Annotated in this window: 383 protein-coding genes, 17 tRNA genes and 6 pseudogenes (1 of these 406 running past the window's edge); 241 read left to right on the forward strand and 165 right to left on the reverse strand. The window is 49.6% G+C overall.

Features of this window, described 5'->3' with window-relative positions; genetic code table 11:
• The 37 genes from ATORI0001_RS07625 to ATORI0001_RS03115 all read right to left on the reverse strand — a co-directional run.
• Positions 1 to 458, reverse strand: the 5' end (the start) of a protein-coding gene (locus ATORI0001_RS07625) for a phage tail tape measure protein (RefSeq protein WP_003149012.1). Its footprint begins 2,971 nt before the window's first position; the window shows 458 of its 3,429 coding nt (coding positions 1–458); its start codon is at positions 456 to 458; its stop codon lies off the left edge, out of view.
• Between the two features lie 9 nt (positions 459 to 467).
• Complete coding sequence (locus ATORI0001_RS07930) at positions 468 to 752, reverse strand: hypothetical protein (RefSeq protein ID WP_162010739.1); 285 nt, start codon at positions 750 to 752, stop codon at positions 468 to 470.
• Entirely contained in the window at positions 712 to 1,152 is a 441-nt protein-coding gene (locus ATORI0001_RS02940; protein WP_003149372.1) for a hypothetical protein, read from the reverse strand. Before ATORI0001_RS02940 ends, ATORI0001_RS07930 begins: the two co-directional genes overlap by 41 nt.
• 58 nt (positions 1,153 to 1,210) lie before the next feature.
• Positions 1,211 to 1,792 carry a major tail protein gene (locus ATORI0001_RS07630; protein WP_003149213.1) on the reverse strand — a complete coding sequence of 194 codons (582 nt, stop codon included), beginning with the start codon at positions 1,790 to 1,792 and terminating at the stop codon, positions 1,211 to 1,213.
• A 17-nt stretch (positions 1,793 to 1,809) separates the two neighbouring features.
• Positions 1,810 to 2,145, reverse strand: coding sequence for a hypothetical protein (locus ATORI0001_RS02950; protein WP_003149042.1), 336 nt, complete (start codon positions 2,143 to 2,145; stop codon positions 1,810 to 1,812).
• A complete protein-coding gene (locus ATORI0001_RS07935; protein ID WP_003149514.1) occupies positions 2,145 to 2,531 on the reverse strand; it encodes an HK97 gp10 family phage protein in 387 nt (128 codons plus the stop codon). Before ATORI0001_RS07935 ends, ATORI0001_RS02950 begins: the two co-directional genes overlap by 1 nt.
• Positions 2,518 to 3,168 carry a head-tail adaptor protein gene (locus tag ATORI0001_RS07830; RefSeq protein WP_003149484.1) on the reverse strand — a complete coding sequence of 217 codons (651 nt, stop codon included), beginning with the start codon at positions 3,166 to 3,168 and terminating at the stop codon, positions 2,518 to 2,520. The genes ATORI0001_RS07935 and ATORI0001_RS07830 overlap by 14 nt, the downstream gene beginning before the upstream one ends.
• The gene (locus ATORI0001_RS07940) at positions 3,140 to 3,463 is read right to left on the reverse strand and encodes a hypothetical protein (protein ID WP_003149328.1); all 324 of its coding nucleotides are present in this window, start codon (positions 3,461 to 3,463) and stop codon (positions 3,140 to 3,142) included. Before ATORI0001_RS07940 ends, ATORI0001_RS07830 begins: the two co-directional genes overlap by 29 nt.
• A gap of 9 nt (positions 3,464 to 3,472) precedes the next feature.
• Positions 3,473 to 4,669, reverse strand: coding sequence for a phage major capsid protein (locus tag ATORI0001_RS02970; protein ID WP_003149073.1), 1,197 nt, complete (start codon positions 4,667 to 4,669; stop codon positions 3,473 to 3,475).
• 11 nt (positions 4,670 to 4,680) lie between these two features.
• The gene (locus tag ATORI0001_RS02975) at positions 4,681 to 5,463 is read right to left on the reverse strand and encodes a head maturation protease, ClpP-related (RefSeq protein WP_003149526.1); all 783 of its coding nucleotides are present in this window, start codon (positions 5,461 to 5,463) and stop codon (positions 4,681 to 4,683) included.
• Complete coding sequence (locus tag ATORI0001_RS02980; RefSeq protein WP_003149356.1) at positions 5,464 to 6,624, reverse strand: phage portal protein; 1,161 nt, start codon at positions 6,622 to 6,624, stop codon at positions 5,464 to 5,466.
• Positions 6,624 to 7,436, reverse strand: a complete 813-nt coding sequence (locus ATORI0001_RS02985; RefSeq protein WP_003149315.1) for a hypothetical protein — start codon at positions 7,434 to 7,436, stop codon at positions 6,624 to 6,626. Before ATORI0001_RS02985 ends, ATORI0001_RS02980 begins: the two co-directional genes overlap by 1 nt.
• 42 nt (positions 7,437 to 7,478) lie before the next feature.
• Complete coding sequence (locus ATORI0001_RS02990) at positions 7,479 to 9,161, reverse strand: terminase TerL endonuclease subunit (protein WP_003148903.1); 1,683 nt, start codon at positions 9,159 to 9,161, stop codon at positions 7,479 to 7,481.
• Position 9,162: 1 nt separating this feature from the next.
• A complete protein-coding gene (locus ATORI0001_RS02995) occupies positions 9,163 to 9,564 on the reverse strand; it encodes a hypothetical protein (RefSeq protein ID WP_003149494.1) in 402 nt (133 codons plus the stop codon).
• Positions 9,539 to 9,820: a hypothetical protein gene (locus ATORI0001_RS03000; protein ID WP_003149619.1), complete on the reverse strand. Its 282-nt coding sequence runs from the start codon at positions 9,818 to 9,820 to the stop codon at positions 9,539 to 9,541. The genes ATORI0001_RS02995 and ATORI0001_RS03000 overlap by 26 nt, the downstream gene beginning before the upstream one ends.
• 163 nt (positions 9,821 to 9,983) lie before the next feature.
• Positions 9,984 to 10,358: a hypothetical protein gene (locus ATORI0001_RS03005; RefSeq protein ID WP_003149035.1), complete on the reverse strand. Its 375-nt coding sequence runs from the start codon at positions 10,356 to 10,358 to the stop codon at positions 9,984 to 9,986.
• Between the two features lie 120 nt (positions 10,359 to 10,478).
• A complete protein-coding gene (locus ATORI0001_RS03010; RefSeq protein WP_003149197.1) occupies positions 10,479 to 10,871 on the reverse strand; it encodes a hypothetical protein in 393 nt (130 codons plus the stop codon).
• Positions 10,868 to 11,071 (reverse strand): hypothetical protein, encoded by a 204-nt coding sequence (locus ATORI0001_RS03015; RefSeq protein ID WP_003149312.1) that lies wholly within the window; start codon positions 11,069 to 11,071, stop codon positions 10,868 to 10,870. Before ATORI0001_RS03015 ends, ATORI0001_RS03010 begins: the two co-directional genes overlap by 4 nt.
• The gene (locus ATORI0001_RS03020) at positions 11,068 to 11,427 is read right to left on the reverse strand and encodes a hypothetical protein (protein ID WP_003148980.1); all 360 of its coding nucleotides are present in this window, start codon (positions 11,425 to 11,427) and stop codon (positions 11,068 to 11,070) included. The genes ATORI0001_RS03015 and ATORI0001_RS03020 overlap by 4 nt, the downstream gene beginning before the upstream one ends.
• Positions 11,424 to 11,897 carry a hypothetical protein gene (locus tag ATORI0001_RS03025; protein ID WP_003148950.1) on the reverse strand — a complete coding sequence of 158 codons (474 nt, stop codon included), beginning with the start codon at positions 11,895 to 11,897 and terminating at the stop codon, positions 11,424 to 11,426. Before ATORI0001_RS03025 ends, ATORI0001_RS03020 begins: the two co-directional genes overlap by 4 nt.
• Entirely contained in the window at positions 11,894 to 12,265 is a 372-nt protein-coding gene (locus ATORI0001_RS03030) for a DUF4406 domain-containing protein (RefSeq protein ID WP_155811540.1), read from the reverse strand. The genes ATORI0001_RS03025 and ATORI0001_RS03030 overlap by 4 nt, the downstream gene beginning before the upstream one ends.
• 167 nt (positions 12,266 to 12,432) lie before the next feature.
• Complete coding sequence (locus tag ATORI0001_RS03035; RefSeq protein ID WP_003149322.1) at positions 12,433 to 12,852, reverse strand: Lin1244/Lin1753 domain-containing protein; 420 nt, start codon at positions 12,850 to 12,852, stop codon at positions 12,433 to 12,435.
• Between the two features lie 10 nt (positions 12,853 to 12,862).
• Entirely contained in the window at positions 12,863 to 13,153 is a 291-nt protein-coding gene (locus tag ATORI0001_RS03040; protein ID WP_244851834.1) for a hypothetical protein, read from the reverse strand.
• Between the two features lie 179 nt (positions 13,154 to 13,332).
• Complete coding sequence (locus tag ATORI0001_RS03045; RefSeq protein WP_003149615.1) at positions 13,333 to 14,538, reverse strand: tyrosine-type recombinase/integrase; 1,206 nt, start codon at positions 14,536 to 14,538, stop codon at positions 13,333 to 13,335.
• Positions 14,516 to 14,857 carry a hypothetical protein gene (locus ATORI0001_RS03050; protein ID WP_003149347.1) on the reverse strand — a complete coding sequence of 114 codons (342 nt, stop codon included), beginning with the start codon at positions 14,855 to 14,857 and terminating at the stop codon, positions 14,516 to 14,518. Before ATORI0001_RS03050 ends, ATORI0001_RS03045 begins: the two co-directional genes overlap by 23 nt.
• Positions 14,850 to 15,056 (reverse strand): hypothetical protein, encoded by a 207-nt coding sequence (locus ATORI0001_RS03055; protein WP_040324496.1) that lies wholly within the window; start codon positions 15,054 to 15,056, stop codon positions 14,850 to 14,852. Before ATORI0001_RS03055 ends, ATORI0001_RS03050 begins: the two co-directional genes overlap by 8 nt.
• Positions 15,053 to 15,322 carry a hypothetical protein gene (locus ATORI0001_RS03060; RefSeq protein WP_003149254.1) on the reverse strand — a complete coding sequence of 90 codons (270 nt, stop codon included), beginning with the start codon at positions 15,320 to 15,322 and terminating at the stop codon, positions 15,053 to 15,055. Before ATORI0001_RS03060 ends, ATORI0001_RS03055 begins: the two co-directional genes overlap by 4 nt.
• 10 nt (positions 15,323 to 15,332) lie before the next feature.
• Positions 15,333 to 15,869, reverse strand: a complete 537-nt coding sequence (locus tag ATORI0001_RS03065) for a class I SAM-dependent methyltransferase (protein WP_040324497.1) — start codon at positions 15,867 to 15,869, stop codon at positions 15,333 to 15,335.
• Positions 15,866 to 16,228 (reverse strand): hypothetical protein, encoded by a 363-nt coding sequence (locus ATORI0001_RS07835; RefSeq protein ID WP_003149323.1) that lies wholly within the window; start codon positions 16,226 to 16,228, stop codon positions 15,866 to 15,868. Before ATORI0001_RS07835 ends, ATORI0001_RS03065 begins: the two co-directional genes overlap by 4 nt.
• Positions 16,221 to 16,559: a TFIIB-type zinc ribbon-containing protein gene (locus ATORI0001_RS03075; protein ID WP_003149464.1), complete on the reverse strand. Its 339-nt coding sequence runs from the start codon at positions 16,557 to 16,559 to the stop codon at positions 16,221 to 16,223. Before ATORI0001_RS03075 ends, ATORI0001_RS07835 begins: the two co-directional genes overlap by 8 nt.
• A gap of 186 nt (positions 16,560 to 16,745) precedes the next feature.
• A complete protein-coding gene (locus ATORI0001_RS03085) occupies positions 16,746 to 17,060 on the reverse strand; it encodes a hypothetical protein (RefSeq protein WP_003149324.1) in 315 nt (104 codons plus the stop codon).
• Entirely contained in the window at positions 17,053 to 17,547 is a 495-nt protein-coding gene (locus ATORI0001_RS03090) for a hypothetical protein (protein ID WP_003148977.1), read from the reverse strand. The genes ATORI0001_RS03085 and ATORI0001_RS03090 overlap by 8 nt, the downstream gene beginning before the upstream one ends.
• 21 nt (positions 17,548 to 17,568) lie before the next feature.
• A complete protein-coding gene (locus ATORI0001_RS03095; protein ID WP_003149397.1) occupies positions 17,569 to 17,829 on the reverse strand; it encodes a hypothetical protein in 261 nt (86 codons plus the stop codon).
• Positions 17,826 to 18,008: a hypothetical protein gene (locus tag ATORI0001_RS03100; protein ID WP_003149172.1), complete on the reverse strand. Its 183-nt coding sequence runs from the start codon at positions 18,006 to 18,008 to the stop codon at positions 17,826 to 17,828. The genes ATORI0001_RS03095 and ATORI0001_RS03100 overlap by 4 nt, the downstream gene beginning before the upstream one ends.
• Complete coding sequence (locus ATORI0001_RS03105; RefSeq protein ID WP_003149551.1) at positions 18,001 to 18,747, reverse strand: phage antirepressor Ant; 747 nt, start codon at positions 18,745 to 18,747, stop codon at positions 18,001 to 18,003. Before ATORI0001_RS03105 ends, ATORI0001_RS03100 begins: the two co-directional genes overlap by 8 nt.
• 9 nt (positions 18,748 to 18,756) lie before the next feature.
• A complete protein-coding gene (locus ATORI0001_RS03110) occupies positions 18,757 to 19,005 on the reverse strand; it encodes a helix-turn-helix domain-containing protein (RefSeq protein ID WP_003149135.1) in 249 nt (82 codons plus the stop codon).
• 204 nt (positions 19,006 to 19,209) lie between these two features.
• Positions 19,210 to 19,407 carry a helix-turn-helix transcriptional regulator gene (locus ATORI0001_RS03115; protein ID WP_003148924.1) on the reverse strand — a complete coding sequence of 66 codons (198 nt, stop codon included), beginning with the start codon at positions 19,405 to 19,407 and terminating at the stop codon, positions 19,210 to 19,212.
• A gap of 105 nt (positions 19,408 to 19,512) precedes the next feature.
• Between ATORI0001_RS03115 and ATORI0001_RS03120 the strand changes: the two genes are divergently transcribed.
• The 4 genes from ATORI0001_RS03120 (at position 19,513) to ATORI0001_RS03135 (ending at position 22,456) form a co-directional block, all read left to right on the forward strand.
• Complete coding sequence (locus ATORI0001_RS03120; protein WP_003149330.1) at positions 19,513 to 20,166, forward strand: LexA family protein; 654 nt, start codon at positions 19,513 to 19,515, stop codon at positions 20,164 to 20,166.
• A gap of 13 nt (positions 20,167 to 20,179) precedes the next feature.
• Positions 20,180 to 20,935 (forward strand): 3'-5' exonuclease, encoded by a 756-nt coding sequence (locus ATORI0001_RS07635; protein WP_003149101.1) that lies wholly within the window; start codon positions 20,180 to 20,182, stop codon positions 20,933 to 20,935.
• A gap of 15 nt (positions 20,936 to 20,950) precedes the next feature.
• Entirely contained in the window at positions 20,951 to 22,018 is a 1,068-nt protein-coding gene (locus ATORI0001_RS03130) for a site-specific integrase (RefSeq protein ID WP_003149648.1), read from the forward strand.
• 361 nt (positions 22,019 to 22,379) lie between these two features.
• Positions 22,380 to 22,456 (forward strand) — tRNA-Arg (locus tag ATORI0001_RS03135).
• 70 nt (positions 22,457 to 22,526) lie between these two features.
• On the opposite strand, the gene ATORI0001_RS03140 is transcribed toward ATORI0001_RS03135, so the two are convergent.
• A complete protein-coding gene (locus ATORI0001_RS03140; protein WP_003149562.1) occupies positions 22,527 to 22,868 on the reverse strand; it encodes a hypothetical protein in 342 nt (113 codons plus the stop codon).
• Between the two features lie 223 nt (positions 22,869 to 23,091).
• On the reverse strand, positions 23,092 to 24,375 hold the full coding sequence (gene serS / locus ATORI0001_RS03145; RefSeq protein WP_003149305.1) for a serine--tRNA ligase: 1,284 nt from the start codon (positions 24,373 to 24,375) through the stop codon (positions 23,092 to 23,094).
• Between the two features lie 143 nt (positions 24,376 to 24,518).
• Between serS and ATORI0001_RS03150 the strand changes: the two genes are divergently transcribed.
• Positions 24,519 to 24,725, forward strand: a complete 207-nt coding sequence (locus ATORI0001_RS03150) for a DUF6724 family protein (protein ID WP_003149002.1) — start codon at positions 24,519 to 24,521, stop codon at positions 24,723 to 24,725.
• A gap of 35 nt (positions 24,726 to 24,760) precedes the next feature.
• Here ATORI0001_RS03150 and ATORI0001_RS03155 read toward each other — a convergent pair.
• A tRNA-Leu gene (locus tag ATORI0001_RS03155) sits at positions 24,761 to 24,847 on the reverse strand.
• A 133-nt stretch (positions 24,848 to 24,980) separates the two neighbouring features.
• Here ATORI0001_RS03155 and ATORI0001_RS03160 point away from each other — a divergent pair.
• The 6 genes from ATORI0001_RS03160 to pknB all read left to right on the forward strand — a co-directional run bounded on the left by ATORI0001_RS03160 (position 24,981) and on the right by pknB (position 34,524).
• A complete protein-coding gene (locus tag ATORI0001_RS03160) occupies positions 24,981 to 26,792 on the forward strand; it encodes a serine/threonine-protein kinase (RefSeq protein WP_003149282.1) in 1,812 nt (603 codons plus the stop codon).
• The gene (locus ATORI0001_RS03165; protein WP_003149059.1) at positions 26,779 to 27,909 is read left to right on the forward strand and encodes an FhaA domain-containing protein; all 1,131 of its coding nucleotides are present in this window, start codon (positions 26,779 to 26,781) and stop codon (positions 27,907 to 27,909) included. The genes ATORI0001_RS03160 and ATORI0001_RS03165 overlap by 14 nt, the downstream gene beginning before the upstream one ends.
• A complete protein-coding gene (locus ATORI0001_RS03170; protein WP_003149311.1) occupies positions 27,909 to 28,322 on the forward strand; it encodes an FHA domain-containing protein in 414 nt (137 codons plus the stop codon). Before ATORI0001_RS03165 ends, ATORI0001_RS03170 begins: the two co-directional genes overlap by 1 nt.
• Positions 28,323 to 28,330: 8 nt before the next feature.
• Positions 28,331 to 29,602 carry a Stp1/IreP family PP2C-type Ser/Thr phosphatase gene (locus tag ATORI0001_RS03175; protein ID WP_003149504.1) on the forward strand — a complete coding sequence of 424 codons (1,272 nt, stop codon included), beginning with the start codon at positions 28,331 to 28,333 and terminating at the stop codon, positions 29,600 to 29,602.
• A gap of 68 nt (positions 29,603 to 29,670) precedes the next feature.
• Positions 29,671 to 32,466: an FtsW/RodA/SpoVE family cell cycle protein gene (locus tag ATORI0001_RS03180; protein ID WP_476737440.1), complete on the forward strand. Its 2,796-nt coding sequence runs from the start codon at positions 29,671 to 29,673 to the stop codon at positions 32,464 to 32,466.
• A 99-nt stretch (positions 32,467 to 32,565) separates the two neighbouring features.
• A complete protein-coding gene (gene pknB / locus ATORI0001_RS03185; protein WP_003149071.1) occupies positions 32,566 to 34,524 on the forward strand; it encodes a Stk1 family PASTA domain-containing Ser/Thr kinase in 1,959 nt (652 codons plus the stop codon).
• Positions 34,525 to 34,637: 113 nt separating this feature from the next.
• Here pknB and ATORI0001_RS03190 read toward each other — a convergent pair whose 3' ends face one another.
• The 11 genes from ATORI0001_RS03190 to ATORI0001_RS03240 all read right to left on the reverse strand — a co-directional run bounded on the left by ATORI0001_RS03190 (position 34,638) and on the right by ATORI0001_RS03240 (position 43,619).
• Complete coding sequence (locus ATORI0001_RS03190; RefSeq protein WP_003149341.1) at positions 34,638 to 35,372, reverse strand: helix-turn-helix domain-containing protein; 735 nt, start codon at positions 35,370 to 35,372, stop codon at positions 34,638 to 34,640.
• 288 nt (positions 35,373 to 35,660) lie between these two features.
• Positions 35,661 to 35,736 (reverse strand) — tRNA-Arg (locus ATORI0001_RS03195).
• Positions 35,737 to 35,813: 77 nt separating this feature from the next.
• Complete coding sequence (locus ATORI0001_RS03200; RefSeq protein ID WP_003148914.1) at positions 35,814 to 36,470, reverse strand: APC family permease; 657 nt, start codon at positions 36,468 to 36,470, stop codon at positions 35,814 to 35,816.
• Positions 36,457 to 37,371: a phosphoribosylaminoimidazolesuccinocarboxamide synthase gene (locus ATORI0001_RS03205; protein WP_003149567.1), complete on the reverse strand. Its 915-nt coding sequence runs from the start codon at positions 37,369 to 37,371 to the stop codon at positions 36,457 to 36,459. The genes ATORI0001_RS03200 and ATORI0001_RS03205 overlap by 14 nt, the downstream gene beginning before the upstream one ends.
• A gap of 100 nt (positions 37,372 to 37,471) precedes the next feature.
• Positions 37,472 to 38,575: a sensor histidine kinase gene (locus tag ATORI0001_RS03210; RefSeq protein WP_003149663.1), complete on the reverse strand. Its 1,104-nt coding sequence runs from the start codon at positions 38,573 to 38,575 to the stop codon at positions 37,472 to 37,474.
• An 11-nt stretch (positions 38,576 to 38,586) separates the two neighbouring features.
• On the reverse strand, positions 38,587 to 39,312 hold the full coding sequence (locus ATORI0001_RS03215; protein WP_003149543.1) for a response regulator transcription factor: 726 nt from the start codon (positions 39,310 to 39,312) through the stop codon (positions 38,587 to 38,589).
• A gap of 116 nt (positions 39,313 to 39,428) precedes the next feature.
• Positions 39,429 to 40,664: a hypothetical protein gene (locus tag ATORI0001_RS03220; protein ID WP_003148921.1), complete on the reverse strand. Its 1,236-nt coding sequence runs from the start codon at positions 40,662 to 40,664 to the stop codon at positions 39,429 to 39,431.
• An 11-nt stretch (positions 40,665 to 40,675) separates the two neighbouring features.
• Positions 40,676 to 42,022 (reverse strand): adenylosuccinate lyase, encoded by a 1,347-nt coding sequence (gene purB, locus ATORI0001_RS03225; protein ID WP_003149502.1) that lies wholly within the window; start codon positions 42,020 to 42,022, stop codon positions 40,676 to 40,678.
• A gap of 71 nt (positions 42,023 to 42,093) precedes the next feature.
• Positions 42,094 to 42,169 (reverse strand) — tRNA-Lys (locus ATORI0001_RS03230).
• A gap of 52 nt (positions 42,170 to 42,221) precedes the next feature.
• On the reverse strand, positions 42,222 to 43,499 hold the full coding sequence (locus tag ATORI0001_RS03235) for an aminopeptidase (RefSeq protein WP_003149259.1): 1,278 nt from the start codon (positions 43,497 to 43,499) through the stop codon (positions 42,222 to 42,224).
• Between the two features lie 45 nt (positions 43,500 to 43,544).
• A tRNA-Gly gene (locus tag ATORI0001_RS03240) sits at positions 43,545 to 43,619 on the reverse strand.
• A 299-nt stretch (positions 43,620 to 43,918) separates the two neighbouring features.
• Here ATORI0001_RS03240 and ATORI0001_RS03245 point away from each other — a divergent pair.
• A complete protein-coding gene (locus ATORI0001_RS03245) occupies positions 43,919 to 46,186 on the forward strand; it encodes a SpaA isopeptide-forming pilin-related protein (RefSeq protein ID WP_003148968.1) in 2,268 nt (755 codons plus the stop codon).
• 96 nt (positions 46,187 to 46,282) lie between these two features.
• Here ATORI0001_RS03245 and ATORI0001_RS03250 read toward each other — a convergent pair whose 3' ends face one another.
• Complete coding sequence (locus tag ATORI0001_RS03250; RefSeq protein WP_003149335.1) at positions 46,283 to 48,208, reverse strand: hypothetical protein; 1,926 nt, start codon at positions 48,206 to 48,208, stop codon at positions 46,283 to 46,285.
• Positions 48,209 to 48,403: 195 nt separating this feature from the next.
• Here ATORI0001_RS03250 and ATORI0001_RS03255 point away from each other — a divergent pair, with 195 nt between their 5' ends.
• Together ATORI0001_RS03255 and ATORI0001_RS03260 are read left to right on the forward strand one after the other, a co-directional pair.
• The gene (locus tag ATORI0001_RS03255) at positions 48,404 to 49,396 is read left to right on the forward strand and encodes a WYL domain-containing protein (RefSeq protein ID WP_003149520.1); all 993 of its coding nucleotides are present in this window, start codon (positions 48,404 to 48,406) and stop codon (positions 49,394 to 49,396) included.
• Complete coding sequence (locus ATORI0001_RS03260) at positions 49,383 to 50,390, forward strand: helix-turn-helix transcriptional regulator (RefSeq protein ID WP_003149524.1); 1,008 nt, start codon at positions 49,383 to 49,385, stop codon at positions 50,388 to 50,390. Before ATORI0001_RS03255 ends, ATORI0001_RS03260 begins: the two co-directional genes overlap by 14 nt.
• Here ATORI0001_RS03260 and ATORI0001_RS03265 read toward each other — a convergent pair.
• On the reverse strand, positions 50,387 to 53,482 hold the full coding sequence (locus ATORI0001_RS03265) for a helicase C-terminal domain-containing protein (RefSeq protein ID WP_003149455.1): 3,096 nt from the start codon (positions 53,480 to 53,482) through the stop codon (positions 50,387 to 50,389). The genes ATORI0001_RS03260 and ATORI0001_RS03265 overlap by 4 nt on opposite strands.
• 5 nt (positions 53,483 to 53,487) lie before the next feature.
• The gene (locus ATORI0001_RS03270; protein ID WP_003149555.1) at positions 53,488 to 54,462 is read right to left on the reverse strand and encodes a D-alanine--D-alanine ligase family protein; all 975 of its coding nucleotides are present in this window, start codon (positions 54,460 to 54,462) and stop codon (positions 53,488 to 53,490) included.
• A gap of 100 nt (positions 54,463 to 54,562) precedes the next feature.
• Here ATORI0001_RS03270 and rlmN point away from each other — a divergent pair, with 100 nt between their 5' ends.
• Positions 54,563 to 55,648: a dual-specificity RNA methyltransferase RlmN gene (gene rlmN / locus ATORI0001_RS03275; protein WP_003149284.1), complete on the forward strand. Its 1,086-nt coding sequence runs from the start codon at positions 54,563 to 54,565 to the stop codon at positions 55,646 to 55,648.
• A gap of 30 nt (positions 55,649 to 55,678) precedes the next feature.
• Here rlmN and ATORI0001_RS03280 read toward each other — a convergent pair whose 3' ends face one another.
• The 9 genes from ATORI0001_RS03280 to rpmH all read right to left on the reverse strand — a co-directional run bounded on the left by ATORI0001_RS03280 (position 55,679) and on the right by rpmH (position 60,678).
• Positions 55,679 to 55,921 (reverse strand): hypothetical protein, encoded by a 243-nt coding sequence (locus ATORI0001_RS03280; protein WP_003149082.1) that lies wholly within the window; start codon positions 55,919 to 55,921, stop codon positions 55,679 to 55,681.
• The gene (locus tag ATORI0001_RS03285) at positions 55,911 to 56,780 is read right to left on the reverse strand and encodes a ParB/RepB/Spo0J family partition protein (protein WP_003149687.1); all 870 of its coding nucleotides are present in this window, start codon (positions 56,778 to 56,780) and stop codon (positions 55,911 to 55,913) included. Before ATORI0001_RS03285 ends, ATORI0001_RS03280 begins: the two co-directional genes overlap by 11 nt.
• Positions 56,773 to 57,573, reverse strand: coding sequence for a ParA family protein (locus tag ATORI0001_RS03290; protein WP_003149093.1), 801 nt, complete (start codon positions 57,571 to 57,573; stop codon positions 56,773 to 56,775). Before ATORI0001_RS03290 ends, ATORI0001_RS03285 begins: the two co-directional genes overlap by 8 nt.
• A 103-nt stretch (positions 57,574 to 57,676) precedes the next feature.
• Positions 57,677 to 58,411: a 16S rRNA (guanine(527)-N(7))-methyltransferase RsmG gene (gene rsmG / locus ATORI0001_RS03295; protein WP_003149199.1), complete on the reverse strand. Its 735-nt coding sequence runs from the start codon at positions 58,409 to 58,411 to the stop codon at positions 57,677 to 57,679.
• Between the two features lie 113 nt (positions 58,412 to 58,524).
• On the reverse strand, positions 58,525 to 59,112 hold the full coding sequence (locus ATORI0001_RS03300; protein ID WP_003149418.1) for a Jag family protein: 588 nt from the start codon (positions 59,110 to 59,112) through the stop codon (positions 58,525 to 58,527).
• Between the two features lie 84 nt (positions 59,113 to 59,196).
• Positions 59,197 to 59,955, reverse strand: coding sequence for a YidC/Oxa1 family membrane protein insertase (locus tag ATORI0001_RS03305; protein WP_003149492.1), 759 nt, complete (start codon positions 59,953 to 59,955; stop codon positions 59,197 to 59,199).
• 20 nt (positions 59,956 to 59,975) lie between these two features.
• Positions 59,976 to 60,212, reverse strand: coding sequence for a membrane protein insertion efficiency factor YidD (gene yidD, locus ATORI0001_RS07730; protein ID WP_003149532.1), 237 nt, complete (start codon positions 60,210 to 60,212; stop codon positions 59,976 to 59,978).
• Complete coding sequence (gene rnpA / locus ATORI0001_RS07735) at positions 60,209 to 60,532, reverse strand: ribonuclease P protein component (protein WP_081450666.1); 324 nt, start codon at positions 60,530 to 60,532, stop codon at positions 60,209 to 60,211. The genes yidD and rnpA overlap by 4 nt, the downstream gene beginning before the upstream one ends.
• A gap of 11 nt (positions 60,533 to 60,543) precedes the next feature.
• The gene (rpmH, locus tag ATORI0001_RS03310) at positions 60,544 to 60,678 is read right to left on the reverse strand and encodes a 50S ribosomal protein L34 (RefSeq protein ID WP_003148884.1); all 135 of its coding nucleotides are present in this window, start codon (positions 60,676 to 60,678) and stop codon (positions 60,544 to 60,546) included.
• Between the two features lie 352 nt (positions 60,679 to 61,030).
• Between rpmH and ATORI0001_RS03315 the strand changes: the two genes are divergently transcribed.
• The 7 genes from ATORI0001_RS03315 (at position 61,031) to gyrA (ending at position 71,532) form a co-directional block, all read left to right on the forward strand.
• The gene (locus ATORI0001_RS03315) at positions 61,031 to 61,912 is read left to right on the forward strand and encodes an ATP-binding protein (RefSeq protein WP_003149368.1); all 882 of its coding nucleotides are present in this window, start codon (positions 61,031 to 61,033) and stop codon (positions 61,910 to 61,912) included.
• Between the two features lie 82 nt (positions 61,913 to 61,994).
• Positions 61,995 to 63,590, forward strand: coding sequence for a DnaA/Hda family protein (locus tag ATORI0001_RS03320; RefSeq protein WP_003149598.1), 1,596 nt, complete (start codon positions 61,995 to 61,997; stop codon positions 63,588 to 63,590).
• A gap of 229 nt (positions 63,591 to 63,819) precedes the next feature.
• On the forward strand, positions 63,820 to 64,920 hold the full coding sequence (dnaN, locus tag ATORI0001_RS03325) for a DNA polymerase III subunit beta (protein ID WP_003148983.1): 1,101 nt from the start codon (positions 63,820 to 63,822) through the stop codon (positions 64,918 to 64,920).
• 9 nt (positions 64,921 to 64,929) lie between these two features.
• Complete coding sequence (recF, locus tag ATORI0001_RS03330) at positions 64,930 to 66,015, forward strand: DNA replication/repair protein RecF (protein WP_003149493.1); 1,086 nt, start codon at positions 64,930 to 64,932, stop codon at positions 66,013 to 66,015.
• A complete protein-coding gene (locus tag ATORI0001_RS03335) occupies positions 66,012 to 66,578 on the forward strand; it encodes a hypothetical protein (RefSeq protein WP_003149621.1) in 567 nt (188 codons plus the stop codon). The genes recF and ATORI0001_RS03335 overlap by 4 nt, the downstream gene beginning before the upstream one ends.
• 159 nt (positions 66,579 to 66,737) lie before the next feature.
• Positions 66,738 to 68,687 (forward strand): DNA topoisomerase (ATP-hydrolyzing) subunit B, encoded by a 1,950-nt coding sequence (gene gyrB, locus ATORI0001_RS03340; RefSeq protein ID WP_003149540.1) that lies wholly within the window; start codon positions 66,738 to 66,740, stop codon positions 68,685 to 68,687.
• A gap of 55 nt (positions 68,688 to 68,742) precedes the next feature.
• Positions 68,743 to 71,532, forward strand: coding sequence for a DNA gyrase subunit A (gene gyrA / locus ATORI0001_RS03345; protein WP_003149269.1), 2,790 nt, complete (start codon positions 68,743 to 68,745; stop codon positions 71,530 to 71,532).
• A gap of 89 nt (positions 71,533 to 71,621) precedes the next feature.
• Here the strand turns inward: gyrA and ATORI0001_RS03350 are convergent, their stop codons facing one another.
• Positions 71,622 to 72,113 carry a bifunctional nuclease family protein gene (locus ATORI0001_RS03350; protein WP_244851835.1) on the reverse strand — a complete coding sequence of 164 codons (492 nt, stop codon included), beginning with the start codon at positions 72,111 to 72,113 and terminating at the stop codon, positions 71,622 to 71,624.
• 186 nt (positions 72,114 to 72,299) lie between these two features.
• Here ATORI0001_RS03350 and ATORI0001_RS03355 point away from each other — a divergent pair.
• The 7 genes from ATORI0001_RS03355 to typA all read left to right on the forward strand — a co-directional run bounded on the left by ATORI0001_RS03355 (position 72,300) and on the right by typA (position 79,746).
• Positions 72,300 to 72,376 (forward strand) — tRNA-Ile (locus tag ATORI0001_RS03355).
• A gap of 90 nt (positions 72,377 to 72,466) precedes the next feature.
• Positions 72,467 to 72,542: transfer RNA gene (locus tag ATORI0001_RS03360), tRNA-Ala, on the forward strand.
• A gap of 626 nt (positions 72,543 to 73,168) precedes the next feature.
• Entirely contained in the window at positions 73,169 to 74,323 is a 1,155-nt protein-coding gene (locus ATORI0001_RS03365) for an ABC transporter substrate-binding protein (RefSeq protein ID WP_003149414.1), read from the forward strand.
• Between the two features lie 127 nt (positions 74,324 to 74,450).
• Positions 74,451 to 76,160, forward strand: a complete 1,710-nt coding sequence (locus ATORI0001_RS03370) for an ABC transporter permease (RefSeq protein WP_003149623.1) — start codon at positions 74,451 to 74,453, stop codon at positions 76,158 to 76,160.
• Positions 76,161 to 76,163: 3 nt separating this feature from the next.
• Positions 76,164 to 77,243 (forward strand): ABC transporter ATP-binding protein, encoded by a 1,080-nt coding sequence (locus tag ATORI0001_RS03375; protein ID WP_003149594.1) that lies wholly within the window; start codon positions 76,164 to 76,166, stop codon positions 77,241 to 77,243.
• Between the two features lie 19 nt (positions 77,244 to 77,262).
• Positions 77,263 to 77,730 (forward strand): hypothetical protein, encoded by a 468-nt coding sequence (locus ATORI0001_RS03380; RefSeq protein WP_003149174.1) that lies wholly within the window; start codon positions 77,263 to 77,265, stop codon positions 77,728 to 77,730.
• A gap of 177 nt (positions 77,731 to 77,907) precedes the next feature.
• Positions 77,908 to 79,746, forward strand: a complete 1,839-nt coding sequence (typA, locus tag ATORI0001_RS03385; protein WP_003149433.1) for a translational GTPase TypA — start codon at positions 77,908 to 77,910, stop codon at positions 79,744 to 79,746.
• Between the two features lie 54 nt (positions 79,747 to 79,800).
• Here typA and ATORI0001_RS03390 read toward each other — a convergent pair whose 3' ends face one another.
• Positions 79,801 to 80,568: a trimeric intracellular cation channel family protein gene (locus ATORI0001_RS03390; RefSeq protein ID WP_003149033.1), complete on the reverse strand. Its 768-nt coding sequence runs from the start codon at positions 80,566 to 80,568 to the stop codon at positions 79,801 to 79,803.
• Positions 80,569 to 80,762: 194 nt separating this feature from the next.
• Between ATORI0001_RS03390 and ATORI0001_RS03395 the strand changes: the two genes are divergently transcribed.
• The 14 genes from ATORI0001_RS03395 to ATORI0001_RS03460 all read left to right on the forward strand — a co-directional run bounded on the left by ATORI0001_RS03395 (position 80,763) and on the right by ATORI0001_RS03460 (position 94,762).
• Positions 80,763 to 80,853, forward strand: a tRNA-Ser gene (locus ATORI0001_RS03395).
• Positions 80,854 to 80,890: 37 nt separating this feature from the next.
• Positions 80,891 to 80,980, forward strand: a tRNA-Ser gene (locus ATORI0001_RS03400).
• Positions 80,981 to 81,060: 80 nt separating this feature from the next.
• Positions 81,061 to 82,152, forward strand: coding sequence for a DUF4013 domain-containing protein (locus tag ATORI0001_RS03405; RefSeq protein WP_003149593.1), 1,092 nt, complete (start codon positions 81,061 to 81,063; stop codon positions 82,150 to 82,152).
• Positions 82,153 to 82,494: 342 nt separating this feature from the next.
• Positions 82,495 to 82,788 (forward strand): 30S ribosomal protein S6, encoded by a 294-nt coding sequence (gene rpsF, locus ATORI0001_RS03410; RefSeq protein ID WP_003149278.1) that lies wholly within the window; start codon positions 82,495 to 82,497, stop codon positions 82,786 to 82,788.
• A 54-nt stretch (positions 82,789 to 82,842) separates the two neighbouring features.
• The gene (locus tag ATORI0001_RS03415) at positions 82,843 to 83,337 is read left to right on the forward strand and encodes a single-stranded DNA-binding protein (protein ID WP_003149040.1); all 495 of its coding nucleotides are present in this window, start codon (positions 82,843 to 82,845) and stop codon (positions 83,335 to 83,337) included.
• 44 nt (positions 83,338 to 83,381) lie between these two features.
• Complete coding sequence (gene rpsR / locus ATORI0001_RS03420) at positions 83,382 to 83,654, forward strand: 30S ribosomal protein S18 (RefSeq protein ID WP_003149321.1); 273 nt, start codon at positions 83,382 to 83,384, stop codon at positions 83,652 to 83,654.
• 28 nt (positions 83,655 to 83,682) lie between these two features.
• On the forward strand, positions 83,683 to 84,783 hold the full coding sequence (locus tag ATORI0001_RS03425; RefSeq protein WP_003149427.1) for a DUF2232 domain-containing protein: 1,101 nt from the start codon (positions 83,683 to 83,685) through the stop codon (positions 84,781 to 84,783).
• A 14-nt stretch (positions 84,784 to 84,797) separates the two neighbouring features.
• Positions 84,798 to 85,352 carry a 50S ribosomal protein L9 gene (gene rplI / locus ATORI0001_RS03430; RefSeq protein WP_003149548.1) on the forward strand — a complete coding sequence of 185 codons (555 nt, stop codon included), beginning with the start codon at positions 84,798 to 84,800 and terminating at the stop codon, positions 85,350 to 85,352.
• A 492-nt stretch (positions 85,353 to 85,844) separates the two neighbouring features.
• On the forward strand, positions 85,845 to 87,302 hold the full coding sequence (gene dnaB / locus ATORI0001_RS03435; RefSeq protein ID WP_003149326.1) for a replicative DNA helicase: 1,458 nt from the start codon (positions 85,845 to 85,847) through the stop codon (positions 87,300 to 87,302).
• A 115-nt stretch (positions 87,303 to 87,417) separates the two neighbouring features.
• Entirely contained in the window at positions 87,418 to 88,698 is a 1,281-nt protein-coding gene (locus ATORI0001_RS03440; RefSeq protein ID WP_003149109.1) for an adenylosuccinate synthase, read from the forward strand.
• 3 nt (positions 88,699 to 88,701) lie between these two features.
• On the forward strand, positions 88,702 to 90,861 hold the full coding sequence (purD, locus tag ATORI0001_RS08080; protein ID WP_003149331.1) for a phosphoribosylamine--glycine ligase: 2,160 nt from the start codon (positions 88,702 to 88,704) through the stop codon (positions 90,859 to 90,861).
• Between the two features lie 3 nt (positions 90,862 to 90,864).
• Positions 90,865 to 91,719, forward strand: a complete 855-nt coding sequence (locus ATORI0001_RS03450; protein ID WP_003149400.1) for an NUDIX domain-containing protein — start codon at positions 90,865 to 90,867, stop codon at positions 91,717 to 91,719.
• Positions 91,720 to 91,967: 248 nt separating this feature from the next.
• Positions 91,968 to 93,719, forward strand: coding sequence for an ABC transporter ATP-binding protein (locus ATORI0001_RS03455; RefSeq protein ID WP_237755904.1), 1,752 nt, complete (start codon positions 91,968 to 91,970; stop codon positions 93,717 to 93,719).
• A complete protein-coding gene (locus tag ATORI0001_RS03460; protein WP_003149672.1) occupies positions 93,707 to 94,762 on the forward strand; it encodes a hypothetical protein in 1,056 nt (351 codons plus the stop codon). Before ATORI0001_RS03455 ends, ATORI0001_RS03460 begins: the two co-directional genes overlap by 13 nt.
• A 164-nt stretch (positions 94,763 to 94,926) precedes the next feature.
• Here the strand turns inward: ATORI0001_RS03460 and ATORI0001_RS03465 are convergent, their stop codons facing one another.
• A complete protein-coding gene (locus tag ATORI0001_RS03465; RefSeq protein WP_003149482.1) occupies positions 94,927 to 95,805 on the reverse strand; it encodes a pyridoxamine kinase in 879 nt (292 codons plus the stop codon).
• Positions 95,806 to 95,980: 175 nt separating this feature from the next.
• Between ATORI0001_RS03465 and purE the strand changes: the two genes are divergently transcribed.
• From purE to ATORI0001_RS03500, 7 genes are all read left to right on the forward strand, one after another.
• Complete coding sequence (purE, locus tag ATORI0001_RS03470; RefSeq protein WP_003149304.1) at positions 95,981 to 96,442, forward strand: 5-(carboxyamino)imidazole ribonucleotide mutase; 462 nt, start codon at positions 95,981 to 95,983, stop codon at positions 96,440 to 96,442.
• Positions 96,443 to 96,520: 78 nt separating this feature from the next.
• Positions 96,521 to 97,423: a class B sortase gene (srtB, locus tag ATORI0001_RS03475; protein WP_003149066.1), complete on the forward strand. Its 903-nt coding sequence runs from the start codon at positions 96,521 to 96,523 to the stop codon at positions 97,421 to 97,423.
• 127 nt (positions 97,424 to 97,550) lie between these two features.
• Positions 97,551 to 99,038 carry an amidophosphoribosyltransferase gene (gene purF / locus ATORI0001_RS03480; RefSeq protein ID WP_003149597.1) on the forward strand — a complete coding sequence of 496 codons (1,488 nt, stop codon included), beginning with the start codon at positions 97,551 to 97,553 and terminating at the stop codon, positions 99,036 to 99,038.
• On the forward strand, positions 99,031 to 100,122 hold the full coding sequence (purM, locus tag ATORI0001_RS03485; RefSeq protein WP_003149570.1) for a phosphoribosylformylglycinamidine cyclo-ligase: 1,092 nt from the start codon (positions 99,031 to 99,033) through the stop codon (positions 100,120 to 100,122). The genes purF and purM overlap by 8 nt, the downstream gene beginning before the upstream one ends.
• Positions 100,112 to 100,729, forward strand: a complete 618-nt coding sequence (gene purN, locus ATORI0001_RS03490) for a phosphoribosylglycinamide formyltransferase (protein WP_003148961.1) — start codon at positions 100,112 to 100,114, stop codon at positions 100,727 to 100,729. The genes purM and purN overlap by 11 nt, the downstream gene beginning before the upstream one ends.
• Before the next feature lie 49 nt (positions 100,730 to 100,778).
• On the forward strand, positions 100,779 to 101,816 hold the full coding sequence (locus tag ATORI0001_RS03495) for an acyltransferase family protein (protein ID WP_003149217.1): 1,038 nt from the start codon (positions 100,779 to 100,781) through the stop codon (positions 101,814 to 101,816).
• A 222-nt stretch (positions 101,817 to 102,038) separates the two neighbouring features.
• Positions 102,039 to 103,511, forward strand: a complete 1,473-nt coding sequence (locus tag ATORI0001_RS03500; RefSeq protein ID WP_003149448.1) for a radical SAM protein — start codon at positions 102,039 to 102,041, stop codon at positions 103,509 to 103,511.
• Between the two features lie 15 nt (positions 103,512 to 103,526).
• Here ATORI0001_RS03500 and ATORI0001_RS03505 read toward each other — a convergent pair whose 3' ends face one another.
• The 9 genes from ATORI0001_RS03505 to ATORI0001_RS07640 form a co-directional block, all read right to left on the reverse strand.
• Positions 103,527 to 104,051 carry a hypothetical protein gene (locus tag ATORI0001_RS03505; protein WP_003148886.1) on the reverse strand — a complete coding sequence of 175 codons (525 nt, stop codon included), beginning with the start codon at positions 104,049 to 104,051 and terminating at the stop codon, positions 103,527 to 103,529.
• A gap of 20 nt (positions 104,052 to 104,071) precedes the next feature.
• Positions 104,072 to 104,740 carry a B3/B4 domain-containing protein gene (locus tag ATORI0001_RS03510; protein WP_040324540.1) on the reverse strand — a complete coding sequence of 223 codons (669 nt, stop codon included), beginning with the start codon at positions 104,738 to 104,740 and terminating at the stop codon, positions 104,072 to 104,074.
• A gap of 117 nt (positions 104,741 to 104,857) precedes the next feature.
• Complete coding sequence (locus tag ATORI0001_RS03515; RefSeq protein WP_003149327.1) at positions 104,858 to 105,304, reverse strand: hypothetical protein; 447 nt, start codon at positions 105,302 to 105,304, stop codon at positions 104,858 to 104,860.
• A gap of 113 nt (positions 105,305 to 105,417) precedes the next feature.
• A complete protein-coding gene (locus ATORI0001_RS03520; protein WP_003148948.1) occupies positions 105,418 to 105,726 on the reverse strand; it encodes a hypothetical protein in 309 nt (102 codons plus the stop codon).
• Positions 105,727 to 105,734: 8 nt separating this feature from the next.
• On the reverse strand, positions 105,735 to 106,523 hold the full coding sequence (locus ATORI0001_RS03525) for a nucleotidyltransferase domain-containing protein (protein ID WP_003149665.1): 789 nt from the start codon (positions 106,521 to 106,523) through the stop codon (positions 105,735 to 105,737).
• 44 nt (positions 106,524 to 106,567) lie between these two features.
• The gene (locus tag ATORI0001_RS03530) at positions 106,568 to 107,278 is read right to left on the reverse strand and encodes a helix-turn-helix domain-containing protein (protein WP_003149456.1); all 711 of its coding nucleotides are present in this window, start codon (positions 107,276 to 107,278) and stop codon (positions 106,568 to 106,570) included.
• Between the two features lie 158 nt (positions 107,279 to 107,436).
• Positions 107,437 to 108,216 carry an alpha/beta fold hydrolase gene (locus ATORI0001_RS03535; protein WP_003149016.1) on the reverse strand — a complete coding sequence of 260 codons (780 nt, stop codon included), beginning with the start codon at positions 108,214 to 108,216 and terminating at the stop codon, positions 107,437 to 107,439.
• Positions 108,217 to 108,257: 41 nt separating this feature from the next.
• Positions 108,258 to 109,559, reverse strand: coding sequence for an ATP-binding protein (locus ATORI0001_RS03540; RefSeq protein WP_003148991.1), 1,302 nt, complete (start codon positions 109,557 to 109,559; stop codon positions 108,258 to 108,260).
• A gap of 87 nt (positions 109,560 to 109,646) precedes the next feature.
• Entirely contained in the window at positions 109,647 to 111,005 is a 1,359-nt protein-coding gene (locus ATORI0001_RS07640; protein WP_003149240.1) for a class I SAM-dependent RNA methyltransferase, read from the reverse strand.
• A 216-nt stretch (positions 111,006 to 111,221) separates the two neighbouring features.
• On the opposite strand from ATORI0001_RS07640, the gene ATORI0001_RS03550 reads away from it, so the two are divergent.
• From ATORI0001_RS03550 to ATORI0001_RS03615, 14 genes are all read left to right on the forward strand, one after another.
• Positions 111,222 to 112,190 carry a lactate/malate family dehydrogenase gene (locus ATORI0001_RS03550; RefSeq protein ID WP_003149302.1) on the forward strand — a complete coding sequence of 323 codons (969 nt, stop codon included), beginning with the start codon at positions 111,222 to 111,224 and terminating at the stop codon, positions 112,188 to 112,190.
• Between the two features lie 78 nt (positions 112,191 to 112,268).
• Complete coding sequence (locus tag ATORI0001_RS03555) at positions 112,269 to 113,279, forward strand: SPFH domain-containing protein (RefSeq protein WP_003149595.1); 1,011 nt, start codon at positions 112,269 to 112,271, stop codon at positions 113,277 to 113,279.
• A 104-nt stretch (positions 113,280 to 113,383) separates the two neighbouring features.
• Complete coding sequence (locus ATORI0001_RS03560) at positions 113,384 to 114,304, forward strand: ABC transporter ATP-binding protein (protein ID WP_244851836.1); 921 nt, start codon at positions 113,384 to 113,386, stop codon at positions 114,302 to 114,304.
• Positions 114,304 to 116,142: a hypothetical protein gene (locus ATORI0001_RS03565; protein ID WP_003149425.1), complete on the forward strand. Its 1,839-nt coding sequence runs from the start codon at positions 114,304 to 114,306 to the stop codon at positions 116,140 to 116,142. The genes ATORI0001_RS03560 and ATORI0001_RS03565 overlap by 1 nt, the downstream gene beginning before the upstream one ends.
• Positions 116,143 to 116,462: 320 nt before the next feature.
• Positions 116,463 to 117,689, forward strand: a complete 1,227-nt coding sequence (locus tag ATORI0001_RS03570) for an arginine deiminase (RefSeq protein ID WP_003149575.1) — start codon at positions 116,463 to 116,465, stop codon at positions 117,687 to 117,689.
• A gap of 33 nt (positions 117,690 to 117,722) precedes the next feature.
• Positions 117,723 to 118,715 (forward strand): ornithine carbamoyltransferase, encoded by a 993-nt coding sequence (gene argF, locus ATORI0001_RS03575; RefSeq protein WP_003149004.1) that lies wholly within the window; start codon positions 117,723 to 117,725, stop codon positions 118,713 to 118,715.
• A gap of 83 nt (positions 118,716 to 118,798) precedes the next feature.
• Positions 118,799 to 120,250, forward strand: coding sequence for a YfcC family protein (locus ATORI0001_RS03580; protein ID WP_040324543.1), 1,452 nt, complete (start codon positions 118,799 to 118,801; stop codon positions 120,248 to 120,250).
• Between the two features lie 170 nt (positions 120,251 to 120,420).
• A complete protein-coding gene (locus ATORI0001_RS03585; protein ID WP_003149388.1) occupies positions 120,421 to 121,140 on the forward strand; it encodes a B3/B4 domain-containing protein in 720 nt (239 codons plus the stop codon).
• A gap of 340 nt (positions 121,141 to 121,480) precedes the next feature.
• Positions 121,481 to 123,556, forward strand: coding sequence for an elongation factor G (locus tag ATORI0001_RS03590; RefSeq protein WP_003149600.1), 2,076 nt, complete (start codon positions 121,481 to 121,483; stop codon positions 123,554 to 123,556).
• A 273-nt stretch (positions 123,557 to 123,829) separates the two neighbouring features.
• Positions 123,830 to 125,227 carry an FtsX-like permease family protein gene (locus ATORI0001_RS03595; RefSeq protein WP_003149589.1) on the forward strand — a complete coding sequence of 466 codons (1,398 nt, stop codon included), beginning with the start codon at positions 123,830 to 123,832 and terminating at the stop codon, positions 125,225 to 125,227.
• A 110-nt stretch (positions 125,228 to 125,337) separates the two neighbouring features.
• The gene (locus tag ATORI0001_RS03600) at positions 125,338 to 125,736 is read left to right on the forward strand and encodes an acylphosphatase (protein WP_003149105.1); all 399 of its coding nucleotides are present in this window, start codon (positions 125,338 to 125,340) and stop codon (positions 125,734 to 125,736) included.
• A gap of 81 nt (positions 125,737 to 125,817) precedes the next feature.
• Positions 125,818 to 127,587, forward strand: a complete 1,770-nt coding sequence (locus ATORI0001_RS03605; protein WP_003149686.1) for a 1-deoxy-D-xylulose-5-phosphate synthase — start codon at positions 125,818 to 125,820, stop codon at positions 127,585 to 127,587.
• A gap of 269 nt (positions 127,588 to 127,856) precedes the next feature.
• Positions 127,857 to 128,561, forward strand: coding sequence for a hypothetical protein (locus ATORI0001_RS03610; RefSeq protein WP_003149008.1), 705 nt, complete (start codon positions 127,857 to 127,859; stop codon positions 128,559 to 128,561).
• A gap of 308 nt (positions 128,562 to 128,869) precedes the next feature.
• The gene (locus ATORI0001_RS03615) at positions 128,870 to 129,115 is read left to right on the forward strand and encodes a ribbon-helix-helix domain-containing protein (protein WP_003149365.1); all 246 of its coding nucleotides are present in this window, start codon (positions 128,870 to 128,872) and stop codon (positions 129,113 to 129,115) included.
• A gap of 20 nt (positions 129,116 to 129,135) precedes the next feature.
• Here the strand turns inward: ATORI0001_RS03615 and ATORI0001_RS03620 are convergent, their stop codons facing one another.
• Positions 129,136 to 131,001 (reverse strand): ABC transporter ATP-binding protein, encoded by a 1,866-nt coding sequence (locus tag ATORI0001_RS03620; RefSeq protein WP_003149006.1) that lies wholly within the window; start codon positions 130,999 to 131,001, stop codon positions 129,136 to 129,138.
• Positions 130,994 to 132,790 (reverse strand): ABC transporter ATP-binding protein, encoded by a 1,797-nt coding sequence (locus tag ATORI0001_RS03625; protein WP_003148876.1) that lies wholly within the window; start codon positions 132,788 to 132,790, stop codon positions 130,994 to 130,996. Before ATORI0001_RS03625 ends, ATORI0001_RS03620 begins: the two co-directional genes overlap by 8 nt.
• A gap of 171 nt (positions 132,791 to 132,961) precedes the next feature.
• Here ATORI0001_RS03625 and ATORI0001_RS03630 point away from each other — a divergent pair, with 171 nt between their 5' ends.
• The 6 genes from ATORI0001_RS03630 to ATORI0001_RS03655 all read left to right on the forward strand — a co-directional run bounded on the left by ATORI0001_RS03630 (position 132,962) and on the right by ATORI0001_RS03655 (position 138,845).
• Positions 132,962 to 134,152: an FprA family A-type flavoprotein gene (locus ATORI0001_RS03630; RefSeq protein ID WP_003149141.1), complete on the forward strand. Its 1,191-nt coding sequence runs from the start codon at positions 132,962 to 132,964 to the stop codon at positions 134,150 to 134,152.
• A 151-nt stretch (positions 134,153 to 134,303) separates the two neighbouring features.
• The gene (locus tag ATORI0001_RS03635) at positions 134,304 to 135,656 is read left to right on the forward strand and encodes a hemolysin family protein (protein WP_003148946.1); all 1,353 of its coding nucleotides are present in this window, start codon (positions 134,304 to 134,306) and stop codon (positions 135,654 to 135,656) included.
• 74 nt (positions 135,657 to 135,730) lie between these two features.
• Positions 135,731 to 136,774, forward strand: a complete 1,044-nt coding sequence (locus tag ATORI0001_RS03640) for a cyanophycin synthetase family protein (RefSeq protein WP_003149626.1) — start codon at positions 135,731 to 135,733, stop codon at positions 136,772 to 136,774.
• Between the two features lie 57 nt (positions 136,775 to 136,831).
• Entirely contained in the window at positions 136,832 to 137,281 is a 450-nt protein-coding gene (locus ATORI0001_RS03645) for a YtxH domain-containing protein (RefSeq protein ID WP_003148939.1), read from the forward strand.
• Positions 137,282 to 137,355: 74 nt separating this feature from the next.
• The gene (locus ATORI0001_RS03650) at positions 137,356 to 138,336 is read left to right on the forward strand and encodes an RAD23 family protein (RefSeq protein ID WP_003149183.1); all 981 of its coding nucleotides are present in this window, start codon (positions 137,356 to 137,358) and stop codon (positions 138,334 to 138,336) included.
• A 5-nt stretch (positions 138,337 to 138,341) separates the two neighbouring features.
• A complete protein-coding gene (locus ATORI0001_RS03655; RefSeq protein ID WP_003149306.1) occupies positions 138,342 to 138,845 on the forward strand; it encodes a hypothetical protein in 504 nt (167 codons plus the stop codon).
• Between the two features lie 3 nt (positions 138,846 to 138,848).
• On the opposite strand, the gene ATORI0001_RS03660 is transcribed toward ATORI0001_RS03655, so the two are convergent.
• From ATORI0001_RS03660 to ATORI0001_RS03675, 4 genes are all read right to left on the reverse strand, one after another.
• Positions 138,849 to 140,177, reverse strand: coding sequence for an Nramp family divalent metal transporter (locus ATORI0001_RS03660; RefSeq protein ID WP_003149500.1), 1,329 nt, complete (start codon positions 140,175 to 140,177; stop codon positions 138,849 to 138,851).
• Positions 140,177 to 142,057, reverse strand: a complete 1,881-nt coding sequence (locus ATORI0001_RS03665) for a magnesium transporter (protein ID WP_003148879.1) — start codon at positions 142,055 to 142,057, stop codon at positions 140,177 to 140,179. Before ATORI0001_RS03665 ends, ATORI0001_RS03660 begins: the two co-directional genes overlap by 1 nt.
• 326 nt (positions 142,058 to 142,383) lie before the next feature.
• The gene (locus ATORI0001_RS03670) at positions 142,384 to 142,938 is read right to left on the reverse strand and encodes a LemA family protein (RefSeq protein ID WP_003149097.1); all 555 of its coding nucleotides are present in this window, start codon (positions 142,936 to 142,938) and stop codon (positions 142,384 to 142,386) included.
• Between the two features lie 111 nt (positions 142,939 to 143,049).
• Positions 143,050 to 143,140: transfer RNA gene (locus ATORI0001_RS03675), tRNA-Ser, on the reverse strand.
• 48 nt (positions 143,141 to 143,188) lie between these two features.
• Here ATORI0001_RS03675 and tadA point away from each other — a divergent pair.
• Positions 143,189 to 143,785, forward strand: a complete 597-nt coding sequence (gene tadA / locus ATORI0001_RS03680) for a tRNA adenosine(34) deaminase TadA (RefSeq protein WP_003149208.1) — start codon at positions 143,189 to 143,191, stop codon at positions 143,783 to 143,785.
• Between the two features lie 22 nt (positions 143,786 to 143,807).
• Here tadA and ATORI0001_RS03685 read toward each other — a convergent pair whose 3' ends face one another.
• Both ATORI0001_RS03685 and ATORI0001_RS03690 read right to left on the reverse strand, forming a co-directional pair.
• Positions 143,808 to 144,191 carry a DUF1304 domain-containing protein gene (locus ATORI0001_RS03685; RefSeq protein ID WP_003149422.1) on the reverse strand — a complete coding sequence of 128 codons (384 nt, stop codon included), beginning with the start codon at positions 144,189 to 144,191 and terminating at the stop codon, positions 143,808 to 143,810.
• Positions 144,192 to 144,252: 61 nt separating this feature from the next.
• A complete protein-coding gene (locus ATORI0001_RS03690; RefSeq protein WP_003149446.1) occupies positions 144,253 to 145,626 on the reverse strand; it encodes a DEAD/DEAH box helicase in 1,374 nt (457 codons plus the stop codon).
• A 128-nt stretch (positions 145,627 to 145,754) separates the two neighbouring features.
• Here ATORI0001_RS03690 and ATORI0001_RS03695 point away from each other — a divergent pair, with 128 nt between their 5' ends.
• On the forward strand, positions 145,755 to 146,816 hold the full coding sequence (locus ATORI0001_RS03695) for a homoserine O-succinyltransferase (protein WP_003149423.1): 1,062 nt from the start codon (positions 145,755 to 145,757) through the stop codon (positions 146,814 to 146,816).
• Positions 146,817 to 146,833: 17 nt separating this feature from the next.
• Here ATORI0001_RS03695 and ATORI0001_RS03700 read toward each other — a convergent pair whose 3' ends face one another.
• From ATORI0001_RS03700 to ATORI0001_RS03740, 9 genes are all read right to left on the reverse strand, one after another.
• Positions 146,834 to 148,201 (reverse strand): zinc ribbon domain-containing protein, encoded by a 1,368-nt coding sequence (locus ATORI0001_RS03700; protein WP_003149519.1) that lies wholly within the window; start codon positions 148,199 to 148,201, stop codon positions 146,834 to 146,836.
• A 29-nt stretch (positions 148,202 to 148,230) separates the two neighbouring features.
• Positions 148,231 to 149,094 (reverse strand): hypothetical protein, encoded by an 864-nt coding sequence (locus ATORI0001_RS03705; protein ID WP_003149592.1) that lies wholly within the window; start codon positions 149,092 to 149,094, stop codon positions 148,231 to 148,233.
• A 105-nt stretch (positions 149,095 to 149,199) separates the two neighbouring features.
• On the reverse strand, positions 149,200 to 150,486 hold the full coding sequence (locus ATORI0001_RS03710; protein ID WP_003148866.1) for a zinc ribbon domain-containing protein: 1,287 nt from the start codon (positions 150,484 to 150,486) through the stop codon (positions 149,200 to 149,202).
• A gap of 126 nt (positions 150,487 to 150,612) precedes the next feature.
• Complete coding sequence (locus ATORI0001_RS03715) at positions 150,613 to 150,996, reverse strand: hypothetical protein (RefSeq protein ID WP_003149186.1); 384 nt, start codon at positions 150,994 to 150,996, stop codon at positions 150,613 to 150,615.
• A gap of 228 nt (positions 150,997 to 151,224) precedes the next feature.
• Positions 151,225 to 152,376 (reverse strand): zinc ribbon domain-containing protein, encoded by a 1,152-nt coding sequence (locus ATORI0001_RS03720; protein WP_003149373.1) that lies wholly within the window; start codon positions 152,374 to 152,376, stop codon positions 151,225 to 151,227.
• 391 nt (positions 152,377 to 152,767) lie between these two features.
• Positions 152,768 to 153,613, reverse strand: a complete 846-nt coding sequence (locus ATORI0001_RS03725; protein ID WP_003149580.1) for a zinc ribbon domain-containing protein — start codon at positions 153,611 to 153,613, stop codon at positions 152,768 to 152,770.
• A gap of 75 nt (positions 153,614 to 153,688) precedes the next feature.
• Positions 153,689 to 154,900 carry a zinc ribbon domain-containing protein gene (locus tag ATORI0001_RS03730; RefSeq protein WP_003149237.1) on the reverse strand — a complete coding sequence of 404 codons (1,212 nt, stop codon included), beginning with the start codon at positions 154,898 to 154,900 and terminating at the stop codon, positions 153,689 to 153,691.
• A 46-nt stretch (positions 154,901 to 154,946) separates the two neighbouring features.
• Positions 154,947 to 156,815, reverse strand: coding sequence for a sigma-70 family RNA polymerase sigma factor (locus ATORI0001_RS03735; RefSeq protein ID WP_003149168.1), 1,869 nt, complete (start codon positions 156,813 to 156,815; stop codon positions 154,947 to 154,949).
• 152 nt (positions 156,816 to 156,967) lie between these two features.
• Positions 156,968 to 158,515, reverse strand: coding sequence for a zinc-ribbon domain-containing protein (locus ATORI0001_RS03740; RefSeq protein WP_003148955.1), 1,548 nt, complete (start codon positions 158,513 to 158,515; stop codon positions 156,968 to 156,970).
• 308 nt (positions 158,516 to 158,823) lie between these two features.
• Between ATORI0001_RS03740 and yfcE the strand changes: the two genes are divergently transcribed.
• The 7 genes from yfcE (at position 158,824) to ATORI0001_RS03780 (ending at position 166,700) form a co-directional block, all read left to right on the forward strand.
• Positions 158,824 to 159,375 (forward strand): phosphodiesterase, encoded by a 552-nt coding sequence (gene yfcE, locus ATORI0001_RS03745; protein ID WP_003149377.1) that lies wholly within the window; start codon positions 158,824 to 158,826, stop codon positions 159,373 to 159,375.
• A gap of 1,033 nt (positions 159,376 to 160,408) precedes the next feature.
• Positions 160,409 to 161,545, forward strand: a complete 1,137-nt coding sequence (locus tag ATORI0001_RS03755) for a 2-aminoethylphosphonate aminotransferase (RefSeq protein WP_003148898.1) — start codon at positions 160,409 to 160,411, stop codon at positions 161,543 to 161,545.
• A 37-nt stretch (positions 161,546 to 161,582) separates the two neighbouring features.
• Positions 161,583 to 162,878, forward strand: coding sequence for a phosphoenolpyruvate mutase (aepX, locus tag ATORI0001_RS03760; protein WP_003149587.1), 1,296 nt, complete (start codon positions 161,583 to 161,585; stop codon positions 162,876 to 162,878).
• 9 nt (positions 162,879 to 162,887) lie between these two features.
• Positions 162,888 to 163,628, forward strand: a complete 741-nt coding sequence (locus ATORI0001_RS03765; protein ID WP_003149358.1) for an NTP transferase domain-containing protein — start codon at positions 162,888 to 162,890, stop codon at positions 163,626 to 163,628.
• Between the two features lie 19 nt (positions 163,629 to 163,647).
• Complete coding sequence (gene aepY / locus ATORI0001_RS03770; protein WP_003149099.1) at positions 163,648 to 164,769, forward strand: phosphonopyruvate decarboxylase; 1,122 nt, start codon at positions 163,648 to 163,650, stop codon at positions 164,767 to 164,769.
• 32 nt (positions 164,770 to 164,801) lie between these two features.
• Complete coding sequence (locus ATORI0001_RS03775) at positions 164,802 to 165,314, forward strand: DUF5067 domain-containing protein (RefSeq protein ID WP_003148987.1); 513 nt, start codon at positions 164,802 to 164,804, stop codon at positions 165,312 to 165,314.
• A 63-nt stretch (positions 165,315 to 165,377) separates the two neighbouring features.
• Positions 165,378 to 166,700, forward strand: a complete 1,323-nt coding sequence (locus tag ATORI0001_RS03780) for a DNA recombination protein RmuC (RefSeq protein WP_003149235.1) — start codon at positions 165,378 to 165,380, stop codon at positions 166,698 to 166,700.
• Positions 166,701 to 166,743: 43 nt separating this feature from the next.
• Here the strand turns inward: ATORI0001_RS03780 and ATORI0001_RS03785 are convergent.
• The 3 genes from ATORI0001_RS03785 to ATORI0001_RS03795 all read right to left on the reverse strand — a co-directional run bounded on the left by ATORI0001_RS03785 (position 166,744) and on the right by ATORI0001_RS03795 (position 169,173).
• Positions 166,744 to 166,818: transfer RNA gene (locus tag ATORI0001_RS03785), tRNA-Glu, on the reverse strand.
• A gap of 49 nt (positions 166,819 to 166,867) precedes the next feature.
• A complete protein-coding gene (locus tag ATORI0001_RS03790; RefSeq protein WP_003149426.1) occupies positions 166,868 to 167,872 on the reverse strand; it encodes a tetratricopeptide repeat protein in 1,005 nt (334 codons plus the stop codon).
• On the reverse strand, positions 167,869 to 169,173 hold the full coding sequence (locus tag ATORI0001_RS03795; RefSeq protein ID WP_003148943.1) for a tetratricopeptide repeat protein: 1,305 nt from the start codon (positions 169,171 to 169,173) through the stop codon (positions 167,869 to 167,871). Before ATORI0001_RS03795 ends, ATORI0001_RS03790 begins: the two co-directional genes overlap by 4 nt.
• 92 nt (positions 169,174 to 169,265) lie before the next feature.
• Between ATORI0001_RS03795 and ATORI0001_RS03800 the strand changes: the two genes are divergently transcribed.
• Together ATORI0001_RS03800 and deoC are read left to right on the forward strand one after the other, a co-directional pair.
• Positions 169,266 to 170,480 (forward strand): iron-containing alcohol dehydrogenase, encoded by a 1,215-nt coding sequence (locus ATORI0001_RS03800; protein ID WP_040324502.1) that lies wholly within the window; start codon positions 169,266 to 169,268, stop codon positions 170,478 to 170,480.
• A 323-nt stretch (positions 170,481 to 170,803) separates the two neighbouring features.
• Positions 170,804 to 171,445, forward strand: coding sequence for a deoxyribose-phosphate aldolase (gene deoC, locus ATORI0001_RS03805; RefSeq protein WP_003149451.1), 642 nt, complete (start codon positions 170,804 to 170,806; stop codon positions 171,443 to 171,445).
• A gap of 209 nt (positions 171,446 to 171,654) precedes the next feature.
• On the opposite strand, the gene ATORI0001_RS03810 is transcribed toward deoC, so the two are convergent.
• Together ATORI0001_RS03810 and ATORI0001_RS03815 are read right to left on the reverse strand one after the other, a co-directional pair.
• Positions 171,655 to 172,590, reverse strand: a complete 936-nt coding sequence (locus tag ATORI0001_RS03810; protein ID WP_040324553.1) for a pseudouridine-5'-phosphate glycosidase — start codon at positions 172,588 to 172,590, stop codon at positions 171,655 to 171,657.
• A 24-nt stretch (positions 172,591 to 172,614) separates the two neighbouring features.
• Positions 172,615 to 173,697, reverse strand: coding sequence for a PfkB family carbohydrate kinase (locus tag ATORI0001_RS03815; protein WP_003149162.1), 1,083 nt, complete (start codon positions 173,695 to 173,697; stop codon positions 172,615 to 172,617).
• 326 nt (positions 173,698 to 174,023) lie between these two features.
• Here ATORI0001_RS03815 and ATORI0001_RS03820 point away from each other — a divergent pair, with 326 nt between their 5' ends.
• From ATORI0001_RS03820 to ATORI0001_RS03855, 8 genes are all read left to right on the forward strand, one after another.
• Entirely contained in the window at positions 174,024 to 175,214 is a 1,191-nt protein-coding gene (locus ATORI0001_RS03820; protein ID WP_003149606.1) for a phosphopentomutase, read from the forward strand.
• Positions 175,215 to 175,940: a purine-nucleoside phosphorylase gene (gene deoD, locus ATORI0001_RS03825; RefSeq protein WP_003148928.1), complete on the forward strand. Its 726-nt coding sequence runs from the start codon at positions 175,215 to 175,217 to the stop codon at positions 175,938 to 175,940.
• A gap of 179 nt (positions 175,941 to 176,119) precedes the next feature.
• On the forward strand, positions 176,120 to 177,211 hold the full coding sequence (locus ATORI0001_RS03830; RefSeq protein ID WP_003149133.1) for a BMP family ABC transporter substrate-binding protein: 1,092 nt from the start codon (positions 176,120 to 176,122) through the stop codon (positions 177,209 to 177,211).
• Between the two features lie 129 nt (positions 177,212 to 177,340).
• Positions 177,341 to 178,870, forward strand: a complete 1,530-nt coding sequence (locus ATORI0001_RS03835; protein ID WP_003149644.1) for an ABC transporter ATP-binding protein — start codon at positions 177,341 to 177,343, stop codon at positions 178,868 to 178,870.
• Positions 178,867 to 180,060, forward strand: coding sequence for an ABC transporter permease (locus ATORI0001_RS03840; RefSeq protein WP_003149103.1), 1,194 nt, complete (start codon positions 178,867 to 178,869; stop codon positions 180,058 to 180,060). The genes ATORI0001_RS03835 and ATORI0001_RS03840 overlap by 4 nt, the downstream gene beginning before the upstream one ends.
• Before the next feature lie 2 nt (positions 180,061 to 180,062).
• Positions 180,063 to 180,998 (forward strand): ABC transporter permease, encoded by a 936-nt coding sequence (locus ATORI0001_RS03845; RefSeq protein WP_003149622.1) that lies wholly within the window; start codon positions 180,063 to 180,065, stop codon positions 180,996 to 180,998.
• Position 180,999: 1 nt separating this feature from the next.
• Positions 181,000 to 181,518, forward strand: coding sequence for a cytidine deaminase (locus ATORI0001_RS03850; RefSeq protein WP_003149559.1), 519 nt, complete (start codon positions 181,000 to 181,002; stop codon positions 181,516 to 181,518).
• A 78-nt stretch (positions 181,519 to 181,596) separates the two neighbouring features.
• Positions 181,597 to 182,922 carry a pyrimidine-nucleoside phosphorylase gene (locus ATORI0001_RS03855; RefSeq protein ID WP_003149038.1) on the forward strand — a complete coding sequence of 442 codons (1,326 nt, stop codon included), beginning with the start codon at positions 181,597 to 181,599 and terminating at the stop codon, positions 182,920 to 182,922.
• A gap of 115 nt (positions 182,923 to 183,037) precedes the next feature.
• Here the strand turns inward: ATORI0001_RS03855 and ATORI0001_RS07840 are convergent, their stop codons facing one another.
• Entirely contained in the window at positions 183,038 to 183,196 is a 159-nt protein-coding gene (locus ATORI0001_RS07840) for a hypothetical protein (protein ID WP_003149111.1), read from the reverse strand.
• A 235-nt stretch (positions 183,197 to 183,431) separates the two neighbouring features.
• On the opposite strand from ATORI0001_RS07840, the gene ATORI0001_RS03860 reads away from it, so the two are divergent.
• The 3 genes from ATORI0001_RS03860 to ATORI0001_RS03870 all read left to right on the forward strand — a co-directional run bounded on the left by ATORI0001_RS03860 (position 183,432) and on the right by ATORI0001_RS03870 (position 191,970).
• The gene (locus ATORI0001_RS03860) at positions 183,432 to 185,906 is read left to right on the forward strand and encodes a phosphoketolase (RefSeq protein WP_003149429.1); all 2,475 of its coding nucleotides are present in this window, start codon (positions 183,432 to 183,434) and stop codon (positions 185,904 to 185,906) included.
• 600 nt (positions 185,907 to 186,506) lie between these two features.
• Entirely contained in the window at positions 186,507 to 187,208 is a 702-nt protein-coding gene (locus ATORI0001_RS03865; RefSeq protein ID WP_244851837.1) for a TetR/AcrR family transcriptional regulator, read from the forward strand.
• Positions 187,201 to 191,970, forward strand: a complete 4,770-nt coding sequence (locus ATORI0001_RS03870) for a 2-hydroxyacyl-CoA dehydratase (RefSeq protein WP_003149498.1) — start codon at positions 187,201 to 187,203, stop codon at positions 191,968 to 191,970. Before ATORI0001_RS03865 ends, ATORI0001_RS03870 begins: the two co-directional genes overlap by 8 nt.
• A gap of 77 nt (positions 191,971 to 192,047) precedes the next feature.
• On the opposite strand, the gene ATORI0001_RS08055 is transcribed toward ATORI0001_RS03870, so the two are convergent.
• From ATORI0001_RS08055 to ATORI0001_RS03900, 8 genes are all read right to left on the reverse strand, one after another.
• Positions 192,048 to 192,206 (reverse strand): IS3 family transposase, encoded by a 159-nt coding sequence (locus ATORI0001_RS08055; RefSeq protein ID WP_081450668.1) that lies wholly within the window; start codon positions 192,204 to 192,206, stop codon positions 192,048 to 192,050.
• Positions 192,203 to 192,631 carry a helix-turn-helix domain-containing protein gene (locus ATORI0001_RS03875; RefSeq protein WP_003149612.1) on the reverse strand — a complete coding sequence of 143 codons (429 nt, stop codon included), beginning with the start codon at positions 192,629 to 192,631 and terminating at the stop codon, positions 192,203 to 192,205. The genes ATORI0001_RS08055 and ATORI0001_RS03875 overlap by 4 nt, the downstream gene beginning before the upstream one ends.
• Positions 192,628 to 193,704, reverse strand: a complete 1,077-nt coding sequence (locus ATORI0001_RS03880; RefSeq protein WP_003149512.1) for an acyltransferase family protein — start codon at positions 193,702 to 193,704, stop codon at positions 192,628 to 192,630. The genes ATORI0001_RS03875 and ATORI0001_RS03880 overlap by 4 nt, the downstream gene beginning before the upstream one ends.
• Positions 193,705 to 193,995: 291 nt before the next feature.
• Positions 193,996 to 194,346: a CDP-alcohol phosphatidyltransferase family protein gene (locus ATORI0001_RS03885; RefSeq protein WP_050768518.1), complete on the reverse strand. Its 351-nt coding sequence runs from the start codon at positions 194,344 to 194,346 to the stop codon at positions 193,996 to 193,998.
• 162 nt (positions 194,347 to 194,508) lie between these two features.
• Positions 194,509 to 194,784: an IS3 family transposase gene (locus tag ATORI0001_RS08085; RefSeq protein WP_338043031.1), complete on the reverse strand. Its 276-nt coding sequence runs from the start codon at positions 194,782 to 194,784 to the stop codon at positions 194,509 to 194,511.
• A gap of 66 nt (positions 194,785 to 194,850) precedes the next feature.
• Positions 194,851 to 195,327, reverse strand: coding sequence for an IS3 family transposase (locus ATORI0001_RS07985; protein ID WP_003149233.1), 477 nt, complete (start codon positions 195,325 to 195,327; stop codon positions 194,851 to 194,853).
• Between the two features lie 34 nt (positions 195,328 to 195,361).
• Positions 195,362 to 195,700, reverse strand: coding sequence for a helix-turn-helix domain-containing protein (locus ATORI0001_RS08020; RefSeq protein WP_237755896.1), 339 nt, complete (start codon positions 195,698 to 195,700; stop codon positions 195,362 to 195,364).
• 307 nt (positions 195,701 to 196,007) lie between these two features.
• The gene (locus ATORI0001_RS03900) at positions 196,008 to 197,102 is read right to left on the reverse strand and encodes a glycerol dehydrogenase (protein ID WP_040324503.1); all 1,095 of its coding nucleotides are present in this window, start codon (positions 197,100 to 197,102) and stop codon (positions 196,008 to 196,010) included.
• A 212-nt stretch (positions 197,103 to 197,314) separates the two neighbouring features.
• Here ATORI0001_RS03900 and ATORI0001_RS08025 point away from each other — a divergent pair, with 212 nt between their 5' ends.
• The 7 genes from ATORI0001_RS08025 (at position 197,315) to ATORI0001_RS03925 (ending at position 202,684) form a co-directional block, all read left to right on the forward strand.
• Positions 197,315 to 197,641, forward strand: coding sequence for an MBL fold metallo-hydrolase (locus tag ATORI0001_RS08025; RefSeq protein WP_244851838.1), 327 nt, complete (start codon positions 197,315 to 197,317; stop codon positions 197,639 to 197,641).
• Between the two features lie 56 nt (positions 197,642 to 197,697).
• A complete protein-coding gene (locus tag ATORI0001_RS08030; protein WP_237755897.1) occupies positions 197,698 to 198,003 on the forward strand; it encodes an MBL fold metallo-hydrolase in 306 nt (101 codons plus the stop codon).
• Positions 198,004 to 198,633: 630 nt separating this feature from the next.
• Complete coding sequence (locus ATORI0001_RS08065) at positions 198,634 to 198,747, forward strand: CD1871A family CXXC motif-containing protein (RefSeq protein ID WP_272947309.1); 114 nt, start codon at positions 198,634 to 198,636, stop codon at positions 198,745 to 198,747.
• A gap of 8 nt (positions 198,748 to 198,755) precedes the next feature.
• The gene (locus ATORI0001_RS03910) at positions 198,756 to 199,787 is read left to right on the forward strand and encodes a 4Fe-4S binding protein (RefSeq protein ID WP_003149655.1); all 1,032 of its coding nucleotides are present in this window, start codon (positions 198,756 to 198,758) and stop codon (positions 199,785 to 199,787) included.
• Between the two features lie 91 nt (positions 199,788 to 199,878).
• A complete protein-coding gene (locus ATORI0001_RS03915; RefSeq protein ID WP_003149276.1) occupies positions 199,879 to 200,526 on the forward strand; it encodes a TlpA family protein disulfide reductase in 648 nt (215 codons plus the stop codon).
• Between the two features lie 237 nt (positions 200,527 to 200,763).
• Positions 200,764 to 201,453, forward strand: coding sequence for a response regulator transcription factor (locus ATORI0001_RS03920; protein ID WP_040324556.1), 690 nt, complete (start codon positions 200,764 to 200,766; stop codon positions 201,451 to 201,453).
• Positions 201,437 to 202,684 carry a sensor histidine kinase gene (locus ATORI0001_RS03925; RefSeq protein ID WP_003149349.1) on the forward strand — a complete coding sequence of 416 codons (1,248 nt, stop codon included), beginning with the start codon at positions 201,437 to 201,439 and terminating at the stop codon, positions 202,682 to 202,684. Before ATORI0001_RS03920 ends, ATORI0001_RS03925 begins: the two co-directional genes overlap by 17 nt.
• Here the strand turns inward: ATORI0001_RS03925 and ATORI0001_RS03930 are convergent.
• The 5 genes from ATORI0001_RS03930 to ATORI0001_RS03950 form a co-directional block, all read right to left on the reverse strand.
• On the reverse strand, positions 202,681 to 204,132 hold the full coding sequence (locus ATORI0001_RS03930) for a glycoside hydrolase family 32 protein (RefSeq protein ID WP_003149630.1): 1,452 nt from the start codon (positions 204,130 to 204,132) through the stop codon (positions 202,681 to 202,683). The genes ATORI0001_RS03925 and ATORI0001_RS03930 overlap by 4 nt on opposite strands.
• A 142-nt stretch (positions 204,133 to 204,274) precedes the next feature.
• Positions 204,275 to 205,792 carry a glycoside hydrolase family 32 protein gene (locus ATORI0001_RS03935; RefSeq protein ID WP_003149564.1) on the reverse strand — a complete coding sequence of 506 codons (1,518 nt, stop codon included), beginning with the start codon at positions 205,790 to 205,792 and terminating at the stop codon, positions 204,275 to 204,277.
• A 75-nt stretch (positions 205,793 to 205,867) separates the two neighbouring features.
• Entirely contained in the window at positions 205,868 to 206,818 is a 951-nt protein-coding gene (locus ATORI0001_RS03940) for a PfkB family carbohydrate kinase (RefSeq protein ID WP_003148908.1), read from the reverse strand.
• Between the two features lie 45 nt (positions 206,819 to 206,863).
• Positions 206,864 to 208,948: a PTS sucrose transporter subunit IIABC gene (locus ATORI0001_RS03945; protein WP_003148941.1), complete on the reverse strand. Its 2,085-nt coding sequence runs from the start codon at positions 208,946 to 208,948 to the stop codon at positions 206,864 to 206,866.
• Between the two features lie 186 nt (positions 208,949 to 209,134).
• Positions 209,135 to 210,118 carry a LacI family DNA-binding transcriptional regulator gene (locus ATORI0001_RS03950; protein WP_003149445.1) on the reverse strand — a complete coding sequence of 328 codons (984 nt, stop codon included), beginning with the start codon at positions 210,116 to 210,118 and terminating at the stop codon, positions 209,135 to 209,137.
• A gap of 101 nt (positions 210,119 to 210,219) precedes the next feature.
• On the opposite strand from ATORI0001_RS03950, the gene pepT reads away from it, so the two are divergent.
• The 10 genes from pepT to ATORI0001_RS04000 all read left to right on the forward strand — a co-directional run bounded on the left by pepT (position 210,220) and on the right by ATORI0001_RS04000 (position 226,132).
• Positions 210,220 to 211,494, forward strand: a complete 1,275-nt coding sequence (gene pepT / locus ATORI0001_RS03955) for a peptidase T (RefSeq protein WP_003149382.1) — start codon at positions 210,220 to 210,222, stop codon at positions 211,492 to 211,494.
• Positions 211,495 to 211,732: 238 nt separating this feature from the next.
• The gene (locus ATORI0001_RS03960; protein ID WP_003148963.1) at positions 211,733 to 212,275 is read left to right on the forward strand and encodes a hypothetical protein; all 543 of its coding nucleotides are present in this window, start codon (positions 211,733 to 211,735) and stop codon (positions 212,273 to 212,275) included.
• A gap of 41 nt (positions 212,276 to 212,316) precedes the next feature.
• Complete coding sequence (locus ATORI0001_RS03965) at positions 212,317 to 213,168, forward strand: HAD family hydrolase (RefSeq protein WP_003148988.1); 852 nt, start codon at positions 212,317 to 212,319, stop codon at positions 213,166 to 213,168.
• A gap of 2 nt (positions 213,169 to 213,170) precedes the next feature.
• Positions 213,171 to 213,968 carry a Cof-type HAD-IIB family hydrolase gene (locus tag ATORI0001_RS03970; protein WP_003149620.1) on the forward strand — a complete coding sequence of 266 codons (798 nt, stop codon included), beginning with the start codon at positions 213,171 to 213,173 and terminating at the stop codon, positions 213,966 to 213,968.
• 185 nt (positions 213,969 to 214,153) lie between these two features.
• Positions 214,154 to 218,230: a hypothetical protein gene (locus tag ATORI0001_RS03975; RefSeq protein ID WP_003149488.1), complete on the forward strand. Its 4,077-nt coding sequence runs from the start codon at positions 214,154 to 214,156 to the stop codon at positions 218,228 to 218,230.
• Between the two features lie 80 nt (positions 218,231 to 218,310).
• Positions 218,311 to 218,387, forward strand: a tRNA-Met gene (locus ATORI0001_RS03980).
• Between the two features lie 347 nt (positions 218,388 to 218,734).
• Positions 218,735 to 218,893, forward strand: a complete 159-nt coding sequence (locus tag ATORI0001_RS08100; RefSeq protein ID WP_155811557.1) for an MIT C-terminal domain-containing protein — start codon at positions 218,735 to 218,737, stop codon at positions 218,891 to 218,893.
• A gap of 7 nt (positions 218,894 to 218,900) precedes the next feature.
• Positions 218,901 to 223,166 carry an SMEK domain-containing protein gene (locus ATORI0001_RS03985; RefSeq protein ID WP_040324504.1) on the forward strand — a complete coding sequence of 1,422 codons (4,266 nt, stop codon included), beginning with the start codon at positions 218,901 to 218,903 and terminating at the stop codon, positions 223,164 to 223,166.
• A 254-nt stretch (positions 223,167 to 223,420) separates the two neighbouring features.
• Positions 223,421 to 224,332, forward strand: coding sequence for a DUF6414 family protein (locus ATORI0001_RS03990; RefSeq protein ID WP_003149541.1), 912 nt, complete (start codon positions 223,421 to 223,423; stop codon positions 224,330 to 224,332).
• Between the two features lie 1,425 nt (positions 224,333 to 225,757).
• Positions 225,758 to 226,132: a hypothetical protein gene (locus ATORI0001_RS04000; protein ID WP_050768519.1), complete on the forward strand. Its 375-nt coding sequence runs from the start codon at positions 225,758 to 225,760 to the stop codon at positions 226,130 to 226,132.
• Between the two features lie 514 nt (positions 226,133 to 226,646).
• Here ATORI0001_RS04000 and ATORI0001_RS04010 read toward each other — a convergent pair.
• The 3 genes from ATORI0001_RS04010 to ATORI0001_RS04015 form a co-directional block, all read right to left on the reverse strand.
• Positions 226,647 to 227,123: a hypothetical protein gene (locus ATORI0001_RS04010; RefSeq protein WP_003149164.1), complete on the reverse strand. Its 477-nt coding sequence runs from the start codon at positions 227,121 to 227,123 to the stop codon at positions 226,647 to 226,649.
• A gap of 376 nt (positions 227,124 to 227,499) precedes the next feature.
• Positions 227,500 to 227,883: an ATP-binding protein gene (locus tag ATORI0001_RS08105; protein ID WP_081450669.1), complete on the reverse strand. Its 384-nt coding sequence runs from the start codon at positions 227,881 to 227,883 to the stop codon at positions 227,500 to 227,502.
• Positions 227,884 to 227,968: 85 nt separating this feature from the next.
• Positions 227,969 to 228,274: a transposase gene (locus ATORI0001_RS04015; protein WP_162010740.1), complete on the reverse strand. Its 306-nt coding sequence runs from the start codon at positions 228,272 to 228,274 to the stop codon at positions 227,969 to 227,971.
• 164 nt (positions 228,275 to 228,438) lie between these two features.
• On the opposite strand from ATORI0001_RS04015, the gene gnd reads away from it, so the two are divergent.
• Genes gnd through ulaG form a run of 5 tightly spaced genes read left to right on the forward strand, consistent with a single transcriptional unit; the run spans position 228,439 to position 232,642 of the window.
• Positions 228,439 to 229,395: a phosphogluconate dehydrogenase (NAD(+)-dependent, decarboxylating) gene (gene gnd / locus ATORI0001_RS04020; RefSeq protein WP_272947310.1), complete on the forward strand. Its 957-nt coding sequence runs from the start codon at positions 228,439 to 228,441 to the stop codon at positions 229,393 to 229,395.
• 12 nt (positions 229,396 to 229,407) lie between these two features.
• Positions 229,408 to 229,866, forward strand: a complete 459-nt coding sequence (locus ATORI0001_RS04025; RefSeq protein ID WP_003149055.1) for a PTS sugar transporter subunit IIA — start codon at positions 229,408 to 229,410, stop codon at positions 229,864 to 229,866.
• Between the two features lie 5 nt (positions 229,867 to 229,871).
• A complete protein-coding gene (locus tag ATORI0001_RS04030) occupies positions 229,872 to 231,188 on the forward strand; it encodes a PTS transporter subunit IIC (protein WP_003149367.1) in 1,317 nt (438 codons plus the stop codon).
• A 45-nt stretch (positions 231,189 to 231,233) separates the two neighbouring features.
• Positions 231,234 to 231,518, forward strand: a complete 285-nt coding sequence (locus ATORI0001_RS04035; protein WP_003149080.1) for a PTS sugar transporter subunit IIB — start codon at positions 231,234 to 231,236, stop codon at positions 231,516 to 231,518.
• Positions 231,519 to 231,574: 56 nt separating this feature from the next.
• Positions 231,575 to 232,642, forward strand: a complete 1,068-nt coding sequence (gene ulaG, locus ATORI0001_RS04040; protein ID WP_003149664.1) for an L-ascorbate 6-phosphate lactonase — start codon at positions 231,575 to 231,577, stop codon at positions 232,640 to 232,642.
• Positions 232,643 to 232,728: 86 nt separating this feature from the next.
• On the opposite strand, the gene ATORI0001_RS04045 is transcribed toward ulaG, so the two are convergent.
• Positions 232,729 to 233,580: a MurR/RpiR family transcriptional regulator gene (locus ATORI0001_RS04045; RefSeq protein ID WP_003149471.1), complete on the reverse strand. Its 852-nt coding sequence runs from the start codon at positions 233,578 to 233,580 to the stop codon at positions 232,729 to 232,731.
• Positions 233,581 to 233,835: 255 nt separating this feature from the next.
• On the opposite strand from ATORI0001_RS04045, the gene ATORI0001_RS04050 reads away from it, so the two are divergent.
• From ATORI0001_RS04050 to ATORI0001_RS04120, 14 genes are all read left to right on the forward strand, one after another.
• Positions 233,836 to 234,930, forward strand: a complete 1,095-nt coding sequence (locus ATORI0001_RS04050) for a hypothetical protein (RefSeq protein ID WP_003149231.1) — start codon at positions 233,836 to 233,838, stop codon at positions 234,928 to 234,930.
• Positions 234,931 to 235,548: 618 nt separating this feature from the next.
• Positions 235,549 to 235,845, forward strand: coding sequence for a ferritin-like domain-containing protein (locus tag ATORI0001_RS04060; RefSeq protein WP_003148953.1), 297 nt, complete (start codon positions 235,549 to 235,551; stop codon positions 235,843 to 235,845).
• A gap of 275 nt (positions 235,846 to 236,120) precedes the next feature.
• Positions 236,121 to 237,038 carry a GntR family transcriptional regulator YhfZ gene (gene yhfZ, locus ATORI0001_RS04065; RefSeq protein WP_162010741.1) on the forward strand — a complete coding sequence of 306 codons (918 nt, stop codon included), beginning with the start codon at positions 236,121 to 236,123 and terminating at the stop codon, positions 237,036 to 237,038.
• Positions 237,039 to 237,054: 16 nt separating this feature from the next.
• Entirely contained in the window at positions 237,055 to 237,417 is a 363-nt protein-coding gene (locus tag ATORI0001_RS04070; RefSeq protein WP_003148887.1) for a PRD domain-containing protein, read from the forward strand.
• 13 nt (positions 237,418 to 237,430) lie between these two features.
• Positions 237,431 to 237,790, forward strand: a complete 360-nt coding sequence (locus ATORI0001_RS04075; protein ID WP_003149139.1) for a DUF2620 family protein — start codon at positions 237,431 to 237,433, stop codon at positions 237,788 to 237,790.
• Positions 237,791 to 237,814: 24 nt separating this feature from the next.
• The gene (locus tag ATORI0001_RS04080) at positions 237,815 to 239,143 is read left to right on the forward strand and encodes a YhfT family protein (protein WP_003149291.1); all 1,329 of its coding nucleotides are present in this window, start codon (positions 237,815 to 237,817) and stop codon (positions 239,141 to 239,143) included.
• Between the two features lie 48 nt (positions 239,144 to 239,191).
• Positions 239,192 to 240,106, forward strand: coding sequence for a phosphotriesterase family protein (locus ATORI0001_RS04085; RefSeq protein ID WP_003149475.1), 915 nt, complete (start codon positions 239,192 to 239,194; stop codon positions 240,104 to 240,106).
• A 2-nt stretch (positions 240,107 to 240,108) separates the two neighbouring features.
• Complete coding sequence (locus tag ATORI0001_RS04090) at positions 240,109 to 241,209, forward strand: aminotransferase class V-fold PLP-dependent enzyme (protein WP_003149640.1); 1,101 nt, start codon at positions 240,109 to 240,111, stop codon at positions 241,207 to 241,209.
• Positions 241,210 to 241,236: 27 nt separating this feature from the next.
• Positions 241,237 to 242,397, forward strand: coding sequence for an alanine racemase (locus tag ATORI0001_RS04095; RefSeq protein ID WP_003149653.1), 1,161 nt, complete (start codon positions 241,237 to 241,239; stop codon positions 242,395 to 242,397).
• Between the two features lie 21 nt (positions 242,398 to 242,418).
• The gene (locus ATORI0001_RS04100; protein WP_202813995.1) at positions 242,419 to 243,636 is read left to right on the forward strand and encodes a phosphopentomutase; all 1,218 of its coding nucleotides are present in this window, start codon (positions 242,419 to 242,421) and stop codon (positions 243,634 to 243,636) included.
• Between the two features lie 4 nt (positions 243,637 to 243,640).
• Positions 243,641 to 244,714, forward strand: a complete 1,074-nt coding sequence (locus tag ATORI0001_RS07645) for a hypothetical protein (RefSeq protein WP_003149267.1) — start codon at positions 243,641 to 243,643, stop codon at positions 244,712 to 244,714.
• A 482-nt stretch (positions 244,715 to 245,196) separates the two neighbouring features.
• Positions 245,197 to 245,865, forward strand: a complete 669-nt coding sequence (locus ATORI0001_RS04110; protein ID WP_003149467.1) for a transaldolase family protein — start codon at positions 245,197 to 245,199, stop codon at positions 245,863 to 245,865.
• 325 nt (positions 245,866 to 246,190) lie between these two features.
• On the forward strand, positions 246,191 to 247,387 hold the full coding sequence (locus tag ATORI0001_RS04115) for an ATP-binding protein (protein ID WP_003149024.1): 1,197 nt from the start codon (positions 246,191 to 246,193) through the stop codon (positions 247,385 to 247,387).
• Between the two features lie 366 nt (positions 247,388 to 247,753).
• Positions 247,754 to 248,839, forward strand: a complete 1,086-nt coding sequence (locus ATORI0001_RS04120) for a virulence RhuM family protein (RefSeq protein WP_003149458.1) — start codon at positions 247,754 to 247,756, stop codon at positions 248,837 to 248,839.
• A gap of 168 nt (positions 248,840 to 249,007) precedes the next feature.
• On the opposite strand, the gene ATORI0001_RS04125 is transcribed toward ATORI0001_RS04120, so the two are convergent.
• Positions 249,008 to 250,114 carry a haloacid dehalogenase-like hydrolase gene (locus ATORI0001_RS04125; RefSeq protein WP_003149632.1) on the reverse strand — a complete coding sequence of 369 codons (1,107 nt, stop codon included), beginning with the start codon at positions 250,112 to 250,114 and terminating at the stop codon, positions 249,008 to 249,010.
• 325 nt (positions 250,115 to 250,439) lie between these two features.
• Here ATORI0001_RS04125 and dnaK point away from each other — a divergent pair, with 325 nt between their 5' ends.
• The 8 genes from dnaK (at position 250,440) to ATORI0001_RS07945 (ending at position 259,996) form a co-directional block, all read left to right on the forward strand.
• Entirely contained in the window at positions 250,440 to 252,347 is a 1,908-nt protein-coding gene (gene dnaK / locus ATORI0001_RS04130; protein WP_003149501.1) for a molecular chaperone DnaK, read from the forward strand.
• Between the two features lie 132 nt (positions 252,348 to 252,479).
• Positions 252,480 to 253,316, forward strand: coding sequence for a nucleotide exchange factor GrpE (locus ATORI0001_RS04135; protein WP_003149679.1), 837 nt, complete (start codon positions 252,480 to 252,482; stop codon positions 253,314 to 253,316).
• Positions 253,317 to 253,350: 34 nt separating this feature from the next.
• Positions 253,351 to 254,283: a DnaJ C-terminal domain-containing protein gene (locus ATORI0001_RS04140; RefSeq protein ID WP_003149118.1), complete on the forward strand. Its 933-nt coding sequence runs from the start codon at positions 253,351 to 253,353 to the stop codon at positions 254,281 to 254,283.
• 3 nt (positions 254,284 to 254,286) lie between these two features.
• Positions 254,287 to 254,760: a heat shock protein transcriptional repressor HspR gene (locus tag ATORI0001_RS04145; protein WP_003149506.1), complete on the forward strand. Its 474-nt coding sequence runs from the start codon at positions 254,287 to 254,289 to the stop codon at positions 254,758 to 254,760.
• A gap of 49 nt (positions 254,761 to 254,809) precedes the next feature.
• Positions 254,810 to 256,561: an ABC transporter ATP-binding protein gene (locus ATORI0001_RS04150; protein ID WP_003149031.1), complete on the forward strand. Its 1,752-nt coding sequence runs from the start codon at positions 254,810 to 254,812 to the stop codon at positions 256,559 to 256,561.
• Positions 256,562 to 256,836: 275 nt separating this feature from the next.
• Positions 256,837 to 259,437 (forward strand): ATP-dependent chaperone ClpB, encoded by a 2,601-nt coding sequence (clpB, locus tag ATORI0001_RS04155; protein WP_003149215.1) that lies wholly within the window; start codon positions 256,837 to 256,839, stop codon positions 259,435 to 259,437.
• 45 nt (positions 259,438 to 259,482) lie between these two features.
• Entirely contained in the window at positions 259,483 to 259,782 is a 300-nt protein-coding gene (locus tag ATORI0001_RS08040) for a hypothetical protein (RefSeq protein ID WP_237755898.1), read from the forward strand.
• Between the two features lie 73 nt (positions 259,783 to 259,855).
• A complete protein-coding gene (locus ATORI0001_RS07945) occupies positions 259,856 to 259,996 on the forward strand; it encodes a hypothetical protein (protein WP_162010742.1) in 141 nt (46 codons plus the stop codon).
• Here the strand turns inward: ATORI0001_RS07945 and ATORI0001_RS04165 are convergent.
• Entirely contained in the window at positions 259,989 to 260,654 is a 666-nt protein-coding gene (locus tag ATORI0001_RS04165) for a hypothetical protein (RefSeq protein ID WP_003148932.1), read from the reverse strand. The two genes, ATORI0001_RS07945 and ATORI0001_RS04165, sit on opposite strands and share 8 nt — an antisense overlap.
• 288 nt (positions 260,655 to 260,942) lie before the next feature.
• On the opposite strand from ATORI0001_RS04165, the gene ATORI0001_RS04170 reads away from it, so the two are divergent.
• A complete protein-coding gene (locus tag ATORI0001_RS04170; protein ID WP_003149272.1) occupies positions 260,943 to 261,371 on the forward strand; it encodes an Hsp20/alpha crystallin family protein in 429 nt (142 codons plus the stop codon).
• A 152-nt stretch (positions 261,372 to 261,523) separates the two neighbouring features.
• Here the strand turns inward: ATORI0001_RS04170 and ATORI0001_RS04175 are convergent, their stop codons facing one another.
• Positions 261,524 to 262,354 (reverse strand): MBL fold metallo-hydrolase, encoded by an 831-nt coding sequence (locus ATORI0001_RS04175; RefSeq protein ID WP_003149346.1) that lies wholly within the window; start codon positions 262,352 to 262,354, stop codon positions 261,524 to 261,526.
• Positions 262,355 to 262,410: 56 nt separating this feature from the next.
• Here ATORI0001_RS04175 and tilS point away from each other — a divergent pair, with 56 nt between their 5' ends.
• The 4 genes from tilS to ATORI0001_RS04195 all read left to right on the forward strand — a co-directional run bounded on the left by tilS (position 262,411) and on the right by ATORI0001_RS04195 (position 266,589).
• Positions 262,411 to 263,973, forward strand: a complete 1,563-nt coding sequence (tilS, locus tag ATORI0001_RS04180) for a tRNA lysidine(34) synthetase TilS (protein WP_187446067.1) — start codon at positions 262,411 to 262,413, stop codon at positions 263,971 to 263,973.
• A gap of 11 nt (positions 263,974 to 263,984) precedes the next feature.
• On the forward strand, positions 263,985 to 264,533 hold the full coding sequence (gene hpt / locus ATORI0001_RS04185; RefSeq protein WP_003149078.1) for a hypoxanthine phosphoribosyltransferase: 549 nt from the start codon (positions 263,985 to 263,987) through the stop codon (positions 264,531 to 264,533).
• A gap of 74 nt (positions 264,534 to 264,607) precedes the next feature.
• Positions 264,608 to 265,786, forward strand: a complete 1,179-nt coding sequence (locus tag ATORI0001_RS04190; protein WP_003149662.1) for a pyridoxal phosphate-dependent aminotransferase — start codon at positions 264,608 to 264,610, stop codon at positions 265,784 to 265,786.
• Positions 265,786 to 266,589: a phosphatase gene (locus ATORI0001_RS04195; RefSeq protein WP_003149432.1), complete on the forward strand. Its 804-nt coding sequence runs from the start codon at positions 265,786 to 265,788 to the stop codon at positions 266,587 to 266,589. Before ATORI0001_RS04190 ends, ATORI0001_RS04195 begins: the two co-directional genes overlap by 1 nt.
• 65 nt (positions 266,590 to 266,654) lie before the next feature.
• Here the strand turns inward: ATORI0001_RS04195 and ATORI0001_RS04200 are convergent, their stop codons facing one another.
• Positions 266,655 to 267,500, reverse strand: a complete 846-nt coding sequence (locus ATORI0001_RS04200; protein WP_003148897.1) for an exodeoxyribonuclease III — start codon at positions 267,498 to 267,500, stop codon at positions 266,655 to 266,657.
• A gap of 124 nt (positions 267,501 to 267,624) precedes the next feature.
• Between ATORI0001_RS04200 and folP the strand changes: the two genes are divergently transcribed.
• Both folP and ATORI0001_RS04210 read left to right on the forward strand, forming a co-directional pair.
• Positions 267,625 to 269,061: a dihydropteroate synthase gene (gene folP, locus ATORI0001_RS04205; RefSeq protein WP_003148925.1), complete on the forward strand. Its 1,437-nt coding sequence runs from the start codon at positions 267,625 to 267,627 to the stop codon at positions 269,059 to 269,061.
• Between the two features lie 4 nt (positions 269,062 to 269,065).
• On the forward strand, positions 269,066 to 269,734 hold the full coding sequence (locus tag ATORI0001_RS04210) for a biotin/lipoate--protein ligase family protein (protein WP_003149616.1): 669 nt from the start codon (positions 269,066 to 269,068) through the stop codon (positions 269,732 to 269,734).
• On the opposite strand, the gene ATORI0001_RS04215 is transcribed toward ATORI0001_RS04210, so the two are convergent.
• Positions 269,715 to 270,482 (reverse strand): type III pantothenate kinase, encoded by a 768-nt coding sequence (locus ATORI0001_RS04215; protein ID WP_003149416.1) that lies wholly within the window; start codon positions 270,480 to 270,482, stop codon positions 269,715 to 269,717. The two genes, ATORI0001_RS04210 and ATORI0001_RS04215, sit on opposite strands and share 20 nt — an antisense overlap.
• Before the next feature lie 124 nt (positions 270,483 to 270,606).
• On the opposite strand from ATORI0001_RS04215, the gene rpmE reads away from it, so the two are divergent.
• The 10 genes from rpmE to rbr all read left to right on the forward strand — a co-directional run bounded on the left by rpmE (position 270,607) and on the right by rbr (position 278,377).
• Complete coding sequence (gene rpmE / locus ATORI0001_RS04220) at positions 270,607 to 271,029, forward strand: 50S ribosomal protein L31 (protein WP_003149057.1); 423 nt, start codon at positions 270,607 to 270,609, stop codon at positions 271,027 to 271,029.
• A 143-nt stretch (positions 271,030 to 271,172) separates the two neighbouring features.
• On the forward strand, positions 271,173 to 273,344 hold the full coding sequence (dnaX, locus tag ATORI0001_RS04225; protein WP_003149409.1) for a DNA polymerase III subunit gamma/tau: 2,172 nt from the start codon (positions 271,173 to 271,175) through the stop codon (positions 273,342 to 273,344).
• On the forward strand, positions 273,344 to 273,682 hold the full coding sequence (locus ATORI0001_RS04230) for a YbaB/EbfC family nucleoid-associated protein (protein WP_003149126.1): 339 nt from the start codon (positions 273,344 to 273,346) through the stop codon (positions 273,680 to 273,682). Before dnaX ends, ATORI0001_RS04230 begins: the two co-directional genes overlap by 1 nt.
• Positions 273,682 to 274,293: a recombination mediator RecR gene (gene recR / locus ATORI0001_RS04235; RefSeq protein ID WP_003148893.1), complete on the forward strand. Its 612-nt coding sequence runs from the start codon at positions 273,682 to 273,684 to the stop codon at positions 274,291 to 274,293. The genes ATORI0001_RS04230 and recR overlap by 1 nt, the downstream gene beginning before the upstream one ends.
• Before the next feature lie 17 nt (positions 274,294 to 274,310).
• The gene (locus ATORI0001_RS04240; protein WP_003149496.1) at positions 274,311 to 274,997 is read left to right on the forward strand and encodes a hypothetical protein; all 687 of its coding nucleotides are present in this window, start codon (positions 274,311 to 274,313) and stop codon (positions 274,995 to 274,997) included.
• Positions 274,998 to 275,118: 121 nt separating this feature from the next.
• Positions 275,119 to 275,195, forward strand: a tRNA-Asp gene (locus ATORI0001_RS04245).
• Between the two features lie 149 nt (positions 275,196 to 275,344).
• Positions 275,345 to 276,136: an HAD family hydrolase gene (locus tag ATORI0001_RS04250; RefSeq protein ID WP_050768520.1), complete on the forward strand. Its 792-nt coding sequence runs from the start codon at positions 275,345 to 275,347 to the stop codon at positions 276,134 to 276,136.
• A gap of 80 nt (positions 276,137 to 276,216) precedes the next feature.
• The gene (locus ATORI0001_RS04255) at positions 276,217 to 276,756 is read left to right on the forward strand and encodes an RrF2 family transcriptional regulator (protein ID WP_003148919.1); all 540 of its coding nucleotides are present in this window, start codon (positions 276,217 to 276,219) and stop codon (positions 276,754 to 276,756) included.
• Entirely contained in the window at positions 276,749 to 277,696 is a 948-nt protein-coding gene (locus ATORI0001_RS04260) for an HhH-GPD family protein (RefSeq protein ID WP_003148901.1), read from the forward strand. Before ATORI0001_RS04255 ends, ATORI0001_RS04260 begins: the two co-directional genes overlap by 8 nt.
• A 135-nt stretch (positions 277,697 to 277,831) precedes the next feature.
• On the forward strand, positions 277,832 to 278,377 hold the full coding sequence (gene rbr / locus ATORI0001_RS04265; RefSeq protein WP_003149581.1) for a rubrerythrin: 546 nt from the start codon (positions 277,832 to 277,834) through the stop codon (positions 278,375 to 278,377).
• 169 nt (positions 278,378 to 278,546) lie between these two features.
• Here the strand turns inward: rbr and nth are convergent, their stop codons facing one another.
• Positions 278,547 to 279,242 (reverse strand): endonuclease III, encoded by a 696-nt coding sequence (nth, locus tag ATORI0001_RS04270; protein WP_003149465.1) that lies wholly within the window; start codon positions 279,240 to 279,242, stop codon positions 278,547 to 278,549.
• Positions 279,243 to 279,530: 288 nt separating this feature from the next.
• Here nth and glgB point away from each other — a divergent pair, with 288 nt between their 5' ends.
• The 21 genes from glgB (at position 279,531) to ATORI0001_RS04375 (ending at position 307,743) form a co-directional block, all read left to right on the forward strand.
• Positions 279,531 to 281,573 (forward strand): 1,4-alpha-glucan branching protein GlgB, encoded by a 2,043-nt coding sequence (gene glgB, locus ATORI0001_RS04275; RefSeq protein ID WP_003149332.1) that lies wholly within the window; start codon positions 279,531 to 279,533, stop codon positions 281,571 to 281,573.
• A 78-nt stretch (positions 281,574 to 281,651) separates the two neighbouring features.
• A complete protein-coding gene (locus tag ATORI0001_RS04280; RefSeq protein ID WP_003149421.1) occupies positions 281,652 to 284,078 on the forward strand; it encodes a glycogen/starch/alpha-glucan phosphorylase in 2,427 nt (808 codons plus the stop codon).
• Between the two features lie 78 nt (positions 284,079 to 284,156).
• Entirely contained in the window at positions 284,157 to 285,302 is a 1,146-nt protein-coding gene (locus tag ATORI0001_RS04285; RefSeq protein ID WP_003148944.1) for a glucose-1-phosphate adenylyltransferase, read from the forward strand.
• Position 285,303: 1 nt separating this feature from the next.
• Positions 285,304 to 286,398, forward strand: coding sequence for a glucose-1-phosphate adenylyltransferase subunit GlgD (gene glgD, locus ATORI0001_RS04290; protein WP_003149048.1), 1,095 nt, complete (start codon positions 285,304 to 285,306; stop codon positions 286,396 to 286,398).
• 108 nt (positions 286,399 to 286,506) lie between these two features.
• Complete coding sequence (glgA, locus tag ATORI0001_RS04295) at positions 286,507 to 288,006, forward strand: glycogen synthase GlgA (protein ID WP_003149120.1); 1,500 nt, start codon at positions 286,507 to 286,509, stop codon at positions 288,004 to 288,006.
• Position 288,007: 1 nt separating this feature from the next.
• A complete protein-coding gene (locus ATORI0001_RS04300) occupies positions 288,008 to 291,496 on the forward strand; it encodes a 4-alpha-glucanotransferase (protein ID WP_003149437.1) in 3,489 nt (1,162 codons plus the stop codon).
• 117 nt (positions 291,497 to 291,613) lie between these two features.
• On the forward strand, positions 291,614 to 295,066 hold the full coding sequence (gene mfd / locus ATORI0001_RS04305; RefSeq protein ID WP_003149661.1) for a transcription-repair coupling factor: 3,453 nt from the start codon (positions 291,614 to 291,616) through the stop codon (positions 295,064 to 295,066).
• A 143-nt stretch (positions 295,067 to 295,209) separates the two neighbouring features.
• Positions 295,210 to 297,243: a molecular chaperone HtpG gene (gene htpG / locus ATORI0001_RS04310; protein ID WP_003148923.1), complete on the forward strand. Its 2,034-nt coding sequence runs from the start codon at positions 295,210 to 295,212 to the stop codon at positions 297,241 to 297,243.
• A gap of 70 nt (positions 297,244 to 297,313) precedes the next feature.
• On the forward strand, positions 297,314 to 298,324 hold the full coding sequence (locus ATORI0001_RS04315; RefSeq protein WP_003149245.1) for a Gfo/Idh/MocA family protein: 1,011 nt from the start codon (positions 297,314 to 297,316) through the stop codon (positions 298,322 to 298,324).
• The gene (mazG, locus tag ATORI0001_RS04320) at positions 298,324 to 299,220 is read left to right on the forward strand and encodes a nucleoside triphosphate pyrophosphohydrolase (RefSeq protein ID WP_003149189.1); all 897 of its coding nucleotides are present in this window, start codon (positions 298,324 to 298,326) and stop codon (positions 299,218 to 299,220) included. The genes ATORI0001_RS04315 and mazG overlap by 1 nt, the downstream gene beginning before the upstream one ends.
• Before the next feature lie 176 nt (positions 299,221 to 299,396).
• A complete protein-coding gene (locus ATORI0001_RS07855; RefSeq protein WP_162010743.1) occupies positions 299,397 to 300,059 on the forward strand; it encodes an FtsB family cell division protein in 663 nt (220 codons plus the stop codon).
• Positions 300,060 to 300,074: 15 nt separating this feature from the next.
• Positions 300,075 to 301,100: a Ppx/GppA phosphatase family protein gene (locus ATORI0001_RS04330; protein WP_003149301.1), complete on the forward strand. Its 1,026-nt coding sequence runs from the start codon at positions 300,075 to 300,077 to the stop codon at positions 301,098 to 301,100.
• Positions 301,101 to 301,150: 50 nt separating this feature from the next.
• Positions 301,151 to 301,235: transfer RNA gene (locus ATORI0001_RS04335), tRNA-Leu, on the forward strand.
• Positions 301,236 to 301,296: 61 nt separating this feature from the next.
• Complete coding sequence (locus ATORI0001_RS04340; RefSeq protein WP_003149014.1) at positions 301,297 to 302,457, forward strand: Fic family protein; 1,161 nt, start codon at positions 301,297 to 301,299, stop codon at positions 302,455 to 302,457.
• Between the two features lie 148 nt (positions 302,458 to 302,605).
• Positions 302,606 to 303,442 (forward strand): GntR family transcriptional regulator, encoded by an 837-nt coding sequence (locus ATORI0001_RS04345; RefSeq protein ID WP_003149528.1) that lies wholly within the window; start codon positions 302,606 to 302,608, stop codon positions 303,440 to 303,442.
• Positions 303,443 to 303,549: 107 nt separating this feature from the next.
• Entirely contained in the window at positions 303,550 to 304,248 is a 699-nt protein-coding gene (locus ATORI0001_RS04350) for a triose-phosphate isomerase (protein WP_003149339.1), read from the forward strand.
• Positions 304,249 to 304,269: 21 nt separating this feature from the next.
• Positions 304,270 to 304,791 (forward strand): YjbQ family protein, encoded by a 522-nt coding sequence (locus ATORI0001_RS04355; protein ID WP_003149274.1) that lies wholly within the window; start codon positions 304,270 to 304,272, stop codon positions 304,789 to 304,791.
• A 27-nt stretch (positions 304,792 to 304,818) separates the two neighbouring features.
• Positions 304,819 to 305,118, forward strand: coding sequence for a PTS sugar transporter subunit IIB (locus tag ATORI0001_RS04360; RefSeq protein ID WP_003148889.1), 300 nt, complete (start codon positions 304,819 to 304,821; stop codon positions 305,116 to 305,118).
• A 20-nt stretch (positions 305,119 to 305,138) separates the two neighbouring features.
• Positions 305,139 to 306,533 carry a PTS galactitol transporter subunit IIC gene (locus ATORI0001_RS04365; RefSeq protein WP_003148959.1) on the forward strand — a complete coding sequence of 465 codons (1,395 nt, stop codon included), beginning with the start codon at positions 305,139 to 305,141 and terminating at the stop codon, positions 306,531 to 306,533.
• A 50-nt stretch (positions 306,534 to 306,583) separates the two neighbouring features.
• On the forward strand, positions 306,584 to 307,084 hold the full coding sequence (locus ATORI0001_RS04370; RefSeq protein WP_040324510.1) for a hypothetical protein: 501 nt from the start codon (positions 306,584 to 306,586) through the stop codon (positions 307,082 to 307,084).
• Between the two features lie 2 nt (positions 307,085 to 307,086).
• Positions 307,087 to 307,743: a class II aldolase/adducin family protein gene (locus tag ATORI0001_RS04375; RefSeq protein WP_003148922.1), complete on the forward strand. Its 657-nt coding sequence runs from the start codon at positions 307,087 to 307,089 to the stop codon at positions 307,741 to 307,743.
• 73 nt (positions 307,744 to 307,816) lie between these two features.
• Here the strand turns inward: ATORI0001_RS04375 and ATORI0001_RS04380 are convergent, their stop codons facing one another.
• Entirely contained in the window at positions 307,817 to 308,692 is an 876-nt protein-coding gene (locus tag ATORI0001_RS04380; protein WP_003149319.1) for a class II fructose-bisphosphate aldolase, read from the reverse strand.
• A 237-nt stretch (positions 308,693 to 308,929) separates the two neighbouring features.
• Between ATORI0001_RS04380 and ATORI0001_RS04385 the strand changes: the two genes are divergently transcribed.
• Positions 308,930 to 309,382 carry a PTS sugar transporter subunit IIA gene (locus ATORI0001_RS04385; RefSeq protein ID WP_003149091.1) on the forward strand — a complete coding sequence of 151 codons (453 nt, stop codon included), beginning with the start codon at positions 308,930 to 308,932 and terminating at the stop codon, positions 309,380 to 309,382.
• 53 nt (positions 309,383 to 309,435) lie between these two features.
• Here ATORI0001_RS04385 and ATORI0001_RS04390 read toward each other — a convergent pair whose 3' ends face one another.
• A complete protein-coding gene (locus ATORI0001_RS04390) occupies positions 309,436 to 309,786 on the reverse strand; it encodes a type II toxin-antitoxin system PemK/MazF family toxin (protein ID WP_237755899.1) in 351 nt (116 codons plus the stop codon).
• Positions 309,770 to 310,072, reverse strand: coding sequence for a type II toxin-antitoxin system RelB/DinJ family antitoxin (locus tag ATORI0001_RS04395; protein WP_237755900.1), 303 nt, complete (start codon positions 310,070 to 310,072; stop codon positions 309,770 to 309,772). The genes ATORI0001_RS04390 and ATORI0001_RS04395 overlap by 17 nt, the downstream gene beginning before the upstream one ends.
• A 227-nt stretch (positions 310,073 to 310,299) precedes the next feature.
• Here ATORI0001_RS04395 and ATORI0001_RS04400 point away from each other — a divergent pair, with 227 nt between their 5' ends.
• From ATORI0001_RS04400 to ATORI0001_RS04420, 5 genes are all read left to right on the forward strand, one after another.
• Positions 310,300 to 310,749 (forward strand): PTS sugar transporter subunit IIA, encoded by a 450-nt coding sequence (locus ATORI0001_RS04400; RefSeq protein WP_003149219.1) that lies wholly within the window; start codon positions 310,300 to 310,302, stop codon positions 310,747 to 310,749.
• A 113-nt stretch (positions 310,750 to 310,862) separates the two neighbouring features.
• Positions 310,863 to 312,344 (forward strand): PTS ascorbate transporter subunit IIC, encoded by a 1,482-nt coding sequence (locus ATORI0001_RS04405; protein ID WP_003149029.1) that lies wholly within the window; start codon positions 310,863 to 310,865, stop codon positions 312,342 to 312,344.
• A 94-nt stretch (positions 312,345 to 312,438) separates the two neighbouring features.
• Positions 312,439 to 312,723 (forward strand): PTS sugar transporter subunit IIB, encoded by a 285-nt coding sequence (locus ATORI0001_RS04410; RefSeq protein ID WP_003149617.1) that lies wholly within the window; start codon positions 312,439 to 312,441, stop codon positions 312,721 to 312,723.
• Positions 312,724 to 312,745: 22 nt separating this feature from the next.
• The gene (locus tag ATORI0001_RS04415) at positions 312,746 to 313,570 is read left to right on the forward strand and encodes a transketolase (protein ID WP_003149263.1); all 825 of its coding nucleotides are present in this window, start codon (positions 312,746 to 312,748) and stop codon (positions 313,568 to 313,570) included.
• A 2-nt stretch (positions 313,571 to 313,572) separates the two neighbouring features.
• Positions 313,573 to 314,514 (forward strand): transketolase family protein, encoded by a 942-nt coding sequence (locus ATORI0001_RS04420; RefSeq protein ID WP_003149225.1) that lies wholly within the window; start codon positions 313,573 to 313,575, stop codon positions 314,512 to 314,514.
• 321 nt (positions 314,515 to 314,835) lie between these two features.
• Here ATORI0001_RS04420 and ATORI0001_RS07755 read toward each other — a convergent pair whose 3' ends face one another.
• On the reverse strand, positions 314,836 to 315,306 hold the full coding sequence (locus ATORI0001_RS07755; protein ID WP_081450673.1) for a substrate-binding domain-containing protein: 471 nt from the start codon (positions 315,304 to 315,306) through the stop codon (positions 314,836 to 314,838).
• 82 nt (positions 315,307 to 315,388) lie between these two features.
• Between ATORI0001_RS07755 and ATORI0001_RS04430 the strand changes: the two genes are divergently transcribed.
• The 17 genes and pseudogenes from ATORI0001_RS04430 to ATORI0001_RS07860 form a co-directional block, all read left to right on the forward strand.
• The gene (locus ATORI0001_RS04430) at positions 315,389 to 316,072 is read left to right on the forward strand and encodes a transaldolase family protein (protein ID WP_003149362.1); all 684 of its coding nucleotides are present in this window, start codon (positions 315,389 to 315,391) and stop codon (positions 316,070 to 316,072) included.
• A gap of 355 nt (positions 316,073 to 316,427) precedes the next feature.
• Positions 316,428 to 316,874, forward strand: coding sequence for a LytTR family DNA-binding domain-containing protein (locus ATORI0001_RS04435; protein ID WP_003149158.1), 447 nt, complete (start codon positions 316,428 to 316,430; stop codon positions 316,872 to 316,874).
• Between the two features lie 32 nt (positions 316,875 to 316,906).
• The gene (locus tag ATORI0001_RS04440) at positions 316,907 to 317,422 is read left to right on the forward strand and encodes a DUF3021 family protein (protein WP_003149440.1); all 516 of its coding nucleotides are present in this window, start codon (positions 316,907 to 316,909) and stop codon (positions 317,420 to 317,422) included.
• Between the two features lie 35 nt (positions 317,423 to 317,457).
• Positions 317,458 to 318,531 (forward strand): patatin-like phospholipase family protein, encoded by a 1,074-nt coding sequence (locus tag ATORI0001_RS04445; RefSeq protein ID WP_003149614.1) that lies wholly within the window; start codon positions 317,458 to 317,460, stop codon positions 318,529 to 318,531.
• A 115-nt stretch (positions 318,532 to 318,646) separates the two neighbouring features.
• The gene (gene rplM, locus ATORI0001_RS04450) at positions 318,647 to 319,087 is read left to right on the forward strand and encodes a 50S ribosomal protein L13 (protein WP_003148895.1); all 441 of its coding nucleotides are present in this window, start codon (positions 318,647 to 318,649) and stop codon (positions 319,085 to 319,087) included.
• Between the two features lie 2 nt (positions 319,088 to 319,089).
• Complete coding sequence (gene rpsI, locus ATORI0001_RS04455; protein ID WP_003149138.1) at positions 319,090 to 319,485, forward strand: 30S ribosomal protein S9; 396 nt, start codon at positions 319,090 to 319,092, stop codon at positions 319,483 to 319,485.
• A 212-nt stretch (positions 319,486 to 319,697) separates the two neighbouring features.
• Positions 319,698 to 321,041, forward strand: a complete 1,344-nt coding sequence (glmM, locus tag ATORI0001_RS04460) for a phosphoglucosamine mutase (protein WP_003149307.1) — start codon at positions 319,698 to 319,700, stop codon at positions 321,039 to 321,041.
• A gap of 12 nt (positions 321,042 to 321,053) precedes the next feature.
• Positions 321,054 to 321,566 carry a holo-ACP synthase gene (gene acpS, locus ATORI0001_RS04465; protein WP_003149474.1) on the forward strand — a complete coding sequence of 171 codons (513 nt, stop codon included), beginning with the start codon at positions 321,054 to 321,056 and terminating at the stop codon, positions 321,564 to 321,566.
• 10 nt (positions 321,567 to 321,576) lie between these two features.
• Positions 321,577 to 323,193, forward strand: coding sequence for a bifunctional ADP-dependent NAD(P)H-hydrate dehydratase/NAD(P)H-hydrate epimerase (locus ATORI0001_RS04470; RefSeq protein ID WP_003149660.1), 1,617 nt, complete (start codon positions 321,577 to 321,579; stop codon positions 323,191 to 323,193).
• A gap of 6 nt (positions 323,194 to 323,199) precedes the next feature.
• The gene (alr, locus tag ATORI0001_RS04475) at positions 323,200 to 324,351 is read left to right on the forward strand and encodes an alanine racemase (protein ID WP_003148910.1); all 1,152 of its coding nucleotides are present in this window, start codon (positions 323,200 to 323,202) and stop codon (positions 324,349 to 324,351) included.
• Positions 324,352 to 324,440: 89 nt separating this feature from the next.
• Positions 324,441 to 325,121, forward strand: coding sequence for a uracil-DNA glycosylase (locus ATORI0001_RS04480; protein ID WP_003149147.1), 681 nt, complete (start codon positions 324,441 to 324,443; stop codon positions 325,119 to 325,121).
• A complete protein-coding gene (tsaE, locus tag ATORI0001_RS04485) occupies positions 325,114 to 325,689 on the forward strand; it encodes a tRNA (adenosine(37)-N6)-threonylcarbamoyltransferase complex ATPase subunit type 1 TsaE (RefSeq protein ID WP_003149022.1) in 576 nt (191 codons plus the stop codon). The genes ATORI0001_RS04480 and tsaE overlap by 8 nt, the downstream gene beginning before the upstream one ends.
• Positions 325,671 to 326,051: pseudogene (locus tag ATORI0001_RS07760) on the forward strand (PTS fructose transporter subunit IIC); the annotation flags it as partial. The gene tsaE and the pseudogene ATORI0001_RS07760, both read left to right, overlap by 19 nt.
• 118 nt (positions 326,052 to 326,169) lie before the next feature.
• A pseudogene (gene cas1, locus ATORI0001_RS04495) lies at positions 326,170 to 326,850 on the forward strand (type II CRISPR-associated endonuclease Cas1); the annotation flags it as partial.
• 23 nt (positions 326,851 to 326,873) lie between these two features.
• Positions 326,874 to 327,182, forward strand: coding sequence for a CRISPR-associated endonuclease Cas2 (gene cas2, locus ATORI0001_RS04500; protein WP_040324571.1), 309 nt, complete (start codon positions 326,874 to 326,876; stop codon positions 327,180 to 327,182).
• Complete coding sequence (gene csn2, locus ATORI0001_RS04505) at positions 327,179 to 327,859, forward strand: type II-A CRISPR-associated protein Csn2 (RefSeq protein ID WP_003149064.1); 681 nt, start codon at positions 327,179 to 327,181, stop codon at positions 327,857 to 327,859. Before cas2 ends, csn2 begins: the two co-directional genes overlap by 4 nt.
• 301 nt (positions 327,860 to 328,160) lie before the next feature.
• A pseudogene (locus tag ATORI0001_RS07860) lies at positions 328,161 to 328,316 on the forward strand (M20 family metallopeptidase); the annotation flags it as partial.
• Between the two features lie 41 nt (positions 328,317 to 328,357).
• On the opposite strand, the gene ATORI0001_RS04510 reads toward ATORI0001_RS07860, so the two are convergent.
• Positions 328,358 to 328,969: a hypothetical protein gene (locus tag ATORI0001_RS04510; RefSeq protein WP_003149638.1), complete on the reverse strand. Its 612-nt coding sequence runs from the start codon at positions 328,967 to 328,969 to the stop codon at positions 328,358 to 328,360.
• Positions 328,970 to 329,216: 247 nt separating this feature from the next.
• Between ATORI0001_RS04510 and ATORI0001_RS04515 the strand changes: the two genes are divergently transcribed.
• Together ATORI0001_RS04515 and ATORI0001_RS04520 are read left to right on the forward strand one after the other, a co-directional pair.
• A complete protein-coding gene (locus ATORI0001_RS04515) occupies positions 329,217 to 330,104 on the forward strand; it encodes a minor capsid protein (protein ID WP_003149378.1) in 888 nt (295 codons plus the stop codon).
• Positions 330,105 to 330,218: 114 nt separating this feature from the next.
• Entirely contained in the window at positions 330,219 to 330,488 is a 270-nt protein-coding gene (locus tag ATORI0001_RS04520) for a thioredoxin family protein (protein WP_003149723.1), read from the forward strand.
• Positions 330,489 to 330,727: 239 nt separating this feature from the next.
• On the opposite strand, the gene ATORI0001_RS04525 is transcribed toward ATORI0001_RS04520, so the two are convergent.
• Positions 330,728 to 331,027, reverse strand: coding sequence for a hypothetical protein (locus ATORI0001_RS04525; protein WP_003149185.1), 300 nt, complete (start codon positions 331,025 to 331,027; stop codon positions 330,728 to 330,730).
• A 284-nt stretch (positions 331,028 to 331,311) separates the two neighbouring features.
• Between ATORI0001_RS04525 and ATORI0001_RS04530 the strand changes: the two genes are divergently transcribed.
• Both ATORI0001_RS04530 and ATORI0001_RS04535 read left to right on the forward strand, forming a co-directional pair.
• Complete coding sequence (locus ATORI0001_RS04530; RefSeq protein WP_040324513.1) at positions 331,312 to 331,869, forward strand: hypothetical protein; 558 nt, start codon at positions 331,312 to 331,314, stop codon at positions 331,867 to 331,869.
• 115 nt (positions 331,870 to 331,984) lie between these two features.
• Positions 331,985 to 332,359, forward strand: a complete 375-nt coding sequence (locus tag ATORI0001_RS04535; protein ID WP_040324514.1) for a hypothetical protein — start codon at positions 331,985 to 331,987, stop codon at positions 332,357 to 332,359.
• A 139-nt stretch (positions 332,360 to 332,498) separates the two neighbouring features.
• Here the strand turns inward: ATORI0001_RS04535 and ATORI0001_RS04540 are convergent, their stop codons facing one another.
• Complete coding sequence (locus ATORI0001_RS04540; protein ID WP_003148966.1) at positions 332,499 to 332,858, reverse strand: DUF488 domain-containing protein; 360 nt, start codon at positions 332,856 to 332,858, stop codon at positions 332,499 to 332,501.
• Positions 332,859 to 332,994: 136 nt separating this feature from the next.
• Between ATORI0001_RS04540 and ATORI0001_RS07865 the strand changes: the two are divergent.
• Together ATORI0001_RS07865 and ATORI0001_RS04545 are read left to right on the forward strand one after the other, a co-directional pair.
• Positions 332,995 to 333,120: pseudogene (locus ATORI0001_RS07865) on the forward strand (branched chain amino acid aminotransferase); the annotation flags it as partial.
• A 100-nt stretch (positions 333,121 to 333,220) separates the two neighbouring features.
• Positions 333,221 to 333,439: a hypothetical protein gene (locus ATORI0001_RS04545; protein WP_040324515.1), complete on the forward strand. Its 219-nt coding sequence runs from the start codon at positions 333,221 to 333,223 to the stop codon at positions 333,437 to 333,439.
• 351 nt (positions 333,440 to 333,790) lie between these two features.
• On the opposite strand, the gene ATORI0001_RS04550 is transcribed toward ATORI0001_RS04545, so the two are convergent.
• Positions 333,791 to 334,411: a phage terminase large subunit gene (locus ATORI0001_RS04550; protein WP_003148920.1), complete on the reverse strand. Its 621-nt coding sequence runs from the start codon at positions 334,409 to 334,411 to the stop codon at positions 333,791 to 333,793.
• A gap of 141 nt (positions 334,412 to 334,552) precedes the next feature.
• Between ATORI0001_RS04550 and ATORI0001_RS07650 the strand changes: the two genes are divergently transcribed.
• A complete protein-coding gene (locus tag ATORI0001_RS07650; protein ID WP_003149052.1) occupies positions 334,553 to 335,287 on the forward strand; it encodes a ParB N-terminal domain-containing protein in 735 nt (244 codons plus the stop codon).
• Positions 335,288 to 335,424: 137 nt separating this feature from the next.
• Here ATORI0001_RS07650 and ATORI0001_RS04560 read toward each other — a convergent pair whose 3' ends face one another.
• From ATORI0001_RS04560 to ATORI0001_RS08070, 3 genes and pseudogenes are all read right to left on the reverse strand, one after another.
• The gene (locus ATORI0001_RS04560; protein WP_040324516.1) at positions 335,425 to 335,754 is read right to left on the reverse strand and encodes a DUF3784 domain-containing protein; all 330 of its coding nucleotides are present in this window, start codon (positions 335,752 to 335,754) and stop codon (positions 335,425 to 335,427) included.
• Between the two features lie 66 nt (positions 335,755 to 335,820).
• On the reverse strand, positions 335,821 to 336,072 hold the full coding sequence (locus tag ATORI0001_RS07765) for a type II toxin-antitoxin system RelE family toxin (protein WP_202813996.1): 252 nt from the start codon (positions 336,070 to 336,072) through the stop codon (positions 335,821 to 335,823).
• 24 nt (positions 336,073 to 336,096) lie between these two features.
• A pseudogene (locus ATORI0001_RS08070) lies at positions 336,097 to 336,258 on the reverse strand (type II toxin-antitoxin system RelB family antitoxin); the annotation flags it as partial.
• 162 nt (positions 336,259 to 336,420) lie between these two features.
• Here ATORI0001_RS08070 and ATORI0001_RS04570 point away from each other — a divergent pair.
• The 7 genes from ATORI0001_RS04570 (at position 336,421) to ATORI0001_RS04600 (ending at position 341,015) form a co-directional block, all read left to right on the forward strand.
• Positions 336,421 to 337,092: a Pr6Pr family membrane protein gene (locus ATORI0001_RS04570; RefSeq protein ID WP_003149179.1), complete on the forward strand. Its 672-nt coding sequence runs from the start codon at positions 336,421 to 336,423 to the stop codon at positions 337,090 to 337,092.
• Positions 337,089 to 337,733: an HD domain-containing protein gene (locus ATORI0001_RS04575; protein WP_003148905.1), complete on the forward strand. Its 645-nt coding sequence runs from the start codon at positions 337,089 to 337,091 to the stop codon at positions 337,731 to 337,733. Before ATORI0001_RS04570 ends, ATORI0001_RS04575 begins: the two co-directional genes overlap by 4 nt.
• 160 nt (positions 337,734 to 337,893) lie before the next feature.
• Positions 337,894 to 338,388 carry an S-ribosylhomocysteine lyase gene (locus tag ATORI0001_RS04580; protein WP_003149535.1) on the forward strand — a complete coding sequence of 165 codons (495 nt, stop codon included), beginning with the start codon at positions 337,894 to 337,896 and terminating at the stop codon, positions 338,386 to 338,388.
• A gap of 12 nt (positions 338,389 to 338,400) precedes the next feature.
• Positions 338,401 to 338,625 carry a hypothetical protein gene (locus ATORI0001_RS04585; protein WP_003149667.1) on the forward strand — a complete coding sequence of 75 codons (225 nt, stop codon included), beginning with the start codon at positions 338,401 to 338,403 and terminating at the stop codon, positions 338,623 to 338,625.
• Between the two features lie 28 nt (positions 338,626 to 338,653).
• Positions 338,654 to 339,817: an MFS transporter gene (locus ATORI0001_RS04590; RefSeq protein WP_003149560.1), complete on the forward strand. Its 1,164-nt coding sequence runs from the start codon at positions 338,654 to 338,656 to the stop codon at positions 339,815 to 339,817.
• On the forward strand, positions 339,801 to 340,184 hold the full coding sequence (locus tag ATORI0001_RS04595; protein WP_244851840.1) for a hypothetical protein: 384 nt from the start codon (positions 339,801 to 339,803) through the stop codon (positions 340,182 to 340,184). Before ATORI0001_RS04590 ends, ATORI0001_RS04595 begins: the two co-directional genes overlap by 17 nt.
• Positions 340,185 to 340,196: 12 nt before the next feature.
• Positions 340,197 to 341,015 (forward strand): oxidoreductase, encoded by an 819-nt coding sequence (locus tag ATORI0001_RS04600; protein ID WP_003149265.1) that lies wholly within the window; start codon positions 340,197 to 340,199, stop codon positions 341,013 to 341,015.
• Positions 341,016 to 341,080: 65 nt separating this feature from the next.
• Here the strand turns inward: ATORI0001_RS04600 and ATORI0001_RS07870 are convergent, their stop codons facing one another.
• Positions 341,081 to 341,221 carry a hypothetical protein gene (locus ATORI0001_RS07870; protein ID WP_155811545.1) on the reverse strand — a complete coding sequence of 47 codons (141 nt, stop codon included), beginning with the start codon at positions 341,219 to 341,221 and terminating at the stop codon, positions 341,081 to 341,083.
• A gap of 411 nt (positions 341,222 to 341,632) precedes the next feature.
• Here ATORI0001_RS07870 and ATORI0001_RS04605 point away from each other — a divergent pair, with 411 nt between their 5' ends.
• Positions 341,633 to 342,769: a CobW family GTP-binding protein gene (locus ATORI0001_RS04605; protein ID WP_003148970.1), complete on the forward strand. Its 1,137-nt coding sequence runs from the start codon at positions 341,633 to 341,635 to the stop codon at positions 342,767 to 342,769.
• Between the two features lie 27 nt (positions 342,770 to 342,796).
• Here the strand turns inward: ATORI0001_RS04605 and ATORI0001_RS04610 are convergent, their stop codons facing one another.
• The 5 genes from ATORI0001_RS04610 to ATORI0001_RS04630 all read right to left on the reverse strand — a co-directional run bounded on the left by ATORI0001_RS04610 (position 342,797) and on the right by ATORI0001_RS04630 (position 347,732).
• Entirely contained in the window at positions 342,797 to 343,555 is a 759-nt protein-coding gene (locus ATORI0001_RS04610) for an ABC transporter ATP-binding protein (protein WP_003149087.1), read from the reverse strand.
• A 12-nt stretch (positions 343,556 to 343,567) separates the two neighbouring features.
• The gene (locus ATORI0001_RS04615; RefSeq protein WP_003149206.1) at positions 343,568 to 345,109 is read right to left on the reverse strand and encodes an ABC transporter permease/substrate-binding protein; all 1,542 of its coding nucleotides are present in this window, start codon (positions 345,107 to 345,109) and stop codon (positions 343,568 to 343,570) included.
• Positions 345,110 to 345,201: 92 nt separating this feature from the next.
• A complete protein-coding gene (locus ATORI0001_RS04620; protein WP_003149431.1) occupies positions 345,202 to 346,020 on the reverse strand; it encodes a metal ABC transporter permease in 819 nt (272 codons plus the stop codon).
• On the reverse strand, positions 346,013 to 346,765 hold the full coding sequence (locus ATORI0001_RS04625) for a metal ABC transporter ATP-binding protein (RefSeq protein WP_003149602.1): 753 nt from the start codon (positions 346,763 to 346,765) through the stop codon (positions 346,013 to 346,015). Before ATORI0001_RS04625 ends, ATORI0001_RS04620 begins: the two co-directional genes overlap by 8 nt.
• A gap of 1 nt (position 346,766) precedes the next feature.
• Complete coding sequence (locus tag ATORI0001_RS04630; RefSeq protein WP_003148870.1) at positions 346,767 to 347,732, reverse strand: metal ABC transporter substrate-binding protein; 966 nt, start codon at positions 347,730 to 347,732, stop codon at positions 346,767 to 346,769.
• A gap of 443 nt (positions 347,733 to 348,175) precedes the next feature.
• On the opposite strand from ATORI0001_RS04630, the gene ATORI0001_RS04635 reads away from it, so the two are divergent.
• The 5 genes from ATORI0001_RS04635 (at position 348,176) to ATORI0001_RS04655 (ending at position 353,195) form a co-directional block, all read left to right on the forward strand.
• Positions 348,176 to 349,072 carry an SIR2 family NAD-dependent protein deacylase gene (locus ATORI0001_RS04635; RefSeq protein ID WP_003149490.1) on the forward strand — a complete coding sequence of 299 codons (897 nt, stop codon included), beginning with the start codon at positions 348,176 to 348,178 and terminating at the stop codon, positions 349,070 to 349,072.
• A gap of 234 nt (positions 349,073 to 349,306) precedes the next feature.
• Positions 349,307 to 350,059 (forward strand): SDR family NAD(P)-dependent oxidoreductase, encoded by a 753-nt coding sequence (locus ATORI0001_RS04640; RefSeq protein ID WP_003149050.1) that lies wholly within the window; start codon positions 349,307 to 349,309, stop codon positions 350,057 to 350,059.
• A 9-nt stretch (positions 350,060 to 350,068) separates the two neighbouring features.
• Positions 350,069 to 351,064: a 2-keto-3-deoxygluconate permease gene (locus ATORI0001_RS04645; protein ID WP_003148874.1), complete on the forward strand. Its 996-nt coding sequence runs from the start codon at positions 350,069 to 350,071 to the stop codon at positions 351,062 to 351,064.
• Between the two features lie 285 nt (positions 351,065 to 351,349).
• Positions 351,350 to 352,276, forward strand: a complete 927-nt coding sequence (locus tag ATORI0001_RS04650) for a transketolase (RefSeq protein ID WP_003149193.1) — start codon at positions 351,350 to 351,352, stop codon at positions 352,274 to 352,276.
• Positions 352,269 to 353,195: a transketolase family protein gene (locus tag ATORI0001_RS04655; protein ID WP_003149565.1), complete on the forward strand. Its 927-nt coding sequence runs from the start codon at positions 352,269 to 352,271 to the stop codon at positions 353,193 to 353,195. Before ATORI0001_RS04650 ends, ATORI0001_RS04655 begins: the two co-directional genes overlap by 8 nt.
• A gap of 384 nt (positions 353,196 to 353,579) precedes the next feature.
• Here ATORI0001_RS04655 and gltA read toward each other — a convergent pair whose 3' ends face one another.
• From gltA to pth, 5 genes are all read right to left on the reverse strand, one after another.
• Complete coding sequence (gltA, locus tag ATORI0001_RS04660) at positions 353,580 to 354,977, reverse strand: NADPH-dependent glutamate synthase (RefSeq protein ID WP_003149344.1); 1,398 nt, start codon at positions 354,975 to 354,977, stop codon at positions 353,580 to 353,582.
• Positions 354,965 to 355,807, reverse strand: a complete 843-nt coding sequence (locus ATORI0001_RS04665; protein ID WP_003149116.1) for a sulfide/dihydroorotate dehydrogenase-like FAD/NAD-binding protein — start codon at positions 355,805 to 355,807, stop codon at positions 354,965 to 354,967. The genes gltA and ATORI0001_RS04665 overlap by 13 nt, the downstream gene beginning before the upstream one ends.
• Before the next feature lie 850 nt (positions 355,808 to 356,657).
• On the reverse strand, positions 356,658 to 357,386 hold the full coding sequence (locus tag ATORI0001_RS04675) for a hypothetical protein (protein WP_003149547.1): 729 nt from the start codon (positions 357,384 to 357,386) through the stop codon (positions 356,658 to 356,660).
• Complete coding sequence (locus ATORI0001_RS04680; RefSeq protein WP_003149442.1) at positions 357,361 to 358,290, reverse strand: ABC transporter ATP-binding protein; 930 nt, start codon at positions 358,288 to 358,290, stop codon at positions 357,361 to 357,363. Before ATORI0001_RS04680 ends, ATORI0001_RS04675 begins: the two co-directional genes overlap by 26 nt.
• A gap of 38 nt (positions 358,291 to 358,328) precedes the next feature.
• The gene (pth, locus tag ATORI0001_RS04685; RefSeq protein WP_003149248.1) at positions 358,329 to 358,997 is read right to left on the reverse strand and encodes an aminoacyl-tRNA hydrolase; all 669 of its coding nucleotides are present in this window, start codon (positions 358,995 to 358,997) and stop codon (positions 358,329 to 358,331) included.
• 133 nt (positions 358,998 to 359,130) lie between these two features.
• On the opposite strand from pth, the gene ATORI0001_RS04690 reads away from it, so the two are divergent.
• The 3 genes from ATORI0001_RS04690 to pcp all read left to right on the forward strand — a co-directional run bounded on the left by ATORI0001_RS04690 (position 359,131) and on the right by pcp (position 361,735).
• The gene (locus ATORI0001_RS04690) at positions 359,131 to 359,910 is read left to right on the forward strand and encodes a 5-oxoproline transporter, DUF969 family subunit (protein WP_003149659.1); all 780 of its coding nucleotides are present in this window, start codon (positions 359,131 to 359,133) and stop codon (positions 359,908 to 359,910) included.
• Positions 359,910 to 360,887, forward strand: coding sequence for a DUF979 domain-containing protein (locus tag ATORI0001_RS04695; protein WP_003149156.1), 978 nt, complete (start codon positions 359,910 to 359,912; stop codon positions 360,885 to 360,887). Before ATORI0001_RS04690 ends, ATORI0001_RS04695 begins: the two co-directional genes overlap by 1 nt.
• A gap of 197 nt (positions 360,888 to 361,084) precedes the next feature.
• Positions 361,085 to 361,735: a pyroglutamyl-peptidase I gene (gene pcp / locus ATORI0001_RS04700; protein ID WP_003148891.1), complete on the forward strand. Its 651-nt coding sequence runs from the start codon at positions 361,085 to 361,087 to the stop codon at positions 361,733 to 361,735.
• A gap of 347 nt (positions 361,736 to 362,082) precedes the next feature.
• Here pcp and ATORI0001_RS04705 read toward each other — a convergent pair whose 3' ends face one another.
• The 9 genes from ATORI0001_RS04705 to treP all read right to left on the reverse strand — a co-directional run bounded on the left by ATORI0001_RS04705 (position 362,083) and on the right by treP (position 373,155).
• On the reverse strand, positions 362,083 to 363,078 hold the full coding sequence (locus ATORI0001_RS04705) for a ribose-phosphate diphosphokinase (protein WP_003149144.1): 996 nt from the start codon (positions 363,076 to 363,078) through the stop codon (positions 362,083 to 362,085).
• A complete protein-coding gene (gene glmU, locus ATORI0001_RS04710; RefSeq protein ID WP_003149084.1) occupies positions 363,079 to 364,470 on the reverse strand; it encodes a bifunctional UDP-N-acetylglucosamine diphosphorylase/glucosamine-1-phosphate N-acetyltransferase GlmU in 1,392 nt (463 codons plus the stop codon). It lies immediately after the preceding gene.
• A gap of 85 nt (positions 364,471 to 364,555) precedes the next feature.
• A tRNA-Gln gene (locus ATORI0001_RS04715) sits at positions 364,556 to 364,630 on the reverse strand.
• 60 nt (positions 364,631 to 364,690) lie between these two features.
• Positions 364,691 to 365,620: a peptidoglycan-binding domain-containing protein gene (locus ATORI0001_RS04720; protein WP_003149577.1), complete on the reverse strand. Its 930-nt coding sequence runs from the start codon at positions 365,618 to 365,620 to the stop codon at positions 364,691 to 364,693.
• A gap of 9 nt (positions 365,621 to 365,629) precedes the next feature.
• Positions 365,630 to 366,727 (reverse strand): polyprenyl synthetase family protein, encoded by a 1,098-nt coding sequence (locus ATORI0001_RS04725; protein ID WP_003149261.1) that lies wholly within the window; start codon positions 366,725 to 366,727, stop codon positions 365,630 to 365,632.
• A 30-nt stretch (positions 366,728 to 366,757) separates the two neighbouring features.
• A complete protein-coding gene (galE, locus tag ATORI0001_RS04730) occupies positions 366,758 to 367,813 on the reverse strand; it encodes a UDP-glucose 4-epimerase GalE (protein WP_003148998.1) in 1,056 nt (351 codons plus the stop codon).
• Positions 367,814 to 368,349: 536 nt separating this feature from the next.
• Positions 368,350 to 369,420 (reverse strand): hypothetical protein, encoded by a 1,071-nt coding sequence (locus tag ATORI0001_RS04735; protein WP_003149681.1) that lies wholly within the window; start codon positions 369,418 to 369,420, stop codon positions 368,350 to 368,352.
• A gap of 520 nt (positions 369,421 to 369,940) precedes the next feature.
• A complete protein-coding gene (locus tag ATORI0001_RS04740; RefSeq protein WP_003149549.1) occupies positions 369,941 to 371,638 on the reverse strand; it encodes an alpha,alpha-phosphotrehalase in 1,698 nt (565 codons plus the stop codon).
• 23 nt (positions 371,639 to 371,661) lie between these two features.
• On the reverse strand, positions 371,662 to 373,155 hold the full coding sequence (gene treP, locus ATORI0001_RS04745; RefSeq protein ID WP_003149370.1) for a PTS system trehalose-specific EIIBC component: 1,494 nt from the start codon (positions 373,153 to 373,155) through the stop codon (positions 371,662 to 371,664).
• Positions 373,156 to 373,371: 216 nt separating this feature from the next.
• On the opposite strand from treP, the gene treR reads away from it, so the two are divergent.
• Positions 373,372 to 374,091 carry a trehalose operon repressor gene (treR, locus tag ATORI0001_RS04750; RefSeq protein WP_003148972.1) on the forward strand — a complete coding sequence of 240 codons (720 nt, stop codon included), beginning with the start codon at positions 373,372 to 373,374 and terminating at the stop codon, positions 374,089 to 374,091.
• Here treR and ATORI0001_RS04755 read toward each other — a convergent pair.
• The 5 genes and pseudogenes from ATORI0001_RS04755 to ATORI0001_RS04775 all read right to left on the reverse strand — a co-directional run bounded on the left by ATORI0001_RS04755 (position 374,066) and on the right by ATORI0001_RS04775 (position 378,709).
• Positions 374,066 to 375,391 carry a sensor histidine kinase gene (locus ATORI0001_RS04755; protein ID WP_003149628.1) on the reverse strand — a complete coding sequence of 442 codons (1,326 nt, stop codon included), beginning with the start codon at positions 375,389 to 375,391 and terminating at the stop codon, positions 374,066 to 374,068. The two genes, treR and ATORI0001_RS04755, sit on opposite strands and share 26 nt — an antisense overlap.
• Before the next feature lie 4 nt (positions 375,392 to 375,395).
• Positions 375,396 to 375,941, reverse strand: a pseudogene (locus ATORI0001_RS04760) (response regulator transcription factor); the annotation flags it as partial.
• A 23-nt stretch (positions 375,942 to 375,964) separates the two neighbouring features.
• On the reverse strand, positions 375,965 to 376,507 hold the full coding sequence (locus tag ATORI0001_RS04765; RefSeq protein WP_003149572.1) for a DUF4342 domain-containing protein: 543 nt from the start codon (positions 376,505 to 376,507) through the stop codon (positions 375,965 to 375,967).
• A gap of 118 nt (positions 376,508 to 376,625) precedes the next feature.
• Positions 376,626 to 377,603: a DMT family transporter gene (locus ATORI0001_RS04770; RefSeq protein WP_237755901.1), complete on the reverse strand. Its 978-nt coding sequence runs from the start codon at positions 377,601 to 377,603 to the stop codon at positions 376,626 to 376,628.
• Entirely contained in the window at positions 377,600 to 378,709 is a 1,110-nt protein-coding gene (locus tag ATORI0001_RS04775; protein ID WP_003149177.1) for an asparaginase, read from the reverse strand. Before ATORI0001_RS04775 ends, ATORI0001_RS04770 begins: the two co-directional genes overlap by 4 nt.
• Before the next feature lie 204 nt (positions 378,710 to 378,913).
• On the opposite strand from ATORI0001_RS04775, the gene ATORI0001_RS04780 reads away from it, so the two are divergent.
• Positions 378,914 to 379,387, forward strand: coding sequence for a hypothetical protein (locus tag ATORI0001_RS04780; RefSeq protein WP_040324517.1), 474 nt, complete (start codon positions 378,914 to 378,916; stop codon positions 379,385 to 379,387).
• 83 nt (positions 379,388 to 379,470) lie between these two features.
• Here ATORI0001_RS04780 and ATORI0001_RS04785 read toward each other — a convergent pair whose 3' ends face one another.
• Both ATORI0001_RS04785 and ATORI0001_RS04790 read right to left on the reverse strand, forming a co-directional pair.
• Positions 379,471 to 380,370, reverse strand: a complete 900-nt coding sequence (locus ATORI0001_RS04785; protein WP_003149204.1) for a glycoside hydrolase family 25 protein — start codon at positions 380,368 to 380,370, stop codon at positions 379,471 to 379,473.
• Positions 380,371 to 380,394: 24 nt separating this feature from the next.
• A complete protein-coding gene (locus ATORI0001_RS04790; RefSeq protein WP_003149148.1) occupies positions 380,395 to 381,876 on the reverse strand; it encodes a DUF1846 domain-containing protein in 1,482 nt (493 codons plus the stop codon).
• A 112-nt stretch (positions 381,877 to 381,988) separates the two neighbouring features.
• On the opposite strand from ATORI0001_RS04790, the gene ATORI0001_RS04795 reads away from it, so the two are divergent.
• Positions 381,989 to 382,438 (forward strand): hypothetical protein, encoded by a 450-nt coding sequence (locus ATORI0001_RS04795; protein WP_040324518.1) that lies wholly within the window; start codon positions 381,989 to 381,991, stop codon positions 382,436 to 382,438.
• Between the two features lie 7 nt (positions 382,439 to 382,445).
• Here the strand turns inward: ATORI0001_RS04795 and pth2 are convergent, their stop codons facing one another.
• A complete protein-coding gene (gene pth2 / locus ATORI0001_RS04800; protein WP_003149683.1) occupies positions 382,446 to 382,880 on the reverse strand; it encodes an aminoacyl-tRNA hydrolase in 435 nt (144 codons plus the stop codon).
• A gap of 266 nt (positions 382,881 to 383,146) precedes the next feature.
• Here pth2 and ATORI0001_RS04805 point away from each other — a divergent pair, with 266 nt between their 5' ends.
• Positions 383,147 to 383,689, forward strand: coding sequence for a prepilin peptidase (locus ATORI0001_RS04805; protein WP_003149044.1), 543 nt, complete (start codon positions 383,147 to 383,149; stop codon positions 383,687 to 383,689).
• A gap of 304 nt (positions 383,690 to 383,993) precedes the next feature.
• Here the strand turns inward: ATORI0001_RS04805 and glpK are convergent, their stop codons facing one another.
• Both glpK and ATORI0001_RS04815 read right to left on the reverse strand, forming a co-directional pair.
• Complete coding sequence (gene glpK, locus ATORI0001_RS04810) at positions 383,994 to 385,499, reverse strand: glycerol kinase GlpK (RefSeq protein WP_003149201.1); 1,506 nt, start codon at positions 385,497 to 385,499, stop codon at positions 383,994 to 383,996.
• Positions 385,486 to 386,436 carry an alpha/beta fold hydrolase gene (locus tag ATORI0001_RS04815; protein WP_003149020.1) on the reverse strand — a complete coding sequence of 317 codons (951 nt, stop codon included), beginning with the start codon at positions 386,434 to 386,436 and terminating at the stop codon, positions 385,486 to 385,488. Before ATORI0001_RS04815 ends, glpK begins: the two co-directional genes overlap by 14 nt.
• Positions 386,437 to 386,822: 386 nt before the next feature.
• Between ATORI0001_RS04815 and ATORI0001_RS04820 the strand changes: the two genes are divergently transcribed.
• From ATORI0001_RS04820 to ATORI0001_RS04845, 6 genes are all read left to right on the forward strand, one after another.
• On the forward strand, positions 386,823 to 387,236 hold the full coding sequence (locus tag ATORI0001_RS04820; RefSeq protein WP_003149420.1) for a helix-turn-helix transcriptional regulator: 414 nt from the start codon (positions 386,823 to 386,825) through the stop codon (positions 387,234 to 387,236).
• A 79-nt stretch (positions 387,237 to 387,315) separates the two neighbouring features.
• Positions 387,316 to 387,555, forward strand: a complete 240-nt coding sequence (locus tag ATORI0001_RS04825) for a hypothetical protein (protein WP_003149317.1) — start codon at positions 387,316 to 387,318, stop codon at positions 387,553 to 387,555.
• Positions 387,556 to 388,321: 766 nt separating this feature from the next.
• Positions 388,322 to 388,945 carry a TetR/AcrR family transcriptional regulator gene (locus ATORI0001_RS04830; protein WP_003149478.1) on the forward strand — a complete coding sequence of 208 codons (624 nt, stop codon included), beginning with the start codon at positions 388,322 to 388,324 and terminating at the stop codon, positions 388,943 to 388,945.
• Positions 388,946 to 389,034: 89 nt separating this feature from the next.
• Complete coding sequence (locus ATORI0001_RS04835; RefSeq protein ID WP_003149391.1) at positions 389,035 to 389,508, forward strand: hypothetical protein; 474 nt, start codon at positions 389,035 to 389,037, stop codon at positions 389,506 to 389,508.
• An 84-nt stretch (positions 389,509 to 389,592) separates the two neighbouring features.
• Complete coding sequence (locus ATORI0001_RS04840; protein ID WP_003149364.1) at positions 389,593 to 390,171, forward strand: hypothetical protein; 579 nt, start codon at positions 389,593 to 389,595, stop codon at positions 390,169 to 390,171.
• A 23-nt stretch (positions 390,172 to 390,194) separates the two neighbouring features.
• Positions 390,195 to 391,187 carry a type I phosphomannose isomerase catalytic subunit gene (locus tag ATORI0001_RS04845; RefSeq protein ID WP_003149557.1) on the forward strand — a complete coding sequence of 331 codons (993 nt, stop codon included), beginning with the start codon at positions 390,195 to 390,197 and terminating at the stop codon, positions 391,185 to 391,187.
• Between the two features lie 95 nt (positions 391,188 to 391,282).
• Here ATORI0001_RS04845 and mscL read toward each other — a convergent pair whose 3' ends face one another.
• Both mscL and ATORI0001_RS04855 read right to left on the reverse strand, forming a co-directional pair.
• The gene (gene mscL, locus ATORI0001_RS04850) at positions 391,283 to 391,711 is read right to left on the reverse strand and encodes a large conductance mechanosensitive channel protein MscL (RefSeq protein WP_003149303.1); all 429 of its coding nucleotides are present in this window, start codon (positions 391,709 to 391,711) and stop codon (positions 391,283 to 391,285) included.
• Positions 391,712 to 391,785: 74 nt separating this feature from the next.
• A complete protein-coding gene (locus tag ATORI0001_RS04855) occupies positions 391,786 to 393,339 on the reverse strand; it encodes a carboxypeptidase M32 (RefSeq protein WP_003149175.1) in 1,554 nt (517 codons plus the stop codon).
• A gap of 225 nt (positions 393,340 to 393,564) precedes the next feature.
• On the opposite strand from ATORI0001_RS04855, the gene ATORI0001_RS04860 reads away from it, so the two are divergent.
• The 4 genes from ATORI0001_RS04860 to ATORI0001_RS04875 all read left to right on the forward strand — a co-directional run bounded on the left by ATORI0001_RS04860 (position 393,565) and on the right by ATORI0001_RS04875 (position 397,910).
• Entirely contained in the window at positions 393,565 to 394,854 is a 1,290-nt protein-coding gene (locus ATORI0001_RS04860) for an aminotransferase-like domain-containing protein (RefSeq protein ID WP_040324585.1), read from the forward strand.
• 20 nt (positions 394,855 to 394,874) lie between these two features.
• The gene (locus ATORI0001_RS04865; protein WP_003149656.1) at positions 394,875 to 395,876 is read left to right on the forward strand and encodes a D-alanine--D-alanine ligase family protein; all 1,002 of its coding nucleotides are present in this window, start codon (positions 394,875 to 394,877) and stop codon (positions 395,874 to 395,876) included.
• 16 nt (positions 395,877 to 395,892) lie between these two features.
• Positions 395,893 to 396,885 (forward strand): ROK family protein, encoded by a 993-nt coding sequence (locus tag ATORI0001_RS04870; RefSeq protein ID WP_003149000.1) that lies wholly within the window; start codon positions 395,893 to 395,895, stop codon positions 396,883 to 396,885.
• Positions 396,886 to 397,109: 224 nt separating this feature from the next.
• Positions 397,110 to 397,910, forward strand: coding sequence for a YebC/PmpR family DNA-binding transcriptional regulator (locus tag ATORI0001_RS04875; RefSeq protein WP_003149545.1), 801 nt, complete (start codon positions 397,110 to 397,112; stop codon positions 397,908 to 397,910).
• A gap of 436 nt (positions 397,911 to 398,346) precedes the next feature.
• Here ATORI0001_RS04875 and ATORI0001_RS04880 read toward each other — a convergent pair whose 3' ends face one another.
• A complete protein-coding gene (locus ATORI0001_RS04880) occupies positions 398,347 to 399,906 on the reverse strand; it encodes a Mur ligase family protein (protein ID WP_003149046.1) in 1,560 nt (519 codons plus the stop codon).
• Between the two features lie 122 nt (positions 399,907 to 400,028).
• Here ATORI0001_RS04880 and ATORI0001_RS04885 point away from each other — a divergent pair.
• The 7 genes from ATORI0001_RS04885 (at position 400,029) to ATORI0001_RS04915 (ending at position 406,074) form a co-directional block, all read left to right on the forward strand.
• Positions 400,029 to 400,104: transfer RNA gene (locus ATORI0001_RS04885), tRNA-Val, on the forward strand.
• Between the two features lie 71 nt (positions 400,105 to 400,175).
• Positions 400,176 to 400,814, forward strand: coding sequence for an RdgB/HAM1 family non-canonical purine NTP pyrophosphatase (rdgB, locus tag ATORI0001_RS04890; protein WP_003149325.1), 639 nt, complete (start codon positions 400,176 to 400,178; stop codon positions 400,812 to 400,814).
• Positions 400,815 to 400,902: 88 nt separating this feature from the next.
• Positions 400,903 to 401,637 carry a glucosamine-6-phosphate deaminase gene (gene nagB, locus ATORI0001_RS04895; RefSeq protein ID WP_003148907.1) on the forward strand — a complete coding sequence of 245 codons (735 nt, stop codon included), beginning with the start codon at positions 400,903 to 400,905 and terminating at the stop codon, positions 401,635 to 401,637.
• A gap of 314 nt (positions 401,638 to 401,951) precedes the next feature.
• Positions 401,952 to 402,242, forward strand: a complete 291-nt coding sequence (locus ATORI0001_RS04900; RefSeq protein ID WP_003149453.1) for a Veg family protein — start codon at positions 401,952 to 401,954, stop codon at positions 402,240 to 402,242.
• A gap of 19 nt (positions 402,243 to 402,261) precedes the next feature.
• Positions 402,262 to 403,149, forward strand: coding sequence for a 4-(cytidine 5'-diphospho)-2-C-methyl-D-erythritol kinase (locus ATORI0001_RS04905; protein ID WP_003149287.1), 888 nt, complete (start codon positions 402,262 to 402,264; stop codon positions 403,147 to 403,149).
• A 24-nt stretch (positions 403,150 to 403,173) separates the two neighbouring features.
• A tRNA-Pro gene (locus ATORI0001_RS04910) sits at positions 403,174 to 403,250 on the forward strand.
• A gap of 244 nt (positions 403,251 to 403,494) precedes the next feature.
• Positions 403,495 to 406,074 (forward strand): type I restriction-modification system subunit M, encoded by a 2,580-nt coding sequence (locus tag ATORI0001_RS04915; RefSeq protein WP_003149294.1) that lies wholly within the window; start codon positions 403,495 to 403,497, stop codon positions 406,072 to 406,074.
• Positions 406,075 to 406,114 lie beyond the last annotated feature (40 nt).

The raw sequence follows: 406,114 nt of genomic DNA on the forward strand, positions 1-406,114 counted from the left end.
GTAAGCGTAGAGCCTATCGCCTGCATCTTACTTGATGCGTTTTTTGCTTTATCGGCAAAGTGCTCGATATGCACGGAAGCGCGGCCAAAAGCGCTCGCCGCATTGGTAGCCTCCACAAGTGCACGCTGATCGCGCTTGAGGTATGTCTCTGCAAGTGTAAGCTCACGGTTTACTCGCTTGTATGCATCACTTGTCGTATCTCCTGACGCGGCAAGCTGTTGTTGTGCCTGACGCAGGGCATCTACACGCTTGGTAGTCGCCTCTACCTTATCGCGCGCCGCCTCAACCGCGCCGCGAAACGCCTTGATATTCGATGGGTCGATTTTCGCGGCGTTTTGCATCTGGCGCAGCTGTGATTGTGCCTTGCGGGAGGCTTTGTTGATCTCACCAAGAGCCGCAGTAAGCTTTGTCGAGTCGCCCTCAAACTTTACCGTCAAGCCCTTGTACTCACTTGCCATAAAACCTCCCTAAAAGCTGCCAAAGACGGCCTTTGCATCAGCCGCGGTGCCGATAATCTCCACCTCCTCGCGCTCGTCGGGAGGTATTTTCATGGCGCTCACGAGCGCCAATAGTTTGTTTGCGTCTACTGGTGACATATGCAAAGCGTCGCCATACGGCACGCCTGCCTCTATAAGCTGCACAATGAGTGCAAGCTCTTTCCATGCGCTTACCTCTTTAGGCGGCGCATACTCCGGCGGTTGCGGTAACCCTTTACGCGGTCTCTGCTTCGTCGGATTTTTGAAGATTTCCAAGTCGTTTTGGGAGGCGAAAAAAGGTGCGCTCTGCAAGCTCACCCGCGACGACATTAAATGCGCCGGCGCACTCATACATATTCGCAGTGCCCTTCAAAACGTCACTCTCAAACTTTGTATATTTGCACTTGATAGCCCCTGCGGCTGTGGCCATAGCCCACACAATGCCTAAAAGCTGTGGTACATCGCCCCACTCGGGAAAACCAAGTTCTTTTTCACTAATTGTTTTTCGCGTCATAAGCAGGTCATGAATCAGTGAGCCTTTATACGGCTCCGTGACCTTGCCGCGAAACTCGTCTGCGTAAATCTTGCAGGCAAAATTACTTGCCTCAACCTCAAGCTCGCGGCTGAGACTGTCTGTCATATCGATAATATCGGTATTGTTTGCGTTTACAGCCATGATCTCTTCTCCCTTAATGAAAAAGCGGGGGAATTGCTCCCCCGCTTAAAAACAGTCCTTACGCAGCAGCGGCGAGGAATGGCACCGCATCAAAGGCGGTAGCATATCCGGCGTCGCCCGGCTCAAAGGTAACCACCGTGCGCTCTTTGCCGTCCTTACACTTAATCGAGGACGCCTTAACGGAGAGCTTCTCAGAGGACTCAGAAAGACTGCCCTCGGTATTGGTGTTGGCGGAATAGGTAGGTACTCCTGTGGCGGCGCAGTTGAGCACCCAGACGCGATAGCCGCCCAAATCGCCACTAATCTCAAAGCCAACGGCAAATTGCTTTGCTACGTCGTCTACAGACTCGACAAGAGCGCCTGTAGTGGCGTCTTTGGTTTGTCCCAAGATTTTGGTGTAGAAATCACGCACAAAGCGCGTAGCCTCAAACTCGTACTCTTTACCGCTGGCGCCTCCTGACTTTGTGAAAAAGTTGGGGTTATTGTCGGCGGGAATCGACATAGACGAACTTGATCCATTGGATACGCTCACTGACTTGGCGCCAATATTTGGCCAAGGCTTTGCGGCTTTACCATCAGCGGTAAGCTCTGCGAAATGAAGTTTACTCAGGCCAAATCTGACCTTTTGCTCTGCGGCCATACGGCCTCCTTTCTGCGTCACTGCCCGTAGGTAGTGACGGTATAGGTTGTCTCAAGCACGCCATCACCAAGAGGCACCGTACGACGTACGTATGCAAACCCGGCTTTGATAAGGGCGAGCTCAAAGCGCCCCTCCAAGTCCATATCGCGGCCGTGTGTATAGATCTCTACGGTATATGGCGTAACGTGGTAAAAATTGATGCCGTCTGCTATCTCGTCTTGCGTCGTCTCCGGCACAAGTAAGGCAAACGGCATCTCCGGCGGCGTTGATCCGTCGGTCGTATCAAACTCAATCTGCGCAAACGGCAGGCCACACGATTTGATACATGAGGTGAGCTCTCTTAAGGTCTGCATTATGTCCCCCGCCTTAATACCCTAGCTCCTGCCTCATAGGCTGGCTCAATATGCGGATGTGCGGCAACACGGCCGCCTGTCGGATGGCCATGAATAAATTTGGCGTGACCTTTTTCGAGCAGGTGAGTTAGTCCCGGCTTTTTGCGATTGTGAACCGTCACAGCCATGTGCCCGATGTCGTCATCATCAACAGTCGCAATCCAGCTAGAGGCATATACGCCGGTTTTCTTCGGCGATGAACTTTTGAGCTGCTTTACGGTGGTTTTTGCGGCCTCCTGTACGCGCTCATGCAGAACTTTTTCATCCTCGTCAATGGTGTCTTGTACCATCTCAGCGATAGCTGCTGCCAACTCGTCGGTAGATACGGTATAGCTATGACTTGCCAACCTCAGCCACCCCCTCAACACAGCGCAGGCGCACCCAGTCGCCGTCTCCGGCAACACTCTGCACGCGGTAGCGCACACCGGCCATAACAACGACACGCTCACCCGCATAGTCGCAAGTGCGCAGCGTGATTGTCGTATCGTTAAAAAGACCCTTTGAGGCGGCCTCTTGGCCGTATGTAATCGCGCGCATGTATACCTTTTGGCGCGCCTCAATACTCTTTGCAATACCAAGATCGTCATAGGTTGTCTTGACTGACACGAGCTCACATTGGCCAAATGTTTTTATCTGCGTGAGGTAAAGCCACACAAGGCGGCCATCATCGTCTGTGCGCGTAATGTCGTAGACCTTGTCATCAATGGAGATGGTATTGGTAGTATCAAGCTTCGGAGGCCGGCGTATGGAAACCTTAAGCGTGACCGCCTCTGCGCTCGCTCCGAGTAATTGCGCGTCAACTGCGCGAACGGCGGACTTGCGAAACGCAAGACCGCTTACTAAGGGCGTAAGTCCGGCGGGGCGTGAGAAATCTAAGCCGCGGATAAGACGATTTGAATCATCATTACAGATGTCTAATACGCCGTCTGTCGGCGCAAAGACGACACGCTTTGCCTTAAGGCTCACTGTCATCACCTGCCACATGCTCACCTTTGGTAATAAGCGAACGCGCAGTGCGTAGCTCCTCGGCGTAATTGCGCCAGAAGTCATCCAAAGCATCGGAGAACTCATAAAGGCACGCATTGAGGAAAAGCCCCCACGGCTCGCCGTCAGCAGGAGAGAAAGCGTGCGTGTGCTCATAGCCAAGGCGGGATGCCAAAGCGGGCGACGCGATGGCAATTACATCATCGAGCCGCCCGTCAGTCTCCGGGTTTTGCCATGTGACATTAAGCTTGCGCTTTACGGCCTCTAATCGCTCCTCTGGCGTATAGTCAGCCATTGCGCCTCCTTACGCCTTAGTCTTAACCTCACCCTTGACGGTGACATTGAGATACTGAGGCTCGAGCTTAGAAAGGTCGAGAACAAGCGCGGTCGTATCGTCGTAGGCAATGCCGTTGGCATAGGTAACGACCTTAAAGACGCGCTGATCGTTCAAGAACTTAAAGTCGTCGGAATACTCAATGCCGCGATCTCCACCGACAAACATGTCATACTCACCGAGCAATGCAAGGATTGCCTTACCATCAGCCACAGCCGCAGACTCGATTACCTCAGTCGGTACCGGGAACAAGCCGTTGACATAGCGACCGTCCGGCGTTTGAGTCGTACTTGCCGGCATGATCTTGGTGAGGTAGTCGGTCGAATTACAAATGAGCGACAGACTCGCAAGTGCACCTGCTCCTTTGTCCTTGCCGCCCTCGTTTTTCGCGAGCTTTGCGACCAACTTACCGTACTCCTTTGGCTCAAAGGTAGTGACCAGCTCAGCGGTCTTCTCCTTGTAACCGGTGGTGGCGTTGTAGTCGGCGTCTTTGGCAATCTTGCGATTGAGGCCGGTTGGCTCACCTGCGGCACCCTTACCGGCAACAATGCCGTACTCAAGACCATCTGCAATAGCCTCGGTAAGGACGGCTCGTACATAGCCGTCAAGCCATGTGGGGCCGAGCGCAAGCATGTCGCGAGTGACAATGGCAAAGCAGGACAGCTTACCCTGTGTGATGTCGATAACGTCAAAGTCAGAGGTAATCTCCGTCGCAATGGCCGCATCCAAGGCGCCCCAAACGGCACGCTTGGAGCCGTGGCGGTTGCGCACATAGCGCGTAACTGCGCCGGTAGGCGTGATGTGTACCTTTGCGAGCAGTGGGTGATCTTTGGTGATGTTGCGCATCACATCATCAATCACTGTGACGGGCAAAGCCTTATCAGGGATAGAGGCGAACGCCTGCATGGGCGCATCGGACTTGAGAGCCTCAATAACGCTCTCGTAGTACTTGGTCTCGGTGCTCGTCAGCTGGCGGAAACCACGCGCGGAAAGGATAGCCGCGTCATTTGTGGCAACGGCCTCCTTGTACTGCGCAGCAACATCCTCAGCAATGGCGAGCTGCAATGCAGCAAAACCCTCCTCGATTTGCTGCGTGTCCTCGGATGCAAAAGCAGCGGCAAGCTGCTTGGAGGCATCGCGAGAAATGTTATTTAGCGTAATTGGCATAGTTTGTCTCCTTAATTGTCGCCAAAAATACGGGCGAGGCGCTGAAAGTGCGTCTCGGTAGTGCCTTGGTCTTGTACTTCCTTTGGCTCTAGCTTTGGCTCAGGGTCAACGGGTGCAGGCTTTGACGTCTGTACCGGAATATCAACGTTTGTGAGCAAAAGCGCAGCCATTACCGTCTCACGGGCGGACTGCGTAGGCGTATCTGCCTCCTTGCTGCCACTAACCTCAGTGGCAAGTCCCCACTCGAGGGCTTGCTCGGGGCTTACCCACGTCTCGGCATCCATAACAGCATCTAACGTCTCGCGATCGAGTGACGTACCTGTCATGTAAGCCGTTTTAGACAGCTCCGCGATGGTATCGAGCGTGTCGGCCTGCTTGCGCAGATCTTGCGCATTGCCGCGAGCCGAAACCCACGGATTGTGGAGCATCAAAAGCGATGCCGGACGCATGATGCGGCGCGAGCCTGCCATAAAGATGACCGATGCAATCGAGCAGGCAAAGCCATCACATACCGTCACGACCTCACGGCCGCAATCGCGAAGCGCGTTGTAAATCGCCACGCCTTGCATAACCTCGCCGCCGTAAGAATTGATGTGTACCTCTACCGTCTTTACATCGTCGGAAAGCTCCGACAATGCCTTGACAATATCAAGGCCGCCTGTCGTAGACGGGTCTTCCTTATCAAAAAGAAGCACAAAGAAAGAACCATCGGTAATGTCACCATAAATGGTGAGCTTTGCCACATCCGGCTCGTCTTGCGTCACAACCAGCTGCATTACTTTTTCGGTATCCATTTATTCACCCCCGCCCGCCGACTCGTGGTTTTTTGTTCGTTGGTATTCATCCGCCCAAAGCTCGTCTAGCGGGTCTTGGCCGGTGAAGCCGCGTATCTCGTTAGGACTGTCAATCGAGCTGCCTACGAGCTTCTCAATTTCTCCGGCAACCGCGAAAAGGTCTACGTGCCGGACGTGCGTAGTGTCTACGACGGCGCGGGCGCCCTCTGCCCACTGGCTTTGCGTATACGTCTTGCGCGTAAGCTCCTCGCCGATAGCTGCGGCGAGTGGATCAACGGCAAACGTTAAAAAGCTCGACAAGAGCTCGGTGAAGTTGTTGGTGTTGCCATAAAGAAGCGAGGTTGGCATACGGAAACACTCCGCGACCGTCTCGAACATGTCCTTGCGTATCTCTGCTACCTGTGAAGACGTCACGGGGTTTGCATTGGTGCCCTCAGATACCCTTGATATAACCTGACCACTGTGCAGTGGCCACACGGCCGCACCGTTTGCCTTGATAAATCGCTCAAGGTTTTTCTGCAAGTTCTCGCGCTGCTCTTTTTGTTGCTCAGGCGTGCCATTAAGGCTGCTCCCAAGCTCAAATACCCACTTCGGCGCGTTGTGGTCACGCATGGCGGCGATAACGGAACCTGCAAGGGCTTGATATTGCTGCTCAGCCGCTCGCATAATCGACGAAACGCCGTTTGATGCGGAAAGGTCGAAATAGTACACATCGCGGGCGCGGTACGTACCTGGTATCTGCCTGCGAGCGGACATAATGCCGCTAAAGGTATCCTCACCTTGTCCTTGCTCACGTATAAAGCCGCTCGCAAGGTAAATTTGATAGCCGGAACCTGTTTTTACCGGCACGATAAGCGCCTCGCCTCTCTTGCAGAGAAGCTCACGAACAAGCCCGTCTATAAGCTCAGCGCGGGATTGATTGGGGTTTGGCGACACATTCCAAAGCCACGCACCATCGTCAAAGGTGCGCTCATTTTTACTGCTATAAAACCTGATTTCTGACTTTTGCAGAGCCGCAGATACATACGAGGCCATTGTGTCGCGTGCTATCTCCATCCACTTGCACGCCTCAAGGTCATATGCTGCCGTAATTGTCGCAGGCTTACCGTCTCGGCCAAGTACATGGCCGAGGAAGTCTACGATACGCTCGCGAAATGCCATCACTCACCGCCTTTACGATCAAGAATGTCAATGATTGCTCTCTCTCTCTGCGAAAGCTCAAAGACGAGAGGAGCAGCTTTTGCTTTTGCTTTTGCTTTTGCTTTTGCTTTTGCTTTTGCTATGTCAGATGCCTTTGCGCTACCGACTAAAAACCCGCTGCCAAAGATTGATTTTTTAATCGATGTCTGAGCATCAAGACGCGCTATCTTTGCGGATGATCTACGGCCAATACGGACAGCCTCGCCGCCCTTTGAAAGCTCATTGAGCATCGATGCGGTAACGACGTTATCGGGATACTCGTATCGCGGGAGCTCTTTTTTCTCTGTGGCGGCAAGTGCCTCCATGGCATCATCGATTACCCGTCTCAAGCCTGGTACGCTCATGGCGACATAATCTCCGGCAAGGTTTGTCACAAAAGAGGTACGAACTTCTGCGCCATTGGCATATACAATCGACGCACCGGCGCAAATCGCGCAGTCGTCAATTTTGCTCCCAAAAATCGTCATTGCCGGGGCAAAAAGAAAGTACTTGATACCTCGCGCGAGATACCAGCGTCTAATCTCAGCCAAAATCGAAAAAGGCGGGTTATCGACAACATAGCAGCCCTCGGGATAGGCCGTACACTGATAGTCTCCGCCTGGCTTAAAAGGCCTCACGATAGGAGCGTCTGCCGGTATATCGTACTCATGTCTGCACCACTCAAGAATTGCATCGTAGATTGGCTGCGGTGTATAGCAGTCATCTGTCGTCTTTTTAGGCTTAAACTTATCGACAAAGCCCTCATAGTCGTAAAAGCTTCGCTGGTCTGGCATACAGTCCTCTTTCATGGCATTAAAAAACCGCCCTTTGGCGGCTTAGAAAAACATTGGCTCAAAGTCCACTGCGACAACCTCTGATTGCTCTGGAAGCTTGTCTGCGACTACAAAGGCATGCACGAGCGCCATAAACGGATCTGTCTTGCGGCTATGAGGCTCGATTTTGCCGTAGGTAAAATTATCGTTTGGTGCAGGTACAAGCTTTGCGTTGTTGGTGGCCCATCTCATAAGCGGACTATCTCCCCAAGCTATCGAGTGTGTCGCAAACGCACTGTCAATGACCGGCTGCACGCACATAATGTCAGACGGCCGCGTAAGCCATACCTGCTGGCGCTCACCTTTGAGCGAGCTGTCAAAGCCTGCTGCCTTAAGTGCCTTTTTAAGCAGAGAAATACGGTAGTTATCTATCGACACCATGCGCACGTCATACGCCGCAGATATCGCACTTACCCACGCAGCAACGCTTTCCGGCGACACCTCGACATCGTCTACGATGTCAAGTTGCCCTAAAGCCGCCCACTCGTTAAGTGGGGCTTTTACCTCTCCGGCATCGCTTGAGTGCGTGCACCACCACGCATGAGGAATTACCTGATACTTGTCTCCAAGCTTAAAGAGCGCAACGGCTCCCACCATATCGGTAGTTTTTGCGTAGTCAATGCCGATAATGCAAGGCATACCGCTCAAAGACGATATATCAATCGGCGTGGACGCTGCCAAGAGGTTAGCCCACGACGTAACCGCGATGGCTTTGCGCTCCTGAGGGAGGTTAAAACGCTTTGTCGGCGTCATCGGGTGCTTTTGTGGGTTACGCCGCCACTCGCGCACGTCTTTACGATACCGCTCAAGCAGTACCTTTGACGTCATGAGGCGCGGATTTGCCTTAACCCAACAGCTCTCGTCGTCTATCTCGTCGATGCTATCGAGCTTGCAGATAAACGGTAAAAGGCCACCGTCGGGCGCCTTGCCGTCCAAGATCGCTCGTGCCTCAGCCTTTTTTTCGTCTAAGACGCCGTCGCGAACATCTCCGTCAGTTGTAGTAAAAAGCCTTCTCGGGTGCTCCTTTTTTCCAAGGCCGCCGGTGAAGACCTCCATAGCATCGGAGGTTTGATAGGCGTGAACCTCATCGAAAAAAACAGCGCCGGAGCGCATGCCGTCTTTGCTCTCAGAGTTACCGCTCCAGTACTTAAAGCGTGCGCCGGTATCAAGGTTGTAAAGCTCAACCTTATTCCACGTAAACGCTTGACCCCAGAAGTCGGGGCGTCGCTCAAACATGCGCCAAAGGTCGTCGTATCCAATCTTGGCCTGACTCTCAACCGTGGCGCAAATGTCTACGTCGTAGTCCTGTATGCCGTTTGCCGGGGAAATCAAGCAAAAAGCGAGATATCCGGCAAAGCCGGTTTTACCAAAACCGCGGCCAACATATAGGAGCAGATCGTCAAAGCGCGGAAAAAAGCCCTCTCGAAAGGTACAGAGCCAAAGAGCCACGAGGAACTTTTCCTCGGCTCCAAGCTCAAAGGGAAAGTGCTTCTGATAGCCCATATAACGCTCAAGGCGCTCTTTATCGATAAAAAGCCGTTCCGTGGCGAATATGTGCCGCACCATCTTACACAGCTGGTGCATCTCATGAGATGCCTTGATACTGCCTCGCTCAACAAGTCGGAGCCATCCGGTAATCTCAGGACAATCTATCCGCTTGTGAAGCCTGTATGTCGTCTTCGCCACATTACAACGTCAACCTTTCATCTGGCTTTTTCTCCTTAAATGCGGTTTGCCGCGATTTAACGGGGTCAAGCCCCAGCTGCTCACGTGCGAGCATGTCAAGCGCTTTGGTGTTGCCGTCAAGTGCGCTTTTGTACATCGTCTTGCGAATAAGGGCGCGCCCTTGTGCGTGGAACTTTTTCTCTGCTCGCTCAAACGTCAAACCAAATGCCTTGCTACACAGGCCGTCAAGGTCTGCGATATCGCAATCCATAACGGCACACACATCATCAATAGCATTAAATGCCTGCATCAGCCCGCAGAATTGCTCTGCCTGCTCCTCGCTCCATGCAGTTACCTTTTTCGGTGGCCGTGCTTTTTTGGTGTACTTGCCACGCTTTTTACCTTGCTTTTTCTCCTCTGCCATTTATGCTCCTAAAAAGGCAAATCATCGTAAAGCCCTGCTTGCTTTTTCTTCTTGTTTTTCTTTTTGCGGATTGCTCTGCGAAGTCTGCCGCGTGCTCATACTCGACCATTCCAAGGGTATTCTCGTAGATTTTTGGACGCAAATATCGCTTATTTTCGATGCCGTCTTCTCGACTTTGAATTGCAACATCTGACAAAGAGAAATCGAGGTCAGCAGCAATGCTGCCAAAGTCTGACGGTAAGGAAAAATCAAGCATATAGGCTCCGTTTTTAAGAGAAAGAAAAAAAGAAAAACACCGCGCGTATCAAAATCCTGTGGGTGACCGCCGGTCTACCTGCGGTTTTGTTAATTCGGGGTTTACCCCCGGGGGTATTTCCGCCGTTTTTCCGTAAAAAACCGTTAACGACTTAATAAATGTATCACCACATTTCATCAGTTAGAGCCGCCTGCGCCCTAACATTTTTACCAAACCGCCCATGCGCTATGTCGTGCGCCGCATGAGACAACGGTATCAAGTTGCGAATCAAATTACCGTCGGCATCGAGCGCGAACTCTGAGAGCGCCCAGCCAGGATACTCGTCAACGTGCATCACGTGATGCACAGTCTCAGCCGGTACGTATCTGCTCGGCTCAAGACCAAGCTCGTACTGGCTCTCGCCGTGGAACTCAGCAAGTACTCGAGCGCGTAGCCGTCTCCAACGCGCGGAATTATAAAACGCTCTGTCGTGGCCGTTACGCTTTCGCTGCTCACGGAGGAGCGCATCAAGCTCCCAGTCATACCTTGGTACAATCATCTGTCTACCTAAAACAAAAGCCCTCACTCTCGTAAGGGCTTTTGCAACTCTCGATAAAAACAACCACGCTAACACAGTAGCACATATTGGCGTGACAAAGTGCGACAAAATGCGACAGGATTAGTACTCCTTAAGCAAACGCTTGTACTGCCTGTATATTTCACGATTGACTAAAACAATGTCTCTATCAGTCAAGGAATACTCATGGGCTCTTTTGAGAGCTTTACGAGCATCAGCAAGAGCATCTATCACCGGTAGAGCTTCATAGCCTATCTTATCGCGGTCTCCCCAGCTAGACACATGGTTAATAATCCACTCGGCGTTGTCATCAAGTATCTTGGCCTCAAACTTGCGCTCGAGTAAATCAAGTGATGTTGATATGCTTTCATACTCATCGCATAAATCGCGGTACTTGTCCTCGATATCCGTAAGCCGCTTGCTGATACACCAATCGGCAAATAGAATCGCCGTCATCTCAACAAGAACCACCACTGATAACACGGCATTAATCATCTCAATTCCTCCTCATTATCCTTGAGCCATACATACATACAGCGCAGATCGTCTACCACATCGGCAAGCCCTGAGCGCTGCACTCGTACCGAGACCGTGCCGACTGCATTACTCAGCGTGTAATAAGTGCTTGGTGCCGGTAGCCCCTCTATGTACTCTGTCGTAAAGGACAAGTGCATACACTCCGGTAACTCCGTCATTTTGTCTCCTCCTCGCGCTTGCTCTTACCATCACGCCTGTATGCTGCGTGGTCTTGCTCTTGCCTTTTATCGAGCTCGTCTTTGAGCTCTTGCGATATCTGATCGCCATACTCGCGGCGAATGTACTGTATCAACTTAGCAAGGGAGCGGAGATTGTCAGCAAGTGTGCGCCGATGTGGGAGTACTACCAGCACTCCATCAGCTCCGATAGTCGTGCTATCGAGACAATGCGCGTCTATCTTTTGTACGAGTACACCGTCTTGCACCTCATATCTTGGCGCCAAATTGCGCTTGAGGTATAACCCTTTAAGCGGCTCTGCGTGTACGCGATTACGTACTGCTTTTATTTTCGTCATTGAGTAGCAACTCCTTTACCATCTCTAACCTTTGCCAATCCGTATGCTTCGCACATATCGAGCGCCGTATCGGCGAACCTTTGACATGCTCGAGCGCTGTAATTCATGCTCTTTGAAACCTCTTGCCAGCTCATGGCCTTGAGGTAGCGAAGCTCCAGCGCGTCTGTGCACTCATAGCCTGCAAGCGCCAAAAGGCCGCTCTTACGGTCTCTCCCGTAAATGATGTCGTAAGCGGCATTGATGATCTCCACAAGCTCGCCCATGCGCTTGATGTATCGGCTCTCTGCATCAACTGCCTGCTCCACAGCAGGCATACCACTCTGCGCGGTGCCGTGCGCTATCGTGGGTTTTGAGTAATCGATGCCGCCTATATCCAGCCGATACGGCAAGCCCTCAAGCTTTGAGCGTATGCTTTGCAGCTCGCGTACCGCTTCTCGCGCCTGCTCGAAGTAATCCCGCGCGTAGCTCATAGCGCGCCAACTTGAGCTTTAATTTCGTCAAGAGCTATCTGATCGAGCATCAAAACCTTTGTGCCGATGCTCTTAGCAACTGCCTGCTCAAGCATAGAGCCGCAACTTTTTGGCGACCCGGGCAAGCATATAAGCGCGTCGTATTTGTTTTCCGTGAGGACATGGAGACATATCCGCATAGCGTCCTCCCAGCTTTTGTTCGCATCTATGACGGCCACCGGATTAAATACGACCTTAGCCCCTTCCTGACGCAGCCACTTTTCCACTGCATCAAAGGCAGGCTTGTTGCGATCCTCGATGCCGCTTACGGCTCCTGAGACAAAGTACCATCTGTCCTTAAAAACTCCATCTGCTTTCGCTTCACCCATCATCCACCCCATTCTTTTTTTCTCTCCTAAACCATTGAAACAAACGTTCGTCTATTACTAGTAAGGTTTAGTAGTAAGTCTTTTCTTTTCTTTTCTTTATCTTTGTATTACGACCGTATATACGCTAGTAATACGTTCGTAATACGACCGTATAAAACCGCAGGTATTCATTCCTTTTTTGACCACCTTTTAGCGATGGCTTTAGCGCCGGCGGCTCTCTTTTTTCCAACAATGAGCGCATTTTCAAGTAAACGCTCTGAGACGATTTTCCCCTCGCGCAAAGAGTCAGAATTGATAAGTCCGACATCTGCAAAACAGGAAAGATTCTTCTCCACTTCCTCGAAACTTTGACACCAGAGATAGTCCATAAGCGTCAATATGTCTTCGTCGTTTTTGTAGGAAAGAATGTGGCCGTCTGTGAGCGCCAGAGCCTCACAGAGCAACCAGAAAGTACATACACCCTCTTTTCCAAGCCGGAAGCGTACGCGCTTTATTTTCATGTCGTCATGAGCATTGGAATCGTGCAGGAAGCTCTCAAGCGGACGGGCAGCCATTGCGTCGCTGTCGTACAGTGGTTGTTTCTTCATGATTTCTCCTTTAAGCGGGAATGATGCAGTCGAGTATTTCTTCCGGTGTCATCGGACGTGGGTCTACGTAGTCGATGTCATCAAGTGGCATAACCTCGACCATATCCGGATAACCGTATGTAATGCCGTAGCGGATGCCTGAGTCCTCTGTATAGCCATATATGGCGCTTATGGTCTCAGTGCCACTCCGAAACTGTGTACGCTCGATTACATGGATGCCAGCGTCCCCACGATCCATGTAATCTGACTTGTCTTCCCACGAAATACGACGCGCGGAAAGCGCATCTCTTAAACGCTGCATTGGCTCAGATAGTTTCATAAAAAGTTATTCCTTTCTTGTAGTGGAGTAGATAATTACTTCTTATCTACTTTTGGAAAATGGAAACACTCTAAAAAGCTTTGTTTAACTCTTGCTTTTCTCCTTTTGCAAAAAGTGTCAAAAACGCTCCATTGCAAAAAATTGCAAATGGTTTGTAAAACTTAAGGTGCAGAATTAAAGGTCTGTGTAACGCGCTTTGCGGCCGTCTCGAAAGCTTCTGCGGCGGCTCGGTCTCGTCCCGGAAGTACGTGTGCATAGATCCTAAGTGTTGTTGCTTCGTCGGCGTGTCCCAAGCGCTCCGAGAGCGTCTTTAGATCCACGCCATTAGCAAGGCACCATGAAGCGTGCGTGTGCCGGAGCGTGTGGAAAGTAATGCCAGCAGGAAGCTCAAGAGAGCGCCTGAGAGCGGTAAACGCGCTTGATACCTTAGTAGGTCTCATAAACGCGCCTGTGACGCTTACAAGGGGTGTAGCGCCCTTTATAGCCACTCCCATACGCTTACCTTGCAGCTGTGAATACCTATCAATCAAAGCGAGGTCTGCGTCGGTGATGGAGACGTTTCTGTGACGTCTGCCCTTTGTCACGTCTCGACGGTACGGTTGGCGGCGTGGCTCCTCGATAACCGTGCCGGACACGTGAATATAGCGCTGCATGTGGTTTACATCTTGTCGGCGCAAGGCGCAGACCTCGCCGCAGCGCATACCGGTCTTTAAGGCAAGCCATGCCGCAAAGGCATAGACCGTCTCAAAGCTATACTCTTGAGCAGTAAAAGACTTATCCAGCACGCCTGTAATTGCTTTGTCTATCTCGGCAAAGCCCCACTCCTCCATCGAGACCGCCTCGTGTCGCTCTTGCGATGGTTTAGCGACATTGAAAAGCGGGTTTATCGAGCAAATGCCGGAGGCAACAAAGTAGTTGTAGGCACTCCTTAGGAATTGGTGGACGTTGATAACAGTATTGCGTGATAGCCCCGCTCCTCCGTCTTCTCGCGGTTTTAAGAGCTGCTGTTCAAATGCGGTAAAGTCCGCAGGTACAAGCGTGTCAACCGTGGCTCGTGGTAGATACTTTAAGATGTGGTTTTTGACAAAGCTTTGGTATTGTCTGATGGTGTTTGGGCTTGCGCCGTTGCGGCGCTTTAACTCCGTATACTCGCACAAAAGCTGCACCAGATTGGTACTCTTGACCTTGCCGTCGGCGGTAAGGTGAGCTGCCCACAGCTCGGCCATAGCCTGCGCTTCTTCTTCGGTTGTCGCTGCCGAAAAAGACGTGTAAGGCTGTATCAACTTGCCGCTAAAATCTCGCCCAAGATACAGACGGCAACACCATATTCCCTTAGCGTTACGCTTAACGATTGGTTTTAGCTGCATTTTTTACCGCTTTCGCTGCTCGCTCTTTCTCGTCCGCGAGTTGCCACTTACGCCATACGTCATAATGTTTTTCTGACATGAAATCCAAAAATGTCTGCTGATCTATGCCGTCTCCGGAGTCGTAATTGCCCCACACATCGTCATCAAACATTTCGTCTACGTAAGGCTTGCACCTGCTGCACGCGCGCCACTCGTAAATGAAGTCAACCTTGAGCGTAGAGGTTATGTATTTCTCGCCTGTATGTATCTCTTTGTCGCACCACGAACAGTGGTGCGTCTTGCGTGCTTTTACTTCATGTTGTGGATTAATTTCAATCATGATCATCGCTCCTCTCACCCCATGCGCAGAAGCCGTCTAAATTATCCTCTGGGATTACGAATCCAAAGCCATCGCAGATGTAGCCACAAAGCGGATTGTAATGCTGGTGGCTGCAATCTCGACATCTCACGATTGGTTCATCTGTGAGCCAATGCCCGCTGTTGCCGTCGGTACCAACGATGTATTCACCTTCTGTCATCGTGGCTCCTCTAGCTCATATGTTTGTTCAAAGACATCTGGCTTGCATGGATAAAGCTCACCTTTGACACCTTTAATAATCCAGTCGTTAGGACTTACTACCATCTCGCCCTCTAAGGTTTTAATGCACCAGCAGCTATCTCCATCTGCATCTCTTGTTTGACAGAAAATACCTGCTGCCTGTGCATCAACTAACCATTGAGGCGGTGTCATATCAGGTGTGTACTGCACGGCCTCAATTACTACAGGCTTCTTACGATATTTCATTGCTTCTCCTTTACGTCGCCAATGCAAATGTTTGATTGTCGATATAGTCCTCTGCCGGTAGAGCGGCTTGCTCTTGCGGCTCCCTCATAAAAAGTATCCAATGCGTCTTAGACGCTTTAGGGCGGCGATTACCGATGATTGGTTTTGCCGGACAAAGTGCCAGTACATCTTTAAGCGGGATATCACACTCGCACCACTTAAAGACAAGGACACCGTAGGGCTTGAGCACTCTCAGGCACTCGCGAAAGCCTTTGGCCAAGTCCTCGCGCCATGTGTGACTATCCAGGCTGCCGTAATAATCACTTCTCCAGCCGCGCTTACCGATAAGATGCGGCGGGTCAAAGATGACGAGGCTAAAACTTTCGTCCGGGAAAGGTAGCTCCCGGAAGTCGGCCACCATATCAGGGCTGACATCAAGCGTCCTGCCATTGAGAAGTACCGGATGTCGCGGATGTGCGTCGCACTTAAGTACGCGCGCATCCTCTTTGTCAAAGTAAAAACTACGTGGCCCGCAGGCCACGTCTAGGACTGGTGGTAAAGTCATCATCTCACCGCCTGTATGATCTCTTGTACAAGCATGCCTTGCGGATGTAAGCACCAGCCGAGGGCACTGTTTGCAAAAATCAGGAGCGGCACAAAAAGGAAGATTACAGCTATCACACAAAACGCTATTGCTACCCCAAGACACTCCCGCTGTGGTCGGCTGCATCGCTTATATAAGTGAGCGAGCAATACAAGAGCTACGACAAAAGCTGCTAAAAGGACGCCAAATACAGCTACTGCATAAATCGATTGCATGACTCTCAGTTGTGCATACTGCTCAATAGCTGATGCCGTGATGTCATAGGCTGTGCCGAGTCGCTTTGATAGCTCGTCAATGACTTTGGCAAGTATTTGGTCACTCATCCTTACTCACCACCACTCGTGAACCACAGTTGGGACAATACTTAGTCTCGTCAAGATGTGTACCATGTGGTAGCTCATATCCGCACGACTGACACACGATGTATTCCATGCAAAAATCAAGGTCTAGCTCGCATGTAGGGTCTATGAGGTCGGCTAAACGGTCAAAGAAAGGCTCAAAGGTACGGCCTGTATCCTGTGTACCTATGATGTGATCGATTGTACAAAACGCTGAACGTATGCTTGAGGCACTATCGCCGTCTAGCTCTCGCCCGGCCTCCCGCAGCTTTACTGTTACCTCATGGCGCTCTTCTGGAGTAATGCAATCACTCATTGCCTACCTTCCTTCATAATTTTGAGTTCCGTCTCAAGCAGGAATGCCATCTCAGCCCATTTTCTAAGCCGCAAGACAGTTACACTGACTGCGCCTGTGTAGTGTCCGTTTTGATCACACCACCCGCACGCACTCCTTAGGTCATTGCTAAGAGTATGATCAGGTATAATTTCAGCCTTAATATCACTACGCATAAATGCTCACCACCCTTGCGCCGCAGTACGGGCAATAATTAGGCTCGGTCACATCTCCACACCAGCCACAGGCAGAGCATGCAAAGTCGTAGCCATCGCCATTAGTGCCTTCTTCACCGCCGAAGTCGTGACATGTAGGGTCTATGATGTCTGCGAGCAGCTCATAGACGTCCTCCGGCTCGCGAAACGTGTTCACGGGGTCCGCGATGCTGATGGCATCACAGATGCTCTCAACAATCTCTTCGCGGTAGTAGGTCCTGTGCCGCAATTCCCGCAGCTTTGCTGCTACCTCTTGGCGCTCAGTCATTGCTACCACCTAGCTTTCTTAGCTCCATAGCAATATCTTGGAGCTTGAGACTGGCAGCAGCGTCATTAAGACAATGTGTAATGTCCTCTATGGCACGTGCTATGCTTTCATGATCGCTGATAGGGTCAGCGTGGGTAACCAATTCCGGTGAACTCCAGCTAATGAGCTTCTCTGGTATCTCATAAACGATACGAGTCATAGTCTCATATATCTTTATAGCTTTAACTGTCCTTTTTGCTCCATGACACAACACGGTGTCCCCGATGCGTATCGGTACGCCGTTTTTATCAAGCGGCAACTCGACCATGTCTGACGTGTCGCAAAGGTCATTGATAACCAAACTCATCTTTTTATAATCATCATCGACAGGAGTGTTATTAGGGATAAGATCTCCCGTCAAGACAAAATAAGGGTTATCGCGCTCTTTCTTGCCATTAACCCTTTGCGCTCTCTTAGCGATTTCCTCGCGCTCTTGTTTAGCGAGCATCATTAACTCCTCAATTTGTAATTATTCCAACCAACTTTTAACCGTGGCATCCCAGTGATTTTTGTTTCCGACTCCTACGAGCCACTTCTCATAAGTCCCTTTAAGCTCGATAGGACAGCGAATAATGATTGAGTGGGGTGCGTTGCCACCTGATGGGGCGAGTAGCCTTACAACCGCTTCCTTTGGCTCTTGATGTGACGAGCGCCCTTTGAGCTCTGCAAGCTCCTCAGGTGTCACAACGCCTGAAAATACGGTATCCATAGCTAATCCCATCTCTTTCATGCGCACTCCTCAGATTTGAGCTGCTTATAAAGCCAGCAAAGGCACACGGCTATAGCAGCAAAAATGGCTATCATCACCGCAAAAAACAGGCCATTTGGTATATCGATACTCTCGACAATGCCCGGGATAAAAGCTGCACCAAAAATCACTATGCAGCCAATAAATCCGTCTCTAGTCATCGATAACCACCTCCGCGCAGTAGCGGTCAACGAAATATGCCTGACCTTTTCCGGTTACAAGTGGAGTCTTTTGGATGGTCGTGCTACCGTCGGCATGGCCGATTACGGTCTCTTTGATACGGAATAGCCCCATATCCATGGCGCGCTGCGTCGGAACATTGCGCGAGCGGCCAAAGCTGCATAAATAGCCATCAGAGCGCAAGCGCTCAAATAGTCGGTTTTGCCCGATGTTAAGGCCGTTTTGGCGCATGATCTTAGCCAGAGAACCAACGAGAATGCAGCCATCAGATGCGGCTACTGCATCAGCAAAGCGAGCGCGTGGTGCCAGCTCCTCTATCTGCTGTTTTTGGCGCCGCATTGTCTCGTCTGCGATTTTAAGGGCGCGGGCGAGGATTACTTCGGGCGGCTCGTTGACTTCAGCAGCGATATATCCGCCGTCGCGATGTATCGCAGGTAGAACTTCATGCGTCACCCAGCGCTTATACGCCTTAGCCCCGGGCTTGCGAGACGATAAAACAAGCGACAAAAGCCCCGGAAGCGAAACAATAGTCATGTCCTGAGCACCGCCAACGGTGTGCGTTGAACGCACTGCCTTTTCGTCATCGTCTAGGCGGCGGGTAGCCGTCCTGTCCAAACCAAGAGAATCAGTAACATCTTTTGCCACAAACCACGGCTCACCGTTGATTGTAGTGGTACGCAACTGACCGAACTCGTCGCTTGTAAAAACTGTTAATGACATACACGCCTCCTAAACATTGAAAGGCTTAATAGACGCAGCCCATGCAAGGACAGCGTCTCGGTGATAGCGGTTGTTTTTAACTCCTGGAAGATGTAGCGCAGGAAGGGGGTCAATCTCACGTTTAGTCCACTCGCGTATACGCTCCTGATGTACACCAAAAAGACGCGCGACCTCGGGAACCGTAAGGAATACATGATTGATAGGCACTTGTATTACCGTCAGTTCTTCCTTATCAGCTGGTATAATTACAGAGTCCATAGGGGACACCTTTCGGACAAGCCCTTACGCAGTTGCGCCTGTGTGAGGGCAATTTAATTTAGATATAAAGTTCCTGACGGTTCTTCTCATGAGAGCCGACAACATGCATCCTGCAGGCGCTGCCGGCTCCCCCGGTTTGCGTCAAGGATGGGTATGCGATTTTCAAGGTGCAAAATTACAAAAAGAGCATCGTGAAGAGTTTGTTTAATCAACATCAAGTGGCAAAAAAATATCGCTAACGCGAGTTCCAAGGAAATCGCATACAATTTTTGCTTGCTCAAATGTCATCTTTTCTTGATTTTTTTCATAGAACGAATAGGTTTGACGAGATATTCCTAGTTTTGCGGCAACGGCAGACTGCTTGACGCCTTTTGCCTCTCTGTATTCTTTCAACCTTGGCATGAAAGCCCCCTTTCGCTTAGTAGGTTAATTAAACAAACGTTGATTGTCAAGCTAATTTTACTAAAATGGTAAGAAAAACAAACATATACGAGAAAGACAACAGAAATGTCACTCGCTTCAAACATCAAGTATTACCGCCAGCGTGAAAACTTAACGCAAGAAGAACTCGCCGAGAAGGTTGACGTTGCACGCTCAACAGTTACTCAATGGGAGACCGGTTGGTCTCAACCAAGAATGGGGGCTATTCAGAGAATAGCTTCGGTGCTCAATGTTTCAGTTAGTGACCTTGTTGCCGACAGCATTTCCATGAATAGTACTTCTCGCCCTGCTGCTTCTATCACACCTACACCTTCAAGGGTTGCCTATGCGCCGCTGCTTGGTCGTGTGCATGCCGGAGACGCTCAAGAGCCCGTTATGCTTGAAGAGAAGATATCAGCTCCTTATGAAGTGATTCAGCACCGGCCTCACGCTTACTTCCTAGAGGTTGAGGGAATGTGTATGGGCAATGTATATCCTGAGGGCTGCTATGTTCTCGTAGACCCGGATGTAGTGCCGCAGAACGGCTCTATCGCCGTCGTGTCTATTGATGGAGCGGATTACGTTATGAGACGGATGTTTCGAGGTGCAAATACGCTCGTACTGTCGCCTGATACGTATGTGGAGGGTTTTGAGGATATTGTTGTGAGTAATCCGGATGATCATGAAGTGAAGTTCGCTGGAGCGGTTGTATGGTTCCAAGCGGCTAAGGAAATGGAGTAGATGGGGAGCATAGATGGATAGAATGTTGAGCCGAGGTTCTAACTACTATAAGAGACTCCTTGCGATACCTGCAGAGAAAATCCTTTGCATAGATACAGAGACAACCGGACTTGACCCTAGAAAAGATGAGATCATACAGCTATCTATGATAGATGGTCATGGGAAGAGCATCTTTGAGTCGCTTATATGTCCGCCTACACGAAAAAGATGGCCTAATGCTCAAGAAATCAATGGCATTACACCTAAAATGGTTAAAGGAAAGCCGGAACTTGAAGAAGTTGCTGATCAGGTGCAGGAAGCTATAAATGCAGCCGATCTTATCGTTGGATACAACCTGCCTTTCGATATTTCTATGATGGAGGCAGAGGGCTTTGATTTCTCCGATAAAGAACAATACGATTTGATGGAAGACTATGCGCAGGTTTTTGGAAGATGGAGCAGCGCTAAAGATGATTATCTTTGGACGAAGCTTACTACAGCAGCAAAGCACTATGGGATTAAGTTTGCCGCACATGATGCAGGGGAAGATGCGAGAGCAACTATAAAGCTCTTCTATGCAATGCTTTCCGATCCTGAGTTCATGGCGGCGGCTGTAGCTAAAGATAGAGCTTATGTGAAAATACAAAAAGAAACAGAGAGAGCCACTCAAGAACAAAAGGTACAAAAGACAACTTGTCTTATCGTAGTGATAATTTTGATGGTTTTCTTCGGAATAATTATTCTGAGTATTATATCTTGGCTCTCTTCCTGTGTTCGCTTGCTCGGGTAAAGTTAGGGATACATTGTGTCTATTGACAAGCTCCCATCGGGTAAGTGGCGCGTTCGCGTTGAAATGGGACACGATAGCTCCGGCAAGAGGCTACGTGCGCAAAGAGTAGTGCCAACAAAAAAAGAAGCAAAAGCTGTAGAGCATATGCTCTCTGAACTTCACAGAACTGATGCGCTCATTAGAGAGCGTATCAGGTTTGATGATTTTGTATGGCAGTATTATCTACCATACACGTCAGAAAGAGTGCGCTATACAACCCTAGCGGCCTATAAAAGAGACATTGGGCATCTTCTGCCCGCCTTTGGCCATATGATGGTCGACGAAATCGATAAAGTACACATACAGTCGCTTATAAACACTTCCAGCACGTATAAGGTTGCGAAGAACTCAAGGGATTGTTTGCGGCAGATACTCAACTATGCCGTTGAACTTGGATTCATAAAAATCAATCCGGCAAGAGCAAAGTTTGATTTTCCTGCTCCTGAAATATATCCAGAAGAGCACAACGGAACTTGGCTAACGACATTCGAGCAACACGATCTATTTTTGGCCAAGATAGACCATCCAAGATTTAAGCTTGTCGCCGAACTCGGCCTGGGGCTTGGTCTGAGGCGTGGTGAAATCTTTGGACTGGATTGGGAGGATATAGACCTCGAGAAACGCATCGTCCACATTCAAAGGACGTATGCCCGCCAGGAGCACAAACACGAGTTAATGTCTCCTAAAACTAAAAAGAGCAACAGATATATTCCACTTAGAAAAGAACTGGCTTACTACCTATCCAAAGAATACGAGTTGAGGGGACATCCAACCGGTGCTGTAGTGGTTAGTCCTAATAAGAGACGATCAAATCCAGTTTCAACCTCACAGGGTTGGTTGAAATACTTACGAGAAAACAACCTTGAAGAGGTAAGTATCTTAAATATGCGTCATAGTTTCGCCACAGCTTGCATGAATGCCGGAATGGATGTTACAAAGGTTTCTAAGTTGCTCGGCCATACGAACATCACAACCACAGTGAGTAGGTATGTACGATACAAGCCCGAGGATATGGTGAAAGATTTTGACGCTCTTTTTGAATAAAAGAGAAAGATTTTGGGTCACGTATGGGTCAGAGCATAAATATTTCATTTGGAAAACGGCAGTTAGAATAGTCTATAAATGAATCTGAAAGGTTTTGTTCTCGGTTTTCGAATCCCCAGCTCTCCGCCATTTTAATTTCATGTGTCTCTGTCTGAACCTACCGTAAACTCAGACAGAGATATTTTTATCTAACCATACCGTTCTTCTTTTCTTTATCATCCTCTCAATACCTCTCTTTCCCAAAACCACATTTCAGAGAAGCTGAAATGGTTCCCTCTATCTCCCCTACAGGTATTGACTCTAACTTTTTTCGTGAAAACACTTGCATTTTACAAACAGGTCTGTCATATTGTTAGCGCACGCGGCGTTACCTCAGCTGGATAGAGGACCTGACTACGAATCAGGGCGTCATAGGTTCGAATCCTATACGCCGCACCATTGAATTTTAAGGCTCCTAAACGGGAGCCTTTTTTATACAAAATATCAGTTACTTTTACAGATGCCCCTCTTACAATTCTCTCAGACAACAATCACTTTCAGAACCTAGACTCTTATAGGTATAGTGAATGCTTTGTGCGTCACAGATATCAAGAATATCTGCAATGCATTCCGTCTTCTCTGCAACCAACTGCCAAAATAAATCTTCAGAGGACTGACGTCCATACCGAGACTCTAAAGCATCTTTGAGCTGCAGAGCGCTTGTATCGTCTAGCAGCAAGTAAGAAACATGCTCGTCTTCACCAAAACCAACCTGAGAGGGATGGCCGGATACATACGCTCTCAAGGTAAGAGATCCGTCTTGAGACCGCTTGATGGTTAATTCTTCTTTGTCTGGGATATCGTGCTTCATGTACGTCTTCCTCTCTCTTGGTTCTCTATATCCCATTTTAGCATATTTAGAACATAAGTTCTATGAAATCTCAAAATTCTGTCCTCTTCCGGACTGCGTTACATACGCTACAGTTACACATGCCCAGCCGAAATAATTTTCTATTTTGTTTACCGAGAACAAAGGTATCGTCGAGACTTCGGTCATTTTTATGGAGCTTCAAAAGTCCTCATGAAAGTCTTTTTTAGTCTTCAGGTCGGATGACTTCAACACCGCCCATGTATGGAACAAGCGCTTCGGGAACGGTTACGGAACCGTCCTCATTTTGATAATTCTCAAGAATGGCAGCCATGGTACGCCCAACCGCAAGGCCGGAACCATTCAATGTGTGCACGAGCTGTGTCCCTTTGACCGCAGGATCCTTAAAGCGGATGCCTGCACGTCTTGCTTGAAAATCCTTGCAATTTGAACAAGAAGAAATCTCTTTATAGTTGTTGTAGCTGGGAAGCCACACTTCAATGTCATAACATTTTGCCGCAGAAAATCCCAAATCTCCCGTACAAAGTGTTACCACATGATACGGAAGTTTAAGCAACTGGAGGATCTTCTCGGCCTCTGTAACCATGGACTCAAGCTGATTCATGGAATCTTCCGGCTTGGAAAACTTTACCATCTCAACCTTATCGAACTCGTGGACTCGGATAATTCCACGCGTATCTCGTCCCGCCGATCCTGCCTCCTCACGGAAACACGGTGTAAATGCCGTGTAGAGAAGTGGCAACTGGTCTGCGTCAAGAATCTCTCCACGATGGATATTGGTAAGTTGAACCTCCGCAGTTGGAATGAGATAAAGGTCGGGTTGTACGTGATAGAGATCATCCTCAAACTTGGGAAGCTGGCCTGTTCCAAAGAGCGAATCATGATTGGTGATGACCGGCGGCCAAAATTCCTTAAAACCGGCTTTATTGTGCTGGTCAATCATAAAGTTGATAAGCGCGCGCTCCATACGGGCACCAAGTCCACCAAGAAGATAGAACCGTGTTCCGGCAAGCTTTACGCCCCTATCAAAGTCAATAATCCCCAAGTCAACGCCGAGATCCCAATGTGCTTTAGGTTCAAAATCAAATTCAGTCGGGGTACCCCAGCGGCGAACTTCAGGATTGTCGGAATCATCAACGCCATACGGCACCGACTCATCCGGAATGTTTGGAATCGCAGCCACAAGCGCCGTCAGCTCTTCTTCAACGCTACCGCGACGCTGATCAAGCTCGGCTATGCGCTCCTTGTTGGCGCTAACCTGCTGCTTTGCTGCCTCAGCTTCATCCTTTTTACCCTCACGCATAAAAAGGCCGATTTGTTTTGAGATGGCATTGCGCTCTGCCTGCAAACTTTCAACCTCAGCAATAACCGAACGACGCTCGGCATCAAGCTCAAAGAACTTCTCACGATCCCAATGGGCATTTTGACGAGATGCACAGGCAGCATCAATTACATCGGGGTTCTCACGAACAAACTTGATGTCAAGCATTCAATATCTCCTTGAACGACAATAATGTGTGTCTGATGTAACACAGATTCTATTTTTGCACAGTTATATTTCCGGTTGCAATTTTTCAAGTATATACTTGTAATGCTCGATATAAAGCAACACTTCTCTTTTGGAGTTTTTGTATGAATGCAATTGGTGATCTTTTTACATGGCTCTTTACCGATCAAACCGGCGTTTTGTGCCTTGTCGGCGGGGGAATCCTCTTCTTTCTCCTTATCTCGCTTGTTCTTGAGCGCAGAACAAAAAGGCGCTATTACAACCACGAGAAGAGCGATGATGACTGGAGCCTCTTTGACGATGACGAGCCATCGGACTCCGATAAAGCATAAAGAAAAAGCCCCGAGTCGGGGCTTCATATAAAAAATGGTGCGGGCGAAGGGACTTGAACCCCCACGGGCTGTTGCCCATATGCACCTGAAGCATACGCGTCTGCCAATTCCGCCACGCCCGCATGCTCGGCAATAATACTACATTTTCTGCTTTTCTTGCATGGGATTCTTCCATAAACTTGTAAACGAACATTTAGGAGTAAAATAACGCTTGTCACAGGCGACACATACACTTTAAACACACAAGGAGCCGCCGTGAGAGACACCGGATCTACTCATATTACGCAATATACCAAGCGCAGGAGGGCTATCGTTCCTGCAGATCAGATATCTGATGCCTCTGAGACGGATCAACCTGAGATGCTTCTTGGCCGCTACCGCGTGCTCGCGCGTTGTGGACATGGCGGGTTTGGTACCGTATGCACATGCTGGGACACGCGTCTCCAACGCCGAGTTGCAATAAAACGTATGCCCTTGACCGATATCGCCGACCATCAGGGTATTCTTACTTCAACGATTGATGAAGCGCTCGCAGAAGCGCGGACGGCTTGTCTTCTGGCGCACCCCAATATCGTGAGCGTTCACGATTTTGAATCGGATGAAGCATATGCATATCTCGTTATGGAGTTTGTTGACGGTCTCAATCTTTCGGAACTGCTCGCCCGTGTAGAAGGCGGCGCGCTTACCCATGACGAGCTTGCCCATGTTGTCGCTTCTCTTGGACGCGCCCTCGCGTATGCGCATGAAAACGGTGTTCTGCACCTGGATATCAAGCCCACCAACGTCATGATTGACAGACAAGGTACGGTAAAGCTTGCAGACTTTGGCATGGCCACTCTTGCCTCCGCTACAGGCTACGGCGACGCACGAGGGGGCACCGTGGGCTACATGCCTCCCGAACAAATAGAGGGGTTTCTCGTCGATGAGCGCGCCGACGTCTTCTCACTTGCGGCCGTAGTGCGACAAGCACTAACCGGTCATAATATATATGCCGGTAAAAGTGCAAAAGAATCTCTCGCCAAGATACTCAAACAACCGCATACGCTTGAGACAGAAGATCCAACCCTATCCCGCGCGGCAATTGACGAGCTGAACCAGGCACTCTCTTTTGACAGCGCTCGCAGACCAGCTGATGTAGCCGAGTTCAGTAACAACCTTTCATACGAACTGGGCGACAAGACCGCCGGCGAGAAGAGCTTGCGGGAATTAATAGGACAAACCAGAGAGGAAGAAGACGGACCGTTAGACGATACCCGTCTGCCGCTTGACGTTCGGTATCCCCGGCTTTTCTCGGCTCTTTCACGTATCGCATCAGCCGCTACAACCGCGCTGCTTGTATTTCCCCTGCTCAAATCCCTGGTGCCTGAATCCATGTCTTTCCAACTCACGGGTGTTGTACTGTCTGCAGCAGCCGCGGCGCTCTGGACCCCTTTAGGTTCGGCTTTGGTGCTTTCGGCTTTTATATATGCACTCGCATCCATAAGTCCTACAAGTACATCGTTTCCCCTTGCGGCAGTCTCCACGCTTCTCTCCGGTACATGGTGGATACTCGCGGGAAGGACAAATCGTTTTGCCACAAGCGCCGGACTTTTTCCGGCCCTCTTCCCTATGTGTGTTGCAGCTCCGGGACTTGCAGGAGCGACTCTAAAACCCCTGCCTGCATGTCTTACGGGAGCTTTTGGGTATCTTTTTGGCATCGCCTTCTCAAAAGCCATGCCTCTGCAATTTGCGGCAACTCCCCTCTTTTTTGATTTATTGTCCGCCATGAGCCGGGCTTCATTTTGGATTATGTGTTTAGGCTGTGCTTTGTCATCATACGCGGCAGCGCTCGTAAGTAAGAAAAGAAGTCGTATTCGCATGGTTTTCGGACAGATCGTTGGGCTTGTTCTCTTTTTAGGTACGATTTTTTTAGCTTCTTACGTGGAAAATAAAAGTTTTTTGCCTAGTGTCAACTGGGTTCCCATCATTTTTGCGGTAACCTTGTGTGTACTTGTATGCATAGTAATTGTCCTGACAGGCCCACATTCGTACGGCCGTGAAGGCGAGGATATGAATGAGCTTTATTAGTGATTTTGAAGATCGTATCGGTTCTGTCTTTGGTTCTGCACCACAGGGATACGCAGAGCCGTTCTCTTTTAAGAAGCTCGCAAAGCGTGCGGCTAAAGAGATGGAACATGAAACGTACGAGATTGACGGCATAGACACCGCTCCGGCTCTCTATACCATCTTGGTCTCTCCTACCGACGACTCGCTCATGCGTCCCTTGTACGCTGATTTGACCGCCGAAGTTGCGGCCTTTGTGGCTGCACAAGCGGAGCGTAGAAACTACATCTTCGTAGGAACGCCGCTGGTGCGCTTTATGGTAGATCCATCTCTTAAATCAGGGAAATTTGCGGTCTTTGCCGAGAACATCGACAGCACCACGCTCGATCGTCTCCGCGACGAAGAACGCGCCTTTCTCGGCGGCAATTCAAGCGTCGGCGGTGCAGCGGCTGTTCTCCCCAATAAAAATCGAGCTCCCCATGGTCCTGCTCGCCAAGCCGGGGTGTCTCTGCAGCACGTCTCGGCGGCGGCCGTTCCCTCTATACCGGATGCGCCCTTGTATCCGGAGTCCCCTTCCGATCCACCCGCCGGATTTACCGGTACGGATGCCGGTCTTGCGGTAATGCCGATGGACTTTGTGGAGGCAGAAGGTTCCATCCCCGTAGTTTCAGCCGCCGAATCAACCCCCATGCCCGTTCTTACCAATATTGACGGCGCTGCGGATAACATTCCCCCCGTTGCGGCCATTCCTACGGCATCTCCTGTTCCAAGTACCCAACGTCGTCAGATGCCATCCGATCCACGTCGTTCAATCGGCCACAATACCGGTCGGGCGCTTGATCCACAAAACCAAACTCCTTTCTGCATCCTGATAGACCGCCAAAGTGGACGTTCATATCGGGTTGAAGCACCGACTGCTATTATCGGTCGCGAGCGCTCCCAGGCAGATGTGGTATTGCGTGATCCCAATGTTTCACGCCGCCACGCCGAACTGCGGTATGATGGTCGTCATTGGCATATCGCAGACTTGCGTTCAACAAACGGAACGCTTGTAAACGATATCGATGTCGATGAGATTATTCTGCACGATGGAGACCTTATCACCGTTGGTCTCGTGAACCTCGAGTTCCGGGAGAACTAATGATTGACCTTGTGTTATTCGCAGGACGCGTCCTTCTTGTTATCCTCCTTTACGTGTTTCTCTTTGCGGTTATGCGCACGGGAATTGGATTGGTACGCGGACAGCGTAAAGATGGTGCCATCTGGTATGTTGATGTCGAGAAGGGCATTCGCTCGTTGCGCGGACTTCATGCGGACATCTTGGGACCTGTGGTGATAGGCCGGTCCCCCTCATCCGATATCGTTGTCGATGAGCCGTATGTTTCCGCTTCACATGCACGTTTTACGTTGCAGGGTCCCGCTCTTGTTCTTGAAGATCTTGGATCCACCAACGGCACAATGGTAAACGGCCACATTATCGAACAACCGGTTACTCTTCGCGAAAATGATGAGGTGCAGGTCGGCGATGTAATCATGCGTGTGGGACGTCGATAAGAGCAGCGATGGGAACACCTGAGAACACAGTCGACAAAACGCCTGCCGCAGAGCCTGTACACGCTCCGGGAAGATGCGAGCTCTCCCTTGAAGGAAGAACGGATACAGAGTTTATCAGTGGATCCAACTCTTTCATATCATGGGGAGCCCGCTCTGACGTGGGCCTCGTACGCGAGCACAACGAAGACTCGTTTCTTCTGCGCACACCTCTCTTTGCGGTCTGCGACGGCATGGGCGGTCATGCCGCCGGAGAAGTGGCAAGTTCCATCGCCGTAAAAGTTATCGGCGAGGAGGCTCCCAACACGGCCGACGACGTCCTTCTTGGTGCGGCAATTGAAGCCGCCAATCAAGCCGTCATTGAAGCCCCCCAAAAAGGCATCGGAAAGGCCGGCATGGGCTCTACCGCTTCGGCCATTTTTATTGAAGGCAACCAGATGGCCGTTGCGCACGTAGGCGATTCTCGCATTTACCTACTCCATCACGGCACATTGGTACGAGTTACCCATGATCATAGCTACGTAGAAGAACTGGTGGATTCGGGTCAGATTACCGCCGATGAAGCCCGCAATCACCCTTCGCGCTCCGTCGTAACACGTGCGCTGGGCTCCGATCCGGAAATGTATGCCGATCATTTTACCTTGGAAGTTTCTGACGGGGACCGCATCATTCTTTGTTCCGACGGTCTTTCCAGCATGATACTTGACGACGAGATAGAGTCCATTGCCGTCTCCAACATCACTCCGCAAAACGCTGCGGACAGCCTTGTTTCGGCGGCCCTTACCGCCGGAGGAGCGGATAACATCACGGTTATTGTGGTCGATATTCTCGATGACGGCCTTGTCGAGAAGAACCGCCGCCGCTTTACTCGCGGTATTCTCGCAACCTCCATATCCATCATTGCTCTTCTTGTCGTCTCCTTGGTTATCGCCGTGCTCTTTATCAGAAGTGAATACTACATAGGCATAAACGGTTCTACCGTTGCCATCTACCAGGGAGTTCCTTCAAAAATAGCCGGAGTTCCATTATCAAATTTGATAGATACCACTACCATCGAAGTAAAGAATCTTCCACAATCCGTACAAGATAAGCTGGCGTTGGGAATTCGCGTTAAAGATGAAACGGAGGCGCGCGAAACCGTCGAAGACTATCGTGAACAGATCAACGATGCCGACATAAAGGCGGCCAAACGTGCTGACGACGCAAAATCAGAAGGCGAGCCCACCGGTGAGACTGAAACAACCGCACCGAATGCCTCTTCACAAAACTCGGGAGGTGAGTAGAAGTGGAGACGTCTCGAAACTCTCGCAGAAACATCGAGCTGGTACTGCTTATTCTTGCCGCTGTCCCCATGTTTCTTCTCTACGCCATGTATATGGTCACTTCAAAATCAGAGGTTAATCTTTCCTCCATGGCAACGCCCATTGCCCTTTTTGTTGCGTTTACCGTTGCGCACATTGCAAACAGAATCTTAGCGCCTGCTGCCGATCCTGCAATTTTGCCTATCGTATTTGCGCTTTCCGGCATAGGGATCACGTTTGTAACACGACTTGCACCTACCGCTGCGCCAAATCAAATCCTTTGGCTTTTTGTGTCGGTTGTTGCCATGATTGTAACTTTGGCCGTTATACGCGATCTCGATACCCTCGCACGCTACAAATACACCATAGGCTTTATAGGAGTTATTTTGCTCCTCTTGCCCATGGCAATAGGACAGGAGCGCTGGGGGTCTAAACTTTGGCTTTCCTTCGGCTCATTCACCTTCCAACCGGGAGAAATCGCAAAAATAGCACTCGTTCTCTTTCTTGCCTTTTACCTTGGAATAAACCGAGAAGCCCTGTCCGTCTCCATGCGCAAAATTGGACCGTTTCGTCTCCCGCGCCTGAAGATGTTGCTTCCTCTTTTTATCATGTGGGGCATAAGTCTTCTTATAGTTATTTTTGAAAGAGACCTCGGAAGCGCTCTTCTTTTCTTTATCTTCTTCGTCATAATGCTCTATGTTGCCACGGGCCGTGTGAGCTATGTCCTTGTCAGCCTTCTCCTTTTGGCTCTAGGCGGCATTGTCTTGTACCACTTCTTCGGCCATGTCCAGCAGCGCGTGGATATCTGGCTCAATCCTTTTAAAGACCCATCGGGCGACGGTTTTCAGATTGTGCAGTCGCTTTACTCCATCGCCGATGGCGGCCTTTCCGGCGTCGGTATCGGCAAGGGACTCCCCACCTATATTCCCGTTGTTGAATCGGACTTCATTTTCTCCGCTATCAGCGAAGAAATGGGCCTGTTTGGCGCAAGTGCAATCATCATGCTCTTTATCCTTCTGGGCATCCGTGGTCTTGCTACTGCCGCTCGTGCAAAATCGGACGCTTCGGCATTTGCGGCAGCGGGACTTATAAGCGTCCTCGTTTTCCAGGCATTCTTGATTATCGGGGGCGTCACCAAACTTCTGCCTTTAACGGGCGTTACTCTGCCTTTCATGAGTCAGGGCGGCTCATCCCTTCTCTCCAGCTTCATTATTGTTGCTCTCCTTCTTCGTGCGGGAGACGAAGGAACTGGACATGAAACTGAGCTTAAATCGAGCAGTCCCGCAAACGAGCAGCACCTTGCCATTTCTGCCGGCGGAGCCCATGCAAGTAACATACTTCACGGATTGCACGCGCGCGGCGGCTTTGATATCCAAACGGAAGAATCGGGCGTATTGGGACGCATTGCTCTCGGTAAGCGCTTGACCTCATTGATTACGGTTTTTGCCGTCCTTTTTGCCGTCCTTCTCGGCAATCTTACCTATCTGATGACCATCGATGCACCGCATATTCAATCTCTCTCCACCAACAACCACACCATTACCAAAAGCGCACATGTTCAGCGCGGATCCATTATCACATCTGACGGAGTGACTCTCGCAGAGAGTGTAAAGCAAGACGACGGGACCTATGTACGCACTTATCCGCAAGACGGCATGGCCGCTCATACCGTAGGCTATATCTCCACGCAATACGGAACTTCCGGAATTGAACAGACCATGAACGAAACCCTCACGGGCCACTCCTCTCACTCTGACTGGAAAGGCGCACTCTATTCCATGGCAGGAGTCACCACACCGGGATCTTCGGTGGTACTTACAATCAATTCGCAAATGCAGGCTGCCGTAGAGCAGATTCTCGAAGGTCATACCGGATCTGTCGTTGTGATGGATCCTTCTACAGGCGCAATCCTTGCAAAGGCTTCTTCTCCTTCATATAAACAGTCGGAGCTTGCAAGCGCCATCTCATCGGATAGTGGCAGCGAGCTTGTTGATCGGAGTACCCAATCTCTCTATTCTCCCGGATCTTCCTTTAAAACCATTACGCTCTCAGCGGCACTTGATACCAATACCACCACTCTTGATACCAAATATGATGCACCTGGCGTTATGGACCTTGGGGGCGGAACCATCCATAACTATGCCAATGAAGATATGGGCAACATCACCCTCAGTGAGGCCTTTGCTCGCTCTTCAAATACCGCCCTCGCACAAGTTGGAACTCAACTGGGAGCTCAAAATCTTGTCAGTTATGCCAATGGCTTTGGCTACGGAAAAGAGCTTGGGCAAGATTTCTATACCACGCCTTCTCTCATGCCTAATCCGTCGGAAATGACCGAATGGGAACTTGGTTGGTCCTCTTGCGGTCTTCCTGTTGGACAGCATGAAAGCCCCGCAGGTCCTCAGACGACCGTTATGCAAAATGCCGTTGTCGCTTCGGCAATTGCAAACGGCGGTGTCGTTATGAATCCGTATGTGGTTGACCACATTCTCTCTCCTGAGGGCACCGTGGTATCAACTACTTCCCCGCACTCTTTGGGGCAGGTTGTTTCCGCTGAAACTGCCGGAAAGGTTCGCGAGGCCATGCTTGGTGTCGTTGAGCATGGAACCGGCATGGGCGCCCGTGTACAGGGTACCCGCGTCGCAGGAAAAACCGGTACGGCCGATGTTGAAAACGGTAATTTCAACTCCTTTTTTATCGGTTTTGCTCCGTATGAAAAACCTTCGCTCGTGGTTTCGGTTGTCATTGAGGGTAATGGAGAGAATGTTCTTGGCGAGGGTGCAAAGGTTGGTGGACAGGTTATTGCAAAATGCCTGCAGATTCAATCACTTGGAGCGGCCTCATGATGTTTTGTAAGGTTTTACAAGATGCGCTTCTCAGCCTCAAACGGCGTTTAGTTAGCTAAGATTGCAAGCAAGAAGCTCTGTGTACTGATAGGAGAGTATATGCCAGGTAGAATGCTCGGTGGGCGTTACCAGGTTCAAGACAAGATTGGTACGGGTGGTATGGCCACCGTATACCGAGGACAAGATGAAGTTTTGGGACGCACGGTAGCCATCAAAACAATGCTGCCACAGTATGCCAATGATCCTTCGTTTGCCGCCCGCTTTAAGCAGGAGGCTCAAGCAGCTGCAGCACTCTCGAGCCCTTATATCGTATCCGTGTATGACTGGGGCAAAGACGGTGAGTCATACTACATCGTCATGGAGTATCTCCGGGGAACTGACCTCAAAAGCGGTATCCGCAAACACGGAGCGCTTGATTCCCGTAAAGTCGCTCAAATTGGCTCCCAGATTGCCCAAGCACTCTCGGTAGCTCATAAACACGACATCATCCATCGCGATATCAAGCCCCAAAATATTATGGTGCAGCCCGACGGCAATATCAAAGTCATGGATTTTGGTATCGCGCGCGCCAAGAACAGTCACTTAACCACCGATAATGCTGTTCTTGGAACGGCTCATTACGTCTCTCCAGAGCAAACACAGGGAAAAGAGCTTGGACCTACAACCGATATTTATTCCTTGGGTATCGTTATGTACGAAGCAGCAACGGGACGTGTTCCCTTTGAGGGAGACGATGCCATCAGCGTTGCTCTAAAACAGGTTAATGAGGCTCCTCAGGCACCCACGTTGCTTAATCCTTCGGTAGATCCAATTCTTGAATCCATCATTTTAAAGTGTATGGAAAAAGATCCGAGTAACCGCTATCAGACAGCAGATGACCTCTATTATGCATTACGCGACTATCTTATGGGTCGTGGAAGCAGGGTGAGCAGTACGGCTCTTATGGGAGCCATCCCCACCAATAAGATGGATCGTCGAGGCTTTGGCGGCACCCAGGCAATCCCGGTTGCGGTCGCCAGCCGCACCGGCAATACAGATAAAATGCGTCCCATTAAAGCAACCGAACAAGCTCAGATGGAAGAAGAAGAGCGTGCCCGTAAGCGCCGTCGTAATACCGTCTTGGGCGTTCTTCTCGCCCTTCTCATTTTTGCCGGAGCCGTCTTTGGTATCACAAACATTCTTTCTCATCAGTCACAGCAATATGCCGTTCCCAACCTCGTAGGCATGAAAAAAAACGACGTCATCAACGCACTTAACGATAAGGACAGCCACTTCAAGCTCGGAGAAATTAAAGAAGACTACAACGATGATGCGCCCGAAGGCCAGGTTATTGAACAAACGCCCAGTGCAAATAAGATGGCCGAGGATGGCACCAAGATTGATATTGTCGTCTCAAAGGGTGCCAAACCTGCCGCAACAGTTAAAGTCCCGGATTTGACTAAGATGACTTCGGATGAAGCCCAGCGAGCTTTGGGACAAGTGGGACTTAAGGGTAAGCAAGGTGACGACGTTGACGATGATTCCGTACCGGTCGGCTATATCGCAAAGCAGGATGAAGCACCAAACTCCGATGCCAAAGCCGGCGATACCATCACCTATCACCTTTCCAAAGGACCGGAAGAGATTACGGTTCCGGATGTTATTGGTCTTACGGAAGCACAAGCAACCAAAAAGCTTGAAAGCGCCGGATTTAAGGTACGCACGCAAGATAAGAGCAAAGGCAACCAAAATGCTACCGTCTCTGCAGTAAGCCCGTCAGTTGGATCTAAGGGTGAGAAGGGTGACACCGTAACAATTACTATCGGCGAAGATCCCAAGAAGCAGCCAGTGCCAAACGTCATCGGTAAAGAGTACCATGAGGCACAGCAGCTCCTCCAAGAGGCTGGTTTCTCACCAAACACCATATGGGTTTACGACAACGACATCGAAAGCGGCAAAGTCGTCAGTCAGTCTCCACAATCCGTAGAGCCTGGCGGCACCGTCACCATTAGCGTGTCTTCCGGACCAAATCCAACCACGTCAACAAGCACTACTACTACAACGTCACCAACAACGTAGAGCTTGTCAGGCACAAGGCGCACCTAAAGAAGCATCATATAAGAGCTTCTCCTGAAAAATGCCCACTTTCAAAATCATCTGAAAGTGGGCATGTATTTTACGCGTTGATATGCTTAATCGAACCAGATTTTAACAATGTCTCCATCACTTGAAACGATATTGATCAGCGTTCCGGACTCTCCCTCTTTGGCCGCCGCTACAAGCTCATCAATATCAATCTCTTCAAGCTGCGCGCGCGTCTCCTTGTCAATGGAGCGGCCTCCGATTTGAAGCCCTGATTTCATGGCAAACTTTGCAAGTGCCAGAGGAACACACATATCTACTACGTCCCCATCTTCTGACTCGACGTAAATGTGCAGGCCATGCTTTTTTGAATTGCCCAAACGCACAGTTGCCTGCTCTTTCCCGGAAACACCGTTCTTTGGTTTTCTCAGCTCGGTGCTAAAGAACTTCCCTAATCCAAAACGACCTACTTCTTCTTCCTCGACATCTGCTTCATCATCTGTCGCCGTATCCTCTTCTGCAAAATTACCTATTGCGAGATTTTGCTCTTTGCCGGCTTCCCTCTTGTCCGAGCTCTCATCTGCCTCTTTTGTTATAGACATAGAGACATCAAGCCCTTTTCGCTCTTGCGTAGAGGCGCCACGTAAGAGTTCATCGATGCTCACGCCCAAAAATTGTGCCAATTGCGGCAACAGCGAAATGTCCGGATAATTAATATCATTTTCCCATTTACTGACTGCCTGTGGACTCACGCTCAACTCACGAGCCAACCGTTCCTGCGTTGCTGCTTTGGCAAGACGGAGCCGTGCAATACGCCGACCAAGCGTCTCCTGAGAATTTGTCATGTGCACTCCTCACCCTTGTGTTTTTATCGGATGCTTTTTATGCGGAACCGCTTCCATAACTATCACTCGTATCACATCTTCCAACAAGAACGCAGCGGTTGATACCACCTACCAATTGTTGATTTCATCTCAACCATACGTTGATTTCGCAGGTTAACATGGAAATCTTTGATGCAGGAATCCACATTTCAATGCTTGCTACGTCCCGTATGATCCTCCGCAAATCCGTTCTAACGAGTCGTTCTATAAAAACAGGCCGAGAGTAAAATCCCGACCTGTGCTGATTTCTGGTGCCCTCGGGCCGATTCGAACGGCCGACACCCGCTTTAGGAGAGCGGTGCTCTATCCCCTGAGCTACGAAGGCTTACGTGAGTAATTTTACTCACCAATAGCGCCCTGCGCAATAAAAAGACTAAGCGAGAAAACCTCGAATTTCTCTACTTACTTATTTTCTGTCTTACGAGCTTTCTTCTCGGCCTTCTTTGCTTCTTTTGCGGCTTCACACGCAGCAACTTTTTCTCCAAGCTTTTTATCGGTCATACCTACCACCTGGCGCTCAACACGCTTGCGGATGGGACGCAACTTTACAAAGCTAAAAATAACCGAACCAAAGATGAACACATACGCAATGATAAGCGCAATGGCAGACACAAGCCCAACCCCTGAGCCAAGGTTTCTGGCTTCAGGAAATGCCGTCGTTAGCACAAACGTCACTATCGTTGCAGCAAAACCAATACCTAAAATGACCCACCAGATACGCTCGACCCGGTGATACTCAGGATCGTTTCTCAGCAAAATCTCAAAGCCGCGATTTCTAAAGTCATCATGCGCACGCTCGCGCTGCCGAGCAGCACGTTTTTGCTCTTTTGTTGTCGGGGTGCCACCCTTGGCTGACTTAGACCCCGAAACACTTGAAATGCGCACAGAAGCCGCCGCTTCACGAGAAGGCTTGGCGGAAGCAGCAGACCTGCGCGGAGCATATTTAACCGTCTGTCCGTTGCTCTTCTCGCTCTCTTTTTGTGATTTCTTTGACGCTACTGATGCAGCGGTTTCCTGTGCTTCTTCAGCAGCACCTTTAATCGTGTCACGCAGTAACATGGGACTCCTTCATTGACTCGAATTTGGTACCAGTAATAATCTCAAACGCCGTTTGATAACGCTTGGATGTTCCCTCAATAACCTCTTGCGGAAGATGCGGAGGCTCACCCTGCATATCCCAATGCGCCTTCAACCAATCGCGCACATACTGCTTATCATAGCTTGGCTGAACGCTTCCCGCAGTATATCCCTCAGACGGCCAAAAGCGGCTTGAGTCAGGCGTAAGACACTCATCAATGAGGGTAAGCTCTCCGTCGATAAAGCCAAACTCAAACTTTGTGTCTGCAATAAGAATGCCCCTTGTTGCGGCATACTCTGCGGCAGCTTTATAGAGCTCAAGCGATGCCTCACGCAAGCGCTCTGCGACATCTGCTCCGACAATCTCGGCACATCTCTCAAACGAGATGTTCTCATCGTGCTTTCCCAGCTCCGCCTTAGTCGAGGGCGTAAAGAGCGCTTCGGGAAGCTTTGAAGCCTCATGCAGCCCTTCGGGAAGTTTAATGCCACAAACCGTACCGTCTTGATCATACGTCTTCTTACCTGAGCCGGTGAGATATCCTCGAACAATACACTCAATCGGAATGGTCTTGGCTTTTTTAACCAGCATTGCTCTTCCGGAAAGATACTCGGCATAAGGTACAAAGGAGGCCGGTATCTTATTGGGAAGCACGGAAAGCATGTGATTGGGAATCAGGTCTTTAAAGCGCTCAAACCAAAATGCGCTGATTCGAGTTAAGACCTCACCTTTATACGGTATTTCATCCGGAAGAATAACGTCAAAAGCGCTGATGCGATCACTTGCCACCATAAGCAACTCATCGCCGCAATCATAGATATCACGAACTTTTCCGTGAGAATCAGGACGCAATTTGTCAGACACGCTTACCTCACTTCTGCACATGCGAATCTTTACCGACTTTGATTGTAAGCCAACAAAGGAATAAATTGAGGGCGGTATGCAATCATTACGAAATTTTCTAGTTCAACCCCATACGAGATGCCTATGTATGCGGAATATGGAGTGAAAACGTCGTTCCTCTCCCCAGTTCCGACTCGATTGAAATGGTCCCATTGTGGCGATCGAGTATTTCTTTCGTAATGGAAAGGCCGACTCCAAGGCCTCCTGACGCACGCTCTCTGCTTGAATCGGAACGCCAGAATCGCGAGAAGGTCTGCGGTATGTCTTCCTTCGCAATGCCTATACCGGTATCTGAAACAGAAATGACAACATCTCCCCGGCTCTCTTCAACGGTAACGCTTACCAGACCGTTGACGTCTGTATAGCGCATGGCATTACTCAAAAGATTGACAATCGCCTCTCGAATCATGTCGGCATCAACTTTCACAAAGCATTGATCGCGCCCCGTTTTATTAATAAACTGCAGGCAGATTTTACGTTCTCGGAAAAGTGGCTCTTGAGATTTGACGAGACTCTGTACCAAAGCAATAAGGTCATTTTTCACGGGACGGATTGAAGTCGAGCCATTTTCAAGCCGCGACAGATGCAGCATCGCATCAACCAAGCGAGAAAGACGACGCGCTTCGGATGCAACGTTTTCAAGCCGTTCTTGATCGGCTGGAAGAACTCCGTCCTGCATGGCTTCAACCGTAGCTAAAATGGCCATCAGAGGCGTTCTCAGCTCATGAGCCACATCGCTTGTCAGACGGTGTTCAAGCTTTAAGTCCTTCTCGAGAGCCGTAGCCATATCGTCAAATGTCTCTCCAAGACGTCCTAGCTCATCACTACCACGCACTCCGGAGCGCGCAGAAAGATCCCCGTTGCGAATCTGAAAAGCAGTGTTGGTAAGACTACTGATAGGTCTGGTGAGCGACCTTGATACCAAGTAACCGATGAAACATGCCAAAACAATGGCTCCGGCCGCTGCAAGGAAAAAGGAATCGTAGAACTCTTTGGACAAATCTTCATTCCACATATATACCAAAATGGTAATTAAGAGCAATGCCGTCATAAACGCCGTAATACCAAAGAAAAACGTAATGCGCGTAGAAAACGCACGTGGTTTTGATGGCTCAGGTTTAATCGTGTTCCACGAATGCTTAGACGATTCCTGACTCTTCTGATTTAGATGGGCATGACTTGGCATTGGTATGAAATCTACTCTTCAGCGGTATCACTATATGCGTTTGGAGCCGCCTCAAAACGATACCCAACTCCATGCACAGTAAATAGCCAGTGAGGATTGCGCGGATCGTCACCAAGCTTTGCGCGAAGATTCTTTACATGAGAGTCAATCGTCCGCTCATAGCCTTCAAAGTCATATCCAAGCACTTTTTCGACAAGCTCCATACGTGAATAGACACGACCAGGATATCGTGCCAGCGTTGTAAGGAGCTTAAACTCTGAGGCCGTTAGATCAACCTCTTCGCCTCTGATGAGTATTTTGTGACCCGAGATATCGATAGTAAGCGCTCCATACTCAAGCACTTCAGGCTGTGGCTCAGATTCTTTGTGCGCGCGACGAAAGAGAGCCCGAACTCGAGCTACAAGTTCGCGCGGCGAGAAGGGCTTGACCAAATAGTCATCGGCTCCAAGTTCAAGGCCAATAATGCGATCCTCAACCTCTCCTTTTGCAGTCAACATAATAATTGGGACATTGGAAACATCTCTGATTGCCCTGCAAACTCTCTCTCCTGATAATTTGGGAAGCATCAAATCAAGAATAACTAAGTCAAATGAGTGTTTCTGAAATTCTTCAACAGCGCTCTGACCGTCACCAACACCACGAACCGCATAGTTCTCACGTTCCAGATACGCAGAAACAGCATCGCGGATAACCGTCTCATCCTCGACAATTAAAATTCTTTTTTCGTCTGTCTCCATAGCTTCCTTTTGTCCTCCCATGAAAACGACAATACTTTCTATATGAAACGCTCAAGACCCACTTTAAAATAAATTCGTGAAACCCTATTTATCTTAACTCAAACTACTCAGTTCTTCTACAAAGGAAAGCACCGAACGCAAACCGATGCCGGATATCCGGAATCCGGCGCCTTAACGGTTGAAAACGTAACCAACGATGAGCTCGTTCCTTCACGAGCGGGAAATTCACCAAAATCAAGACTTCTGTCGGTTGCATAAAGCCAGCGACATACCTGCTTTTCAACATCAACAAGCACGTATGACGCTCGATTCTTCACAATATACAGGCCGTCTTTTCCCAGAGAACCTGTAAGAGGCTCCCTGTCAATACAGAGAACACCTTCCCCGCTTGACGGCAAAATGTATGTCCCCATTTGGCCCAAAAGACCACCGGAGTCATAGCTCTTCTCGATTGAAATAAGAAACTTCTCGCCAATTTGCGTGGCAAAATAGGGTTGAACCGATTGAGGAAGAATGATTTGATCAAGCTTTGTCTTGAGGTTGTCGCTTAACTGATATGCAACCACGCCATAGTAGACACCGGATCCGGCATTGACCCGCGGCGTTAAAACAACGACTCCATTGGATATGCTTGGCGCTGTCGCAAAACGCCCGTTTGACTCTACACCGGTTGTGGCCTGCGCATCTCCGACCTTCCACGCATAACAATACGATGCGTCGCTCCGCTTTTTTCCCTGCAGTGACGGCTCGACTATCCATACAATGGACGTACCGGATACCGAAAACAGAGCCGGATCATAATCAGACGTTCCCTGGTAGAGCGTTTGAACACTGCCGGTTAATTTTCCGTCGGAAAACTCAGAGACATACAGTGTCCAGTCTCTCGTGGATGTATCCAACTCAATCCACGCATACAGTGAGTCTGAGCAGCGAACATCGTAGATAACCGCAGTAGTGTTATTCATCTGTGTCTGCGATACCACGGGTAAAACTTCTCCTGAGGCAACCGAAAGCACCGATGCCATCACCAAAGGCGCCGCCGTTGCTCCAGCGGCAGTCAGAGGAATCCAATCACCTTCAGCGGGACGAAGCACGCTTCCCAGCGGCAATGTATACGATTGCGAAGGCTCTGTCGTATAGTCCTCAGACGAATACGCGTCAAGAACCTTTGTTGCCGAGTTTTTGTCAAGGACTAAAGACTTTCCCGAACCTTCATCGGAACTATGGTGACAGCCTGCCGAGACACCAATAACGGCAGAAACGATGCCACCTGCCGCAGTTGCCCGGAAGAAACCGCGGCGCGTGATACCGCCATGAGAATACGGGGCTTTAAATCTTCTCAAATCAGACAAATTTCACCCCTTTAATCCAGATCAAGGCGCTCAAGACGCTCAAAGAGAACCTTCGACCTTGTAAGGAACGACCATGGATCAAAAATGGTATCAAGCTGCTCTTTGGTGAGTGTGCATGCCGGATCGGCCTCAAGGCGCTCACGGAACGCAGGTCCGTCCGTTCCCTGCTGGATATCGCTCCATACCTGCATGGCGTTTGATTGAACAACCTTATACGCTTCTTCGCGAGTTATCCCCGTGTTTACGAGGGCGAGAAGAGCCTTGGACGAGAAAAGCATACCTCGTGTCTTATTGAGATTTGCTTTCATTTGTTCAGGGTAAAGCACCATACCTTCAAGCAAAAACTCAAGCTTGGTAAGCATATGGTCAAGAGCAATGAAACTGTCGGCTTGCGCAACGCGTTCGGCAGAAGAATGTGAAATATCTCGCTCGTGCCAAAGAGCCACATTGTCAAAAGCCACCTGAGCGTTTGCTTTTACCACACGGGAGAGTCCACAGATTTTCTCGGCAGTTATAGGATTGCGTTTATGAGGCATGGCCGAAGACCCCTTTTGACCCTTGCGGAACGGCTCTTCCGCCTCAAGCGTATCGGTTTTCTGAAGCGCTCGCATCTCGGTTGCAATCCGCTCACACGTTGCGGCCACCGTTGCAAGAACGCCTGCAAGGTAAGCGTGGTGATCGCGAGAAATAACCTGCGTTGAGAGTGGATCATGCGCAAGACCGAGCTTCTCGCACACATACTCTTCAACAAACGGATCAATTGAAGAGTAGGTCCCTACGGCTCCCGAAATTGCACCGTATGCAACATTCTTACGAGCATCCCTCAAACGATCAAGATCACGCTTAAGCTCCCATGCCCAGCTACCAAATTTCATGCCAAATGTCATGGGTTCGGCATGAATGCCATGCGTGCGTCCGACACAAAGCGTATCGCGCTCCTCAAACGCGCGCTGCTTGCAAATTTTTGCACAGCTTTGTACCCGACGAATCAAAATATCGCACGCCTGCGTGAGCTGATAACAAAGCGCAGTATCGCCAAGATCGGTAGAGGTCATCCCGTAGTGAACCCACCGGCTTGGTTTCGGTTCGCCATCTGAGATATCGGCATCAATATAGGAACCCATATTCGTAAGAAATGCAATCACGTCATGATTGGTCACCGCTTCAATCTCATCGACTTCCTCACGATTAAAGTTTGCGTGTGCGCGAATCCATGCGGCTTCTTCTCGCGTAATGCCAATAGTGCCTAACTCAGCTTGCGCTTCACAGGCAAGAACCTCAATCTCCTGCCAAATGGTATATTTGTTTTCAAGTGAGAAAATATGACCCATTTCTTTTCCGGTATAACGATCAATCACCTTGGATCTCCTCTGCTCTATTCCAAAAGACAAAAGGTCAGGTATCGTGTGATACCTGACCTTGAAGTTCCTGGTGGGCCGTTAGGGAATCGAACCCTAGACCTTGGGATTAAAAGTCCCCTGCTCTGCCATCTGAGCTAACGGCCCGTTATCTGTCAGGCGTGGCAATTTTACCACGCGCGTAGATAGTGTAACAGTTTTACTCCCAAGCCCACTGACCATTTACAAAGATTGGTGTTTCTTCTCCATTAACAGAAACTCCCCATATATTCAAATCATCCGTTCCAATCATGAAATCCACGTGGGTAGTGCTTTGGTTAATCCCATGGGCAAGAAGCTCTTCTCGACTCATATCAAGACCACCTTCAATACATTCAGGGAAGCCCATACCAAGCGCAAGGTGGCAACTCGCGTTCTCATCGTAGAGCGTATCGTAGAACAAAATCCCGCTTTGTCTGATGGGAGTGTTTTTTGAAATAAGAGCACACTCCCCTAAATACGACCCACCGTCCTGCTCTATGATTGACGTCAAGACGTCTTTTCCAATCTCGGCATCATAATCAACGACTTTTCCCTTTTCAAACTTAAACCAGAAGTTTTTTACAACCTGCCCAACATGAATAAGGGGAAGCGCTGAATATACAATGCCGTCCACTCGATTTCTATCCGGAGACGTAAACACTTCCTCCGTTGGGATATTGGGGAAAAACGCCACACCGCTCTGCGTTTTTCCAGCTCCACCGTCCCAAAGGTGTCCCGCATTCATGCCAATGGTCAGCTCCGTACCGTTCTCTGAACGATACACCAACCTATCAAATCGATGAGAATTCAAGAATCGTTTTGTCTTTTCAAATGTTGCGTTGTGTGTTTCCCAAGTGCTCTCAGGATCTTCTCCACTTGCCCGGGCAACATCCAAGATTGCAACCCAAAGACGATACACGGCTTCCGCTTCCGAAAGATTTGGGAAGACTTCTTTTGCCCAGGGAGCAACGGGTACACCCGCGATGCACCACGCATTGCGACCAAAATCCAATCCACTGCGAAACACGTCACAGTCAATGTTTCGCGCCCGGGATTCCGCCGCCGGTTTTGCCGGATCAATTCCCTTCAAAATATTGGGATCGCGTGCTTCCAAAAACAGGAACGCCGCCCCTTCTTCCGCAAGTGAATTGAGCTGTTCTTTTACCCATGAGGGAGTCTTTGAAAGTCTCTCTACTGATACGTTCTCGTACTTAATACGAGTTGATTCTGCGTCACTCCAAAGAACCGTTACAAATCCCGCTCCGGCGGCATAGGCAGCGCGCTCTATTCTTCTCGCAAAGTCAGCTATTTGAATTGGCGCGGAAACAACGAGACTCTGTCCCTTTTGGACCGCACAGCCCTTTCTTACGAGAAGCTCTGCGTAACGATCTATCTGTTCAGAGAGCGCATCCGTTGCAATCTTTGCCTCTTGATCAGTCATTGGAATCGGAGTCATGCTGTCCCTCTCATAAAGAAGGCCCCGAAGGGCCTTAAGTATCCTTGGAGCGGGCAACGGGATTCGAACCCGCGGATGATGGCTTGGGAAGCCATTGCCTTACCACTTGGCGATGCCCGCGTGCACAGTGCATTTTACCATAGTCAAGCAGACGCACTTTCCTCGTCTTCATGCTTTTCTCGTTTCTTACGCCGCTCTGCTTTGCGACAAATGTGAAGAATTTGTTTATCAAAGATTTGCCATATAGAAAGTTCTTCATCAAAGATGTAACCGGTTTTATCTCGAGAAGACACGTGTGCTTGACCTTACCTACCTTTTTGAAAACAAAGTGTTCGCGCAGACAAATACCGGTCAAAGAACGGTCAGAATCCGGTCAGATTGCTTCTTTAGCATTCTTTTCACCTATTGAAAGGAGTGTCATGAACGCTTGTACTACCCTCTTCACACATGTGCCATCTCTGTCGTCCAGCCTCCGCAAGAGACAACGATGCTTTGTCTTGCTCTCGTGGATACTGCCGCTTTTAATTGGCAGCGCTCTTTTGGTACAACTCTATCAACTCTGGCTTCCGCGCACGGTTTTTGCCAAAGAGTCCGAGACCATTACGGTAGCCGACCGTAAAGATTTTCCCGATGGTCGCAATATCCCTCAATGGATGGGATCAAACGGTGCTTTTCTCTACTGTGGGGATGAACTCAATAAAACAGGAGCTCAATATGGGGACACCCTCGCCGTTATGAATCCCGAGGATTATCACAACCTTAGAACCGCGGATGGCGCTAATAACGGATCATATAGCGAGCGTCAGCTGAAGGCGCTTGATTTTATCCTCTATCACGGTGCTCGCGGAGACCAACCGGAGAATTTAATCTATGGAATTTCCGCCGATTGGCGCGCACGCGAAGTAACACAGTTTGCCATCTGGGGTATCTTGCGCGGAGATCCTCATCTTGTAACCACCGTACTGCCTGAAGCAGGCATGGCGCGTGCTGCCGAAGCTTTGGCCAAAGACGCTCTTGCATACGCCGATTCCGGCGGAGGCGGGCCTGAGGAAGGCTCAGCAAAACTCCTTGTTCCTCCCTCAAACAGACAAGTTCTTCTTTTTATGACAACAAAAACCGAGGCCCCTAAAGGACAGCTCAAGATTAAAAAACACTCTGCACTCTCACAGAACATATTTCAGGAAAAGGCTCTCTTCTCCTTAGACAAAGCCGTATACGGCATCTTCTCCGATAAGGAATGTTCAACCAAAATCTGCGAAGTTGTCACCAACGGTGTCGGCGAAACCGATAGCGCCGAACTTCCTGAAGGGACATATTACGTCAAAGAAATACACCCTCCGCTTGGACATATGCTTGATCCGGCAATACATGAAGTAACCGTTGTCGGAAACACTGCCGTTGAACTCCCTTGCGAAGATGTTCCCTATGGCGCGACCGGACTCACCCTCAAAAAAGAAGATATGGAACTGCAAAGCGGTCCTCAGGGTAGTGCCACTTTAAAGGGTGCTGAGTTCAGTGTCTCATATTTCGCAAATACCGAAGGCACAACGGAGGGAAAGCCTTTGGCATCTTGGGTATTTACAACCGACGAACACGGTATAGCAGAGTTTAGCGAGAACTCAAAAGTACGCGGCGACGAGCTTCCAACTCACAATGGAGCTTCCTGGATGCCGCTCGGAACATACACGATTCAAGAAACAAAAGCTCCTGCGGGCTATACCCTTCCAGATGCCTCGCCCTCCATTTACATACTTTCACTTGAAGATGAAAAACCTGTTTGGAAAAAACTAAACGACGGAAACGCAACCTCACATGATGTTCAGTCCATTACTTTTAAAGATACCGTGAAGCTCGGAAGCCTCCATGTTACTAAACAAGCGCACGATCCTCTGTACACGGACGTACATGCTCCCGAGGTTACCCAGACGCCCTCTCTGAGCGGCGCTGAAATTGAAATCACCAATGAATCCGAGCACCCTATACTCTATAAGGGTATATGGGTAGCGCCTCACGAAAAAGTCGCTTCCATTGCTACCGATGACAGTGGTTCTGCACAAATCGATGGACTTCCCTTTGGTACCTATCAATTAAAGGAAGTAACAGCTCCCGACGGCTTTGCCCTTAACACTAGTTGGAATCCTATGGTCTCTGTATCTGAGGACCAAACAGTTGTAGAAGCTCCTCCTCTTGTTGATAATCGCATCTGCATGGCCACTGAACTTGCTACGTTGAACAACACACATGAGGCAACTGCCGAGAAGGAAATCAAACTGGTAGATCACGTCTCATACGAGGGGCTTACCCCTGGCCAAGAATATGAAGTAAACGTTGATCTCCATCCAGCAGGACAAGATCCTTCTCCCGAAAATAAGCTTTCTTCTGCCCACGTCACATTCACACCAGAAAAATCAGAGGGAACCGTTGATGTTCCTATAGCACTCTCCGGAGATAATCTTCCGGATGCGGTAACGGCACATGACACCATTACGCAACACGGTACAAACGTAACCTCTCACACGGACAAACACTCAAAATCCCAAACGGTCAATATCACCAAACCCAAAAAACCAGTCAAGAAAGAAGTTATCCCCTATACCGGAAACGAGAGTTTTACCATTCCCGTTATTGTTTGTTCGGGTGCAGGTCTTATTCTCTTTGCCTTCGTATCAAGCAAACATCGTGCATAGTTCAAAAGGAGCAAAACGAATCGATTCATTACATATAGAAGAGGTCGTATGAAGCACTTCATACGACCTCAAGACACTCACTATTATTTTCTTAGATTAGGAGCGTCGGATAAGCTCTGTAACAAGAGCTGCCACATCAACGCACTGTTCGGAATCGACATTCTCATAAACGTCAGTTGCCCGGCGACTCTGGGCAGGAAGTTTATTCTCGTCAAGTCCCATAAGAGTTACGGAACGAACTGAATTTCTCATCGCCTGTGTGCTGTCCGTAGAATCCCAGTCATACTCAGTAGTTGAGATATCAATGTGGAGATTGTCCGCTGCTGTTGTAAGCATGCGAATCATACGCCTATCCGCACGCCGCGTATTTATGGATCCCTCGTTTTTAAGAATGCTGAGCTGACCGGCACCAATACAATCAAGGTTAATGAGGAAGGCTCCGCGAATATCAGTTCTGTGTTTAGAGAGGAAATTATCCATGCCCGCATGATCAAAATCTGACGCGCCAAGAGCAACAAACCAAATGTCGTGAGAAATAAGCCTATCGTCCGTCATGGCAAGGATTGCGTCACGCAAATCTTCTGCTTCCGGTTTCTCGGACTTTGCTTCTTTATCCTGATCGGTCACCGCTCCGTCTTGAGACTCTTCCGAGGTATCCGCCGCACGAAGACCGTCACGCGTAGCTGCTCCGCCTTTCCAATCATCAGAAGGAGTGGTGTCTTTGCGTCCAAAGAGCTTAAACGAACGACGTTTTGCTTCTGGTGTTGGGGAGATGGGGGCAACTGTCTCTGAGTCAGTTTTGGGCAGTCTTTCTTCTTCCCTCTCTGCATCTTCTGTGCTTTGGTTATCTGCTCTGTCATACCGAGTATCATCCATATCCACAAACGGATCCACTTCGTCTCCGGATGGATCAGGAAGATCAAACAGAGAAGCGCGTCGAGCCAAGTTGTTCTTTTCGGCAACTTTTCCGGTAAGTGGAGCCGCTATCGTTGCATCAGCATCATCAGGAGTCTCTGCACCTTCAAGAGGCTTATCGACGTTCTGGTGTACCTGCTGCATGGTCGCATCGACTTCATCTTCAACCGTTCCTTCTTCAACAACATCCTTGAGCTCTGCGGTTTCGGTTGCATCAGGTGTTTGCTCGGTTTGTTCATGCTCTACGTACTCAATCTCGCAGTCTTCAGGAAGAATCTGCAAAGACTCAAGTACCTCTGCCCCACGACGTGTACCCTGGCTTTCAGGAGGAGTAAGAAGATATGTGGACTTAGAAGGACGCTTGGATTCAGGGCGACGTCCGGTTGGTCGAACATTTTCAAGAATGCCGAGCATGGCAGCCACAGAAGACTTGTTGTCGTTTGCGCCGATTGTACAGGGAGCGAACCGCTCAACGATTTTGGATACCGAAACAACAAGCACCGGAAGCGTAAGGACAATGCCTACAATCCAAAGAAATATCCGCACACCACTAGGAAGAAAGCGAAATATCTGCAATGCCGAACAAATAACGACCGCTGCAACGCAATACTTACTATATTTCTTTACGAGATATACATACTGAGCAACTGGAGTAGTGTAGAGGAAATTCTCATGTGGAGCATCATAGTGGGCGACAATAACAATAGGGCGATTTCCCTTTGTTACCAGTTCACCGGTAGCCTCATGCTTTGCCACAACGTTCTGACTCCGCATACGCGAGCCAATGCGTGCAAACACATTGTTCCCGTTAAGATACTTCAATACAAACAAAGCTGCAGCACCCAGCGTTATTACAACACCCAAAATAAAGAGAACCACATTGCTTAAACCCGAAAGGATGATGCCCACAAACAGAAGAATTGCAAAGAAGGCAACTTCTATGCCATTGCTTGAATGAACATCAAATTCCTCAACAGAGGGTTCAAGGCCGTGCTGACGAATCTCATCGGCAATAAGTTGTGCTGCCTGGAATTCCTCCTGGCTACCTGCTGGAGCAATGTCAATTTGCTCGTCAAGATAGTCCACATAGTCGTGTGTAATTGCCATACTGCTTTCCTTTACGGATGGACAACTCTCTGATACATACGCGATAAGTATACTTCTTATCTAAAAAATGAAAGCGTACAGTTGCAGGTAATATAAGAAATTGATGAATACTGTACAAGACTCGCCCAGTCTCTCTAAGATAAGTATCGTATTTGTTATGGCATCCTTACCGCACAATACAGAGAGGTTCCCTTCGTGCCTAAAGAAGAGTTTACTGACATATCCACAGATGAGAGCGGTGCTCGTGAGCTTATCTCCTTTGTTCTCTATCTCTTTGAAGCCAACCGTCCTGTCTCACAAACAACTCTGCAAAGAATTTTTTGTGCAGAAAAGTCCCACGAAGCTGCTCGAAAAAAATTAGGGCGTTTTTGTGAACGCGCCAAGATGCTCGGAATCACTATCAAAAAAACAGGAAATTTCTCAACTGGAACCCTCGAAATTGATCCTATTTCTTTTTATTCTCCAACAAACCTTCCTCCCGAAGATACTCTTTTGGGATTTATAAAAGCCTGTGAGGCGCTTCTCGCCGGCAATACACTCCCCTACGCAGACACGCTTCGGGTAGCACTTGCAAAACTAGACCCTACTTTTGTTGCCTTGGAGATGCCTTTCGACAACAGACCCTCGCATCAATCTGAAAAATCGCGAATTTTAGATACTCTGTTTTCTGCTCTCGATAAGACCTGTGCCGTAGAAGCGTGCTACGAAGACGCATCGACCCATGAAAAAACGCTCCTACTTGCACCTTATGGCCGTTTTGCAGCATATGGCGGTGAATATTTTGTTGCTGCCCAACTTTCTCAAAATGGCACCTTATCATACCCACCAAAGACATACCGAATCGATCGGTTTAAATGGGTACGTCTGCACCCAGAGATTTCATTCGAAATTCCTGCCGGCTTCTCCATTCAAGACTTTTATTTCTTCCCCTTTGAATTTGGCTCGCAGGATCCTGTACAACTAACGTTTAAGCTCATGAAAAACACTCCCATCCCCTTACAGCGCCAACTAAAACAGCGCGCAATTTATGAACCACAAACGGATTGCTGGTCTCTTTCCGTGCGAAATATATCCGAGGCTGTCGTATGGGCAATTGCAAATGACATACTTCCCGTTGCTCCTCAACCGTTTGTTACCATGTGGAAAGAGTATCTTTTAGGCGGGGTGAACCACTATGCCAACAAATAGTAACTCCGGACGAGACGGGCAAATAAGCGTTGCGCGAAAACTCCTTGTTCTTATTGAAGCCCTGAGCGCAGAGGGCGCTTATATCGACAAAAAAGAAGTTGCTCGACGCCTCGGCCTTTCTGATACCGAGGCTCACCTCCTCTTTTATCTCCTACTTTCAACGGACCGTGGTGAATATCAACCGCTTCCTTTTGTCTCAGATGACTCTCTTTCCTATATAGCGGCGCATACCCCTCTGAAACCTTCTCTTTTTGATCGCCGACCGGCTCTCACCTATTCTGAAACACTGTCTCTAGCAGTGGTTTTTCGCGCACTTAAAATATCGGCCGATAGTCCCTTACAAAAGCTTCTCTCTCCGCCCGTCTCCTCACATGTCGTTTCTGAAAAACTCATAGATCGAGTTGTTCAGCCGGAAGTTTCCGACACCGAGCAAGCACGCCTTTTTATCTGTGCCAAAGCAATCGCGGCGCAGGAAAAGTTGCTTTTCTCTTACCGACACACAAATTCTCTTGATAAGAACAAAGAGCACCCCTCAGACGAGAGAAGCGTTCTTCCCCTTGAAGTAGTCTGGGATGTCTCCGGCTGGAAACTTGAAGCATTTGATTTAAAGAAGCACGACACGCGAACCTTTTTTATTCACCGCATGGAAAACCTCAAAGCGGCCTCTTTGGACTTTGAGGAGCTTAAGCAGGCATATCTTCCTGCAGAAACAGCGGATGTTCCTAGGGTCACCCTCTTTTTTGACGATAAGAAATATCTGTCGCTTTTTGGATGGCATGACCTTCAGATTGTTCAAGACAATACTGATGACGCTCTCTCTAAGCCAATTGATTCATCTAAACTTATCGTAGCCTCCGTGCCCTTTTTCAAAAACGAATGGCTTCCGCGGCACGTATTGGCCTGTCACGGACATGTATGGACCGATGATCCCGCCCTCATCAATGACATACAAAACCTTGCTCAAAAACTTCTCCGCAAGTCAGACAATCGTTAAGCCCCATGTTCTTCTCGCCAGCGGACAATAAAATTCTTTACGTCTTCTCTGCATATAATATCCGCCTGCTTTTTTGGAAGAGAATTTAAGAACTGCTTTCCGTATCGCTTGGACACAACCCGAGAATCCGCAAGAACAAGTATGCCCTTATCGCTGCCACTGCGGATGAGTCTGCCTGCGGCCTGTTTCGTAGCAATAACGGCTTCCGGCAATGCGTATCTCCACCACGCGCGCTCTTCTCGCTGTGAGCGCTCTTTGGAAATCGGATCATTTGGGCTTGCAAACGGAAGCCGAGGAATAACTACACAACGCAGCGTATCTCCTGCGGCATCAAATCCCTCCCAAAACGATTTAAGCGCAAAAAGCGAACATGCCTCGTCCGCAACAAAGCGATCACGAAGACGTCGTGCGGATCCGCTTCGTTCTTGACATTCAAGCAATAAACCTCGCTCTGCAAGACGGGGCTTGAGCCTCTCGTAGAGCTGCTCCATATCTCGACGATTTGTGAACAGCGTTAGAACGGAGCCTCCCATACCAACATGAATATCATAGAGAGCGTCTTCGAGAACTTGCAGATATCTGGCATCGTTTGGCTCGGGGATGTCTTTTGGAACAACAACTGCCATATTCTCATCAAAATCAAAACTTGAATCAAGTTCTCTGCTTTGGTGTGAAAAATCTCCTTTACTTAACCCGATTGCCGCATCAAAGTGATCAAAGTTATGCGAAACCGCCATGGTTGCCGAGGTAAAGACAACCGAGTGCATCTCGGGAAGCCATTTTTGTGCAAGCTCCTCTCCAATATCGAGCTTCTCGGCACAAAGCATTTCTTGTCCCCTATTGGATTTTGATCGAGAGAGCTGTGCGGAATATACGTAGCTTGTATCTTTTCCCGCGCATATCAGCTGTAGGCCAAAGAAAAACTCTGACAAAAACGACGTTGATTCCTTAAGGTTTGCCGCCAGTTTGGCATCTACCGGACTCAAGGCAGCTCCTGCTTCATCAAAGGCTTTAATGGCGGGCTCCAAAGTCTCAATACAACGTGCTCCCGCATCTGCCACTTCTTTCCACTCTTCGGTCTCTCGTATTTCTCCGTCAATCCAAAGCGACACATTGCTGTATCCGCCGTCGCCTTTTGCAAGCGGCAGGAGTGCATGTACGCATGAAAAGAACCCGGACGAGGCAACCATCGCGCGAGCCGTTGAGTATGCGGCCTTCACGATCATGCGCTCGAGAAGAGATGCTCCTTCAAGCTTTGCGGAAGCCGCGATGATTGATGAAAGGGTGCCACTTTTTTGCGTGCCTAAAAACTCAAAACCCGCGCCGATCTTGTCGCCCTGTAATTCAATTGCCCACTGTCGGCGTGCCTCAGCTTCAAAGCCATGGGCTTCGTCAATCACCCAATGCCTGATAGGAGGAAGTATCCTGCCATCAACGGAAACGTTTCTAAGGAGGAGCGAGTGATTAGTTACCACGACATCAGATTCAGCGGCCCGCCGACGCGCACCATGTATAAGACACTCATGCGGAAAATAAGGACATTGGTTGCGCAAGCACTCGCGAGAAGTCGTCGTAAGGAGCTTACGGGGCACATAGCGCCACCTGATACCAAGCGCATCCAAATCACCGTCAATCGACTGGCATGAAAACGCATACGAGACGGCAAGCGCAGTGAGCATGTCAGCCGCAATGGAAGCCTGCGATCGACTCTCATGCTTATACAGACCAAGCGGCAGCTCTTCCTCCACTGCCCTGTCCATCCTGTGAAGACACGGATAGTGATCGTAGCCTTTAAGACTACAAAACGTTACGCCGCCGGGAATCACCCGATTAAGGGCCGGAAGCTCATGAGACACAAGCTGATCGGTAAGGGCATTTGTCTTGGTAGCAATACCAACGGTAACGTTGTTTGCTTTTGCGAACAAAACCTCCGGCAACAAATACGCAATCGATTTACCTACACCGGTGCCTGCCTCAATTGCTCTATGTGATGATGTGGCGAGCGCTTTTCTCACTTCAAGCGACATTTCACATTGCTCCGGTCGCACCTCATATGCATCATACATACGAGAAATAAGGCCCTGCGGAGCAAATGCCTGTTTTATTTCAGATGCCGAAGGAACCTTGGGCGGCGGATCCTGATCTCTTGCGTCAGCGCGGACCTTTCCTTTTTTGCTGGCGACAAGTACGCTGCGTATATCTCTCATTGAAAATGGTCGTGGTGATGTTCTTGTCGTCCCTGCCGCAAGAGCAGCCGCGACACCAGTGGTTATTTCATTTGATTGTGGACCAAGGGGAGCCCCCGTCCCTTTCGCCGCTTCTTGCTTCATGGCGGCAATGTGGGCAAAAATTGGTCGTATTGTCCACTCAACATCCTCGTGCATTTCTGCAAACATATCGAGAAGACCACGGGGGAGATCCAGTAATCCCAAAAGTATAATGCGCCACATCCCTACAAGCGCGTCAACGTCGTCGCTTGCACGATGCGTTACCCGAAGCGCTCCAAAGGCCTCAGCCATACGTGAAAGCTTATGAGAAGACAGTCGCGGAAGTGCAATGCGTGAAAGAGAAAGCGTATCAATCCACGTGTTGGAAACTTCGTGCCCCCCGGGAACTCTTTCTATAAAAGTTCGGTCAAAAACGGCGTTATGTGCAAGAACAGGGAGACCTCCGACAAAATCTGCAAGTGCACTTACGGCCTCTTTAGCGCGCGGAGCTCCCGCGACGTCTTCATCGGTGATGTGAGTAAGCGCCACTATTTCCGGCGGAATAGGTTTTCGAGGGTCTACAAATGTTTCAAAGCGCTCGACAATCTCTCTGCCGGAAATTTTTGCCGCAGATATTTCTATCAAACCACACGTCTTAAAAGAAAGGCCGGTTGTTTCGGTGTCGAGAACAACAATGTCTTCTTCAAGAAGATCAAACTCTGTCGTTTTGGCACGCTCGGCAAGCGTAAGATACGACGCTCGAATGTTTTCGGGAGTGTCGGGAAGAAGAAGATCTTGAAGCTTCCGTTGTGTGTCATCTCGCTGCGTGAGAGCTTCAGACTCAAAGCTCTTCTCGCCGGAAAGATTTGTATCCGCTGTCTGCATATGCCTTATTGTGCTTGGGTTTTACCGTGTTCTTCAAGAGCATACTCAATGAAGCGCGTGCAGAGCTCAGAAAACGGAATACCGTCCGTGCGTGCTGAATCAGGAATAAGCGAGCGTTCCGTCATTCCGGGAATCATGTTTGTCTCAAGAATAACCGGGGTTCCGTCGGCTTTTACAATAAAGTCACTGCGAGAAACGCCTCTGCAACCCAAGGCCTTATGAGCGCATATAGCAAGCTCTTGAGCACGCGCATACACATCGGGCGCAAGCCTGGCGGGAGTAATGTGATGGAGCGATGCGGGCTCTGCCTTCACCTCAATGCTATAGAACTCATCTTCAAAAACAATCTCGACAATCGGGAGTGCCGTGGGATGGTCGTTTCCGATAACGGGAACCGTAATTTCAGTGCCCACCACACACTCTTCAATCAAAACTCTGTCGCCCTGAGCTCCCGCGTCTTCAATTGCTTGGAGAAGCTGATCTTTGTTCGTAACTCGCGTAACACCAAAACTTGATCCATTCGCTGCCGGTTTAACAAAAATGGGAAGCCCTAAATCTGTAACAACCTGCTCGATTTCCTCGTCGGTAAATTTCGTGCCGGCGCTGACATCGATACCTTTGGGCACGGGGATGCCGGCTTGCTTGTACATAAGCTTCGATACTTCTTTTTCGGTTCCCATGGCTGAGGCGAGCACCCCGGAGAAGGTGTAGGGAATATGGAGAATTTCAAGTAAGCCTTGAATGCAGCCGTCCTCCCCATAGTGTCCGTGCATCGCGACAAACGCCACGTCATATGAGCTCTTCACAAGCTTTTCTATGGCACCGGGAAGTGCAATATCAAGCAGCTCAACCTTTTCAAAACCTGCCTGTTTAAGGGCCTTTTTGACTTCTTCTCCCGATTGCAGAGAAATTTCATGTTCGTCAGACCAACCTCCGGCCAAAACAATGACTGAAAGCTTTTTTAATTCATCGCGCGTCATGTACGCTCCTTCAAAGTCAGCTGCTAAAATACACCCAATAAAGATTTCTCTTATAAGAGGATACCGCGAGAACACAATAAGATTACGGACAAGGATAAAAATGCAGTCAGATACTACCCCAAGCGATGCTTATTCCCCCCAAAAACCCTCCCCTTCGATTAAGCGTGGTCTAAAGACACTTTCCCATGCAGAAATCGTTGAACTTGTAGAGAATCTCGGACAACCAAAATTTCGCGCAAAGCAATTGGAAGATTGGATGTGGTCTAAGGGTGCAACTTCGTTTGATCAGATGAGCAACCTTCCAAAGTCACTTCGGGCGGGGCTTGCAAAGACAGTCTCTTTTCAAAGCATCACTCAGGTGACCCGTCAACTCTCCCAAGATGGCAGCCGTAAATATCTCCTCCAATATCCTGATAACGTATGCGTCGAATGTGTTGGCATGCCTACGGGAAATAAGCTCGCCGTTTGTGCTTCAACACAGGCAGGATGCGCTATGGGATGCGCTTTTTGTGCCACTGGAGCAGCCGGACTCACGCGGTCTCTCTCGGCATCTGAAATCTACGACCAGGTTCTTCACATCCGGAATGACTTTGAAATGCGTGTTTCAAGCGTTGTCTTTATGGGACAGGGAGAGCCCTTCATGAACTACGACAATGCTCTTGAAGCGCTGAGGCTTCTCAATTCCCCTCACGGTCTTGGCATTGGCGCACGTCATCTTACGATTTCTACCTGCGGTGTTATTCCAATGATTAAGCGCTTTGCAAACGAGCCGGAGCAGTTTACTTTGGCGGTCTCTCTCCACTCTGCCGTTCAAAAAACTCGTGACATACTTATGCCTGGAGTCCGAAAATACTCTCTTCTCCATCTGTATGACATCATGGGAGAGTATGTCGAGAAGACCGGACGGCGTCCCACCTATGAATATGCCCTTATTGGTGGCATAAACGACTCTGAAAACGAGCTTGGAGCCCTTCGTGATTTCTGCCGTGGAACCCTTGCACATGTTAATCTCATTCAATTAAACGAGATTCCAGGGTCTAAATTTCATCCTTCAACCCCAGCTCGCGCACAACAATTTGTCACGAAGCTGGGGGAAGTTGGCGTTGAGGCTACTATAAGAATTTCTCGCGGGGCGGACATTGATGCTGCCTGCGGACAGCTCAGTCAAAAACTTCGTCAGCTCTAAGACAGTCGCTTGGATATTAGAACTTTTGTTCTAATATCCAAGCTCAGACCATTGATGGTCTATATCCTTTCTGTGCTCATCAAGGTTTATCGAATGATCCTCAATACCGGATGAATCTAAAGCAGAAAGAACTCTTTTTGTTGAAGAGATGGTCTTTTTCCCCGCTGTAAGCACTTTTCTTCGAGCGTCTTTTGTAAGAAGACAATAGGTTGTGGCAATTGTGGCTCCCGCAAAAATACCAGATACAAAAAGCAGCCGAGGTCTAATCCCCACGAAGACCATCTCCTTGAGTAAGAAGGCCAACAAGTCTTGCCAGTTCTTCATCGTCCGAAAATTCTATTTCAATCTTATTCTTCCCGCGAATATTTCGAACCTTCACTGTTGTGTCAAGTGCAAGACGTAGTTGTCGAGCAGCTCTCTTATACGTTTGAGGTAATGGTTGACGCTGAACCTTTACGTTCTCTCTGCCAGAAAAAAGTGGTGCAAGGTTTTCTGTCTGTCTCACCGACAAATTTTCTTCTATTACCTTCTGAGCAAGCTTTAAGCGTCCTTCTTCGCCGGCAACCGCTAAAATTGCACGAGCATGCCCCGCCGAGAGCTGTCCCAAAGCCATATACTCCTGAATTTCTTTTGGAAGATCTAATAAACGCAAGGTATTTGTAATGGCTGAGCGAGACTTTGAAATAATCTTTGAGAGCTGTTCTTGAGTAAGGCCATCTTTTTTTATAAGTTCCTGATATCCTCGTGCTTCTTCAATAGGACTCAAATTTGATCTCTGAAGGTTTTCAATAAGAGCCAGCTTAAATACTTCTTCATCAGATATGTCCCTGATAATGACGGGGACGTCCTTCAAACCAGCTTTTTTAGCCGCTTGATAGCGTCTTTCTCCGGCAACTATTTCAAATCCTGAACCTTTTTTCCTAACAAGTAACGGTTGTAATACACCGTTTTGTTTTATGGAATCCGCAAGCTCTTCAAGTTCTGTCTCGTCAAATTGCTTACGCGGTTGATCTTTATTTGGTTTTAGCTTTGAAACCGCAAGCACTGTCGTTTCTTTTGGCCTTCCTGTCTCTGCATTAGCTTCGTTAATTAATGATGAGAGACCTTTACCTAACCCTGATTTTTTAGCCACGACGAATCACTTCCTTTGCAAGCTTCACGTATGCAAGAGAGCCTTTACTAATACGAGCGTACATACTTATTGGTAGTCCATGACTTGGAGCTTCCGCTATTTTAATGTTTCGGGGAATAAGAGTTTTAAACATCTTGTTGCCAAAGTAGTTTGAAACTTCTTCAACTACTTGCTTTGAAAGAGTGGTACGGCTGTCAAACATGGTCATTACCACGCCGAACACTTCAAGATCCGGGTTAAGATTACTTTGAACCATGGCCATAGATTCAAGAAGTTTTGAAACTCCTTCAAGGGCATAATATTCACACTGAATTGGAACAAGAAGACTATCGGCTGCGACAAAAGCGTTTATAGTAAGAAGACCAAGCGACGGGGGACAGTCAATAAATACATAATCAAACTCGTCTTTTACCTCTTCAATTGCTTTCTTTAATACATACTCTCGATTTTCCTTATTTACAAGTTCAATTTCAGCACCGGCAAGTTGTATGGTTGCGGGAACAACAAAAACACGTTCTTCTGGAGTTGGAAGAATGAGGTCTTTAATGGAATATTCGTTGAGAATCACATCGTAAATATCATGTTCAAGCTCTTCTTTTTCTATTCCATACCCACTTGTAGCGTTTCCTTGGGGATCAAAATCAATAAGAAGTACTTTCTTCTTTGTCTCTCCAAGGGCAGCGGTTAAGTTGACAGCTGTCGTTGACTTTCCAACTCCGCCTTTTTGGTTAATAATCGCAATAACCTTACAATCCTTCTCGGGATATGCACGCTTTTGGTCTTTATAGTCCATATTTCCTCCGAATTGACCCAAAACGTTACCGACATAATAATCTTGCCGAATGTTTCACGTGAAACATTCGGCATTTCTTTACGCAACAATCGTACACTAATTGTCATCCGCAAAGTGGATGTTTTTTTGCTTCTCCATTTTTTCTCGGTAAGATTATTCTCGATTTCTTATTCTTTTGAAAAATGAGAATCTCCCGATGTCCAAATTCGTTCGGTAACTCAAATGTTTCACGTGAAACCATTTTAAATCCACAAAGTTTTGCCATCTGAAGTGCGTCTTGAAGCTCTTTTTCCTCAATATTTGCCTTTTGTAAAAGGAGTTTTCCTTGGTCCATCAGAAACGGCTCGGCGTATTCCATAACAACATTTGCTTTTGCTACAGCTCGGGCAACAACAAATCGAAAGCTTCTTTTCATTTTTGCTTCTATTTCTTCTGCACGCATTTGTTTTGCAATAATTCTATCCTGTATTCCAAGCTGCTCGGCAAACTCATTTACCGCAGAAATCTTCTTTCCAATAGAATCAATAAGAAGCCCTTTACACCCTAAGACACAGCCAAGAGGAATTCCAGGAACTCCACCTCCGGTTCCTATGTCACAAAAAGAATCTTCTTCTGAACATAGCATAAATTTTGACAGCAAAAGGGAGTCCAATATATGGAGTACGAGTGCACTGTCTATATCAGTAATACGGGTTAAATTGAGAGTTTTGTTTTTCTCAAATAATAATTCAAGATACGTGAGAAGAAATTTCCGTTGTTCATGCGTTGTAGAAAGATCATATATATTAAGAAGTCTCAAAAGTTTCTTCTCGTTCTCCTCTGTATATACTTTCTCCATATCCAGTGACTCCTTACTCTCAGTAAAATGACAAAACCTTCTATAGCAGAAACTCTTGTCAAAAAGAAAGGGAGGATTTCTCCTCCCTTAGTGTACTTGTTATAAGAAAAAACTTAAACATTCACTGCCGTAATAACAACACGCCTATACGGATCCTCACCTTCAGAATGGGTGGTAACTTGATCCTCTCCACGAAGCGCAATATGTACAAGACGACGCTCGTACCCATTCATAGGAGCAAGAGCTATACGATTTCCATTTTTCTTCACGCGTTCAGCGGCAGAGCGCGCCATGCTTTGAATCTTTGCTCGACGACGACTCTTATATGATTCTACGTCCACAACTATTGGATAATGGAAGTGAAGAGAAGCACTCATAAGTGAGGAGAGTACCATTTGAAGGGCGTCCAGCGTATTTCCATGGCGACCAATAAGAATAGCTAAATCCCCACCCGTAATATCGAGAATAAGTTCTCCCTCGTCTCCATCGTACTCATCAATCTCACATTCATGCTCACCAAAAAAGGAGAGAAGATGCTTAAGATACAGAACCGCCTTATCGGCTATCTTGTCCATCTCAGAATCCGTTAAAGCGATACCATTTTCATAATGAGATCTAATCTCGCTAAATTCGTCCGTTATGCCTTCTACAGAGAGAGAAACCTGGGAAAGATCGCTCTCGTCCATATCAATTTCTTCCACGCCATCCTCCATTATTATATAAAAATATTAACTATTATCTTTTCAGAACTTCGCCAAGCTCTTATTTTAAAGCAACGTAGATTTCTAGTTCTTTTTATGCTGACGCGGCTTTCTCTCTTTACGTACTACATCAACCTCAATAGGCTTATTTTCCATCTGTGCAGATACCTTGGCTTTTTCTGACTCAAGAATCTTATTTGTGATAAGTTTCTGCTGAATAACCTGCCAAAGAGAAGACGTTACGTAATACAAAAGGACAGCGGCAGGAACGGTCCAACCAAACCAAAGCATCACAAGAGACATCATGCCTCCCATAAGCATCTGCTGTTGTTTCTGCTCAGAAGCCCCGTTGTTGGCATTCATCATCATAGGAATAAAGGTAAGTACACCAAAAAGTATGACAAAAACGAGGTACGGAATTACCCCGGTAATGCCAGAAGAAGCAAAAACCTCAGCAGGTGAAGATGCAATGGAGGAGAGGATTCCATAAAAGTGAGCATCATGAGGGACGTTTCTTGCAACGGTAAAGAGTGCAAAGAAGATAGGCATCTGTAAAAAAATTGGGAGACATCCGCCGAGAGGATTGAACTTTATCTCAGCATAGAGTTTGCGCATTTCCTCTTGCTGTCTAACCGGATCGTCTGCATATCGATCTTGAATCTCTTTAAGTTTTGGCTGCACCACTTGCATGCGAGCCATCGACGCTGTTTGCTTATTTGTAAGCGGTACAAGAAGCAAACGGATAATGACGGTTAAAATAATGACCGCAAGACCCCAGTCACCACAAAACCCTTGGATTCCCGAAAGAATCGAAGTAAGTAAGTTAATAATCCAATCCCACATAGTTCCTCCGATCCGCTCCTTCACGGAACGGGATCATAGCCTCCGGCATGAAAAGGATGGCACCTAAGAATCCGTTTAATGGCAAGTTTGCTTCCTTTTCCAACACCGTATTTTTGTATCGCCTGAACTGCATATTCTGAACAGGTTGGCGTATAAATACAATGTGCCCGAAACAAAGGAGATATGTTTCGTTGGTAGAAGCGAATTGCGCTTAAAAAACAGCGAGCGAGAAAAGAAGTTCTTCTCGATACATTCATAAGATACCAACTTTTCCGAGTAACCTTTGTAACTCACGTGAGACATCCTGTAAGGATGCATTATGAGTTTGAGGCGTTGCAAAAAGAATAATACCGTATCCTTCCACAGGTAGGCTTTCTATACGAGCAGCTTCTCGTAATACTCGCTTACATCTGTTTCTAACTACGGCATTCCCTAGTCTTTTTGGTGCTACAAAAGCAACACGAGCCTCGCCGTCCTCACAAGTCTTTGCTACTCGGATACAGATAAGAGAGCCATAGGCTCTCTTTCCGCAAGAGAAGACCCTTTCGAACTCACGGGGAGACTTAATGGTCTTCATAGAAACAAATCCTAAACGGTAAGGCGCTTGCGCCCCTTAAGGCGGCGACGAGCGAGCACGGCACGACCGTTCTTGGTTGCCATACGTGCACGAAAACCATGGGTGGTAGCGCGCTTGCGCTTATTAGGCTGGTAGGTACGCTTCATAACTATTCCCTCCCGGACGGGTACTATATCGAGCAAAAAGCTTTCAAATTGTACGCGCCTTATACCAAATTTGTCAATCAAATTGCAGATACTTATAAAGGTTTGCTTTTACTTTCGAAGAAAGATTGATACTTGTGTTGTAGAAGCCGTCTTTCATTTCATCAATATATATCTGAATGAAATGTTTCTTTTCGTTCAAAATGATATGAAATGATACTATTATTTCAGCGCTTTTCTATTTGTATTATAGTTTTCAACATATTGTTTATTATTTGTTGAAAACTGTTATTCATTTGAAATGTTGTGAAAAGTTTTTAACATAATGTTGAAAACTTGTTGAAAAGGAAGTTTTGTGGTGCGGGATTTTTATCCGTTTGTAGAAGAATCACCAACCGATGTTTCTTCTACAAACAACAAAGACAACATGGAAGAACTTACTGTTCGTTATGAAACGCGTATTGCCGTATACGACGATGTTGCCGCCGCTCCCCGTGTTGTTGTAATTGAACCCACAGAAATTCGTTCATATCTTGAAGAAATCGTTCAAGCGGTTAACCGCCTCTCTCACGAGCAAGGTGGTCAAATTCCTTTTATGGTAATGCGTGAGATTGTAGAAAACTTTATCCACGCACATTTTGCGTCTCCTACCATTACCATCCTTGACCACGGTAACACCATTCGTTTTTCAGATAGGGGACCGGGTATTAAAGAAAAGGAACTTGCTCTTCAATATGGGACTTCAAGTGCCACTGAATCAATGAAACACTATATTAGAGGCGTTGGCTCAGGCCTTCCATATGCTCAGCAATACATGATTGATAAAGGTGGGAGTCTTACCATTGAAGATAACATCTCAGGAGGAACCGTTGTTACTATTTCAACACGATCTGCCTCTGATGCCCACACACAAACACGTCCTTCAACAGAAAAGATAGAGATCTTTTCAAGAGAAACTTCTTCTCAAGGTTCTTTTAAACAAGACAGCTCTTCTCGTGATAAAAACCCAGATACATCACACTTTTCTCTTTCTAAAATAGAAATCTCACCAAGAGGACAAAAGGTCTTTGCATATCTCTCAGAGCATGAACTTGTTGGTCCAACAGAACTTGTTCGTATGTATGATCTTTCAATTCCAACCTGGTCTCGTGAACTGAAAAGTTTAGAAGAGATTGGCCTTATTAAAAAGATAGGCCAAAAGTACCAGCTTACGCAGGCCGGACTTGCTTTGCTTTAGGTTCTTTTATCAAGAATCTGCGAAAGTTTTCAACAATTCCACAAAACGAAGGCGAAGTTTTCAACAATCCAGAGTATACTAAATGACCCTTTTAACACTTGTCGTTTGGTGGGTAATGGACATTTCGCTTGAATCAAGTGCGACAGAGTTGTGGCAGGATACCATTGATCTTCTTATTCAAGAGGATCAACCGGCTCCTTTTGTTGCTATGTTACAGAGCTGCATCCCTTTATCTCTTGAGGGGTCGGTTTTGTCTGTCAAAACAAACCTGCGAGGTGCCTATAACAACATTGTAAAAAATCAACCCGTTGTAGAACATTATCTCTCCCAAGCCGCTTTTAGGGATACAAAGCTTTCTATTAGCTTTGTAAAACAAACAAAAGATTCGCCGGTACAAGAAAAAAGTGAAAAGACCTCTTTTAACCCTTTTACTTCAGTTGTATCTCCTGAAGAGATACATAGTTGGAATGAATCTTCTCACCAAAATACACAGACCTCTCATACCACCCAGAGAAAGCATCTTTCTAAAAAGAACATAATAGATGCAAAAAAGAGGAACAACCCTCTTATTGAGAAGAAAATTACTGATGAAACGTCAAAACTCACGTTTGATAGATTTGTTGTTGGTGAAGAGAATGAATTTGCTTTTGAACAAGCTCTTCGTGTAGCAAACGATGAAAAAGGGAAAGGAAACCCTCTTTTTATCTATGGGAGTAGTGGTCTTGGTAAGACACATCTTCTGCGCTCAATACAAAACTACATTATAGAGAACGACCCAAGCCGGCTTTGTGTCTATAAAAACGCCACTTCTTTCATTGACGACTACACGCGCGCCATGAGAAACAAAGCTGATGGCGCACCTCAAATTCTCACTGAAGCCTATCAAGACATTGATGTTCTAATCATTGACGATGTACAAAAACTTGCCGGAAAAGCGGGTACATTAAGTTTCTTTTTTGATACGTTTAACTCTCTTAAAACAGACGGGAAACAGATTGTTCTCGCTGCTGATAGAACCCCTTCTGATCTTGGACTTGGAGCCGAGGGATTTGATGAGCGTATTACTACCAGAGTGAGCTCCGGTATTGTTATTGGTATAGAACAACCAAGTTATGAAATGAAAGTAAACCTCATTAACACGTTTTGTGAGCGCATTCACAACGAAGCTGTTACAGAAGGGCTTACATATCTACAAGGCACGCTTTCTGAAGAAACAATTCAATATATGGCCGAGAGAAGCGGTCAAAGCATCCGTGTTATTGAAGGATTCTGTAATCGTTGTGTCGGCGAACAAACGCGCGCAGAAGAAAAGGGTAAATCCATTACTCGTGACGATATCGATAAGATTGCCTCAACCGTTTGGCCTAAAGAGACAAAAATCATTACGGTTACTAAGATTCAACAGGCTGTAACTTCTCGATATGGTATTAGCCATGATGATTTGGTCGGTCAAAAACGCAGTCAAGACATAGCAGAAGCACGTCATGTTGCAATTTGGCTCTCTCGAAATCTTTGCGATCTCACGCTTGGCGACATAGGCAAGAACTTTGGAGGTCGTTCTCATGCAACCGTTAAACATAGTATTAAGGTTGTTGATGATTGGCAGAGAGAAAATAAACAACTTTATGACCGTGTGTTTCATCTTCAAAGAGACATCACCGAAGGAAAGAGTGAGTAATGAAGAAAACATGTTGGAAGTATGTTGAAAGATGTTGAAAACATCGAAGATATCTCAGAGAAGGGAATGCAAACAGAAAGATATGTCAAAAGAGGTTTAAAGATACACGTGAATACCGAAAGATTTTTCTGACCTCTACCTGTTTCTTTTCACCTTTTTCTACATTTCAACAAAGCTTATTATTACTACTGTCCTTTTTCTTTTACTATTATATAAAGAAGGGAATGTTATGAACTTCACTGTTAGTCAGTCCTCATTACAAACCGCCCTTGATATCGTAATGAAAGGTATTGGATCAAATCCTTCATTACCTATTCTCTCTGGTGTATATCTGAAGGCTCAAGAAGGAACTCTTGAGATTCAATCAAACGATCTTACCGTCTCCATTAAACATAAAGTGGCAGCTAATGTTGAAGAAGAAGGAGAAACGGTTGTTTCTGCCAAAGTTCTGCAGACTATTGTAAAAAACCTTCCTGATGCGGCTATTACTTTTAAATATGAAGATGAAGGAATAAAGCTTACCTGCCAAAAGTCAACATATCACCTCACGGTTCTTCCTGTAGCAGATTGGCCGGCATTTCCTGAAGTTGTTCCCGAGAAGAGCATCGAGCTTCCGAGTGCACTTCTCTCTAAGATGGTTGATAAGATATATAGAGTGGTTTCCCATGATGTTTCTCGTCCTATTCTTCAAGGAATTTTCCTTACTGCAGAAGAAAACACCATTCGTCTTGTAGCAACCGACTCATTCCGCCTTGCGGTTTGTGATACGCATACCGATACTCCGACCGGAGAAAAGTTCGAAGCAATAATCTCGGGTGAAGCAATTCACAATGTTCTTTCAATGCGTACAATGACCGAAACCATTATGGTGGGAATAAGTGATAACCAAGTGGTGTTTACTTTTGGAAATACCACACATGTTTCAAGAAAGATTGAAGGAAACTATCCTGACTATAAAAAACTCTTAGCTCCCTCTTGTTCTACCGCAATAACACTCCCTATTGAAGAGACCTCTGCCGCAATTAAACATGTATCTGTCGTTGCTCTTCAAAACTTTGCAGTGCGACTTGATATTGACGCTGAAGGTGGAGAAATTTGTTTCTCATCCTCTTCACCTGATCAAGGAAATGCCTCTGAAACTATAAAAGCAGACGTTGAAGGAAAATCACTTACGATTGGATTTAATTATCAATATGTATTTGACTGCTTAAATGCTCTCTCAGAGCAAAAAAGTGTTCGTTTTGAACTGTTAAGTGAAACACAACCTGCAGTATTTAAAGCAAGCGGTAAGATTAACTACCTCTACCTTCTTATTCCGGTTCATCTGTAAGTAGGGTTTGTGGGACTTATCGTCAACAACATATCGCTTGTAAATTTCCGCAACTTTCGGATGTTGAGTGTAGATTTTTCACAATCTATAACGATTCTTGTTGGACATAATGCCGTAGGGAAAACAAACACAATAGAAGCACTTCAAATGCTTACTGCAGGGTATTCATTTAGAAAACCTACTCCAGTACAGCTTATGCTTGAAGGGGAGAAACAAAGTAAGATTCATGCCCATCTCACGGGAGACGGTCGGGTTATTGATCTTTCTTGTACAATTTCTTCCTTACGCCGACAGTATGAGAAAAATGGAAAGAAGTGTCATGCAACTGACATTCCAGGAGATCTTATGTCGGTTCTCTTTACGCCTGATGACCTTGCGTGCATTAAGAGAAGTGCCTCATATCGAAGGGGAGAGATTGATGACTTTGGAAAGCAGGCAAACAAAACGTACGCAAAAGTGCTTGCGGCATATTTGAGAAGTATTGAACAAAGAAATAGACTCTTAAAGGAAAATGTTGTTGACTTTAGTTTACTTAGTGCATGGGATACCTCAGTTGCTCTTGGTGGAGCAACGCTGCTTTGTGCGCGTCTAAAATTGTTTAGAAGACTTTCAGCCAAAACAAGTGAGATTTATAAACAAATCAGTGGGGGAGAAGACCTTGTTTTGCGGTACGAGTCGAGCATAGGAGAGATATCGGCTGATCAGACAAAAGAGGAATTACTGGATAAGTTCCTTTCATCTCTTAAGGATGCACATGGTGTTGATGAAAGACGTCAACAAACCACTGTTGGTCCTCATAGAGACGATATTGTCTTTTTAATTAACGGAAAAGACGCTCGGATGTATGGATCTCAAGGTCAACAACGCTCCGTTATTCTCGCCCTTAAGATGGCAGAGGTTTTAGTATCAGAAGAGATTCTTGGTACAAAGCCACTTTTGCTTCTTGATGATGTCATGTCTGAACTTGATAAAAGTCGTCGTGAAGCAATCATGAATTTTACGTTTGGAGATATTCAAACCGTTATTACCACAACTAATCTAGGATATTTTTCTCCGGATATGGTTGATGTTGCAAAAGTGGTGAGTTTTGAATGAATGCGCACCATGTGTCTTATAAAAAAGATGGTTTTCAAAATGAAGAGCAAGAGAAAAAAAGAGGGGGCGAGAAGAACCTTTCTTCTCTTTTAACTTCTTATTTTGAAAAGACTCGTGTTACGGATACCTCAAGCACTAACCACGCAGCCCTTCTCGCGTGGTACTGTGTGGCAGGGATCGCTGAGAAAGAGCATACAACAGGCGTATTTGTTGTACCGGCAAAATACAACCAGTCGCCGAAACTAATTGTGTATGTTGATTCAAATTCGCTGCGTATCGATTGTATGGCTCGTCGAGAGGTATATCTGCAAAGGTTTGCCACTGTTGGTTATGAGTTTTCATGTATTGAATTTAAACTTTCGAAGTATAAAAAGAAGCAAATAACAGCCGATGTTCGTCTTGTGGCCGAGCCAGAGAAAAAATACTATACTGCTCCGGAAAGCGAACTGACCCAAGACCAAAGAGAAACAATTGAAAGTATTGTAAAAATACTTCCCGAGTCATATCGTGAGGAAGGATATAAGGCCGTCCTTGCTTCTTTTCTTCGTAGGAAGTGTGAATAGTCGAGAAAAGGCAAAACCACCCCACAAATACGTTCAGGATGCGTAATGAGACGTAATTTTAATGATGAGATGGTAAATTTTCGCATGGCCAAGGGTAATTTACGAAAAATGAAGTAGAATAAATAGGTTATTTATCTGAGTCAAAAGAGAGGACAGCGAGTGGCAAAAGAAAAGAAGTCAAACTACAGCAGTGATGACATTACTGTTCTTGAAGGACTGGAACCGGTTCGTAAACGCCCCGGTATGTATATTGGTACCACTTCTTCTGCTGGTTTGCATCATCTTGTATGGGAGATCGTTGACAACTCAGTAGATGAAGCCCTTGCAGGATTTTGTACCAAAATTAAGGTAACGGTGCATGCAGATAATTCCGTTTCCGTTGAGGACAACGGTCGCGGCATTCCCGTTGATATACACCCAAAAAAGAAGATACCGACGCTTGAGGTTGTTCTTACCATCCTGCATGCAGGAGGAAAGTTTGATAACAGTGCGTATAAAGTCTCCGGTGGCCTTCATGGTGTAGGTGTCTCAGTAGTTAATGCCCTTTCAAAGCGCATGATTGCCGAGGTAAAACGTGATGGCAAGATCTATCAAATGGAGTTTAAACGCGGTAAAACCACTCAAAAAATGAAAGAGATTGGTAAGACCAAGTCAACCGGAACCACCATTACCTTCTGGCCCGATGATACTATTTTTGAAACCACAACGTATAATTTTGATACGCTGCGTGATCGTCTTCAGGAAACCGCATTTTTGAACAAAAACCTAAAGATCGTCTTAACGGATGAGCGCGAACTCATTCCGCGTGTGGTCGAGTACCAATATGCAGGCGGTATTATTGACTTTGTTAAGTATTTGAATGACGAGAAGACCGTCCTTACCGGACTTTCTAAGCCAATCTATATCGAGGGTTCTTCTGAGCCTGATGCTCCTACATCGCAAATGGGCGAGGTAGAAGTTGCCATGCAATGGAACACCGAATTTAATGACCGAACACTTTCCTTTGCAAATGATATCTATACCGAAGAGGGCGGTATGCACCTTGAGGGATTCCGTACCGCATTAACGAAAGCAGTTAATGATTACGGTACTCGTCAAGGAATTCTCAAGGAGAAGGATCCCAAACTTACCGGTGATGATATCCGTGAAGGACTTACCGCAGTTATTTCCGTTAAACTTCCCGATCCTCAGTTTGAAGGCCAAACAAAGGCAAAGCTTGGCAGCTCATATATGCGTACTCTAACCAACAAGATCGTATCTTCGGGTCTTGCGGAGTATCTTGAGGAGCACCCCAACCAGGCAAAAGAGATTCTTAAAAAAGCTACCCAGGCAGCAAAAGGTCGTCTTGCCGCTCGTAAAGCGCGTGAAGCGACACGACGTAAAGGACTTCTTGAGTCGGCATCTCTTCCGGGGAAATTGGCGGATTGCTCGGTAAAAGATCCCGAAATGACCGAACTTTTTATTGTCGAGGGAGACTCCGCAGGTGGTTCGGCTAAAATGGCACGAGACCGTTCCATCCAGGCGGTATTACCACTGCGCGGAAAGATTCTCAACGTTGAGCGTGTACAAGCTCATCGCGCTCTTTCTTCAGATACCATTACTTCACTTATTACTGCAATTGGCACCGGCGTGGGAGAAGAATTTAATCTTGAAAAGGCACGCTACCATAAGATTGTTATCATGACCGATGCTGATGTTGACGGCTCTCACATCCGTATTTTGCTTCTCACCTTCTTCTACCGGTATATGAAACCTATGATTGACGCTGGCTATATCTATGTGGCACAACCACCGCTTTATCAGATTAAAGCCAAGGGTAAAAAGCACGGCAAATACATTTATACCGATGAAGAGCTTGCCGTTGAAGCCAAACAGTTTGAAGACAGCTCAAAGTATACGGTTCAGCGCTACAAGGGTCTTGGTGAGATGGATCCTGAGCAGTTGTGGTCAACCACTATGGAGCCAAAGAACCGCATCCTTTTGAAAGTAACCATTGATGATGCAATGGCTGCCGACAGAGCGGTTGCCGATCTTATGGGAAATCAGGTTGAAAAGCGCAAGGACTTCATTCAAACCCATGCAAAAGACGTGCGATTCCTCGACATTTAGATCTTCTCGCAAGCGCTGAGAGAAGTTGTTTTTGCAACCAGTGAAAGGGTAGACAGTGGCAGACGATACACATACGCACGATAACGATATACCAAACGATATCGAAGATCGTGATTTTGATAATCAAGATGAGCGCGAAGACGAATATGACGAGAATGACGGAGAGCTCGACGAGTCCAGTGAGGATGAGTTTGACGCCGAGACCGGTGTAAGCCTTGCCGGAGCCACCGTGTCTCATACCATTACAGATGAGGCGGGAACGCGTCTTGATCTCTCCGACATTCATGGCGGCACGCTTAAGCCAACTGACATGGCCGACGAAATGCGTACGTCGTTTTTGGAGTATTCCATGTCCGTCATCGTTGCCCGCGCACTTCCGGATGTGCGTGACGGACTTAAACCAGTACACCGCCGCATTCTCTATGCTATGAACGAAGCTGGCATTACTCCTAATAAACCGCATAAAAAGTCCGCATGGGCCGTCGGTGAAGTTATGGGTAAGTATCACCCACATGGCGACTCTGCCATTTATGATTCCATGGTACGTATGTCGCAGGACTTCTCGATGCGCCTGCCACTCATTGATGGTCACGGTAACTTTGGCTCCATTGATGGCGATCCGCCAGCGGCCATGCGTTATACCGAGGCTCGTCTGACTCGCTCCGCCATGGAGATGCTTGCCGACCTCAATAAAAATACCGTTGACATGCAGCCAAACTACGACGAGGCCCTGACGGAGCCTGCCGTACTTCCTGCCCGTTTTCCAAACCTCTTGGTAAACGGTTCCTCGGGTATTGCCGTTGGTATGGCCACCAACATCCCGCCGCACAATTTGGGCGAGGTTACCGAAGCCGTATGCATGATGATTGACAACCCCGACGTCACCACGGAAGAGCTCATGGAAGTGCTTCCCGGACCTGACTTCCCAACGGGTGGCATTATCATGGGAACGCAGGGTATCAAAGACGCATACGAAACCGGACGTGGCTCCATTACGGTTCGCGCTAAAGTGCACGTTGAATCTACCAAAAATGGTCGCCAGCGCCTTGTTGTGACAGAGATTCCGTATCAGGTTAACAAAGGTCTTTTGCAAGAAAAGATCGCCCAAGCGGTTAACGAGAAAAAAATAGAGGGAATCTCCGACATGCGCGACGAGTCAAACCGCAAGGGTATGCGCATTGTTATCGACCTTAAGCGTGGAGAAGTTCCTCAGGTAGTTCTTAACAACCTCTATAAGCGCACACAGCTCCAGTCCAATTTTGGCATCATTGACCTGGCCTTGGTTGACGGTGTGCCTCGCACGCTTTCCCTGCGTGAGATCCTGCGCTGCTACATTGACCATCAAATTGACGTGGTGCGTCGTCGTACCGAGTTTGACTTGGATAAGGCGCTCAAACGCGTTCATATCTTGGAAGGCTTGCTGACGGCTGTCGATAATATTGACGAGATTGTCCATATTATTCGCAGCTCACAAGACGATGCCGAAGCAAAGCGCCGCATGCATGAGCGCTTTGATCTCGACGACATTCAAGGTGAGGCAATTTTGCAGATGCGTCTGCGCCGTCTTACCGGTCTTGCACGTCAAGATCTTGTTGATGAGATTTCTCAGCTTCGTGAAGACATTGCATATTACGAGGATCTTCTCGCCCACGAAAACAAGATTCTGGCAGTCATTGCAGATGAACTCCGTGATATTTCCAACCGCTTCTCAAATAAGCGCCGTACCCAGATTTCTGACCAGGATGTTCAAAATTTGGACGTCGAGGACCTTATCGCTGAAGAAGATATGGTCGTTACCGTTACGCATGCCGGGTATGTAAAGCGCGTCCCCGTTGAGATTTACCGGTCTCAGAAGCGCGGCGGTAAGGGAGTTCAAGGCGTTTCTCTTAAAGAGAACGATTTTGTTGAGGAGCTCTTTGTTGCGTCAACGCACGATTACGTGCTGTTCTTTACAAACTTTGGCAAGGTCTACCGAGTAAAGGTGCACGAGCTTCCCGTGGGAAATCGTACTACCAAAGGAAATGCGATTGTAAACGTTTTGTCCCTCTCGGAGGGAGAGAAGATCGCGGCTGTCATTACAACTCGTGATTTCCCTGCCGAGAATTATCTGATGTTTGCCACCAAGCAAGGCATGGTCAAAAAGACCGCCATGTCCGAGTATGACCGTACGCGTAAAGACGGCATCATCGCCATTAATCTCAAGCAGGGCGATGAGTTGGTTAATGTCCGTCGTGTTCATCCGGGCGACAAGGTAATCCTCTGCTCCTCTGATGGCAAAGCGATTCTCTTTGACGAGTCACAGGCTCGCGCCATGGGTCGCGGTACTTCAGGGGTACGCGGTATTATGCTCAAGGGTGAAGCAACTATGCTTGGCATGGAGATTACAAATGGCAACGGTGACCTCTTTGTTATTACCGAGAAGGGCTACGGAAAGCGTACGGCGGTATCCGAGTATCCTGAGCATAAGCGTGGCGGACAAGGTGTCTTTACCATTACAATGACGGCCAAGAAAGGCAAGTTGGTTGCGTGTCGTGTGGTCGGACCGCAGCATGAAATCATGATTATGTCTGAGGAAGGCGTTGTTATCCGCGTTAAGGCCGTGGACATCTCCAAGTTGGGCCGCTCAACACAGGGCGTCAAAGTCATGAATATCGGTGCTGATGACCATGTTTCCGCCATTGCCCGTATGATCGTCCATAAGAAGAAAGCTCCAAAGCATGCGGAAAACCAGGGAATGCTTGATTTGGCAGCAGCAGGAGCAAGAGATGCCGACGAAACCGAAGTCGTTGACCTTGGTGATGAGGAAGAGCTCGATGAGTCTTTGATTGACGAGGATGATGAGTAACAGACATCTGTCTGCTGAGCAATGTACGCAAAGACGCCCAAGCAGTTGCCTGGGCGTCTTTTCTTAAAGGTTTCTGGCTTGTAATGGACTTATGAGAAATCCTCAGGATTAAGGCTTTCGACAAAATCGTGGAACTCAGCCAGTTCCTGCTTTTTAACGTCCTTCTCGACATCGGCAAAATCAGGAGCTGCGGCCGTTTCAAGGACCGTCTCATCAGCATAAATCGGAGAACCCGTGCGTACCGCAAGAGCAACGGCATCAGAGGGTCTGGCATCAATGTAGTGGTGTTCTCCTTCAGAGGAAATGATTTCCAACTGTGCGAAAAAGGTTGTTCCGGTAACACCAATGATCCGCACGCTTTTAAGGTCTGCCTTAAGCGCATCAAGGATAGAGCGCATAAGATCGTGGGTAAGGGGACGCCCCTGTGGTGTTTGGTCAACTCCAAGACTGATTGACATGGCCTCAATGTGGCCAATACGGATAGGAAGTTTAATCGAAGAATTATGAAGAGTATCTTTAGGTTCAAGTATGATAATCGAGGCGATAGGACCGCCGCCAACGACAACTGACTTGATATCCATCTTTCGTAATGACACTACAACCACCCAGATAAACGCCTTACTTTACACGTGTTTAGTAAGAGGATTTTTAAAAGCGTACCCCCCTGCTTTTGCGCGATAATTGTACCCATTATTGGGTATTATTAAAACAAATCGAGAAAAGTGTTGACCGTAGGAAAACTGCGTTGTATCATTGCTTCCTGCGTTGGGCCTGTAGCTCAGTTGGTCAGAGCGTCCGGCTGATAACCGGGAGGTCACAAGTTCAAACCTTGTCAGGCCCACCATTCTTGTGACAATAGTCACCCCAGCGATAGCCGAGTCGCCGCTGGGGTGATTATTACGGGTGCTCGGATTCTAATCTGGGTGCGTCATAAGGGGAATTAGCTCAGCTGGGAGAGCGCGGGCTTTGCAAGCCTGAGGTCAGGGGTTCGATCCCCCTATTCTCCACCAAATGTTCAAGGTCAGAGACACCTGTTTCTGACCTTTTTTGTATGGGAGATATCTGAAGCTCTTTGGTTATCTTAGCGCTGCCAAACTTGCAGCAAGTTGGGCACAAGTTGCCATACTTGGCGCATTTCTGGCAGCGCTAGGCAGTATGATCATGCTCGTAAGGTTTTCTCGCAATCGTTGAAATTGTGTATCAACGGCTGTCTGCAAATCCACAGGCAGCCGTTTTGCTTTAGTTGTGCTTTTCTTATGAGGTGGCGAATTGGTACCAAACTGGATGTTTATGGGTGGTTTGATTCACAACTAAACGCTCAAATTGGCGGGAAAACACAACTAAACATGCATTTTGCTTCCAAAAACCACCCGTAAACCCCTCAAATGGATCGTTTTTCGAATGTTAATTTCACACTCTTTAGGTTTTCCTCTTTAACAAAAAGTACAGCGTAGGCACAACAAGCTTTACGCAAGCAAGCAACGCTCACAATACACAAAGAACATACCGGTAACCGTTAATATCGTCCACTTATCGAATAGTTGAGAAGATTTTGCGAAATTTGAGTAGGATTTATGCAAGAGCACGTTCTTTTCATTGAAGCTGTGGATATCCACAAAAGGAGAAAAGAGTTTTTATGATGAACCTTACTCGTCGCGGCTTTCTTGGTGTTAGTACAGTTGTAGCTGGATTGGGTCTTACAGCCTGCAACAACTCGGAGAAAAAGGCCGACTCGGACAATGATGGCAAAAAAGACGCTGCTGACACCAACTCTGTTGAGACCGTTGGAGCTTCAGAAGAGCTGGTAAAAGCGGCAAAAGAAGAAGGAAAACTGGTAGTATATGGCTCCTGCGAAGAGGAGTACCTAAATGCGGTGTGCAACAACTTCAAGAAGTTGTACGGCATTGACGTACAAGCACAGCGCCTGTCTACCGGTGAGGTTGCTGCAAAGATTGAGGAAGAAAACGGACACCCGTCTGCCGATGTATGGTTTGGCGGCACAACCGATCCTTACAACGTAACGTCTTCAAAGGGCTTGCTTGAGCAGTACGAGCCAAAGAATGCCTCGCATCTTATCTCAGATAAGTTCAAGAGCACAAATAATGACTGGTACGGCATTTACAAGGGTATCTTGGGAATCATGTACGACAAGAACGAGCTTGAGCGCCTCAAGATTGATCCTCCTCAGGACTACAAAGACCTTACCGACTCCAAGTACAAGGGTCTTATTTGGTCTTCCAACTACAATACCGCCGGTACCGCAAAGTTGATTATCAATACGGTCATTCAAAAGTATGGTCATGACCAAGGCGTTCAATACCTTGTTGATCTCGACAAGAACATCGCTCAGTACACCAAGAGCGGCTCTGGACCGTCCAAGGCAATCGGTACCGGAGAATGCACTATTGGACTCGGCATGCTTCATGACGGCATCTATCAGATTGTTGATCAGGAGCACGATAACATCGGCCTTCAAATTCCGAGCTCAGGTGCATCGTATGAGGTTGGTGCTACGGCAATCTTTAAGGGAGCTGCACACGCCAATGCAGCAAAACTTTGGGTTGAATATGCTCTTTCGCCGGCATGCGTCAATCTCGCACAGGAAAACGGCTCGTATCAGTTCTTGGTAATTGATAACGCAAAGCAGCCAGAGATAGCCACGCAATACGGACTTGATCCTAATAACGTAATGGATTATGACTTCGAGAATGCTAAGAAGAACACCGAGCAGTACGTTAAGGACGTTATGGAAGCCTTGGGCGGCGGAGACAACCGCTTTAAGACGGAATAGAGTCTGTGCAAGCAAGACCATTTTCTTGTCTCGAAAGACGGACTGTACTGGGTAGGCGGGGGATCTGCCTACCCAGTTCTACATATAGGTTTATGCGTAGGTTGGGTGTTTCAGAGTGAGGATCAGTATGGCAAAAACCCAAAGCGCTCGACTTGAGCGAAAAAAGCTCCTAGGCGATCCAATCTTGGTATCGACCATTGTTGTTCTTGTCGCCTTCCTTACCCTTTTTATTCTGTATCCTCTTGCCATCCTTATGGTTGACTCAGTGGTTTCAGACCAAGGGATTACGCTTGATGTGTTCACGCGCATTTTGGCCATGCCCACGTTCACGCGTGCCATTACCAATACACTGAAAGTTGGATTTGCCGTTGGCATTCTGTCAGCGCTTGCGGGTTTGCTGTTTGCCTATGTAGAGGTGTATGTCAAGCTCCGTACGCGATTTATGACAGGGCTTTTCCGTGTGGTCTCCATGCTGCCCGTTGTTTCTCCGCCTTTTGTGCTGTCGCTTTCCATGATTATGATGTTTGGCAAAAAGGGTCTCATTACACGCGGACTCTTGGGAATTTACGACAATAACATCTATGGGTTTTGGGGTATTTTTATCGTTCAAACCATGACCTTTTTTCCCGTGTGCTACATGATGCTCAAAGGTTTGCTCAAAAACATTGATCCGTCTTTGGAAGAGGCTGCACGTGATATGGGAGCAAGCCGCTGGAAGGTGTTTACCAGCGTTACGCTGCCTCTTATTTTGCCGGGTTTAGGCAACGCCTTCCTTGTTTCGTTTATCGAATCCATCGCCGACTTTGCCAATCCCATGATTATCGGTGGTTCGTACGACACCTTGGCAACAACAATTTATTTGCAGATTACCGGAGCATATGACAAGCAGGGCGCTGCCGCAATGGCCGTTATTCTACTTTCCATTACGCTGCTCATGTTTGTGGTTCAAAAGTTTGTACTCGAGGCAAAGAGTACGTCAACCCTTTCAGGTAAGGCAACACGTGCGAGGATGCTCATTACCGACAATTCCGTGCGCATTCCACTTTCCATTCTGTGTGCTGCGGTGGCTCTTTTTGTTGTCGCCATGTACCTCTGTGTTCCGTACGGTTCATTTGTTCGCTCCTGGGGTTCAAACTACGAATTGACAACCAAATGGTTCACGCAGGTATTTACTAAATATCATGGTCTGCAAGCGTTTAGTGATTCGTTTATGCTGTCGCTCATTGCAGCTCCCATTACCGCCCTGCTCTCAATGATTATCTCGTATCTGGTAGTAAAACGTCGTTTCCGCTTCCGCGGGTTTATCGAGGCCGTTTCCATGCTTGCCATGGCGGTTCCCGGTACGGTTTTAGGCGTTGGCTATATCCGCGGCTTTTCCAGCGGCATCATGCATACCGGGGTTTTGCAAGGTTTGTATGGTACGGGAATCATTTTGATTATCGTATTTGTGGTGCGCTCTCTTCCTACCGGAACCCGCTCGGGTATCTCGGCGCTTCGCCAGATTGACAAGTCTATTGAAGAATCCGCCTATGATATGGGTGCCGATAGTTTTAGGGTGTTTATGACGGTTACGTTGCCGCTGATTAAAGATTCGTTCTTGTCCGGTTTGGTAACAGCGTTTGTGCGCTCCATTACCGCAATTTCCGCAGTTATTCTTTTGGTCACACCGCAGTTTTTGCTTATTACGGTGCAGATCAATGAGTTTGCGGGCAAGGGTTCTTATGGTATGGCCTGCGCTTTTGCAACAATTTTGATTGTTATTACATACGGCTCGGTCTTGCTCATGAACTGGGCCATTAAACACTTTGGCACCAGTCGGGCACTCAAGGAGGAGTAGCACATGGCTATAGAGAAAAAGGGCGTACGCCTTGAGCATCTTTCTAAGATTTACCAGGATCAAAAGACCGGCAAGGATTTCTACGCGGTTCAAGATGCCAACATCAGCATTGCCCCCGGTGAGTTTGTAACGCTGCTTGGTCCTTCCGGCTGCGGTAAGACTACCATTTTGCGTATGATTGCTGGTTTTGAGAGTCCTGACGAGGGAAAGATTTTTCTTGGCGACGAGCAAATCGACGAGCTCACGCCAAACAAGCGCGATACGGCTATGGTGTTCCAAAGTTATGCGTTGCTGCCGCACTACAATATCTTTGACAACGTTGCATACGGCCTTAAGCTGCGCAAAATGGATAAAGCAACAATTCGCGAGAAGGTCCTTCATATCCTTTCGCTTGTTGGACTTGAGGGTATGGAAGAGCGCATGACCAACCAGCTCTCAGGCGGACAGCAGCAGCGTGTTGCTTTGGCGCGTGCTTTGGTCATTGAGCCGAGCGTTCTTCTTTTTGACGAGCCTCTTTCAAACTTGGACGCAAAACTGCGCGTTGACATGCGTAATGAGATCCGTCGCATCCAGCAAGAAGCAGGCATTACCGCCATTTATGTTACGCATGACCAGTCAGAAGCGATGGCACTTTCCGACAATATCATCATTATGAAAAAAGGCGTCGTGGACCAAATCGGCGATCCGCAGACGGTGTATTATCATCCCGCAGATGAATTTGTCGCAGACTTCATTGGAGAGTCAAACTTCTTGCATGCAACGGTTACAGACAAGATTGACGCAGATACGGCGCTTTGCAGTTTTGAGGGTCAAGATTTTGAAGTATGCGGATGTTCGCATGTCGAGAAGGGCAGTGCGTGCTGCATTGTTTTGCGCCCCGAGTCTGCTCGTCTCGCCGACACGGGCGTTCTTTCTTGTGAAGTGGTGCTGTCCCGTTTTATGGGGCATTATCAAAACTACCAGGTCATGGTTGGAGATACGCTCATTAAGATTACGGATTTCAATCCACGTACCCATAAGATTTACAATGTAGGCGACCATGCGTTTGTCGACTTTACCAAAGATGAAGTACACGTTTTGTAGATATCGATAAGGAGTGTTTGTGTCAGGGTCGTCACAAAAATCGGAGGATCGCCGCGACGGCATTTCCCCCGAGCTTGATGAGTTGTCGTCTGAGCTCATGGGCGATGCGTTTGATATTCTTGCCGACGGAGGCGAACTGAACGTACGCTTGGTCGTTGAAGACGAGGCGAGAAACGTAGCAAGCTACGAATTTGCTGACGATGGTCCGGAAGCTCTTTTAGACGGAGCACACCGGCGCATTGTCGCGCTTGTAAAACAGGCGGGAGACGCCGAGCAGGGACTTGGTAACCCCCTTCGGTATGCTCTTGTGTATGAAGGAGCCATAGCGGATGCCGAGGGCGCCTATCAAGACGCTCTCATTCTTGAGTTTGGCGAGAAGAACTACCGGAGTTTTTCGGCATATTCGCTGGTGGATGGTAAGGGAGAAGGAGAAGGGTTTACCTGGACCGAGCCCGCTCCTGCAGGAGAGCTTGAGCCATTGCTATAAGAGATTTCTTTGGGAATTCCGTATGCACCTCCGCGACGATTCCATGTAAAATGCCGTCTATCGAAAATAAACTCTGTATTTATCGGTGATTTTGGACTAAAGTACCAAAGCTAACCGTTTAAAAAGCTGCGCGCGGGTGCTTCTTGCCACATGTGCAGACAGGGAGAAATGAAGTTTATGCGTCAAGAGAACATCAGAAACATTGCCATCATTGCCCACGTTGACCATGGTAAGACAACGCTGGTTGATCAGATGTTGAAGGCAACGGATGCCTTCCGTGAAAATCAGCAGGTTCAAGAACGTGTTTTGGACTCCAACGATCAGGAGCGTGAGCGCGGAATTACCATTCTGGCAAAAAACATTTCCATTGAATATAAGGGAACTAAGATCAATGTCATTGATACGCCGGGTCACGCTGACTTTGGCGGCGAGGTGGAGCGAGTGCTCAAGATGGCAGACGGTGCTCTTTTGCTTGTTGATGCCGCCGAAGGTCCTATGCCGCAAACGCGATTTGTGCTTCGACACGCCATCGATGCGGGCCTTGCCATCATGATGGTGGTCAACAAGATTGACCGCGACGGAGCCCGTCCGGAAGAGGTTGTGAATGATGCCCTTGATTTGATGATGGACTTGGGCGCATCCGATGAGCAGCTTGAATTTACCATGGAACACGTGGTCTTTGCGTCTGCGGTAAACGGTTATGCACGCCTTGCGCCCGACGATGACAATAAGGACATGTTGCCTCTTCTCGACATGATCGTTGAGGGATTGCCGGCACCGGAGGTCGATATTGAAGGGCCGCTGGCAATGCAGTGCGTTACGATTGACCACTCAGATTATGTGGGCAGAATCGGCATCGGCCGCGTATATTCCGGCACGATTCACACCGGCGATAAGATCTTGGTGGTAAAAAATGACGGCTCACGTGCAATGGGTCAGGTCAAGCAGCTCTTTACCTTTGACTATCTGGGCAGGAAGGAAACTTCTGAGGTTGCGGCCGGAGACATCGGAGCCGTGGTAGGCATTGATTCCACCGATATTGGCGATGTTTATACCGATCCGGAAGATCCCGTTGAACTTGAACCGATAGAAATTGACCCACCCACGCTTTCGATTATCTTTGAGCCATCAAGCTCGCCTTTGGTAGGGCGTGAGGGTGATATTGTTGGCGGCCGTCAGCTTAAAGAGCGTCTGATGAGCGAGGCCGAAAATAACGTTACCATGCACATTGAGGAGCTTCCCGATAAAACGGGAATTGAAGTTTCCGGACGCGGCATTCTGCATCTCTCTGTTCTCATGGAAACAATGAGGCGTGAGGGCTTTGAGTTCCAGGTGGGTCGCCCCCGAGTTCTCTTTAAGAAAGACGCGCAGGGACACAAAGTTGAGCCTATAGAGCAGGCCGTTGTTGAGTGCCCGGGAGAGTATTCCGGCAAGGTTATCGAGGTGTTTGGTAACGCTGGCGGCACCATGGTGAGTATGGACACGGGCTCCACGCAGACACATCTTGAATTTAAGATTCCAACCCGTGGCATCATGGGCCTCAAGACGCGCGTTTTGAACGTGACGCACGGAGAAGCGGTTTTCTATCACACCTTCCTCGAATATGGTCCGTTTGCCGGCGATATTGGCGGCAGGCAAAACGGAGCCATGATTTCCATGTCTACCGAGAAGGCCGTGGCGTATGCGCTTGGCACCCTACAAGAGCGCGGACAACTCTTTGTGGGGCCGGGAACCGAGTGCTATGAAGGCATGCTTGTTGGTGAGAGATCAAAGCCCGGCGACATGGTGGTAAACATTGCTCGTACTAAAAATTTGGGCAATCAGCGCTCGTCGACGGCCGATATTTCGGTGCAATTAACGCCGCCGAGAACCTTTACGCTTGAAGAGGCGCTGGAATATATCATGGATGATGAGCTGGTTGAAATCACACCGGAAAGCATTCGTATGCGCAAGCGTATTCTGTCTGAAACCGAGCGTCGTAAATGGGCGGTTCGTAACGGTAGAGTAAAGAAATAGCGCAAGAAGAGCCTTCTCTTCTCGCCAACTCATATGGGCATATTTTGGCCGTACTTATTTGTGGTGTGTGTTGCGTGGCTGGCTTGTGACGCCGTCGGCATGCTCTTCTTGCGTGAGTTTCGAACCTGGTTTTTGGAATTTGCGAATTCGCTTCATGACGTGCGGCGTAAGGTCAACATCTGCAGGTGAGAGCACGCCGTAATGGAGTGACCAGCGACGCAAGCCAACGGTTACGACGACACAAATAATGGCCGCCCACGGCTTTGATATATGCGCGCACGTTACGCTTGCCCAATACGATGCGGATCCTGCGACCGCGCAAAATGCGTACAGGTTGCTCCGTTGGAAGATGCGCGGAATATCACCCAAGAAGACGTCCCGGAGCATACCGCCGCCCACACCGGTTACGGATCCCATCAAGATGACAGACATGGGTAGGAGGTGGTAGATGAGTGCCTTATCCGTACCAACTACCGCAAACAGAGCCACGGAGATAATGTCAACCCATTCGAGTGCTCGTGGAAACACGTCAAGGGGCCGGGGGAACAAAAAGATGATAAGAGCGGTAAGAACTGCGGCAGGTATTGCGTATGGGCTGTCAAGCATATAAACGCCGCCATGCTGCATCATGACGTCGCGAATGAGCCCGCCTCCAAGACCGCCGAGAAGACCCAATCCAACAAATCCCACTAAATCCAGGTGCCGCTCTCTGGCTACGATGATGCCCGCAAGCGCGCCGACGATGACTGTTGCAAGGTCAAGCCAGGAAGGAACGGCTACGGAGATATAATCCATTCCGTATGGCGAGAAGAATGGTGGCATGTTAACCTCCGCAAATAGTCCACGAGCAATACGTACGACGCTGATATTTTTGCACGAAGTGTTTTGCGCGTATGTGCGAGTAATATCAGAACAGACTCATACTATACCTATGTTTTCTCGCTACTTTACATGGAAGTAAAAATCACCGTGCGTTTTACGGAGATTTCAGTTATACTGACCAATGCACTTTATATGGAGAGTTGTCCGAGTGGCCGAAGGAGCACGATTGGAAATCGTGTAGGCGCCTAAAGCGTCTCCAGGGTTCAAATCCCTGACTCTCCGCCAGAGCATTCACGGCGCCTACGGGCGCCGTTTCACCCTCGGAGGGGTGGCAGAGTGGTCGAATGCGGCGGTCTCGAAAACCGTTTACCCCTTCGGGGGTACGAGGGTTCGAATCCCTCCTCCTCCGCCATGTTGTTTGTTCTTTCCTACAAAAAATGTTAGCCTTTTTACAAATACGCCTACTGTTTAGGGTATTTGAAAGGAGATTTTATGATTATTAACGATCAAGAGCTCGAGGGTTTTTGTCGAGATCGTTATTTTGTTCGTGCACTGAGACTAACTACCAAAGAAAAGGGCTGGTGGAAGACACCAATTCTTCTCTTGCTTGCCTGCTTTGTTCCTATTGTTGGTCCTCTGGGAGCCATTGGATATGTCCTTGAATGGATGAGGTCTATCGCATGGGGGAATAATACGGGGCTTCAAGACAATAAGATTGGAGTTGCTCAGTCAATTGCAAGCGGCTGGCGAGCGTTTGTCATAGGTCTTGTGTATCTTGTAGCATACGGCCTGGTAATTTTTATTGCATTTTTGATTCCGGTGCTTAACGGTAGTCTGGTACCGCTTTTGATTGTCTTAGGGTTGCTTCTGACATATTTCGTTGGTATCGCACAACTTCGCGCGACTATCTACCAGAAAATCGGTGCAGGCTTTGCTGTGAAACCAATTATTCAGATGATGAAACATGACTTTTTAGGATTGGGTCGTATTTTCTGTCTTAGTATCGTTATCAATTACGTGGCCAGTATCATCAGTTCTATCTTTATGGCAGGCTCTCTTTTCTCATTTGTAGTTGCCCTGATGGGAGAGGGATTTTTGCCCGGAAGAACCATGACGGTAAGCACGGCACTGCGCATAATCGCAACGGCTTCGTCGATGACGGCACCGTCGTTTATCTTAAATTCTATTATTGCGGGAGCAGTGAGCGTGGCTCTCAATCTTATCGTTAACGCAGCACTTGGTCTCTGGATGCGTCAGTTTAACCTTCCTGCGTGGGGACAGAGCAAAGATCCGCTGCCTCCGTTTATCTATGATCCTCGAGATGAAGCCTTGTCACAGCAAAGCGCCGCACTCCCGCAGTCCGTACAGACCGAGACTCAAACTGAGCCAACAGAGAACCCCAACACGGTGGTTTCCGCTGAGACGCAGCCTACGTATGGTGCTTCCACAACGGTGACAGAGTCAGGAGACAATGTAGCCGCGCAATCCGACCGTACAGTGTCGCAGCCTGAGGTTGTTGAAAATCACGGTGAGGAAGCAGGCGAGAAGACCGCCGGCAATGATCCGTTTGCTCCGATACAGTAATCGTTTGGTGGATAAATAGCACAAAAGACAAAGCAAATCTTTGTTCTTGATACGGTCATCATGCAGATTGTGTGATGACCGTTTTTCTTACATAATGGATACTCACAAAGAAAAGCACTCTTTACCAGCAAAATGTTGAAAACCAAGGAAAAACTCGTCAGGTTTTGGTCAGAATTCGGTCAAATTGATGTAATAGGCTTGATATGTGGATGTGTATTTGGGAGTGAATCTGGGGATATGGGCTCCAAAAGCGCGTTTATATGGTATGATGCTTGGTTGAACCTTTCCTGCTTCGGATGCACCTTCACTCTCCGAAGCCATTAGCCCAGAGGAGGTGACCATATGAAGGCCTATGAACTGCTGTTTTTTGTTGACCCTTCCTCTTCAGAGGAAGTCCGCGCCGGTGTCATGAAGCGTATTGATGTAGCTATTGCTGCTGAGGGCGGTAAAGTCGACAATGTCGAGGATTGGGGCAAGCGCAAGCTCGCTTTTGAGATCGACAAGCTTACCGAGGGTGACTATACCCTCATCAACTTCCATGCAGATCCAACGCAGATTGCAGAGCTCGATCGAGTTTTGCGCATCAATGACGCTGTCAAGCGCCATATGATCGTGCGTCGTGTTGACAAGGACTAAGTCCGAGTGGAAGGTGGATGTAGCAATACATCTGCATTGAGAGGTAGTGAGAGTATGAGCATTAACAGGGTAAATATTTCGGGCAACCTTACGCGTGATCCCGAGCTTCGCTCTACAGCGGGCGGCACTCAGATTCTTTCGTTCGGTGTGGCCGTCAATGATCGCCGTAGAAATGCGCAGACAGGAGAATGGGAGGACGTTCCCAACTTTATTGACTGCGTAGTATTTGGCCAGCGTGCTGACGCACTTTCCCGCTTCCTCTCCAAGGGTTCGAAGGTTGCCATTGAAGGCAAACTTCGCTATAGCACTTGGGAGACAAGAGAAGGGCAGCGTCGCAGTAAGCTTGAAGTTGTTGTTGATGAGGTTGAGTTTCTTTCAAGAAATCAGCAGAACAACGGAGCTCCTGCGCCGGCTCCTGCAGCTCCGGCTGTTGGTGCAACGCCAAATGCTCCGAGTTATTCTGCACCGGCTCCACGCGCTGCCGCTCCAGCCCCGCAGGCACCAGTCGCACCGGCGGCCGATGTCTATGACGAGGATATTCCGTTTTAATCAAAGGATCTTTTCATACGAAGGATCGAAGAAAGGTACAAGACATGGCTCAGCAGAAGCAAGATTTTCAGCGCCAGCCGCGTCGTAAGTATTGCCAGTTCTGCAAAGAGAATACTGAGTATATTGATTACAAAGACACTCAGCTTCTTCGTAAGTACATGACCGATCGTGGCAAGATTAAGCCCCGTCGTGTCACTGGCGCTTGCACGCAGCATCAACACGATATTGCACTCGCTATTAAGCGTGCTCGTGAGATGGCGCTTCTACCGTATACCGTTGCGGTAGTTTCAAGCCGCGGAAACCGTAACCGCGGATAACCTGAAGAAAGAAATGATGCACTAACGTATGGATAGCAAGCGTGACAATACCGGGGTACCCCCTGTTCCGCAGGGAGTAAAGAGAAGCTCAAACGATGTCTCTCAAACGATGTTTGGCCACAAAGGTCGCATCGTAATACCCGGTGCTGGGCGCGTAAAGGCGCAGAAGCAACCGCCTCTGTGGCAAGGCCTCCTTTTGGTGGCTTTAGGAGCGTTTGTCTGTTCATATTTCACTTTTATCGGCGCCGCTCTTATAAGTTATGGAGCCGTTGTTACGTGCTACCAAAAGACCTTCAAAGAGGCTCTGTATACTTCAGGAGTCATACTTCTTGTTGCCGGAGGAGCAAGCTATCTACTTGGTGAGCCAGAGGTGCTGATAAGTTCAATTGGTGCCGCCGGCATCGCAATGAGCATAGGTGTTTTGGTTGCGCGAGGAGTGCTTACCGTCGGCAAACAGATACTGATTGTTGGCGTGGGAACGCTGGTCCTTTTGGGCGGCTATGAACTTCTCGCTGTGGCAGAAGGATCATCCGTATCAGCTCATGTGCAAGAGGCATTTGAGTTTTACCGCACACAATATGTGGGGTCGTCAGTGAATAGTGCAGAAGGCTTTGCCTATCTGAGGGTACTTATGCAACTTCTTTGGCCAACGGGCTTTACGATGGTGTCAATTTTGTACTATCTCATTGCCCGTATTGGTGCGCGGGTGGCGTATCGCTCTTTTGGTGGCGAGAAAAAACATCTCTCGCGCTTTGTAGAGACGGACGTGCCACTTTGGTTTGTGGCACTTGGCATCGTTGCACTCGCTGCATATGCGGCGAGCCCAGAGGTTCCTCTGTACAAAGACATAGTGCTTATGAGCGCACTCAATGTACTTGTCTTTGTAAGGCTTGTCCTTGCGGTGCAGGGGATGGCCGTTGGCGTTTGGTTCATGCAACGTCGTAAAGCTTCTCCGATAACAACAATGTTTCTCTTCATTTTTGCAGCATTTCTTGAAATTCAGGTTGGTATGTTAGCTTTTGTTGGTCTTATTGATATTTGGGCAAACTTTCGACATATATCACGAGGGAGAATGCCTGATAACAAGAAGACCACTGACACAGAACATCAATCGGCTCAAACCGATTGACCTAAGGAGTTCCCATGAAAGTAATTCTTTTGGGCGAGCTTCGTGGTAAAGGCGGAGAGGGCGACATCGTAGAGGTCGCTCAGGGCTATGCAGAGAACTTCCTGTTCCCTCAAAAGATTGCCCAGCCTGCTACCCCGGGTAATATCAAACAGCTTGAGGAGCGTCGTCACAACATTGCTAAGCGTGAGGCTGAGCGATTTGCAGACGCAGAGGCTACCAAAGCTGCCCTTGATGGTAAGCTCGTCGTTGTTGATGCCAAGATTGGCGAGGAAGGCCAGCTCTTTGGTTCTATCACAGCAGCACAGATTGCTGAGGCAATTAAAGAGCAGCTTGGTGTTGAAATTGACCGCAAGCGTATTGTCCGCAGCTCTTCCATTAAGACCGCAGGTCGTCACGATGTTGTTGTTGATTTGTATCGTGAAGTTGAGGCAGTGGTAACCGTTCAGGTTGGTCCTGATGAGACTGCAGAGGTTGCCGAAGAGCCAAAGACCGATGAGGCAGAAGAGGTCCCCGTAGCACAGGATGAGCAACAGGAAGAGGTTGCACCTGAGGCTGAGCCAGCGGAGTAGTTTTTAGCGGATTTTCAGAGGCCTTGAGGTAGGCGATGGAGAACTTTTTGTCAACTGGGGTTTTCTACAAAATTACCAGTTGAGTGAAAGAGATAACCATCAAATATCGTGCATGGTACGTAAAAATACACCCCGGATACAGAAATGTATACCGGGGTGTTTTACCTTTGGTTTTATGAAAAGACTATTTTTAGCATAGATTACCTGCGGTTTCTCAAAGTCAATGCATAAAACGTGCAGGAATCCTGCATGGATGGAGGGCGTTGTGCATAATGCGGACAAATAACAAGTTATGGAGGTTTTGCCGTTAACCAAAAAAGATGAAAATGTTGAAAACGTTGAAAACTTATCGAGATACCGCTCAGGGATAGCATCTCATCAAAAACAATGTTGAATACTTTTTTGGGCATACCATTTGCCAGAAAACTCACATTTCTTTGGTGCAAAGTGCGCTAGTATTCTCTTTCACGGATTGGTAGTGATTGGATAGGTATGCCTGAAAATAACGTCAAACAAGATCTTGTACGGGACATTAATCCCACGCGCCTGACCGCTCTTGAAAAAGTTGCCATGCCTCAAGATCCTGAGGCGGAAATGTCGGTACTTTCTGCCATGATGTACGATGAAGATGCTCGTTCGGAGTGCATTGTGCGCCTGACGGAAGAAGATTTCTATACACCATCCAACCGCTATATCTTCAAAGCGATAAAAACCCTCTTTGAACGCAACAGTGCCGTTGACCCCCTTTCGGTTTCCGATACGCTTAAGAGCAACAGAGAGCTTGAAAAAGCAGGCGGTCCCAATCGCATTGCAGAGCTTGGCGGCGATCCTCTTGCGCGAGTGGGCTGGCAATATCACGCGGATATGCTCCACCGCGACAAAACGCTTCGCAAGATGATTTCTGTGGCAGCGCAAATCTCGGCTCTTGCCTACGATGCTCCGGAGGATACAAAAGAGGTCGTTGATGCGGCACAAAAGCTCATTTTTGACGTAACAAATGCCGACGTGTCGAGAAGTGAGCAACCAATTTCAGACATTATGGGAAACCTGTATCGCGAGCTGGCAGAAAATGCGAACAAGTCCGAAACGGAGCTCGGGGTTGAAACGGGCTTCCCTTCGGTGGACGCCGCTCTTTTGGGTTTGCGTCCCGGACAGATGATAGTTGTCGGTGCACGTCCGGGTGTGGGTAAGACCTCCTTCGCACTTAACCTGGCGGTTCAGGCAGCTGCCAAGGGCGCAAGTGTGGCGTTCTTCTCGCTTGAGATGAGTAAAACCGAGATTGCGCAGCGTCTTTTGGCGGCATCGTCACGAGTTTCTTTGACATCCATCCGTTCGGCCAAGATTGCCCCCGATGACTGGCCTCGCCTCGCGGCGGCTTCATCTGCAATTTCCAACTTAGACGTTATGATTGACGATACGCCCGGCATTACCGTTACCGAAATCCGAGCAAAAGCACGGCGCATGCTCCACGGGAAGAAAAAAGGCGTTGTAATCATTGACTACTTGCAGCTGTTGTCGCCCCCTTCAGGGCAAAGGCGTGCGGACAGCCGTGCCACTGAGGTTTCCGAAATGTCGCGCGGCATTAAAATTATGGCAAAAGATCTCCAAGTTCCGGTTGTGGCACTCTCGCAGCTGAATCGAACGCTTGAAAACCGTACCGATAAGCGCCCGCAGCTTTCCGACCTGCGTGAATCAGGAGCCATTGAGCAAGATGCAGACATTGTCATCTTGCTTGACCGCTCCATGAATGAAGAAGAGGCGGCTCGGGAAAAGAGACCTGACATAGGCGTGACAAACCTTATCATCGCCAAGAACCGCTCGGGTTCTCTTGCCGACATTTCTCTGACGTTTGTGGGGTCCTCCACAAAGTTTGTAGAGGTTGTGTCGGGATACGATGATGCCGATGGCATTGCCAAACAACAAGAGGAAACCGGCGCGTATACGCAATGATGTCTCTGTGATGTGAGATGTGCGATACATTCCGGCACGTCAGTGTTCTATACTGAATAAGCAACCCGCTGTGGTTGTATGGTAGGTAATAACATACTGCGATAGGGGAGAAGTTATGTCAGCTTCCGTTCTTGTGGGCACTCAGTGGGGCGACGAAGGAAAAGGTAAAGTTACCGATCTTATTTCCGGAGATTTTGACGTTGTGTGCCGGTATGCCGGTGGTGCAAACGCAGGACATACGGTTATTGCCGGAGACACTAAGCTTGCGCTTCATCAGGTACCCTCTGGCGTTATGTATGAGAATACCTATCCCGTCATTGGCAACGGTTGCATCGTTGATCCTGAAATTCTCTTGGGCGAGATAGACATGCTGGAGGCACAGGGTATTTCGTGCGATGCACTGAAGATTTCCGGTAACGCCCACATCGTGATGCCATATCACAAAGATTTGGACGGAGCCCACGAGAAGAAGCTTGGTAAGAATCTTATCGGCACCACCAAGCGCGGTGTAGGCCCTACGTATATGGATAAGATGAATCGTACAGGTCTGCGTATGCAGGACATGCTTGACGAGAAGATCTTCCGTAAGAAGCTTGATGCCGCACTTGAATACACAAACCCCATTCTTGAGCTGGTATACGGAATGCCTACCTATACGGTCGAGCAGATCTGCGAGACGTATTTGCCTTATGCGGATCGTCTGCGTCCCTATATCGTCGAATCTTCTCTGTTTTTGAATGAGCAGCTTGAGGCCGGAAAGAACATTCTTTTCGAGGGTGCCCAAGCAACGATGCTTGATATCGATCACGGTACGTATCCGTTTGTAACGTCTTCCAACTGCACTGCCGGAGGTGCCGTTACGGGATCCGGCATCGGTCCAACCAACATTGACCGCGTGCTTGGTATTGCCAAGGCATACCTTACACGCGTGGGATCGGGCCCGTTCCCAACGGAACTTTTTGACGAAACGGGAGACCTTCTCGGTGAGGTTGGTCATGAATATGGCGTTACGACCGGCCGTAAACGGCGTTGTGGTTGGTACGATGCGGTGGTCGTGAATTATGCCGCCCGAGTCAACGGCCTTACCGACCTTGCAATTACCAAACTGGACGTGTTGGGATGCCTCCCCGAAATCAAGGTATGCGTGGCTTACGAGTGCGATGGCAAGAGGTATGAAACCGTTCCGGAGCACCAGAGTGTGTTTTACCACGCAAAGCCCATCTACGAAACATTGCCCGGATGGGAATGCGACATTTCAGATGTCCGCAATTTCTATCAGCTCCCACGTGAGGCAAAAGATTACATTGACTTCTTGGAGCAGCTGGCAGGCGTGCGCATATCAATCATTACCGTTGGCCCCGAGCGTGAACAGACTATCGATCGCTACTGGAGGTAATACGTGAGTTCTGCCGTACAGCCACATGATTACAAAACCTTTGCCCTCGTAGCCGACAATCCGTGCGGTTTGAGCCGTGCGGAGTTGGAATCTCTTGGGGTACTTCTTATCCCGAGCAGGCTCAATGCGCGCGCCGAAGAAGTAGCCGCGTTCTACCGATCTCTCTTAGAGGAAGGATATACCGGCATTCTTTCCGTTCACGTTGGTTCTGAGCTTGCCCTTTCTTATAGAACTGCCGTTGACGCGCGAGGAAATGTGGTCGGAGAAGGAATATCCAACCGCGATACGGATCGCAGAGTATCGGCCGAGAAGATCGTACTTCTCGATACGGAAAACGCACCTGCAGCCCAGGGCATTATTATGGAGCGTCTGAGTACCGCGCGCGCTGCCGGAGCCAATCTTGCGGCCGTGGCGGCGTATGGCAGAGAGTTGAGTGAAGCCGCAGGTACGCTTTTTATCACCATGGACGGCGAAAAGTTGATTCGTCATCAAAAACGTCCCCATCGTTTTTCCCTACAGCAGCGCTTTGAACATGTGCGCAGGCGACTGTCTTCCGAGATGTATTTGTATTTGCTTGCAAAGGGAGTTTTTAAGGAGATCGGGCATAGTCATGATTTGTCCGATCTTACCGCGCGTATTTCAAGATCTTTAAGTGCTGCTTACACGGTTGAAGGGTCGCTCACGTACGTGATTACTTCTTCGGGAGACGGTCGTGCCGAGGCCGCACTTAAGAAGCCTTTGGATACCAATGAGTATGAAGCCGCCTTTCTCGCAGTGCGACCTGCATCAAAGGAGTTTTCCTTACATGTGGGTGCCACATCGGTGGGAGTTGCGTTTGTTCCTACGAAACTCTATGACAAGGCGGAAAACCTGGCTATGGAAAAAATTGATATCTTGCTGTTAGGGTCCGGCGGGCGTGAGTATGCAATATTAACCAAGCTCCGTGAATCTCCGCATGCAGGAAAGATATATGTTGCTCCCGGTAACGGCGGCATGGTCACAATGGCCGAAGCGGTTGATGTTGATCAGAATAACCCCGAGGCAGTTGCGGCATTTGCCCGTCAAAAAGGGCTTGGACTTGTAGTTATCGGCCCCGAAGCTCCTTTGGTGGAAGGCGTTGCCGATGCGGTGCGAGCTTCCGGCATTGCCTGCTTTGGTCCAAGTAAAGAAGCCGCTCAAATGGAGGGCTCCAAGGCGTTTGCCAAGCGCATCATGGAGAAGGCAGGGGTACCTACTGCAGCATGGAAGTCTTTTACCGACAAAGCCGCCTGTGAGGAGTATGTTCGCAGCGTCGGAGCTCCTGTAGTAGTTAAGGCGGACGGCCTTGCCGCCGGTAAAGGCGTCATTGTGGCCGACACGCTTGAACAGGCTCTTGAAGGCGTACACGAGTGTTTTTCCGGTCAGTTTGGGTCTGCCGGTACTACCGTTGTTATTGAGGAGTTTCTCGAGGGGCCGGAGTGCTCGCTTCTTGCACTTACTGACGGTAAAACGTTAATTCCGCTTGCCACTGCCCAGGATCATAAGCGTGCGTTTGACGGTGACGCCGGCCCCAATACCGGTGGCATGGGCGTTTTTTCTCCCAGCCCACATGTTACGGACAAAGAATACGCCGATATGGTTGCAATCGAGAAGCGCGTTGTTGCAGAGCTTGCTTCTGAGGGAATTCCATATTCTGGTTGCCTGTATGGCGGTTTTATGCTGACAAAAGACGGCCCTCGGGTGCTTGAGTTTAATGCTCGGTTTGGAGATCCGGAAACGCAGGTTATCTTACCCAGACTTAAGGGCGATCTTGTCGAGATTATGTGTGCCTGTGATGCGGGAACACTGGATACTCAGACAGTTGACTGGTCGGATGAAGTTGCCGTTTCCGTGGTACTTGCAAGCGCCGGATATCCGGGCTCTATTGAAAAGGGTAAGGAAATTACCGGAATTGAGGCTGCCGAGCATGTTTCGGGAGTTTCGGTGAGTCATGCGGGTACGTCTCGCACCACTGACGGTCGGCTGGTAACTGCAGGTGGTCGCGTTTTGAACGTAACCGCGCTGGCGGATGATTTTGAACAAGCACGTATGCGTGCATACGAAGCCGTCGACCAGATTCATTTTGACGGCAAACAATATAGAAGCGATATAGGTCTTAAGGCACTGCGTCCACGTGAGGCATAAAAAATGAATGACGAGAAAAAATTTGAGGTTGTAGGAGAGTTTGAACCCGAAATTATAGAGCCGGAAGTTGATATATGCGCAGATAATATGGGTTCCGATGAAGGTGTGACCACTCTGGAAAATCACGATGATGATGCACGGACACAGGTTCAACGTGCTTTTGCCGATGCGGTTTCCGATTTACGTGCCACGGCTGATGTACTGACGTATGACGACAACTTTTCAGATGCCAAAACCGGGACACACCATACATCAGGGGAGCCCGTCAAACGGGAGTTTGTACTTGGGAGTAAAGATCCGCGTGATGCTGCTCTTATCGAGAAACCTCTTTCGGAAGACGTTGCATGGACGGGTCGCATTTTTAACGTGAATCGCCTACGCGTTGAACTCCCCGATGGCCGAAAAGCTCTGAGAGATGTCGTGCGGCATCCCGGAGCTGTTGCGGTGGTTGCTCTCACCGATGAGGGACGTATTTGCTTAGTCAGGCAGTATCGTACCGCGCTTGATCGGGTTACCGTTGAAATACCCGCAGGTAAACTGGATCCCGGTGAGGATCCTCTGGACTGCGCTCATCGTGAGCTTTTGGAAGAAACGGGTATGAAGGCGGAGAAGATGGCGTTTTTAACTACCATCGCAACATCCGACGGCTTTACGGACGAGCTCATTCATATCTATATGGCAACCGGTCTGACTTTTGCAGGTTCAAATCCTGATGCAGATGAGTTTATAAACGTGGATCTTATTAAGGTGCCCGAGCTCATTGATGCGGTGCTTGACGGTCAGATTGAAGACGCAAAGACTGTGGTAGGAGCGCTTTTATGTGACTCAATCTCCCATCGGCTTCAAGCTTTTGAGTAACTCTTGGCAGAGTGGTTTTTGGCAGAGGAGTCTTCAATAAGGGAGCCTTCGGCAATTTTCATACAGTAGTTTTGATGCCGTATTACATCCGTAGTGCGGCACTTCTTTCAACAGGCAGGATAGCTATGACAGACGGTACTTCTCGACAGCAAAGCAAGCGCGTGCGCGGCAGGCAATGCGGACGGATTGGAAATGGGGAGCAAAACGGGCGCGTTGTGGGAAATGCTGTACCCCGCAAAAACATCTTTATGCGTTTTCTTTCCTATTATGTGGGGCAGCGCCATCTGTTTTTCATAGACATGGCATGCGCGCTTGTGATTGCGGTGACCGAACTTGCGTTTCCGCAAATTTTACGGCAACTTGCATTCGGTCTGTTTACCGAAGGGGAAGATGCTATTTTAGGATCTCTCGTGTTTGTCGCCATCGGACTGATTGCAATGTATGCGCTGCATTTCTTCTGCCGCGTCTTCGTAATCAGCTGGGGACATATTATGGGCGCTCGTATGGAGAGCCATATGCGCGAGGATTTGTTTGATGCCTACGAGCGCATGGGTTTCTCATATTACGATCGTCATAAAACCGGCGATCTCATGAGTCGTTTGGTCTCCGATCTCTTTGATATTTCGGAAACGGCTCACCATGGCCCGGAATACCTCGTCATTGGCGTTATGGAAATCGTGGGTTCCTTTGTAATCCTCTCATTCATTAATGTCCCGCTTACTCTTGTTATGGCTGCCATCGCCGTTGCACTGGTCGTCTTTAATTTCTTTGCCAACGTGCACATGAGGACCATCTTTCGCGAGAACCGCGTGCGCATTTCAAACGTCAATACCCAGCTTGAAGACTCGCTGGCTGGTATTCGCGTAGTTAAAGGTTTTGCTGCTGAAGATTACGAACGCGCTAAGTTCCGCAAAAGCAACGATGCCTATTTGGACTCCAAAGCGAGAATGTATTTTGCAATGGGTCGCTATCACGGTGCCATCGATTCGATGATGGGCATACTCAACACCACCATCGTGGTATTTGGCGGATGGATGATTGCACACGGGCAGATGCGCGCTGCGGATTTGGCAACGTTTGCACTGTATGTGTCGCTTTTTACCAATCCTATCTCAAACATTTTGAACTTTACGGAAACGTTCCAGAAAGGTCTGGCGGGCTTTCAGAGATTTGTGGAAATTCTGGATACGCGTCCTGATATCGAAGATGTACCAGGAGCTCCCGATTTGAGGGTATCTGCAGGTGAGATTATCTATGACGATGTCCGTTTTTCCTACGATGGTAGCGAGGAAGTTATCAAGGGTTTGAACCTTCATATTGAGCCGGGAAAAACGGTTGCTCTTGTCGGCCCCTCAGGAGGTGGAAAGTCGACTACCTGCGCCTTATTGCCACGATTCTATGATGTTCAATCAGGCTCAATTTCCATTGACGGTCAGGATGTGCGCGGTGTGACACAACATTCGCTTCGCGACGCCATTGGTTTGGTGCAACAAGACGTGTACCTCTTTGACGGAACCATTGCGGAAAATATTGCCTACGGGTGCCCCGGGGCAACTCGGCAAGAGATTGAAGAGGCAGCCCGGCGCGCCAATATTTCCGCCTTTGTGGAAGGCTTGCCTGACGGATATGACACGGAGGTCGGACAGCGCGGCACACGTCTTTCGGGAGGACAGAAGCAGCGCATCTCTATTGCCCGTGTTTTTCTCAAGAATCCACCGCTGCTCATTTTGGATGAAGCCACTTCGGCGCTGGATAACGAATCGGAGCGTGCGGTCCAAGAGTCTCTTTCCGAGTTGGCAAAGAATCGAACCACGCTTATCATTGCACACCGACTGTCAACGATTATGGGTGCGGACGAAATTATCACGATTGAAAATGGGCGAGTAGTTGAATGTGGCACTCATAACGAACTTCTCGCAAAGGGAGGCACCTACGCAACGTATTATCGTATGCAGTTTGGAGTTGGCTTTGAAGGAGACAGCGCTGTGTGCAAAGGCTAGAGGAAGAAATCGCGTATAATCGTATCGTTGTGGACGAAAAGAGGATTATGGCAAAAACCCAAAGAAAAGAGTTTACTCGAAAACAGCGTGGTACGCTTGATGCAGATGCCGCTGAGGAACTCTTTACCAAGGTTGATGAAACCGGACATCCCAACGAAGAACGAGCCGCAGCTGAACGCGCACGTCGAGCCGGTGGTGCCGAGGCTGTTGACATTGATCCTCTGAGTGGCAGCGATCCTTCCGGATCAAATGTCGAAAAAGTTATCACCCGAACCGCGGTAATCTTTATGCTGGTGTTTCTCGCCGGCGTGGTTCTTTTGCAAGTGTCGTGTGGCTTTATTCGCCGAGCAAATACCGCAAATCTGACCGAATCGGTTACCGTTCGTACCGTGGCTTCCGCTTTGCATGGCGGTGTTGAGTGGGGAGATGGCTTTACGCAGTTTCCGGAAGATTTTTCCGTTCAGGAAGCCGACGAAAATACCGGTCGCGTTGAGGTTACCGTAACGGATACCAGCTCCGGCGATGTGCTGGAATGCTTGTCGGCATCCTCGGTCCAGGCACAGGCATTTGCGTTTAACTGCCTGCTCAATCCAAAAATCAGTACGGTTGTCTATCACGTAAATACACATCGTGGCGACGAGGGTCATCTGAAAAAAGCGGAGCTCTTTGGCTTTTTGAAGCCAAGCGGAGACGCAACGCCGATCTTTACGTTCACCTATTCAAAAACTCAATCTGATGCCGGCGTTACCATTACCTGCGTTACCACAGGAGCCGACGACGAAACTCAGGAACAGTTGCGCAACCAGATTGCCACTTCGTTTACGCCTGTCCGTGTGCTGAGCAATATTGTGGGTGGGAATAGCAATGACACCGGCAGCACAAACAGCAAGAAGACAAACAACGGGTCAGGCAACGGCGCTTCTGTGGGAAGTTCCGATGACAATAAAAAGAACGATGGCAACTCAAGCAGCGCGGAATCAAGCGGATCAAGCAGCGCAGAGGTAAGCAGCGGTTCGAGCAGTGGCTCAAGCAGTTCAAACTAATGCTTGCGCAAACGCAAACTCCGCATGAGTCATATGAGTCATACATCTTTTAACGAAAAGCCCACTCCAAAGCACTTTGGAGTGGGCTTGTAATTTACAAAACGTGGCCAAATCGTGGGACACAATCCAAGTTTCGGACTGCGGCACGGACCAGAGGGTAGCCGCTATTTAAGAAGCTGTGTAATCTCACCGAGTACCGACTCAAAAGAAACACCGCGTACCTCAAAGTCGGGCTGTTCGCGCGTAATCTGCATAGCATCACGAACGAAGATACCGGCAAAAGTGCAGGCATCCGTGAGACCTCGGCCGCACATAAGAGCGGCGAGGAGAGCGGACGCAAAGAGGTCACCCGTGCCGTGGAGCATATATGGCAGCAGTTCGCTTGAAATTTCGGTCACGGAAGCGTCCTTCTCGCCGGAGACGGCCACGTAGTTTCGGATCTGTCCGTCACCCCGTACAACACCCTTGAGTACAACGGTTTTTGCACCCATCGCGAGCAGGGCATCAAGGTATGCCTTGACCTGATCATCCGATAAATCCTGGCCCGCATACTCAATGCCGGTAAGAATGCTTGCTTCGGTAAGATTTGGCGTGAGGACATCGGCGCCATCTACGAGGCCACGCATGGCATCGCAAAGCTCTTGGGTATAGGTGGGGTACATGGATCCGCCATCGCCCATAACCGGGTCAACGATGCGAAGCGCCTTGGGGTGCTCGCGGTAGAGACGCTGTATGCTTGCAACCTGTTCGGCAGCGCCAAGGAACCCCGAATAGACGGCATCAAGCTCAATGCCCTCGTCAACCCAAGCGTCGAGGTAAGACGCGAGCATATCGGTAGTGTCATGCATGTAGAACTTGGGAAAACGTGTGTGTGCCGAGAAGAGCGACGTAGGAACGGGGCACACGTCGCATCCGGCGGCAGAAAGTACCGGAATTGCTACTCCCAGGGAGCATTTTCCGTACCCGCAGAGGTCGTGAACTGCGGCGACGCGAGGGATGTACGCGCCTTCTCGTTTGTACAAGACAGGATTAGCGTTACTCATAAAACTTCCTTTCACGTGGACTGATGGACCAACGCCAAAAACATGATAGCGAAAATATAGTGCTTATGTGTCCGCGACAAAGTATGCCAGTGCTTCTTGCGAGGTAATTTATACTTATAATAATTTTGCTTATGCTAGACGAATACGGCAGAAAAGAACGTTTGGAGAAGAAACGATGGCAGAACAACCACTTGTAGGAGTCATTATGGGCTCTAAGTCAGACCTTCCTACGATGGAAGGATGTACGTCCGAGCTTGAACGCTTGGGTGTTCCCTATGAGTTGGTTATTGCGTCCGCGCATCGTAATCCACAAAAAGTTCACGAGTGGGCCCAAACGGCGGCAGATCGCGGCCTTAAGGTAATCATTGCCGCTGCGGGAAAGGCAGCGCACTTGGGCGGAGTCGTAGCGGCTTTTACACCGCTTCCCATCGTGGGAGTTCCAATGAAAACCAGCGATCTCGGTGGCATGGATTCGCTTTTGTCCATGGTGCAAATGCCTTCTGGTGTTCCTGTTGCCTGCGTAGCGATCGGTGGCGCAAAAAATGCCGCCATTTATGCGACGCAGATTTTAGGAGCATCGATTCCAAAATATCGCGAGAAGATCGTGCAGCTTAAACACGATATGGCTGACGCATAAAGCAACGGCTTGGAGAGAGCTTATGCGGTGGCCGATAGAGTACGTCATTGCAAGTAGTGTGAGATAGGATGTTGGTATATGTCAGAAACACGCGGCAGACACTTTGCTGGGCAGGAAGATTCTACAATCCAGCGTACTTCTGCTTCGGGTGTCACACAACCCAAGTCAGCTGTTCCTAACTGCAAAAATGCACGGGACAAAAAGAAGGACAGCAAAAAAAAGGGTGCTAAGAAGCAGCGTCATGTTGTTTCGGTAATACTGCTGCTCTTGGGTATTTTGCTCATTGCGGCTGCCGGTGTTCTTTTTGTGAAGTCTCAATGGGACTACCACCAGCAGGACGTGATCAACGAAGAGCTGGCTCAGTACGCAACGGTTCCTGAGAACAATGTTGAAGAAGCGCCGGGAATTGATTGGGCAGGTCTGCGCGCAATCAATAAAGAGGTTGTTGGGTGGATTCAGATTCCTAACTCACCGGTGAACTATCCGGTATACCAAACAACGGACAATGAGCATTACCTGCATACAAATGCAAAGGGAGAATACTCCGTTGGCGGTCAGATTTTTATGGATCATGAAAACGACCCCAGCGGCCTTGTTGACCAGCAGACCATTCTCTATGGACACCATATGAGAAACGGTTCGATGTTCCAATATATTGGCAAGATGAACGACAAGAGCGTTTTTGACAGCGTGACTACTATTTGGTATGAAACACCTGAAAAAAAGTATGAATTAGTTCCACTTTTTATCTATCACGCCAACGAAGATGACGAATCAATCCGACAGTTTAACTTCTCATCGAAAGAGGAGTTCCATGAGTATCTTTTACAGAAGCTGAACATGTCGGTTAATGCTCGATCGGACGCTGCAGATATTATTGCACGAACGGATCACGTCATGACACTTATTACCTGCAATTACTCCGATCAATATGGTCGTGCGGCTTTGGTGTGCGTACAAAAATCAGACATTCAGAAATAGACTCGCCTTTATATTGTTACGCGCTTCGAACAAATGGCGTTCGGAGCGCTTTTTCTTCTCGCAAGCGAGTACACTTACATACGTCATGTATCCTGCAGGGACGTGAGATACAGCGGGAAAGGAACCCATGGAGCTTCACGAGGAATGTGGTGTTTTTGGCGTATGGGCGCCGCAGCGTGATGTTGCGCGACTGACGTATTTTGCACTTCATGCTCTTCAACATCGAGGTCAAGACTCTGCCGGCATAGCGGTCGGTGATGGCCAGACTGTTTTGATTCGTAAGGATCTTGGCTTGGTGACAGAGGTTTTTACGAATTCGGATCTTGATGCAATGCCGGGTAAAGCGGCTGTCGGACATTGTCGCTATGGAACTGCTGGTGCCAAGGGGTGGGAAGCCGCTCAGCCGCACCTCTCGTCGATTGACGAGACGATCATTGCCTTGGCGCACAACGGTACGCTGGTTAATTTTGACAACCTGCGAAAAGAGCTGACAACTCGAAATATTTCCTTTCGCTCCGACACCGACTCCGAGGTTGCGGCGCAGCTCATTGGGTATTTCACGCAGAAGACGCACCGCCTTCGCTCGGGAATTGCGGCAACAATGCACCTTATAGAGGGCGGGTATGCAATGGTGCTGGTGCGGGAAAATGCCCTCTATGCGTTTAGGGATCCGCACGGGATACGTCCTTTGGTACTCGGCCGTCTTGGCAGCCCTGAGGATAATTCATGGGTCGTGGCTTCTGAGACGTGTGCGCTTGATATCGTGGGAGCAACGTATATCCGTGAGGTTGAACCGGGTGAAATTATCAAGATTTCAGACGACGGCCTGCGCTCTGAGCGAGGTCTTACCCACAGAGATCCTGCGGCTTGTATCTTTGAAGACGTGTATTTCTCGCGACCCGATTCAGTGGTGGATGGAAGGTCGATTTACTGGGTGCGGCATACCATGGGCCGACAACTTGCGCGCGAAACGAGCATTGATGCCGATTTGGTTATTGGGGTGCCCGATTCCGGTGTTCCTGCAGCTGAAGGTTTTGCAGCTGAACTTGGTATTCCGTTTGGTACCGGCCTTATTAAAAACCGCTATGTGGCGCGCACGTTTATCCAACCAACGCAAGACTTGCGGCGGCTTGGTGTCCGTTTGAAGCTCAATGCGCTTGCCGATGTCGTGCGTGGAAAGCGGCTTGTAATGGTGGACGATTCCGTTGTGCGCGGAACTACGTCAAAACAGATTGTACGCATGCTCCGAGATGCGGGGGCCTGTGAAGTGCATGTGCGAAGCGCCTCACCAAAAGTAATGTGGCCGTGCTTTTACGGTATTGATACGGCCGACCAGGATCAGCTGATTGCCGCATATAAAACGACAGAGGAAATCTGTGAATACATCGAGGCGGACTCGCTGGGATTTCTGAGCCTTGAAGGGCTTTTGGATTGTGTGCCCAAGCGCGGGTATTGTGCGGCGTGTTTTAACGGGCACTATCCGGTGGAGATCCCCGACGATTTTCATGAGCGCTTTGTATCGGGCATGTGTCCGCATGCACTGAACTGCTCGCATGCTCTAACATTTACTCAAGTAGAAACTCAGCTTGCGCAGAAAGGACCACAGGATGTCTGATGTGAGAAACGCGGTAGGCCAGGTAACTTATGCTGACGCAGGTGTCGATGTTGACGAGGGAGCGCGTGCCGTTGATGCCATCAAAGCGGCGGTTGCAACGACTGCTCGCCCCGAGGTTATCGGTGGGCTTGGCGGCTTTGGCTCCTGCTTTTCTGCGGCAGCGCTTAAAGACATGGACGATCCCGTGCTGGTGAGCGGCACCGATGGCGTGGGTACCAAGCTGGCCATTGCGCAGCTTCTTGGCCGTAACGATACGGTGGGCGAAGATCTTGTGGCCATGTGTGCGGACGACATAGTTCCGCTTGGTGCCGAGCCCCTGTTTTTTCTCGACTATGTTGCCGTGGGCAAGCTTACGGCTGAAGCGGTGGCGGAAATCGTCGGCGGGATTGCACGTGGTTGTCGCAAAAGCGGATGCGCGCTGGTTGGCGGAGAGATGGCCGAGCATCCAGGTGTCATGAATCCTGACGACTACGATCTTGCGGGCTTTGTGGTGGGCGTGGTTGACCGCCCAAAGATGCTGGGTCCAAAGAAGGTTTCTGCGGGCGATGTAATCTTGGGACTTCCTTCATCGGGAATTCATTCCAACGGATATTCTCTGGTTCGTAAGGTTGCCATTGAAGGCAAGACGGTTGAAGAGCTTAATGAACCGCGAGAAGAGCTTGCCGGCGAATCTCTTGCCGATGCCGTTTTGCGTCCTACCACCATTTATGCGGGAGGATTACTTGCCGCTCTTAGAGAGGGCGCTCCCATTAAGGCGATGGCACATATTACCGGAGGAGGCATTACGGAGAACCTCAATCGTGCGTTACCGGCCCATGTTGATGCGCTGGTGGATCGTATGGGTGAGGCAGGAGGTCCGGGTTGGAGCATTCCTCCCGTTATCTCTTATGTCTCCGAACAAGCGCATCTCTCACTTGATGAGCAATATCGCACGTTTAATATGGGAGTAGGCATGGCGCTTATTGTCGATCCGGATGATGTTGACGATGTGGCAGAGAGTCTTTCCAAGCAGGATTTTGAGCCCTTTGTGATGGGAGAGTGTGTTTCTGGTACCGGAAAGGTGGTTTACCGGGATGTCGCTTAAGCTGGGCGTACTCATTTCAGGTTCGGGCACTAATTTACAAGCTTTGATTGATTGCATCGACAATGGTTCTTTGGATGCAACCATTGAGCTGGTTGTTTCTTCTCGCCCCTCCGCTCAAGGACTCAAACGAGCTGAAGCTGCAGGTATTCAGACACTCACGCTTTCAAAAGAGATCTATGCGGATCCGCTGACAGCTGACATGGTTATTGCGTCAGAGCTCAAACGTATGGGCGTTGACTATGTGGTAATGGCCGGATATATGCGCAAAGTGGGAATGGCTCTTTTGGAAGCTTTTCCCAATCGAGTATTGAATATTCACCCTGCGCTTTTACCGAGTTTTCGCGGTGCACATGCCATTCAAGATGCCTACGATTATGGAGTCAAGGTAACAGGCGTGACGGTACATCTGGCCAACTTTGACTACGATCGTGGTCCCATCATTGCACAAGAGCCTGTTTTTGTGCAGGAGGGATGGAGCGTTGATAAGCTGGAAGCGGCCATACATAAAGTTGAACACCGTCTCTATCCGAGGGTGATTCAAGCAATCGCCGAAGGTCGAATGCATGTTGAGGCCGGTCGCGTTCATGTCGAGCCGTCCGTAGGGTAACTGCTTCAGCGTTTATGTGTGAGAAGATTGTGCTATCGAAAAGGAATATATGACTTCAATCAAGCTTTCTGACATTGCTGAATCGCGCGTTAACAATCTCAATCTCATGCGGTTTATAGCTGCTGTTTTTGTGATTATTTCTCACTGCTATGTTGTTACTCTTGGCGGAGATGCACCAGGGGACTTTATATCCAACCATACGTCAGGCCAACTTACCTTTGGCGGTATGGCGGTTGGTCTTTTCTTTGTATTTGGAGGATTTCTTATAGCCCGAAGTTGTGAACATCACGGCGAGGCAAAAGTTTTCTTTAAGCAACGTGTCCTGCGCTTGTTTCCGGAGCTTATTTTTGTGGTTGTAATGGTTGCTTTTGTTTTAGGACCCTGCTTGAGTTCTCTTTCCCCTGTGGAGTACTTCACAAATCCACAGACCTATATGTATTTGCTCAATGGCGTTCTTATTCTGGTACATGAACTTCCGGGAGTTTTTACACACAACCCCATGGGGGATGCTGTTGTTAATGCGGCTCTATGGACGTTGCCTGTTGAATTTAGCTGCTACGTGCTCTGTTTTGTCGGATATAAAATTACAAAGTTTGACAAGAAACGGTTCCTACTCATTTCCGTCCCCATTCTTCTTGTGGTCTTTCTATACTTCGCAAAGTTCTTTCCCCAGCAGCTGAGCGTTGTTCGGGCAGTAGTCCTTTTCTATATAGGGGTGGCGTTTTGGGTTTTTAAGGATGACGTGCGCCTCCACACCGTTGCAGGCATTATTTCGTTAGGGCTGTTTTGTATCTTGGTTTTCCTGAGGCTTGACGTTATTGCGATGCTTTTGGTGTTTCCCTATATCTGTTTTTGGCTTGGATATGGCACCGGTGGCCACTTCAGCAATTTTGGAAAGAAATTTGAACTTTCGTATGGCATGTATTTATGGGCATTTCCGATTCAGCAAACTCTGGCACAGCTGTTTCCGGGCTTGTCGCCGTACGGTAATGCGGCCTGCGCAATAGTTCTTGCCATATGCGGCGCACTCCTTAATTACTTTGTTGTGGTGAAGCTGCCAAGGCTATGGTCAAACCGAAGAAAATGACTTTTCAAAACAATGTATTAAAAACAACATCTTTGGAGGAGTTCCTTCACAATAATGTGGACGGGCTCAAATAATTTCTACGACTGTTTAAAATCTCCCTTGATTGTCCCCTATAGAAAGAGTATGGTGGATAAAATTTGAACTTTGTTCAAAAAATGAGTAAACCGAAGAGGATTTCCGAGGAATTTCTCTGCCGGCGTGCTCAAGAGAGGGGATGTTTTTATGCAGTCGAAGGTTGCGCATGCGGCCGAGCGTAAGGCATTTGGTATTGCTCTTGACCGGATCATTAAGAGTGCTTCGAGCAAAGATCGAGAGAAAAATATTGAACATCTGGTTAATATGGCCGGAAAGCTTATGAAGGATACATCCCCCGGTGCAACTCGGGGTATCAAAAAAGGTTTGTATCCAGGATCAAAATGGGAGAAGTTCCTTTTTGACGTTATCGATACCACTGATTCACATGTGCTTAAAACCACTCTTTTGGATGGTGGGTATGAAGCGGCGTTTCGAGGGTTACGTAATACCACGGCAAATGCCGAGAAATACCAGTGCAATGTACCTTGGATTATTTTGTTTGACCCTACAAGCGCGTGTAATAAACATTGCGTCGGATGTTGGGCAGCCGATTATGGAAATCGCTTGAATCTTTCGTATGCGGACATGGATAAGCTGGTTACTGAGGCATCTGATTTAGGCACGCATATGTTTATGCTTACCGGTGGTGAGCCACTGGTACGTAAAGACGATGTCTTGAAACTTGCTGAGAAGCACAATGATTGCCTTTTTAACGTCTTTACCAATGCTTCGCTGGTAGATGAGAAATTTTGTCAAGACGTGCAGAGGCTTGGCAATATTATCTTCTCCGTTTCACTCGAAAGCTATGAGCCAAGTGTCAATGACGGTCGTCGTGGTGACGGGTCATTTGAGGAGGTTATGCGAGCGTTTGATTTAATGCACAAATATGGTTTGCTGTATGGAACGTCCACCTGTTATACGCGCGAGAATACCGAGCGTGTTTCGTCCGAAAAATTCTTTGATTTGATTATTGAAAAAGATTGCCGCTGGGCATGGTATTTTCACTATATGCCTGTTGGAGAGGGCGCGAATGCCGATCTTATGCCGACCGTTGAACAGCGTAAATACATGCTGGGTCGAATTCGTGAGATTCGTGGTATTGAAGGCGGTAAACCAATCTTTGCCATGGATTTTCAGAACGATGGTGAGTTTGTTGGGGGATGTATTGCCGGAGGTCGTGTATACTGCCATGTCAACGCTCGTGGCGATGTAGAGCCGTGCGTATTTATTCACTACTCAAATGTCAACATTAAAACTGCCGATAGCTGGCTTGACTGTCTAAAACAGCCTATTTTCCAAGCATATCGTAGTCACTATCCGTGGAATAAGAATCTTTTACAGCCCTGTCCGATGCTTGAAAATCCCGAGATACTACCTCAGATTGTCAAGGATGCCGATGCGCATACATCGGAATACGTCTCGCCCGAAAGTGCCGAAGATCTTTGCGCTCGTACAACACCTTATGCTAAGAAATGGGCGCCTGAAGCTACAAGGATTTGGCTGGAAGAACATCCTACGGGTGAAAAAATTTATGAGGACGCGATGTCTGATAAAGATGTTGCCTATAAAGCAAAAGTTATTGCCGAGGAAGACGCCAAGAATCAAGCAATTACCGGATGAGCTTCAGATGCCGGCTTAATCTGCAACGTATACCTTAAGGACTTCGCCAATGTAGCGGGTGTGGAAGTCATGGAGCGGATAGTTCTGCTCGATGATGCTTTTGTCGACGAAGTTTTCCGGTATAAGGTCATCGACGTAAATTTTGCGGCACACAAACGTGAGCTCAGCCTCTTCGAATGTGGTTGTTCCGTCGATAAACAAAGGGGTCAGTTGGGCGTGTGCAACTTTGTCTTCGTCGCGTCCGGATTTTGTACCTAGGTATGCGAGTTTCTTCTTGTTGTCTTTTGTGTCAGGAAGAAATGAGAGGGTATAGATGTCGTGGCTATCCATGAAGGTCTTGGTGTAGCGTTGGGGTCGGATATAGCAGATGGTGGTATTCTTGGAACCTTCGCGTGAGCCAAAGAGGGTGCCAAAGTGTCCCCAAGCTGCAGTCATGGTATTAAAGCCGTCTTCTTTATTGCCCGCGGTAATGAGCATCCATCGGTCTCCGATAAGTGACCACGGATTAAGCTGCAAGCTCTTGATGTCTACTTCGTGCATGATGTCCCCTTACCTCGTTCTTATGCATATATGACATGTGTATCAAATTCCATGTCAGGCATACTCTCAGCTAAATCATATCGAATACGTTCAAGTGCTTCGAGGCGAATTTCAACAGAAGTATTTGCATTACCTTGAATGATGAAAATCGCATTTTTTGTCTCGTTGCTAAATTTGTAGTTTTCTCCGTCACGAATGTCAAGCCATGCCATGATTCCCTTTGCATCACGATAGATATAATCCGTTTTAGTAACGTGTTTTTCCTTAGATAGAATTGGGAGGAAGGAATCTTCGTTGCCGCTGACGGTAAACTCTATCGAGCCATGTACTTTATCAAGATCATGCCCTCCGATTGCTAGTAGTGAATGCAATGCTTCAACATTGTAAATATCGATAATACTGTTGATATGAGGTAGAGAACCCCGATGTCGGATATTTTGAATGAGCGCAGGAACGGTAGGAGGATTTCTTTTTACGCTGCGTCCTACGCTTTGTAATAAATCCGTATAGCCTTTGATGATTGGATGATCGAGAAGAGCATCGATATCACAGCTCAGTGCCCACTTCTCCATTTTTTCTTGTTTTGTTAGAAAGGCGTCCGAGAAAGGAGCCTGGGGATTTACATTGCGTGCAATGCCTATTACGACACTTTTGATTCCCAAGGCCGCAAGGCTACCATCAATAGTCATATCCACAAAATCAACCCCTTAGTAATTACTATGTGACGCGCTTTTTGACAAAACGAGAAAAACAAGACAGAGCGGGCAACGTAAGACAGAACGGATGGCGTACGGATTTGCTTGCGGTTAATGGATGATGTGCATGTGCGATGCTGTTTCTACAAGTTCATAGCACACAGGAACAAGGAACAAAATTCCAAGTTGCCATACAACTGATGCAGTAATGTCACTCAGAGTGGCAACATATCTATTGGTTGCCGCCGGTTGTTTGAGAGCCACGTGTATCAGTTTGGTAAGTATGGGACAGACGACAACATATCCCAAAATGTAGGGAAGAAAAGCCGTCTTTGATTCCGGATATGACAGAGATTCGGCAAACACCATGCAAAGCTGCACAAATAGCAAGAGGCCGATAAGCCCTTTAAGTCCCATTTGAGGAACTTGCCAAATGGTGTTTTTGGCAAGCTTTTGCAGTTGCGGCCGTGCAAACCCAATAAACGCCAAGAGTGCTATCAACACAAAGCCAGCGCCAATCAATACAGTTAAAGCGTCGCGAGTCTCTGATAAGTCCATACTATTCCCCACAAACCAAGAAAAGCAAATCAAGAAGAGCAAATCAAAAGAGCATGCCGAGAAGGGTGTGCAGAGAAGGACGTGCTGAGAAACCCTTCCTGCCCTAGGGGCGCTTATCCAGGAAAAACCATCTGAGCAATCGGCATGAAAATATTGGTTTGCCCGGCTAAATCTTCGATAATGATAGCGGCAGAGACAACAAAGATTAAACCGCTGCAGACCCCGAGCACCTTTTTCACGGCGGCATTGGAAGCGTGCTTAGAAGATCGCTGGAGTAAAACGGAGATAATACACGCGATTGCGGTAATGACAACTACCTCGAAAAGAGCCTGAGGCATTGTTGCTTCTGTGTGGATGAGCGCGTTGATAAGGTAACCCATGGAAATCCAATCTGTTTGCACAATATGAAACAAAAGAATCATACATAAGATTATGCCAAAGTGCTTAAACAGAGCTTGAGATTTTCCGTGAGTGTAACGATGTCGTGTTCAACGTTTTGTGGATGTGCAAAGAGATCTTGGTAGAGAACGGTAAGGTTTTTCTCAAAGTCCTGAGGAAGAACGCGAGCCTGCTCAAGTGCAATTTGCACCATGCGCTTTTCGCCGGGATGAGTGAGTTCATTCATGGCAAAGATGATGTCGAAGTATGACTCCATGTAGGCTGCGGTTCTATGGTTGACGCTGACGATGTCGTTTCTTTTCAGCGCTTTTATGATTTGCTTGTCGTACGACGGAAGATTTCCTGAAAGCAGCCGCATGTTGCGCTCAATAACGTTTTTCTTTAGTTGAGAGGGATAGGGAACGGTGTACTTCTCCTGTAGGTCGCGAAATTTTCCTTCTCGGTCAAAGAGAATCTTGCTGTGAAGCAAATTGTGCCACATGCACGTGGTGTAGCCGTTATGTGCAACATGATCAACGACAACCGATGAAATATCCTTTGAGAATGCGTCCAGGTTGCGATGCAGGATATCAATGTCGATGCCATCTTTTAACGTGCAATTATCTTCCAGCTCCCAAAAATGGTTGCCGAGTTCTATGTAGGAGCAGCATTCTTTTAGAATGTTCAAACGTGTCTCTTCAGAAAGGGGGCTTTTCTCGTATACGTAGAGGTCGTAGTCAGATTTCTCGTCATAACGGGTACCGGCACGCGAACCCCCCAAAGCAATCGATTCGACCTCCGGCAGTTCAGACAAGTAGGCGCAAAGTTTCTCGAAATACATGGCTACTCCGTATCGCTCCGTGGTTGCTTCTGCTCCGGTAAATTCTACAGATTTTTTCTGTTGATAATGAGCCCAGAAATGATCAGTACCCAAGCACAAATAAACAGCACAGCTGCAAGCCATAGGGGAAGCCGATAAAGACATTGATCCGTTAGGATTACGCATGCGCCAAGTACGACACCGAGTATGGTAATTTTGCTCGCCGAGTTTTCTCTTTTGGACTGCTCAGAAGTCATATGGCGTTTCTCTTGTAGCTTTTTGAGTACCCGCATCTTGGCCTTTTTGATTCTCGCTGCATGTTTCTGGGTAAAAATTACTCCTATGATAGTCATGCCAAATGCAAGTCCCAAGCCAAAATCTCCCATAACTTCGTATGGTGCAATGGAGCCAAGATTCAACAACTGGATTGCGAGAAACGCTACAAACCCCAGAAGCCCAATGATAAAGAGCCAGTGCAGCCTTTGCAACAACCGTTCCTTTTCATCGTTACTGTAATCGGCGACTTCCAATATGGTCTCGCGTAATTCTTTGTCCATATGCTCACGTGTCCTTTCTCCGCATAAGATTTCTCGAAGGTCGACCGCGTAAAAATCAGACAATTCCATCAGGATGTCCAGGTCCGGCATGTTGCTGCCGGTTTCCCATCGAGAAACCGTTCTGCGCGTAACACCCATTTGTTCTGCAAGCTGTTCCTGGGTAAGCCCTTTTTCTTTTCGCAACTCCTGAAGAACTTTTCCTATTTTTACGATATCCATGGATTGGCGACCTCCTTTCGAGCCCATCTTACCGTTGGCTGCTCTTACAAAACAGGACATAAAGTGAGCAATACTCTTTATGAGCTATATTGTCCACAGGACATTTTGTGTCCCTTATAAATAATAGGGCAGAGTCTCGCTGTAAAACAAATCGTAGGTTATCTCTTATCGCGTGCCGATAAATGAATCCACGCGGTCAGCTTTTTGCAAAACTCTTCCGGATGCAGTGTAAAAAACTCAGCATGATCCATTCCTGCATTTTCAATGATTTGTGCGTGGGGGAACATTTTGCGAATGTATGCGATGTCCCATTTTCGTGGCCCTTTCTCAGCAGAGCCGTACCAATATGCTATGCGGCAATTAATGGATGGAGCGGATTTTGGCATGGAGTAATTATTGCAGGAGTAGAACGAACGCCAGATGGTTTTTGCGCTCATGCCGGACATAGCCTCTTTGATGTATGCAACGTCGTTTTCCGTATATTTTTCGGGATCGAACATGCCTCGCAACGCCTTGATGCTCATGTGTTTACCGATTTCCAACATTATGAAATCGCGAATACCGATGAGGTATGTCAGTGGTTTCCAGAGTTGATAGGGGGTCATACCACCGTCTATTACGGCGCAGTCAACGGATATCTTTCTGGTGGCAAGCATTCGCGCTACAACGGCCCCACCCAAAGAGCAGCCATAGAGGCATGTAATGCTGTCGAGACCGTGATGCATAAGCCATGAGGCCATTTCGTCGGCAATCTGCTCCACACTGGTAAAGTCAGTTTTTGGCATATCCGGGTCAAAGCCGGGTAGTGCAGGAATAACGAGGTGGTAGTGCTTTTGCAATGTTGGTATCACATAGTTGAAAATGTCCCATCGCACACCAAGTGGATGGAACAACACAAGAACATCTTCGTTTTTCTCGCCAAACTCGTGAACGGTCATTGTTCTCCATATCTAGCAAGAGAATAGCGTCTTATACAACATTATATTTGAAGTATGGTGTCATCCAGTAAAAACTGCTCGACTCCAACATATAAAATACCGTTTTCGTCTTGCCAGGGTCGTATGTGGTCACGGGTTACAACGATCTTTCCGAAAGAATCTGGAATACGGACAAGAGATGCAATTTCCTGCATTCTCTTTTCTGGTTCTGTTATAGACAATGCCGACTGGATATAAAGACGCTTATCGCCTTTGTTTACGATAAAGTCTACCTCCAGTTGTTTTCGAATCTTCTTGCCTTCTGGCGTTTTGATGTTCTGCTCAATAATACCTACATCTACATCGCAACCCCGTCGGATTAAATCGCAGTAGAGCACATTTTCCATGATGTGTGTTTCTTCCTGCTGTCGGAAGTTGAGCTTTGCGTTTCTTAATCCTACGTCAGTGTAATAATACTTTAGTGGGGTTTGTATATATTTTTTACCTTTCAGATCATACCGATTAGCTTTGTTTATCAAAAACGCTTCAACAAAATAATCAAGATAAAGATTGACTGTTGTAGGATTGATGGTAATTTTCTTTTCGCTTAAAAATGTGTGTGAAAGCTTTGTGGGATTTGTTAGAGATCCTACTCCTGAAGCGACAATATTCAAAAGATCATCTAAGACATCGGTATCATTTTGTATGGTATGACGTTCGATGACATCTTTCAGGTAAGTATGCTGAAATAGTTCGCGAAGATATCTGCTTTTTTCTTCATGTGTGGGCAGTGTTAAAACAACAGGCATTCCTCCATACGTATAATAATCGGACCATGCATTTTCCCTCTCATCCTTATATGCCTCGCTGAACTCGGCAAACGAAAGCGGATAGATGCGAATTTCATCTCCCCGATCACGAAACTGTGTCAGTATATCCGTAGAGAGCATCTTTGAATTACTTCCTGTTATGTAAATGTCTGCATTTTTAATCTTCATTAATCCAAGAATTACATCAACAAAAGTCAGCTTTGCGGTTTTATCGGGTACATAAGGATTCTGAATCTCCGCCACAAACTGTATCTCATCAAGCAATATATAGTATCGTTTTAAGCTATCGGTCATTTTTTGTCGAATATAGTTGTCAAGTTCAATCGGATTTCTGTATTTTGCATTCGTGAGCTCATCAAGAGCAAGCGTTATGATTTGATTATTATCAATTCCATTTTTGTGGAGATATCTGGTGAATAATTCGAATAGCAGATACGACTTCCCGCACCTTCGAATTCCCGTGATGATTTTTACTCTCCCGTTGTTCATTTTGGCAACGAGCTTCTGCATGTATTGTTTTCTCGCAAATTCCATCTGATTGCCATTCTCTAGAAGTAAATTTTGCGGATTCCGCATTTTTTACTTGAGTATGTTGTAACAAACTATAAGAGGTTTTTTAATTTAATTCAAGTAAATTTTGCGGATTCCGCATTTTTTACTTGAGTTTCCGTGTGACAACAGAACCACCGTCTCCACATGCTTCGTATGCGGAAACATATCCACCGGCACAATGCGCTCTGGCTTATAGCCGCTGGCGAGAAGAACTTCCAGGTCGCGAGCCTGCGTTACGACATTGCACGATACGTACACCACCCGTTTCGGTGCCAGCTGCTCAACCGCCTTGAGGAAGGTTGGTGTAGAACCTGCGCGCGGTGGATCAAGAACGACAACGTCATAGGGAGCTCCGCGCTTGGCCTCTTGTGCAATAAAACGTGTGGCATCGTCGCAGACAAACCGTGCGGAGACTGCATTGGCGCGGGCGTTTCTCTTGGCCATGGCGATGTTGTTTTCAACCTGGTCCACGCCGATAAGCTCAACGGGAATTCCGCGAGAGCCGGCTTCCTTGGCCGCACAGATGCCGATGGTTCCGGTGCCGCAATACGCATCAAGAATCCTGAGAGGGCAGCCGCTAAGGGAATCTGCGCGGTCACGGCTTGTATGGCAGTTGGAACTCCCGCTGCTAGGGAAATCTGCATCGTCACGGCTTGTATGGCAGTTGGAATTCCCGCTGCTAAGACGCTCGTCGTTGCTTTTCTCGCATACGCCGAAAACACCTTCAAGCGCCAGCCGATACAAGACCTCGGTCTGCTCAGGGTTGGTTTGGTAGAAGCTTGTGGGCCCAATCTCAAACGTGCAGTTCAAAAGCTTATCATGCATGGTCGCTGCCCCTGCGAGTACGCGGGTTTCTCGCCCCAAAATGGCGTTCGTGCGTCTCTGATTGACATTGAGAACAATGCCGGTAATTTCGGGATGTAGTCTCTGAAGTGTGGATATGAATTCCCGTTCATGCGGAAGACGCTGGCCGTTGGCAACAAGAGTCAAAAGCATCTCGTCTGTGGCGTATCCCGTACGGATAACGGCGTGGCGAAGTATTCCTCGGCCGCGGTCCTCGTCGTAGGCACGTACGTTAAAGCGAGAAGCAAGTCGCGCCACGTCGTTTAAGATATCGCGTGCACGCGGATCTTCTACAAGACACGCCTCACACGTCACAATACGATGAGTTCCTGCGGCATAAAAGCCTGACCGCACGCGACCACGTGCTCCCGGTGCAAAGGGAGTGGCGGCCTTATGTCTGAAGGCACGTGGCTCCCTCATGCCGCGGATGTCCTCTACAGAAACGCCGAACTTCTCGCCAAGAGGTCCTAATAGCTCAACTACCTGCTGCTGTTTGCGCTTGAGTTGAATGGGATAGGGGACCGATAACCACTCGCAGCCTCCGCAGGAGCGGGCAATAGGGCATGTGGGTGTGCGATATCCCATAAAATCCCCTCAATCTCCCCAAATGTATCCAGTTGATTGCAACATTTCAAATCTTGCAAATTTTTCTGCAGAACATTGTAGGCTATTACGCAACAACGCGCTGCAACGTCCGGCGTCGAGCACCACCGCTCGGCGACGTGCAACGTCCAACGATGCGTTGCAACGCGCGAAACTCTCGGCACATTGGCGCCGTTGATACGAGGGGATGGGAAGGCTATGGCACTGGTAAGCAAAATTGGCATCATCGGAACAGGTCACGTGGGAGCACATGTTGCAAATGCGCTGCTGTTTAAGGGGCTTGCAACAGAGCTTTATCTGAGCGATCTGGACGAGGTTCTTTGTAAGGCCCAGGTAAATGATTTGCTTGATGCTATGCCCTTTTATCCGCATCCTGCTCGTGTATTTGAGGTTGACACCCGCTACGAAGAACTCGCCGACTGCGACATCATTGTGAATGCGGCGGGGCATATTGAAGCTGCGGCAGCAAGTCGCGACGGCGAGCTTTTTGTCACTACCGACGAGGCGCGCACATTCGCAAAGCGCATTTCCGACGCCGGCTTCAAGGGTATATGGGTGAACATTGCAAATCCGTGTGACGTTGTTTCTACCGAGATTCAGTACCTCACCGGCTGCGATCCCACACGAGTCATCGGCTCCGGCACTACGCTTGACTCCGCGCGCTTCCGTCATGCGCTTTCCGTAGCAACGGGCTATCCTGCAAGCTGCATTAATGCGTGGATGCTTGGCGAGCATGGCAACGGTCAGTTTGCCCTGTGGTCGCATGTAACGTTTGGCTGCCTCACGGATAAAGAGGTTGAAGCTCAAACCGGTCTGAAGTTTGACCGCGCCCAGCTTGAGCAGGACGCGCGCATGGGCGGCTATGTTACCTACAAGGGCAAGCACTGCACCGAGTACTCCATTGCAAACGGTGCCGTTGAGGTTATCGGAGCCATCGTCAACGATACGAAGCTCGTAACTCCGGTATCCACGCTGCTTGACAACGTGTATGGAGCATCCGGGTTCTACTCCTCACTTCCGGCTGTCATTGGTAAAGACGGTGTCGAGAAGGTCCTTGTGCCCGAGCTTTCCGATAACGAGATTGCGGCTTGGAAGAAGTCATGCGAGCACGTCAAGGGCAATATCGACCAGCTTGATTGGCTTAAGGTGGATGCTCGCGTGGAGTAGTGGCCATCTTGCCACCACATCTTAAAACCTTGTTGTAAACTGTTTCTTCTTGGCAGACATTCGTTTTTAGGAGACAGCGTGAGCACCGAGAAAATCATTCATTCCAAGAGTGGCTGGCTTATGTGCGGTATTTGCATAGTATTGTTCGCTCTTGCGGCATACCTTTTTGTTACTCTTATGACAACATTGGGAGGCAGTCATTCTTCAAGAGCAACGGTGTACCTGTTGGGAATCGTTTCCATTCGCTTAAGCGTGCTGCCCGTTGTGCTTGCCGCTTGCTTTGTGGTGGGGATTTTCTGCATGAGCGGGCTCTTCTCGCTTCAGCCCGGTCAAGCTCGCGTGTGCGTGCTTTTTGGTAAATACGTAGGAACCATTCGTGACGAGGGTCTTCGGTGGGCCAATCCGTTTTATGCAAAGTCGCTTGGCAATTCCAGCGGCGCAGGGGATCTTGCCGGAAGCTTTATTGCTTCCGCTCGAAACCGTACTTCGGTAATCTCGACGCGTGCGCGTACGCTGAACGGAGAAGTCCTTAAGGTCAATGATCGCATGGGCAACCCCATTGAAATTGCCGAGGTTGTTGTGTGGCGCGTGGATGATACCGCCAAGGCCGTTTTTGATGTTGATGATTACGAAAGCTATGTAAATATGACTGCCGAGACGGCCCTTCGCCATGTGGCAAGTATCTACAACTACGACCACATGGAAGACGAATCTGAGTCGAGCAGTGCCATTACGCTGAGATCCAACATCGAAGAAATCTCCGAGGCACTGAAGGCTGAGCTTTCTCGAAACCTTTCGGTAGCGGGGATTTCCGTGGATGATGCACGTCTGACGCACCTGTCCTATTCACCGGAGATTGCTCAGGCAATGCTGCGCCGCCAGCAAGCGGAAGCCATTATCGCTGCGCGTAAAAAGATTGTCGAAGGTGCCGTTTCAATGGTTGAGATGGCTCTTAAACAGCTTTCGGAAAACGGTGTCGTTGATTTTGACGATGATCGTAAAGCGGTTATGGCGTCAAATCTGATGGTCGTTTTGTGTGGTGAGTCGGAGGCACAACCGGTGCTTAATACCGGCTCTCTTCAGCAGTAATTTCAGCAGTAATACTCGATAAAAAGCCAGTAAAACTGAGCAGTATTTAAAAAAGTCTTTTTTGACAGTCGGCGTACAAAACAGTACTGTTTTGTACGACAGATATGATGTTGCCTATTGAGAGGTTAATTATGACCGATGTTATTTCCGGATCAGCAGAATCTGCGGCTCCTGTCTTAAATGTTCAGCACTTTACTAAGAAATACGGAAGCAAAGTGGCAGTCAATGATTTGACGCTTAATGTGTTGCCTGGTGATATCTATGGCTTTATTGGCCATAACGGCGCAGGAAAAACAACGCTCATCAAATGTATCGTCGGCGCACAGCCATTTGAGGGTGGAGAGATTTACGTTGACGGCAAAAACGTCGTGAACGATCCAATCGCAACCAAGCAGCTTATTGCCTACGTGCCCGATAACCCGGATATCTATGAGTTTATGTCCGGCATCAAATATCTTAACTATGTTGCAGATATCTTTGGTGTTCCCGCGCAGGACCGCGTGGAGCGCATTACGGTGCTGGCAAATCGCTTGGGAATTACCGATTCTTTGGCTAATCCAATCTCCAGCTTCTCACATGGTATGAAGCAAAAACTTGTGCTTGTGAGTGCGCTGCTCCATGAGCCCAAGCTTCTTGTTTTGGACGAGCCGTTTGTGGGGCTTGATCCCGCCGCCAGCTTTGAGCTGAAAAAGATGTTGCACGAGCTGGCTTCTCGTGGATCTGCAGTGTTTTTCTCCAGTCACGTGCTAGAAGTTGTCGAGAAGCTCTGCAACAAGATTGCCATTATTCGTGAGGGCAAGCTTTTGGCCGCCGGCGAAACCGAGGAGATTCGCGGCAATTCTTCGCTTGAGGAAGTCTTCTTGGGCATGGAAGTCGGTGCACCTGGCGTGACCGATGAGTTGGCTGCTGATATGGCAGCTGCCGAGAAGACCGCTGCGTCGGAAACGCCTACCGCACCGATGAACCCATCCGCGCCGCAGGCTCCTTCTCCCAAAGCTCCCGTCAATCAAGAAGGTGATCGGTAATGGCCGACTCAAGACCTCCCGTACCGGGCGAGGAATTTGATGAGCTTTCGAAAGATGACTTTACTCCTGCAGAAGTAACGACGGCAGATGTAGCTCCGGCAAATCGGGAGAGTTTCAAGCTTCCTTCCAATCTCAAAGCGTTATGGCTCCTGTTGAAGGTGCAAGTTCTTTCAGTATGGACTAGTCAGAGATTAGGTCGTCGTCGCAACGGTAAGCATGGTGCCAACGGACTGACGATAGCCGTTCTTGTTTTTGCCATCATCGGTGTTCTTGTGATGGCGGGTTATTTGTATGTCTTTGGCTTCGGGCTTGCCACGCTCGGCTTTGCCAAACTTGTGCCGCTTGTTGCGGTGCTTATCGCCTCGCTTGCAGGTGTTGCGTTTACGTTTGCAAAGGCAAACGGCGTGTTGTTTGGTTACAAAGATTACGACTTCATTATGTCGTTGCCGGTTAAGAAAACGGTTATCATTGCCTCGCGCGTCGGCGCCATGTATTCGGTGGAGATGTTTTGGGCGCTTATCACCATGGTACCTTTGTATGTGGGCTACTTCTCGGTGATGGCCATAACACCGTTGCGTGTATTGGCGGCACTTTTGTCCGTTTTGCTTGCTCCCAACCTGGCAACGTCCGTGGCCATTTTGCTCTCATGGGCTCTGACGGCTCTCGGTGCAAAGTTGCACCTTAAAAACTTCAATACCATCATCGGTGGTATTTTTGGCATGGCGATTGCCGTTCTCTATATCGTGGGAGTGGCATCGTTTTCCGGCATGATGGGTCGAGACGGCGGCGTTTCATACGCCATTATCAACTATAGAGAAGTTATATTTAATGCAGCAAATACCGTTGGTGCCATTTATGTACCTTCGCTTCTGGTATCCAATGTCTTCGCTACTGGAAACGTGTTGAGTCTGCTTATCTTTATCGTGTTTTCGGTGGGCTCCCCGGCACTTGTTATCGCACTTCTCGCCAAATTCAACGACCGCGTCAACGCGTTGGTGGTAACTCAGGCTGCCAACAAGAGGTTTACCTCCACTCAGATTTCAACAAAAGAAAGCGGAGCGTTCCGAGCGATGGTAATCAAAGAGTTTCGCACGCTTTTTGGATACCCCGCATACTTTTTCAATACGAGCTTTGGCATGGTTATCTGTGTGATTCTTGCTCTTGTGGTGGCATTTTTTGGGGTCAACGGATTTGTTGCATCAATCGTTGAAGATGATGTGGATGTTGCCCGGCTGGTTGCACCGATTGTGCGCACAATCTTTGGATTTATGTCTACGTATTTTATATGCTTGTTCACGGCGGCAAGCTCTACGGCAGCGGCAGTATCCTACTCCATGGAAGGTCATTCCAACTGGCTTATGGCAACCATGCCGGTAACGGCACGACAGGTCTTTGGCTCAAAAATTGCGGCCAATATGCTCTATATTGTGGTAGGACTCCTGCTTTCAAATGGCATTTTGCTCATTTCTGGCAATATTGCTTTTGGTACGGCGGTGAGGAATTTTATTGTGCCGCTCTGCTTCTGCTTCTTCTCGGCAAATCTGGGCATGGCCATTGATGTGCGCCGTCCCAATTTTGACTGGGCGAGTGTCACCGAGGTAACAAAGCGTGGTATGTCGGTCATGGTGTCTTCGCTTGTGAGTGTCTTCGGCTCTATGATCGTTTTGGGAGTAAATTTTGTGCTCTTTGCGCTTCCGTCGTTTGTCAGCATGATGAACGGAGGTCCTTTGATGAGTGAAACACCTCTTAATGTGGGCATGATATGCACGTCGCTTATCTTTGCTGGCATAGGTGCCATCCTCTTTTCAGATACCGTTCGCCGAGGAGTCGTAATTTAACTTTTTATTCCAAAACCCTCTTGATTTTTTAGGACGAGCTTTCTACCAGCAATTATATAGCGAGAAGAACCCCTGGTCCAAAATTATAAGAACACCTGCACATCGCGTTCGGCGATACGCAGGTGTTTCTTTTATGGCAATGCATTAGGGTGGGGGTGCGAGAGGTTTTAGCCCGGCAGCCGGGTGCACGTTTGTAGAGGCACCTTTCAGTCTGCCATGAGAAGAGGAGGTCTATGGAGTAAGGGTGATAATACGCGCGGATGTTATGCGCACCATGCACGTAGAGTTACGTATAAACCTGCAATAAATGGAGGAAAACCATGAAAGGAATTAGTGTGCGGAGTGAAGTCGCACCGCTTAAAAAGGTGTTGCTTCACCGCCCTGGTAGGGAACTTCTTAATCTCACCCCGGCGTCAATGGAAAGGTTGCTCTTTGATGATATTCCATTCCTAAAAGTTGCACAGGAAGAGCATGACGCGTTTGCTCAGCTTCTTCGCGACAATGGTGTCGAAGTTGTGTACCTTGAAGACCTCATGACGGATGTCCTCAGGCTTCATCCTGAGCTTAAAGAGCAGTTCCTGATGCAGTGGCTCGAAGAGGGCGGCATTCACACGGAAAAGTGGCAGCAGAAGCTACTCTCGTATTTGACTGAGAATTTTGAAGGCAAAGAACTCATCCTTAAGACGATGGAAGGAATCAATCTTAAGGAGTGCTACGACGTTGAGCGCAACCACTCACTGGTTGACATGGCTTCCTTTGAGCAGAAGCTGATTGTCGATCCGATGCCCAACCTGTACTTTACTCGCGATCCATTTGGTTCCATTGGATCGGGCATCTCTCTGAACAAGATGCGCTTCCCAACCCGTAACCGCGAGACGATTTATGCGGATTACATCTTCAAGTATCACCCTGATTACACAGGCACTCCGCTTTACACAAAGCGTACTGCGTTCTTTAACATTGAGGGTGGCGATATCCTTAACCTCAATGACAAGGTCTTGGCCGTTGGCGTTTCACAGCGCACAAGCCCCGAGGCTCTTGAAGCTCTTTCGATTAATCTTTTTGCGGATCCGGATTGTACGATTCGCACAGTTCTTGCATTTGCTATTCCTTCTTCCAGGGCATTCATGCACTTGGATACCGTCTTCACGGCAATTGACTACAACAAGTACACCGTTCACCCAGAGATCGTGGGACCGCTCCAGGTCTTCGAGATTACTCCGGGCACCAATGGTCACCGTCTGAACGTTCGTGAGGTCGACGCTACGCTGCATGATGTTCTCTGCAAATACACTGAGGTGGACGACGTGGATCTTATCACCTGTGGTGGCGACGATATGATCGCAGCCCAGCGTGAGCAGTGGAACGACGGCTCCAACACTTTGGCTATTGCGCCTGGTACGGTAGTCGTATACGAGCGCAACGATGTGACGAACCGCATCCTCCAGGAGCATGACGTTCATGTTCTGAGCATTCCAAGCGCCGAGCTTTCCCGTGGTCGTGGTGGCCCCCGCTGCATGTCAATGCCACTGGTTCGCGCCGAGTAAACTGCACGTATATTTATTAAAAGGGAGAATATTATGGGAGTTAATGTTCGTGGCAGGAGCTTTCTGACACTACTTGACTATACACCCGACGAGATTCGTTATCTCTTGGACTTATCGGTTGAGTTTAAGAACATGAAGCGCAACGGCGTAGACCACAGCTGGCTCAAGGGTCGCCAGGTTGTCCTTCTGTTCGAAAAGACTTCAACTCGTACTCGCTGCGCTTTTGAAGTGGGTGCAAGGGATTTGGGCATGGGAGTCACCTTCCTTGACTCCGGCTCTTCTCAGATGGGCAAGAAGGAGTCTTTGGAAGATACTGCAAAGGTATTGGGCCGCATGTTTGACGGCATTGAGTATCGTGGTTTTGACCAGGAAGTTGTTAAGGATCTGGCAAAGTATTCCGGCGTTCCCGTCTGGAATGGCCTCACCGACGATTTCCATCCCACACAGATGCTTGCAGATATCATGACGGTTCAGGAAGAGTTCGGCGATGTTCGCGGACGTAAACTGACGTTCTTCGGTGACGCTCGCAATAACGTAGCTAACTCGCTGATGGTTGTCTGCGCCAAGCTGGGTATGCATTTCTGCGCTTGTGGTCCAAAAGAGCTTATGCCTAAGCAGGAGCTTATCGACAAGTGCGAGGCAATCGCCAAAGAGACGCATGCCGTCCTTGAGTTTACCGATGACGTTAAGGTTGGCGCCAAGGATGCGGATGTTTTGTACACCGACATCTGGCTGTCCATGGGTGAGCCTGAAGAGCTTTGGGCCCAGCGCATTGAGCTGCTTCGTCCGTATCAGGTCAACAAGGAGGTTATGGCAGCTGCTAAGCCAACGGCCATCTTCCTCCACTGCCTGCCAAGCTTCCACGATCGTCACACAACCATTGGCGAGAACATCTATCAGAAGTATGGTCTTGAGGCTATGGAAGTTACTGACGACGTGTTCTTGGGTCACCAGGCTCGTGAGTTTGAAGAGGCTGAAAATCGTATGCACACCATCAAGGCTGTGATGTACGCAACCTTGAAGTAACAACAGAACTACTGTGGTCGTGCTTGGGAGAATTGCTTCCGTAAGTCTCCCAAGCAACGACTCGAGGGAGATATGTGATTCATATGTCTGTACAACAAAAAACGAGGAAGCGCCTTGGCACATACGGCATACTTCTTCTTGTACTGCTCTTTGTTGCAATCTGCACATGGCTTACCAACGGTCAGCCGTATATAACGGATGAGGGCGAGCAGGCTGCAGTTATGGGAGCCACTTTCCAGCAAATCCTTATGGCTCCGATTGCCGGCTTCCATGATGCAAGTGAAGTCATTGGCTTCGTATTCTGCTTGGGTGCCTTCTTGGCCCTGGTTAATGCAACCGGTGCTTTGGAAACAGGAATTCATGTTCTTGTTAAGAAGCTTAAGGGCAAGGAACTCATCCTTGTGTGGGTTTTGATGTTCTTGTTCTCGATAGGCGGAACAACCTACGGCATGGGTGAGGAAACCGTTGGTTTCTACATTTTGCTTGCGGCTACAATGACGGCTGCCGGAATGGACCCCGTGGTTGGTGCAGCCACCGTATTGCTGGGCGCCGGCTCAGGCGTTCTCGGCTCGACCATCAACCCCTTTGCTACGGGTGCTGCCGTTGACGCAGCGCGTTCAGCGGGCGTTGAGGTTAACATGGGTATCCTCTATCTTGAGGGCGTTATTCTGTGGCTTGGCACCTATCTGATTTCCGTAGTTGGAGTTACAAAATACGCAAGGCATGTCATTGAAACAAAGGGTTCAATCCTGACGGCCGATCAGCTTTCCGAGTGTGAAAAAGCGTACGGCAATATGGAAATTAGCGATGAGGAGAAGCTCACCGGCAGGCAGAAAGTCTGCATGATTATTTTTGCGCTTACCTTTGTCGTCATGATCCTCGGCTTTATTCCTTGGGGCGATCTCAACGAGTCCATCGCAGACGGACTTGCGTGGACGTCTATCCTTACCGGCAAGGCGCTTGGTTCTTGGTGGTTTGATGATGCGGCAACATGGTTCATGCTCATGGGTATCATCATTGGCATAGTCGGTATGACCGATCGCTCAAAGATGGCAACAACCATCATCTCCGGCATTGGCGACATGGTCTCCGTTAACGTTGTTATCGCACTTGCCCGCGCAACAGCGGTACTGATGTCACAGACAGGACTCGGCAGCTGGATGGTTCAGGCTTCGGTTACTGCCCTGACACAATCCGGTATGCCTGCGGCACTCTTTGGGTTCTTGGACTACATCCTTCATATTGGTCTCAGCTTCCTGGTGCCGTCTTCTTCCGGCCTGGCCGCGCTCTCCGCACCGATTGTTTCACCAATCGTTTCCGGCCTCAACTGGTCGGTGGAGACTTCCATTATGTGCAACGTTGCAGCCAATGGTCTTGTAAACCTGTTTACACCAACCTGCGGCTTCATTATGGGTGGTCTTGCACTTGCTCGCATTCCATACGAGACATGGCTCAAGTGGGCAGCAAAACTTCTGGTTATCATTGGAGTCTTTGTCGCTGTCGTACTGACGGTCTTCATGCTGGTATTGAGCTAATAAAAGCTGCCTTTATATAAAACACCGTTCATACGGTCGGTCGGGTTTCTCGGCCGGCCGTATTTGCATGCTCGGTGTACGTGTGCTCTGTTTGGGACGAGAAGTTCTACCGAGGTGGCATGCCGGTGATACAATGAGCAAACCTGCAGCATACGAGTAAAGGGAACAAGATGCAGAAGTTTGTAACGGACAAAGATTTTTGGGATCTGTTTCCGGAGGCGGCGATTGGCGTTTTGTCCGTGCGTGGTCTCAAAGAGGACAATCTGACAGAGACTCAGAAAAACGAAATTAAAGACATACTTGCCGAGGCAAATAAGCAGGCTACAAAGTATGTTCCCAATGAGCCTATCTCCGCAAATGACGTAGTAAAAGTGTGGCGTCAGGCATATCAAAAGTTTCCTACCAAAAAAGGTGCTCGCTGCGCCATAGAGGCGCTGTTAAAGCGTGTGTTGCATGATACGCCGGTGAGGTCTATCGTTCCGTCGGTAGACATTACAAATGCAATATCGCTTAGGTATGCGTTTCCCATAGGTGTCGAGAATATCGACGCATTCGTGGGAGATCTGCACGTGGGTATTATGAAGGGCGATGAACCTTTCCGACCCATCGGATCTGATTGTGACGAGCCTCCGCTTCCGGGAGAGCTTGCATATTATGACGGCGAAGGCGTTGTGTGCAGGTGTTGGAACTGGCGCGATGGTCAGCGAACGCAGATGCAGGACAACACGCCAAATGCATTTATCGCCATGGAATGCGTAGAGCAGGGACGCAGAGAAGATCTTCAGAAGGCTCTGGACGATCTTGCAGAACTTCTGACAACATATTTACATGCGGAAATTGTAGCCTCCGCAATCGTTACCAAAGACAATCCCGAGGTTGTTTTGAGGTAAGAATCCGCGATAAAGCGTTCTTAATACGGCGCGTACCCCGCGCCGTATTTTTTATCGTACATACCGTTCGCCGAGGAGTTGTGCGGAGGCCTGCAGCGAGGGGTTCTTTTCGCTCTTTCAAATACTATCTTCTACCAGCTAAGACATAGCGAGAAGAATAAGTTTCGGCAAAACTTTTTGATGCGGTGATTGTCACTCGTCGATATGTGGGTGCTTCCGGCGCAGCAATGCTTTACGGTAGAAAAGCTAGAGGTTTTCTTGTTCGGTGGTGTGCCGGCAGGTTTGCGCGTTGATATGGTACGCGCCCTTCTCGGCTGCTACCGCAGTTAGAGGAGGCATCATGGCCGAAAAAGGTGTTGAGCGCGTTAAGAATGTGGTTTTGGTGGGCCAAGGCGGCGTGGGCAAGACCATGCTTGCGGAGGCAATGTTGCACCTGACGGGTGCTACGACCCGTTTGGGTGGTCATGCAGGCACCAAGCCCACGCTTGATTACGATACCGAGGAATCCGAACGAGGATTTTCTATTTCCACCACAATTGCGCCCGTAGCTTGGAAAAATACGCGTATCAACGTATTGGACGCACCGTGCTATCCGGATTTTGTCGGTGACGCATATGCTGCGATGAGTGCCGGCGAGACCGCCGTCTTTGTCGTTGACGCGGCAAGTGGCCCCGGTACCATTACTACGCGGCTCTGGTATGCCGCCGAGAATCTTTCCCTTGCGCGCGCTATCTTTATCAACCGTCTTGATCGCCCGGATGCGGATCACAATACGGCCATGGAACTCTTGCGTGAGCGCTTTGGCAACAAGCTGGGTTCCGTAACAATCCCCATGGGCTCCGGCGAGGCGTTTAGTGGCGTGATTGACGTTGTGCACCAGAAGGCTCGCCACCTGGTAGACGGGAAACCGGTAGTAGAAGATATACCCGAGGAATACGCTGCCGCCGCAGCCGATGCGCGCGCCGCTCTGACCGAGCTGGTGGTTGAAGCCGACGATGAGCTCATGATGCGCTATCTTGACGGTGGTGAGATCACTCAGGAAGAGCTTGAGGGTTTGCTCAATAAAGCGCTGGTTGACCGCGTGTTTGTACCGGTATTTGCCGGATCGTGTGTGCGTGAGGAAGGCGTTATCGCCTTTATGGACGCCGTTGAGGGCTGGTTCCCGCAGATGGCTGATTTTGGTCGCATTCCGTTGGTGAATGGCGAGCAACTCGATATTTCTCCGGATGACGAGCGTCCCGTTGCGTTTGCCTTCAAATCGCTGCAGGATCCTCAGAACGGTCGTCTGACATTCCTGAAAGTATTGGCGGGAACGCTCCAGCCGGGTGTTGAGCTCACCAATGCACGCACACGTAAGGCCGAGCGTCTTTCGCATCTGTATCGCATGTGCGGCCGTGAGACCACCGACGTTACCCGCGCCGCTGCGGGAGACATCGTGGTAGTTCCCAAGCTTGAGGTGCTGACGGGAGATACGCTTTCTGCGACGGGTAAGGTTGAAGCCGCGGCGTTCCGCTTCCCCAACTCGCTCTATCGCATTGCCATTGAGCCCGACGAGCGCGGTGCGGAGGGCAAACTCTTTGCGTTTTTGGAGAAGGCCGCTGCCGCAGATCCTACGCTTCGCATTGAGCGCGATGAGGATACCGGTCAGACGGTCGTCTCCGCCATTGGCGAAGCACAGGTAGCCGTATTGCTTGATCGTCTGGAATCTCGTGCCGGTGTGGGCGCCCATAAAGTGGCACTCCGCATCCCATACCGTGAGACCATCCGCCGCGTGGCAAGCGCGCAAGGTCGTCATAAGAAGCAGACCGGTGGTGCCGGACAGTATGGTGACTGCTGGCTTCGCGTTGAGCCCAATCCCGATGCAGGGTATGAGTTTGTGGATGAAGTGGTGGGAGGCCACATTCCACGCGGTTTCATTCCTGCCATCGACAAGGGCGTGCAAGAAACCATGCGTGAGGGCGTGCTGGCGGGATATCCCATGATCGACATCAAAGTTGCGGTATACGAAGGCAGCTATCACCCCGTGGACTCCAACGAGATGGCATTTAAGACGGCCGCCCGCATTGGTTTCCAAAAGGCTATTGACCAGGCAGAACCCGTACTTCTCGAGCCGATGGCTCATCTTAAGATCACCGTTCCCGACAGCTATGCCGGATCCGTGATGGGCGACGTTTCTGCATCGCGCGGTCGCGTAGAGGGCATGAATGCCGGTACGGGCACGGCGCTTGGGCAGACCACCATTGAGGCAACCGTCCCGTATGCCGAGGTAACCGATTACGCCACGCGCCTGCGCTCTCTTTCGCGTGGTACCGGTGAGTACGAGGTGGAACTCTCAGGGTATGAGCAGGTTCCTCATGACATCCAAGCCAAGTTGGCCGCTGAGTATGCAGAGCGCCGTGCGGCGGGAGAGCGATAAGAGCAGGTCACGGGCTAAGAGCCAATCGCTTGGGCCAGCGCCCAACACTCGCACTGGCGTCCAGCGCCTACGCTAAGCCCGCAGCGAAGTAAAACAGCTGGTATCTGCACTGAGCCTGTATCAATACATGAACGACTCGATGGAGCATCCGACAAACGGGTGCTCCATTCTTATGAAAACGTCACCTTTTTGTAAGTTAGTTCGATGGAACGTACGACAATCGTGGTACATGATGGAAACGCTTAATACTCTCAGATGGCGAGAAGTGAAAGAATGAGAAAAGAGCGTGATGGCATGAGTCTGCTTTCAAAAATTGCAATCGGTAACGTGAGACGTAATCTAAACGACTTTGGCGTGTATTTTGCCGCTCTTGCAGCGGGTGCTTGCCTTATGTATTCCTATGCCGCATCCGGAGACTACCTCTTCAAACTGGTTACGGATGAGTCGGTTCGGGGACTCTTCGTGGCAGAAGCGAATTACAGTTTGGCCTTTGGCATATTGCCGCTTTTGGTGTTTTTGAATGTCGCTTCGTATGCCAATAAGTTCCTCATTCGTCGTCGGCTGCCGGAGTTTGCCCTTTATGAGCTGGCCGGTCTTGAGAAGCGCAACGTTACAAGCGTGCTGCGGCTTGAGACCGCCATCGTTGCGGGCAGCGCACTTGCGGCCGGACTTATATTGGGCGTTCTCATTTCACCGTTCGTTGAGATGATTGTTGCATGGGCATATCGGTTGCCGGTGCGTTTTGTTATGGTCTTCTCGCCGCTTGGCATGGCGGTGACTATCATTGTATTTGTATTGACGATTCTGGTGTTGTCCCGGGGAAGTCGACGCGTACTACGTAAGTCAACGCTCCTCCGAATGATGAGCGCAAAAAAGGAGAGCGATTCCTCCAAACCCATTTCGGTTGGTCGGGCGATTGTGGATCTGATTTTTGGCGTGGCTCTGGTAAGCGTTGTGTATGTGGTCTGTGCAAACGTTCCCGTGGCCTTTTTGGGACTCATGATCCCGCTGGGTGCGTGCGCCATTTTTGGGTCGTTTTTTATATTTCGAGCAACACTGGTACTACTGCCGCGTCTTATTAAGCATATTCCCGCCGTGTGGTATCGAGGCCTGACGGCGTTTACGGTGCGGCAGACCGAAGGTGTGGCACGTAATGCCTCAAAGGCGATGACCTGTTCGGCAGCTCTTTCTTCAGTTGGTATGTGCATGTTTGTGTTTGCAGTGGTCCTGCACGATCAGATTGGAGTTATGGCATTTGAAGGCGGCGTGCAAACGGATGATATTCCAGGTATTTTTGGTGCGCTTATCTTCACGTGCGCGTTTTATGCGGTCGTACTTTTGGTCTTTGCTTCGGTCATTTTGGCAATACAACAGCTGTCGTTGGCTGCCGATAACCGCGAGAGGTACCGCAAGCTTGTTGAGTTGGGCGCCTCACCGCAAATGCTTTCAAAGAGCCTGCTTATGGGTGTGCTGTTTAACTTTATCTTGCCGGGAATTTTTACGGTCATTCACGCCATCTTTGGACTGAACGTTATCCGCTTTATGGGACAGGAGATGTTTCAAGCTGATATTGAGCCTGCCATCTGGCCTGTTGCAGCACTCACGCTTGCGGGTTTTGTTGTTTATTTCCTTATCACATACGCAGGAGCCAAAAGAAACGCACTGGCATAAAGACGCGTATAAAATGCAAGACGGTGGTTTGGCGCAAGAGCGTACGTACGAAATCGGTGATATGGTATGCGTATGAGGTAATGAAACCAAACAAACCGCGGAGAACGGACATGCGTATGCCGGGTATATTCAACTTTGGTCAAAGCAAAAACGAGAAAAACAAAGACGGGGATATGAGCTCTCGGAGCAGCAAGGACAGGAAGCCTGACGGTCAGAAGCTCGTACCGGAAACACGCAGGTTGGCTCTACGCTTTTGCGGAGAGGTTCAGGGTGTCGGTTTTCGTTGGACATCGCAGATAGTGGCAGACCGCGTGGGTTGTACCGGTTGGGTAAAAAACGAGTTTGACGGCAGTGTTTCCATGGAGCTGCAAGGAACGGACAAACAAATAGGACTCTGGTTCAAAGGGTTTGCAAAGTCCTATGCGCATCGACCGCTTAGGTATCATATTGACGAGAAACGCGAGCTTACTCCCATAGCTGATGAGCACCGTTTTGAAGTTCGATTTTGATTGTGCTTCAGGGCCTTTCGTATAACGTAGCCGTATGTGGGGTACTAACCTTTAGCATCCCAGCATACAGAAAGGTCTCGCATGTATCTCGAGAAGATTAATGATCCTGAAGATGTTAAAAAACTTGATGCGACAGGCCGCCAAGGCCTTGTTGATGAAATCCGCGCAGCACTTTTGAGCCGTGCGTCCAAACATGGTGGTCACTTTGGTCCTAATTTTGGCATGGTAGAGGCTACCGTTGCACTACACACGGTATTTGATTCCCCGCATGACCACATCGTCTACGATGTATCTCACCAAACGTATCCGCATAAGATGCTGACCGGTCGCAAAGAAGCGTTTACGGATCCCGAGCACTACGACGATGTCTCGCCTTATACGGACCCTGATGAGACTCCGCACGATCTCTTTAAGATAGGGCACACGTCTACTTCCGTCAGCCTTGCGCTTGGACTTGCAAAAGCCCGTGATTTGCGCGGCGGGCACGAGAATATCATTGCCGTAATTGGCGACGGCTCAATGTCTGGTGGAGAAGCGCTTGAAGGCTTGAATGTGGCCGGCGAGCTTGATTCAAATTTTATCGTTGTCTTCAACGATAACCAGCGCTCTATTGCCGAGAACCACGGCGGTATGTATGACCGGTTTAGAGAGCTTCGTGAGTCCAATGGCACTGCTCCTAATAACCTTTTCAAAGCTATGGGTCTCGATTATGTTTATGTCAACGACGGAAACGACACCGAGACTCTTATCGCCGCATTTAAACAGGTAAAAGACATTGATCATCCTGTGGTGGTGCACATCAACACGCTCAAAGGCAAGGGATACGAGCCCGCCCTTAAAGACGAGGAGGCGTGGCATTGGCACGGTCCCTTTGACATTGCTACCGGTCAGAGTCTAAGCGACGGCCCCGCCCCTGAGTCATACACCAATCTTGCCGGGGAGTATCTGCTCAAACGTGCTGAGACGGACGAGAATCTCCTGGTTGTTGCATCTGCCGTTCCGTTTGCGTTGGGCATGTCGCCTGAGCGTAGGAAACGCATGGGCAAGCATTATCTTGATGTGGGCATTGCGGAAGAGACAGCCGTAGCGATTGCTTCTGGCGCGGCCCATGCGGGCGCGCACGTGGTATGGGGTTCCTCAACCACCTTTCAACAGCGCGTATACGATCAACTGAGCCAAGATCTTGCGCTTAACAGCAATCCTGCGGTAATCGTGGGTAATTCCGGTTCGGTGTGGGGCATGAGTGACGTGACGCATGCGTCGTTCTGGACGATTCCGATGATTGCCAACATTCCCAACATCACCTACCTTGCGCCAACGAATGCCGAAGAGTATCTTGCGATGCTTCGTTGGGGTCTTGACCAAGAGAAGCACCCGGTCTTTATTCAGGTTCCCGGCGGCCCTGTCCGCCACGCCAAAGGCCCCGTGCGCAAGTCCTATGATGATCTGCGCTCTGAGGTAGTGCGTCGTGGCTCTAAGATAGCAATTTTTGGTTTGGGTAGCTTCTTTGACATGGGCGAGAAGACCGCTGATATCCTTCGTGAATCCCTTGGCTTTGAGGTAACCCTGGTGAATCCGCTTTTTGCCTCCGGCCTCGACAGCGGGCTGCTTGATAATCTGGCGGTGAACCATGACATCTTTGTGACGCTTGAAGACGGACAGCTGGAAGGTGGCTGGGGCCAGACCCTTGCCTCCTACTTTGGCAATTCGGACAAACACGTGCTCAATTACGGTATCAAGAAGGACTTCTATGATCGCTTTGAGGCAGATAAGCTTCTGCATGAAAATCGCTTTGAGCCGGGACTTATTGTGGCTGATATCCGAGCGGCACTCCGGCGCTGCGGCAACTAGCGCGTCGCTGGTGTCGCTTTCCGAGCGCGCTTAATACTTTGCTTTATATAGCGCCTGGCTGCATGTGTGTAGTCAGGCGTTTTTTCTAACTGCTTAGGCGTATTTAGTTTTATGAGGGACATCCATTTCAAACTTATCCACAATCAAAACTTTAGTGTACAGAGTCAAAGTCATACCGTTCGCGGAAGCGTCTTTCCTGCTACTTGACAAAATTATGCGGGGGGGGGGGGGGTATCTTCAATGAAATCTGACAGGAAAGGGGATTTGAAATGGGTAGTAATTTTCTTACCCGCCGTTCTGCAGTCAAGGTACTTGGCGGAGCAGGCCTATCAATCTTGGGGTCTAGTCTCGTAGGCTGTTCTCAGCAAAACGGAAAGAGATTCCCAAAAGTCATTACTCCAAAATCCGTAATTGAAAGCGATCAAAAGACGGTATGGTTTAGTGGCTTTGAAGAAGATGTTAGTGTAAAGAAAGAGGTATATGGGTTTTTTGTTTTGGGTCAGAATACTGCAGCATACTATGACCTTAATAAGACCCTAACTATGGGAGACGTTACACGTATGAGCGATGAGGAACTCGTTAAAAAGGCCACTGAAGATTTTTCGCAATCACCAGAATCCGGTTATTACAAGCTTACATTGCTTCAAGATAAAACTGGTAATGACGTAGAAGCAGAAACACTAGGCTTCATGGACTACTACTTTGAAAATGGATCAGAAAAGAGCAGCGGGAACATGTTGGGTATAACTTCTGAAACTAAGAAGTTTGGTACGATATATGATTTCGATTTCGTTGGTTTTACTGAAAAATATGTCTACTGGTCACAAAAAGGACCGCGTGAGGTCGATCATGAAGATTTTAAGGTCGAAATGGACTCAGAGAGTGGCGGAATGTTCACCCGTATTCCTAAAGGGACAAGTTCAAATTATTCTTTCAAGCTAGACTCACTGGATTCTGGAATAGAAGTGAAGTAAAAAAGGTCAACGGATCTATTAGTATCCTAAGAAGTGATGAGTACCTTAGTACCCATCACTTCTTTTTTAGATAGTGCAGTGAGGGAGCTATGCACAAATCTACATAGAGCCGACTACCTCTAAATGTAATACAATATTAGTAGTATATTTACCGGTGAGATGCTTGTATTGGGATTTGACAGTAATTCGCGCCCAATTGAGATGTTCGTAGCGGCTCAAGAAGATGCTTGGGTTATATATCATGCTATGACACCACCAACAAAGAAATTTCTTTCAGCCATTAAGCGTGCTCCAAGAAAGGAGATCTAATGGGATACAAATTAGCTAACGGAAAGTATTTGTCCGATGATGAAATCGAAAAGATTGCTGATGAATATGAAAATGATCTTTGGGACGGAGAGCTTGATTTTATCGTTCCCGGCCGTCCTCCTCATCCAAATCAAGAATTGAAGCCGGTGACGGTTAAACTCCCTGTGGCGATGCTTCAGGCGATTGCGGCAAAAGGAGTTAATCGCTCAGATTTTATCCGTCGCGCTATTGCAGCTGCGCTATAAGCGAGTGCATCGATGCCAACTCAAGCAAACTGGCTGCGATAAAGCTCAGCGTATGTACCGTCGGCACCAAGAAGCTCGCTGTGCGTGCCCTGCTCGATAATATCTCCGTGATCCATTACAAGGATGAGGTCGGCATCTACAATCGTGGAGAGACGATGAGCAATAACAAAGCTTGTTCGGTTCTCCATGATGGCCTCCATCGCTCGAACAATCGCCTGTTCGGTGCGGGTATCGACTGATGAAGTTGCCTCATCAAGAATGAGGATTGCCGGATCGGTAAGCATGGCGCGTGCAATGGTAAGAAGCTGTCTTTGGCCTTGGCTTATGGCCTCCGCATCATTGGAGAGCTGCGTGTCGTAGCCATGGGGAAGCGTGCGTACAAAGAAGTCTACGTGGGCGGCACGGGCGGCTGCTTCTATTTCTTCTCGAGTGGCATCGGGTTTCCCGTACGCGATATTCTCGGCAATGGTGCCGTCAAAGAGCCACGTATCTTGCAAGACCATGCCAAACTGGCGTCGAAGATCGGCGCGAGCCAGATTGCGCGTGTCTATCCCGTCAAGCGTGATGCGCCCACCGTTTATCTCGTAGAAGCGCATCAGCAAGTTTATGAGGGTGGTCTTGCCGGCACCCGTTGCACCAACGATGGCTATCTTCTGTCCCGGATGAGCTACGAGGTTAACATCGTGCATCAGGGGGTTGTTATTGTCGTATCCAAAACGGACGTGCTCAAAGGTAATGCGTCCGCGTATGGGATTGGGTAAGGCGGCGGGAGTCGGTGGATCAGCCACAATTTCGGAAGTATCAAGAAGGTTGAAGACACGTTCGGCCGCGGCAAGAGCTCCCTGCAGCATATTGACCGTGAAAGAAAGCTGTGTAAGAGGCTCGGTTGCTTGGGTGAGGTATTGGAAGATAGCTTGGAATACGCCTACGCTTAGCTGGCCTGAGATGAGCATACCGCCGGCAAAGAGTCCGATGACAACCTGCGCAAGGCGGGTCAGGAAGCGAATGGCCGGACTAATTGCGTTAGTAATGAAGTCTGCACGTTCGCTGGCGCGAGCAAGCGCTTCTGCGGCCGAGGCGATGTCTTCAAAACTTGACCTTTCATGTCCAAACGCTTTGATAACAAATCGTCCCGAATAGGCCTCCTCAACACGACCGGTAAGCTCGCCGGTGGCCGCTTGCCGCTTGGCGGCTGCATGAAGCGTCCGGTTGCTGACAATCTTGGTGAGAAGAAAGCTCATTGCGGCAAAAATACAGAAAACACCGGCCACAAAGGGGCTGTAGAGGGCGAGCATGACGGTTGCGCCGATGAGGGTAGTCGTGGAAATAATAATCTGGAGAAGACCGCGTTGGAGCACTTCGGAGACTTTATCCAGATCGTTTGTGGCACGCGAGATGGTGTCGCCGGGACGGTGTGCATCAAAGTACGAGAGCGGCAAACGCCCGATCTTCTCGGCAATTTGCTTGCGAAGCACAAGATTGAGCCGCTCGGCAAAGCTTGCCATGACAAGCGACTGTGCCGTATAAAATGCCCACGCAAAAGTCCAGATGCTTAAGAATATGAGAATCTCTCGACCACCGGTTTCAAAGGTAACCTGGTATGTTGTGCCTAAATCCCATGCGGCCTGGATATTCTTCCAGAGGATATCCACGAGTTTTGCGGAGTAAGCGGGGGCCGCCAACGTAAAGAAGACGTATGCCAATGCGGAGAAGGCAGCGGTTATGAGACGCCAGCGATTTCCGGCGGCAGCCTTCCAGAGGCGACGAGCTGTTTTGGCGGCGTCGGCGGGGATTTCAAGTTCTTCATCAGGCACGCTGGTGGCTACACCTAACGTATCGGCAGCTGTATCGGCAGCTTCGGTCTTATTGCGCTTCTCGTCAGACATTCTGTTCACCACCTCTGGTTTGAGAATCGGATATGTCTTTGTAGGTTTGGCACGTCCGCATAAGCTCATCATGGGTTCCCAAGCCGACGATGCGACCGTCAGAAAGAACGATGATTTGGTCAGCATTGCGGATAGTGCTCACTCGTTGCGCAACGATAAGCACTGCCGCATGAGCAAGTTCGTCTTTGAGTGCGTGTCGCAGGGCGGCGTCGGTTTTATAGTCCAGCGCGGAAAATGAATCGTCAAATATATAAAGGTCGGCATGGCGCGTTAGAGCGCGGGCAATAGCCAAGCGTTGGCGCTGACCGCCGGAGAAGTTTGTGCCGCCTTGCGCAACCGGTGTATCAAGGCCGTCTTCAAGTTCATGAACAAAGGCTCCCTGAGCCACGTCAATGGCGTGCCACAGATGAGCATCGTCTGCATGCTTATCACCAAAGCGCAGGTTTTCGGCAATGGTTCCCGAGAAGAGCCACGCTTTTTGCGGTACGTACGCAATGTGAGAGTGAAGTTCCGCCTGCGGAAGATCACGTATGTCGGCATCACCAAAGGTAAGGCGTCCTCCTGTTACGTCGCTAAAGCGAAGCAGCATCTTTGCGATGGTGGATTTTCCGGAGCCGGTGTTGCCAATGATTGCGGTGGTTTGACCACGCCTCAGCGAAAAACACAGGTCTTGCAGGGTATCTTCGTCGGCATCGTTGAAGCGGAGGCTTGCGTGATCAAAGCGAGCAACCTCGTCCGTTTGGCCAAAAGATACCGTTTTAGACAACCCGTCCGTAATGGTGGGTTTCTGATCCAGGACCGCGGCCGAGCGCTCAAGACAGGCAAGAGCACGCGGAATCTCGAGCATGGCAAACTGAGCCATCATCATAAAGAACATGATCAACATGGCGTATTCAATGAGGGCCGAGATAGAACCAATCTGCATGGCATGAATACCCACTCGATTTGCACCGGCCCACATAACAAGAGATTCAACGGCGTTCATCAAGAAGAACGTCGTGCAATCCGTTACGGCAAAAATCAAATTGACACGAATGGCACGGCTTGCGTAGTCCTCAAACGTTTTTGTCATACGGGCTCGCTCGTATGCTTCCTTACCAAAAGCGCGGATTACGCGCACGCCGGTAATTGATTCTCTCAGACGGGCGTTTATCTCGTCGATAAAGTTCTGCATCACAACAAAGATGGGTGCCGATATCTTTACCGCAATGGCACTCACGATTAAGGACACCGCGATAACAGCGAGAAGAATCCATCCCATCGCGGCATCGGTTGAGAAGGCAAGAACAACAGACACGATGCAGGTAACCGGTACCGGGAACATCATGGTAAAACACATAAGAAAGGTTTGCTGAACCACGTTGGCATCGGAGAGGGTCCGAGTAATCATTGAACCTGTACCAAAGCGGTTGAAATCCGAACCCGAAAATTCAAGAGAGTGCTTGTATACGGCCATGCGCAGATCGCGGCCAATGCGCGCAGCAAGCCGTGATGCAAGCCAGTAAGAGACGATACAACCGCCGGATCCCAAAAGCGCCGCCATAAACATACGGATACCGTGAGAGGTAAGCGCCACCATATCGTGATTGGTAACCGCCGCGTTTATAAGTGCCGACAACTCAGTAGGGATATAGAGCATTCCCACGATATCGCAGAGAAGGGTCAGCAGGGTAAGGACGGCCAAACCCTTATATGGAGCAATCAGGGTGCCAAGAAGTTTCCAAGGAGATGTTCCGGTGACAGCACTCGTCTTTGCGGTAGTGTTGAAATGAGTAGATTTGGTAGGCATCAGAAGCAACTCCTATAAAATTATCAGGTTTGCACAGGTTAGACTGAATTTGTATAAAAGTCAAAACATATGGCCGCTTCTCAAATGCTATGCTCAAAATAACAGAAATACGTAGCATAAAGCTATCCGCTACAATAACAACAGCCACCCAAATCCTACGGAGGAGACCATATGTTGAGTGCAGTGCAAATTAAGCCTGATGTGTATGCCGTTGGTGCCATTGATTGGAACGCCCGGGAGTTCCATGGGTATACCACTGAGCAGGGCATTACCTATAATGCGTATCTTATTTTGGACGAGAAGATCACGCTTATCGATACGGTTAAGTACACCATGACAGATGAACTTATCGAGCGCATCCAAAGCATTGTTGACCCGGCGAAGATTGACGTTGTGGTATGCAACCATATTGAAATGGATCACTCCAGCTCACTGCCAGCTATTCTCAAGGTGGCACCAAATGCTGCCGTGTATGCCTCGGCTCCGCAGGGCGTTAAAGAGCTTAAAGCCTTTTATGGAGAAGATCTTGAGGTCAACGGTGTAAAAACGGGAGACACCCTGAAGATTGGTAAGCGTACCCTTCACTTTGTGCAAACACCGATGGTGCATTGGCCCGACAATATGGTTACCTACTCCGACGTCGATAAGATTCTCTTCTCCAATGATGCGTTTGGACAGCACTATGCTTCCTCCACACGCTTTGACGATGAAAGCGATTACTGCGAGGTTATGAAACAAGCGCGTAAGTACTACGCCAACATTGTGTTGCCGTACGGCCGCCAGGCAGACTCGGCGGTAACGGCGGTCAAAAAGCTTGGTTTGGAGAACATAGATATTATCGCTCCCGCTCACGGCGTTGCGTGGCGCTCACACGTGAAAGATATTATCGATGCGTATGAGGGGTGGACATCCGGTGCACTGAAGGAAAAGGCACTGGTTGTCTATGATTCCATGTGGGGCTCAACCGATAAGATGGCCCATGCGCTGGTGGATGGCTTTTTGGCACAGGGCATTCCCGTACAGCTTTGCGACCTTAAAGAGACGCACGTCTCCAATGTGATGTATCACTTCCTTGATTCCAAGTATGTTTGCGTTGGATCTCCTACACTTAACTCCAAGTTCTTGCCCACGGTGAGTGCATTTTTGACATATATGACAGGCCTTTCTCCTAAAAATGAGCATCGTATTGGCTTTGCATTCGGCTCATACGGCTGGGCGCCGCTTGGCCCCAAGATGGTTGAAGAAGAGCTTGAGAAGGCCGAGTTTACTCTTCCATATGGCAAGGCATATACCATCGGTTGGCTGCCGTCTGAGGAAGATTTGAAGGACGTTCGCGCCCAGGTGGAAAAGCTCGTACAGTAAAAGCTTGGGGTAAAAGCCTGAAGCAAACGGCAAAGTGGAAAAGTCCGTGAATTAGTTACGCATTTATAAAGAATTGATCAGGAAATAGCCACGTAGAGTACAATACCTACGTGGCTTTTTAACTTCGATTAGGCAGGTGCCCATACCACATATGGACGTAGCGTTAAGTATTTTAGTGACACTGCTTCTGACCTTGGCAAACGGCTACTTCTCGGCTTCCGAGATGGCCGTGGTCAGTGCAAGGAGGACGTCGCTTGAGCCTGAGGCTGAGGAGGGCGATGAGCGCGCTCGCGCGGTTCTCGACCTCACCAATGACTCCGGGCCGTTTTTGGCAACGATTCAGGTGGCCATTACGCTGGTGGGTTTTGCGTCGTCTGCTTTTGCCGCAACAAGCCTTTCCACTCCGCTTGGCAGCTGGCTTGCGAGCATGGGCATACCTTCGGATTTTTCGCATCCTACTGCCGTGGTGGTTATTACGCTGATACTCTCGTATGTTTCAACGGTTATCGGAGAGTTGGTGCCAAAACAGATTGCCCTTGCCAATGCGGAAAATGTTTCCAAGGCAGTTGTTGGCCCCATCCGTTTCTTTATGACGCTGGCAAAACCCATTGTTATTTTGAATTCAGCTTCCGCAAATGGTATCGCAAAGCTCTTAGGCATTGACGTACATGAAGATCACCAAGATTTTTCTGAGGAAGAGCTCCGCTATATCGTCAAAGATTCCGACGAGCTCTCCGAAGAAGAAAAGTCGATGATCCACGAGGTTATCGATATGGGCGATACGGTTGCGCGTGAGGTTATGGTGCCGCGTGTTGACCTTACTACTATGGAAGACATCTCCACGTTGTCTGAGGTCCTTACGGTCATGCGTAAGACCGGCTATTCTCGCATTCCCATCTACCACGACAACGTTGATCGTATTGTGGGAATCGCGCACATCAAAGATATTATCGAGCCCATTCTTGAAGAACACGCGGGCGAGAAGCACATCGCGCAGTATGTCCGCGCGGCAAATTACATTCCCGATACGAAAGACATCATTCCGCTTCTCTCCGAGATGCAATCTTCTCGCGATCAAATGGTGATTGTCGTTGACGAATATGGTGGTACTGCGGGTGCCATTACGGTTGAAGACATTGTCGAGGAGATTGTCGGTGAAATTGCCGATGAATTTGATCCCGACAACAAGTACCTTACGCAGTTAAGCGATAGAGAATGGCTGGTTGACGGCCGCTTCTCGCTTGATGATGCCGTAGAGCTTGGATGGCCGGTTGAGGACTCGGAAGAGTATGAGACCATTGCGGGGTTCGTGCTTGAGCTTGCCGACAGGCTTCCGCGGCCGGGCGACACGTTTGAGAAGGACGGTTGGCGGTTCCGCGTGCAGATGATGCGCAGGCGCAGGCTTTCGCTCTTGCGGGTGATTGCGCCGGAGCCGCAGCAAACTTTGGAGGAAAAGACCGGCACACATGAAGACACTGCGGAAAAAACGACCGCTAACGGATGAGCTATATATAAATTGCAGTTTTTGACTAAAATATGATGAGTAATTCTCTCATTTGAGCAGGAAGAGGACAAGACATGGCAGAGCTGATTCACATTAAAAAGGTTGTCGTAGGACCAAGAAACCTTGACGCTACGATTCAGCTTTCAGATGATGCACCACGTATGACCTCCGATGATGCTATTGGCACGCGGCGCGTCGTGGATCTCCTTCCGGGGGTCGAGAAGCACGCGTGTCTTGGTGATACGGCGCCTCAGTTTGGCGATGTCGTTTCCGACACGGAAGTGGCGCACCTCCTTGAGCATGTGGCGGTGGAACTTCTCGCCCTTACAAACAGGGCAGGAGACATTACGTCCGGTCGTACGACAACGCTTGACGAGAAACTCGGTCTGTTTGAGGTAAGCCTTGCGTGCCCCGATGACGTGTTGGTGGCCGGAGCCCTTTCAAGTGCGGCGTGGATTTTGAACTGGGCCTATGCCGATGGGGAAGATCCCAAACCAAACATCGATGCAATTACGCAAGGCCTTGTGGCGCTTGTTAAAAGCGTTGACGGTGAGGATACGTCTGAGGAAGACCTTTCGGAAGAAGATCAGCCTTCCGATGTTTTGGTCGGCGAGAAAGACGGATCTTTTGAGGGTTTCGAGAGAGATGAAGTTGCCGAGGAGTTTGCCGAGGGCGAACTTGTAGATGAAGCAGCTTATGAGGCGTCCGGTGAACATGATTATGACGTGGAAGACGTTGAGGATGCTTCCTACAATGAAGCGAATCCCAATGAGTCAACGCGCGCAACATTTTACGACGATCAATATAGAGAGGTGTCGTCTGATGCGGAAGACGGTGCCGTTGACGATGATTGGTACGATGATGAGCAGCCGGATTCTACCTCGGAAGGTGCCGATGATCAGAGTTTCGATGAAACGTACGATCATCCATACGTGGAGGAAGATGAAGACGCGGGAACTGCGGACGCCACCGATGCCGCTGCTTCCGATGCTGAGGATGATTCTGCGTCTGCAGAGCATGCGGATGCTGCAGATTTGCACAAAGGTACGTCGTTTGACGATGACCTGCCCGATGACTGGAGTATGATTAACGTACCGAGGCCACGGCCTGTGAGATAGGTGCGTGAGCGGTACGTTTCGGAAGAGCAGAACATACTGCTCTGATAGGAGGTTCCCATGAGCAAGAAGTCTGCCGGATTTTTAGCCGGGGCTATTTTTGGCGCAGCAGCCGGTGCAGCTGCAGGTCTGTTTTTGGCACCGCGACCAGGTGAGGAAACCCGCGCAATGGCGGCCGACGCAGTAAATGACGCATGGGATTCCGCACTTGATTCCTATGAGCGCACTTCTCGTGTGGTAAGCGATAAGATCGACGAGGTGCGTCCGACGGTTGATGCCAAGACCGATGAGCTTCGTGCAAAGGTTGATCTGGCACGTGAGCGCATGGATCAGCTCCGCGAATCGCTTTCCGATGCGGTCGCTTCTGCTTCTGAGCAGGTACAGAACAGTGCTGAGGCTGTGGCGGATTCCGTTTCGGCTCAGGTTGCTCCAAGCCCTTCCGAAGCCGAAGGGGTAACCATCGAAAACGTTGCCGGCGAAGAGCACGAAGCCGAGCATACTGAGTTTTAGGGTTTAACCGGCTCAAGGAGTATGTATTGGAACGGGACGTCCATGGGCGCCCCGTTTTTGTCGAAAGGGTTTGCGTGAAAACAAACGAGCTTATAGGTATTAAGGTATACCTTCCCAAAAAGCAGAATAAAAAGGACAAGGAAGCCGGACAGCAGCGCTCGTCAAAACTTGGACGCATCCATGTGATTGTGTTTGACTCTGACCTTCCGCAGGTGGTGGGCGTAATGGTTAAACGTCCCGATATCGCAGGTATGGTAAAGCGCAATGACGTGTTTGTTGCTTTTGATGCGCTCACCACATTTGACAAGGGATTTCTGGTTGCCCGTCCTGAAGGATCGCTGGATAAAAAGGCGATAGCGCGTCTCGGGCTTGACTGGGATCGCTGCATCATGTGGCACGGTATGAAAGCCGTGACCGAATCAGGAAAAACGCTCGGTTTTGTCAGCGGTGCAAACTTCAATCCGGCTACCGGCCACGTCAATAACTTCCTAGTGGATAGCGGATCTTCTGCTGCGGCTCTTATCGGCTCGTTTGAAATTAAGCCCGAATGGGTGTTGGGTTATCGTGACGATGCCATGATTCTTACGGCCGACGCGGAGAGCGCAGCGCTCTCGGGAGGTCTTGCCGGTAAGGCGGGCGAAGGGTATGCCGCAGCCGTTGCCAAAGGTTCCGAGCTTGCCGGAAAAGCAGGTAAGGCAATGTCTGAGGCAAGCGTCAAAGGCGGGCGCTCGCTTGGACACATGATCGGCAAAGCAAAACGAGCTCTTGAAGACGCCACCGAGCCCGAGAATGCTACCGAGCCGCGACCGGATCCGGTACCCGCCGAGGCTGTTGCGCTTGAAGAACCGAGTGCCGAGAAGAGCCTTGGCGGCACGGTGTCTCAGGAACCCGTTAAGACGTATGCACCGACATCGCAGAGGAGCTCATCGACAAAGAAGAAAGCCTCTTCCCGAGTGACATCTGACGACGCAGCAAAGAGCTTCGGCAAGCAGCTGGGGCGCATGGGCAAGATGTTCTCGTCCTTTAAGGATGAGTTTGATGAGGCAAGTAAGTAGCTGCAATGTTTTTTGACAACGAAGTCATAGAGCTCATTCTTTTCTTCATAGTCTTTGCTGCATTTAGTCTTTGTGCCATGGCTTTTGTGTTGCAGATCTCTTCCGTGCGGAAGAGATACAAGGAGCTTAGGGGGCAGGATTGCATCAAGAAAGCCGTTGAGGAAGTCTTTTCTCAGCGGTCGATGCTTCCGCGACTGATTAAGAATATCGCAGCCTGCTTTTTTATAGCGGCACAACTCTTTGTTTTTAAAATAATCCTTAGGAGAATGCCGCTTGTTTGGGTTATGGGCTTGGCTTTGGTATATCTTGTCGTGTTTCTTATCTACGTAACAATTTCCTCTAACGATAAACGTCGTAAGTGTTTTGTCCGGCGCATTAGGTGTCTCTTTAAACCGGTGCAAAAAGAGAAAGAGCCAGACAAAAGGAAGCGGCCAGCCAAGGAGAAACAGGCTCAAAAGAAACCCATCCGGAAGAAACCCTCTAAAGGCAGCCTATCTGCGAAAAAGTAATCCCTAGAGTCCCATGGCCTGCAGGACAAACATGACAACGGTCAAAATGATAACGGTGACGATAGTGAACCACGTGAGTAAGTTCCACGCACGTCCGTTAGCAAACGTTCCCATGATGTGCCTATCGGCTGCAATAACTACCATAAAGATGAGTAGGACGGGTAGCAGGATGCCGTTTATGACCTGGGCAACAAGCATGATTCCAAAGAGGCTTACACCTGGTATCAAAATGACTATAGCCGAGATAACCAAGACTAATGTGATAATGCCATGGTAGAGTGGGGCTTCGGACCAGGTCCGATCTGCACCGCGTTCCCAACCAAATGCTTCGCAGATGGCGCTTGCCGTAATACCGGGCAAAACGCATGCGGCAAGAAACGATGCGCCTACCATGCCCAAGGCAAAGAGTGTAGAGGCATATTGACCTGCAAGTGGCACTAAAGCAGATGCAGCTTCGGCGGCGGAATCTACGCGAATTCCCGCGGGAAAGAGAACCGTTCCCGTGGTGAGCATGATAAACCAGGTGATAATCTCCGCCAGAACAGCTCCGGCAACATTGTCGGCACGTTGCGCGGGAATGTCGCTGGTATCGAGGTTCTTCTCGACAACGTTTGATGCAACAAGAAACATCATGTATGGGCTGATGGTGGTACCGATATTCGCAACCAAAAGCGAGATATACGAAGGGTCGGTGGACATCTGCGGGATGGCGGTGACGCGGAGCGCTTCGAGCCAGTCGGGTTTTGCGAGGATGCCCGCCACTACATACGTAACAAAAATGCAGCTGATGGCCAAGAGGATCTTTTCGATACGGCGATACGATCCGCCTACGGTAAGAATCCAGACGAGAAGAGCGCTGATGGGTACCGAAACATAGGTTGGGATACCAAAAAGATCCATACTTGAAGCGATACCTGCGAACTCCGAGAATGTTACTGCAATATTTGATATCAAAAGTGCAAACATTGCGAGGGTTGAGAGACGGATGCCAAAGCGCTCGCGTATGAGGGAAGCGAGGCCTTTGCCGGTGACGCAGCCCATGCGCGCCGAGGTTTCCTGTACTACGATGAGCAAAAAGCACATGATAGGCACGGTCCAGAGCTGCGTATAACCAAACGACGCACCGGCGCTGGAATACGTTGCAATACCGCCGGCGTCGTTGCCCGCAAATGCCGCGAGCAGCCCCGGTCCCATGGCCATGAGGATATACTTCCAGCTGTTCTTGTTGACCTTTTTAGGTTCGGCTGAGGCGGGAGAAAGGTCTTGGGTCAGCGGTTTATGTTCGGCAGAGGCAGACGGAGTAATGTTCTTCTTGTTGTTCTCGCCATACATTAGAAGACCAGCCCGACAGAGGTTTGCAGAACAAAAAGACCACCGGCGGCTGCCAGGTAAGTTACCACGGCAATGGCCATTGAGATAAGAGAGAGGGCGAAGCCTGAGGTTTCCTGGTTCTTCTCGTCACGGTGTCGAAGAATGGCAAGGTATGCCGGGGTCAGGATGAATGAAATCAAGGCCGAGAGAGCGGCGGCGCCGAATGCCGAGACCACAATGTGATGGATGATTGATCCCGCAGGCACCTCCATCAGCCAATTCATAATAACCGCGTCGAGACCGGCTCCAAGTGCGGCGGTCACGCCCGAAACCAGAAGGCCCAAGAGCAGTGAGCGGAAACCAAAGCCCAGAATGGAGGGGGAGTCTTCGCTTCCGGGATCGTCCTCGAGGAAGAAGTTGGTGACGTAGCTGATGGTGTCGTCGGCGAGGATAAGCGCCACCGGCATGGCAAGGCAGGCGAGAAACACCAGCGTTGGAGCAATGTTTGTATTGAAGACGAGCGAGCTTGCAGCCGATGCGGCGCCCGTTGCAATAATCCAGAAGAAGATCCAGATGTTGCGATGGAAAAACCAAATGACGTCGCGGCTTCGCTCGCCGCCGTCGCCATCGGAGCTGCCGCCGGCAATCTGCAGGTCTTCGGCGTGCTCCTCTTCGAGGACGTCCAGTGCATCATCGACCGTGACGATGCCAAGCAGGCGCTGGTCATCCGAGACAACCGGCATGGCAAGCAAGTTGTATTTGGCGATGTTACGCGCAACGTCTTCCTGGTCGTCTTCGGGCGATGCGGTAACGAGGTTCTTGTTGGCGATCTCTTCGAGTTTCTGGGTTTGGTCGGAGACGATAAGCTGATTCAAGGTAACAATGCCTGAAAGACGGCCGTCGGAATCCGTGAGGTAAAGATAACGAACCGTCTCAAAGTCCTCGTCAAGAGCGCGTAGTCGCTCAAACGCATACGCAACCGTTTGGTCTTCCGGCAGCGAGAGTGCTTCCGAGGTCATGATACGGCCGGCGGTGTCCTCACGATATCCCAGCAACTGACGGATGGCGCGCTGTTCTTTAACGCCCATCAAGCGCAGGAGCTTCTCGGCACGGTCGTAACTCAACTCGGAAACCAGCTCGGCTGCGTCATCCGGATCCATTTCTGACAGGATGCGCGACGCCTCTTTTTCGTTCATGCCGCCGATGAGCTCAACGGCCATGGCGTCGTCGTTAAATTCCGCCATTGCACCGGCGCGCTGCTCGTCATCGAGCTGGGCAAAGACTTGGCTCCGCAGACGGGAGTCCAGGCGTTCGATGATGTCTGCGACATCAGCGGGGTGCAGCTCATCGAGGGTTTTGTGTGAGACGGACAGCTTGACGTTGGAAAGATCGCGTTCCACTAAGTCCATGTAGCTCCATGCGATGATGCGCTCCGGTATGGGGCGACCCATGGCGCGAGCAGCGCGGGTTACGATGGTTTCGAGCTTTGGCGACAAGCTGCGCAAAAGCCCTCGCACACCCACCTCGGCGCCCAGCAGGCGAAGCTGCGTTGAGCTGGTGTCGGAGAGTTTGAGGTCATTAACGCGGACAACACGGATGCCGCGTGTATCAACGATTTGCTTATTAAGGATGTCGCGGGCGAGAAGGACCTCATTAGGTTGCAGGTACGAGAAGCGAATCTCAGTGGAAGGTACCTTCAGCGTAATGGTGTCTTCATCGTAGGATTCCACGTATTTGCGCCAGGATATCATGAGAGGTGTGCGACCGGGCCCCATAAAAGCAAGAGACGTGATGCGAGGAAAAACCTCGCCGGTGGCAATGCCAAGATCGGAAACAACGCCGATCTTCTCGCCCTGTGAATCCATTACGGGATTTCCAAGAAGTTGGGATAGGTAAATCATGTGTGCTCCTTTGTGCAGCTTGCACGTGCGCAAGCAGCGAGTTTGCAATTACACCCCTGACGGTGTAATTGAGCACACCGCGAGGGGTCAGCGACTGTGAGGTCGGGGTTTCATGCTGACCTTTCTCCTTGTCTCTTTGGGTAGCGAAAGCCACTCATACCAAGAGCATTGTAGCAGCTAGAGGTTTCGTGAGAGGCGAGAAACTTTTGCGACTCTAAGTTTTTGACAGGTTTTAATGGCTTTCCATCTGTAGCCTTGGATAAATAAAACTGCACCCGGTCAGTAACCGGGTGCAGCAGGCGGACAGATGTAACAAAACAAAGCGTTTAGAACTGCACCTTTGGAGCCTGACGAACTGCATCGTTTTCAACGGTGAAGCCCTGGCGAGGCTTAAAGCGTGAACCGGCGATGAGGGAGTTGGGGAAGACAGCGATGACATTGTTGTAATCCATGACCACATCGTTGTAGCTCATGCGTGCATAGCTAATGCGATTCTCAGTATCGGTGAGCTCGGACTGAAGCTGCTGGAAATTCTCGTTTGCCTTAAGTTCAGGATAGCTTTCGGCAACCGCAAAAAGCGAGGTCAACGCATTGGAAAGCGTACCCGAAGCCTCCATCTTTTCCTGAGGCGTGCGAGCGGATGCGACGGCTCCGCGAGCTGCGATTACCGCCTCAAGTGTGCCGGACTCATGCTTTGCATAGCCTTTGACGGTCTCAACAAGGTTTGGAATGAGGTCATTTCGACGCTGGAGCTGTGTGTCGATGGTCTGCCATGCGTTATCGACCTTATTGTTGGCTCGAATAATTTTGTTGTAGACCGAGATACCCCAGAGTACCAGCAAGACCACAAGAACGACGACAACAATTATTGCGATTTCCATATCCAGTCCTTTCACGTGCGGCGGTGTACTAGGTCAATCGCAGTACTAATTGATGTAAGTGTACCCAAAACGTATGGATGATACAAATATGAGCTAAAATTGAGACGGAAATGGCGGAGAGGGAGGGATTCGAACCCTCGGAACGGTGTTCCCGCTCAACGGTTTTCAAGACCGCCGCATTCAACCACTCTGCCACCTCTCCAAAGCGGTATTATCCTACCTCATAACGCAACTTTTTACGAGGAGACTGATGGATTATTTTACAAATACAGAGAGTTCTCAAGATTTTGGTGCCAATAGCGAGAAAGACGGCGACAAGAATGGCGAGAAAAAAAGTGAGAAGATTATCGTAAAGAGTGAGCAAAACAGTGCTGCACGTGACGAGAAGTACATGCGGCTTGCGCTTTCGGAGGCGGCCGCTGCCGCAGCCGAGGGAGAAGTACCCATCGGAGCCGTTGTGGTGTGCGACGGAGAGGTGATTGCAAGTGCCCATAATCGACGTGAGGTTGATAATAGCCCGTCGGCACACGCAGAGTTTCTCGCCATGGAAGAAGCATCTCGCGTGCTGAAACGCTGGCGACTCACAGGCTGCACGGTGTACGTGACGCTTGAGCCGTGCCTTATGTGTGCAGGTCTGATGGTTAATTCACGCATAGACCGATGTGTATTTGGTGCCTGCGATCCTAAAGGTGGAGCTCTCGGTACGCTTTATGACGTAAGCTGCGATTCAAGATTGAATCATGAGTTTCAGGTAACATCGGGCGTGCTTGCCAATGAGGCAGCGGCACAGCTCAAAGCCTTTTTCCGGGAACGTCGCCAGCGGTCAAGTAGTATTGGGCACAACTGAGAGTTGTAGCCTGTCAAATAAGTTACAGCATTAAAGCGTAGATAAGGCAGATAAGCGCCAGTAACGGAAACATTCCCTGCTTGGCGGCTGCACTACGTTTGTCGGGTGAGGTAATGAAAAGGAGAAGTGCTGCAGCGAACATAGAACCGGTGCCAAAAAGTACCAATGCGATTCCAGTTATGTTCCCCATGAGCTGGAGTACGCAGCCAAAAAGAACTTCGATTGCCAAAAACAGATTATAAAATCCTTGGTTAAATGCCATCTCGCGAGTATTTTCTACCTCGTCCTGTGTGAGACCAAAAACAGTGCGGCTCTTCTCTCCTGTCCATGCAAAGGATTCCATATAGAAGATAAAGATATGTAAAAGCGCTGACAAAATACTAAAAATCAAACCTGCAACAAACATGGAACTCCTTATATCTTGACTATGTTACGTGTGTGCCGTATGCCGATACGATATCGGCAAGCTAAAAGTGCCTTCCGTAACGACCTCCAAAGCCGCGTCCGCGTGCCTTCGAGCCTGAAAACATGGGACGTATGGGTTTTGTGGCAGGTCGGTTTTGTGGCAATACGATACGACCCTCCTGATACCCAAAATTGGGGAGATCCCACGTCGAAATAAGCGATTTCGTAAAGTACTCAATCTCGCGGAGCGGAGCAATTTCATCCGGAGCCATAAACGTAAACGCTTGACCTGCGCTTCCCGCGCGTCCGGTGCGTCCGATACGATGGACGTAATCCTCAGGATCCAGCGGTACGTCAAAATTGACCACGGCGTCTATGCCCTGCACGTCAATGCCTCGGCTCATGACATCGGTTGCAACCAGAATTTGAATGGTGCCGTTACGAAACTTGGTTAGCGCGCGAGTGCGAGCACCTTGAGGCCGATCGGCATGCATGACGTCAACCTTGAAACCGGCGTTGTTGAGCGCCGCATAAACACTGTCCACGCGGAGCTTCGTGCGACAAAAGACCAGGATTCGCTCGGGTGCAGGACGAAAAGAACGTATCAAAGATTCAAGTAATTCTACCTTTTGCCCCTGCACGACGGGGCACAGATGTTCCTCAACGGTGTCGGCAGTTTGCCCGGTTCGCGCAATTTCAATCATCGTGGGGTCGTGGAGCATATTGTCGATGGTTGAGATGATTGACGGCGGTAGTGTTGCCGAGAAGAGCAACGTTTGACGCTTAGGCGGCAGTGTGTCCATAATGCGGCGAACGCTGGGCCAAAATCCCATATCAAGCATGCGGTCTGCCTCGTCTAAAATAAAAACTTTGATGTTTTTCAGGTTGACCTGATGATGTTCAATCAGGTCCAGAAGGCGCCCGGGAGTAGCAACTAAAAGGTCGCAACCTGCTTGCACGGCGGAAATCTGTCGTTTAAGCTTTGCGCCGCCGGTAATAATAACCGCACGTTGACCGGTGCTTTTGCATATTGTGGTGGCAACGCGTTCAATTTGCGTGGCAAGTTCTCGGGTAGGCGTGACGATAAGCGCCTGCGGATCGCGAGTTCTGTTTCGCCTACGTTTGCCCCCACGTTGACGTCGGCGTTGGCTCTCCTGCTGCTGCGAGCTTTGTTGCTGCCCATCCTGCGGCTGGCATTGGACCTCGGGGCGATCGGTCTTCTCGTCCCCAAAGCCTGTATCGATAACCTGTAGCGCCGGAAAAACGAAGGCAGCGGTCTTGCCCGTGCCGGTTTGTGCGGAGGCAACCACGTCTTTTCCTGCCAAAACGGCGGGGATTGCCGCAGCCTGTATGGGGGTCGGCGTGTTGAAACCAAGTGTCTCAACGCCCGTAAGAATGTGCTCGTTTAGCCCGAGCTCGGCAAAAGTAGTATCCATGCATATAAGTATACTGTCTATACGTATACTGTCTGTTAAATTTTTGTAGCGCGAGACGCACAATCAACCGGCTGGTCTAAGATTATGCGGAATCGTTATGGATTTGACTGTTAAACTGCTCGTGGCAGATGTTTTTTAGGCGAGAAGTTCACTGGGCAAGGAGTCTTGCAGCTGATCTTGCCGCTGAGGAAGAAAGTAGGGTAGGCGTGCCGATTAATATTCCGGATGGTTTGCCGGCTAAACACACACTTCATCAGGAGCGGATTTTTGCGCTGGAAGAAGAGGTCGCTGAGCATCAGCAAATTCGCCCGCTTAAGATTGCCATCCTCAACCTTATGCCTACAAAGATTCAGACGGAAACGCAGATTTTGCGGCTCATCTCGAAATCTCCCATACAGGTGAGCTGCGATTTTATGCGCATCTCAAGCCATGTTTCTAAACACACGCCCGAAGATCATTTGGTAACGTTCTACGATACGTTCGAGTCGTTTGAGCATAAAAACTACGACGGGCTGATTGTCACGGGAGCACCTCTCGAAGACATGCGCTACGAGGACGTTGACTATTGGGACGAGTTTTGTCGGATTGTCGATTGGTCGCAGGAGCACTGTTTTTCAACGATGTATCTTTGCTGGGGCGCGCTTGCGGGTTTGTATTATCTTTACGGCATCCCTAAGAAACAGCTGGGCTCTAAGCTCTTTGGCATCTTTCCGCAGCGTCTCTGCGATGAATACTCGTTTTTAACCAACGGTTTCGACGAAGTGCACAACATGCCTCATTCCCGGCACGCTGCCATTGATACGGGAGAGCTCTCCAAGCATTCTGAGCTTGCCGTGCTTTCCGAGGGATTTGATTCCGGCCCGGCACTTCTCGCCACACGAGACTTCCACGAGATTTACGTTACCGGGCACTTTGAGTATGGTCGCGACACTCTTGCGGAGGAATACTGGCGAGACTTTCACAAGGGACTGCCCATTCGGATTCCCGAGAACTATTTCCCCGAGGATGATCCTGAGCGCCAGCCGCTTTTTACGTGGCGCGCGCACGCCAATTTGCTGTATCGCAACTGGATTAACTGGGTGTATCAGATGACGCCGTATGAGGTGGAAAAAATCCCAGAGGCCATTTCTGAGCTGCGCAAACGCATTGCCGCGGCGGATCCTGAGTCGAGAATGACCGGTCGGTTCTAAGGCCTTTTTCGTATACGTTACTGTTTGTCCAGGTAGTCGGTATTCCATGAGGGGCTGTCGGAACTTACGGCAATATGTTTGCCTCCGTTTGAAGAGGTAATGGTAAACGGCTCGCTGGCAGAACTGACCTGACCGCCAAATGAAATCTGGGCGCTATTCTCGTCACCCGTCCAGCTTCCGTTTGTAACCTTTGTACCACCTTCGCGGTACACCACGCTGCCGTCACTGCCGAGTACAATTTCCAACGAAAGCCCATCGGTACCCATTCCGGAATACGTACCAACCCACTTGTCCTGCGCTTTCTTACTTGGCTGCCCGCTCTTCTCGGCATTATGGGCAGAGGCCTGGTTCTTCTTCTGCAGCTCCTTTGAGAGTTTGTTGCCGCGAGCAATCTGTTCGGTAATGCGATTAACGTAGCTGGAGTAATCGGAGCCCTTGCCGGTGTTTCCTCCCCAGATGACCCGTTCATTTTCAATGTCAGTCTGAAGGTTTTTGAGCGCACTGATTCTGGAGTCGATGGTTGTCTGGTCAAGCGTATCGGCGGAATCGGCTTCGTCAAAACTGCTGGCGGTGAGCCGCTTTTTATAGTCCGAAGAAAACCAGTCAACAATCTTCTTCTGCTTGTCAGAAATCGAACTGGTTACAGCCACAAGATCGGGATCGTCGCTACCATCGGAGAGTTTGAATTTTCCGGCCGCTTGGTCGCCGTCAATTTTGCTTTGAATGTCGGCAAGATCTTGATACGTGGCGAGAAGGTCCGTGCGACTGCTGTCCTCCGTTAGCGACACATCGATACCATCTACCTGAGATCGATAGGACTCTTCGAGTTTTTGCACCTCGGACTTTGTTGCGCTGCTCTGCTGAGAGGTCACTAAAAACCAAATGCCGCCTGCGAGCGCAACGCAAAGCGCAACGGCCAATACCGCAATGCCGACAACCTTAATTGCCTTGCTTGATCGTGGTTTTTTGAGAGTCGTTGGGATGTCTGCGCCGTCTGCTACGGCACCGTCCGTTACTACGTTGAACTGTGAATAGTCGATGTCCGACAAAAGACTCGGCTGGAAGATGGAGCCATCGGCGTCATCCCCAACGAACGGCGACATGGTCGGTGGCGAGAAGACCTGTGGGTCATCAGGCACAGCCGTTGAGGAGTCGGTTTGCTCGTTGGGTTTGTCGCTATTGCCGGGTTTAACTTCACTGCCGGAGTCTTTATCTTCGTCGTGCTTCGTCTCACTGTCAGGGCTGTCAGTGCCATCTGTACTATCGATGTTGTCAGCGTCGTCGGTGCTGTCAGGGCTGTCTGAACTATCAGACAGAGACTCGCTACAGTTTGAGCATATCGTTGATGTGCCAGGGTTTTCTGTTCCACAGTGAGGACAGAGCATAAGGACTTCTCCTTAATTCATGCGTAGGACTATTCGTTCGAGGGAGCTCCCGGAATCGGTGGCTGAGGACTGACGTGCAAGTCAGGACTTGGGGTTGGCATTGGGGCCCCTATTTGCGATTGTGTAGGAGTCGAGACCGGCATTGGAGCTCCCGTTTGCGCCGTTTGCGGTTGTGCGGTGGTTATGGTTGGAGCCACAGGGACTACGGGTGTTGCTGGCGTTGTCACGGGAGCCGTGGCCTGCATCGGTGCCCCCGGAACAGTTACAGGAACGCTTCCGACAACCCTTCCGGTTGTTGGGTCAACAAGAACCTGCACTGCTACGGGCTTCTCGCGCTTTATAAAGAGGACAATACTGACTACGACGGAAGCAAGGCACAAAAGAACATAGAGATATCCGTACGGAGCCATACTGAACATGTAAGAGTAGCCGCTGCGTTGGTATGAATTCATCGAGTAAAATCCGCTCATCTGGGCGTTGAAGGCCGAGATATTTGAGTCAATCTGGTGATAGAACACGGAAAAACATACTAAGCATATAAGGGCTACTACTCCCGTAAGCCAAGAAACTTTTATAGTGCGTGGGAGTAAAGAAAGAAGAATACCCACAAGCGGCAGAATAAGGAAGAGGATAAGCATATAGAGTTCTTTAGCCGCATTCGCAAAAAGAATAAGCGACTGGTCATTTAGTGACTGGGTAGCGTTGTAGGACTTCATAAAATCCTCTATAAGCTGTGCAAATCCAAAGAATTGTCCGATTGAGAAGTGGATCAGATACTCACCATTGGGCTGTACGATATCAAGCTTCATAACAGGAAGGATGAAAAGAATCGCTAAAAGACAGCATAAACCTACGTTAATATAGCGAAGAATGGTGTTTGTTTTGGTGTTCATACTGTCTCCTAACGTGATACTGCGTACTGTTGGAACAATGCGTGCAGATACTGCGTATTGCGGTGGCGTAGCGGATAGAGGCACATCAAACTAAGAATTCCGTGCTTATCGCTTGGTCAGATAGTCGGTTTGCCATGTACCGCTGTCAGAGCTGACTGCGATGGTGCGGCCACCGTCTTTTGAGGTAATGGTAAACGGTTCGCTTCGTGTGCTTATCTTGCCGCCGAAGCTGATCTTGATGGTATTCTCGTCACCGCTCCACGTTCCTTCGGTTACCTTAGTGTCGCCTTCTCGATACGTAACGCTGCCGTCACTCTTCAGAACGATTTCAAGTTTTTTGTTATCGGTGCCCATACCGGAATACGTACCGACCCATTTTTGCGTAGCAGTTTCGCTTGACCTTTTCTCTTTCTCGGCGTCTTGCTTGTCTTTATCGGCCTTCTTTTTCAGATCCTTTTTGAGCGAGTTGCCCTTTGTGAGCTGCTCTTTAACCTTGTTTACGTATGAGTCATAATCCGAGTCTTTGCTGGGGTTATTCGTCCAGATAATCTTCTCGTCATCAAGATCGCTCTTGAGTTTGTTGAGCGCGTCAAGCTGGTTGTTGAGGGTTGTTTCGTCGATGGAATCCGCGGAAGCACTCTCGTCAAAGCTGTTTGCCTTCAGTCGAGTCTTGTAATCGTTGTTGAACCAATCAAAAATCTTCTTCTGCTTGTCGGAAATCGAGCTGGTTACAGCTTCAAGACCGCTGTCATCGGAGCCGTCAGCAAGTTTGAACTTTCCGCTCTCTTGGTCTTTGGTGATCTTGTCTTGAAGATCGGCAAGCTGTTTGTATGAGTCGAGAAGCGCGGAACGGTCGCTTTCGCTGGTGGGATTGACTTCGATGGCATCAACCTGCGATTTGTAGGAATCTTCAAGTTTGACAACTTCGTCTTTGCGAGCGTTGTTCTTTTGGTTGGCGTTCCACGCCCACGCACCTATTCCGATACCTGCTCCAAGGACGATTGTGAGAAGGATAATTGCCACAATCTTAAATGCCTTGTGTGAAGAGCGTTTTTTATGCGGTGTAGGGGAGGCTGCACCTTCTGATACTACTTGGAATTGTGTAGGATCGGCGTAAGTTTGTCGTGATTGCGGAGCCGTATCGTCGATGGGAGCGGTGGCAGTACTTGTTGGGGCAGGTATGACGGGCGGCATATACATGGTAGGTTCAGCGGGCTGCTGAGGTTCCGGTTCAGGAGCGGACTGGTTCATGGTTTGCTCAGAAGTTTCATCATAGGTTGTTGCAGAAAAATCAGTTGTCTCGGTTTGAGAGGGCTCAAAAAGTTTTTTTCCGCAGCTTGTGCAGAATTTTGAACCATCGGGGTTTTCTGCGCCACAGTCGGGGCATTGCATGAGAATCTCCTTAATTTTGCAAATTAATATAGTGCTTTGAAACCATTATATAGCAACGGAATAAACGTTATCGGGGTCAGAGCGACTGCTCTAACCCCGATTTTGTAAAGAAGAGCGAATTCTTTTCTAGTGGAACATGGTAGCAAGAGCCCCGGCGACACTAATCAAAAGGATAAGATCAAAGAAGGAAATAATCGTGCCCGTAATGGCTAGACCACGCGGCTTTTTAAAACATCCGATAACAGAGAGAAGGGCACCGAGGAACCAAACAAACCAACCTACACCGGGCATCCAAGAAAAAAGAAAGCTAATGAGGGCAAGAACAAACCCTGCAGTACCGGCGCCATTAGATTTAGCTTGCTGAATGTTGTTGACAACTGTTACTTGATGGTTATTTGCTGGCTGATGATTTTGAGGGTGGCTTGCCTGCGTCTGCTGTTCTTTCGGAGCTGCCGTAGTGGGCTGTTTCTTTGTTGTGGGTACAAACTCACCGGTGTTCTGATCGTACATACGTACTTCCTTTCTTTTCTGCGAGTGCACTCGCATTTTGCTCAATGAGCTTCTTTCTGGTTTCTTTTCCAGCTACCTATAAGGACGAAGGGTTGTTGCGAAGTGTTGCAATGTTTTGAAAGTTTTTTCAAATTCTTGAAAATAAAAAATCTCCCAGCTATGAAAGGCTGGGAGATTTCAGCAGATGTACCAGTGCTGAAGCGATAGTAGATTCAGTACGCTTTTGCGTTAGCTTAGGTTGTCTATCTCATACGTTATAGCAACTGGTTTTATTGTGTATGTGCGAGCTTCAGGAGCCATTACATACGGTGCATTGCCTCTAAAATCCTCACTTTTACCTGGCTTTAAGAAGTTTATATTTTTATGCTGTCCATTTGACCTGAGGAGGTAGTGCCCATTGCACTCAGTATAGTAATAGATTCGCGCAGTTCTCCACGCATCTTCCGTAGTATTAGTGATATTTCCAACAACACTAGCCTCATACGAATCAAAACTATAAGAGATAGTAAGATTGACGTCGTCTGGGGAAAGGGCTTTCATAGTGGTAATTGGAGTGAGAGAGCATTCTTTTGTTCGAATCTCTACAGAGGTAACCGTTATGGTGTTTTCTGTTGGGGAAAGTTTAATGAGATTATCCGAGCTCTTCTCGGTAACGATTTGAAATCTTGCATTTGGGATGTCTTGATCGTCAAGGTTTTCTTTAGGGGCAAATTCATTTACATAATAAGTAAACTGCTTCTTTTCGTGAGGAGCGAGAAAAATTCCTGAGTCTTCTTTTGGGCCGGGTATTTGGATGCAATCTGGAGCGTCTAGAGATGATTTCAAAATCGCATCGCCGTCTTTTTTATTCCCCTGTGCATCTGTGTAACTGACCTTAAAGAGAAAGGCAGGAGACGTTACGATATATTGGTCAGAGAGATTTTCGATTGTTCCGGTAATAGCATAAACATCAGAAAGATCTCCTTTGTAAGTAGTGGCTACTTTAGCCATTCCAAACGAGAGCTCATTTACTTCTACCTTAGGCTTCTCTTTAGTATCTTTCTCGTTCTTTTTTGTATCTGATGTGGACGAGCTGTCTGAGTCGGATTTAGAAGAATCTTTTGAGTTGGATTTGGATGAGCTGTCGGCTTGCCTGGTTTCCTCTTTCTTGTCGAGAAGACCAAAACCATGAGTGAAGTATGTAGCAGCACCAATCCCGCTGAGGATGAGGACGACGATAATGATGACAATAATCTTTCGTTTATTGCGCTTGAAAGGTGTTTGAGGGTTCGTGGGCATAGAGGACCGCTCTGCCTGTTCAGCTGGTTGAAACGCCGCACCGCAATTAATGCAGAACTTCTGGTTATCTGGAACTTGCGAACCACAATTTGTGCAAATCATTTTCATCCTCTTGTAATAGTAATCCTAAAAGTTTGTCATTCTTTTTGGCAAACGACGTAACTACCGTTACGGATTGCTTATCTCGGTAAATGATGAAAGATCACCAGAATCGCGCCAGTCGAGCTCAACTGCATCCGGGTATGCTGTATAGACTGTAGAATAACTGTCTATAGATGTGCGACGTTTTTCTTCTTGGCTTCGCTTAGCTGATTGTTACCAAGAGTATATCTAGTTACACTCGATCGACTTTCGTTACTAGGAGAAAATTAGAATTTACAAGGGTTATTTCAATCAGTAGTTCTTCTAGAACGTTGTCATCCAATATAAAGAATCTCCCGATCAAAAAGGTCGGGAGATTCCGACAAGACAAGCATTGAAGCTGATGCGAAACCTATTCGATCGTGGCTCCACAATTACCACAGAACTTAGTTCCAGGTTCAATCTGATTACCACAGCTTGGGCAGAACTGAGGCTGCGATTCAGCCTGAGGTTGATTTTCTGCTGCCTGTGGCTGGTTTGATGTGGGTACGGCAGGTGTGGGGTTTACGGTTGGATACTGTGGAGTGTTTGTTGGCTGCACGGGAACCTGATATGCATTCATAGGTATAGCCATACCCATACCCGCAGCAGCTTTCTTTGCTTCATTGTTACGGTACAGAATAAGGGCACCGATGAGAATTGCGGCAATCTGTCCAATAGCGTAGATGTAGCCAAAGAAGTTGATAGAAACAAAGATACTACTGCTTCCAAAAATAGCAGAAGAGCTGGAATTGGGGTTGCTGGGGGAGAAAGCATTATAGGTCATAAGGAAAATGATGCAGTTTATCAGTGCGGGAATGCATGCAAATCCAGCGTATTTCTTAGTCTGTTTGATTAGAGGAAGCAGAGTTATAGCAAGTGAGAAGATCAAAGAAAAAGCAATGTATCCAATATTGGCGCTAGCATTTGCACCTGAGCTAGAGCTAGATTGATATATTGTTTTAGCCAGTGATCCGAATGCTGCGAGAGCAGAAAGCGATAGACCTATTGGTCTTTGCATAATATTTAAGTCAAAGAGAGGGACTATATAAAAGATACATGAGATGACACCAATCACAACGAGAATCGTAGCAAGAAGGGTGTTGTTGTACTTATCGAACTTTGAAAGCGCTCCTTTAACGTCAAAGTTCTGTTCCGGTTGTATCTGGCCTTGAGGCTGTGTTTGCACTTGTGGCTGCATTTGATTTTGGGTTTCCATATCGATCCTTTCTAATCAATAACCTGGGACATATACTTTTTGCCTCAGGGGATTACCCGTATACGTGAGATCTGGTTAGTTTTTATCAACCTGATAAGTAACGGCGATTGGTTTTGCTTCATAGGTATGGCCGTCTTGGTTAGAACCAAAAATTGAGCCTCCCTTAATATCTGCGCTTGCGTCAGGCTTTACAAAGGTTACATCTTGGCGACCGCTGGTTGAGCCAAAAGCATAGTAACCGTCCATTTCAGTGTAATAGTAAATCGTTGCAGATGACCATTTGTCTTTAGTGGTGTTAGTGACGGTTCCTGTGACGGTAGAGCCAAATTGTTCAAAGTTATAGGAGAGGCTCACCTTTGCATCATCTGGAGTAAGAGCTTTTTTATCAGTGAATGATTTGAAAGGACATTCTTTGAGTTCTACGGAATCAACAGTTATATCGCCCTCGGCCAAAGAAAGATTATTGAGTGTGCTATTAGATTGTTTTGTGGTAACGATATTAAATTTTGCGTCTGCCTCTTTTTTGTGAGAGTTCTCATTATAAGAATAATCGCTGATATAGTAGGTAAACTCTTTCTTTTCATGAGGGGCGAGAAATATTGTCTCATTTTCAAATCCATCTGGAGTTTCCATTTGAGACTGAAGAATCGCGTCACCGTTTTGCTCGTCGCCATAGTTGTCTTTATAACTTACTTTAAAGATAAAAGAAGGTGATGCCTCTACATACTTATCGGTGGTATTTTCGATAGTGCCTTTAATACTATAGACATCGCGTATTTCTCTATTACTTACAGCTTGCGTCGTATCAAACGAGATGTCACTTACTTTAACCGTAGGCTTTTCATCGGCGTCTTTCTTTGTCTTTTTTGTGTCTGATGAGGAAGAATTGCTTGAGCCAGATGTAGTATCAGCGGTTTGTCCGGCTTCACCCTGTTTGTCTAAAAGACCAAAACCATTAGTGAAATAAGTGGCGGCACCAACTCCACCAACAACAAGAATCAAAACAAGTGCAATAACAGCAATCATCTTCTTGTTGTGTTTATGAGACTTCTGAGAGTCATTAGGTTTGGTAGAATTGTTGTGTGTCTGTGTAGCTGGCTGCGATGTTGATGCTTTCTGAGTTTTCGCTTCCGTTACCTGAGTAGGCTTGGGAGTTATTTGGCCAGTGTTGGAAGCTTCAGCCTGAGATGGCTGGCTTACCTGTTCAGTTGGCTGAAGTGCTGCACCACAATTCGTGCAGAACTTCTGACCGTCTGGCATTTGCGTACCGCAGTTAGTACAAAACATCTTACTTCCTCCTTAGATCATAAACACGCGTTCTATTTCATATCAATTAATTGTTACTCGGGGCAATTTGTTCAAGACCACTCTTGTCCGTTGCTTCATGCCAGTCAATATCAATTTCTGAAGGATCTTCGGGACGCTGATCTATTCTTCCTTTCCACTCGGTAGTAGATGAGAGTTCATGCCCAGAAACTACATACCGTCTGGTCCCAGCTTCTCCTGATCCAGAATACCATTCTGTCGACAGCAGCCCGCTTCCATCACTTGTTGCTTGTAAAGATGCTCTAGAACCGCCGGCGTGTGCAACACCTTCGGAAAGTACTTGTGTTTGGATTACAAACGCTTGGTTGTCGTTTTTATCAAAGCTAAATATAGAAATGCGATCCATTTCGCCAGTATATTTTTGTTTTAAGAGCAGTTGTGGAATTTGAGGATTGTCAGGATCCATATATACCAATGAATATTCATACTGGGCAGACATACCCGGAATTTCTAATTCAGGGATATAGCTTGATGCGTTATCAATAATCTCTGAATACTGATCATACATAGCTTGCTTCATCTGATCTTCTTCTGATACAGATTTTGGTTCATTGGAACTGTTTTGAGCATCAGTTTGAGAAGGAGAATCGTCTGCCTGTTGCTGTGTCTGAGCCGTTTGTTCGTATGGTTTTGGAATAAACGGTATAAGTCCGTTAGTACCTGCAAAGTACACCCCGCCAGCAGTGGCTCCCGCAATGGCGACAGTAGCAACACCGGCGGCAATCTTGCCACCTATGCTCATCTTGGCAACAGTTCCTGCTGCTTGCGTAGCCTTTGCTGTGGTAGAAGCAACCTTTGTGGCTGTAGATGCTCCTTTTGCACCGGCAGATGCACTGCCGGTACTGGCGGCTGTGGCTCCAGTACTGCCCGCAGAAGTTCCAGCACTCCCCGCTGCTTGTGTGGCGCTTGTCTGTGCTGCCTGAGAGGTATGAGCAGCCGTGCTTTTGGCAAACTCCTCAATGAAAGGATTTGTATAGGGAGCTCCTTGCGCTGAGAGGCCCTTCTCGCCAAGAGCTTTAGTGACATCACCAAGGCCTTGCATAGCCTCTTGGATAGTCGAGAAGAGCGACGGTGCATTGAGCGCAAGCGGGATGGGAGCAAGATCGGTGTTGGCAAGAAGTGCAAAGACCGGCACGCTGCTGTAGGATGCCAGCTTGACGCCGGTGCGCTCGGAGTAGGCAAGGATGCTCTCCTGAAGCGTCTTGCGTGCGCGGCTGAGCTGGCTGCGAACCGTGCCTGCAGGAATACCGAACGTCTCGGCAATCTGGGCTGCATTCATTTCGGCAAAATAGCGCGCAACAAGAAACTTCTGTTGATCTTTGGGGAGCTCTTGGATAAATCCGCGAATAATCTGCTGTGTAGAGGTGTTTTCTACAACGTCTTCGGGAAGCTCAAGCGTATCGTCTGCAAGAGACTCAATGTAGTCTGAGCTGTCGCTGGTATCGTTTGTATAATCTGTGTTGAGTATGGGGGCATTGTCTGATTTTCGCATATGGTCGATGGCTTTATTGGTGGCCGTTCGTTTAAACCACGCAAACGCCGCGCGGTTATCTTCCAGCGAGTCAAGCTTTTGGTAGGCTGTAAGATATACCTGCTGTACCACGTCTTCAACGTCGCGACCGTCCACACCCTGGTCACAGATTGCCTTAGTTACGATACCCTTGGTCTGCTCAAAGAGTGAAGAAAACGTGCTCTGGTCGTGGGTTTCTTTAAAAGCCACAATCGTCTTGGCAAGAGTGTCGATGTTTTTCTCGTAAGCCGCCTTGATGTCAGTCTCACGTGAAGGCGCTGTCTTAAGCAGAGCAAGCTTGCACCCGCAGTATTTACAAAAGCGAGCTGACTGAGGCACTTCATTTCCGCAGTTAGGACAAAACATCAAGGGCTCCTTACGTGTGTCGTCCAAAGACGTAGAGGCAAGAAGAACTTCTCGCCATTTTGTGTGTACGTCCTAAAGGACGAGCGGTTCTCGTCAAGTGTTGCAATATTTGTGGAACTTTTTTATTGCAACGTTTGAGCGAGAAGAACGCACTATTTTGAGTTGGCCAGATCCTCAAGAGGTTTGAGGTCGTCTGTGTTGTGCCACTCAATTTTTTCGGCACCCGAAATCTGAGCCATAACATCGTCCTCGCTGGCGGAGGTGGTAAGGCTCATCTTTGTGGGATTTTTGTCGTTGTGAGCGACTTTGCCGTTCTTTGCGGTAATTGCGTAAAACTCGAGCGTTGAGCTGTTTTTCTGTGGTTGTGCACGGAGAAGACCGCTGCCATTTTTATTCTTGAAGAAGTAGTGCGAGGTTGGAGAGTTCCAAACCAGCGGTTGTGTAAACGGAGCCGCATAGGAACCCTTGCCTGCCGAATACGCAACGTATGTATAGTAGTCGGTTCCTGTCTTGATTTTGCCTCTCTCGGCACCAAACTGGGTTTGGACTTTGAGGATAAGGTCATCGACACCGTCGCCGTTTGCATCAAAGAGTGCGTATTGGACGGTGCCAAAGGTTGGCTGGAATACGGTGTAGGAGGGGTCGTAAGAATAGACGAGGCTTGCTGCGTCAAAGTTTTTGAGCCGGTCCGTATAGAGCATCGAGAGCTTTTGACCTTGCGAGGCGCCTTTAAGACCCTTTGTGAGCTCGGCGTTATAGCCCTTGAAGTCGGCAAAGGTGTCTACGGCTTTGGTGTCATTTACCTGGTGCCATTCTAGGCCGCCAGGCATGGTAAGGTCGTTTGGCTTGTTGCTGACAAAAGACATTGCTTTACCGTCGGCGTCGCACGTGTAAGCGTATGCGTAGTCGCCGCTATTAGTGGGAACGCTGACAATGAGATCGGTGATGCCGTCTCCGTTGACATCTCCCAGTGCGTATTGGGCTGTTCCCTTTGACTTTACGCCGTCAGTGGTGCTGGCAAGCAGCCAATCCGCATTGAAGTTGCCAAGGTAGTTCTTGTAGAACTGGCCGATTTTAAGGTTTGCGGTTTGATCCGGGATGGTCGGCTCGGAGTTTTTGTCATCTTTTTCAGCAGGCTCTTGAGTGTCTTTGGATTCTTCAGCGTCCTCAGCGGGTGTTTCTTCCGGCTGTTCAGCTGGAGCTTCCTCGTGTTTTTCCCATGGGAGGTGGATGTAGCCTTGGGCTATGGCAAAGGCTGTACCGCCGATAAGAAGGCCGGCGAGAATGGCAACAATAGCGAGAATCGCAATCTTCGCCCCCGTCTTCATAGGCTTTTTGGTACGAGGCTGCTTTTGGTGCTGGGGATGTACTTGGGTTTGAGGTTGGGTTTCGTCTGCGGTTTTGAATGATGGCGCTATAGGTTGCAGAAGCGTTGTAGCCTCTGGTGTTGGTATGGGCTGCTGTGTTGACGCCGCTTGTTGTGTTGGCTCGGAGGCGGGTTGCTGTGCCAGCTGGGAATCAGGTTGCTGTTCTGGTGTTGGCTTGGGGGTGGGCCGCTGTTCTGGTGTTGGCTTGGGGGCGACCTGCTGTTCTGATGTCGTGGATTGGTTGGTGAGCTGCGGCTTTTTTAAAGGAGTGCCGCAATACTTACAAAATAAGTCTGTGTCTTTATTTTCTTTTCCACAGTTGGTACAGAACATGACACTCCCCAGTAGCCAATAGTCAATAATTCTCGCCCATCTGTACCATGATAAATATTAATAAATGTTTGCAACAAAACTTATGGTAAATACATCGTTTCTGCACATTTGATGTACTGAAGGACAAAAATATAACAAATTGAAGTAATAAGGTTGGACAGTTGTCATACGGTGGAGTAATAGGGTTGGACAGTTGTCGCACAATCTAAAGTTGTCACACGGCTAAAATGATAGGACTCAAATAAAACAAACGGAGACTCATTTCGCAAGATGTGTGCTAGATAAGTGCTTTTCGAGAGAGGTTGCATATGAAACTTGTTATTGCTTCTGATATACACGGTGCTGCCGGTTGGGCGCGCAAACTTATGGATCGCATTGAGGTAGAACAGCCCGACCGCGTGCTTCTTCTCGGCGACCTTCTCTACCATGGGCCGCGCAACAATCTTCCTGAGGGCTATGCTCCAAAACAGGTTATCGAGATGCTCAATAGCATTGCCGATCAGGTGATTGCCGTGCGCGGCAACTGCGAGGCCGAGGTGGATCAAATGGTCCTTGATTTCCCGTGTATGGCTGACTACAACATTTTGGTTGATCCTTCCTGCCCGTCTGGCGAGAAGACCCTCTTTTTAACCCATGGACATATATATGGCCCGGGGCTGCATAACAGCGTTGACAGATGGCCAAAGTTTCCCGAAAACTCAGCTTTTCTTTACGGACACACGCACAAGAAAGTTAATGAGGTGCTTGCTGGTCATCCTGGCGTAGTCGTATTTAATCCGGGATCTGTCGGGATTCCAAAGGATGATACTCATAGCTTCGGTATTTACGAGAACGGTGAGTTTAGGCACGTGCTTCTCTAATGCGGTTGTAGGACTAACGGCCTCAACAGTCCCAACAGCCCAAACAGCCTAGAAAGCTCAAACAGGGCTTATTCCGCCGATATGCACAAAATTCAACCGAAAAATGTGCTTAGATTGTACAAAATTCGGCCGAAAAAGGGACAATATTCTCCGAGCGGTTTGAGGATCTGCTTCGCACGTATTATTTTGTAGGAGGTATGTCTGAGGCCGTTTCTCTTTTTTCGCAAAATTCCGATTTTGTGCAAGTTCGTCGAGTCCAAGAGGATATTTTGTCTGCGTATCGGAGAGATTTTGCTAAACATGCAGGCAACGTGGTAGGAGAGCGCTGTAGGATGGTGTTTGAATCTCTACCGCGTCATCTTGCCAAAGAGAATAAAAGTTTGTATACGGAGCGGTCAAGAAGGGTTTTCGTGGACGCGAGCTCGACGACGCGCTGCAATTTCTGCAGGACACACGGTCTTACAAATGCCGTGCGCTTCTCGCTTTCAGGATATCGCGAGGAGTCGTGGATGACAAACGTACCCTTGTACGCAGTTCATTGTCTTGCTGCTTTGCGTCCATAGGCTCTACTTGGAAGGAGCATCACTATCTGAGCCGGGCAACCCCTCACCTGTGATGCACTTTTCCGCACCTGTGATGTACTTTAATGTATCGAAAAGAGCAGTTTTCTCGCCAAATGTGCATCACAGCCTAGGATTTTGGAGCAGAAATGTACATCACAGCTTTCAGAATCTACCCCACAGGTTTACACCGCTTGGATGGGAGCCTTCTCGTACACGCGCGATTCTCACTGTCCATATAGGAATCAAAGTGTGAACTATCTCGTTGCATTTATGCAGGTAATTCAATATCAGATATTGCTACAATACGCTTTGGTGAGAAGATCGATACGATTGATAGAGTCACGATGAGTCCTCGGCTCTGAGGGGCATTACTATACTGAGCTGGGGAATTATCCCTTACGCTCAGATGGCATGAAAGTGTGCGTGCTATCATAGACAACATATCATTCCGCACCATTTGGAGGAATCTCATGCAAGAAAGCGTAAAGAGAAACGTTCTGCTTAATCCCGGTCCATCTACGACGACTGATTCGGTCAAGTATGCACAGGTTGTTCCCGATATCTGTCCGCGTGAGAAAGAATTTGCGTCCATTATGGCACCGATGCGCGATGATCTGGTGCGGATTGTGCACGGAGATCCCAAAGAATATACGGCAGTGCTGTTCTGCGGTTCAGGAACCATTTGTATTGATGTTGTTTTGAACTCGCTGCTTGCAGAGGGCAAAAAGGCGCTTGTTGTGAATAACGGTTCTTATAGCCAGCGTGCCTGCGATGTACTCACGGCGTACCACATGCCGTTTGTTGAGGTGAAGCAGCCGGTTGATACTACGCCTGACCTCGACGTTATTGAAGCAGTGCTTAAAGATAATCCTGATGTGGGATATGTGTATATGACCTTCCATGAGACGGGCTCAGGTCTTTTGAATCCTGTCCGCGAGGTAGGCGCGCTTGCGCACAAGTACGGTGCGTTCTTTATTACGGATTCTACCTCGGCGTATGCGATGATTCCCATTAACGTGTACGAGGACAACATCGACTTTTGCATGGCGTCGGCGCAAAAGGGAATTCAGGCCATGACGGGCTTGTCGTATGTTATTGGCCGTCGCGACATCGTTGAAGCTTCTAAAGACTTCCCCGTACGGTCGTATTATTGCAATTTGTATCTGCAGTACGAATACTTTGAGACTACCGGTGAGATGCACTTTACACCTCCCGTTCAGACCATTTATGCGGCACGTCAGGGAATCAAAGAGTACTTTGAAGAAGGCGAGTCTGCAAAGTGGGCTCGTCATCAGCGTGTGATGGCTGCCATCAGGCAAGGTATTGACCGTTTGGGCTTGAAAGAGGCTTTGAAGCGAGAAGTGCAGTCAGGTTTGGTGGCTGCGGTGCGTTACCCCGATGATCCTGCCTGGGACTTTGAGAAGGTTCACGACTATTGCTATGAGCGAGGGTTTACCATCTATCCCGGTAAGATGCAAGGAGCCGGCACGTTTAGACTCTGTGCTCTTGGCGCTCTCGACGAAGAAGACATCGTTGCGTTTTGGGAAGTCTTTGAGCAGGCGCTTGTCGCAATCGGCGTTTCTGCACCGGTAACCTATACAGAGTAGAGCACGTCAGAATAGAGCACGTTCTAAAGGAGTTGTTATGCCAGTTGTCTATACCGCCCTTGGTACCGACGTTATTCATGAGGGGCATCTGAACATTCTCAAGTGCGCGCAAGAATACGGAACCGTGGTTGTAGGAGCCTTGAGTGACAAAGCTCTCATTCGATACAGTCGGTTTCCGACGGTTTCCCAAGAAGAACGCGTTAAGCTCTACGAGTCCCTTGAAGGTGTGAGTCGCGTCATTATCCAGGATGACTATCTTTACGACGACGTGATTGCAACACTCAAGCCCGATTACGTAGTACATGGCGACAACTGGCAAAACGGTCCCGAACGCGCCATCCGTAACAACATTGAGGGGCTTCTCGCCACATACGGCGGAACGCTCATAGAGGTGCCATATACCAGAAGCGAGCAGGCGCGCAAAGTTGACCAGCAGCTCCGTGAGAAACTGGCCATGCCGGAATACCGCCGCCGTCGCTTGAGGCAGCTTTTGGCCATTTCACCGACGGTTAAGGTCATTGAGGCTCACGACGGACTTACCGGCCTTATTGCCGAGAAGACCGTTGTGGATCACAACGGTCGCCTTGATCAGTTTGACGGCATGTGGGTCAGCTCGCTTTGCGACAGTACGGAGCGCGGCAAGCCCGACATTGAGCTTGTGGATATGTCCGCCCGCCTGCGTACCGTTGACGACATTATGGAAGTCACCACCAAACCCATCATTCTTGACGGGGATACCGGAGGCTTGACGGAACACTTTGTCTACAACGTGCGTACGCTGGAGCGCATGGGCGTTTCTGCCGTCATTATTGAGGATAAGACCGGCCTTAAGAAGAATTCCCTGTTCGGCACTGAGGTTAAACAAACGCAGGCACCCATTGAGGATTTTTGCGCAAAGATTTCCGCAGGTAAAAAAGTTCAACTGACCGATGACTTTATGATTATCGCGCGCATCGAGAGCCTCATTCTTGAGCGCGGTATGGAGGACGCCCTTACCAGAGCATTTGCCTTTAGAGACGCCGGCGCCGACGGCATTATGATTCACAGTCGCAAAAAAGATCCTGCCGAGATTTATGAGTTCTGTGATCGTTTCCGCGAGAAAGACGCCACAACGCCGATTGTTGTTGTACCCACGTCGTTTAACGGCGCAACGGAGGAAGAGCTTGCGTCTCATGGCATCAACATCGTTATCTACGCCAACCAGCTGATTCGCGCAGCGTTTCCCGCCATGCAAGAGACGGCTCGCGGTATCCTGAGGGCACACCGCGCACTTGAGGTTGACGAGCAGCTCCTTCCGTTTAAGGACATCATCCGCCTTATTGACGAGCTGTAGGTGACGGGAATGGCTTGTGTAAAAGGTTCAAATGCCGAGAAGACCAATGCGATTATAATGGCGGCGGGATTGGGAACGCGCATGGCACCTCTCACCAAAACCACACCTAAGCCGTTGATTTCGGTCAACGGAACGCCGATGATTGAAACGGTCATCAATGCGCTGGTTACGGCCGGCGTTGAGAGGATCTCTGTGGTTGTCGGGTATCTCAAAGAGCAGTTTTGCTATCTTGAGGAGCGCTATCCGGCCGTAGTGCTTGTTGAGAACACGGAGTATTTGGAGAAGAATAACATCTCATCAATATATGCCGCCGTTGACGTTCTTGAGCAGGGGGCTACGTTTATTTGCGAGGCTGACCTGGTTATTTCAGATGAGCATATTTTCCAACCACGGCCTTCTCGGTCGTGCTATTTTGGCCGTAAGTTTTCCGGCCATACGGGCGACTGGGTGTTTGACCTTGACGATTCGGGAAAGATTGTCCGAATCGGCAAAGGCGGCAGCGATACGTATGCCATGGTGGGACTGTCGTACTTCTCGGCACCGGATGCAAAGCGTTTGGCACGGTTTATGCATGATGCCTACAAAGAGACCGGCCACGAGCAGCTCTTTTGGGATGATGTGGTGAATAACCATATTGCCGAATTAGATCTTTCAATTCACCCCGTTGAGGCACAGCAAATTGCGGAGCTTGATAGCGTTGCGGAATTGGCGGCGTTTGACCATGGCTACGTATATCTTTTGAGGAGTTAGATTTAGAGGAGTTAGATTTATGCAGGTAAAAACATTTGTCGATACGCTTGGCGCTGATTTTTATACCGGTGTACCGGACTCCCAGCTTAAAGCGCTGTGCAATTACCTTATGAGCGTGTATGGCATTGATTCCGCGCATCACATTATTGCCGCCAATGAGGGAAACTGTACGGCTCTTGCCGCCGGATATTACTTGGCAACCGGTAAGGTTCCGGTGGTTTACCTGCAGAATAGTGGAGAGGGCAATATTATCAATCCTGTGGCTTCTCTTCTGAACGAGAAGGTCTATGCCATTCCGATGATATTTGTCGTTGGCTGGCGTGGAGAGCCGGGCGTTCATGACGAACCCCAGCATATCTATCAGGGAGAAGTAACGCTGCGCTTGCTTGAGGATATGGGGATTCGCTCCTTTGTGGTGAGCCCGGAGACAACTGCAGACGACCTGACGGCTGCTATGAGGGAGTTCCGCGAGCTGCTTAAGCAGGGGCATGACGTAGCATTTGTCATCAGAAAAGGCGCGCTGACCTTTGACGGTACGGTTGCGTACAAAAACAACAACGCAATGGTGCGAGAGGATATCGTGAGCCATATTGCGTGTGCTGCCGGAGATGATCCCATCGTGTCAACGACCGGCAAGGCAAGTCGAGAGCTCTTTGAGATCCGCGAAGCTGCCGGTCAGAATCATGAGCGTGATTTTTTGACCGTGGGCTCCATGGGGCATGCGTCTTCCATTGCTCTGGGAGTGGCGCTGAACAAGCCGGAGCAAAAAGTGTGGTGCATTGACGGTGACGGTGCCGCTCTCATGCACATGGGGGCTATGGCAGTCATCGGTGCGCAAAAGCCTGCCAACCTCGTGCACATTGTCATCAATAATGCCGCTCACGAGACGGTTGGCGGTATGCCAACGGTTGCCGGTACGGCTGATTTGGTGGGCGTTGCCAAGGCCTGCGGATATCTCCATGCAGTACGGGTGAATACCTTTGAAGATTTAGACGCTGAGCTCACAAAGGCACGTGGGCGAGAAGAGCTGACGTTCATTGAAGTGCCTTGCTCTATTGGATCTCGCGATGATCTGGGACGTCCCACAACGACCGCTCTTGAAAACAAGCAGAATTTTATGAGGTATCTAAAGACGTTATAAGTCATCGACAATCTGTGAAAGGAACGATTTTTATGAAATTGAGTCGTCGTGAATTTACATACATTTCAGGTCTAAGCTTATGTTCCTTTCTTTTGGGTGGATGTAAAGCGTCTGAGCCTGAGGAAAAACCAAGTGAAAATAAAGACGAAAAAGTAGAAGAGCAATCAGAAAAGAAGACGCAAGAACGGGATTTTCCTTACAAAGCGACAGTTAATGGAGCTGAGGTAATTACAGATGAACTTGACAGGAGACTCTTGTCGGTGAGTATTTCTTTTACAAATAACTCAGATGAGGCTAGTAGTTTTATGAGCACTTACTATCTTGAAGCATTCCAAGATAGTAAGGAAATTTCCTATTCGATACCCTATTTTAAAGATCATACTGATTCAACTATGATGGATCGCGTTAAACCTGGTCGTACGATTGAGGTTAAAGTTTATTTTGAGTTGAAGTCATCGTCTGATGTAGAAGTTGAGCTTCATTACGGAAATTCAGATAAATACGGTAATAAGGCACTTTTTGAGGCAACATATCCAGTAGCTTAGCTGCTACATGATTATTAAATCTATGATGCCAGATAAACAGATCAAATCGGAGTTGGTGCAATTATGCAAACAGATACATTAATTTTGATCGTAGCTGCCGGAGCTGCTCTTGTCGCTGCTATTTTTGCAGGTATGTCATGGAGCCGCACAAAAGACATTTCAGGTTCAGAGGTGGCCATCAATCAAAAAATCGACTCTGAGATGAGGCACACAAGAGAGCAATCGCAGGTGGCGGTTGACGGGCTTGACCGACGCCTTGTTACTATGACCAACAAGGTGGATAGTCTGGAGCGCGCAATGGCCGACTTTCAGGCGAAGACATCAAAGGAGCTTGGAGACGTTCGCGTGGCCCAAGAAAAGGGTCGTGCCGATATGCAGGCCGGCATTAGTACTACGCTGAAGGGCGTTCAGGACAGCGTTTCTCAGCAGCTTATTGCCATTCGACAAGATAACGGAAAGAGTCTTGAGCAGATTCGTGCCACGGTTGACGATAAGCTCCAAAAGACCTTAAACGACCGTATCAGCAAGTCGTTTGAGATGGTGAACAATCAGCTCGACGCCGTTTCCAAAGGCCTAGGAGAGATGCGCGGGATGGCGGAAAGTGTCGGCGACCTGCGAAAAGTTCTTTCAAACGTTAAGACCAGAGGTATCGTGGGCGAAGTCCAGCTTGGAGCAATTCTTGAGGAAGTACTTTCTCCCGAGCAATATGATACCAACGTTGCCACCGTTCCTGACAGCTCAAACAGGGTTGAGTTTGCCGTCAAGATTCCCGGTAAAGACGATGAGTTTGTGTATCTGCCCATTGATGCAAAGTTTCCCGGTGAAACCTATGGGCGCTTGGAAGATGCAAAAGACACAGGAGATGCCGCGTCCGTTGAGACTGCTTGGAAAGAGCTTGAGACCCGCCTAAAGAGCGAGGCAAAAGATATTCACGAGAAGTACGTTGCTCCGCCGGCCACTACCTCGTTTGCTATTCTGTTCCTTCCGTTTGAGGGCCTGTATGCCGAGGTGGTCAATCGCACGGGACTGGTTGAGCAGATCCAGCGCGAATGGCACGTTAACGTCGCGGGGCCATCTACTGTGGCAGCGCTGCTCAACGCCGTGCAAATGGGCTTTCAGACCGTGGCAATCCAAAAGCGGGCAGACGAGATACAGAAGGTACTTTCTGCAGTTAAAGCAGAGCTTCCCAAGTACCGCAGGGAGCTTGAGAAGGCACAAAAGCAGCTTAGCACGGCTTCAAAGACCATCGACGGACTTGTTGGCACGCGTACGCGAGCAATGGAGCGTACTCTCAAGGGTGTGACGGCAATAGGCTCATTGAGTGAAGCCGACGAACTTCTCGGCATTGACGATGATGGCGATGAAGTTGAGTCCAAAGACGAATAAAACAAAGCCGTCGGGCGTGTGACCGGCGGCTTTTATCGTCATATGGTGCCCCCAGCGAGAATCGAACTCGCATTGCCGCCTTGAAAGGGCGATGTCCTAACCTTTAGACGATGGGGACGCAAAGAAAGAGTATAGCAAACGTAAGCCTCAATCGGGAGCAATTTTATTTATTCATCCAAATCAAATCCATTTGCAGCGGCGTATGCATCGGATGCAGCGGCAAATTCCGGGATGTTACCTGCCCATTCAACAAAATCTGGAACGTCAACAATGACAGGCTCTGCTTCATGAATGGCGAGAAGTGCTTCGTTAAAACTGCCGGTTTTTACTTCCGGCCTATCGGGGATGTATATATCAACAAAGGTGGGGTGAAGAAGGGCAAACGCTCCGCCCTCAGTGTTCATCTGGTAGCTCTTGAGCGCTCTTCTCGCGGAGCTGATACGTGAGAGCTTAAAGAGTAGGATGGCGCGGGCAAGCTCAATCCATGCATTGCTGTGGTGGTTGAATCTGTCGTCAAGCCTGTTGAGCGCTACCTCATCTTCAAGGCGCGCATACGTGAGAGCCAGCGTAAAGCGAGCTCCGACTGCATCAGAGGGAGATTCTTCCAAAAGTTGCTCGCAGGTCGTGGCGGCAAGCTTGAATCGAGCGGTGTCCGCATACGTCCGGCCAATTGCTGCCTGTAGTCGTAATCGAGGCCGCACAAAGACATCGGTCCACATGTCGTGGGGGACTGTTTCGAGGGTCTTTGAGTCTTCAAGATTGGTAGTACGTTTTGCCTCTTTTTCCGCCTGGTTTTGGATTGCGAGCAGTGCCTGGAGCAGGCTTTCGGGGTCTGATGCATGAACGAGTGCATTCATACGTAAAAGATCGGTGTTTTCACCGTACTTTTTGCGAATGTTTTCGAGTGCATGCAAAAACGTCTGGAGCCGCGTGATGCGAGCCTGCACGAACTCCTCATCGGTATAGGAATCGTCATTGAGCTGGGAGTCTTGGTATCGCTTAACCGCTTGCGCAAGGTGATACATGGGAAGCTCATCGGTTTCGGAAGCATAGGACTTGAGGTCGGATTGAACCGCCAAAAGAAGCTCTTCATAGGCAGCATCTGACATTGAGCCGATAGCAGCGTGTCGTTTGAGAGCGCATCTCTGAACCAGTTCCTCGGTGAGATTCATGAAAGACCCCCTCCGCCCTTTTCGAAGGTAAGACCGTCTCCAAAATCAAAACCATTTCCGAAATCAAAACCTTCTCCGAAGTCCGTTATGTCGCGCAAATCGTCTATGGTATGCAAAAAGTCTGCTTGAAAGTCTTTAATGCGTGCGGGATAGCGTCGCTCAATCTCGCCGCCAAGCCAGCGTCCAAAAATGCCGCGACCTGTGAAATCATTGCCTTCCTGCAAGAGAACGGCTGCCTCAGAGACCGCAAGAATCAACTCATCCTCCGAATATGGCTCGACATTCAGTCGGGCGTACTCACCCTCCGGGAGCTCCCGTTGCATAAAGAGCGTAAGTGCACCGGTTTTGTAGCGTGCAAGCAGTTTGTCTAGCAGGTCATTTGCACACTCACGGTTGTTTGTTTTAAACGCAAGTGCCATCCGCGCCAGCATCATCCACGCATCATCCGGAGGTCGGGGAGGGAAAACGGTTGCATACTGTTTTTCCAACTTTGCTAAACCATCGGCATCCTCAAGTTTTGCATACGCAAGTGCAAGCGTAAAACGAATGTCGCCAAAGTCGGTTGGATCAAGCGAGAAGAGCTTCTGACCATAGGAAATGGCGGCCTTATTGCGACCTGAAATAAGCGCCCTGGTTGCAAGAGCTGCAAGCCAGCGATAATAGGGGCGCATTGCGAGCTCAACGACAGCCTCCGCGAACTCTTCGGAGACACCCTTTGTGGCGGCAGTGCCCTTTTCGATACAGATCTGATGGACTTCCTCCTCTTGTTCAACGAGGTATTGGAAGTGATCCTCAAGTGCAGTACAAGCCATTGCTTGATGCATGCGGAGCGCGTCAAAGCAATGGGGGTCGAGCTCACAGGCACGCTCAAGGAGCTTTTGGCCGTCGAGTACAAGAGGCTTGCCCTCCGATTCATTTACAGTTGGCAGAAGATAGTCGATCTTCTCGACAGCTTGTGCCATAAGGTGAAACGCCCGGTCTTCATCCGTGGCTATCAGTGTGTCAGGATTGTCTGAGAAGTGCGCAACATAGGAGTTGAACTGCTGAGGATTGGGCGGTTCGATAGCGCCTGTCTCTATCAAATGATGGATAAACAGGCGATCAAAGTCTTCCTTTTTTGGATCGAACGCCAAAGGCTCTCCTGTCGGTTGCAACTGTTTCGGATCAAGCGTCAGGCCATTTCTATTTAAGATCGTGTTGGCAAGACCATACCGGCGGCATTGTTTGCATACCGTTGGCGTATTAACGTTATCAGTTTTTGCATATTTGTGATAGATTACGGAATGGTGTCTTGTATACATAAACGAGAAATTGTGTACAAAAAACGAGGAACTGAGTCCTCGTTTGTCCGCTATATATGGGATATGGTGGAAAAATAGAGAGAGGAAATGATATGGGACGTTTTACGAACCCGCGCGACCTGTACTTCGGTGAGGGCGCACGCCACGAGGTCAAGAACCTTGCAGGCAAGAGGGCAATTATCGTCTCCGGTGGCAGCTCGATGCGTCGTGGCGGCTTCCTGGATGACGTCGAGAACGACCTGAAGTCCGCAGGCTTTGAGGTTGCTCACATTGAGGGCGTCGAGTCTGACCCGTCCGTTGAGACGGTTATGAAGGGCGCTGCTCAGATGTCTGAGTTCCAGCCTGACTGGATTATTGCTATCGGCGGTGGCTCACCAATCGATGCCGCGAAGGCAATGTGGATCAAGTATGAGTATCCTGAGACAACCTTTGAGGATATGTGCAAGGTCTTTGGTCTTCCTGAGCTCCGCACCAAGGCTCACTTCTGCGCAATTTCCTCTACTTCTGGCACCGCAACCGAGGTCACGGCCTTCTCGATTATTACCGATTACCAGAAGGGCGTTAAGTACCCAATCGCTGACTTCCAGATTACCCCTGACGTTGCCATCGTTGACCCTGAGCTCACCTATGGCATGCCTGTGAAGCTCGTTGCTCATACCGGTATGGACGCACTGACCCATGCTATTGAGGCCTACGTCTCCACTGCAGCTTCCATGTTTACCGATGCAGACGCCCTGCACGCAATTCGCGAGATTGTCGAGTGGCTTCCAAAGTCCTACAAGGGCGACAAAGAGGCACGTCAGCACATGCATGAAGCACAGTGCATCGCCGGTATTGCATTCTCCTCAGGCCTTTTGGGCATCGTTCACTCCATGGCTCACAAGACCGGCGCCGCATTTTCCGGCGGACATATCATCCATGGTTGCGCCAATGCCATGTATCTTGGCAAGGTTATCCAGTTCAACGCTCGCGATGCCCGCGCTAAGACTCGTTATGCTTACATTGCCAAGGAGATTTTGCATCTTGAGGGCGAGACCGAGGACGAGCTCGTAGCTGCATTGGTTCAGAAGATTCGCGACATCAACGATTCTCTGGACGTTCCACAGGGCATCAAGAATTACGGTGAGGGCGGCACTAAGTCCGAGACCTCTATCATTGATGAGAAGGAGTTCTTCGAGAAGGCTCCCGAGGTTGCACGCCTTGCTATCGAGGACGCTTGCACCCTTTCCAACCCGCGTAAGCCTACGCAGGAAGAGATGGAGCAGCTGCTCAAGTGCGTCTACTATGACCTGCCTGTTGAGTTCTAAGATTCATTCATTTGAATGATGTAGATGCTGGCCCGGGTCGCGTTGTGCGGCCCGGGCTTTTTGATATAAAACGTTTTCCGTAAACGGCCAAAAAGATTCGTTCGCCGAAGAGTTAGCTGCTTTTTGCCTGCGAGACGTACAATATATGTTTGTGTTTGTAAGGCACAGTGTTTATGCATTATGTTGGATACGCCGAGAAAACGAGGATACGACTTCGTAATGTCACTGAGCGCGTTGAGGTGCAGCACGGCTAGACACAACGCAACGAGGCCAATCAAGATCTAGGTAAGGTGTACATCAAAGTCGTACGTACAGGAGGAAACATGGAGCTCAATGGTCTTATCGATCACACAAATCTCAAGCAAAATGCAACAGCTGAGGACATCAAGAAACTTTGCGCAGAGGCTCGCGAGTACCACTTTAAGACGGTGGCAATAAATAGCTGCTGGACAACACTTGCCCACAAGGAGCTTGAAGGGTCCGGTGTTGGCATCACAACGTGTATCGGCTTTCCTTTGGGAGCCTGCTCAACAGCGGCAAAGGTAGCGGAAGCCAAGCAGGCCGTTGTGGACAAGACAACCGAGATTGACATGGTCATTAACGGCGGTCACCTCGTTGCCGGCGACGACGACTATGTTATCGCCGACATAAAAGCCGTTGTTGAAGCTGCTGGTACCATTCCCGTTAAGGTCATTCTTGAGTGCTGCCTTTTGAATGACGAGCAGATCGTGCGTGCCTGTAAGGATTGTCTTGCAGCCGGCGCTGCATTCGTAAAGACAAGTACGGGATTTAGCACAGGCGGTGCAACCGTCCATGACGTTCAACTTATGCGCGAGACCGTAGGCAACGCGTGTCAGGTGAAGGCTGCCGGCGGTATTCATACCAAAGACGAGGCGCTTGCAATGGTTGAGGCCGGAGCCGATCGCCTTGGTGTTTCAAGTGGTATTGCAATCGTTTCTGAGTAGCTTCTGAGTAAGGTTTCGCCAAAAACCACTGTTTCACCTTAGGTTTAAGACAAGATAAAAACACCGTCACCCACAAGGGTGACGGTGTTTTGTCCTATACGTGGATATTTTTCGGGACGCTATGCAGAACTTTGTACAGAACCATATCTCAGACCTTCTCGCTATGTAGATCTCCGTCTGCACAGATTTTGCATTGATCCCTGCCGTTATTACGCCTGCTTAAGCTTGCAAAGCTCAGCTGCGGTCTTTGCACCAAGGGCAACATTGTTGAAGACGAGCTGGATGTTTGCTTCAAGTGAATCGTTGCCGGTGATCTCGGCAACTTTTGCCAAGAGGAACGGGGTTGTTTCTTTGCCGTGGATGCCCTGTGCGGCTGCGTCCGTAAGTGCTTGCTCTATAGCGGCATCAATGACGGTCTTGTCCATCGAATATTCTTCGGGAATGGGATTTCCTACCAGCATTCCGCCGGTAAGCCCCAGCTCACGCTTGACGTGGAAAATCTCAGCCAGCTCACGCGGCGAGTCAGCCCTGCGATCAACGCCAAAGCCACTCTTTCGCGTATAGAATGCAGGAAGTTCATTGGTCTGGTATCCAAGAACGGGGACGCCCTTGGTCTCAAGATATTCAAGCGTTAATCCAAGGTCAAGAATGGATTTCGCACCAGCGCAGATAACCATAACGGGAGTCTGTGCAAGCTCTTCCAGGTCTGCGGAGATGTCCATCGTTGTTTCCGCTCCACGATGAACGCCTCCGACGCCGCCGGTGGCAAAAACATCGATACCGGCCATATGGGCAATAATCATGGTAGTGGTAACGGTTGTTGCTCCGTCGCCCTTCTCGGCGACAATAACCGGTAAGTCACGACGGCTTACCTTGGCAACCTCGCGCCCCTTCTTGCCCAGATAGTCAATCTCATCCGCAGAAAGCCCGGCGCGCAGACGTCCATTGATGATTGCGATTGTTGCGGGCACGGCACCGTTGTCGCGAATGATCTGCTCAACCTTGAGCGCGGTTTCCACGTTTTGCGGGTATGGCATTCCGTGAGAAATAATGGTTGACTCAAGCGCAACGACCGGCTTATGAGCGGCAAGCGCCTCGGCTACTTCAGGAGAGATTTCGAGAAATTCATTTATGGTTTCATTCATTTTTGGTGTGTCCATCCTATCGTCTTAATTTTTAATGCGGTGCAGTACGGCAGAACTGGTGAGTGCCGAATTGATAGTAGAAGTGCTTTCCGTTGCAATTTCAGCTGCAGCCAGGCCAATGCAACCCGTGCGCTTAAGTGAAGCTTTTTTGGTAAATGCCCATGCAATTCCGGCAACCATGGCATCTCCGGCTCCGGTCATGTTAACGACCTTCGTCTCATGAAGCGGAAGCTTGAAGGCTTCGTTTGCGTCGGCGCAATAAAGTCCCTCGGAGCCGAGAGAAATAAAGACGCGCTTAAGGCCTGTATCAAGGAGTTCCTTGGCTGCGCGCTCAAGAGATGCGTCATCGTGAATGGTAACTCCAGAAAGCAATTCAGCCTCAAGACGGTTGGGCTTCAGCGTATGGAAACGACCAATAAGGTGGCGGATTTTCTTGGCTTTTGTGGTGGAGACAGGATCGCAAATGATGGGAGCACTGACGTGATCAGCGAGATAGCGGAGCGTTTCCTGGGGCAGGTTTGTATCGATTACAACTGCGGCGGCATGGTCGATAAGATCCATGCGCTCCTCCATGCGCTCAGGTGTGAGGTACCTATAGATGTCCATATCTGCGATGGCAAGCTGCATCTCACCATGCTCATTCATGATAAAGAGGTACGTAGACGTGGGCTCGCCGGGAATGGTCATCGAAGGATCAATGTCGACATGAACAGCGCAGCAGCCGTCTTTGAGTTCCTGAGCGTTTGCGTCTTGTCCGAATGCGGTAAGAAGACGGACCTTACTGCCGAGAAGGGCAAGGTTATGGGCAATGTTTCTACCAACGCCACCGGCGGACATTCGTACCGTGCCGGGGTTTGAGTCAGAAGCGATGAGCTTTCCATCAGGACTTCCGGCAATATCCATATTGGCAGCACCGATTACCATGACATAAGGGCTATCACACAAGATATAACGACGTCCGAGGACGGCTCCCTTACTGGTGAGATTGCTGATGTGCACGGATACCGATGAGCGAGAAATGCCTGCTCGTTCGGCAATTTCTTTCTGGGTAATGGAAGGCTGCTCTTTAATCCAGTTGAAGATCTGCTGTTCTCTTTCTGTAAGCATACTATGATATCGCTTTCTTCTAGTCTGAACAAAATCTACATGATTTAGTGTACTGCAAGAATGCCGGTTTTATATAGAAAAATTAAGACAAATAGCGATTTCTTCTTCTCTCATCTTGAAAATCTTCGATGCGTGCGTGTTGTTGATTTCTATTTCGGTAGTAAGCAATTGCTTACTACCGTTTGCAGAATTAATTAAACGGTGACCGGTAAACCAAGCATGTCTGAGCCCAAGAGAAAAAAGAGTGTAATAAAATATAGTCTTGTACATTTGTGTGGTTGCTTTTGGATTTGTCCAAGGAAGCATCTGCAGAACAGGAGGTATCTATGGCAAAACGTGTGTTTGTCGTTGTACTTGATAGTTTTGGTATTGGAGAAGAGCCTGACGCTCCCGCATATGGAGATGAAGGCAGCAATACGCTGTGCGCCTGTGGCACAAGTCCTTGCTTGCATATTCCTCATATGACAGAGCTTGGTCTTCTGAATATTGATGGCGCGCTTGACTCGGTGTATAAAACAAATTTGACCCCTATCGAGCACCCCACCGGTGCGTTTGCGCGTATGCAAGAGCGCTCGGCAGGCAAAGACACAACGGTAGGACATTGGGAGATGGCAGGTGTTATATCACCCGAGCGTTTTCCAACGTACCCCGAGGGCTTTCCAAAAGAAATCATCGAGGAGTTTGAGCGGCAGACCGGACGCAAGGTTCTTTGCAATAAGCCCTATTCGGGAACTGAAGTCATAAAAGACTTCGGTAAAGAGATGGTCGATACCGGAGCTCTTATCGTCTATACCTCGGCCGATTCTGTGTTCCAAATTGCCGCTCACGAGGACGTTGTCCCCGTTGAGACGCTCTATGAGTATTGTCGCATTGCACGCAAGATTCTTCAGGGTAAGCATGGCGTTGCTCGCGTGATTGCTCGTCCGTTTGAGGGTGAGTGGCCATATGCACGCACGTCTCGCCGCCATGATTTCTCACTTGAACCAACAGGCACCACCATGTTGGATCAGCTGAAGGACCACGGTTTTGACGTGCTTTCCATCGGTAAGATTTACGACATCTTTGCGCATCGCGGAACCACCGATCACGTATTTACCTCAGGTAACCCTGAGGGTATTGAAAAAACCATTGAGGCAACGCATAAAGATTTCCACGGTCTGTGTTTCACCAATCTGGTGGATACGGACATGATTTATGGTCACCGCAATGATGTGGACGGATACGCAAAGGCGCTTTCGTATTTTGACGAGAAGCTCCCTGAGATTATGGCAGGTCTTGGCGAGGATGATTTGCTTATGATTACCGCCGACCACGGCTGTGATCCCGTAACGCCTTCGACCGATCATTCGCGTGAGTATGTGCCATGGCTGATATGTGGTCCACGGGTGAAGGCTGGTGCAAACCTGCACACGCTCCCCACATTTGCCGATCTTGCGGAGACGGTCCTCGCGTATCTTGGCGCTCCTCAGCTGGGCGTGGGCACGTCTCATGTTTCTGAAATCTTGAAGGAGGATTAAATGTCTGCAACTCCCACCCCGCATAACGCGGCCGTTGAAGGCCAGATTGCAAAGACCGTGCTTATGCCGGGAGACCCACTTCGCGCAAAGCTGCTTGCCGAGAAGTATCTCGAGAATGTTGAGCAGTTCAATATCGTGCGCAATATGTTTGGATATACCGGTACGTATCAGGGTCATCCTATTTCCGTTATGGGCTCGGGTATGGGCATGCCTTCCATCGGTATCTACTCATACGAGCTCTTCAATTTCTATGATGTTGACAACATCATTCGCATTGGTTCTGCCGGCGGCTTAGCCGATGGCGTTAAGCTGCGCGACATCGTGGTAGGCATGGGCGCCTGCACCGATTCAAACTACGCGGCTCAGTTCAACCTGCCGGGAACGTATGCGCCAATCGCTGATTACGATTTGCTTCGCCGGGCGGTGAGCGGTGCAGAGAAACTCGGATATCCGGTGCGCGTGGGCAATGTTCTTTCCAGTGATACGTTCTACGGTGCGGATGAAACGGCTCTTTCCCGCTGGGCATCCATGGGTGTACTTGCGGTTGAGATGGAATCCGCAGCACTCTATCTCAATGCTGTGCATGCAAAGAAGCATGCGCTGTGCCTTTTGACCATATCAGACCTTCCGCTGGCAGGAGAGTCCCTTTCGGCTGAAGAACGTCAGACAAGCTTTACACAGATGATGGAAGTGGCGCTTTCACTTGCCCTTCCCGAATCGCAGTAAGTTTTCAACGAGAATCACCGTATGCCCCAAGGTATTTGGAAAAAAGTGCTTCTCGCCGTGTAGTTTAAACCATGTGAAGGATGCTTTTAAGGCAACTTCTCAGGTGATAGTAAAGGGGAAATGGTCCCCTTTAAGAGATCCCGGCACATGCGGGGATGGACAAAGGTAAGGAGAGTCCGATGAGCAATTCTGTTTCACGTCGTGGCTTTGTCGCTGGTGCTGCCGGTGCCGGTGCAATGGCTGTTCTTGCAGGTCTTACGGCTTGCGGCGGCTCAAAGAAAGACGACACCAAGAAGGATGCAGGCGACGACAGCAAGGCTACGACCAAGGCAAAGCTTGAGATGGTTACCGATACCGGCGGTGTCAATGACCAGTCATTCAACCAGCTTGCATGGGAAGGTATGCAGCAGCTTCAGAAAGAAGAGGGTTGGGACGTCAGCTATCTTGAGTCAAAGCAGGAGTCTGACTACGCTACCAACCTTGACAAGGCTGTTGACGATAAGTCCCAGCTTGTTTGGGGTGTAGGCTTTGCCATGGCAGACGCTATTGTCGAGGCTGCAAAGAAGAACTCCGACGTTCAGTTTGCCATTATCGACTACGGCAACAACGACGGCTCAATTTCCAACCTTACGGGTGTTACCTTCCGCGCTCAGGAGCCTTCATTCCTCGTTGGTTACATTGCAGCTCGCACCACTAAGACGGGTAAGGTCGGCTTTGTTGGCGGCCAGACATCTGACATCATCGATCAGTTTGAGTATGGCTACAGGGCCGGTGTTCTCTTTGCAAACAAAGAGCAGAGCCTGAACGTTGAGATTCAGTCCCAGTATGCCGAATCCTTCACCGATGCAGCAAAGGGCAAGTCCATCGCCGCAAAGATGTTCTCCGACGGCTGCGACGTTGTCTTCCACGCTGCCGGCGGTGTTGGTACCGGTGTTATCGAAGCCGCTAAGGATGCAGGTAAGTTTGCCATTGGCGTTGACAAGGATCAGGCGTATCTGGCACCCGAGAACGTCCTTACCTCTGCACTTAAGAAGGTTAACGTGGCCGTTGTTGACGTCTCCAAGAAGATTCTGAAAGACGGAGACAAGGGCGGCAAGACCGTTGAGCTGGGCTTTACTGATGACGCTGTCGGTATTCCTGAGGATCACAAGCTCATGGGCGATGAGGTCTACAAGGGTGCCATGGAAGCAGCCGACAAGATTAAGGCCGGCTCAATTGTGCCTCCTGCCAATAAGGACGATCTTGCAAAATACGAGAAGAGCCTCGCATAAGGCGAGTAAGTATGTGGTGAGAGGCACCTAAGGCTTACGGCTTCTCACTTCGTGTAGTGAATGGTTTTACAGCCAAGGGGCCCTTTTGGGTCCCTTGGTGGTAAAGCGTGAGGGAAAAGGAGGTGGCTCGTGGAAGCTAACTCGGAATATGCCGTCCAAATGCATGGCATTACGAAAGTGTTTGGCACGTTCAAGGCGCTTGATGGCGTTGACTTGGATGTACGTAAACAATCCGTCCATGCCATCCTGGGTGAAAACGGCGCAGGTAAGAGTACCTTGATGAACGTGCTCTACGGCCTCTATTCTGCGGACGAGGGAGAAGTCTTCCTCAATGGCAAGCATGTAGACATCTCAAATCCAAATGATGCCATTGCACAGGGTATTGGCATGGTTCATCAGCACTTTATGCTGGTTGATAACTTTACGGTAACCGAGAATATCGTACTCGGCGATGAGGTCACGTCATTTGCGGGAGTTCTCGATCCAAAGAAGGCACGTGAGAAGGTTCTTGAGATCGTTAACGAGTACGGTTTTGACGTTGATCCGGATGCAAAGATTGAAGACATCACGGTTGGTATGCAGCAGCGTGTTGAGATTCTAAAAGCGCTCTACCGTGGTGCCGATACGCTGATTCTTGATGAGCCAACTGCGGTGCTGACTCCGCAAGAGATTGAGAAGCTCATTCAGATCATGCGAGATTTGGTGAGCAAAGGCAAAACCATCATTATTATTACGCACAAGCTGAAAGAGATTATGTCTTCGGCGGACGAGTGCACCATTATTCGTCGCGGTAAATACATGGGCACCGTTGACGTTTCAAAGACCAATGAAACGGAACTGGCGAATAAGATGGTCGGCCGCAATGTTAATTTGCACGTTGACAAGAAGCCCGCAAAGCCGGGGGAGGTACTGCTTTCCATCCGTGATCTTCACGTAAAGGATGAGCGTGGTATCGAGCAGGTCAACGGCCTTAATTTGGAAGTTCGCGCCGGTGAGATTGTAGGTCTTGCTGGTATTGACGGCAACGGTCAGCGTGAGCTTGCCGATGCCATAAACGCTCTAGTAAAACCCGAGTCGGGCACCATTGCCATCCGCGGTGAAGAAATACAGGCTACAACGCCGCGCAATGTTATCAACCATTCGGTAGCAACAATCCCTTCGGATCGTCAGCGCTGGGGCTTGGTGCTGCCCTTCTCGGTAGCTGAAAATATGGTGCTTGAACGTCATGGCGAAGAGCGGTTTGGCAAAGGAATTTCTTTGGATTACGCCAAGGTGAATGAGTTTGCCAAAGAGCTTGTTGAAGAGTTTGACATTAGGCCGGCAGGTTGTTTTGATCACGCTGCAGGAGGTCTTTCCGGAGGCAATCAGCAGAAGGTTATTATTGCGCGTGAGGTGTCCGGTGAACCTGATGTACTCATTGCCATTCAGCCAACACGAGGCCTTGACGTGGGCGCCATCGAGTTTGTTCACAAGGCGCTTATTCGCGAGCGTGACCGCGGTGCAGCCATTTTGCTCATCTCGCTTGAACTTGATGAGGTTATGGACGTGTCGGATCGCATCGCCGTTATTTATGCGGGTCAGATTGTCGGAGAGTTTGAACAAGGTGCTATCACTGAGGAGCAGGCAGGCCTCCTCATGGCGGGAGGTGGTGCAGAGTGACTACTCTCACCAAAATAATGAGGAAGCCTATTACCTCAGCAATTGTGGCCATTTTATTTGGCTTCTTTGTGGCGACCATTGTTCTTGCGTCTGCAGGCTATGATCCGATTGAAGCTTTTGGTGCGCTTATCGACGGAATGATCGGTAAGCCAAAGTACATCGCAAACGTTATCATCAAGGCAACTCCGCTGCTCTTTACCGGTGTGGCTGTCGCCTTTGCATTTCGCGTGGGTCTGTTTAACATCGGTGCCGAGGGTCAATATGTTTTTGGTACCGTTTTTGCCACAATCGTAGGCGTTCTTCTCGACCTTCCGCCGGTATTACAGATTCCCGTAGTACTTTTGGTTGGTATGCTTGCAGGAGCTGCTGCAGGTGCACTTGTGGGCTGGTTGAAAGCCAAATTTGGTATTCATGAGGTTATTACCAGCATCATGCTTAACTGGATCAGCCTTTACTTCAACAACTTTGTGGTGAACTCAGAGGCATTCCATAAGGCCAATTCCACCAAATCGCTTCCCATTAACCCATCCGGCTACACGATGCTCTTTACGGACATGAAATCAAGCTCGGATGGTCTTGCGGCGCTCAAAGACATTCCGGTAGTGGGAGATGCCATAGCGCGAACCGATGCCAACGTTGGTATTATCGTCGCCATAATCGCAGCTATTTTTATCGGATGGCTGCTCATGCGCACAAAAGTTGGCTATGAGATGCGCGCCGTTGGCTTTAACCGCGATGCCGCTCAGTTTACCGGTATCAACGTTAAGCGCAATTTGGTGCTTTGTATGGCCATCTCCGGAGCGCTGTGCGGTGTTGCGGGCGCTCTGAATATCACAGGCCTGAACCCGCATAGCATTTCAGTGCTTGCGGCATTTGAAAATTACGGCTTTAACGGTCTGTCCGTTGCGTTTATTGCAGGTTGTTCGCCGGTTGGCTGCATCCCGGCATCTCTGCTCTTTGCAGGTCTTTTGTACGGAGGACAGTCGGTACAGCAGGTTGTGGGTGCTCCGTCCGAAATCATCAGTATTATCATCGGCACCATCGTCTTCTTTATGGCACTTGGCGGCGTCATTCCGATGCTTGCCGAGTATCTTGACCGTCGCCGTGCTAAACAGGCAAAGCTTGCCGAAGGAACCGTTGGGGTCAATGCGGCAACCAATGATTCGGCTCAGGGGAAGGAGGCGAAGTAGAGATGGATATGACTGCTTTAATTAAGATCCTCGTGCTGCTGGTTGGCGGCACGCTCATGTACTCTACTCCGCTGGTATTCGGTGCGTTAGGTGGAGTTCTTTCCGAGCGTTCGGGCGTCGTGAACATTGGTATTGAAGGCATGATGAACGTTGGTGCCTTTGCCGGTGTTGCTGGCAGCTACCTTACGGGAAGCCCATGGGTGGGCCTCCTCTGCGCGGGTATTGCCGGTGGCTTGGTTGCCCTGTTGCATGCGATTGCTTCCATTACCTTTAATGCGGACCAGACGGTTTCCGGCGTTGCCATCAACCTGTTGGCTCCCGGTATTGCGCTGTTTGCCTGTGGCCATCTGTTTGAAGGTGCAAAGCAAACGCCGGCCGTAAATACGCTTCCCAAGTTGTTTGGTAACGGTGCCTTTAATGACACGCTCTTCTCGGCCTTGAATGTGGACATTACGGTACTTCTCGCGCTTATTACCTCGGCTGTCGTATGGTTTGTGCTGTACCGTACCAAATGGGGCCTGCGCATTCGTTCCGTTGGCGAGCATCCTCATGCGTCCGAGACGCTTGGCATTGGCGTTCGCCGCACACGCTACGTCTGCGTAATCATCTCTGGTATTCTTGCCGGTTTTGGTGGCGCATCCGTAACGCTGGCAATTATTTCCCAGTACACACAGACGGCCATTTCCGGCCAGGGCTTTATCGCGCTTGCCGCGGTTATCTTTGGTAAGTGGAAGCCGCAGGGAGCTTACGGCGCATGCCTGCTCTTTGGCTTTACGCAGGAGCTGGCTATTCTTCTGGGAGGAGGAGCTACGCCCATTCCGTCCGAGATCATCTCGATGCTTCCGTACATCATTACGATCATCACGCTCATACTCTTTGTGGGCAGGTCGGTAGCTCCAAAGGCTGACGGCGTTCCGTATGTTAAGGGAAGCCGATAAGATGGCTGCTGATTTTACGTTTAACGAGATGCCGGAGGCTCAGGTTCTCGTAGAGCTTGCAGTGAAAGCTCGCGAGAAGGCCTATGTGCCGTATTCTCATTTTGCAGTGGGAGCCGCTCTGCTCTGTGCCGACGGCTCCGTCTACGGTGGTGCAAACCTTGAAAATGCCGCATACACACCGACAAACTGTGCCGAAAGAACCGCGTTTTTCCGAGCCGTTTTTGAGGGCCAGAGGAATTTCTCTGCGATTGCCGTGGTTGGTGGACCTGAAGGACGTCCGGTGAGTGAGTGGTGCACACCGTGCGGTGTGTGCCGCCAGGTAATTCGTGAGTGGTGTGCCCCTGATACGTTCCGGGTGATTTTGGGTCGTGTTGGTTCAAAGCCACGCGAGTTTTTGCTTCGTGAGATTTTGCCCATGGGATTTGGTCCTGAAGATTTAGGAGAAAGCGGTCCTTCGGGTAAGGCGGGTGGCGACTTCGTTGAGCGTGGAGACGCTCCAAGCGGTAAGTGTAACCATTAGCGAATGTAGGTACGAGTGAACGCACCCACTGGTGGACGCAACCACCGGTGGGTGTCGTTAGTAGAAAGGACACATCTTATGCGCATGTATGACGTAATTGAGAAGAAACGTGACGGTGGCGAGCTTACCGATGAAGAGATTGATTTTTTCATCTCCGGGTACGTATCCGGTGAGATTCCCGACTATCAGGCATCCGCGCTGGCAATGGCCATCTTTTATGAGGGTATGACGCCGCGTGAGACCGCCAAGCTTACCATGGCCATGGCCGAGTCGGGCGATATGATGGATCTCTCGGCCATTCCCGGCATCAAAGTCGACAAGCATTCAACCGGCGGTGTTGGCGATAAGACCACGCTGGTCGTTGCTCCGATCGTGGCATCACTTGGTGTAAAAGTTGCCAAGATGAGCGGTCGCGGTTTGGGTCATACGGGCGGAACGCTGGACAAACTTGAGTCCATCCCCGGGCTTTCCGTTGAGATTTCCGAACCTGATTTCTTCAAACAGGTCAGTGAGATCGGTGTTGCGGTAGCCGGACAAACAGGAAATCTGGTACCGGCGGACAAAAAACTGTACGCACTGCGTGACGTAACTGCCACGGTTGACAGTGTCCCCCTCATTGCATCATCCATCATGTCGAAGAAAATTGCCTCAGGTTCAAATTGCATTCTTTTGGATGTTAAATGCGGTTCCGGTGCCTTTATGAAGACGGTGGACTCGGCTGTCGAGCTTGCTCAGGCCATGGTTTCCATCGGCGAGCATGTAGGCCGTACAACTGCCGCTTTGATTACCGGTATGGATCGTCCGCTGGGCAAAAATATTGGCAATGCGTTGGAGGTTGCTGAGGCTGTAGCCACCCTTCGCGGTGAAGGTCCCGAGGATTTGACCGCTGTCTGTGTTGAGCTTGCTGCCAATATGTTGAACCTTGCGGGTAAGGGAAGCGTTGAGGAATGCCGAGACTTGGCCCGTGGCCAGATTGCCAACGGTGAGGGTTTGGCCAAGCTTGCAGACATGGTCGCTGCCCAAGGCGGAGACGCCGCGGTTATCCGGGATACTTCAAAGTTTGATACGGCTCCGTTCCGTCGTGAGGTTTTGGCGGAAGAGTCCGGATACATGAGCGCCATGAATGCTGAGCGCGTGGGCATTGCATCCGTAGCACTTGGTGCCGGCCGTGAGAAAAAGGGCGATCCCATTGATATGGCAGCCGGTATTATCCTTGAGCGCAAGACCGGGGATTATGTCGAGAAGGGAGAAGTGCTTGCAACGCTTCTGACTTCTGACGAGAAGCGCTTGGATGACGGTGAGCGTATTTTCCGCGAAGCGCTTTCGTTTGGACCAGAGCAGCCTTCACTTGAGCCTCTCTTCTTTGCTCGGGTTTCTCGCGACGGTGTGGAGAAGCTGGGATAAATTTTTTATATATGCATGATTCCATGCTGTGAAATTGCATCGATATGAGCGGCATCTCTTACCGGAGGGGTGCCGTTTTTGATGAAAACCCGTTACATTAAGCGGTCAAAAACGGTCAAATTACTTTGGTACGCTCAAAGTGGTTATCGGAGTCAGCCTGTGCCGGCAGCATCTCCTGAGGAAGGAGGTGAAGTCCATGGAAATACTCTTCTTGCTTTTGGAGCTGGCAGCAAAGCTGGCAACTATAGATGATACGACGCAGCTTGGAAAGCAAGCCTTTTCTTCATGAGATTTCGATACATTATAAAAACTGACAGATAGATGCTATATAAAGTATGCGGCAAATGAGACATACCTTCCGGCGTGAGCAAAACTTTGGAATCAAGCAAGAATTCTTGAGAAAACCAAAATTCTCAAAATGATAAAACGTTTTACCACTTACACTGGGAGAAGAACATAAAAGAGGAGCGTTTGTGTTGCGTCATGCAGCACTACGTAAAGGAGGAATAATGGCTCAGCCTGTTATCGGTACACCTTGGCAAAGGCTCAATCAGCCTGTCTCTGAGGATGAACTTTCCGGTGTCGACAAGTACTGGCGCACGGCAAACTATCTTTCCATTGGCCAGATTTATCTACGCAGCAACCCTCTCATGAAGGAAGGATTTAACCGGGAAGACGTCAAGCACCGACTGGTAGGACACTGGGGAACGACACCTGGCTTGAATTTCCTGTTTGGCCACGTTAATCGCTTTATCCACGATCACAATCAGAACACCATTTTTCTTATGGGACCCGGTCATGGCGGACCGGCCGGCACGGCTCAGTCGCTGCTTGATGGCACGTATCGCGAAACCTATCCGTTCATCACCAACGATGAGGCGGGTCTCCAGAAGTTCTTCCGCCGTTTCTCTTATCCCGGCGGCATTCCTTCTCACTACGCCCCCGAAACTCCCGGATCCATCCATGAGGGCGGCGAGCTTGGCTATACGCTGTCTCATGCCTATGGTGCGGTTCTCGACAATCCGTCGCTTTTGGCCGTTGCTGTAGTGGGCGACGGTGAGTCTGAGACAGGACCTCTTGCCACCAGTTGGCAGACGAACAAGTTTATGGATCCGCTTACCGATGGTATTGTGTTGCCGATTCTTCACCTGAACGGTTATAAGATTGCCAATCCAACCATTCTTTCACGCATTTCCGACGGAGAGCGTGACGAGTTCTTCCGCGGTATGGGATATCATCCCTATACCTTTGTTGCCGGGTTCGATAACGAGGATCATGCGTCCATCCATCGCCGTTTTGCCGCACTTTTCGAGGCGGTCTTTGACGAGATTTGCTCCATCAAAAGTCGCGCCGCTGCAGGCGATGCGTCCCGCCCGTACTATCCGATGATCATTTTCCGTACGCCCAAGGGTTGGACGTGTCCGCCTTATATCGATGGCAAGAAGACCGAGGGCTCATGGCGTGCGCACCAGGTGCCTCTGGCGTCTGCCCGTGATACCGAGGCTCACTTCCAGATTCTGCGCGATTGGCTTGAGTCATACAGGCCTGAACAGCTCTTTGACGAGGACGGCGCCATTCGTCCTGAGGTTACGTCCTTCATGCCTGCCGGTGAGCTTCGCCTGGGCGCCAATCCCAACGCCAATGGCGGCCTTCTTCGCCAGTCGCTTGACCTGCCCGATGCTCGCGAGTATGAGATCCCCGTGGGCGAGAAGGGCCACGGCTTTGGAGCTACCGAGGCAACCCGCGTACTTGGTGAGTACACGGCCGATCTTATCAACAAGAACCGCTCTGACTTCCGCATTTTTGGTCCGGACGAGACGGCATCAAACCGCCTGCAGCCCTCTTTCCAAGTGACGGACAAGCAGTGGTTTGGCGGCTTTAACGATGACTTTGAAAATGACGAGCACATTTCGCCTGTAGGCAACGTCATCGAACAGCTTTCCGAGCATCAATGCGAAGGTCTGCTCGAAGGCTACGTGCTGACCGGTCGTTATGGTATCTGGTCCAGCTACGAGTCATTCGTACACATTGTGGACTCCATGATTAACCAGCACGCAAAGTGGCTTGAGGCAACGGTCCGCCATATCCCTTGGCGCAAACCCATCTCAGCCGTCAACGTATTGCTTTCCAGCCACGTGTGGCGACAGGATCACAACGGTTTCTCTCACCAGGATCCGGGCTTTGTCGATGTTTTGCTCAACAAGTGCTACAACAATGACCACGTGGTAAACATCTATTACCCAGCCGACGCCAATCTTCTGTTGGCCGTGGGCGAGAAGGCTTACACCTCCACTAACTGCATCAACGCTATTTTCGCAGGCAAGCAGCCCGCGCCAACATGGGTTACCCTTGATGAGGCGCGAGAAGAACTCAAGCGCGGAGCCGTTGAGTGGAAATGGGCTTCTAATGTATCTGAAGGGGAAGACTACGATATCGTCCTTGCATCCTGCGGCGACGTGCCTACCATGGAGCTCCTTGCAGCCCTTGATATGCTGAGCAAACTGGGCATTAAGGCTCGCTTTGTCAATGTGCTTGAACTTCTCAAGATCCAGAATGCGGAGGAGAACGACCAAGCGCTTTCCGATGAGGAGTTCACCAAGCTCTTCTCGGCAGATAAGCCTGTACTCTTTGCATTCCATGCGTATGCAGGCACCATCCATCGTTTGATTTGGAACCGTCCGAACCACGACAACTTCAAGGTTCACGGATATGAAGAGCAGGGTTCTACGACTACGCCGTATGACATGCTCCGCCTGAACCATATGGATCGCTGGGCGCTGGCAGCCGATGCGCTGCGCATGATTGATGCGGACAAGTGGTCCGAGCAGATTGTTGAGTGGGAACAGTTCCGTACCGACGCATTTAACTTTGCCGTCGAGAAGGGCTACGATCACCCGGCGTTTACCGATTGGGTGTGGCCGGATGCGTCGGATGCCGGCGAATCGCTTTCGGCAACCAAGGCAACGGGCGGCGACAACGAGTAGTGACGGATAGATAAGTAAACCAAAGAATTGCTATAGAAAAATAGCATGCTCCTAAGATGGAACATGCTATTTTTTGATTTTTGTGTGAGATGCTGAGGCTCTTTGATTACTTTAGTGCTGGTAAGACAGTGCTGCCGAAAAAACGCCAAGTTGGATCGTCATAATGGCGCTGCCAAAAATGCGCCAAGTTGGAAATGCCGGAACAGCGCTGCCAAACTTGCAGCAAATTGGGCACGATTAACCATACTTGCAGCAAGTATGGTTAATATATACCAAACTTGCAGTAAGTATGGCAATCCAAGCCATACTTGGCGCATTTCTGGCAGCGCTAGGCAGTATGATTATGCCCGCAAGACCTTCTCGCTTTATTGTCGGATCGTTGAAATTGCGTATCAACGGCTGTCTGCAAATCCGCAGGCAGTTGTTCTGCTTCAAGGCTTTATCCTGTTAAGCGCGAGCAACACGCGAAACATAAAAACTACCTGTTATGCAAGTAGTGTCGGTTTCCGTATGCAATATTTCTCAGAGTGTGCAATAATGCTCACCGTGTGAAATAACGAGTGAAAGGCACGTATGACGCAGTCCAGTATGACGCAGCCCATGGAATTGGAAGTCGTTCGTCCGGCGACGCTCCTGCAGCTTGATCGCCGCTCTCTGCGAACACGACTTGCACTCAGACGCGCGCTTGCGGAAGAGATTGACGCAGTCGGCGATCTTTCTCAAGTAACCGTTACGGCAGTTACCGACCGTGCGGGAGTGACGCGCCGTACGTTCTACTCCCATTTTAAAGATATCCCCAATCTGGTTGACCGGGTTGAACAAGATGCGCTTCAAGAGCTTATGCCCTATCTATCAGCGCTTTCCGAGGTCAATCTTGAGCAACTGAAAGATGCACTTGACTCATATAAGCCCTGTCCCGGCTCTGCCGAGCTTCTCGGCGCCATCCGTAAACGCGGCTTCTACCTGCGGCCGCTTCTTGGCAAAGGTGGTGACCCTGCATTTGCCGAGCGTCTTAAGCGGACGGCTCATGAAGCCATCGCAAAGCGCGCCCTTCACGATTTGAACCCGCGCGCCGTTGGGCCGTTCTTTGACTACTACCTGACTTTTGCCATTTCCGCCGAAGTCGGCGTTTTGGTGCGCTGGCTTGTCAGCGGCATGCATGAAAGCGATGAACAGATGGCTGGCCTTATGACCGCACTCATGTTTGTGGCACCGGGCGATCTTTACGGTAAACCAATCAAGTTGGATATCCCCCGTTTTGCTTTAGCAACGTTGGTTCTTGGAGAGAGTAATAATGAATAACGAGAAGATCGAGCTCATACACAATGGAGCGGAGCTTGCTCCTGCGCAACCTGTTGACCTGACTGATGCCCACCTTATGCTTGGCATTGACGTTGGTTCCACTACCGTCAAACTTTCCATCATTGATGAAAACGGCACGTTGCTCTATGCCAACTACGAGCGCCATCACACTGACGTCCGGGCTACGGCTCGAGAGCTTTTTGAAAAGGCTCAACGTGTTATCGGGGATGCCCCTCTATATGCGGCCATTACCGGATCGGGCGGTATGTTGCTTGCCCAATGGCTTGACCTGGAGTTTGTTCAGGAAGTTATCGCGTCAAAGCGTGCGGTTGAGGCTCTTATCCCCAAGACCGACGTGGCCATTGAGCTTGGCGGCGAGGACGCAAAGATCATCTACTTTGACAACGGCATCGAGCAGCGCATGAATGGTACATGCGCCGGTGGTACCGGTGCATTTATCGACCAGATGGCATCTTTGCTCAAAACCGATGCTACCGGTCTGAACGACCTTGCCAAGGATGCAAAGCAGATTTATCCAATAGCGTCTCGTTGCGGCGTGTTTGCAAAATCCGATGTGCAGCCCCTGTTGAACGAGGGTGCGGCACCCGCCGACGTTGCGGCTTCCATCTTTCAGGCCGTCGCAAACCAGACGGTCTCCGGTCTTGCCTGCGGCCATCCCATCCGCGGATACGTTGCCTTCCTTGGCGGTCCTCTGCAATATCTCTCTGAGCTGCGTCGCCGTTTCTATATTACGCTCAACTTGGACGACGAACATATCATCGTGCCCGAGAACGCCCACCTCTTTGTTGCCACGGGAGCAGCCCTTGCCGGAGAGACCGAGCGCTCAACCACGCTTGCCGAGCTTATCGAAGCCCTCGATAACCTTAAGGGAGCCCAGGGATCGGAGGTTGCCCGTCTTGATCCCCTGTTTGCAACGGAGGCCGATTACCGGACCTTTAAGGAGCGGCACAACAAAGAGGTCGTTCCCAAAGGAGATCTCTCCGGCTACCATGGCCGCGTGTTTATCGGCATAGATGCCGGATCCACCACCATGAAAGCCGCAGTTGTGGGCGAGAAGGGCGAGCTGCTCTATACCTGGTACGACAATAACAACGGCGACATCCTCGGCACTGCCCGCAAGATCATGGACTCCATCTACGACGCCATGCCTAAGGATTGCATCATCGGCCACGTGACTACGACGGGATACGGTGAAGGTATCCTGATTGAAGCACTCCGTGCGGATTCCGGCGAGATTGAGACGGTGGCTCATCTGCGTGGTGCCAAAGCGTTCGTGCCCGACGTTGACTTCATTCTTGACATCGGCGGCCAGGACATGAAGTGTTTGCAGGTAAAAGACGGTGTCATTGAGCATATCATGCTAAATGAAGCCTGCTCGGCGGGATGCGGTTCGTTCATCGCGTCCTTTGCGGATTCCATGAAGATGGACGTTCGAGAATTTGCGCAGGTGGCAACCAAGGCGCACATGCCGGTCGACCTTGGATCGCGCTGTACCGTCTTCATGAATTCCCGTGTCAAGCAGGCGCAAAAAGAAGGGGCGACCATCGGCGACGTGGCTGCCGGCCTTTCCTACTCCGTCATCAAAAACGCCCTGTTCAAAGTTATTAAACTCCGCGATTTCAACGAAATCGGCGATCACTGCATCGTACAGGGCGGCACCTTTATGTCAGACGCAACGCTGCGTGCGTTTGAGCTGCTTACCGGCCGCGACGTCATTCGTCCGGACATTGCCGGCACGATGGGTGCGTACGGCGCAGCGCTTCTCGCCCGCGACCGTGCGGGAGCCACGGGAGTCTCAACGCTTTTGGATAAAGAGGCAATCGACAACCTTGAGGTTAAGCTCACCAATACGCACTGTCGCATCTGCCCCAATAGCTGCCTTTTGACGATCAATGATTTTGGCGGCGGACATCGCTTTATTACTGGCAACCGCTGCGAGAAGGGCGCGGGCAGGAAACGCGGCAAGAAAAACGAAGCTCCCAACCTCTTTGCATTCAAGAACAAGCTGCTCTTTGACCGTGGATCGCTGCCAAAGGAGACGGCTCCGCGCGGCACCGTTGGCATTCCGCGTGCGCTCAACATGTACGAGAATTATCCGTTCTGGCATACGTTCTTCACTCAGCTGGGCTTCTCGGTCATTTTGTCGGACCAGACCACCGCAAAGACGTACGACAAGGGCATTGAGTCCATGCCATCGGAGTCGGCGTGCTATCCGGCCAAGCTTTCCCACGGGCACATCATGAACCTGCTGGAAAAAGACCCCGACTTCATCTGGATGCCCTGTATTCGCTGGGAGCGCAAGGAAGACGAGTCCGCGACCAACCATTACAACTGTCCGATTGTCATGAGTTATCCGCAGGCACTCGGCCTCAATGTGGATGAGCTGTCCGCACCGAACGTCGAATACCTGGCACCTTTTATTCCCTACGACAAGAAGTCCGAGCTTAAGCGCCGCTTGTACGAGCTTATTTCCGAACAGCGCGAGAAGGACGCGGCGGCCGGCAAGGGACGTTTCCGCGGAAATCACATTACGCGCGCCGAAATTGATGCGGCGGTTGACGCAGCATGGCAGGCCGACATCGAATTCAAGGACGCTATGCACCGCGCCGGCGACGAGGCTCTTGCGTGGATTGAAGCGCATGACGCACATGGCATCGTGCTTGCAGGCCGTCCGTACCACAACGATCCCGAGATAAACCATGCCATTCCCGAACTCGTGCACTCGTTTGGGTTTGCCGTGCTTACCGAGGACTCGGTGGCGCACAAAATGTTGCCGGAGCGCCCGATTCGTGTGGTTGACCAGTGGATGTTCCACTCACGTCTGTACCGTGCGGCTCGCTTTGTGGCATCCCGCAACGATCTTGACCTCATCCAGCTCTTCTCCTTCGGTTGCGGTCTTGACGCACTGACGACCGACCAGGTTCAGGAGATTTTGGAGGCTTCCGGCAAGATTTACACCATGCTCAAGGTTGACCAGGTCTCCAATCTTGGCGCGGCGCGTATCCGCATCCGTTCGCTCATGGCTGCCCTGAAAGAGCAGCAAGCAGAACTTGAACGTGCTACAGCCGCGGGAGAGATCGAAGAGGTTGCACCCGTCGGTGTGCGTATGGCCGACGGTTCGCTGGAAAAGCTGCGGGATACGGGTTCTTCTCGCTGGAGTGCCTCCGAGGACACGACCGGCGTTGCCGCTGCCTTTGACGGACGGAGTCGCAGGCGAGTACCGGTGTATCGCGACGCAAAGAGCGCTGCGTATGAGAAGGTGCGCTATACCAAAGAAATGCAGGAGAAAGGCTATACCATTCTGGCTCCGCAGATGGCCCCGATTCACTTTGAGCTGGTGGAGGAGCTGCTCAAGGGCGCGGGATATAACGTGGTGCTGCTGCCTTCGGTTGACCAAGGTGCCGTTGACACGGGTCTGCGCTATGTCAACAATGACATCTGCTATCCGTCAATCTTGGTGACCGGTCAGATCATGGAGGCGGTGCTTTCGGGCACATACGATTTGACGCGTACGGCCGTGCTGATTTCCCAAACGGGCGGCGGCTGCCGAGCAACAAACTACATCGCGCTCATCCGTAAGGCGCTGAAGGACGCCGGCCATCCGGAGGTCCCGGTCATTTCCGTCTCCGCGGCCTCAGGCCTTGACGAAGACAATCCTGGCTTCAGACTTTTCAAACCCGAACTTTTGATTCGCGCCGTGTACAGTCTTTTATATGGCGACCTCATCATGCAGCTTTTGTACCGCGTGCGTCCGTATGAAGCCGTGGCAGGGTCGGCAAACGAGCTTTATGACCAGCTCATGGTTGACGCACGCTCACGCATTTGTACCATTAACCGCAAAGGTTTCTATAAGATGTGCCAGCACACCGTGGACGCCTTTGATGCGCTTCCGCTTACGCATGATCGAGAAAAGCCGCGCGTAGGCGTGGTGGGCGAGATTCTGGTCAAATTTCACCCGACCGCCAACAACGAGCTGGTCAAGGTCATTGAAGCAGAAGGATGCGAGGCCAATGTACCGGGGCTTGTGGACTTTTTCCTGTTTGGCATGACCAACGCCATTAATACGAACAAGGAACTTGGCACCAAGCTTAAGAGTCGCATCTCGCATATGGCCGGCATCAAGCTGGTTCAGGGGCTCCGCGGTCCCATCAATACGATGCTGGAAAAGAGCGACCGCTTTGAGCCGTATCCCGACATCTTTGAGCTGGCCAAGAAGGCTGAGCAGATTCTCTCCCTCTGCAATACCATGGGCGAAGGCTGGCTGCTTACAGCCGAGATGTGCGATCTTATCGATACCGGCACGCCCAATATCGTATGCGCACAACCCTTTGCGTGCCTGCCGAACCACGTGGTCGGTAAGGCCGTTATCAAGCGCCTGCGACAAATGCACCCCGAGAGCAACATCGTGGCCGTTGACTATGACCCCGGCGCATCCGAGGTCAACCAGCTCAACCGCATCAAACTTATGATTTCGGTTGCCAAGGAAAACTACAAAAACGGAATTTCCTCAGGCACCGCTTCCAGTCCTGCCGATTTCAGGCTTGAAAACGAGTTTGATCCGGTGACTCATGAGGCAGCCATGCCGTATACGGGTCGCGACCGCTATGGCATGGATTCAATCGTGAATGAAGGCGCAGATCGCTCGAGTTGTGGAGTCGGCCACGGCGCAGGAGCCATTCATCTTTCCGACGAGCAGCTTGCCGCCATTGAACGTGCCAAAGAAAAGGCAGGGGTAAAGTAAGCGTATTACCTGCGCGGACAGAGACATACGGATGGTTTTGAACTGCGTCCCAAAACTTGGACGAATTTAATAAAGAGCTAGGCCACCAAGGACTGATTTCGGAACTCCTCCGGGGTCAGTCCTTTTAGTTTAACCTGACGCCTTTGTGTGTTCCAGTATGTAACATATGCGTCCAAATCTACTTTGAAAGACTCAAAGTTAGGCCACGTTCTTCCTCGGAAGAACTCATCTCTCATTTCATCTTCATCGCTGAATTCAGCATTTCCAAAATTCCTTTTTCCTTGATCAAAGCAATGCCCTGTTCTTCGTCTCCCAGCACAATAATACTGTCCCCGGGATTAATATCAAATATCTGACGGGCTTTGACAGGGATCACAATCTGCCCCTTATCACCAACCTTGACCATTCCGAAAATGTGCTTTCCTTTTGGCGGAACGCCCAGTCCTAGATTATCTTCATTCTTTTTATCATAGGAAATCAGATCGTCTATGGTGACCCCGAAGACATTCGCAAGGTGTTTGCATTTTTCGATATCCGGAAGAGACTCTCCTGTCTCATATTTTGAGAGGGTCTGGCGGGAAACACCGATCATGTCCGCCAGTTCTTCCTGGGAAAAATCATGGTATTTTCTAAGTTCTACTAAATTCTCGGCAAAGCTCATTTCTTTCTCTCTCCTTGGATTCCCAGAACGCACCAGCGGAGTACCGGAATGCGGCTGATGATTTCATATAATACGATTGCACCTGCAAAACCAGCTGCGGCTGTGAGCAGATAGACTACCAGAGGTGCAAGGTTCGGGAGGTATTTTTTCAAGTAGAAGGCAGTCGCTGCGATCGGCAGGTAATGGAATACATAGAGTCCCCAGGACTTTGAGCTCATCCAGCAACTAAAACTGTTTACAAAATTACCCCATTTCTTCATAAAGGCCAGAACGCCCAAAGTACCTAACCATGCAAAAGCGTTACAGCAGAAGGTATCGAGCACTTCATGGTCCGGGTAGGATTTTCCCCAGTAAAGAGTGGTGAATACAAGCCCTGCAATCAGGCCTGCTGCCGTGAACAGGGTCCAGTGCTCTTCCATTCTCTCCATCACAGATTCGTGAGACATGACAAAATATCCGATGAAGAATCCTGTTCCATAAATGCCAAATCGGTATACGACGATGATTGGTGTATTGAGGACCTGGGCGGCTCCGTATATCAGGAAGGTAAAAAGGAAAAGAAGGATACAGTTTGCCTTTTCACCTAGGCGGTAGAGTCTGTCCTTCTCGATCTTACGGACCCAAAGGAGGGCCAAAATCAGGCACCAGAGCAGCTGAATATACCAGAGTGGGCCAATTCCACTAGCCGCCATGATCAGAAAAAGCACCGGCTTCGGAAGGGCTCCCATCTGATCAAAGGCACCGGCAATCTGCATGTTGTAATATCCCAAGATCCACTGAAATACAACAAGTCCTATTGTGGAAGGTACCAGAAGTTTTCGCGTCCTTGCCTTAAAGAAAATCTTCGTATTCTTCCGCTCCAATTCGAATCGGGCTGCCATCCCTGAAACTACAAAAAGCAGCAGCATGAACCAGGGATATACCAAATACAGGAATGTATCCTGGGGCTGAAAATCCCAGAATGGTCCAATGACAGCGTAATCTGTGACACCGTTATACATGTAAATGACATGATAGATAACAACGAGAACTACTGTGATCCAGCGAACATTATCAAGGTATGTCTTTCTCATATTTGTACCACCTTTGCTAGAATAATTAACATTTCTAAGCCAAGTATAAGTTGGTACATTTCCCTAATCCACCAAGTGGCATTTACATTTTATGAGTACTTTGGTTAAATTTCGTGGCGTAAAATTCAACCATTTCGCACTTAATCATTAACATCAGCCTTTCCGGTCCTGATCCAATGTCCCTCCTGTATCGCAGCAAGGGTTGCTACAACACATGCGAATGCTCCACTATAACGTAGGTCGATTCGTGCAAATGTTAGTGGTAAGAGAAAAAGTATCACACCGGTAATCTTATTCATCACGCTGTGCACTGCGGGATATTTTTTTGTTCACCATGAAACCTAAAATGAAGTTGATTATCTTGATTATCGCTACAACAACGATCCAGATGTAGATCCAAAGTGGAAATCTGATTTCAGGTAAGAATTTTATCAGGCAGACCACTACAAAGATTGTATCTGCCATCATATCTATTTTTGCTCCAAGCTGACTTGTGGTACGGGTTCTTCTTGCGATGAAACCATCTAGAAAATCCGTTATTCCTGTGAGTACGTATACGCAATAAAAAGATGCAGACAAGGTTGGACATAACAGCAGGATTAGACTAGAGACTATTCTGCTTATAGTGATTGCGTTTGCCATTCTGATTACCTAAGTGATTTCTTGTAGAATACGGTATCTTCTGACCGATTGTTCTCGACGTAGCCCAACTTTTTATAAAATGCATTTGTTCTGATGTTAGCCAGAGGGGTATCCAATTTGAACTGCGCCCCAAAACTTGGACGAATTTAATAGAGAGCTAGGTCACCAAGGACTGATTTCAGAACTCCTCCAGGTCAGTCCTTTTAGTTTAACCTGACGCCTTTGTGTATTCCAGTACATAACATATGCGTCCAAATCAGCTTTGAAAGACTCAAAGTTAGGCCACGTTCTTCCTCGGAAGAACTCGTCTTTCATATGGCCAAAGATCTGTTCGGTAGCACCGTTGTCTATGTAGTTACCCTTTCTGGATATGCTCTGGACAACTCCTGCATCCTTCAGTCGCCTATACCATGTGCTGTGTTGATACTGCCAACCCATGTCGCTGTGCAAAATCGGAGTTACGCTTTCAGGTATCTTCGCTAAAAGTTGGTCGAGAAGAGCTATTTACTGAACCATATTTGGGCCCCTCGCCGTGCTCCATGCGACAATTTCTTTGCTTCCAAAGTTATAGACAGGAGCAAAGTATGCCTTGCCCCACGACTGCTTAAACTCCGTGACGTCGGTACCCATCTTCTTCCATGGACTATCGGCAGAAAAGTCGCGTCCTATGACGTTTTCAAAGGTCTTACCGACAACACCTTTATAGGAGCTATAGCGGTGATAGTCTGTCTCACGTCGTATCCTACAGTAAATGCCCATCTCACGCATGATTTTAAGAACAGTTTTGTCGGCGATTCTCACTCCCAACTCAGCGCGCAGACACATGGCTACCTGTCTGCGACCGCAGCCGTTTGTAGTACGCGAGAAGATCTCTGCAACCGCGTAGTGTAGCTCTGGGCGTGTCGGCTTTACTGGGTGCGCCAGTGTGTAGTAGTAGTAGGTAGACCTCGAAAGCCCTGAGCACTCCAGTAGATGGCGCAAGGAGTGCCCCTTGGCCCGCAGAGCGCTTACAGCCTCAGCCTTCGCCCCGGTCAGAGCTCGTCTTTCTCGACCAGGGCACGCAATTTTTTAAGTAGGCTACCTCGGTCTCGAGCCTGCGGCAGCGCTCCTCAAGTTTCTGCTCGCGGGTGCGTTTCTGTGGCTTGGACGTAGAACCTTTGGGCCTTCCTTTTGGCTTTGGCTTGAGTGCCTCTGCGCCACCTGTACGATAGAGCCTGCACCAGCGCTTAAGTGGTCCCAGCGACATAATCTTAAACTTGGCCATCGCCTCAGACTTTGTCATGCCGCCCTCAATGACAGCTCTTGCTGCAGCAACCTTTTGTTCGTAGGTGCAGAGAGCCTGCTTGCCATCCATGGTCAGTAGCACCTCGCTTCCAAACGCGTGGTATATATGGTGCCATTCTTTCACAGTTTGGCGTGGAACAGAAAGAGTACTTGCGACTGCACAAGATCCCATACCGGAAGCGAAGAGCTCAGATGCTTTCTTTCTCACCTCAACACCGTACTTTATCCTACAATCCATACGCATAAGAAAGCCTCCCATTTCTCGTGTCCAAGAAATGGGAGGCAGTTCAATCTGCGGCCCCCCTTCTGTTTCAAGCAAATGTGCTGTTGCAGCACGTTGTTGCGACTTGCCGTTGCGGCGGCGTGCAGCTGGAAGCTTAAGCCTTAAGAGCGCGGCCCATAGCGTCAGCCTGAACAATAGCTGCATAGAGCTCGTCAGGAGTGACATCGCCAGCGAGGTTGTGGATGGTCTCACCAGGAACACAAGCAGCTTCAGCAATCTTCTTAATCTGCTCGTCAGTGGTGATGCCAACCTCCTCGAGGGTAGTTGGCAGACCAACCTCAAGGCAGAAGTCCTGGACTTCATCAAACTCCTCTTGAGGAACGCCCTCAAGAACAAGCTGGACTAGAGTACCAAAAGCAACGCAGTTGCCGTGAGGTGCGCTGTGACCACCAAGGGAGGTGAGGCCGTTGTAGAAGGAGTGAGCTGCTGCGCAGTTAACGTTGTCAGCGCCGACACCGCTCATGTAGACGGTTGCTTCGCAGATAGCCTCGAGAGCTGGGGTTACAACGTTGTTCTCGCAAGCCTTAATTGCCTGTGAACCGTAATCGCGAAGAGTAAGGTAGCACTCCTTAGCAACTGCCATACCAACGCGGGTAATGCCGGTTCCCTCAAGGGAAGGAGACTCGGTGCGGATGGATGCGCGGCCCTCAAAGTAGGTGCCCAGTGCATCACCCATGCCTGCTACCAGGAAGGAAACAGGTGCGTTAGCGATGATCTGGGTGTCGACCATAACCGCATCTGGATTCTGTGGGTAGAAGAGGTACTTGTCAAAAGAACCGTCATCGTTGTAAATAACGGAGAGGCCGGTGCATGGAGCGTCAGTAGCTGCAACGGTAGGAAGAATAACGATGCGCTTGCCAGCGTAGTATGCGGTTGCCTTTGCAGTGTCAACAGCGCTGCCGCCGCCGATTGCGACGACTACGTCGATATTGTCCTCCTCGACAATAGCCTTCATGCGGTTAATCTCGCCGTTAGAAGAAATGCCGCCGAAGATTTCGTAGCGACGGTAATAGTCGCCCTTGCCTTCAAAGCTCTGTTCAATCATGTCGTGAGTTGCTTTGTAGCCGCTGTTAGAGCAGACAAACAGGAAGCGTTTCCCCATATAGCCCATCTCTTTTTCGAACTCGAGACAAGCATTTTTGCCCTGAACATACTTCAGTGGCTCACGCATAGCGCGTAACATTTTCATAGGTTCCCCTCTCCAGATACGTTTAGACCTATGTAATTTACGGTAGCACTTTCAAAAGAACATAACTGTAAGGAAAACAATAAGCATTAACTTTTGAAAAGTTTACGTGAACATCTATTCCTAGGGTGCTAAATGCTATTCTTGTAGTGTTGTGGTCTTTGGAGGGCACATGCTTAGCTCTGTCGAAATCAAACCCGATGTCTACTTTGTAGGTGCCTTGGATTGAAACGCTCGCGAGTTCCACGGCTACGCCGCTGAGCGGGGCATTACCTACAACGCATACTTTATCTTGGACGAGAAGGCACGCCATTGACGCCGCCAAGCGTCCATTCTCCGAGGAGCTGGTTGAGCGCATTAAGAGCATTATCGATTCAGCAAAGATCGACGTTTTAATCTGCAACCACATAGAGATGGACCACTCCGGCAGTGTTCCTCACATTCTGGAGCTTGCACCAAACGCTGAGGTCTACGCAGCGCACCTCAGGGCGTCAAGGAGCTCAAGGCTTTCTATGGCGAGAATATCAACGTCAACGGCGTAAAGACGGGCGATACGTTCAACAGTGGTAAGTACACCCTGACCTTCGTACAGATCCCAATGGCCCACTGGCTAGACAACATGGTTACTTATTCCGACTACGATGAGATTCTCTTCTCCAACGATGCGTTTGGTCAGCATTATGCTCCAAGCACTCGCTTTGAAGACGAGTCAGACTATTGCGAGGTTATGAAGCAGACTCGCAAGTACTATGCAAATATTGTTCTTCCTTACGGCCGTCAGGCTGACTCTGCTGTTACTGCAGTTAAGAGTATTGGTCTGGAGAACATCAATATTATTGCTCCAGTTCATCGGCCTCAAAGAGACTCACATTTCCAACGTTATGTATCACTTCTTGGATTTTAAGTATGTCTGCGTCGGTTCGCCTATGCTGAACTCTAAGTTCTTCCTACTGTTTCTTCATTCCTAACCTATATGATTGGCCTTTCTCCGAAGAACGATCACCGTATTGGCTTTGCGTTTGGCTCTTAGGGCTAGGCTCCACTTGGACCAAAGATAATTCAGACTGAGCTCAAGGCAGCAGAGTTTACCATGCCACTGCCCGTTGGATTCCTTCCGACGAAGATCTAGATGCCGTTTGTGCTCAGGCTAAGGATTTGGTTAAGGTTGGTAAACGGCTGTAAGCATGCGTTGCATGCGGCGCGCGGCTTCAAGCGGTTTCACGGTCCGAGCTAGTCGTGGTGAGTACAGGAGGCAGACGACGCGGCAAGTGTGACGTTGCTGCGAACACAAAGCTGTCTGTGTAGATCGCATGAAATGACAGATTAGACCCTCGTATTCATTTCGGATATGAGGGTTTTTACGTGCACCAGAGGATGTCATTGCGGCTTCTCGCTTTGTATATCAAAGTTTTTTCGGTTACTTAACAATGATTTAACACCCCTTCTGTTGTACTGGTTAACACAGGAGAAGGGAGAGCATATGAAATCAAAACTTGCGTGTGTCAGAAATTGTCGCTTTCGATTTGTGCCAATCATGTTTTTGGTTTTGGGTGGCATATTCGTGGTGTACGGAGCCTCTCGAGGTGAGGTTCAGACCGTTTTCACAAAAGCGGTAAGAATTTGCCTTGAGTGTGTGGGTATTGGGTAGGTGCGCCCGTGAATAAGGTATGTACGGGAGCGCGGGCCCTCGGTAAGCGCGTATGGGGGTTTATCAGTAGAAGAGGGGTTGTACAGGCGTGCGCGGCCTTCCTTACCAACCCTCACATTCCCAATTTTATAAAAGGAACCATCTACACCGGCTCGGCAAAGTCGGTTTGCGTACCAGGACTGAATTGTTATTCCTGCCCCGCGGCAACGGGTGCCTGCCCCATAGGAGCGTTCCAGGCGGTCGTGGGATCCTCAAAGTTTAGCTTTTCGTATTACATTACCGGCATTTTGATTTTGATCGGAACCTTGCTGGGTAGGTTTGTCTGCGGTTTTCTTTGTCCGTTTGGCTGGGTACAGGATTTGCTCAACAAGATTCCGTTTCCTAAGAAGTTCAGCACCAAAAAGCTCAAATGGCTGCGGTATGTGAAATATGGCATTTTGATCGTGATGGTTTGGGCGCTTCCGGCATTGCTGCAAAACGCCGTGGGCATGGGAGATCCTTATTTTTGCAAGTACGTATGCCCGCAAGGCATACTTGAGGGAGCAATTCCTCTCTCGCTTGCGGATTCGAGTATCAAAGCGGCGCTTGGCACACTGTTTACGATGAAGTTCAGTATTTTGGCAACGATCGTGCTTTTAAGCATCATGTTTTATCGTCCGTTCTGCAAGTGGATCTGCCCGCTGGGCGCCTTTTATTCACTGTTCAATCGAATTTCCATCTTGCAGTACCGCGTTGATAAAGACGCCTGCATCAAGTGTGGAAAGTGTGCCCGTACCTGCAAGATGGACGTGGATATTACCAAAAACAACGCTTCGCTTGAATGTATCCGGTGTGGAGAATGCATCAAGGCCTGCCCGGTACACGCAATCGATTCCAAGCTTATGCTGATCAATCGCGAGATTGCAAAGTCAGAAAAGGTCGCAAAGGCAAAGACTACGGCGGGCACGAAGGTTGCAGCGGGCACGAAGGCCGCAACGAACGCGAAGACTGCGGCGGATACGACGGCAAAGACCACAGCGAAGGTCGTGCGACACAAGTAAAGATATGAGCCGTCCGGGTGGTCGGAAATCATATAGGAAGTACTACAAATACGTAGGACATGGAGAAGAGAACGTTAGAAAGGAATTTAGTATGAAGAAGTTTGCGATGAAACCTTTGGTGTATGTGTTGGGAGTGCTTATGGTATTTGCCCTGGCTGGCTGTAATGCAAATGCCAAAAAGGACTCGGGAGCGGCTCCGTCAGCTTCAACTTCCGAGCAGCAGCAAACCAGCTCGTCCGACGTCCCACCCGAGGCAGCGTCTAAGATGCACCTGAAAGGCGGAGACACGTTCCCCACGTTTAAGGCAACCGACATTTCTTCCGGAGCAACGTACGACAACGAGACCTTCAAGAAGAATAAGGTTACCGTCTTGTCGTTCTGGTTCAACGGTTGCGCCGGCTGCATAAAGGAAATGCCCATGCTCCAGGAGCTTGCCGATAAGTACAAGGATAAGGGCGTGAACGTTTTAGGCGTAAATGCCGAGGCAGCGTATACCGACGATGCCAAGAAGGAAGCTCAGAATATCCTCACGAAGCAGGGCGTAACATATGGCAATGTCGCTCTTGATCCCAAGAGCGAGGGAGGCAAAGTCATTGAGGGTCTGACGGCATTCCCCACAACAATGGTTATCGACCAGAACGGTAAGCTCGTAGGTGATCCCATTACCGGCGGTGCTGAAAAGCTCGATGGCAGCGAGCTGCAGAAGCGTGTTGAGCAGGCACTCGCTCAGAGTAAGTAACCATGAAACGTGTGTCGTATTGCGACTCGGAATGCCTGCGACACACTCTGTAATCGGTTAGTATGTGGAAGGCTTTGATTGCGCCTGAGTCGGGAACCTGAAAATTCTCGGCTCACGGCGCAATCTTAAAAGCTCCTAAGAGTTTGGGATGATTTGTCAGCCGCGGCATGGTTGAGCCGTCCGTGGTATGGCTGCGGCAAAGCTGCGGCACAAATAATGCGTGCGTGGAGGGAAGATTTGAAGATCCTTGTGGTAGAAGACGAGCGTGAACTCCTTACGTCCATTGGAGAAGGACTTGAGATCGACGGCTATTACGTTGATCTTATCGACAACGGAACGGAAGCGCTTGAAATGGCCCAGATTGAGCAGTACGACCTTATTTTGCTCGATCTCAATCTTCCGGGCGTTGATGGCTTGGATCTTCTGCGCACACTTCGCCGGGAGCATTCGGAAACGAAGGTGCTTATCCTTTCCGCCCGCTCGTCGGTGGCTGACCGTATTGTTGGTTTGGATGCGGGAGCCGATGACTATCTTGTAAAGCCGTTTGCGTTTGGTGAGCTTGAAGCACGTATTCGCAATCTTTTGCGGCGCGAATACACGCACGGAGAGACGTCTCTCGTATCGGGAGAACTCCGACTGGACACGGCATCTCGACAAGTTTTTGCCAAGGATTCCGAGGTCAATCTGACCAAAAAAGAAACGGCAATACTTGAATATCTCATGCGACGCGCAGGCACCGTGGTAAGCAGTGAAGAGTTGCTGTCACACGCATGGGACAGCAACGTAGACCCCTTCAGCAATTCTGTGCGAGTTCATATTTTTTCTGTAAGAAAAAAATTGCGAGAAGTACTTGGGTATGACCCAATTTCTAACAAGGTAGGAGAGGGCTATTACCTCAAGGAGGACAGTGATGATAAAGATGAGTGAGAAGGTTATGAAACCACTGCGGTCGGTTCGGGGACAACTGACGCTTCTGATGGTGGCCCTTCTCGGCTGTTGCTGTGTTATTTTAACGTGGCTTGTATATCGTTCGACAGCGCAGTTGCTTGAAGTTGCGGCGGCAAACTCACTGAGGCAAGGAGGACTCTCCATTGTCTTGGACGTGGCCGGCATTGAGCGCTCAATCTTGTCTGATGCTTTGGTCATTTTGGTTTTCGTAATCATTGCGGGGAGCTGCGCCGCTTACCTTTTGGCGGGTCATTACACTAAGCCGATCAAGCAACTTTCCTCTCATATGCGTGAGCTTGCTCCGGACAGCCTTTCTCGCCCCATTGAGGTCGAGAGCGGTGGCGAAGAGATCCAAGAGCTGGTTAAGTCGTTTAATCAAATGACCGGCCAGTTGAGTGAAGCATTTGCAATGCAGAGTCGTTTTTCGGTGAGCGCGGCTCATGAGCTGAGAACGCCGCTTGCGGTGCTTCGCACGAGGCTTGACGTATTCAAGAAGAAAGAGCGTGAGCAGAAAGAATATGACGAGCTTGTGCAAACGATGGAAACGTATGTGGATCGGCTTTCTTCTCTTATTTCCAATCTTTTGGAGCTTACCGAGACGGGAGAGCTGCCGGAAGTCGAAGACGTTTCGCTTGATTCGGTAATCAAAACGGTAGTGAAGGATCTTGAGCCGGTCGCCCATGAGCATGAGGTTAAAATCCATACTGATATAGAGCCGCTCACCGTGCGAGGAAACGGCAGTCTTTTATATCGTGCCCTTTACAACCTGGTGGAAAATGCCATTCGCTATAACGAAAAAGAAGGATCGATAACCATTGACCTGAAAAACCAGGATATGGCAGGCATGGTAAAAATTGCGGATACGGGGGTAGGCATTGCTCCCGAGGCACGAGAGCTTATATTTGAGCCGTTCTATCGGGTAAATAAGTCCCGCTCACGGGAGTTTGGTGGCGCAGGTATCGGTCTTTCTCTTGTGAAAGCCATTTTGAAACGGCATGGCGCTTTCATTGCGATAGATGCGAATGAGCCGCAAGGATCGGTGTTTACCATTACGTTCCCGAAGGACGGTTCTGCCGATGGAGAGAAGTCCGTGGGCGCAGAGGAAACACCCGTGGACGTGGAGGATGTATCCGCGGAAGTTGCAGAGAATCCGTCTGCGGAAGTTGCGGAATCTGCGGAGACAGACGAGCAGTCCGTTGAGCAAAACTAGGGTTCAAGCGGGTAGACGGAAGCGCTCGATACATCAAAGTTTGAACGAATTCGTAGCTTGTTCTCTACGGGGAACCAACGGGTAGAAAAGACTTCCATGCCGTCATTGGCGTAGACTTCAACGCAGCTTGCATCAACAACAATACGAATATTGCGCAGGGTTTCAAGGCGGATAAATCGTTCGCTTCTGCCGGCTGCTGCCTCTTTTCCTGCGGCGGTATCGGCAAAATGAATGCCAAACGTTCCGTGTTCAAAAGAGACGGCAAGTACTTCATTGAGCATAAGGCGACCTGCGGTTGTACGGATATCCGTAAGCTCAATGTCAGCGAGAAGTTCGTTTAATTCAAGAGTGGTGTCGTTTTGGAGAGGCAGGGCTGCTTTCCGGCGTTCTTTCAGTTCTCGGACGGGAACCTGGTGCAGCGTGCCCTTCTTGTCCGCATAAATCTCACGAGGGAGTGTCATAACATGGCAGCGATCCATACCTTCAGGAGCGCTTGTGTAGCTCGCATCAAATGTGCCCATCCAGCCAATGGAGATGGTGCGGCCGCGTCCATCCTCAAAGATCTGAGGCGCATAAAAATCAAAGCCGCAGTCCCATTCGGTAAAGCTGTCAACGTTGACAGCTGTGGCATCGATGATCTTCTCGCCTTGTGGAAGAGGGAAGTATCCCGCCTGCCACATGTTATGCCAGCGGAATGTTTTTGAAGGAAGACCCTGGGGACACACCGCGAGAAATTCATAGCCGCCCAAACGGCAAAGATTGGGACATTCCCACATGTATCCAAAGGGGTGTGGGTTTCCTTTTGCGTCCACGGGTCGGATGGTGGTGCGCAGTTTCCAGCTTTCTCCGGAGTCGTTAGAGTCGTACACCAAAACACAACCAAAGTCGCCGCGCTCATCAATGTTTGGCGTGTCATTTACTCCGCGCTCACGGGCGCCCAGCAACATGTGAAGGGCACCGTCCTGTTCCCAGACCTTGGGATCTCTGACGTGTAAGGTGCAGGTTTGGGGATAGTCGCTATTGCGCAAGAGGACCTTTTTTTCGGAGAAATGTACGCCGTCTTCGCTGGTGACCATAATTTCGTTGGCTTCTCTGCCTTCGTCGATTCGCTCGTCTATCGTGGTGTCGACGACATTACCCGTATAGAAGACCCGCATGAGATCTTCGCCGTCAGAAGATGCGCCGTGGTCAATCCATGCCGAGCCGGAGAACACACCGTTTTGGTCCTCATTAATATCAGGGGAGAGCGCAATGCCTTGATCGCTCCAGTGTAAGAGATCCTTACTGGTGCAGTGTCCCCAGTGTTTGAGTTCGTCTTTGGGCCATTCGGGAGCGTATTGGTAGAAGGCATGGTAGAAGCCATTGAACTCGCAAAGACCGTTGGGGTCATTGAGCCAACCGTTGCGAGGTTGAAGATGCAGGCGCGGGTTCCAAAACGATGTGGACATCATGCTCCTTTGATGGTGACGGTATGCCGAACACAGCATATTAGCGAATATTGCACCGCATGTAATGCGCATATAATTTTTGCACAAAAGTGCCACGACACACCCTGTGTATCGTGGCACTTCTCGCTTACAAATCTAAAAATCAACAATTTTTGAACTGATAGCCGCCCATTTCATATCCGCCGTGGTGTGCCGAGAAGGTCGACGTTACATGGAGGGTGTCAATATCCATGGGGAACCAGCGGGTGGTGAGAGTGACTTCTCCGCCATTAACAAACAGCTCGACGACGGACGTGTCAACCATGAGACGGATGTCTTCGATCTTTCCCGCCGAAAGCGCTGAGAGCGGAAGGCGTCGCAGCGTGCGGAAACGACCTGCAGGTCCTAAAAACACGAGCTCAGCCGTATCTCCATGTACGACGAACTCAAGATCCGCGTTCAGCAGGAGGCGACCTTCGCCTTGAATGTTTTCGATACGAACGTCGCAGGTTCCGCCGGCAAATGAAGCGCCGCAGGCACCGTCCATCGTAAACATGTCGTAGCTGGAAGAGCCCACAAAGCCGGAGGCTCCATGCGCGGCTTCCGCGGTAAAGGAGACGGCTTTGCCATGGAGTGCATCCATCTCTTCCACGGGCCATTGGCATACGCGACCGGCCTCGTTGAGCGAAAGTACACGCGGCATAGTGACGGTGTGAGCCCATTCACGTGTGGGAACGTCATACTGAAATTCAATGTCAGGTACGCCAACCCAGCCGATCAGCAATGAGCGTCCTTTTTCATCCGTAAAGACTTGCGGCGCGTAGAAATCAAAGCCATAGTCAAGTTCAATGAAGGTACGCTCATCAATGCAGCGATACGGGGACTTTGCATCCATGAGGCTCTTGTCGCCCGCCATAAGGTCAATGAGCTTTCCTTCGAGGGCAAAGTATCCTGAGTTGTGGATGTTTTGGAAACGCAGATCCTCTTTTGATTTGCCTTGCGGGCAGACAAAAAGGAATTCGCGTCCGTCAAGCTGAACTAAATTCGGGCACTCCCACATATAGCCAAAGGCCTCTTTGGAGAGAGACGTGCAGCTGCCTTCCATCGTCCACGCATGACCATCGTCGGAGCGGTACAGCAACACGCAGCCGTGGTCATCCATGGTGCGGGCACCCAAGAGCATGTGGAGCGCACCGTCTTGTTCCCAGACTTTGGGATCGCGGACGTGGTTTGAACAGTAGGCGGGATAGCCGGCATTGCCAAGCACCAGCTCCTTTGGGCCAAAGTTCAGACCGTCTTCGGTGACGGTGAGGGTTTCGTTGGCACGACGGCCGGAATAATCGTAGTCGTGGTCGCCTTCCTCAAGGAAGTTGCCCGTGTAGTAGCACCACATTTTGCCGCCTTTGATAAGCGCGCTGCCGGAGTATGATCCGTTCGCATCAAGCTCGCAATCAGGCATAATGGCGCCACCGCGGAATGTCCAGGTAATGAGATCGGGACTTGTCCAGTGTCCCCAGCCGTGACCGCGTTTGGGCCAGCGGGGGACATACTGATGAAAGACGTGGTAGAGACCCTTAAAATAGCAGAGTCCGTTTGGATCGGTTATATTGCCGTTTGGTGCTTGCAGGTGATATTTCAAGCGCCAATTATGCTTTGCGTCAAGGTTAATGAGCATTGCCATACCGACATCTCTCTTTTCTCTACAAGAAAAAGGTTTTAGGAAAGAACGCTTTAAACAGCTTTCTGGCAGAACATGTTAGGAAAGAACGCTTTCGACTTCATCAAGAGTAGGCATTGCAGGAATGCCTCCGCGCCTTCTGACACACAACGATGCCACGGCGTTTCCAAACCGCGCACACGTCTTAACATCTTCAAGCGAAATGTCTGCGACATCAGCTCCACTGTCCAAGAGCGCACACAAGAAACCGCCCCAAAATGAATCGCCTGCCCCGGTGGTGTCAACCGCCTCAACGGTGAAAGCGGGAACCATCGCAACACCCTCTTTGGTGGCCACGAGTACTCCTTCTCCACCGAGCGTTACGCAGGCCACCTTCACCCCCTTGGCGAGAAGTGCCTCAGCAGCTTGAGCAGGGTCATCATGCCCGGTGAGCAAAGTGGTTTCTTCCTCGTTAATCTTAACGAGGTCCATGTATTCGACAATGGATTGCATCTGTACGCTTGCCACCTCCGGATTGTCCCAGAGGCTTGCGCGGTAATTTGGATCGTACGAAAGGATACAACCGGCGTTTTTTGCCGCTTTCAGGGCGGCAATGGTGGCGCTGCGCGCGGGTTCATCGGTGAGGGAGAGCGACCCTACGTGAAACACGCGGCTCTTCTCGATAATGTCCGTGCGAATTTCTTCCGGAGCTAGACGCGTGTCCGCGCCCGGTTTACGTGCAAAGGAAAACGTTCGCTCACCCTCTTCGGACAGCGCCACAAATGCGAGAGTGGTGAAGTAGTTGGGGTCGGTAATAAGGCCGTCACAGTTGACGTCGGTGGTTACAAGAGTGGCGCGAAGAAAATCTCCGTGCATGTCGGCTCCTACTTTGCCGATAAACGCCGTGCTCTTGCCAAGACGCTCAAGCGCCACCAGTACGTTTGCAGGTGCACCTCCGGGATTGCGTTCAAAGAGCTTCTGGCCGGCCGGAGAGATACCCGCGTCGGTGAAGTCAATAAGCAACTCGCCCAAAGCTGTGACAGAAAACATAAATGATCCCTTTGCCCTTCAGTTATGAAACGACCGGTCAGTGAGTTATGAAACGCTGATGAGCGTATCTCCTGCCTTGACGTCGGATCCCGTTTGACCTTCCACGGAGGCATAATCGTCGGTGTTGGTGATGACGACCATGGTTGTGGTTGGCAGATTGGCTGCCTTGATGGTGCCAAGGTCCACGTCCATAAGCAGCGCACCCTTCTTGACCTTATCGCCGGCTGCGCATTTGACGGTAAACGGAGCGCCCTTAAGCGTAACGGTGTCAATGCCGATGTGAATGAGCACTTCCGTACCACTGTCGGAGAGCAAGCCGATGGCGTGTCCGGTTTCGGCGACCATGGTGATCGAGCCGTCAACGGGCGAGAAGACCTTGCCTTCGGTAGGTTCAATGGCGGCTCCTTTACCCATGGCTTCGGAGGCAAAGACGGGGTCGGAAACTTCTGTCATGGCGATGGCCTTGCCGGACATGGGCGCGGCAATCGTGTCGGCACCTGCAGACGGAACGACGCCCTGGTTGCTTTCGGCGACCGAAGTGGCAACGGCAGCGGTTTGCTTTGCCGTTGCGGCTGTTGCGGCAACGACCTTCTCGATGTTGGGTTTTTGCTCTTCTTTGGTCTGAGTGATATCTTCTGCGTCCTTGTAAAGGGTCCAGGTAATTGCAAACGCTATGGCCGCGGCCACAAGAATGCAGATGGCGTATGCCACAGAGTGTCCCGTAGTGATGAGGAAGCCAAAGATGCCCGTGATGCCGTACGCGATGGAAACAACGCCGAGAATGGAGACAAGTGCGCCACCAACGGCTCCGCCAATCATGGCGGCGATAAACGGCTTCATGCTGGGGAGGTTGACACCGTAGATGGCCGGCTCAGTGATGCCGAGGAAGCCGGAGATGCCGGAAGGAAGCGCAAGCTCCTTTTTCTTCATGCTGCGGGTCTTTACAAAGACCGCGAGGCAGGCGGCACCCTGCGCCACGTTGCAGCAGGAGATAATGGGATTGAAGTTGTCGATTCCGGTATTGGCAATGAGAGTTGCCTCAAGAGCATTGAACATGTGATGTACGCCAAGAACAACGGTTGCGGGATAGATGGCACCGACCAATGCTCCGCCGAGGCCAAAGGGTATGGCCAGCAGGAACTGGAAGCCGATCATGACACCGTTTTCAATCCAAGAGAAGAGTGGGCCGATAACCGTGAGAGTGAGGACGCCGGTTACCAGTACGGTAACAAGAGGGGTTACAAAGAGATCGAGCATATCGGGTACATGCTTGTGGAGCCATTTCTCCAGCATACACATGATGAAGACTGCAATGACCACGGGGATAACGTGTCCCTGGTACCCTTGCAGAGTAACGTTATAGAAGCCGAAGAGCTGCACCTGCGGAATGCCGCCTGCTGCCATGATGGCGCTTGCGGTGGCATGGGCCGCATCTACGGCGGTGCCGGTTGCCGAGGAGAGCCATTGTGCCGCCGACTGCGATCCAACGATTTGGTACGCGGTATCGCCAAGCTGTTGCACGGCTCCGGGGATGCTCCAGGCATTCATAAGAGCCGTGTGGTTCATGATCATGCCTATAACGCCGCCGAGGAACTCGTTACCTCCAAAGACGCGGGCGGCAGAGAAGCCGATGAGAATCTGGAGAAATACGAAGGATGCGTTTGAGAACGTATGGATAAGAATGTACCAGCTGTTTGTTTCAAGGGCGCCACCCATGGCATTGTTGATGCCTTCGGTGAGACCCATGAGAAGTCCGGATGCAACGATAGCGGGGATGATGGGAACAAAGACGTCACCCAAGGACTTAACGGCACGTTGGAATGGATTTGCCTTTGCCATGGCCGCTTCTTTGGCGGTGTCTTTTGATGAAGCGGAAATGTGTCCCTGTGCTACAAACTCATCAAAGACCTTATTGACGGTGCCGGTTCCATAAATAACCTGGAGCTGACCTGCCGCTTGAAAGCTGCCTTTAGCTCCGACAGCGTTATCGACGGCTTCCTTGTTTACCTTTGAATCGTCTGCGACAACAAGGCGAAGACGGGTTGCACAGTGAGCGGCAGAAACGATGTTGTCTGCTCCGCCGACCGCCTCCAAGATTTGCCGTGCCGCCTCTGCGTGATCAAGTGCCATGCGAGCCTCCTTGGTTGAACAATATATGGAATCGTTCCCATAGTTAAAATATAACAAATACTAAGCGTTTTTCATAGTACTTTCTTATATTTATGAAATCGTTCTCATATCGGAAATCAATATGATAAAAGCTTTGATAGCCCACCGAAACAGATGCCTGCAAAGAGGGCTATATGTGGGCGCACTTTAACGAGTCGAATTTCGCAAAAGAAGTTCATATCCCATTCGGATATCGCGGACAATCGTGTCTTCTTTGTCCATGGCACCAATGAGCATCTTGGCGGCTTCCATGCCGGAGGTCTTGTAGTGGTGATGTATGGTGGTAAGCGACGGAGTAATGACCTTGGAGAGATCGGAGTCTCCAACGCCGGTGACCTGTACGTCTTCGGGAACGCTTCGTCCAAATTCTCTGAGGCACGTAATGGCGCCAAAGGCGATTGAATCGCTTGCGCAGACGATGGTGTCCACTTCGGGGTAGACATCAAGCAATCGTTCGCAGGCGAGATAGGCTGCGTCAACGGAGAAATCCGATTCCATCTGTGCTTTTTTGGGCACTTCAAGGTTCTTCTCGGCGCACGCATCCAAGAACCCCGTGTGCCTGCTTTGACCTGCTGCGATATCGAGTTCGGTAACTCCAATGTAGGCAGGCTTGGTTCCGCGGTTGAGTATATGGGAGGTAATTTCACGTACGGCGTGGTAGTCATCGTGATACACACAGGAAAATCCGTCGAACGCCTGTCCAAGGACAATCAGCGGAATCCGGAGATTCTTCAAGGCGCGCTCGTGCTCCGGTGTCAGAATGGTTCCAACCAAAATAATGCCGTCAACACGATCTTTTTCGGTAAAAACACGCAGGTAATCAATCTCTTTGTTTTCGCGATTATCGGTATTTGCCAAAAGCATCTGATACTGGGATTCGTTGAACACCGAGGAGAGGCCGGCGACCATACGGGATACCGATGCCGAGTTAATTTTCGGAATGATGACCCCAATGAGATTCGTCTTTCCGGTACGGAGGATCTTTGCTTGTCGGGAGGGGATGTAGCCGGTTTCTTTTATGACGCGTGCAATGGCACGGCGCTTCTCGTCAGAGACATATCCGTCGTTGAGGTAGCGTGATACGGTAGCGCGAGAAACTCCTGCTAGTTTTGCTACGGTAGTGATGTCCATATATCCTCACAAACAATGCGGCTGCGTAGGGCAGTAAGACGTGCCGGTTTGGTATGTCTTTAGTATATAGTGAAGTGGCAACAGAGATGAATGGAGACCATATGCCTGAATACGAATCCAAACCACTGCCCGATGTCGTAGAGCGCTTTATGCGCTACGTGCAGATTGACTCACAGTCCGATCCCGAGCATGACGACGTTACTCCCTCAACGCCTCGCCAGCATGGGATGGCCCGTTACCTGGGAGAAGAGCTTACGTCGCTCGGTTGTACGGATGTTACCGTTGACGAGCACGCATATGTAACGGGAACGTTTCCCGCGTCGCCGGACGCTCAAAGTGCGCCTGCACTGATGCTCTGCTCGCACCTTGATTCCGTGATTGACGCACCCGCTGCGGGCATCAAGCCCCATATCGTCCACTACGAGGGTGGTAATTTGGTAGCAGGGGTTGTTGCGGGCGAGAAGATCGAAACCACCCCGGAGCAGGTTCCTGACCTGGAGAAGTTCGTTGGCATGGACATCGTTTGCTCTGACGGAAGCACGTTGCTTTCAGCCGACGATAAAGCGGGCGTGGCTGAAATCTGCGCGTTACTCAAGCGTCTGTCCGACAATCCTGAGCTCAAGCACCCAACGCTCAAAATTGCCTTTGTTCCGGACGAGGAGATTGGCCACGGCGCAGCTCTGCTCGACCTTGAAAAGCTTGGTGCGGCATACGGCTATACGGTAGACGGCGAGGCACTCGGCGAGTTCAATTATGAGTGCTTTACGGCATCGCAGGCAGACATCACGTTTACGGGTGTGATGGTGCATCCGGGTAGTGCCAAGGACGTTATGGTCAACGCCATTACCGTGGCATCCGAGTTCCAGCAGATGGTGCCCGCCTTTGAGCGCCCCGAACACACCGAGGGTCGCGAGGGCTTCTACCACCCCATCAACGTCGAGGGATCTGCCTCTGAGGTCAAGCTCTCCTACATCATCCGCGATTTTGACTCGGATATTTTTGATCGCCGCGAGCAGACCCTACGTGATATCGCCGCCTTCCTCAATACACGATATGGCGAGAATACCGTGCGTATTGAGATTCATCAGCAGTATCGCAACATGGCGGAGAAGTTCAAGGGATACGAGTTCCTTATCGACTATGCACTTGCGGCAAATCGCGAGGTAGGCATTGAGCCGAATCCCGTACCCGCACGCGGAGGAACCGACGGAGCGCAGCTGACGTTCCGCGGACTGCCCTGTCCCAATATTGCGACGGGCGGCTATAATGCACATTCCATCCGCGAGTTTATTCCGGTTCCGAGTATGGAGGTTACCGTCGATCTGCTGGTGGCGCTGGTGGCTAAATTTGCTGACCGTGCCGACTGCCAGGGTTAGTCAAGACAACCTTGCTTTAAGGGCATCTTTCTACGAACGGTAGTAATTTAGCCGTGAGCGTTATGAAGATGTCATTCACAGCGTATTATGTACCGTTCACGCCCTCGTTCTTCCTGTTCAAACATGGAGGAGCGAGGGTGTAGCATAATTTCAGTAAGTGTTTGTTCTTTTTTTCAACAAACGGGTAGACTGATTAACAAAAGGTAACTACCCCTGAGAAGAGAAAGGAAGCGTTGCCGTGCAAACCATAATTCTTGCGCTTGTCATCATTGCAGCACCAATTGTGGCCGCACTTATGGAACGGGTGAGCAACGCGGGCCTTTCGGAGAGGCGACATAGCCATCACGATACCTATGTCGTCCCTGCATCTCTTACAAGGTCACTTGTTATTGACATGGCGCTTATGGCCATCATGGGCATTTCGCTCGGGGCTTTTTGTACCTGGGGAGTTTTTTCAGCGGATCCGTTTGTGGTTATGGCGTTTTTTGCAAGTTTTACGATGGTTATGTTTGTGGCGTGGTTTTTGTTGTCCCGCTATAAAGTCCAACTTTTTGACGAAGAAATGATTGTCACTCCGTTTGTTGGTCCGGATATTACCGTGCAGTATTCAAACATCGAGCATATGGAATGGTCGGGAGCCCGTAAGGGTGCCGGGTTCAGGAATCTGTCAATCTGGATTGACAACGAACCGGTAACCACTCTGTCGGGAATCATTGGTTTAGATCAGGTGCTTCTACGCATCGATCGTTTTGATGTTTTGGCGCATGGGTCTACACTTTAGGTGCTCATGCCGTTTGTGTGTTTATGCCAAAGGGGTTACCAGTGATTAAGCTTGTTCTTTCTGATATGGATAATACGCTCATTCCATTTGGCAACAGGCATCCGTCTGCGCGTACAAGAGCAGCGATTCATGATCTTCTCGATACCGGAGTACTTTTTGGCCCCGACACAGGACGCGACTACGTTGAGCTCATGCGCTTTTTTGCCATGGACGAGACTTGCTTTCAGACGGGCATCATTTCAACCGGCAAGCGCATTCGCGTGCGGGGAACCTACGTTTCGCAGACAATCATTCCGCACGACGTGTTATGCGGAGTGCACCGGGCACTGCTCGATGAGGCTGATAAGTTCTTGGTGTGTTATCCCCTTGAGACCAATCTTTTGAACCCCGCGTATGCCATCGGAGACATCAATCCGGATGACCTGGCTTTTTGCGAGAAGCGCTTCACGTTTAACGGCGCCATTGTGCCTGAGGTTCCCGACATTGATTTTGTAGCCGCAACCATTGCGTGCATGGGTGGTCCAAAAGAGATGGAACGAACACGTCGGATTATTGCTCAGGCGTGCCCTGCCATTGATCTGGTGAGCCCGGTACCAAATTGGTTCGACGTTTTACCGAAAGGCGTTTCCAAGGCGTCCGGCCTAGAAGTTCTTCTCAAGGCAACCGGCTTCAGCTACGATGAAGTTGTTATTTTTGGTGACGCCGAGAATGATCTTGAGATCCTCAAAAAAGTTCCGTACTCGGTTGCGGTTGCCAATGCAACGCCGGAGGTGCTCCGTACCGCAAATTACGTGGTAGGAGCTTCAGAAGATGACGGCGTTGCGTGCGCGCTTGAGGAGATTACTCGTGCCACCAAGGCAGGGGAGATGCCTCGATTTTTGATGGGGGAGTAAAAATGATTAGGCTCATTGCATCAGACATGGACGGTACGCTTCTTGACGAGTATGGAAATGTCCCGCCCGAGACGTTTGAACTCATTCATGCACTTCGCGAGAAGGGCATCCACTTTGTGGCTTCGTCCGGTCGCCGCTACGATACTTTGCGCTGGATGTTTGAGCCGGTTGCCCATGAGATAGATTACGTTGCATCGCTTGGCACGCAGGTGTACGCCGATGATGTCGTGCTCGATCGTGAGGTGTTTTCCACGGCCGCCATCAAGAAGCTCTTTGAATTCTCCCAGGAATTTGATTGCGTGCATCTTGTGGTATATGACCGCGATCACACCTATCTTCTAGATGACTATTCCGCATTCGTTCGCGAGCTTGACAAAGATCTTCCAAATGCGGAGCGTGTGTTTGATCCCCCCTCTCCGGATGTCAGTATCATTAAGGCTGCGGTTTGCTGTGATACTCGTGTTAAATCGATGGACATGGCCATGATTCTCGAGCGCGAGCTTGGAGAGCGTTTCTCGTTTATGCCATCGGGCGATACGTGGATTGACGTGGTACCACGCGGGGTCAACAAGGCAACGGGTCTTGAGCAGATCCGGCAATACTATGGTTTTAAGCGAGACGAAATTCTCGCCTTCGGTGACTCCATGAACGACTACGCTATGCTTCGCTATGCGGGAACTGCGGTTGTTATGGAAAATGCACGTTATGCGCTCAAGCAAATTGCTTCGCGCGTGATCGGCTCCAATACCACGCAGGCCGTACAGGCAGAGATGAAGAAGATGCTTGAGAGCCTGCAGTAATATCGCTTCTAAAATTTCATGAGATATCGGTAATCGGTTTCTTTGAGCCGGTTACCGATTTTTGGGCATCGATTTTTTCCTCAAAATCTAAATGACGGGTTTACGCTGTGGTTTTTCGCTATACTAAACCATGAATTATTAGCGCTATAGAGAATAACGTATCTATACAGAAGAGGAGTCAATATATGAAGGAAGATCACAAGACATCACGTCTGGTTCTTTCGGGTTTGCTTTCACTCTCGCTGGCTACCACATCGTTTCCGGCAGTAGCGCTTGGCGAGCAGACCGGCGTAGCAGAAACATCTGCCGCAACGGCACCCGCCGCAAGTTCGACGACGGAGGGTGCTTCCGCACCTTCCGCATCGGCATCGACGGAGGGAGGATCCGCAACGGAGACTTCTCCAAGTGCGGGCACGGAGTCTACGGGCACCCAAGAGGCTCCTACGGCTTCCGAAACACCGACGGCCACATCTACGACACCTGCAGATCCTGCGGCTCCGGCTCTTACGATGCTTGCCGTTCGTTCTCCGCTTGCGGCAACCGAGCTTTACGTTAATTCCGCAACCGGCGCGGATACCAACGACGGTTCCTCTGCGGCGCAGGCATTCAAGACCATCGAGAAGGCCGTTACCGCCGCAAACGCAAGTCCTTCGGTGACTGCCATTCACGTTCAGGGTGACTTTACGCTGTCTTCCCGTCAGACGCTTACCAACGTTACGCTGAACTTCTCGGGTGATACCAACATCAAGGCCGTCAACGGTGCCGGCTTTGATCTTAAGGGCACGTCAAAGGTGAATGCGTCCGGCGCAACCGTTACCTTCGACGCTCCCAACGATGGCTACACCTTCCGTCTGTATGATTCCGCGGAGATCAATGACGGTCATTTTGTTTTCAAGTATGGCAACAACGGCTTTGCCTTCCATATGCCCGCCGGCAGCAACGGTGCGCTCAAAGGTTCCTCTCGCGGTGCCCTTTCCATGGACATCACAAACGGCATGTTCATGAACAATTCCCAGGGCAACATTATTGAGAATGCCAAGATTGACCAGCGCTATACCGGCAGCAAGTGGCAGCTTTACGAATGGAACGGCTTCAAGCTTGTGAACTCCGATCTCAGTGCAATTCGCCTTCCGTTCTACTTCAAGTCGCCCTTCTCCATGGATAACTCCACGTTTACCATCGATGCAAACGGTGTAAAGTGGCAGACCGGCTTGGCCATTCCTTCCGATGCTACTCCCGGAGAGATACTCATTACCAATAACTCCAAGCTTACCGTCAAGAATGCCAATGGCCATTGGCGCTCAAAGGGCATTACGATCGGTCAGTCGGGTGTAACCTTCCGCGTGAACAACGGCTCTGTCGTTGATGCATCGTCCGATACAAACGGCGGTCTTAATGTCAATGCGGGAACCGCCATCTTTGAGGACGGCGGAACCTTCCACGGTCAGGACAACTCCGGCGCTCAGGCGGGCGCACAAGCGGGTGCGCACCTCATTTTCAAGGGCGATTCACTCTTTGACACGCTTGCCGGCGAGGAGCAGGACAACGGCCTTGGACAGTCCACCGGCGGATATGTGGTCATGGGCGGTACGCACCGCGTCAAGTACGACGACACGTATCAAAGCGGTAAAGCCATTCCTACGACCGATGCCGACCACGGCAACGAGAAGCTCATGCTCTTTACCCTTACCGACACGTCAAAGACCGAGCTCACCGCAAAGCCCCTGACGGGCGGCGACTACACCTACAAGGTAAAGAACGCTTCTGCGGACGGCAAAAAGCACGTTTGGATGCCGTTTGCCAAGGTTTCCGTAACGCTCAACAACAATAACGCCACCTTTGCCGACGGTACGCGTGCCGACAAGAACACCGTTGTCATGCGCGGCAACAAGATTGACGACGCAACGCCGGAGAAGTCCGGCTATGATGACGTTACGTCCGGCACTTTTGCGGCTCCCACTGACCCCAATGGTATAACGTTCCTTGGTTGGTTCTATAAGGATTCCAACAATGTCGAGAAGCCCTTCTCGGCTGATGCGGCCATTGATGCGGATACGACGGTTTATGCCAAGTGGGACGCCCACACCATCGTCTACGATAACGGCAACGGCGTAACCTACACTCAAAACATCAAGGCCACCGAGGCGAGCGGAGCGCTCCAGAGCTACGACGACGTGGTGACCAACAAGCCTGAGTTCAAAGTTCCTGGCAAGACCTTTACCGGCTGGACCGTGACGCATGAAGACGGCTCTGTCTACGACGTTGCCGGCAAGCTTTTCCAGGCAAACGATTCCGTAACCTTTGGTAGCCAGGAGAAGGTTCTCCATGCCAAGGCAAACTACACGCAGGACGAGTACACGGTGCGCTTCTCGGCAAACGGCGGTACGTTTGCGGATGCAAGCGTCTTTAAGCAGCACCCCGAGCTCTTTGATATCTCCACTGATGAGCTGGGTGGCGAAGTTGCCACCGTCAAGCAGAAGGCTCTGTATGACCAGAAGCTCTCCGCACTTCTCGACAAGACTATCCGTGAGCAGCTCTCTCCCGACGGTATCGCAACGCGCATGGGCTTTATCCCCGGTGATCGTCTGATGTGGTATGACACGCCGCTCTTCAACACCGGCGGATACAACTTCAAGGATCATACGAGCTGGTTCTGGACTACGCCTGGCGCTGATCCGGCAATCCAGAAAGACATGACGTTCTACCTCAAGTGGACCGAGGACCCAACGGTTCAGAAGGTTGAAGCAACGCTTGATCTTCCTTCCGATCTCTACGGTCCAAGCCAGGCGGATTCGCCCAATCCCTTTATGGTGGACGCCGATGGTTACAAGACCTTCTCGCTGACCGGCCTTATCAACATGAAGTCCGTCCAGGAGAAGATGCAGGAGATTGAGAACCTGTATCCAAACGATGCGGCACATCCCGAAAACATCAAGCTTTCCGGCACACAGTGCACCTTCAAGGCAGAGCTGACGCTTCCCGATGGTGTGACGGTTCCCGAGAACGCTTCCGCAAGCGTTGAGGGCCTTGGCGACAAGTTCGAGGTCAAAGAGACCAAGGTCGAGGGACAGAAAGTAACCGTGACCTTTGCGCTCAAGGGTGGCGACATTCACAATTACGCCGAGCTCAAGGCAGCCGTTGACTCCATGGGCGATGCCAATGGCGACGTCAAGGCAATCGTTGACGGGTTCAAGCTTGACCCCGACAAGGTTTCCAACGGCGATGAGCTTACGGCCGTAGGCAAGGTGTCGGGTACCTTTACGTCCTTTGCCCAGAACCCTGCCGGCACCACGAAGTTCTTTAACTTCACGTGGAACGGTAAGCAGCGCGATGAGGGTCGCAGCATTCTCTCCACCGATCAGGCTGCCATCGAGCAGACCATTGTTGCCAGAAAGGCCGAGCATAAGGACGTTAAGACCGATATGCTCATCAACGGCGACACCACCTCTGATCATGTGTATGAGGCCAAGAAGGGTGACACTCTGAAGTTTACCGCCCAGCTTGACGCAACGCCGATTCAGGACCAGATGAAGGCCATTGAGCAGAAGTACAACATTGATCCAAGTCGCTACGACCAGATCAGCATTCACGACCTTGGACCTCAGTGCACCTTCACCACAACCTTTACCGTTCCCGATGCAATGGCCGGCTATCTGACCGACAACGTTGCCGATTACAAGCTGACGGGCACGAACGCCTTTGACGTTACGAGTGCGGTGCTTTCCGACGGCGGCAAGACGGTAACGCTGACCATGACGCTTAAGAGCGGGTACACCAACTACGCCGAGCTCCGCAAGGCAATCATCGATGAGACACAGCCTAAGCTTGAGCTGGAACTTCCGGCGTATAAGGTTCCCGAGAGTGCCGCAACCGACACCAACTACTCGGTTTCCGGTACGGTTTCGGGTACGTTCCTAGCTCACGTGAATCTTGGTAACCACCGGAAGGACTTTGCCTTCACGTGGTCGGGCGTTCAGGATCCTGCCGGTAAGGACTCCATCCTTGCAGATGGCGATGAGACCATCCAGACAACCTATAAGGTAGCCGCGGATCCAACGACGCCTGAAAATCCGACCAACCCCGATCAGCCCAAGCCCAACAAGCCGAGCAAGCCCGGAAAGAAGCCTTCCAAGGGCAAGAAGTCCGCGGTTCCGTATATGGGCGATGTGGCGTCAATCGGTGGTATTGCGGCACTTGCAACGAGCGGCCTTGCAGCTCTTTCGACGGCATTTGCAGTGAAGCGTCGTCGTCATAACGATTAAGCGAGAAGTTCTTCTCGTTGTGGTTGACTTTGTGCGTGTTGCGCGGTATAGTTCTTTCTCGCGCAACACGCGCTTCATAGTGCGGGGTGGAGCAGTCTGGTAGCTCGTCGGGCTCATAACCCGAAGGTCGTTGGTTCAAATCCAGCCCCCGCGACCAAAATTTCATCCCCTGCCTGCGAAAGCAGGTGGGGGATTTTTATTGTAGCAAGTTCGCAAAAAGGCTTTTGAGCCGAATCGGCGTCGTGGGGTGCGGTGAATCAGATAAAGAAAAGATCCGCCAATGCACATCATTGAGTGGCCAGGTGGGTTTACTGCTGCCGATAGTATCATAGGATGGTGTGTGAAATTATGAATCGGGAAATGGACGCGGTAGTATAATTCCCTGGACTGGTTCATAGAGGCACGTATGCAACTGCCAATAACAGTAGATTCACCCGCGGTTTTCTCTCCTGAGAAAAAGGCCTATTATGTTGATCGCAAGAATGCCGCTGGGATTGCAAGCACATCTCCGCTTTTGCGAACACTGTCTGGGACATCATACTGGATCGCGGCTTAGATACTTGGCAGAGGTTCGACAGCGGCAACGCCTTCGCTATCGAGTTCCGCGTGCAGGAGATGTGCCGTATCGAGCAGTTCGAGATTACTTACATGAGGAAGGGGTAAACCCTGCATGACTTTGGCTAGGTCGACGAATACAGATAAGTTTAACGAGTTACTTGTTCGCTTGGGGAGTGAGCTTCAAAACGAAGCCAATAATAACTATCTATCCCAGGCTGTTCATGCTGAAGAGACTTATAAGCGGATTCTTAACGTTGTATATGGTTGGAGTTTGCGGAACCTTAATCAAGACGAGCGTAACGCATCAGCTGTCGATTTGATTGACGAAGCTAACCACATCGTTGTGCAGATTTCTGTGTCTGCTACGCGACAGAAAGTAAAGAATACTCTCGCGAATCATTCCATTGAGCAATACGCTCAAGCGAGGTATCGCATCAAATTTGTCGCTTGCGGAGCTAGAAACTTTCCTAAATTCAAAGAGTTAATTGAGAATCCTTATAACATTGATTTCGATCAAAAGAATGATTGCATCGTTGCTGCGGATTTAGCAGATCAGTTCGCGCATCTGGATATCGATGAGCAAGAAGTTGCTCTACATGTTCTTCGTCAAGAGCTTGGTGATGCATTTATGCTGACGCCCGAATTCGTTGATAAGCATTTTGCTTCAGCAAAGAAGGCCTTGGGCTCTCGGTATTCCTCTGAATTGACCGTGCCCGTTGACGAATCGGATTACTTTGATGCCGTACTTAACTCGGATGTCGTGTTTGAACGGGTTCGTACTAAACTGGCTGTGGTCAAAACAGACGCCGAGAATTTAGTGGCCGAGCTCAAAAGCATTGAGGAAATTGATAACGAGATTATAGATGCAGCCATTCAGATTGCTTCGGTTACGAAGGACGCGCTGAATGTCACGAGTCCTGCTGCTATGCGCAAAGTCGTAAATGCTTACCGCGCTTACGAGAATAGGGCGTTCTTGTCTGATAATCCCATAGAGAGAACTTCCAGGAGTTTGAACTTGCATCATGCAATCTTTGAGCTTAGGAGTCAGTGCAGTCGAGATGGCATCGAGCTGCTTGGGATGAACTTTGTGTTGTTTACTGGAAAGGGCGGCATTGGTAAATCCCACCTGCTAGCTGATTTTTGCTCAAGGGCAATCGAGTCGGGCTTGCCAGCTTTTCTGGTTCTCGGTCAGAATTTCGTATCTTCTATCCCTCCGCTTGAGAGGCTATCTGAGCTCATCTCTGGCTCAAGCGATTACCGTACTTGTCTTGCGGAAATCGAGCGCTATACGGTGGAGTTGGGCAGAGTCGCGCTTATAGCCGTCGATGCTTTGAACGAAGGTGACGGGAAAGGGTATTGGCCGAATCACATCCAGCATTTTCTCGATGAGATAACTCGGTATCCTCACATCAGAGTTGTTGCTAGCGTTCGCAGCTCCTATGAGTCTCAGGTAATCCCTCAGGACTTTGTCGAGAGCAATTCGAGTGTGGAGAAAATAGAACTGAGAGGGTTCGAGAGTTCTCCGAGTGCCATGGATTCTTTTTGCGATTTTTACGGTATAGAGCCTCCGGCTTTCCCTCCTTATGGTGAGGAGTACTCAAATCCACTGTTCCTTAAGACGTTGTGTAGGGCCATCAGCGAAAGGGGGACTGGTCGTTTTGAACTTAATCTGACTTTTATCGATGCTGTCAACATCTGCCTAGACCAGATAAACGGGTCTATAAGCAAGAGCCTACAATGCTCGACCTCTTCGAAGGTTGTCCAGAAAGCGGTTTCTGCCATTGTCGCTAACGAGCACTTTTCCAGGTCTGGCTATCTAACATTTGACGAGGCCAATGAGGCGATTGTCAAAGCAGTTTCTTCTTACACCACTTCGCCAAGCAAGGTTCTCGAAATGCTGGAAGCTGAAGACATCGTTAGAATTGATGAATACGGCGATAGTCCTCTTGTCTCGTTTTCATATGAACGGTTTGGAGATGCCCTGGAGGCTTCGGCAATCATAAAAGCTGCCATAGATAGCGCCGACGACGTTCTTTCTGCAATTAAATCAAGCAAAACGGTGATAGATGTGCTGCTCTCTGATATGAAGCGTGGAACGGCAGAGGCGCTGAGTGTGGAGCTTCCGGAATTGACTAATGTTGAGGTTTTCGACCTACTTGATTTGAACGATGAGCAGAAAAGCGAACTGGCATTTGACCTATTTCTCGGATCTATCCCCTGGAGAAAAGACCCTGCCCTAAGCGATCGTGCCGAGCAATATATAAAGGATGAGATTGAGCGTTTTCCGAGTCGGTTGGTCTATTTCTTGAAACAGCTTGTAAATGTGGCCCTGTCTCCCTCATCAGCCTTCAATGCGAAGCTCCTCGATAAAACCCTTAGAGCCATGCCTGCCAAGAAGCGCGATGGGGTTTGGGCGCATGCCCTGTACGAAAACAAGACTGTTTCAAAGACGATAGTCTGGTTTTGGAAGGGATGCTCTAAGGCGTCCGAAAACGTGGTGGCTCTAGCTGCCATGTTCCTTGGTTGGTGTACTGCGTCAACATGTAGGAGAATTAGAGACTGCGCTACTAAGGCATTGTCTCTCTGCTTCTTGCGGAATCCTTCGCTTGTGGGTAGTTTCTCTGGTTATCTGTCGCTTATGGATGACGATTACATTATCGAGCGTGTGCTTGCTGCTATTTACGGCGCTGCTGCAAACGCCGATCAGCTCTGCGCTGAGTTTGTTGCAGCGGCTGATGATGCCTATTCGTTCGTCTATTGCAGGGGAGAGACATATCCGAACATTATGGTGCGCAACTATGCCGATTGTTTGGCAGACCTTGCTATTAGAAAGTTCGGAAAGGATGAAAATGACTATCCGCTGATTTGGCAGCGCGGAAATAGTACTTGGTATTCGAGGTCAGTATCCAACGAGGATATCGACGAAGCGCTGGAAATGTGTAAAAAGGAATATGGAGAAGGGTCTGACAAAACAAGGAATCTTGACTGGCTTATTCATTCCATGACCACAGAATACGGTAGAGGGGCATGTGCTTACGGGGATTTCGGTAGATATGTTTTTGGCTCCCATGTTTCATGCTGGGAACCAGATTTCCCCAATGACCAGGATTTAGCCAATCTTGCACTCAATGAAATACTTGAGAGGCTTTATGACCCGTACTGGCATTGCTCTTACGACGTAAAAGCGAAACATTATGAGTTGAGTCAAGAATTTGGGTATGAGCGTTTAACCAAGAAGTATCAATGGATAGAGATGTTTCGTCTGTTGGCTCGTCTCGTCGACAACTACCCGCCGTATCGGGTAGAAATTGAATATGACGACAAATACAAAGCAGTAGTTGCAGAAAATGCCAGGAAATTCAATTTTGCCTTACAGACTGGTGAATTCCGCCATCTTGAGAGGGAAGAAATCGGCCCCGATCAATATGTCGTCTCAAGAAAGAAAATCTATCTGCCTCCTGAGGAAGTTTTCTATGAGCTCGAATGGAGCAGAGACATCGATCCAACGAATATCTTTCCGCCTAACGACAAGCCTCTCGACGAGGGCTGTATCGCTTCGAGCCTCCGTAATCTAAATGCAACTGTGGAATATGACCAGGGCAATATAGGTTCGTACTTGATTGATTTGCATGAGGTCGTTATTGAAGAGGAGTTATATGTGGTTCTGTGGACAAGAACAAACATTAAGGCTCTAAACGAGACGGCAAGCGAAGTATATTGGGAGGCTTCAGCGGGTTTTGTCTTTGTAGACGATGTCGATGCGTTGATGCAAGACTACGACAGGTCGCTTAATCATGATTTGTTTGCCGGTGATACGCTACACATTTATTGTAGAGAATTTAATGCAGGTGCTGCTTTTGAGCTTGACCAACGTTTTAGGGAATCGGAATGTGCCGAGGATCTTGAGCGGGTTCGTCCTGCTTCTTTGGGGTATATGTGGGAGCCTGTTCGAGATGGTTCGGCCATCAATGGCGAAAGCGTCTTCATTCAGTATCCTTCTGCAGAGTTGTGTAAGGGTTTTTCGCTGAATCAAGCTGATCGTGGAGTTTGGTCAGATGGAGAAAAAGTCGTCTGCATGGAAAAAGCCTATGCAAATGGTCGATGTCTGTTGTTCCGCAAGGATTGCTTAATTGATTATCTCAACCGCTCGAATCAGGCACTCGTTTGGGCTGAGTATTTTGAGACAACGTCATCAGGGGGCTACCGACAAAGGTTGTGGTTTATAGCGAAGCGGACTTCCGATAATGAATTGGTGTTTTCTAGCCCAAAAAAGGATTCATTCACGCTGAGCGATCTGCCTTGGTATAGGAATCGAAAAGGTGGAGCCGAGTTAGAGTCGAATTCACTTGTGGAGCCAAACAGGAGCTTAGAATCCTGAACGTTGCCGGTCAATAAAAGCGCAGTTCTGGTGCCTGTTGGCGAAAATGGTGATGATTGACGAGGGGTTGGAATATCCTTATAACCCAAAGGTTGCAGATTTAAATCCTGCCTCCGCGACCGAACATCCTATTCCCCGGCTTGTGAAAACAGGTCAGGGATTTTGACCAATATCCGACTGCTAGCCCAATCAAGAGGCGAAGGGTAAAATAAATATACTGATAGCATTTCTGCTTGTGCTCTTGGAGGTTATTTATGAATAAAGATGAGAAGACTGAAGGGACAGTTTTCTTTCCTTATTACGTGAATCAGCCACGATTAATAGATCTATTTTCTCTGCTTAATGAGGGCTACTCTGAATACGAAGAGATTAGCGTAAGTAGTGAAAAAAGTACGAAGAAGGGAAAACAGGTAGATATTCAGACTCAAGGTGGATTCAAGCTTTTCAATCTGGGCGGTAATGTTGGAATCTCGCGCGAAAAAGATGTCAACAACAGTAAGGCTTCAACTGAGAAGCGCGTTCAGACTGTGCCATCGATGCTTGATCTGACAATTAAGGCGATGAAGAAGCGGGGTTTTCTCGTTTCAGAAGGTTTTGAAGATCCAAAAAATATCACAGTGGGAATGTTTGTCTTACCTTCTGTCAGGTTGAAGATCAACTCGATTAAGTCTCTTATGACGGAAATGGAAGATTTGCTAAAACTTGCCAACAGTATGCAAGCATTTACAAATGCTCAAGTTGGTAATAAGAAGTCGGCAAAAAGCACCAACCTAGATCAAATGAAAAAAATAAATGAAGTTGTAAAGCAACTCGTCGGGGCAGAAGAAGTTATTTCTCTGTCTGATGAATTTGTGCTGGTCGGTAATATTTACGATGACAATCTATATCAAGCATCTCGGCAAGACTTGATAGGAACTGATTTGAAGTGTCTAGCACAGGTCAAACGAGTATTTGAGGATGGTGCCCCTCTACTCCGAAATACAATGTTTGCAAAATTGAATAATCCAGAAGCAAAAGAAGGGTTCGTTAAAGCTCTTGAGATGTTTTCTGATGGAAGCGTCTATCACTTTGAAGCGGATGTTGTAACTCAGATTAAAGATAAGCCAGTCTATGAAATGGAACTTGTTGCCCTATACCTTGAACCTCAGCCATCTAATTCTAAATAGCATTCTCTAAGTTATTTCACACGGTTGATTGGCCACGTTTTCCTTTGCTACAGCATTCAAGTCCGAGAGATCGTATTCGTGCGCCATACACTGCAGCGAGTGCTCAGACTCCCTAAATCTCGGTCCTGTAGCTGTCTTTCTATGATGACGTTAGTGTTGTTCATGACTATGCGGACGTACTGGTCGCGTTCGGCGTAGATGATAGTCACCTCATGCTCGTCGAAGTGTTCTTGTACTCAGGCGATGGTGACCTCGCGGAACTTTGCAGTCCACGTAGTCTATGGGACCTGGCGAGAGCACGTAGTGCTTGTAGGTGTGGTAGGTCCGGTCTCCCTAGGGTATATCGTTTCGCCAGCGTGAGCGCTGGCATCTATCTCGGCCGTCCAGTTGAAGGTGGCGGCATCGTGCTCGAACATTTCGAGGTTCAGCAAGTTTTAGACCATCGCTCGTTCTCCTCAGGTGAGATATCGAAAGACGTCCTGGCAGGGTGTGTGGCCGGATAGGGGCTTCAAGAGCGGCATGGGTATCCCTACAGGAAGAGTAGGTGTGTCTCGGCCATCTCGCGCACAGGTACAGCGAGAACGTTTGTCCTCTCTCGTAGGTGCTCTATCTGGCTCCACGAAACGAACTCCTTCAGGACATCCGAGACATTCATTGCCTTGAGTGTGAGGTAGTAGGCGATGCGGTTCAGGGTGAGGGCGACTTGGTTTTGCTGGTATCCCCACTGATTGGACTCGCGATAGAGATAGTTCGAGCATGCTAGGTTGAGCGGCCATGTAGCAACGTGTCACGACGTCGTCTGCTGACAGTTGCAGGAGCACTCTCACGAGCTAGAGGTGGCGATTCCAGTGCATCTGAGAGCGAACAGGCGTGCTTCAGTCCATGTCGACCACATCCCCGTATGCAAGTGTCTGTTGTATTTCTCAGTGGTTTCTCCTTGTCGCTATAAGTGGCGCGTCTCGTGTCTTACCCGGACTGGTGTCCGGGCTTTCCAGGGGCGCGGGAGATTTCCACTAAGGAGCGAATCGTGCATGCTGCGTGTTTCCACCATTCTGTGGTCTGTTGGAGAAAGCATGAGGAAGTAAGCCAGATCGCTCAAAAGATGGGTCGGGATAAGTCCACCGGCTCAAGGGAGCTTGCAAGAAACGAATGGAATATACTGACTGTTTCTCGCAAATATACTGGGCTTCCACAGCACAGGCAAAAGCAGATGCAAGACACATCCGCTGCAGGAGGGACAAGTTCTTAGACGATGCGGGCATGCGCACACTCGTTGCATCCCTTATACAAGATAAACACTGGTCGCCTAAACAGATCTCAAGGAGGCTCTTAAGAGAGCGTCCTGACAGAGTTTTAAGCTGCAGCACGATCTATTAAGCCCTAAGGGTAGGTGAGCTTGACCTCAAGCTTCCCAGCACACAGACGATGTCCAGGAAACTCAAGCATAAAGGAAAGCGTCGGCATACAAAGCTTGAGCGCAGAGGCAAGATCTGTGCCACATATGAGATCTCCGAGCGTCCTTATGTAGTTGAGAGCAGATCTTGTATCAGCGACTGGGAAGGAGATACCGTTGCCGGAAAACTCGGAAGCCCTCGCTTAGTTATACAGGTAAATCGAATGAGCGACCATCTTGCTGGCGGTAAGGCAGCCTCTGGATCAAGCAGAGACGTTGGTGCTGTCGTAGTGCGCGCTTTGCGTGAAGAGACACCAAGAACGATAAAGCTTGATCGTGGCAGCGAGTTTGCAGGAGCCTTCGGGCTTGAGAAGACACACTCAAAATACCGATTTACTTCTCCCTAGCAAAGAGGAACCAACGAGGACGCTAATGGTCTTCTAAGGTAGTACTTTCTAAAGGGAATCTTCTTGAATGTTGTCAGTGGCAAAGAAATCGGTTCTGTCTGGTATCGGGGCGCTGCTAAGTTACCGCATCAACTGTTTTGGCAGCGAGCTCTCATAACGAGCGATAGAGTCCGGTCGCTTGGGATTCACAGGTATCTACCGGTCAGTCTCACATCTCCGCACACATTCTCGTATCAATTTGCGAAGATATGACCCTGGTAGTCAACTTCTTCAATCTTGCATTGGTATGAGGGAAAGAAAGGCTTTAGATGCCAGCTGTCGACCTCCTCCTTATTCTTTTCGTTGTAGACTTTGAGCTCGAACCAAACCTTGCAGTTGCATTTAAGGCCTCCGTTAGTCTAACGCAGTCTAATCATCTTAGAGTAGCCCGCCTCTTGGGTATCCTCATCCGATGGATTTCCGAGATAGCCCGGGTACGGCTGTTTCCATCCATTCTCCTCTGAACCTCGCAAGATTACTGATGTATGCAATTCACAAATTTTCTACATCCGATATCAATCTTCTGGTCTACATCGTCATCTGAACTAGTTAGGTAGACTTCATAAGCATCGTTTGTTGAGATGTTCTCAACCTTGAACATAGCCTCAACTGATGGGCCGTCTTCTATAACATTAGTTGGGTTACTAAACAGAGGTTGCCCACACGCTGGCCAATCAAAGTATACAAGTGTCACCCTAAAAGTGGACAAATACGAAAACGCGGATATATCTCTGCTCCGTCTCGAGATATCGTTAGCCTCTTTAGCCTGTTTATTTGCTTCCTCTGACAAGCGGTTTGCATCCAACGCTAGTCGATTGGCTTCGTCTGCAATGTTGCGGCTCTTACGAGCACTGCTCTGTGACTTGATTGCAGAAACGATTGCAGTAATTGCAGAAACAAGAGCAATCCAATGCTCCGGTTTAAGGTTATTAAAAAACTTTAGCAAACCCATTGGCATAATCCTTATCATCCGAAAAGTATATGCTCTCTCGATATATTTGCCCACTAATACGCCTTAAGGTCACCGAATCAGCTTTCCTTGTGATGAACTCATCGGTTTTTGTGGGGCACAAGGAGAGCTTATGCCTGCCTGAATGCTCGACTTTCTTGTCTCAAAAGGCTTCCGTCCCTGAGAGAGGTTCTTCACTATTTTTTTAGATATACCCTATGATTCCTTGGTGTATTCGTCAAGAGTCTCATTATTATGATTGCCCTAGCTCTGTCTTTCACAAGGTAAGCTTTTAGGGATTTATATTTATCTGTTTGGGTTTCATGGCCTAACATGAGGACGTCGACTCGTCCCCTTGACTAACCTTTCGACCTTTTCATCATAAGGTCTTTTTCAAACTTCCTACTCTACCACTGAACTCAACGAGTCTGCCGTGATACTTGATCTTGTCCACTGTAGTCGAGGTGAGATGTGCATTCCCAAGTATCGTGCCACACTTTCCGGATCTGATGTTAGTGGTAACGATCATGCTTTTGGGCTCGTACGTTGCCAACATCACTTGGCAGAGCAACCTTACACTTACGATATCGATTTGTAGATACTTGCACTCATCAATTATCTGTAGGTCTGTCTTGACGATGTCTTTAAGGAGCGGTCCGAGTCTATTTCGGCTATAGACCCCTTGAGTGTCATCGCTAGCACCGCCGTTTCGAAGTACGACTTTATATTTTCTCCTTGCAGTAAGTGTAGTACCTACAGCGATTGGCGGGCAGGTCTTTTCGCGCTCGTATCAGCCGTAGAACATAAGGTTCTGAATGGCATCGACGAACCTGAGTGATTTGAGCTCGCTAAAGTGTATAGCTCTCGGGAAAGACCTCTGAGATCGTCTTTGTCAGTCCCGTGTGAGCATCAGAGGTAATGAGACGGACGTTTTTCACCCTGCTCTCCCAAAAGTCCTGCAAAAAACCGCGCCAGGAGAGATAACTCTCAGCGTTAGCACAGGTGAAGCTCACATAATGCCTACGGCTGTCATATTCAGCACCATAGGCCTCATATAGAAATCGTTGAAGCTGTTTTCCAAGACATAGCTTACGGTATAGTGTCGTCATCTGAGAGTTGGCGTGAGTCAGCCATAGGAACTTCATTTCGACCATTTCTACTATCAAAAGAAAAATTCTTCGATTCTCACCAGTATAAAAACAAATTTCCTATATATTATAAATCTGAGGAAAATAATTTCTCATTCTGAGAATTTCATGCTCTGGGGAGTTCTCGCTCTGTACAGTTCGCTCTTGGCGTTTCTCGCCCCGCATCTGTTCTGGAACTTACCAGAAGAAAAGGGGCAACGCCTGAGCGAGAGGAAAGGGGACAAGGTATGCGGATCGGTCTTGTAGGGCTTGGGAAGATGGGCTATAACCTGGCCTTGAACCTCAAGGATAATGGACATGAAGTTATCGGCTTCGATCTCTCAAAGGAGGCGCGCGCAGCGGCCGAGAAGGACGGTGTTGCCACAGCCGCAAGTATCTCTGAGCAGATCGGTCAGCTTGCAACTCCTCGTGTCCTCTGGCTTATGGTTCCCTCGGGCGCGGCCACACAGGCAGTTATCGACGAGGCGCTGGATCTTCTTGAGTCCGGAGACGTCCTCATCGACGCCGGCAACTCCAACTACAAGGACTCCGTGCGCCATGGTGACGTATGTGCCAAGAAGGGTGTCGCCTTTCTTGACGTGGGTACTTCGGGCGGAACTTCAGGCGCGCGCTACGGTGCCTGTCTCATGATAGGTGGAGACCAAAAGGCCTACGACCTTCTCTCTGAGGTCTTTGATCAGGTGTCCTGCGAGGATGGCTGCACCTATGTAGGCCCTGCCGGCGCGGGGCACTTCATGAAAATGGTCCACAACGGCGTCGAGTATGGAATGATGGAAGCTATCGGCGAGGGCTTTGCCATTATGCGAGAGGCCCCCTTTGACTACGATCTTGCTGCCGTTGCCAAAAATTGGAACCACGGTTCTGTCGTGCGTTCCTGGCTCATGGAGCTTGCTGAGGTGCAGCTTGCAAAACATCCGGACCTCTCGGATATCAAAGGAATTGTTGCCGCGTCGGGTGAGGCCAAGTGGACCGTTGAGGCGGCGCTCGCCGAAGAGGTCCCCGCTCCGGTCATCGCGCAGGCGCTCTTCGAGCGCAATGCGTCCCAGATGGGGGAGGAGAACTTCTCCAACAAGATGGTCTCCGCTCTGCGCAACGGCTTCGGCGGTCATGCCATTGTGAATGAATAGGGAGAAGAGAGCATGGATACGAAGACTCTTATTCGTCCCGAAGACATTCAGCTAGGCCTCGAAGCTGCCGACTGGGAAGACGCTCTTAAGAAGGCTGCCGAGCCGCTCATTGTCCACGGTCACATCGAGCCCGCCTATGTGGAAGACGTGATCCAGGCGGTAAAGGATCTCGGACCTTACATCGTTCTCGCGCCAGGCTTTGCGCTGGGTCACGCCAGACCCAGCGACGCGGTCCACCGCGCCTGCGCCTCCCTCGCTACGCTCAAGACTCCCGTCAACTTTGGAAGCAAACAGAACGATCCTGTTGATGTGGTCATGATCCTCGCCGCCGTTGACGACAAGTTGCACGTTGAGCTTCTTCAGAAAGTCGTGCTCTTTCTCAATCAGAAAGGCAGCTTTGATACCCTGCGCTCGGCGAGAAGTGAGCAAGACGCCCGCGCCATTGCCGAGAAGATCAACCGAAAGGAGTAAGGCAAATGGATGTACTCAATTTTCTTGTCTATCAGGTCCTCACGAATCAGACGATCTTCATCGGCTTGATCGCTCTCGCAGGATTGCTTCTTCAGAAGAAGGAGCTTCCCCACGTCATTGATGGCGTCGTTAAGACGGTGGCAGGCCTTCTGGTCCTGTCTTCCGGTGCGGGCATCATCTTTAGCTCCTTGTCGCAAGTAGTTACTGCCTTGAATGAAAGCATGGGCGTTGCAGGGACTCTGCCCATCAATGATGCCGCCGGTGCTATGGTTCTCTCGCTTGAAGGTTATGGCAGGAATGCAGTGCTGATCTTCCTCTTTTCGTTCCTGCTCCATCTGGTGCTTGTTCGTCTTGTTCCCGGTAAGGACTTCAAAAACGTTTATTTGACGGCACATCTGGCGCTGTTTCATGCCTGTTTCATGGCGGTCACGCTTCCTGCAGTGCTCGGCACTAGCAACGCCGTGGTTATTATCGCCGTAGCTACCGTGCTCAATGCCGCCTACTATACCTTCTCGCCCGCCATTACCCGAAAGCTCTCCCGTGAGTGGACCAAGGACGCCATCACTCTTGGTTTTATGGACCAGGTTGGTTCTCTTGTTGCGCATTTCGTGGGGAAGTTCGCAGGGGATCCAAGTGAGGATGCCGACAAGCTCAAGCTCCCCAAGTGGGCTTCGATGTTTCGTGACAACACCGTTGTCCTGTTCTTCCTGATGCCCATCATCTTTGTCGGCATGGGTCTCGCCGTGGGTCAAGAGGGTATCCAGGCCCTCGTCGGAACCGGTCCCGATGCTACCAACTGGATCATTTGGCTTATTATCCAGGGCTGGACGTTTACTGCCGGCATTATCATCCTGCTTCAGGGTGTTCGCATGTTCGTTGGTTCCATTGTTCCTGCCTTCAAGGGTATCTCCGACAAGTTCCTACCAGGCGCTGTGCCGGCGCTGGATGCTCCGACCTTCTTCCCGTATTCGCCTATGGGCGGCATGTTTGGTTTTCTCGGCTCCTCCGTTGCTGCGATCCTGGTTTGCCTGCTCACCATCATCTGCCATGCGCCGGTCATCGTCTTTCCGTCTCCGATTATCATGTATTTTGACGGCAATGTCATGGGTGTCTTTGGGAACAAAGCCGGCGGCTGGAAGGGCGCCATTGCAGCGGGTTTTGTTACCGGCGCTCTTACCTCTGCTGCGGCTATCCTTTTCTATCCGATCACCGGCGCGATGTTTGGCTCCGGCGTTACCTGGTCCAATATCGACTACGCGCTTGTGTGGATGCCGGTCATGTATATCCTCAAGTTCCTTCGTGGGCTGGTCCTGGGCTTCTAACCGGTTCTAGGCTTCTCACCAATACTTTCTCTGGAGGTAATCACAATGAAGATCTGTGCCGTTTGCGGCTTTGGGGTTGGTTCGAGCGTCATCGCCAAGATGAACATCGATAGCATCCTGGCTCAGGAAGGAAAGGATGACATTGAGGTCGAGACTGTCGACCTTGGGAGTGTGACGGGCGTTGACGCTGACGTTTTCTTTACCACCAATGAGCTGTTCGACAACTTTCCGGACGAGCTTAAGCCCAAGACCGTGGTCTTAGACAACTTCGTTGATCTTGCTTCGATCAAAGAGAAGCTTGATGAAAAGCTGGCGGAGTTGGGCGCTTAACGTGACCTCGGACGCGGCGAGCTCTCTTGCCGCGTCCGTTATTCTAGGAGTTGAAGATGTCGGATATCGAGAAGATCACAAGACAGACCTGGATCAACGAGGTCTTTCCTACTTGGGGCACCTGGCTGAACGAGGAGATCGAGCGCACAGAGGTCACACCGGGAACATTCGACCTGTGGTGGCTCGGCAACATGGGGGTTTGGATCAAGAGCGAGGGCCAGACCAATGTGGCTGTTGACCTGTGGTGCGGAACGGGCAAACGCACGCATGACCTCGCTCCAATGGATCCGAGGCATCAGTTTGCCCGCGCTGCCGGGGCAAGGATCCCGCAGCCAAACCTGCGCCTCTCTCCGATAGTCTTTGATCCCTTTGCGATCCGTGATCTGGATGCTCTTCTCGTTACACATATCCACCACGATCATCTCGATAAGAACGTTGCTGCCGCGGTGCTCAAGGGGGTCGAGAAGGACGTGCCCTTTGTGGGCCCCCGCTATGTTGTCGATCAGTGGATCTCCTGGGGCGTGCCCGAGGACCGCTGTGTGGTCATGGCTCCCGGCGACACCCTTTCTGTCGGCGACGTGATCATAGAGGCGGCCGAGTCCTTTGACAGGACCGTCCTTGTGACTGACTGTCCTGGAGAGCCTGCGGTCCCCGACAACGAGGTGCCGTCTATGGATGAGCGTTCGATCAGTTACCTCATCAAGACCCCGGCGGGAACTGTCTACCATGGCGGCGACTCGCATTTTTCGACCAGGTTTGCCGAGCAGGGCAAGCGCTTCAACATTGACGTGGCTCTTCTCGCTTTCGGCGAGAACCCCATCGGCATACAGGACAAAATGACTTCCTCTGACATTCTGCGCGCCGCTGAATGCCTTGGTACAAAGGTGGTGATCCCGCTGCATTGGGACGCCTGGACCAACACCCTTGCGGATCCCCGGGAGATCGTGCGGCTTTGGCAGGAGCGCCACGAGCGCTTAGGCTATAGCTTTCGTCCTGTGTCCTGGCTTCCCGGCGGCAGATACACATACCCTGCGGATGCGGCAAAGACCGAGTACTTTTACGATCGGGGCTTCTCGGATATCTTTGAGGAACCGACGAATCTTCCGTATCCGTCATTTCTGTAGCTCTATAGCTCGGGTCGAGCCCGCCGGCAAAGATGTCGTCGGTGGGAATCGCTTCTCCCCGTTTTGTTCGCTCCAGGTTGCTCTCCCTAGGCCTTTCGGGTGGCTGAGATGACCTCGCGAACCTCTTTCAAGGAACGGCTTGCCGCGTTCTCGTCGGAAAACATGACGATGGTGTAGAGTGCATCCACAAGAGCAAGCTGAGAGATCCTCGATGCCAGCGATTCGGAGCGGTATGCGGTCTCCTCGGCGATAGTCACAAGGCAGGCATCGGCAAGAGCTGTCAGGGGCGAAGAGGGATTGCTCGTGATGACGATGGTAGATGCTCCGACCTCGCGGAGCTTCTCGGCGATCTGAATGGTCTGGATGCAGCGCCCGGAATGTGAGACGAGAAGTGCGCAATCATCCCCATTAGAACGTGATGCGCGCATGAGCTGCAGGTGGAAGTCTGCGTCGTAGGCTACACGCTTGGGCGTGCGCAGGAATTTATGGTAGGCATCTGCCGCCACCACGGAGCTTCCGCCCATGCCATAGAAAGTGAGCTGATAACAATCCTCAATGAGTTTTGCCGCATGGATAATATCTTGCTCAGAGAAAAGCTCTTTGGTATCAGTGAGCGATCGAATGCTGGATTCAAAGACGGTTTCTGCCATCTGTTTCGGTGTTGACTTGTGCGTTATATGTTCATGGATGGAGACTTCGGGGTCAAATCCTTCTGCCGCAAGTTCTCCACGAAAATCTCGAAAACCCTCAAAACCCAGTTTTTGAGTGAACTTGAAGACTGTTGAATCGGCCATACCTAATGTCTGAGCGATTTGGCTTATGGTCATTTTGGATGCCTTGTGCGGATCAGCGAGAAGAAACTCTGCCAACTGGCGTTCCTTATCCGAGAGCGATGATTCTAATGCACGAACTCTTACCCTGATAGTCTGGCTGGCCATGCTACCTCCTAAGTTAATGAATTACTTTGAGTATATTCGAAAAAAGTTCGATGTCTTTCAAGTTGATGAGAAAATACAAAGGAATATCTCATGAAGATTGTTGATTGTGTGCGAGCCGCATTCCGTTTGATTTTGCAGCTGTGATTCTAGTGAGCAACTAGATACCTCTCAAAAGATACTGACGGGCAATTGTATTTGACATTTCCATTAAAATGTTACGAGAATATGTTGCATTCTATGAATATAGGAGAACCCATGAGCAAGAAACTGTTTACCCGTCGCTCTTTTACCGGATTGGCAGCAGTAACTACGATGAGCTTCTTTACCGGCTGTGACAAAGTAATGAAGCAGGTCCTTAATGGGTCAGGCCAAGATGACGGCAAAGGAAGCAGCCAGACTCAAGGTAAAAACCAAGAGGATGAAAAAGAAAGAGTTCTTGCTGCTTGGAATACAACGCCGTTTGTAGAAAAGCCGGATAATCCAACACTGGACGGAGACATCAACAAAATTATCGTTGGTGTATGGCAAGTTGATACGGCTATTGGAGCCGGTGATAAAGCCGGTAAAACCTACGATCACGCAGGTATGCTTAACCAGGCATACCATGACGGCACCGTCCCTCACTACATTTTTAAGAGCGACGGTACCCATGAGCTGCACCATTTTGACGGTAAAGTAGATCATGGCAAATGGACTGCCAAAGGCGATTCAGCCATTTCTTGTGTCTATGAGGAAGACGGGACAACGGATGAGTGGATCTACGACAGGGAAGCGCAACGACTCAAGTTTGAAGGTAAATCCGCCATTTCAAGTTATCAAAAACTGAGCGACAACCCCAAAGATACCTCTCAAATTGCCTATATTGATGGCAACGTTGTCAACTTTGCTGCAACGATACCGGGCGTATGGGAGCTCGTAAGCCTCCATCGTATTAATTCGGATGAACCTGATTTAAGTACAGAGGACGTCAAATCTAATATTAAGAAGACCGGAACAAGCTATTTCTTCTCGGTACATAAAAACGGTTTCTGTGCTCTGTTCTATCCAAGCGGAAGAGTCTTGCCGGGAAGAATTGAGGCAGAGAGTTCTTCTGACGATAAGCAAACCTATCCGATGCTTGTTGCGGCGTCGGATCAATTTGAAAACGTTGAAGAGGCTTCGCTTCAGGCGCATCCAAAGCGTCCGACAACTGTTTACGTTAAGTTGAAAGAGGTAGAGCTGCTCTTTCAGCATCTGAATCATCGCGAGGATGACTTTGGCGATATTTCTTATGCTCCAAAAGCATCGTTCCCATGGCACCTCGATAAGCTCGGCAATCCAACGTCTGAATCGAGTGGCGGTAATTCCTAGAATAATTACGTCCCAAAAAGTGGTGTAAGGGCTATTTCCTTACTACCTTCTAGCCTATATTGTGCCGTCTCCTATAAGGCGGAGCATTGCTTGCTTGGAAGGAAATACCCAACGACACAGTTGCGCCTTTTAATTTCTCAATATGAGAGAAGCATTGTCAAGTGGCATGACGTAGCAGGCCCTAAGATCTTCTTGGGACTTGCTACTACTTTCAACCAGAGAAGTGCCTGCGCTGAGCATTCCTTAGTCGGCGCTTGCTCGGCAAGCTAATATTCGCGGGCTTTGCTCCACGCCTTTGCTGGTTATGAGATCCAACAATTGGTAGGGAGGTGTGGTATCGCACTTCGATTCTTCGTCTGGAACCTTCGGTGCGAAGAGCAGTCTTAATAGCGGACACAGCCGATGGCTGTTCAAAAAAGGTTCGTGAGTAGATCCCAGCTTCGCGTCGACCACAGACATCTCTGATAAAAGTCTTATGAGATACAGTGGGTCTAGCTCTTCTGATAGGTCCCTTCCACCCTGCATCCTATCTCCCAGACCCAGCACGCAAGTTCGCGAGCGACCGAGATGGTTGAAACTTTGCTTGTGTTGCCGGCTCTCAAGAGCTGCTCATAGCGTTTGGAGAGGCGCTTTGATGAGGTAGCTGAGCTCATTCTCATGAATGAAGGCATGCCGCTTGCTTCTATGGATGAATACCTTAAGAACACCCATCTTAAGGAGGCAGCGGATGGCTATAAGGATCCCGCCGAGATCTTCTCCGCTATCCTTGCTGACTATGAGTCGATTCGCAACCTTGCCGCAGAAATCAAGAAAGATGCAGATGCAGAGGGTAACTACCTAGTGTCTGCCGCCATGGACGAGCACATCGCTGCTCTCTCCAAGACCATTTGGATGATCAAGCAGTCTCAGAAGTAACAAGCAGGGCCCTCAATTTTAAGAGCCTTCAGTTCTAGAAGCTGAGAAGATCTTAAAGGCGCTTCAGTGAAAGCACTCTAAGGGTATCGCTTTAACCAGCGGTACCCTTTTTTATAACGCTTACCCCTACTTTTATACCGTTTACGGGGTTTAGGTAAAAAGTAGATGGCATGGATCTAGAAAGAAGAGCAAAATATTATCTAGAATATATTTTATTTTGTATATTCAATATAGTAGCAAGAAACGTAATGGCAGAAAACTCAAAGGGAGAGACGATGAAAAAAACACTGAGTAAAGCAGGATATGCGATTCAGTGTGTTGCGGGTGAGCTATGCAAGTGTGATGTAGGGGACAAGATTCCAACCGTTACAGAGCTTGAAGAACAATGCGGCTGCTCTCGAGGGAATATACAAAAGGCCCTATCTGTGCTCAAAGAAGCAAAAGTTATTGCACTTGAGGCTCACGGCCAGAACGGAACATACGTAACAAAGATAGATTATGTGCTTATCGCCAATGTCTGTGACAAGGATATTATAACGGGGCTCATGCCCTTGCCGTATACGACTCGCTACGAAGGGCTTGCTACAGGCCTTTTATCGGAGTTAAACGAATGCGGGGAAATAAAGGGATTTCTTTCTTTTGCACGAGGCTCAGAAAACAGGATCGAAGCCTTAAAGAATGGTTTTGTTGACTATGTAGTATTAAGTAGATTTGCAGCAGAGCAATATATAGCAAGTGGCTTTCCGCTAAAAATAGTCCTGAAATTTGGCCCTCATACCTACGTTGGACGACACGTTCTTCTCGCGCGCCAAGACTCTACCGATAATCAGGATCTACTTAAAGTTGGGATTGACGTGTCGTCTGCTGACCAAAGCATGCTTACCAAACAGTACTTCAAGCGCATGGAAGTCGATTATGTCCCCGTTCAATATATGAATATCGTAAAAATGCTTGACGAGAAGAGCATAGATGTCGGCATTTGGAACGAAGACGATATCCACGTACTTGAAGATCACTTGGATATAAAACCTTTGCATGACCCTGATGAACAGTCGTCTAATAACGAGGCGGTAATTGTGACGTTAAAAAATGACGCTCTTACACAGAGTCTCATTGCACACCTGGTCGATAAAGAGCGCGTTTTGAATATTCAAAAGAAGGTTATGTCCGGAAATATGCTTGCTCGGTACTAAAAGGAGGGGAGAGAGTATGCGAGAAGTTTTTGAAAGAATTGAAATATTAAAGCAAGCGGGTTTTGTTGACGAGAACGACGCCGAGAGCCTGAAGAACGTTGTTGCACTCATTGAGCATGAGTGTGGTCCTGCAGAATCTGACGAGCATATTGGCATTATCATTACCCACATTGCCGCTGCTCTTAAAAGAAATGTCGAGGAAGAAGAAATCGCTCCTATCAATCAGCAGGCACTGGAAGAGGTGTATGCAAGTCCCGTATTCCCAAAAGCAAATCGTATAGCCAACGATATCAGCGACATGTTTGCAGAAAGGTTAAGTAAAGATGAGTTTGGTTTTGTTCTTGTCCATATAGCCGGTTTGTTGGTGGCACACCAGTAGGGAGGAAGAATCTATGAGAATTGCAGTTGGGGGTCTTAATAAAAACGAAACGGAGGCAGCGATCAAAAAGGCCGACCCTTCAATTGAAGTCGTTGTTACGAACGACATGCAGGGAGCCCAGATGATTAAAAGCGGGAAGGTTGATTATTACATTGGAGCATGCAATAGCGGCGGCGGAGCAGCTATTTCAATTTTGATTGGACTCGTGGGCTATACGAAGTGTTGCACAGTCTGCAAAAACGGGGGCAGCCCCAGCTTTGAGGAAATCAAAAAGTTTGTTGATGAGGGAAAACTGGTATTTGGAACAACGGTAGATACTATCGATACAACAGTGCCCTTACTTGTCCGGGCTCTCGTTGAAAAGTCAGAGTAAATAACGGTTGAGAGGAAGTGTGTTGTGGAAGTTTCTGCGCTAAGCGTTATTTTGATTGGGGCAGTATGTGCGGTAACAGCTTTGTTATCCCATATGGGCGTTGCAGTTTTTAATGATGGTGTAAGACCGTTTGTCCCAGAATTCCTTGAGGGTCGTATGCCGCGTCCTGAATATGCTCTTGCGGTGTTTGGTCTTTGCATTGGCTTTATTGCTTCTGTCGGTATCGGCAATGCACTTGCGACAAATCTTTTGAACCCCTGGCTTCTTTTTCTTGCGACAGACATTATTGGTGCATTTTGCCCAAACAAATGGTCTGCTGCTATTGCGGGAGCTGTATGGGGTGTTCTGTGTCTTGTTAGCCTTGGCGGTATTAATACAGCTCTTACCTTTCTTCCTGTTGACTTGCTTGGGTCACTTGGTCAGCTTGGAACCTATATTGTTACTGGCTTTGCCCTCTTTCCTGTTCTTGCCATTACGATGCAGTTTGGTTGGAAGAGAGGTGTCGTTACAGCAGTTTTAGCTATTCTTGCTCGTATTTTTGGGCCTATGTGGAAGTTTGGACCTTCCAAGGCGTCAATCAGCGCTGATGCATGGATGCTTCTTGTTGGTGTGATTTTGCTCTTTGGCTTCGCAATTGCTCAGGACCTCTCCAATAAAGGCGAGAAGAACGGTGAGTTTGAAGGTAACTTGTTCTCTGAACGCGTTGCTCGGATTCGCAAGAATGTTCCATTCCTTATGGTCGGTGGCGCTCTTATTGCAGTTATTTGTAATCTGCACCTTTTTGCTGGATCAACAGTGTCTATGTTTAGCTTAGCTGATGCCTACCATGGAGCTGCGAATGCCTCAGAACTCATTCAGTCCGCAGCAGTAAACGAGCTCTTCCGTGGCTTGAGCTTTATCCCCCTGATTGCGGTCACCGCTATTACTACAGGTGTTTACGGAGTTGCTGGCTTTACCTTTATTTACGTGGCAGGCTATCTTGCTCCAAATCCATTTGTAGCAGCAATCTTGGGAGCCCTTATCATTTTTGTTGAAGTTATGCTCCTTGGGTTTATTGGTAAGCAGCTTGGACGGTTCCCAAGTCTTCGTGATGCTGCTGACAATATTCGTTCTGCTATGGGAACGTGCGTTGAGTTTGCAGTTCTCTTTGGATCTCTCAATGCGGTAATTGCCATGGGAACAAAGATCGGAAACCCGGCTCTTGCCTTTGCGATTGCAGCCGCGGCGTACTATCTCAATGAAGTGACTGGTCGAAAGATCATGCGCATGGCCATTGGTCCTGTATTTGCTCTTGTAACGGGCATTATTTTGAACCTTTTGTATTTTGTTGGCCTCGTTGCTCTTGTCGGTTAGAAAGGCTTGCCGGGCGTATGAGGTAAGTTTGGATATAAGGTGATGTAGATGATTCAAACAGTGCTTGGACAAATTGATGCAGCAAAGCTTGGTATCACCATGGCGCATGAGCACCTTTCGGTCAATTTAGGAAGTGTGCGAGGAGATACTGATTCCATCTTTTCGTATTCAAAAGATTTGTTACAGGAGCTCAAAACACTTACTGATGCCGGAGTGCATACGGTGGTCGAAGTGAGCTGCAATGATATGGGAAGAGACGTCCAAGCACTGCGGAAAATCTCTCAAGAATCCGACTTACAGATTGTATGCTCAACGGGATTTTATCTTGAGAAGTACCATCCTGCATGGATCAAAGATGCTTCTATAGAAGATATTGAAGAGATTTTTGTTAAAGATCTTACGGTAGGTATCGACGGTACCAACATCAAGGCGGGAATTATCGGAGAAATTGCTGGTGAGGAGAAGCGCATAACTTCTTCTGAAGAAAAAGTTATGCGCGCTGCCGCGCGTGCTGCTTCCAAGACGGGATGTGCCGTAACTACTCACTGCCAACTGGGACAAATGGCGCCAGCTCAGGCGGACCTTTTGCTCTCGGAAGGAATGAAACCCGAAAAGCTGATTTTAGGTCATCTAGATTTGGCGAATGATCTTGACTATTACCATACCGTCCTTGCATATGGGGTAACTATGGGCTTTGATACCTGTGGAAAGACAGCGTATCTTGCTGACGAGGCGAGAATTAAGAACCTAATAAAATTGATTGAAGAGGGTTTCAGTTCCCAAATAGTACTTTCAACGGACATTTCGCGTAAATCCTACATGTCAGTCTATGGAGGGCTTGGCTATGCAAGAGTGATGAACTATATTGTTCCGCAGCTCAAAGAGCATGGCGTCTCTACTGACGATATTGATAATTTGCTTTCACGTAATCTTGCAAGAATTCTTGATATGGCAAAGGATTAAGTATGGAGACATTTCCCTTGTATTCCCGGTCATTTGAAGAGGCAAAAGAATTGCAGTTCAAAATTGTTGACTGTGCAACAAAAGTTTTCAATGGAAATGACGCCCTCTCGATAGGGGACTTGGGTGTGCATAAAGGCACCAATGAGCCTCTCCAAACCATCCGAGTTGAGAAGGTACTTGCAAGAGCTTTCGATGCCGAAGATGCCGTTCTTGTACGGGGTGCGGGAACCGGAGCGCTGAGATGGGCTCTTGCAGCCACAATCAAGCCAGGGTCAACCATACTTGTGCATGATGCTCCAATATATCCAACAACAAAAGTGACGCTTGAGCTTATGGGATGTACGGCAGTTTATGCGGATTTTAATAATCTAGAGCAGACTAAGAGAGTGATTGAAGAAGCCAAGGGCTTATCGGCAGTCTTAATACAACATTCCCGACAAAAGCCAGATGATTCGTATGATCTTGGGCAGGTTATACGAGTTGTCAGAGACGCAAATCCAGGGCTTCCGATAGTGGTCGACGACAATTATGCCGTTACGAAAGTCATGAAAATCGGATGGCAAGCGGGAGCTGACTTGTCGGCGTTCTCAAGCTTCAAATTACTTGGACCAGAAGGAGTCGGCATCGTACTTGGTGCCAAGGACTACATTTCTGCGATCCGCAAAATGCAATATTCGGGCGGAAGCCAGGTCCAAGGTTCGGAGGCAATGGAAGTCCTTCGTGGTCTTATTTATGCACCGGTCGCACTATCAATTACGGGGGCAACGTGTCATGAGTTGGCAGACCGGCTGAATGCGAAAGAGATCCCTCATGTTGTTCAGGCCTTTGTCGCCAACTCCGAAAGTAAGGCCGTTCTTATAGAGTTTGATGAAGATATCGCCGAGAAAGTTCTTGAACTTGCACCTGTGTACGGAGCTGCTCCTCATCCCGTGGGATGTGAGAGCAAATATGAATTCTTGCCAATGTTCTACCGGATAAGTGCAACGTTTCGAGAGGCAAATAGTGCGTGGGAACATCGAATGATCCGGGTAAATGTTATGCGTTCCGGAGCGGATACCGTTATACGGATCCTTAAAGAGCTGTTGGATGAGATCTATAGCTAGGGATATGTAGAAGAGCTGGAGGCTCTGATGTTTTTGGACAGGCTGAATAAAACCAATAAATCGCTGGTAGATCTAGCATTTTCTCTGCATCAGCAGGGGGCTATAGAGCCAGATACCTATATAGTTGATCTTGACTCACTGATAGAAAATGCACAGAAGCTCAAAAAGAAAGCTAACGAGAAGAACATCCAGCTGTATTTCATGCTCAAGCAATTAGGAAGAAATCCTCTTATTGCTCAGACTCTTGACGAACTTGGGTATGCCGGAGCGGTATGTGTTGATTATAGGGAAGCAACAACGCTTGGTGAGAATGGAGTCCGGCTGGGGCATGTGGGAAACCTTGTGCAGATTCCTCTTCAAAGTATTGAGAGAATACTGACGTACCGACCAGAAATCGTAACGGTTTTCTCACGAGAAGAAGCAAAAAGAATTGGAGAGGTTGCAGAACGGCTTGGTTTTGTTCAGTCTATTATGCTTAAAGTTCTTGATACAGAGGATGTTCAATATTCTGGCCAAAGTGGCGGTTTTTATGTGGATGAACTTGAGCAAGTGGAACAAGAAATCGCAAAAACTTCCGGTGTACATATAGCAGGAGTCTGTTCGTTTCCGTGTTTCTTGTTTTCTGATCAAACAAATCGTATAGAGACGTTGCATAACGTTTCTACAGTACAAAAGGCTTGCGAGTACCTTCATTCAGTAGGTTATGACAATCTCCAGGTTAATCTACCCTCGCAGAGCTGTACTGCTCTTGTGGATCGAGTGAGCCAACTTCAAGGGACGCATATGGAGCCTGGACATGGGCTGACAGGAACGACGCCCTATCATGCTGCCGGTAACGACATGGATGAGAAGACGTCGTACGTATACGTAAGCGAGATAAGCCACAATCTTGGATCAAATTCTTATTGCTATGGTGGGGGCTTTTATAGGCGCGGACACCTGCATCGTGCTCTTGTAGGAAAAAGAGAAGATTCTGCAAAGACATGCGAGGTAAACGCGCCAACTCCCGAAAGTATTGATTACTATTTTGAACTATCTCAGAATGCGACCGTAGGAGATACGGTGCTTATGTGTTTTAGAGCACAGATGTTTGTTACCAGAAGCCATATTGCCGTGGTACGTGGTCTTTCACATAATGCTCCGGTAATTGAAGGAGTATTTGATTCGCAAGGTAGAAAAATTCGCTAGCTATAGTGAATGGAGCATATGATGAGCGGAAAGTTCGTAGTTATTGTTTTGGATGGTTTTGGTGTTGGAGAAATGGAGGATACAAAGGATATCCGACCAGCAGACATTGGCTCCAATACCTGCGCCCACATTTTTGAAAACATGCCAGGTCTTACACTTCCGACCCTAGAGAAGCTCGGTCTTGCAAATGCTGTAGGGAGAGAATTTGAGACACTGCACTTCTCGCCAAGCGCTCTGTATGGTAAGAGCAAGCTCATGCACCAGGGTGCTGATACGTTTTATGGGCATCAAGAAATTATGGGAACAAAACCACCAAAACCTCTGGCTGAAGCCATACAGAGCCATATTGAAGAGATCAAAACAGAGCTTTCCAAGGCAGGGTTCAAGGTTCGAGAATTCTCGTCTTCTGAGTCAGGGAATAAGATCCTTATCGTCAATGAAGCATGTACTGTGGCAGATAATATTGAGTGTGATCCTGGCCAGGCGTTCAATGTAACTGCTGCAATAGATGATATTGATTTTGAAACTGAGCTGACAATCGGATGTATTGTGAGAAAGGTTGCAAAAACCCCGCGGGTTATTACGTTTGGAGGCCGGGGAATGCATCTTCAGAACCTCTTGGATGCGATTGAAGAGCATGGTAATTTTATTGGCGTTAATGCTCCGGCCTCAGGGGTTTATGACAATGACTATCACTGCGTCCATATGGGTTATGGAATTGATGAAAAGGTGCAGGTTCCTTTTATTTTAGGAGAACAAAAGGTTCCGGTGTATCTATTAGGTAAAGTTGCCGATGTCTGTGCAAATGCATTTGGACAGTCGGAATCTATTGTGGATACGGCTCAGGTACTTTCTCGAACCCTTGCCATTGTGTCATCAATTGAGGGCGGGTTTGTTTGTACCAATGTGCAAGAGACAGATCTTCAGGGACATGGAGAGAGCGTACCTGGGTATGCCGAGAAATTGAGGATCGCCGACTCATACATTGCTCAAATCATTGATGAGCTACAGGATGACGATATTTTGATAGTTATGGCCGATCATGGCAACGATCCTACGATTGGTCATCCTCATCATACAAGGGAACATGTGCCGCTGTTGATATATACCAAAAATGGGACTCCAAAAAATATTGGAGTCCGAGAGACCCTGTCTGATGTTGGGGCAACCGTAGCGGATTATTTTGGAGCTCCTTCACCTGAGAACGGTACGAGTTTCTTAAGTGCAATAAGAGAATAAAACGATGGGGTATACACTCGAACAGCGAATAGTACTTGCTCAGCGGGCACTTGGAAACAGTGTTGTGGCAATTAACCATGATGTTGCAGGAGCTTCAACTGAGACAATCTATGTTGGTATAAAAGATACCGAGTGCATTTCCGATGATTTGATTGAGACCATTAAAAGTTCTTCTCGGTATCGAATACTTACGGTTGACAAAATGAGTGATTTTGGTCGCAGTGTTGACAGTGATTTGGTCAATCCTCTGACATTTAGTCCCATGACTGGATCGACAAGCGGAGGCCCAATCAATATTCTGAAGGGCATTACCGATGTATGCATTGGGACGGACGGTGGTGGCAGCGTTCTAGCGCCGGCTCTTGCAACAAATCTGTATTCATTTCTGGGAACTGGTATGGGTTTGACGTGTACGCAAAAAGGCATTTCTACCGACGGCATTCCATTGAGTCCAGGTGTGGGAGTTATTGGCGCTTCTCTGGAGAGTGTCATTGATCTTGTGAAGTTGATCTGTCAAATAGATATTGATTGCAGCCCAAGAAAGAGGCACTTAAAGCTGGTACTTCCGGCGCCATCGTGTAAAAAGCATCCTTCGAGGGCAACAATATATGAAAGGATACAGTCCTACCTCAAGGCGTTGAGCGTTGAGGTGGATTGTGTCACCTATCCATATATAGATATGGCTGACCGAAAAAGTACCGTTAATGACTTAAAGCATATATGGCGAGAAGATCCGTGCGCCATAGTGGTTTCATTTGAAGGGCCGATTGACTATCCGCTTCCTGAAGAGTCGATACGTAGTTCGTTTAGAGGGCTTGTTGAGGAAGAGAGTGATGTAGATCATACAAAATTGCTCTGCAAGTCTATCAACATTGCAGGTGGGACTGCTATAACAATTCCAGCTGATGAGATTGCGAGTGGACTGTTATTGGCGGCTGCTCCAGGGTTAGAGCAAGTGCAGAATTTGGTTTTTCTCGCGAAAGAGATTGATAAAATTACCCCAAAGTCAGCCCTTTTTGAAAAGTATTTTCTCAATCATGAAAAAGCACCAACAATAAGGACGAGTACTGTATTTTAATTGGCGGTAATTTTAGCTTTTGCGCATGTAGATACGCTGCCGATGGTGCTGTTCTTGGGTTTTTAGATTAATTCTTGCCATAACATATGTTTGCTCGTTATAGATGAACGTTGAAGTGTGTGGCTTTGTGCTTGTATTGGTAATTTCTCACTAATAAAATCCAGGCTTTGAAGATGTTGATAAGTGCTGTGTACGAATTTAACATATCAAAATAATAACTTACCAATGGTCTGAGCACGTCGATTAGCCAGTCTCATTTAGTTCATTAATTACGAAACAAATGGGTTTTGTTGCAGAATACTGGACTTTTATATCTTTATCATAGAGGAGGAAAAGCATGAACAATCGCGCGGAGTTGTTGTTTACCTTAGTATGCAAGCGTGCCGAGAGGGTTTCTGTTGAACAGATATGTCAAAATGCAGGATTGAAAACTGTCCGTCATGGCGAGTAGCTATGACAATGCGTGAACGGAAACTTATAGCATGGAATTTATTCTTGATACCGCTGATTTAGATGCCGTAAAGAAGCTTGATGAATTGTTGACTATTGCAGGTGTGACCACTAACCCTACAATTATAACGAAAAGCGGTAAGAGTCCAGAGGATGTCATTCGGCAGTTTGTGGACTATCTGCGCCCTGAGCAGAAATTCTTTGTCCAAGTGGTTTCGACAGAATATCAGGAGATGTTGGATGAAGCTCGCTACATTTGCGACCTTCGCCCCAAGAATACATATGCCAAAATTCCCGTTACTCATACGGGTTACAAGGCGATAAAAATACTAAAGTCAGAGGGTCGTGGCGTTTTGGCAACGGCCATCTACTCTGCTGACGAGGCTTTTTTGGCAGCGTTGAATGGTGCCGATTACCTAGCTCCTTACGTGAACCGCATGTGCAACTACGGAGATGGTATCGGTCAGGTCGTAGATCTTCTTCAAATGCTTGAAGCCCAGGAATTGAATTCAAAAGTTATTGCCGCTTCATTTAAGAATACGGAGCAGGTCCACGCTCTTATTGCTGCAGGCATTCATGCAGTGACTGTTCCACCGGAGATTGCCTATGCGATGATTGGCCATCCTGGCACCGAGATTGCCGTTAAGGAGTTCTCTGCCAACTGGCAGGTCGCTTATGGTCGGGATTCTTTAAGGAGCTAAAGGTTTACTAAAAACCTGCTGTGACTGTGGAGCGTAATAGATTCTTATAAGGTAGCTCCATGAGTAGGACTTGATACTAACGTCCTTTCTGCAGTTCGTTAGTAGTCTTTTGGTGAAAATGATGCTGTCTCAAGAACAGTGCAACGCAAATGCAACGCAAACGTTTGCGTTGCATTTGCGTTGCAAAGAAAACCAGAGAAATGAAATTTCTGAATCCACAAGACGCCGATGCTTCCAACATCGGCGTCTTACTTCTCCTCCAAATCAAGAAATTCTCATTATACTGAGTAAATTTACTCAGTACTGCAAGAAGTAGGAGAGTTTGATGTTCGAGCGAAGCTATGTAGAAACAATCGTTGAACGAATTGCAGAAGAGAATAATCCGTTGATGCAGGTTGTTGTGGACCCTCGTCAAACCGGAAAGAGTACCATACTTGGACAAGCACTCGCCAAGATGGATATGGAGCAGTTCTTTGTAAGTGCAGATGACGCTATTGTTCCAACTGAAGAGTGGCTTCAAGTTGAGTGGCAACAAGCGCGCAACTCGACTCTTTCTGGATCTCGGACGGTAGTGTTAGCAGTTGATGAGATACAAAAAGTTCCGCATTGGTCAGCTGTGGTAAAGGCACTTTATGATGCCGACCGACGCAACAATATGCCCATTCGTATTATCCTCAGCGGATTATCTTCGCTACTGTTGCACAAAGGCCTAGAGGACTCGCTGATGGGGCGCTTCGAGATGATTTACTCTCCCCATTGGAGCTATGCGGAATGTTCGCAGGCGTTTGGATTCTCCCTTGACGACTATTTGTATTACGGCGGTTATCCGGGGGCAGCTCGATTTGCGGGTGATGATATACGTTGGACTTCTTATGTGCGCGATGCAATTGTTGAGCCCACCATTTCACAGGATGTTCTTGCGTTGGAAGATATCCGTAAACCCGCTCTTATGCGCTCTCTTTTTAGACTCGGTTCGACATACTCTGCGCAGGAACTCTCCTTTAACAAAATGCTTGGGCAGCTTCGGGATGCCGGAAATACCGTAACAATTGCTCATTACCTAGATCTCCTAGGTAAGTCAGGAATACTCTGCGGTATTCAAAAATATGACAAAAAGGCAATTACGCGCAAAAAGAGTTCTCCACGTCTTATGGTATTTGATACTTCGCTTATGACTGCCGTATCCGGAATTGCAAAAGAACGCTGTCTCAACGAGCTGGATTTACGTGGACGTCTCATTGAATCAGCTGTTGGCGCAAGGCTTCTTGCGCGCTCGGCAGAGGAGGGCTTTGATGTGTTTTGGTGGCGAGAAGGATCGAAGGAGGTTGATTTTGTCATTTCGAAAGGTACGTCAGCTCTCTCCGCAATAGAGGTCGAAAGCGGGCACAAAAAAGAGCAAAGCGGTATGGCAGCTTTTCTTTCTTTGCATCCAAATGCCAAGCGCCTCGTTGTTGGCGGTATTTCCGCCGGAGCTTGTGAAATCGAGAAGTTCCTGAAAGATGAAGTGCCGCTGTTTTATTAAGGGGAAGAGGAGACCTAGGGAATGAGGTTTGGTCTAAAAGTTCCAAGCCCAAGTTCCGTCTCTTAGCAAATGGTAAACGTGGTTTGCAAAATCCCTATTTCGACCTAAAAAATGGTTTGCAAAATCCGAATTACTATGATTACCAGCTGTTTCTCTAGGTCAGAATTTTGCACTCTGAAACGTGCATTGAAGAGTGGAATCTCATACTTTTCCGATTGCATTATGTTATGGTCGTTATCAGTTGAAGAATTTAGGAAAGATGTAAGTGAGCTTTACCGGCAAGGCTTTATCGTGATACTTTGTCGGAAGCTAAAGATAGAGACGTAACCTTTTAAATCTAGATGCTGTAGAGAAAGGTGCTGTTATATGGCAAGCGACAAGAAGAAAGAATTGATTGTGCGTAGCTCTGCAGCAGAGTACTTGACGTTTGTTGCTTCCACCGGAAACAGCGATGACAGTTTTGAAATGCGATATGAGGACGAGAATATCTGGCTCACTCAAAAGATGATGGCAGAGCTTTATGGCGTATCAAAGCAGTCGATTTCTCAGCATATCAATCGCATCTATGCGGATGGTGAGTTGACACCTGAGGCAACTGTAAAGAAATACTTGACAGTTCAAACTGAGGGGAAGCGGCAGGTCAGCCGCAATCAAGAACACTACAACCTACAGCTGATCATCGCCGTAGGTTTTAAGGTAAACAATCAACGTGCGGTACAGTTTCGTAAATGGGCCGGTCAGATTGTCAAAGACCATACTATTCAGGGCTGGACGATGGATGTTGATCGCCTGAAAAAAGGCCATATGTTTACTGATGAGTATTTTGAGCGACAGCTGCAGCAGATTCGAGAGATTCGTCTGTCGGAGCGTAAGTTCTATCAAAAAGTTACCGATTTATATACAACGGCCTTTGATTACGACAAGGACGCAAAGACTACCCGTCTGTTCTTCCAAACAGTACAGAATAAATTGCATTATGCGGTTCATCGTCATACCGCCGCGGAACTAATTGTGAAACGAGCAGATGCTACGAAAGAGCATATGGGACTTACTACATGGGAAAATGCTCCAGAAGGAAAGATTCTAAAAGCAGACGTATCAATTGCTAAGAACTACTTGAATGAGCAAGAGATGAACTATCTGGAAAGAATTGTTTCTCTCTATTTAGATTACGCAGAGTTGCAGGCGGAGCGCAAGATTCCCATGAGCATGGAGGACTGGGCAAAGCGTTTGGACGGTTTTCTTGAGTTCAATGAGAATGAGTTACTCATTGGTCCTGGAAAGATCAGTGCAGAGCAAGCAAAGCTTCATGCAGAAACTGAATATGAAAAATATAGGATCACACAGGATCGTCTGTATGAAAGTGATTTCGACCGTTTTCTTTTGCTGGAGCGGGAGGTAGACGATGAGAGTAAAGCTCAGTTTAAAAAACGTCCGGAGGATTTCCTATAGCAAATAAGATTGCTTTTGCGATGGTTGGTCATCTAGGAAAAGTTTGCTTTTGATGATGCATCTGTGGCTTTGTGTGAAGCTTATAGTAAAGATACGTTGCTGAGATAGGTTTATTGGATGCTAAGACCTCATTTTAGATTTCGTGAAATGAGGTCTTAGTGTAAACAGTTACTCCTTATTTGGTAACGAATTGAAAAAGCGTTTAACGTCAGAGTCCTCACGTATTGCAGATACTTGACTGTTTTTCTCTCCAATCTCGAAAAGTCTTCTAATTTCTGATGGCTCCCATTCATCTTTTTTGATTTCTTCTAATTCCGCGATAACAGAGTGAGTGGTTGCATATGTTCTACTATCTTCTAACTGGTTTATCAGCTTTTGTCTTTTTTTGAAGCTTGCATCTTGTGCTTTTGTCTCCCGGTCTTTTAAGTCAATGCACTCATAGTGAAAATCTTCGAGAGCTTCATTAGCTTCTGTACGATCAATAATTTTTTTAACAAGACTCTCTAATTGTGATTCAGAAGAATAGTCTGCAGCTGCAAAGTACTTAATTCGATTTTCATTAAGAAGGCTAAACACTCTTTCTTTATTTTCATCTTTAGGATTAAACACTCCGATTGAGTGTCCTCCGTTTATATTCACTAGCTTCATGCACGGAATATCAGTCGCACTATCTCCTATATATACGATATTTCTAAAAGGGATTTTTATTTTATTTGGAGACAGATAATTATTCACGCTCTGATCATTAACATCCAATACGTCTTTTTCAATTCTAAAAAGATATTGTGTTTTATCTGTATAGTTCACAACTTGGGCAGGCCATCGTGCCACGTTATCTTTGTCGTAATAAAAGGAACTTGCATAAATTTTTTTAAATTCTGGTGCGATAGGAGTTCCCTCAATAATTTCTTTTAAACCTGAAGAGATGATGTAATGCTCAACAGTCACATTATGTTCCTTGCCATAGTCATTTATTCTTTTAAACCAATCTTTCACACCGTTGTAGAGTGAAATTTTTTCACCGTATTCTTTAAGTGAATTTTTTGTTATATAAAATTTCCCCGTTGATAATTTTGACATAGAATACATGTAGGCAAGATTTTGGTCCATGTCATTATGTAGTGCAAGTGAGTTTGAATTTTTCCAAAATTCATCGATATCGTAGCCAAGTGATTGAATAAACCCTTGGTTTTGCATATCTGTGTGGGTAAGGGTTTTATCAAAATCATAACAAATGGCTAAAATTATTGGTTTGTTTTTAGATTGTGTGCACATGTAAATCCTTTCTAAACGAATTACTCAAGCGCCTTCTATTATGGACCACCACATTAGAAATTTCGTTTTGTACTGATATTGGGATAAGAAGAATGGGAGACTGACGAGTTAAAGTGGCTAATAGGTGTTGAGCTTAGCATAAGTAAAAATCTACCACAAACACACTTAGATTATGTATATAAACCCGACATAGGGGGAATAAGCAGAGACGTAAAGATGAAACACCGCAGATGCGGATGTCGTTAATACGTGCTCTGAACAGGTAGAACGCAAATAAGCACGTACTTCTCGCCAGCCGGGTCTGCATAGGAAAGGAACATGAACTATGGGAAAGATTCTTGGTATCGACCTCGGCACTACCAACTCGGCTATGGCTGTCCTCGAAGGTGGCGAGCCGACTATTATCGTTAACGCTGAGGGCGATCGCACTACTCCGTCGGTCGTGGGTTTCCGCGCTGACGGTGACCGCATTGTCGGTAAGGCAGCAAAGAACCAAGCTGTTACCAACCCTGTGAACACGGTATTCTCCATCAAGCGCTTCATGGGCCGCAAGTTTGACGAGGTCCAGTCCGAGATGAAGACCGTTCCGTACAAGGTCAAGTCTGGCACCGACGGTCGTGCCGTTGTGGAGATTGAGGGCACCGATTACACGCCTGAGCAGATCAGCGCCATGATCCTCTCTAAGATGAAGGCTGACGCCGAGAAGTACCTCGGTGAGAAAGTAACCGACGCCGTCATTACCGTCCCTGCGTACTTCAATGACTCCCAGCGTCAGGCAACCAAAGACGCCGGCAAGATTGCAGGCCTCAATGTCCAGCGTATCGTTAACGAGCCGACGGCAGCTGCCCTTGCTTACGGTCTTGATAAGAAAGACAAGGATCAGAAAGTCCTCGTCTTCGACCTAGGCGGCGGCACCTTTGACGTCTCGCTTCTTGACCTTGCCGACGGCGTTGTTGAGGTCCTCGCCACTAACGGCGACAACCACCTGGGCGGCGATGACTGGGACCAGCGCGTGATTGACTGGCTTGCCGATAAGTTCAACTCTGACAACGGCATTGACCTGCGCAAGGATCCTATGGCACTTCAGCGTCTGAAGGAGGCTGCGGAGAACGCCAAGAAGGAACTCTCCAGCGCTCAGCAAGCACAGATTAACCTGCCGTTTATTACCGCTGACGCAACCGGTCCTAAGCACCTTGACTACACGCTGACCCGTGCTGAGTTTGAGCGCATCACGCGTGATTTGCTCGACCGCTGCAAGACCCCGGTAACCAAGGCACTTCAGGACGCCGGTCTTCAGATTTCCAACGTTGACGAGGTCATTCTCGTCGGTGGCTCAACCCGTATGCCTGCCGTTCAGGATCTTGTGAAGACTATGACCGGCAAGCAGCCCAACATGTCCGTGAACCCGGACGAGGTCGTCGCTGACGGTGCGGCCGTCCAGGGCGGCGTTCTGACCGGCGACGTCTCCGGCATCCTGCTTCTGGACGTTACCCCGCTTTCCCTTGGCGTTGAGACCATGGGTGGCGTGATGACCAAGATGATCGACCGTAACACCACCATCCCGACGTCCAAGACGGAGATCTATTCCACGGCTGCCGACAACCAGACGTCCGTTGAGATTAACGTCCTTCAGGGCGAGCGCGAGATGGCTGCGGACAACAAGTCGCTCGGCAAGTTCAACCTGACTGGCATTCCTGCAGCTCGTCGTGGCACTCCTCAGATTGAGGTTACCTTCGACATCGACGCCAACGGTATCGTGAAGGTTACCGCAAAGGATAAGGCAACGGGTAAGTCCCAGGAGATTACCATCTCCGGCTCCACCGCGCTTTCTGACGACGAAGTCGATCGCATGGTCAAGGACGCAGAGTCTCACGCCGAGGAAGATAAGAAGCGCAAGGATGAGATTGAGGTCCGCAACCAGACCGACTCTCTTGCGTACGGCACCGAGCAGACGCTGAAGGATCTTGGCGACAAGGTCCCCGAGGATCAGAAGAAGGCCACCGAGGAGGCCGTTGCTGAGGCTCGTAAGGCACTTGAAGGTACCGATATCGAGGCCATCAAGGCAGCCGGCGAGAAGCTCCAAGAGGTCGGACACAAACTCGCCGAAGTAGCGTACGCTGACGCCCAGGCTCAGACTGCGGGTACGGACGGCGCCTCTGCCGGAAACTCTTCCGACGGCGACGTTGAAGATGCTGATTACGAGGTTGTTGACGACGACAAGTCTCAGAACTAAGGTGCGAGCGGAAGGGCTTCTCGCCATTGCTGTGCGCTAGGGGCAAACGGAAGTTGGAGAAGCAAGACGTTCGCATTGGGGAGGTGGCCGGCTTTGATCGGCTGCCTCCCTCGTACATAGAAGGAGGGTGACGTGAACGTGCCAATTGATGAGGGCAAAGACGCCGCTTTTGAAAATGAGAATAACGGAGGCGCACAGGTGGGCGCTGCCGGTGTAGACGGAGATGACGTTGCCGGTGCCGCAGGTGCGGCTGCCGCTGATGACCTCGACGAGCAGGCCATGGTTGAAGAGGCTATCCGTCGGGGGGAAGAGCAGGCGGAGCGTGAGATTGCGGAGGATGCCAATAAGGCTCGCTCCGAGCGCGATGCTCTGCAGGCTCAGCTTGATTCCGTGGCAGATCAGATTGAGGCCGCCAAAAAGGAAGCCGCAGAGGCCACCGATAGATTTGTGCGTCTGCAGGCAGATTGGGATAATTACCGTCGTCGCACGGCTCAGGAGCGCCTGGACGAGCGTGAGCGCGCAACGGAGAAGCTGGTAGTCGAACTCTTGCCGGTCATTGATGACTTGGAGCGTGCGATTGAACACGCCGATAATCTCACGGATTCGCAGTCGATACAGTTTGTCGAAGGCGTTTCGGCGGTAAAGAATAAGCTCGTAGGCGTACTGAACAAAGAGGGCGTCAACGTGATTGACCCTGCCGGCGAGGCGTTTGATCCGCTGTCGCATCAGGCGGTCGGCCGGGTTGAGGATACCGAGGCATACGATGAAAGCGTTGCACAGGTATATCAGAAGGGCTATCGCATGGGCGGCAAGGTCATCCGCACCGCCATGGTGACGGTGACGCACGGCGGACCCAAGCGTCCCGAAGAGAGCAATAAAGATACGGATGCCGGCAAGGACGCCGACATTGCTGATGATGCCAGCGACGGCGATACCGCTGATGCAGGCGGTGACAAGGACACCAAGTAAGTAAAACTTTTATGAGAGGAGGTCGTGCTTAGTCATGGCTGGTAAGAAAACATTTTATGACGTGTTGGGTGTGAAGCGCGACGCCTCGAAGAGCGACATCCAGAAAGCTTTCCGCAAGCTCGCTGCTAAATATCATCCTGATGCGGGCGGCGATGAGAATAAGTTCAAGGAGATTTCCGAGGCGTACAACACACTTTCAGACGAATCCAAGCGCAAGGAATATGACCAGATGCTTATGTTTGGCGGCATTCCGGGCTCGGGCTTTGGAGGTCGCGGCACGCAGGGTGGCTACACCTATACCACCAATGTCGACGGCGCTGATTTTGCCGATATCTTTGGCGGTATGGGCGGTATGGGAGGCTTCGATTTCTCTTCCATTTTCGGTGGCGGTCGAGCTGCTGCTAACAGACCATCTGCCGGCGGAGATTTGACGATGTCCGTTGAGGTGAGCTTTGATGAGGCGCTTAAAGGCACTTCTCGCAAAGCAACCTACCGTATTCCTTCGACGGGCGATGAGCAAACGCTGACTATCAAGATACCTGCAGGTGCGTACGACGGCATGAAGCTCAGGTACAAGAAGCGTGGCGAATACGGAATTAACGGCGGACAGCGCGGTAACCTGGTGGTTTCCATCAAAGTTGATCCGCATCCGGTGTTCAAGCGTGACGGTGCTGACGTGAGGATGGAGCTGCCCATCAGTATGTATGAGGCCGCTCTTGGTGCAACGGTTGAAGTTCCTACGCCCGACGGCACGACGGTTCGCCTGAAGGTTCCCACCGGTACACAGAACGGCAAGACGTTCCGCTTCCGCGAGCTCGGTGCGCCGCGCGTGAAAAATCCGGATTCTCGTGGAGCTTTGTATGTGTCGGTTGACGTGAAGGTTCCTACAAGACTGACCAAGAAGGAGCGCGAGGCGTTGGAGTCTCTGAAGGACGACGACGCTCGCAGCTACCGAAAGGATGTGTAAACGATGGCGCGCAAGAGCGACGAGAATCGCAAAAGTCGGGAAAGTCGCAATAAACCGCTCTACATGATTAGCGTTGCGGCTGAGCTTACGGGCATGCATCCACAGACCCTTCGTGTCTACGAACAGAAGGGTCTGGTCAATCCCGGCAGGTCCCGCGGTAATACGCGTCTGTATTCGCGTGCAGATATCGACCGGTTGAACCTTGTGGCCAAGCTGACGGACGAGGGCATCAACCTTGCCGGCGTCGTGCGCATTCTCGACATGCGCGAGCGTGCTGTTGAGAAGGACGATGAAATCGATGAGCTCCGTGCCCGTGTCCGTGAGCTTGAGGATGAGCTGCACGAGTACAAGATGCGTGAACGCATTACCTCGCTTGCCCGCTACGAGGAGTCGAGTCCTGAGCAGATCATGCAGCGCCTTTTGGGTATGTCGTCAGATGCTGAAGATGCCGAAGACGATACCGAGAAAGATGCATAAAGAGGTAAACTATACAAATAACATCTAAAGCATCCAAGAGGGAGAACACATGCTTAGGTATTTGTATTTCAATCAAAAAGGCAAACTAATCCTATTCATTGTCTTCTCCCTCTTAAGCAGTCTGTTTGAAATTGCGCTTTCATACGTGATGCTTCAGTCTATTGATCTTGCCATGAGCGGCAAACTCTCGGACGCCTTGAACTATGGACTTTGGTTTGGCTTGTATATTTTCTGCTACTTCTTCGTGGACCTGGTATGCAGGCGCCTGCGGTGGTCCGTGCTCCGTGGCAGTCAGTCACACCTTCGTGATGATTTGATGAGCCGTATTCTTGGTCAGTCGATTCCTGAGTTCCATACGCACAACACGAGTCATTGGCTCTCGGTACTTACCAATGACCTTGATTTGATCGATGAGACGTATTTCCGTGTTTTCATGGATACGCTGGTAGACATCTTCTCTGGCATAGTCAGTTTAGTGGTGCTTCTGTTTATCTCGCCATGGCTTGTTTTATTCATTTTTGCTATGATTGCCATTCAGATGCTGATTCCTAAAGTCATGGCTCCACGTATTTCCAAAAGGCGAGCAGAACAGTCCAAGTCTGCAGAGCGTTTTACGGCTACCGCCAATGAGCACCTTGAAGGTTTCGATCTTCTCAGAAGTTTCCATCTTACGGAAGCTTCGCGAGAAGCAATGAGTAAAGCAAACCAAAGCTGGGAAGAGAGTAAATTCCAAGCGCGTTATTTTGGTTCGTTGGCGCGTCTGCTTTCGTTTACCGTCGGCCAGGTTATCTATATCGGTATTTATTTCATTGGTGCCATCCTTACCCTTCAGGGTTTGATGACGGTTGGTATGATGGTGGCTGCTTCTCAGCTTGTGGTCTATATTGCAAATCCTATTCAAAATGTAAGCGACGCCATTACCGATATGCGCGGTGCTGAAGAGATTATCAAAAAGTTCCGCGCTCTTCTCGATAAGAGAAGTGCTGTTGAAGACGGAACAAAAGATATTCCTCAGCGGTTTTCAAACCTTACCGTGGATCATGTGTCGTATAGCTATGACAAAGAGCGTCCTATTCTGTCTGATGTGTGCCTCAGTTTAGAGCACGGTGGCAAGTATCTTCTTGAAGGTGATTCGGGAAGTGGTAAAACTACGTTGATACAGTTGCTTACCGATGCGATGAAGCCGGATGCAGGACGGATTCTTTTGGATGGACAGCCTATTGGGCAGTATAAAGCCGAACAGTATGCGCGTTTTATCATCCCATGTTCTCAGCAGACTTTCATTTTTAACGCGAGCATCAGGGATAATATCACGTTGTTCTGCAAAGATTTTACTGACAATGCCGTAATTGCCGCCCTTAAGAAATCGGGTTTTGAAGAGATTCTTACTCGCTATCCGGATGGGCTTGATCACAAGATTGATCAGTCGGGGAGTAGTTTGTCCGGTGGAGAGCGACAAAGGCTGGCACTGGCTCGGATTTTTCTGTTTGAACCACAGATCGTGATCTATGACGAAAGCTTTGCGCATTTGGATGCCGCATCAGTGGAGAGCTTGATTGATGCGGTTATGGAGGATGAGGACAGGACCGTCATCATGACATCCCATCAAGTAACCCCAGCGATACGTAATCGGTTCCAATCGCTTGTGCTGAAAGACGGAAGCGTTCAGACGTGTGGTGGAAACGTGCAGGCATCGGTTTCGGCATCTGCTCTCACGTCATTTTGGGATGAGTTAGGCGATCGCACGTATAAAGAAGCAATTAGTGAGTGGAAAATGAGAGACTACGAGGCTCTTGATTAGTCTTACGTTTTCGACGTCTCTTGTGAGAATTCCATACTAATAAAGCTGTTTATAGTAAATTGAGTATCCATAAGTTAGAAAATCTACTATTAACGGACTTAGATGTTGTATAAAAACCACGCTAGAGGGAATACTACTCTCGATTAAAAATGATTTCCAGCACGTCTGTTACTGTGCTTGGCGATGGATCAAAGCCCAAGAGCCCAAGCTTATGGAAACGCAAGATTCTTCCAATCGTCATGGCCAGGCGTGCCCGGAGAGGAAGGGATGATGCTATGAGAATTGATAAATGGGCGGTGACTGCCCAAGAAGCTCTGCAGGGAGCACTCGGTATTGCCGGAGACGCGGAGGCCGCAGAGATCGCTCCTCTTCATTTACTTAAGGCGCTACTTGACAGCAATGAGCGTAATCTGCGCTCTATTTTGGAGAAGGTCGGTGCCGATGTCGAGGCCATTGAAGCTCAGGTAGATGATGCTATCGGTCGTGCGCCTCACGTAAGCGGAGGCGCTCAGATTGGCCTTGGGAATGACCTGATCAAGGTAACCAATGAGGCTGAGAAGCTGGCTACAAAGCTGGGGGATTCCTATGTCACCTCCGAACACCTGCTGACGGCACTTGCCAACGACAAGTCCGAAGCCGGCCGTATCCTGCGCGATGCCGGCGTGACCGCCAAGCGCGTGGAGGAAGTTTACAACGATCTTCGTGGTGATGAGCGCGTGACCTCGCAGGATGCAAAGCCTGAGTTTGAAGCGCTGGAGCATTACGGACGCAACGTCACGGATCTGGCGCGCCAAGGCAAGCTTGATCCGGTTATCGGTCGCGTTGAGGAAATCCGTCGTACCATTCAGGTGCTCAGCCGTCGTACAAAAAACAATCCCGTGCTCATCGGCGAGCCGGGCGTTGGCAAGACCGCCATCGTGGAGGGTTTGGCTGAGCGCATGGTCTCCGGCGACGTCCCTTCAACACTGCGCGACAAGGAGCTCATTGAGCTTGACATGTCCGCGCTGGTGGCGGGTGCAAAATATCGCGGCGAATTTGAGGATCGTCTCAAGAGCGTCGTAAAGGAAGTCAGCAAGGCCAACGGTCGCATTATCCTCTTCATTGACGAGCTGCATACCATTGTGGGTGCCGGTGCCACCGAAGGCTCCATGGATGCGGGCAACATTTTGAAGCCCGCACTTGCCCGCGGCGAGCTGCGTGCCATTGGTGCAACAACCTTGGATGAGTACCGTAAATATATCGAGAAGGACGCGGCGCTTGCTCGTCGTTTCCAAACCGTGCTGGTTTCCGAGCCGTCTGTTGAGGATACCATCTCCATTTTGCGCGGTCTGAAAGAGAAGTATGAGCAGCACCACCGCGTTCGTATCACGGACTCCGCGCTGGTAGCCGCTGCCGACCTTTCCAATCGCTACATCTCTGATCGCTTCATGCCTGATAAGGCCATTGACTTGGTAGATGAGGCTGCTTCTCGCCTTCGCATGGAACTTGACTCAATGCCGTCAGACATTGATGCGGTGGATCGCCAGCTTACTCAGATGCAGATTGAAGAGCAGGCGCTCATGAAGGAAGAGGATGCCGCATCAAAGGAGCGTCTTGCGGCCCTGCGCGAAGAAATTGCCACAACGCGAGAAAAGCTTGACGGTATGAAAGCAAACTGGCAAAACGAGCGCAGCGCCATCGATAAGGTCCAGGAGCTTAAAGCGCAAATGGAAGACGCTCGTACGCAGATGGATCGAGCCACGCGCGACGGAGATCTTGCGCGCGCGTCTGAGCTTCGCTACAGCACAATTCCTGAGCTTCAGCGTCAATACGATGAAGCCGAGAAAGCACTTCTCGCCAAACAGGAAGACGGGGGACTTCTGAAAGAGGAAGTTACCACGGATGAGATCGCCGAGGTGGTTTCTTCGTGGACCGGCGTGCCCGTGTCCAAGATGATGCAGGGCGAGATGGACAAGCTCAAGAACCTTGAGAGCCAACTTCACCTGCGCGTTATTGGCCAAGACGAAGCCGTGTCTGCGGTTGCTGCGGCAGTCCGCAGAAGCCGCGCGGGCTTGTCCGATCCCAACCGTCCGCTGGGCAGTTTCTTCTTCCTGGGGCCTACCGGCGTCGGTAAGACCGAGCTGGCAAAGGCGCTGGCCGAGCTCCTCTTTGACGATGAGCGTTCGTTGGTTCGTATCGACATGTCCGAGTACATGGAGAAGTTTTCGGTGCAGCGTTTGATCGGTGCTCCTCCCGGATATGTGGGATATGACGAGGGCGGCCAGCTGACCGAGGCCGTGCGCCGTCATCCGTACTCCGTGGTGCTCTTGGACGAGATGGAAAAGGCTCACCCGGATGTATTCAACGTGCTTTTGCAGGTGCTCGATGACGGTCGCCTGACGGACGGACAAGGTCGCGTGGTCAGCTTCAAGAATACGATTATCATCATGACCAGCAACGTTGGCTCTCAGTTCATTGCCGGTGCAGGTGCTTCTGGTTTGAACGAGGAGGCTCGCAAGCAGGTTATGGATGCGCTGCGAGGCGCGTTCCGTCCGGAGTTCCTGAACCGTATCGACGACGTGGTCATCTTCCAGCCGCTTGGTCTTTCCGATATCGAGAAGATCGTGGATATCCAGCTCAAAGATGTGCGTGCACGTTTGGCGCGTGAACGTATGACCTTGGAGCTTTCTGACGCTGCGGTGCAATCTCTGGCACTGGACGGCCTAGACCCCGTGTACGGCGCGCGTCCCCTGAAGCGCCTGATTCAGCGGCGCGTTGTTGACCAGGTGGCAAACCTCATCATTGCCGGTGAACTCCATGAGGGAGACACCGTCCTCATTGATACCGACGATGACGGTAACCTGGTGGCGCGTCGCGCTCAAGGCGATATTCATTAAGACTAAGGTAAGAGACGAGCGAAATGTAATATGGATGTTGATTGCATGAAAGACGGTTTAGCAAAAAGAAACCCGGCATCTCGGAAAATTCCTCTTGATGCCACTGCGATTGATGCGAGCGAGAAGCCTATGGGCTTCTCGCTTGATGCTCAGATGCAAGACAAAAGCCCTTTGGAAAAGCCGAAATCATCACAAACGTCTACCAAAAAGAAGCTCGTCAAAAAATCAGCTCCCAAACAGTCGGAATTCATTCGTGCAGAAAACGAAGATGATGACGGCTATGACCCGTATTCCGATCGACGCCCGGAAGTGGAACCGTTGTTTGAGCGCGATCCTTGGATGTAGAAATATGTGCTGTAAAAATATACATATTACAGGGAGTATTCCTTTTCGAGCAGCGCTCCCTGAGACACCACGTTTGGTTGATAGTGACGTAATGAGCGATGAGGAGTTGAGAGCAGCATTTATGAAGGGCTATCAAGAGGCCATTAAGGGTGATGTTGTTCCTGCTGTTCCGTCACTTTCAGTATTGCATAGCGAGTCGCAGCTGCTTACCTAACAGCAGAACCCCAAGTAGCTGACATCCATGTCCAAAGGAAATAGGCAACAACGGCGATAATTGCAAGTACCACAATGGCTGCAATCAGAGAACCTGCGTGCATGCGGCGTTCTTTCTTTACAAAGATGTCGCGCTGTCCCTTGGGAACCTGCAAGTACTGACCATAATGAAGATCTTTTTTGAGCTGTGCGATCTCGGCTTTTGATCGACGCCAACTGCGGCTGCCATGACCATGATGTGCCCTGCTAAGCGTAAATTCGGAGTCATGCGAGACGGCAGCTTCATCTTCCTCATCGCGAGCAAAATCGTTGATGGGAGCTACGGTTTTATGTGCGCGACGTTCGCGAACGTACGATGTATGCGTATGCCCATCACCCATGTGGCGCTCGTGATAAACGTGCTTATGAGATGATGCAACGTTATTCTCGGGATCTCCCTCAAAGGAGGTTTCGCCAGAGAACACCTCAACGGTCTCATACTCGCCTTCAACTGCCCGTGCGACCGCATCTGAATCTTTCATTTTGAGATGATTGCCTGAAGAGCTTGAGGAAGTTTTGCGAGTAATGTCCGTTGCAGCCGACTCATCAGCAGATACCCGATCTGATGTATGGTCTGCTTCGAGGGGGAACTTCTCGTCAGAATATGTCGTCTGATCCACGTTAACCTCCGCGGTTGAGCGATTATTCGTTACATATTTTAGTCCATGTACGCATATCTGTCGCGTTGCGATGTGGATTGCTTGGAAAGAAAGTCTCAGTTGATGAACTTTGAAAGAATATGCACATAGTATTCGCAGGAATATATGAGTCATAGACGCTTAGATAACATAAGTCCATAAAGCTAAGAAAATTTGAAAATAATGATTAAAATCAGATTGGGTGGGCATATACAACAGCGAACAACGGAATGCCAGAAATGGCATACAAACAGTGAAGGAGTGGTTTTTATGAACAGCATGGTTCCTTTTGATCGTTACGCACGTGGCTTGAGCAATTGGCCTTTTGGCGGCAGCTTAGAGAGCTTCTTTGATTCGCCTTTTTCATCTACGAGTTCTGAGGCGTTTCCGGTAAACGTTGAGGACGCTGGCGAGAAGTACGTGGTAACTGCAGAGCTCCCGGGTCTTTCTCGCGAAGACATTGATGTTGAGCTCAATGAGGGTCGTCTTTCTATTACAGCGGAGCGCAAAGAGTCCGATGAGGAGAAGGGCAAGAATTACCTGCATAAGGAATCCTCTGAGTGGCGCGCAACTCGTGGCGTGTATCTGAAAGATGCAGCTACACAGGGTTTGAGCGCAAAGCTCGACAATGGCGTACTGACTATTTCCGTTCCAAAGCAGGACGAAAAGGCAAACGTTACCAAGATCTCCATTGACTAAGCTGCGCACAAACCGGTTGAACCGTTATATAGGTTGGTATGCGTGAAGACTGGGAAAGAGGTCGAGAAAAGCGCTTGCGTTCCTCAAAATCCACGTATTCCTTTCCCGTAAGTGAGGAAAAGCGGTCCGGAGTTTTACTCCGGGCTGCTTTTTTAGAGAACGCTCATGGGCCAATCTTGGCTGGCGACAAGAACTTGCAAACCATCGGCCGTTTTTGCCTGGGTACAGGTATCGTTTACCGGTTCTGCGCCCAGTGCGGCGGCAAGGGTTCGCACGGCAAGACTGGGTCGATTGTTTTCACGTGAGAGATGCATGCCAACGACTGTCCTTGTGTTAGGGCGTATCAGTTCCGCAAGCGCAGAAGCTGCTTGCTCATTTGAGAGATGTCCATAAGGCCCGCCAACGCGCTCTTTAAGCACCTGCGGATACGGACCTGTGGCAAGCATATGCTCATCGTGGTTTGATTCAAGTGCCAAGATGCGGGCGCCTGCAAGTTCCGTAAGAGCATCATCGGTCAGGATACCCGTATCGGTACAGTATCCGATACTGTCTATCTCAAGGTTCTTCTCGCCAAGGAGGCTGAAACGAAAGCCTACGGGTTCGGCTACGTCGTGCGACGTGGAAAATGCTTGAACCGATATCTCTCCGACACACTTCTGCACATCCGTTGAAATCAGAGAAAATTCAACCCCATCCATGCTGCTACGGCCGGAAAGGATGTGCGCGGTTCCTGAGGTGGCAAATATGGGGCCGTCGAAGTGCTTTGCGAACACACGGAGTCCGCCTACATGGTCCGAATGTTCATGCGTTATAAAAACCGCAGCTATACAATCTGTATCAATGTCAAGTTCCTTGGAGCGACGGAGCAATTCTCGCCGGGAAAGTCCGCAGTCTACTAAAATACTCGTTTGAGGTCCTTCAACAATGGCTGCATTTCCGCTTGAACCGCTGGCAAGAATGTGAAGATGAATCCGTGGTGTCATAAGAGCCTTTCATGATTTACACTCAAAGTATCATAGTAGCTTGTTTGTGAGGTGCCGTGCCAACTGTTTCACACCGATATCACCCGTCTGTTCCAACGATCGTTCCTGACGGAGCGCCTGTGGTGCTGATGGTTTCGGGAGGCGCCGATTCTACGGCGCTTTTGGTTATGGCCGCAACGGATGTTTTGGATGTGCAAGACGGTCGAGGCCGTGCCAAGATAGCGCAAGATCGCCTGTGTGTGCTTCATATCAACCACCAGCTTCGCGGCGCAGATGCCGAGAAGGACGAGCAGTTTGTTCGCACGCTTTCCGCCAAATATGGCATCACGTGCGTGACACGCTCGCTCGACATTGCATCCATTGCTGCGGCCGACCACTTAAACGTGGAGGATGCTGGTCGGCGCGTCCGGTATGAAATTGCAAATCAGCTGGCAAATGAATTGTGCGAGCAGGCTGGCGTGCCGCGCGCTTCTGCCCGTATCGTAACGGCACACAACGCTAACGATCGTGCGGAAACCTTCCTTATGAACGTAACGCGTGGTACGGGCACCTCGGGGCTCGCATCCATTCCGCGTCGCCGTAATCGCATCGTGCGTCCGCTTTTGGGGTTTACCCATCTTGAGCTGTGCAACTACCTTGTTGAACGGGGCATTTCTTGGCGAGAAGACCTTACCAATGCCGATACATATTATCTGCGCTCATATATTCGCCATGAGATACTTCCACGCCTTGAAGTAAAAAACCCTCAGGTACTCTCTGCAATTTCAGGTGCCTGCGACATTGTGTCGGATGAAGATGCCTACGTAAGCGGTGTTGCTGCGCGCTGTTTGAGAAAGCTTACGGTTCGAGAGTACGATGGATATGTGGTGCTTGATGCGGCACGCCTTGCGGCAACCGATGTGGTGATTGCTCGCCGCGTTATACGTTTGGCCGTAAAGAACCTGGCAGATGATCCGCGCCTTGAGGCACGTCATGTTGAGAGTGTTCTTATGGCGGTGGCAAACGGAAGAGGTGCGGTTAATTTGCCTCAGGATATCCAGGCGCGTATCGAGTTTGGAACGCTTACCCTTGCCAAGGCATATCGTAAGGAACGCGCAGGTAATATTCCAACAGGTACTCATGATGCTCATACTCACATATCAGAGACTTCGTTTTCGGCGTGGCTCAGCGTTCCGGGAGAGCAGCAGCTTACTCAAAATCGAAGACTTCGAGCGCGGCTTATTCCGGTGGAACATGGCCTTGATGTGGTGTCGTTCGCACGTGCGCATGGTCGCGAATGGTTGGGGGAGTCGGTGTTGTTGGATGCCGAAGCCGCGGGAATAGATGCCACGCATGGCGGAAGGCTTTGGATAGAGCCTCCCTGCGCGGGAGATGTTCTTTGTCCGTTGGGTATGCACGGACAGTCAAAAAAGCTTTCCGACCTGCTGAGTGCTTCTCGCCTCCCTGTGGCCGAACGTAGAGGCGTGCCTGTTGTGCGCACATCCCCAAACGGTCGAATCGTGTGGGTTGCGGGAATTCGGGCGGACGAACGATCAAAATGCACACAAGACACAAAAGTGCTGCTAGAATTAAGCATCCACGAGAGTTTGATAACGGTGTCAGACAGCTACGGTGGCTGAGAGGAGCCAATATGGCAGAAGCGCATCCTGATATTGAAAGCATTTTACTATCTGAAGAAGAAATCAAAGAAATCGTTGCGCGTATGGGCAAAGAGATTACACGCGATTACGCCGATAAGAATCCGCTTGTTATTGCAGTACTCCGGGGTGCCGTCGTGTTTATGGCGGACGTCATGCGAGCTATCACCTGCCCTATGTCCGTTGATTTTATGGCGGTTTCAAGCTATGCCGATGGGGTTAAAAGCTCCGGCGTCGTTCGCATTGTGAAAGATTTGGATACCAAAATTGAGGGCCGTAACGTATTGATTGTCGAGGACATTTTGGACTCCGGTCTTACGCTCTCATACCTTATGCGTATGCTGCAATCGCGCAACCCCGCATCTATTGAGATTGCGGCCTTTGTGGTAAAGGATATTGAGGGAAAAAAGCCGGCGGTAGAGCCTCGTTATGTGGGAGCGCATGTACCCAATGCGTTTGTGGTTGGTTATGGCCTTGATTATGCTGAACGGTATCGTAATTTACCGTATTTGGGCATTTTGAAGCCATCGGTATACGAGTAGGTATATCCTGCAAAGAAGGCAGTAGGTTTTATGGGCGTTTACGGACGCTCTGAGGTTCGATACAAGGAGTTGCCATGGGTATCAATCAAAAGAATCTAAATTACGGACAGGCAAAATCTGCCATTCGAGAAATCGCAGGATTTGCGGCTCGTCGCCGTGCTGAGATTGGTGCCGACAACGTCTTTGACTTCTCTATCGGAAATCCCTCCGTACCTGCACCATCTGCGGTGAAGGCATCCATCGAACATGCTTTGACGCTTCCGCCACAGGCAGTCCACTCCTATACGGCAGCCATCGGAACTCCTGCCACACGTGAGGCGGTGGCCACATCACTGTGCCGTCGCTTTGGAGAAGGCACCGCAACGGTGTCCGATGTCATTATGACCTGCGGAGCTGCCGCTTCCGTTTCAATGGCGCTTCAGGCAGTCGTTAACCCGGGCGATGAGGTCATCGTTATCGCTCCGTATTTTCCTGAGTATAAAGTGTGGATTGAGCACGCCGGTGCCGTCTGTGTTGAAGTTTTGGCTGACGAGAAGACCTTCCAAATCGATGCCGAGTGTCTTTCTGCGGCCATAACTTCTCGCACGAAAGCCGTCATAGTAAATTCGCCCAACAATCCCGTGGGTGCGGTATATACACGAGAAACCCTTACGGCACTTGCGGATGTTTTGCATGTGCGCGGAACTGAGTTGGGAGAGCATATCTACCTCATCTCCGATGAGCCGTATCGAGAAATTGTGTACGGAGGCGTTGAGGTTCCTTGGATACCTGAGGTATATGACCGCACAATCGTGTGTTACTCCTACTCCAAGTCACTGTCTCTACCGGGTGAGCGTATCGGTTGGGTGCTTATTCCGCCAACCAATCCCGAGCACGATGATCTATATGCGGCCTCTGCCGGTGCGGCTCGTGCTTTGGGCTTTGTATGCGCTCCGTCCCTGTTCCAGCTTGTATTGATTGACTGCGTTGATGAGCCTGCCGATATTGAGGCATACGCAAAGAACCGCGACGTGCTCACACGTGGACTTTCGGATTTGGGTTATGAGTATATCCAGCCTGACGGAGCGTTCTATTTGTGGGTGAAAGCTCCCGGTGGTGATGCACAGGAGTTCTGCACGCGAGCCCGCGCGTATGAGCTGCTGCCGGTTCCCTCTGATTCGTTTGGATGTCCCGGTTGGCTTCGCGTGAGCTATTGCGTGCCCTACGATATCTGCGTCAATTCCCTTGACGCGTGGAAAAAGGTTGTCTCTTAATGCGCATTCTGTGTGACGTTCATACGCATACCATGTACTCGCGCCATGCGTATTCCACGATGGAGGAAAATGTCCGTGAGGCGGCATCTCAAGGGTTTGAACTCTTGGGATTAACGGATCATTTTTCTTCGATGTTGTACGAAGAGCAGATACTCAAGAACTTCCAGTTTTTTCTCAACCTGAATGTCATTCCGGAAGTTTGGCACGGTGTCCGTGTTTTGCATGGCTGCGAGGTAGATATCGTTGACCTTGAGGGCAACCTTTTTGGACACGATATTGTTGTGGATACGTCAATCAACGGCGACAAGCTCGCACACCCGCGATACCTTGGTAATCTTGTTCTGTCTCGCTGCGATTATGCGGTGGCAAGTATTCATGGAAAAGATTGGGCGAGAAGTGCAACGCCAGCACAGGTGACACGGATGTATGTGAATGTGCTGGATAATCCTCATGTTCTTATCTTGGGGCATCTTGGAAGAAGCTTTCTTGACTTTGATGTGGATGCGCTGGTTTGTGAATGCCGTGACCGCGGTAAGCTCATTGAGATAAATGAAGCAACGTATGCGGAAGGGCATGCGACAGAGCAACAGGACAGATGCCGTAGGATTGCGGAGCGCTGTGCTGAGCTGGGATGCATGGTTTCATTTGGATCTGATGCGCACATTGCAACGCGTATCGCGCATGCCGATTGCGTATCCCGTCTGCTTGATGAAATTCACTTTCCGGAAGAGCTTATGGCATGTCGCGATGCCGCAACGTTTCTGAAGGTAAAAGAAGCGGCCGGGGTAGGTATACCTCACTGAGGTGCGGTATACCACCGGATAAGCACTGCGCCATACCACCGGATAAGTATGCACGCGTAAGAAAACTACAGCTCTATGGTGAGTTCAACGGGGCAATGATCGCTGCCGTAGACTTCGTTCAAGATGGCCGCACCGGTAATCTGTTGTGCAATGCGATTACTGACAAGGAAGTAGTCAATGCGCCAGCCTGCGTTGTTTTTGCGGGCGTTAAAGCGATAGCTCCACCAGCTATAAGCGCCGGTCACATCGGGGTGCCGATAGCGGAACGTATCGGTAAACCCCGCGTCAAGAAGTTTCGTGAAGCTCTCGCGTTCTTCATCAGAAAATCCGGCGTTTTTGTGATTGCTGCTGGGGTTTTTGAGGTCAATCTCAGTGTGGGCAACATTGAAGTCTCCACAGGTAATGAGTGGTTTTTGTGCAGAAAGCTCTGCAATAAAATCTCGATAGCGCTCATCCCAAACCAGGCGCTCGTCAAGCCGTGCAAGCTGCTCTTTTGAGTTGGGCGTATACACGTCAACAAACCAGAACCGATCAAATTCCAAGGCACAGACGCGACCTTCATTATCAGCAACCGGAGATCCAATTTGACGTATAACCTGCAGAGGTTCTTCTCGCGAGAAAACCGCCGTGCCCGAGTAACCCTTGCGCTCAGCATAGTTCCATGTTTGAAAATAACTGGGTATATCAAGGTCAACTTGGCCTTCTTGCAGCTTAGTTTCTTGAAGGGCAAAGATATCGGCATCGATTGTTTCAAAAATCTCGGTAAACGAAGGATCTTTTTTTAAGACGGCTCGTAGTCCGTTGACGTTCCACGAGGCAAACTTGTATTCTTTGGTATCTGCAGTGTTTGAGCTGCGGGAAGTTTGAGAGACGGCGGTGTCGGACTTTTGTGTGTTATTTGTAGCACTCATGGTTTCTCACTTTCTCGGATGGTCATAGACCATGGTAAACGAGTAAGCGCGCAAAAACCTCTACAATAGATACGTTCACGACAAGCGCAATGAAGTTACATCGTGCTCGCGCAAGGAGGCCTTCATGCTGAGGCAAAGCTATACGACATGGCAATGTGGTACCCATACCCTTTCTCTTGCTCGTCCGCGAATCATGGGCATCTTAAACGTCACGCCCGATTCGTTTTCTGACGGAGGAAAGAATTTTGATGCGAAAGCAGCAATCAAGCGAGGTCTTCAGATGCTTGATGAGGGTGCGGACATCATAGACGTTGGTGGTGAGTCAACCAGACCCGGACATACGCCGGTGGATCCAAAAGAAGAGGCCGAGCGTGTGGTTCCCGTAGTCCGTGAGCTCCTTAAGGCCGGAGCGCTTGTTTCCATCGATACGCGCCATGCCGAGGTGGCACGCATGTGCGTCCGTTTGGGAGTGCAGATTATCAATGACGTTTCGGGTTTTACCGATCCTGAAATGGTGAAGGTGGCTGCGGATTCTAAGTGTGGTTGCATCGTGATGCACTGGAACAAGGAGGGTTTGGGTGCGCATGTTGAGCGCAAGCGCGTTGCCCTTGACGACAGTAGGCCGGCTCGTCCGGAAGCCGCTCGTTCTCTCACATCACAGCGCCGCTTTACCCTGCCTGAAGAAGCGCCTATCATGCGTCAAATTATGGGCTTTTTGGGCGATCAAGCGCGTATTCTCATGCGAGCCGGCGTTTCTCATGACCGTATTTGCATCGATCCCGGCCCGGGCTTTGATAAGTTTGCCGATGAGGACATTGTTATTCAGCGGGCCACACGCTCCATGGTTTCCATGGGCTACCCGCTCATGTGTGCGGTATCGCGGAAACGCTTTGTGGGTGCGGTGTCGGGTGTGAGTACGGCGGGGGATCGGGATGCGGCAACGCAGGCCATTTGTATTGCCGCCATCACTAATGGGGCCAGAATTCTCCGTGTGCATGATGTTGCGGGTGCCGCACAAGCCATTAATTCATTTTGGGCTATGACCGAAAAAGATTCGCGTCAGGGATTTGTGGCGCTTGGCTCAAACGTGGGTGATCGTGTGGCGTATTTGGCTCGCGCAACACAGCTCATAGATGAGATCCCTTTGACGTGCGTAGTGTCTGTGAGCCATGCGTATGAGACGGAACCGGCCTACGGTATTGCAACGCCGGTTGCCAATGCGGTGGCTGAAATCCGAACCGAGCTCCATCCGCTCGTGCTTCTCGGCGAGTTGCTTAAAGTCGAAGACACACTCGGTCGTATCCGCAAATCGGGTGAGGAAGGCCATGGCCCGCGTACCATCGACTGCGATTTGCTTTGGGTTGAGGGAGAAGAGCATGCCGGCCAGCGCCTGACGCTTCCACACCCGCTCCTCGGTGAGCGCGACTATGTGCTGGTTCCCATGGAAGACCTGATGCACGATCCGGTCCGCTTCCTTACCCACAGCGGAGTTGAAGTTCTCCCTTCCGATCAGCGTGTTGGTCATGTCACGGCCGACCTCGGCGAAGTTGTTTGGGAGTAGCTCCGTGAGTGTGTTTGATACGGTAGTCAAGCTGGCGCAAACCGGTGAGCAAGCAGGAGTTTTTCTTGCGGAAGACGGCAATGGAAAAAGCATCGGCCAAGGCGAGAAGCACGTTGAATGTGCACTCATTCTGCGTCCCGATGTTCCCATGCAACAGGTAATGGGCATTCCGTACGTTGTGGCGTATGGTTTGGCGGAGGCTCTTGAAAATACCGTACCGAACATTGGCATTGCGTGGCCCTATGGGATTGTTATTGGGGGTACGCCTGTCGCTTCCATACGAGCCCATGCAGGATATGCGGACGGTATGTTTGTCGTGTGCGGGTTGACGTTTGATTTTGAGGAGTTTCCTGAAGTTGGAGAGCTTCTCGCCACAGGGGCATTGAGTCTTACAAATTTGGCACAAAAGGCCATGGCTACGGTAGGTAGTTGGGCTGAAAATGTTAAGGCGGGTCGCGCGGCTGCAGGGCCGCTTGCACCCATCCTGAATGAGTATTTTGAGCGTGTAACGTTGCTTGGTCAGACGGTTGATGTGGTGTATCCCAATGGTAACGTGGCGTATACGGCACATTTTGGTGGCGTTGACGTGTGGGGCCGTGCGATTATTGTGGATGATGAGGGAAAAGAGACCGCCATCACACCTGAACAGGCATCTATCCGCGCTTCCAGATGAGATAAATACCACGCAAGGTGAGTTCTGGATCCACAACATCAAATACGTCTGTTGCAACACTCACAGTCTTTGCAAGGCCGCCCGTGGCAATGATTTTTGCACCACCAATGCCAGGCTCTTGCAAAATTCGAGCTACAAGACCTTCTGCCTGTGCCGCTGTACCAATGACCAAACCCGATTGAACGGCACTTTCGGTGTCGTCACCCAAAGCCGATGCGGGAGCTTCTATGGGGATACTGGAAAGCTTGGCTGCGCGTTCAAAAAGTGCGTTTGCAGACAGCATAAGACCGGGAGAAATAGCGCCACCGCGATATGCACCCGAATCATCAACAACGTCGATATTAGTGGCCGTGCCAAAGTCAACTACCACCACGGGAGACCCATATCGATCGCGAGCAGCCACGGCATTGGCAATGCGGTCAGCACCAACACGCTCCGGATGTGGCATGTGTACGGGTACCCCAGTATTGGAAGAAGCGCTGATTGCAACCAGCGGTCTCTTCAGAAGCACTTCAAAACAACGCTTCCAAGCTCGGGAGATGGCAGGAACAACGCAAGCAATTCCTCCGGCGGAAATATCATCAAGCAAAAGCCCATCTTTCATGAAGAACGTAAACAGACGTCCATGCAGCATGTCTGCCGTGTCAACGGAGTTTGTCGACATGCGCCAGCCGTGAAGCATCTGGCCCTTCTCGTCAAAAAGTCCAAGGGTCGTTTGAGTATTGCCTACATCAATAGCTAAAAACATGTCGCCTCCGTGTAAAGCGGGGAATAGTTCGTTCTATCCTAGCGAAACCGTGCAGACTCTGCTATACTCATTCGGCTATTCCCTTGCTCTGGTCGGAAACCAGAGCCGATGTAAGGAGTCCTGTATGAAGCAAGGAATTCATCCTGAGTACGTTGAGTGCACCGTTCGCTGCACTTGTGGCAACACGTGGACCACACGCGCAACTGTTCCGGAAATGCGTGTTGACCTCTGCGATAAGTGCCACCCATTCTATACTGGTCAGCAGAAGCTCGTTGATACGGGCGGTCGTGTCCAGCGCTTCTCCAATAAGTTCGGTGAAGCTGCTTCCGCTCGTCTTGATGCCGCAAAGGCCGCCAAAGAGGCAAAGGCCGCAAAGGCTGCAGAGCAGGAAGCTGCTCGTAAGGCCGCTGCTGAGGCAAAGGCTGCTGAGAAGGCAAAGCGTGCTGCAGAGTTCGCCAAGAACGCTCCCGTTGAGGAGCCTACCGCTCCGGCTGCACCTGAAGCCCCGGCGGAGGAGTCAGCTGCTACTGAGACTCCGGCTGAGTAGTAGTTCGGCTTTTGGCATACAAAGCATAGTGATAAGGGAGCGGCTTCAGCTGCTCCTTTTTTCGTGAGGTTACATCCTGGCGAGAAGAACATAAACCTGACGGGTATACTTAAATGCGTTCACTCGAGTGCGTCGGAGGACGTATGGAATCGTTATACACAAAGTATCGGCCGCAAACATTCGAGCAGGTTGTCGGTCAGAAGCATGTTGTCGGAACTTTGAAGCGCGCAGTGCTTGAAGGTAAGGTGAGTCATGCCTACCTGTTTTGCGGGCCCAGAGGAACCGGCAAGACAACCATGGCTCGTCTGTTGGCAAAAGCATTGCTTTGTCGTAAAGCTCCCGGACAGCTTCCGGATGGAACTTGCGAAGAATGCCAGCTTATTGCGGCGGGTAATCATCCCGATGTGGTGGAGATAGACGCCGCATCCAATACCGGCGTTGATAATGTTCGAGAAGAGATTATTTCTCGCGCAAATTATGCGCCGGTACGGGGCAAAGGCAAGGTTTATATCATTGACGAAGTGCATATGTTGACCACTGCAGCCTTCAATGCCTTGCTCAAAACTCTTGAAGAACCGCCAGCTCATGTAACATTTATTTTATGTACGACAGATCCGCAAAAAGTATTGGGGACCGTTCTTTCGCGTGTGCAGCGCTTTGACTTTCACGCTATTGGCAACGAAGAAATGCTGAGTCACCTACAGCAGGTTTGCGAAGCCGAGAGTTTCCAGTATGACGCTCGTGCGCTTGAGCTGATTGTTCGTCATGCTCGCGGAGGCATGCGTGACGCACTGACTTCTTTGGAGCAGCTGTCTGTGTTTGGCGATGGGGTGGTGTCGCTTGCCATTGCTCAGGACTTTTTGGGTGAGGCGTCAGGGTCACTTCTCGCGCACGTCTCGACGGCCATTGCAAAGCGCGACGTCTCAACGCTTTTTGAGCAGGTTAACACGCTCGTTGATGAAGGCCGCGACGTACTGCAGTTTACGCGAGAGCTTGCGGCTCATATACGTAATGCCTATGTGATGGCGGCGGTTGGTCCCGATACGTCTGCGCTTACAATAACCGATGACGAGCGGACACAGCTTGCGCAGGAGGTGCGTGAGTATCGTTCGGCTGACAGGCTTGCCCGAGCGCTCACGATACTGGGGGATGCTTCAAACCAGATGCGCACGGCATCCAATCAGCGATTGGTTCTTGAGATTGCCTTTACGCGCCTTGCTCGTCCCACGTCCGATTTAACACTTGAATCTCTTGCTGAACGTATAGCGGATTTGGAGTATCAGCTGGCAGATGGCGTGTCGAGAAGTACATCTGATGTGGATACTTCTTCGGTAACCGAAGTAACCAAACCACCGGTTGAAACTGCACCCACGCCAGTGGTTGAGGTGTCTGCTCAAATGACATCTGCTCCAGTGGTTGAGGTACCCGTTCAGCCGATGCCCACACTAGTGGTTGAGATGCCTGCTCAACCAGCACCGCTCACGCCACCTGTATCCGAACCTACTCCAGAGGTACCTTCCCAGGCCGAAACGTCCTCACATGATGCTTCCGCTCGTACTCCGGGTAATGCCGATGAGGCAACTCTTACACGGCGTTGGAAGCAGATTGTAAAGCAGTACCGAGAGAAAGCACCTGCACACGGTTCACTTCTCATGAATTCAACGCTTGCTTCAGATGATGGCTCCAACCTGCTGGTTTTGCTTCCCAAGGGATCCGAGTTTGCCTCGGCGATGCTTGGACGAGAAGAGATTAAAAAGGAACTCCTTACGTTCATTGAGCCTGTTTTGGGTATGCGAACCGTTACATACGGGGAGTCATCGCTTCAAAATAAGGCCATTGCTGATGCGGAACGTGCGCTCAAACCGCAAGAGCCTCCGCGCATACGCAAGAGAGACGCACAGCCGCAAGGTTCAACGGAGCCCGCAGTGAGCGCGGCACCGGCACCGGTTGCGACACCGGCGACGGTACCAGCACCAGTATCGGGACCAGTACCGGCATCGATGCCGACACCAGTATCAACATCAGCACCAATACCAACACCGGCACCAACACCAACACCAACGCCTGCTCCCGATATGGTGCCGACACCGACACCGGAGCCGATACCGGAATCGGAACAAACGCCAAAGACACGGCAGGCACCAAAAGCAGCACCCGGCTCGCCTGAGGATGTAGCTGTTCAGTCGGCGCTTCCAAAAGAACTTGCGAGTGTTGCGGCAATGCTTGAAGATGTATTTGGACCCGCACTATCTGTTTCATTTGAGTCAAAAAAGGACCAATCTAAGGATCAACCTGTCGAGAACAAGGAGAGCTAATGGCTAAAGGTGGATTTAACAGAGGCGGTATGAACCGCAATCAAATGATGGCGCAGGCTCGTAAAATGCAGGAGCAGCTTTTGGCGGCTCAAGAAAAGGCTGCCCTTACCCTGCATACGGCAAGCGCTGGCGGTGGAGCCGTAAAGGTAACGGTTTCGGGCGATTTGCGCCTTACGGATCTCAAAATTGATCCCGAGGTTTTAGATCCCGAAGATGTTGAAATGCTTCAAGATATGATCATTGCGGCCACCAATGATGCGCTTGAGTCCGCTGAGAAAGCAGCAAGTCAAGCAATGAGTTCCGTTACGGGTGGCTTGAATATTCCGGGATTATTTTAATGGCATTTGATCCAACAAATGACGGGCGAGCTCTTCAGCGTCTTCTCGATGAGCTTGGACGTCTTCCGGGCATCGGCCCTAAATCAGCGCAGCGCATTGCGTATTATCTGCTTGAAGCCGATTCCGAGGAAGCCCAGCGGCTATCTCGTGCGATTCTTGAGGTAAAGCAGCAGGTTCATTTTTGCCCCATTTGCTTCAATTATGCAACACGTGACGAATGCGACGTGTGCATGGACGCATCGCGGAATCGATCAGAAATTTGTGTAGTCTCTGAGCCGCGCGACGTGTCTGCCATTGAGCGTACCGGGGTTTACCATGGTCTCTATCACGTTCTTGGCGGTGTTATTTCACCGATGGATAAGATAGGTCCGGAGCAGCTTCATGTACGAGAGTTACTTTCTCGTTTGGCAGACGGTACGGTACAAGAGGTTCTTCTCGCCACGAATCCTGATGTGGAAGGGGAGACTACGGCAACGTATCTCGCACGGACGATTGCGCCTTTAGGGGTAAAAGTTTCGCGGCTTGCAAGTGGTTTGCCAGTGGGTGGTGATTTGGAGTACGCTGATGAGGTGACACTTGGTCGTGCTATTGAAGCGCGCCGTGAGGTATAGGTGACAAAGGAGCTATAATGGCAAATCACATGTCGCATCATATGGATATTGAACCGGATGACGAGAAGACCCCGCATTCTTCCCCGATTAAATCGAGCGATATCTCTACCATTCATGCCGGTCAGGGTGTCCACATGGCCCGAGAGAAGATCACCGACGGACTGGAAGAACAAAACCCACATACCCGGCGCAATATGATTGTGCTGGTTATTATTACCCTTATTGCGCTTGTTGCTCTCTTTTGTATCGTTCGCTGTGTTGCGTCTTCGCATGAAGCCGCTCCGGAAAAAGAAACAAAACAAACCGAGTCTGCCTATTCCTCTGAGAAACAGCAGGATGAACAGGATGCGCAGGGTAAAATTACCTATCAAGGCTCGACATATGCCATCGAAAAGCAAGATGACGGTAAATACGGCATTACGCGTGATGGCGGATCAGGCAATAAAACGATTGTCTTTAAGGTTGACGGAACTCCAACCAACTTGGTGCTTTATAACGGAACTATTCTTGTTCCCGAGAATAACAATGGTAAGTGGGACGTTGTAGCCTATACCATCGGAGACGGTGCTCTTCCGGTACTTGTAGCAGACAAGAACGGAAATACCGTTGGTGGAGAAGGAACCATTGCATCGGCGGTACTTGATGGAACTTCTTTGAAGGTAACTGACTCCAGTGGCAATGTTACAAACGTTGCGCTTGAATAGGTTTACCAGCGGTTTTTATGTGCGTTGCGTGCGTCTTTTGGAAAAACTATAAATTCATGGGAAATCTTGCTAGACACGGACGGGTTTTCCCTGTAAACTTTCAATTCGCGCAAAGGCGTCCGGGGTATTAGCTCAGCTGGTTAGAGCGCCGGCCTGTCACGTCGGAGGTCGCGGGTTCGAGCCCCGCATATCCCGCCATGTGCAATTACAACCTCCTTCGGGAGGTTTTTTTATGGCGCGAGTTACAGGTATAATTTCTTGTCGGTAATGGGGACTTGCAGTATATGTGATGAATGAAGCGTTTTGAGGGTATACACATGCACGTCTGCAAGAGGTGGTGAGGAAGTATGGAGTACGCAAACCAAGACACAAGGACCGCTGCGCAAGTGGTTGTTTTTGACTTTGATGGAACCGTTATTGCAGGTCAGTCGGGTTTTCTATTTGCTGCGTATCTTTACCGCCAGCATATCTCATCCCTTATGCGCACAATCCGTCTTGCATGGTGGGGGATACGCTATAAGTTCCATCTTCCGCAACGCCAAGAAGAGGCCCGTGAGCTTGTTATGGGCGCACTGACCGAGATGGACGTTGCGCAGGCAAATCAAGTCATGCAGTCATTTTACCAGGACGTCATTGCATCGCGGTTTCGCCCCGAGGCACTTCTCGCCGCAAAACAGCATCATGATATGGGTCGCGTGGTACTTTTGGTTTCAGCAACGTTTGTCCCCATAGCGGAGCGCGCCGCAGAGTATTTGGGCGCCGATGACTTTATGGCCACACAAATGCAGGTTGCAGACGGTCACTATACCACGCGAGTGCTGGGATCCGTCGTTGAAGGTGTCGAGAAGCCCCGCGCCGTTGAAAATTGGTGCAACGAGCATCTTGGTACTGGGGCATGGGAGATTGTCGACGCGTATGGAGATCACTATTCTGATGTTCCTTTATTGGGTATGGCGCAGAATGCTCATGCGGTTTGCCCCGGTCCAACGCTCGTAAAGATTGCTCGACAGCGCGGATGGGAGATATTGAATTGGTCTTCAGCTGAGGCGCCAAAACAACCGTCGGCTGGCTCTGTGTCGCATCAATCAATGGATTCACTGGTAGATAAGTCATCCGAGTTGCCAAAGAAGTGTAATTAATAAGAAGCGTTTGAGCTGAGTTTGATACGTGTGGCCTGTGAGAGGGCTGTCCTTATAGAAGGACTGAGGAGGGCAAATATATGGAGGTTTCAAGAAAGACAGACTATGCTCTGCGTATTTTGAGTATTTTGGTCAAGAACCCCGATAAGGTCATTTCCGTGAGAGATGCGGTGCAGGCAAGCGATGTTCCCTACTCATTTGCACGCGTTATTCAACACGATCTTGTCCGTTCACATATCGTCTCGTCTATGCGGGGTGCGCAGGGCGGCATGAGTTTGGCGGTCGATCCAAAAGAGATTACGCTGCTTGATGTAGTGGAAGCCATACAAGGCCCTATTTTAATCGCAGGTTGTGAATCTGCCGGTCCTGACAATACGCCATGTCCTCGTAAAGCGTCCTGCTCCTTTAATCCCGTATGGTGTAATGCCGAGAAAATCCTCCGGTCGTATTTTGCGTCCGTGACGTTAAGTCAGATTGTTGAAGAGGGCTTGGTACCCGAGTTATCCGGTAGCTTTCGGGTGGTAAAGAGCGAGAAGTCCCTCCGCCCCGATAAGCTTAAAAAACAAGTGACTGATACTCTCGGGAATGCTCATACTCAGACGGCAGGTCAATGTGAATAGTTGGCACCAAGACCTTCTCGCGAGCGATGCGTCTGCAAATAAAAGTGAGGCCGCATTGAGGCCGGACTCCGATTCGATGGATCTTGAGGCGTTTTGTGACTTGGTGCGGACCCGTGGTCGCGAACTGTATCGCGATTTGCCTTGGCGCAGAACATATGACCCGTATGCCATTTGGATCTCTGAAGTTATGCTTCAGCAGACGCAGGTAAGTCGTGTCATGGATCGCTGGCAGCGATGGCTTGAGCGTTTTCCTACGGTAGATGCACTTGCGGCGGCTGCTCCCGCTGATGTGCTTGAAGAATGGCAGGGGCTGGGGTACAATCGCCGCGCTCTTTTGGTGCATAAAGCCTCTCAGGCTGTTTCTGAGTCAGGGGGAGTGTTTCCACGTGAGGTAAAAGAGCTCGTTGCCCTTCCCGGTATCGGACCTGCCACCGCAGCTGGTATCCGCGCCTTTTCTTGGAATCTGCATGGTGTGTACCTGGAGACCAATGTGCGGGCGGTATTTCTGCATGAACTTTATCCTGACGCAGAGGGAGTGCCGGATTCCGAGTTGATTCCTCTTGTGGAAAAAACGTGTCCCTCCGATGATCCTTTCCGTGAGCGTCCGGATGACAATCCGCGCAGCTGGTATTACGCGCTTTTGGACTATGGAGCACAGCTTAAGAAGACCCTTCCCAACCCCGGCAGAAGATCCAAGACTCATGTGCGCCAGTCAAAGTTTGAAGGATCGCACCGGCAGAAGAGGGCAACGCTTTTGCGACTCCTTCTGGCTCATAGAGACGCAGGAGGCACAACCGCCGAAACGCTTGCAAAAGAGCTTAATTCCGTTGAGGTTGCGGCAGGGCGAGAAGCTCTTCATATGGGTGCTGTACTGGGATTACTTGAAGAATTGGCAAAAGAGGGATTTTGTTACCTGCGCGGTGACATTTGGTGCGCATAGTGGGTATAATGAGCGACGTTGGTGAGGATTACCATACGGTAAGAACTCCGATGTTACGTAAAACCAAATAGGGGATGGTTTTGCTACAATGCAGGTACGTTTTGATCATCCGGTCAAAACAGGAGAGGAGAAAAAATGGCTGTTGATTTTGAGAACTCACAGACAAAGAAGAACCTTGAGGCTGCCTTTGCCGGCGAGTCCCAGGCATGCGTCAAGTATGGCTTCTATGCCAAGCAGGCTTCAAAGGATGGATATCAGCAAATTGCCGATATCTTCAATGAGACATCCGGTAACGAGAATGTTCACGCCAAGTTGTGGTTTAAGTATTTGCATGATGGTAAGGTTCCTGCAACTCCCGAGGCTCTGAAGGATGCTGCTGCAGGCGAGAATTACGAGTGGACCACCATGTATGCAGATTTTGCCAAGACTGCCGAGGAAGAGGGCTTCAAAGAGATCGCCGCTAAGATGCGTCTTGTTGGCGAGATTGAGAAGGCTCATGACGAGCGCTACAACAAGCTCCTTGAGCGTGTTGAGTCCGGCGAGGTCTTTGAGCGTCCCGGTGTCAAGGTCTGGCAGTGCCTCAAGTGTGGCCATCTGCACGTTGGTCCAACCGCACCAAAAGTATGCCCCGTATGTAATCACCCACAGTCCTATTTCCAGGAGCGTGCTCTTAACTACTAGGGTGTGACTGCACGGTTCTTCTCAACAAGAACCCATTCATTGCTTGCAAAAAGAAGTGTCTCCACGGGAGGCACTTCTTTTGTATTAACGGAGCAAACACATAATCAAGGGCGAGAAGAACCTCGATACTTACGCGCCAAGTTTTTCCTGGTGGCCCCTCATCAAAACTCTAACGTTTAGAGCTTTTCTTGCCGCTGCCTTTGAACCAGCGATTGGGCTGTCCGCAAGAAGGACAAATGTCCGAAAGGGGACAGGCGCTACACGTGGGATTTCGGGCGGTGCAGATATCACGACCAAAGTGAATCCACTCTTCGTTTACGTCTTTCCAAAGTTCATGAGGTAAAAGAGAAAGAAGATCTTGTTCGGCAGCAAGCGGCGTGGCGGCAGAGGTAAGGCGCAAGCGGCTGGCAATGCGGTAGACATGCGTGTCGACGGCGATGCCGTCGACCGTGTTAAACATCTTATTAAGCACGATGTTTGCGGTTTTGCGCCCAACTCCGGGAAGTTTTACCAGCTCTTCCATGGTCTGAGGAACTTCTCCGCCATAATCAGCCATAAGTATTTGCGCCATCTCGGTGCAGTGAGCAGCCTTTGCACGCCAGAAGCCGATGGTGCGTATGCATTCACCAACTTCAGATGGCTGTGCAGATGCCATCGCCTCGGGATTGGGCCAGCGTCTGAATAGTTCAGGCGTTACCTTGTTGACGGCGGCATCTGTGGTTTGTGCCGAAAGCATTACGGCTACAAGCAGCGTATATGCATTGTGATACTCAAGCGCACTTTCTACATGGGGATACAATGTATGTAAGCGCCGACACGTTTCGACGCCGCGTTCCTGTTTCAGCCTTTTACTTTCCCTGGGCATATCCTCTCCTTGGTGCAATCAAACTATGCGCTTTAGGTGTCCCTTATCATAGCGGAATCGGATTTGAAATCGGTTCTTCGTTGTGCACATGAGAGGAAATCTGCCGATGTGTAAACATAGCCAATTTGGTTAATGTTATCCACCGAGGTAATACGACCGTTCACCTCGTTTATTGTTAACTCTTTTAAATAAATTAGTATGCTGTAATAAATATGCTGTTACTGGCTTAAAATAAGAGTGCGTGACTTTTGGGGAAGTAGCGGTGCCTCTTGGGGGCTGGAGGTCTCTATGAACGTGAAGGACAGTTCGCTGTATGTAACAAAAGATGACATTTACCTTTTTGGTAAGGGTGAATGGTATCAAAGTTACGAGAAGCTCGGAGCTCATCCTGCGGTAGCGGATGATGGTACAGAGGGTTATCACTTTGCCGTTTGGGCACCAAATGCGTTGTCGGTCTCCGTGGTAGGAGATTTTAACGATTGGAATGATCAAACCAATCAGATGGCTCGCACAAAGACGGGAGGCATTTGGGAAACTTTTGTCCCGGGTGTGCCGGAAGAAGCGCTCTATAAGTATGCGGTTGAGTCATCCGGCGGAGAAATGACTCTCAAGGCGGATCCGTATGCGTTCTATGCCGAGATACCTTCGGGAACTGCATCGCGGACGGCTGACCTTGCAGGATATACCTGGAATGATAAAAAGTGGCTGAACGCTCGTAAAAAGTCAGACTTCCTTGCAAGCCCCTTGAATATCTTTGAGGTACATCTTGGAAGCTGGAAGCGCCATGATGACGGACTCGACGGTAACGGGCCTGCAGGCGATACGCCGGAATCCAGCGGCGGCAGTTTCCTTACATACGACGAGCTTTCCGATGAGCTTGTATCATACGTTTCAAAGATGGGCTATACCCACATTGAGCTTTTGCCTGTTATGGAGCATCCCTACGACGGTTCATGGGGCTATCAGGTAACAGGATACTATGCACCCACCTCTCGCTATGGAACTCCCCAGCAGTTCATGCACTTTATTGATACCTGTCACGAGGCAGGTATCGGCGTTATTCTCGACTGGGTTCCCGGCGGATTTTGTCGTGACGCGCACGGGCTTGCCCGCTTTGACGGCGAGAAGCTTTACGAGCGGGAAGAACATCCCAACTGGGGCACATATAAGTTTGACTATGGACGCGGAGAAGTTCGAAGCTTCCTGATCTCCAACCTCTTATGGTGGCTTTCGAGCTATCATGCGGATGGCATTCGCATGGATGGTGTTACTAGTATGCTGTACTTGAACTTTGGTATCGATGATCCCGCGCGTAAGCGTTTTAATGAAGAAGGTACCGAAGAAGACAAGCAGGCAATTGAATTTGTTCGCAGCTGCAACGTTACCGCGCAAAAAAGGCATCCTGACGTGCTGATGATTGCGGAGGAGTCAACGGCGTGGCCGCTGGTAACCTATCCGCCTTCCGTGGGCGGTCTCGGGTTCCATCTGAAGTGGGATATGGGATGGATGAATGACACGCTGCATTATTGCCAGACGGACTTCCCCTTCCGCCCCGGTAATCATCGCCTTCTGACGTTTTCCACCATGTATCAATTCAACGAGAACTTTGTGCTTCCACTGAGCCATGATGAGGTGGTTCATGGTAAGTGCAGTCTCATTACCCGTATGCCGGGCGATTGGTGGCGCCAGTTTGCCGGTATGCGCGCCCTTGCGCTCTATCAGATGACACACTCGGGCGCTAAGCTCAACTTCATGGGCGATGAGATTGCACAGTTCATAGAGTGGCGTTATTACGAAGGCATTCAGTATTTCCTTACTGAGCAATACCATACGCACGCTGATCAACAGCACTTTATTGCCGCGCTTAACCATTTCTATACCAAGCATCCGGCGCTTTGGCAGCATGCGTATGACGAGCTTGGTTTTGAGTGGATCGATGCCGACAACAACGAGCAGTCTCTCATTACCTTTATTCGCCGTGGCGAGAAGCCAAAGGATGACCTTGTGATTCTTTTGAACTTTGATGTTGCAGCACACGAAGATTTCCGTCTTGGCATGCCGCGTGCCGGACAATGGAGCGAAGTCTTCAATTCTGATGCGGAAGAGTTTGGCGGCTCCGGGGTCATCAATACCGCTACACTTACAACGGAGGATGAGCCGTGGAACGGTCGGGACCAATCGGTAGTGGTTCGTGTTCCTCCGCTCGGAGGTATGATTTTAGGGTATAGCGGTCCTCTTCCCAAAAAGACCGGTCGAGGAAAGAAGGTTACGAGTTCAACTCACCGAAAAGTAACCAGCACTTCTCGCCGTAAGCCGAAAAAGAGAAAGTAAAGCGCGCATTTTCAGCTAAGGAGTGATACAACTAAAGATACATAACGTATTTGTTTGATGGTTATTTTTAGGAGTGGCATGGCACGAGATAAGATTTTTAAGGATACGCAAGATTTTAAGGAGCAATATCGCGCCTTGTGTGTGTCGGTATTGGGTAGGGAATTTGATAAATGTACCGATAAAGAGCGGTATTCTATGTTGGCGCGGCTCATTGCCGCTAAGTCTCGTGCTATTGAAGCGGAGTGCCATCCCAAAGAAGCCAAAAAGGTGTATTACTTCTCGCTTGAGTTTTTGCTCGGACCGCTTTTGGATAACTACCTTCTGAATTATGGGCTTCGAGATCTTGTTGCCGATGGTATAGACGAGATGGGATCTTCGCTTGACACCCTTATTAAGCAGGAGGTCGATCCCGGCCTTGGTAACGGTGGACTTGGCCGCTTGGCGGCGTGTTTTTTGGATTCCATGGCGCATGAAGGAATGGCCGGTTTTGGCAATGGTATGCGTTACCGGTACGGCTTGTTCCGTCAAGAGATTGAAGACGGCCGCCAGGTAGAGTGTACGGATAACTGGCTTGAGGGCGGTTTTCCGTGGGAATCCCGCAAAGACGGATCAAGTGTTACGGTTCGCTTTGGTGGGGAAGTTGTCCGACACCAGGATGAAACCGGCCGGTTCTGGTTTACCCAAGAGGGCGGTGAGTGCGTTCGCGCCGTTCCCTATGATGTGCCCATTGTCGGTTACGGTGGAAAAACCGTTAATAAGCTCCGCCTGTGGTCCGCAGAACCCTGCGAGGAGGACTTTGACCTCGATGCGTTTAACGCGGGAGATTACGCGCGTGCCAACAAGTTTCGCTCGGACGTTGAGGCCATCTCAACCATTCTCTATCCCAATGATGCCGGTGAGCATGGTCGTATCTTACGCCTAAAGCAGGAGTACCTCTTTGTTTCGGCGGGACTTCAGTCAATTTTACGTACGTATGAGCATGAGCATGGACACGATTGGGATCATTTCGCCGATCATGTATGCATTCATACCAACGATACGCACCCCGCCATGTGCGGACCCGAGCTTATGCGGCTTTTGGTTGATGTGTATGGCCTTGACTTTGACCAGGCCTTTAAGATTGCAAGCGCTTCAATTTCCTATACCAATCATACGGTCATGCCGGAAGCTCTCGAGAAATGGCCCATCGAGACATTCCGTCATCTGCTGCCTCGGCTGTACATGTTTATCGAAGAGGTGGACAGGCGCTACCGAGAAAATCTTATGCGTGAAGAGGTAAATGCCGATCTTTTGGCATCCACGGCAATTCTGTGGGACGGACAGGTGCGCATGGCAAACCTCTCCATTATCTTCAGTCATTCGGTCAACGGCGTTTCCGATCTTCACACCAGCATTCTTGAGCAGACGGTTCTCCGCGATTTTTATCGCCTGAGGCCTCAGATTTTCAACAACAAGACAAACGGTGTCTGCCACCGTCGTTTCTTGGCACAGGCAAACCCCCCATATGCAAAGCTCATTACCGATGCCATCGGAACGAGATGGCTGGATGATGCTACTGAGCTTGAGCGCCTCATTCCGTTTGAGAAAGATGCCGGCTTCTTGGACGCCATGGAAGCCGCAAAGAAGGCCGATAAAGAGAGGCTTGCGGCATACATAGAAGAAACTACGCAGCTGCAAGTTGATACAAATACCATTTTTGACGTGCAGGTTAAGCGCTTCCATGCATACAAGCGTCAGCTCCTGAATGTCTTCAAGATTCTTGATCTCTATAACCGTATGCTGGATGACCCCACCTTCAAGCCCGCTCCTACAACCTTTATCTTCTCGGGTAAAGCGGCTCAGAGCTATGTGCTTGCAAAAGAGGTTATCCGTCTCATCAACTCGGTTGCTGACGTCATCAATAATGACGCACGTATCGAGGGCCGCCTGAAGATTGCCTTTGTGCCTAACTTTGCCGTTTCAAATGCACAACTTATCTACCCGGCAACGGAGATTTCAGAGCAGATTTCAGTTGCAGGCGCAGAGGCATCTGGAACGTCAAATATGAAGCTTATGATGAATGCGGCTCTCACCCTTGGTACGTATGACGGATCCAATGTTGAGATTTCTCAGCTTGTGGGCGAGAAGAACATCAAGATCTTCGGCCTCCGCGCACAAGAGGTGGAAGATCTCTATGCATCGGGTTCATACTTTGCGTGGAACCAGGTTAATTCGGATCCCGGTCGCCTGGGACGTATTGTTTCAATGCTTACGGACGGTTCGCTTGCGGGTCTTTCGGGTAATTTCGAGTCAATTCGAGATTATCTTATGGCCGGAAACGACCACGATCTTGTCCTGAAGGACTTCTATTCGTACGTCGATGCGTGGGAAGAGCTGACGGCTTTTTATGCCGATCGCCATGCGTGGAATGCCGCAGCTCTCCATAACACCGCAAAGGCGGGGTTCTTCTCGAGTGATCGCACGATTCGTGAGTATATGCATGACATTTGGAAGATTGAGTCGTAGGGTGAAAAAAGGGTTGTAAGGTACGGTTTTGGTAAGTGTCGCTCCCTGTACTTTTGGGGGATATGGGAGGAGATTGGCATGAAAAAGAAGGAATGTTTGGCAATGCTCTTGGCCGGCGGCCAAGGGAGTCGTCTTGGTGCGCTGACAAGCAACGTCGCCAAGCCGGCCGTGTCCTTTGGCGGGAAGTTCCGAATCATTGACTTTGCGCTTTCAAACTGCGTGAATTCAGGGATTTCAACCGTCGGTGTACTGACGCAGTACCGTCCGTACTTGCTGCACTCCTACATTGGTACGGGCAGCGCGTGGGATTTGGACGATCTGGGCGGAGGAGTTTCAATCTTGCCACCGTTCGCCACGCAAAAGGGCGGTGCATGGTATGAGGGTACCGCTGACGCCGTAACCCAAAATATCGACTACATTGAACAAAATGACAGCGAGTACGTTCTGATTCTTTCCGGTGACCAGCTCTATCGCATGGATTACGGAGAGATGTTGGCGTGTCATAAAGAGCACAATGCCGACCTCACCATTGCGGTCATGCCAGTGCCATGGGAAGAGGCCTCTCGCTTTGGCATCATTACCGTAGACGATGACGGCAGGATTACCAAATTTAGCGAGAAACCCACGCATCCCGATTCCAACCTTGCATCGATGGGCATTTACGTTTTTTCAACGGAGCTTTTGCTTAAGGCGTTGCAAGAGGATGCCCTTGATCAGCAATCAACTCATGACTTTGGCAAAGACGTTATCCCGCGTCTTTTGGAGGACGGCAAGCGTCTGTACTCCTATCGCTTTGAGGGATTTTGGCGTGACGTGGGTACTATTTCAAGTTATCACGAAACCAGCATGGATTTGTTGGGGCCGGAGCCGGCGTTTGATATCTTTACGTCGGATTTCCCCATCCTCTCAAACGCTTCCACAAGGCCTCCCGCGTACGTGGGACCGTATGGCAGGGTAGATGATTGTCTGATTGGAAATGGCTGCATTATCAATGGTACTGCTCGCCATTCAATCCTCTCAACCGATGCCGTCATTGAAGCGGGTGCCCGTGTCGTGGATTCGGTACTTCTTCCGGGGGCTCATGTTAAGGCAGGCGCTCAGGTTGTGCGTGCCATCATGGGCGAGAATTCCACCGTTGAAGAAAATGTTCATGTGGGAAGTGTTGATCAGACAAAGGACACTGCCGTTATTGGCAATGACGTTGTGGTAGGAAGGGGTGAGTAGCATGAAAAAAACCATCGGATTGATCACATGCAACTACTCATCAAAAAATACTGAGATTTCAAACGATGTACGCCCCATTGCCTCTATGCCATTTCTCGGCCGGTATCGTCTGGTAGATTTTGCCCTCTCCAACCTTATGAATTGTGGTATTCGTACGGTCGGTATGATAATGCCGTTTAATTACCGCTCGCTTATCGACCACATTGGTTCCGGTAAGGCATGGGGACTTGACCGCAAAAACGGCGGACTTTTTATCCTTCCGGGTTCGGCGTTTGGCACTTCACGTACGGGAGCACGTTTCCTGCTCCGTGACCTGATGACAAATCGCATCTATCTCGAGCGTTCTACTTCGGATTACGTGATATACAGCAGTGCAAACTTTGTGTACAACTTTGACCTTGATAAAATGGGCGAGTATCACATTGAGTCGGGTGCCGATATCACCGTACTGTGCAATGAAGCGCAGGGATACAATGCCGATGCCACGGCATTTGAAGTTGACGATGACGGGCGTGTCGTAGGTGTACACAATTCCGTCAATCATGGCGACGTACAATCGCTGGACTGCTTTATCATATCCCGCAAGAAGCTCATGGATATGCTCGACTGGTATGCGGCAACGGACTATCTGGACATCTTTGAGGCGCTGAGGTCCGATTATGGACACGTGAGAGTTCAGACCTATTTCTTTGATGGATATGCGCGAGGTATTTTTGATAAGAATTCTCTCTATCAGGCAAATATGGATGCACTGAATCCAGATATTGCCGCCAAGCTATTCCCGGGCGGAAACATCAAAACAAAGGCTCATGATACGGCTCCTGCCAAGTTTGAGGTTGGTTCGAGCGTTACCAATTCTATGATTTCGGCCGGTTGTCGTATTTACGGTACTGTTACGGGCTCCGTTTTGGGACGCAAGGTTATCGTCGAGCCGGGTGCCGTCATCCGTGATTCCCTCGTGATGCAAGGCTGCATTGTTAAAAGCGGTGCTGTCGTTGACAGGGCCATTGTTGACCGCGATAACATCATTCCCAATGATACAGAGCTTCACGGAACACCGGAGAACATCCTTGTCCGTAAAAAGTACACGCAGTAATGAGATAAAACATAACAGCGAATGAAGTTTTTATCTACCCCGGCTTTCGTCGGGGTAGTGCGGTAAAATAGGTTTGATGCTATGAAAACAATAGTGAGGGGGCCATTCATGGCACGCACAACCAGAAGAAGAAAACTTAAAGTTCTTTTTGCAGCCTCTGAGGTTGTTCCATTTTCAAAAACAGGCGGGCTCGGCGATGTTGCCGGTTCGCTGCCCAGTGCGCTTAAACACGTAGGTGCAAAGGTAGCCGTCATATCACCTCTCTACAAAACCATATCGTCCACATGGAAAGACAAGATGACCAAGGTGGGAGAGCTGTATGTTCCCCTCGCGTGGCGTGAAGCGTATTGCGGTATTTATCACCTGATTCATGAAAACGTCGACTGTTATTTTATTGACAATGAGCAGTATTTTGGGAGAGACGGTCTCTACGGCTTTTTTGACGACGGAGAGAGATTTGCGTTTTTCTCAAAAGCAATTTGCGAGGTAATTGCACACGTACCGGAGCTCGCCTGTGATATTTTGCATTGCAATGATTGGCAAACGGCGCTCGCTCCGGTATTTTTGCGCGAGTTTTATCGCGGCATTCCCGAATGCGATAACGTGCGCACGGTCTTCTCGATTCACAACGTTAAATTCCAGGGTCAGTTTACCGATAAAATGTTGGCGGACCCTCTGGGTTTGGATGGTATTCCTGCGGCGGCAGGTCAGCTTCGCTGCGACGATCATTCCATTAACTTCATGCAAGGAGCACTGCTCTACTCAGATTATCTGAGTACGGTCAGTCCTACCTATGCACTTGAGTTGCAGATGCCGTTTTACGGGGAAGGAATGGATCCCATTTTCCGCCGTCGTCATGAGGCGCTCCGTGGTATTTTGAACGGCATCGACACCGCTGCATGGTCTCCCGCAAACGATCCTTATATTCCGGCGCACTTCTCGGCAAAGAAGTTTGAAGGCAAGGCGGAGTGCAAGCGTGCGTTGCAAGAAGAGTTGGGTCTTGAAGTAAATTCTGACATTCCTTTGGTGGTAATGGTAACGCGCCTGACCGACCAAAAGGGTATGGGGTTGGTAACCTACGCGATGGATCGGCTTATGAGTGCCGGTATGGAGGTTGCCATTTTAGGCACCGGTGATCAAAAATACGAAGATTCGCTCCGGTATTTTAACGATCACTACGGCAACCACATGGCGGCCCGCCTGCAGTTTGATGTGGCTCTTTCGCACCGTATGTATGCAGGTGCTGATATGTTTTTAATGCCTTCTGAGTTTGAGCCCTGTGGCCTCTCTCAGATGATTTCCATGCGTTACGGCACGCTTCCTATTGTGCGTGAGACGGGCGGTTTGGCCGATTCCGTGCAGGCATACAATCAGTACACCCAGGAGGGCACCGGATTTAGCTTTGCCAACATGAATGCCGATGAGATGGCTGATGTGGTTTGTTATGCGTGTGACGTATATCGGAATCAAAAAGATGCGTGGAACGCTTTGATTGCCAACGCAATGGCTGCCGACTTTAGTTGGCACACTGCAGCCAATGACTACCTCGATATGTACCATTGGCTTCATCCAGAGGTGATTCGATATACCCGTCGCAGGGACTGGTAATATGCAGGCTTTTCACAGTACATCGCTCGCCACATATCGTCGGCCGTTTGGTGCGGTTCGCGAAGGAGAACAGGTCACTCTTTCCATTGCCGTTTGGGACGACGATGTCACTTCGTGTACGCTTCGTCTCTGGATTGAAGGAGACGGCGAGAAGAACCTCTCGATGCAGCGTGTCCAGCGTCCCACATATACCGGTGAGGTTGGTCCTCAGGTTGTAGATACGCATTCTGGCGGTTTTGAAAGCGCTGCTTCTTCGGAAGTTCCTGCCGATGCGGCGCTCTTCTCGGTATCGTTTGTTCCCGAGACAACCGGTATTGTGTGGTACCGATTTGATATTACGGCATCCGATGGTGCGGTATGGAAGTACGGCGCTCGTGAGGGGTGGGTTACCGGAGTCGGTGCGTTTACCTTTGGAGATCCGCCGTCATTTCAGCTGACGGTATATACACCTCGCAGTATCCGTCCCGTGTGGTATGAAGAGGGCATTGCCTATCAGATTTTCCCGGATCGCTTTGCGAGAGGTGCTGATTGGCACGGTCGTGCGGAGCGTGCTCTTGAGAAGCCGCGAAAAGGTCCAAAGCGTGAATTGGTAGAAGATTGGGACAGGGCTCCGAAATACGTACGTGATGAAAACGGCCGTATCCTAAAATGGGATTTTTATGGTGGTACCTTGGAAGGTATTACCGAAAAACTTGAGTATCTTCAGCGTCTCGGGATTACCATTATCTATCTGAATCCTATTTTTGAGGCCGCAAGCAACCATCGCTACGATACTGCCGATTATCTCTCGATAGATCCGATTCTGGGTGATGAAGAATCATTTAAGGTGCTGTGTCGCGAGGCACAGGCGCGTGGCATCTCCATTATTTTGGATGGCGTTTTTAATCACACCGGGGCTGATTCTCGCTACTTTAATCGCGATGGCAATTATGCCGACGTGGGTGTTTGCCAGGGAAAAAGTTCTCCCTATGCCGATTGGTTCACGTTGGCGGAAGACGGATCATATGCCAGCTGGTGGGGTGTTGATGACCTGCCGGACGTGAACGAGACGAGCGATTCATTCAGGAATTTCATTTGCGGTGAAGACGGCGTGGTTCGCCGGTGGATTCGAGCCGGCGCCCGTGGATGGCGCTTGGACGTTGCCGATGAACTCTCCGACGGGTTTTTGGCCGAAATCCATAAGGCTGCGGTTGCCGAGCGTTCCGATGCCGTGGTAATCGGTGAGGTATGGGAAGACGCCAGCAACAAGCGGGCCTATGGTGAGTTGAAGCGCTATTTTGCCGATGATGAGCTTGACGGCACGATGAACTACCCGCTGCGTTCAGGAGTCTTGAAGTATTTACGCGGCGAGATTTCAGCTTCTGAGTTGTCACATCGGCTTGAAGAGCTTCGTGAGAACTATCCCAAGCGTGCGTTCTTCTCGTCATTGAATTTGATGGGAAGTCATGATCGCGCGCGGATCATGACCATTTTAAGCGGCGCTCCGTACTCACGGACGGCTCCTGCGGAGACACAAGAGTTCCCTCTGTCATCCGACGAGCGCGGTTTGGGCAAGAGCCGTCTGTGGGCGGCGTGTGTTATTCAGATGACCATGCCGGGCGTGCCGTGCGTGTACTATGGGGATGAGTTGGGACTTGAAGGCAATCGTGACCCGTACAATCGCGCCACCATGCCGTGGGGACAGGCCGATGACGGCGTGCGCGGTGCTTCTCGCCCGGGCGATAAGGACTGCACGGCCATATACCGCAATTCGATTGCGCTGCGTAAGGTGCTGCCGGTACTTACCAGCGGTGAATTTGAACCGTTTGCACCCAATGATGACGTGTTTGGTTTTTGGCGCTACAACGGTACGCGCGAACAACATGCAGATGTTCTGCATGATCCCGATGAGCGTATTTGCGTGCTTATCAACAGGAGTCTCTCAAACGTACAGAATATTCATGTTCCGGTGGCTCCCGGTATGCTGGTGAGCGATATCATTACCGGTCAGGTTCTTGAAACAAAAAATGGTGCCGTTGACGTTTTTATGTGGCCTCTTGGTACGGTGGTTCTTCATATACATCGTCCTCATCGCTTGCAGCGTCCCATGCAGCGCGGTATGGGCATACTTGCACACATTACCTCACTGCCTCAAAGGCCCGGTGTGGCTCTCTCCGCCAAAACAAAGAAAACAAGTCATGCGGGAACGATCGGCGCAGATGCCCATGACTTCGTTGATTGGCTGGAAGAGGCTGGGCAAAAATACTGGCAGATTTTACCTATAAATCCGACGGATGAATTTGGTTCTCCGTATGCGGGGCTTTCGGCGTTCGCCGGAAATGCCGAGCTGCTTGATGGGGGAGCCGACGGTGCGCTTGCACGTTTTGAAGCGCTGGCACATAACACGTTCTTTCGATATCAATACCAGGAGTTCTGTAAAAAGAATGCGTTTTGGCTTGAGCCATATGCGGCTTTTCGCGCATTGAAAGACCACTTTGGTACTGCGGTGTGTTGGCAGGAGTGGCTGGAAGAATACAAGACGTACATGCCAGAGCTGGTGGCTCGTGCCGGAGTAAGAGAAGGCGCCGAGCGCAGGCGCCGCATACAGTTTATGTTTGAGCGAGAGTGGCATGAACTTAAAGAGTATGCGCATAAGCATGGGGTTCGAATTATCGGCGACATGCCCATGTTTGTTTCAGCGGATTCGGCCGATGTGTGGGCTCATCCGGAAATTTTTGATCTTGATGCAGACGGCTATCCGTCTTCCCAGCCAGGTATTCCGCCTGATTCTTTCGCCCCGCAAGGTCAGCTGTGGGGAAATCCTGTTTATAAGTGGGATGTCTTAAAGCAACAAGAATATGCGTGGTGGCTGCAGCGCTTTGAGCGCTCCTTTGACCTGTATGATTTTACACGTCTTGATCATTTTATAGGGTTTACCTCGTTCTATGATGTTCAAATCGGTCATGCGGCTTCAGAGGGAAGCGATGTTTTTGGGCCGGGGCTCGATCTTTTCCGTGTTGCGTTCCAGCACTTTGGTGCGCTGCCATTGATTGCCGAAGATCTTGGTTCCATTACGCCTGCGGTGCGGGCTCTTTTGGCCGAGACAGGTATACCGGGTATGTCGGTGGCGGTATTCTCAAATCAAGATCCACGAGAACGTTTTGAGGCAAACCTCGAGACGATCGTGTATACCTCAACGCATGATACACCTACGCTTGCAGGATATCTGAAGAGGCGCTTTATCTATCCGGATAATGAGAATGCCTGGTGCGACGGATCTTTCGACGAGAAGACCCATGAGGCTTTTGAGCGAGTACTCAAAAACGTGTTGACGCTGCCCAATGATGTGGCCGTCATACCCCTGCAGGATATCCTTGGACTTGACGACTCTGCTCGTATGAATGTCCCCGGAACCGTTGAGGGGAATTGGTCGTGGCGTTGTTCGTCCGGAATGCTTACTTCCGCCGTGGCAGAAAAGCTGCGCGCATTGGCAAAACATGTAGCTCGGTAAGAAAAAACTACTGGCTGCTAAACCGACGGTCGGAAACGGCTACAATAGCACCCAGATTGAATCAGTTACAGCCCGCGTGTTTATGCACGTGGGCTTTTAGTGCGTCAAGGAGTTTTAGTGTTTATCAACCGAGTTGCTTCTCGCCTTTTATCCGCCCCGGAACTCACTGCTTTTTCTCGACAGCTCTCTTCGGGCTCCGATGTTACCTTGGCCGTTGCTCAGGGTGCGCGCCCTCTGGTGCTTGCCTCAATATGGGCCCAATGTCCGCGTCCTACCATGTTGGTGGTAGCGGGCGAGGAGGCAGCCGATCGTACGGCTCGTGCGCTGGCAGCGTGGCTTGGAAATGATGTGGTGTCGCGCTATCCCGATAGGCGTGATTATCCGTGGTCAGACGCCACGCCTGATGATGCGTGTATCGGCATGCGTTGCAATGCCGTTGCACGCCTTGCGGCGGGCGAGAAGTGCATTGTGGTTGCAAGTGCGCATGCACTTCTGCGCCGGGTACCGCCTGTTGGATCGGGATATTTTGTACCAAGCACCTTTTCTGTGGGGGATGAGGTGTTATTTGAAGAGGTGCCGGCGCTTCTTGTGGGTATGGGATATGTCGATACCGGAGAAGTTGATGTTCCCGGTTCGTTTCACGTACATGGCGATACGGTTGACGTGTTCCCGGCTCAATCCACCTGTGCGGTGCGCCTTGAGTTTTTTGGTGATGAGATTGATCGTATCCGTCGCATGGTTGCCGCAACCGGTCAGACCATCGGTGAGCTTGAGTCGGTAACCGTGGTACCGTGTCGAGAGCTGGCCTTTACCACAGAGACTATTCGAAACGCCGAACGGGCACTCTATAATCGTGCCCAGGAAAATTCTGCGGTTGCCGCCGATCTTGAGCTCATTCAACGAGGTGCTTCCGCACCGGCGCTTGAGCGCTATCTGCCCATTTTGTACGGAAAAACAGCAAGCCCGCTTGAACACATATCTCCGGAAACCCTTGTGGTGCTCGCAGAGCCACGCTCTCTTTTTGACGACTGCCAGCACGCTATGGATGATATTGAGGCCGCGGCACAGACGGCAAAAGTTAAGACCGAGGGGCTCTATACCATGCCGCGGGAGCTGGACTTTGGTTCACAGCAGCGGATTTCGTTTGCTTCTCTTTTGCGGGTAGGAGGGCAAGTTACCGCAGAACTCGCAGTCCATCAGCCCTCCATTGCGGGCTCTGATACCAAGCTGATTGGCCGTGTTCGTCAGCTCGTAAACGATAACGACGTGGTTGTTTTTGCCGTTCCCGATCGAGCGGCACGTGAACATCTGATGGGTCATTTTAGTGATGAAAATATTCCATTTGAGGTGTCTTTGGGCACGTCAGAAGAGAATATCCCAAATTGGGATATTTCAGATACCTCATACAAACCGCTTAAACGGGGACGGGTAACATTTACCGACGCTCCGGTTCCGGCCGGTATTGTGATACCTTCGGCGCATCTTGCCGTTCTTTCCGTTTCCGACCTTACGATTCGTTCTGCTCGCAAAAAACACCGTTCCAAGCGCATTGATCCTACGAGTGTTACGTTCCCCTTCAAGCCGGGTGATTATGTTGTCCACGCAAAGCATGGTATTGCATACTTTAAGGAGATTGTGCGCGAAGAGGCTGCTGGCAGAATGCGTGATTACTTTCTGCTTGAATACGCTCATGGCGATAAGCTCTACGTCCCGTTTGAACAGGTGGATCGTTTAACGCGCTATGTGGGGCCCGATGGCGCAGCTCCAAGGCTGACACGGCTGAGCACTGCCGATTGGTCGCGTGCGACAGCCAAGGCGCGCAAGTCCGCAAAAAAGTTGGCGTTTGACCTGGTTGACCTGTACACCCGTCGCGCTTCGGTGCCGGGCTATGCGTTTTCGTTTGATACTCCGGAGCAAGAAGAGATGGAATCCGCCTTCCCATATCAGATGACGCCCGATCAGGAAAGCGCACTTGCGGATATTAAGCTTGACATGGAGGCTCGCAAGCCGATGGACCGCCTGCTTTGCGGAGACGTTGGCTTTGGTAAGACCGAGGTTGCATTGCGTGCCGCATTCAAGGCATGTCAGGACGGCCGCCAGGTTATGATTTTGTGTCCCACCACCATTTTGGCGCAGCAGCATTTTGAGACGTTCTTCTCGCGCTTTGCACCGTTTGGTTTGCAAGTGGCTGTGCTTTCCCGTTTTGTTACGCCTGCGCTACAGCGCAAGGCACTGGAAGGCTTTGCGGACGGTTCGGTAAACGTACTGGTAGGAACCCATCGGCTGCTCTCAGCGGACGTGAACCCCCATGATTTGGGTCTCGTTATCGTTGATGAGGAGCAGCGCTTTGGGGTTCAGCATAAAGAGCAGCTCAAAAACATGCGCGAGCAGGTTGACGTACTGACGCTCTCCGCAACGCCTATTCCGCGCACGATGCAGATGGCCATGAGTGGCGTGCGCGATATGAGCCTCATCATGACGCCACCTCCAGGAAGAAAGCCGGTTAAGGTGACAGTGGGAGAGTACGATCCCGATCTTGTATCCGCCGCTATCAGAGCCGAGCTTGCACGTAAAGGCCAGGTATATTACGTCTCCAATCGCGTTACGACCATTGATGATGCGGTGAGTCGTGTGAATGAGGCGGCGCCGGAAGCGCGCGTGGGGGTGGCGCACGGACAGATGAGCGCCCGCGAGGTGGAAGACGTGATGTTGCGTTTTCAGGAGCATGAGATAGATGTTTTGGTGGCAACCACCATCATTGAATCGGGTATCGACAATCCCCATACCAACACGCTGATCATTGAAGATTCGGAGCGCTTGGGACTTGCTCAGCTGTATCAGCTTAAGGGGCGCGTGGGCCGTGGTCGGCAACAGGCGTATGCGTATTTTATGTTTCCGGCAGAGATGCCGCTTACCGAAGAGGCAACGGCACGTTTGACTGCCATCAACGAGTATCAGGATTTGGGCAGTGGCATGAAGATTGCTATGCGCGACTTGGAGATTCGTGGAGCAGGCTCACTCATGGGTGCTGAACAACACGGCAATCTTTCCGGCGTTGGCTTTGACCTCTTCACGCAGATGCTGGGCGAGGCGGTCGCGGAGGCCCGCGGTGAAACGCCCGATGTTGAGCAATCGGAAGTTACTCTCAATCTGCCTACCGACTTCTTCTTGGACGAGGAATATCTCCCGGAAGTTGATCGGCGCGTACTGGTGTATCGCCGACTTGCGGCGGCTCAGGATCTGGCGGATGTAGATGAGATACAGCAAGAGACAGAGGAGCGCTTTGGTGCTTTGCCGCTTGCGGGTAAAAACCTCTTTGACCGCGCTCGCGTGCGCATCCGTGCCGAGCGGCTTGGTCTGTCCTCGATTTCGCTTACCGGAGGGCGTCTTGTATATCAGGGAGTCAAGATTCCTCGCGAGCAGGCGCTTACGTTCAAGGCGCGCGGTGCCATCTACTATCCCAAGTCAGAAAAGCTTGGCTATCCGTTCCGTCACAAAGATGAGCAACTTATGCCTGCGGCTTTGGGCGTTCTTGAAGAGCTTGGAGGAGATGACGAGGCGGAAGCATAACGCGTATTCGCCCACCTGAATAGGAGTACCCATCCGAGGGTATCCCGATATATGGTGTGAAACGCTTTTTGAAAGCCTGTTTGTGGAACGGGCAATGCTGACAATACTAAGGTAACTTAAGAACCGAAAGGAGTCCTCTACCTATGAAGCAATTTAAGACCGAAAGCAAGAAGCTGCTCGATCTCATGATCAACTCCATCTATACCAATCGAGAGATCTTTCTGCGCGAGCTCATTTCCAATGCTTCGGACGCGCTTGACAAACTCTCCTTTGAGAGCCTTATCAAAAAAGACGTCAATGTAACGGACGCTTTGGCAATCAACCTTGCGTTTGATAAAGACGCTCGAACCATCACCGTCAGCGACAACGGTATCGGTATGACAAAAGACGAGCTCGATAAAAACCTCGGCACGATTGCACATTCCGGATCTGAGCAGTTCAAGGAAGAGAATGCCGACCATCAGGGCGATAACATCGATATTATCGGCCAGTTTGGCGTTGGGTTTTATTCCAGCTTCATGGTTGCCCAAAAAGTTCGCGTAGTCAGCCGTGCGTATGGCGAGAAGTGCGCCTATATGTGGGAGTCTGACGGTGTGCATGGGTATAGCGTTACGGAAGCAGCGGAAGCCGATCTCCCTGAATCTCTCCAGGCCGACAACTCCCACGGCACTGTCATAACGTTATTCCTTCGCCCCTCTACGGAGACTGAGGATACCGACCAGTTCCTTTCGGAGTGGAAACTGCGCGAGCTTGTGCGCCATTACTCAAACTATGTGTGCTATCCCATTCAAATGATGGTCGAGAAGAGCCGCGAGCTTCCCAAGCCGGAAGATGCAGGCGAGGACTATACGCCACAGTATGAGCAGTATAAAGAGCTTGAGACCTTGAACTCCATGACGCCCATCTGGAAGAAGCGTTCGAGTGAGGTGGAACAAAGCGATTACGATGAGTTCTACAAGACTACCTTCCACGACTGGGAGAATCCTGCGCGTACGGTGTCGTTCCATGCCGAGGGTGCGCTCTCGTATGACGCTCTACTCTTTATTCCCGGACGTGTGCCGTTTGACCTCTACAGCAAAGATTACGAGAAGGGATTGGCGCTCTATACCTCCAACGTTCTCATCCAGGAGAAATGCGCTGATCTTCTGCCCGATTGCTACAACTTTGTACGCGGTGTCGTTGACTCTCCCGATGTGACGCTCAATATTTCCCGCGAGACGCTGCAGCAGAACTCTCAGTTGAAAGCCATTGCTCGACGTGTGGAGAAAAAGATTACATCCGAGCTTGAAACCATGAGGGACAACGACCGCCCCGCCTACGAACAGTTCTTTGAGAACTTTGGCAGGGGACTCAAGTTTGGAATTTACAGTTCCTACGGCGCCAAAGCGGACGAGCTTGCCGACCTCCTGCTTTTCTGGTCTGCACGTGAAAAGAAGCTTGTGACGCTCAAAGAGTATGCGCAGGGTCGAAGCGAGAGCCAAGATAAGATTTACTACGCTGCAGGTACTGATCGTGGGCGTCTTGCCAATATGCCGGTTGTGAAGAATGCCCTTGCCCACGGTTACGACGTGCTTCTCTGCACGCAGGACGTAGATGAGTTCATGTTCCAGGTCATGCGGTCGTACAAGGCCGAAGCTCTTGTTTCTGTGGACGCAAAGGAATCTGGTGCCGCCGACTCTGCCGACAAAACCGCTTCCTCCGAAAACGCTACCTCCAAGCCTTCGCTCTGCGACCTCGAATTCACCAATGTTTCCGCCGCTGATCTCAACCTTGCAAGCGAGAAGGAACAGGAAGAGGCTAAGACGGCAGGCGAGAAGCACAAAGATCTTCTCGAGGCATTGACAAAGGCACTTGACGGAAAAGTAACGAGTGTTACAACCTCGGCTTCTTTGGGAGAGGCTCCGGCTCGGGTAGCGGCAGAAGGACCTGTCTCACTCGAGATGGAACGTGTGATGGAACAGGGTCCCGATGCAGGTCAGATGCCTAAGGCACAACGAGTACTTGAGATCAATCCGCAGCACCCGGTGTTCCAAAAGCTTGTTGCGGCACAGGCCTCGAACGAAGGGGACAAACTTGCACTCTACGCAAGTCTTCTCTATGACCAGGCTTTGCTCGTTGAAGGACTTCCCGTGGACGATCCTGTCCAGTTTGCCAAGAATGTTACGGCATTGATGTAGCGATGGCAGGTCTGCGCAGGCGTATGCAGGCAGACGCGTGTGCGTGAATCACTCAGCACAAGGAGGCTTCATGTATCAGGAAACGAAGGGCTCGTTATTTACGGCTCCACAGCTGCGCTGGGGTGTTATCGGCTGCGGCGTTATTGCCAATCAGATGGCCGAGGCACTTGCGGCGGAAGGTCGTCACATTGACGGCGTAGCCAACCGCACCCATGAGAAGGCAGTGGTGTTTGCGGACAAACATGGTGTGACACGAGTGTATGACACCATTGACGACCTTATCGCCACTCCTGACATTGATGTGCTCTACCTTACAACACCTCATAACACGCACATTACGTATTTGCGGAAGGCCCTTGCAGCCGGTAAGCACGTGCTTTGCGAGAAGTCCATTACACTCAACTCCGCCGAGCTTGCCGAGGCGCGTGAGCTGGCCTCTGCGCATGGCGTTCAGCTCATGGATGCCTGCACCATTTTGCATATGCCGCTGTACAAGGAGTTGCAACGACGCATTGACGCAGGCGATTTTGGTCGGATCAACCTCATACAGGAGAATTTTGGCAGCTATAAGGAATACGACATGAAGAATCGCTTCTTCAATCCTGAGCTGGCAGGCGGAGCGCTTCTCGATATTGGCGTGTATTCCCTTACCCTTGCCCGTCTCTTCCTTAAAAGCCAGCCACATGAGGCACTTTCGATGATGAATCCCGCGCCTACAGGAACCGATGAGACTGAAGGCATTTTATTGCGCAACGCTGAGGGTCAGATGGTCGTGCTTTCCCTTACCATGCACTCAAAGCAGCCAAAGCGGGCCATGATTTCTGCGGATAAGGCCTATCTTGAAATTATGGAATATCCCAGGGCCGATTGGGTGTCCATCGTTTGGACAGATACGGGCGTGCGAGAAGAGCTGCAGGTTGGCAATACGGCGCAAGCGCTGAGCTATGTGTTGGCGGATATGGAACGCGCTGTTGCGGGAGACGAATATGCGCGTGCACAGCTCGGCACTTCAGCTGATGTGATGGAGCTTATGACCAGCCTTCGTGCCGATTGGAATTTCAAATATCCCGAGGAGTTGTGATGGCCGAGCAAACCGAGCAAAGCGTGAGCGCAACAGGCATTACAAGACTTGCGGATTTGGTTGATGCACAGACGCGGCATCGCCCCGGCGCCCCTATGGGACATCCTGAGTTTGACCGCTTGGTGCGCACTATCTGGCGTCTTCGTCAAAGCGACGGCTGTCCGTGGGACAAGGCACAGACACATGATTCCATTACCAAGAACATGATTGAGGAAGCCTACGAGGCCGTTGAGGCTATCAAGGAGGGCTCTTCCGAACATCTCCAAGAAGAGCTGGGAGACGTGCTTGAGCAGGTACTGCTTCATTCACAGATTGAGTCGGACGATGGCGGGTTTGATATCGATGGTGTATGCCGTGCCCTTAACGAGAAGCTCGTCCGTCGCCATCCGCATGTATTTGGACCCGAGGCAGGAAACGCACACGATGCCGATGCCGCACTTGATGCGTGGGACAGCGTGAAAGCTGCCGAGCGTGCCAATGAAGAAGACCGCGTACATACCGAAGGGCTTCTTGATAGCGTCCCGTACTCGTTGCCGGCGCTCATGCAGGCGCAAAAACTCTCCAAGCGTGTGGCAAAAATGGGGTTTGACTGGGATTCCGTTCACGACATCTGGCAGAAGGTTGCAGAAGAGCGCGCGGAATATGAAGCTGAAGCGCCGGGCTCCGAAGCTCGTGCGGAAGAGTTTGGCGACCTCCTTTTTGTCATGGTGCAGCTGGCCCGGTGGGACGGAATCGATGCAGAAGAGGCACTCGCCGCAGCTAATCGAAAGATGCGTCGTCGTTGGTCGCGCATGGAGGAGCTTGCGGGTCAGAAGGGCTTCTCGCTTGAAGATCATCCCGAGGTGCTTGAAGATTTGTGGCAGCAGGCAAAGTCAGAAGAGAACGCTAAAGAGTAGAGGCACAAGCGTCGAGTCAAAAGCAAATGAAATTTTTGCGAGAAGCTCGCTGAGAGTGTCAAGCCTGCTATAGTCTGCCATACTAAGAGGACGCCTTGCACCAATAACGAACTAGAAACGAGTAGGCGATGAGTTTAAGCTCTACGGACAAGACAGCTTCGCAAAAGTCTCAACCCGTGTCTGGACGCGCGGGAGATCGCGCGCCCGTACAGACCATCGGATCCGTCTCACGACGTGGGATGGATACCTCGGATGAGCAGGTGAGAAGGACTCCAGGCCAAACTGCAACTACGCGTCAAAGTGCAAATATGCGCCAGGGTGCTGGAGCGCGTCAAGGCGTCGGGGAGTGTCAAGGGCCGACGGCGCGCTCTGTGAGCAATGCCGTGCGCAATTCCGACCAAAATCGTCACAAGACGCGCGAGAAAAAACAGGTCGCTAACCTGCCTGAACGGATTCGTGCCATTTTACGTGCGCATAAAAAGCTGACTATTTTTATATGCTTTGTCGGAGTTTTGCTGATTGGCTTTTATGGACCCGTTCAAGGCTACTATCGTGCCATACGAGACGCACAGGAATTGCAAATAACGCAGCAAGAGGTTGAGAAAGAGCATAAAAATCTTAACGAAGACGTCAATCGCTTGCAGACGCAGGAAGGTATTCAGGACAAAGCGCACGAGCGTGGGTACGTTTCTGAGGGCGAGACGAGCGTCTCGGTTGAAGGTGTCGGAAATACCACCACTGATGACAAGCAAAAAGAGCAAAAGCGACCAGAAAATCCTTGGTACATAAAGCTTTTGGATTTTGTTTTTGGATATGTGCCAACTGATCCACAGAATTGATTTGGAAGCTTATAGATGATTGCAGTAATTGATATTGGTACGGTAACGGTTCGACTGGCTGTCGCAGAAGTTGCTGGTGGTCGCGTACTGCGTATGGCCAAATACTCTGAAATCTGTAACCTTGGTGTTGGTGTTGATGCAACCGGTCTACTTGACACCGATGCAATCAAGCGTGTGTATATGACAGTGGCCTCGTATGTGGAAGCTGCAAAAGAAGCCGGTACACAGGCCATCGTGTGCACACTTACCTCGGCTGCGCGCGATGCAAAGAATGCGCCCGACCTTGGCATGGCTCTCGCTTCTTTGGGTCTTGAACCCATGATTATTCCCGGAGAAATTGAAGCCGCACTTACTTTTCTTGGGGTTGCACAAGACTTTAGCAGTCGACAGATTCTTGTGGCCGATAGTGGTGGCGGCTCTACTGAGTTAGCACTAGGAAATGTGACCAACAACATCATTAACCTGCCGTTTATTCGTTCGCTTGATGTTGGGTGCAGGCGCGTAACAGACCGCTTTTTATCTGAGGGCGATATTCCTACATCCGCCCATCTTGAGGCCGCCCATGCTTTTGCTTCTCGACTCATGCGAGATGCGCTTGCGACTTCCGAGTATCAAGAGGCCATACGGCCGGAAGTGCTTGTGGCAACAGGAGGCACGGCTACCAGTCTTATTGCCATGAATGCTCAGCTTGAGCCCTACGATCCCGCTTTCGTGCACTTAAGAGGCATTTCGGTTGAGGATGTGCAGAAACTTGAAGAACTTCTCGCCAAATTGCCGGTGGAGGAGCGTGCAAAGCTTCCAGGACTTCAGGAAAAACGTGCGCCGGTAATACTGGGCGGGACAATCGTACTTTTTGAGCTTATGCAGGCAACGGGCTTTACTACGATGATTGCCAGCGAAAGCGACTTGCTTTTTGGGCTTCTCATCACCTCAGCAGCCGTGCAGGAAGGAAGACCTTCTCCAGTGGTTTGGAAGCCGATTTTGAAACCGCTTGACAAGGCGCTTGGAGGACCGTCCAAAAAACCGTTTAAGGAGAAATAAAACTTCTAGTGCACGTAAAGGCCACATCGTGCGATAATATCGATGCATTCGGGGGCGTGGCGGAATTGGCAGACGCAGGGGACTTAAAATCCCTCGACTTCGGTTGTGAGGGTTCGAGTCCCTCCGCCCCTACCAGGTATTTTATAAGATTGAGCTGTCTCTATGACGCGGAAAATCGTAGAAGGTTTGATTTAAGATGTGTGTAGATAAAGATCCGTTTGAGGAATATTTGCGAGAGCCTGATCCCGATAAAGCTCATAAAGGTTATATCTGGAATACGGCAATTGGACTTCAAGGTGTAGACGGACTCAGACCGTCTCGATATTTAGTTGATACTGCTATCCAGAATATCGAAGGTAAGATTACGCTGAAAGAAGCGCAAAGTCTTATCGACAATTACTATTTAGAAAAGCCGGCACATATATCGGATGATACGCGTACGGAAGAGGCCGATAAGGTATCTTTGAGAATTACGGAAGTGCTTTCAGAAACAGCTTTTTCATTTTCGCCAAACGAATATATCGCTATACATAGAAAATTATTTCAAGACGTCTATAAACATGCTGGGAAGATAAGAAGTTTCAATATTTCAAAAAAAGAGTGGGTGCTTGACGGAGCAACCGTTGTATATGGTAGTGCTTCAGAGCTAAAGGCCACACTTGAGTACGATTTTTCCCAAGAAAAGAGCTTTAGTTACAAAGGTCTTTCGATGAATGATATTATTCATCACCTTGCGGTCTTTATTTCAGGGCTGTGGCAGATTCATGCTTTTGAAGAGGGGAATACAAGAACAACCGCAGTGTTTCTTATTAAGTACTTAAGGATGCTTGGCTTCCACGTAATGAATGATATGTTTGCCGAAAATGCGTGGTATTTCAGAAATGCACTCGTGCGCGCTAATTACACAGACCTGCAAAGGAATATTCATGAGTCAACCGAGTACCTTGAGGCGTTTCTTAGGAACTTACTTTTAAACGAGAAGACTGAACTTCATAACCGAAATTTGCATATAAGCGAATTGTGGAAACCTGAAAAAGTGGACATTGGTGCCGAAAAAGTGGAGATTGACCGTAAAAAAGTGGACATTGGTGCCGGAAAAGTGGACATTGAGAGTTTGGTGGACATTGAGAGTTTGTTTTCCGACAAAACAGAGGGCTTCTCGGATAAAACGGTTCTTCATATCAAAGCTTTATATGAGAGTTTTGGCGATAACAAGGTCTTTGGAAGAAATGCGGTTATGGAACTTCTCGGCCTAAAGAGTTCGGGAGCATCCAAGTTAATTTCCAATTTGGTGCAGGTGGATATTATTGAGTCTGTATCAGGTTATGGAAAAGGAAAATATAGATTCAAAATTTAATCAAAATTGGCGGCATCGCGAGTCTTCAATAAAGGTATTTCGAAGGCATTGTTTAATTCTTACCTGACGCATACCTTGTTCACTTGTATACTACTTGTCTATGGAAACAGATCATCACTTGTTCGATTTTATAGGTTAGAAGGTTACAGTGTGCAAAAAGGCTACAAACGACAATCGAATATATCCTCATTTTCCCACGCCGGAAAAGCTCACCAGTCAAGATAAGCCGACAAAAGCTTTGATTACCAGCAGTGCCACATCGCTCCACTCGCAGCTGGCCGACCAAATCAGGGAAATGATTTATTCGCGCGAGTTGGTCTCCGGAGAAAAGATTCTTTCGGAGCACGAGCTGATGAACCGGTTTGGTATCAGTCGGGGAACCGTACGACATGCGATTGAAACGCTGGTCAACGAAGGTCTTTTATTTCGCGTTCACGGAAAGGGTACATATGTCGCGGAAGAAGGACTGTCCCATCCGGCGGGAGTTCGACCGCTTTCGTTTGCCGAGTCTCTTAAGAACCAAGGAATGGAATTTGAAACAAAGGTCTTAGAAAAGAAAGTTTTACCTGCTCCTGAAAACGTAAAAAATGAGCTGCAAGCGTCGCCCTCAGACCTTATCTGTTTTTTGCGCAGAGTTAGATATGTTGGTGGCGAGCCTATTTTATGTCAGGAAAGCTGGACGAACTTATCGGAGTGTCCCGGCTACGAAAAAGCGGACTTCCGAGTGGAGCCTGCCTTTTCAGCTGCGGAAAGATGCAGCGGAAAGAAGATTGCATATTCAAAGATCCGCTATACGGCGCGCGCGGCAGGAGTGGAACACGGTCGCTACTTACATTGCGATGAAAATTCACCGATTCTGGTTCTTGAACAAACGATCAGATTTGCCGATAAGGCCCCTTTCGAGTGGAGTCTTACGTGGCTTACATCAGGGCAGGCGGTAGTGGGGGATGCAATTCAACCCCGAAATGCGCGCGCTCACCGATAAAATTCATCGACAAACTATCTTGTATATAAAATTATGTACAAGTTGATATATACTGCTTATATTGAACTTGTCGTTTTGTATGCATGCTTTGGATAGAGGGGATTTGTATGGAAAAGCACAAGTTGAGAAGCCCATTTTTTGTAGTTAATCCAAAGTCGTATTTGTATGGAGAAGAGCTTCGTAAGCTTGCCGTCAAGGCGGATGAACTTTGCGAGAAGTACGATTTTGATTGCCTCTTTACTGCTCAGCTGATTGACCTCGCATGGGTTGCTGAGCACTGCACACATCTTATTCCGTGCGCTCAAAATATGGAAAGCTTGAGGCCCGGTCGCGGTATGGGTCATATCTTGCCTGAGGCGCTCGCGGCGGCGGGAGTGAAGGCTACATTTTTGAATCATGCCGAGAACCCCATGACTGTCCATGAGCTTGCTTCAACCATAGCTCGTGCTAATGAGGTGGGGATTCTTACCTGTGTGTGTGCCGATTCCGTTGAAGAGGCAAAAGCCATTGCAGAGTTGCATCCCGATATTATGACCTGCGAGCTTACGAGCCTTATCGGAACCGGACAAATTGCCGGTGAGGATTATATGCGTGCTTCGACCGAGGCGGTAAAGGCCATCTCTCCTGTCACTAAGGTACTTCAGGCGGCAGGTATCAGCTCCGGAGAAAATGTGTACGACGCCATTAAATACGGCGCCGATGCAACTGGGGGAACCTCGGGCATTGTTGCGGCCGATGATCCGTTTGCAATGCTTGACGAGATGTTTGAAGCGCTTGATCGAGCTCGTACTGACTTTGCAAAGTAAGAGAAGGTTGGAGAAGAGATAATGGCTGTTTATCAAGATACGATTACGGTATCAACTGCAGCAGGTCGTCCTGACTTTATCGATATCAAGCAGCAGGTGATTGATATCATTGCTGCGTCCGGGATCTCAAACGGTACTGTGACGTGCCAAACAACACATACTACCTGCTCGGTTATTTTTGAGGAGTATGTGCATGATACAAATTGGCAGGGGCAGGAGTTTCTCCAGGGAGACCTTATTCGTTTTGTGGACAAGATGATTCCTCGCGAGGTTGAAGAAGGACGAGACTATCGCTATCCGGGACCAAAACACGTCCAATTTCTTGTGGATTATCACAATGAGCACCCCGAGTTTCCGGGAGAGGCAAATACGATCTTGAATGGAGATGCGCACCTGAGGGCATCGCTCTTTGGTAGCAGCCAAACTTTTGTCGTTACTGACGGCATGCCTGCAACCGGAGAATTTGGTCACATTTACTTGGTTGACTGGGACCAGAACAGGGAGCGTAATCGTAAAGTTAAGGTTTGCGTAATTGGTGAGTAGTTTGTAAGAACAGAGAAGGGATGAAAGATGGCTGGAAGAGTGAAACACATTTTGCTTTCTTGTGGATCAGGAATTGTAACTTCAACGATTGCCCGGAAAAAAGTAGAAGAACTTTTGGATTCTCATGGATATAAAGGGCAGTATGAGATTACACAGATTCCGCTCGCGTCTGCTCCAGAGAAATCACGCAACTACGACTTCATTGTAGCAACGTCAATAGCTCCTCAGGAGTTGCATTGTCCGTATGTTAATGGAGTTGCCTATTTAATGGGTGTGGGTATGGATGTGCCAAACCAGCAGATCTTAAAGCTTATGGAAGAAGAGTAAACAGAAAAGGAGGACGTAAAATGGATGCTTTTTTGGGGTTCTTCTCGTTCATTCAAGGGTTGGGCGTATCGGTGATGATGCCGATTGTGCTTACAATTCTTGGCTGTATTTTGGGTGCAGGCTTTGGTAAAAGTTTGCGAGCTGGACTTACGGTTGGCGTTGGTTTTATCGGACTTGGACTTGTAATTAACAGTCTTTTGGGAACTACACTTTCACCGGCAGTTCAGGAAATGGTCAATCGTTTTGGATTGAGTCTGACCGTTGTTGATGTAGGCTGGCCAGCAGCAGCAGCTATTGCAATGGGATCCACTGTTGGCTTGATTATTATTCCACTTGGTCTTGTAGTAAATATCGTTATGCTTCTTACTAATACTACTCAGACTGTTGACGTTGACATTTGGGACTACTGGCATTTTGCTTTTACCGGTGCACTTGTTTCAATCGTAACCAATAGCTATGTGTTTGGTATTATTGCAGCCATTCTAAACATGATCGTGATTATGGTTCTTGGCGACTATACGGCTCCTTTGGTTGAGGAGTCACTTCAGATGCCTGGTGTTTCCTTGCCACATGGGTTTACTACCGCATATGCACCGATTGCGATGCTTTTTAACTGGATTTTTGACAAGATCCCTGGGGTATGTGATATTGATATCAATACGGATACACTCCAAAAGAAATTTGGTGTGTTTGGCGAGCCAATCTTGGTGGGTACCGTTATTGGACTGGTAATTGGTGTCCTTGCATATTGGGACGGTGGAAATGTTGCTGCTTCCATAACCAAAGTGCTGTCGTTGGGAGTTTCGCTTGGCGCCGTATTGGTGCTCATTCCAAAGATGGCTGCCTTGCTAATGGAAGGTTTGCTTCCTATTTCTGACGCAGCTTCTACGTTTGTCAACAAGCATTTCAAGAACCGTGGAAAGATATATATTGGCCTTGATTCTGCAGTTGGCGTAGGGCACCCAGTGACTCTTGCTATTTCGTTCATCCTTGTCCCTCTCTGCATTTTCTTGGCAGTTATCCTTCCGGGAAATAAGGTTCTTCCTTTTGCAGACCTTGCGGTAATTCCATGGATGTTTGTGCTCATTACTCCAGTCGTACGTAACAATGGTTTCCGTGGAATTTTTATTGGACTTATTGTTCTTACCGTCGGTTTGTACATTGCTACAGATCTATCGCCTCTTATCACTACTGCTGCATCTAATGTCCAGTTTGATATGGGTGGAGCCGCGGCGATTTCATCTATATGTGATGGCGCAAACCCGTTGACATGGCTAATTGTACGCATTGGCGGAATTGCTAATGGCTTGGGCTTGGCAATAATTGGTATCGCAACCCTTGCGCTTGCAATATGGAACAAGCGTCGTATTCATAAAGAAGCGCTTGAACTCCATACTTCAGACACTGCTGAGTAGATTGTATAGTTTGGTCGGAGTCTTTAGGGCTCCGACCATTTGGGGTTTAAATGAAAAGAGTATTTACGTATCAAAATCCATACTATGTGATTGAGGTTACCCTGACGGGTATTTTTTGTATTGGAATTGCATTAGTATCAGTTTGCTGCATTGCATTTAATTTGCTACTACCTAGAGCAGTATTTATGTTGGCATTGCTAGTATCGTGTTATCAAATTTGGAATACGTTTGTTTCTGGATCAAATCCAAAGGTCATTGAACTCTCTGAAGAAGTAATCTCCTTTAGTTCATATGGAAGAATACAAAAATATGATTTGAAAAAAGTCAATTCATTTTTGGTAAGAGAGTTTCCAAGTTCAGGAAAGATTTACCTAAGAGTTAATGACGCATCATTACTGTCGGGACGATTTTGGATTCCAACGAAAATGTTTAATGATTCAGAAGAACTGTTCTCATTACTCAGAGATTTGGAGTACAAAATTCATCCTGATTCTCTAAAAGCAAGGGCTCGACGTACAAATGAAGAATATCTCAAGAGGAAGAAGAGGTAAAAATGTACGCAGAGATAAAAGAAGAAATGCTCAAATGTGCGATGCGAATGGATCACTATGGTCTGATTGCGCTTTCTGGTGGAAATGTTAGTGTACGGATGGAGAATGGCGATGTCGTGGTCACCCCATCTGGAATGATTTATGACGAAATGGTTCCAGATGATATGTTGGTTGTAGATCCGCAAGGAAATATTATCGAGGGATATAGAAAAGCGTCTGTTGATACTGAGGCTCTTTTATACATTTTTAACAAGATGCCAAAGGTTAACGCTGTTATCCATACCCATCAGCCATATGCTACAGGGTTAGGTTTGGTACTCGATGAAATTCCTTGTAATCTCTCAACGTTGGCAAATGCAACTGAAGGATCAGTATTTATCGCACCATATGGCGATCCAGGCAGTTTGTCCATGGGAGAGAGAGCTGTTGAGTGTATTGGCAATAGGCTTGCAGTTGTTCTGAAGCATCACGGTGTCATTGCGGTTGGTAAAGATTTACGGCAAGCTATGTATGCCTGCATTTACTTAGAAGAAGCAGCAAAAACTGTATCGGTTGCTTTGTCTACAGGTAAAGAAATGGCAGAAATGACTCAGCCACAAATAGATGAAGCTATTGCAGTATTTCATAGGTACGGACAGAATCCGGAAGAGGAAAAATAAAAAAACTCCGATCTCAATTTGGTGCTTGAGATCGGAGTTCTTCTGCATTTTTGCGTTATGCCACAGAGTAACGCTACGCCACAGGATTAGCTCCGTTTGCAAACACCTGGATGACGTGAGTGAAGTCTGCAAGCATACGCTCATAGGCAGTTGTGGTCATGTCGTGCCAGTAGACAGTCTCGCCGTTCTTCTCGCCAATAAGCTTTTCTACGGCTTCACCGGCATACTTTACGCCATATGTGTAGTAGTTGATTTTACGGATACCGGCATTGATGGCCTTGGCGTAGTCAGCATCAGATACGCCTGAGCCGCCGTGCATAACAAGTGGAGTTTGAGAGAGCTTCCTTATTTTATGGAGCACGTCAAAGTTTAGGTGCGGCTCGCCTTTGTAAATGCCGTGAACCGTTCCGAACGAACACGCGAGAATATCAAGACCGGTCGATTGGATGAAATCGAGCGCTTGATCAGGATTGGTATAGATCGCACCGGATTCTTCTGCCGTTGCGCCTTCCTCACGTTCGCCAAATTCACGAGCCCCCATTGAGCCAAGCTCGCATTCAAGACCGGCGTCAAAGCTTGCGCACATGTCGGCAGCGCGTTGGGAATTTTCTACGTTTTCTTCGTAGGGTTGGTAAGAACCGTCATACATAATGCCGTTAAATCCCATTTCAAGGGCGCGACGCAGGTAGGAGAGACTTTCTCCATGATCAAGATGTACGCAGACCAAGGCACTGGAACGCTCCGCAAGAGCAACCATTGCAGGACCGATCTTGTCGAGAGGAGCAAAGGGCTCATGGCCTTCTGCATGAGCAATGATAACGGGATAGCCGGTTTTCTCGGCAGCATCGATTGCAGCGCGTAGTGCTTCCATACTCGGTACATTGAAGGAGGGGATTGCCATGTTATTCTGCTCGGCAATGGCACAGATATCGCGAAGATTTACCAGCATGATGAACTCCTTTTCTATAGGTGTCCGATGCAGTTATGATATGGGCGTGTTCTACGGTGCCGTATGCCGATAATTTGACGACAGCCTAGTGACATTACCTATAAAAACTGCTACAACTTGTACATATAATTATATACAAGCTTTGGAGTAAGGGTGTGAGAAACTGGAAATCTTGATTTGTTGTGAGTGAGCCGCCTGCAAGGTTTCTATAGTTTGTGCAAATGGAAAGGAAACATAATGATTCTGAAGAAAGAGCTTATCAAACTTGCCGTTGAAGCCACTGATTCTGAGGAAGCCCTGCGCACTGTTGCCCAAGGCTTTGTGGATAACGGATATGCAAAAGATACCTATCCTCAGGCCATCGTTGAGCGTGAGCGCGTCTTTGCAACGGGACTTCCTGCACCTGCTTTTGATATTGCCATTCCGCATTGTGATAGCGAACACGTAATCAAGCCCGGAATCGGCATTGCAACGTTGAAGGATTCGGTTGCATTTCAAATGATGGGTGATCCTGAAACTATCTTGCATCCAAAAGTCCTCTTCATGCTTGCTCTCACCGAGCCTCACGGCCAGCTTGAAATGCTTCAGAAGCTTATCGGAGTCATTCAGGATGCGGAGCTTCTTGAAAAGATAGGGGCCTGCAAAGATGTTGATGCGCTGTATGAGCTTATGGCTCCCGTATTGGGGTGAGTCCGGGGACCTCAATCCGTCTCAAATTAATGAGTGTTTATATGATGTCGTTCTTATTCAGATACTATTTTGTTGAGAATTATAGTAATAGCAGCAATATCATTTTTAGATAGGGTTCCAATATAGCCGGCTGTGCCGAGGTATCCGGGTGGGATTTCAACGATTCTGTCTACTCGTGCTATTGAAGCTTTGTCCAGCCCCGCTTCTTTCCAGTTGCGGATTAAATAATCATGTTCAAGATGTAACTTGTTGGTTGCGGATGTTACCATCATGATGAGTAATCCGGAACGGTGGACATCTATTACAATTACCGGGCGATACTTGTACCCTTTGCCTTCGGAGTAATTGAAACGTGCGTGCCAGATTTCCCATACGTGAGGCGCACGATTATTCATCTTCATCATTCCAGTCACTTGGCAGTACGGCGATGCCGTCAGCATTGAGCTCGGCGTGATAAGCCTTAGCAGAGATTGCTTCATATGTGGGCTTTTCTATGCGCAAGTTAAAGGGTAGCCCGCCAACTTCAATCGATTTGATCAGGAACAGGTTAATGGCATCTGAAAGGCTGAGACCCCAACGTGAGTAAATATCCGTCGCATCGGCCTTTACACGGTCAGTAGTTCTGGTTTTGATTTCAGCTTTCCGCGCTGTTGCTATAGTCATTTCTTTCTCCTGTCTATCGTTACCCATAGTGTACCCTATTTGGGTATATATTATAGTTACATATAAGCTTAATAGAACTAAGACGAAGATTTGGTTCTTGATTAGATCTCTTCTTCGCTACTCCGTGGATATTCCTGTCCGCTACGACAAAATGAATCAAAGCGAATATTTGATAAATTGTCTAACCTTTTCTCTGCGATACTTATAAAATATCTATGTAGACGTTTTTGATTCGTAGAGTAGAGAGAAGTGCTATGAGCCAGATCAAAGATATGCTCAAACTCGAAAACGTTCAGGTTATCGATTCGGCACAGGACTGGGAAGACGCCGTTCGCATTGCAGTTACCCCTCTGGTAAAAGGGGGATATGTTGAAGAACGTTATATTGACGGTATCATCACCAACGCCCATGAGCTCGGTCCATATTTTGTTCTTGTTCCAAATCTTGCTCTTCTCCATGCCCGTCCTGAACAGGGCGTTATTAAAAAACAGCTTGCGCTTACTATTTTGCGCAAGGGTATTGTGTTCAAAGAGGGGCAAACCCCTACGAGCGTGCTGCTAACGCTTGCCGCTGAGGACTCAAATTCGCACATTGAAGTAATGCGAGAGCTGGCTACGCTACTAGCAGATCCGAAAAACATTGAAGCTCTTGCTCAATCTCAGAATGCAGATGAAGCGTATTGCCATATGACGGTTGGCTCCTAAACCGAAGAGTCCATTGGCAACCTGTCCGATGGAACGTATTTTGTGCACAAAGGTATACAGGCCTTTTGCAATAGTGTCTTACGTTGGTTACCTACGTGGAAGGAGTACGTAATATGCCAGTTATAGACTTTATCGTTAACGTGCTATCAACGCCTGCAATTCTTGTTGGCCTTGTAGCCCTTCTCGGTCTGGTGCTTCAGAAGAAACCGATTGAGGAACTTGTAAAAGGAACTCTGAAGACCATTGTTGGCTTCTTGGTTCTTTCTGCCGGAGCGAGTTTCCTTCAGTCGGGGTCACTGCTTGCGTTTGGTGAGATTTTTAATTATGCCTTCAATATGCAGGGAGTTGTTCCCAACAACGAGGCAGTCGTTTCGATGGCGCTTCAGGACTTTGGCCAAGCCACCGCAATCATTATGTGTCTGGGTATGGTTCTCAACATTGTTCTTGCACGTTTTTCTCGCATGCACTATATCTTCCTGACAGGTCACCATACGCTTTATATGGCAGCTATGCTCGCCATCATTTTGCACATCGGAGGCCTTGACGGTTGGATGCTCTACATTTCAGGTGCGTGTCTCTTGGGCCTCATCATGGTTCTCTCGCCAGCATATTGTCAGCCGACCATGCGTAAGGTAACCGGCAGTGATTCCGTTGCTCTTGGTCACTTTGGCGGTGTTGGATATTGGCTTTCCGGAATGGTTGGTAAACTTTTTGCGTCTGATCGCGAAAATAGTACCGAGAAACTCCAGTTCTCCAAGCGGCTGATTTTCCTGCGTGACAATACGGTTTCCATCGGTCTTACGATGATTATCATGTTCCTTATTATCACCGGTGTTGCGGTTGGCCGCGGTCTTTTGGGTGCTGTTCCCGCTGGTATTTCTGCTGCCGAGTTTGCTTCAAATCCTGCATATGCAGGTTTCCAGCATCTTGGTGATTTGCTTAATGTCGGTACTGAGACCACCACAAACTGGGTGGTCTGGGCATTTCTGCGCGGTCTCTCTTTTGCCGGTGGTGTGTATATCATTCTTTCTGGTGTTCGTCTCATCATTGGTGAGATTGTTCCCGCATTTAAGGGTATTGCTGAGAAGCTCGTCCCTGGTGCAAAGCCTGCGCTCGATTGTCCTATTGCGTTTACCTATGCACCAAATGCCGTTATTCTCGGATTTTTGTCTTCCTTTGTTGGAGGAATTCTTGGTTTGATCTTGCTGGGTCTCATTAACGCAAGCCTCGTCCCTCTCGCTCTTATTCTTCCTGGCGTTGTGCCTCACTTCTTCTGCGGTGCTACGGCTGGTGTCTTTGGTAATGCCGAAGGTGGTATAAAGGGCTGTGTTGCCGGCGCGTTTGCTCATGGTCTGCTCATTACCTTCCTTCCCGCATTTTGTATGCCGGTCTTTACGAGCATGGGCTTTACGTCCGCAACGTTCTCTGACGCTGACTTCTCGGTCATGGCGCTTATTTTTGGCAACGTTGCACTTAATGCACAGGGACTCATTCTTACGATCATCTGCATCGTTTGCTTCTTGCTCCCAATTCTCTACAACCTTGTTGCTCCCAAGCACGAGGTATCTGAGACAGCAGAGAAGACAACAAAGTAAGACATTCTTTCACGCTCCTTGGTCATAGCATCAAGGAGCGTGATTGTACTCGTGAAATCTGCATTGGCATATGCCAATCATAGAAGGAGAAAAAATGGCAATTCAGAAGATTCTTTGCTGCTGTGGCAGTGGCCTTGGTTCAAGCCTCATGGTTGAAATGAACGTTCAGGATGTCCTTAAAGATCTCGGTGTCGATGGCGTTGAGGTTGAGCATTCAACCGTCTCCGACGTTATGCCCGGAGCTGCCGATCTGTTTATCGTTGGCCGCGATCTTGGCGATTTTATTGCAGGCGTTCCTGATAACGAAAAGGTTGTTCTCGACAACATTCTCGATAAAGAAGAGCTGAAAGCTAAGCTCAGCGAGAAGTTCAGTGCATAGTGCGTTTGAATACGGAGGTATCATGACCAATACGGAACTGGAACATGTTGCCCGTGAAGTCCGCAAGGACATTCTTGTTGCAACGCATGCCGCAAAATCGGGGCACCCGGGAGGGTCGCTTTCCGCGGCTGATATCCTGACCTATCTCTATTTTGAAGAAATGAATGTGGATCCGGCAGATCCACACAAAGCCAACCGCGACCGTTTTGTGCTGTCAAAAGGCCATGTGACCCCCGCGCTCTACGGGGTCCTTGCTGAGCGCGGTTTCTTTCCAAAAGAGGAACTTGAGACCTTCCGTCATTTGAATACCCGCCTGCAGGGTCATCCCAATATGAACGACACGCCGGGCGTTGACATGAGTACCGGATCTCTTGGTCAGGGCGTTTCGACGGCCGTTGGTATGGCGCTTGCTGCAAAGAAATTTGGTGACACCTATCGTACGTACGCGCTTCTTGGTGACGGAGAGATTGAGGAAGGTCAAGTTTGGGAGGCGGCGATGTTTGCCGGCAATCATGAACTTGATAACCTTACGCTTATTATTGACAACAACGGCCTTCAGCTTGACGGGCCACTTGAGCAAATCAACTCACCGGTTCCTATTGGCGAGAAGTTCCGGGCGTTCAAATTCCACGTTATCGAGGTTGCCGATGGTAGCGACTTTGACCAACTGCGGGCAGCCTTTTCTGAGGCTCGTACCGTGAAGGGTCATCCTACCGTTATCGTTGCCCACACCATTAAGGGCAAGGGTGTTTCATTTATGGAAGGCCAGGTTGGCTGGCACGGCAAGGCACCCAATGATGAGCAGTTTGCCCAAGGGATGGCTGAACTTGAGAAGGAGGCCGAGTAGCCATGGCAGAAGTCAAAAAAATCGCTACGCGCGACGCGTACGGCAAGGCTCTTGTAGAGCTTGGTCGTGACCATGACGATCTTCTCGTGTTCGATGCTGACCTTGCAGAAGCTACGCGTTCGGGTAAGTTTGGCGAGGCATATCCGGAGCGCTTTATTGACTGCGGCATTGCCGAGGCCAACATGATTGGTATGGCCGCAGGTGTTGCCGCTACCGGTCGTACGGTCTTTGCCACTTCGTTTGCCATGTTTGCGTCGGGCCGGGCTTTTGAGCAAATCAGAAATTCCGTTGGCTATCCTCACCTGAACGTTAAGATTGGCGCCACGCACGGCGGCCTTTCCGTGGGTGAAGATGGAGCTACGCATCAGTGCAATGAGGATTTCGCCGTTATGAGCACCATTCCCGGTATGATGGTCATCAGTCCCTCTGATGCCATTGAAGCGGAAGCGGCCGTTCATGCCGCGTATGAAATCGATGGCCCCGTGTACATGCGTTTTGGGCGGCTCCCGGTTCCTGTCATCAACGATCGTCCTGATTATACGTTTGAGGTGGGTAAGGGCATCGTGCTTCGCGAGGGAACCGACGTTACTCTTGTTGCAACCGGTCTCATGGTTGGTACCGTTCTGGAAGTTGCTGAGGAGCTTGCGCGCGTGGGGATAAGTGCCGAGGTCATCAATATCCACACAATCAAGCCGATTGATGTCGATCTTCTCGTTGCGTCCGCACAAAAGACCGGCAGGGTCGTGACGGTTGAGGAGCACTCCGTTATTGGCGGTCTGGGAAGCGCGGTATGTAAGGCGCTTTCTGAGCATGCTCCCGTACCCGTGAAAGTCATCGGTGTTGAGGACACGTTTGGTGAGTCCGGTCCTGCTCTTGAGGTGCTCGCAAAGTACGGCCTTGATAAAGCAAGTGTTTTGGCAAAAGTGCAGGAGTTCTGCCGATAACAGCAGTTTTAAGCTGTCGGCAGTGCGCTACGCCAGTCTCGTAGGAAGCATGCTTGGCGTATTTTCGGCAGATATAAGCCGGCTTACACAGACCTGTGATGTACTTTTGAAAAGCTGTGAGGCACTTTTGCAGAGCTGTGATGTACTTTTTTATGGCGAGAAGACCGGTTTTCTCGCCAAAAGTACATCACAGCCCCCTGTTTTGAAGCAAAAAAGTACCTCACAGGTCGCAGGATGTGCATCACAAGTTGCAAGAAGTACATCACAGGTCGCAAGAAGTACCTCACAGCTTGGCAGATCTACCTTACAGGTCCATTTGGTTTATACCGTAGAGCTCAGCCACCTTACCGTACAGGGAAGGACCTTTTGAACTGGTGGAGTCTCCGGATCTTTTAATTGGTGCAGGAGCATTTCACAGGCAAGATGACCTTCCTCATAGACCGGTTCGATAGTAGTTGAAATCGGGTATTGGGTGAGATCTGTCCAGTCCGTATTATTGAACCCGAGAAGCCCGACTCGTTCGGGGATCACATAGCCCTGCTCAATAATGGTAAGGTAGACGTCACGCAGCGCCCATTGATTGGGCACGTAGATTAGCGTGCGCCGCGCAGGATACAGGTGATTTTTCAACCAGGCGGCGATTTGAGAGCGCTGCAGGTGGGAACTATCAACGGTTAGCGTTTTGTGGTTGATCACATCAAACGACCGCTGCGTCAATACGTTGAATGCTACCGTCTCAAAGGCGCGACTTCGCGTATTTTGGAAGCGCTTGCCAAGTAGGTCATGTATCATGGAAGCATAGTACGGCGCGTGACAGTTTATCAATAAACTGCAGGTAAAATGAGATTGAGAATGCAGGATGAAGGGAGCGGAAATGAAGTTTTTTATTGATACGGCAAATCTCGACGAGATTGCTGAAGCAAAAAGTTGGGGATGTCTCGCGGGAGTCACCACAAATCCCAGCCTGTATGCAAAAACAGGAGGCAAGCTTGAGGATTTTGAACCTCATATGGTAAAGATTGCCAAACTTTGCGAAGGCCTTCCTGTTTCCGCTGAGTCAACAGCTGAAACCACGGAAGAGATGATTGCCGAAGGTCGTCGTCTTGCTGCTCTTGCTCCAAACATCGTGGTAAAACTTCCCATTTGCCCGGAAGCGCTTGCCGCCACTCATACACTTGCGGCAGAGGGTATCCGCGTAAACATGACGCTCATCTTTTCCGCCCCGCAGGCACTTCTCGCCGCAAATGCGGGAGCTCGCTATGTGTCGCCATTCTTGGGCCGCTTTGATGACGTCGGAGAAGACGGCGTGGCACAGCTGGCTGACGTGGTAGAAGTTATCCAGAATTACGACTGGTCCGGCAAGAATGTGGACAATCAGGTTGAGATTATTTCGGCTTCCATCCGCACGCCGTACCATGTAACCCAGGCAGCCCGCCTTGGCGCCGATATCGCAACCGTTCCCTTTGCGGCACTTAAAAAGTGCGTTCAGCACCCACTTACCGACAAGGGTCTTGCTAGCTTTAAGGCGGATTGGGAGAAGGTAAAGGCTGCGCAGTAAGCAACGATTTGCCCGGATATGGCTCATGACCTCGTTAGGAGCCGAGAAGCTCGGTAAAGGCCAAGAAGCTCAGTAAAGGCCGAGAAGAACGTTTAGTTTTTGATATTATCACTTCAGTAAAAGGTACTGTTTTTATCAAGCAGTACCTTTTTGTTGTCGATTGAGCAATGCCTTTTCTGTTACCGATTAAGCGGTACTTTTTGTTGTCGATTGCCGTATTAGATGCATGAAGGGTATTTTACCTACCAGAAAGTGCATCTCAGGTATGCGCTAAATGGCTCGTGTACAGAACCGTATATCCTAGAGATGCCTTAAGGTATGGAGTAATAAACATCGCTCAGTGTTGGGATGCAAGATGGACATTCGCGTTGTAGAAGAAAAAGGCCGGTCGCAAATTGAGGTAACCATTTTAAGTGGCCCTGACGATCAGCGCGTCTCGGGAATTGTTCGCCAGCTGCAGATGGCGGACGGGAAACTCTCGGGATATGTTCCCGGAACCATCAAGCGGCGCGTGGTATTTCTTGCCGATATTACGTGGATTGAAACCGGCGATCACACGGCCATAATCCATCTCGCAACAGGTGAGGTGCTTGAAAGCGACAGTCGTCTCTTTGAGCTGGAAGAGGCTCTGAGAGGAACGGAGTTTGTCCGCGCTTCTCGCCAAGAACTGGTGAATTTGGATTATGTGACGGGAATCAGCCCGGCAGGATCCGGCCGCATACTTCTTTCACTGAGCGAGAAGAACTTGGTTGCATCAAGAAAATATGCGTCGGATATCAAGAAACGTATCGGCATTTTGTAGGGCAGCCAACGATACCGACAGAAGGGAATATCATGAAACTCGAACAGATACAGGCTCAAGAAAACCTTCGTAAAAATAACGGCGAAAATGCAGATAACGCTGCCTGCAAAACTCTCAAGGAGAGCTTCGGAAAAAGCCTTTTCGTGGGGGCACTGTATTTTATGGGCATATCACTTGTTTACGCTGTAGTGGCGCTGCTCGCTCACTTGGGAGACGCGCAGGAGAATATTCTCATATTGACGCTTATCGTGGCGGGAATTGGAGCGGGCCTGTTCCAGCAAATCTGGTTCAATTACCAGCCGATTATTCTGCGCCTAAGCTATTTCCAACGCTATATGGCCTTTAACGGGTGCCTGTTTCCCATGCTCGTTGTTTTAGCGTTGATGGGGCGCTGGCTTCCCAACATCCTTGAGGCATGGATTTCGTTTATAGGAACCTACCTCGTGATTCTTCTGATGATGACCCTGCTTTTTAATCAGCGGTTCAAGCACGCAAACGCACAGTACCAAGAGGCGTTCAAAAAGTATCAAGCGTCCCGCCGCGCATGAGGGTACACTTCTGTAAAGCAGGACTCGGAGGTTTTATGGAGACGCGTGGCGAGAAGAACAATCTTGTGGATACGACATTGCGGCAAGAGGTCGCGCACGGCGCACGTGATACACGCGCCGTGCGTGCTGCGCTCCAACCCGATGCCGCGTCCCAGTCCGGCGCTGCGCCCCAACCTAACATTGCACTTCAGCCCAACGCCACGCACCAACCCGATGTCGCTCTCGTTCTCGAGGGAGGCAGCTTCCGAGGTATTTTTACCGCGGGTGTTTTGGATGTCTTACTTGAGCACGGCATTGTTGACTTCACTGGTGTATGGGGAACTTCCGCGGGCGCCATCAATGCGGTAAGCTTCAAATCTCGACAGATTGGTCGCGCCATGCGCGTGATGCTCGCGTTCAGAGATGACCGCAGGTTCATGTCGTTTTGGTCGCTCGCCACAACAGGAAACATTGCGGGCAGCGAGTTCATGTATGAGGAAATCCAAAATCACCTGGATCCATGTGACTGCGATACCTTCAACGCCAATCCCATGCAAATGTACGCCGTTGCTTCTGATGTGACGTTTGGAACTCCTGCGTATCTGCACGTACAGTCTCTGCCGGAAGATATTTGGAAAGTGCAGGCTTCGGCATCGATGCCGCTGGTTTCAAAAACGGTCGAGCAAGAAGGGCATCGCTACCTTGACGGCGGCACTGCCGACTCCATCCCCTTTGCATCTGCTCTGCGGTTGCCGGGCTCGCGGTTTCGCGCAGACTATCCCGTATCAAAGCGTGCGCTGGTGATTGTGACGCAGGACCGCAATTACGTAAAAGGAACAACCAACGAGCAGATGACCATCCGCTCGCATCGCTATGACGCATTTCCGTATTATCTCGAGGCGCTTGAGACAAGGGCGGACAGATACAATGCATGCAGAGAACAGCTCTGGCAGCTGGAGCGAGAAGGACAGTGTTTGGTGATAGCCCCTCCAAAACCGGTAGAAGTCAAAGTCAATGAGCGCTCGGGAGAAGCACTTCTCACCCTGTACCTGCAAGGTCGTCGTCAAGCCACGGAGCGTCTTGAAGAAATCCGCAGCTTTGTTGTGGGCAAAAATTCATCGTGTTGCTGACGCCTAAGTGGAGTATACTTTTAAGGCTTTTCCACAGAGCCCCGTAATCTCTGATAAAAAAGCATCGGTAACTTGTCCAGAAGTTGCCATTTTGTACATTTGTAGGAGGAGTCAAGTGAAGAAGTCGACTCAGTTTGCCAAGGCTGGCGAGGTAGAGCGCAAATGGGTGCTCATCGACGCTGAGGGTGCTACGCTCGGTCGTTTGGCTACGAAGGCAGCAATGATTCTTCGTGGTAAGAACAAGCCACAGTACACGCCCAATGCCGACACAGGTGACTTTGTTGTCATCATCAATGCAGATAAGGTAGTTTTGACTGGCGTTAAAGCTGACCACAAAGAGTACTGGCGTCATTCCGGATATCTCGGTGGTCTGAAGATCGAGTCCTTCCAGGAGGCTATGGAAAAGCATCCGGAGCGTGTGGTTGAGCACGCTGTCAAAGGTATGCTTCCAAAGACCACTCTTGGTCGCAAGCAGGGTATGAAGCTTAAGGTGTATACCGGCGCCGAGCACCCGCATGCTGCACAAAATCCCGTTAAGATTGAGCTGGAGGACTAACGATGGCTGATAAAACTGCAGTTTATACCGGCACCGGTCGTCGTAAAGAGGCTGTTGCTCGTGTTCGTCTTATTCCCGGTACCGGTAAAGTAACCGTCAACGGTCGCGAGGCAACCACATACTTTGGTCGCCAGCAGCTTGTTGATAACGCAGTGGCTCCACTGCGCATCACTGATACCCTTGGTCATTTCGACGTTTTCGCCAATTGCGATGGCGGCGGCATCAACGGTCAGTCCGGCGCTCTGCGTCTGGGCATCGCACGCGCACTTCTCGAGGCAGGCGAGTATCGTGATGACCTCAAGAAGGCCGGCTACCTCACCCGCGATTCTCGCGCGGTCGAGCGTAAGAAGTACGGTCTGAAGAAGGCACGTAAGCGCCCGCAGTTCTCAAAGCGTTAAGGTTTTTGGGAGCAAGGTTTTGCTCAAAGTGTACAAGGGTCTGTCGTTTTTTACGATGGACCCTTTTTTGTGCCGTCAAGATGTCATTTTCACGTAAAATATATATACCGCTGTGCTGTTTATGCACGGGGTAAAAAGCGAGAAGAACATGCAAGTATTGCCGTGTTGTAGGCGGCACGGTGGCGTGACATGAGATATAGCAAGGAGCTGCTATGAAGTATTTTGGTACCGATGGCTTTAGAGGGCGCGCAAACGAGGGACTCAACGTTGACCATGCGTATAAGATCGGCCGTTTCATTGGCTGGTATTACGGACTTCGCCAGGCTCGACGTGCCCGTGTGATTTTGGGAAAGGATACGCGCCGTTCCAGCTATATGTTTGAGTCCGCACTGGTCTCGGGCCTTGTTGCCTCCGGGGCAGACGCATATATCTTGCACGTTATCCCAACGCCGGGCGTGAGCTATGAGGTTGTTGATGGGGCCTTTGATTGTGGCGTTATGATTACCGCTTCACACAATCCCTTTACCGACAACGGCATCAAGCTGGTAAACAAAGACGGCTATAAGATGGAAGAGGAAATTCTTGAGCAGCTTGAGAATTATATCGACAACAAGTTTGAGGTTCCTCTCGCCACCGGAGAGCAAATCGGATGCACCGTTGATTATATGCAGGGTCGTAACCGGTATATCTCCAGCTTGATTGCGTCATGTGGCTTTAGCCTCCAGGGTATGAAGATTGGCCTTGATTGCGCCAACGGTGCCGCTTCAAGCGTTGCTCGCCCTGTTTTTGATGCACTGGGCGCAGAAACGCATGTCATCAATAATGCCCCTAACGGCCTGAACATCAACGTAGACTGCGGCTCCACGCACATCGACCAGCTGCAGCGCTTTGTCGTGCAAAATGGGCTTGACGTGGGTTTTGCCTACGACGGAGATGCCGACCGTTGCCTTGCAGTTGACGAGCGCGGTCATGTGGTTGACGGCGATCTCATCTTGTATGTGTGCGGCTGCTATCTGAATAAATATGGCCGCCTTGCAAAGCAGACGGTCGTCACCACCGTTATGAGCAACTTTGGGCTGTTCAAAGCCTTTGAGGACGCGGGACTTTCCTACGAAAAGACCGACGTGGGTGACAAAAACGTGTATGCGTGCATGAATGAACACGAGTATAGCCTCGGCGGCGAGCAGTCCGGCCATATTATTTTTGGCGATCTTGAAAAGACCGGCGACGGCATCATGACGAGTCTCCGCATCATGGAAGTTCTTCGTGCCGAGCGCGAGAAACTCTCCGAGCTTGTCCGTCCCGTTCGCCTGTATCCGCAACAGTTGGTAAACGTTCGGGTGACGGATAAGAATGCCGCCATTGGTTCCACCTCCGTTACTGCGGCTATAGCTGCTGCCGAGAAGTACTTGGAGGGTGACGGCCGCGTTCTCGTGCGCGCATCCGGCACCGAGCCGCTTATTCGAGTGCTTGCAGAGGCGTCATCGGAGCGGCTTTGCCAAGAGGCAAACAACATTGTTCTGAAGTCGCTTGAGCCCTTCAAATGTATGGCATAGCGCAGGTGTCGTATGGCTCTTGCAGGTATTGGCGTTGACATGCTGGAGATTGCGCGTATGCAGCACGCTCTTGATGAGAGGCCTTATTTTATTCGCCGTCTGTTTACGGAAGACGAGCGTATGTATTGCGAACATACCGCACGGCCGGCTGAGCACTATGCCGGTCGTTTTGCCGCGCGCGAGGCCGTGCTTAAAGCACTCGGTTTGGGCTTTGGTAATGGCGTCGGAATAACGGACGTCTCGGTGGTACGGGATGATTCGGGGCGTCCGCATGTACTTCTCGCCGGTCGTGCAGCCGAAGTTGCCCGCGAGCAGGGAGTTCGTGAAGTGGCTTTGTCCATTTCACATACGCGTGACGTTGCGGTAGCGAATGCGGTTGCTGTGACGGATGTGGTGCGCCCGAAACCTGACGAAAAAGAAGACGCAGCTAAAGCGCTTGCGGTGTCATTCAAAGAAGCCCGCTCGGTAATCGACGAGTTGGAGCGCGTGCAAGAAACTATAATGGATACCGTTGATGAGGCATGAGGAGTAAAACATGCAGCCTGTTTTGAATGTTGAAGACATTAAACGTGTTGAGGTATCTCTCACCCGTGTGGGCGTAAGCGTATCCGAGCTTATGCATCGTGCCGGATATGCGGCGGCTCAGGAAGTTTTGAACCTGGGCGGATCCATCGATAACGTGGTGATTCTTGCCGGTATGGGCAACAACGGCGGCGATGGATGGGTGGCCGCCGAAGCATTGCGTTCTCGCAACGTAAACGTGAAAGTCATCACTCCCATTGAGCCCGATCAGATTTCGGGAGATCTTGCGCGCCAGATGGCACAGCGCGCGGTTCGCTCTGGAGTATCGGTGCTGGTGGGGCCTCCAAAAACCGAGCTTGCCGACTTGCTTTCAACAACCGATGCCGTTTTGGACTGTATGCTGGGCACCGGCTTTCACGGAAAAGTCCGCGCTCCTTTTGACATTTGGATTGAGACGCTTAACGAATCGGGCGCACGGGTGCTTGCGGTGGATGTACCGTCGGGTTTGGATTCCCAGACGGGTCACGCGGAAGGCGCGTGTGTCATTGCGGATATGACCGTTACCATGATTGCTCTCAAGCCGGGTCTTTTGGCCGATGCGGGCCGTGACGTGTGCGGCTCCATTGTGGTGGCACCGCTTGCGGAACAAACCGAGCGCTTGGTAGTCGATGCGGACCCCGTGGCATGGCGCACCGATCTTGAGGATTATCTCACCAATATTCCGGCACAACTTAATGATGTCGATAAGTTCTCGCGTGGTTCGGTGCTTGTGGTGGGAGGTTCTTCTCGCTTCCCGGGAGCGGTCGTGATGGCCGCTCGCTCTGCCGCGCGTGCGGGAGCAGGATATGTAACCTTGGCGGTTCCGGAGGCCATCGTGCCTATCGTACAGATTCAATGCCCCGAGATTCCCGTGGTGGGATTGCCGTGCGACGCCGAGGGCGTGCTGACGGAGGATGCCGTTTCTTCGGTGGCAGAGCTCGCCGGTATGCGTACGGTGACTTTGGTCGGTCCCGGCATGCGCGTGTCCGGTGGTACCGTGGCGGTGATGTCCTCGCTTATTGACTCCGGACTTCCGCTGGTTGTTGATGCGGATGCGCTTAATTGCATTGCACGTTTGACCAACAATAACCTTCCTGATTTTCCCGAGGTAACCCGTAGATCCGCTCCGCTTATTCTGACGCCGCATCGCCGCGAGCTCGGCCGTTTGGTGGGCATGCTTGATACGCCGCCGGCAAGCCTTGTTGAGCAGCTTGATGCGTCTCGCAAAATCATCTGGGCCGATGGTGGCTCTGAACTCGTGATTGTTGCAAAGAGCACGGCAACCGCGTGCGTGGGCGTTCAGAAAGCGGTTTTGCCCAAGCCCGGTCCGGCAACGCTTGCAACGGCAGGTTCAGGCGACGTGCTTTCGGGTATCATTGCCGGTCGTTTGGCGCTTGCAGGTGGCGCTTCCGATGACCTTCCGGTTTTCTGCGCTCTTGCGTGCGAAGTTCATGCCTATGCGGGACAGCTTGCGGCCGAGAAGTTTGGTACACGCGGGGTCTTGGCATCTGATATTTCGGATGCCATTGGACTTGCCGCTGATACCATTGAGGAACAAATTGCGTTTCCGGTGGATACGATGGCAGAGTAGGCATATATGGGGCTTCCAAATAACAGATGGGCATGGGCAGAAATTAACCTTGGAGCGCTCAGACGCAATGCAAAGGCGTTTAAGGCACAGCTGGCGCGCGGCGTAAAATTCATGGCGATAGTCAAGGCTGACGCTTACGGTCATGGTGCCGCTGCCTGTGCAAAAGCTCTGCGCAGTGTAGGTGCCGATCAGTTTGGGGTGGCAACGGTCGATGAGGGAATTGCGCTGCGCCAATCGGGTATTGAAGACCCCATTCTTGTACTCAACCAGCCGCCTCTTGAGAGCATAGATGACCTTGTGACCTTTGATTTAATGCCGTCGGTCTATGAGATAGATTTTGCGCTTGGCTTTGGCGAGGCGTCTTCTGCCGCGGGTAAAGTCGGCAAATACCACCTGGCCATTGACAGCGGAATGACCCGTATTGGCGTGAGGCGAGAAGAAGCCCTTGAGCTGAGACGTGCCATTGATTTCCACCGCGGTCTTGAATGTGCAGGTACGTTTACGCATTTTGCGACGGCAGATCTGCTCGACGACTGGGATTTTGCGCTGCAGGTAAACCGCTTTACCGAGGCGGTGTCCGTCATTCATGAGGCGGGCCTTGAGACCGGTCTTGTGCATGCGGATAATACGCCGGGCACGATTCTTCATCCCGATGTGCAGTTTGACATGTGCCGGATAGGCATTGGACTGTACGGTCTGCATCCTGCAGAAAACACGATACCGCGCATTGCTTTGGAACCCGTGATGAGTGTTCGCGGTCGAGTTACCCGGGCAATCTATCCCAACGTAGGTGACGGTGTGGGGTACGGTTTGACGTGGAGGGTTCCTCGAAAGAACATTCAGGTGGCAACGGTTCCCATTGGGTATGCCGACGGTCTTGCACGTTGTCTTTCCAACCGGATGGATGTGCTGGTCGATGGCATGCGCGCGCGCCAGGTGGGCAATATCTGCATGGATCAGTTTATGTTTGCCGTTGACATTAATAGGGCACGTTCGTATCGCCCTGGATATGAAGTTATAGAAGGCGACATGGTGACCATTATGGGCGCCGATGGCGATGAGTACATTTCAGCCGATGAGATTGCCAAGCTGAGAGGTACTATAAACTATGAGGTGGTATGCGATTTTGGTATGCGCCTTGATAAAGTTTACCTTTAATGAAATGCAGGAAGAAAGGCGCGGTTAGTGCGGCGTGATGAGTGCACTATCGTTTGTTCGATTATGGTTGATTGAAAAGTGGTTAAAAGATGTCCGAGAATCCGTCTCAACACGTTTCGTCCGTTACACTTGAAGAGGTTCGCGAGCAGATGAGGGATTGTCGCCTCTGCCGGCTTTGCGAAGGGCGCAACACCATTGTCTTTGGTGACGGTAACCCCCACGCGCGCGTTATGTTTATCGGCGAAGGACCCGGTAAAAATGAAGACCTCGGCGGAAGGCCGTTTATCGGCGCGGCGGGCAAGAAGCTCGATGGCTATCTTGCGGCGGCAGGTCTTTCTCGCGACGACATCTTCATTACCAATGTGGTTAAATGCCGACCACCCTCGAACAGAAACCCCCGCCCGGAAGAAATTGAGGCGTGCGCTCCGTACCTGCGCAATCAGGTTCGCGCCATCTGGCCCGATGCGATTGTGTGCCTGGGTAACTTTGCGTCTCAGTTTATTCTGCGTACCGAGAAGGGCGTAACATCTCTGCGTGGACGCCTGTATCAGACGGGTCACTTTGTTGTGCTGCCGACGTTTCATCCGGCGGCGACCATCTACCATCCTGCGTGGGAGCCGCTCTTGACCGATGACTTGCGTCTTTTGGGTCAGTGGCTCCAAGAGCATCCGAAGGGACAGGAGATCCCTGCGGAGCAAGGGGTTCCTCGAGGACAGGGGATATCTGCGAAGCAGGCATTTTCTCAGGGACGGGAGGCCTCGCATGAGTAAGCTTCCTCGCATGGTTGACTCCGGTATTTTCGTATCTTCTTCCACTGCCGAGACGATTGCTCTTGGCGAGAAGTGCGGAGAGCTTCTCGCGGCCGGCGATGTGTTGGTGCTGACAGGTGATCTTGGAGCGGGAAAGACGCAGTTCACCAAAGGTATTGCGCGGGGTATGGGTATCACGGCGGATGTGACAAGCCCTACCTTTACGATAGAGATGGTGTACGAGGGTAGTGTGATGCCGCTTTATCACTTTGATTTGTACCGGTTGAATGACTCAAGCCAGTTAGATGATATCGGCCTGTTTGATGCCATGGAATCCGATGGTCCTACGGTGATTGAGTGGGGCGAGCAGTTTGCCGATGATATCGGTGACGACCGCGCTGATGTTTTTATTTCTCGCCTTGACGGCGCTGGTGATGCTAATGCTACCGATGCCGCTACTTCCGATCTCGGCGAAGGCACTGGCGATATTTCGGCTACTAGCGCTGAACCTCTGCGAGAGATCCGCTTTGTGGCGCATAACAAGCGCGGTCAAGAGTTGATTGAGAGACTTGTATTGTTCCTCCACTGATTACCACTTTTGCCGTCCTTTTTGGCAAGAAGTACTTTACGCAAGAAGATCATGATGCCGGCCTGGTTAACTTCATTTTGGGTTGTACTCATATTACTGAAGGTGCAATTCCCTTTATGACCAAGAACATTTGGCCTGTCATGCCCATCATGATGCTTGGTTCTTCTATTGGTGCCATTCTTACCATTTTCTTTGGGGTACATGATCCGGCTCCTCATGGTGGTTTCTTGGTACTGCCCGTAGTTGATGGTGGCTTGATGTGGGTTGTGGCAATCCTTATTGGTACTATTGTGGGCGGTCTGCTGTTCTTGCTCTTTAAGCGCGGTCAATACGTGAAGAATGGTAACAAGGTTATTGAGTAGTTTGGTTTAATCTCGCCCGCGTTTTCTACATTTTCTTGGGCAGATCACGAAGTCTATCCCGGTAAAGCTTTTATCAAAGGAAACTCAGCTTATTGCAAGTTGAGTTTCCTTTGTTGTTTCTGATGAGAAGAGAAATCCTATAGGTCAGTATTTGCCCTTGTATGGCGCTCACAATACGCCTAAGCGAGTTGTTGAACAGCTTGGATGGAGTGAACCTTCAAAAAAGCGTGTATGGCAGCGTGTTGTTAGAGATAAGATAACCCATCAGGCGCAGGTTCTTAATGCTCGTGCAAGAGAAGAGATAGGACAACAGCTGTTTGGGCTTATTCCAGAGGTTCGGTCAGGAGATACTACAAATAGAGAGGCTCACGCTGCTCGCCTATACTTTCATGCTTTATTTGGGCATGAATTCTCGCGGGATGATGAAACGCCAATTAATGCAGCGCTTGATTATGGTTATGCGATTCTACTTTCTGCGGTAAATCGTGAGATTGTAGCTCGCGGCTATTTGACTCAATCTGGCATCTGCCATAGAAGCGAGTATAACCAGTTTAATCTTGGCTGTGATTTTATGGAACCATTTAGACCGATTGTCGATCGGTTGGTATTTGATAACGTTGAAGGTGATTTTACGAAAGATACAAAACGCTTACTGATTGATATGCTTAATCAATCACTTTCTTATCGAGGCGGAGTGTATCGCGTAGGTTCAATTATCTCGTTGTATGTACAAGACTGTTTGAGTGCACTTAATAAAAGACTATCTATTGATAGCATTGAGGCTTTTGATGCTATATGAGTGAAAGTGCCAGGGTTCGTTATATGAGACTTGTTCTGTTCTTTGATCTTCCAGTAGAGACAGCTGTTCAAAGGAAGAATTATAGATTGTTTCGTAAGTTTTTGCTTAAAGATGGGTTTTTGAGATTACAAGAATCTGTATATGCAAAACTTGTAATTAACGATGGAGCTGCCGGTGCAGCGATTGCACGTGTACGAAAGAATAGACCTCCCGCTGGTCTTGTGCAAATTCTTAAGGTTACTGAGAGCCAATTTGCAATGATGGACTACATTACAGGGAATCGCGAAGCATATGATGAAGTGGACACTATGGAGGAACTCTTGATTTTATGAGACTTATTTTTAGTGGACTAGAAAGAGCAATAAAGATTGAGCCAGGCTTTGCTGCTGTTTTACAGATAGAGAATCAAGCGTTATTTTCTAGAATTGTTTTATCACTCATGAAAGGGAATAATGAAGACTCTCTTGAACCTTATACATTATGGGACAGAGATGAAAAAGTCTGCTTTCAAAATCAATCCATTTTCATTTCTGATCCTCTCAATCTTCCTTGGGATAATAAAAGTCTTATAGGAGAGGTTATTAAGAAAATGGAACGCGAGCTTTTAGAAGATGAAATTATAAGAACTGAGATTGAATCTACTGAGCGTTTGCTTATGACAAATCTAATGAAGCTTGGTGTGGGACTTCAGTCTCAATATGAATTTAGTTTAGAATGGGACTTTAAGCGATACCTTAAGATGCTTGGTTTTGGTATCGGTATTCAAATAGATCGGCCGTACCTTGATAATTTGATATCTTTCGTTTCACTGGCACTTGATGCAGGATGTAATAAGATTCTGACATTTGTTAATCTCAAGACTTTTTTGACAAAAAGTGAGCTTGAAAGGTTCTACGAGTATATATTTTTCTCGAAAATCCGTGTCTTGTTGCTTGAGAACAAAGTGGATGAGTCGTACTATAAGTACGAACAAAAAAATACCGTTGACCAGCACTTCCTTGAGTTATGATAGGGATACTAGTTGGAATTACTGTCTCCTTTGCAGTAGGAGAATTTGCTCTAATGGTTTTGGAGCAGTGTCATTCTGACTGGTAATCAAACGAGACTGGATTGGATCGTTTCTTATTAGGGGTTTTGGAGCAGTGTCATTCTGACTGGTAATCAAACTTTTACCGGGGAAATAGAAGCTGACGCGTGTTTTGGAGCAGTGTCATTCTGACTGGTAATCAAACCTTAGAAGCAGCTTTAAGCAGAGCATATCCGTTTTGGAGCAGTGTCATTCTGACTGGTAATCAAACACCGATACTGCTGTAATTGCATCCACCTGTAAAAATACAGAATGTATGTCATATGGGCCTGGAGAACTTGAACGTGCTCATAAACCAAATGAGTACGTCCCTGTAGAAGATTTAACACGCGTGTATCGAGTATTTAAATCACTGATAAACACCGTATGCGACTTTTAGACTGATTTATAAGAAGCACTATCTTATGCAATACAACTTACCTACTGACCTGCATTGTCTGCATTACTTCTTCTTCTCACAAAGAAAACCACGGTTGCTACGCAGAGAATTAACCCCAATACTGCGGGCTTTACAATAGATAGAGCATCTTCTCCACTAAAGACAAGACTATGAATTACTTTTAGCACCGCACCAGCAGCAATTACCACCAAAAGCCATTTCCATTTTCTGTTCCATGTTGTAGAAATCAAGAATATAAAGAACAGAATAATCGCGATAAGAGCAACAATTTTATCTGGAGACCAACCACTTGTAAGATACGTTTTCTCAAAATTCAAAAAACCGTCTACGCTTTTATCCACTACTGCTGGTTCTGGAAACCAAAACATACTTGTAAACAAACAAAATATTGACGCAAAAGTAATGGTGTATGACCTCTTGAACGCTCCAAGAGCTATTGGAATAATAAAAAGAGGTCGAATATACCAGCTTAACGTATTGTGATGACGGGCAAATGCCCACTCAAAGAACGTACTATTAGTAAAAAAGACTGTAATAATGGCTACCGTTAAAACGGCAAAAACAATTCCACCAATTACGTCGACTTGTTTCAACTTTTGATGTTTATCAGTATGAACTGAAACAATACCCATTTAATACAACGCTTTCTACTTAACCATGCCTTCATTGACATTAGAACCTAAAAAAATACGAACTCAAGTACTATACCCAAACACAAAGTACACTTACTCGAATTTTCTGGCAACAAGAACAATTTGATTCTTAATAAATTCATACTTTAAATAAATCTGATAGAAATCCTTTATCTTGTATGTGTACCAAAATGTATAAAGTCTAAAAGATTAGTATTTTTATAACAGCATGTAATAATGCATTGGAATGGAGAAAGAATGGGAAACTTCCTGCTCGAAGAAACTGTTTTGGAGCAGTGTCATTCTGACTGGTAATCAAACCATACCGACGGCAAAGGCTCATGGTGGTACGTTTTGGAGCAGTGTCATTCTGACTGGTAATCAAACCACAGAGGGTACCTATACCAGCCGAGCAGCTCAAGCGGAGGAGCTGAAGCGTGAAGGCTTTGAGGAATACACTGTGGAAGTCGTCCATGATGGTCACACTTGCGAAGAGTGCCACGCTGTGGATGGTAAGACTTTTCGCTTTGATGATGCAGAGCCCGGTGTGAACTTCCCACCACTTCATCCATACTGCAGGTGCCAGATTGCTCCTGCTGTGACGGATTGGGATGCATGGCAAGCACGCCAGCTTGATAAGACGTCTGAACAGGTAGAGAAAGTGGCGCAAGTGATATCGATCTCCGGCAAAGCGCGTACAGCGCCCAATCCGTTTAAGCCGGTCCCAGGCACGGGTTCGGTCACCTACGACAAGCCGGAAGATAGGCTGCTTGCGCACGAGGCTAAGGCGGTCCGCGATCTCGAGGCGCTCGGCTACCAAGTAAAAGTATTGAAAGAAGACGACAAAGCGCCGGCGAATATAGACCTAGAGCTTGGCTCGAAGGGGCAGCTGTGGGAGATGAAGAACATCGGCGACGGCAAGCACTCAGTCAACGACCAGATGCGCGTGGCCTGTCGCAAATGGAAGAAGCTCGGCATAAGTTCGTCTGAGTCTCGCGTGGTAATCACTTCATATGGGGCTACTAGAGATGAGCAAGATATCATTGACGAAGTCAAACGCCGCATGAGCAAGTATGCAGTTGAAGTCATATACATCTATCGTGATGGAAGTAAATCAGTGTTCTTATCGAGATAAAGAATGCGAGACCGTGTCCTCCCACTTAGCTGGGCGGGCGTACCTCGCTTCAATTGCAATATACCACAGTCTCCAATTTTTATACAGCGACGAGTGGTGATTGGTGGTGAGATTATGCCCAAAGTGATGATTTATGTCGCTGATTGGTGTGCGCTATGTCGCTCCACGATTCGACGCATTGTGCCGCAGCTGTCAGAAGAAGACATCGAATACGTGGTAGTAGATGTCGGTTGGCATCCAAATGATGCGAAGGAGCGAGACATTGAACACTTGCCGACGATATGTGTAGTGGACTCCGGCGAGAACGAACTCATGCGCTGTCGTGGATGTCCCACAGATGAAGTACTAGAAAAGATTATTGAATTGTGTATTGAGAGCGACTAGGGATAGTCACTTTTTTAATAGTTTTGGAGCAGTGTCATTGACTGGTAATCAAACAGGGATGGTAAAAATGAGAGCTGAGTATCAGTTTTGGAGCAGTGTCATTCTGACTGGTAATCAAACTAATAATTCGGTAATTTACCGAATTATTACCACCCAGAAGGCAGTTTAAAGTTTCGTCCAACGATTGTTAATTAATTATGACTTTTCGTCTGCATCAAAGAAATTATAAGCATATAACTTTAATGTTTTTTGATTTTTTCTTTTTCCAAATTATATCCGCGAATAAATTCACTGATTTCAAAAGCTTTGTCATTAAATAATTTGTTTGCGACATCAATTGCTAGCTTTGGATAGATCGCAAATGTCCCGCTTTTTTTATAATCGCTTTGGGCTTTTTGGATACCCATTTCAAAATCGGTTAGATTAGATTGCTGGTTATTCTCGGTTTTCCAAGAAGTATAGGCTGCCTTGGCATCATCATAGTTTCCCGCTTCGTAATCCTTTTTTATGTAATCATGGATATCTTTCAGCATACTCATAGTATTTGCCCCACTTTCTGAGTTTCTAACTACACTGGCTGTTCCATGCTAGTTCTACTCAATTAATTTGTCGATAGCTAGGTGTGGTGAATTTTAAATTACTGTGGTTAAAAGTTTTGGAGCAGTGTCATTCTGACTGGTAATCAAACAGAGGTTATCGTAGAGTTGCCAGCCGGTGAGTTTTGGAGTAGTGTCATTCTGACTGGTAATCAAACCGCATCCCGTGGGGAGTCCCTTGTCCCCGCGTCGGCATGGAAGACGATGAAGGACAGGTAAGGAGCATGATGAGACTACAGAAGGTTGGCGCCGTGCTCGCAGGCGCCGTGCTGGTGTTCGCACTTTCGGGCTGCAATCTGTTCGCCCCGCAGGTCACCGACGACAATTCCGGTTCGACCCAGACGACGAAGGAGGAGACGAAGTCCGACGACTCGAAGACGAAGTCCGAGGACTATGCCACCAAGCTCGTCGGCACCTATGAGCTGGATAACGAGGACTTCACGGAGAAGGATGGCAAGGTGACGCATGTCTCGAACGAGGACTACCAGGCCACGGTCGACCAGACGGGACTGCGCTTCACCCTCGACCTCAAGAGCGACGGCACCGGCATCCTGACGTCGCCCGACATCACGAACAAGAGGCAGCGCACGGCCTCGCTCACGTGGAAGACCGATGACGGCAAGAGCATTACCTTCTCGGGCTCCACGGCGGACGACAAGATGGCAGGCCAGATCGACGGGGACGGCAACATCACCCTCGAGCTCTCCCAGGGCGGCGAGAAGGGCACCTTGGTGTTCAAGAAGATAAGCGACAAGCCCGGTTACTACGGCGGATCCTCCAAGTAGGCTCCACCACGGTCGGGTTTTACGTCCGAGTCCCAGTCGGCCCTCCGCCGGCTGGGATTTTCCTTTGCCGGGCGATTCTCCTATCATAGAGGCAGCCGTCATCGAGGAGATGCCCATGCAAACCCGCAAGTTCGTCGCATACCTGTCTGCCTGCGTCCTTGCCGTGGCCCTCATGTGCCTGGTCGGCTGTACCGCGGCATCGGGGCAAAAGGGGGCGGAAACCCCGACTGAACAATCGTCGGGCGTACCGGTCGTCGGCACATGGCAGGCGACCCGCCTCGACTGGAAGGACCCGGACGGGGACGACATGGACGAGACGGCCTTGGAGGAGCGCCAGAAGCAGTCCGAGTCGGGCTTCTACATCACGTTCAAGGCCGACGGCACCGGGGCCTTCTATGCGGAGGACCTGGAGTACCAGGTGAGTTGGAAGTCCTCCGGCGACGCCGTCACCTTTCCTCTGGTTTTGGAGCAGTGTCATTCTGACTGGTAATCAAACAAACACTGCGGATGAGAATAGCGACATTGTACGACCAGATATTTTATTTTCATCAAGCATTGACACTCCTGAAGAATTGGCATTCTACCAGGAGTTCTTCTCGCAAGAGATGTAGTTACAGCCCATAAGCCTATTATTTTAATTTACTCTTAAGCCACTTCTTGAGCACTACAGCGTTGTTGTATTTAGTGTCTTTGTCCGAGAAAAGCAGCGTCACGGTAGTTGAATCGAGCTTTTTGAGCTGTTTAACAAAGGTTTCTGCGTCGGGATTGCTGTTAAGCTCGGCCGTATACATAGACACAAAGTTGTCAAAACGCTCTGGGTCGTGGTTGAATGCTTTTCTACACTCAGTGGTAGGAGCAATAGTTTTAGCCCATTCATCAGCGTGTAAGTTCTCTTTTTTGATGCCACGAGGCCATAGTCTATCGACAAGCACGCGATACCCATCGTTAGCTTCTGGCGCTTCGTAAGTCCTCTTGAGTTTGATATTCATTGTTGCTCCCTTCAGCTCATGTACGTTATACCGCAAAATAACTATTCGGTTACAAACTATTTGATATGGCAAGGTATTCAAATTTGCACGTTTAAGATGGAGTTCATTCTTTGAAATCCACGGAGAAAGGAAAGCCATGGCAAACTCAGTGGAGAAGAAAGACATCGATTGGACATCGCTTGGCTTTGCATATACGCAGTGTGATTACAGTTACGTTGCCCACTACAAAGATGGTGCTTGGGATGAAGGTGGACTTACTAGTTTTGGAGCAGTATCATTCTGACTGGTAATCAAACTGTCCCTGGCATCTTGCCGGCGGGGATGTGAACTGCAGCAGGCGAGGACATGCGTGAGGAGAAGACATGCTGTTTGGAAGACGGAAAGTTGTCGACAAGGTAACCCAGAACGACGACGGGACGACGACCGTCGAGATGCACGATCCGACGAAGGTGGAGATGACTACCGACGGCAAAGTCGGCGTCAACCTCTTCGACAAGGAGGTCGTGAAGGGTAAGACAGTCGGTACCGAGAAGGAGGTTTCCATCGACCTGAAGTCGCTGTTCCGTCGTAAGAAGAAGTAACGGACAAGGGTTCTTCCAGTCCTTTAGGCCAGGACAGACGTTCGTGTTTGAGATCGTGTGCAAAAAGGTATTCGTTTGGGACTGGAGGTATCTTGTCGAAGGCTTCCGGAGGCCCGCGGCTCTATCCCAGTCTTACAAACGCCCAGTTGGCGTCCTCCTGCGTAGGATCCTGGGGTCAAGTCCGAATCAGTGTGTAAATTCGCAACCGTCCCCCTCAGGCCACCATCTTCAGCCGCCGTTGGTTCTCGGCTATCCCGGCGAGGTGGCCCGCCCCCGCTTCGAGCGCCTTCCGCGACGGCCTGTAGTAGCGCTGCCTTGAGTGTTTTGGAGCAGTGTCATTCTGACTGGTAATCAAACGATGTGCTGGTTTACCCAGGCGTCTCTTGAGCGTGGGGGATTGTGGTCAAAGAAACGGAAGTACACAGAGCCTTCAGGCGCGTCTCTTGTGACGGACTGCATAACCACTCTAAGCTCACCCCAGCCGTCGAACTGATCCACCTCAGAAAACCATTGATAGGCGTAATACGTTCCGTTTGGCGCTTTGATGGCTTTGGTCTTTTGTGTACGGTCGCCGCCACGGAAGGTGATTACTTGCCCTGTAGTGTGCCTGGTGAGCTTATAGGGGCTCTTGGAAGCGGTCCACTCATCGCGTATACCGAGCTTATCGAGCGCCCAGAGCATCTGTTCAAAGACACCCTCGCCAATGTCTTTTCCAATCTTTGGCATCACAAAGGCACTTCTATCCTCATGTTCCATGAGACCAGCTGCAATCTCCAAAGAAACAGTAGAGCTCTTAAGCGAAAAACGCCCTCCTCTCAGCCACCACTCACCACCTGCATCTGCCGCAATGGCCCGATACAAAGCAAGGAAAGGAGGAGCTAAGAGAAGGGCGAAGTCTGCCACAAACGGCAGCTTATCGTCTGTTGTATTTTCCGGGATTGCATCTAAGAGCGTGTTTTGGAGCAGTGTCATTCTGACTGGTAATCAAACCGCATTAAAAAAGCGACTAGGGATAGTCGCTTTTTTAATGCGTGACCAGGACGGGAAGTCACTAAAAGCTCGTGAGAAAAGGTACGCCGACAGCCTGGGAATGTCGGGAGAAAAGGAGATGCTATGGAAGGCAACAACAAGACTACGACAACGACAACCACTACTACATCGAACGCGGGAGACTCTAAACAACGGCCAGCAGCGACCACACCGCAAGGCACTGGCGCTGACCCGAAACAGCTGGAAGGCGACAATAAGGGTGGCAAAAACAGCGAGCTGAAATATACAGACGCTGATGCGGATGCCATTATTGCGTGTTCCCCGCGTAGGCGGGGGGGGGGTGATCCTACTTCGTCTGAAAGGCTTCATGTGAAGATTTCTGACATTATCCCGTATGAGCGTAATGCACGGCATAACAAGAAGGCAATTCCAGCTGTTGCAGACTCTATCCGGGAGTTTGGTTTACGTGGCCAAATTGTCCTAGAAAGCCGACAAAACCCGGTTATTGTCACGGGTCATATACGCGTTGCGTCGTGTAAATCGCTTGGCTGGGCTGAGATACCGGACGAGAATATCGCGTACTGTGACGGTCTTACTGAGGATCAAATCAAGGCGTATCGTATTGCGGACAACAAGACGGGCGAGATTTCAACATGGAATATCTCCATGCTCAAAAGCGAGGTTAAAAGCATCGGCAAGCTGGATATGTCAAAGTTCGGCTGTGATTTCAAAAACAAAAGCCTCACGTATGGCGCAGAGCGACTAAAAACAGACAAAGGCTATAACCTCGATATCATCAATCGTTGCGATTGCGGGGCATCAAAAGCGCTCTTTAGTGGTGATTTGATTCACCACTAAACGCTCAAATTCCGGAAAAACCACCACTAAACATCGTTTTTACGGGAAAATCCACCACTAAACAGTCGATTTCCGGCAGATTCCAGAAATTCTCGTTTAGTGGTGGATTTGCTAGCAAAAATTCTCGTTTGCTTCCGCTAACGACCGTTCATAATGATGTATTTAACCATTCTAAAAAAAGTAATTATTGCAAATATACTGGAAAAACATAGAACAACATCAAAGATGATGGGATTAACTTCCCGCAACCACCACTCGAAAGCGAAGGTCAATAAAAGCAACCCCATAGAAAAAGACGACATTGAGGCTCTCTGCACATAGGGTCGAATGTCAATATACTCCCGAGCATCTTTTGGCAATGCATTATAACCTGCTAGCGATCCATACCACTTTCCTCGGTGGTATTGAATTGAAAAAAGAAAAAGAATGGCTGAAATAACCAAGCACGTAATGTCTTTAGTATTCATTACTCCTCCTATAAGTAGCTGGCCCCACCCACACTTAAGATGGGTGGGGCCAGGGGTTAGCTGATATTACTCAATAGCCACAGCTTTAGCGTAAACTGTAGCATAAACCTTACTTCTGTGGTTTACTTCAACTACGAGAATAACGAGTACTTCATCTTCGATATCGCAGATTATGCGGTAATCACCTACTCGATATCTCCAAAACCCGGTTTTGTTGCTACTGAGTGCTTTTCCCATACTTCTAGGATTATCTAATTGAGAAATTTCTCTTAGCTTAGATGTAATCCTTTTGGCAGTTTGCTTATCTAGCTTTCCCAATTTACGCTGAATATTTTGTTGGTCTTAATCTGTCAAGCCAAGGTTCTCCTTCAACTCATCAAGCGTTATGGTTTCAAGTCTTCCTGCTTGATAGTCTTCAACCATTTTTATGAGTTCAGCTTCATGCTCAAACTCATCGATAGCATTCTCCAAGGCCTCGGTAATGTAGTAAGAACGTGTACGTCCTGTAGTCTCTGCAGCCGGATATCAACATATCTGGCTCGCTTATTAGTAAGCGATAATGCTAGAGCTTCAATACGTCAAGTTTTCCACCTTAAAGACAAGCTGTTGCAAGAAAAGAAAACGTGTAGAATCAACGGGCAAATAGCAAGCTCTTGAGGAGGATGCATGCTTATCAAATCTCGCGGTGCATCATGCGCGTTTAAGTTGTTCATCGCTATTGTGGGAACGATGGCTCTTGTCAACTCAATCGGACTGTTTAAGCTGACGTTTCATGGCAATTTCTTTCTGTACTTTACCAATATCTCAAACCTCGCAACGGTGCTGTATTACTGGTGCAATATCGTGCAAATTCACAAAAATAGAGAGCTCGGACAGAAGCCGTGGTTCCCAAAGCTCAAGCACACCCTTATGCTTGGCATTACGGTAACCGGACTTGTGGCGTATTTCTTGCTCGATCACGGCGGTGTTTTTAAGAATGGGGTTTTTAATCCAAATAACTTTGTCCTGCACGACCTTATCCCGCTCTGTTCTGTTCTCGACTGGCTTATTTTTGACGAAAAACCGACCATGAAAATACAAGAACCCCTGCTGTGGCCCTTATATCCGCTGGCATACTTTGCCTACATTACAACACTCGTGAGCCTGTGCGGTGTACGAGTGCAGGAAACCACGCGCTGGCCTTATGGGTTTATGGATTTTGACAAGCTCGGTATCCCTACGGTGCTTATAACCATTGGAGTCCTTCTCGTCATTTTTATAATTATCGGGTACATGTATGTTCTCATTGACCGAGTGTGCGGTAAAAAGATATCAGGACAGGGTGAGAAGGTCTCATGAACCAAGACATCATTGCACACGCAATCGACTATGTAAAAGACGTCTTTGCGGGTGATGCAAGCGGACACGATTATTTCCATACGCTGCGGGTCTATAAAATGGCGATTCGGCTGGCTCAGGAAGAAGGCGCTGATGAGCAGATCGTGGCACTGGCAGCTCTTCTCCATGATGCCGATGACAGAAAGCTTTCGCCCGAGACTGCCAGAGGCAAAGATCGTGCGGTGGCATTTCTGCGTAAGCGGGGCGTTGCGGAGGAAGAGCTTCGTGCTATCGTAAAGGCAATTGACGAGGTATCGTATGCCGGAGTGGATTCCGTGGAGCCGTCAACGATTGAGGGAGCCTGCGTGCAGGACGCTGATCGCCTTGACGCTCTGGGAGCCATCGGGATTGCGCGTACGTTTGCGTACGGTGGCAGTCATAACCGCGCGTTATACGACCCGGATGAGGCGCCTGTGCCGGATATGAGCGGCGAGGAATATCGCAATCATGTCTCAAGCTCGCTGAACCACTTTTACGAGAAGCTCTTTAATTTGGCGCCGCTGCTCAATACCCGGTCGGCGCGCAAAATCGGCAGCGCCCGCGAAGCGTATATGAGGGAGTTCGTTGACAGGTTTCTGGCAGAGTGGGATGGCATGAGGTAGGGCGGCTGTGCGTTGCAAGGCTCCGGTCTTTTTGATTTGAGTCCTGTGCGGTATCCTTAGAAGAGAATAACCGGAGTTTTGAAGAAACAGCTTTGAGGCAATGACCGAAGCTTAGGGCACCAAAGTTGAATTCGCAAGGTTCTAAGCGTGAGGAGGCTACATGGAGCGCATTGCAAGCTTTTCCGTCGATCATCGGGTCCTTGAACCGGGCGTCTATGTTTCTCGTCGCGACGTTGACGAGAAAACCGGCGCAGTAGTAACTACCTTTGATTTGCGCCTTACGGCCTCGAACCGCGAGCCTGTTATGGATACCGCCGCGGTGCATGCCCTTGAGCATCTGGGAGCAACTTTTTTACGCAATGACCCCGCATGGTCTTCTCGCATTATTTATTTTGGGCCAATGGGCTGTCGTACAGGGTTTTACCTTGTGGTATTTGGTGAGGCGGAGCCGATGGATGTAGCGGATCTGCTCGTACGTCTTTTTGAATTTGTCCGTGATTATGAAGGTGAGATTCCCGGTGCACGTCCTGCAGAATGCGGGAATTGGCATGATGCCGACCTTGTGCAGGCACAGTGGTGGGCACGCCGGTATCTGGAGAAAACGCTGTATTGTCTTGATGATGCCCATATACATTATCCGGCGCTGTTAAGTTGAGTGGAGGCTGATATGTCCCGGCGTAAGATTTTTGCAACATCGGCGTTACTTTCAACATCACTGTTACTTATGGCATGTCTTATGCTCTTTCCGCTTATTGCTCGTGCGGATACGATACCCGAGCCCGAATGGGAATCAACCAATGGCGCCGGCGATGCACTTGTCGTTATAGTGCCGGTGCTTATTCTCGCATTTGCAATCATTGCGGTTATTGCCATTATAAAAAGTAAAAAATAGCGCGCGTATTTGTTGGGGGGTGATACGGATGAGCGCAGCGGATGCGGCATACACGATGTCCCATACGGTATATGAAGGAGAGGTCTTTGTTCCCGAACCGCCGGCAGCAGGATCGATGGTTTTTACCTATGCCATCTGCCATTTTGTTGTGGATCTTGCCTGTGTGTCCACGATGCTCGGAGCAGTGAGCGCAACGCTGAATCTTGCCGGCACGTCAGATCATCCAAGTCCGTTTGCGGTGTTTTTTGCAATCCTCTTATACGACGTGCTTGCCTTTGCGCTGCAGCTCCCCATAGGTGCGCTTCTTGACCGTGTCGACAAGAACGAGCGCGCGGCATTGGTTTCTTTTGCTCTTATTACGTTTGGCATCGTCGTCTCTCTGGTTCCTTTGGGAGTTTGTGCCTGGATTGCGGTGTGTTTCTTGGCCATAGGGAATGCGGTGTTTCACTGTGCTGGCGGCATTGACGTACTGAATGTTTCCGATAAGCGCTCGGCGCCGTCCGGCATTTTTATTTCAACCGGAGCGGCGGGAGTTTTTCTAGCTACGCTCCTGGTTCAAAGAAACAAACTCCTGGTTGCGTTTACGTTGTTGACGTTGCTTTTGATATGCGCCGCCATGGTTTTTGCTCTCTGGCGCATGAACGTAAAGCACTGGCAAAAGCACAATTTGCCTTTTATGGTGCCAACATTTACGCGCGCTCGGACGATGGCGGTAGTTCTTTTGGCGGCAACCGTACTTCTCCGTAGTTATGCAGGCATGGTAATGGCGTTTCCCTGGAAGGCAGATCCGCTTCTTGCGGCTTTTGCGGTGGGAGGCGTGGTCGTTGGAAAGGCTTGCGGCGGTGTGGTCGCCGACAAATACGGACTGCGTTTGACGTCTGCCGTCTCTCTTGCAACTTCGATGCTCTTGTTTTTGTTTGCGTGGGAATATCCGGTAGCGGGGCTTCTCGCGGTGTTTTTATTTAACTTTACGATGCCGATCACGCTGTCCGTCCTTGCCCGACTTTTACCTTGCGCCAAGGGTACGGCCTTTGGCATTGCTTCGTTTTCGTTGGCGGTAGGCTCACTGCCGGCGCTTTTGGGGTTTGCCTCGTTGAGTCCGCTTGTGCTTGCAGTGTTGGCAGCCGTATCGCTCGCGTTACTTCTTGGAGGGCTTTACTGTGCCGATCAGGCTGATGCTTGTGGAATGTAGCGTCGACCTCGTCCAAGAGATGTTTTTTGTTTTTGTCCGGAGCTTGACGGTAACGATTGTCGTTGAGCTTGTTGTTGCTGCGTTTCTGTTTCATATCCGAGACGTGCGTCGGCTGTTGGTCGTGGCTCTTGCTCAAGTGGCAACGAATCCGTTTGTGGTGTATCTGTCCCTTCTTGCGGCAGGTCTTACGCAAGATTTTGTGCTTTATTATGTTGCGGTGGGTTTCTTGGAATTGAGTGCAATCGTTGTCGAGAGTGTTCTCTATCGGGCAACACATCGCTTTGACCATCCGGTAGAACTTTCGCTGGTGGCTAACACGTGCTCCTTTGCCGGTGGTTTTTTGTTGCATACGGTTTGTAGTCTTTAAGGTGATACGCATATGGATTCAAAAGTCATTCTCATAACGGGAGCAAGCGGCGGCATGGGCTACAGGGCTGCGGAAGCTCTTGCCAAGCAGGGCCATATTGTTTACGGTGCCGCTCGACGTGTCGAGAAAATCGCGCCGCTGATCTCGTGTGGTGTTCACCCCTTGCGCCTGGATGTTACCGATGCGAATTCCTGCACTGCCGTGGTTAAGCGGGTGATTGGCGAGCAGGGACGTATTGACGTATTGATAAACAATGCAGGCTATGGATCGTTTGGAGCCATTGCAGATGTGACTTCTGATGAAGCGCACCACCAATTTGAGGTAAATGTCTTCGGCTTGGCTGAGCTTACCAAAAAGGTTCTTCCGTATATGCGCATAAAGGGGTGTGGCCGAATTATCAATATCGGCTCGGTGGGAGGCCGTTTGGTGAGCTATCTTGGCGGCTGGTATCATGCCACCAAGTATTCCGTGGAGGCGCTCTCTGATGCCCTGCGTATGGAGCTGAGTGATTTTGGTATTGACGTGGTTCTTATTGAGCCGGGTTTCATAAAAACCAATTGGCCCTATATTGCAGCCGACCACCTGGAGGCATCTTCTCGCGGTGGCGTATATGAACATCGTGCCGTCGAAACTGCCCGCAACATACGGGGGATTTATAACGGACCGATTGCGAGCAGACCGAGTGTGGTGGTAAAGGCCATCCTTAAGGCGGTAAACGTGCGCAGACCGAAACCTCGGTATCTTGTAGGAGCCGGGGCACACGCTGGTGTTTTCTGGCACTCGGTGCTTCCCACGCGGGTATTTGATTTCATTATCAAGCGTATGATGTAGGGCATTGGTGCAACAAAAAAGCTGTGTCAAATACGTGGCACAGCTTTTATGGGGAGATATGTTACCTACAGGATACTGAGAATCGATAAAATCAAAGCTCCACACGCAATTCCAATAGCACTGCGGAGGCCTGCTGTAAGCTGTCGGTTCAGTGCCCGCTCAGCTCTCGGAATATACGTGGAAGCGAGAATAGACGTGTTCAGCACAGATCCTCCTTTCAGGGTTATCTTGTTCAGTATATCCCCATAAGTTAGCCTTAGTAAACATATATCTTGAAACGTGTGGATTAAACATCCATTCGGAGATGCTTTTACTCCACTTACTGCATATCCACCAAGAATTCTTTTCTATAAGTGTTCCTAGACTTGCCATTCAGATAGGCCATGTGTCTGTACTGCAAAAACCAGGCAGACGGAGCCAGAGGAGGATGTGAGAAGTATGAGTAAGCATGTAAAGGAAGGCGCTATCATTACTCGCGGTAGTTTCTAAGGTATATTGGAACGTACAGTGGAATCCCGGCTTTCGGGTTGGGGTTCCTCTTTATGGTCAGTGATGGCGGCCCGTTATGGTGGCCTGTGATGACGGGACATTATGGCGGCTTGTAATAGGAGTTTGTGATGGCCGATTCCAAAGAAGTCAAAATTGCCCTGCTTACCGGGTATCTCGGTGCAGGAAAGACAACCATTTTGAATCATATCCTTTCCAATACCCAAGGTATTCGCGCTGCCGTTATTGTGAATGACATTGGTGAGATTAATGTGGATGCCAGCTTGATCCGAGACGGTGGATATGCAAAAGAGGGCGATGTCATCCCGCTGACAAATGGCTGTCTTTGCTGCACGCTTTCAAATGACCTTGCCTTGCAGCTTGGCGATTTGGCCGATACCGGGGAGTTTGATTACATCATTATCGAGGCGTCCGGCATTTGTGAGCCTATCCCTATCACTTACAACATCTCGGCATTCTGCAATCAGAGCCAGCATACCTCCAAGCACTCTCACGTAAGCCTTGACAATATCATTGCCGTGGTCGATTGCGCGCGCATGTACGACGAGTTCAACGGCGGAAAAGCTCTTCTCGCCAGCGATATAGAAGAAGACGATATTGAGAGCCTTTTGATTCAGCAGATTGAGTTTTGCTCGACGTTGGTTTTGAATAAGACCGATCTGGTGACTGCGGAACAGTTGACGGAGCTCGAGGCTCTGGTGCGCGGGCTGCAAAGAGATGCGGTCATCGTTGAGGCTCAGAATGGCAACATTCCTCTTACCGAGCTTATCAACACCGGTCGTTTTGACTTTGATAAGGCCTATGCGTCGACTGCGTGGATGAACGCAATGGAGCATCCGGAAGAGCATGAAGATCCTGAGGTGCTGGAATACGAGATTACAACCTTTGTGTACAAGCGTCGTAAACCCTTTGACCTCAAGAAACTGAATGAGTTTGTGTCCGGATGGCCAAAGAGCATCATTCGCGTGAAGGGGTCGCTGTGGGTGGCGCAAGATCCCGATATGAGCTATGTGTTTGAACAGGCCGGTAAGCAGGTGCAGTTTTACGAGAACGGTCTCTTTTATGATTCCATGCCGCTTGAGGCTCGTGAAGCATTGCTTGACGAGAAGCCCGAGCTGCGCGAAGACTGGGATCCCAGGCTGGGGGACCGCCAAACAAAACTCTGCTTCATCGGTCGGCACATGGACCATAAAGAGCTTAAAGCCGGTTTGGATGCGTGCCTCACCGAGTATATTCCCGAAGCTTAGGCGATACGTACGCGTAGTCGGACACAATCAATCGTTTTCGGCAGATAGATCCTGATAGACACCACGGTTTACCAATTGCCTGACAAAATCCGTTGCGGGTTTATGGAAGATTTCGTGAGGCGTTCCATATTGCTGGATCTCTCCTGCATTCATGACCAATATCTTTGTGCCAAGCTTGAGTGCTTCAGAAATATCATGAGTAACAAAGAGAATGGTAATGTGCGTTTCGTTATGGATACGCTTGATTTCTTCTTGGAGCTGATCGCGGGTAATCTCGTCAACCGCGCCAAAAGGCTCGTCCATAAGCAGAATGTCTGGCGACGCCGCAAGAGAGCGGGCAATACCTACGCGTTGTGCCTGGCCTCCGGAGAGTTCGGCAGGATAGTGATCTTTAAGCTCTTCGTCAAGACCTACGATTTGCATCCATTTGGTAACGGCATCCTTGGTTCGCTTGGTATCCTTTTTATTAAGGAGATTGGGCACATAAGCAATATTTTGTTCAACGGTCATGTGTGGGAACAAAACGCTGCCTTGGATGGCGTAGCCGATGTTTCTCCTCAGCTCAATGAGGTTCTTCTCGCGAATGTCTTCTCCATTAACAAGAACGTTTCCGCTGGTGGGCGTAGTAAGGCCATTGACCATTTTGAGAAGCGTTGTTTTGCCGCAACCCGAAGATCCAATGAACGTGACAAATTCACCTTGCTCAATCGTAAGAGACAAATCGCTGATGATGATTTTCTCGCCATAGGCTTTGTGGATATGTTGGAATTCGATTGCAGTTGCCATGGGTATTACCTCCTACACGAGACCCTTGGACACAAGGTATTCATGGGCCACGTCTTTGGGCTCCCTGCCGTTGGTTTCAACTTCGTAATTCATACGAGCCATGTCCTCGTTGGTGATGGTGTTGGTAAGGCTGTCGAGAAGATCCTTGAGCTCAGGATGTTTTTGCAAGACCTCGCTTCGCACTACATTACCTGCCTGATATGAGGCAAAGAAGTGGCGATCATCTTTTAGAACGACGACATTGGCAGTATTGAGTTTACCGTCAGTAGTAAAGACTATCATGGCGTCGATCTTTCCTTGGCTCATGGCTTCATATTTAAGACCGATGTCTAAATCAACGGTCTTTTTGAAGGTCATTCCATATGCTGTGCAAAGGGCGGTATATCCATCTTCGCGTTCAAAGAAGTCATATTCTCCGCCAAAGGTAAGTTGGTCTGAGACGCGCGCAAGATCGGAATAGGTTTGCAGGTTATATTTTTGGGCAATGTCTTTCCTGACGGCAAGGCCAAAGGTGTTCTCAAATCCGTACATACCTAACCAGTCCATATTGTATTTTTGCTGGTATTCGCTCTGAAGTTGTGAGAACTTGTCGTTGGAATAGAAATCGGCATTTTTCAGGACCAGGTTCCATCCGGTACCCGTATATTCCGGATAGATGTCGAACGAGCCCTTCTCCATTCCGGGCTGAATGTTTGAAGTACCGCCACCGACTCCCTGCGTAAGATTTACTTTGAGGTTTGTTTTGTGTTCGATGAGTTCTTTGAGTGCCTCGCCAAGTATGTATTGTTCAGTCATTGGTTTGGTTGCAATGTTGATAGTTTCTTTCTGACCAAAAGGTAAAAAGAGCGCAACAGCAGCGATGGCAGCAAGGACAATACCCATAATACCTGCAATTTTATTATGCCCGTGAGCCTCGGCGCTTCTGAGCTTCATGCGCTTTTCGATACATCCAAGCAAAAAATCTACGGTTAAGGCGAGAAAGGCAATAAGGAGGCTGCCGTCCATGGTCATAGCCGAGTTATTGGTGGTAATGCCGCGATAAATGGCAACGCCCAAGCCTCCCGCTCCGATGAAGGATGCAATACCGCCAAGCGCAATGGTCATGACGGTCATACTGCGGATGCCTGACATAATAACGGGAAGTGCCAGAGGAATTTTGATTTTGACAAGCGTTTGTAGGGTGGTACTACCCATACCTTCGGCAGCTTCAACGAGCAGCGGATCAATGTTGGTAAGTCCGGTGTGCGTATTGATAACCATGGGAAGCAGAGCATAAACCGTTAGGGCAATGACGGCGGTGGCGTTGCCGATCCCTGAGAACGGGATCAAAAAACCAAGCATGGAGATGGACGGGATGGTGTAGAGGAAGTTAATGACGGCAAGCGTGGGCTTTGCAGTTCTTTGAAAGTGGCTTATGAGAATGCCGGTTATACCACCTACGATGATGGCAATAACAACTGCCGCAAAAGAGATCTTGATATGTTCAAGAAGCAGTCCACCAAAGAAATCCCAGCGAGAGGTAAGGAGTGCCCACATGTTTTGCAACATACTCATGCTAGTCTCCACGTTAAAGACCTGGTTCATCTGATGATGTAAACCAGGTCGAGGTTTTTATCGTGATATGTCCTTACCCGGATGGGAGCTTTCTAAACGCGCGCTACAGAAGGCAGACTCTTGATAACAAAAATAATGCAAAAGATGATTCCAAGGGTGAGGCCGATCATGCCGCCGGATGAGGCGTCGAAATAGTAGCTGCCGGTAATGCCTACAAGCACGCTCACGATGGCAATAAGCGGGGAGATCCACAGCATGTGGCGCATGCGGCTCGTAAGGAGACGCGCACACGCTCCCGGGACGATTAAAAGCGAAACGGAGAGAATGACGCCTACTGCCTGCAGTGATATCACGATAGCCAGCGCAAGGGCAACAAGCAAAAGCGAAGTCAACCACCGCACGGAAAGCCCGATTGCCTGTGCATGGGTAGGATCGAATGCCAAGAGCGTGAGGTCTCTGTTTTTAAGTACAAGAACAAGCGCGATGGGAAGGCCGATGAGAAGTACCTGCAGCATGTCGGGAACCGTGACGCCCAGCAAGTTGCCAAAGAGGATGTGTGAAAGGTTGATTTGGCTGGGTACCTTGGATATCAGGACGGTGCCGAGAGCAAAAAACGTTGTAAAGACGATGCCTATGGCTGTGTCCGGTTTGACAATCTGGCTCTTCTTGACCTGTCCAACCAGTATGACCGTAATAAGTGCAAAAACCAGAGCACCCACCAGGTACGGCAGCCCCAAAAGATGAGAAATGACTACGCCGGGAAGAATGGAGTGCGAAATGGCGTCTCCCATCAGCGACCATCCCATATGCGTAATCCAGCAGCTCAAAAGGCCGCATACGAGTGCGGTGGCAAGGCCCGTTACCAAGGCGCGCTGCATGAACGCGTATTTGAGGATTTCGATCTCAGGCATGGGGCACCTCCTCGATATGTCCGTGTTCGCTAAGTCCCAGGCTGGCGAGAAGTTCCGTGCTTCTCAAAACGTCGGATGCAAGACCCTGGGCGGTTATCGTCTTGTTGATAACCAGACAATCCTGGAAATTCTCCCGGGCCGAATGGATGTCGTGGATGGAAACAAGCAGCGTGCGTCCCTCTTCTGCAAGAAGGCGGAGCTGCTGGGTGATAATTGCTTCGGATTTTGCATCGACTCCGGCAAACGGTTCGTCCAGCAGCAAAAGCTCGGCTTTCTGGGCAATGCCGCGTGCCACAAAAACGCGCTTACGTTGTCCGCCGGAAAGCTGTGAAAGCGGTCGGTCTATCAGCTCCAAAAGCCCTACTCGCCCCAAAGCCTGAGCTACGAGTGTGCGATCTTCTTGCGAAGGAACGCGGAACCAGCCCTGATGGCAGTAGCGCCCCTGCATAACCACGTCCTCCACCAATAGCGGAAACGAGGCGTCGATGGCTTCTGTTTGCGGTACGTATCCAATGAGTCCCTGGCGACGCGCTTCGCGGAAGGGCCGCCCGTTCCACGTGATGGACCCGCTGAAAGGAATGAGTTCCATCAGAGCTTTAAACAGCGTTGATTTGCCGGCTCCGTTGACGCCCACCAGAGCGCAGAGCCTGCCGCTTTTGAGCGTGAAGGTGATGTCGTGGATGACGGGTGTTTTGTCTTGGCTTCCCTCATACCAGGCGGATACCTCTGAAACGTTAAGTGACATGTTAGTTCGCGCTCTTTCCCGTAAGTCCTTCAACAATGACATCCGCATCGTGTTTAAGAAGGTCAAGATACGTGGGTACCGGTCCTTCTGCTTCGGAAAGGGAATCCACATAGAGCATGTGAGCCTCATCCGTCTTGAGAATGGCCCCTGTTTCGTCGGCGACTTGCTGCATGGCTTTGGGGCTGACGGTCGATTCGCAGAAGACGGAGCGTACCTGCTGTTTTTTGACCTCTTCAACCACCTTTGCAATCTGCTGCGGAGTACCTTCCTCGGACGCGTTGACCGGCCAAAGGTAGATCTCATTCAAACTGGTATCGCGGCAAAGATACGAGAAAGCTCCTTCGCACGTTACTAGCGTGCGTTGGTTTTGAGGCAGGGAAGAGAGTTCTTCCGTGAGATCCGAGGAGATCTTTTGAAGTTTGCCCTTGTATGTCTCGCCGTTTTTTGCAAAGTCATCCGCATGATCGGGAACCAAAGCACTCAAGCCCTTTACGATGTTGTCAACGTAGATTTGGCCATTTGCGGGAGACATCCATGCGTGTGGATTGGCTTCTCCCGCATACTCTCCTTCGGAGATGTTCATGGGAGTGACCCCTTGGCTCAGGTCTACGCGCTCGGCTGTTGAGTCGGCGACAAAACGCTCAAACCAGCGCTCAAGTCCAAGACCGTTGTTGAGGATCAGATTGGCTTTCTGGGCAAGCTTAAGGTCTTCGGGCGTTGGTTCGTAATCGTGAATCTCCGCTCCTGCCTTTGTGATGGATTGCACGTCGCAAAAGTCGCCCGCAATATTTGCAGCCATGTCTTGGATGACCGTGAACGTGGTAAGTACGAGCGGCTTTTTTACTTCTTTCGACTCAGGAGTGGGAGAGGTATTGTTTGTGCAGCCTGCAAGAGACGCAGTGGCTAAGGTGCCGAGAAGAGCTATGGCTTGTCGGCGTGTAAAAGATGATGCTGAGAAACGGTACATGTAAACCTCTTTTCCGATGTGTTGTTTGTCAACGTCATTCTAGTCCATAGAGTTAGCCTTGTCTAACTATTTTTGTTTCAATTAAAAACTGCCTGAACGAGCGCCGTATTGGTTGAACTTTGTAGTGCTGCCAGGGCTCTAGGGCTACCAGAGCTACCGGAACTTTGTAGTGCTGCTAGCGCTGCCAAAAATGCGCCAAGTATGGCTTGGATTACCATACTTACTGCAAGTTTGGTATATATAGACCATACTTGCTGCAAGTATGGCAAATCGTGCTCAACTTGCTGCAAGTTTGGCAGCGCTATTCCAGTAGCACTAACTTGGCGTATTTTCGGCAGCGCTGTTCCGGAACATCAATCAAATTGCCCTCTGAAGCAGGGTTCTGCCGTTGAGGTGTATTGGTATATGCTTGGGTATAAACGTGTGTGGAGTCAGGGGGTGGCATGAGCGATATGGCCAAAAGATACGACGAGTACGATACAACTGAAAAACAGGCTGCAGACAGTGCCATACAACAGCTCAAACGATGGATTGATGGGGCGTCTCATCTTGTCTTTTTTGGAGGAGCCGGTGTTTCCACGGAAAGCGGTATTCCTGACTTCAGAGGAAAGAACGGATTGTATCGCCAAGGCGGGATCAAAGTCGGTGCTATGACCGTTGGCTGTAACGCTTCAGGCGGAGAAGCTTCTTTTGACTCCGGTAACGATGCACTTGTTGATCCGGAAGCCGAATCCTTGGGACATACGGGAGAAGAGCCTGACTTTACCCTTGAGGAGATCTTCTCGCGTGACGTGTTTGACGATACTCCCGAGGCGTATTACACCTATTTCAGAAATTCTCACCACCTTGGTGAGGCAAAGCCCAACATTACCCACCGTAAGCTGGCCGAGTGGGAACGCGCGGGCAAGCTTTTGGCGATAATAACGCAAAACATTGACGGACTCCATCAGGCCGCCGGCTCCAAGAAGGTGTTTGAGCTGCATGGTAACGAGATTCGGTTTTACTGCTCCGATTGCAGACATGCGTATACGTTAGATGAGGTGGAGGCCTCTTCGGCGCTGGTACCGCTGTGTTCATGCGGAGGGGTTATCAGGCCGGACATTGTGTTTTACGGCGAGGGCCTCAACATGAATGTCTTTTACGGTGCGCTTGAGGCCATTGCCGCCGCTGACGTGTTGATTGTTGCGGGCAGCTCGCTGGTGGTGTATCCGGCAGCCGGTCTTCTCGACTATTACACGGGGGAGCGGATGGTTATTATTAACGATATGCCAACTCCGTATGACAGAAGAGCCAATCTGGTGATTCGCCGTAAGATCGGAGAGGTTTTTTCGCAACTTTAGCGGTATGCGAGGATGTAGGCTTTAAGTGAGAAGCACCGGTCGGCATAAATAAAAAAATAGGCATTTATGCTTTTATAGATGCCTGTTTTCGGCTAGTATAGACGCCGTTGTTTAAGCGGTTCTTTAGGCTTCTAATCACTTCTTAACGTAAGTTAAAAAATGACTGAAAGGCGCGGAGCCGCGTAGGTTCTGTGGCCGATATCAGCCACAGCTGAATGTTGAGGAGTGGGACGTATGGCATTTGATTTCACCGGAAAAATTGCGCTGGTTACCGGCGGCTCTGCGGGCATTGGCGCAGAGATTTCCAAGGGCATCGTTGCGGGCGGCGGCCATGTGGTGGTTTGCGCTCGTAATGAAGAGACAGGCAAGAAGTTTGTCGAGGAGCTTGGAGAAGGAAACTACTTCTATAAGATGGACATCTCCGATGCCGAGGGTGTTAAGGCTACTATCGCAAAGATCCTTAAAGAGGTCGGCGACGTCTCCGTCCTTATCAACAATGCAGGACGAATCAGCTCTGTTCAGTTTGACCAGGTAGACGATGCAGAGTGGAACAACACCATCAACACCAACCTTACCGGCACCTATAACGTGACGCACGCTCTTTGGCAGCATTTTAAGGATCGCGGTGGCGCACGTATCGTGAACGTCTCTTCCGTCGCAGGTAAGATTGGCGGCGGCCTGCTGGGAACCGTTGCCTACGCTTCCTCCAAAGCGGGAGTCAACGGCTTCACCAAGGCTATTGCCAAAGAAGGCGGCAAGTTTGGTATTTCCTGCAATGCCGTTTGCCCTTCTTTCACCATTACCGACATGACCGATGCACTTTCCAATGATCCCGAGAAGTACAAGAAAGTCGTCGGCATCATTCCTCTGGGACGTCCTGCTCAGGCATCCGAGCCAGCACAGATGGTCCTCTTCTTTGCATCTGACCTTGCCAGCTTTGTCAACGGAGAAGTTGGCGACTGCGACGGCGGAATCGTGATGGACTAGGTGAGACTTGTGGCAACTGCAAAATCAACAACAAAAGAACCGATTTCCATTCAGCATCCCTTTAAGGCACTTGGGAGACTTCCGGGTGCAAATATCCTTGTTCCCTTGCTGCTGGGCTGCTTTATCAACACGTTTTTTCCTAATGTGCTCCCCACGCTAGGAAGTTTTACCAAGGCTATGAGCGTTTCTGGAACAGGAGCTTTGGTGGGTGCCTTTATGCTTTGCGTTGGTACGACCATTTCTTTCAAGAGTGCCCCGAAAGCAGCCCTTCGCGGAGCTATTATCATCATTTCAAAGGTAATCTTCTGCGTTGCCCTTGCAATGGCTGTTTTGTTCCTTTTGGGCGATAATCTCTTTGGTTTGTCGGCCATGGTTATTCTCGCCGCATGCTCAGGCGCAAACAATGCAATGTATTCGGGTCTGATGGCTGACTATGGCAATGAGTATGAGCAGGGAGCGGTTGCAATTACCACGCTCATTGTTGGTCCTCCCGTTACCATGATTGCTCTTGGTGCTGCTGGCCAGGCTCCTATCGGTTGGTCGCTTTTGGGTGCCGTGCTCCCAATCATCGTCGGTATCATTTTTGGTAATTGCTTCCCAAGTCTGAAGAAAATGTTTTCTTCCGCGCTTCCAGGAATCATTGTGATGACGTTTTTTGCCATGGGCACCACGATGAAATTTGACCAGCTTCTCGCGGCTGGTCCCTCCGGAATTCTGCTGGGCATCATTTGCTCCTGCCTTGGTGGATGCATAAACTTCTTTGCTGATCGTGCAACCGGAGGAACGGGTGTTGCCGGCGTTGGTATTTCTAGCTGTGCGGGTGCAAATGCTCTAACCCCCGCTGCAATGGCTGAAGCTAATCCGGCCGTGTATGGTGGCGCTGTTCTTGCGGCAGCGACGGCTCAGGTAGCAGCGGCCGTTATCGTGACCGCGATTTTGACGCCGCTCATAACGGCATACGTGTTTAATCACTTTGCCGAAAAAAGTGAGGAAAAGGCAGCGTAGCGGCTGCCAAAGGCGGCGTAGCGGCTCTGCCAAAACGCAGCGTAGAAGCCGTTGCTGAATACACGAGACGTGCAGATTGCTGTTGGGTGGCGGCCTTTCCTGTCCACGTCAAAATGTACCAAAAAGGACGAACGGTAGGTACTTGAGTGCAGAGCGTCAATCGCGATGCATCGGCCTACCGTTCGTTTTTTTAACAAGCGCTTTTTGCGAGACGGACGTCCTTGTCGCGCGGGAGCGATAAGCTTGTTACAATAGGCCTGTTACATATATCGTCAGGAGGTAGAGATGCCGTCGTCAAACCTTCCGGAGCGAGATCTCAGTGATTTAGAGATTGAGCTCGCAGCCAATTCGATGCGTCGCAATATTATTACGATGCTCGAAAAGAGTAAGTCGGGACATCCCGGCGGATCACTCAGCTCAGCGGACATTGTGGCCACGTTATTTTTTTCAGGTGCTATGAAATACAATCACAACAATCCCGAAGATCATACGCAAGATCGGTTCTTTCTCTCCAAAGGGCACGTTGCGCCTGTGGTTTATGCAGCGTATTACCTGCTTGGATGGCTGCATGACGACGACATGATGACATTGCGTCAGCTGGGCAGCCGCTTGCAGGGACATCCCGACAATCATGCTTGTCCCGGCTTTGAGGTGTGTTCAGGTTCGCTTGGCCAGGGGCTTTCGGTGGCTGCGGGCTGTGCCCTAGGGCTTAAGCTAACCTCTCTTGAAACCGGTGAGCGGTCTCCCAAGGTGTTCGTATTGCTTGGTGACGGCGAGTTGCAAGAGGGCTCCAACTGGGAGGCACTCATGTTTGCCGCCCATCACAAGCTTGACAATCTTATCGCCCTTGTTGACTTCAATAACCTGCAGATAGATGGCCATGTAACTGATGTCTGTTCGTTGGGTGATCTTGGTGAGAAGCTCCGTGCATTCGGGTGGAATGTAATTCGCATCAACGGACATGATGTCTTGGAGGTTCGCAAGGCACTTCTCGCCGCGCGAGATGGCAAGGAGGCAGGTAACACCGCTCCTACTGCGATTATTTGCACAACCGTTAAGGGCAAGGGCGTCTCGTTTATGGAGGACAAGGTGAACTGGCATGGAGTTGCTCCGAGTGAGGCGCAGGCCGAGCAGGCGCGAGAAGAACTTGACGCAGCGCGAGAGTTGCTGTTGATTCAGGCCGAAAGCACAAAGGAGGCTGCAGATGTCTAGAGCAACCCGTGAGGCGTATGGCGAGACTTTGGTTGAGTTGGTTCGCGAGGGTCACGATATCATGGCCGTTGACGCCGATCTTGCCGGGTCTACAAAACTTGCCGATTTTCAGAAGGCGTTCCCGAAGCGTTTTGTTGACGCAGGCATTGCGGAACAAGATATGGTCGGTGTTGCGGCAGGTCTTTCTCTGACGGGACGTACGGTATTTACCGGATCGTTCGCAGTCTTTGCCACCGGACGCGCCTATGATCAGATTCGCAATACCGTGTGTGATTCCGGCCTTAATGTCAAGATTTGCCCTACTCATGCTGGGATTACGGTAGGCGAGGACGGCGCAACCCATCAGTCACTGGAAGACGTTGGCATGATGCGAGCCCTTCCACAGATGCGCGTGTTGGTACCTGCGGATTATTGGGCCGCAAAGGCAGCGTTGCGTCTTGCGGCGGAAGCCGACGGCCCATTTTACGTACGTATGGGTCGCCATAAAGTGGACGAAATATACGACGAAACGTTCAAAGGTGGCATACCGTATGCAGGGGTCTTGCGTGAGGGAACGGACGTTACCTTGGCTGCCTGTGGTGTTGAAGTGGCACAATCGCTGAAAGCCGCCGAGATTCTAGCTCAGGAAGGCATTTCTGCTGAGGTTATTGACGTCTTTTCCATTAAGCCTTTAGACGAAGGGGTTATTCTCGCATCAGCCGCTAAAACAAGGCGTGTTGTTACGGTAGAAGAACACAATATAGCAGGTGGTCTTGGTGCAGCGGTGGCAGAGCTTCTGTCAGAAAAGCTTCCAACACCCATGCGCTTTGCAGGTATGCGTACCTTTGGCACATCGGCGCCGGGGGATGTATTGCTTTCGCATTTCCACCTTGATGCAGAAGGCATTGCGGGGCGTGTACGGGAGTTTGTGTTGGCATAGGTTTGATTTCTTGCCGGTCGGTTTGCTGCGGCAAAAGGAAAAGGCATTGGCTGCAAGGTGGGTTTTCAGACCTGTGATGCAGTTTTGAAAAGCTGTGATGTACTTTTTTGTAGCGAGAAGAGCGGTTTTCTCGCCAAATGTGCATCACAGCCCCTTGTTTTGAAGCAGAAATGTGCATTACAGGTCGCGAGAAGTGCATCACAGGTCGTAAGATTCGCATTACGGCTCTCAGAGATCTAACAGTATAGGTATTGTGCTTTAAGAAATGCTTTAAGGGGTACCTCCACATCGTTGCGGAGAAGAGAGAAAACCCCGGCTACCAAAAGTAACCGGGGTTTAGTGTGCAGCAATGCGAATCGAGAAATCTAAAGCGACAACCGCTGATTAGCCAAGGTGTTTGGTAATGGAAGCTGCTGCGGTTTTACCGGCACCCATGGCCAAAATAACCGTTGCAGCACCAGTAACAATGTCGCCACCGGCCCAGATACGCGGATCCGATGTACGACCCTCATCATCGGCCTCAATGTAGCCCCATTTATTGAGCTTGATGTCGCCAATCATCTTGGCGAAGGGGTTGGCATTGGTGCCGATGGCAGAGATGGCAACGTCGCAAGGGATTTCCTCAATGGCGCCTTCAATAGGCACGGGGCGACGGCGACCGGAGTCATCGGGCTCGCCGAGTTCCATCTTCTGGACACGAACGGCGCATACCGTGCCGTCTTCTCCGGCAATGAACTCAAGCGGGGAGACAAGCGGCATAACCTCAACGCCTTCCGCCTTTGCGTGGTGCAACTCAGCGCGACGTGCAGGCATTTCTTCCTCGGTACGGCGATATGCGATGATGGCACGCTCGGCACCAAGACGCTTTGCCGTACGGACGGCATCCATGGCAACGTTGCCGCCACCAAAGACGATAACGTTCTTGCCGTGCTTGGTAGGGGTGTCATACTCAGGGAAGTTGTTAGCCTTCATGAGGTTAACGCGGGTGAGATACTCGTTTGCGAAAAAGACATTGGGGAGGTTCTCACCTGGGATGTTCAGAAGTTTTGGCAGGCCGGCGCCGGTTGCGATGTAGATGGCATCGAAGCCCTTCTCGAAAAGTTCGTCAGCATCAGTGATGCGACCTACAACCGAGTTGTACTCAAACTTCACGCCAAGGTCTTTGAGGCCGTCAATCTCGCGCTTAACAACAGCCTTTGGAAGACGGAATTCTGGAATGCCATATACCAATACGCCGCCACCGGTGAAGAATGCTTCAAAGACCGTGACGTCAAAGCCGTTGCGCGCAAGTTCTCCGGCGCATGCAATGCCGGAAGGACCAGAGCCGACCACGGCGACCTTCTTGCCGTTTCTCGGAGCAACTTTGGTTTCGGAGGCAAGTTCTGGCTGGTCTCCGAGGAAGCGCTCCAACTGGCCGATGGCAACGGGCTCTGAGCGCTTGCCCATGACGCAGACGCCTTCGCACTGGTTTTCCTGGGGGCATACACGACCGCAGACAGCGGGAAGCATCGATGCCTCGTGGATGATGTCCAAACCACGGCCGAACTCTTCGGCGCGGATGGCCTCAATAAAGCGAGGGATATTAATGTTGACCGGGCAACCCTGTACACAGAGTGGATTTTTGCAGTCAAGGCAGCGATTGGCCTCGGCAATTGCCATCTCTTTGGTGAAGCCCTTATCTACCGGGCGGAAGTCCTTTGCGCGGACATCGGCTGGCTCTTCGTTATCAGCGGTACGAGGAGCTTTTACATTAGGAATGTAGCGACCATTTACCTGTGGCATGCGCACCTCGTTTCCTCATATGCCTTGAGCGATTGACCTTCTTCTGTGAGGTACGCTGCTTGGCGTGCGCGAAGGTCGTTCCAGTCAACTTTTGTGGCATCAAAGTCGGGGCCGTCAACGCAGGCAAACTTGGTTTCGCCGCCAACTTCAACACGGCAGCAACCGCACATGCCGGTTCCGTCAACCATGATGGGGTTCAGGGAGGCAATGATAGGTGTGTCGTACTTCTCGGCAGTGAGAGCGGAGAACTTCATCATAGGAACGGGGCCGACACAGAAAACGTGATCAACCTTCTTCTCCTGAAGCAGGCGCTCAAGTGGTGCAGTGACGACGCCCTTCTCGCCATACGAGCCGTCGTCGGTGGTGATGTGGATGTGCTCGTCATCCAGCACGCTGCGGAATTGATCCTCAAGAAGCAGGAGGTCCTTGGTGCGTGCGCCCATGATGGCGTGAACTTCATGACCAGTGGCTTTGAGCTGGCGTGCAACGGGGAAGGCAATGGCCAAGCCGACGCCGCCTCCGATAACCGCCCAGTTGCCTTCGCCCATTTCAGTGGGCTGGCCAAGAGGACCGGTAACGTCTTGGATGGCGTCGCCTGCCTCGTAGGTGGACAGCATTTCTGTGGTTTTACCAATTACCATAAAGATGAATTCGACCCAACCCTCTTCAGGATTCCAGTCAGCAAACGTGAACGGAACACGCTCGCCGGTCTCATTGGCGCGAACCATAAGGAATTGACCAGCGTGTGCATGCTTGGCCATCTCAGGTGCTTCAATGCGGAACTTAAAAACCTTTTCAGAGAACTGCGTCTTTTCGAGGATCTTATACATTCAGCGGTACTCCTCTCCCGAACCGGATATCCTCGTGCAGTTGATCGAGGCTATGCTCGACCTGCTGATCATTTAAACGACCACCTGGGTGATGGCCGAAAAATGCGCAACCGTTATTGTATAACGTGCCGTGTGCTAATGTGGCGAGAAAAGCTATCTCATTTTGCGAAGGATTTGTGAAGAAGTGGAATTTGTGAGGAGGTTGATCATAACCTGATTGCAGCAAGAGGAGTGTGAGGAGTCAAGAAGTTATATAAGCAGAGCATATAAAAGCTTTACGACAACAGTGCTAGCGCTCTCAAGTATGTTTCGATACGATAGCGCGAAGGCTGAGGGAAAGACCAAGCCAGAATATATGAGTAGGCATGCGTATCCGAAATTGAGTGCAACTGAGATACGCTCAAATTTCAACGTAAGCCAAATAATAAGCAGATACAAAAGGAAGAAGAACAGATAGTGCATGAGAGCCATGACAAATACTGATGGAGAAAAGACAGGCTGCAGAAGACCTGTGGGCATAAGAAGAAGTAGTACCGCACAGGACAGTCCAAATATAGTTGCGTTATAGAGGAAGTAGCCTGCGATACGATCCATGTAGACTACATAGATCGAACGGTCATTGTGACGCAGATTGTCTACTTGTCCGCTTCTAATCTCAAATTCCAATTCGTTATTAGCGGCAAGAATAGTATTGGTGGCAGTAAAGAACAGAAAGAACATTATAAGATTTAGATTTGGTTGGTGGAGAAGTAGCATACACATGCCAAGCACAAAAATCATCTGATAGAGGATCTCACATACGCTATCAACAAGATAGTGGCGCTTAAAAAAGAAGTATCGCTTTATCTCGTTATACATAGAACATGCTTCCCCTTTTAAGACTACGGTTAAGGATGCATCGAAAGACAACACTACCGAGCACCCAGTACATGAGGCTTTGGAACAAAATAATGAGCAGGTAGATGTAGTTTCCAGTTGCTATATAGTGCTTAAACCAGATGAATGGGAACGCCTCAGCAAACAGAGGAAATATACTTGGCGTCTCAAGCACGCCCGCGAAGAAAAATATGAAATACGAGAGAAGCGCCGCAATATTGGAGGTTCTATGTGACACTAATGTAAAAGAGCCTATCAGGGTGCCAAGACCGTATATCCCAATAACAACCAACATCACAATGACAAAGAGTACTGACATCGTTGCAGGTATTTGAATATTCATAAAAATTGCGATAAAGGCAAAAAGAGGAAGAGCTTTTACAAGGTCAAGAACCATTTGTATGAGCATCCTTTGCACAAGTACAAAGAGAACCCCCTGGTCGCTGCTGACAACTGATACGATGGTCCGATCTTGTATCTCGTCTTCGAGAAAGAACGATGGATGCGTAATGCCATGAGTTGCCATATACCAGCAAAAGAGGCTTGCAAAGGTAGTAAATACATCTGCAGTACTGGAAAAGAGGCCAAGATATCCCGTAATCATGACCAATAAGGAGAGGTTTGCAAACACAAGGTTGATTTTGTACTGACCGAGTTCCAAAAATTGACGGCGAAATTCATGAGCGAGGATTTTGAGGCTCATCAAACACCTTCTTTAGATCATTTGCAAGCGCCTCTTTATGAGTGAGGCTCAGCACGTCAGCGGTCTCAAAAATTAATTGTTTTGCTTCCTCATGTGAGGTAGACATGATAGTGGTGTTTTCATGAGTATGTATATTCATGCTTTCTAAAAGTTGTCGGCCGGCGAGGGCGGCTTCAACACGTGCTAAATCCGAATTTGAGATCTCTATGGTGAAGAACTTCCTTCTCAGGCGGCTCCGCGTGATGGTATCAAGCTTCCTGTCAAGTACAATTTTTCCTGCGCTGAGTTGAATGACCCTTGTTGCGCAGAGCTCAATATATTCAGCGTCGTGTGTGGTGAGAAGTACTATCATCCCTTTTTTCGCAGCAGCTGATACGACTTGGGAAAGTTTTTGCTTGCCAGGCGCGTCAAGCCCGTTTGTGGGTTCGTCCAAGCACAGTATGCGCGGATGATAGAGCATTGCAACAATCAGAGAGAGTTTTTGGCGGTTACCCTGCGAAAGTTCAGAGACAAGATGGTCTTGGTACTCGCTAAACTCAAACAGCTCAAAAAGCTCCGAGATTTCGTGTGAACATGCATGATAGGAGAGATGATTGAGGTGAAGAAAGTATTCTATGTTCTGCTTGACGCTTAGGTATTGGTAATAGCCGCCACCACTCTCAAGTACAAACTTTGCAATGCGATGAATTTGTCTGCTGCTATTAGCAACGCCTAATACGTCTACACTTCCTGAATCTTGCAGCAAAAGTCCCGATATGATTTTTATGAGAGTTGATTTCCCTGAACCATTTTTGCCTACAATAGCAGCGATTTCGCCTGGTTCAAACACAAGTTCATTAATAGAGAGGACAGGGGAGCCCTTATAGCTTTTCTCGACGTTTTTAAGAATGATGATTTCAGCCAAGACGAACAACTCCCAACTTGACGAGATTCAACTAACACTTATAGACGCCGTTCTATCTTAATACCGTTTGTTCCCGCGGCTTGAGTGCTTGTTTTCAGAAGCTTTTCTACCTCATCGGCTGCCACCTCAACGGTGACAAGAAACTCTTCAAGAGCGGTGCCTTTGAGCTCTTTCAAGACGTAGTCAACTACCTTCATTCGACCAGGCGGGCGCCCGATGCCGCACTGCAGGCGCATGAAATCGCGGGTGCCAAACTTGTCTGCAATGGAGCGCAGGCCGTTATGGGCATTAAGTCCGCCACCGGCTCGTGTTCGTATGCTTCCGGCTGCAAGATCAACTTCATCATGAACGACAAGTATGTTGGCAGGGGAGATGCGCCTCGCCTGAGCGAGCTTTGAGAGAGGTCCTCCGCTGGTGTTCATAAAATCCTGCGGTTTGGCGAGAAGCACTTCTTGCCGTTGTGCGTCTGCATCCGTGACTATGATGGTGGTAACCAGGCAACCTGCTTCGCTTTTCCAATAGCGGACGTCATAACGACGTGCAAGCGCGTCGATTACCGCAAAGCCGATGTTGTGTCTGGTGTGTGCGTACTTCTCGCCAGGATTGCCGAGGCCGCAGATAAGAGTCGGAGACTCAAGGAGTTCACGGGGTGCTTGAGGCGTGGAAGATCTTCTCGGTCCATGGTGTGTCTGCCTTTGTGCGCTCATTATTTCTCCCGGAAGCTTTGAGTAGTTTTGTTTACGGAATGTAACATATTATTCAAATTTTTGCACTTTACCTTTGTGTTGGGGATTTTGTGTGTAATCTTGTGGTAAGAAAGGCGCATATCAAGGAGGCGGTATGGATATATCTGAGTTGGTCAAACTGCTGGGAATTATTGTGGTCATTGTCGGCTTCACGCTGAAGCTCGACTCCATTCTCACGATTCTCATAGCGGCAGTAACAACGGCCGTGATTGCCGGCATGGATCCGATTGTATTTTTGCAGACGCTTGGTAAGAGCTTTGTCTCAACGAGAACCATGCTGATTTGCGTAGTGGTCTTTGTGCTTACGGGAACGCTTGAGCGAAACGGCCTTCGCAATGCGGCCCGCGAGCTGATGAGGCGCGTCAAGGGCGCAAGCGGTGGCATCATCATGGCAGCGTATGGCGTCTTCCGCGTTATTTTTGCCGCATTCAACGTTGGCTTTGGCGGCGTTGCCGGATTCATCAAGCCGGTCGTGATGCCGATGGCTGAGGCCGCGGACGACCCCGATGGCACGCTCATGACATCGAAGCATCGCGATGACCTCAAGGGCATGGCATCCGGTATGGAAAATGTGGCATGGTTCTTTGGTCAGGTGCTTTTTGTGGGCTCATCAGGCATGCTGCTGGTGCAAAGTACGCTTAAGGAGCTGGGATACACCGTTGAGCTTGCGCATCTTGCGGCCATAGAAATTCCGGTGGCGCTTATCGCTGTGGCGTTTACCTCGGCATACTACATCTTCCTCGACCGTCGCTGCCAAAAGCGCGACCTTGAGGCTGCTGCTGAAAAAGCAGGAAACACGGCTGTTACCTCAGCTCTTGTCGCTGACAATGCCGCCGACAACGCTCATGCTACCGTAGAAGGAGGCGAGGCATAATGGATGCCGTTATCGCGTTTTATACCTCTACCGATCCCAAGATTACGCTCTCAACAAAATTGCTTGAAGTTGTGTTTGTGCTGATTGGCCTTGTCGCAATTTATGCGGGCATTTCAAACTTTCGCGACAAGACCAATGCAAAGCGCATCGGTACCGGGGTATTTTGGACCATGCTCGGTCTTCTTTTTATTGTGGGCAAGTGGATCCCTTCGGAGTGGACAGGCGTTGGCCTTATTGTTATGTTGCTTCCGGCAGTGTTCAAGCAGGTCGGACGCGGTGAAGATGTAATAAAGCCGACTGAGGAAGAAATGTCTCTGGCATATAAGAGCGTCGGAAACAAGATTTTTCTCGCGTCGTTTAGTATCGGCGTTTTTGCGCTTCTGTTTGCCTTTTTCTTCCCAAAGATTTCAACTCTGGTCGGTTTGACCGTAGGTGTTTTTGTGGGTTGTGGAATCCTTTTGGCGATGCGCCCCGGCGTCAATACGCCTAAGCTTTTCTTGGACGATTCAAGACGCATGCTGGATATTGTCGGACCTTTGGTTATGCTGCCGACGCTCCTCTCGATCCTTGGTGCCACTTTTACGGCGGCCGGCGTTGGGGAGGTCATTTCTCACCTTGTGGGAGCTGTCATTCCAGAGGGCAATCTGGTTGTCGGCATTATTGTCTACTGCGTTGGCATGGCGCTCTTTACCGCCATTATGGGCAACGCCTTTGCGGCAATTACCGTGCTGACGGTGGGTATTGGAGCTCCGTTTGTCCTCTCGCTGGGCGCCGACCCAACGGTTGTGGGAGCGCTTGCCTTAACCTGTGGATTCTGTGGAACTCTTATGACGCCCATGGCTGCCAACTTCAATATTGTTCCGGTGGCAATTCTTGAGATGGACGACGAATACGGAGTCATTAAAAAGCAGGTCATCCCTGCGGTTTTCATGCTTACCGTTCAGGTTCTTATGATGATCGTTCTTGTGGCGTTTTAAGACAGACGCAGAGACGACAAGTACATCAAGGTGCGGCGAGCATGACGTGGTGCAATGGGTACGACACCGCCGGCTCGATGTGGGCGGCAAGTGAGGCGGGCGTGCAACGAACGCGATTGTGCTAACCACGATTCGCATGTATGAAATTCGTTGTGGTGGGTACTTAGAGTACTTAACTTCGTCTTAAGGAGGTCGTTGTGTCAACGATTCTTGTAACTGGTTTTCAACCTTTTGGTGGCGAGAAAATCAACCCGGCATGGGAAGCCGTCCGAGCGCTTCCGGATACCATTGCCGGTGCCAATGTAGTGAAACTTGAGATTCCTGTAGTCTTCGGCTCAGGTGCCGACGCGGTATCCGCAGCGATTGATCATATTGATCCCGATATCGTGCTTTGCGTTGGACAGGCGGGAGGTCGCGCAAAGATTACCCCGGAGTTTGTGGGCATCAATTATCGCGACGCTCGCATTCCCGACAACGACGGCAACCAACCACATGCCGAGAAGATCGTCGAGGACGGTCCCGATGCTTATTTTGCGACACTTCCCGTTCGTGCCATGACAGAGGCAATGAATGAAGCAGGTATTCCTGCCGCTGTGTCGTATACGGCAGGTACGTATGTCTGCAACGATGTGATGTATTCCATGTTGCATGCGCTTGCCACCAAGCACCCCAATACTCGCGGGGCTTTCCTGCACGTTCCTTTCGCAACCGAGCAGGCAACAAAGCAGCCTGCAAATACCGCAAGTCTTCCTATTGAGGTTATGACGCGTGGTCTTGAGGTTGCCTTGGCAGCCGCCGTGGAGCATGAGGTTGATACCGTCGGCGAGTCTCTCGGAACTACCCATTAAGTTTCGTCGAGAGGTTGTTGGTCTTTGGGGACTATCAGTTTTTGAGAGCTGCCAGTTTTTGAGGCTGACAGTCTTTGAAAACCACCACTAAACGAGAATTTCTGAAATCTGCCGGAAATCGACTGTTTAGTGGTGGTTTTTCCCGTAAAAACGATATTTAGTGGTGGTTTTTCTCGGATTTGAGCGTTTAGTGGTGAATCAAATCACCACTAAACTCCCGATTTGCTATCTTTTCCGAAAAATTTGATTTGTCGGTGGTTTTTCAAGGCAATAACCCCACTCAGGGTTTTTTGGAGTGGGGTTATCTTGGCTAAAAAGATCCTGAGAGACGTTCTTCTCGCGATCTCTTACAGATTCAAGTCGCCACCAAAGATGTCGGAAACGGGACGATCCGTATAGACGGCATAGATGGCTTCTGCAAGTTCATTTGCGACGGTGATGGTCCTGATTTTTGAGCCCGGCTGGTTTGCTGCCGCACAAGGAATAGCGTCGGTTACTACGCACTCCTCGATAGGGGCTTCATTCAGACGCTCAATGGCAGGTCCCGAGAAGATGCCGTGGGTTGCGCAGACATAGATATCTCCCGCGCCCATTTCTTTGAGCTTTAAGACGGAAGCGCAGAGAGTTCCTGCGGTATCAATCATGTCGTCGTTGACGATGCAGGTTTTACCGGTGATGTCGCCGATGATACCCATGACGGCCGACTCGTTGTGACGAGGACGGCTCTTGTGGGCGATGGCAAGGCCGCAGTCAAGGTAATCGGAAAGCTTTTTAGCCGCCTTCGCGCGACCCATATCGGGAGAGACAACGACGGTGTTTTCCCAGTCAAACGGCTTTTTCTTGAAGTAGTCGCCCAAAAGATACAGCGCCGTAAGGTGTGAGACAGGAACGTCAAAGAAGCCCTGAATCTGACCCTGGTGCAGATCGAGCGTGATAACGCGATCAACACCGGCCTCTTCAAGTAAATTTGCCATGAGACGTGCGGTGATAGGCTCACGAGCGGCGGCTTTGCGGTCTTGACGCGCATAGGCGTAGTGGGGAATAACGGCGGTGAAGTTCTTTGCGGAAGCTCTCTTGGCGGCATCGGCAACGATCAAGGTTTCCATAACCAGGTCGTTGACGTTTTTGCCCGCAAGCGTTTGGATGAAGAAGACCTCATCGCCACGGACAGACTCGTCAAAGCGGGCATAGATTTCGCCGTTGGCAAATTTTTCCAGCAACAAACCGGAGAGTTCAAGATGAAGGATTTCAGCAACTTTGCGGGCAAGTTCTGGGTTTCCTGTACCACAATACAGTTTAATGTTCTTCTCGACATTAAGCGGTTCACACAGTTGCTCGAACATTTAATCCTCTTTCTCCTCGAGCTTTGCGCGCCTTGTGGCGGCATATCCTTCAACAATACGCTGTTCTGTGCGCTCAAGTGCAAGAGCGTCTGCGGGAACATCCTGAGTGATGCAGGAGCTTGCGCCTACCAGTGCACCGTCTCCAATGGTGACAGGAGCCACCATCATGGTATCGGATCCAATGAACACGTGGTTGCCGATGGTGGTATGGAATTTGTGATAGCCGTCATAATTGCAGGTAATAGAGCCGGCGCCTACGTTAACGCCTTCACCCATGGTTGTGTCGCCAATGTAGGAAAGGTGAGGCACCTTAGAGCCCGCACCGATGGTGGAGTTTTTGATCTCTACATGGGTTCCCGCTTTTGCGTGTGGCATGAGGTGCGCTCCCGGGCGCAGATACGCACGGGGCCCGCAGGTGGCGCCATCTTCAATAATCGCGGAAAGTGCAACTGTTTCATCAACAACGCAACCGTTTCCGACACGCGTGTCGGTGAGGCGCGTATTCGGCCCGATAACGCAATCGGACCCGACATGCGTTGACCCAAAGAGCATGGTCATCGGAAGAATTTCCGTATCCTGGCCCACGGTAACGTCTGCGCCAATCCAGACCGTAGACGGATCGAGCATCGTGACACCTTCTGCCATCAGGCGCTCGTTGATCCGTTCCTGCATAACGCGGGTGGCGACGGCAAGTTGCGCGCGGGAATTGATACCCAAAGCTTCGCGGTAATCGTCAACGTGCACGGCAGATACCGGCTCACCTTGGCTGACGTATATGCCGACCATATCGGTGATGTAGTATTCGCCCTGTACGTTGTCATGGGCGAGAAGATCGATGTTTTTTGTAAGGCGACTGCCACAGAAACAATAAACGCCGACGTTGCATTCTGTCTCGTGTATACGCTGTTCCGGCGTGGCATCTTTGTGCTCGACAATGCCGCTTACACGACCGTCTGAAAAAACAACGCGACCGTATCCCGTGGGATCCGGTGGCGTCATGGTAAGGAGCGTGCAAGCGTTGTGATGCGCGCGGGTTTCATCAAGAAGAGCCGTAATCGTTTCCGGGCGCAGGAGAGGAGCATCGCCATTAATGACAACGACAGGTCCACTGAAGCCGCCAACGGCATCGCGGACCACCCGAACCGCATGACCGGTACCTAGGCGCTCGCGCTGCTCGACATACTCAATTGCGTCAAAACCAGCAAGCGCGTCTTTAATCTCATCGGCATGATTTCCCACAACAACAATCGTGCGCTCAGCGCCTGCGGCTTGAGCGGCACGGACAGTCCACCAAACGATGGGCTTATCGAGTAGGTTGTGTACTACCTTAGGGTGACGGGACTTCATGCGCGTTCCCTCGCCTGCAGCGAGGACAATCGCAGTAAGTGGCATGTGAAAAGCCTCCAAGCATACAGTATGCGTTGACGCGGGAGTATTGCGTCCGTGTCCCTTACGCAGTCATCATATCAAACGAGAATGGCTGGGATAGTAGGACTCGAACCCACATTCCAGGCACCAAAAACCCGTGTCCTAACCGTTGGACGATATCCCAATGTACTCGCTACGTTGGATGTCAGCGTCCTCGTCAAAAAATGACTGACTTAAGAGTGTATCAGCTATGGGCGGCAAATGCGCCACAAATTGCATCTAATACAAGAACTGCAAAAGTTTGTGCGTCTGCGAGGGTAAATGAACCGTTCGCCGATGCCTTTTCGGGAAGCGAAACGCGCACAATCCGAGGGGATCCCTCTGCCGATTGAAACGCAGTGCGAAGGCGTATCGGGAGCGTTTCATTTTCATCCATACTTACGCTGCCGATAACAACCTTGCCTCGCGCCGGTTTGACGGGAGCAGGTTGTGAGGTAATGGCGAGAATCGCATCCGCGTGTGTGGGCGTTTTGATGGAGTCCACCAGCTCGATGCCCGACGCTTCGGAGGTTGCCGTTGCAAGGTTCACCACGCGTCCCGCAACGTTTCTGGCAATGGGGTCTTCTCCTGTGATGGCAAGCTTGATGGTCTCCAGTACGTTTGCGGCTCGTGCAAAACCCATGCCGCCTTGGGGATGCGGGCCTTTTGCCTGCTTGCCGGACCAGACATGACGCAGGCGCTCGATGGCGTCCAAGGTGTCTTGAAAGGCCATGCCATCGGCAAGTTCGCCGACGCTTTCTTGAAAGAGCTTTACGGCAGCCTCCGTGTGGACACCGTACTGGCCATCCGGTTTGCCGCAGGAAAATCCCAGGATGTTCAGGCGTTCTTGAAGCTGACGCACGTCATTGCCGTGAAAGTTTGGCAGCCGCAGATACAGCGTGCGATCTCCAAGTTGATAGCTTTCATCGACAAGCAGCATCCATGTGGCGGTGTCAACGTCTTCACCAAGCGAAAGATCATGGTCAAGACGGAACCGAGCAACGGCTTTGGCGGTGGAAGGACCATAGGTGTTCTTCTCGCGTTCAGAGTCGTCGATGACGTAGTCGAGCCGTACCAATCGCTCCTGAATATCTTCAACGGCAGCGCCGGTGCTACCGGGTGTAATAGGATCCATGGTGTTTAGTTACCTCTCCCGATTCACAAAAAAGTCGGCCATTGAAAGCAAGGTGTCACGTGCTTCAGCGTCAAACGGAGCTTCTTCCAAATATCCTTTTGCCTCGGCTATCAGCGTCTGGGCGTAGGCACGGACATCGTCGACTGCTCCGGTGGACACAATGAGTTCAACGGCCTCCTCTAACAGTATAGGGTCATTTGTCTTTGACGACAAAAGAGAGATGAGTTTTTTATAAGAAGCCTTGGCAGCCGCAGCGTCTGGTGTGTTGTCCTTTGCGTTGGCGAGAAGCACCTCAATCGCTTTGACCACCAAAAGAGTGCGCTTGCCTTCTGTGATATCGGAGCGAAAATCTTTGCCCTGAGTCTTGGCATCGCCGACGAGGTTTAGCAGGTCGTCTTGAAGCTGAAACGCAAGCCCCGCTTTGAGACCAAAAGCCTTGAGTGCCGAGCGTTGCTCTGCAGTGCCTCCACCCACGATGGCACCGCAAAGAAGCGGATATGCCGCCGAGTAGTAGGCTGTTTTTGACGTTGCCATAAAAAGATACTCATCGGGGGTAATGTCCCAGCGATTCTCCTGCGTCCATCCAAGATCAAGCGCTTGACCTTCAAGAGTGTGTTCCTGCATGGAGATAAGAGCGTCGATAAGGCGCAGCCGCGTTGCTTCGTCATACGTATTGCCGTGACATATGCGTCCTATGGTATGCACAAGGGCGGCGTCACCGACATTGATAGCAAGTCCGGTTCCAAGTCGGCGATACAGACAGGGCTCGCCTCGTCTCAGCTCAGATTTATCGGCAATATCATCGTGAATCAGTGCGGCTGATTGAAAGTCTTCGATTGCACAGGCGACCGGTAGGGCTGCTTCAACGTCCCCGTGAACCGCTTGCGTGGCGAGAAGCACCAGTGCAGGTCGTACGCGCTTGCCGCCCGTGGCGGAAAATCCGCGTAAGGGCTGGTACAGATAGGTGTTCAGGTCGGCGACGACAGAATTGCACGCAGCCGGTTCGGCCTCTTGGAGGTGCTTTTGCGATACGGGAATAGGAAGTCCAGCGTCCAGTTCCTTCTCGACACGAGGCCTGACGGATGTGAGATAGTCGATAAAGTCCACGATAATCCCTTGCTGCTTGAGGTGCGAGCGTTAGCCGCGGTATCCGTTAGGGTTCATGGACTGCCACTTCCACGAGTCTCGGCACATGTCATCAAGATTGTATTGAGCGGTCCAGCCGAGTTCTTTCGCCGCCTTGGAGCAATCGGCGTAGTTGGCGTCTACGTCTCCCGCGCGGCGCGGGTCAATAACGTAGGGGATATCCTTGCCACATGCGCGGGAGAAAGCCTTGATGATATCAAGGACCGAGCTTCCGACGCCGGTACCGAGGTTGAAGATCTCAACACCCTCGCGACCGTTCATCCATGTAAGTGCTGCAACGTGGCCGGTTCCCAGGTCGCAGACGTGGATGTAGTCGCGCACGCCGGTGCCGTCCGGGGTGTTGTAGTCGTTGCCAAAGACATGAACGGCCTCTCGCTTGCCAATGGCGGTTTGAGCCACGTAAGGAACCAAGTTGTTGGGAATGCCCGTAGGATCTTCGCCGATAAGTCCGGACTGGTGTGCGCCGATGGGATTGAAGTAGCGGAGCAGGACAACGTTCCATGTGGGATCTGCGGTATGCACATCGGTGAGGATCTGCTCAATCATCCATTTTGTCCAGCCGTATGGGTTGGTAGCAGGCTTTTTGGGGCTCTCTTCAGTCAGGGGCAGCGTGTCAGGATCGCCATAGACGGTTGCCGAGCTGGAGAAGATGATGGATTTGCAATCGTGTGCACGCATCACGTCCAGCAAGGTGAGCGTGGAGCCGAGGTTATTGGAGTAGTACTCAATCGGTTTAGTAACGGATTCCCCAACGGCCTTGAAGCCCGCAAAATGAATAACGCGGTCGACATGGTGGGAATCAAAGATACGATTGAGCTCCGAGCGATTGTTGACATCGGCTTTGTAAAACGTCAGACGCTCGGCATTCTTCTCGCCTACAATGGTTTTAATGCGGTCGATGACTTTTTCTGATGCGTTGGAAAGATCGTCAACGATGATTGCTTCGTAGCCGCAATTGAGCAGCTCAACCACCGTATGGCTGCCAATGAATCCGGCGCCTCCGGTAACGAGGACGCAGGTGTCTTTCGGATCTTTCTTCTGGCTCATACGAGACCCCTTCTGTGACGGCGCGAGCGGTTTTTGTGATGCACAAGGCTGCTGCGCGTAATTTTTCTACTAGTAAGTATAAGGCTTTGCGCAGAATGAAGCTGTGCTCGGGTCGGCCTCAAGTAATTCAAATCGCGCTACTTTGAGCGTGTATGCGTGTGTAGTCTATGTGTGGGCCGCGTACACGTGGGCCGCACTTCTTGATCGTGCCTGATGCTGGAAACCAGACGGCGTGGGCTGTACACGCATGAGCCACACAGGCACGGACTGCGAGTGGGGGGGTCAACGGCAGTGGTCCCGAAGGAGCTGCCGGAAATGTACCAAGTTGGGCTATATTAACCAAACTTGCTGTAAGTATGGTTAATATAGCCACATTTGCTGCAAGTATGGCAGGCTAGAGCCAAACTTGGTGCGTTTTTGGCAGCACACTATCAGCAGCACAACTCAGCAGCGCGCTACTTGCCATCACTACTCGGCAATACTATCAGCAACACTACCGGTAGCACTAAAGACTTTTCGGATTGCAGCACATAATTCTAGAGCGTCTCCCGAAGTACATTTTCAAATACATTTTTGTCAGAATCAGTAAAATATCCGTCAATTTGTTCGAGGGCATTGTAAAGTGCCATTTGCGCATCATACTCTTTTTGCTTTCTCGTCTTCGAGCAGATACGTTTTGGTAACCCGACAGTATTGCGAATTTCTTGAAAGATCCCTCTCATATAAACAGCATCATCATACGTAGATTTCCAGATAATATATTCCTTTATGTCAGTGCCCATAAACTCATTTGCACGCAGTGCATCTTTTAGCTGTTGGTCTTTTGTAGAGTGATGCTCTCCTTGGTATTCTATGGCTGCCGAGAAGCACTTCTTGTCTCTGAGCTCTGAGTCTCTGTTGCCAATGTGCGGAAACAGTAAGTCCGGTTTGCGAATGCGGTTTACTGGATTTGAGCCGATTGTTTTTGTTAATATTTCAGGATTCAGCGATACCGTCGGAAACCCGAATCCGCCTTGCGCAAAAGGAAGTGTTGCTCTTAGGTAAAGTTTGACTTCCATAGGAGATGCAGCGTTTTCGCAGGATATCCTTGTGGCCTTCGCTACGCGATGAGTACCTTTTATTCCTCTTGCGTTTTCAAGTTGCTGGAGTATTTCTGATTTGTTTAAAAACGGCTTACGTTCAAACAGGGTTTTCTCGCCCTTATGAGGTGACAGTGAATAGAGCCCCATAAACTCTGAGAGAAGATAAGCGAGTTCAAGATTACTGAGTTGACTTGACATCTGAAGGGCAGTCAGGAATGGCGAGGAACAGCCGATGCCCGGCAGCAATTCTATAAAAAGTCCTTTGCAATCTTTATTTGTAAAGTAATGAGCATGTGCTATGTGAGAACGACGCAACTTCTCCCTATTGCTAACGACATAATGAATCGGCAGGCTGAGACGTATTCCGTAAGCTTGCTTAATCATCGAGAAGACCTTTCGTAGTTCTTCTTTATTGAGAGAGGTATTCGGTACTTTGTCTCCACAAACGTATTTAATCTTCTGACCTGAAAGGGATTGAGTCCGAAGAAGCTCTAGAGCAGTTGTATGAGAAAACAATATCTTCATAGATACGATGCTACATTACTTCTAAAAAAGTTATTTGACCGCTATCTGACAGGTGTCTGACTGGAATTCAAGTGAAAAAGAATAAGAGGAAGCGTGGCATAGTCGAAACAATTTAGGCGTTTATAGGTTTTGTATAGATTTGGAAGATTTTGTTTTTGCTCATTCACAGAATCTCCATGTCTAGCCTTCTGATAGGAGTATTTAAACGAGCTACTTAATGAAGTACTTAGGGTTTCGTGACTTTAGGGAGACTGCTTAGAGGAGCTGTTTAGAGAGGCTGCTTAGAGAGGCTGCCGGAAATGCGCCAAGTTGGTCTTGAGTTAACCAAACTTGCAGCAAATGTGGCAAAACTAACCATACTTGCAGTAAGTTTTGGTGAATGTAGCCATACTTGCTGCAAATGTGGCAAATGCGAGTACAGCAAACGCAAGTATGGAAAACGAAGAGAACCCCAGCAACTTCCGGGTGTCGACAAGAACTTTGAGAAAGGCTCTTGGTGAAAACTCCAAGCGTGGTTCTATCATTCCCAGATAAAGGCTCGTGCCTCAAAAGGACGGAGTACAAGCGCATCTGCATCCGTTACGGTATCGGGATAGTTGCCAATGAGGACGTCAGAGCCATCGATTACAGTTTTCGGCGCGCAGCAAACCTTTTGGTCAGAGAAGTTTGCAAAGACACGCACGCAACAGCTATCCAAGGTACGCTCATAAGCAATGACCTTCTCGCCAGCGCAATCGATGAAGTGAACATTTCCCTTGCTGATAACGGAATGAGTCTTTCGGAGAGTAATAAGCTTTTGATAGAAGGAGAATATCGAGTCGGGATCATCAACTTCTGCGGCAGCATTGATGACGGTGTGGTTGTCGGGAATGCCAATCCACGGCGTACCGGAAGTGAAACCTGCGGTTTTTGAGGCATCCCATTGAACGGGTGTGCGTCCATTATCGCGGGAGCGCTCGGAGATGATGTGGAGCGCTTCTTTGGGGGAGCAGCCCCGCTCCTGAAGAATTTTAAAGTAATTGAGGGATTCCACGTCTCGATACTGTGTGATATCGGTAAATCCTGCGTTGGTCATACCCAGCTCTTCTCCCTGGTAAATATAGGGAGTCCCGCGCAGAAGATGTGCGGTAACGGCAAGCAGCTTGCTGGACATTTCCCAGTAGCGCTCGGTATCGCCAAAGCGAGAATTCGGACGAGGCTGATCGTGATTGGCCCAAAACAGCGCATTCCAGCCACCACCGTCCGTAATCTGTTCTTGCCACGATTTCAGCAGCTCACGAAGCTTGCCGATGTCCGGCTCTTTGAGCGCCCACTTGTCTCCGTTGAGGTAGTCAACCTTGAGGTGATGAAACGAGAAGGTCATGGCAAGCTCATGGTCAGCGGGATTGGAATATCGGATGCAGTTTTCAATTGAGGTGGAGCTCATTTCACCGACGGTCATCAGCCCGTCGATACCACCGCGCTTGACGAGTTCCTGCAGGTATTCGTGGACATGTGGCCCGTCGGTGTAAAAGCGCCTGCCGTCTCCTATGGTGTCGTCCTCAAAGACAGCCGGCTTGGAAATGAGATTAACAACGTCAAAGCGAAAACCATCGACACCTTTGTTGTGCCAGAAACGCACTATGTCGGCAAGCTCGGCTCGGACGTTTGGGTTGTCCCAATTGAGGTCCGCCTGCGTGGTGTCAAAGAGATGGAGGTACCACTTATGAAGTGCGGGAACCCATTCCCATGCACTTCCGCCAAACTTGGACTTCCAGTTTGTTGGCGGCGTATCGGGACTGCCGTCGACAAAGGTATAGTAGGCAAGGTATTGAGGATCGCCGGCAAGTGCCCGTTGGAACCATGGATGCTCGGTTGACGTGTGGTTAAAGACCATATCAAGCATCAGCTTGATGCCGTGCTTTTTTGCCTCGACCGAGAGTTCATCGAAGTCTGCCATGGTGCCAAAGAGAGGCTCGACGTTGCGATAATCTGCAACGTCGTAGCCATTGTCATGTTGGGGTGAAACAAAAAACGGAGTAAGCCACAGATAGTCAACACCGAGTTTTTGCAGGTAGTCAAGACGCTGCGTGATACCGGGGAGGTCCCCGATGCCGTCTCCGTTTGAATCGTTAAAGGAGCGGACATAGATTTGATACACAACCTTGGTGCCGAGAAACTCAGCGCGCGCGCGAGTGTCCTTGGGATTGCTTGTTACTCGTGAAGATTGCCCTGACATATCCGCTCCTCTTACAGGTTTTATTAGGCCGAAAGGGCACCGTTTTTCTCGCCATCAAGCGTGACGACATTGGTATCGATACCTTTATCAATACCTTGGCGTTTGCCGATGGTGAATGTAAGAACAAATGGAACCACTACAGCGATTGCCATGCAAACGGCGAAAATGCCGATAAACTCGGGGCGAATTGAAAGAATTCCGGGGAGTCCACCAACACCAATGGAGAGGGCGTTGACGCCAAAGGCCGTGCAGACCCCTCCTGCAATGGAGCTACCAATCATAGCGCATACGAAGGGGAAACCGTATTTGAGGTTGACACCAAACATGGCGGGTTCGGTAACGCCAAGGTAGCAAGAAATGATGGAAGGAATGTTTACCTGCTGGGCGTTTTCGTCATGCTTCTGGAGGACTGACATGGCGAGAACCGATGAACCCTGAGCAATGTTGGAAAGTGCGATCATGGGCCACAGTGGCGTGCCATAGTTATTGGAACTTGCAATAAGCTGCATGTCAACGGCATTGGACATGTGGTGCAAGCCAGTGATGACAAGGGGGGCATATACGGCGCCAAAGATAAGGCCAAAGAGCCATGCAAACGGGCTCGTGATGCCTGCAAGAACAATGTTTCCGATCCAAGATCCGATGGTCCAGCCAATGGGGCCAAGCACGAAGTGAGCAGCCATAACGGCAAGCAAAAGTGAGCAGAAGGGCACTACGATCATCTGAATGACGGATGGCGTAATCTTCTTGAAGAATCGCTCAAGGTAGTTGAAGGTAATCGCGGCGAGAATAGCAGGGATGACCTGTGCCTGATATCCAATCATACGAACCTGTGCGAAGTCAAAATTCCATGTATGGGTAGCCCAATCGGCGGCGGTTGCTCCTGAAACGGCATACGCATTCATGAGCTGACCGGAAACAAGGGTGAGGCCAAGCACAATGCCGAGCATGGGGGTCCCACCCATTTTCTTTGTGATCGACCAACAAATGCCTACGGGGATGCCGGCATGGAAGACTGCCTCGCCAATAAGCCACAAGAAGTTATATACGCCCGTCCAGAAAACGGAAAGCGAAGCTAGAGTCTGGTTACCTTCAGGTCCAAAGTAGGGCATCTCGCCAAGCACGTTTCGGAAGCCAAGAATAAGGCCGCCGGTAATGATTGCGGGAATCAAAGGAGCAAAGACTTCGGCAATGGCACCCATGGCTCGCTGCAAAATGTTTGTGTTTTGAAGAGCGGCTGATTTGACGTCTTGTTTTGAAGCCTCACTTACGCCGGAAATACCGACAAAGGTGTCGTAAAAGTCAGCGACGTCATTGCCGATAATAACTTGAAACTGGCCGGCTTGCGTGAAACTTCCCTTAACGGATGCAAGCTTTTCAATGGCAGCCACATCCGCTTTTGAAGGATCTTTCAAGGCAAATCGCATGCGCGTCATACAGTGTGAAGCCGCAGCAATGTTGTCTGTGCCGCCAACGAGCTCAAGGAGTTCACGAGCATCATGGTCGAACTTTGCCATCTTTCCTCTTTTCCTCGTGGAACTAACTTATGCAAATAAGTTAGTTCATTGGAGCAATTTCTTTGGCGGAAAATGAAAAATCGACAGTTTCGTATCGCCGAACGGTATAAATTTGCCTATGAACGTCTTATGCAGATGATTTGGATAAGTAGGTGATATGCTGTTTTTGGTGAAAAAATATAAAATAATTGCAACTAAACAGCGATGGAGATATGCATGAAGGCAATTTATGATGAGATTTATAGGAATCTTTTAGGAAAAATAGAGCGAGGAGAATATCCCTATCAGACCTATATTCCATCTGAGGCGAATCTTATAAAAGAATACAGTTGCTCGCACAACACGCTCAGAAAGGCAATTGCACTTTTAACACAGCAAGGAGCATTGCAGCCCGTACATGGCAAAGGGGTACGCGTTATTTACCAAAAGCGCCCGCGAGCTCTTTTTGAGCTGGGAGGTATTGAAACATTTCAAGAGGCATCCGAGCGCAATCAACTCGATACGGAAACACGGGTTCTCAAATTTGAACGTATTGTTGCCGATAAAGACCTCGCACGCTACACCGGATTTGATGAGGGCGATGAGCTTTTGTATGTTGTTCGAGTGAGGGTCGTAGGCGGCAAAGCATCGATTCTTGACTGCAATTACTTTCTAGCAAGTCTTGTACCAGGCTTGACTCCGGATATAGCTCAGTTTTCAATCTATGACTATATCGAGAAGACTCTCAATATGCAGATTGCAACCAGCAAACGAACCGTTACCGTTGAGCGTGTTACCCGAGAAGATCAAGACTATCTTGACCTTGACGGAGCAGATTACCTAGCTGTGGTAACCGGACAAACGTTCAATTTCCAAGGCGCGATGTTTGAGTTTACGCAGTCTAAGCACCGTCCGGATTACTTCTCGTTTTTTACGGTTGCTCGTCGCGAGATATAGTAACGGTGAATCGCGTGCCTACGCCTTCGCGCGAGAGCACGTCGATAGAGCCGTCATGACTGTCAACGATCCACTTTGCAATAGAGAGACCAAGGCCGGACCCGTCGTTGTTTTCCGCACGAGCGTTGTCGGCACGCCAGAACCGCTCAAAAATATGTGAAGCCGCTGCGTCGGATATACCAATGCCTTCGTCTTGTATGGATACACGGACGTACCTCTCGTCATATGAAACGCCAAATGTAATGGACGTTTGGGAGGGAGAATAGCGGGCGGCGTTGTGGACAATGATTCTCAGGCATTGTTTGAGCAGCGCAACGTCGCCAACGACTTGATAGTGGGTTTCGTTCACGGCTGTTGCGTCAAAGCCCAAGACATAACGATGGTCAGGGTCAATCATTTCGGACTCTTCCCACACCTCATAGGCAAGCCGTGCAAAATTTACGTGAGTTGTGGTAAGGGTATTTCTGCCCGCATCGCCCCGCGCAAGGAAGAGCAGCTGTTCCACGAGCTCATGCATGTGCTCACTTTCGGATTTTAATGCGGCGATAGATTCATCAAGGACCGCCTCATCGGTTTTTCCCCAACGATCAAGCATGTCGGCATACCCGCGAATAACCGCAATGGGGGTGCGCAATTCGTGGCTCGCGTCATTCACAAAACGCATCTGTTGCAGCTTTGCCTCCTGCATTTGGCGCAGAAGTTTGTTCAGGGCAACCTCAATGCTGGCAAGATCTTCGTCTCCTGTTTGAATATAGGGCGAATCAACACTTGCGTGGTCAATGGCCTGCTCAAGGCTGTTTATTTTGCTCTGGCTGAGTGTCCCGGAAGTGCCGGGAGCCGCTGCATGAGCAAGCGGATCGGAGCTGCTCAGTTGCTCGGCCTTAAGAGCAAGCGTGTTGAGGGGGAGAAGCGCCCGTCTGACACGCCTGGTATCACTGAAGAAATGGAGAAGATCAATGAGTTCCCACACAAGAACCGCTATATAGAGAGGCCAAAGAGCTATGAAATCGGAGCCAAGGGCAAACGATAGCGTGTCGTGGTAAGAGGTTCGCACCACATAGTGGAGGCTTGAAAGGAACCATCCGGTCTGAGCTCCGTCGAGAGCGATTTCAACGGGAGGAGCCGGGAAAAACCCGTATAAAAACGTTCCTGCGGGGAAGGTTTGGTTGTAGCCATGTATGAGAATGGCTACGACACAGGCTGCGAGAAATATGTTAAACGAGAGGTAATTGAGTAATTTTCGCCACCAAAATCCCCAGCTGATGGAGCGGGCGGTCGATGATTCAGGATGCGTTTTCAAAAAAGAGAACGCCGACGTGTTCCATGAGCGTGCGGAGTACTTCAAATTCTTTGTTTGTGAGTTCAACGGAGTCCTCGTTGACGCAGACTTCTCGGCGATCAACATCAAGCGTGATGCCTCGTATCGTGAAAGTTTGCGTTGAGAGAGCTCTGGGTTCATCAAACCCATCGGGTGAGGCATCGTTTTTTGTTGCGTGATGTTTAAGGGCCACTCGGATGCGGGCGAGAAGTTCCTCAATGGCAAAGGGTTTTGTGAGGTAGTCATCAGCACCCGCATCAAGTCCGGCAACCTTATCCATGACAGAGTCACGTGCGGTGAGCATAATGGTCGGTGTGCTCTTCTCGCGGCGTATGCGTCGCAAGACTTCAAGGCCGTTCAGTTGGGGGAGAAGAATGTCCAGCAAGATAAGGTCGTAATCGCCAGAGAGCGCTTTTTCCACACCGACTCTGCCATCCTGCGCCTTATCGACCTCATAGCCTTCGTGCACAAGCTCGAGTTCTATAAAACGCGCTATTTTATCCTCGTCCTCAATAATAAGAATCTTGACCATGCATGCTCCGCGTAAAGTGTTGATTATTTGCCTTTGGTGACGTCGTGTTTAATGGTCTCGGCGGCGTTTGCTACCGTATCCATGGCTTCGTTCACATCAACGGTTACCGGGTGAGCTCCCTTGATGTGGTAGCGTAGATCAAAGAAGAGTCCAATGATAAGAAGCCAAATTGTGGCACCCCATAAAAAGAGACCGGCAATGGGGACAAGAATTGGCATACTCATAAACTGTTCGTCATAGCGCATGACAATGAACTTGGTCTCAATTCCTTTGTGGAGCAGCTTCTTGCAATTGTCCCATAGTGAGTCCATATGCTGAGAGAAATCGGATTTCTTGCTTGATTCTTGATAGGCCGTTTGTGCCGCTTCCATTTCAGATGAAATGCCCGACTGAGTCTGAGCCTCGGTCGTATAATTTGTCGCCTGCTTAGCGGTTTTTCCCTGCTTCTCAAGCCAAATAATGGCGTCAAGCGTGTCGTCACTGCACGCATCAAGTGCAGCTTTTGCATCTTCGTAACTTACACCGCACTTCTCGCGGATGAGTTCGACTTTTTCAAGTTTCTCCATGATTGTTGCCTCCTTGGCAATTTGAAGACGCCGTTCGCCTTCGTTGCCTCTCATGGTCTTCTTATAAGATTAACCGATTCTTGCGATTTGATTAAGTTTTAGGAAATGGAAGGATTGTCTATGAGTTACTTGGTGTTTCGGAGGGGTTGTCTGTCACCTCGGGTGAGATGTCTGCCATTTCGAATGAATTACCTGCTACCTCGGCAAAGATTGCTCCACCGATGATACAGCATGCTCCGGCAATCTTAAGAGGCCCCAGCTGTTCTCCCAAGAGAATCGCAGAAAAGATTACGGCAGAAAGAGGCTCGAGGTACCCAAAGACAGCAACGCGCTGTACCGGAATCTTGGTAAGTTGCGGAAAATAAAGACCTCCTCCAACACCGGTATTAAAGAGGCCGAGCAGTACCAGTGCTCCCCAGTTGACGGATGAGCCGTCAGGAGGCAGCTCAATACCGTGTAAAACCAGCGTAAGAAGGCCGACGAAAAGAGCACCTATGCCCAGCTGTATGGTTGTGCTTTCAATTCCTTTAATGTCGGGGGCATATCTGTTTGAGATAATCATGGCAGCATACAGTACGGCTGCAATCGCGCCAAACGAAAGACCGGCCAAAGAGAGCTTCTCGCCAACACCGTAGCCAACGATAAGTCCCATTCCGACCATGACGACAACCAGTCCGCTGACTTTTTGCCACGTAAGACGTTCATGAAAGAGGATGGGCGAAAGTGCCATTACGATGATGGGACCGCAATAGTACTCAAGCGTTGCGACGCCAACCCCCACTTGTCGGTATGCCTCAAATAACAATGACCACTGCAAACCGAGCGCCAGTCCGGAAAAGATCAGGTATTTGATTTGACTGACATGGTCTGTGCAAGACGGTTTCGAGTGCGTTATTAGAAGAAGAACGCCGAGAAAAAGGGCTCCCAGCATCATGCGGAAAAAGACAATTTGATAGCTGGGAAGGTTGATGTAACTGGCAACAATTCCATTTGACCCGCAAATAAGAAGCGCTACAAGGTACATAGCGGTTGGGCCGAGGGTGCTATTTGTGGGGCGCGTTGTGAGCGCCGTGCACCTGTGCGTGAACATACTCATAGAGCTTTAGTATCCTGAGATGCATGCAAAGATGTGTCTTGCTCTTTGGGCGAATCAGTCCTCTGATTGGGCACGCGATCGTAAAATACAACGCGGTAGAAAAGCTCGGAAATTTCGCGCTGGTCGTGTGTTTGTCCCAGTATCCACATTGTTTTGGCGACAAGAGCTTCGGTGCTCATGTCATCACCCGCAAGAATGCCGTCTTTGTGAGCATAGGTGCTTCCAACCTGATACACGCCAAGATCGAGGCCTTCTTCGGGTACCTGTGTGGTAACTACGATGATGCGCCCGGATGAAATCCAATCGTTGATGGCTTTTTCGTATTCACCGTCGTGATCGGGAATGCCTCCGATGCCAAATGTTTCCAGCACGATTGCGTCGTAATCACGCTTGAGCAGATAAAATATGCTTGGATTGAGCTCTGGTGTGAGCTTGAGTACGATAACTCGTTCGTTGAGTTTGGTATAGGTTTGCAAGCTGGTATGTGTGCGAGAGTCGTGAGGGCCTGCCTTCTCGTCAAGACAGATAACTCCTGCATCAGCTCCAGTATAACTGCGGATAATTCGATTACCGCGAATATGAGCCAAAGCGGGAAAGTTCATGCTGGTAAATGCATTGAAGCTAAGGGTGCGCTGCTTATGTGCGCGTGTCCCCGCAATGACTTCATTGCCAAAGACTACGACAACTCCGCAGCTCTTCTCGTCAATGGCGTAAAGTACCGAATGGTAGAGGTTAAGTTTTGCATCGGTAAACGGATTTGCCATGGGTTGCTGGGAACCGGTCAGCACGATTGGCTTGGGGCTATTCTGAATAAGATACGACAGAGCGGCTGCGGTGTATGCCATGGTGTCGGTGCCGTGCAGGATAACAAAGCCGTCGTAGTTGTCGTAATTTTCGATGATGTCACGGCACAGGTGTATCCAATCGCGAGGACGCATGTTGGTACTGTCGATATTCATGGGTTGGATAAAGTCAAACGCACAGAGTTCATTGATGAGAGGAACGTTTGCGACCAAATCTTCTCCCGATATATTAGGAGTAAGGCCTGCTGCGGTGGAGACGGAAGCAATGGTCCCCCCGGTGGCAATGATTAAAAGTTTTTTCACAACCGCACGACCTCCAGATATTTCGCGGATACCCGCCAGCCGAACTATTGTAATCGCCTTCGGAGCGGAATGGCTCGAAAACTAAGATCTGTAACAGCTTTGTATTTTTTAGCGAGAAGAACGCAAGAATTGCAGTATATTCATACCTGTTTGAAACAATGCATACGGCAGGTGTCTGTGTGCGGAGGAGAATGACACGGGTAAATGGCACAGAAGAATTTATTTGGACGTCAACGACGTACAACGCAGGTCCCACCTACTATATCTCGCGACGGTTCTACGGCATCTCGGGATGAGCGTTCGACATCTCCGCGTCGTGTACAAGGCCGTCACGCTGCTCATTATATGCGCCCACAAAATGAACGGCGCACCGATCCGGTACGTCATGCACGTGCAGATGTTGCTCGAGCACAAGGTCACCCGGCTACCCGATACGGTACGCATTACGGAACTCTAAACCCTCGCGATGAAGTTCAGGCGGCATATGCAAACAGACGCCGCCGTTCTTCTCGCATGAAAACAGGGCGGGTGGCGATTGCCGTTGTTATTGCACTCATTTTATTGTGGTTGGTGGTTACGCTCGTGAGCTCATGTGTACAGAGCGGTGCCACAAAGGATGTGACATCGTCTGACGCACAAACGACCGTAATGGGAACCGTGTCTACGTCTACCAATTAAAAGCTTGTCAAGAGCGCGGGGCGCAAAGCTCCAATCAATGTCGCACTGAGAGGTCAAGGGTCAGATGTTTGCGCACTAAATGCTTACGAGGCACTCTTTGGCACATCCGACAGGTCAAGGTTGAGATCTACCGAGCCAGAAATACCGGCCACGGTACCTTTTGGTGTGTATTGCCACATGACAAAGGAAATTGAACCGTCGGGCTTTCCATCATATTGTGCCAGCCAAATACGCCCCGTGAGGGTAGAGAGGTCATATTTGCTGAGGTCATAGCTGTTGCCGTATATGATTGCTCGGTACCCATTCTTCTGTATTTCATCGCAAAATGCATTGGCTATGGCAGTTGCTTCTTCACGGGTAAGCGCATCGGCCCGACCGCCTCCTTCCGGCGACGGTTCCATATCGAAGGCTATCGGATAATCAAGTGATGCTCCATCGAGCTGCTTGAGCACGAACCGCGCTTCTTCTCTGGCCTCTTCCTCGGTGATTGCCTGTGAGAAAAAGTACACGCCGACATCAATTCCCGCATTTTTTGCACCGGAAAGGTTTTGGGTAAAGAAGTCGTCAACATGTAAGGTTCCCTCTGAAGACCCTCGGTAGCCAAGACGAATATAGGCAAACGATATGCCGTCTTGTGCAACGGAGCTCCAGTTAATCTGTTGCTGGTGAGAAGAGACATCGATACCGGTGCGAGAGATTGTCTGTCCGTTTTGTACATAGCTCAAACGACCCGACTCATCGGTTTTAAGATTGCTCCAGTCGTAAGGTGAGGGCACCTTTTGCTGAGAAGAAAACGGAGAGAGAAGAAAGAGGTTGTACACGCAGGAGCCGATAAGTGCTACGACAAAGATGCTGCATACCAAAAAGATTCCAAAGCCAAGGGTCTTCCCTTTGGAAGAGAGCCTTTGGAGTCGATGCGTGCGGCGCACGTTTTGGCCGCCTTTGTGTGGTTTTTTGTTTTTGCTGCGTGAACTGTTCGGCATTATGCGCTGCGCCTTACGTGTCGTTTACTGGTGATAAAACGAACCCTGTTCAAAGAGGGGCTCACAGCATACGTTAATGCCCAGCTTTCGGAACACCTCTTCATCGGCGGCGGGAATGATGGAAGAGAAGTATACGTCACATCCCTTGAGGAAATCCGCAGAAGCTATGGCATCTTTTGCGAGACTGTTGGAAATGGAGCTGATGGAAAGGGCGATAAGCATTTCTCCTGCCGTCAGGGCATGCTGCTTTTCTCGCAATGTTTTTGACTTTAAGCTGCAGATGGGTTCAAGAGCTTCATCCGATACGATGTACGCTTTTTTATCAACGTGTGCACTGTACTTAAGCGCTTTCAGCAGCACCGAAGCGCTTGCGTCGAGCAGCTCCGAAGCCTTTCCGGTAATAACTGTGCCGTCGGGTGCAACCAAGGCACCGGCCTGTTTTCCGGTGACTTCGGCCTTAATAAGCGCGCTGGCATGTGCTGGCGAGAAGTTCTGGTCTACTCCCACTTCTTTCATGAGGAGACTGATCTTATCGAGCTCGCGCTCACCCATGCCGGTTCTCTCAAGGCGTTCCGCCGTCTTGAACCAGCGGCGAACGATTTCGGCACGGCTTGCATTTTGACACGCTTCGTCGTCGATGATGCAGTTGCCGACCATGTTGACGCCCATATCGGTGGGCGACTGATACGGGCTTGTACCGGCAATCTTCTCCATAATGGCCTTGAGAACGGGGAAGGCTTCCACGTCTCGGTTGTAGTTAACCGTGACGGTATTGTGCGCTTCAAGATGATAAGGATCGATGACGTTATTGTCGTCAAGATCGGCGGTTGCGGCCTCATAGGCAACGTTAACCGGATGTTTAAGTGGGAGGTTCCATACCGGAAACGTCTCAAACTTTGCATAGCCAGCCTTTATGCCGCGGGTGTTTTCGTTGTAAAGCTGAGAGAGGCATACGGCCAGTTTGCCCGAACCCGGACCGGGAGCGGTGACTACTACCAAAGGATGAGAAGTTTTTACATACTCGTTTTTCCCGTAGCCTTCTTCGGAAACAATGAGATCCACATTTGATGGATATCCCAAAATGGGATAATGACGATATACGTGGATTCCCATGTTTTCGAGACGTGTCTGATACGCCTCTGCCTTTGGTTGTCCCGAGAATCGGGTGATGACTACGCCGCCAATGGCCAAGTCACGGCCACGGAAAATGTCCATCAGACGTAAGACGTCATCGGCATACGTAATACCGATATCGCTGCGACGTTTTCCAGATTCAATGTCGGCGGCACTGATGGCAAAGATAACCTCGGCTTCTTCTGAGAGCTGCTGCAGCATTCGAGCCTTTGAGTCGGGCTCAAATCCGGGGAGCACCCGGGAAGCATGATTATCATCAAGAAGCTTGCCGCCAAACTCAAGGTACAACTTTCCGCCAAATTCGCTGATGCGCTGACGGATTCTATCTGCTTGCATGCTGATGTACATAGTATTGTCAAATCCGATACGCATAAAATCCTCCCTTGAGCTCTTTGCTGGTGAGATTGTATCATCGTGGGCGGACAACAATGAGATGATGCTCAAACACAAGGCAAGAAGCCTCAGAAGTCTTGAAGGGATTTGTATGAAAACAACACCACAACAACCCGGCTCTTCTCGCGTGAAAATCGTCATCAAGAGTGTAGGTACGGCTTTTGGATACGGTATGCTTGCAGCTCTTGGTTTGGGTCTTTTTGTTTTTCTTTTTGGAACGCTAACTTCGGGCGGCAATATTGAGGTTGGGTCGGATTGGACCCGCCGCGTGTTGTATGTGGTTTCCTCTCTTGCAATTATTGCCGCCGGTGCAGGCATGTTGTTTTCAGGCAGAGAGTATGCCGAAAAGCAGCGAGGATTTACAAAAGATATCGCGGCACTTGAAACGCACATCACAGACGACGGGAAGATTGATTCAAGAATTAAAGACCTTGCGCCTGCGGGTATCCAATGGGCAACGGCGATTCTTGTGGCTGCGGCAGGTTCCTTTTTTGTTGCCGCACTCTACGATGAAATTATGGGCAGATTCTTTCTTTTATAGGGAGCAGCTAGTAAAGCGGGAGTTCTCCTGTTAAAGGATCAATTTTCTCTGCCGGCAAAGGCTCAAAGGCAAGACAGGTAAACGTAGGCTCTCCATGGAATTCGGTGAAGCCTGCGTCGCGGATGAGTGCTACGGCAAAACCGAGTTCTCTTCCGCGTTCATATAAATCGAGAAGCGCTTCTTCCGAGTCAACATATACGCATACCTTTGCAACGCCCGCATCAAACCAATCGGAGAGCGGCGTTGCGTCTTGCCGGTCATGGTCAAGGTAAACCCAGCTTTCGGCTGCATTGAGACGTACTTGCGAGAGACGGTTTTCTCGAACGAGCGCCATAAGTGTTGCCTCTACGCAAGCATGACCGGCTTGAGCGGCAATTTTTCCTTTGCGCATTTTTAGATCGCGGCGCATGACAATCATTTGTTTTGCTTTATAGCTTGGCATAGAGACCTTTCAGTGAATGTATTCCTCCATGAGTGTAGCGGAATATGTGGAAATTTGAATTTGACGGATATTTGACCAAGATTGTTCGGGCGACAAAAAGTTTTCAACAACGCTGCCGTGCCCTCGGGAAAGTCTTATGAGCCGCTGGTATTACCGGCGTATTTATGGCGAGAAACTCTCGTCTATCTCCAAATAGTACGAGCCACATTTTGGTACGTTGTATTTCGGAGACGTGGAGGTTGGGCCGTAGGGACGGTGGTGGGCGTATGGGTGATTTTTTGACTCGACCATCACCATGGGTATGTATCGGCGTGCTCATGGTGATGGGTATTGCAACCGTGTGCGATATCAAAACGAGGACGATTCCCCATGAGGTTCCCCTTCTTTTAGGGGCGCTTTGGGTAATTGATGTATGCAGCGCAGCGGCAACACCTACAAAAGGATGGGAAATGAGCGCTGGCGGCTCTCTGATGCGTTCTGCGTGCATGCTCATGGCACTTTTAGCCACATCAAAGTTTTTCATCCTTATTACTAAGCAGGCAGGTATCGGTGGTGGTGACATAAAGATGCTGTCTTCTTTGGCGCTGATTTTAGGTTTTGAAGATCTTTGTGTAGTTATTTTTTCCGCATGTGCGCTAAGTGTTATGTTCTTTTTTCTTGCTTCTTTTGTGAATACCATACGCAAAAGAGAAGGTGACAAAAAACAAATAATGAGCAGTTTAGAGGACATAAGAAAGATTACGTTTCCTTTTGCTCCCTTTGTTTCGTTGGGAGTGGTAATATGCTTTGCGGTGAGCTACTATTTGTAGGTGTTATATTATTTTCAACAAATTTCCGATTCTCGTATATATAAAAAGTTTTTTCTGCTAACAATAGTGATACGTTGAGAAAGAGATAGGTACCCCCAACGCCTGTTTCTGTAGCCGATCTTGGTTGATATCAAGTACGGTATCTCGGTTTTCGAGGCAACGTAGCCATAGGATGAACCGACATTTTGTGGTCGCTCACTCGTCACAGTTTCATCCTATGGCGGTTTCTTTTATGTGATTTACCTTTTCACCTTCTGTATCTTTTGGTGGAAAGGTATGTGTTTATACAGTATGCATCCGCACGTTATATCGCTTTTTGAACAGCTTGATGCCATCCGTCAAGAAGTTTCTGCATATCATTTTCGGAGGCTTTTCTTACAAAAAGGTCATCGGTTTGACGGAGTGCTTTGAGCTCTTCTGTTCCACTCCAATAACCGGTGGAGAGTCCCGCGAGATACGCAGCTCCCAATGCCGTGGTTTCCGTATTTTGCGGGCGTTTAAGCGTGCACCCCAAAACATCCGCCTGGAACTGCATCAAAAAATTATTTCTCGCGGCACCTCCATCTACGTTGAGTACGCTAAGTTCCTGCCCACAATCAGAACTCATTGCGTCTGCGAGGTCTTTAATCTGGTATGCAAGTGCTTCAAGTGCGGCTCGAACAATGTGTGCCCGCGTGGTTCCTCTGGTGATTCCCGTGATTGTTCCGCGCGCGTCAGGTTGCCACCATGGTGCTCCCAGACCGGTGAATGCGGGAACAATATAGACGCCTCCGGTGTGAGGAACACTTTTTGCAAGGTATGAGGTCTCTTCGGCCGTTTGTATGAGACCCAACTCGTCGCGAAGCCATTGAATAAGGGCGCCGGCAACAAAGACCGATCCCTCAAGAGCGTATTCGGTTTGTTTTTGCGTAGGCGGAGATGCCACAATGGTGGTTACCAGGTTATTTTTGCTGAGGTGAGCGGAAGTGCCGGTATGCAGAAGCATAAAACACCCCGTTCCATACGTATTCTTTGCCTGCCCCGGCTCAAAACAGCATTGTCCAAAGAGTGCTGCCTGCTGATCTCCGGCAACCCCTGTAAGAGGAATACCCGCCGGAAGTCCTGGATAGCTTGTCTCTCCAAAAAAACTTGACGACGCGCGCACTTCGGGGAGCATTGATTCAGGAATATCAAAGAGCGATAGGAGGTCTTTATCCCAGCACCCTTCATGGATGTTATAGAGCATGGTCCGACTTGCATTGGTGGTGTCAGTTGCGTGCACAAGTCCACCGGTAAGTATCCATATAAGCCATGTATCAACGGTCCCAAAAAGGAGCTCTCCCGCTTCAGCGCGCTCGCGAGCTCCTGCAACGTTATCCAAAATCCAGCGGATCTTGCTGGCAGAGAAGTATGCGTCTGCAAGAAGACCACACTTCTCGCGAATCATAGATTGCACGCGAGAAGAACCGCAGAGTTGCTCTACAAGTTCGGAAGTTCGGCGACACTGCCACACGATAGCATTGCAAACGGGAGCGCCGGTTGTAGGATCCCAGACCAGAGTTGTTTCTCGCTGATTATCGATGCCTATTGAATCAATGCTTTGGGCATCGAGTCCGTGTTTGGTGATAAGTTCGGTGAGGGCTCCGATTTGGGAAAATAAAATGTCCTGAGGATTGTGCTCAACCCATCCGGGATGCGGATATATTTGCTGAAATGGGCGCTGTACAAAGTCGACCACACGGCCCTCGTGGTTGATAAGCACTGCCCTGGAAGAGGTAGTTCCTTGGTCAAGAGCAATAACGAATTTATCGCGCTGTTCAATTGTTGCCATGGTGTTCTCCTAGCCACTTCAAAATGTCGGAATATACCAAAGAACGATTGTCCTCACAAAGAATTTCATGGCGCATGTGCGGATATAAAATAGTGGTGACATCCGAGACGCCGGCATTTTTAGTAAGTTGTGCCGCTTTGTACACGCCTTTTCCGGAGGCTCCAACAGGGTCGTCCTCACCGGCAATAAAAAGAAACGGCAGAGAAGGCGGGATGTGAGAAGCCGCGGCCGGTGAGCAAGCCTCTTGAGTTAGTTTTGAAAGTGCGGCGTACCCTCCGACGGAGAACATAAAACCACAGAGAGGGTCGGCATTATATGCGCGTACGTTGTCATTGTTATAGGATAGCCACTCATACCCGGTAGGACCGGGGACTGCTTTGGAATAGGCACCAACCCCGAGACCATCGATAAAGGACGAGGCATAGGCAATGCCCTTTGTTTTGCAGAGATGATAGGAAAGGAGAAAGCCAATGCGAGAAAGAAGGGGAGAAACACTTCCGGTCCCACACACAATGACGCCAGAAAGACTTGCGCCGTATCTCCCCGCGTACGCACGGGCGATAAAGCTGCCCATGGAATGGCCAAAAAAGTAGTACGGGAGAGAAGGGTCATAGTGCTGGCACATATGCTGATGAAGGGTGTGTGCGTCTTCAATGAGTACATGCGCACCGTGCAGGGGATCGAGAACACCGCGGGTATCCGGAGTGCTTGAGCGACCGTGGCCAATGTGATCGTTTCCCGCCACGATATACCCTGCACCGCAAAGAGCTCGGGCAAAATCGTCGTAGCGAAGAATATGCTCGGACATGCCATGGTTTATCTGGACGATTCCGCGCGTGCATACGGTAGAAGAAGGTTTCCAAATGCTTGCAACCACTGTTGAGCTGCCGTCTGTTGACGGATATGAAAGTGTTTCTTGTATAAGGTTCTCGCTCATACAGACTCCTTTGATAGATGTATTCATTAATATCATGCTTGGGGAGCGGCGTCGTGTTTTAATAGGTTGAGCGGCTGTTCTTTTCCGTAGAAGGTAGGAGTATCGGCTCTGTATAGAAGTATTGGCTCTGTATTGTTGACTATAGAGCGTTGGCCTATAGCATTGGCCACAGAGTATTGATCTTGTCGCGTTGTCCGTATAGCATTTGCCTTATATCAGCATAACGAGGAAAGACAGCGTTATGTTATTCAATATCGTGTGTATTGTATGTAGAAAATACCTCTTTTAACTGCAAACATAACAACGTACATTGCAATAATTTTTTGTAGTATCATTAGTGGTGATGATAGGGGGATGTCATCAGGTTTTGCAGATGGGGGACAGAGATGAGCAGAATAGGAGTTGAGGCAAGAGCCGAGCTTGGTTTAGGAAGAACGGTTGCACGACTGCTTCATGAGTCCGGCAAACGTCAAGTGGATCTTTGTGAGTTTTCCCACTGGTCGCGCGCGTATGTTTCCTATATATGCACGGAGCGACGTAAATGGCCATCTTTTGACAAGGCAAAGATTATTGCCGATTTCTTTGGCATGACAATGGATCAGCTGTGGGCAGAGCATCTGTTTGACATGCAGGAGTCCGGAGTAGAACTAAGTGATGACGACAAAATTGCATTAGAGCAATATCGCATCCCTTTTCGGTTTGTTGAGGCAGCTGCTCCGGTAGATGAGGCCTTTGCGTCTGCGTCACTAGAACCTTCTGTGTATAAGACGCCTTATCCTGAACATATAGGATTTAAATAAAGATAGGCTTCTTGTAGATATAAAGTGGCATACTTGACTGGCAATAATTGAGGATGTTGTTGGTTTAAAGGAGAACGCAATGGGCGGGCTTCATTGCTCTGACTGTGAATTTTGTTCTTTTTGTTTTAATGATACGGTGGGAATGTACCAGGCAGCTTGTGCGCGCGGGTATACCCTTGCCGATCCCCATATACACCATGATATAGAACAGCATTTTGCAAAATCCGTCGATGCGTTTGTCCCTCTAGTTGACCCCTTTGGCGGTGAATATCTCCGTAAATCTAATGTTTGTGATGAGTTTGTCCGAAAGGCGAGGTAGCAGTATCCGTTATTGCCCCATGTTGCTAGGTACTTCCTTGTGTTTCTTGAGTGGTGTACAGGAAGAATGCTCTTCTCGCCACCGACTGAGAGTGCTGGTAGCCAAGGTTCGGCAAGCCGATGTTGTTGCCAATCGCGATTGCCGCCAATCGAATCCACCAGTAAACGAGATTGTGGCAAGGAAAATCCACCACTAAACGAAGTTCTTCTCGCAATTGGATCAAACTCGTAGTTTAGTGGTGTTTTTAGAAGTAAAACGTGTGTTTAGTGGTGGTTTTTCGTCAATTTGAGCGTTTAGTGGTGGATCAAATCACCACTAAACAGTGCTTTTGGTACGTTTTTTGAAATCTTCGTGTTTAGTGGTGATTTTAGGAGACGGACGGTCGTGAAAACCACAAGTAAACGTTGCATGCGAACATTCAAGATAAGTGCTCGCGTGCGACAAACACTAGCGTACGGAAACACTGTCTGCATATGGACATTGACACATCTGCACCGACATATATACCGACATCTGTACGACATCTGGACGACAAAATATGCACGTACGAGGCCTGAAAAAACTCGTTTTCATGTAGACATTTGTTAACACATTTTGACAGAAAATGCATAAAACTATAAAATAAAAACATTAGTTTACGTTATGTTTTTTAAGTGTGAAACGCGTGAAATAGTTCATTTCTTGTTATAAAACTCTAAAAATTAGGTACTATCTTCTTATTGGGGGATTAGTCATTTTTATGACTGCTTTTGAAGGAGACGACAAAATGTCGAGGCGGCCACAGGTAGATAGTCATGACACACGTCGCAAGCTTATTGCTTCTGCTGAGGAGGAGTTTGCCCAGCAAGGTTATGAGAAGGCTTCTTTAAGAAGAATTTGTTCACGGATTGGTGTTACAACCGGTGCGCTGTATTTCTTTTTTAACAATAAAGAGGATCTCTTCAAAAATGTGATACAGCCCGTTACTGACCAAGCCATCCAAATACTGAAGGAATATCAAAGTCGCATACAATCAGAGGGCGTGCGAGAAGAATCGGATTCTCCTATGGGGGATGCCGAAACGCTTGGAGCGTTCTTTGATCTTATGTATGCACATCGATACGTAGTAACGATTATCATCAATAACCAAAATAGTCCGTTTGTAGCAAAGTTCTTTGAATCGTTTAAAAGCGTAATTGCCGCAACAATTCAAACAATTCTCTATCCTGGGGCTACATATATTGAGCCGTATGACTCCTTCATTATTGAATGGCTTGCCCAGACAGAGATGACTACAATTATTGATATATTGCGCAACGATAAGACGCGACAAGAGGCCGATGGTCACGTAACATCGGCGCTGGTCTTTACGCAAGGCGGTCTCAAGGCTCTGGCAAACGGTCAGTTCTAGAAGTTCCTTGTGGTCATCCTTTCATGTTTGATATCATATGAGAACAATTAAAAGAGACTCTTGAGAGGGTCACCTATAAAGGAGCTGATATGAAGCTGAAGCGTCTTGGTATTTGTATTCTTACAGCAACTCTCGCTTTTGTTCTTGTAGGATGCAGCGGTCTTTCTGGTTCAAAACATCCCGCTGGGCTTGTTGGTACCTATGAACTTGATAGCATGGATATTAAAAACGGAGACAAAACCCAGTCAATTACGAAAGAGCAGTATGAGCAGGTTTCAAAAGCTGGTAATTTCCATATTACCTTGGAGCTCTCAGAGGATGGCACCGCTATTTTGAACAGCTTAGAATCAAGTGGGCAGCCAGAGAAGCTTAATCTCAAATGGGAGTCAAGCGATGGTAAATCCATAACGTTCAGCGAGGATTCTTCCAAAGAGAAGGTTACTGCCTCGGTTGATGACAAGCAGATTACCCTCGAGCAGTCCAGCGACAAAGCTTCGGTGAAGATGGTCTTTTCAAAGGTAAGCGATAAGCCCGGATATTACAGCGACTCTTCAAAGAAGTAGTTTCTAGAACAGATACAATAGAAGGGCGAGAAGTGTTTCTCGCCCTTTTTTATCACAGGCGCCGTCCTCAACGATAGGAGCATTATGAAACTTCAGAAATTTGGCACCGCACTTGTTGTTGTTGCATTAATAGGCATACTTTCAGGTTGCGATCTTTTTGCCCCAAAGATTGTCGATGACAATGCTGCAAATACGCCGGATTCATCTTCGACTCAAACTACGACAGACTCAAAGAATGAGCAGAAAAAAGAAGAGACCAAGACAGATGACTACGCCACACAGCTTGCCGGTACGTATGAGCTGGAGAGCGAAGTTTTGACCGATGAAGATGGTACTCAAGAGATTACGCAAGACATGTATCAGCAGATGGTTAATGGGACTGGTCTGCGCTTTACTCTTGAGCTTTCAGAGGACGGTACGGGTACGATAACGGCACCCAATTTCCAGAGCAAGAAGAGCGATAAGCTTTCCTTTAACTGGAAGACCACTGATGGAAAATCCCTTGTCATTTCTGCTGGCGCCAGCGATGAGGGCCTTGAAGGTACCGTAGGTGAAGATGGAAAAATTACAATTAAGATAGAAGATGACGATGAGTCTATGACAATGGTATTTGCCAAGGTCAGCGATCAGCCCGGGTATTACAGCGATTCGTCCAAGAACTAGAATAGGTAGAGGTAGAGGTAGCCATGGATGCGCTTCACCAAGAACTTTCACGAGACATTATCATTCTTGAGCCTGTCTTTCATGAGAAGATTTGGGGAGGTCGGCGCCTTGCAGAGGACTTTGGCTACGACATTCCTGAAGGAAAAATAGGAGAGTGCTGGGCAATCAGCGCTCACCCCCATGGCGATTGCGTTGTTGCTTCCGGTGCGTTTGTTGGCGAGAAATTCAGTCACCTGTGGGATGCGCATCATGAGCTCTTCGGTGACTCCAAGGGGGATCGCTTTCCACTGCTCATTAAAATCCTAGACGCGCATGATGATTTATCGGTGCAGGTGCATCCCGACGATGCGTACGCAGCTGAACATGAGCATGGTTCGCTTGGCAAACGTGAGTGCTGGTATGTTCTTGATGCGGAGCCTCACACGGATATCATCATTGGGCAGCGTGCTCACAATCGTCAAGAGCTTGCTCAGATGATTGATGAGGGACGTTGGGATGACATGCTTAATCTCACCCCTATTCATAAAGGCGATTTTTTCCGTATTGATCCTGGTACGATTCATGCGATTAAGGGCGGAACTCTGATCTTAGAAACACAGCAGAGCTCAGATGTGACCTATCGCGTGTATGACTATGATCGTGTTGGAGCCGATGGCAAGCCTCGGGAGCTTCATATCCAGCAAAGTCTTGATGTTGTAAATTACGATCTTGTACCGCCCGTTTCCGGAAGGGTTACTGCTCCTGAGGTCGATGGCGTAACGGAACTCATGGCGTGTGACAATTTTGTCGTTAAGAAGATTGTTGTTTGCGGGGAAAAGGTGGTCGCGCAGCCCTACCCATTTTTATGTGTCAGCGTTATTGAAGGTACGGGAAGCGTCCAAGTTGAGAGCAATGTGGCACAATCCCACAGTCTTCATAAGGGGAGCCACTTTATTGCACCCGCTCGGTCGGGAGATTTGACATTCTCAGGCAATATGACGCTCATTGTTTCTCATCTTCCTCACATGCAGAGTTAGCTGCAAGAGTTTGTGGCAAGCATATGCGTGAGATAAAGGGGCCAAGCGTACAGCTTGACCCCTTACTTTTTGATGACGTGTATGTTTGCAGTAGGTTAGACAGTATGGGCAGTGCTTTTGATTTCGCCCGTGCAGTGAGGGCAACGTGTGGCTCCCGCTTTAACCTCTTCAAGGCAGTGTGGGCAAACCTGGGTGGGAGAGTCTGTGGATTCTTTTTTGCCCTTCATGAACTTGTTGATAGCCTTTACCAGCAAAAAGACGATGACGGCAATAATCAAAAAGTTAATGATTGCAGAGATAAATGAGCCAAAGTCGATACCATGTTCAGTGCCTGCAACGGGGATGGAAAGGCCTGATACTTCTGTACCTCCACCGCTTATGAGTTTAATGAAAGGATTAACGATGTCGTTTACCAGTGAATTAACGATTGCCATAAAGGCACCGCCAATGATGACACCAATGGCCATATCCATAACGTTGCCGCGTGCAATAAAGTCTTTAAATTCAGCGAATAACTTTTTCATGTAACAAAATCTCCTTCAATATTTGATGTACTTCAAACCTGTATTGGCAGACGCTTAATAGAACATAAAACCGTCTATCGTGTCAATCCATAAATTCGCGAGAATTTCTCAACAAGGTAGCTGGTGAAATATCCCACATCAAAAGGCTCTCCAGTGGCTGAGGCAATAAGCTCGCCTGAGTCCTTTGCGCGACCCCACTTCCAAATTCTCTGACCGAGCCACTCACGAATGGGTGCAAGGTCTCCCGAGGAACAAACCCCATCAAAGTCCATACCATCTTCAATCATGGCGTGCTTAAACTGAGCACCAAAAGCGCTTCCTAAAGCATAGGTGGGGAAGTAACCAAACTCACCCCAGCTCCAGTGGACATCCTGAAGTGCGCCGTGGGTGTTATCGGGTACCGTAACGCCAAGATAGTGATGGTACTTCTCGGCCCAAAGTTTTGGAACATCGGCTGCCTTTACTTCTCCCGCAAGAAGTGCCTGCTCAATTTCATAGCGGACAAGAATATGAAGCGGATAGGTGAGCTCGTCGGCTTCCGTACGGATAAGACTTGGCTGTACCTTGTTGGCTGCCGAGAAGAGCTGGAACGCGGTAACGCGTGTGAGCTGACCGGGGAAATGCTTGCGCATGAGCTGAATGAGCGGCTCGGCAAATGCTTCAGAGTGCCCGACGTAGTTTTCAAAGAAACGCGACTGGGACTCGTGCATGCCCATTGAAGTGCCGCCTTTAAGGGACGTAAAGCGATAATCCCAATTAACTCCCTGCTCATAGAGGGCATGACCGTTTTCATGAAGCATGGAATATACATTGGAGAGAAGATCGTCCTCATAGACGTGTGAGGCGACCATAACAAAGCCAATGCCAGGTCCTGCGGTATAGGGGTGCTCCGTCTTGCCGAGCCAGAAAGCGTCCCGGTCAACGCCTTGCATCGCTACGATGTCTTTTGCAAGGTTCCACTGGCGATCCACATCAAAAGATCCCTCAAGAGGCTTTGTGCTGGGCTGGTGCTTTGAGGCAGCGCAGTCGGCCACGAGAGGAACTATAGTGTCCTTAATCTTGGTAAAGAATGAATCATAAAAGGCCCGGTTGCTTCCGTGTTCAAAATCATTGAGGAGTACGTCGTACGGGTCTTTTTCGGCATCACGATACTGTGCAATATCAATCTGACCTGCAACAAGTTTGTCGAGATAGGGAGCAAAGAGATCCCAATCATCTGCATTCTTTGCTTTCTCCCACACGTCGTTTGCTTCGGTGGCAAGGCGTACAAAGTTGCTCTGTACCTCGGGAGGTACATCCACCAGTTGCGCCCGGTCGCGACGAAGAATCTTTACCTGTGCGCGATGCGTCTCGTCAAGTACGGCGCGATTCTCATGAAGACGGTCGAGCAGAGCTCCCACTTGAGGGTCAACAAGTAAGGCTTGCATTTGCTCACCAAGGATGGCAAGGGCTTCTCCGCGTTCCTCGGTAGCTTTTGCGGGGTCAAGGCAGGGTCCAAACGAGCTCAGTTCTTCGGCGCTGTAACGGAGCGCAAAGATTTTTTTCTCAAGTGCGTCAAGCTCTGCTATATCCTGACGTGGATTAGAGAGTGCTGCATTAAGGGTGGTTTTGCTCTTCTCGCTGTCCATAATTCCTCCTAAAGTGTATGTCCGTACCCATGACACAGGTATACGTTTTTAATTCATTCATGCATTTTACGCGACGGAGACTCTCTTTTGCGCGATACTTACATAATTAGAAAGATATATGGCATGTGTGTTTTGTTTTTTCGCGAGCGTGCTTCGCGATCAGGTGAGAAAACGTTCGTGAAGATGCAAGAAAAGCACAGGCCTGTGGGATGGGGAGAGTTTTGGATGAGTGACAGTAAGATCTCATTTGACGAGTGGGATGGGCTGTATGCCGATCGCATCATGCAGATGCGCCGCAGTGCGGTGCGCGATTTATTTGCGGCAATTTCGCGCCCGGACGTCATTGGTCTTTCGGGAGGTATGCCGGATATCTCATCGCTTCCCCTCGATGAAGTGGCTGAATGCGCAAAGCGGTGCGTTACCGTTGAAGGACTCAAGGCTCTTCAATACGGAAGCTCCGACGGACGCATAGAGTGTCGGCGCACCGTTTGTAAGATCTTGGCGGTCCAAGGTATTGAAGCAAAGCCGGAAGACATGATTTTAACTTCGGGCTCTCAGCAGGCCCTCGATTTCTTGGGGCGCGTTTTTATAAATGCCGGAGACGATATTATCTGTGAGGGGCCCAGCTACCTGGGCGCTCTTCAGGCATTTTCGGCATATCAACCCCGTGTCCATTGCATAGAGATGGATGAGGACGGAATACGGGTTGATTTGCTTGAGCAAAAACTCCAAGAGCTTAAAAGTGCCGGCAGACGTCCAAAATTCATCTATGTAATTCCGAATTTTAACAATCCTTCAGGTATTACCATGTCGCTTGAGCGCAGACATCTCTTGCTTGAACTGGCGCACCGGTGGAACATACCGGTGGTGGAAGACGATCCGTACGGTCTTATCCGCTATGAGGGACAAGATCTTACGCGTCTTAAAACCTTGGACGATCAGGTAATTTACCTTGGAACCACATCAAAGATTTTTGCCCCGGGCCTGCGCTTGGCGTGGATTGTGGCTCCGCATCATTTTCTTGAGCGTATTAACCTTTCAAAGCAAGGGGCAGACCTCTGTACCAGCCCTTTTAATATGGTACTGGCTGAGCATTATTTTAACGAGGTGAATTGGCAAGCCGCCCTTGAGGTTTCCAAAACACGCTACCGGGAGCGCAAAAATGCCATGCTTGCGGCACTGGAGGAGTTTTTCCCGGAGGATGTTTCGTGGACGCATCCGGAAGGAGGACTCTTCTTATGGGTCAGCTTCCCGCCATACTTTGATACAAACCAGCTTCTTCCGGCAGCTCTTGAAAAAGGCGTTGCTTATGTTCCGGGGACCAACTGCTATCCCGATGGTCGTGGGACATCAAGCATGCGGCTGTGTTATTCCTTTGAGACACCGGAGCATATTCATGAGGCAATCAGTCGCCTGGCTTCTTGCGTGCAGGACCGCATGGCGCTCTACCGAGCATTTCGGGAGGCGGGCGCATTGCCTGAAACTGCTTCGACCAAACACTCATATCGCCAATAGACCAAAAACAGGAGGTAGTCGTGGCGTCTAAAGTTGCTGTTATTATGGGCGGGACCTCATTTGAGAGGAACTTCTCGCTTCTTTCCGGTCGTTTGGTATCGGAATCACTTGCAAGATCCGGTTTTGATGTGCTGACGCTCGATGCCGATGCGCACCTTGTTGATACGTTGCGCGCGGAGAAGCCCGACGTGGCTTTCATCTGCATGCATGGAGCCGGTGGAGAGGATGGCGCGGTACCTGCGCTTTTGGAGTTTTTACGTATTCCATACGTGGGGTCTCGTCCCGCATCATGCAGGGCTGCGTGGAACAAGGCCGACATGCCATTTTTAATGCGCCGCGTGTATGGCAAACATGAGTCTTTGGTGGTCTGGCCACCGCAGTTGGTACTTCCCGCCAGTGCGTTTAAGGATCTCGGTGCCGCAAAGGCGCTGGACATCATCCCCGAGCGCTTGGGTGGCGGCAGCGGTTTTCCTCTGGCGGTAAAGCCGGTGCACGGCGGATCTGCCATGGGTCTTTCTCGTGTCGATAAGCCCGAGGATCTTGGACATGCCCTGATGGGTGCCCTTGCCTATGATGATTCCGTCATCATTCAGCATTGGGTCGAAGGCGTTGAGGTCAGTGTGACCGTTCTTGGTACTCCCGGTTCAGAAAAAGTTCTTCCGCCCGTGGAGATAGAGGTTAAGGAAGGCATTTACGATACGGATGCACGCTTGGAAACCTCTCGTGTCAATCACTTCTGTCCGGTTCGGGATGAATCTCTCGCGGCTCTTGGAAGTAACGTTGACAACGCTCGCGTGGCATTGGAGCAGGCTGCGTGTGAGGTATACCGTGCGTATGATTGTCGCGACTTTGCGCGTGTTGATTTTATTTGGGACGGTCATAAGGTTATGGTTATGGGTCTCAAGACATTCCCGGGCCTGACCGAGACTTCGCTGGTGCCTATGGCAATTGAGGCAGCCGGTCTTAAGCGTGATGAAGTTCTTGCTCATCTGGTCGTTGGCGCGCTTGAACGTGGTAATTAAGGATAGGAGAGCACACATGCAGTACGTACTTGGTATCGATATTGGTGGAACAAGCATTAAGATTGGCCTGTTTACGCCAGACGGAGAACTTTTGACAGAAGAAAAAGTTCCTACACCTGCGCTTACGTCACCCGAAGCGTATCGTGTTGTCTGTGGCTCTCTTGAAGAAATCATTGCGTCGCGCTCCGGTAAGCCGGAAGATGTCATAGCGTGTGGATTGGATATTCCGGGTCCGGTGGCCGATGATGGTACCGTCGGGTTTCTCGCCAATGTTGAGATCAATCCCGAAGGTTTGGTGCAGGCCATCAGTTCGACGCTCCCCAATGCCACGGTTGCCTTTGTCAATGATGCCAATGCTGCGGCTCTTGGTGAAGCATGGGCGGGAGTTGCGGTTGGGGTGCCTTCGTTTGTGCTGATTGCCATTGGTACGGGCGTTGGTGCCGGCGTGGTTGCCAACGGCAAGCTGGTAGCCGGCGCGTTTGGCGCCGGTGGCGAGATTGGCCACATTACCGTTGAGCCCGATGAGCCCAAGACGTGTGGGTGTGGTCGCCACGGCTGTCTTGAGCAGTATGCCTCTGCGAAGGGTATTGTGCGCCTCTACCTTGAGGAATGCGAAGCACGTGGAGTGACTCCGGTGCACGTTGAACATGAGACGGATACGATTTCCGTTTTCCGTGCGCATGCGGCGGGCGATGAGTGCGCAACCATTGCCATTGATAAGATGTGCTCGTATTTGGCTCGTGCCATGGCGCAGGTGTCATGTGTGGTTGATCCGGCCATGTATTTGATTGGCGGTGGCGTTGCCGGTTCATTTGCGACTTTTGCAACGGAGCTGCGGAGCCGTTTTGAGGAGTATGCATTGCGGGTGAGTCGCCCCGTTCGCATTGAAGCAGCAAGTCTTGGTAATCAAGCTGCCATGTATGGGTGCGCATACGAGGCTCTCCGTCTGCGCAAAGAGCGTTTTGGGGATGAGCCTCCTACCGAGCGCTCCATCGATCATTCCGCCTAATGCGAGGATCAAGATCAAGAGTATCTGCGGATTCTATCTTGATTTGCGAAACCGGGATTGCAAAACCCATGTTCGGAGAAGCTTAGAGGCGCTCGGAGGAGCTTAGTGAAGCCTGAAGAAGTTCAGAGAATAATGAGTTTCCGCTATCAAGGGTTTTCTCGCAAGGTAATTTAGGGTACTGTATAAAGGCTATTTATTCTGTACGTAAACAAAGGAGAGTGCACATGTCCGGACACTCTAAGTGGGCAACAACAAAGCACAAGAAAGCAGCTATCGACGCCAAGCGTTCCTCGCTGTTCTCCAAGCTTTCTCGTAATATTACCGTCGCTGCAAAGATGGGCGGCGATCCTAACCCTGATAACAACGCGACTCTTGCTGCAGCGGTTGCGCGTGCGCGCATGGTTTCAATGCCGAACGCAAAGATTAAAGCTGCCATTGATAAGGCCTTTGGTGCCGGTGCCGACGCGGCAGTCTACGAAGAGATTGTCTATGAGGGATACGGACCTGCGGGTATTGCCGTGTACGTTGATTGTTTGACAGACAATAAGAACCGCACTGCTGCCGACGTTCGTTCTGCATTTACACACTCCGGCGGCAATCTTGGCACGGCGGGCTCTGTGGCATTCCAGTTTGAGCGCCGTGGCTCCATTGCGGTTGACAAGGTCATTGTTTCCGATGATAAAAAAGTTGCCGATCGTGATAACGCTACCGATGAGGATGAGTTCATGATGGCCGTTGCTGAGGCCGGCGGCGAAGATTACGAAGATGCCGGCGAGCAGTGGATTGTGTGGACTGCCTACGACAAGATGCAGGACGTCCAAAAGGGTCTTGAGGCTCAGGGCATCGAGGTAAAGGGTTCCGAGCTTACGATGGTTCCAACCACTCCAACCGATGTGTCCGTTTCCGATGCCAAGAAGGTTCAGCGTCTGCTTGATAAGCTTGATGAACTTGATGACGTTCAGAACGTCTACAGCACCATGAACGTTACCGACGAGATTGCGGCTGCTTTAGAAGAGGACGAGTAAGTACAGGGCAGCCCCGCTTTTAGGCAGCTTTGCTTTTCTTAGTGGTTTAGTTTCATTTTCAAAATCCGAGAAGTACGCACGTGCTTCTCGGATTTTTATTTTGCGTGAGGTGCTCGAAGCTCTTTGATTACCTTTGGTGCCGTCAACTTGGCGCCGCTAGACTGACGTTAAGTTGGTGTCGTCATAATAGCGCACCAGAGTAACGCTGCCAAAAATGCGCCAAGTTGGTGCTGCCGGAATAGTGCTGCCAAACTTGCAGCAAGTATGGCAACATTCACCAAACTTACTGCAAGTATGGCTATATTCACCAAACTTGCAGCAAGTATGGCAGTCCAAGCCATACTTGGCGCAATTCCGGCAGCACTACAAAGGGGTGAGCGATAAAAGGTGAGCTACAAGAAAGCGAGCGATAAAAGCGTGAGCGACAATAAAGGTCTTACAACCTGCCTGCCTCGTGGTCGCGTACGGCAGCTTTAAAGACGGCGGCGTCAGTTTTCCAAGGTACGCGTTTGCCGCAGATACTTTGGAAATCTTCGTCTCCCTTGGCGAGAAGATATACGATGCTTGGACGTGCATCGGTATAGGCAAGACGTACGGCCTGACGAATAGCTTCCTCACGATCAAGGATAATCTCATACGATGCATCCTCAGGCGTGGCTGCGGCCATTTCGGCGCAAATCTCCGCCGGATCGTCAAAAGCGGGGTCTTCGGTCGTATAAATGAGGTGGTCGGCCCACTTGGACCCTTCTTCCGGAAGATCGCGCCGTCGCTCCTGCGCCTTGCCGCCGACAGCCCCCAAAACAACATATCGGCCGTAGTTGGGGAATTCCTGTGAGGATGACGAGAAGAGCTTCTGGTAGGCAAGACGATTGTGCGCATAGTCAACGAGAGCCGTGACCTTGCGATCTTTGGTGGGGATAAGCTCCATCCGGCCGGACACGTGCGTATTGAGCAGAGGGTACTGGAGCTTCTCGCCAGAAAATCCAAGCAAGTTGGCAACTGTGATAGCAGCGAGAGCATTATCAACGTTAAAGAGGCCAGGCATGGGAATGGAAAGATGTCCGGTCCACGTGGGAGTATGAGCGCGGAAGGAAACGAGGCCATATTCGGACGAAATATCATCTGCCCAAATGTCTGCCTTGGGATTAGTAGCAGAGAATGTGTAGACGTGCTGACAGCACTCGGGATTGCGCTCGTGAACTGCGCGAACGTGTGCCATGACGTCCTCGTAGTGCTCGGTATTTCGGTTGATGACAGCCGTCTTTGCCATATCAAAGATTTTCATTTTGCTGACAAAATAATCCTCAAAGGTTGAGTGTTCAACAGGAGATATATGATCCCTTCCAATGTTGAGAAAAACAGCAATGTCCAGATGGAGACCATAGGTGCGGTCGTATTTGAGCGCCTGGCTTGAGACTTCCATTGCCATATACGTGAGGCCACATTTTTGCGCGTTTGCAAGGTGGCGCCAGAGTTCAGGGGCTTCGGGCGTTGTATTGTCGGGCTTTCCATGTTCAATGCCGTCAAAGACTTCAATGGAGCCCATAATGGCGGTTTTTTCGTAGGGCTCATCGCCGTCAAGTATGGCGCGCAACATGCACGCGGTCGTAGATTTACCCTTGGTGCCGGTAATGCCGATCATTGTGAGACCGTGATCGGGGTGTCCCGTAACGTATGCTGAAGACTCTGCCATGGCGCGCCGCAAGTTTTCATCGGTCGCGATAAGCGCCGGTACGGTAGGAGCGATTGCCTCAAGCTCGGCGGCGTGAGATTCTGCGCAAAGGTATGCTACGGCTCCCGCCTCAAGGGCGCTTTTTAAGAATTCCGGCTTAAATGCAGCACCTTTGCAGACAAACACATGACCCGGCTCAATGATGCGAGAATCATGGTCAATGCCGTATAGCGCTATTGTGGTGGCATCCTCACAGTGCTTGGAGCGCACCAAAAGGTTTTTCTCGGCAAGGTATGAAATGAGCCCTGATAGATAAAGCGTCATGTGTAGAAACTCCCGTCGGCGGTGCTTTGATAGACACAAAACTTACTTTCAATGAAAGTATACCGCCGGTTTGATAATGACGTGCGCGCAAGCCTGAAGCTGTGGTAAACTGCTCAAGTCACGGGCGATTGGCGCAGAGGCTAGCGCAGGTGCTTTACACGCACAAGGTCGGGGGTTCAAATCCCTCATCGCCCACCAGAAAAACCGGCGCGGTTCTCGAGTATTCGACTGCTTGAGTGCCGCGTTTTGTAATTATAGAGGGAGCTCACATGGCTGATACGGGAATTGACGTCTCCGCGCTTGATCCTGAGCGCACAATCGTGGTGGCAACGGGCAATGCGCATAAACTGGTTGAAATTGAGGCTATTCTCTCAAGCGTCATGCCGCGTGTAACCTTTGTTGCTCTCGGCGAACTTGGTGATTTTCCGGAGCCTGAGGAAACAGGGACTAATTTTCGCGACAATGCACTTATAAAGGCGCTGGCAGCACTCGATGAAACACCTTTTTTTGCGGCCATTGCGGATGATTCGGGATTGTGTGTCGATGCGTTGAATGGTGCTCCGGGAATCTATTCTGCCCGCTATGCCGGAGAGCACGGAAATGATGTCAAAAACAACGCTAAGCTGCTCGAAGAGCTCAAGGATGTGCCAGAAGAAGATCGTACGGCGCGCTTTCACTCTACCGTGGCGCTTGTGTACAGAGACGGAAACGTGCTTGTTGGCGAGGGGAATTGTGAAGGATCTATAGATTTTACGCCTCATGGCGAGAATGGCTTTGGGTATGATCCGCTCTTTTTGCCGCAAGATACTCCTGGGAAAACTATGGCAGAACTTACCCCTGAACAAAAGAATGCTATCTCTCACCGATTTCATGCGCTTCAAGCCCTTGCGTCCCAAATCAAGGGGTAACATAAAGCACTAAGCGCGTAGTGTCCGACACGGCGTTGAGTACGCGTGAGCAGCACGTGCTGGTTCGAGTATATAGCAGGAGGTTTTCATGAGAATTGTCCGTACACGGGACTACGATGATATGAGCCGCAAGGCTGCGAATGTCATTTCTGCGAAGATTATTTTGGAGCCGGAGTGTGTGCTTGGCCTAGCCACCGGCTCTACTCCCATTGGCACGTATCGCCAGCTTGCCGAGTGGAACGAAAAGGGGGATTTGGACTTCTCTCAGGTAAGTACCTATAACTTGGACGAGTATCGAGGACTTTCTCACGACGATCCTCAGAGCTATCACTACTTTATGAGGGAAAATCTTTTTGACTTGGTTAACATTGATATCGCTAACACGCATGTGCCCGACGGTTCGAACCCTGATGTAGAAGCTGCGTGCCATGAGTACGATACAATGGTTGCCCAGGCAGGGTATCCGGATTTGCAGCTTTTGGGTATTGGCCATAACGGGCACATCGGTTTCAATGAGCCTGCCGATTATTTCTCCAAGGGCACCCATTGTGTCGATTTAACCGAGAGCACCATCAAGGCAAATAGCCGCCTTTTTGAGCGGGAAGAGGACGTGCCCCGCCAGGCATACACTATGGGCGTTCAAACCATTATGTTTGCCCGGGCGATTCTTATCCTTGCTTCAGGGGAAGACAAAGCGCAGGCGGTATATAACATGTGCTACGGGCATGTAACGCCGCAATGCCCTGCTTCCATCCTGCAGCTCCACCATAACTGCACCGTTATTGCCGACGAAGCCGCACTTTCGCTTTGCCCGGTTGAGTAGCGCACTGGAATGCAGCGGGAATATAGCGGTTTCCGCATAGGATGCGGCAGCTTCGCAGACCTGTGATGTACTTTTGAAAAGCTGTGATGTACTTTTTTATGGCGAAAAGACCGGTTTTCTCGCCAAAAGTACATCACAGCTCCATGTTTTGAAGCAGAAAAGTACATCACAGGTCGCCGTACTTCTCGCCGTACTTCTCGGCACATGCTTTTTGCAGGCGTTGTTATGTAGCTCTTGAGATTAACCCCTAAACTTCGTATGATAGATACTTGGAAAAGTTGTCTATATGCGAATTGTTATGTGTTGGAGGCCAGATGGAAAACGAGATTCCACCAGTTAATCGTGTTGATGAGATTCACGAGAAGCTGAGCGCTCTCCAGGGTCAAAAGGTCAAAGTTAAAGCAAATATGGGTCGTTCGCGCGTTGTTGAGCGCACTGGTGTGTTGGTGCAGGTCCATCCAAGCCTTTTTATTGTTGAAGTGGGTGAGCGCCGTGGGCGTACCGCGCGTCAGTCATATCAGTATGTGGACGTGTTAACCGGGACGGTTGAGCTGTTTGACATTGAATCCGGCGAGCGTCTTTTTGACTTTGCGTTCGAGGAATAACAGCAGGTCGGATGCGCCCATGCGAGGACGCCAGATTGTACAGACTCCCTGTAAGGTTAATCTTTACCTGGGGATTCATGCCGAAAAAGACAGTCGAGGGTATCACCGCGTTGATTCCGTTATGGTTCCCGTGGGACTTTATAACACCATTACCGTTGAAGATGCGCCTCAGCTGATGATTACGCATACCCCCGCTCTTGATATAGCGGGCGAGAAGACCGCGGTATGGAAAGCGGCTACTCTGCTGGCCGCAGAACTCGGATGTCAGCCGAATGTTGCCATAACGGTTGAAAATACGATTCCTGACCAGGCGGGACTCGGGGGATCGTCAGCGGATGCCGCCGCTACCCTGCGAGTGTTGGCAAAGCGATGGGGTACAGATGCGTTGGACCCAAGGGTTGTAGCCGTTGCGCGTCGGGTGGGTGCCGACGTACCGTTCTTCTTGCATCCGGTGCCGTCGCTTTTGCTGGGTGCGGGCGATACGCTGGAAGAAACGTTTGATGAGTTTGCGGGTATGCCCATTGCGCTGGTGCTTCCCAAGACAGAGGGAGTCTCAACAACGGAGGCCTACGATACCTTCGATGCAGCGCCAACTCAACCACGTGATTACGGAGAGCTTTGTACGCTGTTGCGATCCGGCGTAACGGAAGCAAAGTACTCCCAGGTAGCGGGCCTTTTGTATAACAATCTTGCCGCTGCTGCAAAAACACTTTGCCCCGAGATAGCGGAAATTGAGAAGTGGCTTTGTGCCCAAGCGGGCGTTTTAGGTGCCATGGTCTCCGGCTCGGGGAGCTGCTCGTTTGCCATTTGTTCTTCACATGATGAGGTGGCACGAGTGGTGCAGGAAGCACAAAAATTGCATGGGTGGCGTGCTTTTGCAACAAAGACCGTTGGTTTTGACGGCTAAATCTGCTAGAGTTTTCTCTTGCAACGGGTTGTGGCTCAGCTTGGTAGAGCGCTCGGTTCGGGACCGAGAGGTCGCTGGTTCAAATCCAGTCAACCCGACCATGAAATAGGCTGCTGGAGTTTCGTATCTCTGGCTTTTAGTAGGTCATCGGTTTTATCCGATGGCCTTTTTCATTTTGGCGCTCAACTTGCAATCTAACGTTCACGGCTCATTCAAGACCTTACGTCCATGTCAGAGTATCTTATGGCTGATATGGGAGTATCCTTATAAATTGTGGGTTCTTAAGCAACTCGGTAACCTTATGGCGTTATTACGGAATGAAACATATATAACATAGGAGAGCACATGAATAAGCAGCAACTTGCATCGAGAATTTGGGCTTCTGCCAATGAGATACGCTCAAAGATTGAGGCAAGCGAATACAAGGACTACATTCTCGGTTTTATTTTCTACAAATTCCTTTCTGAAAAGGAGGAAGAGTATCTTCTCAAAGAAGGTTTTGATTCTCAAACGATGAAGAACGTGTCAGAGGATGACCAAGAAATCGTTAAATTCGTGCAAGATAACGTTGGTTACTTTATCGCTTATGAGAACCTGTATTCAACGTGGCTCTCCAAAGGGCATGACTTTGATGTGTCAAACGTAAGTGATGCTCTGTCTGCATTTTCTCGCCTTGTTAATCCCAGTTACAGCCATGTTTTTGACAGGGTTTTTGAGACGCTTGAGACGGGACTTTCAAAGTTGGGAGATACTTCCGGTTCTCGTACTAAGGCCATATCCAGTCTTTTACAGCTTATACGTGATATTCCGATGGATGCTCGTCAGGGCTACGATGTCTTAGGATATATATACGAATATCTAATCTCTAATTTCGCAGCTAACGCAGGGAAAAAAGCAGGGGAGTTTTATACTCCGCATGAAGTCTCACTTCTCATGTCAGAAATTGTGGCAGGACACCTTAAGGGTCGTCATGAAATTGAAATTTATGATCCTACGTCCGGCTCCGGTTCTCTGCTTGTTAATATTGGACAAGCTGTTGCCAAGAGAAGTGGTAATAAGGATTCTATCAAGTATTATGCGCAAGAGCTTAAAGAGAATACCTACAATCTCACACGCATGAATTTGGTGATGCGTGGGATTAAGGCATCAAATATCATCGCCAGAAACGGCGATACCCTTGAGGATGACTGGCCATGGTTTTCCGAAGGTCATCCTGAGACGTACCAGCCGCTTTTTGTAGATGCCGTGGTATCAAATCCACCATATTCACAGAGATGGGACCCTACGGATAAAGAAGTCGATCCTCGTTTTAATGGATTTGGTCTCGCTCCAAAGTCGAAGGCGGACTACGCTTTTCTCCTGCATGACCTCTATCACTTGCGACCAGACGGCATCATGACAATCGTTCTTCCTCATGGAGTACTTTTTAGAGGTGGGGAAGAAGGGGAAATCAGAAAGAACCTTATTGAACGCGATCATATTGATGCAATTATTGGCTTGCCTGCAAATATCTTTTTCGGAACAGGTATTCCCACTATTGTTATGGTTCTCAAAAAACAGCGCACAAGAAGCGATGTTCTTATCATTGACGCCTCAAAAGGTTACGTTAAAGAAGGAAAGAATAATAAGCTCAGAGCCTCTGACATTCGTCGTATTGTAGATGCCTATGAGTGTCGAGAAGATATAGAGCGCTTCTGTCGTCTTGTGTCTAAAGATGAGATTCGCGGTAATGACTATAACCTCAATATTCCGCGCTATGTGGATTCCTCCGAAACAACAGAGAGTTGGGATATCTATTCAACAATGTTTGGCGGTATTCCCGTAAAGGAAGTGGATGCTCTCAAACTCTATTGGGATGCATTTCCTGGCCTTAAGTATGAGCTATTTGAGCAAGTCAATGATGCAACTATGAGAATTAAGGTGCAAGATATTGGTAAGACAATAGCTTCTAACGCAGAGGTTGTTTCATATCAAGGACTTTTCAAGGAAAGATTCTCGGACTTTGAACAGTACCTTTATGATGAGCTTATAGATGAGATTGACTTGGTGAGCAGAGCTTCTGAGGAAGATGAGATTACCAAGGAAGTTTTTAATAGGCTATCAGGATTGCCGCTAATTGATCGCTATGACGCCTTTCAAGATCTTGACGATGTCTGGCAGGAAATTTCTATCGATTTGGAAATCCTTCAGACAGAGGGATTCGACGCTACAAAGAAAGTCGATCCCAATATGGTGGTTAAAAAGAAGCAGGGCAAAGATGTGGAAGTGCAGGACGGCTGGGTTGGTCGTGTACTGCCGTTTAGTCTTGTTCAAGACGCTTTTCTTACCGAGGAAGTTTCAAGTCTTGAAAAAAGTGAAGAACGCCTCTCTGCAATAACTGCAGAAATTACAGAGATATTTGAAGGGCTTTCAGATGAGGATAAAGACGCCGCGGGTGATGCGGTAGGAGAAGATTCTTTTGTATCTTCTAAGATATCTGCAGCTTCCAAGCAACTGAACGATGACGATCCTTCATCGGCATCTGATGAGGAATCAATTCTTTTCCGGCTTATGCGAGTTGCTGCACTCTTTAATGAAGAAAAAGTTCTCAAGAAGACCATTAAAGACGTACATATAGAACTTGAGAAAAAAACCAAAGAGATGATTGAAAGTCTGACGGATGAGCAGGTGTGTATTCTTCTTGACGAAAAATGGATTAAACCACTTGTGCATCGTTTTGAAAAGCTGCCTGATAGAGTTGTTAATCAGTTGAATGATCTAGTAAAAGCTTTAGGTGAGAAGTACCTAACCACGTACTCAGATATCGACTCACAAATTCAAGAAGCAGAGGCGTCTCTTGCAGCGATGCTTGGTGAACTTACTGGTAATGAGTTTGATCTTGCAGGTTTAAACGAACTAAGATCACTCCTAGGCGGTGAACTGTAATGGCGACTACTCCTGCTATTAGATTCAAAGGTTTTACTGA

Source organism: Lancefieldella rimae ATCC 49626, assembly GCF_000174015.1.
In the GTDB taxonomy this organism is placed as follows: Bacteria; Actinomycetota; Coriobacteriia; order Coriobacteriales; family Atopobiaceae; genus Lancefieldella; species Lancefieldella rimae.

Excerpts from the sequence above, each read along its gene's own strand:
- ATORI0001_RS02940 (WP_003149372.1), bottom strand. The coding sequence starts at position 1,152 with ATGGCTGTAAACGCAAACAATACCGATATTATCGATATGACAGACAGT.
- ATORI0001_RS07630 (WP_003149213.1), bottom strand. The coding sequence starts at position 1,792 with ATGGCCGCAGAGCAAAAGGTCAGATTTGGCCTGAGTAAACTTCATTTC.
- ATORI0001_RS02950 (WP_003149042.1), bottom strand. The coding sequence starts at position 2,145 with ATGCAGACCTTAAGAGAGCTCACCTCATGTATCAAATCGTGTGGCCTG.
- ATORI0001_RS07830 (WP_003149484.1), bottom strand. The coding sequence starts at position 3,168 with ATGTGGCAGGTGATGACAGTGAGCCTTAAGGCAAAGCGTGTCGTCTTT.
- ATORI0001_RS07940 (WP_003149328.1), bottom strand. The coding sequence starts at position 3,463 with ATGGCTGACTATACGCCAGAGGAGCGATTAGAGGCCGTAAAGCGCAAG.
- ATORI0001_RS02970 (WP_003149073.1), bottom strand. The coding sequence starts at position 4,669 with ATGCCAATTACGCTAAATAACATTTCTCGCGATGCCTCCAAGCAGCTT.
- ATORI0001_RS02975 (WP_003149526.1), bottom strand. The coding sequence starts at position 5,463 with ATGGATACCGAAAAAGTAATGCAGCTGGTTGTGACGCAAGACGAGCCG.
- ATORI0001_RS02980 (WP_003149356.1), bottom strand. The coding sequence starts at position 6,624 with ATGGCATTTCGCGAGCGTATCGTAGACTTCCTCGGCCATGTACTTGGC.
- ATORI0001_RS02985 (WP_003149315.1), bottom strand. The coding sequence starts at position 7,436 with ATGCCAGACCAGCGAAGCTTTTACGACTATGAGGGCTTTGTCGATAAG.
- ATORI0001_RS02995 (WP_003149494.1), bottom strand. The coding sequence starts at position 9,564 with ATGGCAGAGGAGAAAAAGCAAGGTAAAAAGCGTGGCAAGTACACCAAA.
- ATORI0001_RS03000 (WP_003149619.1), bottom strand. The coding sequence starts at position 9,820 with ATGCTTGATTTTTCCTTACCGTCAGACTTTGGCAGCATTGCTGCTGAC.
- ATORI0001_RS03005 (WP_003149035.1), bottom strand. The coding sequence starts at position 10,358 with ATGATTGTACCAAGGTATGACTGGGAGCTTGATGCGCTCCTCCGTGAG.
- ATORI0001_RS03010 (WP_003149197.1), bottom strand. The coding sequence starts at position 10,871 with ATGATTAATGCCGTGTTATCAGTGGTGGTTCTTGTTGAGATGACGGCG.
- ATORI0001_RS03015 (WP_003149312.1), bottom strand. The coding sequence starts at position 11,071 with ATGACGGAGTTACCGGAGTGTATGCACTTGTCCTTTACGACAGAGTAC.
- ATORI0001_RS03020 (WP_003148980.1), bottom strand. The coding sequence starts at position 11,427 with ATGACGAAAATAAAAGCAGTACGTAATCGCGTACACGCAGAGCCGCTT.
- ATORI0001_RS03025 (WP_003148950.1), bottom strand. The coding sequence starts at position 11,897 with ATGAGCTACGCGCGGGATTACTTCGAGCAGGCGCGAGAAGCGGTACGC.
- ATORI0001_RS03030 (WP_155811540.1), bottom strand. The coding sequence starts at position 12,265 with ATGGGTGAAGCGAAAGCAGATGGAGTTTTTAAGGACAGATGGTACTTT.
- ATORI0001_RS03035 (WP_003149322.1), bottom strand. The coding sequence starts at position 12,852 with ATGAAGAAACAACCACTGTACGACAGCGACGCAATGGCTGCCCGTCCG.
- ATORI0001_RS03040 (WP_244851834.1), bottom strand. The coding sequence starts at position 13,153 with ATGCAGCGTTTAAGAGATGCGCTTTCCGCGCGTCGTATTTCGTGGGAA.
- ATORI0001_RS03045 (WP_003149615.1), bottom strand. The coding sequence starts at position 14,538 with ATGCAGCTAAAACCAATCGTTAAGCGTAACGCTAAGGGAATATGGTGT.
- ATORI0001_RS03050 (WP_003149347.1), bottom strand. The coding sequence starts at position 14,857 with ATGATTGAAATTAATCCACAACATGAAGTAAAAGCACGCAAGACGCAC.
- ATORI0001_RS03055 (WP_040324496.1), bottom strand. The coding sequence starts at position 15,056 with ATGACAGAAGGTGAATACATCGTTGGTACCGACGGCAACAGCGGGCAT.
- ATORI0001_RS03060 (WP_003149254.1), bottom strand. The coding sequence starts at position 15,322 with ATGAAATATCGTAAGAAGCCTGTAGTAATTGAGGCCGTGCAGTACACA.
- ATORI0001_RS03065 (WP_040324497.1), bottom strand. The coding sequence starts at position 15,869 with ATGATGACTTTACCACCAGTCCTAGACGTGGCCTGCGGGCCACGTAGT.
- ATORI0001_RS07835 (WP_003149323.1), bottom strand. The coding sequence starts at position 16,228 with ATGAGTGACCAAATACTTGCCAAAGTCATTGACGAGCTATCAAAGCGA.
- ATORI0001_RS03075 (WP_003149464.1), bottom strand. The coding sequence starts at position 16,559 with ATGAGTGATTGCATTACTCCAGAAGAGCGCCATGAGGTAACAGTAAAG.
- ATORI0001_RS03085 (WP_003149324.1), bottom strand. The coding sequence starts at position 17,060 with ATGACTGAGCGCCAAGAGGTAGCAGCAAAGCTGCGGGAATTGCGGCAC.
- ATORI0001_RS03090 (WP_003148977.1), bottom strand. The coding sequence starts at position 17,547 with ATGCTCGCTAAACAAGAGCGCGAGGAAATCGCTAAGAGAGCGCAAAGG.
- ATORI0001_RS03095 (WP_003149397.1), bottom strand. The coding sequence starts at position 17,829 with ATGAAAGAGATGGGATTAGCTATGGATACCGTATTTTCAGGCGTTGTG.
- ATORI0001_RS03100 (WP_003149172.1), bottom strand. The coding sequence starts at position 18,008 with ATGACTAGAGACGGATTTATTGGCTGCATAGTGATTTTTGGTGCAGCT.
- ATORI0001_RS03105 (WP_003149551.1), bottom strand. The coding sequence starts at position 18,747 with ATGTCATTAACAGTTTTTACAAGCGACGAGTTCGGTCAGTTGCGTACC.
- ATORI0001_RS03110 (WP_003149135.1), bottom strand. The coding sequence starts at position 19,005 with ATGGACTCTGTAATTATACCAGCTGATAAGGAAGAACTGACGGTAATA.
- ATORI0001_RS03115 (WP_003148924.1), bottom strand. The coding sequence starts at position 19,407 with ATGCCAAGGTTGAAAGAATACAGAGAGGCAAAAGGCGTCAAGCAGTCT.
- ATORI0001_RS03120 (WP_003149330.1), top strand. The coding sequence starts at position 19,513 with ATGTCACTCGCTTCAAACATCAAGTATTACCGCCAGCGTGAAAACTTA.
- ATORI0001_RS07635 (WP_003149101.1), top strand. The coding sequence starts at position 20,180 with ATGGATAGAATGTTGAGCCGAGGTTCTAACTACTATAAGAGACTCCTT.
- ATORI0001_RS03140 (WP_003149562.1), bottom strand. The coding sequence starts at position 22,868 with ATGAAGCACGATATCCCAGACAAAGAAGAATTAACCATCAAGCGGTCT.
- serS (WP_003149305.1), bottom strand. The coding sequence starts at position 24,375 with ATGCTTGACATCAAGTTTGTTCGTGAGAACCCCGATGTAATTGATGCT.
- ATORI0001_RS03150 (WP_003149002.1), top strand. The coding sequence starts at position 24,519 with ATGAATGCAATTGGTGATCTTTTTACATGGCTCTTTACCGATCAAACC.
- ATORI0001_RS03165 (WP_003149059.1), top strand. The coding sequence starts at position 26,779 with ATGAGCTTTATTAGTGATTTTGAAGATCGTATCGGTTCTGTCTTTGGT.
- ATORI0001_RS03170 (WP_003149311.1), top strand. The coding sequence starts at position 27,909 with ATGATTGACCTTGTGTTATTCGCAGGACGCGTCCTTCTTGTTATCCTC.
- ATORI0001_RS03175 (WP_003149504.1), top strand. The coding sequence starts at position 28,331 with ATGGGAACACCTGAGAACACAGTCGACAAAACGCCTGCCGCAGAGCCT.
- ATORI0001_RS03180 (WP_476737440.1), top strand. The coding sequence starts at position 29,671 with ATGTTTCTTCTCTACGCCATGTATATGGTCACTTCAAAATCAGAGGTT.
- pknB (WP_003149071.1), top strand. The coding sequence starts at position 32,566 with ATGCCAGGTAGAATGCTCGGTGGGCGTTACCAGGTTCAAGACAAGATT.
- ATORI0001_RS03190 (WP_003149341.1), bottom strand. The coding sequence starts at position 35,372 with ATGACAAATTCTCAGGAGACGCTTGGTCGGCGTATTGCACGGCTCCGT.
- ATORI0001_RS03200 (WP_003148914.1), bottom strand. The coding sequence starts at position 36,470 with ATGTTACTGCGTGACACGATTAAAGGTGCTGCTGAAGAAGCACAGGAA.
- ATORI0001_RS03205 (WP_003149567.1), bottom strand. The coding sequence starts at position 37,371 with ATGTGCAGAAGTGAGGTAAGCGTGTCTGACAAATTGCGTCCTGATTCT.
- ATORI0001_RS03210 (WP_003149663.1), bottom strand. The coding sequence starts at position 38,575 with ATGCCAAGTCATGCCCATCTAAATCAGAAGAGTCAGGAATCGTCTAAG.
- ATORI0001_RS03215 (WP_003149543.1), bottom strand. The coding sequence starts at position 39,312 with ATGGAGACAGACGAAAAAAGAATTTTAATTGTCGAGGATGAGACGGTT.
- ATORI0001_RS03235 (WP_003149259.1), bottom strand. The coding sequence starts at position 43,499 with ATGACTCCGATTCCAATGACTGATCAAGAGGCAAAGATTGCAACGGAT.
- ATORI0001_RS03245 (WP_003148968.1), top strand. The coding sequence starts at position 43,919 with ATGAACGCTTGTACTACCCTCTTCACACATGTGCCATCTCTGTCGTCC.
- ATORI0001_RS03250 (WP_003149335.1), bottom strand. The coding sequence starts at position 48,208 with ATGGCAATTACACACGACTATGTGGACTATCTTGACGAGCAAATTGAC.
- ATORI0001_RS03260 (WP_003149524.1), top strand. The coding sequence starts at position 49,383 with ATGCCAACAAATAGTAACTCCGGACGAGACGGGCAAATAAGCGTTGCG.
- ATORI0001_RS03265 (WP_003149455.1), bottom strand. The coding sequence starts at position 53,482 with ATGCAGACAGCGGATACAAATCTTTCCGGCGAGAAGAGCTTTGAGTCT.
- ATORI0001_RS03270 (WP_003149555.1), bottom strand. The coding sequence starts at position 54,462 with ATGACGCGCGATGAATTAAAAAAGCTTTCAGTCATTGTTTTGGCCGGA.
- rlmN (WP_003149284.1), top strand. The coding sequence starts at position 54,563 with ATGCAGTCAGATACTACCCCAAGCGATGCTTATTCCCCCCAAAAACCC.
- ATORI0001_RS03290 (WP_003149093.1), bottom strand. The coding sequence starts at position 57,573 with ATGGACTATAAAGACCAAAAGCGTGCATATCCCGAGAAGGATTGTAAG.
- rsmG (WP_003149199.1), bottom strand. The coding sequence starts at position 58,411 with ATGGAGAAAGTATATACAGAGGAGAACGAGAAGAAACTTTTGAGACTT.
- ATORI0001_RS03305 (WP_003149492.1), bottom strand. The coding sequence starts at position 59,955 with ATGTGGGATTGGATTATTAACTTACTTACTTCGATTCTTTCGGGAATC.
- yidD (WP_003149532.1), bottom strand. The coding sequence starts at position 60,212 with ATGAATGTATCGAGAAGAACTTCTTTTCTCGCTCGCTGTTTTTTAAGC.
- rnpA (WP_081450666.1), bottom strand. The coding sequence starts at position 60,532 with ATGAAGACCATTAAGTCTCCCCGTGAGTTCGAAAGGGTCTTCTCTTGC.
- rpmH (WP_003148884.1), bottom strand. The coding sequence starts at position 60,678 with ATGAAGCGTACCTACCAGCCTAATAAGCGCAAGCGCGCTACCACCCAT.
- ATORI0001_RS03320 (WP_003149598.1), top strand. The coding sequence starts at position 61,995 with ATGACCCTTTTAACACTTGTCGTTTGGTGGGTAATGGACATTTCGCTT.
- dnaN (WP_003148983.1), top strand. The coding sequence starts at position 63,820 with ATGAACTTCACTGTTAGTCAGTCCTCATTACAAACCGCCCTTGATATC.
- ATORI0001_RS03335 (WP_003149621.1), top strand. The coding sequence starts at position 66,012 with ATGAATGCGCACCATGTGTCTTATAAAAAAGATGGTTTTCAAAATGAA.
- ATORI0001_RS03350 (WP_244851835.1), bottom strand. The coding sequence starts at position 72,113 with ATGGATATCAAGTCAGTTGTCGTTGGCGGCGGTCCTATCGCCTCGATT.
- ATORI0001_RS03365 (WP_003149414.1), top strand. The coding sequence starts at position 73,169 with ATGATGAACCTTACTCGTCGCGGCTTTCTTGGTGTTAGTACAGTTGTA.
- ATORI0001_RS03370 (WP_003149623.1), top strand. The coding sequence starts at position 74,451 with ATGGCAAAAACCCAAAGCGCTCGACTTGAGCGAAAAAAGCTCCTAGGC.
- ATORI0001_RS03375 (WP_003149594.1), top strand. The coding sequence starts at position 76,164 with ATGGCTATAGAGAAAAAGGGCGTACGCCTTGAGCATCTTTCTAAGATT.
- typA (WP_003149433.1), top strand. The coding sequence starts at position 77,908 with ATGCGTCAAGAGAACATCAGAAACATTGCCATCATTGCCCACGTTGAC.
- ATORI0001_RS03390 (WP_003149033.1), bottom strand. The coding sequence starts at position 80,568 with ATGCCACCATTCTTCTCGCCATACGGAATGGATTATATCTCCGTAGCC.
- ATORI0001_RS03405 (WP_003149593.1), top strand. The coding sequence starts at position 81,061 with ATGATTATTAACGATCAAGAGCTCGAGGGTTTTTGTCGAGATCGTTAT.
- rpsF (WP_003149278.1), top strand. The coding sequence starts at position 82,495 with ATGAAGGCCTATGAACTGCTGTTTTTTGTTGACCCTTCCTCTTCAGAG.
- ATORI0001_RS03415 (WP_003149040.1), top strand. The coding sequence starts at position 82,843 with ATGAGCATTAACAGGGTAAATATTTCGGGCAACCTTACGCGTGATCCC.
- rpsR (WP_003149321.1), top strand. The coding sequence starts at position 83,382 with ATGGCTCAGCAGAAGCAAGATTTTCAGCGCCAGCCGCGTCGTAAGTAT.
- ATORI0001_RS03425 (WP_003149427.1), top strand. The coding sequence starts at position 83,683 with ATGGATAGCAAGCGTGACAATACCGGGGTACCCCCTGTTCCGCAGGGA.
- rplI (WP_003149548.1), top strand. The coding sequence starts at position 84,798 with ATGAAAGTAATTCTTTTGGGCGAGCTTCGTGGTAAAGGCGGAGAGGGC.
- dnaB (WP_003149326.1), top strand. The coding sequence starts at position 85,845 with ATGCCTGAAAATAACGTCAAACAAGATCTTGTACGGGACATTAATCCC.
- ATORI0001_RS03440 (WP_003149109.1), top strand. The coding sequence starts at position 87,418 with ATGTCAGCTTCCGTTCTTGTGGGCACTCAGTGGGGCGACGAAGGAAAA.
- ATORI0001_RS03450 (WP_003149400.1), top strand. The coding sequence starts at position 90,865 with ATGAATGACGAGAAAAAATTTGAGGTTGTAGGAGAGTTTGAACCCGAA.
- ATORI0001_RS03455 (WP_237755904.1), top strand. The coding sequence starts at position 91,968 with ATGCGTTTTCTTTCCTATTATGTGGGGCAGCGCCATCTGTTTTTCATA.
- ATORI0001_RS03465 (WP_003149482.1), bottom strand. The coding sequence starts at position 95,805 with ATGAGTAACGCTAATCCTGTCTTGTACAAACGAGAAGGCGCGTACATC.
- purE (WP_003149304.1), top strand. The coding sequence starts at position 95,981 with ATGGCAGAACAACCACTTGTAGGAGTCATTATGGGCTCTAAGTCAGAC.
- srtB (WP_003149066.1), top strand. The coding sequence starts at position 96,521 with ATGTCAGAAACACGCGGCAGACACTTTGCTGGGCAGGAAGATTCTACA.
- purF (WP_003149597.1), top strand. The coding sequence starts at position 97,551 with ATGGAGCTTCACGAGGAATGTGGTGTTTTTGGCGTATGGGCGCCGCAG.
- purM (WP_003149570.1), top strand. The coding sequence starts at position 99,031 with ATGTCTGATGTGAGAAACGCGGTAGGCCAGGTAACTTATGCTGACGCA.
- purN (WP_003148961.1), top strand. The coding sequence starts at position 100,112 with ATGTCGCTTAAGCTGGGCGTACTCATTTCAGGTTCGGGCACTAATTTA.
- ATORI0001_RS03495 (WP_003149217.1), top strand. The coding sequence starts at position 100,779 with ATGACTTCAATCAAGCTTTCTGACATTGCTGAATCGCGCGTTAACAAT.
- ATORI0001_RS03500 (WP_003149448.1), top strand. The coding sequence starts at position 102,039 with ATGCAGTCGAAGGTTGCGCATGCGGCCGAGCGTAAGGCATTTGGTATT.
- ATORI0001_RS03505 (WP_003148886.1), bottom strand. The coding sequence starts at position 104,051 with ATGCACGAAGTAGACATCAAGAGCTTGCAGCTTAATCCGTGGTCACTT.
- ATORI0001_RS03510 (WP_040324540.1), bottom strand. The coding sequence starts at position 104,740 with ATGACTATTGATGGTAGCCTTGCGGCCTTGGGAATCAAAAGTGTCGTA.
- ATORI0001_RS03515 (WP_003149327.1), bottom strand. The coding sequence starts at position 105,304 with ATGGACTTATCAGAGACTCGCGACGCTTTAACTGTATTGATTGGCGCT.
- ATORI0001_RS03520 (WP_003148948.1), bottom strand. The coding sequence starts at position 105,726 with ATGATTCTTTTGTTTCATATTGTGCAAACAGATTGGATTTCCATGGGT.
- ATORI0001_RS03525 (WP_003149665.1), bottom strand. The coding sequence starts at position 106,523 with ATGTATTTCGAGAAACTTTGCGCCTACTTGTCTGAACTGCCGGAGGTC.
- ATORI0001_RS03530 (WP_003149456.1), bottom strand. The coding sequence starts at position 107,278 with ATGGATATCGTAAAAATAGGAAAAGTTCTTCAGGAGTTGCGAAAAGAA.
- ATORI0001_RS03535 (WP_003149016.1), bottom strand. The coding sequence starts at position 108,216 with ATGACCGTTCACGAGTTTGGCGAGAAAAACGAAGATGTTCTTGTGTTG.
- ATORI0001_RS03540 (WP_003148991.1), bottom strand. The coding sequence starts at position 109,559 with ATGGAATTTGCGAGAAAACAATACATGCAGAAGCTCGTTGCCAAAATG.
- ATORI0001_RS07640 (WP_003149240.1), bottom strand. The coding sequence starts at position 111,005 with ATGGGATATCGCACACCCACATGCCCTATTGCCCGCTCCTGCGGAGGC.
- ATORI0001_RS03550 (WP_003149302.1), top strand. The coding sequence starts at position 111,222 with ATGGCACTGGTAAGCAAAATTGGCATCATCGGAACAGGTCACGTGGGA.
- ATORI0001_RS03560 (WP_244851836.1), top strand. The coding sequence starts at position 113,384 with ATGATGTTGCCTATTGAGAGGTTAATTATGACCGATGTTATTTCCGGA.
- ATORI0001_RS03565 (WP_003149425.1), top strand. The coding sequence starts at position 114,304 with ATGGCCGACTCAAGACCTCCCGTACCGGGCGAGGAATTTGATGAGCTT.
- ATORI0001_RS03570 (WP_003149575.1), top strand. The coding sequence starts at position 116,463 with ATGAAAGGAATTAGTGTGCGGAGTGAAGTCGCACCGCTTAAAAAGGTG.
- argF (WP_003149004.1), top strand. The coding sequence starts at position 117,723 with ATGGGAGTTAATGTTCGTGGCAGGAGCTTTCTGACACTACTTGACTAT.
- ATORI0001_RS03580 (WP_040324543.1), top strand. The coding sequence starts at position 118,799 with ATGTCTGTACAACAAAAAACGAGGAAGCGCCTTGGCACATACGGCATA.
- ATORI0001_RS03585 (WP_003149388.1), top strand. The coding sequence starts at position 120,421 with ATGCAGAAGTTTGTAACGGACAAAGATTTTTGGGATCTGTTTCCGGAG.
- ATORI0001_RS03590 (WP_003149600.1), top strand. The coding sequence starts at position 121,481 with ATGGCCGAAAAAGGTGTTGAGCGCGTTAAGAATGTGGTTTTGGTGGGC.
- ATORI0001_RS03595 (WP_003149589.1), top strand. The coding sequence starts at position 123,830 with ATGAGAAAAGAGCGTGATGGCATGAGTCTGCTTTCAAAAATTGCAATC.
- ATORI0001_RS03600 (WP_003149105.1), top strand. The coding sequence starts at position 125,338 with ATGCGTATGCCGGGTATATTCAACTTTGGTCAAAGCAAAAACGAGAAA.
- ATORI0001_RS03605 (WP_003149686.1), top strand. The coding sequence starts at position 125,818 with ATGTATCTCGAGAAGATTAATGATCCTGAAGATGTTAAAAAACTTGAT.
- ATORI0001_RS03610 (WP_003149008.1), top strand. The coding sequence starts at position 127,857 with ATGGGTAGTAATTTTCTTACCCGCCGTTCTGCAGTCAAGGTACTTGGC.
- ATORI0001_RS03615 (WP_003149365.1), top strand. The coding sequence starts at position 128,870 with ATGGGATACAAATTAGCTAACGGAAAGTATTTGTCCGATGATGAAATC.
- ATORI0001_RS03620 (WP_003149006.1), bottom strand. The coding sequence starts at position 131,001 with ATGTCTGACGAGAAGCGCAATAAGACCGAAGCTGCCGATACAGCTGCC.
- ATORI0001_RS03625 (WP_003148876.1), bottom strand. The coding sequence starts at position 132,790 with ATGCCTACCAAATCTACTCATTTCAACACTACCGCAAAGACGAGTGCT.
- ATORI0001_RS03630 (WP_003149141.1), top strand. The coding sequence starts at position 132,962 with ATGTTGAGTGCAGTGCAAATTAAGCCTGATGTGTATGCCGTTGGTGCC.
- ATORI0001_RS03635 (WP_003148946.1), top strand. The coding sequence starts at position 134,304 with ATGGACGTAGCGTTAAGTATTTTAGTGACACTGCTTCTGACCTTGGCA.
- ATORI0001_RS03640 (WP_003149626.1), top strand. The coding sequence starts at position 135,731 with ATGGCAGAGCTGATTCACATTAAAAAGGTTGTCGTAGGACCAAGAAAC.
- ATORI0001_RS03645 (WP_003148939.1), top strand. The coding sequence starts at position 136,832 with ATGAGCAAGAAGTCTGCCGGATTTTTAGCCGGGGCTATTTTTGGCGCA.
- ATORI0001_RS03655 (WP_003149306.1), top strand. The coding sequence starts at position 138,342 with ATGTTTTTTGACAACGAAGTCATAGAGCTCATTCTTTTCTTCATAGTC.
- ATORI0001_RS03660 (WP_003149500.1), bottom strand. The coding sequence starts at position 140,177 with ATGTATGGCGAGAACAACAAGAAGAACATTACTCCGTCTGCCTCTGCC.
- ATORI0001_RS03665 (WP_003148879.1), bottom strand. The coding sequence starts at position 142,057 with ATGATTTACCTATCCCAACTTCTTGGAAATCCCGTAATGGATTCACAG.
- ATORI0001_RS03670 (WP_003149097.1), bottom strand. The coding sequence starts at position 142,938 with ATGGAAATCGCAATAATTGTTGTCGTCGTTCTTGTGGTCTTGCTGGTA.
- tadA (WP_003149208.1), top strand. The coding sequence starts at position 143,189 with ATGGATTATTTTACAAATACAGAGAGTTCTCAAGATTTTGGTGCCAAT.
- ATORI0001_RS03685 (WP_003149422.1), bottom strand. The coding sequence starts at position 144,191 with ATGTTTGTTGCAGGTTTGATTTTTAGTATTTTGTCAGCGCTTTTACAT.
- ATORI0001_RS03690 (WP_003149446.1), bottom strand. The coding sequence starts at position 145,626 with ATGGATACTACTTTTGCCGAGCTCGGGCTAAACGAGCACATTCTTACG.
- ATORI0001_RS03695 (WP_003149423.1), top strand. The coding sequence starts at position 145,755 with ATGTTTTTTAGGCGAGAAGTTCACTGGGCAAGGAGTCTTGCAGCTGAT.
- ATORI0001_RS03700 (WP_003149519.1), bottom strand. The coding sequence starts at position 148,201 with ATGCTCTGTCCTCACTGTGGAACAGAAAACCCTGGCACATCAACGATA.
- ATORI0001_RS03705 (WP_003149592.1), bottom strand. The coding sequence starts at position 149,094 with ATGAACACCAAAACAAACACCATTCTTCGCTATATTAACGTAGGTTTA.
- ATORI0001_RS03710 (WP_003148866.1), bottom strand. The coding sequence starts at position 150,486 with ATGCAATGCCCCGACTGTGGCGCAGAAAACCCCGATGGTTCAAAATTC.
- ATORI0001_RS03715 (WP_003149186.1), bottom strand. The coding sequence starts at position 150,996 with ATGTACGATCAGAACACCGGTGAGTTTGTACCCACAACAAAGAAACAG.
- ATORI0001_RS03720 (WP_003149373.1), bottom strand. The coding sequence starts at position 152,376 with ATGATTTGCACAAATTGTGGTTCGCAAGTTCCAGATAACCAGAAGTTC.
- ATORI0001_RS03725 (WP_003149580.1), bottom strand. The coding sequence starts at position 153,613 with ATGGAAACCCAAAATCAAATGCAGCCACAAGTGCAAACACAGCCTCAA.
- ATORI0001_RS03730 (WP_003149237.1), bottom strand. The coding sequence starts at position 154,900 with ATGTTTTGTACTAACTGCGGTACGCAAATGCCAGACGGTCAGAAGTTC.
- ATORI0001_RS03735 (WP_003149168.1), bottom strand. The coding sequence starts at position 156,815 with ATGTTTTGTCCTAACTGCGGAAATGAAGTGCCTCAGTCAGCTCGCTTT.
- ATORI0001_RS03740 (WP_003148955.1), bottom strand. The coding sequence starts at position 158,515 with ATGTTCTGTACCAACTGTGGAAAAGAAAATAAAGACACAGACTTATTT.
- yfcE (WP_003149377.1), top strand. The coding sequence starts at position 158,824 with ATGAAACTTGTTATTGCTTCTGATATACACGGTGCTGCCGGTTGGGCG.
- ATORI0001_RS03755 (WP_003148898.1), top strand. The coding sequence starts at position 160,409 with ATGCAAGAAAGCGTAAAGAGAAACGTTCTGCTTAATCCCGGTCCATCT.
- aepX (WP_003149587.1), top strand. The coding sequence starts at position 161,583 with ATGCCAGTTGTCTATACCGCCCTTGGTACCGACGTTATTCATGAGGGG.
- ATORI0001_RS03765 (WP_003149358.1), top strand. The coding sequence starts at position 162,888 with ATGGCTTGTGTAAAAGGTTCAAATGCCGAGAAGACCAATGCGATTATA.
- aepY (WP_003149099.1), top strand. The coding sequence starts at position 163,648 with ATGCAGGTAAAAACATTTGTCGATACGCTTGGCGCTGATTTTTATACC.
- ATORI0001_RS03775 (WP_003148987.1), top strand. The coding sequence starts at position 164,802 with ATGAAATTGAGTCGTCGTGAATTTACATACATTTCAGGTCTAAGCTTA.
- ATORI0001_RS03780 (WP_003149235.1), top strand. The coding sequence starts at position 165,378 with ATGCAAACAGATACATTAATTTTGATCGTAGCTGCCGGAGCTGCTCTT.
- ATORI0001_RS03790 (WP_003149426.1), bottom strand. The coding sequence starts at position 167,872 with ATGAATCTCACCGAGGAACTGGTTCAGAGATGCGCTCTCAAACGACAC.
- ATORI0001_RS03795 (WP_003148943.1), bottom strand. The coding sequence starts at position 169,173 with ATGTATACAAGACACCATTCCGTAATCTATCACAAATATGCAAAAACT.
- ATORI0001_RS03800 (WP_040324502.1), top strand. The coding sequence starts at position 169,266 with ATGGGACGTTTTACGAACCCGCGCGACCTGTACTTCGGTGAGGGCGCA.
- deoC (WP_003149451.1), top strand. The coding sequence starts at position 170,804 with ATGGAGCTCAATGGTCTTATCGATCACACAAATCTCAAGCAAAATGCA.
- ATORI0001_RS03810 (WP_040324553.1), bottom strand. The coding sequence starts at position 172,590 with ATGAATGAAACCATAAATGAATTTCTCGAAATCTCTCCTGAAGTAGCC.
- ATORI0001_RS03815 (WP_003149162.1), bottom strand. The coding sequence starts at position 173,697 with ATGCTTACAGAAAGAGAACAGCAGATCTTCAACTGGATTAAAGAGCAG.
- ATORI0001_RS03820 (WP_003149606.1), top strand. The coding sequence starts at position 174,024 with ATGGCAAAACGTGTGTTTGTCGTTGTACTTGATAGTTTTGGTATTGGA.
- deoD (WP_003148928.1), top strand. The coding sequence starts at position 175,215 with ATGTCTGCAACTCCCACCCCGCATAACGCGGCCGTTGAAGGCCAGATT.
- ATORI0001_RS03830 (WP_003149133.1), top strand. The coding sequence starts at position 176,120 with ATGAGCAATTCTGTTTCACGTCGTGGCTTTGTCGCTGGTGCTGCCGGT.
- ATORI0001_RS03845 (WP_003149622.1), top strand. The coding sequence starts at position 180,063 with ATGGATATGACTGCTTTAATTAAGATCCTCGTGCTGCTGGTTGGCGGC.
- ATORI0001_RS03850 (WP_003149559.1), top strand. The coding sequence starts at position 181,000 with ATGGCTGCTGATTTTACGTTTAACGAGATGCCGGAGGCTCAGGTTCTC.
- ATORI0001_RS03855 (WP_003149038.1), top strand. The coding sequence starts at position 181,597 with ATGCGCATGTATGACGTAATTGAGAAGAAACGTGACGGTGGCGAGCTT.
- ATORI0001_RS03860 (WP_003149429.1), top strand. The coding sequence starts at position 183,432 with ATGGCTCAGCCTGTTATCGGTACACCTTGGCAAAGGCTCAATCAGCCT.
- ATORI0001_RS03865 (WP_244851837.1), top strand. The coding sequence starts at position 186,507 with ATGGAATTGGAAGTCGTTCGTCCGGCGACGCTCCTGCAGCTTGATCGC.
- ATORI0001_RS03870 (WP_003149498.1), top strand. The coding sequence starts at position 187,201 with ATGAATAACGAGAAGATCGAGCTCATACACAATGGAGCGGAGCTTGCT.
- ATORI0001_RS08055 (WP_081450668.1), bottom strand. The coding sequence starts at position 192,206 with ATGAGAGATGAGTTCTTCCGAGGAAGAACGTGGCCTAACTTTGAGTCT.
- ATORI0001_RS03875 (WP_003149612.1), bottom strand. The coding sequence starts at position 192,631 with ATGAGCTTTGCCGAGAATTTAGTAGAACTTAGAAAATACCATGATTTT.
- ATORI0001_RS03880 (WP_003149512.1), bottom strand. The coding sequence starts at position 193,704 with ATGAGAAAGACATACCTTGATAATGTTCGCTGGATCACAGTAGTTCTC.
- ATORI0001_RS03885 (WP_050768518.1), bottom strand. The coding sequence starts at position 194,346 with ATGGCAAACGCAATCACTATAAGCAGAATAGTCTCTAGTCTAATCCTG.
- ATORI0001_RS08085 (WP_338043031.1), bottom strand. The coding sequence starts at position 194,784 with ATGGGTTGGCAGTATCAACACAGCACATGGTATAGGCGACTGAAGGAT.
- ATORI0001_RS08020 (WP_237755896.1), bottom strand. The coding sequence starts at position 195,700 with ATGGATGGCAAGCAGGCTCTCTGCACCTACGAACAAAAGGTTGCTGCA.
- ATORI0001_RS03900 (WP_040324503.1), bottom strand. The coding sequence starts at position 197,102 with ATGAAAATGTTACGCGCTATGCGTGAGCCACTGAAGTATGTTCAGGGC.
- ATORI0001_RS08030 (WP_237755897.1), top strand. The coding sequence starts at position 197,698 with ATGGCCCACTGGCTAGACAACATGGTTACTTATTCCGACTACGATGAG.
- ATORI0001_RS08065 (WP_272947309.1), top strand. The coding sequence starts at position 198,634 with ATGTTTTTGGTTTTGGGTGGCATATTCGTGGTGTACGGAGCCTCTCGA.
- ATORI0001_RS03915 (WP_003149276.1), top strand. The coding sequence starts at position 199,879 with ATGAAGAAGTTTGCGATGAAACCTTTGGTGTATGTGTTGGGAGTGCTT.
- ATORI0001_RS03925 (WP_003149349.1), top strand. The coding sequence starts at position 201,437 with ATGATAAAGATGAGTGAGAAGGTTATGAAACCACTGCGGTCGGTTCGG.
- ATORI0001_RS03930 (WP_003149630.1), bottom strand. The coding sequence starts at position 204,132 with ATGTCCACATCGTTTTGGAACCCGCGCCTGCATCTTCAACCTCGCAAC.
- ATORI0001_RS03935 (WP_003149564.1), bottom strand. The coding sequence starts at position 205,792 with ATGGCAATGCTCATTAACCTTGACGCAAAGCATAATTGGCGCTTGAAA.
- ATORI0001_RS03940 (WP_003148908.1), bottom strand. The coding sequence starts at position 206,818 with ATGTTTTCTGTCACAGCTTTGGGCGAGTTGCTTATTGACTTCACCGAC.
- ATORI0001_RS03945 (WP_003148941.1), bottom strand. The coding sequence starts at position 208,948 with ATGGCACTTGATCACGCAGAGGCGGCACGGCAAATCTTGGAGGCGGTC.
- ATORI0001_RS03950 (WP_003149445.1), bottom strand. The coding sequence starts at position 210,118 with ATGGACATCACTACCGTAGCAAAACTAGCAGGAGTTTCTCGCGCTACC.
- pepT (WP_003149382.1), top strand. The coding sequence starts at position 210,220 with ATGCCTGAATACGAATCCAAACCACTGCCCGATGTCGTAGAGCGCTTT.
- ATORI0001_RS03970 (WP_003149620.1), top strand. The coding sequence starts at position 213,171 with ATGATTAGGCTCATTGCATCAGACATGGACGGTACGCTTCTTGACGAG.
- ATORI0001_RS03975 (WP_003149488.1), top strand. The coding sequence starts at position 214,154 with ATGAAGGAAGATCACAAGACATCACGTCTGGTTCTTTCGGGTTTGCTT.
- ATORI0001_RS03985 (WP_040324504.1), top strand. The coding sequence starts at position 218,901 with ATGACTTTGGCTAGGTCGACGAATACAGATAAGTTTAACGAGTTACTT.
- ATORI0001_RS03990 (WP_003149541.1), top strand. The coding sequence starts at position 223,421 with ATGAATAAAGATGAGAAGACTGAAGGGACAGTTTTCTTTCCTTATTAC.
- ATORI0001_RS04000 (WP_050768519.1), top strand. The coding sequence starts at position 225,758 with ATGTCCAGGAAACTCAAGCATAAAGGAAAGCGTCGGCATACAAAGCTT.
- ATORI0001_RS04010 (WP_003149164.1), bottom strand. The coding sequence starts at position 227,123 with ATGGGTTTGCTAAAGTTTTTTAATAACCTTAAACCGGAGCATTGGATT.
- ATORI0001_RS04015 (WP_162010740.1), bottom strand. The coding sequence starts at position 228,274 with ATGGTCGAAATGAAGTTCCTATGGCTGACTCACGCCAACTCTCAGATG.
- ATORI0001_RS04025 (WP_003149055.1), top strand. The coding sequence starts at position 229,408 with ATGGATACGAAGACTCTTATTCGTCCCGAAGACATTCAGCTAGGCCTC.
- ATORI0001_RS04030 (WP_003149367.1), top strand. The coding sequence starts at position 229,872 with ATGGATGTACTCAATTTTCTTGTCTATCAGGTCCTCACGAATCAGACG.
- ATORI0001_RS04035 (WP_003149080.1), top strand. The coding sequence starts at position 231,234 with ATGAAGATCTGTGCCGTTTGCGGCTTTGGGGTTGGTTCGAGCGTCATC.
- ulaG (WP_003149664.1), top strand. The coding sequence starts at position 231,575 with ATGTCGGATATCGAGAAGATCACAAGACAGACCTGGATCAACGAGGTC.
- ATORI0001_RS04045 (WP_003149471.1), bottom strand. The coding sequence starts at position 233,580 with ATGGCCAGCCAGACTATCAGGGTAAGAGTTCGTGCATTAGAATCATCG.
- ATORI0001_RS04050 (WP_003149231.1), top strand. The coding sequence starts at position 233,836 with ATGAGCAAGAAACTGTTTACCCGTCGCTCTTTTACCGGATTGGCAGCA.
- yhfZ (WP_162010741.1), top strand. The coding sequence starts at position 236,121 with ATGAAAAAAACACTGAGTAAAGCAGGATATGCGATTCAGTGTGTTGCG.
- ATORI0001_RS04070 (WP_003148887.1), top strand. The coding sequence starts at position 237,055 with ATGCGAGAAGTTTTTGAAAGAATTGAAATATTAAAGCAAGCGGGTTTT.
- ATORI0001_RS04075 (WP_003149139.1), top strand. The coding sequence starts at position 237,431 with ATGAGAATTGCAGTTGGGGGTCTTAATAAAAACGAAACGGAGGCAGCG.
- ATORI0001_RS04085 (WP_003149475.1), top strand. The coding sequence starts at position 239,192 with ATGATTCAAACAGTGCTTGGACAAATTGATGCAGCAAAGCTTGGTATC.
- ATORI0001_RS04090 (WP_003149640.1), top strand. The coding sequence starts at position 240,109 with ATGGAGACATTTCCCTTGTATTCCCGGTCATTTGAAGAGGCAAAAGAA.
- ATORI0001_RS04095 (WP_003149653.1), top strand. The coding sequence starts at position 241,237 with ATGTTTTTGGACAGGCTGAATAAAACCAATAAATCGCTGGTAGATCTA.
- ATORI0001_RS04100 (WP_202813995.1), top strand. The coding sequence starts at position 242,419 with ATGAGCGGAAAGTTCGTAGTTATTGTTTTGGATGGTTTTGGTGTTGGA.
- ATORI0001_RS07645 (WP_003149267.1), top strand. The coding sequence starts at position 243,641 with ATGGGGTATACACTCGAACAGCGAATAGTACTTGCTCAGCGGGCACTT.
- ATORI0001_RS04110 (WP_003149467.1), top strand. The coding sequence starts at position 245,197 with ATGGAATTTATTCTTGATACCGCTGATTTAGATGCCGTAAAGAAGCTT.
- ATORI0001_RS04115 (WP_003149024.1), top strand. The coding sequence starts at position 246,191 with ATGTTCGAGCGAAGCTATGTAGAAACAATCGTTGAACGAATTGCAGAA.
- ATORI0001_RS04120 (WP_003149458.1), top strand. The coding sequence starts at position 247,754 with ATGGCAAGCGACAAGAAGAAAGAATTGATTGTGCGTAGCTCTGCAGCA.
- ATORI0001_RS04125 (WP_003149632.1), bottom strand. The coding sequence starts at position 250,114 with ATGTGCACACAATCTAAAAACAAACCAATAATTTTAGCCATTTGTTAT.
- dnaK (WP_003149501.1), top strand. The coding sequence starts at position 250,440 with ATGGGAAAGATTCTTGGTATCGACCTCGGCACTACCAACTCGGCTATG.
- ATORI0001_RS04140 (WP_003149118.1), top strand. The coding sequence starts at position 253,351 with ATGGCTGGTAAGAAAACATTTTATGACGTGTTGGGTGTGAAGCGCGAC.
- ATORI0001_RS04145 (WP_003149506.1), top strand. The coding sequence starts at position 254,287 with ATGGCGCGCAAGAGCGACGAGAATCGCAAAAGTCGGGAAAGTCGCAAT.
- ATORI0001_RS04150 (WP_003149031.1), top strand. The coding sequence starts at position 254,810 with ATGCTTAGGTATTTGTATTTCAATCAAAAAGGCAAACTAATCCTATTC.
- clpB (WP_003149215.1), top strand. The coding sequence starts at position 256,837 with ATGAGAATTGATAAATGGGCGGTGACTGCCCAAGAAGCTCTGCAGGGA.
- ATORI0001_RS08040 (WP_237755898.1), top strand. The coding sequence starts at position 259,483 with ATGAAAGACGGTTTAGCAAAAAGAAACCCGGCATCTCGGAAAATTCCT.
- ATORI0001_RS04170 (WP_003149272.1), top strand. The coding sequence starts at position 260,943 with ATGAACAGCATGGTTCCTTTTGATCGTTACGCACGTGGCTTGAGCAAT.
- ATORI0001_RS04175 (WP_003149346.1), bottom strand. The coding sequence starts at position 262,354 with ATGACACCACGGATTCATCTTCACATTCTTGCCAGCGGTTCAAGCGGA.
- hpt (WP_003149078.1), top strand. The coding sequence starts at position 263,985 with ATGGCAGAAGCGCATCCTGATATTGAAAGCATTTTACTATCTGAAGAA.
- ATORI0001_RS04190 (WP_003149662.1), top strand. The coding sequence starts at position 264,608 with ATGGGTATCAATCAAAAGAATCTAAATTACGGACAGGCAAAATCTGCC.
- ATORI0001_RS04195 (WP_003149432.1), top strand. The coding sequence starts at position 265,786 with ATGCGCATTCTGTGTGACGTTCATACGCATACCATGTACTCGCGCCAT.
- ATORI0001_RS04200 (WP_003148897.1), bottom strand. The coding sequence starts at position 267,500 with ATGAGTGCTACAAATAACACACAAAAGTCCGACACCGCCGTCTCTCAA.
- folP (WP_003148925.1), top strand. The coding sequence starts at position 267,625 with ATGCTGAGGCAAAGCTATACGACATGGCAATGTGGTACCCATACCCTT.
- ATORI0001_RS04215 (WP_003149416.1), bottom strand. The coding sequence starts at position 270,482 with ATGTTTTTAGCTATTGATGTAGGCAATACTCAAACGACCCTTGGACTT.
- rpmE (WP_003149057.1), top strand. The coding sequence starts at position 270,607 with ATGAAGCAAGGAATTCATCCTGAGTACGTTGAGTGCACCGTTCGCTGC.
- dnaX (WP_003149409.1), top strand. The coding sequence starts at position 271,173 with ATGGAATCGTTATACACAAAGTATCGGCCGCAAACATTCGAGCAGGTT.
- ATORI0001_RS04230 (WP_003149126.1), top strand. The coding sequence starts at position 273,344 with ATGGCTAAAGGTGGATTTAACAGAGGCGGTATGAACCGCAATCAAATG.
- recR (WP_003148893.1), top strand. The coding sequence starts at position 273,682 with ATGGCATTTGATCCAACAAATGACGGGCGAGCTCTTCAGCGTCTTCTC.
- ATORI0001_RS04240 (WP_003149496.1), top strand. The coding sequence starts at position 274,311 with ATGGCAAATCACATGTCGCATCATATGGATATTGAACCGGATGACGAG.
- ATORI0001_RS04250 (WP_050768520.1), top strand. The coding sequence starts at position 275,345 with ATGGAGTACGCAAACCAAGACACAAGGACCGCTGCGCAAGTGGTTGTT.
- ATORI0001_RS04255 (WP_003148919.1), top strand. The coding sequence starts at position 276,217 with ATGGAGGTTTCAAGAAAGACAGACTATGCTCTGCGTATTTTGAGTATT.
- rbr (WP_003149581.1), top strand. The coding sequence starts at position 277,832 with ATGGCTGTTGATTTTGAGAACTCACAGACAAAGAAGAACCTTGAGGCT.
- nth (WP_003149465.1), bottom strand. The coding sequence starts at position 279,242 with ATGCCCAGGGAAAGTAAAAGGCTGAAACAGGAACGCGGCGTCGAAACG.
- glgB (WP_003149332.1), top strand. The coding sequence starts at position 279,531 with ATGAACGTGAAGGACAGTTCGCTGTATGTAACAAAAGATGACATTTAC.
- ATORI0001_RS04280 (WP_003149421.1), top strand. The coding sequence starts at position 281,652 with ATGGCACGAGATAAGATTTTTAAGGATACGCAAGATTTTAAGGAGCAA.
- ATORI0001_RS04285 (WP_003148944.1), top strand. The coding sequence starts at position 284,157 with ATGAAAAAGAAGGAATGTTTGGCAATGCTCTTGGCCGGCGGCCAAGGG.
- glgD (WP_003149048.1), top strand. The coding sequence starts at position 285,304 with ATGAAAAAAACCATCGGATTGATCACATGCAACTACTCATCAAAAAAT.
- glgA (WP_003149120.1), top strand. The coding sequence starts at position 286,507 with ATGGCACGCACAACCAGAAGAAGAAAACTTAAAGTTCTTTTTGCAGCC.
- ATORI0001_RS04300 (WP_003149437.1), top strand. The coding sequence starts at position 288,008 with ATGCAGGCTTTTCACAGTACATCGCTCGCCACATATCGTCGGCCGTTT.
- htpG (WP_003148923.1), top strand. The coding sequence starts at position 295,210 with ATGAAGCAATTTAAGACCGAAAGCAAGAAGCTGCTCGATCTCATGATC.
- ATORI0001_RS04315 (WP_003149245.1), top strand. The coding sequence starts at position 297,314 with ATGTATCAGGAAACGAAGGGCTCGTTATTTACGGCTCCACAGCTGCGC.
- mazG (WP_003149189.1), top strand. The coding sequence starts at position 298,324 with ATGGCCGAGCAAACCGAGCAAAGCGTGAGCGCAACAGGCATTACAAGA.
- ATORI0001_RS04330 (WP_003149301.1), top strand. The coding sequence starts at position 300,075 with ATGATTGCAGTAATTGATATTGGTACGGTAACGGTTCGACTGGCTGTC.
- ATORI0001_RS04340 (WP_003149014.1), top strand. The coding sequence starts at position 301,297 with ATGTGTGTAGATAAAGATCCGTTTGAGGAATATTTGCGAGAGCCTGAT.
- ATORI0001_RS04350 (WP_003149339.1), top strand. The coding sequence starts at position 303,550 with ATGGAAAAGCACAAGTTGAGAAGCCCATTTTTTGTAGTTAATCCAAAG.
- ATORI0001_RS04355 (WP_003149274.1), top strand. The coding sequence starts at position 304,270 with ATGGCTGTTTATCAAGATACGATTACGGTATCAACTGCAGCAGGTCGT.
- ATORI0001_RS04360 (WP_003148889.1), top strand. The coding sequence starts at position 304,819 with ATGGCTGGAAGAGTGAAACACATTTTGCTTTCTTGTGGATCAGGAATT.
- ATORI0001_RS04365 (WP_003148959.1), top strand. The coding sequence starts at position 305,139 with ATGGATGCTTTTTTGGGGTTCTTCTCGTTCATTCAAGGGTTGGGCGTA.
- ATORI0001_RS04370 (WP_040324510.1), top strand. The coding sequence starts at position 306,584 with ATGAAAAGAGTATTTACGTATCAAAATCCATACTATGTGATTGAGGTT.
- ATORI0001_RS04375 (WP_003148922.1), top strand. The coding sequence starts at position 307,087 with ATGTACGCAGAGATAAAAGAAGAAATGCTCAAATGTGCGATGCGAATG.
- ATORI0001_RS04380 (WP_003149319.1), bottom strand. The coding sequence starts at position 308,692 with ATGCTGGTAAATCTTCGCGATATCTGTGCCATTGCCGAGCAGAATAAC.
- ATORI0001_RS04385 (WP_003149091.1), top strand. The coding sequence starts at position 308,930 with ATGATTCTGAAGAAAGAGCTTATCAAACTTGCCGTTGAAGCCACTGAT.
- ATORI0001_RS04390 (WP_237755899.1), bottom strand. The coding sequence starts at position 309,786 with ATGATGAAGATGAATAATCGTGCGCCTCACGTATGGGAAATCTGGCAC.
- ATORI0001_RS04395 (WP_237755900.1), bottom strand. The coding sequence starts at position 310,072 with ATGGGTAACGATAGACAGGAGAAAGAAATGACTATAGCAACAGCGCGG.
- ATORI0001_RS04400 (WP_003149219.1), top strand. The coding sequence starts at position 310,300 with ATGAGCCAGATCAAAGATATGCTCAAACTCGAAAACGTTCAGGTTATC.
- ATORI0001_RS04405 (WP_003149029.1), top strand. The coding sequence starts at position 310,863 with ATGCCAGTTATAGACTTTATCGTTAACGTGCTATCAACGCCTGCAATT.
- ATORI0001_RS04410 (WP_003149617.1), top strand. The coding sequence starts at position 312,439 with ATGGCAATTCAGAAGATTCTTTGCTGCTGTGGCAGTGGCCTTGGTTCA.
- ATORI0001_RS04415 (WP_003149263.1), top strand. The coding sequence starts at position 312,746 with ATGACCAATACGGAACTGGAACATGTTGCCCGTGAAGTCCGCAAGGAC.
- ATORI0001_RS04420 (WP_003149225.1), top strand. The coding sequence starts at position 313,573 with ATGGCAGAAGTCAAAAAAATCGCTACGCGCGACGCGTACGGCAAGGCT.
- ATORI0001_RS07755 (WP_081450673.1), bottom strand. The coding sequence starts at position 315,306 with ATGATACATGACCTACTTGGCAAGCGCTTCCAAAATACGCGAAGTCGC.
- ATORI0001_RS04430 (WP_003149362.1), top strand. The coding sequence starts at position 315,389 with ATGAAGTTTTTTATTGATACGGCAAATCTCGACGAGATTGCTGAAGCA.
- ATORI0001_RS04435 (WP_003149158.1), top strand. The coding sequence starts at position 316,428 with ATGGACATTCGCGTTGTAGAAGAAAAAGGCCGGTCGCAAATTGAGGTA.
- ATORI0001_RS04440 (WP_003149440.1), top strand. The coding sequence starts at position 316,907 with ATGAAACTCGAACAGATACAGGCTCAAGAAAACCTTCGTAAAAATAAC.
- ATORI0001_RS04445 (WP_003149614.1), top strand. The coding sequence starts at position 317,458 with ATGGAGACGCGTGGCGAGAAGAACAATCTTGTGGATACGACATTGCGG.
- rpsI (WP_003149138.1), top strand. The coding sequence starts at position 319,090 with ATGGCTGATAAAACTGCAGTTTATACCGGCACCGGTCGTCGTAAAGAG.
- glmM (WP_003149307.1), top strand. The coding sequence starts at position 319,698 with ATGAAGTATTTTGGTACCGATGGCTTTAGAGGGCGCGCAAACGAGGGA.
- acpS (WP_003149474.1), top strand. The coding sequence starts at position 321,054 with ATGGCTCTTGCAGGTATTGGCGTTGACATGCTGGAGATTGCGCGTATG.
- ATORI0001_RS04470 (WP_003149660.1), top strand. The coding sequence starts at position 321,577 with ATGCAGCCTGTTTTGAATGTTGAAGACATTAAACGTGTTGAGGTATCT.
- alr (WP_003148910.1), top strand. The coding sequence starts at position 323,200 with ATGGGGCTTCCAAATAACAGATGGGCATGGGCAGAAATTAACCTTGGA.
- ATORI0001_RS04480 (WP_003149147.1), top strand. The coding sequence starts at position 324,441 with ATGTCCGAGAATCCGTCTCAACACGTTTCGTCCGTTACACTTGAAGAG.
- tsaE (WP_003149022.1), top strand. The coding sequence starts at position 325,114 with ATGAGTAAGCTTCCTCGCATGGTTGACTCCGGTATTTTCGTATCTTCT.
- cas2 (WP_040324571.1), top strand. The coding sequence starts at position 326,874 with ATGAGACTTGTTCTGTTCTTTGATCTTCCAGTAGAGACAGCTGTTCAA.
- csn2 (WP_003149064.1), top strand. The coding sequence starts at position 327,179 with ATGAGACTTATTTTTAGTGGACTAGAAAGAGCAATAAAGATTGAGCCA.
- ATORI0001_RS04510 (WP_003149638.1), bottom strand. The coding sequence starts at position 328,969 with ATGGGTATTGTTTCAGTTCATACTGATAAACATCAAAAGTTGAAACAA.
- ATORI0001_RS04515 (WP_003149378.1), top strand. The coding sequence starts at position 329,217 with ATGGAGAAAGAATGGGAAACTTCCTGCTCGAAGAAACTGTTTTGGAGC.
- ATORI0001_RS04520 (WP_003149723.1), top strand. The coding sequence starts at position 330,219 with ATGCCCAAAGTGATGATTTATGTCGCTGATTGGTGTGCGCTATGTCGC.
- ATORI0001_RS04525 (WP_003149185.1), bottom strand. The coding sequence starts at position 331,027 with ATGAGTATGCTGAAAGATATCCATGATTACATAAAAAAGGATTACGAA.
- ATORI0001_RS04530 (WP_040324513.1), top strand. The coding sequence starts at position 331,312 with ATGAGACTACAGAAGGTTGGCGCCGTGCTCGCAGGCGCCGTGCTGGTG.
- ATORI0001_RS04535 (WP_040324514.1), top strand. The coding sequence starts at position 331,985 with ATGCAAACCCGCAAGTTCGTCGCATACCTGTCTGCCTGCGTCCTTGCC.
- ATORI0001_RS04540 (WP_003148966.1), bottom strand. The coding sequence starts at position 332,858 with ATGAATATCAAACTCAAGAGGACTTACGAAGCGCCAGAAGCTAACGAT.
- ATORI0001_RS04545 (WP_040324515.1), top strand. The coding sequence starts at position 333,221 with ATGCTGTTTGGAAGACGGAAAGTTGTCGACAAGGTAACCCAGAACGAC.
- ATORI0001_RS04550 (WP_003148920.1), bottom strand. The coding sequence starts at position 334,411 with ATGACACTGCTCCAAAACACGCTCTTAGATGCAATCCCGGAAAATACA.
- ATORI0001_RS07650 (WP_003149052.1), top strand. The coding sequence starts at position 334,553 with ATGGAAGGCAACAACAAGACTACGACAACGACAACCACTACTACATCG.
- ATORI0001_RS04560 (WP_040324516.1), bottom strand. The coding sequence starts at position 335,754 with ATGAATACTAAAGACATTACGTGCTTGGTTATTTCAGCCATTCTTTTT.
- ATORI0001_RS04570 (WP_003149179.1), top strand. The coding sequence starts at position 336,421 with ATGCTTATCAAATCTCGCGGTGCATCATGCGCGTTTAAGTTGTTCATC.
- ATORI0001_RS04575 (WP_003148905.1), top strand. The coding sequence starts at position 337,089 with ATGAACCAAGACATCATTGCACACGCAATCGACTATGTAAAAGACGTC.
- ATORI0001_RS04580 (WP_003149535.1), top strand. The coding sequence starts at position 337,894 with ATGGAGCGCATTGCAAGCTTTTCCGTCGATCATCGGGTCCTTGAACCG.
- ATORI0001_RS04585 (WP_003149667.1), top strand. The coding sequence starts at position 338,401 with ATGTCCCGGCGTAAGATTTTTGCAACATCGGCGTTACTTTCAACATCA.
- ATORI0001_RS04590 (WP_003149560.1), top strand. The coding sequence starts at position 338,654 with ATGAGCGCAGCGGATGCGGCATACACGATGTCCCATACGGTATATGAA.
- ATORI0001_RS04595 (WP_244851840.1), top strand. The coding sequence starts at position 339,801 with ATGCTTGTGGAATGTAGCGTCGACCTCGTCCAAGAGATGTTTTTTGTT.
- ATORI0001_RS04600 (WP_003149265.1), top strand. The coding sequence starts at position 340,197 with ATGGATTCAAAAGTCATTCTCATAACGGGAGCAAGCGGCGGCATGGGC.
- ATORI0001_RS04605 (WP_003148970.1), top strand. The coding sequence starts at position 341,633 with ATGGCCGATTCCAAAGAAGTCAAAATTGCCCTGCTTACCGGGTATCTC.
- ATORI0001_RS04610 (WP_003149087.1), bottom strand. The coding sequence starts at position 343,555 with ATGGCAACTGCAATCGAATTCCAACATATCCACAAAGCCTATGGCGAG.
- ATORI0001_RS04615 (WP_003149206.1), bottom strand. The coding sequence starts at position 345,109 with ATGAGTATGTTGCAAAACATGTGGGCACTCCTTACCTCTCGCTGGGAT.
- ATORI0001_RS04620 (WP_003149431.1), bottom strand. The coding sequence starts at position 346,020 with ATGCCTGAGATCGAAATCCTCAAATACGCGTTCATGCAGCGCGCCTTG.
- ATORI0001_RS04625 (WP_003149602.1), bottom strand. The coding sequence starts at position 346,765 with ATGTCACTTAACGTTTCAGAGGTATCCGCCTGGTATGAGGGAAGCCAA.
- ATORI0001_RS04630 (WP_003148870.1), bottom strand. The coding sequence starts at position 347,732 with ATGTACCGTTTCTCAGCATCATCTTTTACACGCCGACAAGCCATAGCT.
- ATORI0001_RS04635 (WP_003149490.1), top strand. The coding sequence starts at position 348,176 with ATGAGCGATATGGCCAAAAGATACGACGAGTACGATACAACTGAAAAA.
- ATORI0001_RS04640 (WP_003149050.1), top strand. The coding sequence starts at position 349,307 with ATGGCATTTGATTTCACCGGAAAAATTGCGCTGGTTACCGGCGGCTCT.
- ATORI0001_RS04650 (WP_003149193.1), top strand. The coding sequence starts at position 351,350 with ATGCCGTCGTCAAACCTTCCGGAGCGAGATCTCAGTGATTTAGAGATT.
- ATORI0001_RS04655 (WP_003149565.1), top strand. The coding sequence starts at position 352,269 with ATGTCTAGAGCAACCCGTGAGGCGTATGGCGAGACTTTGGTTGAGTTG.
- gltA (WP_003149344.1), bottom strand. The coding sequence starts at position 354,977 with ATGCCACAGGTAAATGGTCGCTACATTCCTAATGTAAAAGCTCCTCGT.
- ATORI0001_RS04665 (WP_003149116.1), bottom strand. The coding sequence starts at position 355,807 with ATGTATAAGATCCTCGAAAAGACGCAGTTCTCTGAAAAGGTTTTTAAG.
- ATORI0001_RS04675 (WP_003149547.1), bottom strand. The coding sequence starts at position 357,386 with ATGAGCCTCAAAATCCTCGCTCATGAATTTCGCCGTCAATTTTTGGAA.
- pth (WP_003149248.1), bottom strand. The coding sequence starts at position 358,997 with ATGAGCGCACAAAGGCAGACACACCATGGACCGAGAAGATCTTCCACG.
- ATORI0001_RS04690 (WP_003149659.1), top strand. The coding sequence starts at position 359,131 with ATGGATATATCTGAGTTGGTCAAACTGCTGGGAATTATTGTGGTCATT.
- ATORI0001_RS04695 (WP_003149156.1), top strand. The coding sequence starts at position 359,910 with ATGGATGCCGTTATCGCGTTTTATACCTCTACCGATCCCAAGATTACG.
- ATORI0001_RS04705 (WP_003149144.1), bottom strand. The coding sequence starts at position 363,078 with ATGTTCGAGCAACTGTGTGAACCGCTTAATGTCGAGAAGAACATTAAA.
- glmU (WP_003149084.1), bottom strand. The coding sequence starts at position 364,470 with ATGCCACTTACTGCGATTGTCCTCGCTGCAGGCGAGGGAACGCGCATG.
- ATORI0001_RS04720 (WP_003149577.1), bottom strand. The coding sequence starts at position 365,620 with ATGGATCCTATTACACCCGGTAGCACCGGCGCTGCCGTTGAAGATATT.
- galE (WP_003148998.1), bottom strand. The coding sequence starts at position 367,813 with ATGAGCCAGAAGAAAGATCCGAAAGACACCTGCGTCCTCGTTACCGGA.
- ATORI0001_RS04735 (WP_003149681.1), bottom strand. The coding sequence starts at position 369,420 with ATGAAGATATTGTTTTCTCATACAACTGCTCTAGAGCTTCTTCGGACT.
- ATORI0001_RS04740 (WP_003149549.1), bottom strand. The coding sequence starts at position 371,638 with ATGTCAGGGCAATCTTCACGAGTAACAAGCAATCCCAAGGACACTCGC.
- treP (WP_003149370.1), bottom strand. The coding sequence starts at position 373,155 with ATGGCAAAGTTCGACCATGATGCTCGTGAACTCCTTGAGCTCGTTGGC.
- treR (WP_003148972.1), top strand. The coding sequence starts at position 373,372 with ATGAAGGCAATTTATGATGAGATTTATAGGAATCTTTTAGGAAAAATA.
- ATORI0001_RS04765 (WP_003149572.1), bottom strand. The coding sequence starts at position 376,507 with ATGGAGAAACTTGAAAAAGTCGAACTCATCCGCGAGAAGTGCGGTGTA.
- ATORI0001_RS04770 (WP_237755901.1), bottom strand. The coding sequence starts at position 377,603 with ATGAGTATGTTCACGCACAGGTGCACGGCGCTCACAACGCGCCCCACA.
- ATORI0001_RS04780 (WP_040324517.1), top strand. The coding sequence starts at position 378,914 with ATGGCACAGAAGAATTTATTTGGACGTCAACGACGTACAACGCAGGTC.
- ATORI0001_RS04785 (WP_003149204.1), bottom strand. The coding sequence starts at position 380,370 with ATGCCGAACAGTTCACGCAGCAAAAACAAAAAACCACACAAAGGCGGC.
- ATORI0001_RS04790 (WP_003149148.1), bottom strand. The coding sequence starts at position 381,876 with ATGCGTATCGGATTTGACAATACTATGTACATCAGCATGCAAGCAGAT.
- ATORI0001_RS04795 (WP_040324518.1), top strand. The coding sequence starts at position 381,989 with ATGAAAACAACACCACAACAACCCGGCTCTTCTCGCGTGAAAATCGTC.
- pth2 (WP_003149683.1), bottom strand. The coding sequence starts at position 382,880 with ATGCCAAGCTATAAAGCAAAACAAATGATTGTCATGCGCCGCGATCTA.
- ATORI0001_RS04805 (WP_003149044.1), top strand. The coding sequence starts at position 383,147 with ATGGGTGATTTTTTGACTCGACCATCACCATGGGTATGTATCGGCGTG.
- glpK (WP_003149201.1), bottom strand. The coding sequence starts at position 385,499 with ATGGCAACAATTGAACAGCGCGATAAATTCGTTATTGCTCTTGACCAA.
- ATORI0001_RS04815 (WP_003149020.1), bottom strand. The coding sequence starts at position 386,436 with ATGAGCGAGAACCTTATACAAGAAACACTTTCATATCCGTCAACAGAC.
- ATORI0001_RS04820 (WP_003149420.1), top strand. The coding sequence starts at position 386,823 with ATGAGCAGAATAGGAGTTGAGGCAAGAGCCGAGCTTGGTTTAGGAAGA.
- ATORI0001_RS04825 (WP_003149317.1), top strand. The coding sequence starts at position 387,316 with ATGGGCGGGCTTCATTGCTCTGACTGTGAATTTTGTTCTTTTTGTTTT.
- ATORI0001_RS04830 (WP_003149478.1), top strand. The coding sequence starts at position 388,322 with ATGTCGAGGCGGCCACAGGTAGATAGTCATGACACACGTCGCAAGCTT.
- ATORI0001_RS04835 (WP_003149391.1), top strand. The coding sequence starts at position 389,035 with ATGAAGCTGAAGCGTCTTGGTATTTGTATTCTTACAGCAACTCTCGCT.
- ATORI0001_RS04840 (WP_003149364.1), top strand. The coding sequence starts at position 389,593 with ATGAAACTTCAGAAATTTGGCACCGCACTTGTTGTTGTTGCATTAATA.
- ATORI0001_RS04845 (WP_003149557.1), top strand. The coding sequence starts at position 390,195 with ATGGATGCGCTTCACCAAGAACTTTCACGAGACATTATCATTCTTGAG.
- mscL (WP_003149303.1), bottom strand. The coding sequence starts at position 391,711 with ATGAAAAAGTTATTCGCTGAATTTAAAGACTTTATTGCACGCGGCAAC.
- ATORI0001_RS04855 (WP_003149175.1), bottom strand. The coding sequence starts at position 393,339 with ATGGACAGCGAGAAGAGCAAAACCACCCTTAATGCAGCACTCTCTAAT.
- ATORI0001_RS04860 (WP_040324585.1), top strand. The coding sequence starts at position 393,565 with ATGAGTGACAGTAAGATCTCATTTGACGAGTGGGATGGGCTGTATGCC.
- ATORI0001_RS04870 (WP_003149000.1), top strand. The coding sequence starts at position 395,893 with ATGCAGTACGTACTTGGTATCGATATTGGTGGAACAAGCATTAAGATT.
- ATORI0001_RS04875 (WP_003149545.1), top strand. The coding sequence starts at position 397,110 with ATGTCCGGACACTCTAAGTGGGCAACAACAAAGCACAAGAAAGCAGCT.
- ATORI0001_RS04880 (WP_003149046.1), bottom strand. The coding sequence starts at position 399,906 with ATGACGCTTTATCTATCAGGGCTCATTTCATACCTTGCCGAGAAAAAC.
- rdgB (WP_003149325.1), top strand. The coding sequence starts at position 400,176 with ATGGCTGATACGGGAATTGACGTCTCCGCGCTTGATCCTGAGCGCACA.
- nagB (WP_003148907.1), top strand. The coding sequence starts at position 400,903 with ATGAGAATTGTCCGTACACGGGACTACGATGATATGAGCCGCAAGGCT.
- ATORI0001_RS04900 (WP_003149453.1), top strand. The coding sequence starts at position 401,952 with ATGGAAAACGAGATTCCACCAGTTAATCGTGTTGATGAGATTCACGAG.
- ATORI0001_RS04905 (WP_003149287.1), top strand. The coding sequence starts at position 402,262 with ATGCGAGGACGCCAGATTGTACAGACTCCCTGTAAGGTTAATCTTTAC.
- ATORI0001_RS04915 (WP_003149294.1), top strand. The coding sequence starts at position 403,495 with ATGAATAAGCAGCAACTTGCATCGAGAATTTGGGCTTCTGCCAATGAG.